This is a genomic window from Halobacterium sp. DL1, from assembly GCA_000230955.3.
GTDB lineage: Archaea > Halobacteriota > Halobacteria > Halobacteriales > Halobacteriaceae > Halobacterium.
Window position 1 is genome coordinate 847,596 of record CP007060.1, and the last position, 437,961, is coordinate 1,285,556.

477 protein-coding genes, 3 tRNA genes and 3 pseudogenes (2 of these 483 running past the window's edge) are annotated in these 437,961 nt (G+C 68.1%); 248 read left to right on the plus strand and 235 right to left on the minus strand.

Annotated elements, in window-relative coordinates:
- Both HALDL1_05820 and HALDL1_05825 read right to left on the minus strand, forming a co-directional pair.
- Positions 1 to 316, minus strand: the 5' portion of a protein-coding gene (locus HALDL1_05820) for a peptidase M48 (protein ID AHG03161.1). Its footprint begins 929 nt before the window's first position; only the first 316 of its 1,245 coding nucleotides appear in the window; the start codon lies at positions 314 to 316; the stop codon falls past the left edge of the window.
- A gap of 347 nt (positions 317 to 663) precedes the next feature.
- Positions 664 to 2,919, minus strand: coding sequence for a phosphoenolpyruvate synthase (locus tag HALDL1_05825; protein ID AHG03162.1), 2,256 nt, complete (start codon positions 2,917 to 2,919; stop codon positions 664 to 666).
- 129 nt (positions 2,920 to 3,048) lie between these two features.
- Here HALDL1_05825 and HALDL1_05830 point away from each other — a divergent pair, with 129 nt between their 5' ends.
- Complete coding sequence (locus tag HALDL1_05830) at positions 3,049 to 3,459, plus strand: hypothetical protein (protein AHG03163.1); 411 nt, start codon at positions 3,049 to 3,051, stop codon at positions 3,457 to 3,459.
- Positions 3,460 to 3,708: 249 nt separating this feature from the next.
- On the opposite strand, the gene HALDL1_05835 is transcribed toward HALDL1_05830, so the two are convergent.
- Positions 3,709 to 4,617 (minus strand): PhzF family protein, encoded by a 909-nt coding sequence (locus tag HALDL1_05835; protein ID AHG03164.1) that lies wholly within the window; start codon positions 4,615 to 4,617, stop codon positions 3,709 to 3,711.
- Between the two features lie 350 nt (positions 4,618 to 4,967).
- Here HALDL1_05835 and HALDL1_05840 point away from each other — a divergent pair, with 350 nt between their 5' ends.
- The 4 genes from HALDL1_05840 to HALDL1_05855 all read left to right on the plus strand — a co-directional run bounded on the left by HALDL1_05840 (position 4,968) and on the right by HALDL1_05855 (position 7,974).
- Positions 4,968 to 5,669, plus strand: a complete 702-nt coding sequence (locus HALDL1_05840; GenBank protein ID AHG03165.1) for a phosphoribosyltransferase — start codon at positions 4,968 to 4,970, stop codon at positions 5,667 to 5,669.
- Positions 5,662 to 6,252 (plus strand): phosphohydrolase, encoded by a 591-nt coding sequence (locus HALDL1_05845; protein AHG03166.1) that lies wholly within the window; start codon positions 5,662 to 5,664, stop codon positions 6,250 to 6,252. Before HALDL1_05840 ends, HALDL1_05845 begins: the two co-directional genes overlap by 8 nt.
- 68 nt (positions 6,253 to 6,320) lie before the next feature.
- Positions 6,321 to 7,172 carry an S-methyl-5'-thioadenosine phosphorylase gene (locus HALDL1_05850; GenBank protein AHG03167.1) on the plus strand — a complete coding sequence of 284 codons (852 nt, stop codon included), beginning with the start codon at positions 6,321 to 6,323 and terminating at the stop codon, positions 7,170 to 7,172.
- Between the two features lie 85 nt (positions 7,173 to 7,257).
- A complete protein-coding gene (locus tag HALDL1_05855; protein AHG03168.1) occupies positions 7,258 to 7,974 on the plus strand; it encodes a hypothetical protein in 717 nt (238 codons plus the stop codon).
- A gap of 17 nt (positions 7,975 to 7,991) precedes the next feature.
- On the opposite strand, the gene HALDL1_05860 is transcribed toward HALDL1_05855, so the two are convergent.
- From HALDL1_05860 to HALDL1_05870, 3 genes are read right to left on the minus strand one after another with little or no spacing between them, the layout of a single operon-like run.
- Positions 7,992 to 9,116: a chromosome segregation protein ScpA gene (locus HALDL1_05860; GenBank protein AHG03169.1), complete on the minus strand. Its 1,125-nt coding sequence runs from the start codon at positions 9,114 to 9,116 to the stop codon at positions 7,992 to 7,994.
- Positions 9,109 to 12,681: a chromosome segregation protein SMC gene (locus HALDL1_05865; protein ID AHG03170.1), complete on the minus strand. Its 3,573-nt coding sequence runs from the start codon at positions 12,679 to 12,681 to the stop codon at positions 9,109 to 9,111. Before HALDL1_05865 ends, HALDL1_05860 begins: the two co-directional genes overlap by 8 nt.
- Before the next feature lie 16 nt (positions 12,682 to 12,697).
- On the minus strand, positions 12,698 to 12,979 hold the full coding sequence (locus tag HALDL1_05870; GenBank protein ID AHG03171.1) for a hypothetical protein: 282 nt from the start codon (positions 12,977 to 12,979) through the stop codon (positions 12,698 to 12,700).
- Positions 12,980 to 13,110: 131 nt separating this feature from the next.
- Here HALDL1_05870 and HALDL1_05875 point away from each other — a divergent pair, with 131 nt between their 5' ends.
- Both HALDL1_05875 and HALDL1_05880 read left to right on the plus strand, forming a co-directional pair.
- Positions 13,111 to 14,589 (plus strand): aspartyl/glutamyl-tRNA amidotransferase subunit B, encoded by a 1,479-nt coding sequence (locus HALDL1_05875; protein AHG03172.1) that lies wholly within the window; start codon positions 13,111 to 13,113, stop codon positions 14,587 to 14,589.
- A 58-nt stretch (positions 14,590 to 14,647) separates the two neighbouring features.
- A complete protein-coding gene (locus HALDL1_05880; GenBank protein ID AHG03173.1) occupies positions 14,648 to 15,052 on the plus strand; it encodes a hypothetical protein in 405 nt (134 codons plus the stop codon).
- Here the strand turns inward: HALDL1_05880 and HALDL1_05885 are convergent, their stop codons facing one another.
- On the minus strand, positions 15,053 to 15,406 hold the full coding sequence (locus tag HALDL1_05885) for a hypothetical protein (GenBank protein AHG05197.1): 354 nt from the start codon (positions 15,404 to 15,406) through the stop codon (positions 15,053 to 15,055).
- A 204-nt stretch (positions 15,407 to 15,610) separates the two neighbouring features.
- Here HALDL1_05885 and HALDL1_05890 point away from each other — a divergent pair, with 204 nt between their 5' ends.
- Positions 15,611 to 18,097 carry a DNA topoisomerase I gene (locus tag HALDL1_05890; protein ID AHG03174.1) on the plus strand — a complete coding sequence of 829 codons (2,487 nt, stop codon included), beginning with the start codon at positions 15,611 to 15,613 and terminating at the stop codon, positions 18,095 to 18,097.
- On the opposite strand, the gene HALDL1_05895 is transcribed toward HALDL1_05890, so the two are convergent.
- A complete protein-coding gene (locus HALDL1_05895) occupies positions 18,094 to 18,234 on the minus strand; it encodes a hypothetical protein (GenBank protein AHG05198.1) in 141 nt (46 codons plus the stop codon). The two genes, HALDL1_05890 and HALDL1_05895, sit on opposite strands and share 4 nt — an antisense overlap.
- Positions 18,235 to 18,493: 259 nt before the next feature.
- Here HALDL1_05895 and HALDL1_05900 point away from each other — a divergent pair, with 259 nt between their 5' ends.
- From HALDL1_05900 to HALDL1_05910, 3 genes are read left to right on the plus strand one after another with little or no spacing between them, the layout of a single operon-like run.
- A complete protein-coding gene (locus HALDL1_05900) occupies positions 18,494 to 19,759 on the plus strand; it encodes a hypothetical protein (GenBank protein AHG03175.1) in 1,266 nt (421 codons plus the stop codon).
- Between the two features lie 34 nt (positions 19,760 to 19,793).
- A complete protein-coding gene (locus HALDL1_05905; protein AHG03176.1) occupies positions 19,794 to 20,030 on the plus strand; it encodes a hypothetical protein in 237 nt (78 codons plus the stop codon).
- A 38-nt stretch (positions 20,031 to 20,068) separates the two neighbouring features.
- A complete protein-coding gene (locus HALDL1_05910) occupies positions 20,069 to 20,869 on the plus strand; it encodes a CAAX amino terminal protease (protein ID AHG03177.1) in 801 nt (266 codons plus the stop codon).
- Position 20,870: 1 nt separating this feature from the next.
- Here HALDL1_05910 and HALDL1_05915 read toward each other — a convergent pair whose 3' ends face one another.
- Together HALDL1_05915 and HALDL1_05920 are read right to left on the minus strand one after the other, a co-directional pair.
- Complete coding sequence (locus tag HALDL1_05915; protein AHG05199.1) at positions 20,871 to 20,999, minus strand: hypothetical protein; 129 nt, start codon at positions 20,997 to 20,999, stop codon at positions 20,871 to 20,873.
- Between the two features lie 76 nt (positions 21,000 to 21,075).
- A complete protein-coding gene (locus tag HALDL1_05920; protein ID AHG03178.1) occupies positions 21,076 to 21,369 on the minus strand; it encodes a hypothetical protein in 294 nt (97 codons plus the stop codon).
- A gap of 364 nt (positions 21,370 to 21,733) precedes the next feature.
- Here HALDL1_05920 and HALDL1_05925 point away from each other — a divergent pair, with 364 nt between their 5' ends.
- Positions 21,734 to 22,657, plus strand: a complete 924-nt coding sequence (locus HALDL1_05925) for a ribonuclease BN (protein AHG03179.1) — start codon at positions 21,734 to 21,736, stop codon at positions 22,655 to 22,657.
- 13 nt (positions 22,658 to 22,670) lie between these two features.
- On the opposite strand, the gene HALDL1_05930 is transcribed toward HALDL1_05925, so the two are convergent.
- The 3 genes from HALDL1_05930 to HALDL1_05940 are packed head-to-tail and all read right to left on the minus strand — an operon-like array spanning position 22,671 to position 25,287.
- On the minus strand, positions 22,671 to 23,108 hold the full coding sequence (locus tag HALDL1_05930; protein AHG03180.1) for a hypothetical protein: 438 nt from the start codon (positions 23,106 to 23,108) through the stop codon (positions 22,671 to 22,673).
- The gene (locus HALDL1_05935; GenBank protein AHG03181.1) at positions 23,108 to 24,856 is read right to left on the minus strand and encodes a DNA-directed DNA polymerase X; all 1,749 of its coding nucleotides are present in this window, start codon (positions 24,854 to 24,856) and stop codon (positions 23,108 to 23,110) included. Before HALDL1_05935 ends, HALDL1_05930 begins: the two co-directional genes overlap by 1 nt.
- Positions 24,853 to 25,287 carry a hypothetical protein gene (locus HALDL1_05940; protein ID AHG03182.1) on the minus strand — a complete coding sequence of 145 codons (435 nt, stop codon included), beginning with the start codon at positions 25,285 to 25,287 and terminating at the stop codon, positions 24,853 to 24,855. The genes HALDL1_05935 and HALDL1_05940 overlap by 4 nt, the downstream gene beginning before the upstream one ends.
- Positions 25,288 to 25,788: 501 nt before the next feature.
- On the opposite strand from HALDL1_05940, the gene HALDL1_05945 reads away from it, so the two are divergent.
- The 4 genes from HALDL1_05945 (at position 25,789) to HALDL1_05960 (ending at position 28,811) form a co-directional block, all read left to right on the plus strand.
- On the plus strand, positions 25,789 to 26,751 hold the full coding sequence (locus HALDL1_05945; protein AHG03183.1) for a rhomboid family protein: 963 nt from the start codon (positions 25,789 to 25,791) through the stop codon (positions 26,749 to 26,751).
- A gap of 1 nt (position 26,752) precedes the next feature.
- A complete protein-coding gene (locus HALDL1_05950; GenBank protein ID AHG03184.1) occupies positions 26,753 to 27,541 on the plus strand; it encodes an endonuclease V in 789 nt (262 codons plus the stop codon).
- Positions 27,542 to 27,697: 156 nt separating this feature from the next.
- Positions 27,698 to 28,516 carry an oxidoreductase gene (locus HALDL1_05955; protein ID AHG03185.1) on the plus strand — a complete coding sequence of 273 codons (819 nt, stop codon included), beginning with the start codon at positions 27,698 to 27,700 and terminating at the stop codon, positions 28,514 to 28,516.
- A gap of 106 nt (positions 28,517 to 28,622) precedes the next feature.
- A complete protein-coding gene (locus HALDL1_05960) occupies positions 28,623 to 28,811 on the plus strand; it encodes a hypothetical protein (protein AHG05200.1) in 189 nt (62 codons plus the stop codon).
- Positions 28,812 to 28,925: 114 nt separating this feature from the next.
- On the opposite strand, the gene HALDL1_05965 is transcribed toward HALDL1_05960, so the two are convergent.
- The 3 genes from HALDL1_05965 to HALDL1_05975 form a co-directional block, all read right to left on the minus strand.
- Positions 28,926 to 30,284: a DNA recombination protein RmuC gene (locus HALDL1_05965; protein AHG03186.1), complete on the minus strand. Its 1,359-nt coding sequence runs from the start codon at positions 30,282 to 30,284 to the stop codon at positions 28,926 to 28,928.
- A gap of 130 nt (positions 30,285 to 30,414) precedes the next feature.
- On the minus strand, positions 30,415 to 31,446 hold the full coding sequence (locus tag HALDL1_05970; GenBank protein ID AHG03187.1) for an arsenic transporter ATPase: 1,032 nt from the start codon (positions 31,444 to 31,446) through the stop codon (positions 30,415 to 30,417).
- Positions 31,447 to 31,527: 81 nt separating this feature from the next.
- The gene (locus HALDL1_05975; protein ID AHG03188.1) at positions 31,528 to 32,628 is read right to left on the minus strand and encodes an aspartate aminotransferase; all 1,101 of its coding nucleotides are present in this window, start codon (positions 32,626 to 32,628) and stop codon (positions 31,528 to 31,530) included.
- 96 nt (positions 32,629 to 32,724) lie between these two features.
- Between HALDL1_05975 and HALDL1_05980 the strand changes: the two genes are divergently transcribed.
- Positions 32,725 to 33,240: a competence damage-inducible protein A gene (locus HALDL1_05980; protein AHG03189.1), complete on the plus strand. Its 516-nt coding sequence runs from the start codon at positions 32,725 to 32,727 to the stop codon at positions 33,238 to 33,240.
- A 20-nt stretch (positions 33,241 to 33,260) separates the two neighbouring features.
- Positions 33,261 to 33,761 carry a membrane protein gene (locus tag HALDL1_05985; protein ID AHG03190.1) on the plus strand — a complete coding sequence of 167 codons (501 nt, stop codon included), beginning with the start codon at positions 33,261 to 33,263 and terminating at the stop codon, positions 33,759 to 33,761.
- Positions 33,762 to 33,783: 22 nt separating this feature from the next.
- Here HALDL1_05985 and HALDL1_05990 read toward each other — a convergent pair whose 3' ends face one another.
- Genes HALDL1_05990 through HALDL1_06000 form a run of 3 tightly spaced genes read right to left on the minus strand, consistent with a single transcriptional unit; the run spans position 33,784 to position 35,048 of the window.
- Positions 33,784 to 34,095: a hypothetical protein gene (locus HALDL1_05990; protein ID AHG03191.1), complete on the minus strand. Its 312-nt coding sequence runs from the start codon at positions 34,093 to 34,095 to the stop codon at positions 33,784 to 33,786.
- A 19-nt stretch (positions 34,096 to 34,114) separates the two neighbouring features.
- On the minus strand, positions 34,115 to 34,273 hold the full coding sequence (locus HALDL1_05995; GenBank protein AHG05201.1) for a hypothetical protein: 159 nt from the start codon (positions 34,271 to 34,273) through the stop codon (positions 34,115 to 34,117).
- Positions 34,274 to 34,292: 19 nt separating this feature from the next.
- On the minus strand, positions 34,293 to 35,048 hold the full coding sequence (locus HALDL1_06000; GenBank protein ID AHG03192.1) for a metal-dependent phosphoesterase: 756 nt from the start codon (positions 35,046 to 35,048) through the stop codon (positions 34,293 to 34,295).
- A gap of 117 nt (positions 35,049 to 35,165) precedes the next feature.
- Between HALDL1_06000 and HALDL1_06005 the strand changes: the two genes are divergently transcribed.
- The 3 genes from HALDL1_06005 to HALDL1_06015 all read left to right on the plus strand — a co-directional run bounded on the left by HALDL1_06005 (position 35,166) and on the right by HALDL1_06015 (position 37,279).
- Entirely contained in the window at positions 35,166 to 36,320 is a 1,155-nt protein-coding gene (locus HALDL1_06005) for an acyl-CoA dehydrogenase (GenBank protein AHG03193.1), read from the plus strand.
- A 123-nt stretch (positions 36,321 to 36,443) separates the two neighbouring features.
- Positions 36,444 to 36,923, plus strand: coding sequence for a transporter (locus HALDL1_06010; GenBank protein AHG03194.1), 480 nt, complete (start codon positions 36,444 to 36,446; stop codon positions 36,921 to 36,923).
- A gap of 14 nt (positions 36,924 to 36,937) precedes the next feature.
- Entirely contained in the window at positions 36,938 to 37,279 is a 342-nt protein-coding gene (locus HALDL1_06015; GenBank protein AHG03195.1) for a hypothetical protein, read from the plus strand.
- A gap of 178 nt (positions 37,280 to 37,457) precedes the next feature.
- On the opposite strand, the gene nusG is transcribed toward HALDL1_06015, so the two are convergent.
- Positions 37,458 to 37,895 (minus strand): transcription antitermination protein NusG, encoded by a 438-nt coding sequence (gene nusG, locus HALDL1_06020; GenBank protein AHG03196.1) that lies wholly within the window; start codon positions 37,893 to 37,895, stop codon positions 37,458 to 37,460.
- 1 nt (position 37,896) lies between these two features.
- Positions 37,897 to 38,070, minus strand: a complete 174-nt coding sequence (locus HALDL1_06025; GenBank protein AHG03197.1) for a preprotein translocase subunit SecE — start codon at positions 38,068 to 38,070, stop codon at positions 37,897 to 37,899.
- Positions 38,071 to 38,296: 226 nt separating this feature from the next.
- On the opposite strand from HALDL1_06025, the gene HALDL1_06030 reads away from it, so the two are divergent.
- Complete coding sequence (locus HALDL1_06030) at positions 38,297 to 39,061, plus strand: methyltransferase (protein AHG03198.1); 765 nt, start codon at positions 38,297 to 38,299, stop codon at positions 39,059 to 39,061.
- Between the two features lie 9 nt (positions 39,062 to 39,070).
- On the opposite strand, the gene HALDL1_06035 is transcribed toward HALDL1_06030, so the two are convergent.
- From HALDL1_06035 to HALDL1_06050, 4 genes are read right to left on the minus strand one after another with little or no spacing between them, the layout of a single operon-like run.
- Entirely contained in the window at positions 39,071 to 40,234 is a 1,164-nt protein-coding gene (locus HALDL1_06035) for a cell division protein FtsZ (protein ID AHG03199.1), read from the minus strand.
- A 27-nt stretch (positions 40,235 to 40,261) separates the two neighbouring features.
- Complete coding sequence (locus HALDL1_06040; GenBank protein ID AHG03200.1) at positions 40,262 to 41,620, minus strand: hypothetical protein; 1,359 nt, start codon at positions 41,618 to 41,620, stop codon at positions 40,262 to 40,264.
- A gap of 37 nt (positions 41,621 to 41,657) precedes the next feature.
- Positions 41,658 to 43,010, minus strand: a complete 1,353-nt coding sequence (locus tag HALDL1_06045; GenBank protein AHG03201.1) for a sodium:calcium antiporter — start codon at positions 43,008 to 43,010, stop codon at positions 41,658 to 41,660.
- Between the two features lie 42 nt (positions 43,011 to 43,052).
- A complete protein-coding gene (locus HALDL1_06050; protein AHG03202.1) occupies positions 43,053 to 44,006 on the minus strand; it encodes a cation transporter in 954 nt (317 codons plus the stop codon).
- A gap of 79 nt (positions 44,007 to 44,085) precedes the next feature.
- Between HALDL1_06050 and HALDL1_06055 the strand changes: the two genes are divergently transcribed.
- The 5 genes from HALDL1_06055 to HALDL1_06075 are packed head-to-tail and all read left to right on the plus strand — an operon-like array spanning position 44,086 to position 48,402.
- Positions 44,086 to 44,883 (plus strand): shikimate dehydrogenase, encoded by a 798-nt coding sequence (locus HALDL1_06055; protein AHG03203.1) that lies wholly within the window; start codon positions 44,086 to 44,088, stop codon positions 44,881 to 44,883.
- 26 nt (positions 44,884 to 44,909) lie between these two features.
- A complete protein-coding gene (locus tag HALDL1_06060; protein AHG03204.1) occupies positions 44,910 to 45,485 on the plus strand; it encodes a hypothetical protein in 576 nt (191 codons plus the stop codon).
- Between the two features lie 15 nt (positions 45,486 to 45,500).
- A complete protein-coding gene (locus tag HALDL1_06065; protein AHG03205.1) occupies positions 45,501 to 46,979 on the plus strand; it encodes an anthranilate synthase in 1,479 nt (492 codons plus the stop codon).
- Complete coding sequence (locus HALDL1_06070; protein AHG03206.1) at positions 46,976 to 47,563, plus strand: anthranilate synthase; 588 nt, start codon at positions 46,976 to 46,978, stop codon at positions 47,561 to 47,563. Before HALDL1_06065 ends, HALDL1_06070 begins: the two co-directional genes overlap by 4 nt.
- Positions 47,548 to 48,402: a branched-chain amino acid aminotransferase gene (locus HALDL1_06075; GenBank protein ID AHG03207.1), complete on the plus strand. Its 855-nt coding sequence runs from the start codon at positions 47,548 to 47,550 to the stop codon at positions 48,400 to 48,402. The genes HALDL1_06070 and HALDL1_06075 overlap by 16 nt, the downstream gene beginning before the upstream one ends.
- Positions 48,403 to 48,426: 24 nt before the next feature.
- Here the strand turns inward: HALDL1_06075 and HALDL1_06080 are convergent, their stop codons facing one another.
- Entirely contained in the window at positions 48,427 to 48,987 is a 561-nt protein-coding gene (locus HALDL1_06080) for a thioredoxin reductase (GenBank protein ID AHG03208.1), read from the minus strand.
- A gap of 138 nt (positions 48,988 to 49,125) precedes the next feature.
- On the opposite strand from HALDL1_06080, the gene HALDL1_06085 reads away from it, so the two are divergent.
- Positions 49,126 to 49,542: a 2Fe-2S ferredoxin gene (locus tag HALDL1_06085; protein ID AHG03209.1), complete on the plus strand. Its 417-nt coding sequence runs from the start codon at positions 49,126 to 49,128 to the stop codon at positions 49,540 to 49,542.
- Here the strand turns inward: HALDL1_06085 and HALDL1_06090 are convergent.
- Positions 49,539 to 49,829 (minus strand): transcriptional regulator, encoded by a 291-nt coding sequence (locus HALDL1_06090; protein ID AHG03210.1) that lies wholly within the window; start codon positions 49,827 to 49,829, stop codon positions 49,539 to 49,541. The two genes, HALDL1_06085 and HALDL1_06090, sit on opposite strands and share 4 nt — an antisense overlap.
- Before the next feature lie 59 nt (positions 49,830 to 49,888).
- Between HALDL1_06090 and HALDL1_06095 the strand changes: the two genes are divergently transcribed.
- Positions 49,889 to 50,857: a glucose-1-phosphate thymidylyltransferase gene (locus HALDL1_06095; protein ID AHG03211.1), complete on the plus strand. Its 969-nt coding sequence runs from the start codon at positions 49,889 to 49,891 to the stop codon at positions 50,855 to 50,857.
- A gap of 173 nt (positions 50,858 to 51,030) precedes the next feature.
- Here the strand turns inward: HALDL1_06095 and HALDL1_06100 are convergent, their stop codons facing one another.
- The 3 genes from HALDL1_06100 to HALDL1_06110 form a co-directional block, all read right to left on the minus strand.
- Entirely contained in the window at positions 51,031 to 51,756 is a 726-nt protein-coding gene (locus HALDL1_06100; protein ID AHG03212.1) for an ATP binding protein, read from the minus strand.
- A gap of 39 nt (positions 51,757 to 51,795) precedes the next feature.
- Complete coding sequence (locus HALDL1_06105) at positions 51,796 to 52,947, minus strand: hypothetical protein (protein ID AHG03213.1); 1,152 nt, start codon at positions 52,945 to 52,947, stop codon at positions 51,796 to 51,798.
- A gap of 162 nt (positions 52,948 to 53,109) precedes the next feature.
- Entirely contained in the window at positions 53,110 to 54,012 is a 903-nt protein-coding gene (locus tag HALDL1_06110; GenBank protein AHG03214.1) for a phosphoserine phosphatase, read from the minus strand.
- 359 nt (positions 54,013 to 54,371) lie between these two features.
- On the opposite strand from HALDL1_06110, the gene HALDL1_06115 reads away from it, so the two are divergent.
- Positions 54,372 to 54,785, plus strand: coding sequence for a hypothetical protein (locus HALDL1_06115; GenBank protein AHG03215.1), 414 nt, complete (start codon positions 54,372 to 54,374; stop codon positions 54,783 to 54,785).
- Positions 54,786 to 54,817: 32 nt separating this feature from the next.
- Positions 54,818 to 55,627: an endonuclease III gene (locus HALDL1_06120; GenBank protein ID AHG03216.1), complete on the plus strand. Its 810-nt coding sequence runs from the start codon at positions 54,818 to 54,820 to the stop codon at positions 55,625 to 55,627.
- Positions 55,628 to 55,654: 27 nt separating this feature from the next.
- On the opposite strand, the gene HALDL1_06125 is transcribed toward HALDL1_06120, so the two are convergent.
- From HALDL1_06125 to HALDL1_06135, 3 genes are all read right to left on the minus strand, one after another.
- The gene (locus tag HALDL1_06125; GenBank protein ID AHG05202.1) at positions 55,655 to 56,014 is read right to left on the minus strand and encodes a hypothetical protein; all 360 of its coding nucleotides are present in this window, start codon (positions 56,012 to 56,014) and stop codon (positions 55,655 to 55,657) included.
- A 91-nt stretch (positions 56,015 to 56,105) separates the two neighbouring features.
- On the minus strand, positions 56,106 to 56,489 hold the full coding sequence (locus HALDL1_06130; GenBank protein AHG03217.1) for a hypothetical protein: 384 nt from the start codon (positions 56,487 to 56,489) through the stop codon (positions 56,106 to 56,108).
- A 99-nt stretch (positions 56,490 to 56,588) separates the two neighbouring features.
- On the minus strand, positions 56,589 to 58,514 hold the full coding sequence (locus tag HALDL1_06135; GenBank protein AHG03218.1) for a hypothetical protein: 1,926 nt from the start codon (positions 58,512 to 58,514) through the stop codon (positions 56,589 to 56,591).
- A 260-nt stretch (positions 58,515 to 58,774) separates the two neighbouring features.
- Between HALDL1_06135 and HALDL1_06140 the strand changes: the two genes are divergently transcribed.
- Both HALDL1_06140 and HALDL1_06145 read left to right on the plus strand, forming a co-directional pair.
- A complete protein-coding gene (locus tag HALDL1_06140) occupies positions 58,775 to 59,257 on the plus strand; it encodes a hypothetical protein (GenBank protein ID AHG03219.1) in 483 nt (160 codons plus the stop codon).
- A gap of 56 nt (positions 59,258 to 59,313) precedes the next feature.
- On the plus strand, positions 59,314 to 59,796 hold the full coding sequence (locus HALDL1_06145; protein AHG03220.1) for a cupin: 483 nt from the start codon (positions 59,314 to 59,316) through the stop codon (positions 59,794 to 59,796).
- Positions 59,797 to 59,852: 56 nt separating this feature from the next.
- Here the strand turns inward: HALDL1_06145 and HALDL1_06150 are convergent, their stop codons facing one another.
- Both HALDL1_06150 and HALDL1_06155 read right to left on the minus strand, forming a co-directional pair.
- Positions 59,853 to 60,002, minus strand: coding sequence for a hypothetical protein (locus HALDL1_06150; GenBank protein ID AHG03221.1), 150 nt, complete (start codon positions 60,000 to 60,002; stop codon positions 59,853 to 59,855).
- A 113-nt stretch (positions 60,003 to 60,115) separates the two neighbouring features.
- On the minus strand, positions 60,116 to 60,697 hold the full coding sequence (locus HALDL1_06155; protein AHG03222.1) for a hypothetical protein: 582 nt from the start codon (positions 60,695 to 60,697) through the stop codon (positions 60,116 to 60,118).
- A 106-nt stretch (positions 60,698 to 60,803) separates the two neighbouring features.
- Here HALDL1_06155 and HALDL1_06160 point away from each other — a divergent pair, with 106 nt between their 5' ends.
- The 6 genes from HALDL1_06160 to egsA all read left to right on the plus strand — a co-directional run bounded on the left by HALDL1_06160 (position 60,804) and on the right by egsA (position 70,263).
- Entirely contained in the window at positions 60,804 to 62,306 is a 1,503-nt protein-coding gene (locus tag HALDL1_06160) for a prolyl-tRNA synthetase (GenBank protein ID AHG03223.1), read from the plus strand.
- A 149-nt stretch (positions 62,307 to 62,455) separates the two neighbouring features.
- On the plus strand, positions 62,456 to 66,913 hold the full coding sequence (locus HALDL1_06165; protein AHG03224.1) for a glutamate synthase: 4,458 nt from the start codon (positions 62,456 to 62,458) through the stop codon (positions 66,911 to 66,913).
- Between the two features lie 66 nt (positions 66,914 to 66,979).
- On the plus strand, positions 66,980 to 67,468 hold the full coding sequence (locus HALDL1_06170) for a hypothetical protein (protein ID AHG05203.1): 489 nt from the start codon (positions 66,980 to 66,982) through the stop codon (positions 67,466 to 67,468).
- A 40-nt stretch (positions 67,469 to 67,508) separates the two neighbouring features.
- On the plus strand, positions 67,509 to 68,498 hold the full coding sequence (locus HALDL1_06175) for an epimerase (GenBank protein ID AHG03225.1): 990 nt from the start codon (positions 67,509 to 67,511) through the stop codon (positions 68,496 to 68,498).
- Between the two features lie 147 nt (positions 68,499 to 68,645).
- Positions 68,646 to 69,173, plus strand: coding sequence for a hypothetical protein (locus HALDL1_06180; GenBank protein ID AHG05204.1), 528 nt, complete (start codon positions 68,646 to 68,648; stop codon positions 69,171 to 69,173).
- Positions 69,174 to 69,204: 31 nt separating this feature from the next.
- Positions 69,205 to 70,263, plus strand: a complete 1,059-nt coding sequence (egsA, locus tag HALDL1_06185; protein ID AHG03226.1) for a glycerol-1-phosphate dehydrogenase — start codon at positions 69,205 to 69,207, stop codon at positions 70,261 to 70,263.
- Here egsA and HALDL1_06190 read toward each other — a convergent pair.
- From HALDL1_06190 to HALDL1_06210, 5 genes are all read right to left on the minus strand, one after another.
- The gene (locus tag HALDL1_06190; GenBank protein ID AHG03227.1) at positions 70,256 to 71,275 is read right to left on the minus strand and encodes a hypothetical protein; all 1,020 of its coding nucleotides are present in this window, start codon (positions 71,273 to 71,275) and stop codon (positions 70,256 to 70,258) included. The two genes, egsA and HALDL1_06190, sit on opposite strands and share 8 nt — an antisense overlap.
- Positions 71,276 to 71,297: 22 nt before the next feature.
- Complete coding sequence (locus HALDL1_06195; protein ID AHG03228.1) at positions 71,298 to 72,368, minus strand: hypothetical protein; 1,071 nt, start codon at positions 72,366 to 72,368, stop codon at positions 71,298 to 71,300.
- 49 nt (positions 72,369 to 72,417) lie between these two features.
- The gene (locus HALDL1_06200) at positions 72,418 to 74,211 is read right to left on the minus strand and encodes a peptidase S9 (GenBank protein AHG03229.1); all 1,794 of its coding nucleotides are present in this window, start codon (positions 74,209 to 74,211) and stop codon (positions 72,418 to 72,420) included.
- A 78-nt stretch (positions 74,212 to 74,289) separates the two neighbouring features.
- Positions 74,290 to 75,093 carry a methionyl-tRNA formyltransferase gene (locus HALDL1_06205; GenBank protein ID AHG03230.1) on the minus strand — a complete coding sequence of 268 codons (804 nt, stop codon included), beginning with the start codon at positions 75,091 to 75,093 and terminating at the stop codon, positions 74,290 to 74,292.
- On the minus strand, positions 75,086 to 76,036 hold the full coding sequence (locus HALDL1_06210) for a hypothetical protein (GenBank protein ID AHG05205.1): 951 nt from the start codon (positions 76,034 to 76,036) through the stop codon (positions 75,086 to 75,088). Before HALDL1_06210 ends, HALDL1_06205 begins: the two co-directional genes overlap by 8 nt.
- Before the next feature lie 142 nt (positions 76,037 to 76,178).
- Between HALDL1_06210 and HALDL1_06215 the strand changes: the two genes are divergently transcribed.
- Positions 76,179 to 77,246: a glycosyl transferase family 1 gene (locus HALDL1_06215; protein ID AHG03231.1), complete on the plus strand. Its 1,068-nt coding sequence runs from the start codon at positions 76,179 to 76,181 to the stop codon at positions 77,244 to 77,246.
- 99 nt (positions 77,247 to 77,345) lie between these two features.
- On the plus strand, positions 77,346 to 77,852 hold the full coding sequence (locus HALDL1_06220; GenBank protein AHG05206.1) for a hypothetical protein: 507 nt from the start codon (positions 77,346 to 77,348) through the stop codon (positions 77,850 to 77,852).
- Positions 77,853 to 77,879: 27 nt separating this feature from the next.
- Here HALDL1_06220 and HALDL1_06225 read toward each other — a convergent pair whose 3' ends face one another.
- Positions 77,880 to 80,318 carry a dihydropteroate synthase gene (locus tag HALDL1_06225; protein AHG03232.1) on the minus strand — a complete coding sequence of 813 codons (2,439 nt, stop codon included), beginning with the start codon at positions 80,316 to 80,318 and terminating at the stop codon, positions 77,880 to 77,882.
- Positions 80,319 to 80,501: 183 nt separating this feature from the next.
- Between HALDL1_06225 and HALDL1_06230 the strand changes: the two genes are divergently transcribed.
- Positions 80,502 to 81,341: a hypothetical protein gene (locus tag HALDL1_06230; GenBank protein ID AHG05207.1), complete on the plus strand. Its 840-nt coding sequence runs from the start codon at positions 80,502 to 80,504 to the stop codon at positions 81,339 to 81,341.
- An 814-nt stretch (positions 81,342 to 82,155) separates the two neighbouring features.
- Here HALDL1_06230 and HALDL1_06235 read toward each other — a convergent pair.
- Entirely contained in the window at positions 82,156 to 83,766 is a 1,611-nt protein-coding gene (locus tag HALDL1_06235; protein AHG03233.1) for a phosphoribosylglycinamide formyltransferase, read from the minus strand.
- Positions 83,767 to 83,935: 169 nt separating this feature from the next.
- Between HALDL1_06235 and HALDL1_06240 the strand changes: the two genes are divergently transcribed.
- The gene (locus HALDL1_06240) at positions 83,936 to 85,312 is read left to right on the plus strand and encodes an adenylosuccinate lyase (protein ID AHG03234.1); all 1,377 of its coding nucleotides are present in this window, start codon (positions 83,936 to 83,938) and stop codon (positions 85,310 to 85,312) included.
- Positions 85,313 to 85,352: 40 nt separating this feature from the next.
- Positions 85,353 to 85,562 (plus strand): hypothetical protein, encoded by a 210-nt coding sequence (locus HALDL1_06245; protein ID AHG03235.1) that lies wholly within the window; start codon positions 85,353 to 85,355, stop codon positions 85,560 to 85,562.
- 1 nt (position 85,563) lies between these two features.
- On the opposite strand, the gene HALDL1_06250 is transcribed toward HALDL1_06245, so the two are convergent.
- The 6 genes from HALDL1_06250 to HALDL1_06275 are packed head-to-tail and all read right to left on the minus strand — an operon-like array spanning position 85,564 to position 91,137.
- A complete protein-coding gene (locus HALDL1_06250; protein AHG03236.1) occupies positions 85,564 to 86,631 on the minus strand; it encodes a succinyl-diaminopimelate desuccinylase in 1,068 nt (355 codons plus the stop codon).
- Positions 86,624 to 87,439, minus strand: a complete 816-nt coding sequence (locus HALDL1_06255) for a diaminopimelate epimerase (protein ID AHG03237.1) — start codon at positions 87,437 to 87,439, stop codon at positions 86,624 to 86,626. Before HALDL1_06255 ends, HALDL1_06250 begins: the two co-directional genes overlap by 8 nt.
- A complete protein-coding gene (locus HALDL1_06260) occupies positions 87,439 to 88,665 on the minus strand; it encodes a diaminopimelate decarboxylase (GenBank protein AHG03238.1) in 1,227 nt (408 codons plus the stop codon). Before HALDL1_06260 ends, HALDL1_06255 begins: the two co-directional genes overlap by 1 nt.
- Positions 88,662 to 89,495 (minus strand): 2,3,4,5-tetrahydropyridine-2,6-carboxylate N-succinyltransferase, encoded by an 834-nt coding sequence (locus tag HALDL1_06265; GenBank protein AHG03239.1) that lies wholly within the window; start codon positions 89,493 to 89,495, stop codon positions 88,662 to 88,664. Before HALDL1_06265 ends, HALDL1_06260 begins: the two co-directional genes overlap by 4 nt.
- Complete coding sequence (locus HALDL1_06270; GenBank protein AHG03240.1) at positions 89,492 to 90,235, minus strand: dihydrodipicolinate reductase; 744 nt, start codon at positions 90,233 to 90,235, stop codon at positions 89,492 to 89,494. Before HALDL1_06270 ends, HALDL1_06265 begins: the two co-directional genes overlap by 4 nt.
- Positions 90,232 to 91,137, minus strand: coding sequence for a dihydrodipicolinate synthase (locus HALDL1_06275; GenBank protein ID AHG03241.1), 906 nt, complete (start codon positions 91,135 to 91,137; stop codon positions 90,232 to 90,234). Before HALDL1_06275 ends, HALDL1_06270 begins: the two co-directional genes overlap by 4 nt.
- A gap of 280 nt (positions 91,138 to 91,417) precedes the next feature.
- On the opposite strand from HALDL1_06275, the gene HALDL1_06280 reads away from it, so the two are divergent.
- Positions 91,418 to 92,059: a metallophosphoesterase gene (locus tag HALDL1_06280; GenBank protein AHG03242.1), complete on the plus strand. Its 642-nt coding sequence runs from the start codon at positions 91,418 to 91,420 to the stop codon at positions 92,057 to 92,059.
- 42 nt (positions 92,060 to 92,101) lie between these two features.
- Positions 92,102 to 92,599: a hypothetical protein gene (locus HALDL1_06285; protein ID AHG03243.1), complete on the plus strand. Its 498-nt coding sequence runs from the start codon at positions 92,102 to 92,104 to the stop codon at positions 92,597 to 92,599.
- Here the strand turns inward: HALDL1_06285 and HALDL1_06290 are convergent.
- Positions 92,596 to 92,784, minus strand: a complete 189-nt coding sequence (locus HALDL1_06290) for a hypothetical protein (protein ID AHG03244.1) — start codon at positions 92,782 to 92,784, stop codon at positions 92,596 to 92,598. The two genes, HALDL1_06285 and HALDL1_06290, sit on opposite strands and share 4 nt — an antisense overlap.
- 86 nt (positions 92,785 to 92,870) lie before the next feature.
- Between HALDL1_06290 and HALDL1_06295 the strand changes: the two genes are divergently transcribed.
- From HALDL1_06295 to HALDL1_06305, 3 genes are all read left to right on the plus strand, one after another.
- Positions 92,871 to 93,344 carry a PUA domain containing protein gene (locus HALDL1_06295; protein ID AHG03245.1) on the plus strand — a complete coding sequence of 158 codons (474 nt, stop codon included), beginning with the start codon at positions 92,871 to 92,873 and terminating at the stop codon, positions 93,342 to 93,344.
- 96 nt (positions 93,345 to 93,440) lie between these two features.
- Positions 93,441 to 93,830: a NagC family transcriptional regulator gene (gene nac, locus HALDL1_06300; protein ID AHG03246.1), complete on the plus strand. Its 390-nt coding sequence runs from the start codon at positions 93,441 to 93,443 to the stop codon at positions 93,828 to 93,830.
- A complete protein-coding gene (locus HALDL1_06305) occupies positions 93,827 to 94,546 on the plus strand; it encodes an SAM-dependent methlyltransferase (protein AHG03247.1) in 720 nt (239 codons plus the stop codon). Before nac ends, HALDL1_06305 begins: the two co-directional genes overlap by 4 nt.
- A gap of 121 nt (positions 94,547 to 94,667) precedes the next feature.
- Here the strand turns inward: HALDL1_06305 and HALDL1_06310 are convergent, their stop codons facing one another.
- Entirely contained in the window at positions 94,668 to 94,982 is a 315-nt protein-coding gene (locus HALDL1_06310; protein AHG03248.1) for a DNA-directed RNA polymerase subunit M, read from the minus strand.
- A 39-nt stretch (positions 94,983 to 95,021) separates the two neighbouring features.
- Positions 95,022 to 95,276: a hypothetical protein gene (locus HALDL1_06315; protein AHG03249.1), complete on the minus strand. Its 255-nt coding sequence runs from the start codon at positions 95,274 to 95,276 to the stop codon at positions 95,022 to 95,024.
- 95 nt (positions 95,277 to 95,371) lie between these two features.
- Here HALDL1_06315 and HALDL1_06320 point away from each other — a divergent pair, with 95 nt between their 5' ends.
- Positions 95,372 to 96,637, plus strand: coding sequence for an MFS transporter (locus tag HALDL1_06320; protein AHG03250.1), 1,266 nt, complete (start codon positions 95,372 to 95,374; stop codon positions 96,635 to 96,637).
- Between the two features lie 6 nt (positions 96,638 to 96,643).
- Here the strand turns inward: HALDL1_06320 and HALDL1_06325 are convergent, their stop codons facing one another.
- Positions 96,644 to 97,414, minus strand: a complete 771-nt coding sequence (locus HALDL1_06325) for an enoyl-CoA hydratase (protein AHG03251.1) — start codon at positions 97,412 to 97,414, stop codon at positions 96,644 to 96,646.
- A 375-nt stretch (positions 97,415 to 97,789) separates the two neighbouring features.
- On the opposite strand from HALDL1_06325, the gene HALDL1_06330 reads away from it, so the two are divergent.
- Positions 97,790 to 98,272, plus strand: coding sequence for a hypothetical protein (locus HALDL1_06330; protein ID AHG03252.1), 483 nt, complete (start codon positions 97,790 to 97,792; stop codon positions 98,270 to 98,272).
- A gap of 27 nt (positions 98,273 to 98,299) precedes the next feature.
- Here HALDL1_06330 and HALDL1_06335 read toward each other — a convergent pair whose 3' ends face one another.
- Both HALDL1_06335 and HALDL1_06340 read right to left on the minus strand, forming a co-directional pair.
- Positions 98,300 to 99,316, minus strand: coding sequence for a hypothetical protein (locus HALDL1_06335; GenBank protein ID AHG03253.1), 1,017 nt, complete (start codon positions 99,314 to 99,316; stop codon positions 98,300 to 98,302).
- Positions 99,317 to 99,422: 106 nt separating this feature from the next.
- Positions 99,423 to 99,851, minus strand: a complete 429-nt coding sequence (locus tag HALDL1_06340) for a biotin transporter BioY (protein ID AHG03254.1) — start codon at positions 99,849 to 99,851, stop codon at positions 99,423 to 99,425.
- A gap of 122 nt (positions 99,852 to 99,973) precedes the next feature.
- On the opposite strand from HALDL1_06340, the gene HALDL1_06345 reads away from it, so the two are divergent.
- Entirely contained in the window at positions 99,974 to 100,306 is a 333-nt protein-coding gene (locus HALDL1_06345) for a 30S ribosomal protein S10 (protein ID AHG03255.1), read from the plus strand.
- A gap of 64 nt (positions 100,307 to 100,370) precedes the next feature.
- Here HALDL1_06345 and HALDL1_06350 read toward each other — a convergent pair whose 3' ends face one another.
- Genes HALDL1_06350 through HALDL1_06360 form a run of 3 tightly spaced genes read right to left on the minus strand, consistent with a single transcriptional unit; the run spans position 100,371 to position 102,843 of the window.
- Positions 100,371 to 100,637 (minus strand): hypothetical protein, encoded by a 267-nt coding sequence (locus HALDL1_06350; protein AHG03256.1) that lies wholly within the window; start codon positions 100,635 to 100,637, stop codon positions 100,371 to 100,373.
- The gene (locus HALDL1_06355) at positions 100,634 to 101,509 is read right to left on the minus strand and encodes a sodium:proton antiporter (GenBank protein AHG03257.1); all 876 of its coding nucleotides are present in this window, start codon (positions 101,507 to 101,509) and stop codon (positions 100,634 to 100,636) included. The genes HALDL1_06350 and HALDL1_06355 overlap by 4 nt, the downstream gene beginning before the upstream one ends.
- A 53-nt stretch (positions 101,510 to 101,562) precedes the next feature.
- A complete protein-coding gene (locus HALDL1_06360; protein AHG03258.1) occupies positions 101,563 to 102,843 on the minus strand; it encodes a transposase IS605 in 1,281 nt (426 codons plus the stop codon).
- A 53-nt stretch (positions 102,844 to 102,896) separates the two neighbouring features.
- On the opposite strand from HALDL1_06360, the gene HALDL1_06365 reads away from it, so the two are divergent.
- Together HALDL1_06365 and HALDL1_06370 are read left to right on the plus strand one after the other, a co-directional pair.
- The gene (locus tag HALDL1_06365) at positions 102,897 to 103,034 is read left to right on the plus strand and encodes a hypothetical protein (GenBank protein AHG03259.1); all 138 of its coding nucleotides are present in this window, start codon (positions 102,897 to 102,899) and stop codon (positions 103,032 to 103,034) included.
- Between the two features lie 430 nt (positions 103,035 to 103,464).
- Positions 103,465 to 104,739 (plus strand): transposase IS605, encoded by a 1,275-nt coding sequence (locus HALDL1_06370; protein ID AHG03260.1) that lies wholly within the window; start codon positions 103,465 to 103,467, stop codon positions 104,737 to 104,739.
- A 57-nt stretch (positions 104,740 to 104,796) separates the two neighbouring features.
- On the opposite strand, the gene HALDL1_06375 is transcribed toward HALDL1_06370, so the two are convergent.
- From HALDL1_06375 to HALDL1_06395, 5 genes are all read right to left on the minus strand, one after another.
- Positions 104,797 to 105,225, minus strand: coding sequence for a twitching motility protein PilT (locus HALDL1_06375; GenBank protein ID AHG03261.1), 429 nt, complete (start codon positions 105,223 to 105,225; stop codon positions 104,797 to 104,799).
- A complete protein-coding gene (locus HALDL1_06380) occupies positions 105,225 to 105,494 on the minus strand; it encodes an AbrB family transcriptional regulator (GenBank protein AHG03262.1) in 270 nt (89 codons plus the stop codon). Before HALDL1_06380 ends, HALDL1_06375 begins: the two co-directional genes overlap by 1 nt.
- Positions 105,495 to 105,542: 48 nt before the next feature.
- Positions 105,543 to 105,815: an AbrB family transcriptional regulator gene (locus HALDL1_06385; protein ID AHG03263.1), complete on the minus strand. Its 273-nt coding sequence runs from the start codon at positions 105,813 to 105,815 to the stop codon at positions 105,543 to 105,545.
- A gap of 46 nt (positions 105,816 to 105,861) precedes the next feature.
- A complete protein-coding gene (locus HALDL1_06390) occupies positions 105,862 to 107,142 on the minus strand; it encodes a transposase IS605 (protein ID AHG03264.1) in 1,281 nt (426 codons plus the stop codon).
- A gap of 168 nt (positions 107,143 to 107,310) precedes the next feature.
- Positions 107,311 to 108,111, minus strand: coding sequence for a sodium:proton antiporter (locus tag HALDL1_06395; GenBank protein AHG03265.1), 801 nt, complete (start codon positions 108,109 to 108,111; stop codon positions 107,311 to 107,313).
- Positions 108,112 to 108,207: 96 nt separating this feature from the next.
- Here HALDL1_06395 and HALDL1_06400 point away from each other — a divergent pair, with 96 nt between their 5' ends.
- Positions 108,208 to 109,488, plus strand: a complete 1,281-nt coding sequence (locus tag HALDL1_06400) for an indole-3-acetyl-L-aspartic acid hydrolase (GenBank protein ID AHG03266.1) — start codon at positions 108,208 to 108,210, stop codon at positions 109,486 to 109,488.
- Positions 109,489 to 109,627: 139 nt separating this feature from the next.
- On the opposite strand, the gene HALDL1_06405 is transcribed toward HALDL1_06400, so the two are convergent.
- Positions 109,628 to 110,998 (minus strand): electron transfer flavoprotein, encoded by a 1,371-nt coding sequence (locus tag HALDL1_06405; protein AHG03267.1) that lies wholly within the window; start codon positions 110,996 to 110,998, stop codon positions 109,628 to 109,630.
- Between the two features lie 108 nt (positions 110,999 to 111,106).
- Here HALDL1_06405 and HALDL1_06410 point away from each other — a divergent pair, with 108 nt between their 5' ends.
- Positions 111,107 to 111,436, plus strand: coding sequence for a (2Fe-2S)-binding protein (locus tag HALDL1_06410; GenBank protein AHG03268.1), 330 nt, complete (start codon positions 111,107 to 111,109; stop codon positions 111,434 to 111,436).
- 19 nt (positions 111,437 to 111,455) lie between these two features.
- Here the strand turns inward: HALDL1_06410 and HALDL1_06415 are convergent, their stop codons facing one another.
- A complete protein-coding gene (locus HALDL1_06415; GenBank protein ID AHG03269.1) occupies positions 111,456 to 112,577 on the minus strand; it encodes a beta-lactamase in 1,122 nt (373 codons plus the stop codon).
- 59 nt (positions 112,578 to 112,636) lie between these two features.
- Between HALDL1_06415 and HALDL1_06420 the strand changes: the two genes are divergently transcribed.
- From HALDL1_06420 to HALDL1_06430, 3 genes are all read left to right on the plus strand, one after another.
- The gene (locus tag HALDL1_06420) at positions 112,637 to 113,260 is read left to right on the plus strand and encodes a transcription anti-termination factor (protein AHG03270.1); all 624 of its coding nucleotides are present in this window, start codon (positions 112,637 to 112,639) and stop codon (positions 113,258 to 113,260) included.
- Between the two features lie 37 nt (positions 113,261 to 113,297).
- Positions 113,298 to 113,531 (plus strand): hypothetical protein, encoded by a 234-nt coding sequence (locus HALDL1_06425; protein AHG05208.1) that lies wholly within the window; start codon positions 113,298 to 113,300, stop codon positions 113,529 to 113,531.
- A gap of 108 nt (positions 113,532 to 113,639) precedes the next feature.
- Positions 113,640 to 114,041, plus strand: a complete 402-nt coding sequence (locus HALDL1_06430; GenBank protein AHG03271.1) for a glutaredoxin — start codon at positions 113,640 to 113,642, stop codon at positions 114,039 to 114,041.
- Positions 114,042 to 114,223: 182 nt separating this feature from the next.
- On the opposite strand, the gene HALDL1_06435 is transcribed toward HALDL1_06430, so the two are convergent.
- From HALDL1_06435 to HALDL1_06455, 5 genes are read right to left on the minus strand one after another with little or no spacing between them, the layout of a single operon-like run.
- Positions 114,224 to 114,904, minus strand: a complete 681-nt coding sequence (locus tag HALDL1_06435; GenBank protein AHG03272.1) for a transcriptional regulator — start codon at positions 114,902 to 114,904, stop codon at positions 114,224 to 114,226.
- A gap of 5 nt (positions 114,905 to 114,909) precedes the next feature.
- A complete protein-coding gene (locus tag HALDL1_06440) occupies positions 114,910 to 115,791 on the minus strand; it encodes a phosphate ABC transporter ATP-binding protein (GenBank protein AHG03273.1) in 882 nt (293 codons plus the stop codon).
- A gap of 7 nt (positions 115,792 to 115,798) precedes the next feature.
- Complete coding sequence (locus tag HALDL1_06445; protein AHG03274.1) at positions 115,799 to 117,454, minus strand: phosphate ABC transporter permease; 1,656 nt, start codon at positions 117,452 to 117,454, stop codon at positions 115,799 to 115,801.
- 1 nt (position 117,455) lies between these two features.
- Positions 117,456 to 118,415: a phosphate ABC transporter permease gene (locus HALDL1_06450; protein AHG03275.1), complete on the minus strand. Its 960-nt coding sequence runs from the start codon at positions 118,413 to 118,415 to the stop codon at positions 117,456 to 117,458.
- Positions 118,412 to 119,419 (minus strand): phosphate ABC transporter substrate-binding protein, encoded by a 1,008-nt coding sequence (locus tag HALDL1_06455; protein AHG03276.1) that lies wholly within the window; start codon positions 119,417 to 119,419, stop codon positions 118,412 to 118,414. Before HALDL1_06455 ends, HALDL1_06450 begins: the two co-directional genes overlap by 4 nt.
- Before the next feature lie 224 nt (positions 119,420 to 119,643).
- Here HALDL1_06455 and HALDL1_06460 point away from each other — a divergent pair, with 224 nt between their 5' ends.
- The 3 genes from HALDL1_06460 (at position 119,644) to HALDL1_06470 (ending at position 123,308) form a co-directional block, all read left to right on the plus strand.
- The gene (locus tag HALDL1_06460) at positions 119,644 to 120,648 is read left to right on the plus strand and encodes a histidine kinase (protein ID AHG03277.1); all 1,005 of its coding nucleotides are present in this window, start codon (positions 119,644 to 119,646) and stop codon (positions 120,646 to 120,648) included.
- A gap of 58 nt (positions 120,649 to 120,706) precedes the next feature.
- Positions 120,707 to 121,678, plus strand: a complete 972-nt coding sequence (locus HALDL1_06465; protein AHG03278.1) for a nodulation protein — start codon at positions 120,707 to 120,709, stop codon at positions 121,676 to 121,678.
- 319 nt (positions 121,679 to 121,997) lie between these two features.
- Complete coding sequence (locus HALDL1_06470) at positions 121,998 to 123,308, plus strand: aspartyl-tRNA synthetase (protein AHG03279.1); 1,311 nt, start codon at positions 121,998 to 122,000, stop codon at positions 123,306 to 123,308.
- Between the two features lie 117 nt (positions 123,309 to 123,425).
- On the opposite strand, the gene HALDL1_06475 is transcribed toward HALDL1_06470, so the two are convergent.
- The 6 genes from HALDL1_06475 to HALDL1_06500 form a co-directional block, all read right to left on the minus strand.
- Positions 123,426 to 124,253 (minus strand): aldehyde oxidoreductase, encoded by an 828-nt coding sequence (locus HALDL1_06475; protein AHG03280.1) that lies wholly within the window; start codon positions 124,251 to 124,253, stop codon positions 123,426 to 123,428.
- Between the two features lie 73 nt (positions 124,254 to 124,326).
- On the minus strand, positions 124,327 to 125,559 hold the full coding sequence (locus tag HALDL1_06480; GenBank protein ID AHG03281.1) for an FAD dependent oxidoreductase: 1,233 nt from the start codon (positions 125,557 to 125,559) through the stop codon (positions 124,327 to 124,329).
- A gap of 243 nt (positions 125,560 to 125,802) precedes the next feature.
- The gene (locus HALDL1_06485; protein AHG03282.1) at positions 125,803 to 126,876 is read right to left on the minus strand and encodes a succinylglutamate desuccinylase/aspartoacylase; all 1,074 of its coding nucleotides are present in this window, start codon (positions 126,874 to 126,876) and stop codon (positions 125,803 to 125,805) included.
- A 59-nt stretch (positions 126,877 to 126,935) separates the two neighbouring features.
- On the minus strand, positions 126,936 to 127,574 hold the full coding sequence (locus HALDL1_06490; protein ID AHG05209.1) for a hypothetical protein: 639 nt from the start codon (positions 127,572 to 127,574) through the stop codon (positions 126,936 to 126,938).
- Between the two features lie 174 nt (positions 127,575 to 127,748).
- On the minus strand, positions 127,749 to 128,618 hold the full coding sequence (locus tag HALDL1_06495; protein AHG03283.1) for a 2-oxoacid ferredoxin oxidoreductase subunit beta: 870 nt from the start codon (positions 128,616 to 128,618) through the stop codon (positions 127,749 to 127,751).
- Positions 128,615 to 130,360 carry an oxoglutarate--ferredoxin oxidoreductase gene (locus HALDL1_06500; protein ID AHG03284.1) on the minus strand — a complete coding sequence of 582 codons (1,746 nt, stop codon included), beginning with the start codon at positions 130,358 to 130,360 and terminating at the stop codon, positions 128,615 to 128,617. The genes HALDL1_06495 and HALDL1_06500 overlap by 4 nt, the downstream gene beginning before the upstream one ends.
- A 261-nt stretch (positions 130,361 to 130,621) precedes the next feature.
- Between HALDL1_06500 and HALDL1_06505 the strand changes: the two genes are divergently transcribed.
- Positions 130,622 to 131,263, plus strand: a complete 642-nt coding sequence (locus HALDL1_06505; GenBank protein ID AHG03285.1) for an oxidoreductase — start codon at positions 130,622 to 130,624, stop codon at positions 131,261 to 131,263.
- Positions 131,264 to 131,303: 40 nt separating this feature from the next.
- Positions 131,304 to 131,879 carry an ADP-ribose pyrophosphatase gene (locus tag HALDL1_06510; protein AHG03286.1) on the plus strand — a complete coding sequence of 192 codons (576 nt, stop codon included), beginning with the start codon at positions 131,304 to 131,306 and terminating at the stop codon, positions 131,877 to 131,879.
- Positions 131,880 to 131,882: 3 nt separating this feature from the next.
- Here HALDL1_06510 and HALDL1_06515 read toward each other — a convergent pair whose 3' ends face one another.
- From HALDL1_06515 to HALDL1_06540, 6 genes are all read right to left on the minus strand, one after another.
- The gene (locus tag HALDL1_06515; protein AHG03287.1) at positions 131,883 to 132,272 is read right to left on the minus strand and encodes a methylmalonyl-CoA epimerase; all 390 of its coding nucleotides are present in this window, start codon (positions 132,270 to 132,272) and stop codon (positions 131,883 to 131,885) included.
- A gap of 119 nt (positions 132,273 to 132,391) precedes the next feature.
- A complete protein-coding gene (locus HALDL1_06520; GenBank protein ID AHG03288.1) occupies positions 132,392 to 133,348 on the minus strand; it encodes a short-chain dehydrogenase in 957 nt (318 codons plus the stop codon).
- Between the two features lie 75 nt (positions 133,349 to 133,423).
- Positions 133,424 to 135,106, minus strand: a complete 1,683-nt coding sequence (locus HALDL1_06525) for a methylmalonyl-CoA mutase (protein AHG03289.1) — start codon at positions 135,104 to 135,106, stop codon at positions 133,424 to 133,426.
- A 58-nt stretch (positions 135,107 to 135,164) separates the two neighbouring features.
- Positions 135,165 to 136,220 carry a peptidase S66 gene (locus tag HALDL1_06530; GenBank protein AHG03290.1) on the minus strand — a complete coding sequence of 352 codons (1,056 nt, stop codon included), beginning with the start codon at positions 136,218 to 136,220 and terminating at the stop codon, positions 135,165 to 135,167.
- A gap of 57 nt (positions 136,221 to 136,277) precedes the next feature.
- Positions 136,278 to 136,844 carry an N-acetyltransferase gene (locus HALDL1_06535; GenBank protein AHG03291.1) on the minus strand — a complete coding sequence of 189 codons (567 nt, stop codon included), beginning with the start codon at positions 136,842 to 136,844 and terminating at the stop codon, positions 136,278 to 136,280.
- A gap of 90 nt (positions 136,845 to 136,934) precedes the next feature.
- Positions 136,935 to 137,594, minus strand: a complete 660-nt coding sequence (locus tag HALDL1_06540; protein ID AHG05210.1) for a hypothetical protein — start codon at positions 137,592 to 137,594, stop codon at positions 136,935 to 136,937.
- Between the two features lie 87 nt (positions 137,595 to 137,681).
- On the opposite strand from HALDL1_06540, the gene HALDL1_06545 reads away from it, so the two are divergent.
- Positions 137,682 to 138,650, plus strand: a complete 969-nt coding sequence (locus HALDL1_06545) for a hypothetical protein (GenBank protein AHG05211.1) — start codon at positions 137,682 to 137,684, stop codon at positions 138,648 to 138,650.
- Between the two features lie 34 nt (positions 138,651 to 138,684).
- On the opposite strand, the gene HALDL1_06550 is transcribed toward HALDL1_06545, so the two are convergent.
- The gene (locus HALDL1_06550) at positions 138,685 to 139,881 is read right to left on the minus strand and encodes a hypothetical protein (protein AHG03292.1); all 1,197 of its coding nucleotides are present in this window, start codon (positions 139,879 to 139,881) and stop codon (positions 138,685 to 138,687) included.
- A 139-nt stretch (positions 139,882 to 140,020) separates the two neighbouring features.
- Between HALDL1_06550 and HALDL1_06555 the strand changes: the two genes are divergently transcribed.
- A complete protein-coding gene (locus tag HALDL1_06555) occupies positions 140,021 to 142,006 on the plus strand; it encodes an acetyl-CoA synthetase (protein AHG03293.1) in 1,986 nt (661 codons plus the stop codon).
- Here HALDL1_06555 and HALDL1_06560 read toward each other — a convergent pair.
- The 7 genes from HALDL1_06560 to HALDL1_06590 form a co-directional block, all read right to left on the minus strand.
- Positions 142,003 to 142,383, minus strand: a complete 381-nt coding sequence (locus HALDL1_06560) for a hypothetical protein (GenBank protein ID AHG03294.1) — start codon at positions 142,381 to 142,383, stop codon at positions 142,003 to 142,005. The two genes, HALDL1_06555 and HALDL1_06560, sit on opposite strands and share 4 nt — an antisense overlap.
- A 33-nt stretch (positions 142,384 to 142,416) precedes the next feature.
- Complete coding sequence (locus HALDL1_06565; GenBank protein AHG03295.1) at positions 142,417 to 142,983, minus strand: acetyltransferase; 567 nt, start codon at positions 142,981 to 142,983, stop codon at positions 142,417 to 142,419.
- Positions 142,983 to 143,549: an acetyltransferase gene (locus HALDL1_06570; GenBank protein ID AHG03296.1), complete on the minus strand. Its 567-nt coding sequence runs from the start codon at positions 143,547 to 143,549 to the stop codon at positions 142,983 to 142,985. Before HALDL1_06570 ends, HALDL1_06565 begins: the two co-directional genes overlap by 1 nt.
- Positions 143,549 to 144,115, minus strand: a complete 567-nt coding sequence (locus HALDL1_06575) for an acetyltransferase (GenBank protein AHG03297.1) — start codon at positions 144,113 to 144,115, stop codon at positions 143,549 to 143,551. Before HALDL1_06575 ends, HALDL1_06570 begins: the two co-directional genes overlap by 1 nt.
- On the minus strand, positions 144,115 to 144,654 hold the full coding sequence (locus tag HALDL1_06580) for a GCN5 family acetyltransferase (protein ID AHG03298.1): 540 nt from the start codon (positions 144,652 to 144,654) through the stop codon (positions 144,115 to 144,117). The genes HALDL1_06575 and HALDL1_06580 overlap by 1 nt, the downstream gene beginning before the upstream one ends.
- Positions 144,655 to 144,707: 53 nt before the next feature.
- On the minus strand, positions 144,708 to 145,394 hold the full coding sequence (locus HALDL1_06585; protein AHG03299.1) for a hypothetical protein: 687 nt from the start codon (positions 145,392 to 145,394) through the stop codon (positions 144,708 to 144,710).
- A 371-nt stretch (positions 145,395 to 145,765) separates the two neighbouring features.
- Complete coding sequence (locus HALDL1_06590) at positions 145,766 to 146,908, minus strand: molecular chaperone DnaJ (GenBank protein AHG03300.1); 1,143 nt, start codon at positions 146,906 to 146,908, stop codon at positions 145,766 to 145,768.
- Between the two features lie 124 nt (positions 146,909 to 147,032).
- On the opposite strand from HALDL1_06590, the gene HALDL1_06595 reads away from it, so the two are divergent.
- Positions 147,033 to 148,793, plus strand: coding sequence for a ferredoxin (locus HALDL1_06595; protein AHG03301.1), 1,761 nt, complete (start codon positions 147,033 to 147,035; stop codon positions 148,791 to 148,793).
- A gap of 164 nt (positions 148,794 to 148,957) precedes the next feature.
- Here HALDL1_06595 and dnaK read toward each other — a convergent pair whose 3' ends face one another.
- On the minus strand, positions 148,958 to 150,841 hold the full coding sequence (gene dnaK, locus HALDL1_06600; protein AHG03302.1) for a molecular chaperone DnaK: 1,884 nt from the start codon (positions 150,839 to 150,841) through the stop codon (positions 148,958 to 148,960).
- Between the two features lie 170 nt (positions 150,842 to 151,011).
- Positions 151,012 to 151,605, minus strand: coding sequence for a molecular chaperone GrpE (locus HALDL1_06605; protein ID AHG03303.1), 594 nt, complete (start codon positions 151,603 to 151,605; stop codon positions 151,012 to 151,014).
- A gap of 89 nt (positions 151,606 to 151,694) precedes the next feature.
- Between HALDL1_06605 and HALDL1_06610 the strand changes: the two genes are divergently transcribed.
- Together HALDL1_06610 and HALDL1_06615 are read left to right on the plus strand one after the other, a co-directional pair.
- Positions 151,695 to 151,871, plus strand: coding sequence for a hypothetical protein (locus HALDL1_06610; protein ID AHG03304.1), 177 nt, complete (start codon positions 151,695 to 151,697; stop codon positions 151,869 to 151,871).
- 26 nt (positions 151,872 to 151,897) lie between these two features.
- The gene (locus HALDL1_06615) at positions 151,898 to 153,250 is read left to right on the plus strand and encodes a helicase (GenBank protein ID AHG03305.1); all 1,353 of its coding nucleotides are present in this window, start codon (positions 151,898 to 151,900) and stop codon (positions 153,248 to 153,250) included.
- On the opposite strand, the gene HALDL1_06620 is transcribed toward HALDL1_06615, so the two are convergent.
- Positions 153,247 to 153,594 carry a hypothetical protein gene (locus tag HALDL1_06620; GenBank protein ID AHG03306.1) on the minus strand — a complete coding sequence of 116 codons (348 nt, stop codon included), beginning with the start codon at positions 153,592 to 153,594 and terminating at the stop codon, positions 153,247 to 153,249. The two genes, HALDL1_06615 and HALDL1_06620, sit on opposite strands and share 4 nt — an antisense overlap.
- Positions 153,595 to 153,664: 70 nt before the next feature.
- Here HALDL1_06620 and HALDL1_06625 point away from each other — a divergent pair, with 70 nt between their 5' ends.
- The 3 genes from HALDL1_06625 to HALDL1_06635 all read left to right on the plus strand — a co-directional run bounded on the left by HALDL1_06625 (position 153,665) and on the right by HALDL1_06635 (position 156,223).
- A complete protein-coding gene (locus HALDL1_06625; GenBank protein ID AHG03307.1) occupies positions 153,665 to 155,167 on the plus strand; it encodes a hypothetical protein in 1,503 nt (500 codons plus the stop codon).
- A gap of 61 nt (positions 155,168 to 155,228) precedes the next feature.
- Positions 155,229 to 155,855: a hypothetical protein gene (locus tag HALDL1_06630; protein AHG03308.1), complete on the plus strand. Its 627-nt coding sequence runs from the start codon at positions 155,229 to 155,231 to the stop codon at positions 155,853 to 155,855.
- Complete coding sequence (locus HALDL1_06635; protein ID AHG03309.1) at positions 155,852 to 156,223, plus strand: hypothetical protein; 372 nt, start codon at positions 155,852 to 155,854, stop codon at positions 156,221 to 156,223. Before HALDL1_06630 ends, HALDL1_06635 begins: the two co-directional genes overlap by 4 nt.
- Positions 156,224 to 156,226: 3 nt before the next feature.
- On the opposite strand, the gene HALDL1_06640 is transcribed toward HALDL1_06635, so the two are convergent.
- Both HALDL1_06640 and HALDL1_06645 read right to left on the minus strand, forming a co-directional pair.
- Positions 156,227 to 156,730 (minus strand): hypothetical protein, encoded by a 504-nt coding sequence (locus HALDL1_06640; protein ID AHG03310.1) that lies wholly within the window; start codon positions 156,728 to 156,730, stop codon positions 156,227 to 156,229.
- Positions 156,727 to 157,638, minus strand: a complete 912-nt coding sequence (locus HALDL1_06645; GenBank protein AHG03311.1) for an SAM-dependent methyltransferase — start codon at positions 157,636 to 157,638, stop codon at positions 156,727 to 156,729. Before HALDL1_06645 ends, HALDL1_06640 begins: the two co-directional genes overlap by 4 nt.
- Before the next feature lie 105 nt (positions 157,639 to 157,743).
- Between HALDL1_06645 and HALDL1_06650 the strand changes: the two genes are divergently transcribed.
- From HALDL1_06650 to HALDL1_06675, 6 genes are all read left to right on the plus strand, one after another.
- Positions 157,744 to 158,490: a 3-isopropylmalate dehydratase gene (locus tag HALDL1_06650; protein AHG03312.1), complete on the plus strand. Its 747-nt coding sequence runs from the start codon at positions 157,744 to 157,746 to the stop codon at positions 158,488 to 158,490.
- Positions 158,491 to 158,703: 213 nt separating this feature from the next.
- Positions 158,704 to 159,825 carry an aspartate aminotransferase gene (locus tag HALDL1_06655; GenBank protein ID AHG03313.1) on the plus strand — a complete coding sequence of 374 codons (1,122 nt, stop codon included), beginning with the start codon at positions 158,704 to 158,706 and terminating at the stop codon, positions 159,823 to 159,825.
- Positions 159,826 to 159,971: 146 nt separating this feature from the next.
- The gene (locus tag HALDL1_06660) at positions 159,972 to 160,823 is read left to right on the plus strand and encodes a ubiquinone biosynthesis protein UbiA (GenBank protein ID AHG03314.1); all 852 of its coding nucleotides are present in this window, start codon (positions 159,972 to 159,974) and stop codon (positions 160,821 to 160,823) included.
- A 144-nt stretch (positions 160,824 to 160,967) separates the two neighbouring features.
- Positions 160,968 to 161,246: a hypothetical protein gene (locus tag HALDL1_06665; GenBank protein AHG05212.1), complete on the plus strand. Its 279-nt coding sequence runs from the start codon at positions 160,968 to 160,970 to the stop codon at positions 161,244 to 161,246.
- 38 nt (positions 161,247 to 161,284) lie between these two features.
- Entirely contained in the window at positions 161,285 to 162,058 is a 774-nt protein-coding gene (locus HALDL1_06670; GenBank protein AHG03315.1) for a MerR family transcriptional regulator, read from the plus strand.
- Positions 162,059 to 162,098: 40 nt separating this feature from the next.
- Positions 162,099 to 162,641: an endoribonuclease gene (locus HALDL1_06675; GenBank protein ID AHG03316.1), complete on the plus strand. Its 543-nt coding sequence runs from the start codon at positions 162,099 to 162,101 to the stop codon at positions 162,639 to 162,641.
- Between the two features lie 5 nt (positions 162,642 to 162,646).
- On the opposite strand, the gene ychF is transcribed toward HALDL1_06675, so the two are convergent.
- Positions 162,647 to 163,828: a translation-associated GTPase gene (gene ychF / locus HALDL1_06680; GenBank protein AHG03317.1), complete on the minus strand. Its 1,182-nt coding sequence runs from the start codon at positions 163,826 to 163,828 to the stop codon at positions 162,647 to 162,649.
- A 105-nt stretch (positions 163,829 to 163,933) separates the two neighbouring features.
- Here ychF and HALDL1_06685 point away from each other — a divergent pair, with 105 nt between their 5' ends.
- Complete coding sequence (locus HALDL1_06685) at positions 163,934 to 165,058, plus strand: inosine monophosphate dehydrogenase (GenBank protein ID AHG03318.1); 1,125 nt, start codon at positions 163,934 to 163,936, stop codon at positions 165,056 to 165,058.
- A gap of 12 nt (positions 165,059 to 165,070) precedes the next feature.
- Here the strand turns inward: HALDL1_06685 and HALDL1_06690 are convergent, their stop codons facing one another.
- Positions 165,071 to 165,361: a hypothetical protein gene (locus HALDL1_06690; GenBank protein ID AHG05213.1), complete on the minus strand. Its 291-nt coding sequence runs from the start codon at positions 165,359 to 165,361 to the stop codon at positions 165,071 to 165,073.
- A 30-nt stretch (positions 165,362 to 165,391) separates the two neighbouring features.
- Positions 165,392 to 166,237, minus strand: a complete 846-nt coding sequence (locus tag HALDL1_06695; protein AHG03319.1) for an acyltransferase — start codon at positions 166,235 to 166,237, stop codon at positions 165,392 to 165,394.
- A gap of 115 nt (positions 166,238 to 166,352) precedes the next feature.
- On the opposite strand from HALDL1_06695, the gene HALDL1_06700 reads away from it, so the two are divergent.
- From HALDL1_06700 to HALDL1_06715, 4 genes are all read left to right on the plus strand, one after another.
- Positions 166,353 to 166,550, plus strand: coding sequence for a hypothetical protein (locus tag HALDL1_06700; protein ID AHG03320.1), 198 nt, complete (start codon positions 166,353 to 166,355; stop codon positions 166,548 to 166,550).
- Positions 166,551 to 166,601: 51 nt separating this feature from the next.
- Positions 166,602 to 166,739, plus strand: coding sequence for a hypothetical protein (locus HALDL1_06705; GenBank protein AHG03321.1), 138 nt, complete (start codon positions 166,602 to 166,604; stop codon positions 166,737 to 166,739).
- Positions 166,740 to 166,878: 139 nt separating this feature from the next.
- A complete protein-coding gene (locus tag HALDL1_06710; GenBank protein AHG05214.1) occupies positions 166,879 to 167,280 on the plus strand; it encodes a hypothetical protein in 402 nt (133 codons plus the stop codon).
- 142 nt (positions 167,281 to 167,422) lie between these two features.
- The gene (locus HALDL1_06715; protein AHG03322.1) at positions 167,423 to 170,458 is read left to right on the plus strand and encodes an FAD-dependent oxidoreductase; all 3,036 of its coding nucleotides are present in this window, start codon (positions 167,423 to 167,425) and stop codon (positions 170,456 to 170,458) included.
- Positions 170,459 to 170,473: 15 nt separating this feature from the next.
- Here HALDL1_06715 and HALDL1_06720 read toward each other — a convergent pair whose 3' ends face one another.
- Positions 170,474 to 171,691: a peptidase gene (locus HALDL1_06720; GenBank protein ID AHG03323.1), complete on the minus strand. Its 1,218-nt coding sequence runs from the start codon at positions 171,689 to 171,691 to the stop codon at positions 170,474 to 170,476.
- A 147-nt stretch (positions 171,692 to 171,838) separates the two neighbouring features.
- Here HALDL1_06720 and HALDL1_06725 point away from each other — a divergent pair, with 147 nt between their 5' ends.
- The 3 genes from HALDL1_06725 (at position 171,839) to HALDL1_06735 (ending at position 176,069) form a co-directional block, all read left to right on the plus strand.
- A complete protein-coding gene (locus HALDL1_06725) occupies positions 171,839 to 172,081 on the plus strand; it encodes an ArsR family transcriptional regulator (GenBank protein AHG03324.1) in 243 nt (80 codons plus the stop codon).
- 119 nt (positions 172,082 to 172,200) lie between these two features.
- Positions 172,201 to 173,409: a metallophosphatase gene (locus HALDL1_06730; GenBank protein AHG03325.1), complete on the plus strand. Its 1,209-nt coding sequence runs from the start codon at positions 172,201 to 172,203 to the stop codon at positions 173,407 to 173,409.
- The gene (locus tag HALDL1_06735; GenBank protein AHG03326.1) at positions 173,406 to 176,069 is read left to right on the plus strand and encodes a chromosome segregation protein SMC; all 2,664 of its coding nucleotides are present in this window, start codon (positions 173,406 to 173,408) and stop codon (positions 176,067 to 176,069) included. Before HALDL1_06730 ends, HALDL1_06735 begins: the two co-directional genes overlap by 4 nt.
- A gap of 16 nt (positions 176,070 to 176,085) precedes the next feature.
- Here HALDL1_06735 and HALDL1_06740 read toward each other — a convergent pair whose 3' ends face one another.
- The 3 genes from HALDL1_06740 to HALDL1_06750 form a co-directional block, all read right to left on the minus strand.
- The gene (locus tag HALDL1_06740; GenBank protein ID AHG03327.1) at positions 176,086 to 176,508 is read right to left on the minus strand and encodes a hypothetical protein; all 423 of its coding nucleotides are present in this window, start codon (positions 176,506 to 176,508) and stop codon (positions 176,086 to 176,088) included.
- A 61-nt stretch (positions 176,509 to 176,569) separates the two neighbouring features.
- Positions 176,570 to 176,848 carry a hypothetical protein gene (locus HALDL1_06745; protein AHG03328.1) on the minus strand — a complete coding sequence of 93 codons (279 nt, stop codon included), beginning with the start codon at positions 176,846 to 176,848 and terminating at the stop codon, positions 176,570 to 176,572.
- A 39-nt stretch (positions 176,849 to 176,887) separates the two neighbouring features.
- Positions 176,888 to 177,073, minus strand: coding sequence for a hypothetical protein (locus HALDL1_06750; protein AHG03329.1), 186 nt, complete (start codon positions 177,071 to 177,073; stop codon positions 176,888 to 176,890).
- A gap of 113 nt (positions 177,074 to 177,186) precedes the next feature.
- Here HALDL1_06750 and HALDL1_06755 point away from each other — a divergent pair, with 113 nt between their 5' ends.
- From HALDL1_06755 to HALDL1_06790, 8 genes are all read left to right on the plus strand, one after another.
- Complete coding sequence (locus tag HALDL1_06755) at positions 177,187 to 179,877, plus strand: DNA polymerase (protein ID AHG03330.1); 2,691 nt, start codon at positions 177,187 to 177,189, stop codon at positions 179,875 to 179,877.
- Positions 179,878 to 180,014: 137 nt separating this feature from the next.
- Positions 180,015 to 180,920, plus strand: coding sequence for an ABC transporter ATP-binding protein (locus HALDL1_06760; protein ID AHG03331.1), 906 nt, complete (start codon positions 180,015 to 180,017; stop codon positions 180,918 to 180,920).
- 7 nt (positions 180,921 to 180,927) lie between these two features.
- Entirely contained in the window at positions 180,928 to 182,358 is a 1,431-nt protein-coding gene (locus HALDL1_06765) for a Fe-S cluster assembly protein SufB (GenBank protein ID AHG03332.1), read from the plus strand.
- 1 nt (position 182,359) lies between these two features.
- The gene (locus tag HALDL1_06770) at positions 182,360 to 183,574 is read left to right on the plus strand and encodes a SufB domain-containing protein (protein AHG03333.1); all 1,215 of its coding nucleotides are present in this window, start codon (positions 182,360 to 182,362) and stop codon (positions 183,572 to 183,574) included.
- Between the two features lie 138 nt (positions 183,575 to 183,712).
- Entirely contained in the window at positions 183,713 to 184,207 is a 495-nt protein-coding gene (locus tag HALDL1_06775; protein ID AHG03334.1) for a tumor suppressor TSBF1-like protein, read from the plus strand.
- Positions 184,204 to 184,638 carry a transcriptional regulator gene (locus tag HALDL1_06780; GenBank protein AHG03335.1) on the plus strand — a complete coding sequence of 145 codons (435 nt, stop codon included), beginning with the start codon at positions 184,204 to 184,206 and terminating at the stop codon, positions 184,636 to 184,638. Before HALDL1_06775 ends, HALDL1_06780 begins: the two co-directional genes overlap by 4 nt.
- Before the next feature lie 67 nt (positions 184,639 to 184,705).
- Positions 184,706 to 185,449 (plus strand): HNH endonuclease, encoded by a 744-nt coding sequence (locus tag HALDL1_06785; protein AHG03336.1) that lies wholly within the window; start codon positions 184,706 to 184,708, stop codon positions 185,447 to 185,449.
- Between the two features lie 106 nt (positions 185,450 to 185,555).
- Positions 185,556 to 185,658: transfer RNA gene (locus HALDL1_06790), tRNA-Gln, on the plus strand.
- On the opposite strand, the gene HALDL1_06795 is transcribed toward HALDL1_06790, so the two are convergent.
- Positions 185,622 to 186,146, minus strand: coding sequence for a hypothetical protein (locus tag HALDL1_06795; protein AHG05215.1), 525 nt, complete (start codon positions 186,144 to 186,146; stop codon positions 185,622 to 185,624). The two genes, HALDL1_06790 and HALDL1_06795, sit on opposite strands and share 37 nt — an antisense overlap.
- A gap of 159 nt (positions 186,147 to 186,305) precedes the next feature.
- Between HALDL1_06795 and HALDL1_06800 the strand changes: the two genes are divergently transcribed.
- Positions 186,306 to 186,980 carry a hypothetical protein gene (locus HALDL1_06800; GenBank protein AHG03337.1) on the plus strand — a complete coding sequence of 225 codons (675 nt, stop codon included), beginning with the start codon at positions 186,306 to 186,308 and terminating at the stop codon, positions 186,978 to 186,980.
- A gap of 40 nt (positions 186,981 to 187,020) precedes the next feature.
- On the opposite strand, the gene HALDL1_06805 is transcribed toward HALDL1_06800, so the two are convergent.
- Entirely contained in the window at positions 187,021 to 188,022 is a 1,002-nt protein-coding gene (locus tag HALDL1_06805; GenBank protein ID AHG03338.1) for a hypothetical protein, read from the minus strand.
- 144 nt (positions 188,023 to 188,166) lie between these two features.
- On the opposite strand from HALDL1_06805, the pseudogene HALDL1_06810 reads away from it, so the two are divergent.
- Positions 188,167 to 190,064, plus strand: a pseudogene (locus HALDL1_06810) (chemotaxis protein CheY).
- 136 nt (positions 190,065 to 190,200) lie between these two features.
- A complete protein-coding gene (locus tag HALDL1_06815) occupies positions 190,201 to 190,395 on the plus strand; it encodes a cold-shock protein (GenBank protein ID AHG03339.1) in 195 nt (64 codons plus the stop codon).
- A gap of 24 nt (positions 190,396 to 190,419) precedes the next feature.
- Here the strand turns inward: HALDL1_06815 and HALDL1_06820 are convergent, their stop codons facing one another.
- Positions 190,420 to 190,575, minus strand: a complete 156-nt coding sequence (locus HALDL1_06820; GenBank protein ID AHG03340.1) for a hypothetical protein — start codon at positions 190,573 to 190,575, stop codon at positions 190,420 to 190,422.
- A 123-nt stretch (positions 190,576 to 190,698) separates the two neighbouring features.
- Between HALDL1_06820 and HALDL1_06825 the strand changes: the two genes are divergently transcribed.
- Together HALDL1_06825 and HALDL1_06830 are read left to right on the plus strand one after the other, a co-directional pair.
- The gene (locus tag HALDL1_06825) at positions 190,699 to 190,998 is read left to right on the plus strand and encodes a hypothetical protein (GenBank protein ID AHG05216.1); all 300 of its coding nucleotides are present in this window, start codon (positions 190,699 to 190,701) and stop codon (positions 190,996 to 190,998) included.
- A gap of 176 nt (positions 190,999 to 191,174) precedes the next feature.
- Entirely contained in the window at positions 191,175 to 191,849 is a 675-nt protein-coding gene (locus HALDL1_06830) for a phosphohydrolase (protein ID AHG03341.1), read from the plus strand.
- Here HALDL1_06830 and HALDL1_06835 read toward each other — a convergent pair.
- The 5 genes from HALDL1_06835 to HALDL1_06855 are packed head-to-tail and all read right to left on the minus strand — an operon-like array spanning position 191,846 to position 195,414.
- The gene (locus tag HALDL1_06835; GenBank protein AHG03342.1) at positions 191,846 to 192,478 is read right to left on the minus strand and encodes a lysine transporter LysE; all 633 of its coding nucleotides are present in this window, start codon (positions 192,476 to 192,478) and stop codon (positions 191,846 to 191,848) included. The genes HALDL1_06830 and HALDL1_06835 overlap by 4 nt on opposite strands.
- 38 nt (positions 192,479 to 192,516) lie before the next feature.
- A complete protein-coding gene (locus HALDL1_06840; protein AHG03343.1) occupies positions 192,517 to 193,239 on the minus strand; it encodes a hypothetical protein in 723 nt (240 codons plus the stop codon).
- Positions 193,236 to 193,913, minus strand: a complete 678-nt coding sequence (locus HALDL1_06845) for a DtxR family transcriptional regulator (protein AHG03344.1) — start codon at positions 193,911 to 193,913, stop codon at positions 193,236 to 193,238. The genes HALDL1_06840 and HALDL1_06845 overlap by 4 nt, the downstream gene beginning before the upstream one ends.
- Before the next feature lie 52 nt (positions 193,914 to 193,965).
- Positions 193,966 to 194,160, minus strand: coding sequence for a hypothetical protein (locus HALDL1_06850; protein ID AHG05217.1), 195 nt, complete (start codon positions 194,158 to 194,160; stop codon positions 193,966 to 193,968).
- A 60-nt stretch (positions 194,161 to 194,220) separates the two neighbouring features.
- Positions 194,221 to 195,414, minus strand: a complete 1,194-nt coding sequence (locus HALDL1_06855) for a threonine synthase (protein ID AHG03345.1) — start codon at positions 195,412 to 195,414, stop codon at positions 194,221 to 194,223.
- 106 nt (positions 195,415 to 195,520) lie between these two features.
- Here HALDL1_06855 and HALDL1_06860 point away from each other — a divergent pair, with 106 nt between their 5' ends.
- Positions 195,521 to 196,792, plus strand: coding sequence for a phytoene dehydrogenase (locus tag HALDL1_06860; GenBank protein AHG03346.1), 1,272 nt, complete (start codon positions 195,521 to 195,523; stop codon positions 196,790 to 196,792).
- Here HALDL1_06860 and HALDL1_06865 read toward each other — a convergent pair.
- Positions 196,784 to 197,479 carry a metallophosphoesterase gene (locus HALDL1_06865; GenBank protein AHG03347.1) on the minus strand — a complete coding sequence of 232 codons (696 nt, stop codon included), beginning with the start codon at positions 197,477 to 197,479 and terminating at the stop codon, positions 196,784 to 196,786. The genes HALDL1_06860 and HALDL1_06865 overlap by 9 nt on opposite strands.
- A 78-nt stretch (positions 197,480 to 197,557) precedes the next feature.
- On the opposite strand from HALDL1_06865, the gene HALDL1_06870 reads away from it, so the two are divergent.
- The gene (locus HALDL1_06870; GenBank protein ID AHG03348.1) at positions 197,558 to 198,340 is read left to right on the plus strand and encodes a Crp/Fnr family transcriptional regulator; all 783 of its coding nucleotides are present in this window, start codon (positions 197,558 to 197,560) and stop codon (positions 198,338 to 198,340) included.
- A gap of 27 nt (positions 198,341 to 198,367) precedes the next feature.
- Here HALDL1_06870 and HALDL1_06875 read toward each other — a convergent pair whose 3' ends face one another.
- The 7 genes from HALDL1_06875 to rpl44e all read right to left on the minus strand — a co-directional run bounded on the left by HALDL1_06875 (position 198,368) and on the right by rpl44e (position 202,341).
- Positions 198,368 to 198,967, minus strand: coding sequence for a molecular chaperone (locus tag HALDL1_06875; protein AHG03349.1), 600 nt, complete (start codon positions 198,965 to 198,967; stop codon positions 198,368 to 198,370).
- Between the two features lie 87 nt (positions 198,968 to 199,054).
- Complete coding sequence (locus HALDL1_06880; GenBank protein AHG03350.1) at positions 199,055 to 199,873, minus strand: hypothetical protein; 819 nt, start codon at positions 199,871 to 199,873, stop codon at positions 199,055 to 199,057.
- A gap of 277 nt (positions 199,874 to 200,150) precedes the next feature.
- Positions 200,151 to 200,903 (minus strand): 3-isopropylmalate dehydratase, encoded by a 753-nt coding sequence (locus HALDL1_06885; protein ID AHG03351.1) that lies wholly within the window; start codon positions 200,901 to 200,903, stop codon positions 200,151 to 200,153.
- Between the two features lie 4 nt (positions 200,904 to 200,907).
- Complete coding sequence (locus tag HALDL1_06890; GenBank protein AHG03352.1) at positions 200,908 to 201,090, minus strand: H/ACA RNA-protein complex protein Nop10p; 183 nt, start codon at positions 201,088 to 201,090, stop codon at positions 200,908 to 200,910.
- Positions 201,087 to 201,887 carry a translation initiation factor IF-2 gene (locus HALDL1_06895; protein ID AHG03353.1) on the minus strand — a complete coding sequence of 267 codons (801 nt, stop codon included), beginning with the start codon at positions 201,885 to 201,887 and terminating at the stop codon, positions 201,087 to 201,089. The genes HALDL1_06890 and HALDL1_06895 overlap by 4 nt, the downstream gene beginning before the upstream one ends.
- The gene (locus HALDL1_06900; protein AHG03354.1) at positions 201,884 to 202,057 is read right to left on the minus strand and encodes a 30S ribosomal protein S27; all 174 of its coding nucleotides are present in this window, start codon (positions 202,055 to 202,057) and stop codon (positions 201,884 to 201,886) included. Before HALDL1_06900 ends, HALDL1_06895 begins: the two co-directional genes overlap by 4 nt.
- 2 nt (positions 202,058 to 202,059) lie before the next feature.
- Positions 202,060 to 202,341, minus strand: coding sequence for a 50S ribosomal protein L44 (rpl44e, locus tag HALDL1_06905; GenBank protein ID AHG03355.1), 282 nt, complete (start codon positions 202,339 to 202,341; stop codon positions 202,060 to 202,062).
- 122 nt (positions 202,342 to 202,463) lie between these two features.
- Here rpl44e and HALDL1_06910 point away from each other — a divergent pair, with 122 nt between their 5' ends.
- Together HALDL1_06910 and HALDL1_06915 are read left to right on the plus strand one after the other, a co-directional pair.
- Positions 202,464 to 203,741 (plus strand): hypothetical protein, encoded by a 1,278-nt coding sequence (locus HALDL1_06910; protein AHG03356.1) that lies wholly within the window; start codon positions 202,464 to 202,466, stop codon positions 203,739 to 203,741.
- A gap of 78 nt (positions 203,742 to 203,819) precedes the next feature.
- On the plus strand, positions 203,820 to 204,086 hold the full coding sequence (locus HALDL1_06915) for a hypothetical protein (GenBank protein AHG03357.1): 267 nt from the start codon (positions 203,820 to 203,822) through the stop codon (positions 204,084 to 204,086).
- Here HALDL1_06915 and HALDL1_06920 read toward each other — a convergent pair.
- The 4 genes from HALDL1_06920 to HALDL1_06935 form a co-directional block, all read right to left on the minus strand.
- On the minus strand, positions 204,083 to 206,479 hold the full coding sequence (locus HALDL1_06920; protein AHG03358.1) for a YYY membrane protein: 2,397 nt from the start codon (positions 206,477 to 206,479) through the stop codon (positions 204,083 to 204,085). The genes HALDL1_06915 and HALDL1_06920 overlap by 4 nt on opposite strands.
- Positions 206,480 to 206,703: 224 nt before the next feature.
- Positions 206,704 to 206,778: transfer RNA gene (locus tag HALDL1_06925), tRNA-Met, on the minus strand.
- A 68-nt stretch (positions 206,779 to 206,846) separates the two neighbouring features.
- Entirely contained in the window at positions 206,847 to 207,542 is a 696-nt protein-coding gene (locus tag HALDL1_06930) for a thiJ/pfpI family protein (GenBank protein ID AHG03359.1), read from the minus strand.
- Positions 207,543 to 207,614: 72 nt separating this feature from the next.
- Complete coding sequence (locus HALDL1_06935; GenBank protein AHG03360.1) at positions 207,615 to 208,181, minus strand: adenine phosphoribosyltransferase; 567 nt, start codon at positions 208,179 to 208,181, stop codon at positions 207,615 to 207,617.
- 194 nt (positions 208,182 to 208,375) lie between these two features.
- On the opposite strand from HALDL1_06935, the gene HALDL1_06940 reads away from it, so the two are divergent.
- Genes HALDL1_06940 through HALDL1_06975 form a run of 8 tightly spaced genes read left to right on the plus strand, consistent with a single transcriptional unit; the run spans position 208,376 to position 214,782 of the window.
- Positions 208,376 to 210,736, plus strand: a complete 2,361-nt coding sequence (locus HALDL1_06940) for an NADH-ubiquinone oxidoreductase (protein AHG03361.1) — start codon at positions 208,376 to 208,378, stop codon at positions 210,734 to 210,736.
- Between the two features lie 11 nt (positions 210,737 to 210,747).
- Positions 210,748 to 211,215 carry a sodium:proton antiporter gene (locus tag HALDL1_06945; protein ID AHG03362.1) on the plus strand — a complete coding sequence of 156 codons (468 nt, stop codon included), beginning with the start codon at positions 210,748 to 210,750 and terminating at the stop codon, positions 211,213 to 211,215.
- Entirely contained in the window at positions 211,212 to 211,604 is a 393-nt protein-coding gene (locus tag HALDL1_06950; protein ID AHG03363.1) for a cation:proton antiporter, read from the plus strand. The genes HALDL1_06945 and HALDL1_06950 overlap by 4 nt, the downstream gene beginning before the upstream one ends.
- Positions 211,601 to 213,202: an NADH-ubiquinone oxidoreductase gene (locus HALDL1_06955; protein ID AHG03364.1), complete on the plus strand. Its 1,602-nt coding sequence runs from the start codon at positions 211,601 to 211,603 to the stop codon at positions 213,200 to 213,202. The genes HALDL1_06950 and HALDL1_06955 overlap by 4 nt, the downstream gene beginning before the upstream one ends.
- Entirely contained in the window at positions 213,202 to 213,783 is a 582-nt protein-coding gene (locus HALDL1_06960) for a cation transporter (GenBank protein AHG03365.1), read from the plus strand. Before HALDL1_06955 ends, HALDL1_06960 begins: the two co-directional genes overlap by 1 nt.
- A complete protein-coding gene (locus HALDL1_06965) occupies positions 213,776 to 214,054 on the plus strand; it encodes a pH regulation protein F (protein ID AHG03366.1) in 279 nt (92 codons plus the stop codon). The genes HALDL1_06960 and HALDL1_06965 overlap by 8 nt, the downstream gene beginning before the upstream one ends.
- Positions 214,051 to 214,374: a cation:proton antiporter gene (locus HALDL1_06970; protein ID AHG03367.1), complete on the plus strand. Its 324-nt coding sequence runs from the start codon at positions 214,051 to 214,053 to the stop codon at positions 214,372 to 214,374. Before HALDL1_06965 ends, HALDL1_06970 begins: the two co-directional genes overlap by 4 nt.
- Positions 214,375 to 214,434: 60 nt before the next feature.
- Entirely contained in the window at positions 214,435 to 214,782 is a 348-nt protein-coding gene (locus HALDL1_06975; GenBank protein AHG05218.1) for a hypothetical protein, read from the plus strand.
- Positions 214,783 to 214,836: 54 nt separating this feature from the next.
- On the opposite strand, the gene HALDL1_06980 is transcribed toward HALDL1_06975, so the two are convergent.
- Together HALDL1_06980 and HALDL1_06985 are read right to left on the minus strand one after the other, a co-directional pair.
- Positions 214,837 to 215,994 (minus strand): phosphopantothenoylcysteine decarboxylase / phosphopantothenate--cysteine ligase, encoded by a 1,158-nt coding sequence (locus HALDL1_06980; GenBank protein ID AHG03368.1) that lies wholly within the window; start codon positions 215,992 to 215,994, stop codon positions 214,837 to 214,839.
- A gap of 48 nt (positions 215,995 to 216,042) precedes the next feature.
- Complete coding sequence (locus HALDL1_06985; GenBank protein AHG03369.1) at positions 216,043 to 216,819, minus strand: thioredoxin reductase; 777 nt, start codon at positions 216,817 to 216,819, stop codon at positions 216,043 to 216,045.
- Between the two features lie 8 nt (positions 216,820 to 216,827).
- Between HALDL1_06985 and HALDL1_06990 the strand changes: the two genes are divergently transcribed.
- Positions 216,828 to 217,319, plus strand: coding sequence for a polyketide cyclase (locus HALDL1_06990; protein ID AHG03370.1), 492 nt, complete (start codon positions 216,828 to 216,830; stop codon positions 217,317 to 217,319).
- A 6-nt stretch (positions 217,320 to 217,325) separates the two neighbouring features.
- Here HALDL1_06990 and HALDL1_06995 read toward each other — a convergent pair whose 3' ends face one another.
- On the minus strand, positions 217,326 to 217,877 hold the full coding sequence (locus tag HALDL1_06995) for a hypothetical protein (GenBank protein ID AHG03371.1): 552 nt from the start codon (positions 217,875 to 217,877) through the stop codon (positions 217,326 to 217,328).
- 77 nt (positions 217,878 to 217,954) lie between these two features.
- Positions 217,955 to 219,007 carry a peptidase M42 gene (locus tag HALDL1_07000; protein ID AHG03372.1) on the minus strand — a complete coding sequence of 351 codons (1,053 nt, stop codon included), beginning with the start codon at positions 219,005 to 219,007 and terminating at the stop codon, positions 217,955 to 217,957.
- 149 nt (positions 219,008 to 219,156) lie between these two features.
- Between HALDL1_07000 and HALDL1_07005 the strand changes: the two genes are divergently transcribed.
- The 4 genes from HALDL1_07005 to HALDL1_07020 all read left to right on the plus strand — a co-directional run bounded on the left by HALDL1_07005 (position 219,157) and on the right by HALDL1_07020 (position 222,082).
- The gene (locus HALDL1_07005; protein ID AHG03373.1) at positions 219,157 to 219,414 is read left to right on the plus strand and encodes a hypothetical protein; all 258 of its coding nucleotides are present in this window, start codon (positions 219,157 to 219,159) and stop codon (positions 219,412 to 219,414) included.
- A gap of 76 nt (positions 219,415 to 219,490) precedes the next feature.
- Entirely contained in the window at positions 219,491 to 220,792 is a 1,302-nt protein-coding gene (locus tag HALDL1_07010) for a peptidase M28 (GenBank protein AHG03374.1), read from the plus strand.
- 78 nt (positions 220,793 to 220,870) lie between these two features.
- Complete coding sequence (locus HALDL1_07015) at positions 220,871 to 221,596, plus strand: ATP-NAD kinase (protein ID AHG03375.1); 726 nt, start codon at positions 220,871 to 220,873, stop codon at positions 221,594 to 221,596.
- A gap of 45 nt (positions 221,597 to 221,641) precedes the next feature.
- On the plus strand, positions 221,642 to 222,082 hold the full coding sequence (locus tag HALDL1_07020; GenBank protein ID AHG03376.1) for a hypothetical protein: 441 nt from the start codon (positions 221,642 to 221,644) through the stop codon (positions 222,080 to 222,082).
- A 430-nt stretch (positions 222,083 to 222,512) separates the two neighbouring features.
- On the opposite strand, the gene HALDL1_07025 is transcribed toward HALDL1_07020, so the two are convergent.
- From HALDL1_07025 to HALDL1_07070, 10 genes are all read right to left on the minus strand, one after another.
- Positions 222,513 to 222,773 carry a hypothetical protein gene (locus tag HALDL1_07025; protein ID AHG03377.1) on the minus strand — a complete coding sequence of 87 codons (261 nt, stop codon included), beginning with the start codon at positions 222,771 to 222,773 and terminating at the stop codon, positions 222,513 to 222,515.
- Positions 222,766 to 223,059: a hypothetical protein gene (locus HALDL1_07030; GenBank protein AHG03378.1), complete on the minus strand. Its 294-nt coding sequence runs from the start codon at positions 223,057 to 223,059 to the stop codon at positions 222,766 to 222,768. Before HALDL1_07030 ends, HALDL1_07025 begins: the two co-directional genes overlap by 8 nt.
- Before the next feature lie 27 nt (positions 223,060 to 223,086).
- A complete protein-coding gene (locus tag HALDL1_07035) occupies positions 223,087 to 223,848 on the minus strand; it encodes a cytochrome B (protein ID AHG03379.1) in 762 nt (253 codons plus the stop codon).
- A gap of 4 nt (positions 223,849 to 223,852) precedes the next feature.
- Complete coding sequence (locus HALDL1_07040) at positions 223,853 to 224,665, minus strand: cytochrome B6 (GenBank protein ID AHG03380.1); 813 nt, start codon at positions 224,663 to 224,665, stop codon at positions 223,853 to 223,855.
- Between the two features lie 4 nt (positions 224,666 to 224,669).
- Positions 224,670 to 225,506, minus strand: a complete 837-nt coding sequence (locus tag HALDL1_07045; GenBank protein ID AHG03381.1) for a cytochrome B — start codon at positions 225,504 to 225,506, stop codon at positions 224,670 to 224,672.
- Positions 225,507 to 225,509: 3 nt separating this feature from the next.
- Entirely contained in the window at positions 225,510 to 225,896 is a 387-nt protein-coding gene (locus HALDL1_07050; protein ID AHG03382.1) for a hypothetical protein, read from the minus strand.
- A 1-nt stretch (position 225,897) separates the two neighbouring features.
- Positions 225,898 to 226,566, minus strand: coding sequence for a halocyanin hcpE (locus tag HALDL1_07055; GenBank protein AHG03383.1), 669 nt, complete (start codon positions 226,564 to 226,566; stop codon positions 225,898 to 225,900).
- A gap of 103 nt (positions 226,567 to 226,669) precedes the next feature.
- Complete coding sequence (locus tag HALDL1_07060) at positions 226,670 to 227,506, minus strand: hypothetical protein (GenBank protein AHG03384.1); 837 nt, start codon at positions 227,504 to 227,506, stop codon at positions 226,670 to 226,672.
- A 40-nt stretch (positions 227,507 to 227,546) separates the two neighbouring features.
- On the minus strand, positions 227,547 to 227,999 hold the full coding sequence (locus tag HALDL1_07065) for a hypothetical protein (GenBank protein ID AHG05219.1): 453 nt from the start codon (positions 227,997 to 227,999) through the stop codon (positions 227,547 to 227,549).
- An 84-nt stretch (positions 228,000 to 228,083) separates the two neighbouring features.
- Positions 228,084 to 228,629, minus strand: a complete 546-nt coding sequence (locus HALDL1_07070) for an NUDIX hydrolase (protein ID AHG03385.1) — start codon at positions 228,627 to 228,629, stop codon at positions 228,084 to 228,086.
- A 142-nt stretch (positions 228,630 to 228,771) separates the two neighbouring features.
- Here HALDL1_07070 and HALDL1_07075 point away from each other — a divergent pair, with 142 nt between their 5' ends.
- Positions 228,772 to 229,254, plus strand: a complete 483-nt coding sequence (locus HALDL1_07075; GenBank protein AHG03386.1) for a hypothetical protein — start codon at positions 228,772 to 228,774, stop codon at positions 229,252 to 229,254.
- Here HALDL1_07075 and HALDL1_07080 read toward each other — a convergent pair.
- Both HALDL1_07080 and HALDL1_07085 read right to left on the minus strand, forming a co-directional pair.
- Positions 229,251 to 229,934 carry a regulatory protein ArsR gene (locus HALDL1_07080; GenBank protein ID AHG03387.1) on the minus strand — a complete coding sequence of 228 codons (684 nt, stop codon included), beginning with the start codon at positions 229,932 to 229,934 and terminating at the stop codon, positions 229,251 to 229,253. The genes HALDL1_07075 and HALDL1_07080 overlap by 4 nt on opposite strands.
- 109 nt (positions 229,935 to 230,043) lie before the next feature.
- Positions 230,044 to 230,727, minus strand: coding sequence for an endonuclease III (locus HALDL1_07085; protein ID AHG03388.1), 684 nt, complete (start codon positions 230,725 to 230,727; stop codon positions 230,044 to 230,046).
- Positions 230,728 to 230,932: 205 nt separating this feature from the next.
- Between HALDL1_07085 and HALDL1_07090 the strand changes: the two genes are divergently transcribed.
- From HALDL1_07090 to HALDL1_07120, 7 genes are all read left to right on the plus strand, one after another.
- Positions 230,933 to 231,904 carry a diphosphomevalonate decarboxylase gene (locus HALDL1_07090; protein AHG03389.1) on the plus strand — a complete coding sequence of 324 codons (972 nt, stop codon included), beginning with the start codon at positions 230,933 to 230,935 and terminating at the stop codon, positions 231,902 to 231,904.
- A gap of 48 nt (positions 231,905 to 231,952) precedes the next feature.
- A complete protein-coding gene (locus tag HALDL1_07095; protein ID AHG03390.1) occupies positions 231,953 to 233,110 on the plus strand; it encodes an NADH dehydrogenase in 1,158 nt (385 codons plus the stop codon).
- Positions 233,111 to 233,247: 137 nt separating this feature from the next.
- Complete coding sequence (locus HALDL1_07100; protein AHG03391.1) at positions 233,248 to 234,561, plus strand: ABC transporter substrate-binding protein; 1,314 nt, start codon at positions 233,248 to 233,250, stop codon at positions 234,559 to 234,561.
- A gap of 202 nt (positions 234,562 to 234,763) precedes the next feature.
- Positions 234,764 to 235,378: a hypothetical protein gene (locus HALDL1_07105; protein AHG05220.1), complete on the plus strand. Its 615-nt coding sequence runs from the start codon at positions 234,764 to 234,766 to the stop codon at positions 235,376 to 235,378.
- On the plus strand, positions 235,378 to 236,325 hold the full coding sequence (locus HALDL1_07110; protein AHG03392.1) for a peptidase S49: 948 nt from the start codon (positions 235,378 to 235,380) through the stop codon (positions 236,323 to 236,325). Before HALDL1_07105 ends, HALDL1_07110 begins: the two co-directional genes overlap by 1 nt.
- Positions 236,312 to 237,367, plus strand: a complete 1,056-nt coding sequence (locus HALDL1_07115) for a hypothetical protein (protein ID AHG05221.1) — start codon at positions 236,312 to 236,314, stop codon at positions 237,365 to 237,367. Before HALDL1_07110 ends, HALDL1_07115 begins: the two co-directional genes overlap by 14 nt.
- A gap of 101 nt (positions 237,368 to 237,468) precedes the next feature.
- Positions 237,469 to 237,726, plus strand: coding sequence for a hypothetical protein (locus HALDL1_07120; GenBank protein AHG05222.1), 258 nt, complete (start codon positions 237,469 to 237,471; stop codon positions 237,724 to 237,726).
- A 12-nt stretch (positions 237,727 to 237,738) separates the two neighbouring features.
- Here the strand turns inward: HALDL1_07120 and HALDL1_07125 are convergent, their stop codons facing one another.
- The 8 genes from HALDL1_07125 to HALDL1_07160 all read right to left on the minus strand — a co-directional run bounded on the left by HALDL1_07125 (position 237,739) and on the right by HALDL1_07160 (position 244,960).
- Complete coding sequence (locus tag HALDL1_07125) at positions 237,739 to 238,488, minus strand: branched-chain amino acid ABC transporter ATP-binding protein (protein ID AHG03393.1); 750 nt, start codon at positions 238,486 to 238,488, stop codon at positions 237,739 to 237,741.
- Positions 238,485 to 239,375 carry a branched-chain amino acid ABC transporter ATPase gene (locus HALDL1_07130; GenBank protein ID AHG03394.1) on the minus strand — a complete coding sequence of 297 codons (891 nt, stop codon included), beginning with the start codon at positions 239,373 to 239,375 and terminating at the stop codon, positions 238,485 to 238,487. The genes HALDL1_07125 and HALDL1_07130 overlap by 4 nt, the downstream gene beginning before the upstream one ends.
- Positions 239,368 to 240,696, minus strand: coding sequence for an ABC transporter permease (locus HALDL1_07135; protein ID AHG03395.1), 1,329 nt, complete (start codon positions 240,694 to 240,696; stop codon positions 239,368 to 239,370). The genes HALDL1_07130 and HALDL1_07135 overlap by 8 nt, the downstream gene beginning before the upstream one ends.
- Positions 240,693 to 241,754, minus strand: coding sequence for a branched-chain amino acid ABC transporter permease (locus tag HALDL1_07140; GenBank protein ID AHG03396.1), 1,062 nt, complete (start codon positions 241,752 to 241,754; stop codon positions 240,693 to 240,695). Before HALDL1_07140 ends, HALDL1_07135 begins: the two co-directional genes overlap by 4 nt.
- Positions 241,755 to 242,084: 330 nt before the next feature.
- Positions 242,085 to 242,501 carry a quinol oxidase gene (locus HALDL1_07145; protein ID AHG03397.1) on the minus strand — a complete coding sequence of 139 codons (417 nt, stop codon included), beginning with the start codon at positions 242,499 to 242,501 and terminating at the stop codon, positions 242,085 to 242,087.
- Between the two features lie 194 nt (positions 242,502 to 242,695).
- Complete coding sequence (locus tag HALDL1_07150) at positions 242,696 to 243,373, minus strand: phospholipase (protein ID AHG03398.1); 678 nt, start codon at positions 243,371 to 243,373, stop codon at positions 242,696 to 242,698.
- Positions 243,366 to 244,322, minus strand: a complete 957-nt coding sequence (locus HALDL1_07155) for a diguanylate cyclase (protein ID AHG03399.1) — start codon at positions 244,320 to 244,322, stop codon at positions 243,366 to 243,368. Before HALDL1_07155 ends, HALDL1_07150 begins: the two co-directional genes overlap by 8 nt.
- A gap of 23 nt (positions 244,323 to 244,345) precedes the next feature.
- Positions 244,346 to 244,960, minus strand: a complete 615-nt coding sequence (locus tag HALDL1_07160; protein ID AHG03400.1) for a lactoylglutathione lyase — start codon at positions 244,958 to 244,960, stop codon at positions 244,346 to 244,348.
- A 151-nt stretch (positions 244,961 to 245,111) separates the two neighbouring features.
- On the opposite strand from HALDL1_07160, the gene HALDL1_07165 reads away from it, so the two are divergent.
- Together HALDL1_07165 and HALDL1_07170 are read left to right on the plus strand one after the other, a co-directional pair.
- Entirely contained in the window at positions 245,112 to 245,867 is a 756-nt protein-coding gene (locus HALDL1_07165; GenBank protein AHG03401.1) for a hypothetical protein, read from the plus strand.
- A 75-nt stretch (positions 245,868 to 245,942) separates the two neighbouring features.
- Entirely contained in the window at positions 245,943 to 246,371 is a 429-nt protein-coding gene (locus HALDL1_07170) for a hypothetical protein (protein ID AHG03402.1), read from the plus strand.
- A gap of 116 nt (positions 246,372 to 246,487) precedes the next feature.
- Here the strand turns inward: HALDL1_07170 and HALDL1_07175 are convergent, their stop codons facing one another.
- Both HALDL1_07175 and HALDL1_07180 read right to left on the minus strand, forming a co-directional pair.
- A complete protein-coding gene (locus HALDL1_07175) occupies positions 246,488 to 247,579 on the minus strand; it encodes a glycosyl transferase family 1 (GenBank protein AHG03403.1) in 1,092 nt (363 codons plus the stop codon).
- Positions 247,580 to 247,592: 13 nt separating this feature from the next.
- The gene (locus HALDL1_07180) at positions 247,593 to 248,642 is read right to left on the minus strand and encodes a glycosyl transferase family 1 (protein AHG03404.1); all 1,050 of its coding nucleotides are present in this window, start codon (positions 248,640 to 248,642) and stop codon (positions 247,593 to 247,595) included.
- Between the two features lie 72 nt (positions 248,643 to 248,714).
- Between HALDL1_07180 and HALDL1_07185 the strand changes: the two genes are divergently transcribed.
- The 3 genes from HALDL1_07185 (at position 248,715) to HALDL1_07195 (ending at position 250,206) form a co-directional block, all read left to right on the plus strand.
- Positions 248,715 to 248,990, plus strand: coding sequence for a ribonuclease P (locus HALDL1_07185; protein AHG03405.1), 276 nt, complete (start codon positions 248,715 to 248,717; stop codon positions 248,988 to 248,990).
- Positions 248,991 to 249,064: 74 nt separating this feature from the next.
- A complete protein-coding gene (locus HALDL1_07190) occupies positions 249,065 to 249,307 on the plus strand; it encodes a hypothetical protein (protein ID AHG03406.1) in 243 nt (80 codons plus the stop codon).
- Positions 249,307 to 250,206, plus strand: coding sequence for a mechanosensitive ion channel protein (locus HALDL1_07195; protein ID AHG03407.1), 900 nt, complete (start codon positions 249,307 to 249,309; stop codon positions 250,204 to 250,206). Before HALDL1_07190 ends, HALDL1_07195 begins: the two co-directional genes overlap by 1 nt.
- Before the next feature lie 26 nt (positions 250,207 to 250,232).
- On the opposite strand, the gene HALDL1_07200 is transcribed toward HALDL1_07195, so the two are convergent.
- The 4 genes from HALDL1_07200 to HALDL1_07215 are packed head-to-tail and all read right to left on the minus strand — an operon-like array spanning position 250,233 to position 252,165.
- On the minus strand, positions 250,233 to 250,682 hold the full coding sequence (locus tag HALDL1_07200; protein AHG03408.1) for a GCN5 family acetyltransferase: 450 nt from the start codon (positions 250,680 to 250,682) through the stop codon (positions 250,233 to 250,235).
- Positions 250,675 to 250,962, minus strand: coding sequence for a hypothetical protein (locus HALDL1_07205; protein AHG05223.1), 288 nt, complete (start codon positions 250,960 to 250,962; stop codon positions 250,675 to 250,677). The genes HALDL1_07200 and HALDL1_07205 overlap by 8 nt, the downstream gene beginning before the upstream one ends.
- 41 nt (positions 250,963 to 251,003) lie before the next feature.
- Positions 251,004 to 251,801 (minus strand): arsenite S-adenosylmethyltransferase, encoded by a 798-nt coding sequence (gene arsM, locus HALDL1_07210; protein AHG03409.1) that lies wholly within the window; start codon positions 251,799 to 251,801, stop codon positions 251,004 to 251,006.
- Positions 251,794 to 252,165: a regulatory protein ArsR gene (locus tag HALDL1_07215; protein AHG03410.1), complete on the minus strand. Its 372-nt coding sequence runs from the start codon at positions 252,163 to 252,165 to the stop codon at positions 251,794 to 251,796. The genes arsM and HALDL1_07215 overlap by 8 nt, the downstream gene beginning before the upstream one ends.
- 621 nt (positions 252,166 to 252,786) lie before the next feature.
- On the opposite strand from HALDL1_07215, the gene HALDL1_07220 reads away from it, so the two are divergent.
- The 3 genes from HALDL1_07220 to HALDL1_07230 are packed head-to-tail and all read left to right on the plus strand — an operon-like array spanning position 252,787 to position 255,166.
- A complete protein-coding gene (locus HALDL1_07220) occupies positions 252,787 to 253,809 on the plus strand; it encodes a hypothetical protein (protein ID AHG05224.1) in 1,023 nt (340 codons plus the stop codon).
- Positions 253,810 to 253,846: 37 nt separating this feature from the next.
- Positions 253,847 to 254,158 carry a hypothetical protein gene (locus HALDL1_07225; GenBank protein AHG03411.1) on the plus strand — a complete coding sequence of 104 codons (312 nt, stop codon included), beginning with the start codon at positions 253,847 to 253,849 and terminating at the stop codon, positions 254,156 to 254,158.
- A 27-nt stretch (positions 254,159 to 254,185) separates the two neighbouring features.
- Positions 254,186 to 255,166, plus strand: coding sequence for a cysteine synthase (locus tag HALDL1_07230; protein ID AHG03412.1), 981 nt, complete (start codon positions 254,186 to 254,188; stop codon positions 255,164 to 255,166).
- Between the two features lies 1 nt (position 255,167).
- On the opposite strand, the gene HALDL1_07235 is transcribed toward HALDL1_07230, so the two are convergent.
- The 3 genes from HALDL1_07235 to ubiA all read right to left on the minus strand — a co-directional run bounded on the left by HALDL1_07235 (position 255,168) and on the right by ubiA (position 257,213).
- Positions 255,168 to 255,578 carry a CoA-binding protein gene (locus HALDL1_07235; GenBank protein ID AHG03413.1) on the minus strand — a complete coding sequence of 137 codons (411 nt, stop codon included), beginning with the start codon at positions 255,576 to 255,578 and terminating at the stop codon, positions 255,168 to 255,170.
- A 31-nt stretch (positions 255,579 to 255,609) separates the two neighbouring features.
- On the minus strand, positions 255,610 to 256,257 hold the full coding sequence (locus HALDL1_07240) for a hypothetical protein (GenBank protein AHG03414.1): 648 nt from the start codon (positions 256,255 to 256,257) through the stop codon (positions 255,610 to 255,612).
- Between the two features lie 116 nt (positions 256,258 to 256,373).
- Positions 256,374 to 257,213, minus strand: a complete 840-nt coding sequence (gene ubiA / locus HALDL1_07245) for a prenyltransferase (protein AHG03415.1) — start codon at positions 257,211 to 257,213, stop codon at positions 256,374 to 256,376.
- Positions 257,214 to 257,303: 90 nt separating this feature from the next.
- Here ubiA and HALDL1_07250 point away from each other — a divergent pair, with 90 nt between their 5' ends.
- The 6 genes from HALDL1_07250 to HALDL1_07280 all read left to right on the plus strand — a co-directional run bounded on the left by HALDL1_07250 (position 257,304) and on the right by HALDL1_07280 (position 263,670).
- On the plus strand, positions 257,304 to 259,055 hold the full coding sequence (locus tag HALDL1_07250) for a multicopper oxidase (GenBank protein ID AHG03416.1): 1,752 nt from the start codon (positions 257,304 to 257,306) through the stop codon (positions 259,053 to 259,055).
- Positions 259,043 to 259,735 carry a multicopper oxidase gene (locus HALDL1_07255; GenBank protein AHG03417.1) on the plus strand — a complete coding sequence of 231 codons (693 nt, stop codon included), beginning with the start codon at positions 259,043 to 259,045 and terminating at the stop codon, positions 259,733 to 259,735. Before HALDL1_07250 ends, HALDL1_07255 begins: the two co-directional genes overlap by 13 nt.
- Before the next feature lie 51 nt (positions 259,736 to 259,786).
- Positions 259,787 to 259,861, plus strand: a tRNA-Arg gene (locus HALDL1_07260).
- Between the two features lie 387 nt (positions 259,862 to 260,248).
- Positions 260,249 to 261,631: a DNA methyltransferase gene (locus HALDL1_07265; protein AHG03418.1), complete on the plus strand. Its 1,383-nt coding sequence runs from the start codon at positions 260,249 to 260,251 to the stop codon at positions 261,629 to 261,631.
- 132 nt (positions 261,632 to 261,763) lie between these two features.
- On the plus strand, positions 261,764 to 262,051 hold the full coding sequence (locus tag HALDL1_07275) for a hypothetical protein (protein ID AHG05225.1): 288 nt from the start codon (positions 261,764 to 261,766) through the stop codon (positions 262,049 to 262,051).
- Positions 262,048 to 263,670 carry a hypothetical protein gene (locus tag HALDL1_07280; protein ID AHG03419.1) on the plus strand — a complete coding sequence of 541 codons (1,623 nt, stop codon included), beginning with the start codon at positions 262,048 to 262,050 and terminating at the stop codon, positions 263,668 to 263,670. Before HALDL1_07275 ends, HALDL1_07280 begins: the two co-directional genes overlap by 4 nt.
- Before the next feature lie 376 nt (positions 263,671 to 264,046).
- On the opposite strand, the gene HALDL1_07285 is transcribed toward HALDL1_07280, so the two are convergent.
- On the minus strand, positions 264,047 to 265,222 hold the full coding sequence (locus tag HALDL1_07285) for an anion permease (GenBank protein ID AHG03420.1): 1,176 nt from the start codon (positions 265,220 to 265,222) through the stop codon (positions 264,047 to 264,049).
- A gap of 105 nt (positions 265,223 to 265,327) precedes the next feature.
- On the opposite strand from HALDL1_07285, the gene HALDL1_07290 reads away from it, so the two are divergent.
- From HALDL1_07290 to HALDL1_07305, 4 genes are all read left to right on the plus strand, one after another.
- A complete protein-coding gene (locus tag HALDL1_07290; protein AHG03421.1) occupies positions 265,328 to 265,747 on the plus strand; it encodes a universal stress protein in 420 nt (139 codons plus the stop codon).
- A gap of 250 nt (positions 265,748 to 265,997) precedes the next feature.
- Positions 265,998 to 266,333, plus strand: coding sequence for a hypothetical protein (locus HALDL1_07295; GenBank protein ID AHG05226.1), 336 nt, complete (start codon positions 265,998 to 266,000; stop codon positions 266,331 to 266,333).
- 123 nt (positions 266,334 to 266,456) lie between these two features.
- Positions 266,457 to 268,238 carry a propionyl-CoA carboxylase gene (locus HALDL1_07300; GenBank protein ID AHG03422.1) on the plus strand — a complete coding sequence of 594 codons (1,782 nt, stop codon included), beginning with the start codon at positions 266,457 to 266,459 and terminating at the stop codon, positions 268,236 to 268,238.
- 115 nt (positions 268,239 to 268,353) lie between these two features.
- Positions 268,354 to 268,698 (plus strand): hypothetical protein, encoded by a 345-nt coding sequence (locus HALDL1_07305; GenBank protein ID AHG03423.1) that lies wholly within the window; start codon positions 268,354 to 268,356, stop codon positions 268,696 to 268,698.
- Here the strand turns inward: HALDL1_07305 and HALDL1_07310 are convergent.
- Together HALDL1_07310 and HALDL1_07315 are read right to left on the minus strand one after the other, a co-directional pair.
- The gene (locus HALDL1_07310) at positions 268,679 to 269,131 is read right to left on the minus strand and encodes a DoxX family protein (protein ID AHG03424.1); all 453 of its coding nucleotides are present in this window, start codon (positions 269,129 to 269,131) and stop codon (positions 268,679 to 268,681) included. The two genes, HALDL1_07305 and HALDL1_07310, sit on opposite strands and share 20 nt — an antisense overlap.
- 40 nt (positions 269,132 to 269,171) lie before the next feature.
- Positions 269,172 to 269,636 (minus strand): molybdenum cofactor biosynthesis protein, encoded by a 465-nt coding sequence (locus HALDL1_07315; GenBank protein ID AHG03425.1) that lies wholly within the window; start codon positions 269,634 to 269,636, stop codon positions 269,172 to 269,174.
- Positions 269,637 to 269,782: 146 nt separating this feature from the next.
- On the opposite strand from HALDL1_07315, the gene HALDL1_07320 reads away from it, so the two are divergent.
- From HALDL1_07320 to HALDL1_07335, 4 genes are all read left to right on the plus strand, one after another.
- On the plus strand, positions 269,783 to 270,034 hold the full coding sequence (locus tag HALDL1_07320; protein AHG05227.1) for a hypothetical protein: 252 nt from the start codon (positions 269,783 to 269,785) through the stop codon (positions 270,032 to 270,034).
- 208 nt (positions 270,035 to 270,242) lie between these two features.
- Complete coding sequence (locus tag HALDL1_07325; protein ID AHG03426.1) at positions 270,243 to 271,103, plus strand: citryl-CoA lyase; 861 nt, start codon at positions 270,243 to 270,245, stop codon at positions 271,101 to 271,103.
- A 72-nt stretch (positions 271,104 to 271,175) separates the two neighbouring features.
- On the plus strand, positions 271,176 to 272,429 hold the full coding sequence (locus HALDL1_07330) for a glutamate dehydrogenase (protein ID AHG03427.1): 1,254 nt from the start codon (positions 271,176 to 271,178) through the stop codon (positions 272,427 to 272,429).
- Positions 272,430 to 272,631: 202 nt separating this feature from the next.
- Positions 272,632 to 273,777 (plus strand): hypothetical protein, encoded by a 1,146-nt coding sequence (locus HALDL1_07335; GenBank protein AHG05228.1) that lies wholly within the window; start codon positions 272,632 to 272,634, stop codon positions 273,775 to 273,777.
- Between the two features lie 19 nt (positions 273,778 to 273,796).
- Here HALDL1_07335 and HALDL1_07340 read toward each other — a convergent pair whose 3' ends face one another.
- Together HALDL1_07340 and HALDL1_07345 are read right to left on the minus strand one after the other, a co-directional pair.
- On the minus strand, positions 273,797 to 274,939 hold the full coding sequence (locus tag HALDL1_07340; protein AHG03428.1) for an aspartate aminotransferase: 1,143 nt from the start codon (positions 274,937 to 274,939) through the stop codon (positions 273,797 to 273,799).
- Positions 274,936 to 275,337 (minus strand): 6,7-dimethyl-8-ribityllumazine synthase, encoded by a 402-nt coding sequence (locus HALDL1_07345; GenBank protein ID AHG03429.1) that lies wholly within the window; start codon positions 275,335 to 275,337, stop codon positions 274,936 to 274,938. The genes HALDL1_07340 and HALDL1_07345 overlap by 4 nt, the downstream gene beginning before the upstream one ends.
- Positions 275,338 to 275,449: 112 nt before the next feature.
- Here HALDL1_07345 and HALDL1_07350 point away from each other — a divergent pair, with 112 nt between their 5' ends.
- From HALDL1_07350 to HALDL1_07425, 16 genes are all read left to right on the plus strand, one after another.
- A complete protein-coding gene (locus HALDL1_07350) occupies positions 275,450 to 277,132 on the plus strand; it encodes a mannosyltransferase (GenBank protein ID AHG03430.1) in 1,683 nt (560 codons plus the stop codon).
- Positions 277,133 to 277,189: 57 nt separating this feature from the next.
- The gene (locus HALDL1_07355) at positions 277,190 to 278,332 is read left to right on the plus strand and encodes a phosphoribosylaminoimidazole carboxylase (GenBank protein AHG03431.1); all 1,143 of its coding nucleotides are present in this window, start codon (positions 277,190 to 277,192) and stop codon (positions 278,330 to 278,332) included.
- Positions 278,333 to 278,334: 2 nt separating this feature from the next.
- Complete coding sequence (locus tag HALDL1_07360; GenBank protein AHG03432.1) at positions 278,335 to 278,946, plus strand: N5-carboxyaminoimidazole ribonucleotide mutase; 612 nt, start codon at positions 278,335 to 278,337, stop codon at positions 278,944 to 278,946.
- A gap of 133 nt (positions 278,947 to 279,079) precedes the next feature.
- On the plus strand, positions 279,080 to 279,484 hold the full coding sequence (locus tag HALDL1_07365; protein ID AHG03433.1) for an NADH dehydrogenase: 405 nt from the start codon (positions 279,080 to 279,082) through the stop codon (positions 279,482 to 279,484).
- On the plus strand, positions 279,477 to 280,184 hold the full coding sequence (locus tag HALDL1_07370; protein AHG03434.1) for an NADH dehydrogenase: 708 nt from the start codon (positions 279,477 to 279,479) through the stop codon (positions 280,182 to 280,184). Before HALDL1_07365 ends, HALDL1_07370 begins: the two co-directional genes overlap by 8 nt.
- A complete protein-coding gene (locus HALDL1_07375) occupies positions 280,181 to 281,851 on the plus strand; it encodes an NADH-quinone oxidoreductase subunit C (GenBank protein ID AHG03435.1) in 1,671 nt (556 codons plus the stop codon). Before HALDL1_07370 ends, HALDL1_07375 begins: the two co-directional genes overlap by 4 nt.
- Positions 281,852 to 282,907, plus strand: coding sequence for an NADH dehydrogenase (locus HALDL1_07380; protein AHG03436.1), 1,056 nt, complete (start codon positions 281,852 to 281,854; stop codon positions 282,905 to 282,907).
- Complete coding sequence (locus HALDL1_07385; protein AHG03437.1) at positions 282,904 to 283,365, plus strand: (4Fe-4S)-binding protein; 462 nt, start codon at positions 282,904 to 282,906, stop codon at positions 283,363 to 283,365. Before HALDL1_07380 ends, HALDL1_07385 begins: the two co-directional genes overlap by 4 nt.
- Before the next feature lie 60 nt (positions 283,366 to 283,425).
- Positions 283,426 to 283,695, plus strand: a complete 270-nt coding sequence (locus tag HALDL1_07390) for an NADH dehydrogenase subunit J (GenBank protein AHG03438.1) — start codon at positions 283,426 to 283,428, stop codon at positions 283,693 to 283,695.
- A complete protein-coding gene (locus tag HALDL1_07395) occupies positions 283,692 to 284,006 on the plus strand; it encodes an NADH dehydrogenase (GenBank protein ID AHG03439.1) in 315 nt (104 codons plus the stop codon). The genes HALDL1_07390 and HALDL1_07395 overlap by 4 nt, the downstream gene beginning before the upstream one ends.
- On the plus strand, positions 284,006 to 284,311 hold the full coding sequence (locus tag HALDL1_07400; GenBank protein AHG03440.1) for an NADH-quinone oxidoreductase subunit K: 306 nt from the start codon (positions 284,006 to 284,008) through the stop codon (positions 284,309 to 284,311). The genes HALDL1_07395 and HALDL1_07400 overlap by 1 nt, the downstream gene beginning before the upstream one ends.
- Before the next feature lies 1 nt (position 284,312).
- Positions 284,313 to 286,391 (plus strand): oxidoreductase, encoded by a 2,079-nt coding sequence (locus HALDL1_07405; GenBank protein AHG03441.1) that lies wholly within the window; start codon positions 284,313 to 284,315, stop codon positions 286,389 to 286,391.
- Positions 286,392 to 287,945 (plus strand): oxidoreductase, encoded by a 1,554-nt coding sequence (locus HALDL1_07410; protein ID AHG03442.1) that lies wholly within the window; start codon positions 286,392 to 286,394, stop codon positions 287,943 to 287,945. It begins immediately after the preceding gene.
- Positions 287,942 to 289,426, plus strand: coding sequence for an oxidoreductase (locus HALDL1_07415; protein AHG03443.1), 1,485 nt, complete (start codon positions 287,942 to 287,944; stop codon positions 289,424 to 289,426). The genes HALDL1_07410 and HALDL1_07415 overlap by 4 nt, the downstream gene beginning before the upstream one ends.
- Before the next feature lie 54 nt (positions 289,427 to 289,480).
- Positions 289,481 to 290,890, plus strand: coding sequence for a DHH family phosphoesterase (locus HALDL1_07420; protein AHG03444.1), 1,410 nt, complete (start codon positions 289,481 to 289,483; stop codon positions 290,888 to 290,890).
- A 32-nt stretch (positions 290,891 to 290,922) separates the two neighbouring features.
- Positions 290,923 to 291,744 carry a hypothetical protein gene (locus HALDL1_07425; protein AHG03445.1) on the plus strand — a complete coding sequence of 274 codons (822 nt, stop codon included), beginning with the start codon at positions 290,923 to 290,925 and terminating at the stop codon, positions 291,742 to 291,744.
- Positions 291,745 to 291,781: 37 nt separating this feature from the next.
- Here HALDL1_07425 and HALDL1_07430 read toward each other — a convergent pair whose 3' ends face one another.
- Positions 291,782 to 292,624, minus strand: coding sequence for a hypothetical protein (locus HALDL1_07430; GenBank protein ID AHG05229.1), 843 nt, complete (start codon positions 292,622 to 292,624; stop codon positions 291,782 to 291,784).
- 131 nt (positions 292,625 to 292,755) lie between these two features.
- Here HALDL1_07430 and HALDL1_07435 point away from each other — a divergent pair, with 131 nt between their 5' ends.
- From HALDL1_07435 to HALDL1_07450, 4 genes are all read left to right on the plus strand, one after another.
- Positions 292,756 to 293,781 carry an ABC transporter ATP-binding protein gene (locus tag HALDL1_07435; GenBank protein ID AHG03446.1) on the plus strand — a complete coding sequence of 342 codons (1,026 nt, stop codon included), beginning with the start codon at positions 292,756 to 292,758 and terminating at the stop codon, positions 293,779 to 293,781.
- Complete coding sequence (locus HALDL1_07440; protein ID AHG03447.1) at positions 293,778 to 294,599, plus strand: ABC transporter; 822 nt, start codon at positions 293,778 to 293,780, stop codon at positions 294,597 to 294,599. The genes HALDL1_07435 and HALDL1_07440 overlap by 4 nt, the downstream gene beginning before the upstream one ends.
- Before the next feature lie 160 nt (positions 294,600 to 294,759).
- The gene (locus tag HALDL1_07445) at positions 294,760 to 296,463 is read left to right on the plus strand and encodes a methylmalonyl-CoA mutase (GenBank protein ID AHG03448.1); all 1,704 of its coding nucleotides are present in this window, start codon (positions 294,760 to 294,762) and stop codon (positions 296,461 to 296,463) included.
- 199 nt (positions 296,464 to 296,662) lie between these two features.
- Positions 296,663 to 298,645 carry an acetyl-CoA synthetase gene (locus HALDL1_07450; protein AHG03449.1) on the plus strand — a complete coding sequence of 661 codons (1,983 nt, stop codon included), beginning with the start codon at positions 296,663 to 296,665 and terminating at the stop codon, positions 298,643 to 298,645.
- Between the two features lie 30 nt (positions 298,646 to 298,675).
- Here HALDL1_07450 and HALDL1_07455 read toward each other — a convergent pair whose 3' ends face one another.
- The 7 genes from HALDL1_07455 to HALDL1_07490 all read right to left on the minus strand — a co-directional run bounded on the left by HALDL1_07455 (position 298,676) and on the right by HALDL1_07490 (position 304,142).
- Complete coding sequence (locus HALDL1_07455) at positions 298,676 to 299,419, minus strand: acetyltransferase (protein AHG03450.1); 744 nt, start codon at positions 299,417 to 299,419, stop codon at positions 298,676 to 298,678.
- A 60-nt stretch (positions 299,420 to 299,479) separates the two neighbouring features.
- Entirely contained in the window at positions 299,480 to 299,773 is a 294-nt protein-coding gene (locus HALDL1_07460) for a hypothetical protein (protein AHG03451.1), read from the minus strand.
- Positions 299,774 to 299,933: 160 nt separating this feature from the next.
- Positions 299,934 to 301,670: a cytochrome C oxidase gene (locus HALDL1_07470; protein AHG03452.1), complete on the minus strand. Its 1,737-nt coding sequence runs from the start codon at positions 301,668 to 301,670 to the stop codon at positions 299,934 to 299,936.
- A gap of 144 nt (positions 301,671 to 301,814) precedes the next feature.
- The gene (locus HALDL1_07475; protein ID AHG03453.1) at positions 301,815 to 302,057 is read right to left on the minus strand and encodes a cox cluster protein; all 243 of its coding nucleotides are present in this window, start codon (positions 302,055 to 302,057) and stop codon (positions 301,815 to 301,817) included.
- Positions 302,058 to 302,098: 41 nt separating this feature from the next.
- Positions 302,099 to 302,461 carry a hypothetical protein gene (locus HALDL1_07480; GenBank protein AHG03454.1) on the minus strand — a complete coding sequence of 121 codons (363 nt, stop codon included), beginning with the start codon at positions 302,459 to 302,461 and terminating at the stop codon, positions 302,099 to 302,101.
- Between the two features lie 56 nt (positions 302,462 to 302,517).
- Positions 302,518 to 302,766, minus strand: a complete 249-nt coding sequence (locus tag HALDL1_07485) for a DNA-binding protein (protein ID AHG03455.1) — start codon at positions 302,764 to 302,766, stop codon at positions 302,518 to 302,520.
- 2 nt (positions 302,767 to 302,768) lie between these two features.
- Complete coding sequence (locus tag HALDL1_07490) at positions 302,769 to 304,142, minus strand: hypothetical protein (GenBank protein ID AHG03456.1); 1,374 nt, start codon at positions 304,140 to 304,142, stop codon at positions 302,769 to 302,771.
- Positions 304,143 to 304,241: 99 nt separating this feature from the next.
- On the opposite strand from HALDL1_07490, the gene HALDL1_07495 reads away from it, so the two are divergent.
- Both HALDL1_07495 and HALDL1_07500 read left to right on the plus strand, forming a co-directional pair.
- Entirely contained in the window at positions 304,242 to 305,105 is an 864-nt protein-coding gene (locus HALDL1_07495) for a cox-type terminal oxidase subunit III (GenBank protein AHG03457.1), read from the plus strand.
- A 48-nt stretch (positions 305,106 to 305,153) separates the two neighbouring features.
- On the plus strand, positions 305,154 to 305,990 hold the full coding sequence (locus tag HALDL1_07500; protein ID AHG03458.1) for a biotin acetyl-CoA carboxylase ligase: 837 nt from the start codon (positions 305,154 to 305,156) through the stop codon (positions 305,988 to 305,990).
- On the opposite strand, the gene HALDL1_07505 is transcribed toward HALDL1_07500, so the two are convergent.
- Positions 305,987 to 306,754: a cytochrome C oxidase subunit II gene (locus HALDL1_07505; protein AHG03459.1), complete on the minus strand. Its 768-nt coding sequence runs from the start codon at positions 306,752 to 306,754 to the stop codon at positions 305,987 to 305,989. The genes HALDL1_07500 and HALDL1_07505 overlap by 4 nt on opposite strands.
- Positions 306,755 to 306,914: 160 nt before the next feature.
- Here HALDL1_07505 and HALDL1_07510 point away from each other — a divergent pair, with 160 nt between their 5' ends.
- Genes HALDL1_07510 through HALDL1_07525 form a run of 4 tightly spaced genes read left to right on the plus strand, consistent with a single transcriptional unit; the run spans position 306,915 to position 310,588 of the window.
- Positions 306,915 to 308,237 carry a protoheme IX farnesyltransferase gene (locus HALDL1_07510; protein AHG03460.1) on the plus strand — a complete coding sequence of 441 codons (1,323 nt, stop codon included), beginning with the start codon at positions 306,915 to 306,917 and terminating at the stop codon, positions 308,235 to 308,237.
- A 1-nt stretch (position 308,238) separates the two neighbouring features.
- Entirely contained in the window at positions 308,239 to 308,892 is a 654-nt protein-coding gene (locus HALDL1_07515; GenBank protein ID AHG03461.1) for an ABC transporter ATP-binding protein, read from the plus strand.
- A 44-nt stretch (positions 308,893 to 308,936) separates the two neighbouring features.
- Complete coding sequence (locus HALDL1_07520) at positions 308,937 to 309,848, plus strand: ABC transporter ATP-binding protein (GenBank protein AHG03462.1); 912 nt, start codon at positions 308,937 to 308,939, stop codon at positions 309,846 to 309,848.
- Complete coding sequence (locus HALDL1_07525) at positions 309,845 to 310,588, plus strand: ABC transporter permease (GenBank protein ID AHG03463.1); 744 nt, start codon at positions 309,845 to 309,847, stop codon at positions 310,586 to 310,588. Before HALDL1_07520 ends, HALDL1_07525 begins: the two co-directional genes overlap by 4 nt.
- A 128-nt stretch (positions 310,589 to 310,716) precedes the next feature.
- On the opposite strand, the gene HALDL1_07530 is transcribed toward HALDL1_07525, so the two are convergent.
- Positions 310,717 to 311,325 carry a hypothetical protein gene (locus HALDL1_07530; protein ID AHG03464.1) on the minus strand — a complete coding sequence of 203 codons (609 nt, stop codon included), beginning with the start codon at positions 311,323 to 311,325 and terminating at the stop codon, positions 310,717 to 310,719.
- A 143-nt stretch (positions 311,326 to 311,468) separates the two neighbouring features.
- Here HALDL1_07530 and HALDL1_07535 point away from each other — a divergent pair, with 143 nt between their 5' ends.
- The 3 genes from HALDL1_07535 to HALDL1_07545 all read left to right on the plus strand — a co-directional run bounded on the left by HALDL1_07535 (position 311,469) and on the right by HALDL1_07545 (position 313,867).
- Positions 311,469 to 311,885, plus strand: a complete 417-nt coding sequence (locus HALDL1_07535) for a methylmalonyl-CoA mutase (GenBank protein AHG03465.1) — start codon at positions 311,469 to 311,471, stop codon at positions 311,883 to 311,885.
- A 1-nt stretch (position 311,886) separates the two neighbouring features.
- The gene (locus HALDL1_07540; protein ID AHG03466.1) at positions 311,887 to 312,867 is read left to right on the plus strand and encodes an ABC transporter ATPase; all 981 of its coding nucleotides are present in this window, start codon (positions 311,887 to 311,889) and stop codon (positions 312,865 to 312,867) included.
- A 64-nt stretch (positions 312,868 to 312,931) separates the two neighbouring features.
- Positions 312,932 to 313,867: an alpha/beta hydrolase gene (locus HALDL1_07545; protein AHG03467.1), complete on the plus strand. Its 936-nt coding sequence runs from the start codon at positions 312,932 to 312,934 to the stop codon at positions 313,865 to 313,867.
- On the opposite strand, the gene HALDL1_07550 is transcribed toward HALDL1_07545, so the two are convergent.
- The 3 genes from HALDL1_07550 to HALDL1_07560 form a co-directional block, all read right to left on the minus strand.
- Positions 313,844 to 314,230 (minus strand): hypothetical protein, encoded by a 387-nt coding sequence (locus HALDL1_07550; protein AHG03468.1) that lies wholly within the window; start codon positions 314,228 to 314,230, stop codon positions 313,844 to 313,846. The two genes, HALDL1_07545 and HALDL1_07550, sit on opposite strands and share 24 nt — an antisense overlap.
- The gene (locus HALDL1_07555; protein ID AHG03469.1) at positions 314,227 to 315,393 is read right to left on the minus strand and encodes a 3-ketoacyl-CoA thiolase; all 1,167 of its coding nucleotides are present in this window, start codon (positions 315,391 to 315,393) and stop codon (positions 314,227 to 314,229) included. Before HALDL1_07555 ends, HALDL1_07550 begins: the two co-directional genes overlap by 4 nt.
- Positions 315,394 to 315,461: 68 nt before the next feature.
- On the minus strand, positions 315,462 to 315,737 hold the full coding sequence (locus HALDL1_07560; protein ID AHG03470.1) for a hypothetical protein: 276 nt from the start codon (positions 315,735 to 315,737) through the stop codon (positions 315,462 to 315,464).
- A gap of 150 nt (positions 315,738 to 315,887) precedes the next feature.
- Between HALDL1_07560 and HALDL1_07565 the strand changes: the two genes are divergently transcribed.
- Together HALDL1_07565 and HALDL1_07570 are read left to right on the plus strand one after the other, a co-directional pair.
- Positions 315,888 to 316,622, plus strand: coding sequence for a branched-chain amino acid ABC transporter permease (locus tag HALDL1_07565; GenBank protein ID AHG03471.1), 735 nt, complete (start codon positions 315,888 to 315,890; stop codon positions 316,620 to 316,622).
- Entirely contained in the window at positions 316,615 to 316,929 is a 315-nt protein-coding gene (locus HALDL1_07570; GenBank protein AHG03472.1) for an ABC transporter permease, read from the plus strand. The genes HALDL1_07565 and HALDL1_07570 overlap by 8 nt, the downstream gene beginning before the upstream one ends.
- A gap of 317 nt (positions 316,930 to 317,246) precedes the next feature.
- Here HALDL1_07570 and HALDL1_07575 read toward each other — a convergent pair whose 3' ends face one another.
- Positions 317,247 to 318,389 carry an acyl-CoA dehydrogenase gene (locus tag HALDL1_07575; protein ID AHG03473.1) on the minus strand — a complete coding sequence of 381 codons (1,143 nt, stop codon included), beginning with the start codon at positions 318,387 to 318,389 and terminating at the stop codon, positions 317,247 to 317,249.
- Positions 318,390 to 318,480: 91 nt separating this feature from the next.
- On the opposite strand from HALDL1_07575, the gene HALDL1_07580 reads away from it, so the two are divergent.
- Complete coding sequence (locus HALDL1_07580) at positions 318,481 to 319,524, plus strand: farnesyl-diphosphate farnesyltransferase (protein ID AHG03474.1); 1,044 nt, start codon at positions 318,481 to 318,483, stop codon at positions 319,522 to 319,524.
- Positions 319,525 to 319,666: 142 nt separating this feature from the next.
- On the opposite strand, the gene HALDL1_07585 is transcribed toward HALDL1_07580, so the two are convergent.
- Positions 319,667 to 320,527, minus strand: a complete 861-nt coding sequence (locus HALDL1_07585) for a 3-hydroxybutyryl-CoA dehydrogenase (protein AHG03475.1) — start codon at positions 320,525 to 320,527, stop codon at positions 319,667 to 319,669.
- Between the two features lie 84 nt (positions 320,528 to 320,611).
- On the opposite strand from HALDL1_07585, the gene HALDL1_07590 reads away from it, so the two are divergent.
- The 6 genes from HALDL1_07590 to HALDL1_07615 all read left to right on the plus strand — a co-directional run bounded on the left by HALDL1_07590 (position 320,612) and on the right by HALDL1_07615 (position 325,906).
- Entirely contained in the window at positions 320,612 to 321,277 is a 666-nt protein-coding gene (locus tag HALDL1_07590; GenBank protein ID AHG03476.1) for a hypothetical protein, read from the plus strand.
- Between the two features lie 73 nt (positions 321,278 to 321,350).
- Positions 321,351 to 322,142: an aldolase gene (locus HALDL1_07595; GenBank protein ID AHG03477.1), complete on the plus strand. Its 792-nt coding sequence runs from the start codon at positions 321,351 to 321,353 to the stop codon at positions 322,140 to 322,142.
- Complete coding sequence (locus HALDL1_07600) at positions 322,143 to 322,985, plus strand: fructose-1,6-bisphosphatase (protein ID AHG03478.1); 843 nt, start codon at positions 322,143 to 322,145, stop codon at positions 322,983 to 322,985. It begins immediately after the preceding gene.
- A gap of 28 nt (positions 322,986 to 323,013) precedes the next feature.
- Positions 323,014 to 323,703 carry a hypothetical protein gene (locus HALDL1_07605; protein AHG03479.1) on the plus strand — a complete coding sequence of 230 codons (690 nt, stop codon included), beginning with the start codon at positions 323,014 to 323,016 and terminating at the stop codon, positions 323,701 to 323,703.
- Between the two features lie 263 nt (positions 323,704 to 323,966).
- Complete coding sequence (locus tag HALDL1_07610) at positions 323,967 to 324,764, plus strand: hypothetical protein (GenBank protein ID AHG03480.1); 798 nt, start codon at positions 323,967 to 323,969, stop codon at positions 324,762 to 324,764.
- Between the two features lie 164 nt (positions 324,765 to 324,928).
- Complete coding sequence (locus HALDL1_07615) at positions 324,929 to 325,906, plus strand: aldo/keto reductase (GenBank protein AHG03481.1); 978 nt, start codon at positions 324,929 to 324,931, stop codon at positions 325,904 to 325,906.
- A gap of 176 nt (positions 325,907 to 326,082) precedes the next feature.
- Here the strand turns inward: HALDL1_07615 and HALDL1_07620 are convergent, their stop codons facing one another.
- Together HALDL1_07620 and HALDL1_07625 are read right to left on the minus strand one after the other, a co-directional pair.
- On the minus strand, positions 326,083 to 326,739 hold the full coding sequence (locus HALDL1_07620; GenBank protein ID AHG03482.1) for a hypothetical protein: 657 nt from the start codon (positions 326,737 to 326,739) through the stop codon (positions 326,083 to 326,085).
- 122 nt (positions 326,740 to 326,861) lie between these two features.
- Positions 326,862 to 328,499 (minus strand): metal transporter, encoded by a 1,638-nt coding sequence (locus HALDL1_07625; protein AHG03483.1) that lies wholly within the window; start codon positions 328,497 to 328,499, stop codon positions 326,862 to 326,864.
- A gap of 212 nt (positions 328,500 to 328,711) precedes the next feature.
- Here HALDL1_07625 and HALDL1_07630 point away from each other — a divergent pair, with 212 nt between their 5' ends.
- The 3 genes from HALDL1_07630 (at position 328,712) to HALDL1_07640 (ending at position 331,917) form a co-directional block, all read left to right on the plus strand.
- Positions 328,712 to 331,276, plus strand: coding sequence for a molybdenum-binding protein (locus tag HALDL1_07630; GenBank protein AHG03484.1), 2,565 nt, complete (start codon positions 328,712 to 328,714; stop codon positions 331,274 to 331,276).
- 65 nt (positions 331,277 to 331,341) lie between these two features.
- On the plus strand, positions 331,342 to 331,542 hold the full coding sequence (locus HALDL1_07635) for a heavy metal transporter (protein AHG03485.1): 201 nt from the start codon (positions 331,342 to 331,344) through the stop codon (positions 331,540 to 331,542).
- 99 nt (positions 331,543 to 331,641) lie between these two features.
- Positions 331,642 to 331,917, plus strand: a complete 276-nt coding sequence (locus HALDL1_07640; protein ID AHG03486.1) for an ArsR family transcriptional regulator — start codon at positions 331,642 to 331,644, stop codon at positions 331,915 to 331,917.
- Here the strand turns inward: HALDL1_07640 and HALDL1_07645 are convergent.
- Positions 331,914 to 332,285, minus strand: coding sequence for an HxlR family transcriptional regulator (locus HALDL1_07645; GenBank protein ID AHG03487.1), 372 nt, complete (start codon positions 332,283 to 332,285; stop codon positions 331,914 to 331,916). The two genes, HALDL1_07640 and HALDL1_07645, sit on opposite strands and share 4 nt — an antisense overlap.
- Before the next feature lie 150 nt (positions 332,286 to 332,435).
- On the opposite strand from HALDL1_07645, the gene HALDL1_07650 reads away from it, so the two are divergent.
- From HALDL1_07650 to HALDL1_07680, 7 genes are all read left to right on the plus strand, one after another.
- Positions 332,436 to 333,200, plus strand: coding sequence for a hypothetical protein (locus tag HALDL1_07650; protein AHG05230.1), 765 nt, complete (start codon positions 332,436 to 332,438; stop codon positions 333,198 to 333,200).
- Between the two features lie 25 nt (positions 333,201 to 333,225).
- Positions 333,226 to 333,843 carry a uracil DNA glycosylase gene (locus HALDL1_07655; protein AHG03488.1) on the plus strand — a complete coding sequence of 206 codons (618 nt, stop codon included), beginning with the start codon at positions 333,226 to 333,228 and terminating at the stop codon, positions 333,841 to 333,843.
- 31 nt (positions 333,844 to 333,874) lie between these two features.
- Complete coding sequence (locus HALDL1_07660; protein AHG03489.1) at positions 333,875 to 334,822, plus strand: metallo-beta-lactamase; 948 nt, start codon at positions 333,875 to 333,877, stop codon at positions 334,820 to 334,822.
- A 63-nt stretch (positions 334,823 to 334,885) separates the two neighbouring features.
- The gene (locus HALDL1_07665; protein AHG03490.1) at positions 334,886 to 335,455 is read left to right on the plus strand and encodes an alkyl hydroperoxide reductase; all 570 of its coding nucleotides are present in this window, start codon (positions 334,886 to 334,888) and stop codon (positions 335,453 to 335,455) included.
- Between the two features lie 148 nt (positions 335,456 to 335,603).
- Positions 335,604 to 336,182 carry a hypothetical protein gene (locus HALDL1_07670; protein ID AHG05231.1) on the plus strand — a complete coding sequence of 193 codons (579 nt, stop codon included), beginning with the start codon at positions 335,604 to 335,606 and terminating at the stop codon, positions 336,180 to 336,182.
- 105 nt (positions 336,183 to 336,287) lie between these two features.
- A complete protein-coding gene (locus HALDL1_07675) occupies positions 336,288 to 337,235 on the plus strand; it encodes a small mechanosensitive ion channel protein MscS (GenBank protein ID AHG03491.1) in 948 nt (315 codons plus the stop codon).
- Positions 337,236 to 337,275: 40 nt separating this feature from the next.
- Entirely contained in the window at positions 337,276 to 337,938 is a 663-nt protein-coding gene (locus HALDL1_07680) for an O-methyltransferase family 3 (protein AHG03492.1), read from the plus strand.
- A 3-nt stretch (positions 337,939 to 337,941) separates the two neighbouring features.
- Here HALDL1_07680 and HALDL1_07685 read toward each other — a convergent pair whose 3' ends face one another.
- The 5 genes from HALDL1_07685 to HALDL1_07705 form a co-directional block, all read right to left on the minus strand.
- Positions 337,942 to 338,175 (minus strand): hypothetical protein, encoded by a 234-nt coding sequence (locus HALDL1_07685; protein ID AHG03493.1) that lies wholly within the window; start codon positions 338,173 to 338,175, stop codon positions 337,942 to 337,944.
- A 62-nt stretch (positions 338,176 to 338,237) separates the two neighbouring features.
- Complete coding sequence (locus HALDL1_07690) at positions 338,238 to 338,552, minus strand: hypothetical protein (protein ID AHG03494.1); 315 nt, start codon at positions 338,550 to 338,552, stop codon at positions 338,238 to 338,240.
- A 37-nt stretch (positions 338,553 to 338,589) separates the two neighbouring features.
- On the minus strand, positions 338,590 to 339,045 hold the full coding sequence (locus HALDL1_07695; protein ID AHG03495.1) for a bacterioferritin comigratory protein: 456 nt from the start codon (positions 339,043 to 339,045) through the stop codon (positions 338,590 to 338,592).
- Positions 339,046 to 339,076: 31 nt separating this feature from the next.
- On the minus strand, positions 339,077 to 339,394 hold the full coding sequence (locus tag HALDL1_07700; GenBank protein AHG03496.1) for a branched-chain amino acid ABC transporter permease: 318 nt from the start codon (positions 339,392 to 339,394) through the stop codon (positions 339,077 to 339,079).
- On the minus strand, positions 339,391 to 340,077 hold the full coding sequence (locus HALDL1_07705) for a branched-chain amino acid ABC transporter permease (GenBank protein ID AHG03497.1): 687 nt from the start codon (positions 340,075 to 340,077) through the stop codon (positions 339,391 to 339,393). The genes HALDL1_07700 and HALDL1_07705 overlap by 4 nt, the downstream gene beginning before the upstream one ends.
- Positions 340,078 to 340,203: 126 nt before the next feature.
- On the opposite strand from HALDL1_07705, the gene HALDL1_07710 reads away from it, so the two are divergent.
- Complete coding sequence (locus tag HALDL1_07710) at positions 340,204 to 340,431, plus strand: hypothetical protein (GenBank protein ID AHG05232.1); 228 nt, start codon at positions 340,204 to 340,206, stop codon at positions 340,429 to 340,431.
- 24 nt (positions 340,432 to 340,455) lie between these two features.
- Here the strand turns inward: HALDL1_07710 and HALDL1_07715 are convergent, their stop codons facing one another.
- The gene (locus tag HALDL1_07715; GenBank protein ID AHG03498.1) at positions 340,456 to 341,427 is read right to left on the minus strand and encodes an ornithine cyclodeaminase; all 972 of its coding nucleotides are present in this window, start codon (positions 341,425 to 341,427) and stop codon (positions 340,456 to 340,458) included.
- A 229-nt stretch (positions 341,428 to 341,656) separates the two neighbouring features.
- Here HALDL1_07715 and HALDL1_07720 point away from each other — a divergent pair, with 229 nt between their 5' ends.
- The gene (locus HALDL1_07720; protein AHG05233.1) at positions 341,657 to 341,908 is read left to right on the plus strand and encodes a hypothetical protein; all 252 of its coding nucleotides are present in this window, start codon (positions 341,657 to 341,659) and stop codon (positions 341,906 to 341,908) included.
- A gap of 28 nt (positions 341,909 to 341,936) precedes the next feature.
- Here the strand turns inward: HALDL1_07720 and HALDL1_07725 are convergent, their stop codons facing one another.
- Positions 341,937 to 342,389, minus strand: a complete 453-nt coding sequence (locus tag HALDL1_07725; GenBank protein AHG05234.1) for a hypothetical protein — start codon at positions 342,387 to 342,389, stop codon at positions 341,937 to 341,939.
- Between the two features lie 174 nt (positions 342,390 to 342,563).
- Here HALDL1_07725 and HALDL1_07730 point away from each other — a divergent pair, with 174 nt between their 5' ends.
- The gene (locus HALDL1_07730; protein AHG03499.1) at positions 342,564 to 343,715 is read left to right on the plus strand and encodes an FAD-dependent oxidoreductase; all 1,152 of its coding nucleotides are present in this window, start codon (positions 342,564 to 342,566) and stop codon (positions 343,713 to 343,715) included.
- 30 nt (positions 343,716 to 343,745) lie between these two features.
- Here the strand turns inward: HALDL1_07730 and HALDL1_07735 are convergent, their stop codons facing one another.
- Complete coding sequence (locus HALDL1_07735; GenBank protein ID AHG03500.1) at positions 343,746 to 345,119, minus strand: electron transfer flavoprotein; 1,374 nt, start codon at positions 345,117 to 345,119, stop codon at positions 343,746 to 343,748.
- 85 nt (positions 345,120 to 345,204) lie between these two features.
- Between HALDL1_07735 and HALDL1_07740 the strand changes: the two genes are divergently transcribed.
- Positions 345,205 to 346,488, plus strand: a complete 1,284-nt coding sequence (locus tag HALDL1_07740) for an NADH-dependent flavin oxidoreductase (GenBank protein AHG03501.1) — start codon at positions 345,205 to 345,207, stop codon at positions 346,486 to 346,488.
- Here HALDL1_07740 and HALDL1_07745 read toward each other — a convergent pair.
- The 10 genes from HALDL1_07745 to HALDL1_07790 all read right to left on the minus strand — a co-directional run bounded on the left by HALDL1_07745 (position 346,473) and on the right by HALDL1_07790 (position 355,735).
- Positions 346,473 to 347,132, minus strand: a complete 660-nt coding sequence (locus HALDL1_07745) for a type 11 methyltransferase (GenBank protein ID AHG03502.1) — start codon at positions 347,130 to 347,132, stop codon at positions 346,473 to 346,475. The two genes, HALDL1_07740 and HALDL1_07745, sit on opposite strands and share 16 nt — an antisense overlap.
- A 48-nt stretch (positions 347,133 to 347,180) precedes the next feature.
- The gene (locus HALDL1_07750) at positions 347,181 to 347,495 is read right to left on the minus strand and encodes a hypothetical protein (protein ID AHG05235.1); all 315 of its coding nucleotides are present in this window, start codon (positions 347,493 to 347,495) and stop codon (positions 347,181 to 347,183) included.
- Positions 347,495 to 349,861 carry a peptidase S45 gene (locus tag HALDL1_07755; GenBank protein AHG03503.1) on the minus strand — a complete coding sequence of 789 codons (2,367 nt, stop codon included), beginning with the start codon at positions 349,859 to 349,861 and terminating at the stop codon, positions 347,495 to 347,497. The genes HALDL1_07750 and HALDL1_07755 overlap by 1 nt, the downstream gene beginning before the upstream one ends.
- An 80-nt stretch (positions 349,862 to 349,941) precedes the next feature.
- Positions 349,942 to 350,568: a fructose-bisphosphate aldolase gene (locus HALDL1_07760; protein AHG03504.1), complete on the minus strand. Its 627-nt coding sequence runs from the start codon at positions 350,566 to 350,568 to the stop codon at positions 349,942 to 349,944.
- On the minus strand, positions 350,568 to 351,266 hold the full coding sequence (locus HALDL1_07765; protein ID AHG03505.1) for a hydrolase: 699 nt from the start codon (positions 351,264 to 351,266) through the stop codon (positions 350,568 to 350,570). The genes HALDL1_07760 and HALDL1_07765 overlap by 1 nt, the downstream gene beginning before the upstream one ends.
- A 54-nt stretch (positions 351,267 to 351,320) precedes the next feature.
- The gene (locus HALDL1_07770) at positions 351,321 to 352,571 is read right to left on the minus strand and encodes a glutamate dehydrogenase (GenBank protein ID AHG03506.1); all 1,251 of its coding nucleotides are present in this window, start codon (positions 352,569 to 352,571) and stop codon (positions 351,321 to 351,323) included.
- 76 nt (positions 352,572 to 352,647) lie between these two features.
- On the minus strand, positions 352,648 to 353,781 hold the full coding sequence (locus HALDL1_07775; GenBank protein ID AHG03507.1) for a hypothetical protein: 1,134 nt from the start codon (positions 353,779 to 353,781) through the stop codon (positions 352,648 to 352,650).
- A gap of 34 nt (positions 353,782 to 353,815) precedes the next feature.
- On the minus strand, positions 353,816 to 354,625 hold the full coding sequence (locus HALDL1_07780; GenBank protein ID AHG03508.1) for a 3-hydroxybutyryl-CoA dehydratase: 810 nt from the start codon (positions 354,623 to 354,625) through the stop codon (positions 353,816 to 353,818).
- On the minus strand, positions 354,622 to 355,533 hold the full coding sequence (locus tag HALDL1_07785; GenBank protein AHG03509.1) for a 3-hydroxyacyl-CoA dehydrogenase: 912 nt from the start codon (positions 355,531 to 355,533) through the stop codon (positions 354,622 to 354,624). The genes HALDL1_07780 and HALDL1_07785 overlap by 4 nt, the downstream gene beginning before the upstream one ends.
- A gap of 85 nt (positions 355,534 to 355,618) precedes the next feature.
- Positions 355,619 to 355,735, minus strand: coding sequence for a hypothetical protein (locus HALDL1_07790; GenBank protein ID AHG05236.1), 117 nt, complete (start codon positions 355,733 to 355,735; stop codon positions 355,619 to 355,621).
- Between the two features lie 107 nt (positions 355,736 to 355,842).
- On the opposite strand from HALDL1_07790, the gene HALDL1_07795 reads away from it, so the two are divergent.
- On the plus strand, positions 355,843 to 356,040 hold the full coding sequence (locus HALDL1_07795; GenBank protein ID AHG05237.1) for a hypothetical protein: 198 nt from the start codon (positions 355,843 to 355,845) through the stop codon (positions 356,038 to 356,040).
- Position 356,041: 1 nt separating this feature from the next.
- On the opposite strand, the gene HALDL1_07800 is transcribed toward HALDL1_07795, so the two are convergent.
- Positions 356,042 to 357,337, minus strand: coding sequence for an ethylammeline chlorohydrolase (locus tag HALDL1_07800; protein AHG03510.1), 1,296 nt, complete (start codon positions 357,335 to 357,337; stop codon positions 356,042 to 356,044).
- A 117-nt stretch (positions 357,338 to 357,454) separates the two neighbouring features.
- Between HALDL1_07800 and HALDL1_07805 the strand changes: the two genes are divergently transcribed.
- Complete coding sequence (locus tag HALDL1_07805; GenBank protein AHG03511.1) at positions 357,455 to 358,645, plus strand: MFS transporter; 1,191 nt, start codon at positions 357,455 to 357,457, stop codon at positions 358,643 to 358,645.
- Here the strand turns inward: HALDL1_07805 and HALDL1_07810 are convergent.
- Positions 358,596 to 360,026, minus strand: a complete 1,431-nt coding sequence (locus tag HALDL1_07810) for an ACP synthase (protein ID AHG03512.1) — start codon at positions 360,024 to 360,026, stop codon at positions 358,596 to 358,598. The genes HALDL1_07805 and HALDL1_07810 overlap by 50 nt on opposite strands.
- 106 nt (positions 360,027 to 360,132) lie before the next feature.
- Complete coding sequence (locus HALDL1_07815) at positions 360,133 to 361,290, minus strand: 3-ketoacyl-CoA thiolase (GenBank protein AHG03513.1); 1,158 nt, start codon at positions 361,288 to 361,290, stop codon at positions 360,133 to 360,135.
- 95 nt (positions 361,291 to 361,385) lie between these two features.
- On the opposite strand from HALDL1_07815, the gene HALDL1_07820 reads away from it, so the two are divergent.
- Genes HALDL1_07820 through HALDL1_07830 form a run of 3 tightly spaced genes read left to right on the plus strand, consistent with a single transcriptional unit; the run spans position 361,386 to position 363,136 of the window.
- Positions 361,386 to 361,772 carry a hypothetical protein gene (locus tag HALDL1_07820; protein ID AHG05238.1) on the plus strand — a complete coding sequence of 129 codons (387 nt, stop codon included), beginning with the start codon at positions 361,386 to 361,388 and terminating at the stop codon, positions 361,770 to 361,772.
- A gap of 30 nt (positions 361,773 to 361,802) precedes the next feature.
- A complete protein-coding gene (locus tag HALDL1_07825; GenBank protein ID AHG03514.1) occupies positions 361,803 to 362,264 on the plus strand; it encodes a monoamine oxidase in 462 nt (153 codons plus the stop codon).
- Positions 362,261 to 363,136 carry an amidohydrolase gene (locus HALDL1_07830; GenBank protein ID AHG03515.1) on the plus strand — a complete coding sequence of 292 codons (876 nt, stop codon included), beginning with the start codon at positions 362,261 to 362,263 and terminating at the stop codon, positions 363,134 to 363,136. Before HALDL1_07825 ends, HALDL1_07830 begins: the two co-directional genes overlap by 4 nt.
- 24 nt (positions 363,137 to 363,160) lie before the next feature.
- Here HALDL1_07830 and HALDL1_07835 read toward each other — a convergent pair whose 3' ends face one another.
- The 3 genes from HALDL1_07835 to HALDL1_07845 form a co-directional block, all read right to left on the minus strand.
- Positions 363,161 to 364,387 (minus strand): sugar transporter, encoded by a 1,227-nt coding sequence (locus HALDL1_07835; GenBank protein AHG03516.1) that lies wholly within the window; start codon positions 364,385 to 364,387, stop codon positions 363,161 to 363,163.
- Positions 364,388 to 364,504: 117 nt separating this feature from the next.
- On the minus strand, positions 364,505 to 364,615 hold the full coding sequence (locus HALDL1_07840; GenBank protein ID AHG05239.1) for a hypothetical protein: 111 nt from the start codon (positions 364,613 to 364,615) through the stop codon (positions 364,505 to 364,507).
- A gap of 44 nt (positions 364,616 to 364,659) precedes the next feature.
- A complete protein-coding gene (locus HALDL1_07845; protein AHG03517.1) occupies positions 364,660 to 365,310 on the minus strand; it encodes a transcriptional regulator in 651 nt (216 codons plus the stop codon).
- A 286-nt stretch (positions 365,311 to 365,596) separates the two neighbouring features.
- On the opposite strand from HALDL1_07845, the gene HALDL1_07850 reads away from it, so the two are divergent.
- The 6 genes from HALDL1_07850 (at position 365,597) to HALDL1_07875 (ending at position 372,869) form a co-directional block, all read left to right on the plus strand.
- Positions 365,597 to 366,646, plus strand: a complete 1,050-nt coding sequence (locus HALDL1_07850; protein ID AHG03518.1) for a hypothetical protein — start codon at positions 365,597 to 365,599, stop codon at positions 366,644 to 366,646.
- Positions 366,647 to 366,819: 173 nt separating this feature from the next.
- Positions 366,820 to 368,550: a urocanate hydratase gene (locus HALDL1_07855; GenBank protein AHG03519.1), complete on the plus strand. Its 1,731-nt coding sequence runs from the start codon at positions 366,820 to 366,822 to the stop codon at positions 368,548 to 368,550.
- Positions 368,547 to 369,458: a formimidoylglutamase gene (locus HALDL1_07860; GenBank protein ID AHG03520.1), complete on the plus strand. Its 912-nt coding sequence runs from the start codon at positions 368,547 to 368,549 to the stop codon at positions 369,456 to 369,458. Before HALDL1_07855 ends, HALDL1_07860 begins: the two co-directional genes overlap by 4 nt.
- Positions 369,451 to 370,674: an imidazolonepropionase gene (locus tag HALDL1_07865; GenBank protein AHG03521.1), complete on the plus strand. Its 1,224-nt coding sequence runs from the start codon at positions 369,451 to 369,453 to the stop codon at positions 370,672 to 370,674. The genes HALDL1_07860 and HALDL1_07865 overlap by 8 nt, the downstream gene beginning before the upstream one ends.
- Positions 370,667 to 372,238: a histidine ammonia-lyase gene (locus tag HALDL1_07870; protein ID AHG03522.1), complete on the plus strand. Its 1,572-nt coding sequence runs from the start codon at positions 370,667 to 370,669 to the stop codon at positions 372,236 to 372,238. Before HALDL1_07865 ends, HALDL1_07870 begins: the two co-directional genes overlap by 8 nt.
- A 61-nt stretch (positions 372,239 to 372,299) precedes the next feature.
- A complete protein-coding gene (locus HALDL1_07875; protein AHG05240.1) occupies positions 372,300 to 372,869 on the plus strand; it encodes a hypothetical protein in 570 nt (189 codons plus the stop codon).
- Between the two features lie 421 nt (positions 372,870 to 373,290).
- On the opposite strand, the gene HALDL1_07880 is transcribed toward HALDL1_07875, so the two are convergent.
- Both HALDL1_07880 and HALDL1_07885 read right to left on the minus strand, forming a co-directional pair.
- A complete protein-coding gene (locus HALDL1_07880; protein ID AHG03523.1) occupies positions 373,291 to 374,058 on the minus strand; it encodes an enoyl-CoA hydratase in 768 nt (255 codons plus the stop codon).
- 231 nt (positions 374,059 to 374,289) lie between these two features.
- Positions 374,290 to 374,925 (minus strand): transcriptional regulator, encoded by a 636-nt coding sequence (locus HALDL1_07885; protein AHG03524.1) that lies wholly within the window; start codon positions 374,923 to 374,925, stop codon positions 374,290 to 374,292.
- An 84-nt stretch (positions 374,926 to 375,009) separates the two neighbouring features.
- On the opposite strand from HALDL1_07885, the gene HALDL1_07890 reads away from it, so the two are divergent.
- The 6 genes and pseudogenes from HALDL1_07890 to HALDL1_07915 all read left to right on the plus strand — a co-directional run bounded on the left by HALDL1_07890 (position 375,010) and on the right by HALDL1_07915 (position 378,525).
- Positions 375,010 to 375,948 (plus strand): phenylacetate-CoA oxygenase, encoded by a 939-nt coding sequence (locus HALDL1_07890; protein AHG03525.1) that lies wholly within the window; start codon positions 375,010 to 375,012, stop codon positions 375,946 to 375,948.
- 2 nt (positions 375,949 to 375,950) lie between these two features.
- Positions 375,951 to 376,271, plus strand: coding sequence for a phenylacetic acid degradation protein PaaB (locus tag HALDL1_07895; GenBank protein ID AHG03526.1), 321 nt, complete (start codon positions 375,951 to 375,953; stop codon positions 376,269 to 376,271).
- Positions 376,271 to 377,080, plus strand: a complete 810-nt coding sequence (locus HALDL1_07900) for a phenylacetic acid degradation protein PaaC (GenBank protein AHG03527.1) — start codon at positions 376,271 to 376,273, stop codon at positions 377,078 to 377,080. The genes HALDL1_07895 and HALDL1_07900 overlap by 1 nt, the downstream gene beginning before the upstream one ends.
- Positions 377,077 to 377,478 carry a hypothetical protein gene (locus HALDL1_07905; GenBank protein AHG03528.1) on the plus strand — a complete coding sequence of 134 codons (402 nt, stop codon included), beginning with the start codon at positions 377,077 to 377,079 and terminating at the stop codon, positions 377,476 to 377,478. Before HALDL1_07900 ends, HALDL1_07905 begins: the two co-directional genes overlap by 4 nt.
- Complete coding sequence (locus HALDL1_07910; protein AHG03529.1) at positions 377,475 to 377,639, plus strand: hypothetical protein; 165 nt, start codon at positions 377,475 to 377,477, stop codon at positions 377,637 to 377,639. The genes HALDL1_07905 and HALDL1_07910 overlap by 4 nt, the downstream gene beginning before the upstream one ends.
- Positions 377,640 to 377,883: 244 nt before the next feature.
- A pseudogene (locus tag HALDL1_07915) lies at positions 377,884 to 378,525 on the plus strand (bacterio-opsin activator).
- Here the strand turns inward: HALDL1_07915 and HALDL1_07920 are convergent.
- Positions 378,522 to 378,839 carry an Ethyl tert-butyl ether degradation EthD gene (locus HALDL1_07920; GenBank protein AHG03530.1) on the minus strand — a complete coding sequence of 106 codons (318 nt, stop codon included), beginning with the start codon at positions 378,837 to 378,839 and terminating at the stop codon, positions 378,522 to 378,524. The pseudogene HALDL1_07915 and the gene HALDL1_07920 sit on opposite strands and share 4 nt — an antisense overlap.
- An 80-nt stretch (positions 378,840 to 378,919) precedes the next feature.
- On the opposite strand from HALDL1_07920, the gene HALDL1_07925 reads away from it, so the two are divergent.
- Positions 378,920 to 379,666, plus strand: coding sequence for an exonuclease (locus HALDL1_07925; GenBank protein AHG03531.1), 747 nt, complete (start codon positions 378,920 to 378,922; stop codon positions 379,664 to 379,666).
- 12 nt (positions 379,667 to 379,678) lie between these two features.
- Here the strand turns inward: HALDL1_07925 and HALDL1_07930 are convergent, their stop codons facing one another.
- Complete coding sequence (locus HALDL1_07930; protein AHG03532.1) at positions 379,679 to 381,304, minus strand: histidine kinase; 1,626 nt, start codon at positions 381,302 to 381,304, stop codon at positions 379,679 to 379,681.
- Between the two features lie 112 nt (positions 381,305 to 381,416).
- Complete coding sequence (locus tag HALDL1_07935; protein AHG03533.1) at positions 381,417 to 382,616, minus strand: halocyanin; 1,200 nt, start codon at positions 382,614 to 382,616, stop codon at positions 381,417 to 381,419.
- A gap of 134 nt (positions 382,617 to 382,750) precedes the next feature.
- Between HALDL1_07935 and HALDL1_07940 the strand changes: the two genes are divergently transcribed.
- Positions 382,751 to 383,071 (plus strand): hypothetical protein, encoded by a 321-nt coding sequence (locus HALDL1_07940; protein AHG03534.1) that lies wholly within the window; start codon positions 382,751 to 382,753, stop codon positions 383,069 to 383,071.
- A gap of 3 nt (positions 383,072 to 383,074) precedes the next feature.
- On the opposite strand, the gene HALDL1_07945 is transcribed toward HALDL1_07940, so the two are convergent.
- The 3 genes from HALDL1_07945 to HALDL1_07955 all read right to left on the minus strand — a co-directional run bounded on the left by HALDL1_07945 (position 383,075) and on the right by HALDL1_07955 (position 386,614).
- Positions 383,075 to 383,752 (minus strand): phosphoglycolate phosphatase, encoded by a 678-nt coding sequence (locus HALDL1_07945; GenBank protein AHG03535.1) that lies wholly within the window; start codon positions 383,750 to 383,752, stop codon positions 383,075 to 383,077.
- A gap of 75 nt (positions 383,753 to 383,827) precedes the next feature.
- On the minus strand, positions 383,828 to 385,285 hold the full coding sequence (locus tag HALDL1_07950; protein AHG03536.1) for a DMT family permease: 1,458 nt from the start codon (positions 385,283 to 385,285) through the stop codon (positions 383,828 to 383,830).
- A gap of 93 nt (positions 385,286 to 385,378) precedes the next feature.
- Positions 385,379 to 386,614 carry an MFS transporter gene (locus tag HALDL1_07955; GenBank protein ID AHG03537.1) on the minus strand — a complete coding sequence of 412 codons (1,236 nt, stop codon included), beginning with the start codon at positions 386,612 to 386,614 and terminating at the stop codon, positions 385,379 to 385,381.
- 144 nt (positions 386,615 to 386,758) lie between these two features.
- Here HALDL1_07955 and HALDL1_07960 point away from each other — a divergent pair, with 144 nt between their 5' ends.
- A complete protein-coding gene (locus tag HALDL1_07960) occupies positions 386,759 to 388,261 on the plus strand; it encodes a serine--pyruvate aminotransferase (protein ID AHG03538.1) in 1,503 nt (500 codons plus the stop codon).
- Positions 388,262 to 388,325: 64 nt separating this feature from the next.
- The gene (locus HALDL1_07965; GenBank protein ID AHG03539.1) at positions 388,326 to 389,618 is read left to right on the plus strand and encodes an amidase; all 1,293 of its coding nucleotides are present in this window, start codon (positions 388,326 to 388,328) and stop codon (positions 389,616 to 389,618) included.
- A gap of 47 nt (positions 389,619 to 389,665) precedes the next feature.
- Here the strand turns inward: HALDL1_07965 and HALDL1_07970 are convergent, their stop codons facing one another.
- From HALDL1_07970 to HALDL1_07980, 3 genes are all read right to left on the minus strand, one after another.
- Positions 389,666 to 390,391, minus strand: coding sequence for a hypothetical protein (locus HALDL1_07970; GenBank protein ID AHG05241.1), 726 nt, complete (start codon positions 390,389 to 390,391; stop codon positions 389,666 to 389,668).
- A gap of 91 nt (positions 390,392 to 390,482) precedes the next feature.
- Complete coding sequence (locus tag HALDL1_07975) at positions 390,483 to 391,583, minus strand: peptidase (protein ID AHG03540.1); 1,101 nt, start codon at positions 391,581 to 391,583, stop codon at positions 390,483 to 390,485.
- A gap of 25 nt (positions 391,584 to 391,608) precedes the next feature.
- A complete protein-coding gene (locus tag HALDL1_07980) occupies positions 391,609 to 393,873 on the minus strand; it encodes a hypothetical protein (protein AHG05242.1) in 2,265 nt (754 codons plus the stop codon).
- Between the two features lie 175 nt (positions 393,874 to 394,048).
- Here HALDL1_07980 and HALDL1_07985 point away from each other — a divergent pair, with 175 nt between their 5' ends.
- The 3 genes from HALDL1_07985 to HALDL1_07995 all read left to right on the plus strand — a co-directional run bounded on the left by HALDL1_07985 (position 394,049) and on the right by HALDL1_07995 (position 395,889).
- Positions 394,049 to 394,534, plus strand: a complete 486-nt coding sequence (locus HALDL1_07985) for a metal-dependent hydrolase (protein AHG03541.1) — start codon at positions 394,049 to 394,051, stop codon at positions 394,532 to 394,534.
- Positions 394,535 to 394,590: 56 nt separating this feature from the next.
- Positions 394,591 to 395,535, plus strand: coding sequence for an ArsR family transcriptional regulator (locus tag HALDL1_07990; protein AHG03542.1), 945 nt, complete (start codon positions 394,591 to 394,593; stop codon positions 395,533 to 395,535).
- A 174-nt stretch (positions 395,536 to 395,709) separates the two neighbouring features.
- A complete protein-coding gene (locus HALDL1_07995; protein AHG05243.1) occupies positions 395,710 to 395,889 on the plus strand; it encodes a hypothetical protein in 180 nt (59 codons plus the stop codon).
- Here the strand turns inward: HALDL1_07995 and HALDL1_08000 are convergent.
- Positions 395,886 to 397,082 (minus strand): FAD-dependent oxidoreductase, encoded by a 1,197-nt coding sequence (locus tag HALDL1_08000; GenBank protein AHG03543.1) that lies wholly within the window; start codon positions 397,080 to 397,082, stop codon positions 395,886 to 395,888. The genes HALDL1_07995 and HALDL1_08000 overlap by 4 nt on opposite strands.
- A 203-nt stretch (positions 397,083 to 397,285) precedes the next feature.
- On the opposite strand from HALDL1_08000, the gene HALDL1_08005 reads away from it, so the two are divergent.
- Both HALDL1_08005 and HALDL1_08010 read left to right on the plus strand, forming a co-directional pair.
- On the plus strand, positions 397,286 to 397,894 hold the full coding sequence (locus tag HALDL1_08005) for a hypothetical protein (protein AHG03544.1): 609 nt from the start codon (positions 397,286 to 397,288) through the stop codon (positions 397,892 to 397,894).
- Between the two features lie 50 nt (positions 397,895 to 397,944).
- Complete coding sequence (locus tag HALDL1_08010) at positions 397,945 to 398,571, plus strand: hypothetical protein (GenBank protein ID AHG03545.1); 627 nt, start codon at positions 397,945 to 397,947, stop codon at positions 398,569 to 398,571.
- A 46-nt stretch (positions 398,572 to 398,617) separates the two neighbouring features.
- On the opposite strand, the gene HALDL1_08015 is transcribed toward HALDL1_08010, so the two are convergent.
- Positions 398,618 to 399,538, minus strand: a complete 921-nt coding sequence (locus HALDL1_08015; protein ID AHG03546.1) for a 2-dehydropantoate 2-reductase — start codon at positions 399,536 to 399,538, stop codon at positions 398,618 to 398,620.
- Between the two features lie 137 nt (positions 399,539 to 399,675).
- Here HALDL1_08015 and HALDL1_08020 point away from each other — a divergent pair, with 137 nt between their 5' ends.
- The 6 genes from HALDL1_08020 to HALDL1_08045 all read left to right on the plus strand — a co-directional run bounded on the left by HALDL1_08020 (position 399,676) and on the right by HALDL1_08045 (position 404,681).
- Complete coding sequence (locus tag HALDL1_08020; protein ID AHG05244.1) at positions 399,676 to 400,611, plus strand: hypothetical protein; 936 nt, start codon at positions 399,676 to 399,678, stop codon at positions 400,609 to 400,611.
- 52 nt (positions 400,612 to 400,663) lie between these two features.
- Positions 400,664 to 401,803 (plus strand): 16S rRNA methyltransferase, encoded by a 1,140-nt coding sequence (locus tag HALDL1_08025; GenBank protein AHG03547.1) that lies wholly within the window; start codon positions 400,664 to 400,666, stop codon positions 401,801 to 401,803.
- A gap of 46 nt (positions 401,804 to 401,849) precedes the next feature.
- Positions 401,850 to 402,806: an ABC transporter ATP-binding protein gene (locus HALDL1_08030; GenBank protein AHG03548.1), complete on the plus strand. Its 957-nt coding sequence runs from the start codon at positions 401,850 to 401,852 to the stop codon at positions 402,804 to 402,806.
- Positions 402,807 to 402,831: 25 nt separating this feature from the next.
- Complete coding sequence (locus HALDL1_08035) at positions 402,832 to 403,596, plus strand: ABC transporter (protein ID AHG03549.1); 765 nt, start codon at positions 402,832 to 402,834, stop codon at positions 403,594 to 403,596.
- A 125-nt stretch (positions 403,597 to 403,721) separates the two neighbouring features.
- Entirely contained in the window at positions 403,722 to 404,198 is a 477-nt protein-coding gene (locus HALDL1_08040) for a hypothetical protein (GenBank protein AHG03550.1), read from the plus strand.
- A gap of 69 nt (positions 404,199 to 404,267) precedes the next feature.
- Positions 404,268 to 404,681, plus strand: a complete 414-nt coding sequence (locus HALDL1_08045; protein ID AHG03551.1) for a MutT/nudix family protein — start codon at positions 404,268 to 404,270, stop codon at positions 404,679 to 404,681.
- Between the two features lies 1 nt (position 404,682).
- On the opposite strand, the gene HALDL1_08050 is transcribed toward HALDL1_08045, so the two are convergent.
- Positions 404,683 to 405,693 carry an RNA 3'-phosphate cyclase gene (locus HALDL1_08050; GenBank protein AHG03552.1) on the minus strand — a complete coding sequence of 337 codons (1,011 nt, stop codon included), beginning with the start codon at positions 405,691 to 405,693 and terminating at the stop codon, positions 404,683 to 404,685.
- Between the two features lie 87 nt (positions 405,694 to 405,780).
- Here HALDL1_08050 and HALDL1_08055 point away from each other — a divergent pair, with 87 nt between their 5' ends.
- Positions 405,781 to 406,326 (plus strand): hypothetical protein, encoded by a 546-nt coding sequence (locus tag HALDL1_08055; GenBank protein AHG03553.1) that lies wholly within the window; start codon positions 405,781 to 405,783, stop codon positions 406,324 to 406,326.
- 62 nt (positions 406,327 to 406,388) lie between these two features.
- On the opposite strand, the gene HALDL1_08060 is transcribed toward HALDL1_08055, so the two are convergent.
- Complete coding sequence (locus HALDL1_08060) at positions 406,389 to 407,366, minus strand: transcription initiation factor IIB 2 (GenBank protein ID AHG03554.1); 978 nt, start codon at positions 407,364 to 407,366, stop codon at positions 406,389 to 406,391.
- 327 nt (positions 407,367 to 407,693) lie between these two features.
- Between HALDL1_08060 and HALDL1_08065 the strand changes: the two genes are divergently transcribed.
- Together HALDL1_08065 and HALDL1_08070 are read left to right on the plus strand one after the other, a co-directional pair.
- A complete protein-coding gene (locus HALDL1_08065; protein AHG03555.1) occupies positions 407,694 to 408,278 on the plus strand; it encodes a DNA-binding protein in 585 nt (194 codons plus the stop codon).
- A complete protein-coding gene (locus HALDL1_08070) occupies positions 408,279 to 410,156 on the plus strand; it encodes an ATPase (protein AHG03556.1) in 1,878 nt (625 codons plus the stop codon).
- A 9-nt stretch (positions 410,157 to 410,165) separates the two neighbouring features.
- Here HALDL1_08070 and HALDL1_08075 read toward each other — a convergent pair whose 3' ends face one another.
- Both HALDL1_08075 and HALDL1_08080 read right to left on the minus strand, forming a co-directional pair.
- Positions 410,166 to 410,600, minus strand: coding sequence for a hypothetical protein (locus HALDL1_08075; GenBank protein AHG03557.1), 435 nt, complete (start codon positions 410,598 to 410,600; stop codon positions 410,166 to 410,168).
- Positions 410,601 to 410,638: 38 nt separating this feature from the next.
- Positions 410,639 to 410,935 carry a hypothetical protein gene (locus HALDL1_08080; protein ID AHG05245.1) on the minus strand — a complete coding sequence of 99 codons (297 nt, stop codon included), beginning with the start codon at positions 410,933 to 410,935 and terminating at the stop codon, positions 410,639 to 410,641.
- Positions 410,936 to 411,281: 346 nt separating this feature from the next.
- On the opposite strand from HALDL1_08080, the gene HALDL1_08085 reads away from it, so the two are divergent.
- Entirely contained in the window at positions 411,282 to 411,515 is a 234-nt protein-coding gene (locus tag HALDL1_08085) for a hypothetical protein (GenBank protein ID AHG03558.1), read from the plus strand.
- A 3-nt stretch (positions 411,516 to 411,518) separates the two neighbouring features.
- On the opposite strand, the gene HALDL1_08090 is transcribed toward HALDL1_08085, so the two are convergent.
- Positions 411,519 to 412,154, minus strand: a complete 636-nt coding sequence (locus HALDL1_08090) for a cyclase (protein AHG03559.1) — start codon at positions 412,152 to 412,154, stop codon at positions 411,519 to 411,521.
- 100 nt (positions 412,155 to 412,254) lie between these two features.
- Between HALDL1_08090 and HALDL1_08095 the strand changes: the two genes are divergently transcribed.
- On the plus strand, positions 412,255 to 412,557 hold the full coding sequence (locus tag HALDL1_08095) for a hypothetical protein (GenBank protein ID AHG03560.1): 303 nt from the start codon (positions 412,255 to 412,257) through the stop codon (positions 412,555 to 412,557).
- On the opposite strand, the gene HALDL1_08100 is transcribed toward HALDL1_08095, so the two are convergent.
- Positions 412,558 to 413,634, minus strand: a complete 1,077-nt coding sequence (locus HALDL1_08100; protein ID AHG03561.1) for an amidohydrolase — start codon at positions 413,632 to 413,634, stop codon at positions 412,558 to 412,560.
- Positions 413,635 to 413,815: 181 nt separating this feature from the next.
- Positions 413,816 to 414,523 (minus strand): hypothetical protein, encoded by a 708-nt coding sequence (locus HALDL1_08105; GenBank protein AHG03562.1) that lies wholly within the window; start codon positions 414,521 to 414,523, stop codon positions 413,816 to 413,818.
- 108 nt (positions 414,524 to 414,631) lie between these two features.
- Between HALDL1_08105 and HALDL1_08110 the strand changes: the two genes are divergently transcribed.
- Positions 414,632 to 415,078 carry a universal stress protein UspA gene (locus HALDL1_08110; GenBank protein ID AHG03563.1) on the plus strand — a complete coding sequence of 149 codons (447 nt, stop codon included), beginning with the start codon at positions 414,632 to 414,634 and terminating at the stop codon, positions 415,076 to 415,078.
- A 28-nt stretch (positions 415,079 to 415,106) separates the two neighbouring features.
- Here the strand turns inward: HALDL1_08110 and HALDL1_08115 are convergent, their stop codons facing one another.
- The 5 genes from HALDL1_08115 to HALDL1_08135 form a co-directional block, all read right to left on the minus strand.
- The gene (locus HALDL1_08115; protein ID AHG03564.1) at positions 415,107 to 417,083 is read right to left on the minus strand and encodes an AbrB family transcriptional regulator; all 1,977 of its coding nucleotides are present in this window, start codon (positions 417,081 to 417,083) and stop codon (positions 415,107 to 415,109) included.
- On the minus strand, positions 417,076 to 418,368 hold the full coding sequence (locus tag HALDL1_08120) for a hypothetical protein (GenBank protein AHG03565.1): 1,293 nt from the start codon (positions 418,366 to 418,368) through the stop codon (positions 417,076 to 417,078). Before HALDL1_08120 ends, HALDL1_08115 begins: the two co-directional genes overlap by 8 nt.
- The gene (locus HALDL1_08125; GenBank protein ID AHG03566.1) at positions 418,359 to 420,569 is read right to left on the minus strand and encodes a prkA-type serine/threonine protein kinase; all 2,211 of its coding nucleotides are present in this window, start codon (positions 420,567 to 420,569) and stop codon (positions 418,359 to 418,361) included. Before HALDL1_08125 ends, HALDL1_08120 begins: the two co-directional genes overlap by 10 nt.
- 53 nt (positions 420,570 to 420,622) lie before the next feature.
- Complete coding sequence (locus HALDL1_08130; GenBank protein AHG03567.1) at positions 420,623 to 422,680, minus strand: prkA-type serine/threonine protein kinase; 2,058 nt, start codon at positions 422,678 to 422,680, stop codon at positions 420,623 to 420,625.
- 282 nt (positions 422,681 to 422,962) lie between these two features.
- Complete coding sequence (locus tag HALDL1_08135; protein AHG03568.1) at positions 422,963 to 423,238, minus strand: hypothetical protein; 276 nt, start codon at positions 423,236 to 423,238, stop codon at positions 422,963 to 422,965.
- An 83-nt stretch (positions 423,239 to 423,321) separates the two neighbouring features.
- Between HALDL1_08135 and HALDL1_08140 the strand changes: the two genes are divergently transcribed.
- From HALDL1_08140 to HALDL1_08160, 5 genes are all read left to right on the plus strand, one after another.
- Entirely contained in the window at positions 423,322 to 423,705 is a 384-nt protein-coding gene (locus HALDL1_08140) for a TrmB family transcriptional regulator (protein AHG03569.1), read from the plus strand.
- Positions 423,706 to 423,780: 75 nt separating this feature from the next.
- On the plus strand, positions 423,781 to 424,035 hold the full coding sequence (locus tag HALDL1_08145; protein AHG03570.1) for a repressor: 255 nt from the start codon (positions 423,781 to 423,783) through the stop codon (positions 424,033 to 424,035).
- 35 nt (positions 424,036 to 424,070) lie between these two features.
- Positions 424,071 to 424,787 carry a histidine kinase gene (locus HALDL1_08150; protein AHG03571.1) on the plus strand — a complete coding sequence of 239 codons (717 nt, stop codon included), beginning with the start codon at positions 424,071 to 424,073 and terminating at the stop codon, positions 424,785 to 424,787.
- A 172-nt stretch (positions 424,788 to 424,959) separates the two neighbouring features.
- A complete protein-coding gene (locus tag HALDL1_08155) occupies positions 424,960 to 425,265 on the plus strand; it encodes a PadR family transcriptional regulator (protein AHG03572.1) in 306 nt (101 codons plus the stop codon).
- A 61-nt stretch (positions 425,266 to 425,326) separates the two neighbouring features.
- Complete coding sequence (locus tag HALDL1_08160) at positions 425,327 to 425,758, plus strand: hypothetical protein (protein AHG05246.1); 432 nt, start codon at positions 425,327 to 425,329, stop codon at positions 425,756 to 425,758.
- 10 nt (positions 425,759 to 425,768) lie between these two features.
- On the opposite strand, the gene HALDL1_08165 is transcribed toward HALDL1_08160, so the two are convergent.
- From HALDL1_08165 to HALDL1_08185, 5 genes and pseudogenes are all read right to left on the minus strand, one after another.
- A complete protein-coding gene (locus tag HALDL1_08165; protein AHG03573.1) occupies positions 425,769 to 426,410 on the minus strand; it encodes a hypothetical protein in 642 nt (213 codons plus the stop codon).
- Positions 426,411 to 426,463: 53 nt separating this feature from the next.
- Entirely contained in the window at positions 426,464 to 427,405 is a 942-nt protein-coding gene (locus HALDL1_08170; protein AHG03574.1) for a UDP-glucose 4-epimerase, read from the minus strand.
- A 48-nt stretch (positions 427,406 to 427,453) separates the two neighbouring features.
- Positions 427,454 to 428,341: a short-chain dehydrogenase gene (locus tag HALDL1_08175; protein ID AHG03575.1), complete on the minus strand. Its 888-nt coding sequence runs from the start codon at positions 428,339 to 428,341 to the stop codon at positions 427,454 to 427,456.
- Positions 428,342 to 428,382: 41 nt separating this feature from the next.
- Positions 428,383 to 429,560, minus strand: a pseudogene (locus HALDL1_08180) (anion permease).
- A complete protein-coding gene (locus HALDL1_08185) occupies positions 429,557 to 430,438 on the minus strand; it encodes a hypothetical protein (protein ID AHG03576.1) in 882 nt (293 codons plus the stop codon). The pseudogene HALDL1_08180 and the gene HALDL1_08185 overlap by 4 nt, the downstream one beginning before the upstream one ends.
- Positions 430,439 to 430,626: 188 nt before the next feature.
- Here HALDL1_08185 and HALDL1_08190 point away from each other — a divergent pair, with 188 nt between their 5' ends.
- Entirely contained in the window at positions 430,627 to 431,163 is a 537-nt protein-coding gene (locus HALDL1_08190; GenBank protein ID AHG03577.1) for a tRNA methyltransferase, read from the plus strand.
- Positions 431,164 to 431,173: 10 nt separating this feature from the next.
- Here the strand turns inward: HALDL1_08190 and HALDL1_08195 are convergent, their stop codons facing one another.
- Entirely contained in the window at positions 431,174 to 432,217 is a 1,044-nt protein-coding gene (locus HALDL1_08195) for an O-methyltransferase (protein AHG03578.1), read from the minus strand.
- Positions 432,218 to 432,371: 154 nt separating this feature from the next.
- Between HALDL1_08195 and HALDL1_08200 the strand changes: the two genes are divergently transcribed.
- From HALDL1_08200 to HALDL1_08215, 4 genes are read left to right on the plus strand one after another with little or no spacing between them, the layout of a single operon-like run.
- Positions 432,372 to 432,890 carry a transcription factor gene (locus tag HALDL1_08200; GenBank protein ID AHG03579.1) on the plus strand — a complete coding sequence of 173 codons (519 nt, stop codon included), beginning with the start codon at positions 432,372 to 432,374 and terminating at the stop codon, positions 432,888 to 432,890.
- Complete coding sequence (locus tag HALDL1_08205; GenBank protein AHG03580.1) at positions 432,890 to 433,555, plus strand: hypothetical protein; 666 nt, start codon at positions 432,890 to 432,892, stop codon at positions 433,553 to 433,555. The genes HALDL1_08200 and HALDL1_08205 overlap by 1 nt, the downstream gene beginning before the upstream one ends.
- Positions 433,552 to 434,259, plus strand: a complete 708-nt coding sequence (locus tag HALDL1_08210; GenBank protein ID AHG03581.1) for a hypothetical protein — start codon at positions 433,552 to 433,554, stop codon at positions 434,257 to 434,259. The genes HALDL1_08205 and HALDL1_08210 overlap by 4 nt, the downstream gene beginning before the upstream one ends.
- A gap of 37 nt (positions 434,260 to 434,296) precedes the next feature.
- A complete protein-coding gene (locus HALDL1_08215) occupies positions 434,297 to 434,980 on the plus strand; it encodes a competence damage-inducible protein A (GenBank protein ID AHG03582.1) in 684 nt (227 codons plus the stop codon).
- Here HALDL1_08215 and HALDL1_08220 read toward each other — a convergent pair.
- A complete protein-coding gene (locus tag HALDL1_08220) occupies positions 434,971 to 435,090 on the minus strand; it encodes a hypothetical protein (GenBank protein ID AHG03583.1) in 120 nt (39 codons plus the stop codon). The genes HALDL1_08215 and HALDL1_08220 overlap by 10 nt on opposite strands.
- A gap of 141 nt (positions 435,091 to 435,231) precedes the next feature.
- Here HALDL1_08220 and HALDL1_08225 point away from each other — a divergent pair, with 141 nt between their 5' ends.
- A complete protein-coding gene (locus tag HALDL1_08225; GenBank protein ID AHG03584.1) occupies positions 435,232 to 436,302 on the plus strand; it encodes an N-acetylglucosamine-1-phosphate uridyltransferase in 1,071 nt (356 codons plus the stop codon).
- Here HALDL1_08225 and HALDL1_08230 read toward each other — a convergent pair.
- A complete protein-coding gene (locus tag HALDL1_08230) occupies positions 436,299 to 436,475 on the minus strand; it encodes a death domain-associated protein (protein AHG03585.1) in 177 nt (58 codons plus the stop codon). The two genes, HALDL1_08225 and HALDL1_08230, sit on opposite strands and share 4 nt — an antisense overlap.
- 127 nt (positions 436,476 to 436,602) lie before the next feature.
- On the opposite strand from HALDL1_08230, the gene HALDL1_08235 reads away from it, so the two are divergent.
- Positions 436,603 to 437,631: a histidine kinase gene (locus HALDL1_08235; GenBank protein ID AHG03586.1), complete on the plus strand. Its 1,029-nt coding sequence runs from the start codon at positions 436,603 to 436,605 to the stop codon at positions 437,629 to 437,631.
- Between the two features lie 12 nt (positions 437,632 to 437,643).
- Here the strand turns inward: HALDL1_08235 and HALDL1_08240 are convergent, their stop codons facing one another.
- Positions 437,644 to 437,961, minus strand: the 3' portion of a protein-coding gene (locus tag HALDL1_08240; GenBank protein ID AHG05247.1) for a hypothetical protein. It continues 372 nt past the right edge of the window; only the last 318 of its 690 coding nucleotides appear in the window; its start codon lies off the right edge, out of view; the stop codon is at positions 437,644 to 437,646.

Genomic DNA, 437,961 nt, shown 5'->3' on the forward strand with positions numbered 1-437,961 from the left:
ACAGCAGGACGCCGGCGAGCAGGTCGTTCGCCACGACGTCGAACGTCCACTCGACCGCCCCGCCGAACAGGCCCGAGTAGAGCACGAGCAGGACGAACGCGAGCACGACGACGCTCTGCAACTGGGACGCCGCGGTGCCGAGCCGGTGGTAGTCGAGCAGCCTGTCGGGGTCCTCGACGCCGCCGGTGTCCGCGAGCCACTCTGCGCGCTCCCGGACCGTCCGCTCGGCGTACCGGACGTTCAGTGCGGCGAGCACCGCGAAGAACGCCGTCGTGCCGACGACGAGCGCGAGGAAGACCGCGTGATAGACGAGCATACCGCGTGGTATGGAGAGATTCGTCAAACGTCTGTCGGTGACCGGCGAGAACGAGAACCAGCATTCGCGGTGTGAGCGGTTCGAAGAACCCGAGCACCGCGATTCACCGCGCGAATGAAGTGAGCGCGGGCCGACGACTGAGGGACGCGAGGCGCGTAGCGCCTCGGAATGCGCGAACGGCGAAGCCGTGAGCGCGGAGCGGACCGAAGGAGGAGTGCTTTTCCCAAGTTTTTGCCGAGTGGGGCGCGCTGGAGGCGCACCCCGCGTGGTCCGAGAGAGCTGCGCTCTCTCGTCATCTCGAAAGAGCGCGGCGCGCTCTTTCGGGGACAGCGCAAAAAGTGGGTTCCCTAGTCCCGGACCGAGTCGAGGATGAGGCGCTGTTCCTCGCGCTTGACCTCGTGCTGGACGTCGCGGACGGCGTCGATGTTCGCGGAGATGGAGGAGATGCCGGTGTCGACGAGGAACGTCACCATGTCGGTCTTGGAGCCGGCCTGCCCGCAGATGCTGGTGTCGATGTCGTGTTCGCGGCAGGACTCGATGGTCGTCTCGATGAGCTTCAGTACCGAGGGGTGGAGTTCGTCGAAGCGGTCGGCGACGTTGCCGTTGTTTCGGTCGACGGCGAGCGTGTACTGTGTGAGGTCGTTCGTGCCGAAGGAGGCGAAGTCGATGCCCTCGGCGGCGAGTTCCTCGATGGAGAGCGCCGCGGCGGGCGTCTCAATCATCACGCCCCACGTGCGCTTGTCGACGTCGATGCCGGTGTCGACCATCAGCTCGCGGGCCTGCCGCACGTCGTCGGCGTCGTTGACGAGCGGGAACATGATTTCGACGTTGTCGTAGCCCATCTCGAACAGCTCCGCGAACGCCTCCAGTTCGTGCCGGAAGACGTCCGGGCGGTCGAGGCTGCGGCGGATGCCGCGGTAGCCGAGCATCGGGTTGTGCTCGTGGGGCTCGTCGTTGCCGCCCTCGAGCTGGCGGAACTCGTCGGTCGGTGCGTCGAGGGTGCGCACGCGGACCGGTCGCGGGTAGAACTCCTCGGCGACGCGCTGGATGCCGTCGATGAGTTCCTGGATGTACGCTTTCTCGCCGTGGTTCTCGATGTAGCGCTCCGGGGTCTGGTTCGTCGAGAGGATCATGTGCTCCATGCGGAGCAGGCCGACGCCGTCTGCACCCGTCGCGGCGGCGCGCTCGGCCGCCTCGGGGATGGAGACGTTGACCTTCACCTCGGTCGCGGTCATCGGCTTGACGGGCGTCTTCGGTCGCGCCTCCTCGATGGGGTCGCGTTCGGCGTCCTGCTCGACGCGGCCCTCGGTGACGACGCCGCGGTCGCCGTCGAGGGTGACGATCTGGTCGTCCTCCAGGACTTCGGTGGCGTCCGTTGCGCCGACGACGGCGGGACAGCCGAGTTCCCGGGAGACGATGGCGGCGTGGCTGGTCATGCCGCCCTCGTCGGTGACGATGCCGGCCGCGCGCTTCATCGCGGGCACCATGTCCGGGGTGGTCATCTCGGTGACGATGATGTCGCCCTCGCCGACCTTGTCGAGCTGGTCGAGCTTGGTGACGGTGCGGACCGCCCCCGACGCGACGCCGGGGCTGGCACCGAGGCCGTTCACGAGCGCTTCGCCGCTGTCCTCGTTGCTCTCCGTCATGTCTTCGTTGGATTCGTCGATGGTGGTGATGGGCCGGGACTGGAGCATGTAGATGTCGCCGCCGACCATCGCCCACTCCACGTCCTGGGGTTCGCCGTAGTGGTCCTCGACGCGCTCGCCGATGGTGACGAGCGCCTGGATCTCCTCGTCGGTGAGCACGCGTGCCTCGCGCTTCTCGTCGGGCACCTCGCGCTCGACGGTCTCACCCGTCTCGACGTCCTTGACGTGCATCAGCTTCTTGTCCGCGACGGTGACCTCCTCGACCTCGCCGGTATCGCGGTTCACGTGGTAGTTGTCCGGGGAGACAGAGCCGGAGACGACCGCCTCGCCGAGCCCCCACGCCGCCTCGATGATGGCCTCGTGGGCGCCCGTCGAGGGGTGGCTCGTGAACATCACGCCGGACTTCTCGGCGTCGACCATGCGCTGGACGACGACCGCGATGTCCACGATGTCGTGTTCGAAGCCCTGTTCCTCGCGGTAGTAGATGGCTCGCTGGGTGAACAGCGACGCCCAGCAGCGTTTCACGCGGTCGAGGAGGTCCTCGCGGGTGACGTTGAGAAACGTCTCCTGCTGGCCCGCGAAGCTCGCGTCCGGGAGGTCCTCGGCGGTCGCCGACGACCGGACGGCGACGAACGCCTGCCCGTCGTCGAGGTCGTCGTACGACGAGAGGATGTTCTCACGGAGCGACTCGGGGAGCTCCGTGTTCATGATGATCTCCTCAGCGGCCGCCTCCGCGTTGGCGAGCGCTTCGGAGTCGTCCGGGTCGACGTCGACTGCCTCGAACAGTTCGTCGTCGATGCCGGCTTCCTCGATGAATGTGCGGTACGTTCCGGCGGTCACGACGAACCCCGGAGGCACGGGTAGCCCGGCGTCCGTGAGTTCGCCGAGTGACGCGCCCTTACCGCCGACACTGTCGATGTCGTCGGCCCGTATATCCTCCAGCCAGCGTACAGCCATGTGGCACGTAATTAGACCGGAAAGACGCATAAGTAGATTGCGAACAGCGCAGTCGTGGCCGAACGTATCGACGAGTCGAACGGTTGGTGGGGCGGTGGATTTTAACCCTCGTGCTGCTTTCCCCGGCACATGGACACCAAACGGTCTGCGGTACACGCCGGGAAGTACTTCCTCCTCACGACGCTGTTCGCCGTCCTCGGACTCGCGTTCATCGCTGGCGGCGCGTTCCTGAGCCGAGGGGCAGTGGACGCCGGGACGACCAGTGAACTCGTCTCCGCGGCGGTGCCGGGAATTGCCCTCGCCGTCGTCGGCGTCCTCCTCTACCGGTTCGGAGAGGCGTGGGCGCTGTACAAGACACTCACGGCCGCCCACGAGGAGGCGCTGGCGGACACCTTCGACACCCAGCACGTCAAGAGCGATATCGTTAGCGTGCTCGACGAACGGCTCTCGGACATGCAGACGGACCTCCAGTCGGTGAACCGCGAACTCCGGAAGCTGAAGGAGGACGACCAGTTCCAGTTCGGTCCCGAGGACGACTGACTCGCGCCATCGCCGGCCGAACTCGCTGGCGTTCCGGATTCACCTGCGTGGCGGTGGTCGCGTTCTCGTCGTACTCAGTTCAGGACCCGCCACCACTCCCGCCGAATCCGCCTTTCGACGCTTCCTGCTCCTTCTCCCATGCACGACCGTAGGCGCCTCTAGTGTAAAGAACCAGTGACGTGTGAGGCGAACCTTCTCGCCGGGCAACTGCGCTCGTCAGCACCCCACCAGTCGACGCGAGGGCGGCTCTCAGGCCTCCAGAATCTCGTCGCTCTCCGCTGCCGGCACCCGCAGCGTCCCGTCGAACGTCTCGACGGCCGTACCGCCGACTTGCGGCGCGCCCCCGTCGGCCGCGCGAACTCGGACTTCGCCCGGCCGGTCGACGAAGTGGCCCTGTTCGAAGATCATCTCCTCGGCCAGGTCGCCGCCGAACGCCTCGTAGTGGTGCAGGTAGGCGCCGGTAGCGCCGCTCGCGGTTCCCGTCACGGGGTCTTCGTCCACGCCTATGCTCGGCACCCACGCTCGCCCGTGGAGCGTCGAGTCGCCGTCGAGGGCGTCGAAGGTGAACGCGTAGACGCCCGCCGCGTCCACGTCGTCCGCGAGCGCCTCGACCGCGTCGAAGTCCGGGTCGGCGCTCCCGAGGTCCGAGAGGTAGGTGATGGGGACGACGAGGTACGGGAGGCCGGTGTCCGCGACGGCGAGCGGCAGGTCGTCGCTCGCGCCGCGCAGCGCCTCCACGCCCAGGCCGGTGGCGTCCGCGACGCGCTCGTAGCCCACGTCGACTTCGCGCACCGCAGGCGGGTTCTGCGTCATCCACACCGTGCCGTCCGCGGTAACCTTGACGTCGAGCACGCCGACGTTCGTCTCCACTGTGTGCTCGCCGGCGTCGATTGCGCCGTCGGCGAACAGGTGGGCGTGGCTCGCGATGGTCGCGTGCCCGCAGAGGTCCGCCTCGGTCGTCGGCGAGAAGTAGCGGATGCGGCGGTCGGCGTCCTGGCTCGGCCGGACGAACGCCGTCTCGCTCGCGCCCAGTTCCGCCGCGATGGCCTGCATCTGGTCGTCGGTCAGCCCCCCGGCGTCCGGCACCACGCCCGCCGCGTTCCCCGCGCAGTGCTCGTCGGTGAACGCGTCCACCAGCAGCGCCCGCGTCTCTGTCATGGCCCGGGGTTCGCGCTCCTCCGTGTTGCGTGTTTTCCTCTGGATGATTGCTTGGTGGTTCCTGGGCTACAGACTGAGACGACGTTGGAATCACTCAGAAAGGGGCGGCTGTCTGGATTCGGGAGGCTCGCTGCGCGCTTCACTCGCTCCGCTCGTTCCAGTGCTTGTGTCGCCTGCCTTCGTCCAGACAGCCGCCCCTTTCAGTCCCGCCCGCTACCGGCTGGCCACCTGGCCTGGGTGGACTGAAAGGGGCGCCGTGCTCGCAAGCACCCCCTGGTAAAACGCACTAACTCGCAACTACGGACACCTGTAAACGGTTAAGTGGCGACGCACGCGACTCCCTACACGCAATGAGCGACCTCCCGGACGACTTCAAATGCACTATCACCAACTGGGAGTACATCTACGGACTCTGCCGGGACGTCAGCGACGAGGTCAAGCGCTCCGAGTTCGAACCGGACGTGGTCGTCGCCCTCGCCCGCGGCGGCTGGTTCGCGGGGCGCTGTCTCTGTGACTTCCTCGGGCTGAACGACCTGACGAGCCTCAAGATGGAGCACTACGTCGGGACCGCCCAGAAGTCCGGCGAACCCGAGGTCCGCTACCCGATGCCGGAGGGGTCGGTCGCGGACAAGGACGTGCTCATCATCGACGACATCGCGGACACCGGTGGCTCAATCGAGACCGCCTACGAGTACGTCCAGGACCGCGAGGCCAACGAGATCCGGACCGCGACCCTGCAGCTACTCCAGACCAGCGAGTTCGAACCCGACTACGTCGGCGAGCGACTCGAACAGTGGGCGTGGGTCGTCTACCCGTGGAACTTCATCGAGGACATGGTCGACATCATCTCCGGCGTGATGGAGACGGACGGCGACGGCCCCTACTCGAAGGCCGGCATCCGCCGCCTGCTCGCGGAGTACCACGACGTCGAGCGCATCGAGATGGAGATCGCCCAGCCCGACCGCCTCGACGAGGTGCTGGCGGAGACGGTCCGCCGCGACGTACTCGTGGAGGCGGGCGACGCGGAGTGGGCGCTCGCGGACGATGCCTGAGGACGTCGAGGCACTTCTCACGGCCTACCGGCTGAAGGACGAGGGCCGGACCGGCTGGCAGTTGCGGAACGTCGAGGATCCCGAGTCGGTCGCCGGGCACTCGTGGGGCGTCGCGCTGCTGACGCTGGCGTACGCCGGCGACGCGGGTGTTGATGCCGACCGGGCACTCCGCCTCGCGGTCCTCCACGACGTCGGCGAGGCAGAACTCGGGGACGTGCCGACGCGCGCCGACCCCGACCACCAGCCCGACGTCTCGCCCGAGGAGAAGGAGCGACGGGAACGCGAGACGGTCGAGACGCTGGCGGGCGCGCTCGGCGACGACGTGCTCGCCGACTGGACGGCCTACGAGGAGCGCGAGACGCCGGAAGCGCGCTTCGTGAAGGACATGGACCTCGTCGACATGTGCGTGCAGGCGCTGTACTACGAGCGCGAGGGCCGCTACGACCCGGACGCCGACGACGCGTTCACGGAGTACGATAGGCTGGACGAGTTCTTCGCGACCGCGGAACCGCGGCTCTCGACGGCCGTCGGCCGCGACCTCTTCGACCGACTGCGGGCGGCCTACGAGGACGCCAAGCAGTAGCGTCCGGGTTCACGAGCACGGGCCGTAGCGCATCGTTTAGGTGGGTCCGCCGTGACCGTCGTGGTATGATTGGTTTCATCGGTGGGTCCGGCATCTACGAGGCGCTCCCACTGGAGAACGTCCGCGAAGTGGAGACGTCGACCCCGTACGGCGACCCAAGTGCACCCGTGACCGTCGGCGAGTTCGGCGACACCGGCACCGAGGTTGCGTTCCTGCCGCGCCACGGCCCCGACCACCAGCGCGACCCGACGAACCTCCCGTACAAGGCGAACATCTACGCGCTCAAGCAGCTCGGCGTCGAGCGCGTGCTCGCCTCGAACGCGGTCGGCAGCCTCAAGGAGGACCTGCCGCCCCAGACGCTCGTCGTCCCCGACCAGATCTTCGACCGCACGAAGAACCGCGACCTGACGTTCTTCGGCGACGGCGTCGTCGTCCACCAGCCGTTCGCGGACCCGTACTGCCCGCACATGGTCGACCACCTCCACGACGCCGCGACGGACGCCACGGACGCGAAGACCCAGGCGGGCGGGACGTACGTCTGCATCGAGGGCCCGCAGTACTCGACGCGCGCGGAGTCGGAGTTCTACAAGGCCCAGGGCTGGGACCTCGTCGGCATGACCGCCATCCCGGAGGCGAAGCTCGCCCGCGAGGCCGAGATGTGTTACGCCACCGTCGCCGGCGTCACGGACTACGACGTCTGGAAGCAGGACAGCGAGGTCACCCTGGAGGAGGTCCTTGAGAACGCCGCGGAGAACGAGACGGCCATCAAGCAGGCCGTCGAGCGCGCCATCGAAACGATGCCCGAGGAGCGGGACTGTGACTGCGGACACAGCCTCGAGGGGACGGTGAACACGCCGACAGAGGCCATCCCCGAGGCCACCCGCGAGCGCGTCGACGCGCTGCTCGGCGACTACCTCTGAGCCTTCTGTTCGCGGCGTTTCGCGTAAGATACGCGCCACCGTACCAAAAATGTAAATACGACTCTCCCGTTGGTTACGACAAGCAATGGGGGACCACGTGGACGCGGAGGCATTCTCGAACGAACTCGCGGCGCTGAAGCGAGACGGCTGCAACGTGCTGGTCGTCAGCGACGCGCCCGGTCGCGGTCCGGCCTGCGAGCGCCTGTTGGGCGCGCCGGAACTCGACCGCAGTCACGTCTTCCTCACCACGTCTTCCGACGTGTCCACTGTCCTCGACAGACACCGCCCTCGTCGCACGGACGCCGGCTCCTTCGGCGTCGTGGACGCCACGACGGCCGCCGGAACGCGCTCGGCCGCGGCGTCGGCGCCCACGGCAGACGGACCGACGCTCGAAATCGCGGACGTCGAGGACTGGTACGACCGCGTCGACGACGCCACCGACCTCGAAGCGCTGTTCGCCACGACGAAGCGGGCCCTCGACCGCGTCGGCGTCGACGCCGATGGGCCCGGCGAACTCCGGTTCTGCCTCGACGGCCTCGACCCCCTGTTCGCTGCCGTCGAAGCGGGTGACGTCGACGAGGAGGCGCTGTTCCGGTTCGTCCACCTGCTGTCGAGTGCGGTCCGCCAGGTCGACGGGATGGGGCACTTCCACGCCTCCGCGAGCGTCGCCGACGACCACCTCGCCACCGTCGAACCGCTGTTCGACGCCACGCTCTCCATCGAGACCACGGCGTCCGGCGCCGTCCGGCAGCGCTGGCGGCTCCACGAGTCCGGCCGCGTCACCGACTGGTTCGAGTTCTAGACGGCCGGAAAACGCGTTCAGTCCGCGGCGGCCGCTGTCTCCGCTCCTGCCATCGTCTCGTCGCAGACCCAGAGGTCGCCGAACAGTTCGTCCTGTTCGAGCGTGACGGCGCCGCGGTGGGCGAGAAAGAGCAACGCGAGAAACGTCTCCACGCGCGAGCCGCCGGTGTCCGCGATCTCCTCGTACAGCACCTCCGTCCGTCCGGAGCCGTACTGCTCGGTGAGCGCGGCCTCGACGTCCTCGATGGTCGTCTCGATGTCCTCCTCGTGGGCGTTGCCGAGGGCCTCCGCCTGGGTCGGCTCGTCGTCCATCCGGAGGTCGTCGCCCGAGTGGTAGTCCAGTTCCTGGACGCCGCGCCGGAACCCCTGCGGCGAGTCGCTGGTGTCGTACTCGCGGGACTCTTTCCACCAGGTCCCGCGCTCGGCCTGCCTGAGGTCCCGCACGAGTTCCTCCAGGGTCTCGGGGTTACCGCGGGCGTGCTTGCGCTCCAGGCGGCGGTCCATCTCAGTCTCGAGGGCGGTCACGGGGTCGTAGGACGGCGCCCCCTCGGCCTCCTCGGCCGGCGCCTCCCAGGGCTCTCGCTCGGGCAGGTCGTCCTCGGGCTCGTCGTCCTGGCCGATGTCGAGCATCACGTCGCTCTTCATCCGCAGGAGGACGCTCGCGTAGAACAGCGCGCGCCCGGAGGTCCGCAGGTCCGCCTCGTCCATCGCCGCGAGGAACTTGTCCGTCACCGCCACGATGTCGATGTCCCACGGCTCTATCTCGCCGTCCTTCGCCAGCTGGACGAGCAGTTCGACGGGTTCGACCTCGTCGTCCTCGGGGTCCGCCTCCGGACTCGCTGGCGCCTCCGCGATGAGTTCCTCGGCGCTGTCCGGCGTCTCGCTGTCAGCCATGTCGGCTTCGTCTGCTGGAGTCTCGCGCTCCGCCGAGTCGGTCGCTGCGTCCGCCTCGTCCCCACCCTCCCGCTCCCGCTTGCGTTCTTCGTGGCCGGTGATGTCCAGTGGGATGTCGCCACCGTCGGCTCGCGGCTCACGCTGCTCACGGCTCCCACTGGTCGCCGTCCGCTGTTCTGCGCCCTCCCGGTGGTCGGGCGCGCGTTCACCGCTCGCGTTTTCGGAGTCGCCTGGCGACTCCCTAGTCATTCGCTATCGCCCCCTGCGACGAGAGGTCGATGCCGGTGACCACGCTGCGGTTGTCCGACTGCATCGTCACCCCGATGGCGCGCTCCGAGCGGTCGAGCATCGCCGACCGGTGGCTCACCACGACGAACTGCGCGTCGCCCGCGAGTTCGTCGACGAGCTCGCCGACGCGGTCCGCGTTCACCGCGTCGAGGAACGCGTCCACCTCGTCGAGCGCGTAGAACGGCGCGGGGTTGTGCCGCTGGATGGCGAAGATGAACGAGAGCGCGGTCAGGGACTTCTCCCCGCCGCTCATCGCGTCGAGGCGCTGGACCGGCTTGTCCGCGGGCTGGGCCTTCATCGTCAGCCCTCCCTCGAAGGGGTCCTCGGGGTCCTCGAGTTCGAGTTCGCCGGTCCCGGCGGAGAGCCGCGAGAAGATGCGCTGGAACTGCTCGTTGATGGCGTCGAAGGACTCCATGAACGTCGACTTCTTCTGCTCGTCGAAGCGCGCGATGCGGTCCTGGATGCCGTCCCGCTCCTCGACGAGCGTCTCCCGCTTATCCTCGAGGTCGTCGAGGTCCGCCTCGACCTCGTCGTACTCCTCGATGGCGAGCATATTGACGGGTTCGAGGGCCTCCATCCGGCGTTCGAGGCGCTGGACGTTCTCCTCGACCTCCTCGAGGTCCGGGATCTCCTCGGGGTCGTAGTCGCCGACGGCGTCGTCGAGCTCCTCGATCTCCTCCTCGAGGCGACCCTCCGCCCGGCGCAGGCTCTCGAGTCGGTTCTGTACTTTCTCGACCTCGCTGGCCTGCTCGTCGCGGGCGGCCTTCGCCTCGCGGAGTTCGTCCTTGAGGTCCTCGCGTTCGTCCTTGAGCTCCGTCAGCTCCTCCTCGAGTTCGGCGACGGCCTCTTCCTTCTCCGCGAGCGTCTCCTCTTTGGCCTCGACCTCCTCCTCGAGTTCGCCGATGTGTTCCTGCTGTTCGGCCTTCCGGTTCTGGGCGTCCTCGATGTCGTCGTGGAGGTCCTCGACGGCGTCCTCGGCGTACTCCTTCTCCAGCTGGAGGCTGTTCAGTTCGCCGTCGAGTTCGTCGATGCGGGACTCCAGGTCGTCGATGTCGCCCTGGATCTCTTCCTTCTGGGCCGTCAGGTCGGGGATGCGGGAGTCCGCGAGCTCCGACTCGAGCTCCTCGATGTCGGCCTCCACGTCCGCGATGACGGCTTTCTGGTCGTCGATGTCGGCCTCGATGGCCTGCATCTTCTCGTCGACCTCCTCGCGTTCCTCGCGGAGCGCCTCGATCGTCTCCTCGAGTTCCTCGATGTCGGACTCGGCGTCCGCGCGCTCGCTCTCGGCCTGCTCGATGTCGTTCTGGATGGAGCGCACCTGGTCGGTGGCGTCCTGGCGCCGGTCGCGGGCGTCGTCGAGGCGCTGGTCGATGTCGCGGACGTCCTCCCGGACGCTCTCGCGCTCGTCCTGGAGGCGCTGGATGCGCTCGGCGACGCGCTCCAGTTGCCCCTTCCCGGACTTCGAGAAGGAGTACCGCGAGCCCGACCGGCTGCCGCCCGTCATCGCACCGGACTTCTCGACGAGGTCGCCGTCCAGCGTGACGAGCCGGTAGTCGCCCATCAGGTCCCGCGCCGTCTCCATGTCCTCGACGACGAGCGTGTCGCCCAGGACGTACGAGAAGACCGCCGCGTACTGGCTGTCGAAGTCGACGAGGTTGTACGCGAAGTCCACGACGCCCGGCATCCCGGGCGCGCTCGGCAGCGAGCGGTTCTGCATCTTCGTGATGGGGAGGAACGTCGCGCGACCCGCGTTGCGCTGCTTGAGGTACTCGATGCAGCGCTGGCCGACGCCGTCGTCGTCGACCACGACGTTCGCCAGCCGACCGCCTGCCGCCGTCTCACACGCCGTCGCGTACTGCTCGCTGACGCCGCCGAGCTGGCCGACCGTGCCGTGGACGCCGTTCTGCTCGCTGTTCAGGATGGTCGTCACGGCCTTCCCGTAGGAGCTGTCCCCGGACTGGTCGGCCTGCGCCTCGAGGCGCGCGTACTCCTCCTGGGCGGCCGAGAGGCCGTCCTCGACGTCTGCCAGGTCGTCCTGCCGCCGGGACTTCTCCTCCTTGAGGTCCTCCACGACGTCGACAATCTGCTCGCGGTTGCGCTTGGCCTTCGCGAGCTCGTTCTCAAGGTCGTCGAGGGTCGCGTCCAGCTCCGGGAGCTTTTCGCGGGCGGCCTCGATGTCGTCCTCGGCCTCACTGACCTCGTTCGACCGGCGGCGTGCCTCGTCGAGCAGGCGGTCCTGCTCGCGCTGGAGCTCGTTGCGCTCACTCTTGGCCTCCTCGAGTTTCTCCTTGTTCTCCGCGAGGGCGGCCTTCAGCTCGTCGAACTCCGTGTCGACGGACTCGATCTCCTCCTCAACGTCCGCGAGCTCCGCCTCCTTCTCCTGGACGTCCGCCTTCAGCGACGCCTTCTCGACCTTCTTCTCGCGGATGTCGTCGTCGAGGTCGTCGATCTTCTCCTGCTTCCGGTCGATCTCCACGAACGACTGACGGCGCTCGTTCTCGGCGTCCTGGATGCGCTCCTCGCAGGTCTCGACCTTGTCCTCGAGCCGCGAGATGTCGCCCTTGATCTCCTCCATCTCGCGCTTGATCTCGAGCTGTTCGTCCTCGCCCTTCCGCTCGATCTCGGCGTTCAGGTCCTCGAGGTCCTCCTCCAGGCGAACCACCTTCCCGCGGCGCTCGTCGAGTTCCTCCTGGAGTTCGTCGAGTTCCTCCTCGCGGTCGGCGGCGTCCGCGCGCGTCGACTCGAGGTCGGCGCGCTTCTCCTCGAGCTCCGCGGCCTTCGCGTAGCTCTCGTACTCCTGTTTCTCGTCGCGCAGTCCCTTGTACTCGAGCGCCGTCTCCCGCTCGTCGGCGAGCTGGTCGAGGCGGTCGTGTTTCTCCTCGATGCGGAGGTCGGCCTCGCTGATGCGCTCCTCGACGACCTCCATCTCCTCGAAGGCGTCGGCCTTCTTCGCGTCGAACTCCGCGACGCCGGCTATCTCGTCGACGATCTCGCGGCGCTCGCCCGCGGTCATGTTGATGATGCCGGTGACGTCGCCCTGCATCACGACGTTGTACCCCTCCGGGGCGACCCCCGCCTGCGCGAGCAGGTCGCGGATGTCCGAGAGGTTCACCGACCGCTCGTTCAGGTAGTAGTAGGAGTAGTAGTTGTCCTCGGTGCGCTTCACGCGGCGCTTGACGGTGACCGTCTCCACGTCGCCGATGTTCTCGGAGCCGGCGGCCGTCTCCACTTGCGAGCGCGTCAGCGTGCCGTCCTTGTTGTTCAACACGACCTCGACGCTCGCCTCCTTCGGACCAGCCGTCTCGCCCTCGCCGTCGTGGGCGGGGTTGTAGATGAGGTCTGTCAGCTTCTCCGCGCGCATCCCCGACGTGCGGGCCAGACCCAGCGAGAAGAGGATGGCGTCGATGATGTTGGACTTCCCGGAGCCGTTCGGCCCGCTGATGGTGGTGAAGTCCTCGTAGAAGGGAATCCTCGTCGTGCCGCCGAAGCTCTTGAAGTTCTGGAGGACGATTTCGTCGATGTACATGGAAGCGGGGTCGGCCTCAGGCGACGATGATGCCGTCGAGTTCCGACTCCTCGTTGTCCCCAGACTGACCCTGACCACTCTTAGTCGCTTCGCCTCCGTCGGCGTCCTCGGAGTCGACGATGGACTCCTCGCGCGCCTCGCGGACCTCCTCGGTGCTCGGCGACTGGTCGAGTTCGGATTCGAGCTGACGGATGCGCTCGCTGGCGTCGACCAGCTCCTCGGTGAGCCCGCGCACTGTCGCTTCAAGTTCGTCGACCCGCTCTTCCAGTTCGTCCGCTCGGCCGCTGTCCTCAGTCATGGACGTTCAAGCGCACTCGAGACGTAAAAGGGTAGGTCGGACGAGCGTCAGACAACCGCCCTGCGAGCCGACAGTTCGGTCGGCCGGGGGCTTCGTCAATCATAAGCGCCCGCGCCTCGAATCGGGCTGCAATGAGCGCGCAGACCGCCGCACAGGACCTCACCGCCGTCATCGGCCTCGAGGTCCACGTGCAACTCGAAACGGACACCAAGATCTTCTGTGGGTGTTCGACGGACACCGCCGACGCGGAGCCGAACACGCACACGTGTCCCGTCTGTCTCGGGCTCCCGGGTGCGCTGCCCGTGCTGAACGAGGCCGCCGTCGAGGCCGCCGTGAAACTCGGGAAGGCCATCGACGCGGAGATCCCCGAGCGCACGCGGTTCCACCGGAAGAACTACTTCTACCCCGACCTCCCGAAGGGGTTCCAGATAACGCAGTACGACGCCCCCATCTGCCAGGACGGCGAACTCGCCGTGCCGGTCGCCGACGAGCGCCGTGCCATCGGCATCGAACGCGCGCACCTCGAGGAGGACCCGGGGAGCATGCAGCACGCGGGCGGCAGCATCGACACCGCGGACTACACGCTCGTGGACTACAACCGCGCGGGGACGCCACTGATGGAGATCGTCACCCGCCCCGACTTCCGGAGCGCCGAGGAGGCCCGGGCGTTCCTCGCGAAGCTCACGGAGGTCCTGGAGTATCTCGGCATCTTCGACGCCGAGCGCGACGGCAGCCTCCGCGTCGACGCGAACATCTCGATGATAGACGCCGCCGAGGTCGACGGCGAGGAGCCAAGCGACGAGACGCTCGCCGCCGCCAACCGCACGGAGGTGAAGAACATCTCCAGCCACAAGGGCGCCCAGAAGGCGCTGTCCTACGAGATCACGCGCCAGCGCAACCAGATCCAGCGCGGCCGCGAGGTCGAACAGGAGACGCGCCACTGGGACGAGGCCCGCGGCATCACGGTGTCGATGCGCTCGAAGGCCGAGGAGAAGGACTACCGCTACTTCCGCGAGGCCGACATCCCGCCCCTGGAGGTCTCGGACTGGAAAGAGGAGATTCCCATCCCGGAACTCCCGGACGCGCGCCGGGAGCGCTTCCGAGAGGACTACGACCTCGGCGCGGAGGCCGCAGCCAAGCTCACCTCCCGGAAGGCCGTCGCGGACCTCTTCGAGGAGCTCGCCGAGCAGTACGAGCCCGACCTCGCGGCGACGTGGGTGGCCGACACCATCCTCGGCGAACTCAACTACCGCGACCTCGACGTCAACGACGTCGACGACCGCATCGACGAGTTCGAGCGCCTCGTGGAACTCGTCGCCGAGGACGAGGTCACCGCGAAGAACGCCGAGGAGGTCGTCCTCCGCGGGATGCTCGACGAGGGCGACCACCCCGACGACATCGTCGCGGACGAGGACCTGGGGAAGACGACCGGCGGCGAGGTCGAGGCCGCCGTCGCCGACGCCATCGACGCGAACCCCGACGCCGTCGAGGACTACTACGCCGGCGAGGACGGCGCGCTGAACTTCCTCGTCGGCCAGGTGATGGCCCAGACCGGCGGCAGCGCCGACCCCGGTCAGGTGAACGAATTGCTGCGCGAGCAACTGGACTGAGCGTCCGCCCGTCTCCGTTTTCGACAGCGCTAACTTCGTCGTCCGTCCACCGACGCCCATGAGCTACGAGGTCCGCGAGGAACTCCCCACCGTCGACCGTTTCGTGGAACTCCGGGCGGCGGCCGGCATGTCGGCGCGCTCCCGCGAGGGCGTCGAGCGCGGCCTCCCGAACTCGGTCTACGGCGTGACGGTCGTCGAGGAGGAATCGGGCGAGACGGTCGGCATGGCGCGTATCGTCGGGGACGGCGGGTCGGTGTACCACGTCTGCGATATGGTCGTCCACCCCGACCACCAGCGGCAGGGCCTCGGCTCCCGGATGATGGACGCTGTCGTGGCCTACCTCGAGGAGCACGCGCCGGAGAACGCGTACGTGAACCTGATGGCGGACGTCGACGGCTTCTACGAACAGTGGGGGTTCGAGGAGACCCGCCCCGTCTCCAAGGGGATGTTCTACCGCGCGTAGCTACGGGGTGTCGAAGGAGTCGTAGCCGAGCACGTACAGCACCCCGATGGCCACGAGTGAGAGACCACCGAGCAGGACGGCCACGGTGTACACCAGTTCGCCGCCCTTCCAGTCGGCGTCGGTGACGCCGCCGACGACGAGCGACGTGCCGAGTGCGACGTCGCCGACGCCCACGAGCAGCCCCCACCGCAACCGGTCGGTGACGCCGGAGACGAAGAACAGCGCCCCGGCCAGGGCGAGCAACACCATCTGGACGGCGAGCACTGGCTCCGGGGGGAACGTCGCGACGAGTGCGCCCAGACCGACGACGACCAGCCCGAAGCCGAGCCACTGGAACAGCGTTCGCTGGTTCACGGGCGCAGTTCTCACGGGAAAAGGTTAGTTCACGGGGTCGTTCTCGCACGCCGCGAGTGACGAAAGCACGTGGTCCTCGCGTACACGCGCGTGGTGCGAGCGCGCCTTGGGGCGCCGCCTGCTTGCGATTATCGGCAGCGAAATCTTTACCCCGTACTGTAGCCTACCGCCACCAACGACCGCCCGAACGGGCGGAGGTACACCGTGGAACTCATCGTCACAGAGAAGAACAACGCCGCGCGACGCATCGCCGACATCCTCTCCGAGGGAGGGGCGTCGACGGACACGTACGCCGGCGTCAACGTCTACGAGTGGGGCGGCCGACGCTGCATCGGCCTCTCCGGTCACGTCGTCGGCGTGGACTTCCCGCCGGAGTACTCGGACTGGCGGGACGTCGAGCCAGCCGAACTGGTCCACGCGGACGTCGTGAAGGAACCGACACAGGAGGACATCGTCAACGCGCTCCAGCGCCTCGCCCGCGAGGCCGACAGCGTCATCATCGCGACGGACTACGACCGCGAGGGCGAACTCATCGGCAAGGAGGCGTTCGAACTCGTCCGGGCGGTCAACGAGGAGGCGCCGGTCAAGCGGCGCTTCTCCTCCATCACGGACAACGAGGTCCGCTCGGCGTTCGCCAACCCGGACGAGATAGACTTCGACCTCGCCGCGGCCGGCGAGGCCCGCCAGACCATCGACCTGATGTGGGGCGCCGCGCTCACGCGGTTCCTCTCGCTGTCGGCAAAACAGATGGGCAGCGACTTCATCTCCGTCGGCCGGGTGCAGACGCCGACGCTGAAGCTCATCGTCGACAAGGAGCGCGAGATAGAGGCGTTCGAACCCGACGACTACTGGGAGCTGTTCGCCGACCTCACCAAGGACGAGACGGAGTTCGAGGCGCAGTACTTCTACGAGAGCGAGGACGGCACCGAGGCCGAGCGCGTCTGGAACGAGGACGACGCCGAGGCCGCGTTCGCGACGCTTCGCGAGGCGAGCGAGGCCATCGTGCAGTCCGTCTCTAGCCGCACCCGGACGGACGACCCGCCGGCGCCGTTCAACACCACGCAGTTCATCCGCGCGGCCGGCTCGCTGGGCTACTCCGCTGGCCGCGCGATGAGCATCGCGGAGGACCTCTACACGGCCGGCTACGTCACGTACCCCCGGACCGACAACACGGTCTACCCAGACGACCTCGACGAGCGCGAACTGCTCGCGGCGTTCGAGAACACCGTCTTCGGGGACAGCGCGACGTCGCTGCTCGAACGCGACGACCTCACGCCGACGGAGGGCGACGAGGAGACGACCGACCACCCGCCGATTCACCCGACGTCGGACTTCCCGGACCGCAACCAGCTCTCCGAGGACGAGTGGGAGGTGTACGAACTCGTCGTGCGGCGGTTCTTCGCGACGCTCGCGCCGTCCGCAGTGTGGGAGCACCTGCGCGTCGTCGCGGACGCCGACGGCGAGCGCCTGAAGTCCAACGGGAAGCGCCTCGTCGAGGAGGGCTACCACGCGGTCTACCCGTACTTCAACACCAGCGAGAACCACGTCCCGGCCGTCGAGGAGGGCGAGGCGCTCGCGCTTGCCGACGCCCGCATCGAGGCCAAGCAGACCCAGCCGCCCCGCCGCTACGGCCAGAGCCGGCTCATCGAGACGATGGAGGACCTGGGCGTGGGCACGAAGTCCACCCGGCACAACACCATCGAGAAGCTGTACGACCGGGGGTACATCGAGAACGACCCGCCGCGCCCGACGACGCTCGCGAAGGCCGTCGTGGAGGCCGCCGAGGAGTACGCCGACCTCGTCGTCAGCGAGGAGATGACGAGCGAACTGGAGGCCGACATGACCGCCATCGCGGACGGCGAGAAGAGCCTCGACGACGTGACGGACGAGTCCCGGGAGATTCTCGACCGCGTGTTCGACGACCTCGCGTCGTCCCGCGAGGAGATCGGCGAACATCTCCGGACGTCGCTGAAGGCGGACAAGACCCTCGGCGAGTGTCCGGACTGCGGCGAGACGCTGCTCGTCCGTAGTTCGCGGACGGGGTCGTACTTCGTGGGCTGCGACGGCTACCCGGAATGCCGGTTCACGCTCCCGCTCCCGTCGACAGGCGAACCGCTCGTGCTGGACGAGGCATGCGAGGAACACGGGCTCCAGGAGGTGAAGATGCTCGCGGGCCGCAACACGTTCGTCCACGGCTGCCCGCTCTGCGCGGCCGAGGAGGCCAACGAGTCCGAGGACCGCGTCATCGGAGTCTGTCCGGACTGTGGCGAGGAGCACGACGGCGAACTCGCCATCAAGCAGCTACAGACCGGCAGCCGGCTGGTCGGCTGCACGCGCTACCCGGACTGCGAGTACTCGCTGCCGCTCCCGCGCCGGGGCGACATCGAGGTGACCGACACGTACTGCGACGAGCACGACCTCCCGGAACTCGTCGTCTACGACGGCGAGGACGACGACGACCCGTGGGAGCTGGGCTGCCCCATCTGCAACTACGAGGAGTACCAGGAGCGCCAGCGCAAGAAGGGCCTGGAGGTACTCGACGGCATCGGGCCGAAGACCGCGGAGAAACTCGAGGACGCTGGCATCGATGACGTCGGCGACCTCTCGGAGGCCGAACCCGAAACCGTCGCCGACGAGGTGGCGGGCGTGAGCGCGGACAGCGTCCGCGAGTGGCAGGCGAAGGCGGACTAGGTCTCTCTGATTTCTGTGCTCCCGCAGGCCGGGCAGTTCGGCGGCCGGTAGTCGAAGCTCGCGGTGCAGAGGCCGCACTCGAACTTCGCGGGGGTGCTGGCCGACAACCGCTGGCGGAGCGAGCCGACTAGTTCCATGCTAGCGCACACCACACGATTCACTATAGATGTTTTCAGGAAGGCACCTAATAGGGGACTAGAGAGTACAAAACGCCCTTTGACAATCCATGATTCGAATGGTTGCTCGGTAGTCCGGGAAAAAAGTGGCCGTTCGAACAATATTATTGCTAGCGGACGCCCGCGCAGATGCCGTCTGTCGTGACCTACTGGCGGTACGTCTGCTGGCCAGCGCGAGCGCGGCGAAGCGGGTAAGTGGGCGCCTGCGCAAGGGAGAGTCGTGCGACTCGACGACTACATCGAGGGACTCCAGCCGGACGAGGCGGCCGAGCGGCGGCGCCTCGCCGACAAGAAGTCCTACGAGATTCTGGACTACGTCGAGGAGGTGGCCTCCGGCGTGGAGTCCGCCGTCCAGGGGGACACGCTCTACGGCGCCACCGCGCCCTCGGTGTTCGTCGGCCGGTCCTCGTATCCGGACGTCTCCGCGGGCATCCTTTCGCCCGTTGGTGGGGATGCCGACCCCTCGGAGTTCGCCGCCAGCGGGGAGTGGTACCAGCGCGGCCTCGGCATCGACAACGTCCTCCAGTACCGGACCGGCCTGCTGAACTCCCGGCGCGCAGCGAACGTCAACGTCCACGACGTCTGGGACGGCTTCGTCGGCACCCAGCGCGAGGTGGCGATGGCCGACCGGCCCGTGGACGTCGAAATCGGCCTCTCGGACACCCCTGAGTTCGACCCGGATGAGTACACGAACCCGGCGGCGAACGCGCCCTCCGGCCCGAACGCGACCGCCGACTCCGCGGACCTCGCGGAGAACCCCCACGTCCCGCGATACGTCGAGAAGACACTCGAGGACGACGACTGGGCGGCCCAGGGCGCGATGACCTACCTCTACCGGCGCGGCCTGGACGTCTACGACATCAATCGCGTGCTCTCCGTGGGCGCGCTCGGGCAGGGCGAACACCGCCGCCTCGTGCCGACGCGGTGGTCAATCACGGCCGTCGACGACACCGTCGGCCAGTACCTCCGGGGGACCATCCGTGACGCCCCGAGCGTCGACCGCGTCACTGTCCACGTCAACGAGTACATGGGAAACCGCTACTGGGTGGTGCTCGCGCCCGGGAACTGGGAGTACGAACTCGTGGAGATGAAGGCGCCAGGCAGCATCTGGAACCCCGACCCCCACGGCGACATCTGGATGGGGAGCGCCAGCGAGGGCTTCGAGGGGCGCTCGGGCTACGTCGACGAGACGGCGGGCGCCTACTACGCCGCCCGCCTCGGCGTCCTCGAACACCTCTCGAACATCGGGCGGCAGGCGAAGGCGCTCGTGCTCCGGGAGGTCAGCGACGACTACTGGGCGCCCGTCGGCGTCTGGCAGGTCCGCGAGAGCGTGCGCAACGCCTTCGACACCGAACCCGGCGAGGCCGAGACGTTCCACGGCGCCGTCGGTGATATCGCCGAACACCTGCCCGTCTCGCTGGCCGCCCTGCGACGGAAGTCCAGCATGGTCGCGGGCGTCCAGAGTGACCTGTCGGCGTTCACGTAGCTTTTTGACGCTCACCAGCGAAACGCCGCGTACGATGGTCCCTGCCTCCTTCGGTGGACTGCCCGGCGGCATCGAACTCGCGGTCCTCGCGATGATACTGCTCACGTTCGTCGTCGCCGCCGTCGTCCTGCTCGCGGGCGGAAAGCGCCTGTTCGGTGGTGACGGCGGCGGCGAACGACCCGACGCCGCACTCGAAACTCGCGTCGCGGACCTCGAGAGCGAGGTCACGGAACTGCGCCGAGAACTCCGCGAGCGCCGCGACGACAGCTAACCCCGTCCTTTTTCGCCGCCCGACACGAACTACGTGACATGGATTCGGCGACTACTGACTCGAATCAGGCCTCCCCCGCCGCCCCGGACGCAGGCTCGGGCTCGAAGCTGCGGGCGGTCGGCGTCGCGTTCGGCATCGCGCTCCTGGGGTTCATCCTCGCGATTCCCGCGGGTCTCGTCGTCGCGAACGCCTACGTCCTGCTGACGGGCAACGAGATCGACGCCGTGGCGGGCCTCGGAATCTCGATGGTCTCACTGCAGGGCATCGCGTTCCCCGCAACGGCGTGGCTCTACATCCGGTACAGCGACCGCTCGTGGTCGTTCATCCCCGCGTCGCTGCCCTCGCTGCGCGACCTCAAGTACGTCGTCGCGTCGTACATCGGGGTGTTCGCCGTCATCTACGCCATCGCCATCTTGCTGACGGTCACGTCGACTGAGACGGCGTCGAACACGGCGGCCACCACCGCGCTCCAGCACCCAGAGATCATCCCCTACCTCATCGTGCTCCAGTTGCTGCTCATCGGCCCGGGCGAGGAACTCCTCTTCCGGGGCGTCATCCAGGGGTCGCTGCGCGAGCACTTCGGCGCGGCGGCGGCCATCCTGCTCGCGTCGCTGACGTTCGCCCCGCTGCACATCACCGCGCTGGTCGGCGGCCTGCAGGCCGTCGCCGTCTCCATTGCCATCCTCTTCGTCCCGAGCATCTTCTTCGGCTACGTCTACGAGAAGACGGAGAACATCGTCGCGCCCGCGCTGGCTCACGGCCTCTACAACGCGACGTTGTTCGTGCTCATGTGGGCCGCCGTCCAGGCCGGCGTCGAACCGGAACTTCTCGTCCTGTAGCTCACGCCGCATCCAGATTCGCGAAAGCATCGTGGACGTGCTCGACGGTCGCCTCGTGGTCCATCTCCAGGACTGCCTGCGCCTCGCCGTACTCCGCCGGGTCGACGTCGCTCGGGTCGAACGGTAGCATATCCGGCCCTCCGGGGAACAAGAATACACTCGGTCAGGCGGTCCACTTCGCCGGGGCAGAATGCCGCGTCGACGCGTTACTCCGTCTGGACCGGCCCGATGCCGACCGCGTCCTCGAGGGCCTGCACGAACTCCCGGCGGGTCTCGAAGTACGTGATGTCGACGTCAGCGAGCACGCTCTCGATGGTCTGTGGCCCGTCGGGCGTCCTGACGACCGTGTCGCCCTCCCGCCGAACGATCTCGCTCTTCTGGAGCGCCCACGTCAGCCGGGACGCGACTCGCGCTATCGGGGCGCCCTCGACGGACTCGCCCTCTCCGAGTTCGACGGCGGGCGCGTCCTCCTCCTCCTCCTCGTCGTTCTCGTCAGCCATGTCCGCGGCTTCGAGCGGCCGTGGATTCAACCTTTCGAAGCACTCCGCCCCGTGAACTGATGGATTGCTCCGGATGGTACCCGGTAAGCGAGTCACCGTTTCTGCTACTGACCGCTAGATGGAGACTACCCAGAACGCCCCGGCACGCTCGCGCCCGCTCGCCGGCACATCCGCTCGCTCGGCTCGCTCACGGACAGGGGCCGCCGAGGCGACCACGCAAGCGCGGGCGTGTCGCCCCTTTCAGTCCCACCCGTGGTCGGCTGGCCAACTGCCGTCAATGGCGCCCTGTTGCTGGCCAGCTCTTGGCGTGAAACTCTCCAACGTCTGACGTAGTGTTTTTAGGGTGGCCGCACAATGACCGCCCATGACTAGCCTGGGGGAAACCTACGACCGCCGCGCGGGCGAGGCGAGCCAGCGCCACGTCTACCTGGGTACCGGCCTCTTCGCCGCAGGGGCGCTGCTCGTTGTCGGAGGGATTCTCGCGGGCGCGACCGGTCTGCTCATCGAGAACGGGTTCGGTCAGTACGAGAGCCGCGAGATAGCCGGCATTCTCGCCGGCCTCGGCGTGCCGGCTGTGTTCTTCGGTATCTTCGCCGTGCTGCCCGCGAACCGCGTCCAGCGCGCCGCCGCGGCAATCGGCGCCGGACTGACGGTGCTCGGCGTAATGCTGTTCCGCGCGACCTACCCCTACCTCTACGTCCCCGAGTCGGGCGGCGTGCCGACGACGCAGACGCTGGCGTTCATCCTCGTGTACGCCGCCGGCATCATCACGACGTTCTGGTGTCTGTTCACCGCTGTCGCGACGTTCAAGACGCGAAACGACCCCGGCGGGACGGTCACGCTCACCGTCACGAAGGACGGCGAGACGCACACCGTCGAGGTGCCAGCGGACAACGTCGAGAGCGCACGCGAAGCGCTCTCCTCCGGGGGTTTCGGCGGCGTCGGCGTCTTCGGCGGCGTCGAGGACCCCGAGGAGCAGACGCGGGCCAACGCCTCCGAACCGGAACCTGAGACCACCACGACGACCAAGCGACCGCCGTCCACGAAGCCAGACCCGACGCCCGGCCCGGCAGCGTCCGTCTCCGACGGAGGCGCGGCGAGCCAGGAGCTCTCCTCACCGCTTGACGAGCAGGGCGCCGACGACGGGCCGGGACCGGACCGGTACTGCGGGAACTGCGCGCACTTCGACTACCAGAACGCCGGCAACGGCATGCAGCCCTACTGCGGCCTCTACGAGGAGGAGATGGACGACATGGAGGCCTGCAACTGGTGGGAGCGAAACGGCTGACCGGTCGCTTGCTTCAGATTTCTTCTAACCGCCGCTCGAGGTTCGTCCAGTGGCTCCCGCGCCAGAAGTACTGCCCGCAGTCCCGACACCGCCAGACGGTGTCGGCGTCGTCGGACACGTAGTCAGGCCGTGCTGCCTCCTGGGGGACGCTTTCGAGTTCGCCGTTGCAGGCGCCACAGCGCTCGCCCGCCGCGGGTTTCAGGGTGACGCCCGCGACGGCGAGTTCCCGCAACTGTTCGTCCGTGTCCTTTGCCGTGAGAAGGAGGCTGTCCGGCGTCCGCGCCGCGAGGTCGCGGTCGCGTGTGACGAGCGTTCTTCTCTCGTCGAGCGCGAGGCGCTTGACCGCGTTGTCGTCCTCGATTCCGCGGTCGAGCACGTACACTGCGTCGTGGCCACACATCCTGAGAATTCGCGCGACGTCGCCGCCCATCGCGTCGACGAGGAACGCCATCAGCCGAGGAACTCGCGCACGCCGTCGGCGTCCCGCGCGTTCAGCACGTCGCCGGTCTCGGCCCACCCGCGGCGGGCGGTGTGGACGCCGTACTCGACGTAGGCGAACTCGCCGACGGAGTGGGCGTCGGTGTCGATGGCGACCGTCGCGCCCGCCTCGACGGCGCTCTTGACGGCGCTCCCCCAGAGGTCGAGGCGGTGGGGGTTGCTGTTCACCTCGAGGGCGGTGCCCGCGTCGGCGGCCGCCGCGCCGAGCGCGCCGGCGTCGAACTCCATCGCCGGGCGGTTGTTGAGGAGGCGCCCGGAGGGGTGACCGATAACGTCCACCTCCGGGTGTTCGACCGCGCGAATCAGCCGCTCGGTCTGGTCCTCGCCGTTGCCGAGGCCCGAGTGCGGACTCGCGATGACGAGGTCGAGGTCCGCGAGCACGTCGTCGCTCACGCTCCCCACGTCCCCGTCGGCGTCGATGTTCGCTTCCGTCCCGTGGAACACCTCGATGTCGGCTTCCGCACGTACGGACGCTATCTCGTCGGCCTGCTCGCGGAGTTCCGCCCCGGAGAGGCCGCTGTCCGCGACGACGCCCGGCCCCTCGGCGTGGTCCGAGATGCAGACGTAGTCGTGGCCGAACTCGGCGGCGCCCGCCACCAGGTCCTCGATCGGGAGCGCGCCGTCGGACCACCCGGTGTGGGTGTGAAGGTCACCGCGGACGTCCTCGAGGGCGACGAGGTCCGGGAGGTCGCCGTTCGCCGCGGCCTCGATCTCACCGCGGTCCTCGCGGAGTTCCGGCGGCATCCACGGGAGTCCGACCGCCTCGTAGACATCTTCCTCGGTCTCGCTGGCGAGCAGTTCGCCGACGCGCTGGCCCGCGTCCTCGTCCGCGACCCCGGAGACGTCGAAGACACCGTACTCGTTGACCTTCAGGTCGCGGCCGATGGCGCGGTTGCGCAGCGTCAGGTTGTGCCCCTTGTTCCCCGTGAAGTACTGGAGCGCCGCGCCGTACTCGGCGTCCTCGACCACACGGAGGTCGACGCGCACGCCGTTCATCCTCACGCTCGTCTTCGTCGGCCCGAAGTCGATGGTGTCGCCGACGCGCTTCCACTCGGTGAGCGCGCGCCCCACGGCCTCCCCGTCGTCGCTCGCCGCGAGCACGTCCACGTCGCCGATGGTCGGCTTCCAGCGCCGCAGCGACCCGCCGACGTCCGCGCGCTCGACCGCGTCGTGGCTCCGGACGAACTCCAGGACCGACTCCCCGACCGGTCGCGCGTTCCCGAGCAGTTCGCGCTCCTGGGCCTCCCGGGCGAAGGCGATCCCCGAGAGGATGTTCTGCTCGGTCGTCTCGCCGAACCCCGACACCTCCCGGATTTCGCCGGCCTCCGCCGCGGCTTCGAGGTCGTCGAGGCTCTGGATGCCCAGCGCCTCGTACAGCGCACCGACGGTCTTCGGGCCGACCCCTTCGACGGCGGTCAGTTCCTCGATGTCGACGGGGAGTTTCTCGCGCTCCTCCTCGAGTTCCGCTATCTCACCGGTCTCGACGTACTCGACGATCTTCGCCGCGATGGCCTCGCCGACGCCGTCGATGCGCTGGACGGCCTCGACTCCCTCGCTCGCGAGGTCCTCGACTGGCTCGGGGTGGTCCCGGACGTTGTCCGCCGCGCGGCGGTAGGTGTTGGGCTTGTAGCTCACGTCCCGGGCCTCCAGGCGGGCCGCGTACTCCTCGAGCAGCGACGCCACCTCGTCGTTCCGGCTCACCGCCGGATCCCCTCGTTGTCGTCCTCGCCGAGGGCTTCCTTCAGGAACGAGTACCAGCGCTTCTGGTCGGCGCGCTCGCTGGCCGTCGCCTCCGCCTCGATGCTCGTCGTCCCGAGAGACTCGAGGGCGTTCAGCGCGCGGTCGATGCCCACCAGCACGGCCACGATATCCTCGCCCTCCTCTCGCGTGATTTCGGCCTCTTCGAGGCGCTCGCGGCGTTCGAGACGCTCCCGGCGCAGGAGCTTCTTCGTCTCCTCGACCTCCTCGCGGAGCTCCGCCGGCACGCTGTCGTGTTTCTTCACCTCGAAGACGAACGGCTGGAGCGCGAACGACTCCCCCTGCAGGTCTATCTCCCCGGGAATCGACGCGCCGATGGTCGCCCCCTCGCGGTCGACCCGTTCGAGGAGTTGCTTGCGCTCGTACTCGCGCATACGTCCACCTACCGGCGGGGCCAGCAAAAGCCCCGTGGCTGCTAGTTGCTTCCAGAACGTGTGGATGGGGCTCGGTCGACTTGAACACCCGAAAGCCCTCGCGCGGCTCGCGCACGCTCACCGACATATCGCTCACTGCGTTCGCGATAGTGGCCGCTGAGCGCACACGGGCTTCGCCCGCGAGCCGGCTCGCCCTTTCAATCCGCCAGGAATCGGAGCTCCCTGAGGTCTTGGGAGAGCAGAGCTCTCCCAGCGACCGCCAGGTGCCGGTTGCCCAACCGGCCATCGGGAGGACTGAAAGGGGCGGGCAGTTCGACGAACCCGGACGAAGCAAGCACCGAGGGACCGTTGCGACCGAGTCGCGCAGCGAGTCCCGGGAGTCGAACTGCCCGGGGCTTTCGAAGACATCCTTCCGACTGCATCGACAGAGTCCACGCAATCGAACACCGTCGGTGTACGTCGACCCAAAACAATTTCCACAGCCCTCCCTAATTCCCGGCAATGGCGACGTGTGACCGGTGTGGCGCCCAGGAATCGATGCCATACCAGTGTCGGCTCTGCGGCGGCACGTACTGCTCGGAGCATCGACTCCCCGAGAACCACAACTGCCCCGGGCTGGACAGCTGGGGCGACCCGGACAGCGTCTTCGACAGCGGGTTCGACGAAAGCGTGGACAATCCCGGCGGGAGCCAGGGCAGCTTCGCGGACCGCCTCTCCATCGACACGGGACGCGGCGGCGTACTCGCGTACTTCCGGGGGAACTTCACCTACCTCTTCCTCGGCCTGATGTGGCTGACCTTCCTCCTCCAGTTCGTCGTCGCGCCCGCGTTCGGCATCGAGGCGTTCCGTCCGGAATGGTACGGTCTGTTCACGGTTACGACCGAGCATCCGCTGTACGTCTGGACGTGGATCACGTCCGTGTTCTCCCACGGCGGTTTCACCCACATCCTGCTGAACAGCATCGTGCTGTACTTCTTCGGCCCCGTGGTCGAGCAGCGCATCGGCTCCAAGAAATTCGCCGCGCTGTTCATCGCCGCTGGCGTGCTCGCGGGGCTCGCGCAGGTCGGCGCCTCGCTGATTATGAACCCCTCGTGGTGGGGTCAGCCGCTGAGCCCCGCGCTGAACGTCGGCTCCGCGGTGCTCGGCGCGAGCGGCGCTATCGCCTCGCTGCTCGGCGTGCTCACCGTGCTGAACCCGAACCTCCGCATCTACCTCTACTTCATCATCCCGATGCCGCTGTGGATCGCCACGGCGCTGTTCGCGGGCTACTCCATCTTCGTCTCCAGCGCCGGCGGCATCGGCGCAGGCGGCGTCGCACAGGTCGCGCACCTCGCCGGCCTCGGACTCGGCCTGGCGTACGGCGCGAAACTGAAGCGGGAGGGCGAGCGCGCACCCCAGCAACTCCAGTTCGGCGGTGGCGGGCGCGGCCCCGGTGGCCCCGGCGGCCCGGGCCGTCGCCGCTGAGATGCGCGTCGTCCGCCCCGAGTTTCTCCCCGACCCCGCGCTCGCCCGCCAGGAGATGGAGGCCCTCCAGCGCGACCTCGCGGCCGAGGCGACGTTCGAGGACGACGTCGACTTCGACCCCGCTGACGCCGCCATCTCGGAGACGCCCGACGAGCAGGCGGGCCTCGACGCCCGCGACGCGCCGGTGGTCGTCGGCGTCGACCAGGCGTTCCTCGACGACGAATCGGTGAGCGCCGCGGTCGCGATTCAGGACGGCGCCGTCGTCGAGCGCGCGGCGGGCCGGGCGCCCCTCGAAATCCCCTACATTCCGGGACTGCTCTCGTTCCGGGAGGGCGGCGCCATCGTCGACGCTCTGGAATCGCTGTCCATCGATCCCGACGTGCTCGTCCTCGACGGGAGCGGCCGCATCCACTTCCGGCAGGCCGGCATCGCCACGCACGTCGGCGTCCTCTTCGACGCTCCCGCCGTCGGCGTGGCGAAGAACCTGCTCTGCGGGACGCCACGGAGCACCCTCGACGACCCGTTGCCTGAGGGCGCCCGCGTCGCCATCGAGGCCGACGGCTCGATGGACGCGCCCACGGGGACAGTGGTCGGCTACGCCTACCAGTCCCGCCAGTACCCGAACCCCGAGAAGCGACACGTCAATCCTCTCATCGTGAGCCCCGGCCACCGCGTGAACGCGGAGACCGCGGTGGACGTCGTCGAAGCGACCTGCGCGGGCTACAAGCTCCCGGAGCCGACGCGACTCGCGGACGCCTACGCCGACGAACTGAAGTCCGGGTCGGTGTGAGTCGCTTTTGCTGCTTCACCTACCGTGACCGGGGCTTTCTATGTCCTGTTGACGGCGAAGTGTCGGGGTACGAATGCGAAATCTGGGCCATCTACTCCGAGCGCCACGCCAACCGATAGGTGAACCGTTAACTTCGGGGCGCCCGACACGTCTGCCATGGAGAAGGTCGCGCTCATCACTGGTTGTTCCTCGGGAATCGGCGACGCGACGGCGCGTTCGCTGCTGAACGAGGAGTGGACGGTCGTCGCCACCGCGCGCGACACCGAGGACATCGCGGCGCTCGCGGAAGCCGGCTGCGACACGGCCGAACTCGACGTGACGAAGCCGGCCCAGTGCGAGAACGTCGTCGAGGACACCGTCGACCAGCACGGCCGGCTGGACTGCCTCGTGAACAACGCGGGGTACGCACAGCTCGGACCGCTGGAGGACGTGCCGACGCGGGCGCTCCACCGCCAGTTCGACGTGAATGTCTACGGGCCGCACCGACTCGTCCGGGCGGCGCTCCCGCACATGCGGAACCGCGGGGATGGGACCATCGTGAACGTCTCCAGCGTCTCCGGCCGGGTCGCCACGCCGGGGATGGGCGCGTACAACGGCTCGAAGTTCGCCCTCGAGGGGATGAGCGACGCGCTCAGGAGTGAGGTGTCCCAGTTCGGCGTGGACGTCGCGCTCGTCGAACCCGGGCCGGTCGAAACGTCGTTCGGCGACCGCGCAGAGAGCCACGTCGACGACCTGGACCCGAGCGGCGTCTACGAGACCATCTACGAGTTCTTCGAGGACGCGAGTGCGGTCAACGGCGCGGGCGCCGTGCCCCCCGAGCGCGTCGCCGAGGTCATCACCGAGGCGGCGGTCAGCCCGAACCCGAAGGCCCGCTATCCCGTCGCACGCGCTGGACGGTACGGCGTCGCCGCGCGATTCCTCCCCGACAGCTGGCGGGACGCGATGTACGGCCTCGCGCTGAAGTACTTGCACTGACCAGGCGGGCTGTTCGCCCCCGCTGACGGCAGTTCAGGGGTAACTGGTCACCGAACACCGTATCCGTGCAAACAGCGTTAATCGGGCGGATTCCGTCGAGTCGACCATGCACCGAAGACGGCTGCTCGCAGCGACAGGGACCGTCGTCACAGCGCTGATCGCCGGCTGTGGGTCGCCCGGCGAGGAGGGTGAAGAGGGCGGAGAGGGCGACGGAGGCGGTGGTGAGGGCGAGTCCGGTGGAGAGGGCGGTGAGGACCGGGCCGAACCCGGCCAGTTCGGTCCGCGGGACGCCTGACAGCGACGAACGTTCTCACTTGTGTCCTGGCCTCGGTGCTTCGCAGTCGAGGCGTGGGGCCTCGTTCTGCAATAAATAACTGACCGCCGGGTTTCCCTGGCATCCGGGCCCGACTTACGGGCCGGGCCGGGTCGGGAAGTCCTGGAGCGCGCTACTCGCGGCGCCGTAGGCGGGCGCGCCGCCGTGGATGTCGGTCGGCTGGCTCATCGGCTGCTGCTGTTCGAACCCCTGCCCCTGGGGTGGCTGGACCGAGCCCTGCTGCTGTGGTGGAATCTGAGACTGCTGCTGTGGCGGGAGGGAGCCCTGCTGCTCTGACGGAAAGGGTCGCTGCTGCTGTCGTGGCGGCGACTGCTGGTGCTGAGGAGATTGAAACGAACCCTGCTGTCGACGCGGCTGCTGGGAGCCCTGCTGCTGTCGAGGCTGTTGCTGCCGGGGCTGCTGCTGGCCCCGCTGCTGTGGCGGCATCGAGCCCTGGGACTGCTGCGGTGGCTGGCTCGGGCTCTGCTGCTGTGGCGGGAGCGAGCCCTGACCCTGCTGTGACTGACCGGAGCTCTGTTGCTGTGGCGGGAGCGGGCCCTGGGCCTGCTGTGGCGGAATCGAGCCCTGCTGCTGTGGCCGGAACGACTGCGGCTGCTGGCGGAACTGCCCGGAGCCACCCTGGAGCGAACCCTGGGTGGACTGGATGGGCTGCGCGACGTCCTGGGGAAGACCCTGGGGTGCGCTGATCGGCGACGAGACGTCCTGCGGGATTCCCTGGGACTGCCCCATTCCCTGGGTCGGGGCCATCGCCTGGGGAGCACCTCCCTGGATCTCTATCTGTGACCTGCCGCTCTCGGAGCCCGACATCGACCGGCTGCCGCCCTGCTGGCCGCCGATCATCTGTCCCGCGCCCTGGGACTGCGACCCCTGGGGCTGGCTCATCGTCGCCGGAACCTGGTTCCGGACCTCGGTCTGGAGGTGGGACTCGAGGAAGTAGAGCTGGGTGTCCACCTCACGAGAGATCTCGGTGAACAGGTCGGCGGTGTCCTCGTCGCCGAGCTTGGCTGCCTGTTCGATGGCGTCCCGGAGGAAACTCGCGTGGTGGCCGACGTGGTCGGCCAGCCACTCGATGTACTCGACGTCGTCGACAGCCTCGACCGGCGGCTCGGGGATGCGGCTGGTCTTCGCGGCGATGCGCGTCGTCCCCATCGCCTGCCCGCCGAGCGCGGTGACGCGTTCGGCGAGCAGGTCGACGTGCTCGGAGAGCGTCTCCGCGATCTCGTCGAACAGGAGGTGGAGCTGGAAGAACTCCCGGCCCTTGACGTTCCAGTGGGCGAACTTGGCCTGCGACTGCAGGTCGGTGGTGTCGGCGAGCGCCTGGTTCAGCGTCTGGATCACCGGCACGCGGCTCTCCTCGGAGAGGTTGACGGCTGTCGAGTAGAGGTTCGTTTGCGGCGCCTTGCTACGCGAATTTCGCTGTTGTTGTTGTGACATGTGGAGCAGACCTCCACGCTCTTCTATCGGCAATTGCAGGGAAAACTGTACTCGGCAAGTAGTTATCAGCTACTCCCCAGTCGGGAACTGCGTCGGTTAGCGTCCCCTTTCTGTTGACAGGAACTGCGTTCTAGTCGAGACAGGCGGCGACGACGCGCAGCGGGCGCTCGCCGCGGACCTCCTCGGCGAGCAGCGGGACGCGTTTCACGTCCGGCCCGCGGAAGAGGTCCTGGGCCCGCGCGAGCGCCCCCTGCTGGACCTCCCAGCGGCGGGCGCAGAACTCGCAGTCCTCGTGGTTCGGCGCGACGAACGCTTCCGTCGGGACGTCCGCGACGTCCGCCAGCGGCTCCATCACGCGGTTCACGACGACGGTGCCGACCGGCACGCCGTACTCGTCGAGGCGGGCGACGAGTCGCTCGGACTCCATGACGCTCATCTCCTCGGGCACCAGCACCACGCGGAAGTCCGTGCGGGCGGGGTCCGTGAGGACTGCTCGCAGACGCTCGACGCGCTCCTTGACGGCGTCCAGGTCGCCGAAGCCCTGTTCGTCCTCTCCCTCGCCCTGCCCGAACATCCCCTTCAGGCCGTCCATCATCCCGCCCAGCCGCTCGCGGACCTGCATCATCCGCCCGACCATCGAGTCCAGCACCTCCGGGAGTTCCAGCAGGCGGAGCGTGTGGCCGGTGGGCGCGGTGTCGACGACGACGCGGTCGAAGCGCTCGTCGTCCATGTACTCCAGCAGCAACTGCATCGCCGCTGCCTCGTCCGCGCCGGGCATCATCGCCGCGTCGTCGGCGCTGTCGCCCGCTGTCCCGCCGAGGAGCGCGTCCATCCCGCCGGCGAAGCCGCCGTCCTGCCCGAACATCCCCGCCTGCGAGAGCGCGTCGTCCGGGTCTATCTCGACCGCCCACAGCGGCCTGTCGTCGAACACCTGCGCGGGTCGGGCCGGCACCTCGACGCCGAGCGTGTCCGACAGCGAGTGCGCGGGGTCGGTGGAGACGACCAGAGTCGCCGTCCCTTCGTTCGCGCTGGCGAGCGCCGTCGCCGCCGCCATCGTCGTCTTCCCGACGCCGCCCTTCCCGCCGTACAGCACGTACTCCGCGGTGCCCGCAGTCACGCCGGGGTCGAGCGAGTCGACCGCCTCGACCTCGAGTTCGTCCATGCCCCGGGATGAGCGACCCAGCGGGGTCAATCCGTCGGTCGAACGAGGCTCAGCCAGGCGCGGGCCGACGGCGCCCCGCGCTCAGCCGAAGTAGTCCGCGAGTCGGTCGGCGGCTTCCTCGACGCGCGGGGAGACGAGCGCGAAGCGGAGCCAGTCGTCGCGGGTTGACCCGAACCCCGAACCGGGCATCCCCGCGACGCCCGCCTCGTCGATGAGTTCGAACGTGTTCTCCAGGCTCCCGGGGAAGTCGGGGAACCGCGCCAGCACGTAGAACGCGCCGTCCGGCGTCGTGTACTCGGCGCCCGCGTCGTCCAGCGCGTCGGTGAACGTCGCCACGCGCTCGCGCAGCAGGTCCCGGCTCTCCCGGTAGTAGTCGGGGTCCGTCTCCCGGAGCGCGTGCAAGACGGCGGCCTGTGGGGGGCGACTCGACGTCACGTTCGTCAGCATGTGCCGGGACTTCATCGGCTCCGTGTGCTGCTCGTGGGCGATGGTGTAGCCCACGCGGAACCCCGTCATGGCGAGCGACTTCGAGAAGGAGTTCGTGACGATGCGGTGCTCCGAGTCGAACTCGAGTGCGCTCGTGAACTCCCCGGAGAAGTCGAAGTGGTCGTACACCTCGTCGCTCACCAGGATGGCGTCGTTCTCCTCCGCGATGGCGACGAGCTCCGTCATCGTCGCCTCGTCGTACACCGCGCCAGTCGGGTTGTTCGGCGTGTTCACGATGATGCACGCGGTGTCCTCGCCGACCACGTCGCGGACCGCCGCGGGGTCGAGGCTGCCGTCGGTCTCGGTCTCGACGAACCGCTGGGTGCCGCCGAGCATCGTCGTCTTCCCGGGGTAGTAGGGGTAGACAGGGTCGGCCATCACCACCTCGTCGCCGGCGTCGCGCTCCAGCGCGCGCGCCATCGCGAGGTAGTTCGCGCCGCCGCCGCCGTTCGTGATAACGACCTGCTCCACCGGAACCTGGCGGCGCGAGGCGATCTCCTCGCGGAGTTCCCGCAGGCCGTCGCTGGGCGGGTACTGGAACGCCGCGCCGCCCTGGTCGGCGTACTCGTGGAGGCCCTCGGCGACCGCGGGGGGTGACCCCCAGTCCGGGTTGCCCGAGACCATGTCGATGACGTCGCCGTCCGCGCGGGCCGCGTACTGCATCACGCGGAAGAACAGCGGCTCCTCGTACTCCATACGGGAGAGTCCGTGCCGGAGTACGTGTGTCTTTCGCCAGACAGTGGTCGTCCGGGCGCCCGTAGCTTCTTGTCCCATCCCGCGGTAATTCGTGGTATGCGCGAGTTCGCCGCCGACCCGCCGGTCGAGGAGACGCTCGGCGACGCCCTCCGGGAGGCCGGCCACACCCTCGCCACCGCGGAGTCCTGCACCGGTGGCCTCGCCGGGTCGCTGCTCACAGACGTGCCCGGCTCGAGCGACTACTTCGACCGCGGCGTCGTCACGTACACGTACGACGCCAAACTCGCTCTCGGCGTCGCCCGCGAGGCGCTCGACGAACACGGCGCCGTCAGCGAACCGGTCGCCCGCCAGATGGCGCGGGCCGTCCGCGACAGCGCTGGCACGACGTGGGGGGTCTCCACGACCGGCATCGCCGGGCCGTCCGGCGGAACCGACGAGAAACCCGTCGGCAGCGTCTACGTCGGCGTCGCCTACGCAGGCGACTGGGGGACCCAGTCCTCGTACGCCACCGTCGAACAGCACGTATTCGACGGCGACCGGCGTGAAATCAAGGAGCAAATCGCCCGCCGGGCGCTCGATGCGGTGGCGGACGAACTCGAAACCGTCACGTAGCCCCGGGGTCAGTTTTCGCTGTGAACAAGGGAGACCACGTCCTTAACGGCGCGTTGCTGGCCGTCGGACTCGGCTACGTTCTCTACCCGTCGGGGGGCGTCGAGACGCTCCGGACCATCGCGGCCGTGCTCATCCCGGTCGTGCTCGGCGCGCTGTTTCCGGACGTGGACACGGACTTCGGGAAACACCGCAAGACGCTGCACAACCTCCCTGTGCTGGCGCTGCTCTACGCGTTCCCGCTCTACTTCGGCAACCTCCAGTACGTCTGGGTCGGCGTGCTCACCCACTACGTGCTCGACGTGGTCGGGAGCAAGCGCGGCATCGCGCTGTTCTACCCGTTCTCCCCGTTGGAGTACGGCCTCCCGGTCGGCGTCGCCACGGTCTCGAACTACGCCACGTTCGTCACCGTCGTCATCACGGCGGTCGAACTCGTCGTCGTCGCAGTCGTCGTCCACGTCGCGCCAGACGTTCTCCCGAGCGAGGCGGTGAACGTGCTGATGCGGCTCACGAACGTCCTCTGACCGCCTGAACAGCCCTCCAGCCTCAGCTCTCACCGTCCTCTTCTTCGGCGTGTCGCATCTTGAGCTGGGCGACGAGGTTGAGGTGCATGATGTGGAGGTGCATTCCGATGCCGTAGAGGAGCAACCCCATCCCGACGAAGATGGTCGGCATGAGTACGGCGTCGACGGCGCTCGGGACGCTGTCGAGGTTGTACGGCAGTCGCCCGACGACGGCGAGCAGGAAGGCGAACAGGATGACGCCGAGACCAGCCCTGACGAACCGGGAGAACCGTCCCAGTTGCTGGATTCGTTCTTCGATTTCTGCGGTGCTGAGTTGGGCCTGGTTGTCTGGCACTGGCGGTCACTCTCGACTGTCACTCGCTCGCCGACGCGAACGCCTCGCAGACCGCGTCGAGGTCGTCCGGGTCGAGAGCAGTGCCGACGCCGTCTAGGTCCTGCTGGGATGTCCCGCTCATCGACACAATCTTCGCCTGGTGGACGGACAAGGCGCGGGCTTGCAACCGCAAGAGCATACCGACAAACGAGAGTGACTCAGTACACCGCGACGTCGTCGAACTCGCCGCCGTAGGCGATGTGGCGCGGATGTGTCGGCTCCATCCCGGAGAGCAGCAGCCTGTCCACCTTCTCCCACGTGTTCTCGTAGACGAGGTGGAGTTTCTCGACGAGACGGCGCCGGCGGTGGGTCAGGCCGTCGCGGTGTTCCGTCCACCGGTCCACGCCGGACTTGAGCGCGTCGACCAGGGCCCGTTCGCTGTCGATGTCCGCGTCGAACTCCGTCCACACCTCGCCGATCGTGGACGGGCGGTGGGCGTACGAGGAGGCGAACGTGGGGATGGCGTGTGCGTCGGCGAGCGTCGCCGCGCGTTGGTTGTGGTGGGAGAGGTGTTTCGGGTTGTACGTCTCCACGGCGTCGATGCGGTCGCGCAGTTCGCAGATGTCGGTGGCCGTGAGGCTCACCGTCAGGAACTCGGGGTGGGGGGCGAGCACCGCGGCGTCCTGCCACTGGCACTCCGCGAGCGCGCCGTCGAGTGTCACGAAGTCGGGGACGCCCTCCGAGAGGCCGACCGCGAGCACGTGCTTGCGGTCGCGGTACGAGCCGGTGAACACCTCGCGGCCCGGCACGACGAGCAGGTCCTCGTCGGAGAACTCCCGCGCGCGGTCCCGGATGTCGGGAAGTCGCGTGAAGTGCGGGGCGTACACCAGGACCTCGACGCCCGCTGCTTTCGCTCGACGCACGACTGCGTCGTCGAGCACCTTCACGTGGAGGTCGACCCGAGTCGTCGGCACACCGACCCGTTCGAACGCCCCTGATTAGCGATTTACGGTTCGCGCGTGAACCCCGTCCCCGTTGTCCCGGGTTCTGAGGCGATTTATCCGGCTGGCGACCCACGCTACTGTATGGGCCTGACTCTGCTCTCCGAGGACATCGTCCCCGAGCACGCGCGGGACGTCAAACGCGACGCTCGGGAGTTCGCGGCCGAGCACATCGCGCCGAACGCCGAGGAGTACTATCGCACCGGCGACTACCCCTGGGAGATCCTCGAAGCCGGGATGGACGCCGGGCTCGTCGCCCAGGACATCAGCGAGGAGTACGGCGGCCGCGGCCTCGACCTGACGCAGGTGCTGGCCATCGCCGAGGAGTTCTACCGCGCGGACGCCGGCATCGCGCTGACGCTCCAGCTCGCGAGCTTCGGCGCGGAGATGCTCGGCGAGTACGGCACCGACGAGCAGAAAGAGCGGTTCCTCCGGCCGGTCGCCGAGAACGACCAGATCACGGGCCTCGCGGTCTCCGAACCCGACGTCGGGTCGGACCTCGCGGGGATGCAGACGACCGCCGAGAAGGATGGCGACGGGTACGTCCTCAACGGCGAGAAGTACTGGATCGGCAACGGCGTGGAGGCGGACTGGCTGACGGTGTACGCGAAGACGGCGGACACTGACGACCGCTACATGAACTACTCCGTGTTCGCGGTGCCGACGGACGCGGACGGCTACGAGGCCGAACACATCCCCGAGAAGATGGGGATGCGCGCGTCCAAACAAGCCCACGTCGTCTTCGACGACTGCCGGATTCCCGAGGAGAACCTCGTCGGCAGCGAGGGGGCCGGGTTCATGATGCTCGCGGACTTCTTCAACCACGGCCGCGTCGTCGTCGGCGGGCACGGTCTCGGCCTCGCCGCCGCGGCGCTCGAGGAGGCGTGGTCGTTCGTCCACGACCGCGAGCAGTTCGGGCGCACCATCTCGGACTTCCAGGCCGTCCAGCACGGTCTCGCGGACATGCGCATGGAATTCGAGGCCGCACGCGCGCTGAACTACCGGGCCGCCCGGAAGGTCGAGGCCTACGAGAACCCGGGACTGTGGGCCGCGATGGCGAAGACGAAGTCCACCGAGGTCGCCACGGCGAACGCCGAGCAGGGGATGCAGTTCCACGGCGGCCGCTCGAACTTCACCGACCGCCGCATCGCCCGCGTCTACCGCGACGTCCGCATCCCGGTCATCTACGAGGGCGCCAACGAGATCCAGCGCAACCTGATCTACAGGCAGAGTGGCGAACAGTAGCGAGCCACTCGCCGAACATCCCCGATTTTCGGATGGCCGGCGAGCAGTAGGGAACCAACCCCGGGAGTGTAGTCGGTGAGAACGAGCGAAATAGCCAACTGATTACTGGGCACCCTCCCGGGTATGCATCCGTACGCACTGCTCGGTCTGGTGATTCTCTCGGAACTACTGGAGACGACGGCGCTCGAACTCTCCGAGGGGTTCTCCCGCCTCCTCCCGAGAGTCGGCGTTGTGGCCGGCTACGGGGCGGCCTTCTACCTCGTCTCGCTCACGCTCGAAGAACTCCCTCTCACCGTCGTCTACGGGACGTGGGCCGCGCTCAGTGTGGTCGGCGTCGCGGCTATCGGCGTCCTCGTATTCGACGAACCTGTCGACACAGCGGGTGTTACCGGACTGGCACTCATCGTCGCGGGTGTTTACTGCGTCAACGTCGTCTCCGAATGGGCGCCCACTGAGCCGGCGTTCTGGAGCGTCGAGAACCCGATTCAGGGGGTCGTTTCCCCGTTTTCGCTCGTGATACTCTGTCAGACGGGCGACAGACAAACGGCAGACGGCGCGGGTTGCGTGGCCCCGGGGGCGACACAAAGTTTATCTGCGCGCTAAGGATACACCCAGGCATGTCCGGGTGGGAATGTGCGATAACCGGTTGCGGGTCGGCGTTCGACACCGTCGAGGCGCTCCTCGCGCACCAGGTGACCGACCACGACGACCACGACTGCGAGATCTGTGGCGAAACCGTGCCGGAGGGCTACTTCGCCGTCAAGCACGGGTTAGAAGAGCACACGCGCGCGGAATACGTACGCTTCTACGACGGCGACGCCGCCGCAATCCGAGAGCGCGAAGCCGTCCTCGAGGACGTCGTCGCCGCCCTCGACGTCGAACTATTGGAGGACCTGTTGACCGACGAGACGGCCGACGCCCTCGACACGTCCGACCCCGCGACGGCGACGACTAGCTGACGGCGTTCTCCGAGGCTCCCACCCCACCCACCACCCACTCACCCACCGTTCTCCCCTCCACTGACTGGGTTCGCCGACAGTGACGACAGTCGATACTGTGCGCTACGAAGTCTGAGTCGCAAGGAAACTCGGCGGATAGTCGTCCGTACTGCCGCGCGTTCAGCGCTCGGCGTACAGGCTACCGTTCGTCGGAGTCCAGCACGCGGATCTGGTCGCCGCGCACCGTCACCGGAATCGGGACGGTCGCCTCGTACAGTTCGACGGTGACCTGGTCCTTGCCCTCGTCGATGCGCTGGACCTGGGCCTTCTCGCCCTTGAACGGGCCGGCGATGAGTTCGACGATGTCGTTCTCCGCGATGCCCTCGACGTCCGGCTTCGGGGAGAGGAAGTGCTCGACCTCCGTGATGGAGGACTTCCCCGGGACCAGGCTGCGGGCGTGGGGAATCTCGTCCATCACGCGCTGGATGATGCTGGAGTCGTCGGCCTCGACCATCACGTAGCTCGTGAGCGCGTCCGGCGCCAGCACTGCGTGGATGTCGTCCTCCTCGCGGTTGGCAATCATGCTCGCGACGGTCTGCTCCTGGCTCGCGGTCGTCTTGACGGCGAACACCGGCATCTCAGATCACCGACGTGACGACGCTCATCAGTAGGAAGATGAGGAAGCCGAGCAGGCCGATGAGGAAGATGCCCGCTGCGGCGATCTTGGCGATCTGGGAGAACTCTTCCCACGATGGCGTGCTGGCGAGCCGCAGCACGCGGGTGTACGCGGAAAGCTCTAGGGGAACGTCCATAGTATGGGGATTGTTGCGCTCGCTTTTCTATCTATTGATGCTGCGCCGTGTTCCCCGGCGGAACTTCGGGGGTGCGTCGTCTCGCAGAACCGATGGTCGAAGCAGTGCGGGCCGCTATCGGCGGCCAGCGATCGCGTGATGACAGTTAACTGACAGAGTACGGCCGTCTTACTGCCCTCACGTGGGGTATTACAATCCGTGGCTATCGAGTGTGTTCGATTCGAGTATGACCGAGAACCGTCCAGAGACTATTGATAGTAGGTCCCTTCTCCGAGACCAGTACGACGGCTCGAACGACGACGTGTACACGTCGCCGGAAGCCGTGGAGAAGTACGCGGAGGAGGTGTACCGGGAGGGATTGTTCGATGGCGAGGAACTCGTCCTCGACAAGTACTTCCTCGACGAGGGAGCGACGGTTCTCGACCTGGGCTGTGGAGCAGGCCGGACGACGAAGCCGCTGGCCGAACGTGGATTCGACGTCGTCGGTGTGGACAAGAGCGAAGAGATGGTGGCGGCCGCGCGCGAGATCCACACCGAACTCGACTTCCGCGTCGGCGACGCGACGGCCCTCTCGTTCCCGGACGAGTCGTTCGACTACGTGCTGTTCTCCAACAACGGCATCGACTGCATCTATCCGGAGTCCAAGCGCACGCAGGCGCTTCGGGAGGTACGCCGGGTGCTCCGCCCGGGCGGCCTGTTCGGGTTCAGTTCGCACAACAGACTGTTCTTCCTCCCCTCGTTGCTCACGAAATTCGAGCTAGTCAGGGGGAACTATCTGTCGAACGGGAACCGCCAACGAATCGGGTCGCCGTACAAGACGGACTCCGACGAGTTCGGTCTCGACATCTACTGGGGCCTCCCGTGGCGGACCAAGGCCCAGATAGACGACGCCGGGTTCGAACTCGTGGAGTGGATTACGAAACGAGAGAGCCCGCTCAAGTACTTCGAGAAACTCCACCGGTACGTCGCGATGAAACCGGGGCGCCGGTAGCGCAGCGCGCTACTCGACGTAGTCGATGTCCTCGATGTCGCTGGCGCCGCCGTCGGGTTCCGGTTCGGGTTCGGGAGCGTCGTTGCGGCCGTAGATCTGCGGGGAGTCGACGCCGGTGACGACCACCATCGTGCGCATCTCGCCGTCGAGGTCGTCGTCGATGCTGGTGCCCCAGATGATGCGGGCGTCCGGGTCGATGCGGTCGTAGAGCTGTTCGACGACGCCCTCGGCCTCCTCGATGCTCATGTCCGGGCCGCCGGTTACGTTGACGAGCGCGGAGTTCGCCGAGGAGATGTCGACGTCGAGCAGCGGGGAGCGCAGCGCGGACTTCACGGAGTCCGCGGCCTTCGCATCGGAGTCGGCTTCGCCCAGACCGATCATGGCGACGCCGCCCTTCTCCATGACCGTGCGAACGTCGGCGAAGTCCAGATTGACGAGGCCGGGCTTCGTGATGAGTTCGGTGATGCCCTTCACCGAGCGCATCAGCACCTCGTCGGAGACCTTGAAGGCCTCGCGGACGGGGAGCTTGCCGACGGAGTCGAGCAGGCGGTCGTTCGGCACGACGATGACGGTGTCGGCGACGTCGCGGAGCCGTTCGAGACCCGCTTCGGCGTTCGTGCGCCGGACCTCGCCCTCGGCGGTGAACGGCGTGGTGACGATGGCGATGGTGAGCGCGCCCTGTTCGCGAGCGGCTTTCGCGACGACGGGCGCGGAGCCAGTGCCGGTGCCGCCGCCGAGACCGGCGGTGACGAACACCATGTCCGAGCCCTCGATGGAGTCGCGAATCTCGTCCTGGGACTCGAGAGCGGCCTCCTCGCCGACCTGCGGGAGCGAGCCTGCGCCCCGCCCCTGGGTCTTCTGCTGGCCCATGAGAATCTTCGTGTCGGCGTCGATCTCGACGAGGTGCTGGACGTCGGTGTTGGCGGCGACGAGGTCGGCACCGTGGATGCCTTCCTTCGCCATGCGGTCGACCGTGTTCGAACCGGCCCCGCCGCAGCCGACCACCGTGATGCTCGTCTGGAGTTCCTGGAGGACGTCCTCGAGTTCGTCGTCGGTCATCTCCCCCGTGGGGACGGTGGAGGATGTGTCCTCCACCCGGACGTCACCCGAGTCCGAGGCCGGTTCCTCGCCGTCCTCGGCCTCGTCGATGGCGTCCTGTACAATCGAGTCCATTGTTGGCTAACGGGTAGCGTGTGAGGCTTAATTACCTTTCCCCTCCGCGTCGGACGGGCGTCGCACGCGTCCGCGAGCGCGGTAGCCGAAACCTACCGGAACCGAGAGCGTCTCGTTCCGGGCGACGTCCGCCGGTCGGACCTCGCGTCCCTCCACCTCCACGACCTCCCCGTTCGCCAGTCGTCCGAACGCCGGCCCCTCTGGGACGCCCAGGTTGCTGGCTGCGGCGGGGTCGAACGCCTCCCGGGTCGCCGTCAGCGTCTCGCTGTCGACCGCCACGTCGTCGTAGTCAGTCTTGAGGACGTCGGCGACTCGTTCGAGGAACGCCTCGTAGGTGGTCTCGTCGGGGAACGCCGCGGCGCCGGTCAGACGGTTACCGTTCTCCTCGGTCGCGACAGCGAGTGCCGTCGAGCCCCCGGCCTCGACAGTGGCCTGCGCGTCCGCGGCGTGGGCCGCGTCGAGCAGTTCCGTCGGGAGGTCGACGACCACGTAGTCGCCCGCGTGGTCCTCGGACGGGTCGCCGAAGCGCAGGCCCTCGTCAACTGGCCCGAGGTCCCCTTCGATGGACGCGGCCAGCGCCAGCGGGACGCCGCTGGTCTCCCGGACCCACGTCTCGCTGACGACGCGGTAGCCGAGGTCAGCGACGACTGACTCGACGTCGGGCTTGTCGCCGTCCACGACCGCGCGCGTCGCGCCGCTAGCTGCGAACATCCGGTCGACAACGTCGGCGTGCTCGCGGGGGTCGCCCAGGTCGTCGAGGCACCAGTCGGCGGCGACGTGACCGACTGCCCACTCCGTCTCGCGGACGATGCGCTCGGGGCGGGGGGCGTAGTGGCTGCCGCCGAACGCGACGAGCGAGCGCTCCGTCCGCGGCGCGACGCCACGGAGGTCGAGTACGGCTTTCGCTACTGCCCGCGCACCCTCGGAGTCGCTCCACTCCTCTTCGCCACTGCCGAGTTCGACGAACATCGACGGCGCACCGACCTCCGTCGGGCCGTGGTGGGTGCACTCCACGCCGACGTCGTAGCCCTCGGGGGCGTGGGCGTCCAGCGCGGTGACCACCTCGCGGTGAGCGTTCGGGCAGGCCGGAGCGAGCGACCGGTCCGCTCCGCCGTACTCCGCCGCCCCAAAGTTGCCTGTGAAGTGCGCGGTGAGTAGCGGTCCCGTGTCGCCGGCGTGCCGGGAGACGAACACGACGAAGTCGGGGTCGTCGAAGGCGGCGGCGACGCCGTCGAGGTCGAGGTGGAGGTCGTCGAACTCCCGGAGTTCGAAGCCGTCGGCACTGTAGACGCCGTCGTCGGTGCGCTGGAAGTCGCCGAGGTCGAGCAGGTGGTCGCCGATGTGCGCCGAGGCGCTGTCGGCCCTGCTCACGACGATGCCAATCACGACCCGCGGTAGGACGCGAACGGTAAAACGGCTGGCGTTAGTCGTCGGTCTCCGCGGCGGACGTCCGCCCGAAGGCGGAGCTGGCGTTCCGCACGGTCTTTCGGAAGAGGAAGACGACCTCCTGGCGCCGTGCCGCGAACAGGTAGAGCGCGAGCACGAGGTAGACGACGGTGTAGGCGTCGAGGAGTAGGATGCTGAGTTCGGTCGCCCGCGCTTCGCTGGCGACCGTCTGGATGATGGCGAACTCCGTGACGACCTGTGAGACGAACAGCACGAACAGCGTGAGCGCCTCCCGGAGGCTGATGTTGAAGTTCGTGAGGATGGCGATGGCGAAGAGGCTCTGGGCGGCCGTGATCCAGATCTCGGCCTGCTGCTTCTCGTCGAACGGGAGCGTGCCGATCTGGCCCGCTGCGATGCTGTAGACGACGGCGAGGGTCCCGATGAGCAGCGTCCACTGGTTCAGCTTCGAGGAGATGAGCGCGTTGAACCCCGCCGTCGAGCGGGCCTTGTTCACGAGGTAGGCGACGACGATGAGTTCGGGGCTCTCGGAGGCCAGCGGCGCGATCCACTGGATCATGAAGAACGGCGGGATGCCGGCAGCCTCCCCGATTGACTCGAGGCCGTGGGCGAACGGATGGACCGCGGTCGCGATCATCAGCCCGGAGTACAAGAACAGCAGGATGACGATGGGTATCCGGTAGCGCCGCACGAACCCCTGGAGGTAGGCGGGGACGCCCACCTGGTCGTCGTGGACGACGACGTCGCCGCGGATGATGATGCCGATGTACGCGACGTAAAGGCCGACCAGAACGAGGGTGTCGAGGATGCCGATGCCGCCGTTCAGCGGCACGAAGAAGGCGTAGGCGGTGGCGACCAGCAGGAACGATATCTCGGTGCTGATGTTCCGGTCGAGCTGGACGCGGCTCGCGAGGAAGCCGTCACGGCGCTCGACGGCGGTGTCGCGGGAGGTGGTCGCCCGGTACACGGTGAACATCGCGATGCCGGACCAGCCGAGACCGATGAGGATGCGGTTGGCGCCGGTCATGTTCGCGACGGCGAGGTTGGCGGCCTCCATGCCGCGGGGCGTGCCGACGTTCGCGCCGGCGGTCCACGCGTACAGCGCGTCGACGGCGTACTCGGGAGCGACGGCGAGGACGGCGAGGACGGCGATGGCGAACGCCCGCGGGACGTCTTTCTCTGCTGTCTCGGCACCCCACGCGAGCAGGAACGATGCGCCGAGCACCGCCACCCCGCTGACGGTCACCGTGAGGAGATCCGAGAAGCCGTTGGCCCCGGGGCCGCCGGTCAACTCGACTGCCACCCACGGGAGGGTGAGCAGCGCTGCGAACGCGAGCGCCGCTCCCGGATGTTTGAGCCGGTCGACGAGCATGTACGAACACAGTCCGCTTCGGCGAAAGTAACGCTTTGTGGTTCAGGGAAGCAGGAAGTAGATGAAGCCGGCGTAGCCCGCGATGAGGCCGACGCCCTCGATGCGGGTGACGCGTTCGCCGACGCCCATGATGCCGAGCGCGACGAACGTGAACCCGAGCATCACGGGGAGTTCGTAGGCCATCGTGCTCGCTTCGACGGTGATGGGGACGAGGAGGGCGACGATGCCGATGACCGCGAGCACGTTGTAGATGTTCGACCCGACGACGTTGCCGATGGAGAAGTCGGCCTCGTCGCGGAGCGCGCTCACCACCGAGGTAGCGAGTTCCGGGACGGAGGTGCCGAACGCGATGATGGTGAGTCCGATGACGAGGTCGCTGAATCCCCAGGCGGTGAGCACGCCGCGGCCGCCGAGGATGAGACTCCGGGAGCCGACGAGCAACAGGAGGATGCCGCCGAGCAGGGTGAGGTACTCCCGGGCACCCGCGGTCGAGTTCTCGGCCTCCATCTCGACGTCCTCGGGGAGTTTCACCGACCCCTGCTTCGACTGGTAGTAGAGGTAGCCGGTGAACCCCGCGAGCAGCGCGAGGAGGAGCGCGCCGTCTAGCTTCGTGAGCGTCCCGTCGAGGGAGAGCACGACGAGCGCGACGGCGGCGGCGAGCATGAACGGCCCGTGCTGGTAGAGGATGTCCTCGTCGACGGCCATCGGGCGGAGGAACGCCGCTGTCCCGAGGACGAGACCGATGTTCGCGATGTTCGACCCGACGATGTTGCCGAGGGCGATGCTGTCGGAGGCGGTGAGGCCGCCGATGGAACTGACGAACAGTTCGGGAGCGGTGGTGGCGAACGCGACGACGGTGACCCCGACCGTGGCGGCTCGCAGACCGTGGGACAGCGCGAGGGCGGAGGCCGCAGAGACGAGGAGTTCGGCACCGAGATAGAGCAGCACGACACCCGCGAGGAGTATCGCGCCGTCGACGAGTAGCGGTTCGACCATGTCCGCCGGGATTCGGTTCGTAGCAAAAAGCGATTCGGTGTGGGTACCAGTTATGAGAACGCCGGTACTGGGTGGGTGTATGCAGGTATTCGGTCTCGTCGGCTCGCCGGTCGAGCACTCGCTGTCGCCGCCGATGCACGAGGCGGCCTACGAGGAACTGGGGATGGACGCCCGCTACGTCACCTTCGAACCGGCCCGCGCGGACCTCGAAGCCGCGCTCGCGGGCGCCGAGGCGCTCGGCATCGACGGGCTCAACGTCACGATTCCGTTCAAGCAGGCGGTCCGCGACCTCGTCGACGTCGACGACCTCGCGGCGCGCGTCGGGGCCGTGAACACGGTGGACTTCTCGGGAACGGATCCCACCGGCCACAACACCGACGTGGCCGGCGTCCAGCGCGCGTTCGGCCACCACGACGTCGAACTGGCTGGCCGGGACGCGGTGGTCGTCGGGGCGGGCGGAGCGGGCCGCGCGGCGGTGTTCGCGCTCGCCGACGCCGGCGCCGACGTCAGTATCGCCAACCGCACCGTCGCCACCGCGGAGGAACTGGCGGCCGAGGTGTACGGCTCGGGCCACCCACTCGACGACCTCTCCACGTTACTCGCGGACGCCGACGTGCTCGTGAACGCGACGAGCGTCGGGATGGAGGAAGACGAGTCGCCGGTCCCTGCCGACGCGCTCCACGCGGACCTCGCAGTACTCGACGCCGTCTACACGCCACTCCGGACGCGCCTGCTCCAGGATGCGGCGGGCGCGGGCGCGACGACGGTGGACGGCGCCTGGATGTTGCTCTACCAGGGCGTCGCTGCGTTCGAACTGTGGACCGGGCGGGACGCGCCGGTCGACGCGATGAACCGGGCGCTTCGGGCACGGCTTTAAGTGCGGGCAGTTGAAATGGGCTCCCAATGGGACTACTCTCGAAACTGAAGTCGCTGCTCGGCGCGGGCGACGGCGACCGCTCCGCGGGCAGCGGCGTCGACGTGACCGTAGAGCGCGACTCGTCCGCGGACGCCGAGGAGGCGGGCGACGTGACGACCATGGCCGACGAGACCGCCGAGGCGGACGCGGACACCGCTTCCGAGACACCGGCGGAGGAACAGCCCGCCGACCCGGCCGAGGCCGACGAGGAGCCACAGGTCGAGGAGGCCGAACTCGAGCCGGAGACGGAGACCGAATCCGAGCCGGAAGTCGATGTCGAAGAGGCCGAACCGGCAGTCGAGGAAGCCGAGGCCGAGACGGACGCCGACGAAGCGGAGTCGGCCGAGGAGGAAGCCGAACCCGCCCCGGAGACGGAGACCGAATCCGAACACGTCACCGTGCTCGACGGCATCGGGCCGGCGTACGGTGAGCGCCTCGAGGACGCGGGCGTCTCGACGGTCGCAGAGCTCGCGGACGCGGATCCCGAGGAGCTCGCGGACCAGATTGACCTCTCCGCGAAGCGCGTCGGGCGCTGGGTCGACAGCGCGAACGACCGAAGCTGATGACGCCGCCGAGGGATGCGTGACGAACGGGCGGCGGTCGTCTCCGACCGCGACGCCCTCCGCACGGCAACCGCGGACGCGCCAGACGACAGTCGCGTCGTCGTCGAGGCCCACGTCCCGGTCGAGGACTCCTTTGTAGCGTACCGTCGCGCCCGGGGCGACGAACCGGGATTCTACTACGAGACGACCGGCGGCAGCGACGGCTGGGGCTACTTCGGCGTCTCGCCAGCGGCGTTCCTGACTGTCGGCCCCGGCGAGGACGGCGCGCTCGACGCGCTGACCGAGCGAATCGGCGAAACGGTCGTCCGGGGGGACTGCGAGATACCCCACCCCGGCGGGCTGTTCGGCTGGCTCTCCTACGACGTCGCCCGCGAACTGGAGGACCTGCCCACGAACGCGACCGACGACCGGGGGCTGCCGCGCGTGCAGTTCGGCGTCTACCCGGTCGTCGCGGCCTGGCGCGAACCGTTCGAGGCCGGTGACCCTCTCCGCCTCGTCGCGAGCGTTCCCGTGAACGACTTCGACGACGCATTCGACGAGGGTCGCGAGCAGGTTCTCGCGCTCGCCGACCGTCTGCAATCGGGCGACCCCGTCGTCGGCTCGCCGCCGACGAATGAGAGAGCCCCCTTCGAGAGCGCTTGCGGACGGACTGCGTTCGAGGACCGGGTGCGCGCCATCACGACGTACATTCGCAACGGCGACACGTTCCAGACGAACGTGAGTCACCGTCTCGAGGCGCCCGCGAGCGTCCACCCTGTCGAGGTGTTCGCGGCGCTCCGCGAGGCCAACCCGGCGCCCTACTCCGCGCTCGTGGAGTTCCCGGGCGTCGACCTGGTCTCCGCGAGCCCGGAGCTCCTGCTCGAACGCCGCGGCCGCGACCTCGTCACGGAACCCATAGCGGGGACGCGGCCGCGCGGCGACACCGAGGCCGCGGACGCCACGCTGGAGGACGACCTCACCAGCAACGAGAAGGAGCGCGCCGAGCACGCGATGCTCGTCGACCTCGAGCGAAACGACCTCGGGAAGGTCAGCGAGTACGGCAGCGTCGAGGTGAGCGAGTACCGCCGCGTCGACAGATACAGCGAGGTGATGCACCTCGTCAGCGAGGTGCGGGGGCGAATCCGCGGGGACTGCGACCTCGCGGACGCCATCGCTGCGGTGTTTCCCGGTGGAACTATCACTGGGGCGCCCAAGCCCCGGACGATGGCGCTCGTCGACGAGGTTGAGGCGACCCGCCGCGGCCCCTACACGGGCAGCATCGGCGCCGTCGGCTTCGACGGCGACGCGACGCTGAACATCGTCATCCGAACGCTCGTCCGGCACGCGGCGGCGTACCACCTCCGCGTCGGCGCCGGAATCGTCCACGACTCGGACCCTGGAGCGGAGTACGAGGAGACCCTCGACAAGGCTCGCGCGCTCGTCGACGCCATCGACGCGGCGCTCGACGCCGGCCCCGCGGAGGAGTTGGCGCTCAGCGAGGGTGGTCCGAGGTGACCCGCGTCCTCGTCGTGGACAACTACGACTCCTTCGCGTACAACCTCGTGCAGTACCTGGGGGAGCACGCCGAGGAGGTACTCGTACGGCGCAACGACGAGATCGACGTCGCGGGCGTCCGTGACCTCGACCCGGACGGCGTCGTCGTCAGTCCAGGGCCGGGTACGCCCGACGACGCGGGGGTCTCGGTCCCCGTCTTCCGGGACCTCGACTACCCGACGCTGGGGGTCTGCCTCGGCCACCAGGCCCTGTGCGCGGCCAACGGCGCGGACGTGGGCCACGCGCCGTCGGTCGTCCACGGCAAACCGTCGACTGTGCGCCACGACGGCCAGGGCCTCTTCACGGGGCTTCCGGAGCGCGTCCAGACCGGGCGCTACCACTCGCTGTCGGTGCTCGAAGCCGACCTCCCCGACTGCCTCGAGCCAACCGCGTGGACGGACACGCGGGACGCCGAAGGCGTCGTGATGGCGGTCCGTCACCGCGAGCGGCCCCACGCAGGTGTACAGTTCCACCCGGAGAGCATCCTCACGCCCCGGGGCAAACAGATGACTAGCGCATTCCTCGACGCATGCAATACCACGTAAACGGCGAACTCGTGGACGACGCGGACGCCACGGTGAGCGTCCGCGACCGCGGGTTCCAGTACGGCGACGCCGCCTTCGAGACAATCCGCGCGTACGGTGGACAGACGTTCGCGTGGGCCGCCCACGAGAAGCGCCTGGACGCCACCTGCGAGGCGCTCGACATCGACCACGGGCTCTCCGGCAGCGACCTCCGGAGCCGCGTCCACGAGACGCTCGCTGCGAACGACCTGTCGGACGCTTACGTCCGCCTCTCCGTCTCACGAGGGGTCCAGTCCGGCCGTCTCGCGCCGGACGACGACGCGGACCCGACGGTGGTCGTCGTCGTCGAATCACTCCCCCGTGGTGGCGTCGACGGCGAGCGCGTCTGGAACGCGCCGGTGACGGCAAGAACGGTCGACGTCCAGCGCGTTCCCGACGAGTGTATCCCCTCCGTCGCGAAGACCCACAACTACCTCGGCGGCGTACTCGCCCGCATCGACGCTGGCGACGCCGACGAGGCGCTACTGGTCGACGCAGAGGGCCGGGTGACCGAGGGCGCTTCGAGCAACGTCTTCTTCGTCGCTGACGGCGTGCTCCGCACGCCGAGTCTCGACCTGCCGGTGCTTCCCGGCATCACCCGCTGGGCGGTCATCCAGCTGGCCGAGGACGTCGGCATCCCCGTCGAGGAGGGCCACTACACGCCCGCGGACCTCCACGACGCCGACGAGGTGTTCTTCACGAACACCACCTGGGAGGTCCGTCCAGTCGCCCGCCTCGACGACGCCTCCTACTCGACGTGCAAAGTCGGCGCCGGCCTCGCCCGCGCGTTCGCGGAGGAGGTCCAACGGCGTCACTACTGACGGACCACCACTGGCGAGCGCGCCTCAGAGCGTCGGGACGTCCTCCGGCGTGTCGAAGTCGTGGAAGTGCTCACCCTCTTCCTTCGAGAGGACGTTCAGCGCCGCCGCGCCGCCGTCGCCCGCGGAGATGATGGCCTCGTATTCGCCGTTTCGCACCATCGCGCCCGTCGCGTAAACGTCCTCGACGCTAGTCTCCATCGTCACGTCCACGTCCACCACGTCGCCGTCGAACGCACAGCCCAGTTGCTCGGCAAATGTCGTATCGTCACCCGTCGCCAGCACGACGTAGTCGGCGTCGTACTCGCGGTCCTCGGTCGCGACGTGGAAGCCGGCGTCGGTCGATTCGACCGACTCGACGCTCTCGCCCTGGTTCAGGGTGACGCCGCGGTCCCGTACCTGCCCGCGGGCGACTTCCATGAACTCGTCGCCCGAGATGCTCCTGATGCCGAGGTAGTTGAACAGGTGGGCGTGGTGCATCCACGTCTCGTCCGTGTCGAAGACGACCGTGTCGAGTCCGTTCTTCTCCGTGAACAGTGCCGCGCTCAAGCCGGCGGGGCCGCCGCCGACGACTGCTACGTCTGACATGTGGCTCCTCGTTGTGGGCCGTCAGTGAAAAGCAGTCTCGAAAAGCAGTTACAGTTGGGAATCCGATAGTACTCCCTCCCGTCGCAACTGTCGACTGTTCCGGTGCGTTCAAACCCCACCGCCGGGTAGGCCGATTCGATGGGTGAGGCACGTATCGCCGGCGTCGACGAGGTGCCCACCGAGGGCAGTCTCCTGTTCACGGTCGCCGAAGACGGCGAGGAGAAGGAGGCGTTCCTGGTGAAACTCTCGGACGGCACGGTCGTCGGCTGGCGCAACTACTGCATGCACTGGACGGACGTGAAACTGGACACCGGCGACGGCGCCGTCAGGAACGGCGAGGTGGTCTGCCGGAAGCACGCCGCCACCTTCGAGAAGGATTCGGGCGTCTGCACGCACGGCCCCTGCGAGGGCGCGGAACTCGACCCCGTCGAGGTGGCCGTAGAGGACGGCGACGTCGTGCTGGCGGACCCGGACTACGAGTTCGTTCAGACCGGCGTGGAGGACGGCGACCCCGCCGACCTCTCGACGTCGCCCGGAGCGCGCCTCGGGTTCTAGGGCGACTCCACGACGAACGCTGGTTCCTCGATCGCCTCGCTCTTGCACTCGGGACACCGCGAGGGGACGTTCACGGGGTCGTCGAAGCCGTCGAAGCCGCAGTCCCGGCACGCCGGCGGCCGCACGAGCAGTTCCTCGTCGGTGCCGTCGAGCGTCTCCGAGAGGTGGCGGACGTGGGTCAGCGCGGTCCCGCGGGCGATGGTGAACTTCTCCGCGAGTCCGCTCGGGGTCTGTGGCTGCTCGCGGAGCGCGTCGAGTATCCGTTCGCGGGTCGTTCTGTCGTCCATACGTACACGTCGGAACCCGGATGAAAAAGGACTTATCGGACGCCGTGGACGATTACACCATGAAGGCAGTCGTTCTCGCCGGCGGATACGCGACCCGGTTGTGGCCGATAACGAAACATCGGCCGAAGATGTTCCTGCCGGTCGGTGACTCGACAGTCATCGACCGCATCTTCGCGGAACTGGAGTCCGACGACCGCATCGACGAGGTGTTCGTCTCGACGAACGAGCGCTTTGCCGACGACTTCGAGGCCTACCTCGCGGACAGCGAGTTCGAGAAGCCGACACTCACGGTCGAGGACACGACTGAGGAGGACGAGAAGTTCGGCGTCGTCGGCGCGCTCGCCCAGCTCGTCGACCGGGAGAACGTCGACGACGACCTCATCGTCATCGCCGGGGACAACCTCATCAGCTTCGACATCTCCGAGTTCGTCGACTTCTTCGAGGAGAAGGGGACGCCGACGCTGGCGGCCTACGACGTCGGGAGCCTCGACCGCGCGCAGTCCTACGGCGTCGTGGACCTCGACGGCACGGAGGTCGTGGACCTCCAGGAGAAACCCGACGAACCGAAGAGCACGCTCGTCTCCATCGCCTGCTACGCGTTCACCCGGGACGCCGTCCCGATGCTCCGGACCTACCTCGACGAGGGCGAGAACCCCGACGAACCCGGCTGGTTCGTCCAGTGGCTCCAGGACCGCTGCACGGTCCACGCGTTCAGCTTCGAGGACGCCTGGTTCGACATCGGGACGCCGGCGTCCTACCTCGACGCCGTCGCGTGGACCCTCGACGGCGACAACCTCGTCAGCGACGACGCCACTGTAGAGGACTCCACGCTCGGCGAGAACGTCCACGTGATGGCGGGCGCGGAGGTCGTCAACTCCAACCTGGACAACTCGGTCGTCTTCCCGAACGCCTCCATCTACGACTGCGACGTGCGCAACTCCATCGTCGACGAGGAGACCCACCTCGAACAGATCGACTTCTCCGGCGCGCTCATCGGCGCCCACACCACCATCTCGAACCAGAACTGACGAGGGTTCAAGTACGAAGCCGGGACCAACCCTGGCCGTGACCTGAGAACCTGCCGCGAGGCGTGGGGTGCGATGCACCCATCGGAGCGAGCGGTGGAAACCGCGAGCCGAATAATAGCGTGTCGCCCGCCTCGCGGACGACCCCGTCTCGACACCTGTTCGCCCAGATACCGCTATCCGTCGCCGAGCCAGGCGTCCGCGATCTCGACGTGGCCGCGGTCTCCCTCCCACACCGTCTCGTAGTCGAGTTCGATGGATTGGGCCATGTGCGGGCCGTCGGTGACGAGCGTCTCGAACTCGCCGCCCTCGCCGAGCACGTGCACCCCGTACTCGTCGTTGAGCGCCGCCAGTTCGTCGAACGCGGTGGCGTCGAGCGTGCGGCCCAGCCACGACTCGTCGAGGCCGTACGCCGCCACCTGGATGACACGAATCTCGAACCCGGCGTCGAGCATCTCGTCGGCGAGTTTCCGGGGGTCCCGTTGCCACAGCGGCGCGAACAGCTCGCAGCCGAGGCGCTCGCACATCGCCTCGATGCGACTGGTCTGGAACTCGCTCTCGACAGCGCCCGCGGTGACGCCCGCTAGTCCGCCGTCGAGGTCGGCGGCGAGTTCGGAGAGCGCGGCTTCGAGCGGCTCGAGTTCGGTGTCGCCCTGCTCGCCCGAATCGGTCGCGTCCGCCGCCGCGAAGTCGTCGGGTTCCACGCTCACTAGCGGGATGCCGATGCTCTCGGCGGCGAGGTCCGCCAGTCGCGTCGCTGGCACGTGGTACATGTAGGAGTCGCCCTCCGGGTGGACCGTCACGAGGCGGCCCACGTCGAGTCCCTCCTCCAGGGCGCGGTAGAGCGCCCACGAGGAGTCCTTCCCGCCGGAGAACAGGCTCACCCACTGGCCGTCGTTCATACTTCGGATTGCGCGCCGGTGTTGAAATGTCTCGCCTTTCTACTGGCGTTCGGGCGCCTCCTCTACGTCCTCGAGGTCGACGCCGCTGAAGTGCGTCGCGATGCGGATGCCGACGACGCTGAGGAGCACGCCGAGCACGACGAACACCGCGAGACGCTGCTCAGGCGTGAACGCGAACTCCCGGACCGCAAGCGGGCCAAAGCGCGTCGACGGGACCTCGATGGGGCCGAGGCGACCGGCCCGCTCCATGAAGTACGCCGAGAAGCCGCGCACGACCAGTCCGACCGCAAGCACGCCGAACGGGAGGTTGAGGAACGACGTGCGGACGCCGCCCTGTCGGATGAGTTCGTCGAACAGGCGGCCCGCGCTCGCGGTGAGCGCACCGAGGGCCACCCACGGGATGCTGTAGTAGGTGAACGCCATCGCGGACAGCAACAGGGCCGTCTCCGCGGGGAGATCCGAGACGCCGAGTGCGCCCGCGAAGACGCCGACGAGCGCCAGTCCCGCCGCCACGACGTACGTGACGATGGAGACGCGGCCGGAGTACAGCGCGTCCCGCGCCTGGCCGGGGACCGCCGCGAGGTAGTCGTCGATACTCAGGCCCTTGTACAGCAGGAACAGTCCGATGACGGCGGTGATGCTGGCAGCGGCGACAGCGAGACTCCCGGTCGCGAGCATCAGCGCCGGGAAGACGAGCATCACGATGCCCAGCGGGACGAGGACGGTCTGTCGGAGTTCCTCGTCGGCGAGGAACTGCTTCAGCAGGTAGTACGTGGACTCCAGGTCGCGGGCCTGCCGGACGACGACGCGGTCGACGGCGTCGACCTGCAGGCGACTCTCGATGATTGGGACGAGTCGTTCGTCCTCGGCGCTGTCGATGACGACGACGGCGGAGTCCGGGTCGTAACGCTCGACAAGGTCGTCCAGTTGTTCGGCGACCGAGCGGTCCGCGCTGACGCCGTCGCCGTCGCCCGAGACGGCCGCGACCACGGCATCGTCGTCCTCGTCGCGGAGATCTCTCGTGACCCGGAGCGCCTCCAGGAGGCAGTTGACGCCGGAATCCTCGGGGTCCGCGATGCCCATCTCCGTGACGAGGGACTGCACCGCTTCCCAGCCGGCGACCGGCGTGCGTAGCCCGGTCTTGCGGGGGATGTCACCCGTCCGGTCTACGGAGACGACCAGCGTTCGCATCAGTCAGTCGGACGGTCACGCCGCCGGGATAAAAACCCCGCGCTGACGGCGCTACTGGCGAGCACTCCGCCACAGTCGCTCCGGCCGCCCGACCGTGCAGAACGGCCCAGAGCGGCCGCTACGCGGCGGGAAATACAGAGAATCGAATCGCGTCGATAGGGGTTACAGGTGGCCGGACTTCTGGAGCTTCCGGAGGTCCTCGGTGTCGAGGGTCTCGCCCTCCTTGAACCGCTCGTAGATCTCCTCGGCTTCCTCGCGGGCCTCCTCCTGTTCGGCGGCGCGCTCGTCCTTGCGGGACTCCTCCTCCTGCTTGTCGAGTTCGCGGAGGCGCTTCTGGACGCGCACGAACGCCTCGTGGTGGGCGTCTGCGGCTTCCTGGGCCTCGACGAACTTCTCGTGCATCTCGTCGGCCTCGTCCCGGATGTCGTCGGCCTCGCGGTAGGCCTCGATCATCTGGTTGTGGTGTTCCTGGGCCTTGTCCGCGAGCTCCGTCACCTTCTCGTGGTGCTCGGAGGCTTCCGCGCGGACTTCCTCGGCCTCCTCGACGAGCTCCTCGAGATTGCCGGACTCGTCGAGTTTCTCCTTTCGGTCCTGGTACTCCTCGCGCTTCTCCTCGATCTTCTCGATGAGTTCGCGCTCGTCCTCGGTCGAGAGGACCTCGGTCTGCTGTTTGAACTCGAGTTGCTCGATCTCCTCTTTGAGCTCCTCGAGGTCCTTGCCCTCGTCGAGTTCGAGGTCCTCCTTGCGCTGCTCGACTTCGTCGAACAGCTCGTTGGCCTCCGCGTTCAGCTCGTTGCGGACCTCCTTGTGCTCCTGGACTTGCTCGTTGAGCTCGTCGCGCTGTTCGCGGTGTTCCTGGGCCTCGTCGACCTTCTCGCGGGTCGCGGCGTTGAGCTCGTCGCGCTCGGAGGCTCGGGAGCTCGCGAGCTGGTTCAGTTCGTTCCGTCGGTCGCGGAACTGACCGGCGTTCTTGATGAGCTGCCCCTTGGATTTCTCCTGGAGTTCCTCGTCAGTAATGAGTTCTTCTGCGGTCGATACTTCGATAGTTTGTTCTTCCTCAGCCATTGTTCAAACCTCTATGCCATACTGCTGGAGCCCATCGCACAGCGGCCGCTCGGAGAGCAGTACTGTCCGGTCGGAAGGAGAACGTCCTGTCATTCTCTCTGAGCTGTGCGTGAACGCTCGCAGCGTTCTGGTGACAGATAGTAGACTACCGCACTACTTAAAATTTGCGTGTGGTACGTGCCCGCAAACAGCTAGCAGACCCGCTCAGACTCGTGGCAACGGCTCACACGGTGTCGTGGTGGGCACATAAAGGGGGCGAGGGATGCCGGGACCGGACACGGTTCGTCCACTGTGCTCTCCGCTCGACTTCGCTCGTGGAGAACGCTGTGCACAAGTACACACACCACTTCGCCGCTGGCATGGAAGAAGTCGTGCAGGCACACGGCCACGAACACGTCGCCGGCGCCCACGCGAGCACGCTCGAACTGACGACGGACGACTACCTGACTCCGGCGGGGGACTGCATCCTCGGCATCGAAGCAGACCGGACGCCGGCGGACTTCGACAGCGAGTTCGTGGGAGCCTGCCGCGACGAGACGGCCGAAATCACGCTCGTCCTCGAGGCCGACGGCCACTCCGACACCGTGACGGGGCAGGGACACTTGGACCTCGAGTTCACGAACGAGCGAAGTTTCGTCGCCCGCACGAGCACGTACGTCGACGACCGTACCGTGCTCGTGGACGCCGACAAGGCCGCAGCGGACGTGGACCGGGACCTGGTCGACGCGCTGGCGGCGGGCGCCGACCTGACGGCGACGTTCCGCGTCGAGTAGCCTTTTTGCGCCCGGGCCACGGAGTTCCGCGCATGGACGACGAACCCGCCGAGAACATCTCCGGCGGCTACGGCGGCGCCGGCCGCTTCGCTGCGTTCGACCTCGGCGAAGCCGACACCCGCGCCGCGGCCGTCGTCGCGGAACTCGGTGACATCTACTGGCAGAAGACGTACGGTGGGAGCGACGCCTTCGAGTGTCTCGTGCGCACCGTCCTCAGCCAGAACACGAGCGACGTGGCGAGCCAGCCCGCTCACGACGCGCTGCTGGAGCGGTACGCGCCGGGCGAGGAGACCGACCTCGCGCGAGCGCTCGCCGACGCCCACCAGGACGAACTCGCCGAGACCATCTCGTCGGCGGGGCTGTACAACCAGAAGTCCGAGACGCTGATCCGGCTCGCCGGGCAGATCTGCGAGGAGTACGGTGGCGAGGCGGGCTTCGACGAGTTCGTCCGGACCGAGGACCCCGACGCGGTACGCGACGCGCTCCTCGACATGAAGGGCGTCGGCCCCAAGACGGCGGACTGCGTCCTGCTCTTCTCGGGAGGTCGAGCTGGCGTTTTCCCCGTGGACACGCACGTCCACCGCATCGCGCGCCGGATGGGGCTGGCGCCCCCCGACGCCGACCACGAGGGCGTCCGGGAGGCGCTGGAAGCGGCGGTGCCCGCAGAGGCCTGCGGGTTCGGGCACACGGCGATGATCCAGTTCGGTCGGGAGTACTGTACGGCGCGCAAGCCGGCGTGCCTGGACGGCCCGGAGGCCTGCCCGCTGTACGACTACTGTGACAGGGTCGGCGTGGACGAACTCGGGGAGGAGGTCGTCGACCCGGCGGCCGCTCGGGAGTGACGGCGACCGGCGCCACGGGGGTTGCGGTCAGCGGTGTCGCCAGCAGGTGTCGGTGAACGACTTCAGCGAGAGGTCCGCCCCGGAGTCGATGCTGACGAAGAGGCCGCGGTACTCCGCATCGGCGAAGTGGAACGCCGTCACCTCCTCGAAGCGGAGCATCGAGCAGCGGAGGTCCCCCGCGGCGAAGAGGTCCTCAAGGTGGTCGCGGCTGATTCCCTCGAGGACGAGGTTCCGGTGGATGCCGTCCGCGCGTTCGCGGAGGCGCGTGTCCACGTTCTCGCGGACGTAGCGGACGTCGTAGCCGGTGCGGTCGTACTCGGCGACGACGCGGAGCGCGTCACCGGCTTCGGCCTGCAACGCTTCGACGAGCGTGTTCTCCCCAGGCATGACTATTGGTAACGAGGGGTACGTGATGAAGGCTTGGGCAGAATTGGCCGGTTCTCGGTGCGCACCCACGTTGGCGGTGTCTCTCCCGGCGCTACCGGGCGCTCCCGTTTATCGTCCGGTTGTCCCGGTAGTTGAAGTCCTCGCCGGCGGCCGGTCCGGTCGCGAGGAACGGGAGGTTGAGCTCCCACTCCGCGGTGACGGAGAACCGCGACAGCGGGTCCGAGAGGAAGTCGCCGAGCGGGCCGACGCCGCCGAAGCGCAACTGGAGGTCGACGACGACGATGCGGGTGTCCATCGCCGTGCCGACACCGCTGAAGCCGAAGTCGCCGGCGGCGCCGAGGTTCGTCAGGAGGTCGAAGTGCAGCCAGAACGTGATGTGGGGGCTCTCGTCGCCGATGTCGAAGCGGTGGCCGCCGTCGCCCTCGACCGGCGGAGCGGCGGCCGCGCCACCGACGAACGTCGACAACACCACCATCGTCGCGAGGACCACGCCGACGCTGCGTGTGCGATTCACGGCCCGTGGTACAGCCAGCCAGAACATAGTAGTACCGCCTGCAGCGAGCGGGTGGGCCCGTCAGATGAAGCGGAACGTCTCGAGGTTCTTCGGCGCGAACGTCCGCATGTTGAACTCGTGGTAGAGCGCGCTGGAGAGGTCCTGCGTCGAACTCTCGTCGCCGTGGACGCAGAGCACCTTCTCCGGGCGGGGGTTCATCGTGCGGACGAAGTCCTCGAGGCCCTGCCGGTCGGCGTGGCCGGAGAAGCCGTCGACGGTCTCGACCTCCATGTTCAGCTGGAGGCGGTCGGTGCGGCCGTTGTCGCGGCTGTCGGGCATCGGAATCTCGTCCCAGCCGGACTGGATGCGGCGGCCGAGGGTCCCCTGGGCCTGGTAGCCGACGAACGTCATCGTGGAGTCCGGGTCTGGACCGATGTGCTGGATCCAGGACATGATGGGGCCGCCCTCGACCATCCCGGACGTCGAGAGGATGATGCACTGGTCGTCGTCGGCGACCGCCTGGCGCTCCTCCTCGCCGCCGTCGATGTGGTTGAACTGGGGCGCGAGGAACGGGTTCTTGTCCTCGTGGAAGATGCGGTCCCGGAGGTCGTCACGGAGGTACTCGGGGTAGGTCGTGTGGATGGCGGTCGCCTCCCAGATCATCCCGTCGAGGTGGATGGGCATTTCGGGAATCTCGCCCTTCCGCATCGCCTCCTCGAGGACGAGCATCATCTCCTGGGAGCGCCCGACGGCGAACGCCGGAATGAGGACCTTCCCACCGCGCTCGTACGTCTCGTTGATGACGCGTTTGAGTTTCCGTTCGGAGTCCTCCTGGTCGGTCTGGTAGTCGTTGCGGCCGCCGTAGGTGGACTCAAGGACGAGCGTCTCGACGCGCGGGAAGTCGTTGACGGCGCCGTTGAACAGGCGCGTGTCGTCGTAGTGGATGTCGCCGGAGAACGCGACGTTGTAGAGGCCGTCGCCGATGTGGAAGTGAGTGACGGCGCTCCCGAGGATGTGGCCGGCGTTGTGGAACGTGAGCTTCACGTCCGGCGCGATGTCCGTCACGTCGCCGTACTCCAGGGGGATGGTGTGCTTGATGGCCTCCCGGACCATCTCGGACTCGTACGGCGGCGCACGCCCCTCCTTCGCGGCGACATCGAGGTAGTCGAGCGTGAGCAGCCCCATGAGGTCGCGGGTCGGCTCCGTGGTGTAGATGGGACCGTCGTAGCCGTACTTGAACAGTATCGGGATGAGCGCGGAGTGGTCGAGGTGGGCGTGGGTCAGGACGACCGCGTCGATGGTCGCCGCGCCCGCGCCGAGGGCCTCCTGGACCTGGAGGTAGGGGACCTCGTCCTCGCTGCCGGGCTTGTCGCCGCAGTCGATGAGGATGCGCGTCTCGGGCGTCGAGAGGATGAAGCTCGCGCGACCGACCTCCCGGCAGCAGCCCAGCGTGGTGATGCGGACGTACTCGTCGTCGGACATCTGCTCGCGGTGGATCTGGCGGCCCACCTTCTCGAGGATGTCCCGGCGGTCGTCGCGTTCCTGCTTGAGGAAGTTCCGGACGTTCGACACGGTCGAGGACTCGATGGGCGGCGTGCGCACGACTTCGGGCGTCCAGCCGGCTGCCTCCGTGATATCGCGAAGGGTCGAGCCGTGGCGGCCGATGACCATGCCCGGCTTCTGAGCCTCGATGACGACCTCGCCGGTGTCCTCGTGGAAGTCGAGGTTGGTGACGCCGGCGTCCTCGGGGATGACGTCCATGATCTTCTGTCGGGCGCGCTCCGGGTTCGAGAGGACGTCGGGGTCTGGGCGCACGGTGATGCGCTTGCGGAGCTGGCTCGCCAGCTGGCGGATGAGGTTGCCGTCCTGGGCGAACTGCTTGGGGTCCCGGGTGTAGACGACGAGCTCCGGGCCTTCGTACTTGACGTCGGTCACCGAGATATCCGGCGGAATCTCGTTCGCAATCTGCTCCTGTAACTCCTCTAGCTGCTTGTCTACAGTGCTCATAGTCGGTAGGTGTGCGTTCGGGAGTCCGCGAATCCCTGGCTACTGCCGTCCCTCACTGGCCGGCACGCGCCGGCGAGCGAGCGGTCCGAAAAACGTGGTGTTCGAGCCCACAGTGTCGGCATATCAGTAGTGCGGCAGTCCCGGCCAAACGGGGCCGGGCCGCGGGGATCAGGTCACGAAAACCCGCTTACTCGGGGGTATACGCCCGGGATTATAAAAGCCTTCGCAAAGTTGGTAGGTGTCCAGACACCATCGGACGTATGGAACTCACGCCAGCGCGCGTCGTCCACGAGGCCGAGTGGGTCCACGACCGGGCCGACAGCGTCGTCCCACTGGTCAACGACGTGCGCGCGTCGCTCGGTGACGCCTTCGACACCGACGTGGCCCGCATCACCGAGGAGCAGTACCACCAGGCTGTCGACGACGTCTTCGCCGACGGCGACCGCGGTGTGAACGCCGCGGCCCTCGTCGCCATTCTCCGTGACCTCGACGTAGAGGGCGACTATCCGGGTTTCGTCGTCGACGAACTACTCGGCCGGGAACTCGCCGCGGTTCTCGCCGGCGAACAGCCCCGGCGACTCCTCGCCGAGGCGACGTTCCACTTCGCGGACGTCACCACGGACGTCCCGGGCGAGGCGGGCCGCGACGACCTGGACGCCGCGCTCGCGGCGGGGTTCCAGACGAGACTCCCCGGCTGGTCGTGGACAGAGTCCGAGAGTCCGTTTTCCGTCCCGCGGGAGTGACAGCGCCGACAGACTGGTGGGAGTAGACCTTTGGTCACGGAGCCGCGGGTTCCGGCATGGAGAAAGTCACCGTCGACGACGTGGAGAACCGACCGAACCCGCTCGGCGTGCACGGCGTCCGCCTCCCAGTCTCCCAGGCGCTCGACACCGAGGACGTGGCGCTCGTGGTGTACGAACTGGAGCCCGGCGAGCAGTTCTCCGGCGGCCTCCACACCCACCACGACCAGGAGGAGATATTCTACGTGCTGTCGGGGACCGCCACCTTCGAGGTGGGGACGGAGCGCGAGGAGGTGACCGTCGACGGTGGCGAGGTGATCCGATTCCCGCCGGGCGAGTTCCAGAGCGGGCACAACCACTCCGACGAACCGGTTCGCGCGCTCGTCGTCGGTGCGCCGGGCGCGCGCCACGAGTGGGACGCGCTCGAGTCGATGGCGCCCTGCGCGGACTGCGGCGAGGAGACGAGCCACGCCGTCCGCCCGCCCAACGACGAGGGCGTGATGCAACTGGTCTGCAACGAGTGTGGCGCCGAGATGTTCTGACGCTGTCGCTGGGGGTCGCGGTGCTTCGAAGAATGGTGGGTCGGGGTCGAGAGGGGTTATTCGCCGAACTCGATCTCTTCGTCGGGGAGTTCAGGGGCTTCCGCCGGTTCGTCGGTGGCCTCGAGGGTGCGCTCTACTTCCCGCTCGCGCAGTTGTTCGCGTTTTTTCTGGCCTTTCCGCTCGCGGCCACGCTTCGTGTCACCCATACCGTGGGGCATGTTCCCACGACACTTAGTTCCCCCGCCGGTATCGTTATGTGACCACCCGGGGAATGGGTCGGGAGTTCGCGAGGCCACGCTCTGTTATCCCGTGGCCGGCGCTACGCGCCCAGCCAGTCGTCGTTCCGGACCTCGTAGCCGTTGCTCCGGCAGAACTTCGCGGCGCGCTTGCGGACCTTCCGGGACTTCGGGAGGCGCTCGTTCTCTCGCATCTCGTCGATTAGCCACGCGGTGACGAACGCGATACCCTCGTCCTCGTCGTCGGCGTCTACGTCCTCGAGCGCGCGCAGCGTCTTCTTGTAGGCGTCCCGGCGTTCGCGGAACTGCTCGCGGAGTCCCGTCTCTCTGCTGACCGTCTCCAGGCGGCGCAGCGACGCGGCAACGGACGGCCGCTGGAGCTTCTGGCGTGCGTCCTCGGGGGACTCGTACTCGTCGCGCGCGGACTCCTCGACGACCTCAGCCACGGGAATTGCGTCGTCCTCGGTCTGCACCTCGTACTCCCCGGCGGCCTCGACCACCTGGTCGGCCGGCGCGGGGTACTCCAGTTCCTCGAGCGCGTCGTCCAGTTCCCGCGGCGGTTCGGTCTCGTGGTACCGCGTGAGTTCCTCCTTCGTGGCGCGTTCGATCTGGCGCCGCCGTTCGTCCTGGGCCTGCTTATCGCGTCCGTCTTTCGTGTCTCCCATGAGGACACATTGGGCCGGGACGCGGATAACCTGCGGGGGCGACCCACGCCCGCCGGCGAGTGACGCTTCACGGGATTTAAGAGCGCATCGGGCCGTTGTACACCTAATGAGCGACGAACAGGAACTCGGCATCACCGAGTCCAAGGAGCACAACCCCGGCGACTGGTACGCCGAGGTGGTGCAGAAGGCGGAGCTCGCGGACTACGCGCCGATGGGCGGTTTCATCGTCACGCGCCCGCGCGGGTACGCTCTCTGGGAGGCCATCCAGGACAACCTCGACAGCTGGTTCAAGCAGACGGGCGTGGACAACGCCTACTTCCCGCTGTTCATCCCCGAGTCGTACCTCGAACGCGAGAAGGACATCGTCGAAGGGTTCGACCCGGAGGTGGCGTGGGTCACGCAGGGCGGCCACGAGGAACTCGAGGAGCGCCTCGCCGTGCGCCCCACCTCGGAGTCCATCATCGCGCCGTACATGGCCCAGTGGGTACGCTCGCACCGCGACCTCCCGCTGCGACTCAACCAGTGGAACTCCGTGGTGCGCTGGGAAGCGACGGACACGAAGCCGTTCTTCCGCACCAAGGAGTTCCTCTGGCAGGAGGGCCACACCGCACACGCCACCGACGAGGGCGCGTGGGCCGAGACGACGATGCGCCTCGACCAGTACCAGCGGCTCTACGAGGACGTCCTCGGCATCCCGGTGCTGCGCGGCCAGAAGCCCGACCACGACAAGTTCCCGGGCGCGGACACCACCACGACGGTGGAGGCGTTGATGCCCGACGGGAAGTCCGTGCAGGGCGGCACCAGCCACCACCTCGGGCAGTCGTTCGCGGAGGCGTTCGACATCACGTACTCCGACGAGGACGAGGAGGACCGCACCGCCTACACCACGTCGTGGGGGCTCTCGTGGCGCGCCATCGGCGCGCTCGTCATGTCCCACAGCGACGACCAGGGCCTCGTGCTGCCGCCGACCGTCGCGCCCAAGCAGGTCGTCATCGTCCCCATCTGGCAGGAGGACACCCAGGACGAGGTGCTCCAGTACGCCACGGAACTCGCGGCGGAACTGGAGGGTGCGGGCGTGCGCGTCCACCTCGACGACCGCGACGAGCGCAACCCCGGCTTCAAGTACAACGAGTGGGAGCTCAAGGGCGTCCCGGTGCGCTTCGAGGTCGGGCCGAACGAGGTCGAGGACGGTGAAGTCACCGTGGTCCACCGGCCCGACGGCGAGGACACCGTCGAGGACCGCGCGGATATCACCACCTCCGTCTTCGAGCACCTCGATACGGTCTACGACAAACTGTACGACGCGGCCGCCGAGCGTCTCGACGAGAACGTCCGCGAGGCCAGCGACCGCAACGAGATTCTCGGCACCATCGGCCAGCACGGCGGCTACGTGAAGGCGCCGTGGTGTGGCGACGAGGAGTGCGAGGCCGAAATCAAGGAGCAGATCCACGCCGAGATCGTGATGGTCCCCCTGGGTGAGGAGTCCGCGGCCCGCGCGGCCTCCGAGTTCGAGGGCGAGCGCGTCCCCGAACCCGACCACGAGGGCGAGACCTGTGCGGTCTGTGGCGAGGACGCAGAGCAGACGGCCTACTTCGCGAAGTCGTACTGACACAGTCCGGCGTCCCAGTCGCCTCGTTTTCTCCAACACTGGACGATCGCAACCACTGTTAGTACGTCCTTATACTACCTTTATTGTGTATATATTACCCTTAGCCATTCAGGGTCAGTGTTATGCGCTACGGAGCGCCCCGTGCGAACATGAATCAAGGCACGAACGACAGTTCTCTTCTCGCGGACCCGGACGACGCCCGGTCGAACTGCGGCGTCGGCGTCGTCGTCGACCTCGACGGCGGCCAGTCTCACCGCGTACTGGCGGACGCACTGACGGTCCTCGAGAACCTCGACCACCGTGGCACGACGGGGGCCGAGGAGAACACCGGCGACGGCGCCGGCGCACTCATCCAGACGCCAGACGAGTTCCTCGCAGCCGAGTTCGGCGGTCTACCGGAGACGTACGCCGTCGGCTCGCTGTTCCTCCCGCAGGACGCCGACGAGCGCGCCGCCGTCCGTGAGACCATCGAATCCACGCTCGCGGGTCGCGGACTCGCCGTCGTCGACTGGCGCGACGTCCCGACCGACAACGCCGACCTCGGCCAGACTGCCCGCGACTCGGAACCGCACGTCGCGCAGTGTCTCGTCCGACCCGACGGTTGTGCGGACTTCGAGAAGGCGCTCTACGTCGGGCGGAACGACGTCGAGGCCGCCGTCGACCACGACCAGTGTTACGTCTGCTCGCTGGACGCCGACACGCTCGTCTACAAGGGGCTGCTGAAGGGCGACCAGGTCGGCGACTACTATCCGGACCTCCGCGACGAGCGCGTCGAGACCGGGTTCGCGCTCGTCCACGCGCGCTTCTCGACGAACACGCTCGGCGCCTGGCACCTCGCCCACCCCTACCGCAATATCGTCCACAACGGCGAGTTCAACACCATTCAGGGGAACGTGAACTGGATGCGCGCACGCGAGGCCGACCTCGACAGCGCGGGCTTCACCGACGACGAACTCGAGGCGGTCCTCCCTGTCGTCGACGACCCCGAGCAGTCCGACACCGCGAGCGTCGACAACGCCCTCGAACTCCTGATGCAGACCGGCCGCTCGCTCCCGCACGCCCTCAGGATGCTCGTCCCCGAGGCGTGGCAGCGCGACGACCGCATGAGCGACGCCCGCCGCGAGTTCTACGACTACCACGCGAGCCTCGTCGAACCGTGGGACGGCCCCGCGCTCGTCATCGGCACAGACGGCGACCGCGTCGGCGGCGTCCTCGACCGCAACGGCCTCCGCCCCTGCCGCTACGAGGTGCGCGCCGACGGCACGCTCGTGATGGCCTCCGAGCAGGGCGCACTCGACGGCGACGCGAGCGAGGTGACCGAGCGCGGCCGCCTCGCGCCCGGCCAGCTGTTCCTCGCGGAACCCGGCCGCGGCGTCGTCGACGACGACGCTGTCTTCGACGAACTCACTGACGAGCAGTACGGCGAGTGGGTCGACGACCAGCAGCTCCGCCCGGAGACGGGCGGCGACTCGCTGCCGAGCGACCCCACCGACGACCTGCGCGCGACGCAGGCGCTGTTCGGCTACACGGAGGACGAACTGAACGAACTCGTCGCGCCGATGGTCGCCGACGGCAAGGACCCGGTCGGCTCGATGGGTGACGACACGCCGCTGCCCGGGCTCTCCTCGTTCAACCACCCGCTCGCGTCGTACTTCCGCCAGCTGTTCGCGCAGGTGACGAACCCGCCCATCGACTACATCCGCGAGGACCTCGTGACGAGCGTGGAGACGCGCCTCGGCCGCCAGCGCAACCTCCTCGAGGAGTCCCCGGAACACGCACGGCAGGCGGTCCTCGACAGCCCCGTGCTGGCGGACGCCGACCTCGCGACGCTCCGGGACACCGACCTCCGGAGCGCCACCATCGACCTCGCGTTCGACGCGGACGCGGACCTCGAGAGCGGCGTCGAGGCCGTCCAGCGGGCCGCCGCGGACGCCGTCGAGGACGGCGCGGAGCTGCTGGTGCTCTCGGACCGCGCCGCCGGCGAGGGGTCGCTCCCGATTCCGTCGCTACTGGCTACGGGCGCGGTCCACCACCATCTCGTTCGCGAAGGACTGCGGGCTCGCGTCGGTCTCGTCGTCGAAGCAGGCGACGTGCGCACCGTCCACCAGCTCTGCGCCACGGTCGGCTACGGCGCGGGCGCGGTCAACCCGTACCTCGCCGTCGAGTCCGCCTGCGACATCGTCGCGGGCCCGGACGGCGCGGCCCCCGAGGACGCCGTCTCCTCGTACCTCGGCGCGCTCGAGGACGGCCTGCTGAAGGTGATGTCGAAGATGGGCATCTCCACGGTCGCCTCCTACCAGGGCGCACAGATATTCGAAGCCGTCGGGCTCGACAGTTCGGTGGTCGACCGATTCTTCGAGGGGACCGCGAACCGGACGGAGGGCATCGACCTCGACGGACTGGAGACTCACATCCGGGACCGCCACGCGGCGGCGTTCGAGGACGGTGACCCGGCCCTCGACCGCATCGGCGAGTTCGAGAATCGCACCTCGGGTCGGTTCCACCAGTGGAACCCGAAGACGGTCCACAGCCTCCAGGAGGCCGTCGAGAACGGCGACTACGGGTCGTTCGAGGAGTACGCTGTACAGGTGAACGACCAGACCGAACAGCTCCAGACGCTGCGCGGCCTCCTCGACATCGAGACGGAGGACCGCGAGTCCATACCCGTAGAAGACGTCGAACCGGTCTCCTCGATCGTCGAGCGGTTCTCGACGGCGGCGATGAGCCTCGGCAGCCTCAGCCCGGAGGCTCACGAGACGAACGCCCAGGCCGCCAACGGCCTCGGCGCGAAGGCGAACACGGGCGAGGGCGGCGAACCGCCCGAGCGCTTCGGCACCGACCGCGAGTGCAAGATCAAGCAGGTGGCGTCCGGGCGCTTCGGCGTCACCTCCGAGTACCTCGCCTCCGCCGAGGACCTCCAGATCAAGATGGCTCAGGGGTCGAAACCCGGAGAAGGTGGCCACCTCCCGGGGAAGAAGGTCAACGAGATGATAGCGGACGTGCGCTGCTCGACGCCGGGCGTCGGCCTCATCAGCCCGCCGCCACAGCACGACATCTACAGCATCGAGGACCTCAAGCAGCTCATCCACGACCTGCGCGCCGCGAACCCCGAGGCGCGCGTCCACGTCAAACTCGTCTCCGAGGCGGGCATCGGCACTGTGGCAGCCGGCTGCGCGAAGGCGGGTGCGGACTGCATCCACATCTCGGGGCACTCCGGCGGGACGGGCGCCTCCCCGAAGACGAGCATCAAGCACGCGGGTCTGCCGTGGGAACTCGGCCTCGCTGAGGCGAACCAGTTGCTCCGCGAGACGGGGCTGCGCTCCCGGGTCACGCTCCGCGTCGACGGCGGCCTCAAGACCGGCCGCGACGTCGCCGTCGGCGCGCTGTTGGGCGCCGAGGAGTTCGCGTTCGGCACCGCGTCGCTCGTCAGCGCGGGCTGCGTGATGGCCCGCATCTGCGAGACCAACAACTGTCCGACGGGCGTCGCCACCCAGGACCCCGACATGCGCGACCGGTTCCGCGGCACCCCGACGATGGTGGCCAACTACCTCACCTTCGTCGCGCGCGAACTCCGCGAACTCGCCGCGGAACTCGGCTACGAGAGCGTCGAAGCGATGGTCGGGCGGGTCGAACACCTCTCACAGCCGGAGACCGACCACCCGACTGGCCGCAACTTCGACCTCTCCCGGGTCCTCGCGGAGCCGTCGGGCGACTCCCGCACGCACACGCGAGCCCAGGACGACGCCGACGTCAGCCTTGACGAAGACCTCATCGACGCCGCGGAACCGGCGCTCACCGGGGGCAGCGACGTCGACCTGGTCCGCGAGATAGCGACCAGCGACCGGTCGGTGGGTGCGCGGCTCTCCCACGCGGTCAGTAGCGAGCGCGGCGGCGCTGGTCTCCCCGAGGACAGCGTCAGCGTCTCCCTCGAGGGGAGCGCGGGCCAGTCCTTCGGCGCGTTCCTCGCGCCCGGCGTCACGCTCTCGCTGACCGGTGCGGCCAACGACTACGTCGGGAAGGGGCTCTCCGGTGGGACCGTCGCGGTGCGCACGCCGCCGGAGGCGGGCTTCGACCCGGCGGAGAACACGCTGGTCGGGAACGTCGCGCTGTACGGCGCGACCGACGGCGAGTGCTACGTCAACGGCGTCGCCGGCGAGCGGTTCGCGGTCCGGAACTCGGGCGCGAACGCGGTCGTCGAGGGCGTCGGTGACCACGGCTGCGAGTACATGACCGGCGGCATCGTCGTCGTGCTCGGGGACGTCGGCCGCAACTTCGCGGCCGGGATGTCCGGCGGCGTCGCCTACGTCCACGACCCCGAGGGTACGTTCGAGGAGCGCTGCAACACCGGGATGGTGGACGTCTCCCGCGACCTCTCGGAGCCCGACGAGGCCGCCGTCCGCCGCCTCGTGGAGAACCACGTGGCGCGCACGGCCAGCGACCGCGCGGCCGCGCTGCTCGACGACTGGGACGCCGCCATCGAGGAGTTCGCGGCCGTGATGCCCGAGGCCTACCGGGACGCAATCGCCGACCGGCCGGAGGCGGACGCGCGCCGCTCCCTCCCCGAGCGCGCCGGCTGTGGCCGCTCACTCGCCGGGAGCGCGGACTGAGCCCAGCGCTCAAACGAGAGTTTTAGTCTACCCAACAGTTTTCCCCCGGCCGGACGACAGTCCGACGTGACTCGAACGTACAGCCGCCGCGCACTGCTCGGCGTCCTCGCCACGAGTCTCGCGGCGCTCACCGGCGCGACCGCACGCCCCTCCTGCGCGCCGATCACCGGGTCGGCGGACGTGGAGTGTGGGGGACCGCTGTCGCTGTCCGGGCCGGCGGCCGTCCAGCAGAACGGTTCAGCCCCCCGGTTCGTCTGCCGGAACGAGGGCGACGGGGCCGTCCGCATCGCGGCGGGGCGGTGGGAACTGTACCGGTACGGGGACGGCTGGCTCCGCCTCGCGTCGGGACAGACGACCGACCGAGAGACGCTCGCCCCCGGCGAGGAGACGGCGTGGGTCCTCCTCACCGACGACGGAAGCGGGGGGTCCCTGAGCACGATGTCGACGACCACGCGGTACGTCGGCCCCGTCTCGGTCCGAGCGGGCCGCTACGCGTTCGCCGTGCGCGGCGGGCAGCCCGGCACCCAGTACGAGGCGACCGCCACGTTCAGGTAGAATAGCCACCGCTTTTGTCGCGCCGAACCGACTGTGCGGTATGGATTCGGCGCTCGTGGTCGGCGGCACGCGGTTCATCGGCCGCCACCTCGTGGAGGAACTGCTCGCTCACGACTACCGCGTCACGACGTTCACGCGCGGCAACCACGACGATCCGTTCGCCGAGGACGACCGCGTGGCCCACGTCGAGGGCGACCGCACCGACCGGAAGGACCTGCTCGCCGCGAAGCGTGAGGTCGACCCCGACGCCGTCTTCGACAACGTGGCCTACAAACCCCGGGACGTGGAGTCCGCGACCGACATCTTCGCCGACGTGGACGCCTACGTCTACGTCTCCAGCGGCGCGGCCTACGGCGACGAAGCGGTCCCCAAGCGCGAGGGCGAGACGGCCCTCGAGACGTGCACGGCCGAGCAGGCTACCGACGACTCCCCGGCGAGCTACGGCGCCCGCAAGGCCGCGGGCGACCGCATCGTCTTCGAGGCCGCCGAGCGTGGTGTGAACGCGATGGCAGTCCGTCCGCCCGTCGTCTACGGCCCCCACGACCACACCGAGCGACTCGCCTACTGGGTCGACCGCGTCGCCGAGCACGACGAACTCGTCGTCCCGGGCGACGGGACGAACCTCTGGCAGCGCGTCTACGTCGAGGACGTCGCGCAGGGACTCCGACTCGTCGCCGAGGAGGGCGACCCGGGCGAGGCGTACAACGTCGGCGACCGGAACGCGGTCACGCTCGACCGCCTGCTCGACCTGATTGCGGACGCGTTGGGCACCGACGTCGAGCGGGCGTACACCAGTCCCCGCGAACTGTCGATAGTCGACCTCTCGCCCGACGATTTCCCGCTCTACCGCGACTACCCCCACATGCTGAGTACGGCGAAGGTCGCGGAACTCGGCTACGAGTCGACGCCCCTCGACGAGGCGATGGAGCGCACCGTCGAGGCCCACCGCGCGAACGGCCGCACCGGCGACGACCAGGGCCCGGACAGGGAGGCCGAGGAGCGCCTGCTCGACGTGCTCGGCACGGTCTGAGGTTCCGTGACACACCCCCCGAACAGTTTTCACCGGGCTCCACGAACCTCCGGTAGAGCTGACCGATGACCTGGCTTCTCCTCCACTGACGGCGTTCGCGCCGTCGCTGGCCGCGCACCGAATTCGACCAGCAGCAGCCACACCACCATGGAGATACGAGAAGCCACACCGGAGGACGCACCGACAACGAACGACGAACTACTCCACCCCGGGTTCCGGGAGACCGCTGCCGTCGACCCCGAGTTCTCGGAACTCGACGAGGACGGGGTCGCGGACGCCGGCATCGACCGCTGGCTCGACGACGACGACCGCGTCGTCTTCGTCGCGGAGCGCGAGGGCGTCTCAGAGGGCCGTAGCGAGTCTGACGCTCGTCACGAGCGAAGGCCGAGTGACGGCGACCTCGTCGGCTACATCGCCGGCGTCCGCAACGACAGCCCGCCCATCTACACGCGGGGGCCGCACACCCACGTCGACGGCCTCTACGTGAAACCCGAGTTCCGCCGCGAGGGGGTCGCCTCCGCGCTGTTCGAGCGCATCGAGGCGTGGGCCCGCGAGCGTGACTGCGAGTACCTCGGCGTCTCCGCGCACGTCGACAACGAGGCCGCCGTCGAGATGTACGACGACGCCTTCGAGCGGAAGTACGTCAGCTACCGACGGCCTGTTGGGGACGAGTAGACTTTTACTCGCGCCCCGGCGACGTACCCCCATGTTCGAGAAGTCGAAGTGGATCAGCCTCCCGCGGAACGTCGTCGTCGGGCACGGCGTGCTCGACCAGACGCGGGAGGTCGTCGCCGACACCCACCTCACGGGGCGGCCGCTCGTGGTGACGAGCCCCACTCCGAAGGAGGTGGCCGCCGACCGCATCGTCGCGCAGTTCGCCGAGGCGGGCGACGACCCCGAACTTGTTGTCGTCGAGGAGGCGACCTTCGACGCCGTCGAGGATGTCCTCGAGGTCGCTCGCGGCTGTGACGCGGGCTACCTCGTCGGCGTCGGCGGCGGCAAACCCATCGACATCGCGAAGATGGCGAGTGACCACCTCGGCACCGCGTTCGTCAGCGTGCCCACGGCGGCGAGTCACGACGGCATCGTCTCCGGGCGGGGCTCCGTTCCGGAGGGCGACACCCGCCACTCCGTCGCCGCCGCGCCGCCCGTCGCCGTCGTCGCGGACACGGGCGTCATCGCGGACGCACCCTGGGCGCTCACCACCGCGGGCTGTGCGGACATAATCTCCAACTACACCGCGGTGAAGGACTGGCGGCTCGCGAACCGCCTCCAGAACGTCCCCTACAGTGAGTACGCGGGGTCGCTCAGCCAGATGACGGCAGAGATGCTCGTCGACAACGCCGACGCCATCAAGCCGGAACTGGAGGAGTCCGCGTGGGTGGTCGTGAAGGCGCTGGTCTCCTCGGGCGTCGCGATGTCCATCGCCGGCTCCTCCCGGCCCGCATCGGGAAGCGAGCACCTGTTCAGCCACCAGCTCGACCGCATCGCGCCGGGGAAGGCCCTCCACGGACACCAGGTCGGCGTCGGCTCCATCCTCGCGGAGTACCTCCACTCCGGCGAGCAGGGCGAGTGGCGCGCGGTCCGGGACGCGCTCGCCAGCCTCGACGCACCGACGACCGCAGACGGCCTCGGCGTCACCGACGAGGAGGTCCTGGAGGCGCTCACCTCCGCCCACGAGATACGGGACCGCTACACGATTCTCGGCGGCGGCATCAGCGAACCCGCCGCCCGCGAAGTGGCCCGGAAGACCGGCGTCATCTGACCGTCTCGTCGAGCGTGGTCAGCGCGAGGCCGCCGAAGACGACACGCGGGCCGAACGCGGCCACGCGGAAGAGGACGAGGGCCGACGCAAGCGCCCCGAGCGGGTAGCCCGTGAACAACGCGATGAGTCCCCCGAGCGCGACGTCGAGTGTCCCGAGGCCGCCCGGAATCGGGAGCGCGAGCGCGAACCCGGCCACCGGCATCACCACCATCACCACGTACACCGACACTGGGAGGCCCACCGCGTGGAGCGAGAAGAACAGCGGGAAGACGTTGAGTATCCAGCCGAGCGTGGCGGCGCCGACGGCGAGCGCGAGGCGGCGGCGGTCCGCGAGCAGCGCCTCGACGCTCTCGAAGAAGCCGTCGAGGACGCCGCGGACCTGGGACCGCGAGAGGCGGTCGTTCAGCCGGGGAACGACGCGCCCGAACGTCCGGCGCAGGAGCGCCGACAGCCACAGCAGAACGTCGACGACGCGGCCCCGGCGGCGGGCGATGGCGACGAGCAGGCCGACCGAGAGTACGAGCATCGCGGCGAACGCCACCAGCACGACCAGCAGGTTCTCGGTCTCTCCGCCGGCAGCGGCGACGCCGACGACGCCCGCTGTCGCGACGACGGCCGACGCCACCATGGTGAGGAACTCCCAGCTCGCCGCCGCGGCGACCCCGGAGCTAACGGTCACGTCGTCGTCGTGGCTGACGCTGTACGCGATGAACGCGCTGCCGCCGACGGTGCCCGCGGGGATGATGCTCCGGACGAACGTCGACGCTAGCCAGGTGCGGCGGGCGAGCGACGCGCCCGGCCCCCGGGCCGGGAGGTCGAGGACGACCCGGAGCCCCTCGCCGTTGACGAGCATGCCGAGCACCGAGACGGCGACCGCCGCCGCGAAGATGCCGAGGTCCGCCCCCTGGAGGTTCCGCACGACCCGTTCCCAGCCGACGCCGGCGACCAGGGCGGCGACGATTGCGGCGCCGACGAGGAACCGGAACGCGACGCCGCGTCGGTCGTATTCCACACGCCCACCAACTCTCGACCGCTCAAAAACGGTTGGGGTCGCGGAGCCGGTCGAGGCGCCGCGAGACCGACGGATGCAGCGACAGCAGGCCGACCAGCGGCGGGCGCTCGGTCGGCACGAGCCCCCGGTCGGCGAGCGTCGCGAGCGCGCTGTCCATCGCGCAGGCGCCGACGCGCCTCGCGGCGTAGGCGTCGGCGTCGAACTCCGTCCAGCGAACCACGGGTCCGGCGGCCAGGAGCAGTCCGAACGAGGCCACGACGGCGGGCGCGAACTCGACGACGACACCGCTGGCCGCGAGGAACAGCGGCACGAGCGCGAGGCCGGTGGCGAGGAACCGGGCGAGGACGTGCCCGCGGCGGTGGTGGCCCGCCTCGTGGGCGACGACGGCGGCGGCCGCCTCGGCGTCCAGTGTCTCGAGGAGCGCGTCCGTCACGAAGACGTAGCGGAACCCGGGGAGGAGGCCGGCGGCGACGGCGTTCGCCACGGGGTTGCGGTCGGTCACGACGACGCGGACGCGCAGGCCGCGCGCGCAGTTCGGCAGGACGGCGCGTTCGCCCGCCGTGAGTTCGCGCACCGGGCCGAAGGCTGCGGCCGCGACCGGGAGTCCGGCGACGACGGCGAGCGCGGCGCCGCCGACGTACGCGACCCCAACGATGCCCGACGGGGCGACCAGCCACGCCGCGACGACGACGAACGCGGGCACCGTGAGCAGCCCCGCGATGGCGAGATACCGCCGGATTGTGGCGGGGTAGTCGGGGGACTGGTCGGCGACTGACGCCCACGCGGGCCGCGACCCGAGATGGACCGCCAGCGTGGGTAGGACGCCCCCGACGACGACGGTGCTCGCCAATCCCGCGAGCAGGCCGAGCGTGAGCGGGCCCGGTATCGCAGCCGCGACGACGTCGTCGAGCGGCGAGGCGGTGGCGAGGACGACGCCGCCGATGCCGACGAGCGCCTGCAGGAGGCGGTTGAGGCGCCGGAGACGGGTCGCTGCGGCTGTCGGCGTGTTGCCGGTCCGGACCGCGGCCGTGGCGACGAGCCAGCTGACTGCGTACGCGCCAGGGGGGAGCGCGAGGAGGGCGGCCGCGTGCATACCCACTCGTACGGGACCGTGGCACTAAGCCGCGACGGTCGGGGGTAGTTCAGACGTGCTCGCCGAGGAACTCGACGACCGTCTGGTAGGCCGTGATCCTGTTCTCCAGTTTGGCGAAGCCGTGCCCCTCGTCCTCGAAGACGAGTTTCTCGACGGGGACGTGTTCGCTCGCCTGCTCGGCGATCTGTTCGGCCTCGCCGACCGGCACCCGGGGGTCGTTGGCGCCGTGCAGGACGAGCAGCGGCGAGCGGATCTTCTCGGCGTTGTTCGTCGGGCTGATGGACTCGAGGAACTCGCGGTCCTCGGCGAGGCTGCCGTACTCGGCCTCGCGGTGCTCGCGGCGCCAGTCGCCCGTGTTCTCGAGGAACGTCACGAAGTTCGCGATGCCGACGATGTCGACGCCCGCGGCGAACGTCTCGGGGTACTCAGTGAGCGACGCGAGCACCATGAACCCGCCGTAAGAGCCGCCGTAGGCGACGATTCGGTCGTCGTCGACGTCGTCGCGGGCGCCGAGCCAGTCGACGCCCGCCTTCCCGTCCTTCACCGAGTCCATCCGGTTGCGCACGTTGTCGAGGTTCATGTACCGCTTCCCGTAGCCCGAGGAGCCCCGGACGTTCGGCTCGAAGACGGCGTAGCCGTTGTCGACGAAGTACTGCCGGAGGGACATGAAGAACGGGCGGCGCTGGGCCTCCGGGCCGCCGTGGAAGTCGACGATGACGGGGTGGGGGCCGTCGCCGTCTGGGAGCGCGAGGAACGCGGGAATCTCCAGGCCGTCGAAGCTCTCGTAGTGGACGAGTTCGACGTCGCGGAACGTCTCGCGTGGGATGCCGGCCGTCGAGGCGTTCGTCCACCGGCGGCACGCGCCCGTCTCGACGTCGACCACGTGGACGTTCGTGTTGTCCGTCGGCGAGGACAGCGAGACGGCGACGCGCTCGGCGTCCGGCCCGAAGCTCAGGCCGAACACGACGCCATCCGGGAGTTCCGGGACGGGGTACTCGTCGAGGGTCGTCCCGTCCGCCTCGGCGAGCGTGAGTTCGCTGTAGCCGTCGACGTTCCGGACGTACGCCAGGCGGCCCGAGCCGTGGTCCACGGAGACGGCCTCTATCGGCCAGTCGCCGCCGTCGACGACGCGCTCGACCGTCCCTGTCTCGGGGTCGAGCAGGCCCAGGTATCGCACGTCGGCGTCGTGGTCGGTCGCGACGTAGATGCCGTCGCTGTCGGGCGTCCACGCCACCGAGGAGAAGCGCGTGTCGGCCTCGAACGGCGTGGCGTGTGTGACCTCGCCGCTGTCGAGGTCGAGGACGTGGAGGTCGTGGCTGAAGTTCGAGTGACCCTCGTGGAGCAGCAGTCGGTCGTCGCCGGGGCTCCACCCCGCCGCCGAGATTCGGCTGAACTGGTCGCCCTCCAGGACCAGTTCGGCGTCCTCGCCAGTTTCGTCGCGGTCCTGCACGTAGACGTCGAAGACCGCCTGGTCGCGGCGGTTCGCCGCGTACGCGAAGCGGTCGCCGTCGTGGCTCCAGCCGCCCCAGTTGTGTTTCGCGTCGGGGGCATCCGTGAGCGCGACGTCCTCGCTGCCGTCCGCGGAGAGGCGATGGAGCTGGACGAACTCGTCGCCGCCCTCGTCCATCCCGTAGACGAGTTCCTCGCGTGTCGGCGAGAACGACGCGTAGACCACGCGCTCGTCGTGGAACGTCAACTGCTCGGGCCACGCCTCCGGTTCGTCGAGTTGCCACACCTGGTTCGACCCGGTCGTGTCGAGCATGAACGCGAGTTCGCCAGACGGCCCTACCGTGGGACCGCCGGCCCCGCGGATGTTGAGGTACCGCTCGATGTCGTAGGCCATTGCCCTACGTCTGGGCCGGAACGACCGTTACCCTTCGGGTGCCGGAACTCCCTCTGCCCGCTCGTCGCCTCGCCGTCGTCAGCCGAACAGCACGCCGCGGGCCGTCTTCCCCAGGTAGGTGGCGACGGGTCGCCCCCGGGGGAGGGTGTAGAGGTCGCCGAGCTCCGCCTCGGAGAGCGTTTCCGGTTCGAACTCGTCGCGTTCGAGCCGGCGGGCGCCCTCGGCGAGCATCTCCTCGGAGGCGTCGAACAGTCGACACCGGACTGCGCCCCACGTCGGCGCGTCGGCAATGTCGACGCGCCTAGAGTGGACCACTTCCCCGCCGTCTAGCGTCTCGTTGATGCGCTGTAGCGTGACGCCGGCCTCTGGGCGGCCGTGGACGTACTCCCAGAACCCCATCGGCTGACCCCGGTACTCCCGGAAGTCGCCGTGGTGGAAGCTCAAGACCCCCATCTCTGGCGCGGTCAGCGCGTCGCCGACCAGGAAGCCGAAGCCGAAGCGGACCGCCACGTCCGTCTCCGCAACCCGCTCGACGGCGTCCTCCGGGAGCGCGTTCTTCCAGCCGTCGACCGTCTCCGGTTCACACTCCACCCACTCGGCGTCCGCGACGCCGTCGATGTCCCGAATCGGCACCGGTTCTAGGGGGTCGAGGTCGTCGGCGAACAGCTGCATCACGGCCGCGACGACCCCCCACTCGCGGAGTTCGACGAGGCGGCGCACGGCGTCGGTCGTCGAGCGCTCGCTGTCCGAAGCGTCCTCGACGACGAGGCCGACCTCGGCGTTCGTCTCCGCGACCATCCGCTGGACGGCCGCGGCCGCCCACGCGGGGAGGGTCTCGCTGTGGGCCAGCAGACAGACCTCGGTGGTGTCGTCCTCACCCACGCGTGCTCACCACCTTCGGGTCGTCGCGGACCGCCTCGTTCAGTTCCGCCATCGTCCGGACCTCGAGTTCGCCCCGGTCGCGCCTCGTCGCGAGTTCCGCGAGAAACGCCCGCACCGCCGGCCACTGGGCCTCGTTCGAGAGGTCGTAGAGGTGACACCAGAGGTGACAGTCGCCCTCCCGCTCGACGGCCGCGTCGAGCGCCCGGCTGAGATACTGCCGCTGGAGGCGCTGCCTGAGCCGGACCGGGAGCGTGCGGAACGGGGCGGGCGCCGGCCGCTGGCCCGACGGGAGCGCCGACGACGTCAGCGAGGGGTAGGAGGTGCAGTAGGTCTCGACGACGCCGTCGACCAGGTCCGGTTCGAACACCGGGTGAGGGCCGTACAGCAGTTCCTTCGCCCGGGCGACGCTTCCGCGGCCGCTCGTGTCCCGGCTCATCCGCATGCACTCGACGCCGGCCTCACGGAGCGGTTCCGCGGGCGGCCTGCTGTGTCGCGGCGGGACGATGGAGTCCGTCTTCGACCCGGTCGCCGAGCGGATCAGCGACTGGGCCGCCTCCAGTTCCCACGCGATGGTCTCTGGGGAGGCCTCCCCGCAGATGACGTGGGAGTACGTGTGCGTGCAGAGTTCGTGGCCGGTCGGCCGCTCGAGTATCTGTCGTACCATCTCCGGTGCGTAGAACAGCGGGTCGCGGGCCACGGCCGTTCCCGGGTCGTTCTGGAACCACCCCTCGCGGTGCGGGCCGTGGTGGTCCCGCTCGCAGTCCGGCTCGAAGAGGTGGCCCACGACGTCGAAGGAGATGGGGACGTCGACGGAGTCGCAGTGGTCCAGCAGGTGACCGAGACACGCCCGCTCTGCCGAGCCGTCGTCGCTCAGGTGCGGGTACTCGCCCACGTCGTGGACCCCCCAGCCGAGCTCTATTTCGATGCTGATCGTGACCGCCATCTCCTCGAGTTTCAGGGAGCACCGGGATTAGTAGCCACTCGCTTACTGCGCCCGTTCGGCAGTGGAGTCGACGTTCGTCGCGGTGTCGTCCCGGGAACGCGGAACGGAACGGTTTTTACCCGCGTGCTGCGTGCCGACGTGTATGCGAGTGGCGTTCGTCTCCGAGACGACCGCCCACCACGCCGACGGCGACGATCTCGACCGGCTCGACCTGCTCGCGGGACTGCTCGCCGAGCGGGGACACGAGGTCCACGTCTGCTGTGCGCAGTGGTGGGAGGGCCGGCCGGACACCTTCGACTACGAGGACGTGACCTACCACGCCATCACGGCCGACCCCGGCCGACGCTGGTTCTCCCCGAAAGCCGCCGCCACCCTCCGCGGCATCGACCCCGACGTCGTCCACGCGACCTCCCGCACGCCCGGCCACGTCTACGGCGCGCGCTGGGGCGGCCTGCTCGCCGGCGCCCCGGTCGTCTGCGAGTGGTACGACCCCCACGACACCGGGGACGGACTACGCGGCCGCGCCTACCGGTACGCCGCGCGCCGCCCGAGCGCGGTGGTGACGCCCTCCCGGACCGTGAAGACGAGCGTCCGCGAGTGCGGCCGGGACGGCGAGGACGTGCGCGTCGTCCCGACTGGCATCGACATGGACCGGATTCGCCGCGCGGTCCCGGGCGACGACGGCGACATCGTCGTCAGCCGGCGCCTAGACGAGAACGCCAACCTGGAGTCGCTGTTCCTCGCGCTCGCGGAGTTCCGGGAGTACGACTGGAACTGCACGGTCGTCGGCGACGGTCCAGCACGCCGCGGCTACGAGCGCCAGGCCAGCGACCTCCGCATCGCCGACCGCGTGGACTTCGTCGGCGACTGCACCGTCGAGGAGCGCGTGGAGATATTCAAGAACGCCCACGTCTACGTCCACACCGCCGAACGCACGTCGTTCGCGTGCGACCTGCTGTGGGCGCTCGCCTGCGGCTGCGTCGGCATCGTCGAGTACCACGCCCAGTCCAGCGCCCACGAACTCGTCGAGACGTACGACCGGGGCTTCCGCGCGACCAGCGACGAGGAGATCGTCGAGTGCCTGGTCGCGGCGGGCGACCTCGAACGCAAAGCCGTCGACGAGACGTTCGCCGACTACGACTACGACGCGTTCGTCTCCGCCTACCTCGACACCTACAGCGACGCGCAGGCAGACGCCGGCCTGCTCTGACCTCTCGTTCTGTCCACCCTGGAGACGAGGCGGACGGACGTTCGGTACAGCGTGTCAAGGCACCAGCAGCTTTCTCTGGTAGGCCGAGAACGGGTAGGCATGACAGACTGGTTGACCGAGTACACCGAGACGGACGACCTGAACGAGAAGTACGGGCTCCTCCGCGAAGAGATGACCAGACTCCGCGGGCAGCGCGACGACATCGAGTTCTTCGACGAGGACGCCGTCGGGAGCGACGTCCGCCGGCTGAACGAGACGGTCGACGGCGACCTGGTGGTGTTCCTCGCGAACGACTTCGGGCGTCCGCGGGCCTACCGGCCGAGCGGCGTCGAGAGGGAGGCCCAGGACGAGATTCGGCGGGCGCTGCTGGCGAACAAGTACGACGACACGAACGAGGACCTGAACGAGATTCGCCGGGAGTTGCTAGACGCACACCCCGCAATCCACAAAGTCCTCGTCGCAGTGTCCGCCGCGGACGGAATCCGGTACCACCTCCCCGAAGGTTCGAACGAGACGACGAACTTCCTCACGGTCCGCGAGATGGTCGGCCTCGTCGACTACACGACGAACAGTTTCCAGAGCGACGGTCTCTCGCGCACGTACTGACGCGAGACACTGCCTCTCGGGCTACGCTTACCGGCCGTCCTCGTCGCGCATCTGCTCGGCGACGCGCACCGCAGCGACGTTCTCTTCGACGTCGTGGACGCGCACGATGTCGGCGCCGCGGTCGGTCGCGAGCGCCGTCGCCGCCGTCGTCGCGTAGCCGCCCTCGTCGGGGTAGCGGTCGACCGCGCCGAACATCGACTTCTGGGAGTGCCCAACCAGCACTGGACAGCCGAGCGCGTGGAACTCGTCGGTGCGGTCGAGGATATCGAAGCTCTCCGCCGCCGACTTCCCGAAGCCGACGCCCGGGTCGACGATGATCTTCTCCCGCGGGAGGCCCGCCTTCTCCGCGAGCAGCACGCGCTCGGTCAGTTCGTCGACGACGTCCTCGACGACGTCGTCGTAGTGGACGTCCTGGCCGGGTTCGACTGGCGCGTTGATGGAGTGCATCACGACCAGCGGCGCGTCGTACTCGGCGGCGACGAAGCGCATCTCCGGGTCCTCGAGGCCCGTCACGTCGTTCAGGATGTCGGCGCCAGCGTCGAGGGCCTGCCGGCCGACTTCCGCCTTCCGGGTGTCGACGGAGACGAGCGCGTCGAGGTCCGCGAGTCGTTCGATCACCGGGAGCACGCGGTCGAGTTCCTCCTCGACGGGAACGGGGTCGGCGCCCGGTCGGGTGGACTCCCCGCCGACGTCGACGATGTCGGCCCCGACCTCGACCATCTCCTCGGCGCGCGCGACGGCGTCCTCGACGCGCTCGTAGTCGCCGCCGTCGTGGAAGCTGTCCGGCGTGACGTTCAGGATGCCCATCACGGCGGTGCCGTCCTCCCACGGGTAGCCGTGTTCGGCCGGTTCCGTCCGGATGCCGAGGTCCGCACGGAGTTCCTCGGCGAACACCGAGAGCCCGTACGGCTGCCCGTCGAGTTTCTCGCAGAGGCGCTTGAACTGCGCGAGCGTCCCCATCAGCACCGCGTCGAGCGTGCCTCGGGGCTGTTCGTTCAGTCCCGACAGCGAGCACTCCGCGCCGAGGCTCAGCATCTCCTCCTTGAGGTACTGGGCCTGGCGCTTCCGGACGCGGGTCTTCACCACGCGGTGGACGCCCTTCCCGCGCATCCGCCAGACGCCCGGGGGCGTGACGTGGGCGCCCTCCAGCGTCTCGCGGGCCTCTTCGAGGTCCCGCACTCGCTTGGGAAGGTTCGTTCGCGTCCAGCGCGTCCGCGCCTCCGCGACGGTGAACAGCGACCCCGTGACGAGCACCAGGTCGTCGTCGGCCGCCTCCTCGAGCGCGGCGTCGACGGCCGCCTCGACGGAGCGCCTGATCGTCGTCTCGCCGGCGCCAGCCTCCGAGAACACCGTCTCCAGAACTTCGGCGTCCTCCGCGCGGTCGGTGTCCGGTTCGCAGACCCACGCGCGGTCGGGCGTCGGCAGCGCGTCGGCCATTCCGCGGTGGTCCTTGTCGTGCATCGCGCCGAAGACGCAGAGCAGGCGGTCGTAGTCGAACTCTGCGACAGTGTCCGCGAGCGCCTCGCAGGCGCCGGTGTTGTGCGCGCCGTCGAGGGCCACGACGGGGTCGGCGCTCATCACCTCGAAGCGGCCCGGCCAGTACGCCTTCCGGAAGCCGCGCGCGATGGTCTCCGCGTCCACGTCCGCGACCTGCCGAGCGAGCACCGCCGCGACGCCCGCGTTCCGGGCCTGGTAGGCGCCGAGCAGCGGAATCCGTGTGTCGACGGACCAGCCGTCGCCCGCGAGCGAGACGGCGGCCTCGGTGTGGTTCGTGCGTCCCCCGTAGCGCACCGTCACGTCGACGCCAGCGCCGTCCTCCCCGACGGCGACGACGTCTCCGGCCTGCTCGCGGACCGCCGCGAGCGCGTCGCCGGTGGTCGCCGTCACGAGCGGATTGTCGGCGGGCGCGACGTGGGCCTTGTCGCGCGCTATCTCCTCGACCGTGTCGCCGAGGACGCCCGTGTGTTCGAGCGTGACCGAGGTGACCGCGCTCGCCTCGGGGTCGACAACGCTCGTCGCGTCGTACCGGCCGCCGATGCCCACCTCCAGAACCGCGACGTCGACGTCCTGCCGGCCGAACTCCCAGAGCGCCATCGCGGTCACGACCTCGAAGAACGTGGGAGCGTCACCGTCCGCCGCGCGCTCGTTCACGCGCGGCCGGACCGCCTCGACGAACTCGGTGAGCGCGGACTTGGAGAGCTGACGGCCGTTGACGGTCGCGCGCTCGCGCACGTCGTCGAAGTGCGGGGAGGTGTACAGCCCGACGTCGAGGCCAGCCTCCCGGAGCGTGGACTCGACGAGTCGGGCGGTGCTACCCTTCCCGTTCGACCCCGCGACCTGCACGTACCGCGTCCCCTCGTGGGGGTCGCCGAGGGCCGCCAGGAGGTCTGCCGTCGAGTCCGTGCCGGGTTTCGGCCGGTAGCGACGGAGGTCGAGGAGGAAGTTCGCCGCCTCGTCGTATCGCATGGTCGAATCGAACGCGCCGCCCCGCATTAGACTGTCGGACCCGTCGGAATCGCAGTCATTCCCCGAGGGCCGATGCCCGCCCGGTCGGTGAACTGGCCGTGCCGTGGTGCGTGCCAACGGGATACCTGAAACGGCCGTTTGTGTCTCCAGAACACATTTTCCACCCAGCCTCTATGGACGGGTATGGAACGACGTAGGTTCCTCGCTGGCCTGTCTGCCACAGTTCCGCTCGCCCTCGCGGGCTGTCTCGGTGGCCAGGACGACGACACCTCCACCACGGCATCGAACGACGAAACGACCACGCAGACTCCCGACGACACGACGACATCGACGACCGACTCCGGTCCGCTGTCGGTCGGGGAGAAGCTCAGTCTCGGCGACGACCGTGCCATCGGCGTCGTCGGCATGGACGCCACGGCGTTCGTCCTCACCCGAGAGGGGACCGACTATCAGGTCCATTCCGGCAACACCACGCGGTACGTGCTCGTGACCTTCGACATCGACGCCGTCAGCGACTACGAGTCCCTTGTCGCGGAGAACGTCACACTCACGCTGAACGACGAGCAGTCGTTCGGCGACCCGGTGTTCCCGCTGGGAGGCGGCGCCAACCAGTTCGTCGCTGCCTACCCCGTCCCGAACGACGTGACGCCGTACACCGGTTCCGTCGACCTCGACACTGGCGACCAGCCCGCGACGTGGGAGTTCGACGCCCGGGACATCGAGTCCATCACCCAGAACGTCGACTGGGAGGTGACGAGCGAGACCGTCCCGGACAGCGTCGCTCCGGAGGCGGAGTTCGGCGTCGACCTCGAGATCGAGAACAACGGCGACGCCTTCGAGTTCGTCACGACTGTCGCCGGGACAGCGTCGGCGCCCACTCGCGCAACCTTCGACGTCCCGGCCAGCGACACGGTGACGAAGACCGTCGAACTCACGGCTCCGGCCGCGGACGGCGAGAGCGAGTTCCACGTGGAACTCGACTGGGGCGGCACCGGCATCATCGAAGTCATCCCGTTCGAGTAGCGGATACGTCAAAGGGCTGTTTGTGCTTGCCCAGTCTCTTTGATACTACCCACACTCGGTCAGGATGGAGCGCGTTCGGCCCTCCCAAACACCGCAGCTCTCCCCCGCTGCCCGGTGCGACAGCCCACTACTGTCATCCTCGCTGGCGCTCCACGTTTCCCTCCGTTCTTCCGGTTACCAGCGACGTGACTACGGTACTGTCGGAAGATTTACTACCATGAGGCGCGCGGTCGTCCATCGAGGCGGGCACAAATCGTGCCGGATGCGCCGAACCACTCACTCACGGTGACGCGCTCGGGGCTCGAACGTGGTTTCCCCTGTCACCGCCAGCCAGAACATCCCTGTTGCTCTGTCAGTCCGTGGCTCTGTGCTCCACGCCAGGACCGCGAAAAGACCTATCGCTCACTGGGTGTTCGTGGGTGAGCCAACTGGGCTACTCCAAGCACAACCGCCACTGAAAACGCTACAAGAGCACCGATTGCCCAGCTACTGCCGTCGCCACGAACAACGCTAACCAGTTGGCTAGCTCCGGCTACAGCAAGTGCCGCAGTAGAGATCATAATTAGTCTAGTAGACGGTCGTCTCATAGCCGGTACTGTGTTTTTAGTCGTCTTACTACTATTGGTGATACGTACGCAGCTGGACTGAGCGGCTGATTTGTGGTGTCAGTAGCGAACAGAACTTGCTGGTGCCCCGCACCTGACCGAGGTCGACTCGCTCCGTTCGTCTATCGAGCTTCCGCCACTAATCGTGACGGAAACGCCGGAGCGCTCGTCCCTCGCGCTCCGAGCTTCAGACACGCCTTCGCTGGTGCTCAGTCGTGTCTGAAACACCGGTGGCCGGTGAACACCATCGCCATCCCGTGCTCGTCGGCAGCCTCGATGACGTCCTCGTCGTTGACAGAGCCACCCGGCTGCACGATGGCCTCAACGCCCGCCTCGGCCGCCAACTCGACGGCGTCCGGGAACGGGAAGAACGCGTCCGAGGCCATCACCGCGCCGTCCGCGCTCTTCTCCTCGGCGTCCCGCTCGGCCTTCTTCGCCGCGATCTCGACGGCGTCCACGCGACTCACCTGGCCGACGCCCAGTCCTACGGTCTCCGTGCCGTCGGCGAACAGGATGCCGTTGGACTTGACGTGCTTGAGCACGCGCCACGCGAACAGCATCGTCTCCACCTCCTCGTCGGTCGGTTCGCGCTCGGTGACAACCTCGAGGTCGTCCGCCTCGGGCGCCCACTGGTCGCGCTCCTGGACGAGTCGACCGCCGACGATGGGCTTCTCGGTGAACCGTTCGGTGGCGTCACCGAAGGGCCCGGTGTCGAGGACGCGGAGGTTCTTCTTCTCGCGGAGGACGGCGAGTGCGTCGTCCGTGTAGCCGGGCGCGACCACGACCTCCTTGAACGACTCCGTGACGAGTTCGGCCGTCTCGGCGTCACAGGTCCGGTTCAGTGCGACGATGCCGCCGAACGCGCTTTTGGCGTCCGTGGCGAGTGCGTCGGCGTACGCCTCCGCGAGCGTGTCGGCCGTCGCACAGCCAGCGGGGTTGGTGTGCTTGATGACCGCGGCCGCCGGGTCGTCGAACTCCTTGATGAGGTTCAGCGCGCCGTCGGCGTCGTTGTAGTTGTTGTACGACAGCGCCTTCGCGCCCTCGTTGCGCTGGTCGGCGGCGACGACGCTGGCCTCCTCGCAAGTGTCGTCGCGGTACACCGCGGCCTCCTGGTGGGGATTCTCCCCGTACCGGAGGTCCGCGGCGCGACTCTCGCCAGAGAGGCGGCGCACGGGGAAGTCGCCGCCCGTGTCGGCGCCGACGGTGACGCCGTCGTCGGTGCGTTCGACGCCTCCTTCGGCGACCCACCGGATTGCCCGCGGGTAGGCCGCGAACTCGGCGTCGTACAGCACCCGCTCTTTGAGCGAGTCGACGTCGTCGTCAGCGAAGACCGGGACCGGTTCCTGGGTGACGATGGGACCGGCGTCGATGTCGTCCTCGCGGACGCTGCCGTCGTCGGCGACGGCGTTCGTCACGACGTGGACGGTGCAGCCAGTCACCGAGACCTCGGCATCGAGTACCTGCTCGTGGGCGTCTGCGCCGGGGAACGACGGGAGGAGACTCGGGTGGACGTTGAGGGTGAGCGGGACCGAGTCGAGGAACGTCTCGGAGAGCACGCGCATGTAGCCGTCGAGGCAGACGAGGTCGACGTCGTACTCCGAGAGCGCGTCGACGACGCGCTGCTCGTGGTCTCGCCGGCTCTCGTCGTCGCTTCGTTCGACGACCTCGGTCGGAATCCCGCGTTCTGCGGCGGCGTCGATGACGGGCGCGTCCGCGTGGTTCGAGAGCACGACGGCGAGTTCGGCGCCGCCCGGTCCGACGTCGTCGACGTGCAGGAGGTTCCGGCCGCGGTTGCTGGCGAGCCCAGCGATTCGTGTCATGTCTACACGAGCGGCCGCGACCTGCAAAGTGGTTGCGGTTCGTTCACGGGAAGTATACACAACCTCGTACAGGCTGGGCGATATAGTTCCGATTGGGCCGCTCTGTTACACACGTCCGTGCCTTTCGGCGACCGGCAGGCTTTTGGAGCGAGCGCGGCGATTCGGAGCCATGACCGACGACCACGCTCTGTACGCGGTGACGCCGCTCGACGGCCGCTACGCCGGCCGCACCGCGCCGCTCGCGGAGTACGCCAGCGAGGCGGCGCTGATGCGGGCCCGGGTTCGCGTCGAGGTCGAGTACTTGCTCGCGCTCGCCGACCTCGACCCGGTGTCGCTGGACCTCGCGGACGACGAGCGGGCCGACCTCCGGGCCGCCTACGAGGAGTTCGACTCAGCGGACGCACGGGTCGTCAAGCAGATCGAGACCGAGGGCGCCCTCGGCTACGACGCCACGAACCACGACGTGAAGGCCGTCGAGTACTTCGTCCGGGAGTCCGCGCCCGAACGCGCCCACTCCTGGATCCACTTCGCGCTCACCAGCGAGGACGTCAACAATCTCGCCCACCGCCTGCTCGCCAGGCCCGCGGTCGAGGACGTGCTCGTCCCCGAACTCCGCGAGGTGCGGGACGCGCTCGTCGAGTTCGCCTACGACTACGCCGACCTCCCGATGCTCGCGCGTACCCACGGCCAGCCGGCGACGCCGACGACGTTCGGCAAGGAGATGGCCGTCTACGCCGCCCGGCTCGGTCGCGCTATCGGTCGCGTCGAGGCCGCCAGCGACGACCTCGCCGGGAAACTCGCCGGCGCGTCCGGCACGTGGGCCGCCCACCACGCCGCCTTCCCGGACGTCGACTGGCGGGCGTTCTCCCGCGAGTTCGTCGAGGGCCTCGACCTCGACTACGTCGAACCCACGACGCAGGTCAACCCCTGCGACGACCTCGCGGCGCTGTTCGACGCGCTCCGCGGCGCGAACAACGCGCTGCTCGACCTCTCGCGGGACGTCTGGCTCTACGTCTCCCAGCGCTACCTCGGCCAGGAGGCCGCCAAGAGCGAGACCGGCTCCTCGACGATGCCCCACAAGGTCAACCCCATCGACTTCGAGAACGCGGAGGGGAACCTCTCGAAGGCCAACGCGGACCTCACCTTCCTCGCCGACTACCTCACCACCAGCCGCCTCCAGCGGGACCTCTCGGACTCCACCGTGAAGCGAAATATTGGCGGGGCGTTCGCCTACTGCCTGCTCGCGTACGGGAAACTCGGCGACGGCCTGGCGAAGGTAGCACCCAACGAGGCCGTCATGCGCGAGGACCTGCGAGCCAACCCCGAAGTCATCGGGGAGGCCGTCCAGACCATCCTCCGCCGCGAGGGCCACGGCGACGCCTACGAGCGCGTGAAGGACCTCACGCGCGGCGAACGGGTCGAACTCGAGGACTTCCACGACCTCTTCGCCACGCTAGACGTCGACGAGGACGTCCGCGAGGAACTGCTCGCGCTCACGCCAGAGTCGTACACGGGCGTCGGTGCCGACGTGGCTCGCGACGCCTGACGCGAGAAGATTTTTACCGGGCCGCGCCGCACCTGCGACCATGTCCCCCCAAGAGAACGGCTGCCCGAAGTGCGGTCACGACGAGGTCGACGTCGGCAACATCTCCACGACTGGCTCCGGTCTCTCGAAAATGTTCGACGTCCAGACCAACAAGTTCCGGACGGTCACCTGCACGAGCTGCGGCTACACGGAACTGTACAAGGACGTCGGCTCCCGCGGCGGCGACATCGCGGACATCTTCTTCGGCTGACTCAGACGAGCGAGCCGACCGCTTCGGTGAGAATCTCCGCCGCCCGCCGGACGTCCGAGCGGCGCACGTACTCCCGCTGTGCGTGGGCCACGGGGCCGTCGTCGTCCGCGAGCACGCCCGGGCCGAAGACCACCGTCGGCGCCTCGGCCGCGAAGTAGGAGGCTTCCGTCGCGGCACCGAACGGCCGCGGGTCGCCCGCGCCCGCCGCCACCATCGCACGGACGACGTCGGCGTCGTCGGGCGTGTCGAACGCCTCGAGGAACGGCGTGTCCCGGTCGACCGGGTGGACGTCCGCGCCGACAGACTCGTCGACGGCGTCGCGGACGTGCGCCTCGAAGCCGGCGAAGAACTCCTCCTGGCTCTCCGGCGGGACGGTCCGGCGGTCGACGACGAGTTCGCTGCGGTCCGGGACGCGGTTGGCCGCGTCACCCCCCGAGACGACTGTCGGCGTGAGCGTCGGCGGACCGAGTTCGGGGTGCTCGTCCGGTCCTCGCTCGGCGTCGAACGTCCGAATCGCTGCGAGCGTACTCTCGAGGGCGGCGACGGCGTTCACCCCCTCGTCGGGGCTCGCGGCGTGCGCACCCATCCCGGTGAGTTCGACCGTCCCCTGGAACCGGCCGCGGGCGCTCGTGCACGCCGCGAGGTCCGTTGGTTCGCCCACGATGTAGGCGTCCGCGTCGAGGTCCAGTGCGTGCGCACCGTTCGAGTCCGTCTCCTCGTCGGGCGTAATCGCGAGGGTCACCCGGCCCTCGGTCGGGTCGACGGCGAGGAACGCGGCGAGCAGCGCTGCAAGCGGTCCCTTCGCGTCGCAGGCGCCGCGCCCACGGACCACGTCACCCTCCCGCGAGAACCCGACGTGAGGCGGCACCGTGTCGATGTGGGTGTTGAGGACGACGTGGGGGTGGCCGCTCTCGCGCGACGCGAGCACGTTCCCGCCGTCGTCCACGTCCGGGTCCTGACCGTGATCGCGTAGCGTCTCACAGAGGAGTTCCCGCATCTCCGTCACGTCCTCGTGTGACGGCGTCTGTACTGCCGTCTCGTGGAACGAGAGCGGGTCGAACTCAGACATCGAGGGAGCGCGCGGGGACGGCCTCGGCTTCGCCGCCTTCCTCCTGCTCGGTCGCCCCGCGGAGCGTCGCACGGCCCCCCGAGAGGTCGACGTGCAGTTCGCCGCCCGGCGGCCGGACCCGGACCTGTTCGCCGCTGCGGCCGGCGCGATGGGCGACGGCCGCGATGGCGACGGCACCCGTCCCGCAGGACTGCGTCTCGCCCTCGACGCCGCGCTCGAACGTTCGCTGGCGGAACTCTCCGTCGCCGTCCGGCGACGCGAACGTCACGTTCGCGCCCTCCGGGAACGCTTCGTGGCTGCGGATGGCGGGCGCGTCCGCCTCGACGTCCACGTCGTCGACGTCGTCGACGAACGCGACGGCGTGGGGTACGCCCGTGTGCACCGCGGTGACGTCGTACCCCGCCAGGGACTCTTCGACCATCGGATCGTCCCGGAGCACCGGGACCTCGGCCGGATCGAACCGCGGCGTCCCCATCTCCACGGTGACCGTCTCGCCGTCGACGTCCGCGCGCCGGGTGCCGGCCTGCGTGTCCAGCATGACCGAGTCGGCGCCGGTGCGCTCGGCGACCCAGCGGGCCGCACAGCGCGCGCCGTTCCCGCACATGTCCGCCGTCGAGGCGTCCGGCTGGAACAGCGTCATCACTGCGCGCGGCGGTGTGTAGGCGTCTTCGAGCGCGAGGAATAGGACGCCGTCGACGCCCAGGCGGTCACAGAGCGCCTGGGCGAACGCCCCCCGGTCGGGGACGTGTTCGGTCGCGTCGACGATTGCGAAGTCGTTGCCGGTGCCGTGGTATCGGTCGTAGGGAATCATCGTTCTGGGGCGGTGAGGGTGGGGAGTTCGTCGCGTACGCGGACGAGTCGGTCGTCGCCGCCCTCGACGGCGACCACCGCGGGGCGGGGTCGGGAGTTGTACTGGGAGGCCATCTCGATGCCGTAGGCGCCCGCGTTGCCGACCGCGAGCAGGTCGCTGCGCTCCGGGCGCGGGAGCCGCCGGTCCTCAGCGAGGACGTCCGTGCTCTCGCAGATTGGGCCGACGACGCTCACCAAGTCCTCGTCGCGCTCGGCCGCGTCGGCCGCCAGCGACTGGACCTCGTGGTGGGCGCCGTAGAGCGCCGGCCGCAGGAGCGTCGTCATCCCGGCGTCGACACCAGCGAGCGTCGCGTCGTCGGTCGACTTGACGGTGTTCACCTCGGTCAGCAGGACGCCCGCGTCCGCGACGAGGTAGCGGCCCGGTTCGACGACGAGTTCTGCGTCGACGTCGGCGAGCACGTCGCGGGTCGTCGCCGCGACGGCTTCGAGGTCGAGCGGTTCCTCGTCGGGGTGGTACGGAACGCCGAAGCCACCGCCGACGTCGACGAACGAGAGGTCGACGGGCGACTCCCGGGCCACCGTGGCGAGTCGCTCGACGACTTCGCGGTGCGATTCGACGTCGGCGTCGTCGAGCATTCCGCTGCCGACGTGGGCGTGGATGCCGACCACGTCGAACCCGCGGTCGGCGGCCTCGCCGAGGACGTCGGGGGCCTCGTCGTGGGGGACGCCGAACTTCGCGTCCGCGCCGGTCGCCACGTCGTCGCTGTGGCCCGCGCCGACGCCGGGGTGGACACGGAGCGCGAGGCGGCCGGCGAAGCCGCGCTCGGCGAGTCGGTCGATGGTGTCGCGTGCGCCCACGACGAACGTCGACTCGGGCGCCGCGTCGAGCACGTAGTCGAGGTCCTGGGCCGGCGGGTTGACCGCGGTGTAATGTATCTCGCGGGGCTCGTAGCCCGCCTCCAGGGCCCGGAACACTTCGCCGGCGGCGGCGCACTCCGCGCTCGCGCCGGCCTGGCGGAGCGTCCGGAGGACCGCGCCACCGGCGTTCGCCTTCACCGCGTAGTGGACGTCGGCCTCGGGGAACGCGGCGGCGACGCGCTCGTAGTTCTGTCGGGTGCGGTCGAGGTCCTGCACGTACAGCGGCGTCCCGTACTCCTCGGCCAGGCCGCGGAGCTCCGGGGCCGACCAGTCGGCGAGCCGTCGTACGGCAGGATTCGGTGTCACGACCTGAGTACCTCCTCTCGCTGCGTGGCGTCCAGTGTCTTCGCTTCGAGGTCCAGCGCTACCACCGCGGGCTTGTACGCGCCGCCCTCGAAGAGGTCGTGTTCGCCGACGCTCGACTCGACGAACCGCGTGAACGCCCGGCGCTCGGGCGGCAGTTCGCCGTAGAGTATCTCCTCCTCGACGAGGTCGTAGACGGGGATGCGCGGCGTCAGCAGCGTGTTCTCACCGACCACGGAGTCGTGGCCGACGACGAAGCCCGAGGTGACTCGGCAGCCGGCGCCGAGCGAGACGTCGTCCTCCACGACGACGGGCGCGTCCTCGACTGGTTCGAGCACGCCGCCGATGAGCGTGTTCGCGCCGAGCTTCACGTCCTCGCCGATCTGCGCACAGGAGCCGACGGTGTCACAGGAGTCGACGAGCGTGCCGTCGCCGACGTGCGCGCCGACGTTGACGAACGCCGGGGACATCACGATGCAGTCTGAGCCGACGTGTGCGCCCCGGCGGAGGACGGTGCCGTCGGGCGTGTTCCGCGTGCCGCGCTCGAAGAGGTCGTCCGTGCGGCGCAGCGGCAGCACGTCGTGGTACGTCACGTCGCCGTACTCTCGGGGTTGGGTCTCGCGGAGCGCGAAGTTCAGGAGCACCCCGCGCTTCACCCACTCGACGGCGCTCCACTCCCCGTTCTCCTTCCGCGCGGCGCGCACTTCGCCGGCTTCGAGCGCGTCGAGGAAGGCGTCCAGCGTGTCGGCGTCGTCGGCCGTCGCGGTGTCGGCGTCCACGCCGCCGTCCTCGTGTCGCTGCCAGAGGTCGCGTACGTCGTCTTCGAGACTCATAGTTCGGACGCCACCTCCTCGAAGCGGTAGAAGCCAGCGGGCTGGTCGGCCAGCCACTCGGCGGCGTCGAGGGCGCCCGCCGCGAACACACGCCGACTCCCGGCACGGTGGGTCAGTTCGAGGACCTCGTTGTTGCCGGCGAGCAGTGCCTCGTGCTCCCCGGTCACGTTGCCCGCTCGGCGTGCGTGGACGCCGATTTCGCCCTCCTCGCGGGGCTGGTCGCCGACGCGGCCGTGGACGCGTTCGCTCGCCCCACGCGTCTCGTCTATCCTGTTCAACAGCACGTTCGCCGTGCCGCTGGGCGCGTCGCGCTTCCCGTTGTGGTGGGTCTCGGTGACCTCCACGTCGTACTCGGGAAGCGCGGACACTGCGGCCTCCACGGCGTCCAGTAGCGCCTGGACGCCACGGGAGAAGTTCGCGCCGAGGAGGACGGGGACGTCCTCGCCGGCGTCTCGGAGCGCCGCTCGCTGGTCTTCGTCGAAGCCGGTCGTCCCGACGACCGCCGGGACGCCGGCGTCTGCTGCTGCGGTCACGTGCGCCACGCTCGCGTCCGGCACGGTAAAGTCTACGACCGCGTCAGGATTCCCCGAGACCAGCAGTTCGGGGAACTCCTCGGCCGCGTCCAGGTCGCCGGTGGGGTCGCGGGACGCCGCGAACGCCACCTCGTCGCCGCGCTCCGCTGCGACCTCGCGGACGGTCCGTCCCATCCGGCCGGTCGCTCCAGTGACGCCGACTCTCATACCGACAGTTCCCGTTCTTCGAGTTCCTCGAGCGCCTCTCGGAGCGGGTCCCAGTGTTGTTCTGAGAGCTGGGTGAGCGGCGAGCGGTAGTTCGCCGGACCGTGGCCGCGGAGCTCCTGGGCGGCCTTCACCGGAATCGGGTTCGACTCGGCGAACAGCGCGCGGTTCAACGGTTCGAGTTCCTGGTGGCGCCGCCGGGCAGTCTCGTAGTCGCCGTCGAGCGCCGAGTGGACGAGGTCGCCGACGCGCTCGGGTTCGACGTTCGCGGTGACGCTGATTGCGCCCCGCCCGCCGACCGAGGCGATGGGGAGCGTCAGGCCGTCGTCGCCGGAGAGCACCGAGAACTCCTCGTCGGTGGTGCGCTCGACGATCTGGCTGACGCGGCCCACGTCGCCGCTGGCGGCCTTGTAGCCGACGACGTTCTCGTGGCTCGCGAGCTCGACCGCCGAGTCCACCTCGATGGTGCGGCCCGTCCGGGACGGGACGTTGTAGAGTATCTGGGGGACGTCGACGCGGTCGGCTATCTCGCGGTAGTGGGCGACCATCCCTTCGGGTTCGGGTCGGTTGTAGTACGGCGAGATGAGCAGGAGCGCGTCGGCGCCGGCGTCGACGGAGCGGCCGGCGAGGCCGACCGCCTCGTGGGTCGAGTTGCTGCCCGCGCCGGCGATGACCGGCACGTCGCCGTCCGCGGCGTCGGCCACGGCCTCGACCACTTCGACGTGTTCGTCGTGGGTGAGGGTGGCGCTCTCGCCGGTGGTGCCGACGGGGACGAGGCCGTCGACGCCACCGTCGACGAGGCGGCGGGTGTGGTCGCGGAGTCGGTCGAAATCGATGCTTCCGTCGTCGGTGAGCGGCGTCGTCATCGCGGGGAAGACGCCGTCGAGGGGTGTCGTGAGTTCCATCTGAGTTCTGTGGGTGTCGGTGAGCGGGCCGTACTGCCAACGGCGGCCCGACACGGGTGCGCTATGCCCGCGTCGAACCTAGTGGTCGGCTGTGCGGCGTTTACCCGAGAAGGAGACGGCGCTCCCGGCGGCGACGGACGGAGCGGTGGAAGCGCCAATCATATCTCCGACTGGGAGCCACAGGGGTAAAATCCTGTCGTCACGGTCATCGTCTGCCGCCGCCAGCGCCGACTGCTCGCCATCGGGGGTTTTTTGCCCCGTCTGGACGGAGTATCTCTGGATGCTCGTCCTCGGCGACGCCCACGCGGAGACGCCCGACCGACGGCAGTCGCTGTTCGCCGCCTACCGGGCGGCGGACGCCGACGTGGCGCTCCAGGCCGGGGACCTGATGTACTACGACCTGCCGATTCCCACCTACTTCATCGGCGGCAACAACGAGGACTTCGACGTCGTGGAGGCGCTCCGACACGGCCGCATCGAGAGCGACGACGTGTCGAACGCCGTCCTCCTCCACAGCACCGTCGAGACCGTCGACGGGCTCCGGGTCGCCGGCCTCTCGGGGAACTACGCGCCGACGCAGTTCGAGAAGGACCGGACGATGCTGCGCGGGGACCGCCGCCGCCACTTCGTCCGCAACGACGTCGAACGCGCGAAGGAACTCGAAGACGTCGACGTGTTCCTCGCCCACGAAGCGCCTCACGGCCTCCCGGTCACGGAGGAGTACGACGTCGGTTGCAAGTACATCGACGAACTGCTGGACGCCCTCGACCCCGACCTCTGTCTCGTCGGCCACCACCACGAGCACGCGGAGTCCACGTACGGCGACACCCGCGTCATCTCGCTGGCGCCCGCCTGGAACTCCTACTACCGCCTCGACCCCGACACGCTCTCCGTCTCCAGACACGACACGCCGTCGGCGTGACTGTCGCGTACTTTCATTACGGGTCGAACCCGAAGTGCCAGTATGGCTCCGATTCAGGACGCACAGCGCGTCGCGGTTCTCGCAGACTCCCAGAACCTCTATCACTCCGCCCAGAGCGTCTACTCCCGGAACATCGACTACGGCTCGCTCCTGCAGAAGGCCGTGCAGGGCCGCCAGCTCACCCGCGCCATCGCCTACGTCATCCGCGCGCAGGCCGAGGACGAGGACAGCTTCTTCGAGGCGCTGCAGGAGATCGGCTACGAGACGAAGATCAAGGACATCAAGACGTTCGGTGACGGCTCGAAGAAGGCCGACTGGGACGTCGGGATGAGTCTCGACGCCGTCTCCCTGGCCGACCACGTCGACACGGTCGTCCTCTGTACGGGCGACGGCGACTTCTCGCGGCTCTGCACCCACCTCCGCCACGAAGGCGTCCGCGTCGAGGCGATGGCGTTCGCCGAGTCGGCGGCCGACGAACTGATCGAAGTCGCGGACTCATTTGTCGACCTCAGCGAGCGAGAAGAGACGTTCCTGCTCTAGACCATTCGGCCGTCCGAACCGGTACTCCCCATCAGCAGGGACCCGGCTGCCAGTCCGCTCGTCGCAAGCCCGGAGATTGCGAGTAGGGTCACCGTCGCGTTCGGATTGAGCCCGGAGTAGAACAGTAGCGCGGCGCTAACCAGCAGTAGGACGCCCGCAATCCCGATTTTCGTAGTGTCGCTCATGGACCTGCTTTGCAGCCGATAGTACATAAGCCCATCCAAATCGTCGACCCGAAGCGGCTTTACGCGCGGGTAGCCGACCAAAACCCATGCAGGACGCGGACGTCGAGTCGCTCCGCACGGTCGCGAACTACCAGTTTGGCGCTGGTGCCGGAGCCGCGCTCTTCCCCGAGGACGGGCGCCTCGAGGTGCGGCGCTCGAGCACCGGTCGGCCACAGCAGGTCGCCCGCGGCGACGGAAGCAGACTCGTCTCGGTCGGTCTCGACGGTCGGTTCACGCTCGGCACCGCGGGCGGCCAGCGCCTCGTCGACGCGCTCGCCCACCCGGTCGCTCGCGTGGTCGTGGGCGACGACAGCGAGCCGTTCGTCCGCGAGGGGAAGAACGTGTTCGCGAAGTTCGTCCAGGCGGTCGACCCGGCGGTGCGGGCTGACGACGAGGTGGCTGTCGTCCACGAATCTGGTAGGTTACTGGCGGTGGGACGCGCCGAACTCGACGCGCAGTCGATGCTCGACTTCCGAACGGGGATGGCGGTGATGGTGCGGTCCGGCGTAGACCCGGAGTAGTACTCGGCCGACCGTGGCGACTCGTGGTCGAGCGACCACCCGCGTCGCGGCGGACGGTTCGCCATTCTTTTCTTCTCGCGACGCGACCGTTCGCGTATGTTTGGCGGAGGCGGCATGAACCCACGGAAGATGAAACAGATGATGGAACAGATGGGGATCGACGTCGACGAGATCGACGCCACGGAGGTCGTCATCAAGCGCGCGGACGGAACCGAGATCGTGTTCTCGGATCCCGACGTGACGAAGATGGACGCCCGCGGCCAGGAGACCTACCAGATCATCGGCGAACCCAGCGAGCGGGAGGGCGCCGCCGACGCGGCCGAACTCGAGTCCGGCGACGAGGACGCCAGTGAGGACGACGCGGGGATTCCGCAGGGCGACGTCGACATCGTCTCCCAGCGCACGGGCGCCAGCGAGGACGAGGCCCGTGAGGCACTGGAGGCCACCGACGGCGACCTCGCGGCGGCCATCGACCGGCTGGAGTGATACTGCTCGTCCGCGGTGACCGGGAGTTCCTCGTTGCACCGGGAGAGGAGCTACACACCGACCTCGGCGTCGTCGAGGTGCCCGAGAACCCGGCGTCTGGAGACACCGTCGAGTCGCATCTCGGCGAACCGTTTACCGTCCGGAAGCTGCGCGGTCCGGACCTGTTCAACCACCTCGAACGCACCGGTGCGCCGATGATGCCCAAAGACATCGGGCTGGTCGTCGGCCACACCGGCGCGGCCGCGGGGGACCGCGTGCTCGACGCCGGAACGGGGACTGGCGTGCTCGCGGCGTACCTCGGCCGACTCGGCGCGGACGTGGTGACCTACGAGCAGAAGGCGGAGTTCGCCGACGTCGCTCGCGAGAACATGGAACTCGCGGAGGTCGCCGACACCGTCGACGTGCGGACCGGCGACGTCACAGAGCACCTCGATGACCTCGCCGGATTCGACCTCCTCACCCTCGACACGCAGAACGCCCCGGAGGTCGTCGCGAGCGCACCGGCCCTGCTCGTCTCCGGCGGCTACGTCGCCGCCTACTCACCGTTCGTCGAGAACGCCCGCGAGACGGAACTGGCCGCGCGGGAGGCCGGCCTCGCGGACGTCGAGACGCTGGAGACCATCCAGCGCCGGATGGACGTCGACGACCGTGGGTCCCGACCCTCGACGGCCGGCGTCGGCCACACCGGCTACCTGCTGTTCGCGCGGAAGCCCTGAGCTGTCCGGCGGCTCGTCTCCCTGGGTGGCTCGCCGCCTCGCCGCATCCACCACCCCGCTTCTTCTCAGTCCATGGCCGTCGCTGGTCGCGTTCTCGTAGAAAAGGATTCGCGCTGGCGGCCTAGTTGTCGTCTTCGCGCCAGCGGTGCTCGCACTCCGTACAGATGAAGAAGCGCGTCTCGGACTCGTCGGCCGAGCGGATCTGCTGCATGTACCAGTGGGCCTTGTCGTTCTCGCAGCTCGGACAGACGACCGTCGTCTTCGGGAGTCCCTTGTCCTGGGCGTCGCTGACGTCGACGATCTCGGTCTCCTCCTGGCCCTCGGTGATGACGTAGGAGGCGTCGGGGTCCTTCGCCTGCTTGTTCGCGCAGCTGCCGCAGACCCACAGCCCGTCGTCGGCCTTCATCATCGAGCCGCACTCGTCGCAGAATTCCATGCCCCGGACTTTCTCGTCCCCGCAGTTAAGCGCCGTGTTTCACCCTTCGCCCTCGGACTGGCCGGGTTCGCCGACGGCCTCGGTCGGGAGGTTGCTGTATATCTCGGATTCGAGGTCGTCCCGGCTCTCGAAGACGTCCTCCGTGGAGCGTTCGAGCACGTCGACGAACCGCTCCTCGCCGTCCGCGTACCGCAGTACCACGTCGTCGAGTGCGGTCGCGGCGTCCTCGTGGCTCGCCGGGTACGAGAGCACGTCGAGTTCGCTGGACAGGTGGTTGAGTTTGACCTCGCGCATAGACAACTAGTAGCACGCCCGACTTCCTAACTGTTTCCCGGTCAGCGTGGCCGAACCCCGAACGGTAAACCGGGGCGGAGTCGTAGGCCCTGTCGATGGCCCTGTTCGACACGGACCGACGCGTGCTGGTGCTGGCGCTGGCCCGGATGGCCGACGCCGTCGGCAACTCGTTCCTCATCGTCCTCCTCCCCGCGTACATCGGAGCCCACGGTCGCGTCCCTGTCGAGCAGTACACCGGCCAACTCGCGGTGTTCGGCGTGGACCTGCTGGTCGTTACGCCGTCCCTGCTCGTCGGCTTCGTGCTCTCCGCGTTCGGCTTCTTCAACAGCTTCCTCCAGCCGTTCACGGGCCGCGCGTCGGACCGCGCGGGCAAGCGGAAGCTGTTCATCCTCGCCGGCCTGGCGCTCCTCGGCATCGCCTCCGGGAGTTACGCGCTGGTCTCCGACTACCGACTCGTCATCGTGTTGCGCGCGCTCCAGGGCATCGGCGCCGCGTTGACCATCCCGGCGACGGTCGCGCTCGTCAACGAACTCGCGACGACCGACACGCGGGGCAACAACTTCGGCGTGTTCAACACGTTCCGCCTCATCGGCTTCGGGTTCGGCCCGGTCGTCGCAGGGTTCGTGCTCACGCGCTACGGCTTCGACGCCGCCTTCGGGGTCGCCGTCGTCGGCGCGTTCCTCAGCTTCCTCCTCGTCAGCCTCCTCGTCTCCGACGCCGAGGAGACGGCGGCGAAAGCCGGCGAGGACCTCTCGATAGCCGTCCGGGGCGACCGCAGTCTGCTCGACCCCGTGTTCGCGCTCGGCGTCGCCACCGTCTTCATGGGTATCGCCATCTCGCTGTTCGCCACGCTCGAACCGATAATCAACGAGCGACTCGGCCAGGACAACGTGCTGTTCGGCCTGGAGTTCGGGACCGTCGTCATCGCGAACGTCCTGCTCCAGGTGCCCATCGGCCGGGCGAGCGACCGCTACGGTCGTCGCCCCTTCCTCGTCGGCGGGTTCGTCCTCCTGATTCCCGCGACGCTCGCCCAGGGGTACGCGCTCACGCCGGCGACGATGATCGTCTCCCGGTTCCTGCAGGGCGTCGCGGTCGCCGCGGTGTTCGCGCCGTCTCTCGCCGTCGCCGGCGACCTCGCGAGGGAGGGCGAGTCGGGGACGACGCTCTCCATCCTCACGATGGGGTTCGGCCTCGGCACCGCCATCGGACCGCTCGCGTCGGGGTTCCTCGTGCGCTTTGGCTTCGTGGTTCCGTTCGCGGTGGGTGCCTCGCTCGCTGCCGTCGCGCTGGTCGTCGTCTACTCACAGGTCCAGGAGACGCTCACCGACCCGCAGCCGATTCGGGCGGTGCCCGGCGACTGAGCCGTCCTACTCGAAGTTAGGGTCGCGGTCCTCGAGGAACGCCGCCATCCCCTCGCGCTGGTCGTGGCTACCGAACAGTCCCGCCCAGGTGCGCCGCTCGAAGTCCAGGCCCGCCTCCAGCGTGGTCTCGTGGCTCTGATTGATGGCTTCCTTGGCGGCCTGCAGCGCGGTTGCCGGCTGCGCTGCCAGTTCCTCGGCGAGGTCCGCGACGTGCTCGCGGAGTTCGTCGTGGGCGACGACCTCTCCGACGAGCCCCTCCTCGTGGGCGTCCGTGGCGTCGAGTCGGTCGCCGAAGTAGACGAGCCGACGCGCCGTCTCGTCGTCGACGAGTCGGGGGAGCCGCTGGGTCGCGCCCCATCCCGGGATGATGCCGAGGTCGATCTCGGTCTGCCCGAGGACCGCGCGCTCGGAGGCCACCCGCAGGTCGCAGGCGAGCGCGAGCTCCATCCCGCCGCCGAACGCGTAGCCGTTGATGCAGGCGATGGCGGGCGCCGGGAACGACTCGATGGCGTTGGCTACTGAGTGCCCGAGGTCGGCGTACTCCTCGGCCTGCTTGACGTCCATCTCGGACATATGGGAGATGTCCGCACCCGCGACGAACGCCTGGTCGCCGGCCCCAGTGAGAACGAGCGCCCGGGCGTCCGCTTCCTCGGCCTCCTCGATGGCGTCCTCGAGTGCGTTCAGTGTCTCCACGTTCAGCGCGTTCAGGCTGTCCGGCCGGTCGACGGTGACGGTCGCCACGTCGTCCTCGACGTCGAGTTGAACGGTGTCTGCCATGGTCACAGCGACGCGGAGAACCGACATAATCTCCGGGGATACACCGCGACTGTTGTTCGGACGGTGGACTGCGATTCTCGGTCAGCAGGTGGACTAGCCGACACCCTGGCGGATTGAAAGGGCGAGGCGCTGTCGGCGACGTCCGACGAAGGTAAGCCGAGCGAAGCGAGGCGAACGTCGGGAGAGCAAGCTCTCCCGGGAGAAGCACTGCAACGACCGAGCACCGCGAGAGAGTGAAGCGCGCAGCGAGGCGCACGAGCCGACAGCGACGAGGGCTTTCAGGTAGGGTCGTCACCCACACGACGGTCTCACATCTCCCAACCGTCTGCCCGGGTCTTCGCAAGCCCGAAATACCGCGCCAGTGAACTGGCGCCCATGAGTCTCTCCGAGGAGGACCGCGAGCGGCTTGCGGACATCGTGGAACTCCAGCCGACGAAGAACGGGGATCTGCAGGACCGCTGGGGGATGGACAGCGGGAGCGACGTCCACCAGTACCTCGAAAACGAACTGCGGGACTACTACTACCGCGACGAGAACAGTCTCATCCGCGCCACCGCGGAGGCGACCACGCTGGTCGGCGAGGAACCGGAGGGCGGCGAGGCGCCCGCGGTCCACATGTCCGAGAACGAGCGCCGCGTGTTCGCGGTCATCGCGGGGCCCGACGAGCGCGCCGAGAGCGTCGTCTCGGTGCTCCACTCGGTCCGCGAGGAGTTCGACTCACCGGAGACGGAGGCCGCGGACGTCCGCCGGGCGCTCCAGACGCTCAAGCGCAAGGGTATCGTCGAAGTCGAACACCGGACGGTCCCGACGTACAAACTCGCCGTCCCCCGCGACGAAGTCAACGTCGCGGACGACTGAGTCCGAAACCGAGTCGCAGCCCCCTTCTCAGCGCTGTCGTTGCCTGCGTTCTTCGAGCACGTCCCGGATTCCCGACCCGGGACCTCCCTTCAGCGGCCACCTCTTCTGTCGCCACGCTGGCGGCTCGGGCTCGTACTCCGGACACGAGCCGGAGCACTCCGCGGCGGTCTGCTCGCGCCCCTTCGCGCCGCAGTACGGGACGTAGCCGTGGTCGGCCCGATTCACGGCGAAGTGCCGGCAGTCTGGCCGCATCGTGTCGAGGTACGACCGCCAGCCGCGCTCGTAGGCCCGTTCGGCGATTTCGAGTCGCTTCTCGGACTTCCACTCGGCGTCCACGTACTCGAAGGTCGCCGCGGACTGGTCGAACTCGCCGCCGCTCGGGCGCTCGGTGATACGGGTGCCGGCGCCGTCCGTGTCCAGCGAGCGCGGGTGCCACTCGACGGACGCCTCGCCGCCGCTGAACGCGAGGATGCCGGCCTCTACGGGCATCTCCTGGAGGAGCGCGCGCTCGACGCGCTCGCCGTCGCTCTGGGTCGCCAGCCACACCTCGTCGGCGAGTGACAGCGCGACGTCCCGCTCTAGCTGGTCGGCGAGCGCGTCCGCCGCCGAGGCGTCGAGGTCCGGCTTGTTCTCCACGGCGACGATTCGCTCCACCCACTCCGGATACGGCCACTTCCGGCGGAGCTCTATCTTGTTCCCGTTCTTCCGCGTCTCGACGACACCGCGGTCGCCCGCACGGTGGACAGCCTCCCGGACGTACCGCCACGGGTAGCCCGGGTAGGGGAGCGCGTCCCGGTAGAACTGCCAGTCGGCTGGTGCGTTCCGCACGACGTGGAGGAGGTCGGAGTCCAGGCGCTTCGTTCCGAAGTTCGCGCGCGCCGCCAGCGCCTCGGGGTCCACCTCGACGACGACGGTGTCCCAGCGCCGGTCGCGGGTGCCCAGCTGGCGGGCGACGAGAGACGGACGCCCGGGCTCGTCGGGGTGCCAGTGCCGTTCCGCCCACGCGCAGACGCGGAGCTCGAACGCGAACTCGGAGTCGGCCACGGGGGAACGAGCGCGGGCGAGCAACCTACCTCTTTCGCCACGACTGGGGCCCGCCCGACGGAGCAGTCGCTGGGCACACGCGCCAGTCCGGAGTGGGAGCCTCCGGTCAGGCCTCGACGGCGTCGTCGAGGAAGTCGTGTGCGTCCCGGAGGATGTCCCGGGGGCCGTCCTGCGTGATGGTGTTGATGGCCTGGTCGTAGTCGCGCCACTGCATGTCCGAGTGTTCGCTCGACAGCTCCGCGTTCGCCTCGAAGGACTTCGCGATGAACAGGTGGACTGTCTTGTGGATGCGTTTGCCGTTGGCCTCGAACACGTAGTCGTAGTCGTCTCGGAACCCGTCGACGAGGCGGAAATCCTCGATGCCGGCCTCCTCCTGTACCTCTCGTATCGCCGTCTGCTGGAGCTCTTCGTCCCCCTCCACGCCGCCCTTCGGGAACTCCCAGTCCCCGGGCCGGCTCTTCAGGAGGAGGTATTCGCGCCGGTCCCGCGTGTCGCGGAACAGGATCGCTCCGGCGCTGGTCGCTTCGACCGTCATTGAGGGGATATATACAGGCGGCAGTTAAGAGAATGTCGGACCGTCCGGCGTAGCGACAGTCCGAACGGCCAAACGGACGCTTTTTCACGGTGGACCGCTTCACTCTGCACCAGCACCCAGTCATGACTTTCGTCACTAAACTCTCCCTGAAGAGCGGGGACCGCGCGGCCCTCGACGGCGTCGTCTCCGACATCAAGGAGACCTGCCGCCGGAAGGGCGCCCAGATGAAGGGCCCCCACTCGGACGCGCCGAGCAAACTCTCCGTACCGCTGTACGTCAGACTCGACGGCGACGACGGGGCGTCTGCTGGCACCTGGACCTACACCGTCTACCGCCGCCGCATCGAACTGTACGGCCACGACGACCTCGCTCGCTCCATCATGGAGCGGGAGTTCCCGGACAGCGTCCACGTCGAAGCGGAACTCGAACAGCAGAAACCCCTCGGCTCGGCGTAATCTCGCAGTCGACCTGTCTCGACTCTCCTCTCCGATAAAACAGACCGACGAGCGGCCGGTGCGCCTAGAACGCGCTCTCGCCGACCGTCTCGATGAACTCCGCCTCGCCGACGTGGTCGTCGTCGTCGAACTCGGTGACGCGGAGCAACACGCGCTTGTCGACCAGATTCACCGACTCGTCCGGCAGGTGGAGTACCGTGTCGCCGATGCGAGCGATGGGCGTCCCGTCCCGGTCGCCGGTGACGAACACCGACAGTTCGTCGCCGACGTCGAAGCTCGGATGGTTCGTCCGGAACGACAGCCCCTCCGTGAACGCGTCGAAGCGACTCATAGGCGATCGACCTCCTCGGACTTGCGGTCGCTAGTGTACTCCAGCCCGAACCCGGTGAGCGCGGCGAGCAGGAACACCGCCACGAGCACCCAGCCGTGGAACACGTACGGCACGACGTCCGCCGGGTTCACGACCATCGCCTGGGTGAACCACTCGTACTCGTCGGGGAGCCCTTGTAGCTGGGTGTAGCCGACGAGCACGCCGCCCGACCAGGGGAAGATGTAGCCGAGCGCGGACGTGTTCGCGTCGAGGATGTTCGCGCGCCGGTAGCCGTTGATGTTGAACCGCTCGCCGACCCGGGCGATGTACGGCCCGATGGCAATTTCAGCGGCCGTGTTGATCGTGATCATCGCGTTGACGATTGCGGTCCCGAGCACCATCGACGTTTCTGCGCGCCGAACGCTGGTCGCGACCGATTCGAGCAGCCAGTCCTGGAGCGCTTCGAAGCCACCGCCGCGGATCATGACCTGCGCCGCCGCGACGATGAGCAACACGAGCACGATGAGCGGGAAGAAGCCCGCTGCCCCGCTGTAGAGGCTGCCACCTACTGCCGCACCGACGCCCTCCTGGGTCGTGTCGACGAGTTCGACGAACGGGAGCCAGGAGAGCGACTGCGCGATTTCGAGGCCCTCCGGCGCCTGGAAGACGACCATGTCGGCGACCGACGCCAGTCCGAAGAGGACGTTGAAGACGAACGCCACGATGATGCCCCAGGAGATGGCCTCGATGATGTGTCGTCCCGCGACGGCAGTGCCGATGACGACGAGCATCGAGACGAGGTGGAGGAGCCCTGCGGGCTCGCTCTCACCGACGAAGATCTGCTGGGCTTCGGCGGCGATGTCGATGCCGGACATCAGGCCACCCGCGACCACATGACATCCTCCCCGGCGTGAACGCCGGGGTTTCCTCACGCTGGGGGTATCGCTTACCGGCTCACGGAGGCAACTTGCGGGTTCGTATGCTCCTCGTTGGGAACTGAGCGTGGTGACTCTGACCAATTATGGTCGTCCCACTTGAGGCATACAGGCCGTGCCATCGACCGTGTTACCGTCGTCTGCCGCCTCAGGAACGTTTCTGACGCCGTGAGGTCGGCGTGTCCCTCGAATCCGCACGGACACGTCAGCGTGTCGTGGTGGCGCGTCGTATCCTCTGTTGAACCGCAGTTCGGACACTCCTGACTCGTCCACGCCTCAGACCGAACCTCGACCGACATACCGTATTCTTCGGCTGTGCACGCCAGTCGGTTCACGAACGCGCGGAACGCCCAGAAATTGTGAGTCTTCGCGTTCGTCTCCACCGACCAGTGCGTTTCCAGTACATCCGTCAACGCTCCAACGTACACTGTCGAAACACCCTCGTCGTACAGGCGTTCGATGAGGTCACGGGCGAGTGCGTCTTGAGCGTGATCACGCCGCTTGGTACGCCGGTCGTACAGGCGTCGGATGCGGTGACTGCTGTATCGACCGTCTTCCAAGAGTGATTGGAGACGTGCTATTTCTCGCGTCGTCTCACGGAACCGCTCGAACAGGTCACGTCCTTCGTACAGGAGTTGTTGGCCGGTTGTGGTTGTGCAAGCGACGAGGTTGTTCGCACCAATGTCCAGAGCGGCTTCTTCCGAAGCCAGTGGTTGTGCCAGTCGAGAATGGTCTTCGCTGATTGTGACTGGCTGAAAGGCCCTGAACGATTGGGCTTGCTCGTCGTAGAACAACTCTAATCGGCCCTGCTTGTCGTACTCTTTCCAGTTGGGGTCGCCTCGAAGTTCGAGCCGGAGGCGTTCGCGGTGTCCCAATCCGTACTCGTCTTTCAGGTCTTTGCCGACAAGGATTTCGAGTCGGGAGTATTCACCCCACTCAACGGAGTACGACGTGTTGCGGATGTACGTGCGGAGTTCTCTCCCGTCTTCCGAGTTGCCCCAGAATCCGGGTTTGCCGTTCGCTTCTCCCTTCTTCTTGAGGCTGAAGAACGACTTCCACGCTTCGCGGTTCTTGCGCTCAATCTGCTGAACCGTGGACGCACCGAGAACACCGCTGTAGCGACCGCGATACTCGCTGATGTCCCATACGTCTCCATCTGGGTCAGCATAGTTCTCGCGGCGCTCATAGTTGATTTCGTTCCAGAGAGCGGCAGAAGCGTCCAACAGCCGTCGAAGCAACTCCTCGTCCTCTGGGGACTGCGGAATCACGTCGAACGTGTTGGCTCGCTTCATCGACTACATATTATATCGTAACGCACATAAATATTCCGTTCATGTGATATTATATGGTTGCAATTCGCATCGAGTTTGACGACGACGAACAGTACGAACGACTGAAGGAATTGAAGAAGCACCGTGGATTGACGTGGAAGGGCTTACTCCTCGAAGGAGAGAAGAAAGTCAGAGAGGATACCCCTGAATAAGCGTCGAACGTGGTTTGTGCCGTGGAGTGTCGGATTCACGCCCGCCGTGAACGGCGGGACTCTCTCCTTGATTCAGGTAGCTCTCCGACGTCCTCGTCGGTCAGGGCGCTCTCTTCGACGGCTTCGGCCACCTGCTCGAGGGCGTTGGTGTCGTCGCCCATCTTCCTACAAGGAGGGAATCCCGGCCTTCAGGCCGGGAGGGAATCCGACAACTGCTGAACTAACCACGCTCAGATGCTCGGTCTGAATGCCGACCGTCATCTTTAACTTACGTGGGTCCTTATGTTTTGTCGGATGAGAGCCGATTTCGATATGGAGCGTGGCGGGCCACTTCACGAGGTTGTGAAGGACTATGCCCGCGATCACGGGATACGACACTCACGAGCGTACCCCGAACTCCTCCGCAAAGGACTCGAATCCGAAGGCTACGATGTCAACGACTCAGACAGCGAATAAAACACTGGAAGCCACGCTCGTACCGCCCACACGGTGCAAAGAGCAACGCCTCCAGCAAACGCTGTCCGAATACCGTGAGGCACTACATGACGCCTTCGAGCAAAACTGTACGACGATGAGTGCCACGAACGACGTGGTGACACCGTACAACCTGCCGTACCAAGCGAAAGACGCCCTCAAATCATACGTCCCGAAACTCCACAAGACGTACAACGCTCAGGAATTGGATGACGAACACCCGCTCCGATTCGTGAACCGAGCCGGGAAGTTCGACCGCGACTCCTCGCGTGAGTACGAAATCTGCTGGAACGTTCCGCAACCCGGTCGCGGAACTAACTTCTGGATTCCTCTTCGATTAAATCCAAACCAGCAAGAGTTCTGGGACGATCTACTCGATGAGGAATCGAGTACGAACGTGGGCGAGCTTCGCTTGCAGAAACACCGAAAGACGTGGACGCTCCACGTCACCGTCGAATACGAGATCGAGGATACTTCCGAACACCCCGAGAATCCGACTCGGGTTGGATTCGATATTGGCGAGTCAATGTTGGTCACGGGCTGTGCCCTCCAACACGACACTCCCACGAAACCACTGTTAATCAACGGGAAAGAAGCCAAGCGAATCCGAAAAGAGATGCACACAACGCTCAAACGACTCCAAGAGCGAGACGCTTCGGACTGGCGTACCGAGGAACGATTCTCGTACTACCAGAATCGACTCACAGACATCATCGAGAAGGCGTCTCGTGAGTCTGTGGAGTATGCTCGCCAGTTCGAGAATCCCGTCATCGTGATGGAGGACTTGGCATACATCCGTGAGTCGCTGGACTACGGGAAGTACATGAATCGACGGTTGCATTCGTGGGCTTTTGCTCGGTTGCAGGGGCGTATTGAGGACAAAGCCCGAGACGCGGGTATTCCGGTGCGGTACGTCCACCCGCAGTACACCAGCAAGACGTGCCACTTGTGCAAGCACATCGGGTATCGGCCTCGGCAAGCCGAGTTCAAGTGCAGAAACCCGGAGTGCCACGTATCGACGTTTCAAGCCGACATCAACGCGAGTGCGAACATCGCACGTCGCGTAGACCCGTGGGGAGAGAGTCTACCAGTGAAACAGGTGGACGATGACTCGCCACAGGACGGGAGCCGTTGTGACACGGCCACGACTCACTGTGAGCAGAGCGAGACATCCTCGCAGATGACACTCACAACATTCCAAGAGTCGAAATCCACTGCCAGCGACGACTAACTGGCATTCCCACCGTGTGGGAAGCCCCGTCGTTTACGACGGGGAGGATGTCACCGGTCAGTTGAACGGGTTGTCGGGCGTTTCCAGCCGCGTGACACCGTCGAGCGTGTCGAAGTCGTCGTCGAATGAATACAGGTACTCGATACCCTCGCGCTGCATGTATGCGGCGATGGTCGCGTCTCCGAACGACAGCCCCTCGTAGGTCTGGAACAGGTCGACGGCGCTGGGGAAGTCCTTCTGGGCCGCGTGCAGTACCTCGAATCCGGCGGACTGGTTCAGCCGCTCGTAGGTCTCGACGGCCTTCGAGTGCCGTTTCCGGTTGTGTATCCAGTTCAGCGTTTCGAGGACGATGTAGTTCGTCACTCGCCCCGTCGGGAGGTCGCCGTGATCCATCCCTTGGACGATCTCCATCGCGACGTTGTGGTGTTCATCGTCGGCGTCCGCCATCCCGACGAGGACACCTGTGTCGACGACTGCGACCGCCATCAGTTGCTCTCCGAGAACGCGGGGTCGCCCTCGTGGCCGGCGAGGTCGTGCGTCTCAGACCCGCCGCCACCCATCGACACCGGCTCGAAGTCGTCGAAGGCGCCGTATCGCTGCTTGACGACCTCGACCGAGAGGTTCCCCTCGTCGTCGGTGTCCCAGCGGAGCTTGTCGCCGGCCTCGATGTCGAGACGGCGCCGGAGCGCCGCCGGGATCGTGACCATCCCTCGGTCGCTGACCTTCGTTTCCTCGGGAGCTTCTTCAGTTGCCATACCCGACAGTACAGCCTCTCTTGTGATACATGTTGCGCCACATGCGGGTCAGCCGGGAAACCAGTCGATGCGCCGCTTCTCCCGAATCGTGGCGGCCATCTCCTTGGCCATCGCCTCGCGGTTCTCTTCGCTGACGTCCTCGTCGACGAGCATCCCACGGCCGGCGTCGTCCTTGTCCTCGGTCATAGTCCGTAGAGTTCGCTCCGCTCGAGGGCGCGGCTCACCGTCGACCGAGCGCAGTCCAGCCGGTCGGCGGCCTTCCGCTTCGAGAGTTCGTCTTTCTGCACCATGTCGAGGACGGCGACGACGTCGTGATGACATCCTCCCCGGCGTGAACGCCGGGGTTTCCTCACGCTGGGGGTATCGCTTACCGGCTCACGGAGGCAACTTGCGGGTTCGTATGCTCCTCGTTGGGAACTGAGCGTGGTGACTCTGACCAATTATGGTCGTCCCACTTGAGGCATACAGGCCGTGCCATCGACCGTGTTACCGTCGTCTGCCGCCTCAGGAACGTTTCTGACGCCGTGAGGTCGGCGTGTCCCTCGAATCCGCACGGACACGTCAGCGTGTCGTGGTGGCGCGTCGTATCCTCTGTTGAACCGCAGTTCGGACACTCCTGACTCGTCCACGCCTCAGACCGAACCTCGACCGACATACCGTATTCTTCGGCTGTGCACGCCAGTCGGTTCACGAACGCGCGGAACGCCCAGAAATTGTGAGTCTTCGCGTTCGTCTCCACCGACCAGTGCGTTTCCAGTACATCCGTCAACGCTCCAACGTACACTGTCGAAACACCCTCGTCGTACAGGCGTTCGATGAGGTCACGGGCGAGTGCGTCTTGAGCGTGATCACGCCGCTTGGTACGCCGGTCGTACAGGCGTCGGATGCGGTGACTGCTGTATCGACCGTCTTCCAAGAGTGATTGGAGACGTGCTATTTCTCGCGTCGTCTCACGGAACCGCTCGAACAGGTCACGTCCTTCGTACAGGAGTTGTTGGCCGGTTGTGGTTGTGCAAGCGACGAGGTTGTTCGCACCAATGTCCAGAGCGGCTTCTTCCGAAGCCAGTGGTTGTGCCAGTCGAGAATGGTCTTCGCTGATTGTGACTGGCTGAAAGGCCCTGAACGATTGGGCTTGCTCGTCGTAGAACAACTCTAATCGGCCCTGCTTGTCGTACTCTTTCCAGTTGGGGTCGCCTCGAAGTTCGAGCCGGAGGCGTTCGCGGTGTCCCAATCCGTACTCGTCTTTCAGGTCTTTGCCGACAAGGATTTCGAGTCGGGAGTATTCACCCCACTCAACGGAGTACGACGTGTTGCGGATGTACGTGCGGAGTTCTCTCCCGTCTTCCGAGTTGCCCCAGAATCCGGGTTTGCCGTTCGCTTCTCCCTTCTTCTTGAGGCTGAAGAACGACTTCCACGCTTCGCGGTTCTTGCGCTCAATCTGCTGAACCGTGGACGCACCGAGAACACCGCTGTAGCGACCGCGATACTCGCTGATGTCCCATACGTCTCCATCTGGGTCAGCATAGTTCTCGCGGCGCTCATAGTTGATTTCGTTCCAGAGAGCGGCAGAAGCGTCCAACAGCCGTCGAAGCAACTCCTCGTCCTCTGGGGACTGCGGAATCACGTCGAACGTGTTGGCTCGCTTCATCGACTACATATTATATCGTAACGCACATAAATATTCCGTTCATGTGATATTATATGGTTGCAATTCGCATCGAGTTTGACGACGACGAACAGTACGAACGACTGAAGGAATTGAAGAAGCACCGTGGATTGACGTGGAAGGGCTTACTCCTCGAAGGAGAGAAGAAAGTCAGAGAGGATACCCCTGAATAAGCGTCGAACGTGGTTTGTGCCGTGGAGTGTCGGATTCACGCCCGCCGTGAACGGCGGGACTCTCTCCTTGATTCAGGTAGCCCGCGAAGGCGATGACGGCCGCGACGATGGCGTACTTGAACCGCGAGGCGACGACCCCCCCGATGTCGGAGTCCTGGGTGACCGCGCTCACGATGGTCGTGTCGCTGACCGGCGCGAGATTGTCCCCGAAGACGGCCCCGGAGAGGATGGCGCCGAACAGCAACACCGGACTGGCGCCCAGCAGGACGCCTGCCGGGAAGAACAGCGTGGTGAACGCGACGGTCGTCCCGTATCCGGTGCCGATGCCGGTCGCCAGCAACGCCGCGAGGATGAACGTCGCGGCCGGGAACAGCGCGGCACCGATGCCCGCTGCGTCGGCCGCCCAGACGAGTCCGCCGACGAACCCGCCCACCTGAATCGTTTCGGCGAACATCCCCGCCCAGAGCCACGCCACGACTGCGGTGGCCGCGACCCGACGGGTCATCCCCTCGAAGATGGTGTTCGCGTAGCCTTTCCACGATCCCTTTACGAAGAGCAGGCCCACGATGAGGCCCACGAGCATCCCAGCGACGAGACCGGTGGTGTCACCGATTCGGAGGATGCCGCTCTGGAAGATGGCCCACACCACGAAGAAGGCGAGTGGGAACGCGCTCATCCACTTCCCGCCGTAGAAGTCGATACGAGCGCCCCTGTCCTCGCCCGTAGCCATCGCCTCGGCTTCCCCTACCTCTTCGTCGTACTCATCACCATTACTCATGCTAACACGATACAAAATCGAAACCACGTTGTAAATAACTTACCTCCAGAGACCACTTATGACAGATTTATAGTGACTGGCGCTCCCTCAACAGACATGAGCAGTACGGAACTCGACCCGCTTCTCGCACTGCGACGCGACCTCCACCGGCACCCCGAGCCGGCGTGGTGCGAGTTCTACACGACCGCGCGCGTCGTCGAGGAGTGCGAGCGAATCGGCGTGGACGAACTGTACGTCGGCGCCGACGCCATCGACCCCGCCGCCAGGATGGCCGTTCCGGACGACGAGACGCTGGCGACGTGGCGCGAACGCGCCCTCGAGGACGGCGCCGACGAGGCGGTCGTCTCCCAGCTGGCGGGCGGCAACACGGGCGTCGTCGCAGTGCTGGAGCGGGGTGACGGGCCGACGGTCGGCCTGCGCGTGGACATCGACGCGCTCCACATCACGGAGTCCAGCGACGCCGACCACCACCCCGAGAGCGAGGGGTTCCGCTCGGAGCACGAGGGATATATGCACGCTTGCGGCCACGACGGGCACATCACGCTCGGTATCGGCGTGCTCGAAGCGGTCGCGGACAGCGACTTCGAGGGCACACTGAAGCTGTTCTTCCAGCCAGCAGAGGAGCGCGTCGGCGGCGGGAAGGCGATGGCCGAGAGCGGCCACCTCGACGACGTGGACTACTTCTACGCGGTCCACCTCGGACTCGACCACCCGACCGGCGAGGTGGTCGCGGGCATCGACGGCTTCCTGGCGGTGAGCCACCTCCTCGCGGAGTTCCAGGGCGAGTCCTCGCACGCGGGCGCTCACCCCGAGGAGGGTCGGAACGCGGTGCAGGCGATGGCAACCGCGATTCAGAACCTCTACGCGATTCCGCGACACGACGGCGGCGCTACTCGCGTGAACGCCGGCCGCGCGGGCGGCGGCACCGCGACGAACATCGTCCCTGAGGAGGCGTTCGTCGAGGGAGAGGTGCGGGGCGAGACCACGGAGCTGATGCGCTACATGAAGGAGAAGGCCGAGCGGGTCCTCGAATCGTCGGCGGACATGCACGACTGCGAGGTCACGCTCTCCACGGAGGGCGAGGCACCGAGCGCGACGAGCGACCAGGCGCTCGTGGACGTGTTCGCGGGCGAAGCGAGCGCGCTCGCCGGCGTCGAGAACGTGATGGAGCGCGACGACCTCGGCGGCAGCGAGGACGCGACCTACCTCATGAAGCGCGTCCAGGATGGGGGCGGACTCGCGTGTTACGTCTGCGTGGGAACCGACCACCCCGGCGGCCACCACACGCCGACGTTCGACGTGGACGAGGACTCCCTCGACATCGGCATCGACGCGCTCTCCCGGTCCATCCTCGCGGTCGGCGAGCAGCGTCCGTAGCGGGGGCTGGCAGACGACGCGGACTACGAGTACGGGGCGGTGCGTCGCCGTTCCGATGTCGCCGCCCCGCGTCCAGTCAGCTCACGGGGTGGGCTGGTCCCGGCTTCGCACTTGAAGTTCAGGAGGAGGCGACTTCGCGTCAGTACTTCGGGTCGGCGCCGGTGACCGCGTAGACGTCCTCCATGATGTCGTCGCGGCGCGACTGCCAGGTCGGCATCGCGTCTGGGCTGGAGGGATAGTCCTCGTAGTGGTCGATGAGGCGGTCGGCCTGCTGTTTCGTCTTGTAGAACTCCCAGATGTTCGACCAGTAGCCGAAGGACTTCAGCGCGGTCGCGACCTTTAGCCGGAGGCTGAAGTCGGTGCTGCCGGCGTACAACGCCTCCGCGAGCTTCTCGCCCGGGAGCGCGGCCAGCAGTCCCATCAGGTCGTCGACGTCGACGGCCGTCGAGAGCACGTTGTACACGTCGAGGCCTGCGTAGCGCGCGCCGAAGTGGTCCATCACACGCTCGTTGTACTCCCACAGCGCGGCCTCCGAAACGTCGCCCGATTCGAGTGCCTCGATGGCCTGCTCGCCGGCGTACTTGCCAGCGTACGCGGCGCCCGCGATGCCGCCGCCCGTGGTCGGGTTGACGTGGCCCGCTGCGTCGCCGACTGCCATGAAGCCGGGCGCCGTCGCCGAGTCGTACGGGCGTCGCGTCGGGAGCGCGGCGCCGAGCTTGTCTGTCACTTCGGCGCCCTGGAACTCGGGGCGCGCGCGGAGGTCGCGCTTGAGGTCGTCGACGAGTTTCATCGGCTCCTCGTTCATCTGGAAGCCGAGGCCGGCGTTGATCTCGGTGTCCGTCCGCGGGAAGTACCAGAGGTAGCCCGCGGCGCGCTCGGTCGGCTTGAAGACGAGCGCGTCGTCCCACTCGACGGGTTCGGGCACCTCCACGATCTCGCGGTACGCCGAGCAGAACTGCGAGTAGGAGACGTTCGTGTCGAAGGTCGCGTCAGCGACGTCGACCTTGTCCTGCAGGACGGAGAGCGCGCCCGCGGCGTCCACGACGATGTCTGCTTCGAAGTCGACCACGTCGCCGCGGTGCTTGCCTTTGATGCCGGTCACGCGGCCCGAGTCGTCCTGGACGACGTCCTGGACGACGACGTCGTAGTGGAAGTCCGCGCCAGCGTCGCTGGCGCCCTCGATGACGCAGCGGCCGTACTCCCAGCGGTCGATGACCGCGAGTTCGCCGGGGACGGGGATGTCGAGGACGGTGTCCTCCTGGGGAATCTCGAAGCGGCCGTGGTCGACGCCCGTGTTCGTGAACGCGCGTTCGAGGCGCTCTTTCGGGATGGCCTCGGGGAACGCGTCGGCTCCCTTCAGCGCGTCACCACAGGCGATGTGGCCGGCCTCAGCCTCGGACTTCCGCTCCACGACGGCGACGTCGTAGCCCGCTCTGGCGAGGGTCGCGGCCGTGTAGCAGCCCGACGTGCCGGCCCCGACGACGGCCACGTCGTACTCGTAGGTAGTCATACTCGCGAGTTGACGCCCCCGAGGAAAACTCTTTATGCACTAATCCGTCGGATAGGCGAGGACAGGGACGAACAAAGAGTTTTACCCGCCGTCGACCAACCCGCAGACATGACAGAGTACACCGTGGAGTTCGTCGGGACCGGGGAGGAGATCCAGGTCTCCGGCACCGAGACCGTCCTGAAGGCGTGCCTCCGCGAGGGCATCGCACAGGAGTACTCCTGCCGCGTCGGCATGTGTCTGGCCTGCTCGGCGAAGATAGAGGAGGGGGAAGTCACCCAGCCCGCCGCACGCGGCCTCACCGACGAGGAGGCCGAGGAGTACGCACTCACCTGCATGGCCCGGCCGCAGTCCGACCTCGTCCTCGACCGCGGGAAGTACCCGCCGAGCATCGAGCAGGACGCCGCCGCAGCGGATGCCGCCGCTGCGGACGACGACTGAGTACAGCGTTACCTACACTTTACGCCGACGACACTGCGCAGTTGTTCGGCCCGCGCTCCAGTTCCAGCGTCCCCTCCTCGATTTCTCGCCTTCCCAGGTTCACCGCCACGATGTCCGCGTAGTTCGCGGGCCGCGGCGGGAGGTCCGTCGTGAGTCGCTCGACGAATTCCTCCTTATCGAGTTCGCCGAGTCCGAGGTGCTCGCGCACTTCGCTCAGGGGACTCGCGAACCCCCGGTCCCCCGGGCGGGTGGTGGCTTCGACGTGGCCCGGGAGCACGCGCGTCTCGTCGTCGTGGGCGAACACGACGTCGTGGAGTGTCTCGTACTGCCGGCCAGCGAGTTCGCGGGCGCGGTCCTCGTCCTCCAGGTCCGGCCGGCCCACGCCATCGAGGAACAGGCAGTCCGCCGTTAGCAAATCCCCGCCCCACTCGAGGACGACGAGTTCGGTCGTGTGGCCGGGCGCGTGCTCGACGACGAGTTCCCGGTTGCCCACTGCGATCGCGTCACCATCGTCGACGAGCGTCGCGTCGTACTCGAGGCCACGTTCTGCTGCGCCCTCGGGCAGGACGCGCTCGGCTCCCGTCTCCTCGGCTACCGCGCGGACTCCGGAGACGTGGTCGGCGTGGACGTGGGTGTCGACGGCGTACTCGATTTCGAGGCCGCGCTCCGCGGCGTCGTCGGCGTATCCGTCTGCAGCCGCGGCGAGCGGGTCCACCACCGCGGCTTCATCGCCGTCGGAGAGGAGGTAGGAGAGACAGCCACTCGAGGGGCGCTCATACTGGACGACGCTGTCTCCCAGGTCGTGACTGACGACGAGTTCGGCCCAGGCCGCCATACCGCCCTCCAGGTTCGCGGCGTCGACGCCGTCTTCCCGGAGCGACTCGGCGACCTCCCCGCTGGACTCCCCGACCGCACAGACGGCGACGATGGGTTCCGAGAGGTCGTCCGGCAGGAGGTCCGCGGCGTTCCCGGTGACCTTGGCGGAGACGAACTCCATGTACGGCACGTGGGCGGCCGTCACGTCCGGGCCGTCGACGTGCCAGGCCTCGAACTCGTCGCGGTTGCGCACGTCGAGGACGCTCACGTCGCCGCGCCGGATGCGGTCGTACAGGTCTCTCGGCGAGACGGACGTCGTGGTCATGGTGGACCTATGCGCTCGCGTGCCAAAAACTCACGTTCACCTGCCTCCTACGGCGTGGTATGCACGCCGACGACTTCCGCGACAGCGTCGAGGCGGCGAACGCGACGCAACTCGACCGCCTCGGCTCGTCGAAGCGCCTCGTCGCCATCACGGGTGCCGACCTCTCCGAGGAGACAGTCCTCCGCGCGGCCGCCGCCAGCGAAGCCGCAGCCACCGGCGTGTTCGAGGCCTGGGCCGCCGAAACCGACGGCGACGCGGCCGAGACGTTCGAATCGTTCGCCGCGCGCGAGCGCGAGCACTACGACCGCGTCGTCGCGGAACTTGGCGACGACGTGGCTGAGGAATCGGGCGCTGTCCACGACTACCTCCGCGAGCAAGACGACCCCGTGTCGCGGGCCGGTGCAGTCGTTGGCCGCGGCCTCGTCGCCACCCGCACGCTCACGCAGTTCGTCGGCTACTTCGTCAACAACGCCGACGAGTCCCGCGCGGACCTGTTCCGCGACCTGAAGCGCGAGACGAGTGAGGACACCGACGCGGCGGTCGAACTCCTCGCCGCGACCTGCGAGAGCGACGACGACTGGGAGCGCGCGGAAGCCGCTGCCTCGGGCGCCATCGACGCCGCCTACGAGGAGTACGTCGCCGCCCTGGAGGGGATGGGTGTGAACGCGAAGTCCGTTTGCTAGCGCAGGGATTTTTGCGGGTCCGCTTCGCGGCTGTACTGTGCGCCGCGTACTTCGGTTGGTTGACCGGACGCTCGCGCTGAGTCTCGCGTTCGCCCCGCTCGGCCAGCTGCTCGCTGGGTCCTCAGTGGGGACTTCCGGCGCGGTCCTCGCCGGTGGGGTGCTCTCGTTGCTCGTCGCCGCGCTCCTCGACTTCTTCGCCGTCTCCGTCCTGGCCCGCTACGGTGGTTCGCTGGTGCTGCGAGACTCGCCGCTCCTCGGACCGCTCGCCTGAGTCGTCGTCGCTGTGGGAGCATTCTGGCTGGTCGAGCGGCGCCACGCCGGGACTGTGGCCTGAGGCAGACGGCGCAAGGCCTTTCTCCGCGGTCGCGCTACGTTGGGTATGGCTTTCGACCCAATGGACTCCTCGATGGACCAGGAGGCGGTCGACGAGATCGTCGACACCGCGATCGAGAACAACGAGGTCGTCCTCTTCATGAAGGGCGACGAGCGGATGCCTCAGTGTGGCTTCTCGGAGCGCGCAATCGGACTGATTTCTCAGTACCGCCCGGACGTGCACACGGTGGACGCGCTCCAGAGCCTCGACGAGTTCCGCGTCGCCCTCGAGGAGCACAGCGGCTGGGAGACCATCCCACAGACGTACGTCGACGGCGAGTTCGTCGGCGGCAGCGACATCCTCGCGGAACTCGAGGAGCGCGACGAACTCGGCGACGAACTCAAAGAGGAGAACGCTGACGCCGTCGAGGACGAGAGCGTCGACGACGAGATTCAGTCGCCGTTCTAGATCTCCATTCAATCGCAGAGCATTCGGCGGCCGTAGGCCGCCGATTCGCCGCGCGAACGAGCGAAGCGAGTGAGCGCGGGACGTTTTTAGCGTAGATTTTTGCGAGACGGGTTCCCGCAGCGAGCAGCGTAGCTGCGAGCGAGGAAACCCGTCGAAGTAAAAAGGTCCTGGAGAAAGGTACGTTAGTAGATCAGTTGGTCGTCCTTCTCGACCATGTAGACGGTGCGGGCGCAGATGTTGACGGCGTGGTCGCCGACGCGTTCCAGGTCGCGGATGGTGAGCAGGAGCCGCGAGACGTCCTGCATGAGCGCCTCGACCTCGGCCTCCTCGGTCTCGTCGTCGATCTCCGTCTCGATGAGGTCCCGCATCACGGTGTTGGAGGCGTCACGGCAGCGGTCGTCGAGGTCGTCGTCGCTGGCCGCGATGGCGTAGCAGGCGTCGATGTCCTCGGTGGCGTACGCCTCCATCGCGTCCTCGACCATCTGGACGGTGGTGTTGCCGATGGCCTGGATGTCGACCTCCGGGAACATGTCCCGTCTCGCGTCGAGGGTGTGTTCGGCGAGGTTCACCGCGAGGTCGCCGATGCGTTCGAGGTCAGTGATGATCTTGAACGAGGAGGCGATGAGCCGGAGGTCGCCCGCGACCGGCTGCTGGAGCGCGAGCAGGTCGATGCACTCCTCCTCGAGGTCGAGGTAGAGCTGGTTCACCTCGTCGTCGCCGTCGATGACCTCCCACGCGCTGTCGGTGTCCTTCTGCTCCATCGCCTCGAGCCCGAGGCGGAGGCGGTCCGTGACCACCTCGCTCATGTAGAGGACGTCGCTCTGGAGGGCCTCCAGTTTCTCCTGGTAGCTGTCTCTGGCCATACGTATTACCCGAACTTGCCGGTAATGTAATCTTCGACGCGCTGGCTGTCCGGGTTCTCGAATATCTGGTCTGTGTTCCCGAACTCGACGAGCTCGCCGCCCGTGAGGAAGACCGCGGTCTTGTCGGAGATGCGGGCGGCCTGCTGCATATTGTGGGTGACGATGACGACGGTGTAGTCCTCGGCGAGCTCCTCGATAAGGTCCTCGACCTGGCTCGTCGCCACGGGGTCGAGGGCGGAGGCGGGCTCGTCCATCAGCAGGACCTCGGGGTCGGGAGCGATGGCCCGCGCGATACAGAGCCGCTGTTGCTGACCGCCGGATAGCTCCAGACCGGAGCTGTCGAGCTGGTGGCTGACCTCGTCCCAGAGCGCCGCCCGCTTGAGTGACTCCTCGACGATCTCGTCGTGGTCACCTTCGACGTTCTGGATCTCCAGCCCGTAGGCGACATTGTCGTAGATGCTCTTCGGGAATGGGTTCGGCTCCTGGAACACCATGCCGACGCGCCGCCGCAGCGCCACGGGGTCGACGTCGTCGTCGTAGACGTTCTTCCCGCGGAGCGAGAGTTCGCCAGTCACGCGGCAGGCGGCGATGCGGTCGTTCATGCGATTGATGCATCGGAGGAACGTCGACTTCCCGCAGCCAGAGGGGCCGATGATGGCGGTCACGCGATTCTCGGGAATGTCGATGTCGATGCTGTCGAGGGCCTGTTCCTCGCCGTAGAAGACGTCGAGGTCGCGCGACCGGATGATGGGGTCCGGGGTCGTGGTCGAGTCGTGGCCGTCGGTCGCGCTGGCGACGTCCGTCTCGATGACCATGTTGTCGTTTGTAGGGTCGGCGGTCGTCCCGCCGTCCGGTTCGGCTGTCGTCTCTGTCGTGTTCTCTGTCATTGTGTACTCACTCTCCGGTCTGGTACTTGTTTCTGAGGACGATGGCGACGGAGTTCATCGCGAGCAGGATGACGACCAGCACCACGACGCCGGCCGGCACGACCTTCTGGTAGAACTCCTCGCCCGCGTAGAGGCTGGACCACGCGTACACCTGGAGGGGCATCGCGCTGGCGGCCTCGCCGAGTGCTGTGGGCGCCGCGAACTTCACGTTCGGTGCACCGATCATGATGAGCGGTGCGGTCTCCCCGATGGCGCGGCCGAGCGCGAGAATTGTTCCGGTGAGGATGCCCGAGAACGACCGCGGTAGCACGACGTTCTTGACGGTCTGCCAGCGGGTCGCGCCCATGCCGTAGGAGGCGTTCCGGACGTCCTGGGGGACCGAGCGGATGGCCTCCCGCGCCGAAATGATGACGATGGGGAGGATGAGCAGCCCGAGGGTGGCGCCGCCGACGAGGATGGTGCCGGCCGAGCGCCCGAGGTAGGTGACGAAGATGCCGAGCCCGAGCAGCCCGTAGACGACCGACGGTACGCCGGCGAGGTTCGAGATGTTGACGTCGACGACGCGCTTGAATCGGTTTTCCGGGGCGTACTCTTCGAGGTAGACGGCGGCGCCGACGCCGACCGGGAACGCGAGGACGGCGACGGCGAGCATCAGCATGATCGACCCGGCGATGGCGGGGTAGAAGCCCGCCTGCTCCGCGAAGCGACTGTGCGGGCTGGTGAGGAACGCCCACGTGACCCAGGAGTCGGGGCCGGCGAAGCCGAGCGCGTCGGTGGCGAGCACGCCGACACCGGTGCCCGCGATGACGACCGCGGGCAACAGGAGGCCGAGTCGTTCGTGTTCGCGGTTCACTCCGACGCCCGCAGCGTAGACTGCTGGCGGCGCGATGCCGACGGCCGCAACGACGGTCGCGGGCATCGAGTCGACGCCGAGCAGCGGGCCGACGAGCGCCCCGAGTGCGATGCCGACGAGCACGGCGGCGGCGACGGTCGCCTCCGTCTGGCGCCCTCGGTCGGCGGCGACGAACCGGCTCCCCGCCAGGGCCACCGGCCCGCCGACGACCAGCGTCACAGCGAGCCACGGGTCGGGGGCGTACGGCGCGTACAGCACGACGTCGACGAGGCTCGGCACGACCAACGGCAGGTCGAGCAGGCTCCCGATTGGGCCGGGCAGCCCGAACAGCGAGACGTAGAAGGCCGCTGTGGTGGTCGCGAACTGCACCGTGAACGACAGTGCGCGGTCGCGGCTGACGACAGCGACGACGACGGCCATCGGTGCGAGTACCGCGACGGCCACCGCGAACAGCTCCAGCGGGGCGACGACGTCCACGAGCAGCAACGCGGCGCCACCGCTGAACAGCAGGGAGACGACGAGCAAGCCGACCGCGAGCGCGCCAGTCTGCAGCGCTTCCACGTTCGCTCGGTAGAGGTACGCGCCGACTGCGAGCGCTGGTGCGAGCAGCGTCGCCAGGTACGTCAGGTGCCAGCCGGTGTCGGCGGTCAGCGGCTGGAAGGCGTCGTTGGCGACGTAGACGAGCAGGATCGTCATCACCACCAGCCCGAAGAGGGTGGCGGCGAGCAGCAGGTATCGGAACACGGTCCCAGCGGTGCGGCTCACGCGACCGAAGCCGCCAGCGGCCGTGGAGTCGTTCTGTGTCGCCATCTCAGTACTCCTCCCGGTAGTGTTGTGCGACGAGGTCGCTGACGATGTTCATGACGAGTGTGATGACGAACAGCGTGAACCCGATGGCGAACACGCTCCGGTAGGCGATGCCGCCCCCGGTGATGTCGCCGCCGACGAGTTCGACCATCGCGGCGGTCATCGGCTGGGCGGCCTCCGTGTAGGAGCCTGGATTGAACGGGTTCAGGAACTTCGCCTGCGAGCCGGCGGCGATGGTGACAGCCATCGTCTCGCCGATGGCTCGCGAGAGCGCGAGGATGAACGACGAGAAGATGCCCGAAAGCGACGCCGGGACGACGATGCCGGTCGACACCTCGAACTTCGTCGCGCCCATCCCGTAGCCAGCCTGCCGGAGTTCTTCGGGCACGGCGGACATCGCGTCCTCGCTGATGGACGCGACCATCGGGATGATCATGATGCCGACGACGATGCACGCCGACAGCATGTTGAACGTCCCCAGGCCGGGGACGAACGGCTGGAGCGCGGGCGTGATGTAGATGATGGCGAAGAAGCCGTAGACGACCGTCGGGATACCGGCCAGAATCTCGAGGCCGGGCTTGAGCAACGAGCGCAGCCGAGGGCTCGCGTACTCGCTGAGGTAGATGGCGGTGCCGACGCCCAGCGGCAGGGCGATGAGCGACGAACCAATCATCACCATCAGCGTCGACGTGACGAGGGCGAGTACGCCGAACTTGCCGCTCGTGACTTCCCAGGTCGTCCCAGTGAGGAACTCAACGACGGTCGCCGTCTCGCCGGTAACGCCGACGAGGGCTGCCGAGAAGCTGAAGAACTTCGCGGCCTCTCCAGTCAGCAGGACCACCAGGCCGATGGTCGTCGCGATGGAGAGCGCCGCGCACGCGAAGAAGAACGACCGTGAGAGGAGCTCCGGGGGCGCGTTCTGCGTGCGACGGGTGAGTGCGTCCTCGAGGTCGTCGGCGCTCATTGCTGTGCCTCCACGATCGCCGCTTCGAGTGTCTCCATCTGTTCCTGTTTGGTCTCCTGGTCGAGGGGGACGTAGCCGATTTCGTCGGCGATGATGTCCCCGTTCGTCGTGTTCTCAATCCAGAACCGCGCGAACTCCGCGACGTGCTCTTCGGCGAGCGCGGACAGCTTCGGGTACGTGAACAGCGGCCGGGTGAGCGGCGAGTACTCGCCACTCCGGGCGTTCGCCAGGGACGGTTCGACGGGCTCACCGTCGCCGTCGTCGACGGGAACTCCACGGACCACGTCCGTGTTCTCGGAGTAGTAGGCGTACCCGAGATACCCCATCGCGAACTCGGAGCCTTCGACGCCCTGCAGGATGGTGCGGTCCTGCTCGGTGCCGGAGTAGTCCTGGCGGTGGCTCAGCTTCTCGTCGCCGCTGTGGAGGATGGCCTCGATGAAGTAGTCGTAGGTCCCGGAGGCGTCCGACGGGCCGAACAGTTCGATGTCCTCGTCGGGCCAGTCGTCGTTGACTTCGTTCCACGTCTCGGGGCTCTCCTCTTCGGACCAGATGGTCGCGAGCTCCTCGACGGTCACGCGGTCGATCCAGTCGGCGTTGTCGTTGACGATGACGGTGAGCGCGTCGGTCGCGACGACGAGCTCGACGGGCTCGACACCGTTGGCGGCACACTGGTTCTGTTCCGGCTCGCGGATGGGTCGCGAGGCGTTGTTGAAATCCGTCCGACCGGGACAGAAGTGGTTCGCGAACCCGCCGCCGCTCCCGGTCGACTGCAGGTTGAACCCGACGTCTTTGTGGTTCTTTCCGAATATCTCGGCGAACGCGGTCGCGATGGGGAACACAGTCGAGCTACCGGCGATGTCGACGGTCCCCGAGAGGCCGGTCGATGCGTCGTTGTCTGGATACGTGTTCCGAGAGCAGCCTGCGAGCGCCGTTGCACCGAGGGCCCCGGCGCCGGCGAGGACCTGGCGGCGCGTGCGCACGCGCTCCCGGTCGTTTCCATCCATCGGTGGAATCTGGGGAAGCGACGAATAAGTACCCTACTATGATGGCTATAATGGCGTATCTATGTACGGAGTAACACGGGCATCCTACTGCCGAACTTATTCTGTAGGGCGCTCCTAAGCGCGGAAGAGGGCTCTCTGGTTCCGGTATCGGGGTATGGGTAACGCCGGCTGGAAAATATATATGCTTGAATGGATTTATATGGGGTGGGTCCAAACGCCCGGACATGGAACGCAGGAAGGTCCAGGTCACGGGCGGGTCGACGTTCACAGTGTCCATCCCGAAAGACTGGGCCCGGGACCACGACGTCGAGGCCGGTGACGAGGTGGGCTTCCACCCGGACAGCGGGTCGCTGCTACTGACACCGGTCACGTCCGGGGACGAGGACGAGGGCACCCTCGACATCTCCGGGATGGAGGGCGACGAACTCATGCGCGCGGTCATGACGATGTACGTCAGCGGCTTTGACGTGCTCGTTCTCGAGGCCGACCGCATCGACGCCGACCAGCGCCGTGTCATCCGGAACGCCACCCAGGGCCTCGTCGGCCTCGAGGTGCTCGAGGAGACGAGCAACCGCGTCGTCATCCAGGACCTGCTGGACTCCTCGGAGCTCTCGATCCACAACGCCGTCAGGCGGATGCACCTCATCTCGGTCTCGATGCTCGGGGACGCCCTGCAGGCGCTCGGCGACCGCGACCCCGACATCGCACAGGACGTGATGGAGCGCGACGACGACGTCGACCGCCTCTGGTACGTAGTCTCCCGCATCTACCGCGGGGCGCTGCGCTCACCGACGGTCGCCCAGGAGATCGGCGTCTCCCGGGAGACGGCCTTCGACTACCACTCCAGCGCGCGACAGCTCGAGCGCGTCGCCGACCACGCCGCGAAGATCAGTCGCGTCACCCAGGACCTTGACGCCGAAGTCCCAGAGGCCGTGATGGACGCACTCCACGACCTCGAGGCCGACGCCACCGACATCATCCAGACCGCGATGGACGCGCTGTTCGCCGACGACCCAGAGACGGCCACCCAGCTCGCCAACCAGGCGCGAGCGGAGGTCCGGGAGATCGACGAACAGACCCGGGCCGTCGACGACCTTCTGCACGACCTCGACGCCCGCCAGGCCCAGCACCTCGGTCTCGTCGTCGACTCCCTCTCCCGGAGCGCGGACTACGGCGGCAACATCGCCGAAACCGCACTTCAGAAGGCGGCTCCTACCCCCGGTCCGTAGCGAGGTTAGACGCGCCGAGAACCAAGGGCCTATACGGAGCGGCGTTGACACCGCTGGTATGGGCGAGGCATTCCCAGAGTACCTCGACGTCGACTACAGTGACGGCGAAGGCGAATCCTCAGAGGACTACCCGACGCTCCAGGACAAGATAGAGAAGGGCATCGAGGTCACCCGCAGGGGCCTCGAGCAGTACGAGAACCCCGCCATCATGTGGACCGGCGGGAAGGACTCCACGCTCACGCTGTACCTCGTCAAGGAGGTCGCCGAGCAGTTCGACCTCGAGGTACCGCCAGCCATCTTCATCGACCACTTCCAGCACTTCGACGAACTCCACGGCTTCGTCGACAAGTGGGCCGACGAGTGGGACTTAGAGGTCATCTACGCGCAGAACACCGACGTCGGGGACTACGTCGACGCCAACGGGCTCACCCCCGGCGACGACATCCCCATCGACGAACTGAACGACCAGAACCAGCACCACGTCCGGGACCTCCTCGAGTACGAGGAGGACAGCTTCCCGTTCCTGCTGGACACCTACGTCGGCAACCACCTCCTGAAGACCGTCGCGCTCAACAACGCCCTCGAGGAGTACGACGTCGACGGCATCCTCAGCGGTATTCGCTGGGACGAACAGGAGGCCCGCGCGGACGAGACGTTCTTCAGCCCGCGCCACGACCCCGACGTCTACCCGCCCCACGACCGCATCCAGCCCATCCTCCAGTTCGACGAGGCCGCGGTGTGGGACGCCTTCTGGTACTACGTCGTCCCCGAGACGGTCGAGGGCTACCCGGACGACGGCTACGTCCCCCAGAGCTACGACGACCTGCCGAACGGCCTCACCCACGAGGACATCCCGGTCTCGCCCAAGTACTTCAAGGGCTTCCGCTCGCTCGGCAGCGAGGTGTCGACGGACAAGGCCGCCGAGGAGCCCGCGTGGCTCCAGGACCTCGACAACACCACCGAGCGCGCCGGCCGCGCCCAGGACAAGGAGGACCTGATGGAGCGCCTGCGCGACCTCGGCTACATGTAAGTCGGGCCATTTTGCTGCCGCCGAAAGAGCGCTCCGGGTCACTTCTCGAGGCGTAGCGTCCCGCTGTCACTCGTCTTCAAAACTGCTATAAACCGCAGGTGGTCAGTTGGAGGCAGAGATGGTAGCGGCGACGCGCCTACTCCGGTCGACGTCCCACTCGCAGTGGCGTCGCCTGTCGGCCGGTCGGCGTGTCGCCGTGGTCGCGAATAATGTGCCTGCGTGAGCAGGTGCACCACAAACTTCTATCGTCCGTTCCGACCGGTCGCCCCTCACCAGGGGTCGGTACCGCAGCCGACTGCTCGCAGACACCCACACACCCATGCTCGAACGAACCTACATCGACGACGTATCGCCCGACGACGACGGCAGCGAAACCACCATCGCCGGTCATGTGCACGAACTCCGCGACCTCGGCGGCATCCTCTTCGTGGTCGTCCGCGACCGCACCGGTCTCCTGCAGGTCGTGGTCAAGGAGGACGACACCCCGGAGGTCTTCGAACGCGCCGAGGCGCTGTCCAGCGAAGACATCGTGCAGGTCCGCGGCACGCTCGAGGCGACCGACCAGGCACCCGGGGGCGTCGAACTCGCGCCCGAGGAACTGACCGTGGTCAGCGAGGCCAGCGGCGACCTGTCTATCGAGATCTCGAAGGACGTCGACGCCGACCTCTCGACGCGCCTCGACGAGCGCCACCTCGACGTCCGGAAACCCGAGAGCCGGGCCGTCTTCTCGCTGCGCTCGAAAGCGATGGGCGCGATGCGGTCGTGGTTCTACGACAACGAGTTCGAGGAGGTCGACACGCCGGAACTGTCGACCGCCGGCGCGGAGGGCGGCGCAGACCTCTTCCCGGTCGTCTACTACGACCAGGAGGCGTACCTCTCCCAGAGCCCGCAACTGTACAAGCAGATTCTCGTCGCCTCGGGCTTCGACCGCCTCTTCGAGGTCGGGCACGCGTTCCGCGCGGAGGACTTCGGCACCTCCCGGCACGTCTCCGAGATCGCGATGTTCGACGTCGAACTCGGCTACGTCGAGGACCACCACGACGTGATGGACGTCCAGGAGGAGTCCCTGCGGCACACCATCGAGGCCGTCGTGGAACGCGCGGGCCGCGAACTCGACGTCCTCGACGCCGACCTGGCGGTCCCCGAGGAGGACTTCCCGCGGGTCACCTTCGAGGAGGCCCGTGAGATTCTCCGCGAGGAGTACGACCACGTTCCCGAGGACGACACCGACCTCGACACGAAGGGCGAGCGCCTGCTCGGCGAGTACTTCGAGGAGCGCGGCCACCCCGCCGTCTTCGTCGTCGGCTACCCCGACGAGAAGTTCTACTACATGCAGGGCGTCCCCGGCGACGACGTCGCCTCCCGGAAGTTCGACCTGCTGTACCGCGGGCAGGAACTCTCCTCGGGCGGCCAGCGTGAACACGACGTCGACCGCCTCCGGGAGACGATGACCGCGCAGGGCGTCGACCCGGAGAACTTCGAATTCTACCTCGACGCGTTCCGGTACGGCGTCCCGCCCCACGGGGGGTACGGCCTGGGTATCGACCGCCTCATCCAGCAGCTCGCCGGCGTCGACAACGTCAAGGAGGCGATCTTGTTCCCGCGGGACCCCGACCGTCTCGAACCCTGAGCACGACACCGGGTTCACCCGGAGTCCGGTCACCCGGAGTCCTCCATCGCGTCGACGAAATTGCAACTGTTGGACGTGGCCTCGAAGACGGGAGAACCGAGCGAAGCGGCCGCTATCTCAGTTCCAGGGACCGAAGTCCGGGTCGACCTGCCGGTCCCGTCCACTGACGCTGTCGATCTGTTCGACGTCCTCGTCGTCGAGTTCGACGTCGAGGCTGGCGAAGTTGTCCTCGATGTGGTCCCGCCCGGTGGCCTTCGGGATGGCGGTCGCACCCTTCTCGCGGACCCACGCGAGGCTGACCTGGGCCTCGCTCACGCCGTGCTTCTCGGCGACGTCCTGTATCTCGGGGATATCGAACACCTCGCCGCGCGCGAGCGGCGAGTAGGCGACGAGTTCGAGGTCCTCGTTCGCGGCGTACGCCTGGAGGTCCTCCTGGGGGAGCAGCGGGTGGAACTCCACCTGGTTCGCGAACGGCAGTTCGCCGAGCACGTCGCGGGCCTCGTCGAGGTGACGTGGCTCGAAGTTGCTCACGCCGATGCGCTCGATGGCCCCCTCGTCGCGGAGCTCCGCGAACGCCGACAGCGTCTCCTCGGGGTCGTACTCGTTGGCCGGCCAGTGAACGTACAGCAGGTCGAGATAGTCCGTGCGGAGGCGGTCGAGGCTCTCCTCGGTCGTCTCGAGGACGTCGTCGTGCGCGAGGTTGCTGGTCCACACTTTCGTCGCGAGGAAGACGTCCTCGCGGTCGACGTCAGCCTCCGCGATGCCGCGGCCGACCGCCTCCTCGTTGCGGTAGGCCTGGGCGGTGTCGACGTGCCGGTAGCCGTGGTCGAGTGCGGTGCGCACGCTCTCTGCGCACTGGTCGTGGTCCTCGTTCTGCCAGGTGCCGATGCCGAGGGTGGGTATCCCGTTCGATAGCGGTGCGCGTCGCTCCGAGTCCTGTGACATGGTCGGGGAAAGGAGAGGCGCGCGGTTAGGAATTGGGGCTCCGGCGAGACCCCACCTGGGCGCGAACCCGGGGCTACTCGGCGAGGCGCTGTTTCGCGAACCGCGCGAGCAGCGGCAGGTCGCTCAGGTGGAACAGCTTCGTGAGCGAGCGCCAGCCGCCCTCGTTGGCCTGGCTCAGCGTCTCCATCTCGGCGTCGTTGAGGTCCCGCATCAGCGTGTCGTAGCGCTCGTTCGGCGCGAGGTAGAGCAGTTGGGTCATCGTCAGCCGGGTACGCATGTCGGGCGCGACGCGGCTGTGCCAGAGCTCGTCGTAGACGGACATCGAGTCCGCGGAGGTGTCCTGCTCGTTGCCCATCAGGCAGCGGTCGGCGGTGATGGCGGCGGCGCGGGCGGACTCCATCCCCTTGTGAATGCCCTCGCCCCACAGCGGGTCGATGGTCGGGACGGTGTCACCGATGGCCATGAAGTTGTCCGTGCTGAGGTTGCTGGGCATCTGGATGTGGGCCGACCCGCGGTGCTGCTTGCCCTCGAGTTTCTCGGCGTTCTCGAAGCGGGGGTCCGACTCCAGCCAGTAGCCGAGGTAGTCGTCGATGCCCATCCCCGAGTTCCCGAAGCGCTGGTAGCTCTCGTTCTGGATGTAACAGAGGCCGACTTTCGCGGTGTCCTCGCCCGTGTGGAAGATCCATGAGTAGCCGCCGGGCGCGAGGTCGTGGTCGAGGCGCAGCATCATCGCGTCGCTGAGGTCTGCGTAGTCCTCGTGGTCGACGTCGACACCCTCCATCTCCCACTCCACGCCGATGGCCTGGTGCTTGCGCTTGAGGTCGCAGACGCCGAGTTTCTTCGCGAGCGGGGCCGCCGGCCCGGTGGCGTCGACGACGATGTCGGCGTACAGTTCCTCGGAGCCCGCGTACTTCACGCCCACAATCTCCCCATCCTCCACGATGGGGTTGTTCACGCGCGAGTCGAAGCGGTACTCCGCGCCCTCATCGCGGCCGTCGGCCACGAGGTAGCGCTTGAAGTCAGCGAACTCCAGGACCGCACCAGGCTGGTGCTGGACGAAGTGCTCGTTGGGGGATTCGAGGATCACGTCGTCGGTGTAATGCATCACCACGTCGTCCGGAATCCCGAACGCGCCGGTCATCGACGCGAACGTTCCCGCGGTCGACTTGTTCGACTGCCGGGGGAACCCGTCCTCGGACTCGGTCTCGAGGACCACGACGTCGTAGTCCCGTCGGGCGAGGTCTCTCGCGCACTGTGCTCCTGCCGGGCCGGCGCCGGCGACGACGACGTCGTAATGCTCAGACATAGGAGAACTCCTCGGAGGGGTCGCTCGTGTGGCGGCCACGCCCGTCGCGCTCGGACCGGCGGCCCGACCGGTGGGTGGCCGGACCGGAGGTCGCGGGCCGACGGAGACGGCGGCTGGCTGCGTCCCTGGCCATGGTTACGCAAACTAATTCAGGTCAACGATAAAAAACACGCGGGAACGTTCCTGACGCCCGCGAGAGGGCGCAATTCCCGCGGCGCCGACTCGACGACGCGCCGACCGCGGTCACTCCGCTTCTGTCCCGTCGCCCATCCACCGCAGACCGAGGGAGCGGTAGCCGTCGAACTCGCCGCGTTCGATCTCCCGCTCTATCTCGGCGTGGGTCTCGGCGTCGATGCGTGCGAGGTGACAGAGCGGGTGCCCCGGCAGCGCCACAGGGTTCTCGAGGACCCCGACGAGAATCCCCGTGAACGGCGCTGTGACGACGTGTTCCTCGCTGCTGAAGTGGTCGCTGATTGTGCAGATGGTCTCGCCCTCGTGGACGAGGGGCGCCGGCCCCCACTGCATCTCCACGAGGCCACCCGTGTCAGCTCTGAGCCACCGCTTCTCTTGGTCGCCGCCGAGAATCTTCTGCCAGTGGGGGTCCGCGCGCTCGCCGCCGGGACGGACCCCGTACTCCGTTAGCACGCTCTCGACGCCGGTCTTCGCCTTCTCGATGAGCGGCCGCTGGAACCGGTGGGCCTTCCCCATCTCGACGGTGACCGTCGGGATGCCGTCCCCGGTCGCGACGCCGCGAAGCGACCCGCCGTCGCCCGCGCCGTCCAGAATCACGTTCGCGCCGAACGCCTCGGCCAGGCGCTCGACCTCGGGGTTCGACATGTCCGCGCGCACGTGGTACATCGTCGTCCGGTTCCGCGTCGACGTGTGGAGGTCGATGCCGAGGTCTGCCTGGCTGACGAACCGGCGGTAGACCTCGTGGGCCATCCGTTCGGCGGTGTTCGAGCGCTCCCGGCCGGGAAACGACCGGTTGAGGTCCTGGTCGTAGATGGGGATGTCGCGCTGCTGGGCGAGGTAGCCGGGGACGTTGACCACGTGCAGGCAGACCAGCGTCCCGTGGAGGTCGCCCGGTTCGTAGCGGTCGGCGACCTCCTGGAGCACCTTCACGCCGTTCAGTTCGTCCCCGTGGACGCCAGCCGAGAGGAACACCGTGGGGCCGCCAGCGTCCCCGTTGACGACGGTCACTGGCATCTCCACGGGGTCGCCGAGGTACGTCTCCCCGATCTCGTAGCGGATGTGGCGTTTCTCCCCGGGGTCGACCTCGGCGTCGTACCGGAACGGCTCCGGCAGTGTGTCCGTCATAGCCGTCTCCTCGTGGCCAGTCAGGAAAAGCACGGTGTTCCCCGCGCCGACGCCCCTGGTCAGTGGGCGAGTGGATACCGCGCCACCGTCTCGAATTCCGGGAATCGCTCGTCGCGGTCGACCGCCACCAGGTCGACGTCGGTCACTCGCGTCGACGGCGCCTCAAGTGACCGGTTGCTCTCCAGCCACGCGAGGAGGTCCTCGTACTCATCGCGAGACCGGAACTGCGCGAGCGTGAGGTGCGGAACGTACCCCTCGTCGCGGCCGTGGACCTCGATGCCGTCGATACCACACGCCCGCTCGTTCAGGCCCTCGAACGACCCGCCGTCGTCCACCGACGCGAACACCACGGACGGGAAGAGGTCCAACTGCGGGAACGTCACCTCGAACGCCGACGCGTCCGCGAACGCCGTTCGGCCCGCCGCCGCGACGCGCTCCTCCTCGTGCTCGGAGAGCCGCTGACCGGAGCCGACGTTCCCGGCGATGGTCACCGTCACGTGGAGGTACTGCTCGGGGACGACGGCGAGACAGTCGAACTCCGACAGCGCGTCGAGCGTCGGGCGCAGCGTCTCGCGGACGCTCTCGTCGTCGACGCGCGCGAGGAAGACGAGATGGCGGACGCCGTTCTGGTCGGCGACGTCCGCGTCAGTCGTGGGGTCCACGGACATCTCGTGGCGTTCGTCCCAGTAGGATGTCACCTCTGGAACGACGGGTGGAAGCGGGGTAAACTTTGGTCCGGTGGCGTACGAGGCCAGCATCGGCGCGCGGAGCGCGCCGTTCACTGCGCGAACGAAGTGAGCGCAGGGAGTTTTTAGCGTAGCTTTTTGCAAGTGGGGGTCGCCGAAGGCGACCCTCCGCAGTAAAAAGGTCCGTTAGTAGAACTCGCGGACGAGGTCCGTCGCGCCGTCGGGGGCGCCGTCCGGGATGTCCGCCATGTTCTCGGTGATGCCGTGGGCCTCGTGGTAGGGGACGGAGTCCTCGTTCTGGTAGAGCACGCCCATGTACTCCTTGTCGGCCTCGAGGATGGCGTCCTTCGCCTGGTCGTAGTCAGACGGGTCGTAGTCGTCCTCCTCCGAGAGGTCGACGAGGCTGTCCCGGAAGTAGCCGTACGTGTCCACGTCGTTGAACGTGACACAGGGACTGAAGCAGTTCACCAGGCTGAAGCCGTCGTGCTCGATGGCCTCCTGGACGATCTCGGTGTGGCGCTTCGCGTCCGAGGAGAAGCTCTGGGCGATAAACGAGCCGCCGGCAGCCATCGCGAGCGCGAGCGGGTTGACCGGGGGCTGCTTCGGGCCCTCGGGGGTGGTCGCCGTCTCGAAGTCCGACCGGCTGGTCGGGGACGCCTGGCCCTTGGTGAGGCCGTAGATGCGGTTGTCCATCACGACGTACGTGATGTCGACGTTCCGGCGGACGGCGTGGACGAAGTGGCCCGCGCCGATGGAGTAACCGTCGCCGTCGCCGCCCGCGACCATCACTTCGAGGTCGGGGTTAGCGAGTTTGACGCCGGTGCCGACCGGGAGCGCGCGGCCGTGGACGCCGTGGAGGGCGTACGACCGCATGTACGTCCCGATCTTGCCCGAACAACCGATGCCCGCGACGACGAACGTGTCGTCGGGCGAGTTGCCGGTCTGGGCGAGTGCTTTCATCATCCCGTTCATGGTGCCGAAGTCGCCACAGCCGGGACACCACGTGGGCTGCTTGTCGGACTTGAAGTCGGTGAATCGGACGTTCTCTGAGCTCATGCTAGGGTCTCCTTGATCTCGGCGGCGAGTTCGTCGGCCTTGAAGTCGACGCCGTCGTACTTGTTGATGCGCTCGACCCGCTCGAGGACGTCGTGTTCGACGACGTCGGCGAACTGGCCGGTCGCGTTCGCTTCGACGACGACGACCGTCTCCGCAGCCTGGACCTCGTCGCTGAGGTCGGGGCGGGGGAAGATGTACGGCACCGAGATGACGCGGACGTCCACGCCGTCGGCGTCGAGGTAGTCGAGGGCCTCGACGAGCGTCCCCTCGTTGGACCCCCACGAGATGACGAGGCTGTCGGCCTCGCTGTCGCCGAACTCGCGGTAGTCGAAGTTCTCCTGTTCGATCGCGGTGTCGACCTTGCGGTAGCGCTTGTCGACCTGCTCGACGCGGACGTCCGTGTCCTCGGTCCGTCGGCCGAGCTCGTCGTGCTCGAGGCCCGTGGACATGTGGACGCCGCCCTTCGTACCGGGGAGCGCGCGCGGGCTGACGCCGTCGGCCGTGTCGGCGTGGGGCTTGAACTGCTCCTTCTCGTTCTGCCAGGCCGATATCTCGCCCTCATCGACGAGTTTCCCGCGGTCGACCTCGACCGCCTCCATGTCGAACTCGTCGGGTTCGTAGGTGCGCTCGGTAACCGCCATCGAGAGGTCGGCGGTGAGGTAGACCGGTATCTGGTACTTCTCGGCGAGGTTGAACGCCTCGACGGTCTTGTGGAAGCACTCCGCGACGGAGGTGGGCGCGACGACGAAGCGCGGAACCTCGCCGTGGCCGCCCTTCAGCATCATGTTGAGGTCGCCCTGCTCCTGCTTCGTCGGCATCCCCGTGGAGGGACCCGAGCGCATCACGTTCGTGATGACCAGCGGCGTCTCGCTGGTCGCGACGAGGCCGAACGTCTCGGCCATCAGGTCGATGCCCGGGCCCGACGTCGCGGTCATCGCCCGAGCGCCGGCGCGTGCGGCGCCGAGCGCGATGTTGATGGCGGCGAGTTCGTCCTCGGCCTGGACCACGTGACCACCGAACTGGTCGATGCGGCCAGTGAGGTACTCCATCACGTCCGTCGCGGGCGTGATGGGGTAGCCGGCGTAGAACCGGCAGCCGGCGGCGATTGCGCCCATGCCGATGGCCTCGTCGCCGTTCAGCAGGACGTAGTCGTTGTCGGTCGTCTCCAGCGAGTAGCGGGGGCCCTCCGCTGGGAAGTTCTCCTCGACGTACTCGGAGCCGAGGCGGGCGGCCTGCTTGTTGTTCTCGACGATGCTCTCGCCCTTGTCACCGAAGCGCTTCTCCAGGGACTCGTCGAGGTTCTCGATGGGGAAGTCGGCGACGGCGCAGACGGCGCCGAGTGCCACGACGTTCCGCATGATGGCGCCGCCGGCCTCCTCGGCCAGCGACTTCAGCGGGACGTCCAGCCCGGTCACGTCTTCGGGCGCTTCGAAGTCCGAGAACTCCGTTCGTTCCCCGTCGTAGATGATGACGGAGTCCTCGTGGAGTTCGTCGAGGTTCTCGTCGACGGTGCGCTCGGTGAGCGCGATGAGAATGTCGAGGCGGTCGACCACGCTCTGCACCTGGTCGACCGACGTCCGGACCTTGTACGCCGTGTAGCCACCCCGGATACGAGAGGCGAAGTCCTTCGAGGTGAACACGTGCCGGCCGGCGCGCGAGAGCGCCTGAGCGAAGATTTTGCCGGTCGAAGCGATTCCATCGCCGGCTTCGCCGCCGATGGCCCAGTTCAGGTCGTCGTGCATGTGCTAGCGGCTTGCCGCGCCGCGAGCAAAAAGGCTTCTGAAGCCGCATTCCGCGTCCAAACGCCGGACTCAGCGCTCGACTCGTGTTGAATTGGACGAACGTCCAGTTCTTGGCCCAGGGGTGGGCCTATTGGTGTCTCAGGAACTCAGTACCGCCCGACTGTCTACTGCGCACGCCGTGGCGAAACCGGGGTCGCCGACGGACTCGTGACGGTGGGGCCGGAAGCCAATCCATTTGAACCGCGACCGTGAATTCGGTGCATGGACGAGACTGCAGTTGCGGTTCGCGAGGTCCGCGAGGTCGGACCGGACACCGTCGCACTGACGTTCGAGGCGCCGGCGGAGTTCGCGGCCGAACCCGGACAGTTCGTGCGCATCCTCGCGGAGTTCGACGGCGAGGAGGAGGGGCGCTACTACACGCTGTCCTCGCCGACCGTCGAGGGCACGTTCGAGGTCACCGTCGGGGTCGACCCGGAGGGGACGCTCGGACCGTGGCTCGCCGACCGCGAACCGGGAGACGAGGTCCGAATCGAGGGCCCCTACGGCGACGACTACTACGAGGGCGAGAAGTCTGTTGTCCTGCTCGCGGGCGGCCCCGGCGTCGGGCCCGCCATCGGCATCGCGGAACGCGCAATCACCGAAGACGCGGACGTAACGCTCGTCTACCGGGACGACGAACCGGTCCACGAGGAGCGACTCGCCGGCCTCTCCGTCGCGGGCGCTCGCGTCGTCTTCGTCACCGGCGCGCTCTCGGACGCGGTGCAGTCCATCGCCGAGAGTCCCGACGCTGCGCCGTTCGTCTACGGGTTCAGCGACTTCTGCGAGGAGGCCGTCGAGGCCCTCGACGCCGCGGGCTTCGACACCGAGACGGCGAAGGTCGAGAGCTTCGGCCCCGCGCCGTAACCGAAATCGACTTGTCCGGACGCCGACTAGTCGCGTCTCCGTGGCCATCAGCGTTCGCTCCAGGCGCGAGATAGACCGCCGCATCGACGCACTCCGCGAGACGTACGGCGAGTTCCCGGTCCACGAGGAGACGGTCGAGAACGACCCCGGCCTGTTCGAACACGGCACAGCGTTCTTCGAGGCCGGCGGCCGGGGTGGGGCGGGAGCGCGCGTCACCGACGACGAGGGCCGCGTCCTCCTCATCCGCCACCCGCGCGACCCCGGACAGTGGGTGTTGCCGGCGGGCGGACACGAACCCGGCGAGTCGTTCGCGGAGACCGCAGTCCGTGAGGTGTGGGAGGAGACGGGCGTCGACTGCGAACTCACGGGCGTCTGGCAGGTCAAGCGCCGCCGGTTCGTCCACCGCGAGGACCCCGAGCGCCGCGGTTACCTGCTCTCCGTTTTCTTCACCGCAGCGTACGCCGGCGGCGAGGCGGATCGCTACCCGGAGCGCTGGGACGAAGACGCCGACGAGGAGATTCTGGACGTCGAGTGGTTCGACGAACTCCCGGAGAACGCCGCGGGGTACGTCACCGACCCGGACGTTCCGGAGCGAGACGCCGTGAACGACTCCTGACTGTCAGTGCTCGACGAACTCCACGAGCGCGCCGCCCGTCGACTTAGGGTGGAGGAACGCGACGTCGTGGCCCCACGCGCCGTCTCTCGGTTCCTCGTCGATGAGTTCGACGCCGGCTTCGCGGGCGGTGTCGAGCGCCGCCTCGATGTCCTCGGTGGCGAGCGCGACGTGGTGGATGCCGCTCCCGTTGTTCTCGAGGTATCGCCCGATGGTCGTCCCGTCCTCAACCGGTTCGAGCAGTTCGAAGTATCCCTCGCCGTCGAGTTCGAGGAAGACGACGCGGAGGCCGTCGAACGTCTCCTCGTGCGCGACGGGCGCGTCGAACAACTCGGTGTAGAGGTCTGCGAGGCTGCTGGCGTCGTCAGTGGCGACGCCGACGTGGTCTACGTGCATACTCGCGTGGAGACGGCGGTCCGCAATCAAGGCTACGGCGTCCGCCGGAAGGAAGCGCCGGAGGGACGTGGGAACTGGTCGCTCGGCCACCCTCCTGGACAGTCACCAGGAGGTCACTGCTACTGCGGGGCGGCCTCGGGCGTGGGGAGGTCGAAGCGCGCGCCGGTGAGTCTCTCGGAGACGGTCCAGAGTCGGCGGGCGACGTCGCGGTCGTGCGACCGGGCGCTGGAGGACTGTTTGGCTGGGTGACCACGCATGTTCAGGAACCCCCCGGGACCGACGTACTCGCCGCCGTCGATGGAGGGGTGCGTGGCGGCGAACAGCATCGACCACGAACCGCGTTCGGCGCTCTGGGCGAAGACGACGTTCGCGACCTTCATCCCGAGCAGGCGGAGCCGCGAACCGGCCTGTTTGGGGCCTCTACGCTGGAGGTTCGTGTCGGCGTACCCCGGGTGGCAGGCGACGCTCGCCACGCTCGCGTTCGCGGCGCGGAGTCGCCGGTCGAGTTCGTAGGCGAACAGCACGTTCGCGAGTTTCGACTGCGCGTACGCCGCCCACTTGTCGTAGTCGTCCTCGCCCTGGAGGTCGTCGAAGTCGATGCGGCCGCGCTCGTGGACGCCGCTGGACTGCGTGACGACGCGGGACCGCCCGTTCGTTCGCCGCAGTGCGCCGAGGAGGCCTGCTGTGAGCGCGAAGTGACCGAGGTGGTTCACGCCGAACTGCGTCTCGAAGCCGTCAGCGGTCTCCGAGCGCGGAATCGCCATCACGCCGGCGTTGTTGCAGAGCACGTCGAGGGCGTCGAACTCCGTCCGGTACCACTCCGCGAACGACCGCACGGAGTCCAGGTCCGCGAGGTCGAGTTCGGCGAGGGTGAGCGACGCGCCCGCGTAGTCCTCCTCGATGGCCCGTTTCGCTTCCCGCCCGCGTTCGGTGCTCCGGACCGCCAGTACGACGTGCGCGCCGGCGGCGGCGAACTCCCGCGCCGCTTCGAAGCCCACGCCGCTGTTCGCGCCGGTCACGACGACGTGCCGGCCGGCCTGGGCGGACAGCTGCTCTGGCGTCCAGTCGCTACTCATGGCCGGTGGTTCGTGACGGAGTGACAAAGGTCCGGGGTGCCGCAGTCGGCGTCGCCGCGACCGCCCCTGACCGACTCAGACCGCCGCGCCGGGCTGGTGTTCGCCGAAGACGTCGCGGAGCGTGTTGCAGATCTCGCCGACGCTGGCGTACGCCTTCACCGCGTCAACGATGTACGGCATCACGTTCTCGCCGCCGTTCGCTGCGTCCTCCAGCGCCGCGAGTGCGTCCTCGACGGCCGCCTCGTCCCGGTCGTCCTTGACGGAATCCAGGCCGTTCACCTTCCGCTGCTCGTCCTCCTCGGTGACCTCCTCGATGTCGACCTCGGGTTCGTCGTCGACCTCGAACTCGTTGACGCCGACGATGATGCGTTCCTCGTCCTCGACCTCCTGCTGGCGCTCGAAGGCGACGTCCTGAATCTGGCGTTGTACCCACTGGTCCTCGACGGACTGGCGCATCCCGCCGCGGGACTCGACCTCGTCGATGAGGTCCAGCGCTTCGGCCTCGACCTCGTCGGTCAGGGACTCGACGTAGTACGACCCGGCGAGCGGGTCGATGGTGTCGGCCGCGCCCGACTCGTGGGCGAGAATCTGCTGGGTGCGAAGCGCGGTGCGCACGGAGTCCTCCGTCGGAATCGAGAGCGCCTCGTCCTTCCCGTTCGTGTGGAGGCTCTGGGTGCCACCGAGGACGGCCGCGAGCGCCTGGTAGGCCACGCGGACGATGTTGTTGTCGATCTGCTGGGCGGTGAGCGTCGACCCCGCGGTCTGGGTGTGGAACTTCAGCTGCTTCGATTTGGGGCTCTCCGCGCCGAAGCGCTCCTCCATTATCGTCGCCCACATTCGGCGGGCGGCGCGGAACTTCGCGACCTCCTCGAGGATGTTGTTGTGGGCGTTGAAGAAGAAGGATAGCTGGGGCGCGAACTCGTCGACGTCGAGGCCGGCTTCGAGGGCGGTCTCGACGTACTCGATGCCGTCGGCGAGCGTGAACGCGATCTCCTGGGCCGCCGTCGCGCCCGCCTCGCGGATGTGGTAGCCGGAGATGGAAATGGTGTTGAACTTCGGCGTCTCGTCCGCGCAGAACTCGAAGATGTCCGTGATGATGCGCATCGACGGCTCCGGCGGGAAGATGTAGGTGTTGCGCGCGATGTACTCCTTGAGGATGTCGTTCTGGATGGTCCCCCGGAGTTCCTCACGGTCGACGCCCTGCTTGTCGCCGACGGCGATGTACATCGCGAGCAGCACGCTGGCTGGCGCGTTGATGGTCATCGACGTCGACACCTCGTCCAGCGGGATGCCCTCGAACACCTGCTCGAAGTCCGCGAGCGTGTCGATGGCGACCCCGGACTTGCCCACCTCTCCCTGGGCCATCGTGGCGTCGGAGTCGTAGCCCATCTGGGTCGGCAGGTCGAACGCCATCGAGAGCCCGGTCTGGCCCTGGTCGAGCAGGTAGTGGAACCGCTCGTTGGTCTCGTCGGGCGTCCCGAAGCCCGCGTACTGGCGCATCGTCCACAGCCGTCCGCGGTACATCGTCGGGTAGGGCCCACGCGTGTAGGGCTCCTCGCCCGGGAACCCGAGGTCCTCGTCGTAGTCGAGTTCCGAGACGTCCTCGGGCGTGTAGAGGCGGTCGACCGGCTGGCCGCCGGTGTCCGTGGTGAACTGTTCCTGGCGCTCGCCGAAGCGCTCCAGCGTCGGCCCGAGGGTGTCGGCCTCCCACTCCTCCCGGGACTCGCGGATGCGCTCGAGGTCCTCGGAGTCGTACATTACCTGAGAGTACGGGACGGCGACCTTAATGGTTGCACGTTCGGTGGCTGTTGCAGCGTCAGCGAACGACGACGCGCTCGGATTCCGGGTCGACCTCGACCTGCCGGCCGATGGGGAGGGGCGCGACGGGATTCGTGTGTCCCCAGTCGAGGCCGCACACCACTGGCGCGTTCGGGTTGTATCGGCCGACCCACTCGACGACGGCGTCGTAGAGCTCCTCACGGTAGCGCTCGCGGTCGCCGCCCGGCGGATCGTCGGCGTAGCTCCGGGTCGGCGGTCGCCCGAAGAGCACGCCGTCGAAGCGCTCCAGGAGGCCGCGCTCGCCCATCGCCATCAGGCTCCCGCCGACCATCGTCGGCGACGGGAGGTCCTGGGCCGTCTCGATGCAGAGCACCGCGCCGTCCAGGCGCTCCGCCGCCGGGAGGTAGCGGTCGCTGGCGAGGTGCCAGTCGATGATGGCGCGGCAGCCGCCCCAGAGCCGGCCCGACACCGGCTCGGTGCCGCCCGCCCACTGCCAGCCGGGATTCGGCTCGTACGCGGGCCGTTCGTCCATCAGGCTGCGGTCGGCCCACCAGTGACTCGGCGCGTCGGTCCACTCGTCGCTCGCTTCGAGCTCGCCGACCGTCTCCTCGAAGAACGCCCGTCGGCAGTAGCGCTCCGTGTACTCGGGGATTCCGCCGGGCGTCGCTATTTCGTTCAGGAGCTGGGCGCCGTTGTAGGAGACGACGCCCTCCCGCCAGAGGTAGAGCCCGAGGTTGGTGTTGTCGCTCATTCCGTAGAACCGCGTCGGGTGCTCGCGGAGCACGTCGGGGTCGAGGTGCTTCAGCACGCGGAGCTGGTCGGCCCCGCCGATGGTGGCGAACACCCCGGAGACGTCAGGGTCGCGGAACGCTGCGTGGAGGTCGGCAGCGCGCGCCCGCGGGTGGTCGCGCAGAAACTCGTCGCTCTGTCGGGCGGTCGGGTAGACCACGGGGTCGAGGTCGAACACCTCGCGGAGACGCTCGACGGCGAGTTCCAGGAGGTGCGGTGCCTTGCGGGCGCCGCCGGAGGAGGGGCCGACCACGGCGACGCTGTCGCCGGGTTCCATCGCAGGCGGCGTGACGAACTCCGTCATACTACCGCGGTCAGCCGCCCGCGTGAAAAGGGTTCCCTGGGTGTGCCACTCAGTGTGTCACTTGCTGCTGGTGTCGTACTTGTACGTCGCCGAGTCCGGGTCGATGCCGAAGTCCTCGGGCGTCTCCGGGTCGTCGGTGCCCTCCTCGTCGGAGAACCGGCGGCGCAGGCGGAGCGGAATCTCGAACGCCTCGAAGCCGAGGTAGAACGGGTCCGCGTCCGGCCGGTAGTCGCGGACGGCGTCGAGTCGTTCCGGGAGCGGGGCGGGCAGTTCCTCGGCGGCAACGCGCTCGAAGCCGAACTGCGAGAGGTAGTCGCCCTCCTCTGAGAGCGCGTACGCCCCCTCGAACCCCTGCTCGCGGGCCTCCCCCATGAGGTACTCGAGGAGGCGGGCGCCGACACCCTGGCCGCGGTACTCCTCGAGCACGCCGATGTTCGTGAACTCGCAGACCGGTCCGTCGGCGTCGTGGGCCCGGAGTCGGGCGAATCCGGCGCGCTCACGGCTGTCGTCCTCGATGGCGAGCACGTAGTCCCGCGAGCGGAACGCCGGGTCCTCGAACCCGTACTCGTCGAGGCGGTCGAGCAGCCACACCTCCTCGTGTTTCTCGGCGTCCCGTGCGTGCATGATACTCTCCCTTTGGACCGGGGTGGGGAAAAGAGTTTGCTGGCAGGTAGGTCCGAGGCGCTCGCAGGAGCGGCCCGGTCGCGTCGACCCTCAGTGAGTGCGACGCCCTCCGATCGCCACGGCGACAGCCAGCAGCGCCGCGACGACACCGAACCCGGGAACGTCGGCGGCGGACGACTCGCCGCTATCGCTCTCGGTCGTCGTCTCGATGGTTTCGCTGGTTTTCTCGGTGATGGATCCCGTCGCCGTGGTCGTCTTCGAGGGCTGCCAACCGAACGTCAGTGCGACGCGCTCCGCCGTCGTCTCGTTCTGGACCATGAAGAGGAACTGCGGGTTCGACTCGAACGAGCCCGACTCGATGGCGTCGGCGAGACCCGGCCCGAGGCCGTACGCGCTGACGACGTTGCCGTCCACGACGGTGAGCAAACAGTACCCCTCGTCGTTGCGCTCCGCGTCGGCCTCACACGACTGGACGCCCTCGCCGGTGAATCCGGCGTCGACGAGCGTTTCGGCGAACGACGCGGCCGCCGAGTCGGTGAGCGTCACGGGCACCTGCCAGTCGGTCTGCCCCTCCCTGGATTCGCTCACGGTCTCGACCCCCGATGGCGAGACGACCGTCTGTTCGACCATCTCGCCGTCGCTCGGGAACCGGGCGACGACCTTCGCGCTCGGGTCTGCTGCGGGGACTGCGCCGGCGACGGTCGCGGCTGCGAGGAGGACGACGACCCCGGCGATAGCTGCACGCCTCATGTCTGGTGGTACCGATGACAGGAACAAAAACGCCACGGTCGACCGCCCGGCAGAAGCGTTTACTCGGCGCGCCCGCAACCCAACGCCATGGCGGAGGACGAGGACCCCGCGCCGGAGTCTGCGTACGCACCCGGCGAGCAGATTCTCCCGGGGTGGCCGAGCGGCCCGGAAGTCGACGCCGACGTGGACGGCGAGGAGTCGGCGTTCTCCCTGATCGGCAACGAGACCCGCGCGGCCATCATCCGGACGCTGGGCGAGGAGCGCGGCCAGGAGGGGCCGCGCCCCATCCTCTCGTTCTCGGACCTCCACGACGCCGTCGACGTCGACGTAGTGTCCAGCCAGTTCAACTACCACCTCCAGCAGCTCGTCGGCAACTTCGTCGACCGGACCGAGGACGGCTACCGGCTCAAACCCGTCGGGTCCACGCTGTACCGGACCATCAGGGCGGGAACGTTCACGGGCGACGCGTCGTTCGGCCCAGTGGACGTCGGCTTCGACTGCTACCACTGCGGCACGCGGGCCGAGGGCGTCTACGGCGACGGCATGTTCACGGTGCAGTGCCGGGGCTGCGAGACGTTGTACGACCTCGTGCTCGCGCCGCCCGAGCAACTCGACCCGGACGACGAGGCGGAGCTGGTGGACCGACTGAACCAGTACACGCGCCACCAGCGCCTCGCGTTCCAGCGCGGCGTCTGCCCGACCTGCGTGAACCGCCTCAACACCAAACTCATCGACGGCGAGGCGTCGCCGTTCGCCGACTACGAGCACCGCTCGGTCACGGTCCACCAGTCCTGTGGCCACTGCGGGTCCCAGATGTACGTCAGCGTCGGCGAGGCGCTGCTGTACGACCCCGCCCTGATTTCGTTCTGTTACGAGCGCGGCCTCGACGTCACCAGCGAACCCGTTTGGCACCTCGAGTTCGCGATGACCGACCGTTGCGTCTCGGTGCGCTCGCGGGACCCCTGGGCGGTGGCACTCGCGGTCGAACTCGACGGCGACACGCTCGAACTCGTCGTCGACGGGGAGATGAACGTCCTCGAACGGAACTACTCGTAGCGCGCTCGAAACCGGCACTCACCGCGGCCCGGCGTCACCCGCACTGCACTGATCGCGCCACCTCGACGAGCAGCGACACCGGGACGCCCTCACCTCTGACCGTGTGCCTGTACTCATCGCAGTTCCACGACACCGACGTGGTCGGGCCACGCGCGACCTCCGCCGTCCGGTTGCCGACGGTCACCTGCCGTTCGCCGTCGCTCACCGGCAGCGTCCGGTTGTACGTCGCGACGGTGATTCGGGCCGTCGCGTTCGCGAACGCCAGCCCGACCCCGCGAACCCGCCCCGTCGTGTGGGAGGCGTACGTCAGCCCGAACGAGGGGGGTAGCTCTGGCGTCGGCACGGCCATCTCGGCGTTCGACCGGAGTGCCCGTACGCTGTCGTAGGTGGTCGTCTTCGGCACGTCGAGCGTCTCGACCGTCGCGTTCGCGGGCGGGTCGAACTCGAACGTCGAGTCGGCCAGCCCCGGGTCGAACGTCACGTTCCTGTACGTCGTGGTCGTCGACACCCGCTCCCCGTCCGCCGTCCACTGCGTGCGCTGTTTCAGGGGGAAGAAGCGCTCCGCATCGACCCACAGCGTCTGCCGGTAGGCGCTCCCGGCGTCGCCGCGTGGCTCGATCTCGAGCACGTACGTGGTCCGTCCGTCGACGGTCGCTGTCCCGTTGTAGCTGACGCCGTGTGCCGTCGTCTCCGTGGGGTCCCCGCCGCCGGGCGTACTCCCCGCCGACCCGACGACCGGTAGCGGCGATATCGCGGGGCTCGTCGGAGCGGTGGCCGACTCGGACGGGTCGGTCACGTTCAGTCGGGCGAACAGTCGCTCCAGTTGCTCCCCACGCGAACCCTCCTCGCTGCCCGAGAGCGCGAACCGCTCGACGACGTTCGCGTCACGGTCGTAGAGCCACATCGTCGACCCGTTCGACACCGTCAGGTCGTGGCGGCGGTCCGCGGCGCCGACGACCGCCTCGCGCCTGGCGTCTGTCCCGGGCCGCTTGCGAATCTCGGTGACGGTGCGACTCGTCTCCGTCCCTCGCTCGACGACCGTCACCTTCGTCGCAGCCACCCCCTCGATGGACGCGTACCGCTCCGCGGCGTCCGTGCCGAGTCGTTGCCCGTCCCCCGCGTCCGTCGTCGGCGCTGTCAGTATGCCGCCGACCGCGCCGACGCTGGCGAGGACGACGACCACGGCGAGGAGGACGATCTTCGTCGGGTGACTCGGCGCACTCCCGCGCATACACGCTGACAAACGACCTGTCGCCGCAATAATCGTTTTGGAACGGCCACCCGCTACGCCCGAGAATCCCCGCGTCTCGCACGGCAGCCGCTGCGTTCACTGCGAAACAACTTTGGCGCGAAACGGAGAGGGTGGACACATGGATTCGCTCGACGAAGTGGACGAAGTCGTCCACCGACCGACCCAGGAGTTCGTCGAGTCCACGAACGTCTGGGCGTTCATGCAGGCCCACGACATCGCGGACTACGACGAACTCATCGAGCGCACGACGACCGACCTCGACTGGTTCTGGGGCGAACTCCCCGACTACCTCGGCCTCGACTTCCACGAGGAGTACGACCAGGTGCGCGACGAGACGGATGGCCCGCAGTTCACGCAGTGGTACCCGGGGGCGAAACTGAACGTCGCGCACAACGCCGTTGACCGGCACGCGGCGACGGACTCCCCGGACCGCAACCGCGTCGCCTGCATCTGGGAGGGGGAACCCGGAGAGGTGCGCGAGGTCACGTACCACGAACTCCACCGCCAGGCGAACAAGGTCGCGAACGCCCTGGAGGCCCGCGGCATCGGCGAGGGGGACACGGTCGGTCTCTACATGCCGATGGTGCCGGAGGTCCAGAGCATCCTCTACGGCGTCTTCAAGGTCGGCGCCGTCGCCGTCCCCATCTTCTCCGGGTTCGGCGTCGACGCCACCGCCACGCGCATTTCGGACAGCGAGTGCTCGGTGCTGTTCACGGGCGACGGCTTCTACCGCCGCGGCGACCCCATCACGCTGAAACAGACCGCCGACGAGGCCATCGAGCAGGCCGGCCACGTCGAACACACCATCGTCTACGACCGACTGGGCTCTAGCGACCCCAACGACGACCTCGACATCCCGTGGGACGACGGCCGCGACGAGTGGTGGGCCGACGCCGTCGAACCCGAGGACGACGAGTTCGAGACGCGCGTCATGGACGCCAGCGACCCCTGTATGCTGCTGTACTCCTCGGGAACGACGGGGAAGCCGAAGGGCATCGTCCACACCCACGCCGGCGCGCTCGTCCAGCCGGCAAAGGAGATTCACTTCGGCTTCGACCAGAAACCCGCCGACCGCTTCTTCTGGGTGAGCGACATCGGCTGGATGATGGGGCCGTGGACGCTCATCGGCAACCACGCCTTCGGCGGCACCATCGTCATGTACGAGGGTGCGCCCGACCACCCCGAGCCCGACCGCTTCTGGGAGCTGATCGACCGCCACGGCGTCACCCAGTTCGGCATCTCACCGACCGCCATCCGCGCGCTCCGCAAGTACGGCGACGAGTGGCTCGACGGCCACGACCTCTCCAGCCTCCGCTTGCTCGGCTCCACGGGCGAACCGTGGGACCCCGAGAGCTGGCAGTGGTTCTACGAGAACGTCGGCGGCGGCGAAGCGCCAATTATCAACATCTCCGGCGGGACGGAGGTGTTCGGCTGCTTCCTGATGCCGATGCCCATCCAGGAGCTCAAACCCTGCACGCTCGGTGGACCGGGCCTCGGGATGGACATCGACATCGTCGACGAGCGAGGCGACTCCATCAGGGACGACCACGAACGGGGCTACCTCGTCGCGCGCTCCTCGAACCCGGCGATGACGAAGAGCCTCTGGAGCGGCGACGAGCGCTACCTGCGCGAGTACTGGTCGCGCTTCGAGGACGTCTGGAACCACGGCGACTGGGCGCAGATGGACGACGACGGCTTCTGGTTCCTCCACGGCCGCGCCGACGACGCCATCAACGTCGCGGGCCGGAAGGTCGGTCCCGCGGAGGTCGAGGGTGCGCTCATCGACCACGAGGCGGTCAACCAGGCCGCTGCAGTCGGAGTCCCGGACGACACCACCGGCGAAGCAGTCGTCGCGTACGTCATCCTCGAGGACCGCGAGGAACCCAGCGACGAACTCGCCGAGGAACTACGCGCCCACGTCGGCGCGGAACTCGGCAAACCATTCCGCCCGCGCGAGGTGTTGTTCGTCGACGCGTTCCCGAAGACTCAGTCGGGGAAGATCATCCGGCGCGCCATCGAGGGCGCCTACACTGGCGAGGACATCGGCGACCTCTCCAGCATCGAGAATCCGGACGCCCTCGAAGCCCTCAGAAACGCCTCCTAGAGCGTCTCCAGCAGCCCCTCGGGTTCCAGCGTCTCGCCGTACTTCCTGAAGTCGTCGACGTGGAGCCAGCAGACTCTCCTGCGTTCTTCCGTCTCGGGGTCGTACACCGTGAAGCCGGACTCGGCGTACGGCCAGGCCGCCTCGATGCTCCCCTCCAGGACCCGCATGCTGTCGAATGCACCGAGCGGCGACACCCCGTGCAGGTCGACGCCCAGCACCGAGGCGAACTCCTCGGCGACGGCTGACTCCGCGGAGCCGTCGCCGACGCGACGGCCGAGCGGTCTGAATGCACGCTCGCCCGCTGTCTGGTCGACGCGCTCCTCGACCAGCAACTCGCCGTCGCGGCGAACCACACAGTAGGCTCGGGGTTCAGACACTGGGCCGACCGAACCGTCACGCACCAAAAAGCGTTATTCTTCGCGCCACTCGCGGCGGAGCAGTCCGTAGTCCACGAAGTCGCGGTACTCGCCGTCGGCGTACGTCGCCTCCCGCAGGCGCCGCTCCTGGGTGAACCCGAGTGACTCCAGGAGGCCGCGCGAGGCGTCGTTGTGCGCGAACGCGCCCGCGCTGACGCTGTGGACGCTCGTCGTCCGGAACACGGTGTCGACGAGCAGCGTGGCTGCCTCACTGCCGTAGCCTTCGCCGTGGTGTGCCGGGAGCAGCCAGTAGGCCAGTGGGGCGCGCTCGCCGTCGACGCCGTGGGCGTGAACCATCCCGATTGGCGTCGTCTCGGAGCCGTTCGGGTGGCCGGCAGGCGCGTCCTCGTCGTCCAGGCAGACGACGAAACTCAGCGTACTGTCGCTCTCGCTGCGGCGCTCGATGAGCTCCCCGGCCGTCGCCTCGTTCTCGTACTCGGCCAGTCCGAGGAGGTAGCGGACACGGGGGTCGGTCGCCGCGCGCTGTTGGAACGCGGCGTCTTCACGCTCGACGGTGCGGAAGGTCACGCGCTCGCCGCGCTCCACGACCGGCCCTGGCATCAGTCGTCCTCCCACTCCCGCCGCAGCACGTCGTACTGGGTCTCGTCGTAGTAGTCCCCGTCGATGTAGCGGGACTCGCGGCGACGCGCCACCTGCGTGAAACCCATCGCCTCGAGGAGTCCGCGGGACGCATCGTTGAACTCGTAGGCGCCCGCGCTGATGCCGTGGAGGTCGTAGTTCTCGAACAGGTAGTCGATGCCGAGTTCGGCCATCTCGCGACCGTAGCCCTCGCCGTGGAACTCCGGAACGAGCCAGTACGCCAGCCACGCCCGGTCGCCGTCGACGTGCCGGGCGCTGAAGCTCCCGACGGGGGTCGTCTCGTTCTCGCCAGGGTGGCCCGCCGGCGCATCCTCGTCGTCCACGCAGGCGACGAACACGGCGTTGCCGTCTTCCTCCACCCAGTGCTCGATGCCCTCCTCCTGCTGGGAGAGCGAGCGGTGGTGGATCGATCCGAGGGAGTACCGGATGCGGGGGTCCGTGCAGGACCGCTGGAGGAACGCCGCGTCGTCCCGCTCGACGGTCCGAAGCACGACGTCGTCGTCGGCGACGACGACTGGTCCCGGCATTAGCGGTCCTCCCACTCCTCGCGGAGTAGTCCGAACTGGATCAGATCACGGTACTCGCCTTCGACGAACGCGAGTTCGCGGCCGCGGCCCTCGTCAGTGAAGCCGACGGCCTCGAACGCCTCCCTCGCGATGTCGTCGCCCTCCAGCACCTCCGCGCCGACGGTGTGGGCGTCGTACGTACGGAACAGCCCCTCGAGCGCGAGTTCGAGGGCGGCCGTGCCGTGGCCGTCGCCGCGGTGTTCGGGTGGCACCCAGAGGACCAGTCGCGGCCGGTCGCGGTCGACGTGGCTCGCGTAGACGAACGCTACTGGCGTCGTGTCGCCGTCGTCGGGTTGCTCCCATGGGGCGTCCTCCTCGTCGACGCACGCGAGGTAGCCTGCGTTGCTCTCGTCCTCTATCTGCTCCTCGACCAGTTCCTCGACCTCGTTCTCGTTCTTGTGGCTCTGCTCGTGGAATCCGAGACGTGCGTACGGGTCCGTGAACAGGCGCTGGAGGAACGCCGCGTCGTCGCGCTCGACGGTCCGAAGCACGACGTCGTCCCCCACCTCCAGAATCGGACCCGGCATTAGCGGTCCTCCCACTCCTCACGGAGTAGTCCGTACCACACCACGTCGACGTACTCGCCGTCGCGGAATCGCGCGTCCCGGAGCGTCCCCTCGTGGGTGAAGCCGACGTTGTCCAGGACCCCGACGGACCCCTCGTTCGGGGCGAACGCCTGCGCCTGCAGGCCACGGATCTCGTGGGCGTTGAACGCGTAGTCAACGAGCACCTCGACGGCTTCCGTGCCGTACCCGTTCCCGTGGTGTTCCGGGAGAATCCAGTAGGAGAGCTCGGGGCGCGTGTGCTGGAGGTTCTGCAGCGACACCTTCCCGATGGGGGTCGGCTCGTCGCCGTCCTCGAGGCAGACGAGCAGACCGACGTTCAGCGGGTCGTCCTCGTGGCCCTCGATGCTGGACTCCGCCTCGGACTCGTTCTCCGGTCTGTTCAACCCCAGCGAGACCCCGACCTCCGGATGGTTGTGGCCGCGCTGGATGAACTCGGCGTCCGCGCGCTCGACCGGGCGGAGGGTCACCCGGTCGCCGCGCCGAAACACTGCACCTGGCATGTGTGCGGCATCTCAGCCCCGGCCTAAATCCGTTCCGAGAGAATGGTTCGCATTCACTCGGGCGCCGCGGAGTCCGGCGTTATCCGACGTTCCTCGGGGGCCTCGCCGTCGGTCACTGCGACCGTTCCGTCGGTGCTCGCACTGGGCAACACGACAGACGCACCAGCGAGCAGCGGAGCGACGACGCCTGCGATTACGGTGCCTGGATGCGAGAGCGGCGCGCGCAGCGCCACGGCATCATCTTCGTCGAGGTCCGCGGCCACGGACTCGGCTGCAGTTACCGCTTCGCCGTGAGTCACGCCCGGCAGCAGCTCTGTCTCGGCCGTCACGGATGGCTCCGGGAACGCCGGGTTCTCGCTCCAGACGTCCCGCTCGAAGTACATCCACGACGGGTCTGCCGGCGGCGCGCCCCAGCCCACGCGTTGGCCACCTGGCGGGAGGTCGTACTCGCCAAGCTGTCCGGTCGGACCGGCGAGCAGGCGCGCTACGACGACGAAGTCAGGGTCGAACGTAACCGTCGAGCCCAGCAGCGCAGCGCCCAGAAAACTGTGCAGCGCAGCCGGTTCCGGGACGTCGAGCACGGCGACCCCCGCGTCCTCCCGGACGCCGCGGTGTCGAAGCGCGTTCCCCGTCTTGTACACCCGCGAGCGCGTTTCCCGGGCGCTGTGGACGCGCTCCGCCTGAATCGCCGGTCGGCCGGGGTCGTCCAGCGCCGCCACGACGTCGGCGAGCGTCTCCATGCTCAACTATCGGTGCGTCGCCGGCAAACGCCTTCCGGGTCGGGGCTGACAGACGGCACTTCCGTTCGCGGGGCGGCGTGCCGTGCTCCGTGGTCGGCGCTCGCGGTTTGCCGCTCGTCGAGTGCGCCTGACGCCCCGCGGCAGTTCTCAGTTCACGGCCGGCGATGGTCCCGCTCTGGTACTTCAACCTACGCAAGGAATCGGACAGCGTCCCCGAGCGAGCGGTTCGAAGAACCCGAGTGAAGTGGTTCACTCCGCGAACGAAGTGAGCGGAGGCCGACGAGCCCCCGAAGGGGGGTGAGGAGTGCTTTTTCCGCAAGTTTTTGCCAGCGAGGCGCAGCGGAGCCGCGCCGAGCGCAGCAAAAAGTGCTTCAGAAGGAGCTTTTCAGCTTCTCGAAGAACCCCTGGTCGACGTCGATTTCCTCGCCGCCGGCTTCCGCGAACGCTTCGAGGGCCTCGCGTTGCTCCTCGTTGAGCGAGTCGGGCGTGACGACCTGGACGGTGACGTAGAGGTTCCCGTGGCCGCGACGGCGGAGACGGGGCATCCCCTTCCCTTTGAGGCGGAACGTCTCGCCGCTCTGCGTGCCGGCTTCGAGGTCGAAGGAGGCGGCGCCGTCGAGCGTCGGCACCTCGATGTCGTCGCCGAAGACGGCCTGCGGGAAGGAGACGGCGTGGCGGTGGTGGAGGTCGTCGCCCTCGCGCTCGAAGTCCGGATGCTCTTCGACCTCGACCTCGACGAGGAGGTCGCCGTTCGGGGCGCCCTTGTCGCCGGGCGCGCCCTCGCGTTCCATGCGGAGGGTCTGCCCGGAGCGGATGCCAGCGGGAACGTCGACGGTGAGTGTGGCTTCTTTGCGGACCTGGCCCTGACCACTGCAGGTCGAACACGTCTCGGAGTGGAGTTCGCCGTCGCCGCCGCAGCGCGAACACTCCTGGGTCTGCTGGACGCGGCCGAGCGGGGTCTGGCGGACCTGCGTCACCTGCCCGTGGCCGTCGCACTGCGGGCAGGTTCGGACGTCGGCGTCCTCGGGGTAGCCGGCGCCGTCGCAGTCCGGGCAGCGTTCGGGCCGCCGGACGGTCACCTGCTTCTCGACGCCCTCGTAGGCCTCCTCCAGGTCGATACCGAGGCGCGTGCGGAGGTCGCGGCCCTGCTGGGGGCGCTGCTGGCCGCGGCCGCCCCCGCCGCCGAAGAACTGCTCGAAGATGTCGCCCATGCCGCCAGCGCCCCCGGCGCCGCCGAACGGGTTGCCCTGGCCGGCGCCCGCACCACCACCGGCGCCGCCGCGCTTCTCGGCCTCCTCGTACCGATCGTGGCCGAGTTGGTCGTACTGCTGGCGCTTCTCCTCGTCGGTCAGCACGTCCTTTGCTTTCTGTATCTTCCGGAACTTCTCCTCGGCGTCCGGGTCGTCGTTCACGTCTGGGTGGTACTCCGACACCTTCTCGCGGTAGGCCTGCTGTATGTCCTCGTCGCTGGCGTCCCGACCCACGCCGAGCACCTCGTAGAAGTCCTCGCTCATTCGTTGTACGCTCCTACTGGGCTGAGACACTTGAAAAGAACGGGTTGCGGAGCGGACGTTCCAGCGGGCGTACTGAACCTCGTTTCAGGGAACCTCCAAGTGCGTGTGCCACCTCTTCACGCACATGGCCGCAGAACCCGACGACATGCGCCCCGTCGCGTCGCGAGCCGAACTCGACGAAGAGGGACGGATGGTCGTCACCGAGGACGGGCAGGCCATCGCGCTCTTCTCCCACGAGGGCGAGGTGTACGCCGTCGACAACCGCTGTCCGCACATGGGGTTCCCGCTCACGCGCGGGACCCTCGACGACGGCGTGCTGACTTGCCACTGGCACCACGCCCGCTTCGAACTCGAGGAGGGCGACACCTTCGACCCGTGGGCGGACGACGTGCAGACCTTCCCCGTCGAAATCCGGGACGGCGAGGTGTACCTCGACCCCGACCCCCCACGAACCGTCCCCCCGAACGTCCACTGGCGGAACCGACTCGCCGATGGCCTCCACGAGAACCTCTCGCTCGTGATGGCGAAGGCCGTCGTCGGCCTCGACGACGAGGACGAGGGGTTCCACACGCCAATCGAGACGGCCGTCGACTTCGGGACGAAGTACCGGGTGGCGGGCTGGGGGCGCGGACTCACCACGCTGGGCTGCACCGCGAACCTCTACTCGCAGGTCGGCGGCCGCGACAAGCGCCGCGCCATGTTCACCGGCGTCCGCGAGGTGGCCGACGACTGCGCGGGCGAACCCCCGCGGTTCCAGCAGTACGCCTTCGAGAACCGGGACCTCTCGAAGGACCGCCTCGAATCCTGGTTCCGGGAGAGCGTCGAGGTCCGGGACGACGACGGCGCCGAACGCTGCCTGCTCACGGCTGTCGCCTGTCTCGACCCCGAGGACGTCGCCGACATCGTGTTCACCGCGGCGACCGACTCCCTATACCTGAACGGTGGGCACACGGTCGACTTCCTGAACAAGGCGTTCACGACGCTGGACCACGTCGGGTGGCACGGCGACGGGGAGGACCCGAACGCGGCGAAAGTCCTCGCTTCCACGGTCGACCAACTGACCGACGCCACCCGTTCGGAGGAGCTGTCGTCGTGGCGCACCCCTGTCGACGTCGCCGAACTGGTGTTCGCCGTCCACGAGCGCCTTCCCGACCTCGTCGCGGCGGGCGATGGGAAGGAGTGGGACGAACCGGTGGCGTTCGTCGAGGAACTGCTCGTCGACGACCCGGAGCACGTCGTCGACGCGCTCACCGGGGCCATCCGTGAGGGCGCGACACAGACGGAGCTCGCGGACGCCGTCGCGCGCGCCGCGACCCGCCGTGTCGCCTGGTTCGCCACCAACAACGAGTTCTCGGACTGGAACACGGTCCACCACACGTTCTCGTACGCGAACGCCGTCTTCGAGGCGACCCAGCGCACCGACGCGACGGCGCTCTACCGCGGCTGCTTCGACGCCGCCATCTCCATCTATCTCGACCGCTTCCTCAACAGTCCGCGCGCGCCGCTCCCGACGCCCGACGACTCTGACCGCGACCCCGCCGACGTCCGCGAGGACCTCCTCGCGTGCTTCGACGAACAGGGACAGGTGAACAGTGCGGCGACACTCGTTTCCGAGCACTTCGACGCCGGCGGCGACGTGGATGACCTGAAGCGCGCGCTGGGACGTGGGCTCCTCCGGGAGGACGCCGGCTTCCACACCATCCAGAACGTCGAGGGGCACTTCGCGCGCCACGACGCCGTCGACGACGCGTGGGAGAAGCGACTCGCGCTGATGGCCGCCGCCCGCTACATGGCCGCGCACTTCCCGACGCGCCGCTCGAACGAGCAGACGTTCTCCATCGCTACGCGGCTCCACCGCGGCGAGAAGCTCCACGAGGCGGAGTGAACGGAAGAGAGACGTGGCCGCGAGAATAGCGTGAGAGCGTCACTTGGCCGACTGCTCCGTTACTGCTCGTCATCGTCTAATTCAGAAACCTCGATTCCGCTCGGTTTCTGAAACTACGGAAGACTCGCTACGCTCGCTTTCCGAGCCGACGACTCGTCAGACGCTTACGCGTCTTCCTCGTCGTCGACGTCCTCGAAGTCGGCGTCGACGAAGTCCTCGGGGTCGGCGCCCTCGCCGGGGCCGCCGCCCATGCCGCCCGCGCCGGCCGCGCCCGCACCGCCGGCGCCCGCTGCGCCGGCCTGGGCCTCCTGCTGGTAGGCCTGCTTGCCGATCTCCTGGAGCGACTTGCTGAGGCTCTCGGTCGCGGCCTCCAGCTCTTCGGCGTCGGCGTCCTCGTCGTCGAGGACCTCCTCGACGCTCTCGATCTCCTCGCGGACGTCGGACTCGAGGTCGTCGTCGACCATCTCCTCGTTCTCCTCGAGGAGGTTCTCGGCGCGCTGGACCGCGCTCTCGGCCTCGTTGCGGGCTTCGATACGCTCGCGGCGCTGCTCGTCCTCCTCGGCGTGCTCCTCGGCCTCCTCCTGCATCTGGTCGATCTGGTCGTCGGAGAGGCCGGCGCCGCCCTCGATGGTGATGGATTCGGCGTTGCCCGAGCCCTTGTCCTCGGCCTCGACGTTGACGATGCCGTCGGCGTCGATCTCGAAGGAGACCTCGATCTCGGGGACGCCCGCGGGGGACGGCGGGATGCCTGAGAGGTGGAAGTCACCGAGGAACTCGTTCTCGTCGGCGATCTCGCGCTCGCCCTGGAAGACGCGGATCTGGACGTTCGTCTGGTTGTCCGCGGCGGTCGTGAACACCTTCGAGGCGGTCGTCGGGATGGCGGTGTTCTTCTCGATGAGGCGCTCGAAGAGGCCGCCCTTCACTTCGATACCGAGGCTGAGCGGCGTGACGTCGACGAGCACGATGTCGTCGACCTCGCCGGAGAGCACGCCGCCCTGGACCGCCGCGCCGAGCGCGACGGCCTCGTCGGGGTTGACGTTCTTCTTCGGTTCCTGGCCGACGAGTTCGGTGACCTTCTCCTGGACCTGGGGCATCCGCGTGGAGCCGCCGACGAGGATGACCTCGTCGATGTCGCCCTTCGAGAAGCCGGAGTCTTCGAGGGCCTGCTCCGTCGGGCCGACGGTGCGCTCGATGAGGTCCTCGGTGAGGTTCTCGAACGTGGCGCGCGTGAGGTCCTGCTCGAGGTGGACCGGGCCGGAGTCCGTCGCCGTGACGAACGGGAGGTTGATGGTCGTCTCCTTGCGTGATGAGAGTTCGATCTTCGCCTCTTCCGCGGCGTCTTTCAGGCGCTGGAGGGCCTGGCGGTCCTCGCGGAGGTCGATGCCGTGGTTGTTCTCGAACTCCTCGGCGAGGTGGTCGATGATGGCCTCGTCCCAGTCGTCGCCGCCGAGGTCGTTGTCGCCGTTCGTGGCGACGACCTCGTAGACGCCCCCGCCCAGGTCGAGGATGGAGACGTCGAACGTACCGCCCCCGAGGTCGTAGACGAGGACGGTCTGGTCGGACTCGTCGTCGAGGCCGTACGCCATCGACGCGGCGGTCGGCTCGTTGATGATGCGCTCGACCTCGAAGCCGGCGATCTCGCCGGCGTCCTTCGTGGCCTGACGCTGTCGGTCGTTGAAGTACGCAGGAACGGTAATGACGGCCTTCTCGACGTCGTGGCCGAGATACTCCTCGGCGTCACGCTTGATCTTCTGGAGGATCATCGCCGAGAGCTGCTCGGGCGTGTACTCCTCGCCGTCGAGTTCGACCGTGTAGTTCTCCTCGCCCATGTGCCGCTTGATGGACGCGATGGTCTCGTCGGGGTTCTGGACCGCCTGGTTCTTCGCGGGTTTGCCGATGAGGCGCTCGCCGTCGTCGAACGCGACGACCGACGGTGTCGTTCGGTCTCCCTCTCCGTTGACGATGATCTCGGGGTCGCCGCCCTCCATCACCGCGAACGCGCTGTTCGTGGTGCCAAGGTCGATGCCCAGAATCTTCTCGCTTGCCATGTTACCCGGATGTAAGCCGCGTTTTCCCTTTAAACCTTGCTAGTGATACCGACTACCACGACTGCGCTACGCGCCTTCATCGTGCGGTTTCCGGGATATCTCGCCGACCTAGCCGGCGGATTTATGATGAACCAGTGGGCCATCGCACCGCCGTCCTGCGGTCGCCGCTACTACTTGCCGCTACTCCCGTCGCTCACCGTGACCTGCGCCGTTCGGAGCACCTTCCCGCCCATCTCGTAGCCCGACCGGTAGAGCTCTGCGACTGTTCCCTCGGGTTCGTCGGAATCGACCCGCATCATCACCTCGTGGCGCTGCGCGTCCACGTCCGCACCCGGGTCCGGCGCTATCTCCTCGACGCCCTCCGAGTCGAGCACGCGGTCGAACTCGTTGCGCGTCAGTTCGACGCCCTCGCGGAGTCCGTCCGCGTCGCCGCTGTCCTCGTCGAGCGCCCGGTCGAGGTTGTCCCGCACGTCGAGCATGCGCTCGACGAGGTCCTCGGTGGCGCGCTCGCGAATCTCGTCCTGCCGGCGCTTCGCGCGCTGCTTGTAGTTCTGGAAGTCCGCCTGCTTGCTCTGGAGGCGCTCGGTAAGGTCCTCGACCTCCGCCTCGGCGTCCGCCAGCTCGCCCTCCAGTTGGGCCACCTCGTCGCCGAGGTCCGCGTCGTGCTCGCGGACGCGGGCTGCCAGCGTCTCCGACTCCGCTCCCCGGTCCACGTCCTCGTCGGCGTCCGCCTCCCCGGCGGCCTGCTCCGCGTCGTTGCTCATACTGGGGGAAACGGGCGCGCGGATTTACGGATTTCGGGACGCGCGCGACGGCCAGAACAACTATCGGTCGGAACTGCGTCCGTGGCCGCGTGGCAGACGAATTCGAACTCAAGCAGACCGGCGTCGTCTCCGGCCTCGTCATCGGGCTGGGCGTCGCCGCCGCCATGTTCGTCGCCGCGGACAGCGTCGCGCTCGCACTCGCCGTCGGTCTCGGCATGGGTGCGGTGTTCGCCGTCGCGCTGAGTTCCGGCCAGTCCGACGACTAATTACGCCCCGTTACGTACGGTCGGCCGTGACGGTCCGTCTCGCGTTCGAGGACGGGACGCTCCGCGTCGAGAGCGACGGCCAAGACTTCCCGGACCTCGAAGCCCTCCCAGGGGTCGAGTACGACGAGCGCACGGAGACCGGTCGCGCACCAGCCCACCGCTACGCCGACGTCGTCGACTACCTCGACCACCGGGACATCCCCTTCGAGGACGACGCGCTCGCCGCGGACCCGCTCGACGTCGCGTCGGCCTACGAACTCCGGGACTACCAGCGCGACGCGCTCGACGCCTGGGAGGCAAACGACCGCCGGGGCGTGCTCGAACTCCCCACCGGTTCCGGGAAGACGGTTATCGGGCTGAAGGCCATCGAAGCCGTGGGACAGAGCGCGCTCGTCGTCGTCCCGACCATCGACCTGCTCGTCCAGTGGAAGCGCGAACTCGCCCGGGAGTTCGACTGCGACATCGGCCAGTTGGGCGGCGGCGAGCAGACTGTGGGCCCGGTGACGGTCGCGACGTACGACTCCGCGTACCTCCGCGCGGACGACCTGGGTGACCGGTTCGCGCTCGTCGTCTTCGACGAGGTCCACCACCTCGGCGGCGAGGGGTTCCGCGACATCGCCCGGATGCTGGTCGCGCCCGCCCGGATGGGCCTCACCGCGACGTTCGAGCGCCCGGACAACGCCCACGTCGTCATCGCGGACCTCGTCGGCGACGCCGTCTACCGCATCTCCGCGGACGACCTGGCAGGCGAGCACCTCGCGGCGTACGACGTCAAGCGCATCGAGGTGCCGCTCACCGACGCGGAGCGCGAGCGCTACGAGGACGCCCAGGGCACGTTCACGAACTACCTCCAGCAGTCGAGCGTGCAGTTGCGCTCGGGCAGCGACTACCAGGAACTCGTCAAGCGCTCGGGCACCGACCCCCGGGCGCGGGAGGCGCTACTCGCCAAGCAGCGCGCCCGCCGCATCGTCCGGGAGAGCGACGCCAAGGTCGCGGAACTGCAGAAGATTCTCGACCGCCACCGTCGGGACAGGGTCATCGTGTTCACGGCGTCGACAGACCTCGTCTACCGTCTCTCCGAGCGGTTCCTGCTGCCGGCAGTCACCCACGAGACGGGCGCCCCCGAACGCCGTGAGATTCTCGAGAAGTTCCGGGACGGGACGTACTCGCGGGTCGTGACCGCGAACGTCCTCGACGAGGGCGTCGACGTGCCGGACGCGAACGTCGCGGTGGTGTTCGCGGGCAGCGGGAGCGAGCGGGAGTTCACGCAGCGACTCGGGCGCGTGCTGCGGCCGAAAGACGACGGTGGCCGGGCACTGTTGTACGAACTGGTGAGCGCGGACACCGCAGAAGAGCGCGTCGCCGACCGCCGTCGTTAGTCCTCCTCGATGCTCACGCTCGGGTTGAAGTTCTCGATCTCCGAGAACTGGACGTCGTAGGTGATGTTGATTATCGTCGAGGAGTGGGCGTCGAGGGACACCTGTCGCACCTTCGTCGACGCCTCGCCGTTCAGGTCGCTGTTGATGTACACGGTGCCCGAAGCCTCCCGGCTGCTGGGGTTCGAGACGGTAACCACGTAGACGAGCGAGCCGTCCTCGCCCTCCTCGAAGTTCGAGTCCGCTACCTCGAGGACGTTCTCGTCGCGACCCCGGCGCAGACAGCCCGCGACCGCGAGGGTGACGCCGGCGGCCGCCGCGCGTCCGAGCAGAGTCCGCCGCTTCATACCCTCCGGTTCCGGCGTGTCGGCAAGTATCTTCTGCATCCTTTTGTGGGCGGCGAGCGTAGCCGGCGCCGTGCTCACGAAGGACCTCCTCCGCGTGTCCCGCGCGGGCGGCGGCTATCAGCCCCAGTTCGCCGGGGCCGACAGCGAGGCGCTCGCCGCCAGCGTCCTCGGGACGTTTCAGGGACACGTCGGGGAGGAGCGGGGCGTCCTGCGCGACGCGCTCGCGGACCTCGAGGCAGACGCCGAGGACTTCAAACTCGTGCGCGGCCTCGCCCACCTCGTCGAGCGCGACGCCACGTTCGCCGTCGAAGCCCCCCTCGACCCCGAGAGCGCGCGCCGCGCCGCCTTCACCGCAGCGGAGGACGTCGGGGTCGTCACCGCCGACGAACGGGAGGCCGCGCTCGCCGCCGCCGCGGAGCGCTTCCCGGGCGACCCGACGCCCGACGCCCTCGCCGAGTCGCTGTACGCCGACCGGGAAACTCGCGAGGTCCTCGTCGAAGTCGCGCCGCGCTGGTCGCCCGCCGAACTGGTCGCCCAGTACAACCTCTCGCTCGCCCAGACGGCGCTGTTCGACGCGACGGAGGTCCGCGTCGAGTCGACGGACCCGCGCTCGCTCGTCTCGGCGGTCAAACGCCTGGGGCTGCTGTACGAGGTCATTCCCACGGACGAGGGGCGAAAAGTCGTTCTGACAGGGCCGGACGCGCTGTTCCACAACACCCGGCGGTACGGCACCAGGTTCGCTCGCGTGCTCCGGGCGGTCGCGACCGCCGACGAGTGGCGCCTGGAGGCGACCATCGACGACCGCGGGACGGAGCGCCTGCTGGTGCTCACCGGCGAGGACGTCTCGGTCCCGGACGCCGACCCCGTCGCCGAGGTGTCCTTCGACAGCGACGTCGAGCGGGAGTTCGCGACGCGCTTCGACTCGCTGGACCTCGACTGGACGCTCGTCCGCGAACCCGACGTACTCGCGGCGGGTGACCGCCTGATGGTGCCCGACTTCGCCTTCGAGTACGACTACGGCGACGCCCGCGTCTACTTCGAGATCATGGGGTTCTGGACGCCGGAGTACGTCGAGAAGAAGCTCGCCCAGTTGGAGGATACCGACGAGACGCTGCTGGTCGCCGTCGACGCGAGCCTCGGCGTCGGCGAGGAGATCGCGGCCCGCGACCACCGCGTCGTCGAGTACACCGGGTCCGTGCGAGTCAAGGACGTCGTGGACGCGCTCCGGGAACTGGAAGCCGACCTCGTGGCCGCGAACGCCGCGGACCTCCCCGACGAACTCGTCCCCGACGCCGACGTCGTGACGCTCGGGGACCTCGCCGCTACCCACGGCGTCAGCGAGGACGCGGTCGAGGCGAAGTCGTTCCCGGCGCACGAGCGCGTCGGCCGGACGCTCGTTCGGCCCGCGGTGCTCGACGCCGTCGCCGCCGAACTGGAGGTGGGGCTCTCCCGCGCCGAAGCCGAAACCACCCTTGACGACTCTGGCATCGAGGACGCCAGTGCCGCGCTCTCCCGTCTCGGTTACCGCGTCGAGTGGGAGGGGCTAGGTGGTGGGACGCTCCACGAAAAATAATCTATAGAGGTTATATCTAGAAACATAACTTCTAAGTGTTATACTGTCGTCGGTGAGTGTGATGCCGACTCGCTACGTCGTCCTCGGCGACGTCGTCGGTTCCCGGCGCATCGAGGACCGCGGCGCGTTCGGGAACCGACTCGTCGACGCCTGTGCGGCAGTCACCGAAGACCACGCCGACGCGTTCGACGCGCCGCTGGAACCCCTGAAGGGCGTCGACGAAGTCGGCGGGGTGCTCGTCGACCCGGCGCCCCTGTACGACATTATCGACGACCTGCGCGAACGCCTCCACCCCCAGGAACTCCGGGTCTCCGTCGCCGCGGGGGCTGTCGACGTCGGCCTCGACACCGGCGAGGTTTCCCGAATGGACGGGCCGGCGTTCCACCGCGCCGACGAACTCCTGGCCGACCTCGGAACGTCGCCGCTGCGCGTCGCGTTCGACTTCGACCAGGCACCCCTCGACGGCGCGCTCGCCGACGAGGTGAACCTCCTCTTCCTCCTGAAGGCGCGGTGGACGGACCGACAGCGCCGCGTCGTCGACGCCTACCGGGACGCCGACTCGCAGGCCGCAGCGGCCGACAGCCTCGGCGTCTCCCAGTCAGCGGTCTCGCAGGCGCTCTCCCGCGCGTCGTGGCCGGCCATCCGGGAGATTGAAACCAGATTGCAACGAACGTTCCGCGCAGTATGAGCGCGCTCCCGTTCGCCGCCACGGCTGAACACCTCGTCATCGCCGCTGCGGGCTACGCCGTACTGCTCGCCACCAGCGGCTTCGTCGTCACGCGCGCGCTGGGGCTGGTGCCCTCGGAGGACGACGTGCCGACCGGCCGCGAACGGGACGTCGGCGTGCTCATCGGGAAGTGCGAGAACGTCCTCACGCTCACGTTCGTCCTCGCCGGCGCGTTCACGGCGCTCGCCGTCGTGTTCGCCGCGAAAGGCATCGTCCGCAAGGACGACATCGAGAAGAACAGCCTCTTCTACCTCGCCGGGACGCTCGTCAACCTCACCTACTCCGTGCTCGTCGGCGTCGCCGTAACCGTCGCTATCGCGGCGCTCTGAAGCCTAGAGGTCCCGCTGTTTGCCCTTCGGCACCATCGACTTCAGTTCGCCGTGCGTGAACAGGCCGACGCCGATGGGTTCGACGCCGCCCGCGAGTTCGTGGGCGACGACGAGGTAGCCCCAGTCGCCGTCCCACTCGAGTTCGAGGTCCTCGCCCGCAGCGAAGCGCTTCGCGCGCTCGTCGTCGAGTTCGAGGACGTTCTTCGTGGCCGCGCGGCCGAAGCGCTGGACGGCGTCCGTCGTCGGCTTCCAGTGCTCCTGGCGCGTGCGCAGCAATTTCAGGCCGAGCGCCTCGATGGGAACCGGCCCCTCGAGGTCGTAGGGGAGGCCCCAGACCTTCCCTTTGCCCTTCTCCCAGAGCGTGTACCCCTCGAACGTGTCCTCGGGGACGCCGAAGCGCTGCACCCACCAGTCCACGACCGCCTGCCGGGTGGGCCGCCCCTCGACCTCGCGGTCGGCGCCGGACTCGGGCAGTCGGTCGAAGCGCCGGCCGTTGTTGTCTCTCACGCCGTCACCTCCAGTTTCGCGGCGAAGAACCCGCCCGTGTCGTTGAGGTGGGGGTAGTAGCGCCGCGTCTTCGTCAGCGACTCGTCGTAGGCCTCGTCGTCCCACTCGGTGAGTCCGGGCGCAGACGTCAGGCCGGTGTCGAAGTCGACGAGTCGGCAGTCCGCCGCGTCGAGGACGGCGTCGACGACGGCCTCGTTCTCCTCGGGGGCGAACGTGCACGTCGAGTAGACCACGCTGCCGCCCTCGCGGGTGAGTTCGACGGCGCGCTCGAGGATGTCCGACTGGAGTCGGCCGAGGTTCCGGCTGGCCGACGCGCCCGCGCTCTCAAGGGCGTCGGGGTTCTTCCGAATCGTCCCCTCGCAGGTGCAGGGGGCGTCCACGAGCGCGGCGTCGAAGGCGTCCACGTTCGGGAACGCGTCGAGAGTCGTACGGCGGGCGTCCCCGTTCGTCACCGCCGCCGACGTGACGCCGAGGCGGTCGCAGTTCCCCCGGAGTGCGGAGAGCCGTCCGAGGTTGTCGTCGTTCGCGACCACCAGCCCCCGATCGTCTATCTCGGCGGCGAGCTGCGCGGTCTTGCCGCCGGGCGCCGCACACGAGTCCCAGACCACGTCGCCGGGCTGGGGGTCGAGCACGGCGGGCGGGACCGAGGAGACCTCCTCCTGGCCGTGCATCCAGCCGTGGACGTACGGCCACGTGTTGCCGGGCTTGTCGGTGTCCAATTCGAGGACGCCCCGGTGCCAGTCGCGGCGCTCCACGCCGACCCCCTCGTCGTCGAGGGCCTCGACCACGCGGTCGGTCGTCGCCTTGATCGGGTTCACGCGGACCGTCGTCGGCAGCGGGCGCTCGCAGGCGTCGAGGAACGCGTCGAAGTCGTCGATGATCGGCTCGTACCGCGAGAGCGCGTCCATTGCACCCCGGTAGGCCCGAGGGCGGTTTGTGGCTTGCGCTCCAGACGCCCACCCGCTCGCCCCGTCTGCCCCGGCTTTATGCTACGGCCGTGCCAACGCTCGACCATGGCTCAAGTCCGCGTCAAGTCCGAACTGGACCTCGACTCCCCGACGCTCGTGGAGGGCCTCCCCGGAATCGGCCTCGTCGGCAAGATCGCCACCGACCACCTCGTCGACACCCTCGACATGACCTACGTCGCCAGCGTCGACTGCGCGAGCATCCCGCAGGTCACCATCTACGACGAGGGCGCCCGCCACGTCCTCCCGCCCGTCCGCATCTACGCGAACGAGTCCGAGGACGTCCTTGCGCTCCAGAGCGATGTCCCCATCTCCCGGGGCGGCGGCGACGAGTTCGCGGAGTGCATCACGGCGTGGCTGCAGGACAACGACGTCACGCCGCTGTACCTCAGCGGCCTCCCCCAGGCCGACTACGAACCCGGGGACGTCCCCGAGGTCTTCGGCATCGGCACCGGCGACGCCGTCGCGCGTCTCGACGATCTGGACGTCGGCCGGCCCCCCGAACGCGGCATCGTCGGCGGGCCCACGGGCGCCCTCATCAACCGCGCCGGCGAGTACGGCCTCGACGCCATCGGCCTTGTCGTCGACTCCGACCCCCAGTTCCCCGACCCCGCCGCCGCCAAACACCTCATCCAGGACGCCATCGAACCGCTCTCCGGCGTCGACGTCTCCACCGAGGACCTGGTCGAGCACGCCGAGGACATCCGCGACCAGAAAGAGCAGTTCGCCCAACGCATGCAGGAGGCCAACGAGGAGGAGTCGACGCAAGCACAGCCGATGCGGATGTTCCAATAGTACCTTTTTACTCGTCGGGTGCGCGCCGAGCGCGCACCGCTCCTCGCAAAAAGCTACGCTAAAAACTTCCCGCGCTCCCTCCGGTCGCGCGGCGAACCGCGACCCTTCCGGGGTCTTCGACCCGCTCGGGTCGCGGATGCTCGACCGCTGGTTGGTCGTTCTGCTCGACCCGGTTCGCCAAGAGTTATCAGGACCCGCGTTGCCCGTTGAGGTATGTCAGAGTTCTCGGCGCGGGTAGAGCAGGTATCCATCAGCGGCATCCGGGAAGTGTTCGAGGCGGCGGGTGAGGACGCCATCAACCTCGGTCTGGGACAGCCGGACTTCCCGACACCAGAGCACGCGCGACAGGCGGCCGTGGACGCCATCGAGTCCGGGAAAGCCGACGGCTACACGTCGAACCGCGGGACGCCCGAACTCGTCGACGCTATCGTCGAGAAGCACGCGCGCGACCAGGGGGTCGACGTGGCTCCAGAGGGCGTCATCGCCACTGCGGGAGGGAGCGAGGCGCTCCACATCGCGCTCGAAGCCCACGTCGACCCCGGTGAGGAGGTGCTGTTCCCGGACCCCGGCTTCGTCTCCTACGACGCGCTCACCCGCATCGCTGGCGGCGAACCAGTGGGGCTCCCGCTGCGCGACGACCTGACTCTCGACCCGGCCACCGTGGAGGAGCGCATCACCGACGACACGGCGGCGTTCATCGTCAACAGCCCGTCGAATCCGACCGGCGCGGTGCAGACGCCCAACGACATGCGGGAGTTCGCGCGCATCGCCGACGAACACGACGTGCTCTGCATCAGCGACGAGGTGTACGAGCACATCGTTTTCGAGGGCGAGCACCGCTCCCCGATCGAGTTCGCGGAGACCGACAACGTGGTCGTCGTCAACGCCTGCTCGAAGACGTACTCGATGACCGGGTGGCGACTGGGCTGGATCGCCGCCAGCGAGCGCCGCGCGGAGCGGATGCTGCGCGTCCACCAGTACGCCCAGGCCTGTGCCAGCGCGCCGGCCCAGTACGCAGCGGAGGCCGCGCTCTCGGGCCCGCAGGGCGTCGTCGACGAGATGGTCGCGTCGTTCCAGGAGCGCCGCGACGTGCTCCTCGACGGCCTCGAGGAGATGGGCCTGGAGGTACCGACGCCCCACGGTGCGTTCTATGCGATGCCAAAGGTCCCCGACGGCTGGGTGGACGAGGTGCTCGACCGCGGCGTCGTCGTCGTCCCCGGCAGTGCGTTCGGCGACGAGGGCGAGGGGTACGTCCGCATCTCCTACGCGACGGACATGGCCGAAATCCGGGACGCACTCGACGCGATGCGCGAAGCGACGGCGGCTGTGACGTAGCCCGGCGGCGGGTCAGATTCGTCGACGACCTCGAGTGTAGACGACGCCCGTTCGACTGTCTCCCCTGTTTTCTCTGCTCGGCGACCGGCGAGAAAGACCGTACCCGGCCCTGACAGTTATCCGGTCGCCAGCCCAACGGTACGTGTATGCACCTCGCACGGCACAGCGGGGGGTGGCGCGGCGACGCTGCCGCGCTCGCTTCCCAGGTTCACCCCGTGTTCATGCTCCCACCGCTCGCGGCGTCGGGGTTCGGCGCGGTGCTCGCCGGCGAGTTCACCCTCGACGTCGCGGCCGTCCACCTCGCCGCGATGTTCTTCGCAGTGTACACCGCGCACGTCAAGGACGGACTGGTGGACTTCCACGTCCGCGGGGAGGACGACGACCACCCGCTCACGGAGCGGGGCTGTCTCACCGCCATCCGCGGCGCCAGCGCGGCCTTCTTCGCGTGCGCGGCGGCGCTGTGGTGGGCCGTCGGCGCGGGCGCACTCCTACTCGTCCTGCCGCCTTGGCTCATCGCCTACCACCACGCCCCGCAACTAGATACGAACCCAGTCACGACGACGACGGGCTACCCGCTGGGCATCGCGTTCTCGCTGCTCGGGGGCTACTACGTCCAGACAGGGGCGCTCGGAGTGCGACCACTCGCGTTCGCCGCCGTCCTGCTCGTCCTGCTGGCCGGCGTAAAGGTCGTCGACGACTCCCAGGACTACGACTACGACCGCTCCATCGGGAAACACACCGTCGCCGTCGTGCTCGGCGAACAGGGCGCCCGCCGGGTCGCGTTCGCGCTGATGGGCGCCGCGATGGTCGGCGTCGTCGCGTTCGTCGCGTTCGCCGTCTTCCCGCCGAGCGCCGTCGCCGCCGTCGCCGCATTCGGCGCCGTCGCCGCGTTCGCCGCCCGCGCCGACCCGGAGATAGCCACCATGCTGCTCGTTCGGGGCTGCTACGTCTTCCTCGCGGTGCTCGTCGCCGCGGTCTGGTTCCAGCCGCTCGCCTGAGATTTAAGTGCGGTCGGGAGTCTGTCTGCGCATGAACGGCTGGCAGTCCTCGGCGGCAGCGTCGTCGCCGCGACGGCCGTCACGCTCGCAATCGTCGGTGCCGGAACGCCGGAGCGCGTCGCGGTCGCACTCCTGATAGCGGGCGTGCTGACGGGCGCGGCGAGTCGGTCGTTCCAGTCCGAGTTCCTCGACGCGTTCGCCGCCGGCACCCTCGGGTTCGCGGTCGCGGTCACCGTCGTCTCCTTCGGGTTCGGCGGGGTCGGCGCGGCCAACGACATCTACGGCTCGCGCTACAACTTCGGTGTGCTGCTCTACCTCGCTGCAGTCGCGTTCTCGCCCGTGCCGGGGCTCTGTGCCGCCCTCGGTGGGGGCGTCGGCGCGCGCCTCCGGTACGCGGTGCGTGACCACGCGGACGGCGCGTAGACGGTGCGCTCAAGGGAGTGTAGTGCCACGCTCCCGCCATGACCGACTGGCTGGAGGACGACGCCCTCGCCGACCAGTACGAGGACTCGTCGAATCTCGCCGCCCGGCAGGTGGTACACGCCCGCTTCTCGACGGCCGAGCAGTCCCGCCACGAGTGGCTGTTCGACCAGTTCGACCTCCCCGCCGATGCGGACGTGCTCTCACTCGGCGCCGGCCAGGGCGTCCTCTGGGCGACCAACGCCGACCGCATCCCCGCTGGCTGGGACGTCACCGTCACCGACGCCTTCCAGGGGATGGTGTTCGACGCGATGGAGACCCTGGAGGAGGTCGACCGCGAGTTCCACTTCGACGTCGTGGACGCCTGCGATATTCCCTACCCCGAGGACTCCTTCGACGCCGTCACCGCCAACCACGTCCTCTCCCACCTCGACGACGCCGACCGGGAGACCGCGCTCGCCGAGACCCGGCGCGTCTTGCGACCTGGCGGCGTCTGTTACGCGTCGACGAACGGCGAAGCGAATCTCCGGGAACTGTTCGGCGTCGCCGGCGAGTTCGGGGAGCTGCCGGACACGCTGGCGTTCTCCCTGGAGAACGGCGGCGACCAGTTTCGAGGGGCGTTCGACGACGTGGAACTGCGTCGCTTCGACGACGAACTCAGGGTCACTGCCCCCGAACCACTGGTCGCCTACGCGCTCTCGCTACCGGGGTACGAACCGTCGGACGCTCACGAACTGGGCCGCGCGTTCCGCGAGCGCGTCGGCGACGACGCGATGCGCGTGACTAGGGACGTCGGCGTCTTCGTGGCGCGCTGACCGTCGAAGGCTTTTCCGGCTCTCGTCGGGAATCTCTCCTATGCGCAAGACTCTGCTCGGCCCCGGTGCCGGCACCGTCGACTCCGCGGAACTCGACCACGCCGTCCACTCCGTCGGCGTCGCGACCGAGCACGACGGGTACACGCGCGTCTGCCTCTCCGGGGTCGCCTCCCGGGAGTCTGGTTTCGAGGCGCAGGTCCGCGACGTCCTCGACTTCGTGGGGCGCGTGCTCTCGGACGTCGGCGGCACGTTCGACGACGTGGTGACGATGCGCTGGTACGTGGAGGCCGATAGCCTCGACCGGGCGTCCCAGGGGACCATCCACGAGGTTCGCGCGGAGTTCTTCGAGGCGCCACACTACCCCGCGAGCACGATGGTGGGCGTGGCGAGCGTCCTCGGCGAGACGGCGGTGCTCGAACTGGAGGTGGAAGCGGAGATTCCGGACGAGGACTGGCAGGTCGACGCGTTCGTCGGCGAGGACCGCGAGGAGATGTCCGAGGACGCCGCCAGAGAGATGCTCACGAGCGAGTCGGATGCCGGGAGTGAGCCGGCGCCAGGGGGCGAGCCGGACGCAGACGAGTAGAGCGCCTACTTCGCCGTCGAGACGATCTTCACCACGTCGCCCTCTTCGAGTTCGTAGCTCTCGCCGACCTCCCGGTTCGTCTTCGCGTTCACCGCGTGGAGGTAGCCGTCGCCGATGTCCGAGTGGACGGCGTACGCGAGGTCCACGGGCGTCGACCCGGAGTCGAGGAGGAAGGCGTCCGGCAGGACGGTGCCCGTCCCGTCGGTCCACTTCGACTGGTCCTGGACGGGGAACGCCGTCACCATCCCGAGCAGGTCGTAGACCGCGTAGTCCAGGCCCTGCTGGACGCCGGTGCCGCCGTACTCGGCCATCGTCTCGCGGAGCTCTTCGAGGGTCTCCCGCTGCTCGTCGCTCACGTCGCCCGTGATGTCGAACGTCTCGTCGCCGGGGTCGTAGTCGACCACGCCCGCGTCGGCGCCGCGGCGGAGCGCGAGTTCGCCCTGGGCCGTCGCCGGAATCACGGGCTTGTCGAGGTCCAGCAGTCGCTGGACGTTCTCCTCGGGAGCGAGGTCTATCTTGTTCGCCACGACGACGATGGGTTTCGTGCGCTCGCGGACGCCACGGGCCAGCGCCTCGCGGTTCTCGTCGGTCCACTGCATCGGGTCGTCGGGGTAGTCCACCTCGCGGAGGACGGCCGCAACCTCGTGTTCGCTCGCGCCGAACCCCGTCATCATCTCGGTGACGGCCTCCTCGATGTCGAAGCCCGGTGAGCGGGACTGGCGCTCGACGCTCTCCCAGTTGTCCGCGATGATGCCCGCCAGCCAGAGGTCCATCTCTGTCTCCACGAAGTCGATGTCCTCGACGGGGTCGTGGCTCCCTGGTTCGACGGGTTCGCCCTCGGCGTTCGTCGCGCCCGCCGCGTCCACGACGTTCACGATGACGTCCGCGTTCGTGAGTTCGTCGAGGAACTGGTTGCCGAGGCCGCGGCCCTCGTGAGCTCCCGGCACGAGTCCAGCCACGTCCAGCAGTTCAACGGGAACGTAGCGCTTCCCGTCGTGGCAGTGCTCGTGCCCGCAGCGCTCCTCGCGGGTGAGACACGGGCACTCCGTGCGGGCGTGGGTGACGCCGCGGTTCGCGTCGATCGTGGTGAACGGGTAGTTCGCGATGTCCACCTCCGAGCGAGTCGCCGCGGTGTAGAACGTGGACTTGCCGGCGTTTGGCTTCCCGGCAAGCGCGATAGAGAGCATACCAACCGATAGCGCCACCGCGGAAGAATGGCTTTCGGTTGGCCGACTCCCGCCGACCGAGGGTCGCCAAAAGACGTTTCCAGACGCTGTGTCAACGTCGAGACGATGAACACTGTCGAGCTCACGGCGCGTCTGCTCGCGGGTGTCGGTCTCATCTTGACCAACGGTTTCTTCGTCGCAATCGAGTTCGCGCTGACGCGGGCCAGACAGTTCACGGAGTCGGAGTTCGTCGACGGGAACGCCGCCCTGGAGCGGGCCTGGGAGATGACCCAGAGCCTCGAGATCTACCTGACGACCTGCCAGGTCGGCATCACGGCCTCCAGCATCGCGGTCGGCATCGTCGCGGAGCCCGCGCTGGCCGCGCTGTTCGAACCACTGTTCGCGGAGACGTGGCTCGCGTCGGTCGGCGCCGGCGCGCTCATCGCGTTCCTCGTCATCAACCTCGTCCACCTCACGCACGGCGAGCAGACGCCGACGTACCTCGGCGTTGAGCGCTCGCGAATGGTCTGCAGATACGGCGCGGCCCCGCTCTACTGGTTCAACTGGGCCATCTCGCCCATCATCACGCTCGGCGACTACGTGGCGAAGGGGACGCTGCGGCTGTTCGGCGTCGAGATGACTGGCGCGTGGCTGGAGACCGAGGAGGACGTCATCGAGACGCGCGCCCAGCTCCACAGCCGCGTCGAGGACGTCCTCGAGGAGGGCGAACTCAGCGACGAGCGCCTCGACGAGGTCATCAGCGCGCTGGAGGCCGGCACCACGACCGTCGACGAGGTGATGGTCGACGTCGACGACGTCGTGTTCCTCTCGACGACGGACTCGGTAGCGGAGAACGTGGACCGACTGGAGTCGGCCCAGTACACGCGCTACCCGCTCGTCGGGGAGACGCCCGAGGAGTTCGAGGGCATCGTCTACGTCCCCGCCGTCGTCGAACACCTCGAGGAGCTCCGCGCCGGCGAGCTATCGTTCGCGGACGTCGCCGTGCCGCCGATGACCGTCACCGCGGACGCGACGGTCAGCGACGCCGTCGACCAGTTCCAGGTCGAACACCAGGAGCTCGCGCTGGTGTTCTCGGAGGGGAACGTGGTCGGCCTCCTGACCGCGACGGACGCCTTCGAAGCGGTGATGGGGGAACTGGAGGACCCGCTCGACGACGCGGTCGAAGACGAGGACGTGGAGAGCGGCCGACCGGACGACCGCCGGGGCGACGCCTCGGGAGCCGACGACTGACGGAGACGGCTCTCAGAAGCGGGTGACGCGCCGGACCGCACTGCCGACCGCGCCGACCAGCAGGAAGACGCCGAGGACGACCCACCCGAGGTCGAGGAGGAGGTTCAGCGGCGTGTACCCCCAGCCACTGAGCGCGCCGCCGAGGACGGTGAGCCAGCCGTAGGTGCCCGCGAGCAGCGAGAGGAGGCCGACGGTCGCGACGAGGCTCTCCCGCCACAGCGTCAGTCCCACGCCTAGCGGCGTCTCCGGGGTCGCGGTCGGTGCTACGTCGCCGTGCGCTTCGCTGGAGGGCGAATCGGGCATGCTGTAGACTGAACGGAGAAGGGACTAAAATTATTCGGCGTCGCGGTCGGCGCCGCTGCCGAGGCGCATCTCACCGGTCGCGCGGATGACGCCGTCGACCTCCGCACCCTCGTGAATCTCGACGTCGTGGCCGGAGACGTCGCCGAGGACGACGGCGCCGTCCTCGACGCGGACGTCGCCCTCGCGGGTGGTCACGTCGCCGTGGATCTTCGTGCCGGAGCCGACGACCACCTCGTCCTGGGCGCGCAGGCTCCCGAAGATGTTGTTGTCGCGGCCGACGTCGATGGCGGTCGCGCGGATGTTGCCGTGGAGCCGGCAGTCGTCGCCGATGGTGGCGGGCGTCGAGACGCGCCACGCGTCGTCGGAGACGCTCGCCGAGCGGGGGATGCGCAGCGGGTCGAGGTCGCCGTCGGTGGCGAGTTCGTCGACCAGTTCCTGGGCCTGCTCCTCCTCGCCGAGCCGGAGCAGGTGGGTGAGGTACATCACGAAGAACGTGATCGTCGGCATCGGGTTCCGGATGACGATCCACCCCGAGGCCTCGAACCCCTCCTCGATGTCGACGTCGTCGCCGATGTCGAGGTCGCCGCCGACGACGAGGCGGCCCGTGATGTGGGCGCGCTCGCCGAGGTAGGCGTCCTGACCGGCGAGGACGTTGCCGTCGACCTCGCACCACATGTCGAGTCGACAGTCCGCCTCCGCCTCGATGTCGCCGTCGACTGAGACACGCTCGCCCGCGACGACGTTCCGGCCGCGAACCCCGAGTTCCACCGCGGACTGGCCGCCGACGAGCACGTCGCCGTCGGTGACCAGGTCGTGTTCCTCGACGGTCGTGCCGTCGGGGACGACGAGTTCGTCGATGGGGTTCGTGCCGAGCACACGCGCCCCGAGTTCCCGCACGGCAATAAACCCCGCGAGAACGCAAGCCGGCCGTCAGACGCCGGGCCGCCCGCCGGACGGCGGACTTTTGTCCACCCGCCCGATAGCGTACGCCATGACGACCCTCTCGTTCGAGGACGACGGCGTAGACGTCGTCTACGACGGCACGGAGTTCCACATGGAGAAGGAACTCATCGAGGACGCCACCCAGAAGAACTACCACGACGTCACGGACCACGAGGTGCTCAAACTGGTCGAGAAGAACCCCTCGCTGTCGGGCGAACCCCGCCGCATCGGCGACATCGTCGACTGACGAGAGCCACCTGATGGCAACATTTACGTCGGTCGCCCGGAACGATTCAGTATGAGCGCTGCCCGCGACGAGTTCGACCACCCCTCCTGGTCGACCGCACTCGCCACGTTCCTCAGCTACGGCCTCGTCCTGCTGGCGATGACAGTTCTGCTGTTCCTCGTTCCGTACGGCATCTTCCGGTTCCTGTAACCGCGTCTCTCCCGGTCTCCCTGGTCGGAGGGGATGGACACGCCGAACTGCGTGTCTCAGGGTCGACCCCGGACCAGGCCTGAAAACATATACCACTCCTACAGGTACGGTAGCGTGCATGTCTCGGCAAGCCCTCCAAGTGCTCGTCGTCGCGGCCCTCCTCGCCTTCGCGGGGTGCACGGCTGGCGGCCAGACGGCGACCACGACGACGACCACAGCGACGCCGACGACCTCGCAGACCACTGTTCCGCAGGCGGAGTGCGTCCCGTTCTCGCTGGAGAACGAGGACGACGCGAGTCACAGCGTCCATCTCGTCGTCAGTAACGGGTCCGAAGTGGTCTACGACGACGCCGTCACGATAGCCCCGGGAACCGAACGACAGGTTACGACCCTCACTGGCCAGGGGACGACCTACCAGATCGAGGCCACGATGGACGGCGCTACCTTCGAGCGGAACGTCACCCTGAACCCGGGACTCCTGGAGAGCGGTGTCGCCGTCAACGAGTCCGGGGCGTTCGAGTACGTGTACCTCGTCAACTAGCTCCCGTATCGACTGCCCGCTCTCCCCGCCCGCGGACTCCGGAACTCGACTCCGCTTCGCCGCTTTGCCCCATCGTGACACTATGTTCGCGACCCGTGGTTTGGCAGACATTAACAATCAGGAGCGCGTAGCACAACAGGTTGTGGCCACGGACGACACCGACCTCAGCGACTACGGGGCGTTCCGGGACGCCCGCGGACACGCCCACCCGGACGCGGCGGAGTACGCCGACCTCGCCGCCGAACTCCGAGACACGGTGGACGGCGAAGTGCGATTCGACGAGTACGCCCAGGTGCTGTACGCGACGGACGGCAGCATCTACGGCGCGCGTCCCGCCGGCGTCGTGCTACCGAGGCACGCCGAGGACGTCCAGCGCACTGTCCGCGTCGCCGCCGGGCACGACGTGCCGGTGCTCCCCCGGGGTGCCGGGTCGTCGCTCGCCGGGCAGGCGGTCGGCCCCGGCTGCGTGGTCGTGGACACGAGCAAGTACATGGACAGCATCGTCGACGTGGACCTCGGGTCGCAGCGAGCGACCGTCCAGCCGGGCGTCGTGCAGGACGACCTGGACGCCCACCTTGCCGACCACGGCCTCAAGTTCGCGCCCGACCCGGCCTCCTCGAACCGCGCGACAATCGGCGGCGGCATCGGGAACAACTCCACGGGCGCCCACTCCGTCCGCTACGGCATCACCGACGCCTACGTCGAGGAACTCGACGTGGTGCTCGCCGACGCCTCCAGGCTCCACGCTCGCGAGGTCGTCCTCGACTCGCCGGAGTGGGACGCCATCGTGGAAAAGGAGGACCGAGAGGCCGACATCTACCGCACGGTCCGCCGCCTCGTCGAGGAGAACGAATCGGAGATAGCCGACCGCTACCCCGAACTGAAGCGCTGCGTCTCCGGCTACAACCTCCAGAAGGTCGTCTACGAGACCGACGACGGCGAGCGCGCAATCAACCTCGCGAAACTCCTCGTCGGCGCCGAGGGGACGCTCGGCGTCGTCGTGGAGGCGACACTCGACCTCGTCAGCGTCCCGGACGAGACGGCGGTGGCGCTCTACTGCTTCCCCGACCTCGTGAGCGCGATGGAGGCCGTCCCGGTCGCCCTCGACCACGACCCGAGCGCCGTCGAACTGATGGACGACGAGGTGTTCCGCCTCGCCGCCGACTCCGCGGAGTACGCCGCCTACGCCGAGCCGATACCCGACGACTGCACGGCCGCGCTGATGGTGGAGTTCGACTCGGAGGTCCAGCCAGACCTCCGGGTCGCCGTCGACGCGGCCACCCGCGAGTTCGTCGACGACGGCGCCGCCTTCGACGCGCTGGAGGCCTTCGACTCGGACAGACAGGCCGACCTGTGGAAACTCCGGAAGGCCGCCATCCCGCTGCTGATGAGCCTTGAGGGCGACCCCAAGCCCTACCCGTTCATCGAGGACGCCTCCGTCCCGCCCGCCGAACTCGCAGAGTACGTCCGGGAGTTCCAGGCGGTGCTCGAGGACCACGGCACCTCGGCGGCCTACTTCGCGCACGCCGGGGCCGGGACCCTCCACGTCCGCCCGATTCTGAATCTCAAGGACGGCGAGAGTGTGGAGACGATGCGCGCCATCACCGAGGTCGTCACCGACCTCGTGCTCGACCACGGCGGCGCGTTCTCCGGCGAGCACGGCGACGGCCTCGCGCGCACCGAGTTCAACCCGAAGATGTACGGTCCGGCGCTCTGGGCCGCGTTCAAGGAACTCAAGTCGGCCTTCGACCCGCAGTGGCTGCTGAACCCGGGGAAGGTCGTCTACCGCGACAAAGGCGACGTGGCCGACGCCGAAAGCCTCCGCGAGGGCGAACCGGCGGACGTCCGCGAGCGACTCCGCTACGGCCAAGACTACCAGTCCGTCGAACCGCAGACCGAACTCGACTTCGACGACGACGGCGGGTTCGCTCACCTCGTCGAACTCTGCAACGGCTGCGGGACGTGCCGGCAGACCGACTCGGACGTGATGTGCCCGACGTACCGCGCGTCCCGCGACGAGATGGAGACCACCCGGGGGCGGGCGAACCTCCTGCGGGCCGCCATCTCCGGTGACCTCCCGGAGGACGAACTGTACACCGAGCGGTTCCAGGAGGAGGTGCTGGACCTCTGCGTCGGCTGCAAGGGCTGTGCGAGCGACTGCCCGACGGGCGTCGACCTCGCGAAGTTGAAGGCCGAGGCCAAACACCAGTACCACGAGCGCGAGGGCTCCGGTCTCCGCGAGCGCCTGTTCGCCGACGTCCACCGGCTCTCCGCGTGGGGGAGTCGGTTCGCGCCACTCTCGAACTGGGCGACGGCACTCCCGGGCACGGACTGGGTCGCCGACCGGGCGCTCGGCATCGCGCCGGAGCGCGACCTGCCGACGTTCCAGCGGACGACGTTCACCGACTGGTTCGACGCCCGGGACGTCGGGCCACCGGCCGACCCCGCAGACCGCGTCCTGCTGGTCCCCGACACGTTCACCGAGTACACCCACCCCGAGGTCGGGAAAGCCGCGGTGCGCGTGCTGGAAGCCGCGGACGTCCGCGTCGACGTTGCCGACGCCCGACCGTCCGGACGTCCGGCGTACTCACTGGGCTTCCTGGACCGCGCGAAAGACCGCGCCGGAGCGAACGTCGACGCCCTCGCGCCCACTATCGAGGACGGCTGGACGCCAGTGTTCGTGGAACCGGCAGACGCCGTGATGGTGCAGGACGAGTACAGCGACCTCCTGGACGGAGCGGCTGTCGACACCGTGGCGGGCGCCACCCGGGGCGTCATGGAGTATCTCGACCGCGAGCGCGCGGACGAACGTCTCGACTTCGGGGCGTCCCAGGAGTCCCTGGCCTACCACGGCCACTGCAACCAGAAGGCCATCGGGACGGACCACCACGCGGTGGGCGTGCTGCGACGCGCTGGCTACTCGGTCGACCCAGTAGATTCGACGTGCTGCGGGATGGCCGGGAGCTTCGGCTACGAAGCCGAACATTACGACCTCTCGCAGGCCATCGCCGACGACCTCGTGGAGAAGGTCGGGGCGAGCGACGGCGACACCGTGGTCGCGCCGGGCACGTCCTGTCGGACGCAGTTAGGGGACCGCGGCGACGCGGGTCGACCGCGACACCCCGTCGAGGCGGTTTTGGCGGCGCTGGGAGGACGGAAGAGACCGGAGAGAAGCTGAGACCGCTGGGGCGAGTTACGCGTACGTCCGGGACGGCTCGGCGGTCGTCGCCTCGGTGTCCTGCTCGAGTTTGTCGCGGGCGTTCCGGAAGTCCGCCATCGTGATCTGCTGGCGGTCGTCGCGGATGGCGAACATCCCGGCCTCCGTGCAGATGGCCTTGACGTCCGCGCCCGAGAGGTCGTCGGTGTCCGCGGCGAGCGCCGCGAAGTCGACGTCGTCGGCGACGTTCATCTCGCGGGTGTGGATGCGGAAAATCTTCTCGCGGCCCTCGACGTCCGGGTTCGGCACCTCGATGAGGCGGTCGAAGCGGCCCGGGCGGAGGATGGCGCGGTCGAGCATGTCGAAGCGGTTGGTGGCGGCGATGATGCGGATGTCGCCGCGCTCGTCGAAGCCGTCCATCTCGCTGAGGAGCTGCATCATCGTGCGCTGGACCTCCGCGTCGCCGCTCGTCTTGGAGTCCGTGCGCTTCGACGCGATGGCGTCGATCTCGTCGATGAAGACGACGGCCGGCTCGTGGTCGCGGGCGACCTGGAACAGGTCGCGGACGAGCTTCGCGCCCTCGCCGATGAACTTGTGGACGAGCTCGCTGCCGGCCATCTTGATGAACGTCGCGTCCGTCTGGGCGGCGACGGCCTTCGCCATCAGCGTCTTCCCGGTGCCGGGCGGGCCGTGGAGCAGGACGCCGCTCGGCGGGTCGATGCCGACCGTCTCGAACAGCTCGGGGTCGCGCATCGGCAGTTCGACCGTCTCGCGGACCTCCCGGAGCTGTTCGTCGAGGCCGCCGACGTCCTCGTAGCCGACGTCGGGGGACTGCTCGACCTCCATCACGCGGGCGCGGACGTCGGCCTCGTCGTCGAGGCGTTCGACGACGGACAGCGAGTTGTTGACCGCGACGCGGGCGCCCGGTTCGAGCTCCTCGCGGAGCGAGTCGGTGACCTCGGTGAGCGCCTCCTGGTTGTTGCCGTGCTGTTTGATCACGACGCCCTCGTCGTTGAGCTCCTGGACGGTGGCGACGAACAGCGGCGACTGCTTGAGCTTCTTGTTCTCGTGGGTGAGTCGCTCGAGTTTCTGCTGGTACTTGTTGTTCTCGGCGTTGGCGTCGAGGAGCCGGTCTCGCATCTCCTCGTTGTCGTCTTCGAGGTCCGAGAGCCGCTCCTCGAGTGCCTCGATCTTCTCCTGCTGTGAGGCGCTCTCCTCGTAGGGCAACTCGGCGTCCTCAACGGTCTCGGTCATCACGGGTCGGTAAGGCGCTGGTTCATAAGAGGCTTCGGGTGGTCGTAGTGAGAGGCTTTAGGTAGTCGTAGTGGTGCGACGGACAAATTACTGCAATGCATTTTCAATAGCGAAACCATTATCTAAGTGCATTCAGTATGGGTGGGTATGAGCGCCACCACAATCGACGCCGACACGGTCGAAGCCCTCGAAGACCTGCCACCCAGCGCGAAGCTGGTCGCCAAGGTCCTGGAGTACAACGACACCCTCACCCAGAGCCAGCTCGCCGAGGAGACCCTGCTGCCCGCCCGCACCGTCCGGTACGCGCTCACCCGCCTCGAGGAGCAGGACGTCGTCGAGTCCCGCTTCTCCTTCTCCGACGCCCGCAAGCGCATCTACACGCTCGCCTGAGCGGCGCCACACCCTCTCCCGACGTTCTCCTGCAGCCGCTTCGCCGCGCCCCGTCGCTACCGCCAGACCGAGCGAAGCGCCGAAGCTTTATCCGACGTACCGCTACACCTCTACAGCAAATGGTTCGCGTCATCCACACGGGGGACACCCACCTGGGCTACCGCCAGTACCACTCCCCCGAGCGCCGCGAGGACTTCCTCGAGGCCTTCCAGTCAGTCGTCGACGACGCCGTCGAGGCGGACGTCGACGCGGTCGTCCACGCGGGCGACCTCTATCACGACCGGCGCCCCGGCCTCCGGGACATCCTCGGCACCATCTCCGTCCTCCGTCCGCTCCGCGAGAACGACATCCCGTTTCTCGCCATCGTCGGCAACCACGAGGGGACCCGCGACGCCCAGTGGCTCGACCTCTTCGAGACGCTGGGGCTCGCCGAACGCCTCGACGAGAGCGGCCGACGAGTCGGCGACACTGTCTTCTACGGCCTGGACTACGTCCCGGAGTCCAGGCGCCCCGACCTGGACTACCAGTTCGACGAGCATGACGCGGAGAACACGGCACTCGTCTCCCACGGCCTGTTCACGCCGTTCGCCCACGCCAACTGGGACCTCGACGAGGTGCTCCGGGAGTCGAACGTCGACTTCGACGCGGTGCTGCTCGGCGACAACCACAACCCCGGGACCAAGCAGATCGGGGACACCTGGGTGACCTACTGCGGGTCCACCGAGCGCGCCAGCGCCAGCGAGCGCGACGCCCGCGGCTACAACCTCGTCGACCTGGACGGCGAGGTAACCATCTCGCGGAAGGGCCTGGACACCCGCGACTTCGTCTTCGTGGACCTCGACCTGGGCCCCGAGGACGGCACCGCCTACGTCCGCGAACGAGTCCGGGAGCACGACGTCGAGGACGCCGTCGTCGTCGTCACTGTGGAGGGCGACGGCGAGACAGTGACGCCAGCAGAGGTCGAGCGCCTCGGCGACGAGCGGGGCGCGCTCATCACGCGGGTCAACGACCGCCGTGAGATCGAGACGGCGGAAGACGTGGAAGTGTCGTTCGCGGACCCGGACGACGCGGTCAGGGAGCGCGTCCGCGAGATGGGACTCAGTGAGGCGGGCCTCGACATCGACGACGCGGTACGGGACCCAGAACTGGCGGAGTCGAACGTACGCGACCGCGTCCGGCAGCGCGTCGAGGCCGTCCTGGACGGTGATGACGACGACTCGGCTGGAGAGACCGCCGACACAGCGGACCCGGAGACGCCGGAGGACCCGAACGCGGGCGAGGAGCCCGACGACCAGGCGCAGGCGACGACCATGGAGGAGTTCCAGTGAGGTTCACGCGCGTCTCCCTGCGGAACTTCAAGTGCTACGAGGACGCGAACGTCCACCTCGACCCCGGCGTCACTGTCATTCACGGGCTCAACGGCAGCGGGAAGTCGAGCCTGCTGGAGGCCTGCTTCTTCGCGCTGTACGGCGCGACGGCCCTCGACAGGACTCTCGAGGAGATCGTCACCATCGGCGCCGAGGAGGCCGAGATCGACCTCTGGTTCACGCACGCCGGCGACGACTACCACATCTATCGGCGCGTCCGGAACACCGGCGAGCGCGCGTCCACGCCGGACTGCACCCTGGAGACGCCGTCTGGGACCATCGACGGCGTGACCGACGTGGAGGACCACGTCACCGGGCTCCTGCGGATGGACGCGGAGGCGTTCGTCAACTGCGCGTACGTCCGCCAGGGCGAGGTGAACAAGCTCATCAACGCCTCCGCGAGCACCCGACAGGCGATGCTCGACGACCTCCTCCAGCTCGGGAAACTCGAGGACTACCGCCAGCGCGCCGGGGACGCCCGACTCGGCGTCGAGGACGTCAAGAGCAACGTCGAGGGGAAACTCGACGGCCTCGAATCACAGATCGAGGCCAAGGAGGACGAAGACCCCCACGAGAAGCTCGCCAGTCTGAAGTCCGAACTCGCGGACGTGACCGGGGACGTCGAGCGCTTCGAGGAGCAGCGCGACAGCGCACGAGAGACCCTCGAAGACGCCGAGGACGTCCTCGAACGCTTCGAGGAGAAGCGCGAGGAACTCGACGACGTCACTGACACCATCTCGAACCTCCGGGAGACTATCGCAGAGACCGAGTCGGAGCGCGAAGACCTCGCCGCGCAGGCGGCCGACCACCGCGAGCGCGCCGCCGAACTGGACGACGAGGCGGCCGAACTGCTCGCCGAGACGGACCTCGCGGACGCCGATGCGGACGCGGTTGAAGCGAAACGCGAGGACCTCGTCGCGGAGCGCGAGGCCGTCACCGAGCAGATATCCGAGGTGGCACCAGACGTGTCGAAGTTCCAGACCGAGGCGGAGAACGCCGCCGAGCGCGCCGACGACATGGAGGAGCGCGCGGAGTCGCTCCGCGAGGAGGCCGCGGAACTCGAAGCGGAGGCAGAGGAAGCCGAGGAAGCCCGCGAGGAGGCCGAGGAGCGAATCGCCGAACTGGACGCGGCCATCGAGGACGCGAAAGCGGCGTTCGACGAGGCTCCAGCCGACTTCGGCGACGCCGAGACCCACCTCGACTCCGTCGAAGCCGACCGCGAGGACCTGCGGGAGCGCCGCGAGGACGTCAGCGGCGACCTGCAGTCAGCCCGGGACCGCGTCGCGGAGGCCGAGGAGCTACTGGACGCCGGGAAGTGCCCCGAGTGCGGGCAGCCCGTCGACGGGTCCCCGCACGTCGACGGCGTCGAGGAGTACCGCGAGCGCGTCACGGACCTGGAGTCCCAACTGGAGTCCGTCGACGAGGACGTCGAGGACGTCCAGGCCCGCATCGAGCGCGCCGAGGCGCTCGTCGAGCGCGAGGGCGACGTCGCCGACCACGACCAGAACCGCGAACTCGCGGTCGAACGCCGCGACGACCGCACGGAAGCGGTCGAGGAGGCGCGCGCCGACGCCGAGGAGGCCCGCGAGGAGGCCGACGAACTCGCCGACGAGGCGGCGACGGCCCGCGAGGAAGCCGAGGCGAAGCGGGAGGCGGCCGACGCCAAGCGCGAGGAACTCGCGGACCTCAACTCGCGGCAGAGCGGCCTGAAGGAACGCGTCGAGCGCCTCGGCGACCTGGCGGACGTGCTCGACGACGCCGACGACCACCGGACCGAGGCAGAGCGTCTCGCGGAGAAGCGCGCGGACCTGGCCGACCGCAACGAGGAGCGCCGGGAGCGCCTCGAGGATCTCCGGGAACGCAAGCGCACGCTGGAGAGCGAGTTCGACGAGGACCGCATCGAGCAGGCGAAGGCCGACAGGGAGCGCGCCGCGGACTACCTCGAAAAGGTGGAACCGAGACTCGAGAAACTGTACGAGGAGCGCGACGACCTGCAGGGCCGCATCGGCGCCGCTGAGAACGCCATCAAGGAACTGGAGGCGCTCCGCGAGCAGCGCGAGGCCGTCGCCGAGCGGCACGCGGAACTGGAGGCCATCCACGACGAGGTGTCGGAACTGGAGTCGATGTACGGCGACCTGCGCGCGGAGCTCCGCCAGCAGAACGTGACGAAGCTCGAGCGCCTCCTCAACGAGACGTTCGAACTCGTCTACCAGAACGACTCCTACGCGCGCATCGAACTCTCCGGGGATTACGAGCTGACGGTGTACCAGAAGGACGGCGAGGCGCTCGAACCCGACCAGCTCTCCGGCGGGGAGCGCGCGCTGTTCAACCTCAGCCTGCGGTGTGCCATCTACCGGTTGCTCGCGGAGGGCATCGAGGGCGAGGCGCCGCTGCCGCCGCTCATCCTCGACGAACCGACCGTCTTCCTCGACTCCGGGCACGTCTCCCAACTCGTGGAGCTCGTGGAGTCGATGCGCCGCCTCGGCGTCGAACAGATCGTCGTCGTGAGCCACGACGAGGAGCTCGTGGACGCCGCCGACGACGTGGTCCGCGTCGAGAAGGACGCCACGTCGAACCGCTCGCGCGTGGTGCGCGACGAGGCCGGACTGCCCGCGGACTGATTCTCGGTCGCTTCGACTACTCGCGGAGGGCCTCGATGCCGCGCTCGCCAGCCGCCGTGAGCGCGTAGCCGCGTTCGCCCGCAACCATCGTCTCCTCGACGAGCCCAGCGGCACGGAACTCCGTCAGGCCACCGACCATGTCGCTCTCGCAAACGTCGTAGGCCGCGAGCATCTCGCGGGCGGCCAGCGGGCCGCGGTCCGCGAGGTCGACGAGCAGACCGAGGTGCCAGTCGGCGTGGCAGGCGCGGACGACCTGGCGGGACTCCTCCGGGACGGCGGTGGCGAGCGCGTCGAGTGGTGATTCGCCGCCCGCGGGTTCGAGGTCGTCGTTCGGCAGGTGGCGGCGTTCGCCGGTCTCCGGGTCGCGGACGAGGCTGCTGTCGCCGCTCTCCTTGAGGAGGACGTACAGCGACCCGTCGTCGTCGCGGACCGTTCGCATGGGTCGAACAAGCAGTTGCGCCGCGTTAGGGTTTGCGTTCGCCCGGTCGACGTCGGTGCGGTCACTCCTCGCCGGCGTAGGCGCGGTACTTGTAGTAACCGTAGGCGGTCAGAATCACGCTCGCAGCGACGAGACTCCCGCCGGTGTCCCACTGGCTGCGGAAGACGGCGAGCATCGCGCCGACGCTGCCGGCCATCAGCGCGACGTTGAAGACGACGACGAGCAGCCAGAACTGCCGCTGGAGTTGCGGGTCTGCGTCTGATTCGTCCGGGATGTCGACGGAGGGCGCGAGCTCGCGCTCGGCCTCGGACTCCTCGTTCCCGAACAGGTCGTCTAACACGGCCGAAAATCGGGGGCGGCGGTGGAAAAGCGTTGCCTCTCAGAGTGTGTCGCCGAGCGACACAACGTCCGTTGCTTTGAGCCACGCGAGCGGATTCTGCGCGTCGTAGAATACGACGCCGTCCTCTGTGTCGTAGGACTCCACGTCGTCTCGGGCATCCGTGCCCTCGGGCAGCTGTGGGACTTCGTTCTGGCGGTTCGCGTCGCCCGCTGCGTGGTCAGTCACGTCTGTCACCTCGAACTTTGGTAAGGTGTAACATGGTATAAGCCTTCCCCCACCGACCGATTTCGCCGGGCGGAAGGGCGAGTTTTTAGGGTGGACAGTCGAATGACCCAGCAATGAGCAACACGGACCTCTCCCAGTTCATGCACGAGGGCGGGGAGTCGGGCGAGGAGTCGCCCGACGAAGACGTCGTGCGCGCCGAGGCCGAGGTGGTCGCCGGCGACGCCGACCCGGTCGTGACCGAGATAGTCAACGCGGAGGCCGACGCGCTCCCGGACGCCGACGGCGACGTCGAACTGATGGTGACACAGGTCGACTACACCGTCGAGGGGAGCGGCGACCGAGAGCGGCCGGTCGTCCACGTGTTCGGCCGCACCGCCGACGACGAGGCCGAGCACGTTCGCGTCCACGGCTTCCGACCGTACTTCTACGCGCCGACCACGAACCTGGCGGAGGACGACCTGACCGACGACACCATCACCGGCTCCGAGGACGGCTACGAGTCGATTCGGGGCGAGGAACTCACGAAGATCTTCGGCCGGACGCCGCGGGACGTCGGGAACATCCGCGACCGCTTCGACCACTACGAGGCTGACATCCTCTTCCCGAACCGCCTGCTCATCGACAAGGACATCACGAGTGGCGTCCGCGTCCCTGCGCGCCGCGCCGACGACGGCGCGCTCTACGTCCACCACGACGAGATCGCGGCCTGCGACGTCGACGCGAATCTCCGCGTCAACACGTTCGACATCGAGGTCGACGACCGTCACGGCTTCCCCGAGGAGGGCGAGGAACCGGTCGTCTGTCTCGCCAGCCACGACTCCTTCCGTGACGAGTACATCGTCTGGCTGTACGAGGCGCCCGACGCAACCACCGACTCGCCGACGGACCTCGCGGGCCACGACCTGCTCGACGAGGACGCCGAGGCGGACGTGCGCGTCTTCGAGACGGAGGAGGCGATGCACGAGGCGTTCATGGACTACATCGTCGAGACGGACCCGGACGTGCTCACCGGCTGGAATTTCGACGACTTCGACATGCCGTATCTCGTCGACCGCCTCGACGTGCTCGGGATGGAGTCCGACCGCCTCTCCCGCGTAGAGGAGGTGTGGACCTCCGGCTGGGGCGGGCCGAACGTGAAGGGGCGCGTCGTCTTCGACCTGCTGTACGCCTACCAGCGCACGAAACGCTCGGAACTCGACTCCTACCGCCTCGACGCAGTCGGCGAACAGGAACTCGACGTCGGGAAGGAGCGCTACGCGGGCGACATCGGTGACCTCTGGGAGGACGACCCCGAGCGCCTCCTTGAGTACAACCTCCGGGACGTCGAACTCTGCGTGGAGATCGACCGCAAGCAGTCCATCGTGGCGTTCTGGGACGAGGCCCGCAAACTGGTGGGCTGTAAACTCGAGGACGCGACGACCCCCGGCGACGCGGTCGACATGTACGTCCTCCACAAGGCGTTCGGCGAGTTCGTCCTCCCTTCGAAAGGACAACAGGAGGCCGAGGAGTTCGAAGGCGGTGCCGTCTTCGACCCCATCACCGGGGTGAAGGAGAACGTCTCCGTGCTCGACCTGAAGAGCCTCTACCCGATGTCGATGGTGACCATCAACGCCTCGCCGGAGACGAAGGTCAACCCCGAGACGTTCGACGGGGAGACCTACCAGACACCGACTGGCGTCCACTTCCGGAAGGAGCCCGACGGCATCATCCGGGAGATGGTCGACGAACTGCTCACCGAGCGCGACGAGAAGAAGGGGCTCCGCGACGACCACGACCCGGACTCCGAGCCGTACGCCCGCTACGACCGCCAGCAGGCCGCCGTGAAGGTCATCATGAACAGCCTCTACGGCGTCTTCGGCTGGGACCGCTTCCGCCTCTACGACCGGGAGATGAGCGCGGGCGTCACGTCGACGAACCGGGAGGTCATCTCGTTCACGGAGGACGCCGCCAACGACTTCGGCTACGAGGTGGCCTACGGCGACACCGACAGCGTGATGCTCGAACTCGGCAGCGAGCTCTCGAAGGCGGAAGCCATCGAGACGTCCTTCGACATCGAGGACCACATCAACGGCGCCTACGACGAGTTCGCCGCCGAGCAACTGAACGCCGACGAGCACCGCTTCCAGATCGAGTTCGAGAAGCTCTACCGGCGGTTCTTCCAGGCGGGGACGAAGAAGCGCTACGCCGGCCACATCGTCTGGAAGGAGGGCAAAGACGTCGACGACATCGACATCACTGGCTTCGAGTACAAGCGCTCGGACATCGCGCCAATCACTAAGGAGGTCCAGAAGCGCGTCATCGAACTGGTCGTCGTGGAGGGCGACGTCGACGGCGTCGAAGAGTACGTCCACGACGTCATCCAGGACTTCCGCGAGGGGAAGGTCGACCTCGACGACATCGGCATCCCGGGCGGCATCGGCAAGCGCCTCGACAACTACGACACGGACACCGCGCAGGTCCGGGGCGCGAAGTACGCGAACCTCCTGCTGGGGACGAACTTCGACCGCGGGTCGAAACCCAAGCGCCTCTACCTCGCGAAGGTTCACCCCGAGTTCTTCCGCCGCGTGGAGGACGAGCGTCCGAAGATGAACGAGGACCCGCTCTACGTCGAGTTCAAGACCGACCACGACGTCATCTGCTACGAGTACGCCGACCAGATTCCCGACGAGTTCGAGGTGGACTACGACGTGATGCTCGACAAGACGCTGAAGGGCCCCATCGAGCGCATCCTCCAGGCGCTGGACGTCTCCTGGGAGGAAGTCAAGACGGGACAGACCCAGACCGGACTCGGCAGTTTCACCTGAACGCCGGGCCGTCAGTTGTCCCCGAACCGTGCCAATTCTTCGCTAATCGAAAACTCCTGTTTTCGTTTCCAAAAGGAGTTGCCGAAAATGCGTAACCGTTATAGGGCGCTCGCGCCTTGTCTAGGATGACCTAATCGATGGCTACGCTAGAACTCAAAAACGTACACGCGGAAGTGGCAGAGGACGGCGGGGAGCAGATCCTCAACGGGGTCGACCTCGAGGTCCCGTCGGGCGAAATCCACGCCCTGATGGGCCCGAACGGCTCCGGGAAGTCGACCACGTCGAAGATCGTCGCCGGCCACCCGGCCTACGACGTCACCGAGGGGGAAGTGCTGCTCCACCTCGAGGAGGGCGACTTCGGAGACGTCGAGATCCCCGAGGACAAGCGAACGTGGAATCTCCTCGAACTGGAGCCGAACGAGCGCGCCGCGCTCGGCATCTACCTCGGCTTCCAGTACCCCGCCGAAATCGAGGGCGTCACGCTCGTCAACTTCCTCCGCACCGCGCTGAACGCGAAACTCGAGGAGCGAGACGACCTCCTCTTCGGCGAGGACGAGGAAGCCGACGAAGACGAGGAGGGCTACGAGACCTCCCCGATGGAGGGCCCCGCCGACGAGGGCGAAGTCAGCGTCGCCGACTTCCAGGAGCTCCTCTCCGAGAAGATGGAGCTGCTGGACATGGACGAGTCGTTCGCCACGCGCTACCTCAACGCCGGCTTCTCCGGCGGCGAGAAGAAGCAGAACGAGGTTCTGCAGGCTGCAGTCCTCGAGCCGAGCATCGCCGTGCTCGACGAGATCGACTCCGGGCTCGACATCGACCGGCTCCAGGACGTCGGCGCCGGCATCAACGCACTGCGCGACGAGCAGGACGCCGGCATCCTCCAGATCACCCACTACCAGCGCATCCTCGACTACGTCGAGCCCGACCGCGTCCACATCATGCTGGACGGCAAGATCGCCATGGAGGGCGACGCGGAGCTCGCCGAGCGGCTAGAGGACGAGGGCTACGACTGGGTCCGCGACCAGGTCTACGGTACGGCCTAACACAATCATGAGTTCAGACCAAGACCACCTCGAAGAGACAGACACCGAGGCCCGATTCGAGTTCAAGAAGGAGGAGAGTTCCGCCTTCAAGTCCGAGAAGGGCCTCAACGAGGAGACCATCCGGCTCATCTCCGACGACAAGGACGAGCCGGACTGGATGCTCGAGCGCCGTCTGCGCGCGCTCAAACAGTACCAGAAGATGCCGATGCCGACGGACTGGCCGGGACAGCCCGACCTCTCCGAACTCGACATCGAGGAGATCGTTCCGTACATCCGCCCCGACGTCGACAAGCGCGCCGGCGTAGACGACTGGGAGGAGCTCCCCGAGGAGATCCGGGACACCTTCGAACAGCTGGGTATCCCCGAGGCCGAGCGCGAGGCGCTCTCCGGCGTCGGTGCCCAGTACGAGTCCGAAGTCGTCTACCAGAACATGCAGGAGCGCTGGGAGGAGAAGGGCGTCGTCTTCTGCAACATGGACGAGGCCGTCCGGGAGTACCCGGAGATCGTCAAGGAGCACTTCATGACGAAGTGCGTGCCGCCGAGCGACAACAAGTTCGCGGCGCTCCACGGCGCCGTCTGGTCCGGCGGGAGCTTCGTCTACGTCCCCGAGGACGTGACGGTGAACATGCCCGTGCAGGCGTACTTCCGGATGAACTCGGAGGGCATGGGCCAGTTCGAGCACACGCTCATCATCGCCGAACCCGGCAGCGAGGTCCACTACATCGAGGGCTGTTCCGCGCCGAAGTACGGCACCCACAACCTCCACTCCGGCGGCGTCGAGGTGTTCGTCAAGGAGAACGCCCACGTGCAGTACTCAACCGTCCAGAACTGGTCGAAGAACACGTTCAACCTCAACACGAAGCGCGCCATCGCCGAGGAGAACGCCACGATGGAGTGGGTCTCCGGTAGCATGGGTTCGAAGGCGACCATGCTCTACCCGAGCACCATCCTGAAGGGCCGCGGCGCGACGGACAACCACATCACCATCGCGTTCGCGGGCGAGGGCCAGGACATCGACACCGGCGCGAAGGTCTACCACAACGCACCGGACACGAAGTCCACCATCGAGTCGAAGTCCATCGCGAAGGACGGCGGCCGCACGAACTACCGCGGCCTCGTCCACATCGCGGACGGCGCGGAGAATTCCTCGACGTCCGTGGAGTGCGACGCGCTGATGTTCGACAACGAGTCCACCAGCGACACCATGCCGTACATGGAGATCAACGAGTCGAAGGTGGACGTCGCCCACGAGGCGACCGTCGGCAAGATCGGGGACGAGGACGTCTTCTACCTCCAGTCCCGCGGTCTCGACGACGACGACGCCAAGCAGATGATCGTCGCGGGCTTCATCGAGCCCATCACGGAGGAACTGCCCATCGAGTACGCGGTCGAGCTCAACCGCCTCATCGAACTCGAGATGGAGGGGAGTCTCGGATAACATGAGCACGCAGATTCACAAGGACATCTCCGAAGAGACGGTCCGTCAGCTCGCCGCCGAGCGCGACGAGCCCGAGTGGCTCCTTCAGACCCGCCTGGACGCCCTCGACGCGCTCGACGACCTCGACTACCCGAACGTCATCCAGACGCCCGGTCGGAAGTGGACGAACCTCGAGGACCTCGACTTCGAGGCTCTCGTCGACCCGCTCACCCAGACCGAGGACAAAGACCAGGTCGGTCCCGAGGACGCCCGCGTCGAGTCGTTCCACGACGCGCTCCAGGACGACGACCTCGCCGAACTCGTCGAGGAGAAATTCGGCAGCGTCGTCGACCCCCAGCAGAACCGCCTGAACGCGCTCTCCACGGCGCTGTTCACGACCGGGACGGTCATCTACGTCCCCCAGAACGTCGACGCCGAGGACGTCAAGATTCGGACGTCGATGAACTCCCGCTCGCTGTTCAACTACACGCTCGTCGTCACGGAGAAGAACTCCTCGGTGACCATCCTGGAGCGCCAGGACACCGGCGAGGAGGTCGACGGTGAGCGCTACTACAGCGGCATCGTCGAGGTCGACGCGGGCGAGAACTCCTACGTCCAGTACGGGAGCCTGCAGGACTTCGACCAGCAGACGTACAACTACACCAACAAGCGCGGCGACGCCGGGACCTACAGCACGGTGAACTGGATCGAGGGCAACCTCGGCTCCCGGCTGACGAAGACGAGCGTCTCCACGGAGCTCAACGGCGACTCCAGCGAGACGAAGATCGTCGGCGCGTTCTTCGGCCACGACGACCAGCACTTCGACCTCGACGCGAAGGTCTGGCACCGCGCCGAGCACACGACTGCGGACCTCGTCACCCGCGGCGTCATCGACGACCACGCCCGCTCCGTCTACGAGGGCGTCCAGGACGTCGGCCCTGACGCGTGGGACACGAGCTCCTACCAGCGCGAGAACACGCTGATGCTGAGCGACGAGAGCGAGGCCGACGCCTCCCCGAAGCTCATCATCAACAACCACGACACCGAGGCCTCCCACTCCGCGACGGTCGGCCAGATCGACCAGGAGGACCTCTTCTACATGCAGAACCGCGGCGTCCCCGAGCAGGCCGCCACCAACATGCTCGTCGAGGGCTTCTTCGTCCCCGTCCTCGAGGAGGTCGAGGTCGACGAGCTCCGCGAGGACCTCGAAGCGCGCATCCACGAACTGCTCCGGTAACCCTCCCCGGAGGGAACCGCTTAAGTCGCGCTCTCCCCGACTACCGAACAACATGAGAGGTATCGCTCGCGAGGTGTCCCGCGGGAGGCCACCCGCAGCCGTACACCGGACCCCAGACGCGTCGACGGGGGACTCGCTGTGAGCTCCGTCGCCGCGCGCGTGGACTCCGACCAGCAGCTCGCGCGCCTCCTCCAGATCGGTGTCGTCCTCGAGGAGGTCGTCGAAGCCCGCGCACACCGCCACTACCAGACGCTGCCCGCCGACGAGCGCGACGACGACATCGAGGACCTGCTCTCCCACGCCAGCGAGGAGTCCGCCGAACACCGCCGGCTGCTGGAGTCGCTCATCGAGGAGTTGAACGCCGAGAGCATCCCCTTCGAGGACGTGAAGGACCTCGTCGCCCAGAGCTACGGGAAGACCGGCCCGGAGGACTTCGACGGCGTGCTGTACGACCAGCTACACGGCGAGGAGACCGCCTACAAGTTCTACGACGACCTCCTCGACGCGGTCGAGGCGAGCGACGCCGAGTTCGGCGTGGACCGCACGGAGCTCCTCGAGACGCTACGCGCTATCCGCGAGGCGGAGGCTGGCGGCGTCGAAGCGGTCGCGAAACTGATGGAGGACCGCGCATGAACACGGCAGACCAGTACCTCAAGACGATCTTCCTCGTCGAACAGCTCCACGACGGGCCGGCGGCAACCGGCGAACTCGCCGACCGCCTCGGCGTCAGCCCCGCGAGCGTCAACGAGATGATCGGCAAACTCGAAGAGCGCGGCCTCGTCACCCACGAGAAGTACAAGGGCGCGAGCGTCACCGACGACGGCGAGGCGCTCGCCCGCGAGGCGCTCCAGACGTACTGCATCCTCGAGCGCTTCCTCGCGAACGTCCTTGACGTCGATGACTTCCGGGCGGAGGCCCGCCAGCTCGAGCCGGTCATCGACGAGACGGTCGCCGACCGCCTCGACATGATCATCGACCGCGAACCGCAGTGCCCGGACTGCTTCGACGCCGACGAGGACGCGTGCGAACTGCTCGTCGAGGAGCGCGTCGAGGCCGACGACTGACCGCTGCTCGTTCCACGTTCACTCCGTCTGAGTGGGTGTTTTCCCCGTTGGCCGTCTATCCCCCACTATGGACTGCCCGACGTGTGGCAAGACGCTCGCCACCGAGCAAGGAATGCGCCAGCACCACACCAAAGTCCACGCCGACCCTCTTCCCAACCGCACGTGCGACGACTGCGGCGTCGAGTTCTACGACCCGAAGGCACGCCGGACGTACTGTGAGGGCTGCTACTCGGAGAGCGGCAGAAAGAACGGCAACTACGCTGACGCAACAGAGCGAGCGGAGTGTCGACTCTGCGGGAATGCCTTCGAGTACTACCCGTCGAACAAGAACGGTGTCTACTGCTCCGAGTGCGTGGCCAACGCGGACGGCCTGCTCCCCGAGGATGGCTCCCCGGAGACGAAGGTCGAGGTGGCCTGCGAACACTGTGGGTCGACACTGGCGCGGCATCCATCGCGGGTTGAGTCCGCGTCGTACGGTGCGTTCTGTGACCTCGAGTGTTACGGGGAGTGGTTGTCCGAGAACGTCGCCGGGGCGGACCACCACCAGTGGGAGGGTGGAACGATCCCGTACGGCCCCGCGTGGTGGGAGGTTCGCCGGATGGCGCTGGAACGTGACGACTACGAGTGCCAGAACTGTGGTGCCGGAGTCGCAGAACTCGGCCGTAACCCGGACGTCCACCACATCGAACCTGTCCGGGAGTTCGAGGACCCCGAAGAGGCCCACCGGCTGGACAACGTGGTCTGTCTGTGTCGGCCCTGTCACCGCCGCATCGAGGATGGCGACCTTGCCCTCCCCGTCGACAAACCCTGAAGAGCAATCTTATTGTGTGCCAGTCCGCTACCGACTGATGGAGACCCGTCGTGGTGAGTAAACGTTGGGCGTTTACGAACCCCGCGGCGATTTGGATAAAACGAGAAGTCCCGTGGTGTAGCTGGCCAATCATCTGGGCCTTTGGACCGGTGCGGGTTCGCGCGCCGGGAAGTCAGCCCAGGACGGCGGTTCGAATCCGCCCGGGACTATAGTCAAAACGGCACGAATCCTCCATTCCGCGGTGATACGCGGCGCGGGTCCCAGCAATCTGGGACGGAACTTGTGCGACAGAGATCTGTTCCCGGTTCGCGGTCCCGTCGGCCGGCGACGTCGGGGTGGTGCCGACCTCGACGCCGTTGACGAACACCTCGTTGGGCTTCTCGACGCCGCGTGCCATGAACGCGAGGCCCGCGGCGTCGGCGTCCGCCTGCGCGGCGGTCAGCTTGAACGATGTCTCGAAGCGCGTTCGTCGTCCCGAGGCCTGGAAGCGGGAGTTCGCTGACCCCGAATAGTTGCCGTCGCCCAAGTGGACGAGGTCGTGCCTGATGACGACTGTCTCGTCGGGGGCCGCCGACCGCCGGCCACGCGCGATCGCGGCAACCGCCGTTCTACTGCCACCGCCCCGCGACAGGCCCAGCCCCGCCCCGAGGGCCGCCAGCACCGTCCGCCGCGGCACCCTCCCGAAATGTCGCCCCATGGATAATTGGTCTGCGCGAATAAGTCAAACGTGTTGTCACTCGAGTGGTCGCCACACCGCCGCCAGACCGCCCGTACGGCGCCCCATCGACCTTCAGGGCCCGACTGAATCGGGTAGCAACCTGCTACCTTTTGCGGTGGCTCCACTACCCAGTCGTGCATGTCAGAGGACGGTTCACCGGCACGGTATGGGCGCGGCTCCGAGGAGTCGACCGACGCACAGGAGGGGGTTTCCCGCGTCGACGACATCACGCCACAGTTCTACCGGGGTGAGGTCGAACGGACGACGGCCTGGCGGTCACGGCTGGACCAGACGACGAACTGGGCCGTCGTGGTCGTCGCCGCGATTCTGACGTGGGCGTTCTCGAGTTCGGACAACCCCCACTACGTCCTCCTCATCGGCGTGTTCGCCGTCGCGGCGTTCCTCGTCATGGAAGCCAACCGGTACCGGGAGTACGACGTCTGGCGGGACCGGGTGCGGACGATTCAGACGGACGTGATCGCCGAACAGTACGACCCCTCCGAGACGCCGTCGAGGGAGTGGCGGAGGGAACTCGCCGAGCAACTCCGCACACCGACGTTCTCTATGTCCTTCCGCCGGGCCCTGGCTCACCGGCTCCGTCGGACCTACCTCTACCTGCTGTTGATCCTCCTGGTCTCGTGGGTGATGCGGATCACCGTCTTCGAGTCGGGCCAGGGCTGGCGACAGAGTGCGTCGATACTCGGGACGCCGGGGATCGTCGTCGTGGGGGCCATCGCGGTGTTCTACGCCGTCATCATCGGCATCGCGCTGTTCTCGGCGATGGGGTCACGGGTCCGGGAGTTCGAGACCTGAGCCCTGGTTCATACCTCTGCGTCGCTCTCATTTGTGACGCTCACAGCGACGCGCCGTGCTCCTGGTGGAATACGTCGAGGGCGGCTTTCAGCGACCCGATGACGATGGGGCCGAAGAAGATGCCCATGAAGCCGATGACGTAGATGCCGCCGAGCACGCCGATGATGATGATGCTGGGGTTGAGCTGGGCGTAGTGGTCGACGACGATGGGGCGGAGGTAGTCGTCGGAGATGCCGACGACGATGGTGCCGTAGACGAACAGCGCGAGGGCGGCGACCGGTTCGTTGACGAGGAAGAGGTAGGCCGACGCCGGCCCCCAGACGAGGAACGAGCCGACGATGGGGAGCAGCGAGAGCACGACCATCACGGCCGTCCAGAAGAAGGCGTTCGGGATGCCCGTGAGGACGAGGCCGATTCCCGCGATGCCGCCCTGGATGGCGGCGACGAGGACGTGGCCGAGGAGGACCGCCCACAGGATGTTTCGGAACTCTCCGTGGAGTTCGTCCTGGACGTGGTCGGGGAGGGGGAGTCGGTCGCGGAGCCACTGCTGGAAGGTGTCGGCGTCCCTGAGGAAGTAGAAGAGGAGGAACAGCGCCAGTCCGATGCCGATGACCGTGTGCGTGACAGTCCCTACGAGACCGAGGATGCTGTCGAAGGCGCTCGGGCCGATGTCGGAGGCGGCCGCCCGCAGCGTCCCCGCGAGGTCGACGGGCTCCCCGGTCAGTCGCGCGAGGGATTGTTCCACGCCGGCGATGTCGAGTTCTCCGGCCTGGATGCGCTCGAGGAGCGTGGTCCCCTCGACGAGCACCACTCTGAGCACGTACAGCAGCGGAAGGATGATGGTGACGCTCGCCAGGAGCACGATGGTGGCCGCCGCGAACCCCGGCTTCATCACCGTCTCGAGGCGTTTCTGTGCCGGCATCAGGACGAACCCCAGGAACACGGACAGCAGGAAGTAGTTGAGGAAGGGGAGCACGAGGAACACCGACAGTGCCAACAGGACCAGGACCACGGACAGCAGGAACGCACGCGTCCAGTTCATGACAGTTCGTTCGCTCTCGCGGCTGAAAAGCCCCGGTGTCCGTTCCGGCCCGAACGCGCTCGGTGCCCCAGTCGTCGCGCGTCGACGGAGAGGTTGTGGTCAGAACGTGACAACGACCGCACGACTACCGTACAAACACTGATAGTGCGGGACCGTGACGGGCCGACAATGGACGACTCGATCCGCGTCCTCCACGTCGACGACGAACCCGGGCTCGCAGAGGTGGCGGCCGAGTTCCTCGAGCGGCAGGACGACCGCATCGAGGTGGTCATACGGCAGCGAGCGATGGGCTCGACCGGCTCGCCGATGGCGGCGTCGACTGCGTCGTCTCGGATTACGACATGCCGAGGATGAACGGCCTGGAGTTCCTCGAGGTGGTCCGGGCGGACGACCCGAACCTGCCGTTCATCCTGTTCACCGGGAAGGGTTCGGAGGCCGTCGCGAGCGATGCGTTCTCGGCGGGCGCGACGGACTACCTCCAGAAGGAACGGGGGACGGACCAGTACACAGTGCTGGCCAACCGCGTGCTGAACTACGTCGAGACAGCCCGTGTGGAGACCCACCGCAAGCGCCAACTGAACGCGATGGAGGCGGCCGAGGAGGGAATCAGTATCCTCGACGAAGACGAGCGGTTCGTCTACGTGAACCAGGCCTACGCGGACCTCTACGGCTACGACCCAGAGGAGCTGATTGGGGAGCACTGGTCGTTTCTCTACCCAGAGGAGGACGTGGCAGTCGTCCGCGAGGAGGTGCTGCCGACCCTGTACGAAGAGGGGAACTGGCACGGGAAGACGACCGGCCGCCGCGCGGACGGCACGACGTTCGTCGAGGACCACACGCTGGCGACGACCGACCGCGGAACGCTCGTCTGTACGGTCCGAGACGCCACCGAGCGGGGGGAACACGGGCGCGCGCTGGCCGCGCTCCACGACGCAGCCAGCGACCTGGAGGCAGCCGACAGCGAGGCGGCGGTGTACGAGATACTGCTCGACGCCGCGGAGGGCATCCTCGACTTCGACCTGGTCGCGGTGGACGTCGTCGAGGACGACGCGCTCGTCCAGCGGGCGTGGACGCTGGACCTCGAGACGGAGGGCTACTTCGAGCGGACGTCCCTCGACGAGGACACGTTCGCGACCCGCTCGCACCACCGACAGGAGACCATCCTCGTCGACGACCTCCGCGAGTACGACATCACGCCGGCCGACCCCGAGTACCGCTCGGCGCTGACCGTGCCGATAGCCGACCGCGGGACGTTCCAGGCGGTCTCCCGAGACACGGGCGCGTTCGACGAGGCCGACCGTGACCTCACGGAGTTGCTCGTGGACCACGCACGAGAGGCGTTGACGCGTCTCGAACGCGAGCGGGAGCTTCGGGAGCGCACGCGGGCCCTGGAGCGACAGAACGACCGCCTCGAGGAGTTCGCCACCATCGTCAGCCACGACCTCCGCACGCCGCTCAACGTTGCCGAGGGCCGCCTCCAGCTCGTCAGGGAGCAACACGACAGCGAACAGCTCGACGCGATCGACGACGCCCTGGACCGGATGGCGACGCTCATCAACGACACGCTGACCCTCGCCCGGCAGGGCCAGCTAGTCACCGACCGGGAGACCGTCGACCTCACCGAACTGGTCACCCAGTGCTGGGGCCGGGTCGCGACCCCCGGGGCCACCCTCGACGTCGTCGAGGATGGGTCGGTCCAGGCCGACGGGGCGCGCCTCCAGCAGGTGCTCGAGAACCTCCTCCGCAACGCCATCGACCACGCCGGCGAGTCGGTGACGGTCCGGGTCGGCGCCCTCGACGACTGCAACGGCTTTTACGTCGAAGACGACGGCCCCGGAATCCCCGCGGACGACCGCGAGAGGGTCTTCGAGCGCGGGCACACGACCAGCGAGGACGGCACCGGCTTCGGCCTCGCCATCGTCGCGGAGATCGTCGACGCGCACGGCTGGACGGTCGAGGTCACCGAGAGCGAGGCCGGCGGCGCGCGCTTCGAGATCTCCGGCGTCGACGTGCGCTCGTGTCCGGCGGTCGCGGACGATTAGCGCCGGTCCCGCCCGACTCGGCGGCTGTTCCTGCCTGACAGACGGTCTGGGGTGGTGTTTCGGGTAGTACCGACCCGTGACGTGGCCCGAGCAACTAAGTGAAATGGGACCGATTCTTCCGGTGGAGTTCCAGACAATGGCAACCGGCACGGTCGACTTCTTCAACGATCAGAAGGGTTACGGCTTCATCGAGACCGACGAAACGGACGACGACGTGTTCTTCCACATGGAGGACGTCGGCGGCCCGGACCTCGAGGAGGGTCAGGAAGTCGAGTTCGACATGGAGGACGCGGAGAAGGGGCCCAGGGCGACGAACGTCACGCGCCTGTAGGCGCGACTCTCTGTTTCTTTGGCCTCACGAACGGGTGGCGCGAGCCTCGCGGACGTCGTTCCCGTCGCGGACCATGTCGGGACAGTCAGGGCAGACGCGGGGTCGTTCCACACCCGGCGGGGTGAATACGCGGGCGTAATCCTTCGTCACGAACGCCCCACAGTTCTTGCATTCGACCATCTCGTGTAGGAGCAAACGCACGTCCGTATATATGCTTTGTGTGGATTATTACTACGTGAATAAAACAAGGGGCGTGCACGCGTGAAACGAACGACATAACCGTCCTCACGCCCTCTCTCTGGTATGGACGGGACAGTCGACTCGCTTCCGAATCGACCGCTCCGGGAGGCCGAAGTGGCGGGGCTCAACCACGCCGACGCGTTCTCACTGGTCGTCCCCGTGAACCGCGAGGAGGCGGTGGAGGCGGACACTCGCGAACCCGTGGTCATCACCGAGAAACTGATTCTCGGCACCGACGACTGGGTGAAGGGGTTGGTGTACGACGACGGGTGGGTCGCGGTCGAATCGGTAGCCATCGAGAATCCCGACGAGGAGCGCTTCGACGCGATGCGTGACTGTGAGGCCGCTGTCGCGAGCTACTAGGCGGCGAACGGGGCTGCGAGGCGGCCTGCTCGACTCTGGCGCGCGTTTTACTCTGGGCCGCCGGAGCGGTCGCTGTGGCCATCTTGAACAACCTGGCCTGCAAAAGGCCTAAGAGCGAAACAAGCGTTCGTTCAGGTAATGACAGAGACAGAACGCCACGAACTGGAGGAGAGACTGTGGGCGTCGAGATAAAGGAGTCGCCCGTCTCGGACTCACAGTTCGACGAGATGGCCGCCTTCGTCCGCGACTACCTGGCGGCGAGCGTGGAGAACGAGGACGACGGCGGGCGGATGCGCTGGTACCCGTGGCACTCCGCGGAGTACCGGTTCAACCACATCCTGAACGTCGTCGACATCGGCGAACGCATCGCCGACGAGGAGGGTGCCGACGTCGACGTGGTCCGGGTTGCCGGACTGTTCCACGACATCGCGAAACTCGAAGCCGACCAGGAGAAACACGCGACGGAGGGCGCCCGTATCGCCCGCAAGTATCTGGAGACGCACGGCGAGTTCGCGCCGTCGTTCGTCGACCAGGTGTGCAGCGCCGTCGAACAGCACTCCCACCAGGGCGACCTGACGGACCTCACGCTCGAGGCCCGGTGTCTCGTGGAAGCGGACATGCTCGACAAGGCCGGCGCGAACGGCGCAGCGCTGATGCTGCTCCGGATGGGTTACGAGGCTCGCACGCACGTCGACGCCGCCGAGATGGTCGGCCGCGTCCTCGAGCGCAGCGACGAGGCGGCCGAGCGCGTCGAGAGCGACACCGCCGAGTCAATCGCCTACCAGCGCCGCAAGCGCGTGCGGTGGTTCAAGGAGTGGCTCGAGGCCGAAGTCCCCGAGATGGGCGACTAGAGGCCCACCGCGGTCCGTAGGAACGAGAGGCCGAACAGCGCCAGCACCGCCGCGCTGACGTAGGCGACGCTCTTCCCGAGCGCGTCGACGCGCTCGCCGGCCGCGCGCAGTGACGCCGGGAAGACGATTATCCACAGCAGGATGCCCGCGAAGAAGCCGGCGACCGTGAGCACGCCGTTGGCCGCCGACAATTCGAGGCCGAAGGCGGCTATCTCGCCGGGGTTCAGCAGGCCGACGCCAGCGGTCAGCCACCAGGTTATCTGGTAGGGGTTAGCGAGCGCGAGCGCGAACGCTTTCCGGAAGCCGCGGCCGTCGGCAGCTTCGGCCTCGGAGAACGATCCGGCGTCGCGGACCGCGCCGTACGCGTAGTAGAGCATCAAGACGCCGCCGACGCCCACCATCACCGCGCGCACGGTCGGCGCGTTCTCGATGAACGCCACGACGCCGACGAGCGCGAGCACGAAGAAGCAGGCGTCAGCCGTCATCGCGCCCAGCCCCGCGGCGAACCCCGATTTCCAGCCGCGGGCAACGCTCTCCTCGGCGATGACGGCGTTCATCGGCCCCGGCGGCGCGGCCAGCGAGAGCCCCAGCGCCACGCCGGCGAACAGGGAGACGGCGGCGTCGAACACGCGCGAACGGTACGGGTGGGCGGACTAAAGCCCCCCGGTCACGGCAGGACGGACGCGAACGCGATGGCGTCGACGACCTGGGTGGCGGCCGCGACGACGCGCTCCCAGATGGAGACGTCGAAGAAGACGGTGAGGAAGGTGTCGAACGCGAAGAAGAAGAACAGCACCGCGGAGAAGACGTGCGAGCGCCGGGCGTCGAACGTGCTCGCGAACCGGTGGAAGAACGTGGCGTTGAGGATGCTGACCGGGATGATGGCGAGCATCTCGCCAACCCAGATGGCGGGCGTCGGTCCGTAGTCGGCGGCCAACCCGATGGTGACGAGCTGGGTCTTGTCGCCGAACTCGCCGAGGAACATCATCGCGAAGATGGGGAGGAACCCGCCGAAGTAGCGGGGCAGGCGCCGGCCGAGGAGCGAGACGTTCTGGAAGCGACCGTCGAGGGCCACCAGGCCGCCGTCGCTGGACAGCGGCCCGTCGGCGCCCTTCTCGGGCATCGAGCGGAGCAGCAGGACGCCGAACACGACGAACAGCACGCCCGTCGCGGCGTCGAGGTAGACGCCGGGTATCGCGCTCGCCAGGGCACCCCCGACGGCCACCTCGATGGCGGTCCAGATGGCGAACGCACTCCCCGCGGCCGCGACGACGATCCTGGGGTCGTACTTCGTGCTGAGGCCGGCGATGATGAACTGCACCTTCTCGCCGGGAAGCACCGCGAGCTGTGCGGCGAACGCGACGCCCGCTATCTCGAGGAACGTGCTCACACGTCGCTCACCTCGGGCTCGACGGGGCGCACGCGCAGCGACGTGGCGACCCGCTCGGGGAGGTGGACGAGTTCGCCGTCGATGCGCACGACGAACATCCCGATGGGCGCCCGCTCGACGAGTTCGAGTTCGATGCCGGGTTCGACGCCAGCGTCAGCGAGGTAGCGCAGTTCCTCGTCCTCGCGGTCGCTGACGCGCGCGACGACCAGTTGGTCGCCCTCCGCGTGGTCCGCGAGGACTTCGGTGTCCGCCTCCGTCGGCGGTTCGAGGTCCTCGCCGGGGATGGGGTCGCCGTGGGGGTCGACCGTGGGGTCGCCGAGTTTCTGGGCGAGGCGCGCCTCGAACTCCTCGGAGATGTGGTGTTCGAGGGCGTCGGCCTCGTCGTGGACCTCGTCCCACTCGTAGTCGAGGTGGTCGGCGAGGAACGCCTCCAGCAGGCGGTGGTGGCGCAGCACCTCGATGGCGACCGTCTCGCCCTCGGCGGTGAGTTCGACGCCCTTGTACTTCTCGCGGGTCAGGAGGCCTCGCTCGGTGAGTTTCTCGACCATGCTGGTCACCGTCGGCGGCGTCACGTCGAGGTGGTCGGCGATGGCGGAGGTGCGAACGGGCGGCCCCTGGTCGCGCTGGAGCGTGTAGATCGCCTTCAGGTAGTCCTCCATCACGTCCGAGAGCATCTTCGTACCACGTGTTTGAGCCGTCTAATCCTTAGGTTTGGTGGATGGTGGACTACCGTGTCGCGTCCGAGCGGCGCACCAGGAACGTCCCGACGACCACGCCGACGGTGATGGTGCCCGCGCGGAGCGCCGCCTCGTCGACGGGGTCACTGAACGCGACGGTGCCGACGACGAAGGCGGTGACGAGCGCGACGGCGCCCGCTGCGAGCGCGAACGCGAGCGGCGAAGACAGGTCGAACGTCGTCATTGCCGGAGCGTCTCGAGGAGCGGCTATAAAAATCGGGGCGTGGCCGTCGGAGCTGCGAACTCAGATGCCCTTGCTCATCAGGTGCGAGCGGATCACGTCGGCGTCCTTGTTGCCGCTGCCGGTGTTCATGATGACGACGGTGTCGTCGGGGCCGAACGCGCCATCGTCGGCGAGTGCCGAGGCGCCGGAAGCGGCCGCCGCGCACGTCGCGCCCATCTCCAGTCCCTCGTGCTGGGCGACGAGCACCGCGGCGTCGAGAATCGCCTCGTCGCTCGTCGCCACCGCGCCCCCGTCGCTCTCGCGGAGCGCGTCGAGGATCCACGGGCTGGCGCCGGGGTCGGGAATCTCGATGCCGCCACAGATGGTGTCCGGGGTGTCCCACGGTTCGTGGACGTCACGGCCCTCCTGGAACGCTCGGACGACGGGCGCGCAGCCCTCGGCCTGCGCGGCGTACATCGCCGGCAGGTCGTCGGTGAGGCCCAGGTCGCGGAACTCCTTTGCGGCCTTGTGCATGCCAACGAGGCCGACGCCGCCGCCGGTCGGGTAGACGATGTGGTCGGGGGCCTCCCAGTCCAGTTGCTCGACGACCTCGTACAGCATCGTCTTCTTTCCCTCGTGGCGGTACGGCGTGACGAACGTCTTCACGGAGTACCAGTCGTCGTGGTCGTCCATCGCGTCCTGGTAGGCCGCGCCCGCGTCACCGATGCGACCCTCGACGATGGTCATGTCGCCGCCGTGGACGTTCACCATCGCCTTGTTGGTGAACCCCGAGCGCGACGGGAGGAAGACGTGGGAGTCGATGCCCGCGCGGGCGGCGTACGCGGCGGCCGACTGTCCCGCGTTCCCCGCGGAGTTCAGCGCCACGTCGCTGGCGCCGTGCTGGGCGGCCGCGGTCATCGCGAGGGTCTGCCCGCGGTCCTTGAACGTCCCCGTCGGGTTGCGGCCCTCGTCCTTGATGAGCACGCGACCGACGCCCATCTCGTCGGCGAGTTTCGGGCAGTCGACGAGCGCCGTCGCACCCTCGTCCATCGACACCGCGGCGTCGCGGGTGAACGGGAGCAGTTCCTCGTAGCGCCACATCGAATCGAAGCGCCGCGACTCGAACTCCTCTGGCGAGACGTCGATGGCCTCGTAGTCGTACGTCGGGTCGAGGATGCCACCGCAGTCCGGGCAGCGGTGGGTCGCCGTCTCGGCGTCGAACGTTTCCTCGCAGTCCACGCAGGTGAGCCCCTGGAACGCCGGCGTCGTCTCCATGCGCGGGGGTTGGTGGGCGGGGAGAAAAGGACTGTCCCTTCGAGGGTCGCGGCCAATCACCCACGGGAGCCCCAGGTTCATGGCGTCGGCCGCGGAACAACCGAGTATGACTGATACGCGGGTCGTGGTCGTGGGCGGCGGCCTCGCCGGCCTGGTCGCGGCGCGACACCTCGCCGAGGACGGCTGCGACGTCACGCTGTACGAGCGCGACCCCGACGTCGGTGGGCGCGTGCGCTCGACGCACGCCGACGGCTTCACGTTCGACCGCGGCTTCCAGGTGCTGTTCACCGCCTACCCCGCGGCGAAACGAGAACTCGACTACGGCGCGCTCGACCTCCGGGCGTTCTCACCCGGTGCGGTCATCTGCCGTGAGGACGAGCGCTCCGTGCTCGCCGACCCGCTCCGTGACCCGACCGCGCTCACGGAGTCGCTGTTCAATCACGAGGTGACGACCCTCGACAAACTCCGGACGGTGCGCCTCGCCGCGGAACTCCGCCGGACGGCCGTGGCCGACATTTTCGACGCCCCGGACGCCACAATCGAGCAGTCCCTCTACGGCCGGGGGTTCTCCCAGCAGTACGTCGAGAACTTCGTCCGCCCCTTCTACGGCGGCATCACGCTCGACCGGACGCTGTCGACGTCGAAGCGAGTCTTCGAGTTCACGTTCAAGATGCTCGCCGAGGGAAAGACCGTCGTCCCCGCCGACGGGATGGGCGCCATCTCGGCACAACTCGGGGACCGCGCGGTGAACGCCGGCGTGGACCTTGTCACTGGCACGCCCGTCGAGCGCGTCGAACCCGAGGACGGCTCTGTGTCGGTCCGCGTGCCCGGCGAGACGGTCGAGGCGGACGCCGTGGTGGTCGCCGCCGACCCCCGGTCCAGCAGGGACCTGACCGGCGTCGAGGCCATCCCGACGGAGGCGCGAGGCTGTGTCACCCAGCAGTTCGCCGTCCCCGCCGGCCACCCACTCGGCGCCAGCGACCGCATCCACCTCAACGCCGCGGGAGAGGTGCCCAACACTGTCGCCCCGATGTCCGGCGTCGCCCCCGACTACGCGCCCGACGACCGGGAACTCGTCGCCGCGACGACCGTCGGCCGCCGGGACGAGTCGGACTCGGACCTGGAGATGCAGACCCGCGAGACGCTCGCGAACTGGTACCCTGCGGCGTCGCTCCGGGAGTTCGAACTGCTCCGGACGGACCGCATCGACTTCGCGCAGTTCGCCCAGCCGCCGGGCGTCCACCAGCGCCTGCCGGACACACGCGACCCCGAGGGGTCGGTCTACCTCGCCGGGGACTTCACGCACGGCTCCTCGATACACGGCGCCCTGGATAGCGGGCGGGTCGCGGCCCGCGCGGTCCGGGCGGACCTACAGTAGCCCCCGGAGGTCAGCGAGCGCGGGGAACCCGAGCGCCTCGTCCTCGCTCACCACTATCGGTCGGAAACCGTCGGGTTCTGCGAGCAGCGGCGAGACGGCCGCGCCGTCGGTGAGTCCGTTGACGAGTGTCCCGGGCGCCAGGCGCGTGAACGCCGGCAGCACGAGCACGTCCCGTCCCTCGTGCTGGTCCGGTCCGTAGAGGAAGCAGGGCCGTCGCTGTCCCTCGATTTCCACCGCTGGATGCTGGTGGCCCACCACGTATCGCGTGGCGTCCACATGCGGGAGTTCGTGGCCGTGGCAGACCACGGTGCCGTCGTCGAGTTCCACGAACGACTCCGCGGCGACGTCGACCGCGTCCAGCATCGCGTCGTGGTTGCCTTCGACGATCCGGAGGGCCGCGCCGGCGTCGGCGACGCCGGCCACGAGGTCATCGACGGTGTCCCGGACACCGTCGGGAACCGTGCCGTGGACGTGCAGCAGGTCGCCAGCGAACACGACCAGCTCTGGGGAGAACTCCGCGAGCAGCGCGTCCAGGCGCTCCCGGAGGTCGTTGCGCTCGCCGAGCGGGAGGGCGACGTCGGAGGCGGCGTCTCTACCGACGTGGAGGTCCGCGAGCACGAGGGCGTCCGGGCCCGGGAGGTGGACGGCCCGCTCGCCGAACGCCGCCCACGGCGGAATGTCGCTCACGCCCACACGTGGGGGCTCCGGGGAGTTAGCTGCGGCGGTCACCGATGCGGTTTTGGCACAGCGGTGAGACGGGCCGGTATGGTCGACGTCCTCGCCGACAAGCGCACGGCCACGCGCTTTCGCATCCTCGTCGAGATCGCGGACCGGCAGCCGGCCGTGAGCCAGGGTGAGATCGCGGACGCCGTCGGCGTCACCAGCCAGGCGGTCTCCGAGTACATCCGGGAACTCGTCGAGGACGACCTCGTCACGAAGGAGGGGCGCTCGCGGTACAGCGTCACGAAGGAGGGCGTGGACTGGCTGCTCCGCACCTCGGCGGACGTCCGCCGGTACGCCGACCGGGTCTCCGAGGACGTGCTCGGCGCGGTCCAGGAGGACGCCGCCGTCGCCACCGCGGCCGTCGACTCCGGCGACACGGTCACTCTCGAGATGCGGGACGGCCTCCTCCACGCCACGCCGGGCGGGGAGGGGCCAGCGACTGGCGTCGCCACAACCGACGCCGCCGCCGACGAGGAGGTCGGCGTCACCGGCTTCGAGGGCATCATCGACCTCGACCCCGGTGAGGTCACCGTCTATCAGGTGCCCTCGGTGCGCTCGGGCGGCAGCGACGTCGTAGACACGGAACGGCTCCGTGCCGCCGTTGCGGACGCCGACATTGTGCTCGCCGCGGGCGTCGAGGCTGTCGTCGCGCTCCGCAGGGTGGACACCGAACCCGGTGTGACCTTCGCCGCGGGCGAGGTCGCCGCCGAGGCCGCCAGCCGCGGCCAGCGAGTGGTCGTCGTCGCCGTCGCGGACCAGCTCGGCCGCGTCACCGACCCGCTCCGGGACGCGCCCGCGAACTACCGCGTGGCCGACCTCACGTAGCAGCCAGGTCGCGCTCGCCTCAGCGCGTCAGGACGCGGTCTCCTGGCGCGCCGCCGCGTACGCCTCTCGGACCGCCTCGAACGTCTCCCGGTCGCCGCCGTGGTCCGGGTGAACCTCCTTGATGCGCTCCCTGTACGCCGCCTTCACCTCCGCCTGACTGGCCGACGGCGACAGGCCGAGCGTGGCGAAGGCGTCCCGCACGCTGTCCGTCTCCTCGTCCGCATCCTCTTCCGGGTCGCCGAACAACTCCTCCCGGTCCGGCGTCTCGAACGGGAGCCGGCCGCCGAGGTGACTTCCCGGCATCTCGTGTTCGGCGAGCACGACGTACGTGTTCGAGTTTCTGATGCGGAAGTAGTCCGGCGCGTCGAACGTGATGGCGACGTTCCGCCGCGGCAGATAGAACGCGACGTGGGTGCCGGCGACGAAGTGCTCCTCGGCGAACGGTTCGTCAATGGCGCGCAGGTACTCCCGGATCTCCCGGCGGCGCTTCCACTCCCCGGAGCGCTCCCTCGCCGGTTTCACGGGTTCGGTCGGGTAGAGCCACTCGCCGAGGACGAACAGCGCCGCGGCCACCACCGAGGCCGCGCCTGCGATGAGCAGTCCCAGCGCCAGCCACTCCGGCAGCACGCCTAGGTGTGTGCGCTGATTGGGGAAGAATGGTTCGCCGCCTGTCGAGGTGGCGGCGTCGAACGACGGGAGCGGGAGGGGAGTGCGTTACTCCTGGGTGAGCGCCAGGTCCCCCCACGCGACCGTCTCCTGCTCGACGACGTTCGCGGGGTCGAGTTCGGGAGCGCCGAGGACGCGCGTGATGTTCGGCGGCAGATTCCCGGGGGCCGACACGGTGAACGTCTCCGAGGAGAGGTCCGCCGACTCTGGATCGGCGACGACGACCCGCATCACCATCCCGAAGCCGAGGTGGGGGAGACAGAGGAGGTCGTAGACGCCGGGCGTCTCGAACTGGTAGAGCCACGACTCACCGCCGACGACTGGGGGTGAGGTGAACCCAACCACGTCTCCCGGAATACGGGTGGGAATCTGTATCTCCGGGTTGCTGTACTTCTCGTGGAACGCGGTGACGGTGTGCTCGCCGGAGGCGGAGAGGAAGTGGACGACACCGTCGGGCATCACGTGGAGGCCGACCGGGTCGAAGTAGAACTCGAAGGGGAACGCCTCGCCACTTTCCGGGTCGAGCGGGAAGTTCTCCTGGGGGCCCTCACCCTCGACGGTCACGAGTTCTACGACGGTGTCGATGTCGACACTCCCAGTCTCGTCGGCCGCCAGCGGGTAGCCCCACGTCGGGTCGATGAGGTCGTCGAAAAAGCTACTGTCGTCCCCGTTCTCCCCACCGCCGTTTTCGCCGTTCTCGCCCTCGCCGTCGTCGCCTTCGTCCTGGCTGTCCGCCCCGACGACGGTCGCTCCGCCGAGTCCGCCGATAGCGAGGGCCCCGCCGGTGACCTCCAGGACCGTCCGCCGCGACCAGTCTCTGAACGTGCTGTTCGTCTCGTCCGTCGGCGTGCTGGTGTCTCGGGACATCCACAACACACGCCAACGCCCAGAGAAAATGTTATTCAGATTAATTTTCCCGTAGAAGTTCGCCTACATGAACCTCCTCCGCGGTAGTCACAACGATGACACACGTCCGCGGGAGCCAAGGCGACGCCGAGCCCCGGACGTGAATCAGCGACGCGGACACGGCTAAGCCATGATTCCGAGTCAGCGGATGCGCGGAAGGGCGGGGTTTATGAAACGAATCGGTCAGTTCGACCGGTGCGGTGGGCGTGGGTCACCACTCGCACGCCTGTCGACGTCGCTACCCGATGTACCGCAGGTCCTCGTCGCCGGGGCTCGGCCCCTCCTCCATCTCGCGGAGGCGGCTGACGACTTCCTCCATCTCGTCGGCGCGGTCGTCAAGGGCCTCCTCGTCGACGTCGAAGCCGAGCATCCCCTCCAGCACCGCGAGAACGGCCTTCGCGGCCTTCGGGTCGACGAGGTAGCCCGACGTCTCGCCCATCAGACAGGCGGCGTCGAGGCCGCGTTCACCACCGAGACCGAGCAGCAGGCCACTGGAGCCGACGATGCCGCCCGCGCGCTCCTCGCTGCGGAACTCGACGCCCTCCTCCTCAAGGCGCTCCTTCTGGGCCTCGTTTGAGACGGCGCCGATGACGTCGTGCTCCTCGACGAGTTCGCCAGTCGGCACGCCGCCGAGCGCGTACAGTTCCTCCGCGCCGAACTGCTGGGCGACGTCGAGGAACGCCTCCGTCAGGCGGTAGTGGCCGACGTTGTCCTGGGCCTGGTGGTCGCCAGTCAGGACAAGCAGGTCCCGGCCCTCGGTGTCGACGGCGTACACCTCGGCGCACGCGAGCTCCGCGACGCTGTCGTCGTCGACGGTCACCTGCGGCGGAAAGTGTTCGGTGTGGATGCGGCAGACCAGTTCGCTGTCCGCCTGCTCGACCACGTGTTCGGAGACGAGCTTGCCCACGTGCCCGACGCCGGGGAGCCCTTCGACGAACACCGGGTCGTCCAGTTCGGGCTCTGCCGCCCACGCGATGTCGATTTCGTCCATGTCTCTACGGGCGGCTGCGCACCTTAAGAGCGCGTCGGTAGCGTCCGTACGGGTCCTCGGGGTCGAACGGCGCGGGCGCGCTGTTCTCGGCGTCGGCGCCACACTCCGGACAACTCGCAGAAAGCGTGTACACCGGGCGGTCGTGGCGCTCGCGCCACGCCGAACACACCCGGATGTCGGACTTCATTCCTCGTCGAGCTGGCGCTCCCGGTGGAACGTTCCGGAGCCACCGAGGTCGCCGATCTTCGCGACGGCGCGGTCGGCGGCCGTCTCGAGTTGCGTCTCCGCGGTCTTGTAGTTCGGCGCCTGCACGCGGAGGCGGTACTCCGGCGCGCCGACGTACGTCACTTCGAGGTCGGCCTCGTCGGGCACCTCGCCGTTACCCTCGGCGGCCTGCAGCGCGGCCTTCACGTCGTCGACGCCGTCCGAATCCGGGGACGTCAGCGTCACGTAGCCCGTGACCGTGACGTACGGCACGGAGACGTTCTCGCGGGCCGTCTCGACGACGGCCTCCTTCTCGTCCTCGGAGAGGTCGGCGTCCTCGAGGGCCTCGTAGCCGTGGATGGCGGCCTGCTCGAACCCCTCGTAGAGGCTGCCGAAGTCGCCGAGCAGCCCGTTGGCGATGCGGCGGAACTGGTCGTCGTCCATGTCCTCGCCGAACGCCAGCGTGAGCCACTTGTCGGCCTTCTGCTCGTTCTTCCACTCCTGTATCTTGTCGGAGTGCTGGTGGTCGTTGACGTCCTTCAGCGAGAGGTCGATCTGCTGGGCGGACTCGTCTACGCCGAGCACCTTCGCGACGACGGTCTGGTCCTCGTTGACGTGGTCGCGGACGTTCTTGATCCAGCCGCTGGCCACTTCGCTGACGTGTACGAGGCCACGCTTCCCCTCGTACTCCTCGAGGTCGACGAACACGCCGAAGTCCTCGATGTCGTCGACCTTCCCGACGACGAGTTCGCCCTCCCCGGGCCAGCCGACGTACTTCATCTCGCCTCGACGGTGTCGACGACCTCACCGGCGAGTTCCGCCTCGCCGCCGGTCGGTCGCGCGAGCGTCGTGCCGCAGACGGCGCAGGCGACCTCCGTGGAGGCCTTCCCGAAGACGATCTGTTCGTTCTCGCAGTCCGGACAGACGACGGTGTAGAAGCGTCCCGCCATTGTCAGTCCTGAAGCACGAGGCGGCCGGTGCGCCATCCCTCGCGGAGGTGGGCTTTGCCACACTCGTTGCAGCGGTATTTGAGGTCCGTCTTCTTCGTCGGCTTGTTGCCGACCGGAACCTTCGAGAACCGGCCGTGGTTCCCGATGGAACGGTTCGCGCGCTTGGTGCGGCGAGCGTCCCACTTCATGCCGGAGGAACGGCCCGTTCGGACCTTCTCGACATCGAGCTGTTCGTGTGCATCGCAGTGCGGGCAGTAGCTGTTGAATCGGCGTGGCATCTCCATAGGTAAGATCAGCTCTGTTACTGGCTGCTATGACGCGGTCGTTTAAAATCCGTTTGGTTCGGGGCGGCCGGATTCGCCCGACCACGCACAGCTTTTAGTCGCCGTCCTGTGAGCCTCCCGATATGCCCTCCCGCCGGTCGCTCGCCCTCTGTTCAGTCCTCGTCGTCGCCCTGCTCGCAGCGGTCGCCCCGACGACTGCCGCGCCGCCACCCGAAGACGTCTGTGGCGCCTGCGGGTCGCAGTTCGAGTCGGCCGTCGCGGACGCCGGCGGATCGGTGTCGGTCGCCGAGAGCGCCCTCGACGTGCAGGTGTTCGAGAACGGCAGCGCACGCGTCGTCGTGACGAACCGGCTCGCGGGCTCCGACGGTGACTGGGTCGCAGACAACTCCGACGCTGTCGTCGGTGCGCTCGCGGGCCGCGGCGGTGGCCTCGCGCCCGTCCCAGCAGATGCGACCATCCAGGTCGTGGACGACCGCGTGACCGTGACGTACCGCTCGAACGACGTCGCGAGGACGACGGTGGGCGGCGTGGTGCTCGTCGACGCCTTCAGGGATACCGCGTCGTCGGGGTGGACGGTGAACGCCGACCGGTTCCGGCTGGCCGCGCCACCCGGTCACGCCGTCACCGCCGGCCCGGCCGCCACCGAGGACGGCGTCCTGACCGCGGAGCGGGGTGCGTCACTCCCCGCCGCGTTCGTCGCGTTCGCGCCCGACGACGGCGCCGTCTCGACTGTCGCGACACAGGTCGCGCTCGCCATCGAGACGGGACCACGGTTTCTCGCGAACGCGGCGCTCGTACTCGCCGTGCCAGTCCTCGCGCTCGCCGGACTCCTGCGGGGAGTCGACGCGCTCGCAGCCAGGGTGGGGGCGCCCCAGGACGCTACCAGCGTGGGTACTGCTGTGGCGCTCGGTAGCGCGGCCCTCCTCGTCGGCCTGGTGCTCTCCGGCCAGGCGACCACCTACTTCATGCTCCACGGCGCGACTCCGCTGTTCGCCGCGCTCACCGGGCTCGTGGTCGGCGGGCTCGCGGTGACCGACCGCGTCCACGACTGGCGAGCGTTCGCGGCCGCGGCCGTCGGCACGCCGCTCCTCCTCGGCGTGGTCGGCGCGGTCGTCGGGGCGAACGCGCACCCCGAGGTCGCGCTCCCGACCGTTGGTCGTGCGCTCGCCGCTGGCCTGCTCGCCGCGCAGCTCTGGACGTTCGCCGTCGTGGGAGCACTCGACGCGGCAGTCAGTGACTGGGTCAGGCTCGCGGCCGTCGTAGCACCGCTCGTCGGCGTCGTCGCGCTGCTCGGCCCGGGCATCCTCCTGGCCCCGGTCGTGCTCCTCTGGCTCGTCGTCCTCGCGCTGTTCGGCCTGCCCGCCTACCTGGTCGGCGCAGCGCTCGCCACTCGAACGTGAACCGCCGGAGCGCCGACGGCCTCGCTCGCGACGCGCGGCTTCGAAGCGTTTAATCGGGCGTGCTCCGAACCGGCGAGCATGAGACGGCTCATCATCCACGGCGACCCCGGCGTGCGCCGTGACGCCATCATCGAGTACGAGGGCGAGGAGAAGGTCCTCTTCCAGGTGACGCGCAACGGCGACTGGCACGGTCCCGACGAGGTCCAGCTCTGGTGTGTCATGGGCGACGCCGAGGAACAGGAGGACTACGACAAACGCAACTACATCCCCCACTGGCTCGAGGTCGACACCGCGGACGCAGAGGACATCACGGTCATCAAGCGCGCCGGCGACCTCGCGGTCTAGTTCTGCGTCTCGACGAGTTCCGTCCGGTTCACCGCGTAGACGGTGACTGTCGTCGTCACGGTCGCCACCGAGATGCCGGGTTCGTCGACCATGTTCGCGACCTCGTAGCGCTCCTGCTCGACGGGTCCGACCCAGATGTAGTCGACCTCGTGTTTCCGGAGGAGCACCGCCCGCGAGACGGGGTCCTCCGTCTCGAACAGGATGTCCACGTCGCTGACTCGCGTGTAGTAGGCCTCGTCGCCCCGGTATATCGTCTCCTGAATCCACCCCGCGACGGTCGGTATCCCCGTCAGGCTGGCCTCCGGGTTCTGCCAGGAGTACGGCGTCAGACCGGGCGCGGAGACGAGGTGTGGCTGGCCGGGTCTGTCGAGCAGCCACTCGATTGCCGCCGCCTCACCGGGCCGCTCGTCGTGGACGTACTCCATCGCGTCGAGGGTCGGGTCGTCTATCTGTCCGAAGTGATTCGTCAGCGCCAGGCCGCCGTAAACCGACGCCGAGACCAGCAGGACGGCGACGAGTGCCGTCCCCGCGGCCGACCGCAGTCGAGCGTTCGAACCCACTCCTCGGCGGGCGAGCGAGGCGAGCGCCACGCCGGCCGCGACCGACCAGAGCGCCCACGCCTGCGCGTACACCTTGAACACCGTGTTGAACCGCTCCGGCGAGGCGTTGTCCGCGAGGTAGACGTACTCTACGAGCACCACGAGGCCAGCGCCCGCGACGACCAGCACGCCCTCGAAACCGACCCGCGACCGGCGGCGCAGCAGCCACGCGCCGGCCACCAGCGGTCCGCCCAGCGCCACGCCGACGAAGTCCAGGGAGACGCCAGCCACGACGAGGTCGAACGTCGCGGCCAGCGTGACGAGGAACACCGCGGCGACCCCTGCGAGCGCCCAGTCCCATCGGTCCCGGGAGCCGCGAGCGACGAGGTACGCGCCCAGCGAGACGAGGAACAGACCGTGGACGATGAGGAACGAGCCGAGCTGACTCGGCTCCGGGAGGAACGCCGGATTACGTTCGGCCGCGCCGAGCAGGAGGACGTTCCAGACGAACGGCCACACCACGGCTAGCGATAGCACAGCGACGACGACCGCCGCGCCCACGCCGAACGCGACGCGCTGGAGTACCGTCCCGACGCGTCCCCCTCGCTCGAACGGCCCGCGGAACCGCGCGGGGACGAGCGTGTGCGGCGACGGGTCGGCGAGGGCGACGGACAGCGCCGTCACGCCGAGCACCGTCGGGAAACTCCACGTGTTCACGGCCAGTATCGTCGCCGCCAGCAGCGGCATCGCGCCGAACAGGAGGCCGATCCGCCGCCGAGTGCGCTGGGCCGGGGTCCGGTAGTAGGCCAGGGCCACGCCAGCGACGAGGAACAGCACCGCGACGTCCATCATGTGGCCGTGCAGGTCGCCGTTCAGGTACGCGAACAGCGGGAACTCGTTGATGCCCGTCTCCACGATGCGGCTCGCGTGCCAGCTGTCGAACGTGCCGGGCGTGATGGTCGGCGCGCGGCCCTCCCGTATCCCTGCCGCCGCCACCAGATCCTCGACGAAACCGACCTTCGACGCCAGCAGGCGCACCGGGGTCAGGAGGTTGCTGGCGAAGCCGAAGACGAACGCGGCGAGCACGCCGGCACGGACCCGCCGCGAGCGCGTGACCGCGGCCGCCGCGAGCGCCACTGGGAACACTACCAGGTACCACGACACGCCGAACGCGACCAGCGCGAGCGCGAACACGACGCCCGCCACGGCGAGCGCCGTCGAACCGCGAACAGGCTCCGTCTCGTTTCCGTCGCTCGTGCTGGCCGCTATCGTGCTCGCGAGTCCGTACGCGCCGGTGACCGCCATCGCGTAGAACCCCGCGAGCGCGGGACTGTACGCGAACCGTCCCTCCGTCCCCGTCAGCAGCGACAGCGTCGCGGCCATCAGGTGGCCGCCGTAGTAGTAGATGACGCGTTCGCCCGCGAACCACATGTCCTGTGGCGGGAGCCGGTCCGCCCGCAGCAGGCTCTGCAGGATGCCGAAGTCGAGGAACTTCTCGCCCGCGAACGGGTGGACGCCGTCCGCCGCCGCGCGAATCGCTATCAGGAACAGGAACGCCACCGTGAACACCGCGACCACCTCCGCGTACGCACGGGCGTCGACCTCGATGCCGCCGCGAGCCAGCCACGCCGACGCCGCGAGCAGCAGTACCGCGACGCCAACCACGACCCACAGTCCGAACGCGAGTTGCCCGACCCACAGCAGCGGCAGCGTCAGCAACACGAGGGCCGTCGGCATCGCCAGCGACGCCCCGCGGTCGGGCGCGTCCGGCAACACGCGCGCCGCGAACGGGAGACCCACGACCAGCAACACCTGGTAGAGGAGCCACCAGCGGACGACCACACCGTACTCCATTGACCGGACGAAGTCGACGCTTCGGCAAACGCTTTCGGGTTCGCGGCCGCAGTGGCCCGGACAACGCCGTTGTCGCAGGAGAGTAGTGGTAGGTGGATTTGAACAGGTGAATAACGGTCCTCGCTCCGCTCGGCTGCGTCACTCAGGATTCAAATCTACGCCCGCACTACGTGGATGGAAACAACTGCGCAGACGAGACTGCGCAGTCGGTTTTGCAGGAGAAGTAGCGGGAGGTAGATTTGAACTACCGATCTCCGGGTTATGAGCCCGGCGGAATCTCCTGGCTATCCCATCCCGCTACCTCTCCGTAACCCGGTCTTTCAGTTAAGGGTTCTGTTTCGGACGCCGTGTGGGGATTCTCCGCCCGCTACGCGGCGAGTTCGTCGAGGAGGGTCTGGGCCGCCGCTGCCGACGATTCGGGCCCGCGAGCCGTCACGAGGTCGCCGTCGACGGTGACACTCGTATCGCTGTCGAGTTCGGCGTCCCAGTCGCCGCCGGCAGCGACCACCTCCTCCTCGACCCAGTAGGGGAGCTTCCGGCCGTCCGGCATCCGGCCGTCGTCGTCGACGATGTCGGCCTCCCAGGCGTTCGGGAAGCCAGTCACTTCCCGCCCGTCGACGACGAAACCGGCGTCCTCGTCGTGGGCTCTCGCCTCGCGGACCCACGCGAGGATGCCCACCGCGTGACAGACGACGAGGGCCTTCTCGCTGTCGCCACTGAGCGCGTTTCGCAGGACGCGTCGCGCGTCGCGGTCCTGGTTCACGTCCCACACGGTTCCGTGGCCGCCGGGGAACACGACCGCGTCGTAGTCCACGGCTTCGACGCGGGACGTCGGCCGCGGGGCGTTCAGTCGGTCGTCGGTCTCGTGGATTTCGCGCACGCGCTCGGCTGTCTCCTCGCCGACCTCCTCGGGGTCGACCGAGCGCTCGTCGAGGACCGGCGGGTCGCCGCTCGGCGTCGCGACGGTGATGTCGAAGCCCTCGCTGTCGAGGGTCGTCAGCGGCTCGATACACTCCTCGCCCCAGTAGCCGTGCTCGCTCACGACGAACAGTGCAGATGGCATGGCTGCTCACTAGTAGCCCCGGCAGACGGAAAAGCAGCCGACCACCCGCGAAGCCGTCCGACTCTGTGGGGGTTATCCGTCGCCGTGTTCGTCGACGATGACGACGTCGCCGTCGTCGACATCCACGTTGATGAGGGTCTTCACGTCGATGCCGCCCTCGTCGAGTTCGTTCGGGCCCGCCTTCTTGATGACCGCGACGACGTCGGCGACGTCCGCGCCGATGTGGTCGAGGGCGTCCGTGATGGCGCGCAGCGTCCCGCCGGTCGAGAGCACGTCGTCGAGGACCAGCACGCGGTCGCCCTCCGTGACGTCGTTGATGTACATCTCGTTCTCCGAGTAGCCCGTCTGCTGGCTCAGCGCGACCTCGCCCGGGAGGCCGTACTCGCGCTTGCGGATGACGACCAGCGGGATGTCCGTCATCAGCGAGACGGCCGTGGAGATGTGGATACCCATCGCTGCGGGCGTGACGATCTTGTCGACGTCCTCCAGTTCGGCCTTCCGGATGATGCGGATGACGATCTCACGGAGGAGACTGGGTTCCAGCATCGGCACCCCGTCGCTGATGGGGTGGACGAAGTAGTGGTAGCCGTCCTTCTCGATGATAGGGGCGTCCAGCAGGGACTGCTTGAGCCTCTCCATGCCGGGAATACTCTTGCCGGGAATAAAAGGTGACGGAACGAGTCGGCTGCGCTCCACGCTCCCGCGACTCAGTCCACTCGCTCGACAGTCGTCGCGACGCTCGGAGCCCCGTTCCGCCACACGGGCGGCCCGGCCGGGGCTGCGTTCCAGCGGAGATTGAGAACTGTTAAGCGCCGCCCTCCGAAGGGTAATCTGTGACACCGAACCCGGATCCTGCGGCAGTGGTGACGCTCGTCGCCTTGCCGTTCGTCGCCGCCGCGTTCACCCCGGCGGTGTTCCGGTGGCTCGGCGAGCGCACGGCCTACTACGCTGCAGCCGTGGCGCTCGCGTGCTTCGGACTCGCGGCCAGCCAGTACGGCGCCCAGGGCACCGTGACGTTCGCGTGGGTCCCCGCACTCGACGTCTCGCTGCGGTTCTACGTCGACGGCCTCGCGCTCCTGGTCGGCTTCCTGGCGAGCGGCATCGGCGTGCTGATCTTCACGTACTCCGCGGGCTACATGCACGGCGAACCTGGCCAGGCGAAGTACTACACCGCGCTCCTCGCGTTCATGGGGTCGATGCTCGGCGTCGCGTTCGCCGCCGACCTCCTCGCGCTGTTCGTCTTCTGGGAGCTGACGAGCATCGCGTCGTTCGTCCTCATCGGCCACTACACGGGCGAACGAGCCTCCCGGTACGGCGCCCGTAAGTCGATGCTAATCACCGTGGGCGGCGGCCTGTTCATGCTCGCGGGCTTCCTCCTCGTCTGGTCGGCGACCGGTACGTTCGACCTCGCGGCGCTCGTTACCGAACCCGAGCAGTACCGCACGATGCTCAGGGACGCCGGCCTGCTCGTGCCCGCCGTCGCGCTCATCGGCATCGGCGCGGCCGCGAAGTCCGCGCAGGTTCCTCTCCACATCTGGTTGCCGAACGCGATGGAGGCACCGACGCCCGTCTCAGCGTTCCTCCACTCCGCGACGATGGTGAAGGCCGGCGTCTACCTCGTCGGCCGGTTCCGCCCGTACCTCATCACCGACGAGTGGACGCTGCTGTTCACGGTGATGGGGCTGCTCACGATGACCGTCGCCGCGATGCTCGCCGTCACCGCGACGGACATCAAGGAACTGCTCGCGTACTCGACGGCGAGCCACCTCGGCCTCATCGTCGCCGGCTTCGGCTTCGCGTCCATCTACGGCGCGGAGACTGGCGCCTTCCACATCCTCAACCACGCGCTGTTCAAGGCACCGCTGTTCCTCGTCGCGGGCATCGTCGCCCACGAGGCCGGCACGAGACGCATCGACGACCTCTCGGGGCTCGCCGACGACCTCCCCATCACGGCGGCCGTCGCCGTCGTCGCCAGCCTCGGGATGGCCGGCGTCCCGCCGTTCAACGGCTTCTACTCCAAGGAACTCCTCTTCGAGGCGGCCTACCACGCCGCGGAGGCCGCGGGCGGCCTCGCGTGGCTCTACCCCGTCGTCGCCGTCTTCGGGAGCGTCTTCACGTTCCTCTACTCCATCCGCTTCCTGATGCTGTTCTTCGGGGAGAAACCCGACGCACTCGGACACGTCCACCGGCCGCCGGTCGCGATGTGGGCGCCCGCCGCGTTGCTCGGCACGCTCGCCGCTATCGTCGGACTCGGCGGCGTGCTCTCGACTGTCGGCGTCGCGCCGGCGCCCATCGACCACTTCGTCGAGGGTGTCGTGGCCAGTGTCGCCGCAGAGGAGGCCCACGGCTTCCACTACTACGTGCCGACGGAACTGACGCCGTACGCCGCGATGAGCGCGGTGACCATCGTCGTCGGTACCGCGGCCTACCCGTTCTACGACCGCATCCACGACGCGCTTAACGGCCTCATGACGGCGGTCCCGCCGATTCGCGCGAACTGGTGGTACGACGGCACCGTCTTCGGGCTGAACCGTGTCAGCGTGCAGGTCGCCGAGACCGTCCAGAACGGGCTGCTGCGGACGTACGCAACGTGGACATTCGCAGCCATCGTCGCGCTCGTGCTCGGCGGCTACGCGCTCGCCGAGGTGTCGCTGCCGACGTCCGTCGGGACGCTGGTGTCGCCGGCCATGATACTCGTGCTGCTGGTGGCCTTCGTCGCCGCCGTCGCAGTGACCATCGCGCCGTCGCACATCGCGGGCGTGCTCACCCTCTCCATTCTCGGCTTCATGGTCGCCATCTTCTACATCCTCGCGAGCGCGCCGGACCTCGCGCTCACGCAACTCACCGTCGAGACGCTCACGCTGGTCATCTTCGTGCTCGTCCTCGACAGACTCCCGGCGTACTACGGCGAAGCCAAGCGCTCCCGGGTAATCCGTGACGGTGCGCTGTCGCTGCTGGTCGGCGCGACGGTGACCGTCACCGTCCTCGTCACCACCAGCGCCACCCCGGACAAATCCATCATGGAGTTCTACGTCTCACAGGCGATTCCCCAGGGCGGCGGCGGGAACATCGTCAACGTCATCCTCGTCGACTTCCGGGGGCTGGACACGCTCGGGGAGATATCGGTCATCGCGATGGCCGCCCTCTCCGTGTTGACGCTCGTCGCCATGCGCGAGCGGGGTGAGACGTCGTGACGACGGTCATCATGAAGACGGTCACGCGCGTGGTCGTCCCCATCATCCTCGTCGTCTCGTTCGCCCTGTTCCTGCAGGGACACAACCAGCCCGGCGGCGGGTTCATCGCGGGCGTACTCACGTCGAGCGCGTTCGCGCTCATCTACATCGCGTACAGCCTCGACTTCCTCGAGGACGACGTGCTCGGCCGCGACGTCGAGACGGCCATCGAGCACATCCGCCACGGCGTCGTCGCGGACTACCGGTTCCTCTTCGGACTCGGCCTGTTCGTCGCCGTCGCCAGCGGCCTCGCCGCAATCGTCTACGGCTACCTGTTCACCGAGAGCGGACTCGCGTTCATGACACAGAGCTTCACCTACCTGCACCTCCCGCTGTACGGCGAAGTGGAAGTAGCGAGCGCTGTCGCCTTCGACTTCGGCGTCTACGCCGTGGTCGTCGGCGCGCTGCTGACCATCCTCTCGGTGGTGGGTGCCGAATGACCGCCGAATCGACCGCCGCGACGGCCGGGCCGGAACTCGTCCTCGCCATCGGGCTGGGGCTGCTGTTCGCGCTCGGGACGTTCCTCGTCCTCCGGCGCGACGTCGTCCGCGTCGTCTGGGGCGTCGTCGTCATCAGCCAGGCGGCGAACGTCTACCTCATCACGATGGGTGGCATCCGGACCGGCGTCCCCGTCCTCGACAAGATCGGGCACGAGGCGGCGCCCCACGGCCCCGTGGCCGACCCGCTCCCGCAGGCGCTGGTGCTGACGGCCATCGTCATCGGCTTCGCGACGACGGCGTTCGCGCTCGTCCTGACCTACCGGGTCTACGAGGAGCACGGCACCATCGACGCCGAGGAACTCGCCGACGTCGAGGAGGTGATTCGGTGACCGAACAGCTGGTCGTCGCGCCCGTCCTCGTCGCGCTCGCGACTGCCGTGCTCTGCCTGACGGCTCGACGGAGCTTCCGCGTCCAGCGAGTGGTGAGCGTCGTCGGCATCGTCGCGTACGCCGGCGTCGTCGCCGCGCTCGTCTCACGGGTGCTGGAGGGCGGCGGCGTCGCCTACAACCTCGGGAGCTGGCCCGCGCCCGCAGCCATCGTCTTCGTCGCTGACGCGCTGTCGGCGTTCATGCTGTCGCTGGCCGCCGTGCTCGCCGTGCCCGCGCTGCTGTTCAGCGTGCTGTACGTCGACGAGTTCGGCGAGAAGCTGACGTTCCACCCGCTGTTCCACTTCATGCTCGCGGGCGTCAGCGGCGCGTTCCTCACCGGCGACATCTTCAACCTCTTCGTCTGGTTCGAGGTGATGCTGATGGCGAGCTACGTCCTCGTCGTCTTCTACGGCGGGAGCAGTCACACCCGCGCCGGGCTCAACTACCTCGTGCTCAACCTCCTCGCCAGCGCCGTGATGCTGCTGGCCATCGGCGGCATCTACGCCACCACGGGGACGCTCAACATGGCCGACATCGCGATGCGCGTCGCCAACCCCGCGGAGTTCGGCGTCTCGCTGGCGCCCGTACTCGGCCTCTCGATGCTACTGTTCGTCGTGTTCGCGGTGAAGGCCGGCGTCGTCCCGTTCCAGTGGTGGGTGCCCGCCGCGTACGCCGCCGCCCCGGCCCCGGTGGCCGCGATGCTCGCGGGCGTCGTGAAGAAGGTCGGCATCTACGCGCTCATCCGGCTCTACTTCACGGTGTTCGCGGCAGCGCAGTTCGACGCCCTCGCCGGCCTCCCCTGGGGTGACGGGAGCGCGCTCGCCTACTTCGCGCCCGTCGTCCTCGTGATGGCGGCGCTGTCCATCCTCTTCGGCGGCCTCTCCGCTCTCGGCGCCGACCGCGTCGAGGGCCTGCTCGCGTACTCATCCATCGGCCAGGTCGGCTTCATCGTGTTGCCGCTGTCAGTGGCCGCCTTCGCGCCCGCCGACGCGACCGCCGTCCGGCGGCTCGGCATCGTCGCGGCGCTCGTCTACGCGCTCAACCACACGCTCTCGAAGGGGCTGTTGTTCCTCGTCGTGGGGACCATCCGGGACGCCTTCGGAACGACGCGGTTCCACGACCTGGACGGCATCGCGCGCAACCAGCCGGTCGTCGCGGGCGCGTTCCTGATCGGCGGCCTCGGCCTCGTGGGACTGCCGCCCCTGACCGGCTTCTTCGGCAAACTGCTCGTCTTCCAGAGCGCTGTCGTCGCGGAGTCGTGGCTCGCGCTCGGCGTGGCGCTCGGCGGCGCGCTGTTCACCATCGCCTACGTCTCCCGGGCGTGGAATCGCGGCTTCTGGGGTGTCCAGTCACCGGCCGTCGAGGGCGCGACCGCGGACCGCCGGCAGGTCGCCATCCTCGTGGCCGTCGCGTCGGCCGTCGTGCTCCTCGGCGTCGGCTTCCAGCCGGTGTACGAGTTCGCCGGCCACGCCGCCGACGCTGCCCTGGACCGCGCGCAGTACGTCGACACCGTGCTGCCGGACGGCGGCGCCCTTGAGACCGAGGGGGGTGGTCACTGATGCGGGTCCGTCGCTGGATACTCGCCGGATTCACGCTCGCCGTGTTGTGGCTGTTCGTCCGCGGCGTCCACTTCACGCCGGCGCACATCGCACAGGAACTGCTCGTCGGCCTCGCGCTCGGGTTCCCGGTCGCCGTGGTCTTCCGGCGGCTCTACCCCGGTCGGACCGACCTGGTTCGGGTCGCGAAGGCGACCCCCTACGGACTACTGTACGCCGCCGCGTTCCTCTACGACCTACTCACCGCGAACGTCGACGTCGCCCGCCGCGTGCTCGCGCCGAGCATGCCCATCGAACCTCGAGTCATCGAGGTGCCGCTGCGTGTCGAGACGCCGTTCGCCATCACCACCATCGCCAACAGCATCACCCTGACGCCAGGCACGCTATCCATGGACTACGACGACGAGACCAACACGCTGTACGTGCACGCTATCGACGGCCGCGAGCCGGAGGCCGTGGTCGACCCCATTCGGCGCTGGGAGGACTACGCGCTCGTCATCTTCGACGAGGAGCGGAAACCCGGCGACCCGGTGCCCAGTCCCGGGGTCTCCGACTCGGGCTACGGGGGTGACGCCGATGAGTAGCGTCCTCGAACTCGTCGTGAGCGGCGCTCTGGTGCTGGTGAGCGTGCTGACGCTGCTCTGTGGCTACCGGGTCATCCAGGGACCGACGGTGCCCGACCGCGTGGTCGCCCTCGACACCATCGCCACGAACGTCGTCGCCATCGCGGTGCTGTTCGCCATCCAGACCGACCGCGGCCTGTTCGTCACAGTCGCGCTCGTGCTCGCAATCATCGGCTTCATCAGCACCGTCACCGTCGCCAAGTACGTCGTGGAGGGGGACATCATCCAATGACGCCGACCGAACTGCTCACCGCGGTGCTCGTCGTCGTCGGGTCGTTCTTCCTGCTGGTCGGAACGGTCGGCCTGCTCCGGCTGCCCGACGTCTACAACCGGATGCACGCCACCTCGAAGGCGGCGACGCTGGGCGCGGCCTCCATTCTGCTAGCGGGCTACGTCCAGTTCGGCCCGGACTCGCTGGGTCTCCCGTCGCTGGTCGCCATCGTCTTCCTCTTCCTGACGGCGCCGACGGGGTCGCACATGATCTCGCGGTCCGCCCAGAAGATGGGCGTCCCGTTCTTCGGCGACGCCGACTGGCCCGAGGACGAGGACTAACCGGCGGACAACGAACGGATTTCGCTGCTAGTCGTCGACCCGAGCGGGTAACAGTGTGGCATGTTACTCGTCCGCACGGTTATCGTGACGCTCGGCGTACAGTACCCGACCATGTTGTTCCACGTACGGTTGACACACAGTCCCGAGAACTGCTGGGCACGCGACGAACAGGAGGGGAAGGCCCACGACCTTCTCGAACGAGTGGAGAATCCCCCCGACTCGGTCGAGGCACGAATCCGGAACGCGTTCGTGGCGCCGAACGAGCACACGTTCTACTTCGTGGTCGAGTCGCCGACCTTCGAGGGACTGACGGCACTGCTCGGGCCGCCGCTCCTCGAAGACCACGAGGCCGACGTCGTCCCCGTCACAACGCTCAGCGGAGCGCTGGACACGCTCGAAATCGAGTGAGCGGCGGTCCTCGGTGGTGGCACTGGCCCGCAGAGACTCCGGTGTCGAGGGTAGCTACTTCCGGAGGGTGCTGGACAGTTCCGCCGCCACTCGCATCCCGAGACCCCGCTTGTCACCCTCGTACGAAGTGACGTCGTCTGCGGTGACGAACAGCGCGCGCGTCTCGCCGCTACCCATGACGCTGGCGTCGTTAGCGACGACGAAGGAGAGGTCGACGCGCTCGAGAATCTCCCGGGCGGCCGCCACCATCGCGTCGTCGTCGCCCGACGTCTCTGCCTTGAAGCCGACGACCGGGAGGTCGGGGTGGGCCGCGCGCACCTCGTCGACGACCTTCGGCGTCTGTTCGAACTCGATGGTGAGTTCCTGCCCGGAGCGGATCTTCCTCGTGCTCGGTTCGACGGTGTAGTCGCTGACCGCGGCCGCCGAGACGAGCACGTCGGCGTCCGCGCAGGCCGCCAGCGTGGCGTCGAGCATCTCCGCGGCCGTCTCGACGTCCACGGTGTCCGCGTACGGCACGTCGTCGCCGTCGTGGACCAGCGTGACGTCGGCACCCCGGACGTAGCAGGCGGCCGCGACCGCTCGCCCGGTTCGGCCCGACGACCGGTTCGTCAGCAGGCGCACGGGGTCGATGGGTTCGCTCGTCGCACCGCTCGTCACCACGACGTGCTCGCCAGCGAGGGGGCTCTCGCCCGCGGCGCGCGCCGTCGCGAGGACGATGGCCTCCTCCGTGGCTATCTTCGCCTTCCCCTCCTCGACTCTGGGGTCGACGAAGTCCACGCCCCACGACTCGACGCGGTCGATGGCGTCGAGCACGCCGGGGTGGTCGTACATCGGTTCGTGCATCGCGGGCGCGACAACGACCGGAACGCCAGCGCCGAGTGCGGTCGTCGCGCACGTCGTCACGGGCGTGTCGTCGATTGCGGCCGCCACCTTCCCCACCGTGTTCGCCGTTGCGGGCGCGAGCAACAGCACGTCCGCCCAGCCGTCGGTCCCGCAGAGTTCGACGTGCTCGACGCTCCCCGTAATCTCGGTGACGACGGGGGCGTCCGTGGCGAACTCGACCGCCCACGGGTGGACGATGCCCTGCGCGCTGTCGGTCATCACGGCCCGTACGCTCGCGCCGCGGCGGCGGAGTTCGTGGGCGAGTTCCACGACCTTCACCGCCGCGATGCTGCCCGAGACGCCGAGCGCGACGTTCACTCCATCCAGCATTCACCGGGCATTCGTACCCCGGCGTATAAAAACAGTAGTGCCCTCCGCTCACTCCTCGTCGTCGACGCTCGGGTGCATCGTCGGCGGCGCCGCGGGCGACAGGTCCGCCAGCGCGGCCAGACTCTCGGCCTCCCGCTCCCGGCGCTCGTCCTCGTCTATCTCCACGCACCCCGGCGGGACGTCGCGGTCGCGGCCCGTGAAATAGCCCTCGGGCGCGACCCAGTCGTGGTAGATTGGTTCGTCGCTGTCCTCGACGACGGCCAGGCCGGCCGTCGCACCATGGCCGGCAGCGACGACCGCCTGGTGGTACTGCCGGGCGACGCGGCCCGCGGCGTAGAGCCCCTCCACCTCTGTGCGGGCGAACTCGTCGGTGGAGAGCATCGTCTTCGACCCGCGCTCGATGCGCTCCAGTTCGAACGCGTCGAGGTAGGAGACGTCGGGCCACGAGGCGGCGACGACGAACTCCGACTCGTAGCTCTCGTCGGCGTCCACGTGGAAGCTGTCCCCGTCGCGTTCGACGTGCTCGACGCGCGCGTCCACGAACTCGACGCCGGCGCGGCGGGCCTGCTCGCGACTGGCTTCGAGGAACGTCCGGGCGTTCACGCCGGCCGGGAACCCCGGCACGTTCTCGAGGTGGGCGTTCCGGGCGAGAATCGACTCCTCGGCGTCGAAGACGACGGTGTCGAGGCCGGCCCGCGCGGTGTAGATGGCCGCCGTCAGCCCCGCCGGACCGCCGCCGACCACTGCGACTCGTTGGCTCATGGACCTCCCTTCTCGGCGGTGGATTACAAGCGTCGCGGTACGCCTTTGCCCGCGGGGGCCCAAGCCAGCACGTGGACACCATCGAGGTCAGCACCGACGTCCGGGTCCCGCCCGAGGAGGCGTACGCGTTCCTCCTCGACTTCCGGGGGTACGCGCGGTACTCCGAGCACATCGCGTCGGTCCGCCAGCACGGCGACGGCTCGCCGGGGACCGAGTACGACATCGAGTTCTCGTGGTGGCGGCTCTCCCACACGGTGCGCTCGCGCGTCACGGGGGCCGAACAACCCCACGAGATACGCTGGGAGGTTGTCGACGGCCTGCGGGCCGAGGGTCGCTGGGAGGTCGGGGAGACGGAGTCCGGGTCGCGAGTGACGCTGGTCGTCACCTACGACCCCGACAGCGCCAGCGGCGTCGTCGACCTGCCCGCGCTCGTCTCGCTGGATTGGGTCGTCGACAGGGTCGTGGGCGTCGTCGAGAAGGAAGGGGAAAGGACCGTCGAGCGCGTCGTCGCGGACTTAGAGGGAGAACTGCGCCCGGTCGAACTCGTCGTCGAAACGCGGTAGTCGTCGTTACTCTTCGTAGTCGCCGTAGTCTCCGCCATACCGCATGAAGAAGTAGGCCATGCCGAGGACGGAGACCAGCGACCCCATGGCGGCGACGCCGATGGTCTTCGCGCTGTCCGGGAGGATGGACTGGTAGCCCTCGTTCTCGGGCGGATTCGGCGTGACCTCGACGACGCCCTCCATGCCGAGGCTGGCGTGGGGCACGCAGACGTACTCGTAGGTGCCCTCGGTCTCGAACGTGTGGGAGTACTCGAAGCCCGCGTCCTCGATGGGTTCGTGTCCTTCCCAGCTGGCGCCGGACGGCTGTGACTCTGGGACGACGTTGTGACCGCCGGAGTCCCAGACCCACGTGACGGTGCCGCCTGGCTTCACGTACGCCGTCTCGGGGTCGAAGACGTTGCTCCCGCCCGGACCCACGATGACTTCCGTACCACCGCCGCCTCCGCCTTCCTCCTGGGCGGCCGCGGTGCCGGTGACGGCCGCGCCGGCCGCCGCCGCGCCGAGACCCGTCCGGAGGAAACTGCGGCGAGACATCCCCTCGTCTGCTTCCGAGTTCATAGGCGAGGCTAGGGAACGACGGGTACTGAATACTTTGGTTTGGGCGCCCGCGGTGGCCGCCCACGGAACGGCCACCCTCAGAGCGTGTACTCCTCTGTTCCGTCCAGACTCGCGAGGAACGCCGTGGTCAGGTCGACGACGGCGCCGACGTCGTCGGTGTGGACGGCCTCGGTGGGCGAGTGGAGGTAGCGCGTCGGCGTGGAGATGGCGCCGACGGGCGTCGCGCCGTGGGCCATCTGGAGCGGTCCCGTGTCCGAGCCGCCTGCGGTCAGCACTTCCCGCTGGTGGGGGATGCCCTGTTCCACCGCCACGTCGAGGAGGTGGTCGACGACCTTCGGGTTGGGGAGGACGACGCCGTCCTTGAACTTGACCGCGGCGCCCTCGCCGACTTCGGTGACGTAGTCCTCCTCGTAGATGAACTGCGGGATGTCGTTTGCAGCCGTGGTGTCGAGATTCAACACGAGGTCCGGGTCGACGTCGAAGCCGACGGCCTGGGCGCCGCGGAGCCCGACCTCCTCCTGGGCAGTCGCGACGTAGTGGACCGTTACGTCCGGGTCGACCCGGTCGAGCGCCTTCAGCATCGCGTAGACGCTCACGCGGTTGTCGAGGGCTTTCCCGGTGACGAGACTGCCGACCGGTTCGAGGCGCTGGGAGAGGGTCACGCGGTCGCCGACGTCGACACGCTCGCTGGCGGCCTCCGCCGAGAGCCCGAGGTCGATGAACACGTCCTTCACTATGTCGGCGTCGCGCACGTGCGGATTGTCGTCGGTGTGGGGTGGTGGCGCACCGATGACGCCGGGCAGGTCGCCGTTCTCCCCGTGGACGGTCACACGCTCCGCGCGGAGGACGCGCGGGTCCCACCCGCCGAGCGCGTCGACCTGCACGAAGCCGTCGTCGCGGACGTGGCGCACGATGAACCCGACCTCGTCCATGTGGGCGGCCACCAGCACCTCGAACTCGGGATTCTCGGAGCCTTCTACCGTGGCGACGAGGTTCCCCATCGCGTCGGTGTTCACGTCGTCGACGCGGTCCGGGAGGTGGCTGCGGACGACGTCGCGGATGCGGCCCTCGTGGCCGGGCGGGCCGTCCGTCTCCGTCAGTTCTCGGAGCAGGTCAAGGTCGACTGCCATACCCCGTTGGTCGACCCACCGCACATAAAGTCACGCTTCCCGGTGGTGTGGACGCCGCCTGCCGGGTATCGTGGCTCCCTCGAAGAAACTCCTCTCGTGGCGTCGAGGGTTCCAGAACCCTTTTGCCCGCCGCAGAACCATGCACATCCATGGCAGACGTCGAAGCCGAACTCCGCGAGGAACTCACCGAAGCGTTCTCGGGCGCCGACTTCCCCGTGAAAAACCAGATGGGCCTCGTCCCCGCGCTCCCGAACGGGCCGGCGACGACGTTCGAGGCCGGCGACAAGTCGTTCACCGCGATGGAGCTCGCGACGAAGCTCTCCAGTCGCGCCGAGTTCCCCTACGACAACGTCGACTCGCTCGTCGACGACGTCATCGCGGGGCTGAAGGACGAAGGCGACCTCTGAGCCGGCCGCGACGCCGAACCCCCGACGAGCTGCTTCTTTCGTAACGACTTACCGCGCCGTGAGCGTGGCTGCATCCATGACCGAGTGGATCGGCGACACGTTCACGAGCGACACCGGCTGGAACCACCTCGAGCGCCTCGTGGACGTCCGCAACCGCATGGCGGGGTCGCTCGGCGAACGGGAGGCCGCCGAGGCGACCCGCGAGGCCCTCGACCGCTACTGCGAGGACAGCTGGCTCGACGAGTTCGACATCCAGGGGTGGACGCGCGGCGACAGCGCCGTCGAGACACCCCACGGCGACGAGGACTGCATCGCGCTCCCGCGCAGTCCCAGCGGGGACGGGACGGGCGAACTCGTCGACCTCGGCTACGGCCTGCCCTCGGACTTCGAGGAGACGGACGTCGAGGGGAAGGTCGTGCTCGTCTCCTCGGACGTCCCCGACTGGTACGACCGCTACCTCCACCGGCGCGAGAAGTACTACCACGCGGTCGAGGCGGGCGCAGTGGGCTTCGTCTACGCGAACCACGTCGAGGGCTGCCTGCCGCCGACGGGGAGCGTCGGCACGCCGGAGAACCCGCTCGGCGAGATTCCCGCCGTGGGCGTCTCCAGCGAGGTAGGCGCGCGGCTCTCTCGGCGCTCTGACGGTGAACAGGTCACCGTCTCCGTGACCGCCGACGTCCACGACGCGACCAGCCAGAACGTCCACGCGGTCCTCGGCCCCGACACCGAGGAGGAACTGCTCGTCACCAGCCACGTCGACGCCCACGACATCGCCGAAGGAGCGATGGACAACGGGGCCGGCACCGCGATGGTCGTCGAAGCCGCCCGGGCGCTCGCCGACCGCGAGGCCGACCTCGACACCCGCGTCCACTTCGTCTGCTTCGGCGCGGAGGAGGTCGGCCTCGTCGGCTCCGCGTACGACGTGGAACGGCGGGACCGCGACGACGTCCGCGCAGTGCTGAACTTCGACGGCGTCGCCCGCGGCCGCACGCTGAAGTTTTACGCCCACGGCTTCGACGCGCTCGCCGACGCCGCCCACGAGGTGGCCGACCGATTCGGCCACCCCGTCTCCGTCACGCCGAAACTCGGCCCGCACTCCGACCACTGGGAGTACGTCAAGTACGGCGTCCCCGGCTACCACGTCGCCAGCGAAACCGGCGGCTCGGGGCGTGGCTGGGGGCACACGTTCGCGGACACCCTCGACAAACTCGAGGTCCGTGACTTCCGCGAGCAGGCCATCTTGCTGACGGCGCTCGCCGTGCACCTCGCCAGCGATGGATTCACTGTCGCCCACGCGAGCGAGGCCGACATCGCAGCTGCCCTCGAGGACGAGGACCTCGCGGAAGGGATGAAGGTGACCGGCGACTGGCCGTACTGACGGTCCGAAGCCCGTAGCTTTTTGCGACTGCCGTCCCCCAGTTCCCACGATGAGCGAGACGGCTCCGTGGTCGTGGCCATGACCCGCGTCGGCATGCTCGGGTCCGACGCCGCCTCGGCCGCCGAACGCGTCCGGGACGCGGGCGCCGAGGCAGTCCTGAGTCCCGACGCAGACGACGTGAGCGCGGACGTGCTCGTCGCGCTCGACGAGGACGCCCTGCTCGACGCGCTCGCAGCCGGTCGCGACGTCCCGGTGTTGCCAATCGGAACTGGCCGCGAGTACGGTGGCGTTCCAGGTGCAGGACGGACGCGCGCGCTCGACGCGCTCGCCGCCGGTAACTACGACGTCGAGTCCCGCCAGACGCTCTCGGTCACCGCCGGCGACAGGGCACTGCGGGCGCTCGCGGACGTCACGCTCGTGACCACCCAGGTCGCCCAGATATCGGAGTTCGCCATCCGCGCGGAGGGCCGGGACGTCGACACTGTGCGCGCCGACGGTGTCGTCGCCGCGACGCCCTCCGGGAGTCACGGCTACGCCGCGGACGCCGGCGGTCCACTGCTCGCCAGCGACACGAGCGCGGTGGCCGTCGTCCCCATCGCGCCGTTCCGCATCTCCCGGGACCGCTGGGTGCTCGCGCCACCGGTGTCGTTCACGGTGGTGCGAGACGGACCGACGGTCAACCTGTACGTGGACGGCCGCAGACTGGGCCCCGTCTCGGCCCACGAGCCCGTGGCACTCGACTGGGGGGACCCGTTCCCGGTCGCGACAGTCGCCGGGTCCCGCCCGGAACCGACGTTCGACTGAGCGCATTGGAAAAGACATAATACCGCGACACAACCACCAACGACTATGGCAGACCTATCGGTCACGCTCTTCGGGCCGCTCGACACGCTGCTCGCCCCCTACATCGAGTGGGCGCTCCTGGTGATGATCCTGCTGAACTTCGTCAGCAGGCGCGTCGCCCACAGCGCTCACAAGCGACAGGCCGACGACGGTGCGGACGCCATCTCGTGGCACCCGTTCCACGCGTTCACGTCGTGGGGGCTCGTGCTGTTGAGTCTCTACTTCCTCACGCTCCACGCCCACGCCGGGATGGTGCTGGCCTCGCTCGTCCTTGGGACGTTCATCGCGGACTTCTTCGAGATCGAGGCCCGCAAGGTCGAGGTTCGGGAGGGGATGGCCCTCGAGATGCCGAAGGGCGCGACGGTGGCCGCGACGATCGCGTTCCTCTACATCGGCTACCTCAGCGTCTTCTTCATCATCGAGCCGTACTGGTCGCAGGTCATCTGAGGCGCCGACCCCCGTACCGGCGTGCCGCGCCGTCTCTGAACCGCGACCCCGCACACGGCTCGTTGCTCGGCAGCGAGTTTCTGCGTCCCCGAATCCACTTCGCAAACCTGATCTTCTCGTGGTATCGAACTGCTCGCAGCCACCCGCCTGAGCGGAAGAGACCGCGTTCACTGCTGCTCCCACGTACAGTGACTCGTTGCTCTGGTCAGGTACGGTTTCCACGAGGTGTTCGAGCATTGCGGTGTCGACCTAGCGTCGTGCTCGGGTCCACGTACAGGCTCTCGACAGCCCCAGTAGCGGCATGAGTTTCGCGACGGCGTCGACCCCGTCTGGGACGCCTCCCGTCGCCACTCGTGCAGAACGGTCCTGCGGTCGGATCCGCTACGGGTCGCCACTAGCTTCTCGGAAATTCGGCGGAGAAGGAGGTCGGTTACTCGCCGTTCGCTCGCGCGTACAGTTCGCGCCCGAGGGGGACACCAACCCAGAACAGCAGCCCCCCGAAGATCGCCAGCCAGAACATCGATTCGAGCAGCACGACGGCGAGCTGGTCGTACATCGTCAGCTCCGAGGGGATGCTGCCGGTGAGCTGTGCGCCCTCGAAGCTCGGCGTCCGGTACCAGCCCGCGAGCACCATCCAGATGAGGCCCGCGCCTGTCAACAGGCCGAGGCCCTTTGCGAACTCGTCAGCCATTGTCGGAGCCTTCGTCGTCGCTGTCTTTATCCTTTGCCATTCCGTCAGCGCGGAACCGCGACGCGAACGCGTACACCAGTCCGCCCGCGGCGATGAGCGCGACGCCGACCACTGCCAGCGGGACGCTCACCTCGCTCGCGGACGCCCGGCCCGCGTTGGTCGCCACGTCGAGCGAGACGAACCCGAGGACGACTGTCACGATGGCGAACAGCGTCGAGAACACTGTCACCGACTTGTAGAGGCGTTCGGGTACGACGACGTCGCGGCCGCGGGTGTCGTCTCCCATCGGGTGAGAAGAGGGGTGGACGCTACTTTACTTCGGCGGACGGAGCTTGTAGTAGCGGCGGTTGAGGTCGTACATGTACCCCTCCCGCATCGTCTTGAACACCGCGTACGCCATCGCACCGGCGAGCGGCGGGATGAGGAACGTCAGGTCGAACAGCAGGTGGGGGTCCATCGGTAGGAGGTTCTTGATGGAGAGCGCGCTGATGAACAGCGCGAACACGACGCCCATCACGCCGACGGCCGCCCAGAACGGCTGCTCGACGGGGCGCCGCGCGCTCCCCTTGTTGAGGAACGGGACGATGGCGATGAAGCCGACGACCACCACGTTCGCCAGCACGCCGTACGTGCGGTCGGCGAGCAGTTTCTCGCCGCCGATGATGGCGAGGTCGGGGTTCAGCGGACCGAGCTTTAGCAGGCCGAACGACCAGTAGAGGTACCAGTCCGGCAGGATGATCGGCGGCGTCTGGCTCGGGTTCGCCGGCGCCCCGAGGTGGGGCGGTAGCGTCGCCGAGAGGAAGAAGATCATCCCGACGAAGAAGCTCGTCAGCGCGAGGTTCCGGATGAGCTCGTGGGGCCACACCGGGAACGCGAGCACGTCGCGCTCGACGTAGTCGGACTCCTCGCGGAGGTCCTGGTCCTCGCGCCGGGAGCGCTCGAAGTACTCGTAGGTCAGCCGGGAGAGACCCGTCGTGCGCTCTTTGCGTTCGCGCCACGTTGGGGTCTCGTCGTCCGGCGGGACGATGCCCGTGCCGTCGGTGCGAGCCGCGTCGTCGTTGGTGTCTTCGGACATGGTTCTAGTGGGGTTCCGCGATTCCCTGCATCCACACCAGCGCGAGGTGGAGGCCGATGACGGCCGTCACCACGAACGGGAGGAGGAACACGTGCAGGATGTACATTCTCTGGAGCGTCGCCTGGCCGAGCGAGAAGCCGCCGAACATGAGCTGTGCCACCCACTCACCGATGAGCGGGATGGAGAGGCTCATCTCGACGCCGATCTGTCCGGCCCAGAACGCCAGCTGGTCCCACGGGAGCAGGTAGCCGGTGTAACCGAACACCATCGTGAGGCTGAGCAGGATGATACCGATGAGCCAGTTGACCTCGCGTGGCTCCTTGTACGCGCCCGTGAAGTAGACGCGCAGCATGTGGAGGAACACCGCGGCGGTCATCACCTGCGCGGACCACCGGTGGAGGCTCCGGAGCATGAACCCGAAGTTCAGGTCGGTCATGATGCCGGCGACGGTACAGTACGAGACGGTTGCGGCCTCGATGTCACAGGCACCGGCGGCCGCGGACGGCGAGTAGTAGAACCCGAGCAGCGCGCCGGAGATGGCGGCGACGACGTACGCGAGCGTCGAGAAGAACCCCAGCGAGTACAGCGGGTACCAGTACCAGAACTTGTTGTCGAGGTTGTACTGCTCCGTGTGGCTCTTCGGCATCTGGAGGTTGACCCGGTAGTAGAGGGTCTCCAGTAGCTCGAGGTAGTCGACGATACGGAGCCGCTTGTCCAGCCACACCAGCACCGTGAGGAACGTCGTCTCCACTGGCGTCAGGTCCTTCTCCTCGATCCAGCCCTCGTGGTCGTGGTCGTCCTTGCGTTCGATGCTCATGGTATCAGTCCTCCGGCCGCGGGAACGCGACGAAGCGAGTCAACACGATGCTGAACGGGTTGTAGATCGACTGGTGGCACGGACAGTAGATGTAGTTGTCCGCGTTCTCGTACTTCGAGGAGCGGAAGCCGGGCACGCAGCAGAAGTGCGTACACTTGTTCAGGATGGCGATGAAGCCGTCCTGTGTCGCGGCCTCCAGGAACTGGATCGCTTCACCGTCCTCCTCGTCGATCTTCTCCATGATGCGTTCGCTCCGGATGATCTGGATGGGGATCGCGTTGTCGACGTTCTGGGAGCGCCAGGAGGCGAGAGCGGGCTTCCCGAGGCCGGCTTCGCCGATGCCGTTCGTCCACGTCTCGTAGTCCTCGAAGTCCTCGACGTTCACGACGCCGGAGGTGGGTTGCCAGTCGTAGGAGCTCGGGCCCCCAGTGTACCGGAAGTAGTTGTCGCCCTCGTAGCCCGGCTGGAGTCCCTGGTACTCCTGGACGCCGCAGTACTGGAACCAGTCCACCTCGTAGGTGATGCCGCCGAGTTCCATGCGTGCGACCTGCACCGTCTGCCCCTGCTGTTCGACCTCCTGGACGGTCGGGTAGACGCCGCGTAAGTCCCCCTGGTCGTCGATCTCGAGGGGGACGATGGGCATTGCCCGGGGAGCGGGACCGGAGATGTTCTCGACGCCGTAGTAGGTCGTCTGTCCACCGCCTGCGCCTGTTGGGTTCGTGATGGCGTTCAACGTCGCGACGCCGCCGGCGCCGACGCCGGCCATCCCGGCGCTGCCGACGACGCCTTTGACGAACCGGCGACGCCCCGAACTCTCTGGGTATTTGTCGTCTTCAGCCATTGGTTATTTCTTGTAGAACGGGTAGACTGCCTGTTTGAACTGTTCGACGGTGTTGCCGACCGTGTCGACGCCGTCGGCCTGGTCCTCGCGCACGTAGAGGTCCTCCCACTTCCGGCGGCGCTTCTTCACGATCATCACGTCCGGGAGGAACTCCTTGCGGTACAGCAGGAGGACGAACGAGAGGTCGACGAAGATGGCCGCGAGCAGGAATCCGAGGTACATGTTTCCGACCGGGTCGTACCCCCAGCCCGCGACGAGACCGTACGTGAACAGCGCGACGAACACGATCTCGATGAGCGTGAGCAGGACGATGGTGATCGTGGCTGCCGTGCTCTCGCGAGCGGGCTCGTAGCGGTGGATGTCGCCGTAGTTGCTTCCTTTAGAGGACATATTATTCCTTGTTGGGTGCGCTCGCGTGCTGCGATTCGCCGTATTTCAGGACGAAGAACGTGTAGACGAGCGATATGATCATCATCAGGACGGTGGCGATGCCGACGAAGTGCGCCTGGAACGGAACGCCCATCTCTTCGGGGTGGAGTTCCGCCTCGCCTTCCTGGGCCGGGGCAGACCCGGACTCGTTGACGATGACGACACCCTCCATGCCGAGGCTGGCGTGGGGGTCACAGACGTAGTTGTACTCGCCGGTCGGACCCTCGAACGTGTGAGAGTAGTCGAACGGTGGCCCGGTGACCTCCGTCTGGACGTCCCAGCCGCCCTCCTCGGGCACCTCCGTCGCGTGGACGTTGTGACCTGGTCCCTCCCAGACCCACTTGACGGTGTCGCCAGGCTTGACGTACACCTCAGCGGGCTCGAACACGTTCTGGCCGTTGGGACCGACGGCGACCTCCTTCGTCTGGGCAGCACCGCCGCCGTCGCCACCCCCGTCGGTCTCGTTCCCGGCCGTGCCGTTTCCAGTCGTGCCGTTGCCGGAGGTGGTGGTGTTGTTCCCCTCCTCCTGCATGGCGACAGACGTAGGTGAGGACCGCGCACCGGCCGCTCCGATGGCCGCGACACCGCCGGCCGAACCGGTCGCGATTTTCAGAAAGTCCCGCCTCTTCATACAGTTTGGAATCAGGAAGGCATCTGCATAAACCCACCGATGGCAGTCCGGCGGCGGACCTAACGTATTCGGGTTCTGGCGCCCGTATTCGGGGGACTAGCTCTCACTCCTCCCCGTCCGTCTCCGGCACGAACGCCGGTCGTTCGCCGCTCCCGAGACCCGCAGAGCGGAGCCGTTCGCGGAACTCCTCGGAGCGGAACCTGTCGGAGAGTCGCGCGTTCGCCACGATCAGGAGCATCAGCCCGCCGAACAGGACGAAGCCGATGCCCGCGATGACCGCGACGATGGCCGACTCTCCGAGCGGGTGGAGCTGCAGCGTCGTCCCCCCGATGCTGCAGTTCCGGGCGGTCGAGCCAGGGACCTGCGGGCACGTCCGGACGAGCGGGTCGTACGTGAACGGCGACACGAACAGCAGTAGCCCGGCGACGACCTGCGCCAGGCCGACGTACTGCAGCAGCGACGTGCCGATGCCGCCGCTCCCCTCGGGAATGTCCTGTGGGTCCGGCAGGCCTGCGTGCTCCGGCGGGTTCGGCACGTCGTAATCGTCCATCGAGCAGAGCGCGACCGTCGGTTTCACGTCCCGGAGCACCGTCCCGCGGCCCTCGACGGAGCCATCCCCGTATACGACCGCGTACCCCTCGTCGGAGTACGCGAGCACGACGGGCTGGCCGTCGATTCTGTCCCGTTCGACGACGGCGAACACGTCCCGCGTGGCGACCCGGTGGCGGAGGTCGTCCTCCACCCGGTCGAGCAACCGCTCGCCAGTAATCCACGTCTCGGGGTCGAAGGCGGCCTCCCACTCCTCGACGGACATCTCCGCCATCTCCCGCGGGCCGAACTCCGCGAAGTCGTACTCCTCGTCGACTCGTTCGGCGAGGTCCGCGGCAGCTCCCTCGTCCGGCGGGGAGGCGTCGTCTCCGCCGCCGCTGGAGTCAGTCATCGGTCGAGAGTTGCGGGCCGAGCGGGTAAATCCTTCCGACCTACACGACCGTCTCGGTCACCCGCGTGTCGTTAGCGTCGACGGTGACCTCGTAGGACTGGTAGCCGTGGATTCTGGTCTCGAAGATGACCTCCGTCCCACACTCGACGACGACCCACACCCCGTGGTCCCGGTCGTGGATCTCCCGCGTGAGGTCGAGCTGGTCGCCCGCGTCGAGGCTGTACGTCTGCTCGCCGTCCCTGCCGGGTGCGAGCGTGACACTCACGTTGTCGACATCGTGGACCGCGAGCACGCTGAAGTGGTCGTTGATGTGGGAAGTCCCGACCGCAGTATGCGGTCCCGTCGAATCAGTGGTGGTCGTCGTTTCCGCCGTCGGGACCGTGGTCGCGTCCGTCGTCGACGCTGTCGTCGAGATATCACCGATCGTACCAGCACCCGTACAGCCAGCCAGCACCACGAGGAGGGCGAGCGCGAGGACTCGGTTCGCGGACATGTGCCGACGCTCGCGGAGAACCAGTAAGTGTCTTCTGCTGGGACCGAACCGGGTCGTCTGGAGCGGCCCCGGGGCGGACCGCCCTCACTCCTCGAAAGCCAGTCCGACTCGCTCGAGGTCGTTCTCCCTGATCTGGTCGGGGTTCGCCCGCAGGTCCGCCACCGGGTGGAATCTGGCCTCGAATCCCTCGAACTCCGGCGTCAGGTCGCCCTCGACGCGGTCGCGGTCGACGGCGTACGTCACGAAGTAGAACGCGACGTCCTCGAGTTCTGCGTGGACGACCGTCAGCAACCGCAGGTCTTCCGGGTCGGCGCGGAGTCCGGTCTCCTCCTCGAGTTCCCGAGCGGCGGTCTCGGAGGGGTGTTCGTCGTGCCTGGCGTAGCCGCCCGGCAGGCTCAACACGCCATCGTGCTGCGGTATCGGTTCGTCGAGCACCAGTGCGTTCTCGTCGTCGTGGACGACCACGTGGGCGCCCGGTACCGGGCACCGCGATATCACCGCCTCGCAGTCCGGGCACCACTTCGCCTCGTAGCCGTCGAACTCGCCCATCTCGAGTGCTCGCCCGCAGCGCTGGCAGTAGTCCGGTTCCACCGCGACCGTCTGGAAGTCGGTGAACTCGTCTGAGCCCATGTGGTGGCGTACCACGGAAACTGTAGAAAACGTTACTACATCACGAACGTTGCGGAGAGTCGGTCTCTACGGGCGGCTCCGGGCGTTCCCGCGAGCAGAGCGAAGCCGAACCCGTTTAGTCGCCAGCGCCGAACGACCTGCCATGGTCGAGGACGTGACGGTCGCGAGCGCCGCCGCGCTGCTGGTGACCGTGAGCTTCCCCTTCTACATCTACGGTGCGTGGATCATCATCGACTCCGAGACCGTCACCTGGGGCGTCCTCAGACACCACCTCTCGTACATCTTCGTCGGACTCACGCTGAACACTGTGCCCGTCGTCGTCTGGATGATTCCGCGCCTGTTCGACCAGCTCGGCGGCTTCGCCGCGGTCCACGCCTTCTTCGGCCTGCAAGCGTACGCCTTCCTCGCGTTCGCTCTGACGGGTATCGTCCCAATCCTGCGCGCGAAACGGCAGTACAACCTCTACCACGAACCCGACCAGTCCATCGACATCGGCGAGATACACGAGAACATGGACGCCTGGCGGCTCCGTCTGCGGGCGGGCGTCGTCGGCTACGTCGTCTGCTGGCTCATCGCGTGGGTGCTCGGCGTCATTCGGTACGCGGTTCGGTACGGCTTCGCCTAGCGGCGCTGGTACCAGACGTAGCCGAGCGCGAGTGTCAGCGCGAGCAGGCCGCCCGCGAAGAAAAGCACACCCGGAGGCACAGCCTGAGTTGCAGCGTCTACGGCCGACGTCGTAGTCGTCGTCGTCTCCGCTCCGCCGCTCATCACGCTCATCGTCTCCTCGACGGTGGTCGCCGCGACGTCGACGTCCGCGTCGTCGCCCTCGTTCATGCTGTAGGTCGGCGACTCCGTACTCCCGGAGTTCTGCCCGAACAGCCGCTGGACGACGAGACTCGACACGCCGAGCACGCCGACCGCGCCGAGTATCCGGAGGAGCCGGTCCTTCAGCGACGGCTCGGAGGCTTCGTCGGACGCGAACACGACCAGCGACTCGGTCGCGGGTGCGTACACCTTCATCTCGCGGCCCTGCTCGGAGTACCAGGTGTCCGCGACCTCCACCAGGTCGGCGTCGACGAGCTTCTCGATGTGGTAACTGGCGTTCTGCAACGACGTGTCTATCGTCTCGGCGACGCTGGAGGCGGTGTCCGGCTCCTCGTAGAGTGCGGCGAGGATTTCCCTGGCCGTCCGCGAGGACAGCGCCTCGAACACCTCGTCGGCCGCGTCGTCGCGGATACCCACGACGTTCGACCCCTCCCCGCGCTCAACGGACGAGCGCCCCGGTATCAGGCGGTTCGCTGGCATCTACGGCGGTCTACACCGTCCACCCTCAAAGCCTCTCTCAAAACTAAAACCGGCATTTGACTCTCGGGGGCCGGGGACAAACGCCCGCTTACCCCTCGACGGCGTGGGCCTACCACTCGCTACCGTCGGCCAGGTCGACGTCGTGGTCGAGTTTCGACGACGGACAGATGTCCTCCACGATGCAGTCCCCGCAGTCAGGGTTCCGCGCCGTGCAGGTGTTGCGGCCGTGCGCGATGAGCCAGTGCGTGTAGTTCTTCCAGTGCTCGCGGGGCACGACCGGCATCAGGTCCTGTTCGATGGCCTCCGGGCGCTCCGCCTCGGTGATGCCGAGGCGCCGGGAGAGGCGCTGGACGTGCGTGTCCACGACGATGCCCTCCGTGATATCGTGGGCGTGCTGGAGGACGACGTTCGCCGTCTTCCGACCGACCCCCTTCAGGTCGGTCAACGCCTCCATCGTGTCCGGAACCTCACCGTCGTGTTCCTCGATCAGGGTCTGGGCGGAGCTCTTGATGTAACCCGCCTTGCTGTTGTGGTAGGTGATGGAGTTGAGGTCCTCGGAGAGTTCGTCCTCGTCGGCGTTCGCGTAGTCCTCGACGGACTGGTACTTCTCGAAGAGATGTGCGGTCTCCTTGTTGACTCGCTCGTCCGTGCACTGCGCGGAGAGCATCACCGCGATAAGCAACTCGAGGCGGTTCGAGTAGTTCAGCGCCGTGTCCGGGTCCGGATACTCCTCGCTGAGTCGGTCGATGACCTCCGTCGCCTGCGCCGTCGGCGTCTCGAGCGGCGTTCCCATGGGCGCACTTCACCGCTCCCGTCCTTCGCTGTACCGGAACCGGACGAAGGGTTATGTACGAGAGCGGGACCACCCACTCGCGTGACTTGAGCACCGCGGCGGGGTGCTCGCGGTAGCGCGGCACGCCACCCCGCCCGCCGACGGCAGTGCCGCCCGTCAGCCCACTTCCGGGACGTTTATGCGCGCGACAGTTCCGCTTCGTGGTATGAAGTCGACCGCGCGAGCCCACCCCATCCAGGGGCTCGTCAAGTACCACGGGATGCGCGACGAGGAGCTCCGCCTCCCGTACCACGACTCGATCAGCGTCTGCACCGCCCCGAGCAACACCACGACCACCGCCGAGTTCGACCCCGACCGCGAGGCGGACGTCTACCGCATCGGCGGCGAGGTCGAGACTGGCCGCGGCGCCGAACGGATCGAGAAGGTCGTCGACGAGGTCCGTCGACGCGCGGGCTTCGACTACCGGGTCCGTCTGGAGAGCGAGAACAACTTCGCGTCGAACATCGGTCTCGGATCGTCTTCGTCCGGGTTCGCGGCGGCGGCCCTCGCGTGCGTCGAAGCAGCCGGTCTCGACCTCACGCTCCCCGAAGTCTCCACCATCGCGCGCCGCGGCTCATCCTCGGCCGCCCGCGCCGTCACCGGTGGCTTCTCGGACCTCTACGCCGGCCTGAACGACGAGGACTGCCGCAGCGAGCGGCTCCCCGTCGCCGACGACCTGGCCGACGACCTGCGCATCGTCATCGGCGAGGTCCCCTCCTACAAGGAGACCGAGCAGGCCCACGCGGAGGCCGCGGACAGCCACATGTTCGAGGCGCGGCTCGCCCACATTCACGACCAGCTCGCCGAGATGAAGGACGCGCTCCGTGCGGGCGATTTCGACCGCGCGTTCGAGACGGCCGAACACGACTCGCTGTCGCTGGCCGCCACGACGATGACCGGGCCAGCCGGCTGGGTCTACTGGCAGCCGGAGACCCTCGAGATCTTCAACACAGTGCGTGCGCTCCGGGACGACGGCGTCCCGGCGTACTTCTCGACTGACACCGGTGCGACCGTCTACGTGAACACGCGCGCCGACCACGTGGACGACGTCGAGGACGCCATCGCCGACTGCGGCGTCGACACCCACGTCTGGGAGGTCGGTGGCCCCGCACACGTCGTCGACGAACCGCTGTTCTAGCCCGCCGAGACGCGTACGGTTTTCACGCTCGCACCCCAAGGCCCGACCATGCGAGTCGTGGTCCTCGGAGCGGGATACGCTGGCGTCGTCCTGGTCGACCGACTGGAACGCCGCCTCCCGTCCGACGTCGAACTCGTCGTCGTCGACGACACAGGTGAGCACCTCGTCCAGCACGAACTCCACCGTGCCATCCGCCGCCCCGAATTCGCCGACGACATCACGGTGTCGCTGCGGGACATCTTCGACCACGCGCGAATCGAGGTGGCGACCGTCGGGAGCGTCGACACCGACGCGCGAACCGTCCACCTCGCCGACGGCACCAGCGTCGACTACGACGTGGCCGCGGTCTGTCTCGGCGCGGAGACGGCGTACTACGGACTGCCGGGCGTCGAGGAGCAGTCGATTCCGCTGAAGCGCCTCCCGGACGCCGCGCGGATCCGCCGCCGGTTCCTCGATATCGTCGACGCCGGTGGCGGGACTGTCGTCGTCGGAGGCGCCGGGCTCTCGGGCGTCCAGACCGCCGGGGAGGTCGCGGCGTTTGCCAGGGGGGAGGGCGTCGCGGACGACGTTGACGTCCACCTGCTCGAGCAGTACGACGACGTCGCGCCGTCGTTCCCCCCAGCCTTCCAGGCGGCAGTCCGCGAGGAACTCAACCGGGAGGGCGTCGAGGTACGGACGGGCGTCACCGTCGAACAGGCGACCGAGAGCGCCGTCGAGGCCGCGGACCTGGTTGTCCCCTACGACCTGTTCGTCTGGACCGGCGGTATCCGCGGGAGCGACGCTCTCGGTGGCGAACGCGTCGACGTCCGTGCAGACCTCACCCTGGACGACCACACGCTCGCGGTGGGTGACGCCGCCAGAGTGGTCGATGCGGAGGGCAGGGCGGTACCCGCGAGCGCACAGGCGGCCGTCAGGGAGGCGAAAGTCGCGGCCCGGAACGTCGAGCGACTGGTCGCCGACCGGCGAGAGGCCTCGGACGGCTTCCGGCCGCGGCTGGCACGTTACACGTTCGACTCGCCCGGCTGGCTGGTGAGCATCGGCGACGGGGCCGTCGCTCAGGTCGGGCCTAGCGTGTTCCGCGGGACGGCCGCGAAAGTCGTCAAGACGGGCGTGGGTGCGAGCTATCTCGCGTCGGCGAGCGGTGTCCGGAGCGCCGTCGACCTGCTCCGCGAGGAGTTCGAAGTTGGTCAGTCCGACCGGTCGTAGGCTGTCCGACACGCTGAGTCGGCCTTCGCCCGCTCACCCCTGGGAAACCGCTGTTCGTCCGGTTCGAGCGGGTCTCGCCCTCTGTCGGAGCTGTCATAGTCGGAACTCATTTATACGATTCGAGTATATGCGTTGGTATGTCACAACGAATCAACAGACGTGACGTCATTCGCGGTGTGGGCGCAGCAGGTATCGCGGGTCTCGCTGGCTGTACCGGCGGAGACGGTGGCGATGGTGAGGACACCACGACCACAACCGAGTCGGGCGGCGGCGGCGACACCACGACGACGACCACGCAGTCCGGCGGCGGGAGCATGGACCGCACCATCAAGCAGGGGGTTCTCCTCCCGACGACCGGTGGTCTGGCGGACCTCGGCGTCCCGATCAAGAACGGCGCCATCCTGCCACAGCGAGTGCTCGAGGGGGAGACCGACTTCGAACTCGACTTCTCCGTGCAGGACACGCAGACCGACGCGAACGCCGCGCAGTCCGCGGCACAGTCGCTCCGGAACGGCAACTACCCCGCGGTGACGGGGGCAGCGAGTTCCGAAGTGACCATCGCCGTCGCGGAGAACGTCTTCATCCCGTCCGGGATGGTTGGCTGCTCGCCCGCGAGCACGTCGCCGGCCATCACCGACATGCAGGACAACGGCCTCATCTACCGGACGCCGCCGACGGACGCGCTGCAGGGCGAAGTGCTCGCGCAGGTCGCCTCCGAGCGACTCGGCGCGTCGTCGGCCGCCACGATGTACGTGAACAACTCCTACGGTCAGTTGCTCTCCGAGAGCTTCGCGAGCGCGTTCCAGGCCATCGACGGGAGCATCACGAACCAGGTGTCCTTCCAGAAGGCCCAGTCGACGTACACGTCCCGGCTCCAGTCCGCGCTGTCGGACGACCCGGACGCGCTCCTCGTCATCGGCTACCCGGAGAGCGGCAAGCAGCTGTTCTCTGACTTCTACTCCGACTTCGACTCGGACATCCCGATTATGGTCACGGACGGCCTGCGCTCGGCGAGCCTCCCGTCCGACGTCGGCAACCCGATGGACAACGTCACCGGCACCGCGCCGCTGGCGGCCGGGCCCGGCAAGGAGTACTTCACGGAGCAGTTCAAGAGCGAGTTCGGAAGCGAACCCGGCGTGTTCACGTCGCAGGCGTTCGACGCCACCGCGGTCTGCCTGCTCGCGAACGCTGCGGCGGGCGAGAACAACGGTGCGGCCATCGCCGAGCAGATGCAGAACGTGGCCAACCCCGGCGGCGAAGAGGTCACGCCGAGTACGCTCGCCGACGGCCTGCAGATGGCCGCCGAGGGAACCGAAATTCAGTACAAGGGTGCCTCCAGCGCCGTCGACTTCGACGAGAACGGCGACCTGAAGGCCGCGACCTACGAGTACTTCGGCTTCCAGGAGGGCGGCGGCATCGAGACCATCGACGAGATCCAGTTCACCGCGTAGAACTCCGACCCACCACGGTTTTTTCGCCCGCCACGTCCGGCAGCGACGCGTCTCTCGGCCGGGCTGTAATCGCCTGACTCCGTTCGGTCGCCCTGCTCCGGGCGGATTTTCTCGTCGTGCGAACGCCACCCCCGAGTTTTGGGTGCCGTTCGAGTAGGGCCGCCCGGAAGCCATGGATACGACACGAAGGCGAGTGGCGGCGATGGCCGCGCTCGTCGTCACGGCGCTGACAGCCGGCTGTATCGGCGGGCTACCGGTCGGTAGCTCGGTCGACACAGCCGTCGTCGAGGAACAGGTAGAACAGCGATACGCGGCCCTCGATGGGTACACCGCGTCCGTCACGCGGACCGTCGAGGTCGGCGAGGCGACCAGCGAGTCGCGCGCCAGAGTGACCGTCGAACGCGACGGGCGCCGAACGGTTGCGTACACTGCGGGACCGCGTGCCGGCGAAACCGCCGTCGAGTCGGCAGACGCAGGGCCGGTGTTCGACGCCGGCCTCGGCGCGAGTACACCCGCGACACCAGCGGCGTTCGGGGCGCTCGCGGAGTCGCTCTTCGAAGCGAACAACGTCACCGTCGAGCGCGTGACGACCACGGACGGCCGTCGGACAGCAGTGCTCGAACTGACACCGAGGGACGGTGGTCCTCGGGCGAACCTCACGCGGACGGTCTGGGTTGACCTCGACCGTCACATTCCGCTACGGGTCGTCACCTCGTGGACGACCGTCGACGGCGAGAGAGCATCGGTGACCGTCGAGTACGACGACGTCACGCTATACGAACCGAACAACTCGGGCGACAGCGAGGTGACGGCCTGATGGTCGGGTCCTCCAGCGGTGGTCCGGGCGAGGCCGAAGGCCGCACGGCTGCTCGCGGCGTGGTCAGTGCGACGGTGCTCGTGCTGGTCGTCGTGGGCGTCGTCGTCGGCGCGGCGCTCGCGCCGTACGCGTGGAACTACGCGACCCAGGCGGACGGCAACGTCGCCGTCGTCGAGGTGCACGGCACCATCACGGGCGAGACGGCGACCGGCGTCGTGGACAACCTCCGCGAAGCTCGCCAGAACGACTCCATCGACGCCGTCGTCCTGGACGTCGACAGTCCGGGCGGGACGGCCTCGGCCAGCGAGCAACTGTACCTCGCGGTGAAACGCACGGCCGCGGAGATGCCGGTGGTGACGAGTGTCACCGGCACCGCCGCCTCCGGGTCGTACTACGCGGCGGCGCCGAGCGACGACATCTACGTCACGCCCGCGTCCGTCGTCGGGAGCGTCGGCGTGCGTGCGACGCTACCGTCGAGCGACGTGCCGTCGGGGCAGGTCGTCACGGGACCGGACAAGAACGGCGGTTCGACCCACGACGAGGTCCGCCAACGCGTGGAGACGCTCCGCCGGGCGTTCGTCGGGTCCGTCTTCGCCGAGCGCGGCGACCGAATCGACCTCACCCGCGAGGAACTCTCTCACGCGAAGGTGTACTCCGGTGCGAGCGGCGTGAACCTCGGGCTCGCCGACGACGTCGGCGGTATCGACACGGCCATCGCAGCGGCCGCCGACGAGGCGGGTCTCGCGGACTACGGGGTGACGCGGATGGACGCCCCGCAGCCGTCGGTCCTCTCCCAACTCGGCCTCTCCACAGGCGACGGAGCGTCCGCGGAGCCGACGACGGAGCGGGTCTTCGACTACCGCGGCGTCGACACGGTCCAGTACCTCATGCTACACGGCGCGATTCGAACCCCGGACACGGAGGTGACGACGAATGCGAGCGCGTGACGTAGCGCGCGGCGTCGGCGTCGTCGCTGTCGTCGTGGCCGTCGTCCTCGCGGCGACGTTCGCGGGCGGCCTGTTGCTGTCCTCGTCGACCGACGCGTCGACGGCGCCGGAGGCTCCGGCGTACGACACGAACGAACTGCGGGCGACCCCCATTGCGGACGATGGGAGCGTGACCGCGCCCAGTGACGGCGAGGCGAAGACCGTCGTCGTCGACGTGAGCCACGGCAACGCGCTCGGCGAGAACGACCTCCAGCCGTTCGTGGACGCGCTCGTGGCGGCTGGCCACGAGGTCCGGTTCTACGCCGGCGGCCAGTCGGGCGTCGTTCGACCGACGCAGGGCGGGTCGCCGTTCAACGAGACGCTCCGGAGCGCCGACGCGCTCGTCGTCGCGAGTCCGGGCACGGCCTACACCGACGACCAGATAGCCGGTGTGGCGGCGTTCGCCGACGCCGGCGGTCGTGTGCTGCTGGCCGCGGACCCGCCGACCACCGGTGGGGCCCAGCAGACCGTCTCGATACCCGGCCTGACCGGCGGGTCGTCGGCGTCGGCGGCGGGCCAGCCCGCGACTCTCGCCGCCCGCTTCGACGTGACGTTCGGCGCGGGCTACCTCTACGACATGGCCGAGAACGCGAACAACTTCCAGCGCGTCTACGCCGGCGGCGACGTCGGTGTGGCCGAGGGCGTCGAGGCAGCGGTCCTGCTGGAAGCGACGCCGCTCCGGACGGGACCGGACGCGACGCCGGTGTTGACCGCCGAGTCGGTGTCACTCTCCACGACCCGGGAGTCGGGCACGTTTGCGGTCGCCGCGCGGAACGGCAACGTGCTCGCGGTCGGTGACACCGACGTGCTCACGGCGGGCGTCGTCACCGACGGCGACAACGACGTACTCGTGAGCAACGTCGCCGCGTTCCTCGTCGGCGGTGAGAAGGAACCCGGCGAACCGTCGACCGGCAACAGTAGTGGCCCGCAGCCATCGACGTTCGGAGACCGCTCCGTCGCAGCGGGTGCACCGTCCCTTGAATCGGCTCCGGTGACCCAGTAGTCCGTCGGCGCTCGGCGGGGCAGCCGTCGCCATTCGAACGGGCGCTGCTGTCTGCAGGATGATACGAAAAGTGGTTTGTCCCTGTGGTCGTACCTGCGACCATGAGCAGCGCATACTCCGACTCCCTGGACTGGACCACGCTGGTTGGCTCTGCGCTCGGCTTCGCGTTCGGCGCGCTCGTCACCGGGTTCGCGACGCTGACGGCGTGGTCGACCGCCTACATGAACGCCAACCCCGCTGTCGGGGCCGTCTCCGGCGGGTCGTCGCTGGCCGTCGCCGGGATGTTCGTCGCCGGAACGGTTCTCATGTTCCTCTCCGCGGCTACGGGTCTCGACAGAATACTCCGCGAGGCCGACTGACGGCGGCCGGCGTCAGCCGCCGAGGAACTCCTGTCGGACCTCGTCGTCCTCGAGGAGCGCGTCGCCGGCGTCCATGTAGCTGTTCTCCCCCTGGACGAGCACGTAGCCGCGGTCACAGCGCCGGAGTGCTTCCTTGGCGTTCTGCTCGACCATCAGGATGGAGGTGCCGTCGTCGTTGATCCGGTCGATGCGGTCGAACATCTCCTCGACCAGGTCGGGCGCGAGCCCCGCCGAGGGCTCGTCGAGCATCAGGAGGTCCGGTTCCAGCATCAGCGCGCGCCCCATCGCGAGCATCTGCTGCTGGCCGCCGGAGAGCGACCCCGCCTTCTGGTCGGTGCGCTCTTCGAGGATGGGGAACCGGTCGTACACCGCCTGGAGGCGGCTCTCGGGCACCTCGTCGAGGATGTACGCGCCCATCTCGAGGTTCTCCTCGACGGAGAGCCCGGCGAAGACGTTCTCGTTCTGGGGGACGTAGCCGATGCCCTCGTGGATGATGCTCTCCGGTTCGCGGTTCTGAATCTCCGTGTCGTCGAAGGTGACGGAGCCGCCCATGTACGTCGTCAGCCCGAAGACGGACTTCATGACGGTGGACTTCCCGGCGCCGTTCGGCCCGACGATGGTGACGTACTCGCCGTCGCGGACGTCGAGGTCGACGTTCGACAGCACCTGCAGGTCGCCGTAACCCGCGTCGAGGTTCCGCACCGCGAGGAGGCCGGCCTCGTTGTCCGGGAGCCGCGCCTCGCGGGAGGCCTGCTGGCTCATACCTCACCCCCGAGGTAGGCCTCGATGACCTCCTCGTTGTTGCGGATGCGTTCCGGCGACCCCTCGTCGAGGACGCGGCCCTGGTGCATGACGATGATGTGTTCGCAGTGCTCCATGATGAGGTCCATGTCGTGTTCCACGAGCAGGAAGGTCAGTCCCTCCTCGCGCAGCTCGTGGATGCGGTCGAGTAGCTTATCCTCGAGTGTCGGGTTGACGCCCGCGAACGGCTCGTCGAGCAACATCACGTCGGGGTCGGTCATCAGCGCCCGCGCGAGTTCGAGCAGTTTGCGCTGGCCGCCCGAGAGGTTGCCCGCGTACTCGTCGGCGAGGTGGTCGATTTCGAAGAACTCCAGGGTCTCCCAGGCGTCCTCGCGGAGCGCCATCTCCTGGTCGACGACGTCGCTGCGGAGCCCCGGGAGCACCGACCGCGTGATGGACTCGCCGCGCTGGAGGCCCGGTGCGAGCATCATGTTCTCGAGGACGGTCATCTCGTCCAGTTCGCGGGCGATCTGGAACGTGCGGACGAGGCCGCTCTGGGCGATGGCGTGCGGGCGCACGCCCGTTATCTCGTCGCCCCGGAAGTAGACGTCCCCGCTGTCGGGCCGGTGGACGCCCGTGATGCAGTTGAACGTCGTCGACTTCCCGGCGCCGTTCGGCCCGATGAGTCCGGTGAGCGAGCCCTCCTCGACGGAGAACGTCGCGCCGTCGACGGCGGTGATCCCGCCGAAGGACTTCTGCAGTCCCTCGACGCGGAGCGGGAGGCCCCGCGGAATCTCCTTGGCCCCCTCCTCGATGGCGGAGTCGGCGGCCTCGGGTTCGACTTCCTCGGGGTCCGGTGCGTCCTCTGGCAGGTCGACGTCGACGTCCTCGTCGTTTGTGTCACTCACTGGTCTCACCTCCACCGTCGGCGGCGACGTCACTGCTTCGCCGGCCACCCGGCCGGGTGTCCTCGGTCAGGTCCACGGCGGCAGCGGTCTCCTTGCGCGCCCCGAGCAGCCCCTCGGGCCGGCGCTGGACCAGTATCACGAGCAACACGCCGATGCCGATGAACCGCAGCGTGTCGATGTTCGCGAGCAGGAAGCCCGCGAGCGGGTCGAAGTTCCCGCTCGCCAGCGGGACGAGCGCCTCGATCATGTTCGCGGGGTTCGCGGAGACGTTGAACCACTCACGCACGAGGTTGCGGACGACGGGCGGTGCCTCGAAGAGGATACTGGCGAACAGCGCGCCGCCGAGGATGCTCCCCGTGTTCGAGCCCGCGCCGCCGATGATGAGCGCGATGAAGATGTAGAACGTCAGCTCCGGCCGGAAGTTCGTCGGCACGACGGAGGCCCGCGGTCCCATCGCGTACCAGAGGATGCCGGCCAGACCCATCAGGCCACAGCCGAGCGCGAACGCCCGGACCTTGAAGTTCTGGGTGTCCTTTCCGAGCGAGCGCGCGGCCACCTCGTCCTCGCGGATGGCCTTGAGCACGCGGCCGAACGGGGCCTTACCGGCCCGTTCGAGCAGCAGGTAGACGAGTAGCAACACGAGCAGCGTCCCGAACGTGTAGACGCCGTTCAGGACGGTAAGTCGACCGATGTTGTACCCCTCGGCGAAAGAGAACAGCACCTGGCCGACCGCCGTCGGTTCGGAGATGACGCTCCCGGGTTCCGTCAGCAGCAGCGTGCGGACGGGGTTCGTCGGGAGGTTGTCGAATCCGCTCGCCCCGCCGGTGATGTCCGAGAACGCCGGGGCGTTGTACGTGATGCGGATGATCTCGGAGATGGCGACGGTGACGATGGCGAGATAGTCGGCCTTCAGGCGGAGCGCGGGCAGCGCGGTGACGAGCCCGATGATGGTCGCCGCGAGGATGCCGCCGATGATGCCGACGGGCAGCGGGAGGCCGAGGCCGCTGGGCGTCCCGGAGGCGGGACTGGACAGCATCGCGACGGTGTACGCGCCCACCGCCATGAAGCCCGCGACGCCGATGTTGAACAGGCCCGCGTACCCCCACTGGATGTTCAGCGCGAGCACCGCGATGGCGTACACCGCGGCGAGGAACGTCACGCGCCGGATCAGCGAGATGGAGCCGGCGAGGTCGAAGCCCCGGAGGTCGCCGAGGGCGTAGAACAGCACCCAGATGCCGAGGAACATCAACGCGACCTTCGCGGCGTCGAAGGCGAGCAGTTTCCGGAGCGGTTCGAGCAGGTCGTCGCTGGTTCCACTCATGCGGTCTTCACCCCCCCGAAGATGCCGGACGGACGGAACAGCAGGATGAGAATCATCAGCGCGAACGCAGTCGGCTGGGCGAACGCGGAGAGGTCACCCTGCAGCCAGATGAGCGAAACACGGCTCGCGAGGCCGATGATGAGGCCGCCGGCGATGGCGCCGTAGATGGAGCCGATGCCGCCCATGATGACCGCGGCGAAGATGAGCAGGAGGAGCCGCCAGCCGGTGGTGAATCCGAGCCCACCCTGCGAGAGCACGAGCAGGAAGCCGGCGGCGCCGGTGAGACCCGCACCGATGATCCACGTCGTGCGGATGACGTGTTCGGTCGGGATGCCGGTCACCTGGGCGAGCGCGCGGTTGTCGGCCATCGCGCGCATCGCCTTCCCAAGTTTCGTCTGTTGGAGGAGCACGTGCAGACCGAGCATGAGTACGACGGCGACCGCGACGAGGGTGACCTCGTGGAGGTCGACGATGATCGGCGCGCGCGGCGTGGAGAGGATGGCGTCCGGCAGGATGTCCGCGAGCACCTGCGCGACGTTGACGGACGGCAGCCCCTCGGGGGACGTGACGATGCGGCGGCGGTTGCCGAACACGAGCGCGATGAGGTACCGCAGCCCGAACGCCACACCGATGGAGGCGATGAGCAGCGAGATGCCGTCGGCGTTCCGGATCGGCCGGTAGACGACGCGGTCGAGCGCGAGCGAGATGAGGATCGTGAGCGCGACTGCGAACACGAGCCCGATCACGACAGCAGCCGGGGAGAGCCAGATGTTCGCCCCGGCGTCCAGCGGCGGCGTGCGCAACAGGACGAGCTGGACGAGGTCGGCGTTCTGGAGGCTGTCACGGCCTAGGCCGGTGAGCAGGTAGACGGCCGTCTCGCCGATCTTGTACGCGCCGCCGATGCCGGCGATGATGTAGGCGACGGCCCACCCGGAGAAGGCACCTGCAGTGAGGTAATCGCCGTGCGCGAAGTTCGCGAAGTTGAGGATGCTGTACGTGAGCGAGAGGCCGATGCTCGCGAGGCCGATGACGAGGCCGATGACGACGCCGTTCCAGATGAAGCCGAGAACCCGCTCGAAGGGAACGTCACCGCCGAACGGACCGAGAGACATCAGGGACAGGTCGAATGGGCCGACAGTCACGCCCGCGAGTTTAGCGAGCAGGTCCACGAAGAGGAAGAGACCGAACGCGACCACCACGGTCGCGCCGGGGCTCCCTCGGAGAAACTGGACCCCCCGATCGACTGCGTGTTCTGTGTCCATGGGTTCGTATCTCGTGGTAGCCTGAGACACGGAGGGATAAATAAACCCCGTTCGTCGGGCAGGACTGAGGGGTTCTGAAGCGTCGGGGGCGGCGCGTTCCGAATTCCGAACTCGGGAACCTGTCAGTCAGGCGAGCGTGACGCCGAGGCTGTACGCCCACTCGCTGGTCGCGATGGCCGCGAATCCGACGGCGCCGCCCGCGAGCGCGACGTTCTTCAGGAACTGCGTCATCTCGTCCTGCTGCTGGTCCTCCGGGACCGCCCAGAAGTCGTGCATCAGCACGGCCGAGGCGAGCAGGAATCCCGCGACGGCAAGCGCACCGACGACTGGGAACGCGCCGAGGACGACGGCGAACCCACCGAGTACGAGCACGGCACCGGACGCGAGCACGGAGAATTTCGGCGCCGGCAGTCCCTTGTGCTGGGCGTAGCCGGTCAGCTGGTCGATTTGCATGAAGTGGTTCAATCCCATGAACGCGACGACGCCGCCGAACAGCACGCGCGCGACGAGCAGGCCGACGCCTTCGAGGCCGGTCGCGACCATCAGGCGCTCACCCCTGTGGGCTGCGCTGGCTGACCGTTCGACTGTGCGCCGGATCGGACTGTGGTTTGCATAGTGGGTTTCACGACGTAAGGTAGTTCGGTAGGGAACCTACTTGTACGCTTGGCGGCACCGCCGCCACCGGGTGACACGCGTGTCCCCCCCGCCCGTTGGGGCACATCCAGCCTGTCGAGGCGCTACGCGTCGTCCGCGAGGACCCGTTCGAGCAGCCCCCCAGCGACCGCGAACTCGTCGTCGGTGACGGCGTGGCCGACCCCCTCGTAGATGCGCTCGGTGACGTCGGCGTCGATGGCCCGGAACGCGGCAGCCGTCTCGCGAACGCGCTCGACCGGCACGTGCTCGTCGCTGTCGCCGCAGCCGAGGAAGACTGGCGTGCCGGCGAGGCTGCCGTCGTCGTCCGCTGAGGCGACCGACGAACCCAGCAGGCCCCCGCTCAGCGCGACGACCCCACCGTAGCGCCGCGGGTTCCGCACCGCGTACTCGCTGGCGAGGCAGGCGCCCTGCGAGAACCCGAACAGCACCACTCGCTCGGTCGGCACGCCCCACGTCGCGACGTCGTCGAACACCCTGTCAACTGCCGCGAGCGCCGACGAGACGTGGGGCTCGTTGCGCGACAGCGGGCCGAACGCGTCGTGGGGGAACCACCGACTACGCTCTGCCTCCGGCGCGACGAACGTCACGCCGTGGCGGTAGAGCGGCTCCGCGAGATTGACGATTCCCTGCGCCGTCGCGCCACGCCCGTGGAGAGCCACGACGACGGCCTCCGCGACCGATGCCGGCGCGCCCGCCGTGACGACCGGCTGGTCGGCATGGGGGTCCGGGGTTCCGCTTCGCTCGTCCGACTCCTCAGCCACTGGCGCCCTCCTCCGGCCGTTCGAGGGGCGGCAACTGGCTCTCGATCAGCTCGCGGTCCTCCGCGAACCGGTCGGGGAGCGCGAGTGACTCGCCCAGTTCGCTGACGTCCTCGTCGACAGTCAGTCCGGGCGATTCGGTCGCGAGTTCGAAGAGGATGCCGCCGTCCTCCCGGACGTACAGGGAGTGGAAGAAGTAGCGGTCGCGGACGCGCGAGACGTCGTCCCCTCGCTCCCGGAAGAGGGCGTGCCACTCGTACAGTTCCTCGACGCTCGCGACGCGCACAGCGACGTGCTGGATGGAGCCCGTGCCCTCGCGGCCGAACCCCGCCGGTTCGTCGAGGACGTCCACCACGGTCGCGTGGTCGCCGCCCGCCTCGTAGCGGATGCGGGTCCCGCTGTCGGTCGCTTCCTCGCCGACGAGGTCGAACCCCAGCGTCTCCAGGAGCGCGCCTGTGGTGTACGGGTTCGTCGGGAGCGCGGTGACGCTGTGGACGCAGCGTATCGCGTACGCCGCCGGGACGTCGCTCTGGTGCCACGGTTCGACTGGGGCGTCACCCTCGACGAGTTCAACGTTCGTGCCGTCCGGGTCCTGGAAGCGGAGCAGTCGGTCTCCGAACCGCCGACTTGGTCCCTCGACGTCCACGCCGTTCGCTTCGAGGCGGTCCCGCCAGAACGACAGCGACCCCTCCGGGACGACGAACGCCACGGCGGCAATCTGGGGTTTGCCGACGCGGCCCGGCACCTCGTTCGGATACGGGAAGCAGGTCAGCACGGTCCCCGGGTCGGCTGTGCCGTTGCCGTAGAACAGGTGGTGGCGGAGCATGTCCTCCTGGTTGACCGTGCGCTTGACCAGGCGGAGGCCGAGCACGCCCACGTAGAAGTCGACGTTCCGCTGGGCCTGCTCGACGAGACCGGTGACGTGGTGGATGCCGGGCGTGTCGGTGAGCATCGAGTCGGTGGAGGTCGGTGGCCTCAGTAGCCGACGCCGGTCGAGGCGTCCGGGAGGTCGTTCGGCTCGGCGTCGAGGCCGAGTTCCTCGAGCGCCGCCTTCATGTGCTCGTCCTCGGCGAAGTCGGAGCCGTCCTCCTCGCGGATGCGCTGGGCAGTCGCCAGCACTTCGCCCCGCCGGTCGTCGGGGATGTCGTACTTGTCTGCGGAGAGTTCGATGATGAGGCCGTTGTTGTCCTGGGTGTACAGCGAGAAGAAGATGCCCCGGTCGAAGACGTTGTAGCCGTGGCCGGCGTCGTCGAGGGCCGCCATGACGTCCTCGAAGTCCTCTGCCGCGATGGAGAAGGAGAGGTGGTGGACGCCGCCGACCTGGGTGCGGAGGCGCCCGCGGTTCGAGTCCCGGTCGTCGCTGACGAAGACGGTGAGGATGCGGCCGTCGCCGGTGTCGAAGAACAGGTGGGTCTGGGAGGGGTCGTCGAGGTTCGGCTGGCGGAGCACGAGGGGCATCCCCAGCAGGTCGCGGTAGAACGCGATGGTCTCCTCGGCGTTGCTCCCCCAGACGGTGATGTGGTCGGTGCCGGTCGTCCGGAACGGGCTGTCTGGCGGGTCTGCGCTGACGGAAATCGAGTCGTCTGCCATACGCGTCGGTACGCCACCCGCGCGGATAAGCGCTCGCGGATGGCGGCGTCACCCGGTGGCACGCGCGTAACCGCCCACGACGAGACCGCGTCTCGCGGTGGGCGAGGGTCCAAGCGCCACCGCTTTATCCGGGTGGGGCGTAGCCGGGGGCGTGCAAATCGTCGGGTACGAGACGACGCCGGGCGACGGCCCGGCCGCCCTCCGCGTCGCCGCCGCCGGCCACGTCGAACGCGTCCCCCTCACCGCTGGCACCGAACTCGCCTACACGCTGAGCGAGCGCCACTGTGCGGGCGTGACCAGCGACGGCAGCCACGAGTGCTGCGACGACCCCGACGCCCCGTACTGCTCGGACCACAGCTCGCGGTGGCCCTGTGGCCGCTGCATCGGGAACTGCGCGATGCCCATCGACGCCTGCCACGAGGAACACGCCATTTACCTCGCTGCCTTCGCCCCGGACACGTTCAAGGTCGGCGTGACGCGCTCCTGGCGCCTCGACGAGCGCCTCCGCGAGCAAGGCGCCGACCGCGCCGCCCACGTCAGGACTGTCGAGGACGGTCGCCGGGCGCGACAGGTCGAGTACGGAATCGCCGACGAGATTCCTGACCGCGTGCGCGTCCCGATCAAGGTCGAAGGCCTCGACGAGCGCGTGGACGAAGCGGCGTGGCGCGCGCTCGTCGACCAGTACGACCCCATCGAGGAGTTCGACTTCGACTACGGGTTCAGCCTCGACAGCCGTCCCGTCGCGGAGACGATGGCCACCGGAACCGTCGTCGGGACGAAGGGACGGGTCCTCGTCCTCGACCGGGGCGGGACGACGTACGCTGTGGACCTCCGCGACTTCGTCGGCTACGACGTCCGCGAGGAGGCGAGCGAGCGCGAGGTGCAGTCGAGTCTGGGCGCGTTCTGAACCGCCGGGAACGACGGCCCCGCCGTGCGAGCCAGGAAGCCGGCTTTTTTCAGTACGGGCAGCGAACTCGGGGGTATGGCAGACGACGAACCCGACAACGAGCCGGCCGCGGAGTCCCAGGAGACGGACAGCCAGGAGACCGAGGGCGAGGAGAAGTCCTTCCGGGAGCGCGTGAAGGAGATCCGGGAGGAGCGAGCCCAGGAGCGCGAGGAGGGCGACGGCCCCGACGACCCCCGCGAGCGCATGGGAGAGGCCATGGGTGGCGGTGGCGGCCCCGGCGGCATGGGCGGCGGTGGCGGCAACCCGTTCGCGCAGATGATGGGCGGCATGATGGGCGGTGGCGGCGGCGGTCCCGGTGGCCCCGGCGGCATGGGCGGCCCCGGCCGCGAGGAGAGCGGCGGCGGCACCAGCGAGAAGGCCGAGCGCGAACTGGAGATGCTCCGCAAGGAACTGGAGCGCACGAACAACAAGCTCGATCGCATCGCGAACGCGCTGGAAGACTGAACGTACCGCGCTGATTTTCGGTTTCTCGTTTATAATCCCAGGGGCGTTCTGGCTGTGCCCTCGGAGCTACTCGTCACCCACGTGGGCAGGAGAACGAACGACGCCTGGGCAGAAACTCACCACAGCGACCGGTACCGGTCCTCGAGTTTGTCGATGGCGCGTTCGACGCTGACGTCCTCGCGGCGCGCGAGGCAGTTCTCCGAGAGGCGGTCGCGCTCGTCGAGCGTGCGCCGAATAGCGCGCCGGAACCCGTCGACGTCGCCCGGTTCGTAGTGGAACCCGGTCTCTCCGTCGACGACGGTTTCAGAGAGCGCGCCGGCGTTCACGCCCGCTACGGGCGTCCCGCAGGCGTTTGCCTCCAGGGCGACCAGTCCCTCCGTCTCGACTGGACTGGGGAACGCGAAGGCGTCGAGCACGGAGTAGAACGCGGGCAGTTCCTCGCGGTCGAGGAAGCCCAGGAAGCAGGCGTCGACGTCCCGTCCGGCGGCTTCGCGTTCGAGGTCCTCGCGCGCCGGACCGTCGCCGCCGAAGACGAGCGTGGCGTCGATGCCCTCGGCGGCCGCGAGCAGGTCAGAGAGCCGCTTCTCGTAGCCGTGTCGTCCGGTGTAGCCGACGAGCGGGCCGTCCGGGAGGCCGTGGCGCTCGCGGAAGCCGTCGCCGTCGGTCGGCCTGAAGCGCTCGGTGTCGACGCCGTTCGGGAGTGACTCGATTCGGGTGTCGACGCCCAGGTCCCGGACGTGGCTGCAGGTGCGCTCGCTCGGGCAGAGCACGAGGTCCGCGCGCTCGAGGAACCACTTCTCCCAGCGCTCGCTCGCGCGTCGCACGAGTCCGGTGACGGCGTCCGGGCCTACGTACTCGGCGTACTCCGCGGTCGGCGTGTGGTAGGTAGTGACAAGCGGGACGTCGCGGTCGGCGGCGAGGCGCCACGCAGCCACGCCGAGGCCGAACGGCGTGTGCGCGTGGACGACGTCGACGTTCCGGACGCTCGACGGCGCCCTGGGGAACGCGATTCGGTAGCCGTCGTAGAACGGGAACGGGAGACTCGACACCGGGTACTCCCCGTTCTCTGGCTGGTGGCTGGAGCGCGGGTAGACGATCGGCATCTCGCCGCCGCGGGCGTGCCAGTGGTCGCGCCACGTCGAGACGGTGTACGTGACGCCGTTGACCGTCGGCAGGTACGAATCCGTGAACGCAGCGACGTTCGGCAGGTTGCCCGCCACGCTACCCCTCCACGAGCTCTCGGTAGGTCGTTTCGAGTTCGTCGCCGACTCGCTCGAGACTGTGCTCCTCGGCCGTCTCCCGGGCGTTCTCGCCGAGGCGCTCGCGGAGGTCCGGGTCCGCGGCGAGGCGTTCGAGCGCTTCCTCGAACTCCTCGAACGTCGAGCACATCAGACAGTCCTCGCCGTCGGTGTAGAACTCCCGGAAGACGTCGATGTCCCTGAGGACGACCGGCTTGCCGCAGGCCATCGCTTCCAGCACCGCGATGCCCTGGTTCTCGACCTTCGCAGGGAACAGGTAGACGTCGCCCGCGCCGAACGCCGCGCGCTTGTCCTCCATGAACCCCGTGAACGTGACATTCTCGGGCGGGTCGTTCACCCAGCGTCTCGTGGCCGCCCCAGCCTGGGGCCCCTCGTCGTAGGGACCGAACCACGCGAAGTCGTACGCCGTCTCCTGGGCGAGTTCGCAGAACGTCGTCAGTCCCTTCCGCTCGAACACCTCGCCGACGGCGTAGACGACCATCCCGTCCAGGTCGAAGCGCTCGCGGGTCTCCTCGCGGAACTGCTCGTAGCCAGCCATGCTCTCCAGGTCCACGCCGTTGGACATCGGGCGGATGGGCGCCTCGACCGGGTAGGACTCGAGGACGCCCTTCGTGTACTCGCTCGGGCAGAGCACGAGGTCTGCCTGCGAGTAGAACCACCGGAGGTACGGTTCGAGCAGCGGGGCGACTCTCGTCGACCCGCGGAACGACTCGGCGAAGTCCTCTTTCGTGACGTGGGCGTGGAGCACCAGCGGGATGTCGTTGCGCTTCGCGTGCCGGGCGACAGCGACGCTTCCCGGCCCCACGAGGTTGCAGTGGGCCACGTCGTACTTCGCGAAGTAGCCCTCGCCGGCGAACGCGGTACCGAGGGACTGCACTGGGTTGCCGGCGCGCCACGGCGATTCGACTACCTCGACGTCCGTCGTCGCGAGGGCCGTCCGCTGCTGGCGGGTCGCCGTGACCATCCCGCCGCGGACGTGGTCCTCGAACTCGAGGTAGTTCAACGCGCGCATCGTCGGAGGCAAACCGACCGCGGCCGATAATCCTACCGGAACCGTCTTGTGCGCGACGCGACGAGCGCGAACATGGGAATCGCGGCGGAACGCATCGACAGACTCCGGGTGCTCGCCCGGGAGGCCGCCCGGGAGGGCGACGCCGAGCGCGCCCGCGAGTACGTCCGCCTCGCCCGCCGCCTCGCCGAGCGCAACCGCCTCACGCTCCCCCGTGAGTTCCGCCGGTTCACCTGCGACGCCTGCGACGCCTACCTGATCCCCGGTCGGAACGCCCGCGTCCGCACGCAGTCGGGCCACGTCGTCGTCACCTGCGACTGCGGCCACCAGTCCAGGTACCCCTACGAGTAGCGCTCCGGGCCGCGGAGTGCCACGACGCCGAGGTAACAACTTTCAATGCGTCTGCCCCGCAAGACCGGGTAGGAATGTCCGAGGACCTAGCAAAGAAAGCACACGAGGCCGACGTCACCGTTTGGGTGGGGAAGGCGGGCGTCGACTCCGTCACCGAGGAACTCGCCGACCAGCTACAGGACCGCGACGTGGTGAAGGTGAAGTTCCTCCGGTCGGCCCGCGGGAGCGAGGAGACGGCGGACCTGGCCGACAGGCTCGCCGAGCAGACCGGCAGCGAAATCGTCGACGTCCGCGGTAACACGGCGGTCTACAAGTAATGCCGGTGGACCCACTGCCGTTCGTCGAGGACGTCGTCCCGCAGTACGCAGTGGCAATCACGCAACTCGTCTACTTCGTCGCGTCGTTCGTCGCGGTCTACCTGCTCGGTCGCGTGTTCGTCCGACCGCTGTTCGACCGCGTGCTCCGAAACCGCGATTTAGACGCACACGCGCGCCGCCCTCTCAAGAAGATCGTGTCGCTCGCGATCGTCTTCGCCGCCATCTCGATGGCGTTCAGTTTCGCCGGGTACGGCAACCTCCTGACCAGCCTGGCCACCATCGCCGCGGCCGCCACGCTCGCCATCGGCTTCGCGATGCAGGACGTTCTCTCGAACTTCGTCGCCGGCATCTTCATCTACGCTGACGAGCCGTTCCGCATCGACGACTGGATCGAGTGGGACGACCACTCCGGCATCGTCGAGGACATCAGTCTCCGCGTCACGCGCGTCCGCACGTTCGACAACGAACTGCTGACGGTGCCGAACTCCCAGCTCACGGACGGCGTCATCAAGAACCCAGTCGCCAAGGAGCAGTTGCGCCAGCAGTTCCTCTTCGGCATCGGCTACGGTGACGACATCGACGAGGCCACCGAGATAATCGTCGAGGAGGCGGAGACCCACGACGACATCCTCGACGACCCGCCCGTCTCCGTCCGCCTGACCGAACTCGGTGACTCCTACGTCGGCCTGAAGAGCCGGTTCTGGATCGCCAACCCCTCGCGTTCGGACTTCGTGAAGACCCGCAGCACGTACGTCCAGCGCGTCAAGGAGCGTTTCGACGAGGCCGGCATCGACATCCCGTACCCCATCCGGACCCTCGACGGCGAGGTCGAACTCTCCGGGTCGACGGGGGCCGGGCAGCTCGGCGGGTCCTCGGGCGTCGAACAGCTAGACGGGTAGCGCGGGTCTCCGCGGCCCGCCGCCGGTCACTCCACTGACTTCTCCATGCAGGTCGCGGACTGTGGACAGTGCTCGGCGAACAGCGTCGACTCCTGGACACGCGGCGGAACGGCGTCCCGGTCGGTCGTCTCGAAGCTCCGCGCCCGGAAGAATTCCGGTGCGGTCGTCGTCAGGAGGTAGAGCGCGCTCGCCCCCTCCTCGATTGCGAACGCCTCCAGTTCGTCGCACAGCACCGTCCCGTAGCCCGCCGATCGGTGGGCCTCGGCGACGACGACGGACCGCACGACGGCGTCCGTGCCGTACAGTTCGACGCCGCCGGCAGCGACGACAGTGCCGTCCGCGCGCCCGACGAAGAACTGCCCCGGACTCGACTCGAGGCCGTCGTGCGGGAGGTCGCTGGCCGCCAGTAGCGCCGCGACCCGGTCCAGTTCCGCCGGATTGGCGGCCCGGACGGTCAGGGGCTGCGAATCAGGCACTGTTGCAGGTGGGCCCCCAGGCGACGGTGACACTGACGTTGCCGGGCAGGTCGAGGACCAGACCCTTGCAACGCTGGACGCACCGGGCTAGCTTGCGGGCGCGTCGCGCGGTGACGGCGACGAACGCCGCCGTGGCGGCGACGACGCCGGCGGCCACCGGACCGCTCGCGGCCCAGAGCAACACCGGTATCGCCGCCGCCATCGCGTAGCTCGCGAGTACCTTCTGCCAGGTCAGTCGGTCGTACCTCGTCCGTTCGTGTGGGTCGGGTGAGTCGTGCATCGTGGGTGAGTGCGTGGTGGGTGTTCGTCTGTCGGTCGTCGCTACTCGTCTGGTTTCTCGGCTTCGATGGTCGCGGAGACGACGTAGTCGCGCGGGTCGCGGTCGGCGTCGAACGTCCGGTCGACCTCGCCGTCTGCGTCTGGTTCGACGGAGACGTCGACGAACCCGGCGTCCGCGAGCATCGCCTCGACAGCTGCTATCGTCGACGCGCCGCCGACGCAACCAGCGATGGTGTCGAGGTCGGTGCGGTACTCCGCCGGGAGGTCAGCCGTCAGCACCAGGTCGGAGATGGCGAGGCGGCCGCCGGGCCGGAGGACGCGGAAGGCCTCCCGGAACACCTGGGGTTTGTCCGGCGAGAGGTTGACGACGCAGTTCGAGATGACGACGTCGACGGTCTCGTCCCCGACTGGGAGGTGTTCGATCTCGCCGAGTCGGAACTCGACGTTCTCCGCGTCGTTCTTCTCGGCGTTCTCGCGCGCCCGCTCGACCATCTCGGGGGTCATGTCGACGCCGACGACGCGGCCCGCGGCGCCGACCGCCCGGCCCGCGAGGAAGCAGTCGAAGCCGCCGCCCGAGCCCAGGTCGAGGACGCTGTCGCCGGTCTCCAGGCTCGCGATGGCAGTGGGGTTTCCGCAGCCGAGTCCGAGGTTCGCGCCCGGTTCGACGGCCGCCAGGTCGTCGTCGGAGTAGCCGATGCCGCGGGCGTCGTCGGCTGGCTCACCGGCCGTGTCGCCACAGCAGCCAGACGATTCGGTCGCGGCCTCGGCGTACCGCTCCCGCACAGCGGTCCGCTGTGTCGCGGCGTCGACGCCGTCGCTGGCTCGTGTGTCCTCAGTCATCGTCGGGCCCCCTCGTCTCGTCGAGCACGTCGAGGATGCGGTCCGCGCGGGGCGTCGCGGTGTAGTACCGCCACCGCCCCTCCTTGCGTCGGTCGACGAGACCGGCGCTGAACAGCCGGGAGAGCGCCTGGCTCACCGCGCTCTGGCTCACGCCGAGCGCGGGTTCGATTTCACAGACGCAGACCGCGTTGTCCGCGTCGGCGATGAGGCGGAGCGCCTCGTAGCGCGTGTCGTTGCCGAGCGTCGCCAGCGTGTCGACGTCGGCTGCGAGCGCCTGCTCGGAGAGCTCGTGGCTGACCGAGCAACAGCCGGGCTCGGGTCGGTCCATCTCGTCAGCGTCGGTGGTGGACTGGTGCTCTGCCATCTTAGCGTATTCTAATATTAGCGCATTCTAATATAATTGTTTGGGTCGGTGGCTCACGGTCCGAGACAGCGAGGCGAACGACAGAAGCTGGCGCAAAATGGCCGGGAAGCGATACGATGGCTCGCTCGACCTGTGTTCTCGCGTCTGGCGACTGCGCAACGGTATGACCGCGAGCCCGCGGCTCCTCTCCAGTAAAACGGCAGTATGAGTGCGGACAATCGGGGTCGCCCGGTGTTCCCACCCGGGTAGTCCCGGTCGCCTCCTCCACCCCGCGACCCTTCGAGCGACGGACGTTCGGTGCTCCGCTGCTCACTTCCGTGCCTGACGGAGTGGCACCGACGAACCGCGACGACGACGCCCTTGCAGGCGCGCGCCGCGGACCGCCGTCCCCGAAGGACGAGGCTTCCACGTTGGCTCCCGGGGCCCGAACGGGTCTACGGGACTCCCCCGGTCTTCGGCCCCCGCTGATGACTATCTCGCGGGCAAGGGCGGGGCCAAACCGCCCGGCCTAGTCCAGTTCGTCATTACCCACACCCTCATAAGGGCCTTTCGGGTTGGACGACGCGCGATGCTAACGTGTAACAGATTAACACTTTGGTCTCGTGGCAAGAACTGCCGCCCATGGCCGAACTGGCCGACCACTACGCGGCGATCCGCGAGGAGTTCGACTACGACCGGCCGGACGTCGACGTCGGGTCGCTCCCTGCCGGCGTCGTGGACCGCGCGTTCTCCGCGACGACGGACGTCGAGGCGCTGCGGGACGCCGGCGACGAGACGAAGTTCATCGCCAGCGCGGGGCTGACGGGGACGCCCCACGTCGGCACCGTGGCGCAGATGTTCGCGGTGAAGCGCCTCGACGAGGCCGGCTTCGACACGGAGTTCCTCGTCGCGGACTACGAGAAGTACGCGGGCAGCGGCCGCGACCTAGACGTCGTCCGGAACCTCGCAGCGGACTACGAGACCTTCCTCGACCGCATCGGCTACGAGGGGGAGGTGCGGACGCAGTACGACGCCGAGGACGTGATGCACACCGCGTTCCGTCTGGCGCCGTACTGGGAGACAGAGCCCGACTTCGAGATGGACGTCGACCCGACGCCCTGGGAGCAGGAACTGAAGGCGGCCTACGAGCGCGACCAGGTGGAACTCGCCGACGCCTCCGGGGGGACGGAGTTCGGCCGGAATCTCACCGGCCTGCTCTGTCTCGCGGACTTCATGCACCCTTCGCTCGCGGAGGGGTACGAGCGCGCGGTGTTCGTCCTCGGCGTCGACGAACACGCGCTCTACGAGTACAACCACTACCTCGTGGACGGGTCGCCGTTCGACCCCGCGTTCGAGGGCCTGTTCACGCGCATGGTCCGGGGACTGAACGGCTATCCGAAGATGTCGAAGACAATCCCCGGGTCCGGCATCAAGATGGACATGGCGCCCGAGCGAGTGCGGGAACTCGTCAGGGAGGCCGACGAGGACTGCCCGCCCGTGGAATCCCCGCTCTACCAGATGATGTGTCTCGTCTCGGAGTACGACGCCGACCGACTCGCAGACCTGGAGGCGGCGTGCCGCGACGGCGGTGAGGCGTGGGACGCCGCCGTCGAGGCGTACGCGGCGTACCTCGGGAATCTCGCCGCGAACTGGCCCGAGGAATAGGGAAACTGTCATCCCGTCTGCCGCGCTAGGGCCGCCCATGGGATTCGGTTCGACTGCGAAGAAACTCCAGCGAGTCACCGAACTGGCGGACAAGCTCTACGAGCGCTTCGAGAAGCTCCGCGAGCAGGTCAACGAACTCACCGGCACCGTCGAGGAGACGAACGACCGGGTGGCCACCCTCGAATCGGAACTCTCCGAGCAGCGGGCGCTCCTCGAGGCGCTCGCCGAGGAGCAGGGGGTCGACGCGGAGGAGGTCACCGCGGACGTTTCGGTGTCGGAAGGCGGGGACAGTGCAGCGGAGACGGCCGCGGGAAGAACGGCCGACGGCGCCGCGGATGGCAACGACTAAAGAACGCCGGCAAGAATTACGCCGACAATGACCACCCACCGGAGGCCGCTGGACTCGGTGCTCGAAACCGTCGGGGAGACGCCGCTCGTGCGGGTGCAGGCCGCCCCGGACGCGGTGCCGGTGTACGCGAAACTGGAGTCGTTCAACCCCGGGGCGAGCGTGAAAGACCGCATCGGCCTCTACATGCTCGAGGCGATGCTCGACTCCGGGGAGCTCCCCGAGGGCGGCACCGTCATCGAGCCCACCGCGGGCAACACCGGCATCGGGTTCGCCGTCGCCGCCGGACAGCTCGGCATCGACGCCGTCTTCGTCGTCCCCGAGCGCTTCAGCGTCGAGAAGCAGACGCTGATGGACGCGCTGGGAGCCGAGGTGATCAACACGCCCACCGAGGACGGGATGGGCGGCGCCATCCAGCGCGCCCACGAACTCGCCGAGGAACTCGACGACGCGGTCGTCCCACAGCAGTTCTCCAACCCACTGAACGCGGAGGCCCACTACGAACTCACCGGGCCGGAGATCCACGACGCCCTCGACGGCGAGGTCGGTGCGCTCGTCGCGGGCTGTGGCACCGCCGGCACCCTGATGGGGACCGGACGCTGCCTCCGCGACGACGTCCCGGACCTCTACGTCACGGCCGTCGAACCCTCGGGGTCGCTGTACGCACGGATGGTTGGCCGGGACGTCGAGGCCGCCGAGTACAAGACGGAGGGCATCGGCACCCACGACCCCGCGACGAACGAACTGTTCGACCCGGAGTTCGTCGACGACGTGGTCCAGATTCCCGACCGCGACACGCACGCGGAGATGCAACGGCTCGCCCGCGAGGAGGGGCAGCTCGTCGCGTCGAGTTCCGCCGCGAACAGCCTCGCTGCCCTCGACGTCGCAGAGCGCGCCGCCGCGGGGGATCTCGACCTCCCCCACGACTGCGTCGTGACGGTGTTCCCGGACTCTAGCGAGCGCTACCTCTCGAAGGGCGTTTACGGCGACTACGAGTCCTGGGAGGGCTGAGTCAGACCACCAGTCGCTGGTGTTCGACCTTGGCACACTTGTCCTGGACGACGCGTAGCCCCGCGTCCTCGGCGCGCTCGGCGGCCTTGTCGTCGCGGATGCCGAGTTGCGTCCACACTACCTCGACGTCGCTGCGTTCGATGGCCTCGTCGACGATGCCCGCGACCTCATCGCTCGGGCGGAAGACGTCCACGACGTCGACATCCTCCTCGACGTCGGTCAGCGAGTCGTAGGCCTCCCGGCCGAATATCTCGTCAGCGAACGGGTTGACGGGAATCACGTCGTAGCCGTGGCGTCGGAGGTAGGCCGGAATCTCGTGGGCGTCCTTCCCCGGCGTGCTCGAACAGCCGACGACGGCGACGCTGTCGTACTCGAGAATCTCGGTCAGTTCGTCGTCTGTTTCGACGGGCATGTGGGACGCTACGTAGCGTGGGGCGAAAAATCTACAGGGAGCGCCACTCCGTACCGCCGTCGACGCCCATCAGGCGCCCCTCGAAGTCGCCGTCGTCGTCCTCCCGGACCGTGACGATGCCGTCGAACAGTTGCTTGAGCGGGCTGACGGTCTGCTCGTCGTGGGCCGAGGAGTCGATGATGAAGACGCCGAGGGCGTCGGCGCTCTGGACCCGGCCCGTGAACACGTGGAGGAACCGGAAGACGGTCTGGAGGTCCGAGTACATCAGCAGCGTCGACAGCGAGTGGAGGAGGATGCGGTTGCGGGTGAGACCGCGCTTCTGGTAGAGCGCGCGCAGCAGCTCGGAGAGCTCGATACCGATGCCGGTGAGGTCGACAGGCGAGGAGGCGTAGCGGACGAGTTCGGACTCGGTGGTGCTGCCCATCCCCTGTTGCTTCGTGACGCAGTCGACGATGCCCACCGTCGGGTCGACGTCGCCGGCGAGTTCCGCGAAGTCCTCGGCGACGCGGTCGGCGTTGTCCTTCGTCGTGACGAAGATGGAGCCTTCCCCGTTGCGCGCGCCGGTCTCCAGAATCTGGAAACCCAGCTCGCGCTTGCCGCTCATCGGCGGCCCCTCGATCAGGACGTTCGTCCCGGGGTCGACCTCGACGTCTGAGAAGGCCGCACCAAGTTCGTACATGTCGCTACCCCTCGCCTCCGGACAGCAGGGGGTGGCGGACTCCGGAGTGTTGCTCCCCCTCGCTCATCTGCCATGAAGATACGCCGATTCGCTTATATTCCTTTTGATTATCCGGGTCAGGCTGGCGCGACCCGGCCGACCACGAACGCCACGGCCGCCACGAACGTCCCCGCCTTCAGCAGCTTCTGGCCCCGTTCTGGGTCAGTGAAGCTCTGGTAGGCGGCCAGGAGCATCACGGCGTCCGCGGGCGCGACGGCGACGAGATACCAGACGCCGAACGTGCCGAGCAGGTACGGCAGCGGACTGGCGGCGACGGCGACGACGAGCAACACCGCGCCGAGCAGGAGCGCCCGGCGCTCGCCAACGGCGATGGGGAGTGTGTTCAGGCCCTCCTCGCGGTCGCCCTCGAGGTCCTCGACGTCCTTGATGACCTCTCGAGTGAACGTCGACAGCGCCGCGAGTACCGCCAACACGCCCCCAGCGAGCGGTTCGCCGACCGCGGCGGCGCCGAACAGGAACGTGCTGCCGACGAGGTACGCCACGAGCGCGTTACCCGCTCCCGGAAGCCCCTTGAAGTACTCCGTGTAGGTGACGAGGCCGGCGAGGTTGACCGCGGCGATGCCGAGCGCGAGCGGCGGCAGCAGGACGGAGAGCGCGATAGCGCCGACGAACAGCAGGGCGCTGAACGCGAGGGCACCCCGCGCCGAGACGGCGCCGCGCGGAATCGCCCGCTCCGGGTTGTTGATGCGGTCGATGTCGCGGTCGAAGTAGTCGTTGACCGCCATCCCGGCGGCTGTCGCGAACCACGTCGCGCCGACGGCGGCCGCCGTCGCCATCGGCTGGTCGAACGCGCCGCCGGCGACGAACGCGCCGATGAACGTGAGCGCGCCCGCCGCGACGGTGTTCGTCGGGCGCGTGAGTTCGAGGAGGCCCCGCGCCGTGGCCGCGACTGTCATGGACTCGCCTTGGTCGACCACCCGGCATAAAGGAGGCGATACGCTGGAACGAGCGAAACCGACTTCCCGGTCCGCGCCAACGTAGGGACGATGCCCTCCGGAACGCGGAGCGCGCTTCTCGCGTCCGCCGCCGCCCTCGCACTCCTCACGACTGCGGCCCTCGGTGGAGTGGGTGTCGCCGGGGCCGATGACACCCGCCCTGGCGACCCGAACGTGGCCACTACGTCCGGCGCAGACCTCTCCTCGAACGGCACCGCTTCGTCAGCCGCGAACACGGCTCAGCAGACCAACGAGTCGGTCTGCTCGTTCGACCACCCGTCCTGGCGTGCGCCCCAGTTGCTCGCCGGCGTCCGCATCCAGGGCGAACAGGCGTGCCGGCCCGACGACCCGAACGTCGTCGCGGCGAGCGTCCTCGGCACGAACAACGTCCCGGACACCGTTCTGAAGCGCTCGGGCCTCTCGGAGGACGCCGTCGTCAAGCGCAACGACACCGACGGCGACGGCGACCCCGACGAGATCCACGTCACGCTGGAGGTGATGGGAATCAACGAGCACGACGCCGCCCTCTCCCGCGATATCGCCCCAGGAATCTCCCCTTCCTTCTGGGTGTTCGCGCCGAAGACACAGGGGATGGTCACCGACGGCTCGGCGGCCGCCCGACTCGTCCGGATGCCGAGTCCGCCCATCCGCGTCGAGGCCGGGGACCGCGTGGAGGTCACCCTCGAGAACACCCACTACGTCCCGCACACCATCCACTTCCACGGCGTCAGCCACCCCTTCGAGGTGAACGGGAGCGGCAACGACGGCGTCCCCCAGACGAGCGAGGACCCGGTGCTCCCGGGGAGCGAGCGGACCTACGAGTTCACGCCCGAGCGCCCCGGGACGAACTTCTACCACTGCCACGTCGTCCCGTCCGTCCACGTCAGGATGGGGCTCTCGGGGATGTTCGTCGTCACCGAGAACCGCTCGGACAACCACGTCCAGACGTTCAATATCGGTGGCGGGAAGGTCCGCCACCCCGGCGCGGCGATGGCCGAGCAACACGACGCGGTGTACGACCTCCAGTACCAGGGCGTCGACAGGGAACTCCACGAGATACCGAAGCGCTACGACGACGTCCGGAAGATCGCGAAGGCGACCAACCGCGAGTACGACTCGACGGAGGCCACGATGGACTACTTCCTCCTGAATGGCCGGTCGTTCCCGTACACGCTCCGCGAGTCCGTCGTCGCCGTCGAGGAGAACGCCTCCTACCGCCTCCGCGTGCTGAACGCCGGGAGCCGCACACTCTCGCTGCACACGCACGGCCACAAGTTCGATATCGCCGCCCTCGACGGCGTGCGCGTCCCCGAGGACCAGCAGCGCACCCGCGACGTCGTCGGCCTGACCGCGGCCCAGCGCGCGGACCTCGTGCTCAACACGACCACCGACGGCCGCAACTCCTTCGGGTCGGGCGTCTGGTTCGCACACGACCACCGCGAACCGGCCGTCACGAACGACGGCATCGGCCCGGGTGGTACCATCACCACCATCGCGTACGACGCCTACCTCGGCCCCGACGGCATCCCGGAGACGAACGGGAACCTCTCGCGGTACTTCGACGCCGCGTTCTACGACGGCGAGGTGCCGGTCTGGCAACACCTCGACGCCGAACGCTTCGGCGAACCTCCCGGCAACCTCCACCCGAACGACACCAGGACCACGACGACTGCGCCGACCGACCCGGCGAACCCACCAGCCCAGTCGGGCGGCCTGCCCGACGCCGTCCTCCTGCTCGGCGGACTGCTGGCGGGCGGCCTCCTCGTCGCACTCGGCGTCGTCCTCGGACGGTGGTCGGGATGACCCGGCGCGCGCTCACCGTCGCTGCCGTCGCCGCGCTCGTCGTCAGCGGCTCCCTCGTCGCGAGCGCACTCCCCCCCGCGACGGCCGCGAGCACCGGAGACGGTGGTAGGTACGCCCACCACCCGACACCGGACGGCGACGCCACGCTGGAGACCACGCTCGTCGAGAACGGCAGCGTCGTCAACGCGAACAGCGACACCGCCCCCGGCGCCTGCGAGACCATTCGCGGCGAGCGCCGCGTCACCATCGAGGCGGGCCGCCAGTACGCCGACGCCGGCGAAGCGTTCGGCTACGACCTCGACCGCATCACCGCGCCGCCGTGCACGCGCCTCGTCGTCACCGTCGTCAACCACGACGACGTCCGCCACCAGTGGATGGTCCACGACCTCCCCACCAGCACCTACCCGATGGGGATGTTCACCATCGAGGTCGCCGACGCGGGCAGCGTCACCGCCGCCTTCGTCACCCCCGCGGCGGGCGGCGAGTACGCCGGTCACTGCTCGCTCCCCCAGCACGAACAGAAGGGAATGCGCCTCCCGCTGGTCGTCACCGCCGACTCCGGAACCGAGACGACGCGGCCACCCGGGGACGGTAGCTCGTCCGGGGACGTCCCTGGGTTCGGACTCCTCCCCTCCGTCGCCGCGGCGGCCGTCGCCGCACTGCTCGTGGCCAGGCGGTGACGGGTCCGAATCACGAGGTTTAAAACTGCCCTCCGTCTACAAACTGCTGTCGGGCGCTTAGCTCAGCTTGGACAGAGTACCTGGCTTCGGACCAGGCTGTCGCGGGTTCAAATCCTGCAGCGCCCATACAGTTCTCCCCCGATTCGGGGCTAATCTCAGACGGGCAGTAGCGGCGCGTCCATCCGGCAAAACGGCAGAATCCGGATTCCGAAAACGCCCCTCAAAATCTCATCCCATCCCGTCACGTGACGCGGCCCCTCGCCGTCTGCGAGTCTTCCGCGCCAACACCCTGGGATCGAGGTGGTCGGCGTGACGCTCGAGCGCACCGCCTACGCAGGCCAGGGCCTCGTCCGCGTCACGCTCACCGCGTGCCCCGCACAGAACTGCACGCACGAGTTCAGCTCCCACGAGCCCCGCTGGAAGCACTTCCTCGACGATCACACGCCCGAGGATTTCGGCCTCTCTCCCCAGCTCGTCGCTGACGGTGGCCAGCCTGCGGAGTCCGACCAATCAATCTCCCAGTGGACGCACGACATCCACCAGGGCGACGCTGTCGACACGCTCCAGGAGATGCCGGAGTCCTCGGTGCACTGCGTAGTCACGTCGCCCCCGTACTTCGGCCTGCGGGACTACGGCGTGGACGGCCAGATCGGCCTGGAGGAGTCTCTCGATGAGTACATCCAGCAGCTCCTCGACGTCGCGAGCGAACTCCGACGCGTCCTTCGAGACGACGGGAGTTGGTGGCTGAACCTCGGCGACTCGTTCGCCGGGAGCAACCGCGGCCAGTGGGACTCTGAGGATACCGCGCAGAAAGAGGCGTATACGCCCGATTCGGGCGATCTGCCCGAGCAGGACGCGTCACTGCGTCGGAAGTCGAAGATGCTCGTCCCGCATCGCGTCGCCATCGCCCTCGAGGACCAGGGGTGGCTCGTCCGCTCGGATGCGGTGTGGGCGAAGCCGAACCCGATGCCCCATCCCGTGAAGGATCGGCTCCACGAGCACAAGGAGTTCCTCTTCCACCTCACGCCCGAGCCCGACTACTGGTTCGACCTCGATTCGATTCGAGAGCCACACAAGGAATCATCTCTCCGGCGCCGCGAGCGCCACGACTTCAACGATTCCGGGACCAACGCCGACGCTTACCCAGGCGAAGAGAACGACGAGTACATCGGCACTGAGCCGGAGGACGCACTCCACCCGAACGGGAAGAATCCCGGCGACATCCTCGAAATCTCCGTGAAGGCGTTCCCCGAGGCGCACTTCGCGGTCTATCCGCCTGAACTCTGCGAGACCCCCATCAAGTCGACTTGTCCGCCGAGGGTCTGCGCGGAGTGCGGGACGCCCTACGAGCGAATCGTCGAGGACGTGCCGGTTTGGGAACGCGACCCCGATAGCGTAGAGCGCGAGCAGCTCCAGCGCGCCCTCGAGCGCTATGAGAACTCGGACCTAACTGAGGAGCACCTGCAAGCAGTTCGCGCAAAGGGGTTCTCGGACGCGGCTGCCGGGAAAGAGCAGACCGGTGCCGGCCGAAACACCGCGGACGTCGAGGCACTCGCCGAGGAGGCGAAGGACGTCCTCGGCGGCTACTTCCGCGAGTTCACGATGACCGCCCACGAGACTGACGGCTGGCAGCAAGCCTGTCACTGCCCGACCGTTGGTGGCTACACGGAGCCGGGCATCGTGCTCGATCCGTTCGCGGGCGCCGGCACCACCGCACTCGTCGCGAAGCAGTTCGGCCGCCGGTTCGTCGGTATCGACCTGAACCCGGACTACGTCGCGATGGCGCAGAAGCGCGTTGGCGTCACTATTGACGAGCCCGAACGCCTCGATCTCCTCGAGGACGAGGAAACGAGCCTCGCGGCCTACGCCGACGGGGGTGGTCTCAGTGGCGAGTGACAGTCGTGATGGATACGACTGTGGAAACCTGCGCTCGGACTACGCGGTGGCCTTCCTCACCGGTCGGGAACTCCAGAACCTCGACGCCGACCCCGTGCTCGACCGCGCCGACTACTGGCGGGGTGACGCCTGATGCTCGACGAGCCGCGGCCGCTGTCCGTCAGCGTCTCCGAGCACGCCCGAGAGCGATTCCTCCACCGCGCCGACTCGCTCCACATCACTCCCACCATCGAGGCCGCCTGGCGGCAAGCCCACCCCATCAGCGGCGACGGGTGGCTCGACGGTGAGGCCGCGCGCTACGACCCGACGAACCGCCTCGTCTTCCCCGTCCGCGACGGCATCATCCGGACCGCGATCTACGCGCCGTCAGCGAAGCAAGCAATCCGAGAGGCCGTCCGAGCCGCGGGGTGGCGGCCGTGAAGCGGATTCGAACCGCCCCCCACGAGTTCGACGCCAACCTGCTGTTCAACGAGGACGGCCTCGACCCGTTCTTCGCCCTCGACAGTCAGCGCAAAGCCGGCGGTGGGAGCAAGACCGGGCGCTTCGAACACGACGGCGAGAAGTGGCTCGCCCGCCTCTCCTACCAAGATTCGAACATCGTCGACCCGGGCGAGAAGACGCCCCAGGGGACGTGCTTCGCGATCGAGGAGATCAAAGAGATGCGCCTGAAGGTCTCTCGCTGCGGCAAGGAGGATACCGTCGGCCAGCAACAGTTCGTCGCCCACGTCACTCCGCGCTGGCACGGGATGCAGGGCGAGAAGGCGAACGGCGAACGCGTCGAGATACCCGTTCCCGACGGCTTCCACGAGGGCGTGAACGTCCGCGTCCAGGGCGCGAACATCGAGTTCGAGCGCTACCTCGTTCTCCTCCAGCTGGCCGCCGACGCCGTCGACGTCAACAGCTACTACTTCGACGACGTCCACCCCTATTCGAACATTCAGGACGCCGAGCGCTACGTCCGCCTCCACAAGGATTCCAGCGGCCCGGTACACGCCCGCGATGGCCCGCTCGTCGGCCTCGCGCACGTCCTCGAGTCCGACCGGGACGGCTACCGGAAGCTCGTGCAGAACGACACCGACGGCCACGGCAACACGCTCCCCGGCTACTACCACACGGTCACGCTCGACGCGCACCGCGTCGGCGAAGCCTGGCCCGCGCACGATCTCCCGAAAGAGATCAAGCACTACTACGCGCGGGAAGCCTACCAGGCCGACCCCGACGACCCGCTCGCGCACCCGAAACTGGGGGCGTCCTATCAGGTCTCCCGGTGGAACGATACCCTCCGCTGGAGCGACCTCGAGCGCCTGAACCGCGAACTCGAGGAAGCCATCCACTCCGTGCTCGCGAACGCCGGCCTCGACACCAGCCCCCAGCACGGTAACGGTGGGTTCGTCGAGGACGCCTACTTCGACGCCAGCCTCCACGAGCCCGCGACCGAGCCGACCACGCTCGAACTCGCGAGCATCAAACAGGAGCAGAAGAACGTCGTGATCGAGTACCTGAGCGACGGGCTGTCCGACGTCCAACTCGAGAGCCTCGAGACGCTCGCCACCGACGGCGGGCAGATCTCCCCGCAGCGCATCGCCGACGACCACGATCGCCACGTGGGGAGCGTCCGTCGCGCCCTTCGCGGCATCGAGGACCTCGTGGACCGCGGCTACGGGGAGGTCGGCCTCCGCTCGGACTTCATCGGTGAGATGGTCTATCAGGCGATCGCCGACGCTCGCGACGCTGTGAAGAACGCCGCGAAGACCGTCGTCGACGCCAGCCGCGCCGACCGCGTGAGCAAAGCGTGGGCGAAGTTCGAAGCCTTCTGCGACCGCTACGGCATCGACTTCCGGCGCCGCGACGACGACTCGACGCTCGATCTCGGGACGATCGACCCCGACGATGACCCCGATCCGCAGTACCTCGTTCGTCGCGCCTACCAGCTCTGGCAGGATGCCGACCAGGACCCCGCGCGGTTCCGCTCGGCCACCGTCGCCTACCGGCGCCCGTACGGCGCCGCCAGCAACGCCGTCGCCTTCCGCTTCCTGTAGCGGGCGACGGCCGAGTGGCGACACTATCCTCACCACCTCGTTACGCAACCCTACTTTCACAGCGAACCGCGTAGTGCAAACAGGGTTGTTCTCCCGTGCGTGCCCACTGCGTAGCGGCAGCGCCGCTGGTCGAGCCTCGAGCGCGAATCCAACCCGGGGGGTTAGATTCTGCGTTAGGGGTGTGGCTAAGGCCACCAATCCAAAACACTCCCCACCGCACACTCAACCTCCACCGGAAGCAACCGCAGGGCGCAGGGTGTTGATTTCGAACGTCCCACCCACGAATTAGGCGGTGAGCAGATTTGCATATTGAGTACCGGCGAACGAGCCCTTGGTATCTTGAGACGCCACCAATGAGCGACACCTCCCATAGCTGTCAGGCGGTTCCTGCAATCGGGAGCACCAGGAACGCCAGGTAGGAGAGCGCCGTCGCGATAGAGGGGCCGATAATCCAGAACGCGACGAACCGAACGACTGACGAGGGATCGAACAACTGCTGGGCGTCCTGGACGTTCCGGGGGTCTTCTTCGCCAACCGGATCGACTTCGTCACCCGTCTCGGCGGTGATTGCATCCACCGAAATATCGGTTTTGACGTCCCCACGAGCGAGGTCGACAGCCCCTGTCGGACGGGTCGCTCGCCCCCAGCCCAAACCGACGATGCACATGACTGTCGAGAGGGCGAGGCTCATCGGGATGCCGAGGGCCGAGGCCACTGTCGTAATGCTCGCAGCAACAACCATCACGATAGTCGCGGCCAGTAATGGCAGATCGGTGAGGTCGTTTCCGACAGACTCCATCGTCCGCCGTGCGATGGTAAATGCACCAACCCCGATTGCGACAGTCGCGAGGATGACGGCGTTCCCCGTGCCGATCAATCCACCACCGACGAGTGGTGCAACCGCATTTGCGACGTTACTCGCACCAGCACTGAACGACATGTAACAGGCGATGGCGAGCACCACGACGGTGCTGACTGCTTCACGAGGGGTGGTTCCAGGCCCCAGTTCCGGCGTCGGGAGGATTCCCGACCGGTCGAGCGTGAAGAGTGGGCCACTGGATTGCTCAAGGGCGAACTTTTGATCGAGATAGGAGTAGAGATACCGACCGATGATCACACCGAACCAGAATCCGAGGACTGGTGCGATGGCCCACCAGACCATGATCGAGCCGAGGACGCCATAATCGAGTTCTCCAGTTGCGAGTCCGAGACCGGCAATCGCCCCGACCGCTGTCATCGAGGTCGAAACGGGAACACCGTAGAGGTTGGCGAGCAGCATTCCGAGTCCGATGAACCCCAGGACGACGATGCTCGCTTCCGTAGAGAAAATCGTCTGTGGGACGAGGTCGCCACCGAGTGTCGCGATGACGTTGCGTCCGACTGTCCAGCCACCGAGGAAGACGAACACCGTCATCAGGGCGGCTGCGCCGGTCTTGCTCGTGATGCGTGCGCCAACGGGCGGCCCCCACGCGACGCCCGTCGATGAGCCTCCGATATTGAACCCGACGAAGACCGCAGCGACAAGTGCGACCAGTAATAGGAGCGAAACCATGTGATAACTTTGTGGTGACGTGCGCGTATCTGTTACGGTTCCACGGAGCGGGTCACCCTCAATGATCGAGGGGTGGTTTATGCTTCTGACTGCTGTAGAACACGTATGATTTCCCGCGTTCTCGTTCCGATGGACGATTCGGAGATGGCTGAACACGCGCTTGAATACGCGCTGAAAGCGCATCCCGATGCGGAGATTACGGTCTTACACATTGTCGGTGAACCCTCACCGATGATGGGGAAAGCGATGGGGCTTGCACTCGAAGACGATCTTGAGGAGGCAGCGGATGAGCATGCATCACAAGTACTTGAGCGAGCGCGTGAGATCGCACAAACGCATGAAAGAGAGATTAAGACGGACGTAGCGTGGGGGAGTCCAGCGAAAGCGATTATCAATCGAGCAGCCGAATTCGAGACCGTTGTGGTTGGGAGCCACGGTGGATCGCTTGCGGAACGATTAATCGTTGGGAACGTTGCTCAGAAGGTGTTCCGTCGCTCACCGGTGCCCGTAACTGTTGTTCGATGAAGTGCCTGTACTTAGCAGCAGTTTTCCACAGAATCACGGGGAACCGCGTCATGGCTTCCTCGCTCATGGGTAGACCGGCGGGGCCTGCCCCCTTAGCCGTTGGGCCGATGCGCGCGAAGTACGCAGTGGCTTACCGAAACGGTAAGTACCGATTATAGACTGCTCGGGGCGTAAAACGTACGAAACCGACTCGGCCCCTTATCCTCGCAGAGCCAGTAGGCCCTGGTACCCCACGCGGGGTAGATTCCAGATGGTACAAACGAAAACACTCGCGGTAATCGGCGTCGTCCTGCTCGTCGGCTTCGCAGGCTGCGGCGGGACAGACACGGAAGCACCGGGCAACGAGACAGACGGCGTGGAAGGCGGCGACACCGGCGGCGTTGCCGACGAGGACACGACCGCTATGGAAGACACAACGACTGAGGAGGAGACGACGACAACGATGGAGGAGACGACAACGTCGGAGGAGACCACGACGACGACGGCGATGAATGAGACGACCACGACGACGACCGCGGGCAACGCGACCACGACGACGACCGCGGGCAACGCGACCACGACCACGACTACGACCACCGCGTCGTAGTCCGCTATTCGACCGCTCCGATTCCGTACCGACTGCGGTTTTTTCGCGTAGACGCCTGTAGGTCGCTCTCACAGCCCGGGCGAAAGGGAAAGTTGTTTGCAACCGCCCGGTGGATGCCGAACCATGAAGGTACGCATCGGTGGCGGCGCGACCGAGTCCGAGGCGGAAGCGGTCGCCGCGGCGCTCGCCGAGCACGTCCGCGACGACGTCGAGGTGTACCTCGGCGACGCCGACGAGCCGGCAGCAGTCCACGAGGCGCCCGAGGTCCCCGACGACGAACCCGAGCCCGAACTCGGCCCGACGGAGCGCGAGGCGCAACTCCGCGAGGAGATCGCGGACATCCTCGAGGGCGGTCCGAAGAAGTACCGCGACCGCCTCCCGGACCAGGACAAACTCTTCGTGCGCGACAGGCTCGACCTCTGGTTCGGAGCAGAGGACGGCGAGAGCGGAGGCGAGGGGGAGGACACGCTCCTCTTCGAGGACGGGAAGTTCGCGAACTTCGACGCGTGGCACCCCGACAGCCCCGAGGTCGAGGAGAGCGACGAGAACAACCGCCTCCCCGCGGACGGCCTCATCACCGCCGCCGCGGAGTTCGACGGCCGCGACGTCCACTTCATGGCCAACGACTTCACCGTGAAGGCGGGGTCGATGGCCGAGCGCGGCGTCGAGAAGTTCCTCCGGATGCAGCAGCGCGCGCTCAAGACCGGCAAGCCGGTGTTCTACCTGATGGACTCCTCCGGGGGTCGCATCGACCAGCAGAGCGGCTTCTTCGCGAACCGCGAGGGCATCGGGAAGTACTACTTCAACCACTCGCGGCTCTCCGGGCGCGTCCCCCAGATCTGCGTGCTCTACGGGCCCTGTATCGCCGGCGCCGCGTACACGCCGGTGTTCGCGGACTTCACCGTGATGGTCGAGGGGATGTCCGCGATGGCCATCGCCAGCCCCCGGATGGTGAAGATGGTGACCGGCGAGGAGATCGAGATGCAGGACCTCGGCGGCCCCGACGTCCACGCCCGCGAGTCCGGGAGCGCGGACCTCGTGGCGCGCGACGAGGAGCACGCCCGAGAACTCGTCTCGAACCTCGTCCAGTACCTCCCGGACAACAGCGACGAGAAGCCGCCGAGCCAGCCCGCGCAACCCCCGGCGAAGTCGCCCGAGGGCATCGACGGCCTGATTCCCGAGTCCCCGAACCGCGCCTACGACATGCACGACCTCATCGACCGCGTGGTCGACCGGGACTCCTTCTTCGAACTCAAACCCGAGTACGGCAAGGAGATTCTCACAGGCTACGGGCGCATCGACGGCCGGACAGTCGGCATCGTCGCCAACCAGCCGACCCAGCGCGCGGGCGCCATCTTCCCGGACGCCGCCGAGAAGGCCGCGGAGTTCGTCTGGAAGTCCGACGCCTACAACATCCCGATGCTCTACCTCTGTGACACGCCCGGGTTCATGGCGGGCAGCCAGGTCGAGAAGGACGCCATCCTCGAGAAGGGCAAGAAGATGATCTACGCCACCAGCGAGGCCACCGTCCCGAAGCAGTCAGTCGTCGTCCGGAAGGCGTACGGCGCGGGCATCTACGCCATGTCGGGCCCGGCATACGACCCCGAGTCCGTCCTCGCACTCCCTTCGGGCGAGATTGGTATCATGGGTCCCGAGGCGGCCATCAACGCCGTCTACGCGAACAAGCTGAACGCCATCGACGACCCCGAAGAGCGCGCGGAGCGCGAGAAGGAACTCCGCGAGGAGTACCGCGAGGACATCGACGTCCACCGGATGGCCAGCGAGACGGTCATCGACGAGATCGTCCCGCCCTCCGAGCTCCGCACGGAACTGGCCAGACGCTTCGAGTTCTACGAGGACGTCGAGAAGGACCGGCCCTCGAAGAAGCACGGTACCATCCTCTGAGGCGGCCCGCTCCGGGCCTCAGACTGTTGTCGACTTCGCTCGAGTCTCCGCGTAGGAGCCGCTTACGGCCGATAGCTGGCTGGTAACAATCCACCGCGTCGGCGTCTTCGACGGTGTGGCTTCCAGCAACAGGACTGCCCATCGACCGTCGTTCGACCTCTCCTCGACGGAGTCCCGGCTCTGGCTCCTGGCCCTCGGCGCGCTCCTCGGCGACCTCGTCCTCACCTACTACGGCATCGCTCACGCCGGCCTGAACGAGGGTAATCCGCTGGCCGCGACCGTGCTCGCGGGCCACGGCTACGCCGGCCTCGCCGCGATGAAGGTCGCCGCCTTCTCCATCGCCGCCGCCGGAAGACACGTCGTCCCGCCCGCCTACCGCTGGATTGCGCCGGTCTGCCTCGCCGCGCCGTGGCTGCTCGCCGTCGCCGTGAACACCGCGCTCATTCTCGGGACGCTGTAGAGCGCTCCGGCCGCATCGCCGCCACGAACACCGCCCACGCGAGGCCCGCAAGACCCACGTCCCGGGCGACGATGTCTCCGAACTGGCCGGTGGTCACCCAGACGACGGCCAGGTAGCCCAGCGTCGCGGTGAGCGAGACGGCCGCGACCAGCGACGCGAACGCGGTCGCACGGTCGTCGAGCAGGAGGGCGCCGAACAGCAGCTCGAGGTAGCCGTTGACCACCATGAACGTGACCGGCGAGACGACGAGCCAGGCCGCGAGCCAGTCGGTGACGTACACCGCCCACGCGCCGGGGTCGAGCAGTTTGTGCGCGCCCGCCGCCACCAGCATCGCGCCGAGTGCCCAGCGCGCGAGCGTCGCGGGGTCCGGCGAACGCACCGCGAGCGACACGACTCGGCCGTGAAGCCGTCCCGCACTCCGCAATGGATTCATACCTGTCACGAGGGCCTCTCGGGGGAAAGGTCTGGTTGCGCTACGCCGCGTTCTCGCGCTTCAGGGAGAGCACCGTGCGTTCGAACTCGCAGACGAGCGGTTCGTCCTCGCGGTTCACTGCGAACACCTCGACGCGCATCGTGACGACGCCGCGCTCGCCGTCGCTGGTCTCGCGCTTGTCCGTGACCGTCGACTGCACGCGGACGGTGTCGCCGTGGAAGACGGGGTTCGGGTGTTCGACGTCGTCGTAGGAGAGGTTGGCGACGATGGTGCCGTCCGTCGTCTCGGGGATGGTGATGCCGACGGCGAGGCTCATCGTGTAGAGGCCGTTGACGAGGCGCTCGCCGAACTGGGTGTCTTCGGCGAACGCGGCGTCGAGGTGCAGCGGCTGCTGGTTCATCGTCGTGTCGCAGAACTGCTGGTTGTCGGCCTCCGAGATGGTGCGCCGCCTGTCGTGTTCGATGGTCTCGCCCACCTCGAACTCCTCGTAGTACAGCCCGGGCATACGGGAGGCGTCGTAACGGCAGGCCAAAACGACTCCGGTACTCGAGCCCGCAGACCGACAGCTCCGGGCTGACCGACCAGACGGACGGAAGATTGAGTGAGTGCGAGGCGAGTGCTTATCACGCAGCTAGGGCGAACCACAGTCCGATGACCGACTGGGAGCGCGTGAGAGCGGAGCTCCGCGAGGTGGGCTACCAGGGATTCGAGTACGACACCGGGCGAACGGCTGTGCCGGGGTTGAACGGGGAGTGGGTGGTCGGTGAGGTCCCCCGCGAGCGTGGCCAGAAGCGGGAGAACCAGTCACTCCTGTTGCGGATTCTCGACGCCCTCCCGGGCAGCGGCGGCGCCGTGACCACCGACTCGGAAGCCGCCCCGCACCCCCTCCGGCAGATCGCGTAAAGTGAGGGGCTGGACGTCGTGGTCGTCAGCGTGGACGAGGAGACGGTGCAGATCGCGCTCTGCGACCCACGCGAGCAGGATTCCCGCCCGTAGGTCACGTTCCACACTCGATGGCTATCGTGCGCTCCTGTGCCGAGCCGGGACCGAGTGCTGATAGCGGCGGCAGCGACTGGTAAAGCTACAAGGGCGCGGGAAGCGGGCTTCGAGTATGGTCAGACGAAGCGTGCTGTTCTCGCCGGGGGACCGTCCGGAGATGCTGCGGAAGGCGCCCGGGACTGGCGCCGACGTGGTGGTGTTCGACCTCGAGGACGCAGTCGCGCCGGGGCGCAAGGACGAGGCCCGCGAGGCCGTCCGCGCGGTGCTCGTCGACCCCGCGTTCGACCCGGATTGCGAGGTCTGCGTGCGCGTCAACCCCGTCGGAGCGGGCGCGGGCGACGACGTCGAGGCGGTGTTCGCGAGGGACGCCGGCGCCGACGCCGTGATGCTGCCGAAGGCCGCTGCAGCGGACGACGCGACGACGCTCGCCCGCTTGCTCGACGAGCACGACAGCGACCCGCCCGTGCTGGCGCTCGTCGAATCGGCCCGAGGGGTGCTGAACGCAGCGGAGATAGCGGCCGCGAACCCGACGGACGCGCTGGTGTTCGGCGCGGAGGACCTCTCGGCGGACGTGGGCGCGACCCGGACCGACGAGGGGACGGAGGTGCTCTACGCGCGCGAACACGTCGTGCTCGCGGCAAGCGCTGCCGGCGTGGACGCCATCGACACAGTGTACACGGACATCGAGGACACCGAAGGACTGGCCGAGGAGACGCGGTTCGCCGCCGGCCTCGGCTTCGACGGGAAGATGGCGATTCACCCCGGCCAGGTCGCTCCGATCAACGACGCGTTCACACCCGACCCGGCGGACGTCGAGTGGGCAGACCGCGTGCTCGAAGCCAAGCGCGAGGCCGACGCCGAGGACCGTGGCGTGTTCCGAGTGAACGGCGAGATGGTCGACGCGCCCCTCGTCGCGCAGGCAGAACGCGTCATGGAACGGGCGCGAGCGGCAGGCAGTTCCGACGAGTCCTAAAATGCCTTAAATTGAATATTACCAATGGGGATTCCGCCACGCTTTTGCTGACCCCAGAAGTCGATTCACACGATGACAGAGACCAACCCGTTCGAGAGTCTGCAGGAGCAACTCGACGACGCGAGCGAGTTCCTGGACGTCGAGGAGGACGTCCTGGAGCGCCTGAAACGGCCCGAACGCGTGCTGGAGACGACGCTCTCGGTGGAGATGGACGACGGCAACATCGAGACGTTCAAAGCGTTCCGCTCGCAGTTCAACGGCGACCGGGGCCCGTACAAGGGTGGTATCCGCTACCACCCGGGCGTCTCCCGCGACGAAGTGAAGGCGCTCTCGGGCTGGATGGTGTACAAGACGGCGGTCGTCGACATCCCGTACGGCGGCGGGAAGGGCGGCATCGTCATCGAACCCGACGACTACAGCGAGAGCGAGCTCGAACGTATCACGCGAGCGTTCGCGAAGGAACTGCGCCCGTTCATCGGCGTGGACAAGGACATTCCGGCGCCCGACGTCAATACGGGCCAGCGCGAGATGAACTGGATCAAAGACACCTACGAGACCCTCGAGAACACCACCGAACCCGGCGTCATCACCGGGAAGTCCCCGAAGAACGGCGGGAGCCTGGGTCGCGTCGAGGCCACGGGCCGTTCGACGATGTTCGCCGCCCGCGAGATCTTCGACTACCTCGACCGCGACATCGAGGGCGCCTCGGTCGCCGTGCAGGGCTACGGCAACGCCGGCTGGATTGCCGCCAAACTCATCGAGGACCTCGGCGGGAACGTCGTTGCCGTCTCCGACTCCTCGGGCGCCATCCACAACGCGGACGGGCTCGACACCCGCGCTGTCAAGGAGTTCAAGCGTGAGACCGGCAGCGTCTCCGGCTACGACGCCGCCACAGAGGAGTTCACGAACGAGGACCTGCTCACCCTCGACGTCGACCTCCTGGTGCCCGCCGCGCTGGAGAACGCCATCGACGGCGACCTCGCCCACGACGTCCAGGCCGACGTCGTCGTCGAAGCCGCCAACGGCCCGCTCACGCCGGACGCGGACGACGTGCTCACGGAGCGCGACGTCCACGTCGTCCCGGACATCCTCGCGAACGCGGGCGGCGTCACCGTCTCGTACTTCGAGTGGGTGCAGAACCGCCAGCGCTTCCAGTGGACCGAGGAGCGCGTCAACGAGGAACTCGAGGCCATCATCACGGACGCCTTCGACGCGATGACCGACGCCTACGAGGACAACGAGCTGTCGAATTTCCGCACCGCAGCCTACGTCGTCTCCATCCAGCGTGTCGCCGACTCCTTCGAGGAGAGCGGTAGCTGGCCGTAACGCGGGCACCGAACACGCTCTCGAACGCACGCGGCGGCGCCGACGCCGCCGTAGGCTGGTTCTTCTGTGGTTATCCCGACGCGACCGGCGCCCAAATTCGGGCAAACTGGCAGTAACGTCGGTCTATCGCCCGAATTCTGGCGGTTGTATCCTGTCTGGATGGCTATGTGTGATATAACAATCACTGGTGGAGCCCCTCCCAGTGAGCATGAGTGGGCAGTCTTCTGGCGGAGTCACTGTAGTCGAAGACGGGAAGTACACGGTCCGAGCGTACGAATCTCGAGACCTCGATGGCGTCCACGCGCTCTCGGAGCTGGTTTGGGGGAGCGACCGGAGCGTCGAGTGGCTCGCGTACCGCTACGAGACCAACCCGTACCGCGACGGCCCACCGATGGTCGTCGCCGAGACGGACGGCCACGTGGTCGGTGCCCGGCCGTTCGTCCCGCTGCCGATGCGGGTCGGGCACACCGACGTCACCGCCGTCTACCTCGGCAACCTGATGGTTCACCCCGAGCACCGGCGCCAGGGGCTGTTCACGCGGATGACCGAACTCGCGACAGAGCTGTACGCCGACACCGACAGCGACTTCTTCTTCAACTTCGCGAACGAGCGTTCGGCGCCCGGCTACCGGAAACTCGACTTCGAGGCGGTCGCGACCGGGCCAGAGAAGCAGTTCCGCGTCCAGAATCCCGGGCAGGTCGTCCGGGACCGGATGCGGCTTCCCGCCGGGCGCTACCTCGGGGTGGCCGCCGACGCCGCGATGGACTCCTACCTCTCGCTCCGGCGGCGCGGCCCCACCCGGGCGGGGTACGAGGTCGAGCGGCTGTCGGGCATCCCCGCCGAACTGGTGGCCGAGCTGTACGAGGCCGACCACCCGACCGCATTGCACACGCGTCGCGAGGAGACGTTCTACCGCTGGCTGGCCAACGGGCCATACTGGGAGTACGAGACCTACGTCGCGTCGAGCGACGGCACCCCGGCCGCCGCCGTCGTCGTGCGGCGGCGTTCCCTGCGCCGGGACGGCGACGTCTGGCTGGTCGACGCGGTGCCCCCGAACTCCGGCGAGCACCGGGCGGCGTTCAGGGCGGTGCTGGACTCGGTGCTGGCAGACCACCGGGAGGCCCGTGTCATCTCCGTGCTCGGTCCAGTCGTCCACGAGCAACTGTTCTCCGAGGAGACGCTACGGGAGTACGGGTTCCTCTCCTCGACGCATCCGCTGCTGTCGAGGCTCGTGGGTAGAGACGACACGATGTTCTTCCACTCACTCGGCGGCCACACCGAGGGGGTCCCTACTGTCGGTGGCGTCGACTTGCGAAACCCGGAGAACTGGGCGCTGCGAGTGAGCTAGGTGAAGACCGGCTGTCTCGCTACAGGTAGCCCGCGTCGGCGAGTCGCTCGACGGCCTCCTCGAGTCGTTCGGTGCTCGCGGCGTAGGATAGTCGCGCGTAGCCCGGTGCGCCGAACGCGCTGCCGGGGACGGTGGCGACGTGGGCGTCCTTCAGCGCGTCCTGGCACCACTGTTGGTCGTTCTCGTCCACGGGAAGCATCAGGTAGAACGCGCCGTCCGGCGTGGAGACGTCCTTCCCGTGTTCCTCGAAGAGGTCCAGGAGGCGGTCCCGGCGCGATTCGAAGGCGTCGACCATCTCGTCGATGGCGTCGTCGGTGTTCTCGAGGGCTTCGACGCCGGCGTGCTGGACGAAGTTCGTCGCCGAGGAGACGGAGTGCGACTGGACCTTTCCGGCCTGGGAAATCACGTCCTCGGGCGCCGCGAGGTAGCCGAGGCGCCAGCCGGTCATCGAGTACGCCTTCGAGAAGCCGTTGATGGTGACCGTGCGCTCGAACATCCCGTCGAGGCCCGCGAGGCTGACGTGCTCCTCGCCGTAGTTGATGTGCTGGTAGATCTCGTCGGAGACGACGGTGACGTCGTGGTCGACGGCGAGGTCCCGGACGCCCTCCATGGCGGCCCGCGAGTAGACCGCACCGGTCGGGTTGCTCGGCGAGTTCACGACGAGCAGGTCGGTGTCGTCCGAGACCGCCTCGGAGAGGTCGTCGAGGGCGGGTTCAAGCTGGAAGTCGTGGGGCGCGAGGTCGACGCGGTTCAGCTCCGCGCCAGCGAGTTTCGCCATCGCCTCGTAGGACACCCACGCGGGGTCTAGCAGGACGACCTCGCTGCCCTCCTGGACGAGCGTCTGGAACGTCTCGAAGAGGGCCTGTTTGGCGCCCGGCGTGACGATGACGTTGTCAGCCTCGTAGTCGAGGCCGTCCTCGCGGAGCTCCGCGGCGATGCCCTCGCGGAGCGCCGGGATGCCGTTGGACGGGGCGTAGCCGGTCTCTCCGGCGTCCATCGCGGCCTTCCCAGCCTCGGTGACGTTCTCCGGCGTGGCGAAGTCCGGTTCGCCCACCGAGAGGTCGACGACGTCCACGCCGTCGGCCGCCAGCTCGCTCGCGAGGTTGCTCACGGCGAGCGTCGCGCTCGGTTCCACCCTGGTGACGCGGTCGGTGAAGTTCACAGTGCCTCCGCGAGGTGTACTGCGCCGTCTATCGCTTCCGCGCCCTTCGCGACGCGCTCGTGGGCCTCGGCACCGGACATTCCGGGGCCGGAGACGCCGAGCGTGACCGGGGTGTCGCGGTCGAGGCTCACGTCGGTGAGCTTCTGGGCGGTTGCGTGACCGATGACCTGGTCGTGGTCCGTGTCACCGGTGACGATCGCGCCCAGCACGGCGACCGCGTCGACCCGGTCGCGTCGAGCGAGTCGGTCGGCAGCCAGCGGCGCGTCGTAGACGCCCGGGACGCGGACCGTCTCGACGACCTCCGCGCCGGCGCCGTCGGCCGCGTCCTGGGCGGCAGACTCCATCTGTTCGGTGACGCTGCGGTTGAACTCCGCAACGACGAGACCGAGACGTACCATGGGCGTTGGGTCGCCCGGAGCGGATAAAGGCCTACCGTTCTCGGGGAACGTTCGGGCGTCGACGGACACGGAAAGCTTGTATGTACCCCGTTCCGTTGAGCGTACACGAAGCATGGTTTCCGTGACCGGCCGCCGTCGCCGCAGGGTCGTCGTCGCCGTCGCCGCAGCCACACTACTCGCCCTCCTCGTGCGGTTCGCCTTCCTCGGTGACCGCGTCTTCCACTGGGACGAGGGGCGGGTCGGCTACTGGATTCTCCAGTACCAGGCCACCGGCGAGTGGGAGTACCGCGCAATCGTCCACGGCCCGTTCCTCTTCCACGTCAACGAGTTCCTCTTCGGCGTGTTCGGCCGCTCGGACGCCGTCGCCCGAGGCGTCGTCGCGCTCGTCGGCGGTCTCTTCCCGCTGACGGCGTTGCTGTTCCGCACGCGCCTCGACGACATCGAGACCGTGGCGCTGGCGGGCCTGTTCGCGCTGAACCCGGTGCTCGTCTACTACTCGCGGTTCATGCGCAACGACGTGCTCGTCGCGGCGTTCGCCGTCACCGCGTTCGGACTCGTCGTCCGCGCGGTCGACACCCGGAGTGGCGGCTCGCTCGTCGCCGCCGGCGCCTTCCTCGGACTCGCGTTCACCACGAAGGAGAACGCCCTCGTCTACCTCGGGATGTTCGTCGGGGCGACCGCGCTGTTGTTCGACGCGCGCCTGTTCACCGCCCGCGAGCGCGGCGAGACGTGGGAGTCGGTCGCCCACGACTACGTTCGCCACGCGGGTCGTGGGCTGTTCGCGTGGCGGCGAGCGCTCGTCGGGGCGCTCCTCGCCTTCCTCGCCGTCGTCGTGGTCTTCTACGCGCCTCGGCCCGCGTTCTACGAGGCGTTCGGCGACCCCACCCGCCTCCCCGGCGTGCTGGCGGCCGGCACGCTGGGCGCCTGGGAGCAGTTCTGGGGCACGTGGGGAACCAGCGGCGTCTCCCGGGACCACAGCTACATCGACTTCCTCGAACACGCCGTGCGGACCATCGGCAGCACCTCGCTGATGCTGACCGGCGCGGCCGTGTTCGGCTTCCTCGCCGAGCGGTACGTCGCCGACGAGCCCCGGGACCTCGTGCTGTTCGCCGGCTACTGGGCGGCGGCGAGCCTCCTCGTCTACCCCGCCGTCACGGACATCTCGGGCCACTGGTCGGTGACCCACGCCATCGTCCCGATGGCGATTCCCGCGGCAGTGGGCTTCCGCATCGTCGCCAGACTGGGGCTGTCGGCGCTCCAGTCGAGGGACCGAGTCGGCGTCGGCCTGGCGGCGCTCGTCCTCGTCGCGGCCGTCGCCCAGATGGGCGTCGTCACCGCCGAGACGTCGTACCTGATGCCCCAGGACGACGACAACGACCTGGTGCAGTTCGGTCAGCCGGCTAGCGAGATGGGTGAGACGCTGGCGACCGTCGAATCCGTCGCCGAGTCGTACGACGACGGGACGGACGTGCTCTTCTACGGCGGCCACTTCCACGTGCGCGGCGAGTACGACGAGACGTCGCCGGGGAGCGTCGGCGGGACGAACTGGTTCAACCGCCTCCCGCTGAACTGGTATCTCGAACGGGCCGACGCACAGACCGACTCGACGCTAGTCGCGTCGGCGGCCCAGCAGACCGACGCACCGGTGGTCATCGCACGAGCCAGCCACTACGACGACCTGGCGCCGACGCTCTCCGAACGCGGCTACACGAGCTGGACGTACGAGCTCACCTCGACGAACACGCTGTTCGTCGTGTTCGTCGACGAGGACGCGCCGGGATACACACGTTCGTGACCACTCGACCGTCGCGTTCGGCAATTCTTATGCAGGAGTAGGCCCGACTGTGGCGCAATGACGGTCCGCGTTCCCGGAGCGACAGTCGGCGTCGTCGGCGGCGGCCAGCTCGGCCGGATGCTCGCCGAGGCCGCCAGTCCGCTCGGTATCGAGGTGGTCGTCCTCGACCCGACGCCGGACTGCCCCGCTGCACCCCCGGCGGCGGCGCAGGTCACCGCACCGTTCGACGACGAGGACGGCTTCCGCGACCTCGCCGACCGGGCGGACGTCCTCACCTACGAGATAGAACTCGCCGATCCCACCGTGCTGGAGCAGGTCGGCGAGGAGGCGGACGTGCCCGTCCACCCGTCGCCTGGGACGCTCCGCACCATCCAGGACAAACTCGTCCAGAACCGCGCCCTCGACGACGCCGGCGTCCCGGTGCCGGCGTTCCGCGCGGTGGACGACGCCGACGACCTGCGGGCCGCGTTCGACGGCCTGGGGTCGCCGCTGATGCTGAAGGCCCGCACCGGCGGCTACGACGGCCGGGGCAACGCGCCCGCCGACTCCATCGCAGACGCCCGCGAGACGTTCGGCGACCTCTCCGGCCTCGTCGCCGAGGAACTCGTCGACTTCGAGCGCGAACTCTCGGTCATCGCCGCGAACGGCGCCAGCGAGACAGCGACGTTCCCCGTCGCGGAGAACGTCCACGAGGCCGAGATTCTCCGCGAGTCCATCGTCCCCGCCCGCACCAGCGAGGACGTCCGCGAACGAGCGACCAGCGTCGCCCGCGACGTGATGGGCGTGCTGGACGGCAGGGGTGTGTTCGGCGTGGAACTGTTCGAGGTGGACGGACGAATCCTCGTCAACGAGGTCGCGCCACGCCCGCACAACTCCGGCCACTACACCATCGAGGGCTGTCACACCTCGCAGTTCGAACAGCACGTCCGCGCAGTGTGTGGCCTCCCGCTGGGCGAAACGACGCTGCGAGAACCCGCGGCGATGGCGAACGTCCTCGGCGACCCCGCCGGGGAATCGCGACCCGCAACCCTCGACGGCGTGCCGAGCGCGCTCCGCGACGGCCGGGCCTCCCTGCACTGGTACGGGAAGCGGGAGGTGCGACCGCTCCGGAAGATGGGCCACGTCACCGTCACCGGAGACGACCGCGGCGAGATTCTGACCCGTGCCCGTGCCGCCCGCGACTCGCTGTCCTTCCAGTAACCATGCCCACAGTCACCGACCTCATCGACAGCTTCGAATCGGAAGCAGCGCGCGACCGCCCCGACGACGAGACGCCGGACGTCGGCGTCATCATGGGGAGCGACTCCGACCTCGACGTGATGGCGGGCGCCCACGACGCGCTCACCGACCTCGGATTCACCGAGGTGACCGACTACGACGACGCGCCGTCCGGCTACTCCTTCGAGTCGTGGGTCGTCTCCGCGCACCGCACGCCGGACCTCATGTACGCCTACGCCGAGACGGCGGCCGAGCGCGGCCTCGACGTCATCATCGCGGGTGCCGGCGGGAAGTCCGCGGACCTCCCGAACATGACGGCGTCGCTGGCGTACCCGATTCCCGTCGTCGGCGTCCCCGTCCAGGAGAAGTCCGTCGACTCCGTCATCGGGATGCCGACCGGTGCTCCGCTCACCGCGGTGGACGCCGGGAAGTCCTACAACGCCGGCCTCTCGGCGGCCCAGATGCTCGCCACCGACGACCCGGACCTCGCTGACCGCCTTCGCGACCTCCACGCCGAACGCCGGGACGGCGTCGCCGCCGTCTCGCAGTCGCTGCACGAGCGTGGCACCCCGGATTTCCGGGCGTCGCGGGACTGACCGACAGGGCCGTCGCACTCGAATCGGCGAACCGCCCTCTTACGCTCGAAATCGGCCGTCAACGGCCGCGAAGGCATAAATCAACGTTTATAGGCGTGCGGTTCGAACCCCCGCACGTCACGGAGATACTCCTATGAATCCATGGATTGCCATCGGTATGCTGGCGCTGGTGGGCGTCCTCATCCCAGTCGGGATGATGGCCGTCTCTGCGCTCCTCCGCCCCAGTGTGCCTGAGAAAGGAAAACGGAACACCTACGAGAGCGGTGAGGTCCCGACGGGGGACGCGCGCCTGCAGTTCAACATCCAGTATTACATGGTTGCGCTCCTCTTCGTCGTCTTCGACATCGAGACCGTTCTCATCTTCCCGTGGACCGTCATCTATCGGGACGCCGTCCAGTCCGCCGGTCTGACGCGGGCGTTGCTGCCGATGCTCGTCTTCATCGGCATCCTCGTCGTCGGTCTCGCGTGGGCGTGGCGGAAGGGCGCCGTTCAGTGGGTGCGGTCGCCACGGCACAGACCGAGGAACACACATGAGTAGTGATCAACCCCGCAACAGCATCACGGAGTCCAGCACCCCGCAGACCAAGACCCGCGAAGCCCGCATGGGCGAGGGCATCGACAACCGGTTCAACTCCAAACTCCGGGAGGCGTTCGGCTCGACGCCGTTCATCCTCACGAAGTTCGACAAGTTCATGAACTGGGTTCGGGGGTCGAGCATGTTCATGCTGCAGTTCGGCATCGCCTGCTGCAGCATCGAGATGATGCACACGTACGCGGTGAAACACGACCTCGACCGCTTCGGCTCCGGGGTCCCGCGCGCCTCGCCACGGCAGGCCGACGTGATGATCGTCCCCGGGACGATCGTCTCGAAGTTCGCGCCGCGCATGAAGCGCGTCTACGACCAGATGCCCGAGCCGAAGTTCGTCGTCGGGATGGGCAACTGCACCGCCTCCGGCGGTCCGTTCCAGGAGGGGTACAACGTCGTGAAGGGCGCCGAGGAGGTCATCCCGGTCGACATCCACATCCCAGGCTGTCCGCCCCGGCCGGAGGCGCTCGTCTACGGCGTCGTCAAACTCCAGGAGCGCATCGCCAACGGCGAGTCCTCCCCGGTGACGGTCAAGCCGTACGAACTCGAGGAGTTCGGCGACCTCGACCGCGACGAGATGGTCCAGGAGATGGCCAAGGAGATCGACGAGGACACCCTCGTCATGCGCTACAACTGGGCTGATTCGCCATGAGCACGCACACCGAACCCGACACGCCAGTCACGAAGACGGAGGGCGTGGACGCAGACGCCATCGAGGAGCTGCTGGGCGACGACGTCCTCGACCGTGAGACCCACAGTAACGCCGAGGGCATCGTCGTGCGCGCCGACGCGGTCCAAGACGTGCTCCAGACGCTGAAGGACGAGGCCGGCTTCGACCACCTCTCCTGTCTCACGGCCGAGGAGCACCCCGACCGCTTCGAGAGCATCTACCACCTGAAGCAGTACGACGACCCGACCAACGAACTCAGCGTCATCGTCCCGGCCTCCCGCGAGGAGCCGGTCAGCCAGTCCGCGGAACCGGTCTACCGGACGGCCGATTGGCACGAGCGGGAGGCTTACGACCTAGTCGGCGTCCAGTACGAGGACCACCCGAACCTCAAGCGGATTCTCCTCCCGGAGACCTGGCAGGGCCACCCGCTCGGCCTCGACTACAACCAGGACAAGCCCCAGATCGTCACGTTCGACGAACACAAGAACCCGCTCGAGGAGGACCACATGAACGCGGAAGGTGGGGACACGATGTTCCTCAACATCGGCCCCCACCACCCTGCCACGCACGGCGTCCTCCACATCGAGACGGTCCTCGACGGCGAGCAGGTCGCCGCCGTCAACCCGGACGTCGGCTACCTCCACCGCTGCGAGGAGCAGATGTGCCAGCAGAGCACGTACCGCTACCAGATCATGCCCTACCCCGACCGCTGGGACTACGGTCCGGGCGGCATCATCAACGAGTGGTCGTACGCACGCGCGGCGGAGGACCTCGCGGACATCGACGTCCCCGAGTACGCACAGATCCTCCGCACGATGGGCTCGGAGATGTGCCGCATCACGTGTCACCTGCTGGCGACCGGGACGTTCGCCCTCGACATCTACGGCGACTTCACGGCCATCTTCATGTACGCCATGCAGGACCGCGAGAAGATGCAGAATCTCCTCGAGGACCTCACCGGCCAGCGCATGATGTTCAACTACCTCCGGCTCGGCGGTGTCGTCTGGGACATCCCCGAACCCCGCGAGGAGTACTTCGAGAAGGTCCGCGACGTCCTCGACGAGATGCCCGAGCGCCTCGAGGAGTACCACGACCTCATCACGAGCAACGAGATCTTCCAGTCGCGGTGTATCGACACCGGCAGCCTGGACCCGGAGACTGCCAAGGACTACGGCGTCACCGGACCGGTCGCCCGCGGGTCGGGAATCGACTACGACCTCCGGCGGGACGACCCCTACGGCTACTACGACCAGCTCGACTGGGACGTGGTCACCGAGGACGGCTGCGACAACTACTCGCGGCTGCTCGTTCGCCTCCGCGAGGTCGAGGAGTCCGCACGCATCATCGAGCAGTGCATCGACCTGCTTGAGGACTGGCCCGAGGACGAGCGAAACATCCAGTCGAACGTTCCGCGCACGCTGAAGCCCGAAGCGGGCAAGGAGACCTACAAGGCCGTCGAGGGCGCGAAGGGCGAACTCGGCATCTACATCCGCTCGGACGGCACGGAGAAGCCGGGTCGGTTCAAGATCCGGAGTCCGTGCTACAACAACCTCTCCGCGCTCGAGGAGATGTCCACGGGCGAGTACGTGCCGGACCTCATCGCGACGCTCGGCAGCCTCGACGTCATTCTCGGGGAGGTGGACCGGTAGATGGCGACGTCGACACCACTCCCCGACACGATCTACCGCCTGATCGGCATCGACGGGTTCGCCGCGGAACTCCTCTCGATGTTCCTCGCGGCGTTCCTCATCGGCAACATCATGCTGACGATGACGGCCGTCGCCGGCCCGTGGGCGAAGCGGAAGATCACGGCCGCGTTCACGGACCGCATCGCGGTCAACCGGGTCGGACCGTTCGGCCTGCTCATCATCGTGGCCGACGCCGTCCGCCTGCTCTCGAAGGAGCTCATCATCCCGGAGAACGTCGACCGCCCGGCCTTCGACCTCGCACCAATCGTGCTCGCGTCGTCGGCGCTGCTGGCGTTCGCCGTCATCCCGATGGGCAGCGGTATCCAGCTCGCCGACCCCGAGACGGGGCTCGTCTTCGTCTTCGCGGTCGCCTCCATCGCGAGCGTCGGACTCCTGATGGGCGGCTACGCGTCGAACAACAAGTTCAGCCTGCTCGGCGGCCTGCGCGCGGTCGCGCAGAACCTCGCCTACGAGATCCCGCTCGTCATCACGGCGGCGTCCGTCGTGCTGTTCACCGGGTCGCTCCAGCTGAGCGAGATCGTCGCCATCCAGCAGAACACGACGCTCGCGGTCGTCGCCGGCATCCGCATCCCGGCGTGGTTCGCGTTCGTCAACCCGTTCGCGTTCGTGCTGTTCGTCGTGGCGAATCTCGCGGAGATCGGCCGCAACCCGTTCGACACGCCTGAGGCGCCGACCGAGATCGTCGCTGGGTACCAGACGGAGTACTCTTCGGTCTACTTCGTGCTGTTCTACCTCGGCGAGTTCATCCACATCTTCCTCGGTGGCGCCATCATCGCGACGCTGTTCCTCGGCGGACCCGCGGGGCCGGTGCTGCCCGGCTTCGTCTGGTTCGTCATCAAGATCTGGGCGGTGTTCCTGTTCACGCAGTGGGCGCGGTCGGCGATTCCACGCGTGCGCATCGACCAGCTCATTGAGATCGGCTGGAAGGGGATGCTCGTGCTCTCCTTCGCCAATCTCGTGCTGACCGCGGTAATCCTCGGGGTGACTGGACTATGATCGGACTCCTGAAATCGATGGCGACGACGATGAAACACGCACTCGACGGCGAGACGTTCACCGTCGAGTATCCCGACGAGGCGCCCGAAGTGAGTCCGCGCTTCCGCGGCGTCCACAAGTTCAGCCAGGAGCGCTGCATCTGGTGCCGGCAGTGCGAGAAGGTGTGTCCGAACGACACCATCCAGATCGTGACGGACAAGCAGCGCAACGGCGAGCAGTACAACCTCCACGTCGGCCAGTGCATCTACTGCCGGCTCTGCGAGGAGGTCTGTCCCGTCGACGCGATCCTGCTCACCGAGCAGTTCGAGTTCACGGGCGACACGAAACACGACCTCGTGTTCAACAAAGAACAGCTGAAGAACGTACCGTGGTACAAGGACATCGACCCGCTCGCGTCCCGGGAGCCCGACAGAGGAGCCTGGATCGGCGAGGGTGAAGGCGAGGTCGACTACCAGTAACCACGGACGCCCGTCTCGAAATGTTGAAAGGGCGTATTTGCGAATCACAAGGTGACTGAAATGGTATACGAAATACTCGCGTTCGGACTGTTCGCCCTGGTGACAGTGGCGAGTAGCCTGGGCGCTGTCCTGGTGGAGGACGTGTGGCACTCCGCGCTGTTGCTCGGCGTCTCACTGCTGAGCTTCGCCGTCCACTACGTTATGTTACAGGCGGAGTTCGTGGCGGCGATGCAGGTCCTCGTCTACGTGGGCGGGGTTCTCATCCTCATCACGTTCGCGGTGATGCTCACACGTCATCCTGGTCGTACAGAGGAGGTGACTAAGGCGTGACGACGCGCCCACGGCTCAGAGACCCGAAGACGTTCGTTCCGGGGATCGTCGCTGTCGCGCTGTTCGCCGTCATGGCGGCAGTGTTCGTCGGCACGAACTTCGACGTGGCTACCGGGTTCGCGGCGGACGCGAACATCACGGCCACCATCGGCTACGCGCTGATGGGGCTACTCGACGTCAGCGGCGAGACCGCCGTCGAGAGCGAGGGCTTCCTCGCTGCGTTCGAGATCATCGACGTCGTGCTGGTCGCGGCACTCGTCGGCTCGGTGATGCTGGCCGACCGCGAACTACTGGGGGGTGACGACGAGTAATGGCCGTCCCCGTCGAGTACTACCTGGTGCTGTCCGCGGCCGTGTTCTGCACGGGCCTGTTCGGCGTGCTGACCCGCGAGAACGCCCTGATGTTCCTCATCAGCGTCGAACTGATGCTGAACGCAGCGAACATCAACTTCGTGGCGTTCTCCCACTACTACGGCAACCTCACGGGGCAGGTGTTCAGCCTGTTCACGATGGCGCTGGCCGCCGCCGAGGTGGCGGTCGGTCTCGGCATCATCCTCGTGCTGTATCGCAACTTCGACGACATCGACGTGCGGAAGGCTACGACGATGAGGTGGTAAAATGGTAGGTGCATTCGACTTCGCGCCCGCGATTCCGCTGCTGCCGTTCGCATCGTTCCTCATCGCGCTACTGGTGGGCTACTTCGCCCCCCGTCTGCTGCCGAAGGGCGGCGCGGTCCCCGGCATCCTGGCGACCGCCGGGTCGCTCGCGCTCTCGGTCTGGGCGTTCCTCGCGGTGAGCGGTGGCGACTACTACGCCGAGACCATCTACACGTGGGTGGTGGCCGAGGAGGCGTTCAGCCTCCACTTCGGCATCCTGCTCGACCCGCTGTCGACGATGATGCTCGTCATCGTCTCGCTGGTCGCGTTCCTCGTCCACGTGTTCAGCCTCGGCTACATGAACGACGAGGGCGAGACGGGCCTCCCCCGGTACTACGCCGGCCTCGGCCTGTTCACGTTCTCGATGCTCTCGTTCGTCGTCGCGGACAACCTCCTGATGGCGTTCATGTTCTTCGAGCTGGTCGGGCTCTGCTCGTTCCTGCTCATCGGGTTCTGGTTCCGCGAGCCCGGCCCGCCGAGCGCAGCGAAGAAGGCGTTCCTGGTCACCCGCTTCGGTGACTACTTCTTCCTCATCGGCGTCGTCGCCATCTTCGCGACGTTCGGCACGTCGCGGTTCATCGCGACGGGTTCTGGGGCAGAGAGCTTCCCGCACCTCGCCGAACTGGCCATCCAGGCCGTCAACGGAGAGGGGGCGATGCCCGAACAGGTCGCGTCGTTCCTCGACGTGGTCGGCATGAGCGCCCAGACGTGGTTCGCCATCCTGGGCCTACTCGTGCTCGGGGGCGTCATCGGGAAGTCCGCGCAGTTCCCGCTACACACGTGGCTGCCCGACGCGATGGAGGGTCCCACGCCCGTCTCCGCGCTCATCCACGCCGCGACGATGGTGGCGGCCGGCGTCTACCTCGTCGCGCGCATGTACGGCTTCTACGCGCTGCTCCCGACCGTCCTCGCCATCATCGCGCTGGTCGGCGGGTTCACCGCGCTGTTCGCCGCGACGATGGGCGTCGTGAAAGACGAGATCAAGCAGGTGCTCGCGTACTCGACCATCAGCCAGTACGGCTACATGATGCTCGGGCTGGGAGCGGGCGGCTACGTCGCCGCGACCTTCCACCTGATGACACACGCGTTCTTCAAGGCGCTGCTGTTCCTCGGCGCCGGGTCGGTCATCATCGCGATGCACCACAACGAGGACATGTGGGACATGGGCGGCCTGAAGGAGAAGATGCCCGTGACATACTACACGTTCCTCTCCGGGAGTCTCGCGCTCGCCGGCATCGTGCCGTTCGCGGGCTTCTGGTCGAAGGACGAGGTGCTGTTCTACGCAGCCAACTACGGCCTCGGAGAGAGCCCGATTCTGCTCGCCGCGTACGCGATGGGCCTGCTCGCGGTGCTGTTCACGGGCTTCTACACGTTCCGCATGGTGCTGCTCACCTTCCACGGTGACGCACGGTCGGACACGGCCCGCGACCCGCACGGCGTCGGCTGGAACGTGAAGTTCCCGCTCGTCGTGCTCGGCATTCTCGCCGCGACGGCCGGCCTCGTCAACATGACGCCGGTCGCGGAGCTCACGGGCGCACACATCGAGTTCCTCCACCAGTGGCTGGTCATCCCCGAGGGCAGCAACTTCGCCGCGCTCGGCTACGACCACTACCACCAGCTGCTCGTGGACTTCTCAGGCTACGGCGAGGCCGAACTCTCGCCGCTGCTGCCCGGTGCAGTGTCGCTGGCGCTCGCGCTCACCGGCGCGGGCCTGGCGTGGTTCCTCTACAGCGGTGACGAGCCGACCGAGCACACCGAGAAGCTCGGCGCCGCCAAGACGGTACTGTACAACAACTACTACCAGGACGAGTACCAGGTGTGGCTCGCCGAGGGGCTCACGCTCCCCATCGCGCGCGCTGCCAACACCTTCGACCAGGGAATCGTCGACGGCGTCGTCAACGGCCTCAGCAGCGTGAGCCTGTTCGCGGGCGGTCGCATCAAGCGCGTACAGGACGGGCTGGTGACCCACTACGCCGCGATGCTCGCCATCGGTCTGGTCGCACTCCTGGTGGCCTTCGGCCTCCTCGGGGGGTGGTTCTGAATGATTATCGAAGCACTCATCGCTGTCACGCTGGTTTCGGCCGTCGTCGTGATGCTCGCCCCCGACCGGGTGGCGGGCAAACTCGCGCTCGGCCTCAGCCTGCTCCCCGTCGTGGGGAGTCTCTGGATGTACGCGCAGTTCGACGCGGTCGGCAACGCTCTCTTCGACGAGGGCAGCCTCGCGTTCGAGACGATGACGCAGTGGATCACGGTCGGTCCGTACGCGCTCAACTGGCACGTCGGCGTCGACGGCATCAGCATGCCGCTCGTCGTCCTGACGACGGTGCTCACGTCGCTCGCCATCATGAGCGCGTGGACGCCCATCGACTCCCGGCAGAGCCAGTTCTACGCGCTCATGCTGTTCATGGAGGCGAGCCTCCTGGGCGTGTTCACGGCGCTGGACTTCATCGTCTGGTTCGTCTTCTGGGAGTTCGTCCTGGTGCCGATGTACTTCCTCATCGGCATCTGGGGCGGGCCGCGCCGGAAGTACGCCGCGATCAAGTTCTTCGTCTACACGAACGTCGCCAGCCTGGTGATGTTCATCGGGTTCGTGGCGCTCGTGTTCGCGCTCCCGGTCGCGACGATGGACCTGCCCGCCATCGCCGGCGCGCTGCAGGCCGGCGAGTTCCAGACGACGTACGGCCTCGGCGCCGAGGGCCTGAAGACCGTCGCGTTCTTCGCGATGTTCTTCGGCTTCGCGGTGAAGGTGCCGACCATTCCGCTACACACGTGGCTGCCGGACGCCCACGTGCAGGCGCCCACCCCGGCCTCGGTGATGCTGGCGGGCGTCCTCCTGAAGATGGGTACGTACGCCCTGCTCCGGTTCAACTTCACGCTCCTGCCGGGCGTCGCCGCCGACTACGCGGTGCTCATCGCCGCCATCGCGGTGGCGTCGGTCATCTACGGTGCGATGCTCGCGCTCGCCCAGCAGGACCTCAAGCGCATCGTGGCGTACTCCTCCGTTTCCTCGATGGGGTACGTCATCCTCGGACTCGTCGCGTACAACCACTACGGGCTCGGCGGCGCGACGTTCCAGATGGTCGCCCACGGCCTCATCTCCGGTCTGATGTTCATGTGCGTCGGTGTCATCTACAACACCGCCCACACCCGGATGGTCGGGGACCTCTCGGGCATCGCGGACCGCATGCCCGTCACCGCGGCGGTGTTCGTCGCCGCCGCGTTCGGCTACATGGGGCTGCCGCTGATGGCCGGCTTCGCCGGCGAGGTGTTCATCTTCCTCGGCGGCTTCTCGGCCACGTTCGCCTACGCCCAGCTGTTCACGGCGCTCGCGATGTTCGGCATCGTCATCGTCGCCGGCTACCTCCTGTTCGCCATGCAGCGGGTCCTCTTCGGCCCGTTCCGGGTGGACACGGACTACGACATCGTGCCTGCAGCCGTCCACGACACGACGCCTATCGTCGTGTTGCTGCTACTGGTCATCCTGCTCGGCACGGTACCGGACGTGTTCTTCGCCATGATCCTGGACGCCGTCGACCCGATGGTCGGCTCGGTCCAGTCTACGATGGCGCTGCCACTCGGGGGTGAGTTCCTGTGACGGAACTGCCACCCCTCACCCCCCAGCTGATTCTGGGGGCGACGGCGATTCTCGTCATCGGCGTAAGCGCTATCGCGCCCGACGACGAGAGCAACACCCTGCTGGCCGCCATCAGCGCGGCGGGCACGCTGCTCACCGCGGGCGTCGCGGCGTGGTTCCTCGCCGCCGGCACGGGCGACTTCCAGTTCGTGCAGTTCGACGGCGCGCTCGTCGTGGACGCGTTGAGCCTCTTCTTCGCGTTCATCGTCGGGAGCGTCGGGACGCTCGTCGTCGTGGCGAGCTACGACTACCTCGAGGGAAGCCGGAACATCGCGGCGTACTACTCGCTCGTGCTGCTCGCGGCCACGGGGATGACCCTGATGGCGTCCGCGAACAGCCTCGCAACGGTGTTCGTCAGCATCGAACTGGCGAGTCTCCCGTCGTTCGCGCTGGTCGCGTTCCTGAAGAATGACCGGGGCAGCGTCGAGTCTGGTCTGAAGTACTTCCTCATCGGGGCACTGTCGTCGGCGGTGATGGCCTACGGTATCAGCCTCATCTACGCGTCGACCGGCACCCTGCTGCTCCAGAACATCGCCGAGACGCTCGACACTCAGCAGTTCGTCGGCGTGCTCGGCCTGGGCATCGTGATGCTCACCGGCGGCTTCGCGTTCAAGACCGCCTCCGTGCCGTTCCACTTCTGGGCGCCGGAGGCCTACGAGGGAGCGCCCGCACCAATTAGCGCGTTCCTCTCCTCGGCGTCGAAGGCGGCCGGCTTCGCCGTGGCGTTCCGTGTGTTCACGACCGCCTTCCCGCTGGAGGCGCTGGCGACCACCGTCGTCGACTGGTCGCTGCTGTTCGCGGTGCTCGCAGTCGTCACGATGACGCTCGGTAACTTCGCCGCGGCCACCCAGGACAACGTCAAGCGGATGCTCGCGTACTCCTCCGTCGGCCACGCGGGCTACGTGCTCATCGGCCTCGCCGCCATCCAGAGCGGCGCGGGCGCGGAGAACTCCTTCGTGCTCGGCGCGTCGATGATGCACCTGCTCGTCTACGGCTTCATGAACACGGGCGCGTTCCTGTTCGTCGCGCTCGCCGAGTACTGGGGCGTCGGCCGGACGTTCGAGGACTACAACGGTCTCGCCGAGCGCGCCCCCGTGGCGTGTGTCGCGATGACCGTCTTCGTGTTCAGCCTCGCCGGCCTCCCCGTGGGCGGCGGCTTCCTCTCGAAGTACCTGCTGTTCGCGGGCGCGGTGCAGTCCGGGTTCGCGTGGCTCGCCGCCATCGCGGCCCTCAACAGCGCGCTGTCGCTGTTCTACTACTCGCGGGTCGTGAAGGCGCTCTGGATCGAGGACCCGGCAGACGACCTCTCGCTGCGCGGCACGCCGACCGGCCTCTACACCGCCGTCGTCGCGGCCGCCGTGGTGACCGTCGTCCTGCTGTTCGCCTTCGATCCGGTCGCACAGACCGCGATTCACGCTGCTGGCGTGCTCTTCGGCGTCTAACGCCGGGGCACACAGCGGTACCTTTTAGCGGGCGGGAGCGATACCTCAGACCGAATGGTTTCTCGGCTCGTGCTCGGTTGCGGGACGACGGGCCACGCCCTCGTGCAGTCGTTCGCAGGTCGACGCGGCGACCTGTTCGTCATCGACCCGGACGAGAGCCGCGTGGAGTCGCTGCGCAACGAGAAGGTCGCGGCCGAGGTTGGCGACGTCACGGACCCCGACGCGATTCGACGCCCGGACCAGGCCGTCGACCTCGTCGTTGTGGCGGCGGACGCCGCCGAGGTCAACCGACTCGCGGCCGACGCCGCCCGCGAGGTGTACCCGGACGCCGAACTCGTGGCGATGCTCGGCTTCGAGGCGACCAACCACGACAGGGCGGCCCTCGAGTCGCTGGCCGACCGAGTCGTCGACCCGGGCGCAGCGATTCTCGACCACGTCGAGGAGGTGACGTCGACCGGCGCGTCCGCTCGACTGCAGGCGCTCCGCGAGGTGCTCAACGGCATCGAGGGGACCCTCGGCGTCTTCATGCACGACAACCCCGACCCGGACGCCATCGCGGCCGCCGTCGGCCTCCAGCGACTCGCCGAGGACGCGGGCGTCGACTCCGAGGCGTGCTACTTCGGGGAGATATCCCACCAGGAGAACCGGGCGTTCGTCAACCTCCTCGACCTGGACGTCCGGAACCTTACGACCGGGGCCGACCTGGACTACGACGCCGTGGCGCTCGTCGACCACTCCGCCCCGGGGGTCAACGACCAGCTACCGCCGGACACGGACGTCGACATCATCATCGACCACCACCCGCCCAAGGCCGACGTGGACGCCGACTTCGTGGACATCCGCGAGGAGATGGGCGCCGCCAGCACAATCCTCGTGGAGTACCTCAGGGGGTACAACATCGACATCGACACGTCGGTGGCGACAGCACTGCTGTACGGCATCAGGGTGGACACGAAGGACTTCGCCCGGGAGATCACCATCGACGACTTCGAGGCGGGCGCGTGGCTGCTCCCGCAGGCCGACACGGACGTCCTCGAACGCATCGAGACGCCGTCGATGAGCGCGGACACCTTGGACACCATCGCTGCCGCCATCCGCAATCGTGAACTCGACGGCTCAATGCTGGCCTCCTGCGTCGGCGCCATCGCCGACCGCGACACGCTCGCGCAGGCCGCCGACCGCCTGCTCGCGATGCGTGGGGTGACCGTCACCTTCGTCTACGGGTTCACCGAGGGCACCATCTACGTCTCCGCGCGCTCCCGCGGGAAGGACATCGACCTCGGCGCGGTGTTGCGGGAGGCGTTCGGCGACCAGGGGAGCGCGGGCGGGCACGCCGACATGGCGGGCGCACAGCTCCCCCTGGGGCTGTTCAACGAGGTCGACGAGGCCGCAGAGGAGACGCTCACGGAGATGGTTCAGGACGTGGTGTCGTCGCGCTTCTTCGACGCGGTCCGCGGGGAGTGAGCTTTTGGCAGTCGGTGCCCAAGGGCTCGGTGATGGACCAGGCGTTCGAGTACGACGGGACCAAACCGAAGGTCGAGGACTACATGACGCGGGACGTGGCCACCGTCTCGCCCGACGACTCGGTCCGCGACGTCGCGACGCGCATCTCCGAGAGCGAGCACAACGGCTTCCCGGTCTGTGAGGGACGGCGCGTCGAGGGGTTCGTCTCGGCGCGAGACCTCCTGCTCTCGGACCCCGAGGAGCTCGTGTTCAAGGCGATGAGCGACGAACTCATCGTCGCGCACCCGGAGATGAAGGTGACCGACGCCGCCCGCGTCATCCTCCGGTCGGGCATCCAGAAGCTCCCGGTCGTCGACGACGCCGGCAACCTCGTCGGAATCATCTCGAACTCGGACGTCATCCGCTCGCAGATCGAACGCGCGACCCCCGAGAAGGTGGGGAAGCTCAAACGCACCCTGGAGACGATTCACGGCATCGAGGCCACCGAGGAGCGGCGCTCGGTGCGACTCGCGGACATCGTGCCGACCCAGGGGAAGGTGTACGCCGACGAACTGGAGGGACGGAGCTACGAACTGGAACACGGCCTCGCGGAGCCACTCGTGGTCATCGACAACAGCGGGGAGAGCGGCAGCGACGACGGCGACCTGCTGCTCGCGGACGGCCACCACCGTGTGATGGCCGCCGAGCGCTCGGGCATCGAGGAGATGGACGCCTACGTCATCGTTCTCGGGAAGCGCGTCGACCTGGGGATGGCGCGCACCGCCGAGAAGGAGGGCCTGGAGTCCATCTCGGACATCAGCGTCGTCGACTATGCGCGCCACCCGCTCGTCGAGACCATCGAGCGACTCCAGTAGCGTCTTCTCGCCAGTTCCCTCTCTTCGTCTCCGACGTTCAGGCCTCGGTGACGTTCAGCGCGTCGTCGATGCGGAGCGTGAGGCTCTCCTCGCCGACCTCGACGTCGAGTTCGACCTCGATCGGGTCCTCGGCGACCACCGTCGCGTTGTCCCGCGAGTGCGCGAAGTCGAGCGCGGCGGGGAACTCCCGGCGAACGTCCACGCCGTGGTCGTAGTACAGCGAGACGACCGCGGGGTGCCGGAGCGCGGTCAGGCCGACCGGCACCTGGATGCCCATCCAGCAGCTCTCACAGTCGATGGAGACGGAGAGGTGACCGCCGTCGTCCCGGTCGAACTCGGTGGGGACCATCACGCCCGAGCACGACGGGCAGACGCCGTCGACGGCTCGTTCGAGGTCCAGCTGAACGTCGCTGATGGAGAAGTCGACTATCTCGTGGATGTCGGCGCCCTCCGCGACGGACGGCGGGACGGCGGTGACGTAGAACGCGTCGTGGTCCTCGCACTCGACAGTCAGCAGATGTTCCTCGTAGCGTGCGGTGAGCGCCTCGCCACATCGCGGACAGTCGTGGTCGACGATGGCCTCACGAGGCTCCGGCTGGGACGTGTAGACGCCCGCCGCCACTGACCCGATGGCTTTCATGCCGGCGTACGTCGGCGCGTACCCGCCCTCGCGCTTGACGACGAAGCGGTCGCGGAGCTTCCCGAGGTGGTAGTTGAACCGGCCGGCGTCGTCGAAGCCGACGGCCCGCCGGAGTTCGGCGAACTCCACCACGGAGCCGTCACCCGCGTGGCCCCGGTCCGTCAGTTCGCGGAGGATGGCCACCCTGGAGGGGTCGGAGAGGACGCCGAAGGCGTCCGCTGCGGTGTCGGGGTCGGTCATGTCACGGAGTGCGCTCCCGGCCGACAAAAGCCCGTCGTGTCAGATTAGTTGGTGAACGCGTGTTCTGGAAGCGACCCAACAGAATAGTCATTCTGGAAACCATTAACCGGTGCCGTGGCGTTCCCTCCAGTATGAGTCAGGCGACACAGCGAGAGCGGCCGCCCGGCGAGTCGACCGGCGACGCGGATGCCGAGGCGGTGCTGTCGGTCGATGGGTTACGCAAGACGTACGGCGAAGGCGAGGATGCCGTCACTGCCGTCGTCGACGTCTCCTTCGAAGTGGACCGCGGCGAGGTCGTCGGCGTGCTCGGCCCGAACGGGGCGGGGAAGACGACGACCATCAAGTCGATTCTCGGCCTCGTCGTGCCGACCGCGGGCGACGTCGAGATCGCCGGCATCGACGCCAGCGACAACCAGCGCGCCGTCTACCGCCACGTCGGAGCAATGCTGGAGGGCGCGCGGAACGTCTACTGGCGGCTCACCGTCCGCGAGAATCTCGAATTCTTCGCGGCGCTGGGCGGCCAGAGTCCCCACGCCTCCCGCGAGCGCCACGACGAACTCCTCGACCAGTTCGGTCTCGCCGAGAAGGCTGACCATACGGTCAACGACCTCTCACGCGGCCAGAAGCAGAAGGTCTCGCTGGCGGCCACGCTCGCCCGCGGCACCGACGTCGTGTTCCTCGACGAACCGACGCTCGGCCTCGACGTTGAGGCATCCCTGGAACTCCGCCGCGAACTCCGACGACTCGCCGACGAGGAGGACATCACCATCGTCCTCTCGAGTCACGACATGGACGTCGTCGAGGACGTCTGCGACCGCGTCGTCATCCTCTCGGACGGCCAGGTCATCGCTGACGACTCCGTCGAGGACCTCGTCGGCGTCTTCGACACGCAGGCCTATCGCATCTCGGTCGACGGCGTCGTCCCGGACGACGTCAGGGCCCGCCTCGACGCCGCGTTCCGCGTCGACGACTGGGAGCGGTTCGGCGACCACACGCGCTTCGAGGTGACCCTCACCGAGGAGACCACGCTCTACGACGTCCTCGACGCGCTCCGGGACGCCGACCTGGCGCTCGCCGACGTCGACGGCCGCGACCCGAACCTGGAGGACGTCTTCCTCGAGGTCACCAACCACAGTCTCGGAGGTGACGCGGCGTGAGCACGCAGTCCGCGACGGGCAGCGGCGCGGCCGTCGACACGGGCGCCTGGGGCTACTTCCGGTTCTTCCTCTTCTCCCTGAAAAAGCGGTTCATCCTGCTGGTCCGCTACCCGGTGAACACGCTCTCACAGATCGGGACCATCGCGCTCGTCTTCCTCGTCATCTTCTACGGGGGGCGCGCGGTCGCTCCCGCCGCCATCTCCGACACGCTCGGCGGCATCATCGTCGGCTACCTGCTGTGGAGCATGTCCATCTCCGCCTACATGGGGCTGGCCTGGAACGCCACCCGTGAGTCCCAGTGGGGGACCCTCGAACAGCTGTTCATGTCGCCGTTCGGCTTCGGGCGCGTGATGATAGCGAAGACGGTCGGCAACATGGTCGACACGTTCCTCCGCGGCGCCATCACGCTCGCCGTCATGCTCGTCGTCTCCGGTCGCACGCTCGCCGTCGACCCCATCACTGTCCTGCCGATAGCGGCGCTCGCAGTGGCGCCAGCCGTCGGCATCGGGTTCCTCTTCGGCGGGCTGGCCATCCGGTTCAAGCGCGTCGAGAACGCCTTCCAGTTGATGCAGTTCGGGTTCATCGGCCTCATCGCAGCGCCCGTCGCCCAGTACCCCTGGATGAAGTGGCTCCCGCTCGCCCAGGGGAGCCAGCTCCTGCAGACCGCGATGCGAGACGGAATCGCCCTGTGGAACCTCCCGCCGGGCGAACTCGGCGTCCTGATCGTCACTGCCGTCGGCTACCTCGTCGCCGGCTACGCCGCGCTCACGTACTGCCAGCGGTGGGCGCGCCGCGAGGGCGTCATGGGACACTACTGACCCCCGTCCCACGAGTCGGCGATTCTCCGTTGGCGCATCCGGCGGAGCCTCCGGTTCCGCCCGCCTCGCGGGTCGCTTCGCTCCCCACTCCCCCGCAGGAGAGTCCTTCGGGATCTCCCGCCTCGAAACCTCTTTGAGTCCCCCAACTGACGTTACACACATGTACGACGACGACGACCTCGCCGACATCCGCGAGGCGCGCGACGAGTGGGAAGAGGAAAGCCTCGACCCCGTTCTCGACGCCTACGGCGAGCGGAAGGACCGCTTCGCGACGGTCTCTAACATGGATGTGAATCGCCTCTACACGCCCGACGACGTCGCCGACACGGACTACGAGGAGGACCTCGGCTTCCCCGGGGAGTTCCCGTACACGCGAGGCGTCTATCCCACGGGCTACCGCGGTCGCACGTGGACGATGCGGCAGTTCGCTGGCTTCGGCACTGCCGAGGAGACCAACGAGCGGTTCCACTACCTCATCGACGAGGGCCAGACCGGGCTCTCGACGGCCTTCGACATGCCGTCGCTGATGGGCCTCGACAGCGACGACCCGATGAGCCTCGGCGAGGTCGGCAAGGAGGGCGTCGCCGTCGACACACTTCGGGACATGGAGATCCTCTTCGACGGCATCGACCTCGACGAGGTGTCGACGTCGTTCACGATTAACCCGAGCGCGCCCGTCATCTACGCGATGTACCTCGCGCTCGCCGACCAGCAGGGCGTCCCACGAGAGGAGATTCGGGGGACCCTCCAGAACGACATGCTCAAGGAGTTCATCGCGCAGAAGGAGTGGGTCGTCCCCCCGGAGCCCTCCCTCGACCTCGTCACGGACGTCGTGGAGTACTGCGCCACGGAGACGCCGAAGTTCCACCCCATCTCCATCTCCGGCTACCACATCCGGGAGGCCGGATCGACCGCGGTCCAGGAACTTGCCTTCACGCTCGCGGACGGCTTCGCTTACGTCGAGAACGGCATCGAGCGCGGCCTGGACGTCGACGAGTTCGCGCCGACGCTCTCCTTCTTCTTCAACTCCCACAACTCCATCTTCGAGGAGGTCGCGAAGTTCCGCGCCGCACGCCGCATCTACGCCCGCGTGATGGACGAGTGGTACGACGCCGAGGCCGAGGCGTCGAAGACCCTGAAGTTCCACACACAGACCGCCGGCCAGAGCCTCACCGCCCAGCAGCCCCTGAACAACGTCGCCCGCGTCACCCTCCAGGCGCTCGCGGCGGTGCTCGGCGGTTCCCAGAGTATCCACACCAATTCGTACGACGAGGCGCTCGCGCTCCCCAGCGAGGAGGCCGTGCGCGTCGCGCTGCGCACCCAGCAGATCATCGCCGACGAGTCGGGCGCCGCGGACATCGTCGACCCCCTCGGCGGCAGTTTCGCCGTCGAGTCCCTCACCGACGAGGTGGAGGAAGAGGCGATGGCGTACATCGAGGAGATCAAGGAGATGGGCGACGGCAGCGTCAGCGACGGCGTCCTCCAGGGCATCGCGGACGGCTACTTCCACCGCGAGATCCAGGAGTCCGCCTACGAGTACCAGTCACGCGTGGACGACGGCGAGGAGACAGTCGTCGGCGTCAACAAGTACGAGATGGACGAGGACACCAGCCCGGACATCCTCCAGATCGACGAGGACGCGACCCGGGACCGACAGCTGAACCGCCTCGAATCCGTCAAGGCCGAGCGCGACGACGCGGCCGTCGAGGAGACTCTCGACGCGCTCCGCGACGCCGTCCACGCCGACGAGAACACCATCCCGTACATCGTCGACGCGGTGAAGGCGTACGCCACGATGGGCGAAATCATGCAGGTGTTCGAGGACGAGTTCGGCGGCTACCAGGAGACCGCCGCGGTCGCCTGACCCTTCCGTTCTACTCTCTGCGCCTGGACAGTACTCTCGACGCCGAGTAACTCCGGATTACCAGTTCTCGATTCGCCACGCACTCGACCCCTGAGAGCGTCCGTTCCGCGAGTTAACGTCTGGAAACTGCGGGAGTGCCCGGGGTCGAGAGTAGTTAGATGGTGAATCCTTATTGGTATGGTTGTTCAAGGGTCACGTGATGAGTGATAACACAGAGCTAGAGGCGCGACTCGCCGAACAGGACTCCTTCGAACCGCCGGAGTCGTTCGTCGAACAGGCCAACGTCTCGAACCCAGACATCTACGAGGAGTTCGAGGAGAACTGGCCCGGGTGCTGGGAGCAGGCCGCCGACCTCCTCGACTGGAACGAGCCCTACGACCAGGTGCTCGACGACTCGGACCCGCCGTTCTACGAGTGGTTCACGGGGGGCGAACTGAACGCCTCGGCGAACTGCATCGACCGCCACCTCGAGGAGCGCGGCGACGAGGCCGCCATCGAGTGGGTCGGCGAACCGGTCGACGAGGAGAACCGGACGTACACTTACCGAGACCTCTACGAGGAGGTCAACGAGTTCGCGGCGGCGCTCCGGGAACTCGGCGTCGGGGAGGACGACGTCGTTACGATGTACATGCCGATGATCCCCGAACTCCCCATCGCGATGCTGGCCTGCGCGCGCATCGGGGCGCCCCACTCCGTCGTCTTCGCCGGGTTCTCCGCGGACGCGCTGGCCACGCGGATGGAGTCGGCGGACTCGGAGTTCCTCGTCACCTGCGACGGCTACTACCGACGCGGCGACCCACTCGACCACCTCGAGAAGGCCAACGAGGGGCTCGACGGCGTCGGCCACGACGCGGAGACGGTGGTCGTCGACCGCCTCGGAGACGACGGCTTCGGCCACGGCCTCGCGGACAGCCAGCACGACTACGACGAACTCGTCGACGGGCAGGCCGGCGCGGAGGTCGACCCCGTCAGCCGCGACGCCGAGGACATGCTGTTCCTCATGTACACCTCCGGGACGACGGGACAACCGAAAGGCGTCAAGCACACGACCGGTGGCTACCTCTCGTGGGTGACGTGGACGAGCCAGGCGGTCCTCGACGTGAAGCCCGATGACACCTACTTCTGTCCCGCGGACATCGGCTGGATCACCGGCCACTCCTACATCGTCTACGGACCGCTCGCGCTCGGCACGACGACGATGATGTACGAGGGAACGCCGGACTACCCCGAACGCGACCGCATGTGGGAGCTCGTCGAGGAGTACGAGGCCAACCAGTTCTACACCGCGCCGACGGCCATCCGCGCGTTCATGAAGTGGGGCGCGGAGTACCCAGACCGCCACGACCTCTCCAGCCTCCGTCTGCTGGGGACGGTCGGCGAACCAATCAATCCGCGCGCGTGGAAGTGGTACTACAAGCACGTCGGCGACGAGGAGTGCCCCATCGTGGACACGTGGTGGCAGACCGAGACGGGCGGGATGATGGTCACCGGCCTCCCCGGCGTCTCGACGATGAAACCGGGGTCGGCGGGGAAGCCTCTGCCCGGGGTCGACGCCCGCGTTGTGGACACGGACGGTGAGGAAGTCCAGGCCGGGAAAGCCGGCTACCTCACCGTCAACAAGCCGTGGCCCGGGATGCTCCGGACGCTGTACAAGAACGACGAGCGGTTCGTCGAGGAGTACTGGGAGACGTACTCCGACACCGACTCCTCGGACGCCGAGGACTGGGTCTACTTCCCGGAGGACGGCGCGAAGATAGACGAGGACGACTACATTACCGTGCTCGGCCGCGTCGACGACGTCATCAACGTCTCCGGTCACCGCCTCGGGACGATGGAGATAGAGTCGGCCATCGTCGGCGTCGAGGGCGTCGCGGAGGCCGCCGTCGTCGGCGGCGACCACGACGTGAAGGGCGAGGCCGTCTACGCGTACGTCATCCTCGAGGACGGCTACGACGGCACCGAGGAGATGCGCGAGGCCATCGTCGCGGGCGTCGAGGACGCCATCGGCCCCATCGCGCGCCCGGAAGCCGTCGTGTTCACGCCGGAACTCCCGAAGACGCGCTCGGGGAAGATCATGCGGCGCCTGCTGGAGGACATCGCGAACGGCGAGGAACTGGGCGACACGTCGACGCTTCGCAACCCGGACGTCGTCGAGGACATCCGCGTCACCGTCCAGGACTGACCGGTCGACCCACTCCCGGTTTGTCGGTGGTTAGAGGTACGAGGAGTCCCAGCGCGTCGCCTTCCGCTGGTTGCCGCAGTCCTCGCACTGCACGCGCCCCATCGCGTCCATCGACGTGTTTATCGAGTGGCAGTTCGCGCAGTAGAAGCCGTACTTGCTCTCCCTGTCCTTCGTCCGGTAGGCCGTGTAGAACGCCGCCTTCGACCCGCGCTCGCGCTCGTCGAACGCCACGAACATCGCCCCCAACGGCGTCTCCACCTGCTCCGTGAGTTCGGCGCTCCCCCCACCCTCCGGGGCCTTCACGTAGAGGTGTTCGGTGTACTCGTTGCCGCGGATGTCGACGGTCCGGGCGCCGGTGCGGACGTAGCCGTGGGCCCGGTAGAAGTCGTTGCCCTCCTCGTTCTCGGCGAGCACGCGGCCCTCTAGGCGTTCGGCCCCGGAGTCGACGAGCGACACCTCCGTCGCTTCGAGGAGCCGCACACCGAACCCCCGGTCCCGGTAATCCGGGTGCACGTGGAGCCAGTCGATGGCCGCGGCGTCGTCGTCGAGTTCGCTCTCAGAGAACGCGACCACATCCTCGTCGTTCCCGAGCACGAGGTATCTGACGCTCTCGTCGGCGAACTGGTCCTGGAGCCGGTCGTCCTGGTACCACTCCTCGGCGGCGGTCCTGACGATGTCTTCCCCCAGTGCGTCGGCGTACGTGGCCTCCAGCGACGCGTCCGCGACGCGACGGATGGAGTCTCTGTCGGCAGTCGTCGCTTCTCGAACGTCCATACGCGCTACAATCGGCGTCCGGCTACAAATAGCTGCCCGGTGTGCTATCTACCCACACGATCACGCCGTCTCCGCCCGATTCGAGACGTAGACGATGGCTGCCAGCCCAACGCCCAGCATGAGGCCGACCGCCAGCACGCCGAACAGCGCGAGATTCGGGCCGTTCAACTGGAACGTGACTGGGCCGAGGGCGCCGTACTGCGGCTGGGGACCCTCCGCGAGGGGGCCGACAGCCCCGCCGTTCCCGTAAACTATCTCCCCGAGCACGTAGCCGAAGATACCGGCGACGCCGACCGCGGCGACGTACATCCAGACGACGACCCGGCGGCCGGTTGTCTCCTCGCGTTCGCTCACGGTCCCCGGTAAGCACCCGAGTGAGTAGCCTTTTGCGGTGTCACTTCCAACCCCGAACCATGGACGACAAAGAGATACTACTGCTGGTGCTGGCGGCGATAGCGGCCCTGATGTTCCTCACTGGATTCGTGCTCGTCCTCGCGTAGAAAGAACTGCGGCGTCAGTCCGCGGACTGCGGCTCCTCGTCCTCGTCGCCGCCGTCCGGAACCGGGCTCTTGCGCTTGTTGTCGAACCAGGTCCACTCCTTCGTGAACTGGTCAGTGGACTCGAGGTCCCACGGGTCCGAACTGTCCACTTTCGGCCCCTCCATCCAGGAGACGACCATGTTCCACAGCCAGAACAGCGTGCTGATGGCGATGAGGAACGCCCCGACCGTCGCGATCTGGTGGGCGGTGGTGAACTGCGCGATGAACGTCGCGTAGCGGCGAGGCATGCCGCCGTAGCCGAGCCACAGCATCGCCAGGAACGTCAGGTTCGACCCGATGAGGGCGAACCAGAAGTGTGCGTGCGCCAGGCTCTTCTGGTACATCCGGCCCGTGAACATCGGGAACCAGTAGTACGTCCCGGCGAACAGCGCGAAGCCGATGGCGCCGTAGACGATGAAGTGGAAGTGGCCCACGACGTAGTACGTGTCGTGGAGGATGAGGTCGACGGGCACCGCGGCGAGGAAGACGCCGGTGACGCCGCCGATTATGAAGTTCTGGATGAACCCGATACAGAACAGCATCGGCGCGGTCAGGCGGAGGTTGCCGTTCCACATCGTCGTGATCCAGTTGAACACCTTCACTGCCGACGGTATCGCGATGGCGAGTGACACCGCCATGAACGAGGCGCGGAGGCGCGGGTCGATGCCAGTTGCGAACATGTGGTGGGCCCACACGCCGAAGCTCAGCACCCCGATGGCGAGCGTGGAGTAGACGACGAACTTGAAGCCGAACAGCTTCCGGCCCGAGAACTTCGGGAGGATGAGGCTCACCAGCCCCATCGGCGGGAGGACGAGGATGTACACCTCGGGGTGACCGAAGAACCAGAAGAGGTGCTGCCAGAGGATGGGGTCACCGCCGGTGACCGTGAAGAACGTGGTGCCGAAGTTCCGGTCGAGCAGCAGCATGATGAGCGCGCTCCCGAGCAGCGGGAACGCGAACAGGATGAGGCCAGACTGCGTGAGCATCGTCCACGAGAAGATGTCCAGGCTGGGCCACCCGACGTCGTCACCGCGTTCGGTGAAGATGGTGGCGATGAAGTTGATGGCACCCATCGTCGCGGAGACACCCGTGAGGTGGAGGCCGAGCAGCATCAGGTCGATGGCTGGGCTCGGCATCTGGACGGACAGCGGCGTGTACATCGTCCAGGACGTCGACGCGGGGTCGATTCCCAGCGGGATGAGGAAGAAGCCGGCCCAAATGAGGATTGCGCCCGGCGGGAGCAGCCAGAACGCGATGGCGTTGATGCGCGGGAACGCCATGTCGTCGGCGCCGATGAGAAGCGGGATGAAGTAGTTCGCGAAGGCGGCGATCATCGGTGTCCCGAACAGGAACAGCATCGTGATGCCGTGGCTGGTCATGAAGCTGTTGTACAGCTGGGCGCTGACAATGTTGAGTCCCGGTGCGGCGAGTTCCGTCCGCATGATGAGGGCGGCGATGCCACCCCACGCGAACGCCAGCACGCCGAACGTCCCGTAGAGGATGCCGATGTCCTTGTGGTCGACCGTGGTGAACCACCGGATGATACCGCCCGGTTTCTCTTCGTGCCCGTGTTCGGCGCGCTCTCCGTACGCACCGCCGACATCGCTGAGGGGCGTGTAGGACCGCCAGTCCTCCAGACGTGCGAGGAAGGCGGCCACGGCGACGAGAAGGACGCCCATCAGCACGGTGAGCACGAGTGATGACGTGGCCATGGAGGACAGTCAGGTCCGGACCGTAAAGAAAGCTTAGGATTGGCCGCGCTGCCGTCAGCGATTCGGACAGGAAACTGACGGGCGAAACGTGTCAGAACTGCTCGACGAAAAGAGGGCGCTCGCTGACGATGCCTGCTCGATGCGTCACTCCTCGGTGCTGTCTTCGCCCTCGCCCTCGATCTTCACCGCCGCGACGTAGGTGAGGACGGCGAGTGCGAGGAACGTGAACACCATCAGGCCGTGGGAGATGACGAAGATGAGTCGGTTCTCGAACCCCCACGGGTTCACGACGAGGTAGCCGACGATGAAGAACGCCAGGATGAACAGGGGGACGATGTTAACCGTCAGGTCGAGGAGTGTGTCCTTGTCGAAGACGCTGGTGTTCATTGTCTGAGGTAGGGAGGGGCGGACAAATATAGCTTGAGGATTCAGAGTCGCTCGGTCTCGTAGAGGAACGCGGCCACCGCGCCGCTGGCGACGACCACGGCGCTGCCGGTGAGGGCGAGGCCTCGGGCGTCCGCGGCGGTGCCGACGTAGAGTGCGACGCCGAACGCGCCGAAAATGGCGGCGATGACGAGCGCGGGCTTCCACAGCGAGTTCGAGAAGCCGGACTCGCGGAGGATGCCGACGACGCTCACCGCGAACAGCAGCAGGCCGCCCACAGCGACCGGGAGCAGGCCGTCGAAGACGATGCCGATCTCGGAGACGACGATGCCGAGCACGAGCGGAATCGGCCACGGACTGGCGCGCGAGTACTGGTCGCTCAAGCCTGGCTCCGTTTGTTCGGCCATACCCGAGGTTGTCGCTGGCGCGTTAGAAAGCCATCGTTTCGTCGCGTGGCGGCGAGTCACAACGTGACGACGGCGTACAGAATCAGGAATCCGAAGTACAGCAACACGAGCACCGCGAGCGCGCGCAGGCGGAACGACCTGAGGTCGGCGTTCTCCGCGAGATACGCTTCGTCGAAGGCCTCCCGTTCGGCGTCGTCGAGGCGGTCGTAATGCTCTAGACCGCGGTGGAGGTCCCGGAGACGCTCGTCCGGGAACGGCTCCCCGCAGTGCGGGCACTCGACGGCGTCTGGTGGTGTGTCGGGCATGGTCAGAGGAACGGCGGTGGGACTTCCGGCTGGCCGACGATCCAGAGGCTCACCATCGTGTACAGGATCATCACGGCGGTGAGGGGGTACTGGCTCCGGATGGCCTGCAGGCGGCCCGGAAACTGGTCGTAGGCAGTGCCGTGGGACACCCAGATGGCGAGCAGGTGACCGACCAGTACCGCGGCGACGCCGACGCCGGACAGCCACGATGGTAACACGAGCGTCCGTGCGACGGGCGGGTTCGCGGGTGCGAGCAGCGCGCCGAGGAGCGCGGGCGACAGCGAGAGGAAGTAGACGAGGTAGTGCGCGAGGTGGTAGCCGGCAGCGATAGCCAGCAGCGACGGGACGAACCGGACGCCGAGCGTCCGCGCGTCGGTGAACGTCGGCGCCGTCTCTCGGGCCGCGTGCGCTGACCACCAGTAGAGCCGGTGGAACCCGAGGAACCCGACGAACAGCGCCGCCGGGTAGAGCACGGGAGCCGGCACACCGAGGGTGACCAGCTCGCGTGCGAACGACGCCCACGCGGGCGTTGCCACGAGCCCGTCGAACGTCGTTCCCCACAGCAACGCGACGACGAACGCCACGTCGCCCGGCGTAGCGGCGACCCGGTCGGTGAGTCGCGCCGCGGGCAGCCGCAGGCGGAGTCCGTTGGTGGTCCGCTGGACTGGGGCGACCGCCCCGTACGTTCTGAACAGTCGCGCCAACGGGTCGACGCGGTCGAACCACTGGTCGTGGCCAACGACGACCACGCCGACCACAGCGACGGCCAGGTAGCCCAGCGCGGCGGCGGCGAGCAGTGGCGGGTCGTCCGCGAGTGGGCTCACGACCTCGACCCAGACGAGTACGAGCAGGAAGCCGGCGCTCGTCCACGCGGCGCGTCCGGGTGAGAGGTCGCGGCCCGACTCCGGGGCGAGCCACGCGACTGGACGAGTGAGGGTGCGGAACGGGTCCACGGCGGGCCATGCGTTCCCGACGAGGTAGGTGGCCATCACGAGCCCCGCCCACCAGCCCACCCAGACGAGCATGATGGCGGCGTTCCGCAGGGCGTCGACGGGACCGAAGAAGCCGGTCACCACGACGCCCGCGAAGCCGACGACGCCGGCGACTCGGGCGACCCACGCGAGCAGTGTGCGGGGAGCGGGGAGTGCCCGCGACCAGCCGTGGACTGCCTCGACGAACGCGCGGTCGGTGACGAAACTCGCGAGCAAGAACGACGCGCCGACGACGGCACCGCCCGTCGAGAGGAACAGCCAGGTCGGAACCGCGAGTTCCTGCTGGGTCGCGTCCCGGAGGTTGCCGCCGTGGGCGAGCGCGACGCCGCAGATGGCGGCGAGGCCGACGACCACTCCGAGCGCGCGAGCCCCGCGACGATACATGGCCGGAGGTTGTCACCCACTCCCCCTGAGGATTGCGGTCCGGCGGCGGGGCGGACGCAGTTGGATGGGTTTTTAATACTCGCCCTGCAAGCCGTTGGTATGAGCGTAGCGGACGATTCGACCGACGACCACGGCCACCACCTGCCGGCCGTGGAGGACTGGCCGAAGGGGTTCGGCGAGGCCAGCTGGTGGCCCTTCGTTACTGCATTCGGCGCCTCGGGGTTCTACATCGGCGCCGCCCTGTACGTCCTCGGGCAGAGTAACGCAGAACTGGTCGGCCAGGCCGTGGGGCCAGCGATCTTCGTGGGGAGCACGTTCGTCTTCCTCGCGGGTCTCTACGGCTGGGTGTACCACGCCTTCGTGAAACACTTCTGGAGCCGCGAGACGGGCGAGAACAAGGCACTCCGCTGGGGGATGATACTGTTCCTCGGAACGGAGGTCGCCACGTTCGGCGCCGGCTTCGTCTACTACTTCTTCATCCGCGTGGGTGGGAAGTGGGCGGGCGCCAACGTCCCCGAGGGGTTCCTCGGCGCGCTCGTCATCGGCAACACGATCATCCTGGTGATATCGAGTTTCACGCTGCACTACGCCCACGTCGCGCTGCGGAACAACGACCGCTCGCGGTTCCTCGGTCTGCTGGTGACGACGCTCGTGCTCGGCCTGGTGTTCATCGCCGGCCAGATCTACGAGTACTACGAGTTCATCGTCCACGAGGGCCTCCGGTTCTCCGGCGGCATCTTCGAGAGCGCGTTCTTCGGACTGACGGGCCTCCACGGCCTCCACGTCTCGCTGGGCGCGGTCCTCATCGGAATCATCACGTGGCGCGCGTTCAAGGGCCAGTACTCCGCCGAGCGCCACACCTCGGTCAGCACCGTCTCGATGTACTGGCACTTCGTCGACGCCGTCTGGATCTTCCTCGTCGTCGTGCTGTACGCCGGCGCCGTGGTCAACGTCAACTTCTGACCGCCCGGCAGCGCGGGCTTTATTCTCGCCGACCGTCAACGACTCTCCATGCCAGTCGACCCCGCGGAGTTACGTGACCGCGTGGCTGCGCCCCTCGTCCACCGCGAGTCCTGCCCGAGTACGAACGACCTCGCGCGAGCGGAGGGACGCGACGGCGCGCCCCACGGAACGGTCGTCGTAGCGGACGAGCAGACCGCTGGACGAGGCCGCACCGGAAACGTCTGGGCGTCGCCGCCGGGCGGTGTCTGGTCGAGCACGCTCGTCCGGCCCGCCTTCGACGCGAGCCACGTCGGTCGACTCACGTTCGCGGGTGGCCTCGCTGCCGCCGAGACGGTCGAGTCCTTCGGCGTCGACGCTCGCCTCAAGTGGCCCAACGACGTGGTCGTCGACGACGGCGGCGAGCGCGCGAAGCTCTGTGGCGTGCTCACTGAGGCCGTCGTCGACGAGGTGCCGGTCGCCGGCAAACCGGTCGACGAGGTGTTCCCGGGCACGGACCCGGCAGACGCGGAGCTCTCGTACGCGGTACTCGGCATCGGCGTCAACGCGAACCTCGACCCATCGGCCCTCGACGTCGACCGTCGCGTGACGACGCTGCGCGAGCAGGTCGGTGACGTCGACGAGACGGCCGTCGCGGCGACGCTCCACGAGCGACTCCTGGAGTGGGTCGCGCGGGTCGAGTCCAGCGCAGGCTTCGAATCAGCCATCGACGCGTGGCGCGAGCGCGCCGCGACGCTCGGCGAACGGGTGCGCGTCGAGACGCGGGCGGGCGAGACGGTCACTGGAGAAGCGGTCGCGGTCACGGAGCGCGGTGCGCTCGTCGTCGAGAGCGACGGCTCGCGGGTGGAAGTGACGGAAGGAGAGTGTGCGCGGTTGCGGCGGTCCTAAGGCTGGACGGTCGTGTTTTCGGGGTCCTGGACCCAGTCCTCGTAGGTGTCCTGGTCGACGACGACGATCTCACCGAGCATCTCTGAGTGGCCCTGTCCACAGAACTCAGCGCAGTAGAGGGTGTAGGTGCCCTCCTCGGTAACGGTAGTGATGAGGTAGTTCGTCTGACCGGGGACGGCGTCCTGTTTCAGCCCGATTTCGGGGGCGTGGAAGGCGTGAATCACGTCCTCGGACGTCGTGCGTATCACCAGTTTCGTGTCGACCGGGACGACCATGGGTTGGTTCCCGACGTCCACCCCCTCGGTGGCGGCACCGGAACTGACCGTGAGGTCCTCCTCGGGGTAGGAGTACTTCCAGTACCACTGCACGCCGATGGTGTCGACGACGACCGTGTCGTCTTGTGCTATCGCGGCCTCCGCGTCGGCCTGCGTGGCGGTGACGGCCGTCTGCCCCATCACGCCGTACGCGGCGACGCCGACGAACAGTAGCACGACGGCCGTGGCGACGGTCCAGGTGATCTCGAGGCGGCGGTTCTCCTTCGTCGGCTTCGCCTCGTCGGAGTTGCGGAACTTCCAGACGGTGTAGATGAGGATGCCTTCGACCAGGAGGGTGATGGGGAGCGCAGCCGCGAGCAACATGTTGTTGAGCTGGCGGATAGCCTCCTCGGTCACCGACTGGTACTGTGAGGCGGCGACCGGGTCGACGAAGGCGACGAGGAAGCCGACGGCGGCGACGAGAACGGGTGCGAGCCGCTTTCCTCTCATGTTGTCCGGTAGTTCGGAGCGGTTCCATAAATAGGTGCTGAATCGCCTCGTCCGCGAGTCGGACAGGCTAAGTGCACCCGGTCGTAACCAACCGACGAGAGGGACGTTCGTGACTCAGGACCCACCAGACAGATTCACCGCGCTGCTCGCCGCGGCCGCGATGGGCGTCTACACGCTGCTCGTCGTCGGCGCCACGACGGCGCTCATTGGCGCGGCCGAGGCCTGCCGCTCGTGGCCGGCCTGCAACGGTCGCTGGTTCGCGCTGGACTCGCTGTCGCTGGTCGTCGTCTGGGGCCACCGCACAGCCGCCGTCGTCACCGGCGCACTCGTCGTCGTCGTCGCCATCCTGGCGTGGCGTCGCGACGAGTCCAAACGCGTTCGGGCGGCCGCGACGGCGGCTGTTCTCGTCTACCCCGTGCAGGTCGCCGTCGGTGCGCTGACCGCGACGAACGGCGCGTCCGCAGCGCTCGCCGGCGCCCACCTCGCGCTTGGGGTCGGCATCTTCGCCGCGCTCGTACTCGCACTCGCGTGGACGCTGGAGGCCCAGACTGGCCATCTGCCGTCTGCGGAGTGGGAGGGCGAACCACGTAGCGGCGACAGTGGGAATTCGGCCGCCTCTGGCCCGCTCGCGACGCCGTACGCCTACTTCCGGCTGATGAAGCCGCGGCTGATGTGGCTGCTCTGTCTCGTCGCGTCAGCGGGGATGGCGCTGGCCGCCGGCCCCGCGCTCGCCACGACGACGATTCTCGGGACGCTCGGCGGCGGCGTGCTCGCCATCGGCGCGTCGGGGACGTTCAACCACGTCCTCGAGCGAGAGAAGGACAAGAAGATGGCGCGCACGGACGACCGACCAATCGCCACCGACAGCATCCCCATCTGGAACGCGGTCGCGTTCGGTCTCGTGCTCGCCGCCGCGTCGCTGGTCGCGTTCTACTCCGTAAACGCGCTCACGGCCGTGCTGGGACTCACCGCCATCGTGTTCTACTCGGTGATCTACACGCTCGTGCTGAAACCGAACACCCGGCAGAGCACGGTCATCGGCGGCGCCGCGGGCGCGCTCCCGGCGCTCATCGGGTGGGCTGCCGTCACGGGGGAGGTCGGTGTCGCTGGCCTCGCGCTCGCCGTCGTCATCTTCCTCTGGACGCCCGCGCACTTCTACAACCTCGCGCTCGCCTACAAGGACGACTACGAGCGCGGCGGCTTCCCGCTGATGCCGGTCGTGAGCGGGGAGGCCACCACGCGCAAACACATCGTCTACTACCTCGGCGCGACGCTCGTCGCAGCCGTCGTGCTGGCCGCGCTGACGGACCTCGGCGCGCTGTTCGCGGGCACGACGGTCGCACTCGGCGCTGTCTTCCTCTACTTCGCCGTGCGACTCCACCGGGAGCGCGACCGCTCGGCGGCGATGCGTTCGTTCCACGCGTCGAACGCCTACCTCGGCTGCCTGCTCGTCGCAGTCGTCCTCGACGCGATGGTGGTCTGAGATGGCGACGGGGACCGTCTCCGCGTCCCGGCTCCGCCCCGACCGCGACACGCTGCTGTACGGCGCGCTCCTCGTGAACGGCGAACTCGCGCTCGTGCTGTTCTACTTCGCGGTGTCCAGTTCGGTGCCGACCGACCCCGTCTTCCTGGCGTACCCGTTCGTCTGGATCAACGCCGCCGTCTGGGGCGTCTCGAAGGTCTACCTGCCAGACGCGCCGCGGGCCCAGCGTCTCGCCGCGTTCGGCGTCGGCGTCGCTTACTTCCTGTTGCTCGCTGGCGTCGGCGGTCTGTTCGTGCTCCACGGTGAGGGGCTCGGTACGCGAATCGCGTGGCTGTCTCCCGGTTGGGGGCCGACCCTCGTCTACAGCGGGACGGCGCTGACGATGAGTCTCTTCCCGTTCAAAGTGATTGGCTACGCGGCGCTCGCCTATCTCGTGGCGGCGACTGTGCTCGACGCCGCTCGGACGGGCGTCGCGGGCCTGCTCGGCCTGTTCTCGTGTGTCAGTTGCACGTGGCCGGTCGCGGCGACGCTGTTGACCGGGGCGTTCGGGGGTGCTTCTGCCGTCGCCACGCTCGCGCAGAACGAGCCCTACGCGCTCTCAACGGTCGTCTTCGTCTCCTCCGTGCTGTTGCTTGTGTGGCGGCCGACGCGGTAGGCGCGTTCCACAGCGCTTTATTCCACTCGTCCCAATCCGAGCGCATGGACCCGGTACTCGTCGCCGAGAACGTCGTGAAGCGATACGGCGACGCCGCGGCGCTCGCGGGCGTCTCCCTCTCCGTCGACGAGGGCGAGGTGTTCGCGCTCGTCGGCCCGAACGGCGCGGGGAAGACGACGCTCGTGCGCTGCCTGACGGGAACGACGACGCCAGACGACGGCGAGGTGCGCCTGCTCGGCACCGACCCGACCGTGGCTCGCAAGCAGCGCGTCGGTCTGCTCCCGCAGGAGTTCTCGCCGCCGGACCGGCTCACCGCGGGCGAACTCGTCGGCTACTACGCGGGCCTCTACGACGACCCCCGCGACCCCGAGACGGTGCTCCGGGAGGTCGGACTGGACCCCGAAGACGACACGTGGTACGGCGACCTCTCCGGCGGACAGAAACGCCGCGCGTGCGTCGCCGCGGCGCTCGTCAACGGCCCGGACGTGCTGTTCCTCGACGAACCGACGACGGCCGTCGACCCGGCGGGCCGGCGCGCGCTCTGGTCGGTGTTCGAGGACCTCGCCGCGGGCGGCACCACCATCCTGCTCACCACTCACGACATGGCGGAGGCCGAGCGCCTCGCGGACCGCGTCGCGCTGCTCGCCGACGGGGACGTCGCGGCCACGGGCACACCGAGCGAACTCGTCGCCGCCCACGGCGGACCGACGCGACTCGTCGTCGAGACGGACGCCGACGACCTGCCCGGATTCGAGCCCGAGCGAACCGCGGAGGGCCTAGTCTTTCCCGATGTCGCGCCCGAGGACATCGGCGACATCGTGGCCGCCCTCGACGACGCGGGCGTCGACTTCGAAGCGCTGTCGTGGCGGGAACCGACGCTCGAAGACGCCTACCTCGAACTCGCCGGTGACGTCGAGCACGCAGGTCTCGACAGCGCCCTGGAGGTGCGTCGATGAGCCGCGCGCGTCGCATCGCCGCGGAGGCGACGGGGACCTACCGGACGTTCATCCGGCGTCGCACCGCGGTGTTCTTCACGTTCTTCTTCCCGGTGTTGCTCATCGTCATCTTCGCGGGCCTCGTCCGCACGCAGTCCGGGAGTGGTGGCCTCTTCTCCGAGCCGACCGGCTACTACGTCCCCGCGTATCTGGCGACGGTGGTGCTGTTCACGCCGCTCTCCCGGGTCGGCAGCACCGTCGCGCGCCACCGCGAGGGCAACCGCTTCGAGAAGCTCGCGACGACACCGCTCACGCGGGCGGAGTGGCTCGCCGCGCACACGCTCGTCAACGTCGCGCTCATCGCCGCCGCGTCGGCGGTGCTGCTCGTCGCGCTGAAACTCACGGGCGCCGAGTTCGCGCTGTCGCCGTGGCTCGCGTTCTTCGTCCCCGTGGCCTCCGTCGTGTTCTGTGGCATCGGCGCGGTACTCGGCAGCGTCGCGGACGGCCAGGACGGCGCCATCGCGATGAGCAATGGCGTCGCGCTCCCCCTCCTCTTCCTCTCCGAGACGTTCGTCCAGCCGGAGCTGTTCCCGGCGTGGTTCCTGCCGGTCGTCGACCTCTCACCGCTCGCGTACTTCGCCCGCGGGGTCCGCGCCGCGACGTACTCGGGGGGCGACGTGGTGACGAACGCCACCGTACTCGCGGTGCTAGCCGTCGTCGCATTCGCGTTCGGTGCCATACTGATTCCGTGGACCGAGTAGCGGGTCGGAGTCGCGCTGGCGCTTCCCGCAGGCCTTGCAACGCCACGTCTGCTCCCCGTCCGCTGCGTCCGCGCTACCCATCGCTGCGGAGTTGCGTCCACGGGGAGTATGAATCTACCTGCCGAGGGCTACCGCGGCACCCACGCGTAGACGTGGTTGAGCAGCCAGTAGGTGACGACGCCGAGGAACAGCGACAGCGACCACGAGGCGACGGCGACACGGCCGTACTTCGCGTGACTCGTCTCCCGGAGTTCCTCGGGGGTGCGCGTGAGCCCCAGGACGACGGCGTACAGCACGACGGGGACGGCGAGCACGGACAGCAGGATGTGGATAGCGAGCATCGCGAAGTAGACGAGTTCGACGGTACCCGCGTACGCGTAGAGGAACTGCCCCTCGCGGATGACGATTGACTTCTCGAAGCCGCCGCCGACCTTCCAGAGGTAGAGCACGAGGAACGCGCAGATGAGGCTGAACGCGGTGAGCATCGCGACGCGGTGTCTCCGGACGTCGCCGCGGCGGATGAACCGCCAGCCGACGAGCAGGCTGGTGAGCGCGAGCGTGTTGACGACGGCGATGAGGTCCGAGAACAGGACCACCGTCTCCCTGGACAGCTCCGGGAACAGGGGTATCAGTCCCTCGAAGGCACCGATGACGAGCGCGTAGCCGACGACGGAGAGCACGGCGGTGACCCGCCGGGGGTGAGCCCTCGCGTACCCGGGGGCGGTGGCGGATGCCATTACCGGGGGGTTGTGGCCGACCCACCAACCCGCTTTCGCTTCGGCCCGTTCCCCGCACCGTTGCAACCTGAGTTGCCGTAATCCAACCGAAGGCGTAATAGTAGTCCGTTAGAGTGAAACGGTCATGCGGCGAATCCTCGAACATGAGTCAGGACGCTCAACGGAACATCCGGTGTCTGGTGGCCAAGGTGGGACTCGACGGCCACGACCGGGGGGCGCACGTCATCACGCGCGCGTTCCGCGACGCCGGCTTCGAGGTCATCTACTCGGGGCTCCACAAGGCCCCGGCGGAGATCGTACAGGCTGCCGTCCAGGAGGACGTCGACGTGCTGGGCATCTCCATTCTCTCTGGCGCCCACAACACGCTCGTCCCGAAGATCGTCGAGGGCCTCCAGGAGTACGACGCCTTCGAGGACACGCTCATCATCGTCGGCGGCATCATCCCGGACGAGGACCGACCGGGGCTGACGGAGGCGGGCGTCGACGCCATCTTCGGCCCGGGCACGCCGATGGAGGAGACCGTCCAGTTCATCCGGGAGAACGTCAAGCCGCGTGACTGAGATGGCGACCACCGACGAGCCAGCGATCGTCGAGGAGCTACTCGGGGGGAAACACCGCGCGCTCGCCCGGACCATCACGAAGATAGAGAACCGCTCGCCGGGCTACCGCGAGGTCGTCTCCGCGCTCTACCCCCACACCGGCGGCGCCGACGTCGTCGGCATCACCGGCAGCCCCGGCTCCGGGAAGTCGACGCTCGTGGACAAGATGGCGAAGACGTACCGTGACCGCGGGCTGAGCGTCGGCGTCATCGCCGTCGACCCCTCCTCGCCGTTCACGGGCGGCGCGGTCCTCGGCGACCGCATCCGGATGGCCTCGACGGCGACGGACATGGACGTGTTCTTCCGGTCGATGTCCGCGCGCGGCAGCCTCGGTGGCCTCTCGACGGCCACCGCGGACGCCGTGAAGGCCCTCGACGCGTTCGGCAAGGACAAGGTCATCATCGAGACGGTCGGCGCCGGCCAGAACGAGGTCGACGTGGTGAAGACCGCCGACACCGTCGCCGTGCTCGTCCCGCCGTCCTCGGGCGACGACGTCCAGATGCTGAAGGCGGGCATCCTCGAGATCGGCGACGTCTTCGTCGTCAACAAGGCCGACCTCCAGGGCGCAAACAAGACGGTCACGGAGCTGAAGAACATGCTCGACCTCCGGCAGAGCGAGTCAGACGACTGGGAGCCCGAGGTCGTCGAGACCGTCGCCAAGAGCGGCGAGGGCGTCGACGAGTTCCTCTCGGTTCTCGAGAACCACGCCTCGTGGCTCGACGACTCCGGGCGACGCGACAAGAAGCGCCGCACCCGCCACGCCGAGGAACTCCGGAACCTGCTCCGCGAGGACGCCAGCCAACTGCTGGAGGCGGAACTCGAGGCCCGCGGCGGCATCGAGGAACTCGTCGAACGCATCGACGAGGGCGACACCACGCCGTACGAACTCGCCGACGACATCGTCGACCCGCTGGCGGACTGCCTCGACCAGCAGCGGGACTGAGTCCGGACGCGTTTCTTCGCGCGTAGGCCCAACGGATAAGCGACTGGCAGCCCACTGTTCGACCATGCGACTCCGCAGACTCCTCGCCGGCGCCGTCGGTGGCCTCGCACTCACGGAAGCCGCCAACCGCGCGCTCAGCGCTCGGTCGGGGCCGCTGGAGCCGGCCCTCGTCGGCAACCAGCGGACGTACCGCTGGCGCGGCTTCGACGTGGAATACACCGAGGCCGGCGACCCGTCCGACCCCGACGTTGTCTGTCTCCACGGCGTTCACGCCGCCGCCTCCGCGAAGGAGTACGACGGCATCTTCGGTCCGCTCGTCGAGGACTACCACGTCGTCGCGCCCGACCTGCCCGGGTTCGGGCGGAGCGACCGGCCGCCGGTCGCCTACACCAGTTCGCTGTACGAGGCGTTCGTCGCCGACTTCCTCGCGGACGTGGCCGACGACCCGGTCGTCCTCGGGAGTTCACTGACTGGCGCGTGGGCGGCGATGGCGGCGGACGAGGTGGACGCGAAAGGACTGCTGCTGGTCTGCCCGACGGCCGACACCGGGCCGCGGCGGCCCTGGGTCCGGAGCCTCGTCCGCTCGCCGGTGGTCGGTCAGGGACTGTTCAACGCGCTCACGAGCAAACCCTCGCTGCGCTTCTTCGACCAGCGGGAGGCGTTCTACCGGCCCGAGCACGTCACCACCGATATCGTCGACTACCAGTGGCAGACCGCCCACCAGGACGGTGGACGGTTCGCTCCGGCGTCGTTCGTCGGCGGCTTCCTCGACCCCGCGGTCGACCTGGGCGAGGCGCTCGCCGCGGTGGACTGCCCGGTCACGTTGTTCTGGGGCCGGGAGGCCACCGTGACGCCGCTCGCCGAGGGCCGAGAACTCGCCGACGAGGCGGACACGCGGCTGGTCGTCCTCGACGACACGAAACTGCTCCCGCACGAGGAAGAACCCGGGACGTTCGTCGACCTAATCCGCGGGGAACTACCGCAGCTCGAAGGTCAGTAGCCGGTCGCCGGTCGTCTCCGACTCGCCGACGTGGGCCGCGACAGTCCGCCCGTTCTCGACCGCGTCGAGGTCCGACTGAATCTGTCCCGTGAGCCGTACGCCGCCGAAGTCGGCGACCGCGACGGCGTACGGCGCGTCGTCGGCGAACGACGGCGCCGCGACGTGGACGACCGTGTAGGAGTCGATTTCCCCAACCTCGGACAGCGCCGTCTCGACGAGTTCGCGGCTCCCGCAGTGCGGGCAGACCCGCCGCGGCGGGAGGCTCCCGTGGCCGTTCTCGCACTCCAGGTAGTAGCCCTCGCTGTCAGCGAGCGCGTCGATGAAGTCGTCGTAGCCCGCGTTGCGGACGCTCGCGTCGGTCATTCTGCCACCTCCAGGACGTGGACCACTGCACTCGCCACGGTGCCACCGGCGTTGTGCGCCACGGCGACGTCCGCGTCTGCCACGTACTCGCTGTTGTGGTGGTCGCCGCGGAGCAGGCTGGTCAACTCCGCTATCTGGCTCGTCCCCGTCGCGCCGACCGGGTGCCCCTTCGCCTTCAGGCCGCCGGAGAGGTTCACCGGAACGTCGCCGTCGCGCGTCGTGGTGCCCTCGCGGGCCGCACCGATTCCCTCGCCCGTCTCGAAGAGGCCCAGCGATTCGACGGCGAGCACCTCGGCGACGGTGAAGCAGTCGTGGACCTCCGCGACGTCGACGTCGGCGGCGGTCACGTCGGCGTCGGCGTACGCCTCTTCGGCGGCCTTCGTTGCCGCCGGTGACGTGGCCATGTCGTCGCGGTCCTGCAGTGCCATCTTGTCCCCGCCCTGTCCGGTGCCGGTGACCGCGACGGGCGCGTCGAGGCCGTGGTCGTCGGCGTAGTCCTCGCTGACGAGGACGACCGCGCTCGCGCCGTCGGTGACGGGACAGGCGTCGTAGAGGTTCAGCGGTTCGGCGACCGGCGGCGACTCCAGCACGTCCTCGACGGTGATCTCCCGCTGGTACTGCGCGTGGTCGTTACCGACGGCGTTCGCGTGGTTCTTCACCGCGATGTGCGCGAGGTCCTCGTGGGTCCCGCCGAACTCCGCGAAGTAGGCGTCCGCCATCATCGCGTACGCGCCGGGGAACGTCACGCCGGCCCGCACTTCGTACAGTTCGTCGGCGGCGATGGCCAGCGCCTCCGTCGACTCCGCCGTCTCGAGGTTGTTCATCCGCTCGGCGCCGCCGACGACGAGGACGTCCTCCTCACCGTTGCGCACGTCCCTGACGGCCTGCCGGAGCGCCACGCCGCTGGACGCACAGGCGCTCTCGTAGCGCGTCGCGGGGGCGTCCACGCCGAGGGCCTCTGCCGCCAGCGGGCCCTGGTGGCCCTGGTGCTCGGCGAGTGCGCCCATGAAGTTCCCGTAGTAGACTCCGTCTACGTCCCCGCGTTCGACGCCGGCGTCGTCGAGTGCCGCGAGTCCGGCCTCCGCGAACAGGTCGCGGCTCGTCCGCTCGGGGTGGCGACCGAAGTGGGTGAGGCCGACCCCGGCGACTCGCACGTTGGTCATACCACTGCTTTGCAGACGAGGTTCAAAAGACGTGCGGAAGCGGGGGCGTACTGCCCCACTGCGGTCGGCTACATCCCCATATCGGCGGCCGCGTCGGGGACAGGGAGGTCGTTCGGGTCGACCCCGAGCAGTTCCGCGGCGTGGTCGAGGGCCATGTCGAAGCCGTAGTACCGCTCCAGTTCGTCGTCGTCCGCCGACGGTCGCACCTTCAACATCGCGTACCCCTCGCGATTCTGCGCGACGGCGGCCGTCCCGCCGTCGCCCGAGAACGCGAGCACGCGCTCGGTCTCGGTCTCGTAGTAGCGCGCGGTGACGCCGCCGGCCTCGACGGTCTCCTCGGTCATCGTCTGGAGTTCGTCCGGGGGTGGCAAAAACGGGCCGGGTTCGTGACCGGCCCGCTGGTCGGCGCCCGAGGAGAACGCGTTCTCCGAACCGTTATTCCAGTGGGGGTCCTCCGCACCGACAGATGCAGGCAAACGCGAGGAGGACCAGCGGTGGCTGACTCGGAACCCTCCACCGCGCCCGAGGACACTGACGGCGAGCCGTCGCTGTCGTTCGGCTGGGCGGGGCTCCGTGAGGGGTTCCTCACCGGCCTCCCTGTCGCAGTCGGCGTCGGCGGCTACGGCATCGTCTTCGGCGTGGTGGCCCGCCAGTCTGGGCTCAGCGTCGCGGAGGCCGCGCTGATGAGTGCGACCGTGCTGGCCGGGGCGGCCCAGCTCGTCGCCGTCGGGCTGTGGGCCGACCCGATACCCATCGTCGCCGTCGTCACCACGACGGCCGTCGTGAACCTCCGGTACGTGCTGATGGGCGCCGCGCTCCGACCGTGGTTCCGACAGCTGTCGCCGCTGGAGACCTACACGAGCCTGTTCTTCTTCGCGGACGAGAACTGGGCGCTGACCATTGGCGAGTTGCGCACCGGGAGCACGCGGGGTGCGTTCCTGCTCGGCAGCGGCCTCGTCCTCTGGCTGCTGTGGGTCGTGACGACCGTTGTCGGCGCGACGGCGGGTGACCTGGTCGGCGACCCCGCGCGCCTCGGTCTCGACTTCGTCGTGACTGCGCTATTCCTCACGCTCGCCGCGGGCTTCTGGGAGGGCACCGAGTCGCTGCGGCCGTGGCTCGCGGCGGCCGGCGTCGCGCTCGCCGTGAACGCCTTCGTCCCTGGCGAGTTGTACATTCTCGCTGGTGCGCTGGCCGGAGCCGCCGTGGAGGTGGTGACCCACGATGGCTGACCCGTTCTCTCTGGACCCGACCGTCGTCGGCGTCGTCCTCGCCATGGCCGCCGTCACCTACGCGACGAAGGCCAGCGGCCTCTGGGCGGTCGGCCGAATCGACCTCTCGGAGCGCGCCGAGGCGGGCCTCGACGTGCTCCCGGGCGCGGTGGTCGTCGCGTTCGTCGCGCCCGCCCTGGCCGACGGCGGCCCAGCGGAGTGGCTCGCAGCCATCGCCACTGTCGCCGTCGCGCGGAAGACCGGGAACCTGCTGGTCTCGCTCGCGGTCGGCGTCGGCGTCGTGCTCGCGGCGAGAACTGTCATCTAGGGGAGCCGCCGCCCTCGAGGCCCTGGCCGACCAGTTTCACTTTCACTACGGTTGGCCCAGCTATTTACTACCGCATCCACACCGACCTGCCAACGGACGATGCCACCACCAGGTGGCCACCAATCCGGTACGATCTACCCATGATGAGGAAGCTTCAGTGGCTGAAGACGGCGGTCCTGCAGGGCGGTCGACGACGCACGATTCGGGAGTGCCGTCGGTGCGGAACCACCGTCAACAGCCAGCGCGACGTCTGTCCGGAGTGTGGAACGGACGGCATCGCTTGCTATCGACTCTCGGAGTAACAGCGCCCTCCCGCGCTACTCCAGCAGCCGCCGAGCGATGGTGTTGCGGAGCACCTCGCTGGTCCCCTCGTAGATCTCGTTGAGCTTCGAGTCGCGGTAGTAGCGTTCGACGTCGAAGTCCTTCGTGTAGCCGTAGCCGCCGTGGATCTGGATGCCCTCGTTGGTGACCTCGCGGCTGATCTCGGAGGCGTAGAGCTTCGCCTGTGCTGCGTCCTTGATGAAGTCCTCGCCGCGGATCTTCTTGTCCGCCGCCCGGTGCATCAGGAGCTTCGCGGACTGGATCTTCGTGTCCATGTCGGCGAGCTTGTGCTGGATGGTCTGGAACTCGCTGATGGGCTGGTCGAACTGCTCGCGGTCCTGGGCGTACTGGAGGCTGTCCTCGAGGGCGGCGGCCGCGAGGCCGATGGAGCGCGCGGCGATGGTGATGCGGCCGCCGTTCAGCGTCTCCAGGGCGTGCGTGAAGCCCTCGCCCTCCTCGCCGAGGATGCGGCTCTCGGGGATGCGCATGTCGTCGAAGCGCAGTTCGGCGGTGGGGCAGCCCTTGTCGCCGAGTTTGTCCTCGGTGCCCTCGACGTGGAAGCCGTCGTCTTGCTTGGGCCGGACGACGAACGAGGAGATGCCGCGGTGGCCGGCGTCCGGGTCCGTCTTCGCGAACAGCGTCACGGTGTCCGCGACGCTCCCGTTCGAGATCCAGAGCTTGTCGCCGTTGACGACGTACTCGTCCCCGTCCTTCTCCGCGGTCGTTCCCATCGCGGGAACGTCTGAGCCAGCGCCGGCCTCCGAGAGCGCGAACGCGCCGATGTCGTCGCCGCGGTTCAACGGCGCGAGGAACTCGGTCTTCTGGTCGTCGTCGCCGTACGCGTTGAGCATGTTCCCCGCCAGACTGGTGTGGGCCGCGACGACGGTGCCGAGACCGCCGCTCCCCCGGGAGACCTCTTCGAGCGCGATAGCGTAGGAGTGGTAGTCGAGTCCCGCGCCGTCGTACTCCTCGGGGAATGGCATCCCCATCAGGCCGAGGTCGCTCATCTCCTCGACGAGGTCCCAGGGGAACTCGTCGGTCTCGTCGATCTCGGACGCCCGCGGGACCACCTCTTCGTCCACGAACTCCGCGACCATGTCGCGAATCTGCTGCTGCTCGGGCGTGAGACTGAAGTCCATGGTCGAAACCTCGCCACCTCGTTCCTTTACTGTTCTCATCGACGCGCGCCCCAACCCCTTTTTAGGCTCGACCCGTATCGGTAGTATAGTAATGGTCGGAGGCCAGTCACCACAATCGGCTGCGACGGAGCGCGAGTGGTGCCACGAGACGGTACAGGACGTCTCGCGCACGTTCGCACTGACTGTCGACGCTCTCGAGGAACCGATGGCGTCCCGCATCTGTGTCGGCTACCTGCTCTGTCGCGTCGCGGACACGATCGAGGATTCGACGTCGATGTCGCCGGCGAGACAGGCCTCCCTCCTCCGGACGTACGACCGCGTGCTCGCCCTGGACGACGACACCACGGTGGAGATGTTCCGAGAGGACGTGGCGGACGTCCTGCCCGAGGAACTCGACGCAGACTGGACCGTGGTCGCAGAGGCGCCGCGCGTGGTCCGGGCGTTCGAGAGCCTCGATACCGACGCTCAGGACGCCATCCGACCGACCGTCCGCGAGATGACGACCGGAATGGCCGGGTTCGTGGAGCGCTACGCCGACGAGGGCGGCCTCCGCATCCAGACGCTGAGCGAACTCGAGGAGTACTGCTGGTACGTCGCCGGCACGGTCGGGGAACTCGTCACGGAGCTCCTCGCCGACGACGCCGCTCCCGACGACGCCGAGACGATGCGCGAGCACGCCCGGTCGTTCGCGCTCCTCCTCCAACTTGTCAACGTCGCCAAGGACGTCCAACCGGACTACTACGAGGAGAACAACGTCTACCTCCCTGCGGAGTGGCTCGCCGAGCAGGAACTGGACCCGGAGGACGTGGCCGAACCGGCGAACGCTGGACGTGTCGGAATGGTGGTGCAACGCGTCACCGAGCGTGCACGCGGCTACGCAGACGGTGCACACCGCTGGCTGGAAGCGATGCCGACCACGCGAGGCAATACGCTCGCCGCGTGGTCTGTGCCGTTCCTGCTCGCCGTGGGGACGATGCGGGAACTCAGCGAGCGGCCCGCCGACGTCGTGGTGGACGGGGACGTGAAGGTCTCTCGGGCGGAGGTCTACGCGGTACTCGAGCGCGTCCACGGCGACTTCGACCGTGCGGCGCTGGCGACGCTCCGCGAAACTATCGAGAATCGCCCCCTCGCCTGAAGCCGACGCGACGCGCTGTTCTCGCGAACGTTCAAGTAGGAAGCCGGGACCACCGTCCCGCGTGCGCTGACAACTGGCGCGGAGCGATCGGACGAAACCGGCGGTGGACCGCTCCGCGACCCGTCGACACCGTCTGTTCGCTCTACTCGTAGCTGTAGAAGCCCTCGCCGGTCTTCTTCCCCAGGTCGCCGGCGTCGACCTTCCGCTTGAGGAGGTAGGCCGGCTTGTATCGGTCGCCTAGCTCCTCGTGGAGCGTTCGGCTGGCGTCGAGACAGATGTCGAGGCCGATGTGGTCGGCGAGTTCGAGGGGCCCCATCGGGACGTTCGTCCCGAGTTTCATCCCCTTGTCTATGTCCTCCTTCGACGCCACGCCCTCGTCGAACGCCCGGATGCCCTCGTTGAGCCACGGCATCAGGATGCGGTTGGTGACGAAACCCGGCTTGTCGTCGGACTCCCAGGTCTCCTTGTCGAGGTCCTCGGCGAACTCGTGGGCGAAGTCGACGACCTCGCCGTCGGTCTTCTCACCGACGACGACTTCGACGCCCGTCATCACCGGCACGGGGTTCATGAAGTGGAGGCCCACGACCTGCTCGGGGCGGTCGGTGGCCGACGCGATGGTGGTGATCGAGAGCGTCGAGGTGTTCGTCGCCAGCACGACGTCCCCCGGGACCTCCTCGTCGAGGTCTCCGAAGATGTCCTGCTTGACGTCCATGTTCTCGACGGCCGCCTCCACGACGAGGTCGCAGTCCGCGAGGTCCGCGAGGTCCGTCGTACCGGCGATGCCGTCGAGCGTGGCCTGTCGCTCGTCGTCGTCGATCTTCCCCTTGTCGACGAAGCGGTCGAGGGAGTCCTCGATGCTGTCGAAGCCCGCCTCGACGTAGTCGCGCTCGATGTCGCGCATCACGACGTCGTAGCCGGCCATCGAACTCACCTGGGCGATGCCCGCTCCCATCGTGCCGGCGCCGACGACGCCGACCGTCTCCACGTCTTCGAGTGCTCGCATAGTCGTGGCTGTGTGTGGCGCGAACCTAAGGATGCCGAAACGTGGAAACACTGAAGCCCCTAGGGTGGCTTCCCTTCGCCAACCGTGCCAGCCGAGGACTCCCGCGACGCGCTGCTGGACCTGAAGTTCGTCGGCCCGGCGACGGCCGACGTGCTCGAAGAGGCCGACGTGCCGGTCGCCGCTGTCTCCTCGAAGTCGGTCTCCCACGCGGAACTCGTCGACGCTGGCGTCAACCCGGGTGTAGCGGCCCGCATCCGCCGTGAGCACTCCCTCCAGTGGTCCTTCCATGGCGGCCAGGACCTCGACCGGCGCGCCGAGCAGGTGCGCGGCCTCAACGACGACGAGCGCGAGTGGGTCGCCGCGAGCTACGGCGAAGACGACGCTTCCGCAGACGGGAGCGGCGACGCGACCGCGGAGGAGGCCGCGTGGCGCGACCAGCCGTCGGGCGGCGACCCCGAACCCGACTCGGGGTCAGAGGAGTCCGACTGGCGGGAGAAGTCGTGGCCGAACGCAGACGACGACGCGTCACCCGAACGTGACGAGCAGGCCTGGCGCGAGCAGTCCGCCCCGACGCCGGTGACGGAACTCGACGGCATCGACGAGGGGGACGCAGCGCTGCTCGCTCGCGCTGGCGTGACGTCGGTCCGGAGTCTCGCGACGGCGCACGTCGAGCACGTCGCGGACTCCCTGGGAGTGTCCGTCGAGCAGGTCGCGGCGTGGAAGGAGGCGGCGGCCGACGCGGAGACGTAGCCACCGCCAGCGGGTGCTGTCGGCCACTTCCCGACAGTTAGACACTTATACGAGGTTGCCGCACGTTTAGGTGATGCGCCCCTTCGAGGACTCTCCGATTTCACGCGACGGGAAAGTACTGATTCTCGCGTACGACCACGGCCTGGAGCACGGCCCGGTGGACTTCGAGGCGGTGCCCGAGACGATGGACCCAGAGGTGGTGTGGGATGTCGCGACCCACGACGCCGTCTCCGGGTTCGCCGTCCAGAAGGGCGTCGCGGAGGCCTACTACCCCTCCTACGAGGACGACGTGAACCTGCTGGCGAAGCTCAACGGCACGTCGAATCTCTGGATGGGCGAACCCGACTCCGCGGTGAACTGGACGGCCGACTACGCCGCGGAACTCGGCGCGGACGCCATCGGGTTCACGCTGTACGGCGGTGCGAACAACGAGATCGAGATGGCCGAGGAGTTCCGCGAGGCCCAGGAGACGGCCCGAGAGCACGACCTACCGGTCGTGATGTGGTCGTACCCACGCGGCCAGGGCCTGAAGAACGATAAGGACCCCCAGACCATCGCGTACGCGGCGCGACAGGCGCTGGAACTCGGCGCGGACATTGCCAAGGTGAAGTACCCCGGGAGCTCCGAGAAGATGGAGTTCGCGGTGGACGCCGCCGGCCCCACGCAGGTCGTCATGTCCGGCGGGTCGAAGACCAGCGACCGCGACTTCCTCTCGACCGTGAAGGGCGCCATCGACGCCGGCGCTGTCGGCCTCGCGGTCGGCCGGAACGTCTGGCAGCGCGAGAACCCCGCCGAGTTCCTCGACGCCCTCGAGGCCGTCATCTACGAGGAGACGAGCGTCGAGGAGGCGCTCTCCCGCGTCTGAATGACGGTCGACCGAGTCTTCGACGTCATTGCCGACGCCGCGCCGGAGATCCGGGCGGGCCTCCCAGAGCGCCGCGCGAAGGCCGAGACGGAGAACGTCTCCGGCGACACCCAGCTGGAGGCCGACGTCTGGGCCGACGACCTGCTGTACGAGCGCTTCCAGGACGTTGCGGGCGTGACCTGGTACGCCAGCGAGGAGCGCGACGATGTCGAGCGCGTCGGCGGCGAGGACGGCTACACGGTCGCTCTCGACCCGCTCGACGGCTCCTCGAACGTCAAGTCGAACAACCCGTGTGGCACCGTCGTCGGCGTCTACGACGAACCGCTCCCCGCGCCCGGTGACAGCCTCGTCGCCGCGGGCTTCGTCCTCTACGGTCCGACGACGACGATGGTCGTCGCCCGCGACGGCGAGGTCACTGAGTACCTCGTCGAGTCCGACGGCCGAACCGACCTCGGACCGGTCGAACTCCCCGAGGACCCGGTCGTCTACGGGTTCGGCGGCCGCGTCCCCGACTGGACCGACGACTTCGAGGCGTTCGTCCGCGACGTGGAGGACGACCTCAAACTCCGGTACGGCGGCGCGATGATCGCCGACGTGAATCAAGTGCTCGTCTACGGCGGCGTGTTCGGCTACCCGGGCCTGCGCTCGCGGCCCGAGGGGAAACTCCGCGCACACTTCGAGTCGATGCCGATGGCGTACGTCGTCGAGGCGGCCGGCGGCGCTTCCAGCGACGGCTCGCAGTCACTGCTCGACTGCGACCCCGACAGCCTCCACGCCCGCACGCCGACGTTCGTCGGCAACGAGTCGGTCATCGACGCCCTCGAGGGCGCGCTCCCGAACTGACTTCCCCGTCCCGCCCTTCTCTCCGGCTATGTGCGGCCGATACGCGCTGTTCACCGACCCTACTGACCTCGCCGAGGAGTTCGGCCTAGACGACGCGACCTACGAACCGACGTACAACGCCGCGCCGAGCGAACAGCTGCCGGTGATTCTCGACGATGCGCCCGAGACGCTGACCGCGGCCCGCTGGGGGCTCGTGCCGTCGTGGTCGGACGGGCCAGGGGGCGACCCCGACCCCATCAACGCTCGCGCGGAGACACTCACGGAGAAGCGGTACTTCCGAGAGGCCTTCGACGAGCGCCGCTGTCTGGTGCCCGCCGACGGCTTCTTCGAGTGGGTGGAGACGGCGGACGGCAAGCGACCCCACTACGTGTCGCGGGCGGACGGCCGCCCGTTCCTGCTCGCGGGGCTCTGGGAGACGTGGACGCCCGAGCAGACCCAGACTGGACTGGGGGAGTTCGGCTCCGGAAGTCCGAGCAGGGAGGCCGAGACAGTCCAGTCGTTCACTGTCGTCACGACGGAGCCGAACGACTTTCTCGCAGCGTACCACCACCGCATGGCGCTGTTGCTCGACCGGGAAGCCGGCGAGCGCTGGTTGACGGCCGACGACCCGAGTGACCTGCTGGCACCGAGCGCGGTCGACCTGCAGGCGTGGCCCGTCTCCGAGGCGGTGAACGACCCCTCGAACGACCGCCCGGACCTGGTCGAGGCGGTGGCCTGACCACCCGACGTAATTCCCGTCGTACGAGGAACTGGACGTCACTCTCGAGAATTAGGGCACGGACACGTCACGGGAGAACTCGCCGCCGTGCTCCGTTGGCCGCCGGGCGACCGGCGGCGTGGAGCGTGTCAGAGGCACAGCCGGTGTCGAAACACCAGCGTACGAAACACCCACGCCTGACGGTATTACGTTACTGACTGCGTAGCCACCGACGCGACGCCCAACGCTATATAACTCTGGTGGCCACTTATGTACGTAGTTTTTTGTGTCAGCGGTCGTATGACGGAACAATGCCCTCCCAGGCCGTCGAAGTCGTCGAGTTACTCGCGCGGCGAGCGACGCTGCTCCGACTGCTCCGGGAGCGCCCCCGACTGAAACGCGAACTCGCCGAAGAGCTCTCGGTTTCCCGGTCGACGGTCGACCGCGCTGTCCGCAACCTGGAAGCCACCGACTACGTGGCCCGCGGGGAGACCGTCTCGCTCACACTCGAGGGCCGACTCGCTCTCGACGCCTTCGAGCAGTTCACCGGGGTCATTAGGGGACTCGACGATACGTCTCGCGTCCTCGAACACCTCCCCGAGTCAGCGACCCTCGACGTGTCGATGCTCCGCGACGCGACGGTCGTCACCCCCGACCGGGACGCCCCCCAGCGCCCCATCGCCTCCTTCGTCGAGGAGGCCGAACGGGCGACCAAAGTCCGCGGGTTCGGCTCCGCGGTGCTCCCGTCGGTCGTCTCGGTGTTCCGGGACCGGATCGTCGACCACGACGCAGTGTTCGACCTCACGGTGCCCGAGAGCGTCCTCGACGAACTGCTCGCGTCCCAGCGTGGCGTCGTCGAGGAGTGCCTCGACTCGGGTCGGTTGACGCTGCGCACGGCGTCGACGAGCCTCGACTACAGCCTCCTGCTCGTCGAGCAGCGCGACCGGACCGCCGTCTGCGCGCTCGTCTACGGCGACAGCGGTGTCGCGGGCGTCGTAAAGAACGACACCGACGACGCCGTGCGGTGGGCCGACCGCGTCTACGAGCGCCTCCGCAAGGACGCCACCGACCTCCCGGTCTGAGTGTGTCTCGTCTCTCCACACCTTCTGCCACGGGGAGTCCACGCCCGCGGTATGGTTTCGGTCCGGTGACTGGAGAACCGATACGGTGACCGGCTGGCAGAACGGACGTCGCTTCGCCCTGCCGGCAGGCCAACGCCTTTACTGTCTGCTTGCGACTCCTGCCCATGGAGTACACCACCCTCGGCGACACAGGGATGGAGGTCAGTCGCATCTGCCTCGGCTGCATGAGCTTCGGCTCCTCGGACTGGCGCCCCTGGGTCCTCGACGAGGAGGAATCCCGCCCGATCATCGAGCGCGCCATCGAACTCGGCGTGAACTTCTTCGACACCGCGAACATGTACTCGGAGGGCGAGTCCGAGCGCATCGTCGGTGACGTCCTCTCGGAGTACGATCGCGGCGAGCAGGTCGTCGCCACGAAGGGTTACTTCCAGATGGACGAGGACGACCCGAACTCCGGCGGCCTCTCCCGGAAGGCCATCGAGCAGGAACTCGACGCCTCCCTGGAGCGCCTCGGGATGGAGACGGTCGACCTCTACCAGACCCACCGCTGGGACTACGACACGCCAATCGATCAGACGCTCGCGGCGCTCGACGACGCCGTTCGCCGCGGGAAGGCGCGGTACATCGGGACATCCTCGCAGTGGGCCCGCCAGTTCGCGGAGGCGCTGCACACGAGCGACCTGCTGGGCTACGAGCGCTTCGTCACGATGCAGAACCACTACAACCTCGTCTACCGCGAGGAGGAACGCGAGATGCTGCCGCTCTGCCAGCGCGAGGGCGTCGGCGTGATGCCGTGGTCGCCGCTCGCCCGCGGCTATCTCGCGCGCCCCCACGAGGAGGTCGAGGCGACGAAGCGCGGCGACAGCGAGGAGTACATCTCACAACACCCCTACCAGGAGGGCGGCGGCTCCGAGGTCAACGAGCGCGTCGAGGAACTCGCCGCGGAGAAGGACGTGGAGATGGCCCAAATCTCGCTCGCGTGGCTCTTCCACAAGGAGTGGGTCGACGCCCCCATCGTCGGGACCACGAGCGTCGAACACCTCGAGGACGCCGTCGAGGCCCTGGACATCGACCTCTCGGACTCCGACATCGACTACCTCGAGGAGCCCTACCAGCCGGTCCGCGTCTCCGGGCACGACTGAGTAAGATGGCGACACGCACTGGTCGGTCTCTCGGTGGCCGCAAGAGTCACCGCGACGCCGTTCGGGCAGTCGGGTGGTGGAACCCGGCAGCTACACGCTCCTCCTCGAACCCGAGTCGAGTCCGGTAGAACTCGCTGACGCGCTCGCGGTCCGCGCTCCAGACGCAGACGATCCCCTTACTCGAGGACGACCCAGTCGGTGGGCGTGTCGGTGATGCCGCGGACGCGCACCTCGCGCTTGCCGTCGTCCGTGATGCGCAGGTCGACGACGCCGTCGAACAGCTGGCTGATTGTGTTCATCGTCTGGTCGTCGTGGCTCTCCGGGTCGACCGAGAAGACGCCGAGCCAGTTCTGGGTCTGGATCTGGCTCGTGAACACGTGGAGGAACCGGAACAGGCGCTCGATGTCGACGTACATCAGCAAGGGGGAAAGCGAGTCGAACCCAACGCGGAGGCGGTCGACGCCGGCCTCGCTGGCGTTGCTCGCCACCTCAGAGAACTCGATTCCCATCCCGGTCAGGTCGCCCGGCGAGGAGACGTAGCGCACGCGGTCGTCGTCCGTCGCCCCTCCGCTCTGGCTGCTGACGGCGTCGACGAGCTGCAGGAACCCGGGGGTGTCGCCGACCGTCTCCTCGTACTCGGCGAGGACCTCGTCGGCGGCGTCCCGGGAGGTGACGAGCACCGAGCCCTCGCCCTCCGTGGCGCCGCGAGCCAGAAGCTCGAGGAGCAGCGCTCGTTTTCCCGACATCGCCGGACCGCTCAGCAGGAGGTTCGTCCCGTCGTCGAATCCCCCGGCGAGTGGGTCCGGTAGCACCCCATTAACCTGGTACGTCATCGTTGTAGAGCAAGCGTACGCCGCCACCGCTCTTCGTGGAGCGTCCGAACCGGAGGCACATAAGTTTGGGCGGGTTGGCAACGCTGTCAGGGGAACGCCCGACTACGTTCGGCAGCAGCCGACTACTGCGGGGAGACGCCGGCGAGTTCGCTGAACGTCGCGATGTCCTCGTCGGCACCGGCGACGACGAGCGCGTCCCCCGGCTGGATGCGGAACTCCGCGTCCAGCTCCGAGAGCACCGCGCCGTCGCGTTCAACGGCGATGACCGTACAGCCGGTCCGGGCCTGCACCCGCGCCTCGGCGAGCGTCTGTCCCTCGAAGTTCGGCGCCTCGGTGCGCACGATGTCGATCTGCTTGTCGAGGGCCATCACGTCCTCGCCGAGCAGTGTCTGGGCGAGCATCCGGCCGGCGACGGTCGCCAGCGTGAGCACGTAGTCCGCGCCCGCCGCGTACAGCTTCGGGGCGCTCTCCGGCTCGTTCGCCCGTCCCAGAATCTCTACTTCGTCGCTGGCCTCCCGCGCGACCAGCGTCGAGAAGATGGTGTCCGTGTCGTCGCCGAGCGCGAGGATGAGCGCGCTCGCATCCTCGATGCCAGCATTGCGGAGCGTCTCCGCCTCGGTCGCGTCCCCGACCACGTCGACGCCCGGGAGCTCCCGCAAGTCCACGACGGTGGTGTCGATGCCCTCCCGTTCGAGCGCCGTCTCGACGGTGGTGCCGACCTCGCCGTAGCCGGCGAGCACGACCCGTTCGGTCTGCTGGGCCCGCTCCTCGGTGAGCGTGATCTGCTTCAGCGACTCGAGCTGGGACTCGCGGCCCGCCACCAGCAGGATGGTGTTCCTGCTGAGGGGCTTCTCGGGGTCCGGCGACGCGAAGAACTCCCCAGTGAACCACGCGCCGATGACGTTCACGCCGGTCCGCTCGCGGATGTTCGACTCGGCCAGCGTGACGCCGTCGAGTTCGCTGTCGTGGTGGATGGGCATCTCCACGATCTCGAAGTCCTCGCCGACCTCGACTGCGCCACCGAGCTCTGCGCTGACGGCGCTCGTCACCTTCTCCGCGAGGCTCCGCCCGAGCAGTTGGCGCGGACTCAGCACGCGGTCGACGCCCGCGTACTCGAGGTACTCTGAGAGCGACTCGTCCTCGACGAAACAGACGGTCTGGACGTCCGGGGCTAGCTCGCCAACTGTGAGCGCGATGGTGGCGTTCGCCTCGTCGTCCTCGTCGAGGACGATAGCGCGGGCCTGCGCGACGTTCGCACTGAGTAATCCAGCCTTCGACTCCGGGTCGCCGTGGACGACGGGGCGCCCGCTCTCGTGGAGTTCGAGCGCCCGTTCGCGGTCCTGCTCGAGGAACACGTAGTCGACGCCCTGGGGAGCGAGTTCCGCGACAAGCGTCTCGCTTCGAGCGCCGAACCCACAGACGACGACGTGGTCCTGCAGGGAGACGCTCGTCGGTGGTTCGGCCTCGAGGTGTTCTTCTAACCAGGGGACGGCGAACAGGGGGATGGCGAGGAAGATGATGAACACCGCGGTGATGTCGATGAAGTCCACGACTGCCAGCATCGCGTCCGAGGACCACGGCGCGAACTGACCGTACCCCGTGGTCGTGAACGTCTCCGTGACGAAGTGCACCGACTCCATCCAGGAGACGGGCTGGTCCTCGAACGTCGCCATCCCGAGTTTGAACGCGGCAGTGTAGACGGCACCGACGCCGACGAGGAAGCCGACGTACGCGATCGCCCGCCGGTACTGTTGCAGCATCTGGGTTCGCTACCGCCGCAGCGGACTTAAACCCCCGAAGTCGCGGAGCGCTGGGGGTTCCGGCTACGACGCAGCGAGCCCGCGACCAGTCGAACGGAACCACACTTCAAAATTCGAGACCAACCAGGCTTCGTTATCGAAACTCCAGATGGCGTCGAACCTTGGTCTGTGGGGCACAATCCGCTTGAACGTGGGTCACGTATCTCTCACTAATGACCCAGCGAACAGCCCACATCGACATTGGGGGGATGACGTGTGCCAACTGTTCGAGCACCGTCACGGACGCGGTGACGCGCCTCGACGGCGTCGCCGACGCCGACGTGAACTTCGCCACCGACGGCGGGACGGTCGAGTACGACCCCGACCAGACGACGCTCGGGGACGTGTACGCGGCCATCGAGGACGCGGGCTACGACCCCGTCGCCGCGGACACCACCATCTCGGTGACCGGCATGACGTGCGCGAACTGCTCGGCGACCATCGAGGACGCGCTCGCGGGCCTTCCGGGCGTCGTCGCCGCCAACGCGAACTTCGCAACCGACGAGGTCCACGTCGAGTACAACCCGGCAGACTTCGACCGCGAGGACGCTTACCAGGCCATCGAGGATGCGGGCTACGAACCCGTCCGCGACGACGAGGCCGACGACGGGAGCGACGCGGCCGAGGACGCCCGGACCGCCGAGATGCGCCACCAGCGCAACCTCACGCTGTTCGGCGCCGCGCTGTCGCTCCCACTCGTCTTCTTCATCGCCGAGCGGTTCCTGCTCGGCGGCGGCCTCCTTCCAGAGACGCTGTCGCTGTTCGGGGCGACGTTCTCGTTCGGGTGGGTCGAGTTCGCGCTCGCTACGCCCGTCTACGTCGTGCTCGGCAAGGAGTTTCTGGAGAACTCCTACAAGGCGCTCGTCAAGAACCGGACCGCGAACATGGACGTGCTCATCGCGCTCGGGTCGACGACGGCGTACGTCTACTCGCTGGTCGCGCTCGTCGGGATACTGCCGAACGCGGGGCTCTACTTCGACACCGCGGCGCTCATCCTCGTGTTCATCACGCTCGGCAACTACCTCGAGGCCCGCTCGAAGGGCCAGGCAAGCGAGGCCCTGCGGAGCCTCCTCGAACTCCAGGCCGACACCGCGCGGGTCGTCCGCGAGGACGGCACGGAAGAAGAGGTTCCCCTCGACGAGGTGCAGGTCGGCGACCGACTGAAGGTCAAGCCCGGCGAGCAGGTTCCCACGGACGGCGTGGTCGTCGACGGGGAGTCCGCAGTCGACGAGTCGATGGTGACCGGCGAGTCCGTCCCTGTCTCGAAGGAACCCGGCGACGAGGTCGTCGGCTCCACCATCAACGAGAACGGCCTGCTCGTCGTGGAGGCGACGAAGGTCGGCGAGGACACCGCCATCCAGCAGATTGTCCAGACCGTCAAGGAGGCCCAGTCCCGCCAGCCCGAGATACAGAACCTCGCGGACCGTATCAGCGCCTACTTCGTTCCGGCGGTCATCACGAACGCGCTCTTCTGGGGCGTCGTCTGGTCCCTCGCACCCGAGACGCTCGCGGGCTTCGTCGGGTCGCTCCCCCTGTGGGGGCTGGTCGGCGGCGGCCCCGGCACAGTCGGCGTCTTCGAGTTCGCCGTCGTCGTGTTCGCCTCCTCGGTGCTCATCGCGTGCCCCTGCGCGCTCGGCCTCGCCACCCCAGCGGCGACCATGGTCGGCACCAGCATCGGCGCCCAGAACGGCGTCCTGTTCAAGGGCGGCGACGTGCTCGAACGCGCGAAGGACGCCGACACCGTCGTCTTCGACAAGACGGGCACGCTGACCGAGGGCGAGATGGAGCTCACCGACGTCGTGGTCGTCGACGAGGTGCGCGCCGACGGCGGCGCAGTCTCGGAAATCACCGTCGACGAGTCGTTCGTCCTCCGTATCGCGGCGAGCGCGGAGTCCGCCAGCGAACACCCGCTCGCGGCCGCCATCGTCGACGGCGCGCGGGAGCGCGGTATCGACGTGAGCGACCCCGACAAATTCGAGAACGTACCGGGCCAGGGTGTGAAGGCGACAGTCGACGGCGGCGACGTGCTCGTCGGCAATCGGAAACTCCTCCGCGACGCGGGAATCGATACTGGCCCTGCCGAGGAGGAACTCGAGCGCCTCGAACGCGAGGGGAAGACCGCGATGCTCGTCGCCTACGACGGCCGCGTCGTGGGCGTCGTCGCGGACGCCGACACGGTGAAGGAGAGCGCCGAACGCGCCGTCTCGGCGCTCCACGAGCGCGGCGTCGCCGTCCACATGATTACCGGCGATAACGAGCGCACCGCGCGTGCCGTCGCCGAGCAGGTCGGCATCGACCCTGAGAACGTCCGCGCGAGCGTGCTGCCCGACGAGAAGGCCGACGCCGTCGACGCCATCCAGTCCGACGGCACGAAGGCGATGATGGTCGGCGACGGCGTCAACGACGCGCCCGCGCTCGCCACGGCGTTCGTCGGTGTCGCCATCGGCAGTGGCACCGACGTCGCCATCGAGGCCGCCGACGTGACGCTGATGCGCGACGACCCCTACGACCTCGTGAAGGCCATTCGCGTCAGCGCCGGCACGCTCGCGAAGATCAAGCAGAACCTCTTCTGGGCGCTCGGCTACAACACCGCGATGATCCCGCTCGCGTCGCTCGGCCTGCTCCAGCCGGTGCTGGCGGCCGTCGCGATGGCCATCTCCAGCGTCAGCGTGCTGGCGAACAGCCTCCTGTTCCGGCGGTATACGCCGGACGAGGACTACCGCCTATTCGGGCGGTAGTCGACACCGTCCCGTCTTCTTTAGGCACAAGAACCTAACCACTCGGTGGCCTATCCGCAGTCGAGATGACGCAGACGCTCTCCGTTCCCGGAATGGGCTGTGACGGCTGCGAGCGCATCGTGGAGAGCGCACTCTCGGAGGTCGCCGGCGTCACCGGAGTGACTGCCGACCAGTTGGACGGGACGGCGACAATCGAAGGTGACGTGGAGACGGAGACGCTCGTTCGAAGCCTCGAACTCGCGGGCTACGACGCCGACGTGGCGTAGTCCGGTCCCGGACGATAGCGGAGGGGGTTACCGGTAGGTAAGTGGCTCACACGACCGTTACCGAGTGCTAAAGGGGGTGGCGTCCCGAGTACCGGGTAGATGACCACGACTGACGAACTCGTCCAGGACCTGCCGCCCAGCGCGAAACTCGTCTGGAAGGTACTGGAGTACAACGGGGGACTCACGCAGAAACAGATCGTCGAGAACTCCCGGCTCTCTCAGCGTACCGTCCGGGACGCGCTCGACCGGTTGCAGGAGGCCGACGTGGTCGAGAAGGACATCTACATCCCTGACGCGCGCCAGAACCTCTACCGCCTCTCCCTCGACGAGGAGGAGGCCGAGTCGGAGTCCGAGGCCGAAGTCGCCCTCGACTAGACCAGCGACGCCCCTTCCTCCTCGACGGGTTCGAGGTGCTCGTTCCCCCACTCCGCCAGCGACATCACCACTGGTTCGAGGGACTCACCGAGGTCCGTCAGCGCGTACTCGACGCGGACGGGTTTCTCGCTGACGATGGTCCGGGAGACGATGCGCTTCTCTGTCAGGTCCTCGAGGTTCTCGGAGAGCACCTTGCTGGAGATGCCGTCGACCTCCGACTGGAGGTCGTTGAAGCCGAGCGGCCCCTCCGCCAGCAGTCGATGGATGATGACGGGATACCACTTCTTCCCGACGAGTGACGCCGTCGCGGTGATCGAACACCACGAGTCTCCGGGACACCACGCGGGTAGCCGCTCGCTGTCGTCCATGCCCGTAGGTTGGGACGGACGGAAGTTAAGGCTACCTCACGATAGCTACTTACCTTGTAGTAAGCCCAGGGAGTCGATGCTCCCAGAACCACCACCGTCGGCGGTCGCAGTTGCAAACTGATAAGTTCCGGACGGGAGACGCAGCCGACGATGCCCTCCCTGCTAGCCCGTGCGTCCCGCGTCGCGGGGCGCGTCTCCGAGTACGCCCTCGTCCCCCTCGCTCTGACGCTGTTCGCGTTCGGCAAGGTGGCCGCCGCCGTCGACCCGTCGAGCGTCGGCGTGAACGTGAAGCTGTCCTTCCCCGCGGACGTCGCCACGCTGTGGACCGTCGTCGACCCGCCCGCACAGGGCGTCGCGTTCCGCAGTCCGACGCCGCTGCTGTTCGTGCCCGTGTTTATCGCCGTCGAGGCAGCGGTGGTCGCGGGCTACCTCGGCGGCATCCGCGACGCCCACCGCGACCGCGACCCGGACTTCGTGGCGGCCGTCCGCGACCACTGGCTCTCCATCCTCGGCATCAGGGTCGTCCAGTTCCTCCTGTTCGGTGGCCTCGCCCTGAGCCTGCTCGCCGGCGGTGCCGGCGTCCTCCTCGTCCTCGGCGTCCCGCTGCTGCTCGTGGTCGGCTACCTCCTCTGGGCGGCGCCGTACCTGGTCGTCTTGCGGGACACCGACGCCCTGACGGCGCTCGCGGAGAGCGCGTCCCTCGCCGTCGAGGGCGGCGACTACCCCGCGTTCTCTGCCGGTTACGCGGTCGCCGTGGCGGTCGCTTCGGTGGTGGTCTCGCCGCTCGTGACCAGCGCGGGCATCGTCGGCGTCCTCGTCGGCGCGGCGCTCGTCGCATACCCGTCGCTGGTTGGGACCGCGGCCGCGACCATCGTCGTGGACGCCGCGGCCGCCGCGGCGTCTCGCGGCGCTTAAGACCGACTACCGTCTACGGTGGGTCGTGCAGAACGTCACGGACCGGACGAGCAACCCCTTCGACATGCGGCCGCCCTGCGACGCGTTCGTCCCCGGCTACGGCGACGCGAACGCCGATTTCCACGCCATCGGCGACCACCCCGGAATCCACGGCGGCGCGGAGACGGGCGTACCGCTCACGGAGACACCAGCGGCCGAGCGGTTTCGGGACGCGCTCGCTGCCGTCGGCCTCCTCGACGAACACGCCGAACCCGCGAACCTGTTCCTCTCGTACCTCCACGCCTGCGTCGCCGAGGAGACGCCCTCGGAGCGCGAGTACACCGAACTCGAACCGTTCTTCGACGCGGAACTCCGGGCCATCACCGCCCACGTCCTGCTCCCCGTCGGGGAGCGCGCGACCCGTCACGTCCTCCGGGAGTACACCGCAATCGACCCGGACAGCGTGACGCTCGCCGACGTCCACGCCGAGGAACTCCACGGGAGCGGGTGGCTCGTGGTGCCAGCCCTCGACCCCGCGGAGTGGACCGACGCCGACGAGACGGCCTACATCGACGCCCTCGCCGACATCCGGGAGTCCGACTACTTCCGGGAGGCCGACCTCGGTCGGTTCCTCGTGGAGTCGGAGCGATATCTGGTCAGATAGTGATTTATCCGCCCGCCTGCTAGCCAGCGGTGTGCACCACATCCAGTTGACGAACGCCGCCTTCGAGGGGCGGAACAGCATCTACCTCCTCGGGGCGGACGACGCCGGCGCGCCGACGACGCTCGTCGACACCGGCATCGCCACACCGGCTGTCGAGGCCGAACTCCGGGACGCGCTCGCCGACGGCGGCGCGTCGTTCGCGGACGTCGACCAGGTGTTGCTCACCCACTGGCACCACGACCACTCCGGTCTCGCCGGCGCCATCCAGGCCGAGAGCGACGCCACAGTCTACGCCCACGAGGCAGACGCGCCGCTCGTAGCCCACGACGCCGGCGCCCTCGACGCGACGGAGTCCGCTCGCCTCGAGTGCCTCGACCGCTGGGGGATGCCCGCCGAGAAGCAGCGCGAACTGGAGGCGGTCTTCGACCGGCACGCGGACCTCGCTGGGGACCCGGTCGACGTCACTCCACTGAGCGACGGCGACAGCGTCTCGCTCGGCGGCTTCGACGTGGAGGCGGTCCACCTCCCCGGTCACGCCGCGGGTCTGGTCGGCTACCAGTTCGAGCGCGACGGCCGCCGCGAGGCGTTCGTCGGCGACGCCATCCTGCCGAAGTACACGCCGAACGTCGGCGGCGCCGACGTCCGCGTCGACCGGCCGCTCGCGCAGTACCTCGCCAGCCTCGAGCGCGTGCAGTCCCTCGACTGGGACCGCGCGTGGCCCGGCCACCGAGGCCCCATCTTCGCGCCGAACGCCCGCGCCCGCGACATCGCCGCCCACCACGACGAACGCACCGAGCGCGTCCGCTCGGTAGTCGCCGAGCAGGGCCCCGTCTCCGCGTGGGACGTGAGCGCGGAACTGTTCGGCTCGCTGTCGTCCATCCACATCCTTCACGGGCCGGGCGAGGCGTTCGCTCACCTCGACCACCTCGTCCACGAGGGCGAACTCGAAGAGACCGAGGACGGCTACGTCCTCGCCTGAGCGGACACCGTCTCAGTTCCGCGAGCACAACTGTCTTTGTCCGCGCTACTCGTACGTCCGTGCATGGTCGAGATGGAATCCGACGCCGAACTCGAGGCGGGCGACCCGGCGCCGGGCTTCGAACTCCGCGGCACCGACGACGAATCGTACGCGCTCGCGGACTTCGCGGACCACGAGGCGGTGTTGCTCGTGTTCACCTGTAACCACTGCCCGTACGCGAAGGCGAAGTTCGACGTGCTCAACGACATCGCCGCCGACTACGACGACGCCGCTGTTATGGGCGTCAACCCGAACGACGCCGAGGAGTACCCCGACGACTCCTTCGAGCGCATGCAGGAACTCGTCGACGAGGGGACCGTCGACTACGACGCCTACCTCCACGACGAGTCCCAGGACGTCGCTCGCGCGTACGGCGCGACGTGCACGCCCGACCCGTTCCTCCTCCGGAACGCGGGGGACGGCTTCGAACTCGCGTGGCAGGGCCGCCTCGACGACGCACTGAATCCGGACGACGAACCGACCCGCCCCGGCGGCGACATGCGCGACGCCATCGACAGCGTCCTCGCCGGCGAGGACGTCGAGAAGGGGGACCTGCCGTCGCGCGGGTGCTCCATCAAGTGGCGCGGGGAGTGACGCTGTCGGGCGGTCCGCGCCCTGTACCCGGAGCGCCGGAGAGTATCCCCTGAGATGGAAGCCCAGGCGATGGTGGTGGGGCCACGACGGCAGTCAAGGTGCCGGGTGACCTACAGATATTTGTCGCTGGCATCGACATCTTGGTCCGATGTACCGCTCCCTCCGGGACGCAGCGACGACAGTCGGCAGTGTGGCCGTCCTGCTGGTCGTCGTCATGTTGGTCTCGTCAGACACGAAGACGGTTGTCGCGCTGATGGTATTCTGTGTCGTTGGGTGGGTTTTCAGCCGAGCTTACCGGTCGTCCAGCACGGTGGGTGCCGTCCGCGCTCGCCTGTCGCCGCGTGCGAAACGTGCTATCGGCGTGGTCGTCCTCATCGGAGTCGTCATCGTCGTGGCCGACGAGCTCGACGAGGTGGTCGTTCTGGCCGTCGCGGGCCTGTTCGGCTACGTCGGGTATCGGGCCGGCAGCGTTCTCCGCGGGGCGTGGCACGGGACTCTCGGCGGCATCCTGGGGTCCGTGTGCCTCGTCGTCCTCCTCGGCGTCATGTTCCTCCTCGCAACCGTCGTGGGCGTCGACGGCGCCCGAACCATCGCACTCAAGACGCTGGTTGCACCGCAGGTAGTCGGGTTCGTCACACTGGTGTGGAGCGTCTTCGTGGTCGTCCTGGGCGGCGTTGTCGGCCTAATCAGCGGTAGTGTCGGCGGGGCCTTCGCGCGGTTGTTCTGACGCGGTGCTGTGAGATTCCCGTCGACGGTGGGTGCGGGAGCGACCCGGCTCTCCACGTTGTGCGGACGTCGGTAGCTCTTTGCCCGTCCGCCGCCACGGTCCGCCGTGACCCGTCGTGGTACGCTCTACGTGCTCGCCGCGCTCGCCAGTGGCGTCCTCGCGGCCGTCCTCCCGCCAATTCTCGGAACTGCCGTCGACACGACGTACCCCCTCGCGCTCGTCGCGGCCCGTGGGCTGAGCGCCGTGGGCGTCGCGTTCGCCGTCGCCGCGGGCTACCACGTCGTGACGACGCTCGCGCTGCCCGCCTCGATGGACCGCCGCCGCCGACACCGCGTCGAGTCCGTTCTCCGTCTCGTCGCCCTCGTCGTCGCCGCTATCGCCGTGCTCGGGGTCGTCACGGACCGCTGGGTGCCCGCCCTCGTCTCCCTCGGCGTGGCGGGCGTCGCCATCTCCTTGGCGCTCCAGCAGCCCCTGTTGAGCCTCCTGGGCTGGGTGTACGTGATGACCAAGCAACCGTTCCAGGTCGGTGACCGTGTGCGCATCGACGAGTCGAAGGGGGACGTCATCGACGTCGACTACCTCGTCACGACGCTGTGGGAGATCAACGGCGAACTCGTCTCCTCGAACCAGCCCTCCGGCCGGCACATCACGGTGCCCAACAGCGTCGTGCTGACGAGCCACGTCGTCAACTTCAGCCGCGATGAGTTCCCGTTCGTCTGGAACGAACTCTCCGTCCAGGTCTCCTACGAGACGGACCTGGAGTTCACGCAAGAACTGCTCCGCGAGACCACCGAGGAGCATCTCGGAGAGACGATGCACCGGGAGGTGGCACGGTTCCGCGAGCAACTCGCGGAGACTCCCGTCGAACTGGAGGTCCAGGACCGCCCGAGCGTCAACATCGCCCAGAATGAGTCGTGGGTCGAACTCCGCGTTCGATACCTCGTCAGCCCCAAGCGCGCCCAGCGCACTCGCAACGAACTGTACGAGCGCATTTTCGAGCGACTCGATGACCACCCCGAGCGCGTCAGCTTCCCGGTCAGTCGGAGCCGCTGAGGGCACAACCGCTAAGGCCGGGGACGCCGACATTTCGCCCATGAGCCTGGTGCTCGACGACACCGCGGCGGCATTCCTGCGGGCGGCGAACCCCGGCCAGTCGTCGCTGCTCGCGGAGATGACGGAGTACGGCGAGTCTCAGGGGTTCCCTACGGTCGGCCCGGACGCCGGCCAGTTCTTCAGGGTCGTCGCGACGCTCGCCGGCGCCGAGCGGATCTTCGAGTTCGGCTCCGGGTTCGGCTACTCGGCGGCGTGGTTCCTCGGCGCGCTCCCCGCCGACGGTGAGATCGTGCTCACGGACTACGACGATGAGAACCTCGCCGACGCCCGCGAGTTCCTCGGCCGCCTCGACAACGACACCGACGTCCACTTCGAGGCGGGCGATGCACTGGAGACGTTCGAGAAGTACGACGGCCCGTTCGACGTCGTTTTTCTCGACCACGACAAGGAGCGCTACGCCGAGGCGTTCGACCAGGCAGTAGCGAAACTCGCCCCGGGCGGCGTCGTCGTCGCGGACAACATGATGGCCGGCCCCGTGGAGACGGGCGACGTGACCGCCACCCTCGACGGCGCGCCAGCACCCGACGACATGACGGAGGGAATCGCGTCGTACATCGAACACGTCCGAGACCACCCCGACTTCGAGACGGCGTTCGTGCCGCTCGGCGAGGGCGTCGCGGTCAGCGTCGAAAACGAGTTCTGAGCGTCAGGCGTCGGCTTCCGGGCCGGAGCGATGCTTGAACGCCTCGACGCGGGAGAGCGCGGCGTCCTCGCTGCCGACGGTCACGCGCTCGTAGGCCGACCCCTCGGGCGCCTGCTCGAGGCGGTCGAAGGTGACAGCCCACTCGCCACGCGCGGTCTGGCGGAGACGAATCACCGCGTAGCCGTCTTCGCGCTCCCACTCGCGACCGCTCCGTCGGTCGAGCTCCTCCCACTCCATGGCCCCGGGTTGGGACGCTCAACTCCTAAACCCCGCGGTATCCGGCACGCAGTTCCGATTCGCTACTCCTCGACGCGCTCCAGGACGACTCCCTCCGCGAACCCGCCCCGTTCGTCGGCCTTCTCCGCACGCAGTTCCGCCAGTTCCTCGGCGTCCACGTCGTGGGCTTCGCGGAGAGCAGCCACCACCTCGAGGACGTCGGCGAGTTCCTCGACGTCGCGGCTCTCCGCGTACTCGGCGGCCTCCTCAGTCAGTTTGTCTGCGAGGCGGTCGCGGTACGCCTCGCCCTCGGCGCGGTGCGTCACGGGCGTCTCGTCGTCCTCGCGGACCACCCCCGGGATGCGGTCGCGGACCAGTTTGTCGTACTCGCGGCTCACGGCGCAGCCATCGTCGACCCGGGAGAAGAGCGTGTCGCTACTCGACGACAGCGAGCACCTCGTCGGCGTGCTCCTCGGGGTCGACGCCCTCGAACACCGCCGCGAGGTCGCCGTTCGGGCCGACTACGAACGTGTTCCGGAACGTGCCGACGACCTCGTTGCCGAAGATGGTCTTCTCGCCGTAGGAGTCGTAGGCGGTCGCCACCTCGCCGTCCTCGTCGCTGAGCAGGTCGAAGGGGAGGTCGTACTTCTCCTTGAACGCCGCCAGGTCGTCGACGGGGTCGTCGCTGATGCCGAGCACCGTCACGTCGCGGTCGGCGTAGTCGTCCCAGCGGTCCCGGAAACTGCACGCCTGCGTCGTGCAGCCGGGGGTGTCGGCCCGGGGGTAGAAGTAGACGACAGTGTAGCCGCCCTCGGAGTCCGAGAGGGCCACCGTCTCGCCGTCCTGGTTCGGGAGTTCGAAGCCGGGCGCCGTGTCGCCTTCTGCGAGCATACGACGCCTTCGGACGCCCCCACTGAAGCAGTTACGGTAGCAGCGAGAGTGCGTACAGCACCCCCATCCCCACGGCGACGGTGGCGAGCATGTCCTCGGTGTACCACGCGACACCCGCCGCGACCAGGCCGGCGAGCAGGCGGTCGTTGCCCAGCGAGACGGCGAACGACCCGTCGCTGAGGAACAGTTCCGGCGCGACGAGCGCGGCAAGCACCGCGGGCGGAACGAACGCGAGAGTGCGCTCGACGCGCGCCGGGACCTCGTCCATCCGACCGAACAGCGTAACGAAGGACACCCGGAAGATGTACGTCCCGACAGCCGCGGCCAGGATGACCAGCCAGAGTCTCACTGGCCCACCCCTGTCGCGTCGACGACCACGCCCGCCACGACGCCGCTGAGTGCGGCGATGACGATGCCGAGGTTCATCGGCACGCCGACGGCGGCGAGCGCGACGAACCCGCCGACGGCGGCCGCGACTGTCGTCGGTTCGTCGGTTATCGACGGGACCAGGAGCGCGAGGAAGAGGAGGGGGACCGCGAACTCTAGCTGGAACCCGTCAGGGATGCGGTTGCCGACCAGCACGCCCACCACCGTGCCGAGGACGTACATCCCGTAGATGGCGGCGGAGACGCCGAGGTAGTACGACAGCCGGTCGGTGTCCTCGTCTCGCTCGTACTCGGTGACGGCGATGGCGAACGTCGTGTCGACGATGAACTGACAGCAGATGAGCCGCCAGCGCTCGGAGAACCGCCGGAAGTAGGGCGCGATGGCGGCGCTGTACATCGTGTACCGGACGTTCACCACGATCGCCGTGAGGGTGACGACCACGAGGGGCGACCCGCTGTTCAGGAGGTCGATGGCCGCGAGCTGGGCCGCGCCGCCGAAGATGAGCGCAGACATCGCCACCGCCTGGACGTCCGTGAAGCCGGCCTGGACGGCCGCCGCGCCCGCGACGAACCCGAACGGGATGTTGGCCGGCATCGCCGGCATCGCTCCCCAGATTCCCGACAGGAAGTCGGCTCGTTCGGTCATTGACGCGGAGTAGTCGCCGGGGCGTGAAAGAAGGTTGTCGTTGCGGCAGGGCCAGAACCGACGGCGAAGCCGAGAGACGGGAGTTTCCACCGGAGCGCTCCGCGTGAAAACGGGTACGTCAAACCGGTGCGGTCACAACTCTTCGCCCCTGACCTCGTCGACGAGATGTTCGACCGCATCGACGACGTCAACGACGCTGGCACCTCCATCCTGATGGTCGAACAGAACGCCAAGGAAGCACTCCGGCGCTGCGACCGCGGCTACGTGCTCGCGCAGGGCGAGAACCGCTACGAGGGCCGCGGCGACGAGCTGCTGGGCGACGACGAAGTGCGCCAGCAGTTCCTCGGCGACTGAGGCGCCGTTCTTCTCTCCGCGACGTCAGAGCGATTGCTCCGTCCCCACGTCAGCGTCGCGGGCAGCGTCGTACACCTCGGAGGCGGCAGCGACGTCCAGCACCGCGGTGCCGACGCTCTCGACCACCAGAATCTCCTCGTCGCTCTCGCGGCCCGCGGCCCCCTCTAGCACTTCGGAGAATGGAATCAGGTTGCCCTCTTCGAGAGTCGACGAGAGCAGGTCCCCGATTCCGGCGACCTCCTCGGGCACGTCCGCGAACACGCGGGCGGCGCGGTCGAACACCGCGGGCTCGAGTTCCTGCATCTCGGCGTTGTACGAGCCGACGGCGACGACCAGTGTTCCTGGCTGCAGTGCCGCCGCGGGGAACACGGGGTCGGTACTCGTGGTCGCCGTGACGACGACGTTCGCGTCCTCGACGGCCGCTTCGGGCGACTCGACGGCGGACGCGTCGATGCCGTGGTCCCCGAGGTCGCTCGCGCAGTCGTGTTTCGAGTCGCTCGGCGAGTAGACCGAGACCGATTCGACGTCGGTGAGCGCGTCGATGGCCCTGGTCTGCCAGCGGGCTTGCGCGCCGGCGCCGAGGACGCCGAGTCGGACCGGCTCCACGGCGAGTTCGCGGGCCGCGAGCCCACCTATACAGCCCGTGCGGGCGTTCGTGATGCGGGAGCCGTTCATGAACGACAGCGGCTCACCGGTCCGGGCGTCCGTGAGCACGATCTGGGCGTGTATCGTCGGCAGCCCTCGCTCCGGGTTGTCCTCGTAGACGCCGACGAGTTTGGTCGCGAAGTACGATCCTCCGTGGACGTACGCCGGCATTACCAGTCCCATCCCGGGAGCGTCCGCCGAGTCGAGGCCCGCTCCGACCGGGTAGTGTGGCCGGTCGGGGCGTTCGACCTCGTCGTTGCCCTGCTTGACGAGCGCGCGCTCGACGACGTCCGCCAGCGACTCGAGGTCGAGGATGTCGCCGACGTCCTCGTCCGACAGTACGAGTACCATAGTCGAGAGGACGCGAGCCACCGGGTTAGGGTTTTCCCGGGGCTCGTCGCACGCGCAGGTGGTCGAGGGACGCCACGCTACTCGCCGGGTGTCACAGCCTACTCCCGCACTCTGTGTGCGTCCCACGGCGCTGGTTGACCGTCTGCGAGTAATCCCGTCCTACGTCAGCGGCCGAAGGGGTTATACAGTGTCCTCCCAAGAGAGCTACGAAGCGGTACGAGCAGAACCAATGGACAACAAAATTGGACTCGACGTCGACGCCTTCCTCCGAATGGCCCGCCGGTTCCCGGTACGAACGGGCATCTTCACGTTCGCACTACCACTGTTCGCGCTCTTCCAGCTGGTGAACGGTCTCGTTCACGGCGGGTCGCTGGAGTTCATCGCCCTCTTCGCGGTGCTCACTGTCGCGTGTTCGGTGCTGCTCGCTCAGTACCAGGTGGCCGTCTTCCGCCGGCGGCGGCTCACCCGCGAGCGCGTCTGAACGACGCCGGTCGAGAACTGCCGGGGCGTCAGGTCGTGGTCCGCCGGACGTCCTCCTGGTTGTCGCGGACCTTGTAGGCGCTGTAGGCGCCCAGAACGATGGCCGCCAGGCCGACGATGATGTCGTTCCAGAAGCCGGCGGCGTTCACCGCCTCGGTGGCTCCGGCGTCGGGGCCGACCAGGAACGGCGCAGCGACCAGCCAGAGACCGACGAGCACGGCGATTATCGCCGCAGCGACGTTTCCGAGTCGCTCGTCAGCGCGTCTAGAGTAGTTGTACGCCCCGACGGCGAGCAGGAGCGCGCCAACCGCGACGTCGTTCCAGAACTGCCCCGTCGACAGGTCAAGCAACAACACCTGGACGATCATCCACGTGCCCAGCAGTGCGATGAGTGCCGACACCCACTTCCCGCTCTCGTCGGGGTTCGGGTCGTACTCTCTGGTCTCAGTTCGTACGTCGTCGTCGCGTTCTGTGTGACTCATGCGTGTGCCTCCAGTTCGACCTTCGCCTCTCAGTTGCAAAAGGACGAAGCCTAGGGTATTAGCCAACCAGGCCGTGCCGTTCCCGCTGATTCGGCCGATTTCGTATGCCAGAAACAGCGAGCGATCGACCTGGCCCGGTAGATTTATTCGCGTCACGGAGGGAGGATAGTTCACATGGACGTTGTTGTCGTCGGCGGCGGAATCGTCGGACTGTCGTCGGCTCACTACCTCGCCGAGCGCGGGGTGGACGTGGTGCTCTGCGAGAAGGGGTCGCTGGGTTCGGCGAGCACCGCACGCTCCGCCGGCGGCATCCGGAGCCAGTTCTCCACGTCGGTGAACGTCAGGCTCTCGGAAGCCAGCCGCGAGGTGTGGGACGACTTCGAGGCGACGTTCGGCGTGGACATCGAACACCGGCGCTGTGGCTACCTGTTCCTCGCGCGCAGCGAGGAGACGGCCGGACAGTTCCGGGAGAACGTCGCGATGCAGAACGACCTCGGCGTGGACAGCGTCTTCCTCGACCCGGCTGACGCTGTCGAGCACTGCCCCGGTCTGGAAGCCGAGAAATTCGTCGGCGCAACCTACAACGCCACGGACGGGTTCGCGGACCCGAACCTCGCCGTCCAGGGGTACGCGACGGCGGCCCGCGAGGGCGGCGTCGACATCCGGACGAACACGGCGGTCAGTGACGTGCTCACGGACGGGGACCGGGTCACGGGCGTCGAACTCGCCGACGGCGAGCGCCTCGACGCCGACTTCGTCGTGAACGCCGCTGGCGCGTGGTCGGGCCCGCTGGCCGCGATGGCCGACGTCGACCTTCCCATCGAACCCCACCGCCGACAGATTGCAGTCGTCGAACCGACCGAACCCGTCGCGGAGACCAACCCGCTCACCATCGACCTCGACAGGGGATTGTACTTCCGGCCGGAGCGCGACGGCGACGCGCTCGTCGGCGGCCACTTCGGCGGGGACGACGACCCCGTCGACCCGGACCGCTACTCGGAGTCGATGGACATCGACTGGGCCGCGACGGCCGTCGAACGCGCCGCCGACTTCACGACGTACTTCGACGGCGAGTCCCGCATCAAGCGCGGGTGGGCCGGCCTCTACGCCGTCACGCCCGACCACCACGCGATTCTCGAGGAGTCCGCTCCAGGGTTCGTGACGGCCGCCGGCTTCTCCGGGCACGGCTTCCAGCACGCGCCCGCCGTCGGCAAGATCGTCGCAGAGATCTGCGTCGACGGCGAACCGTCGCTGACGGACGTCGACGTGCTCTCCAGCGAGCGCTTCGAGGCGGGCGGCGACGCTGTCGAGTGGAACGTCGTCTGAGAACCGAGTCGGTTGAGCTGCTCTGCCCGCTCAGAACTGGTAGTCCGACTCCCGGACCTGGGCGTACTTCTTCTTCCGGTAGCGGAACTTCGCGCGCTTGTACTGGGCATATAGTTTGAGCCCGCCGGCCGCCGAGCGGGCGTTCGACTTCGAGATGAGCTTCCCGCTCTCGTTGGACTCCAGCATCTTGCGGGTGATGCGGATGGTCCGGTCCCAGTCGGCCGGCCCGTACTCGCCGACAACGTCGGCCATCGCGACGTTGCGCCGAATCTCCGTCCCGATGGCGTCGTGCCACGCGTCGTTGTAGTCGGCGAGTCGGCCCTCGGCGGCGAGTTCACCGGCGAGCAGGCCGGTGCGGTGGGCGACGTGGTCGCCGCCCTCGTGGAACGCCGAGGTGGTGCCCATCGCCCCGCCGACGACGGCGATACCGGCCGCCGTTGGTGACTCGATGGGGCGCGTCGAGGAGATGGGGTACGTCTCCGTGCTCTTGGACTTCCCGTGGCCCTCGACCAGCGGGAAGTCGGCCTCGACGTCGTACTCGTCGCCGTACAGTTCCTCCAGCAGGCGACGGATGTAGACGCCGCCGGAGGGGATCTTCTCGTCGTCCTCGCGGAGCAGTCGCCACTCGCTGGCGTCGAACTCCTCGACGTCCATCCCCATCGGCATCGTGAGGCCGACGCGCACCACGTTGTCGCGGTTCGGGAACACCCAGGGGTAGGCCGTCTCGCCGGGCATCCACCCCCACCAGAACTTCATCGAGTCCGCGTCGAACAGTTCGTCGGGGAACCGCCGGTACTCCTGGTAGGCGATGTGGTTCGCAGTGGGCGGGGAGAGCAGTTCGCTGGCCCGTTTCCCGTCGGGCAGCAGCGGGTCGAGGACGCGCATCGTCACCTGGCGCTGGGGGCCGTCCGCGAGCACCAGATACTCCGTCGTCACCGCCTCGCCGTCGCCGAGTCTGAGCGTGTGGCTGTGGCCACCCGCGAGGTCCGAGTCGACCGACTTCACGGTCGTGCCCACGACGTACTCAGCGCCCGCGTCCTCCGCTCGAGAGCGGAGCCAGTCGTCGAACTTCGCGCGGTGGAAGGTGAAGCCGAAGCCGTCGTAGTCGGCGTCGATGCCTGTGCGGTCGACCGACACCCGTTCGGTGGGGCCGATGAACTCGGCGTCCTCGAGTTCCTGTTCGATTACGTCCGCGGGGATGTCCTCGAACTCCAGGTCCGCGATGTCGAGCCAGTAGTCGAGGAAGCCCGCGGCGTCCGTCGAGTCCGGTCCGAGTCCCTCCCGGTCGGCCCGGGGCACGCCCTTCTCGTAGACGACGACGTCCGCACCTCGCTCGGCGGCCGCGTAGGCGGCAGCGGACCCGGCCGGTCCGCCGCCGACGACGGCCACGTCGACGTTGGTCATAGTCGCCAGTCACCGCGCTGTCCTTAAAGTGCTTCGAGTTTTCACGCCCACAGCGCTCAAGCGGCCCGCGCCCGTCACCACAGCTATGCCGCGTCTCGACGACCCAGTGGACGTGGGCGGCCTCGGCCTGCCCAATCGCCTCTACCGCGCGCCACTGCTGGAGTGCGCGGGCACGGACGCGGACACAGCGGAGACGCTCGTCGCGGACCTCGAACCCGCGGCCGCGTCGGGCGCCGGCCTCCTCTGCCAGGGGGCGACCATCGTGCGCGGCGAGAGTGGGTGTGCCGCGCCGAACATGACCCGCGTCCACGACGACGCGTTCGTCGCCACTCTCTCGCCAGTCCCCGAGGCTATCGAGGCCCACGGCGGCCGCGTGTTCGCGCAACTTGCCCACGGCGGCCTGCGCTCGATGGAGGTGTGGCACGCGGGCTACCGCGACGCCCACCCTGACCTCGACCAGTTGGCCGTCTCCCGGCCGCCGCCTTCGATGCGACTCGCCGACCGCATCGGCTTCCTCGACCTCTCCCCGCACGTGCTCTCGACCGACGAGGTGTACGAACTCGCGGCCGACTTCGGACGCGCGGCCGAGCGACTCGCGGACGCCGGCTACCACGGCATCCACGTCGCCGGCGCGAACATGGGCCTCGTCCAGCAGTTCCTCTCCCCGTTCTACAACCGCCGCGACGACGAGTTCGTCGACGGTTTCCGGTTCCTCGAACGCCTCCACGACGAGGTACGGGCCCGCACGGACGTCCCCCTAATCGCCAAGATTCCCTCGGAGTCGCAGGCGCCGCGGGTGATCCGTCGACGCCTCACCGACGACGACTGCGTCCGACTCTGCGAGCGCGCCGCGGCCATCGGCTTCGACGCCGTCGTCCCCGTCTCCGGGAGCGTGTTCTGGGACATGCACGTCGTGCGCGGCGAGTACCCCGAGCGCGCGTGGCGGGCGACCCAGTTCCAGTCGGGGTACGCCGAGGCGTTCGGCGGTCCGTGGCGCGCCCGCCTCGTCTCGCTTGCCAACCGCCTCCAGGCCCGAAACGCCACGTTCGAACCCGCGTGGAACGCCGACCTCTGCCGGCGCGTCCGGGAGCGCGTAGATATTCCTGTGATGCTGGAGGGCGGCGTCCGCGAGCGCGACCGAATGGACCGCTTGCTCGGCGACGCCTGCGACCTCGTTGGGATGGGGCGGCCGTTCTACGCCGAACCCCGACTCCCGGCGCGCCTGCTCGACGGCGGCGCTGCGGTCTGCGAGAACTGCAACAACTGCACGGTCCCCCAGGTCACTGGCGCCCCGGGCATCTGTCGCACGCCGTCGGTGCTCGCCGAACGCGGCCGCCTCGAACGCGAGAACGCCTACGACCGCGACTGACCCGCGAACAGGCGGACGAAGCCGCCGGCCCGTCGCTCGTCGCGGGTGAGCCGTGCGTACTGGGCCATCGCCCCGCGCGCGTCGTCGATGCGGCGGTCGAGTTCCGCGGCGGGGTCGTCCTCCCCCTCGCCCGGGGACCCGGCCGCGACGAACGCCTCGAAGCCGCGGTTGAGCGGTCGCGCGAACCGGCGGTCGCTGCGGCCGGCCTCGAGCACGGCGACGTGGCCGTCCGGTGCGAGGCGGTCGACCCACTCCCGGACGCCGGCGACGGGGTCGGGGAGCAGGCCGACGACGAACGACCCGAGTATTCCGTCCACGTCGTCGACCGGCGGCCGGCCGGCGTCGCCGCGGACGAGGTGGACGTTCCGCCAGTTCGACCGCTCGACGCCCGCCTGGGCCTGCGAGAGCATCTTCGGCGTGAGGTCGACGCCGACGACCGTCCCCTCGGGACCGACGCGCTCGCGGAGGTAGCCGAGGTTCGCGCCCGTGCCACAGCCCAGGTCGACGACCGTGTCGCCCGCGGTCAGCGCGAGTGAGTCGGCGGCCTCGGCGCGGAGGCTGCCGAGGCCGGGGAGGAGCCGGCTGAACCAGTCGTACGCGCGGGCCCAGCGGCCGTAGAACGCCTGCGTCTCCGCGAGAGTCACGCCACTACGTTCTACGGGCCGTCACAAAAGTCCGCGGGCCCGTTGGGTTCAGTCGACGCGCTGGACTGGCTTGAGGCCGTAGGCGAGGCTCCCGACGAGTCCGAGCACGAGCGGGATGGCGAGACTCACGTACAGGAGCTGTCCCGACCCCCAGTACGCCGCCAGCCTGCCCGCGTCCGAGAGCACTGCGAGGAAGACGACCCAGGCGAGGAGGCCGAACCCGAGGCCGGCGGCGAGCGCGCGCGACCACGAGCGGGCGAGCGCGCCGACCAGGACCCCCCCGACGAGCAGGCCGACCCAGTGGAACCACGCGACGGCGAGCCCGACGACGGCAGAGACCCCCATCCAGGCGAGGCGCCGCATCAGTCGCCACCCCCGAACTCCACGCGAGGCCCCCCGAACGTCCGGTCGAACGCGTAGTAGTCGCCGGCCGCCCAGGCGGCTAGCTGGTCGTCGTACTGGCCGCTGAACGGGTCGCCGTCGTTCCCGCCCGGGAGCACGACAGTCGCCTCCCCGTCCATCGGGACGACCATCCGCCAGCTGCTCCCCACGTCGCTGTCCCGCCGGAAGTTGTTCACCGTCGCGGCGGAGCCGTCGGTCGGCATCTCCGGATAGTTGAGGAACGACTGGTCGAACGGGTGCGAGAGCGCGACGACGTTGTAGTCGCCGTACGTCTCCCAGCCCTCGCTGTCCACGCGGCCGGCGGCCGCGTCGAGGGCCGACTGCATCGCCCCCGAGGCGCTCGCCGGCGTCGCCTCCCGGTCGAACCAGGCGGCGTCCTCGGGGAGGGTGACGGTCACCCAGTCGCCCGGCCAGTACTCCTCGCCGAGGCCCGCGGCGTCGAACCCCTCGCGGTAGAGTTCTTCGCGGTAGGCGTCGAGGACGACGGCGAACGCGAGTGCGGCCTCGCTGTCCCGGACCATCCGGTAGTCCCACTCCGTGAGCGCGTCGAACGGTGCGCCCGCACTCTCGACGTCGACGGCGTCGAGGAGCCGCGGAACCAGCCGACGGGCGCGCGTGTCCAGAGCGTCGCGCTGGAGGTCGCGCATGTCCTCAGGAGTCACGTCGCCCGCGGCGGTCCATTCGTCGAGCAACTCGTAGATGCGCTCGCCGCGGAAGGGTGCCGAGAACGACTCCCCGAGGTAGTACTCTGGGTCGTCCAAGATGCGCTGATTCGCGGTGGCGACGTACCCGGCGTTCAGGGCGCCGGGCTTCTCCTCGAAGGGGACGAAGCCCTCCCACGACGACTCGCCGTATGGCGTGAATCCCGCCCACTCGCCCTCGCCCGCGGAGCCGTCGAACACTCGCCAGCCGGGAACCGCTTCGCCGTCGACGCGCCGGACGGGGATGCGGCCGGTCACCTTGTAGTAGGTGTTCCCATCGCGGTCTGCGTAGACGACGCACTGCGTCGGCAGGTCGAACTGCCGCGTCGCCTCGCGGAAGTCGTCGACTCCGTCGCTGTGGGCGTACGCGTGGATGGCGTCGGTCGTCGCGGTGGCGGTGAGGCCAGTCCACGCGACGCCGACCCGCTCTCCTTCCCGCTCCACGATGGGTCCGTGCACCGTCTTCCGCTTCGTGACGGTGACGTCCTCGCCGTCGGCCACCTCGATGGAGTGGTCCTCGGTGTCGAACTCGCGCCACTCGCCCTCGTAGCGGTAGCGCTCGCCGTCGGTCTCGTACTCGTAGACGTCCAGCACGTCCGCGCCGGCGTTCGTGAATCCCCACGCACCGGCGCGGTTCTCGCCGATGATGACGAACGGCACGCCGGGGAACGTCACCCCCCGAACCCAGTCCTCGGGGCCGTCGAGGTGCTGCTGGTACCAGACCGGGGGCGCGAGCAGGGAGAGGTGGGGGTCGTTGGCGACGATGGGCGCGCCGCTCTCGGTGTGGTCGCCGCTCACGACCCAGCTGTTCGACCCGACGCCGTCCGGGGACTCGAACGACGAGAGCCAGTCCGTGAGCGCCGCACCCGGACTCCCGCCTGTGTCGCCGAGTTCGCCCGTGAGCGAGTCGACGGGACCGGCGTCCGCGTCGCGGAGAATCGGGCTGTCGTGGTCGAGTCGCCGCGGGAACAGTTCTTCGTAGCCGTCACCGAGCGCGTTTCGGAGGCGTGCGCGGCGGAGCGTCTCGAAACTTCCGGTCAGCGTCCACGATATCTGCAACTGCAGGATGAGCGTGTCCGCCGGCGTCCACGGCGCCGGTTCGTAGTCCAGCAGTTCGAACTCGAGTGGGTAGCGCTGGTCGTCGCGGGCGGCGTTGACGCCCGCGGTGTACGCCTCCAGAATCCCGGCGACCTCGGGATTCCGGGACTGGAGGGCCGTCCAGTTCGCGTCGGCCGCCCGCGCGAAGTCCATCCGGACGTGGAACTCGTCGGAGTCGAGGGTCGCTTCGCCGACGACGGCCGACAGCTGTCCGCGCATCAGGCGGCGCTGGAGGTCCATCTGGAACAGCCGGTCGGTGCCGTGGGCGTAGCCGACCGCGTAGTAGAGCGCGCGCTCGTCGTCGGCGCGCACCTCGGGCACGCGGTGCCCGTCGTACTGGAGGGTCGCGGAGCCGTACGGGCTCTCCACTTCGTCGGGGGTCTCGTCGGTCGTCGACCGCCAGACGTCCCCTGACAGCGGCGCGAACCGGTCGAGGTAGCTCGCGGCCGGCGTGAAGAAGCCGCCGGCCGTCACCCCGCCGACGACTGCCGCCACGAGCCCGCGACGGAGGGTGTCGACTTCGTCCATGCCTCCCGAGTGACGGCCCGCGACGTATAACTGTACAGGTCGGCTCGCCGACAGGCAGGAGGAGGGGAGTGCGAGGCCGTCTACTGCCCGTAGGACTCGAACTTCTCCTCGACGGTCGCCAGTTCGTCGTCTGAGAGCCGGTTCGGCTCGCCGTGCTCGCGGGCCTGCAAGTAGAGCCGGCAGAGGTTCTCGACGTGGACAGTGTTCTCGACGGCCGACGGGAGGTCCTCACCGACGACGACGAGGCCGTGGTTCGCGAGGATGCAGGCCTTCGAGTCGGCGTCTTCCATCTCGCTCACGACGAGTTTCGCGAGTTCGTCCGTGCCGTAGGGCGCGTAGCCCGCGACTGGCACCGAGCGGCCGACGGCGGTGATCATGTAGTGGATGGGCGGGAGTTCCTCGCCGAGCACCGCGAGCGTCGTCGCCCACGTCGAGTGCGTGTGGACGATGGCGCCCGCGTCGAGGCGCTGGTAGATGCCGGTGTGCATCGGTACCTCGCTCGTCGGCTTCATCTCGCCGGCGACCACCTCGCCGTCGAGGGAGACGACTGGGACGTCGCTGGCGTCGAAGCCGTCGTAGGGGACGCCGGTCGGGGTGGCCGCGAACTCGTCGCCGCGGCGGACGCTCAGGTTCCCCGTCCGGCCGGGCGTGAGGTCGCTCAGCAGCGGTGCGTGGTCGACGACGGCGACGCGTTCGCGGGCGAGCATCAGTGTACCAGACCCGTTAGCTCCCCGAACTCCTCAATCCTGTGGTCCGGGCGCTGGTGCTCGTCGAGGTCCGTCGCGTCGCTGTTGAACAGCACCGTGGTCAGCCCGAGCGCGTTGGCGCCAGCGATGTCCGCCGTCGGGGAGTCGCCCACCATCACTACCTCGCTCGACCGGACGTCGAGTTGCGCTATCGGGAGGGTGAACATCACGCTGCTGGGCTTCTCGCGGCCCGTCTCCTCGGAGGTGACGACCAGGTCGACGTGCTCCTCGATGCCGAGTCGCTCTATCTTCTTCAACTGGATGCGCGTCGTGAGGTTGCTCACGATGGCGACGTCCACGCCGGACGCCTGGAGCGATTCGAGGGTCTCGACGACGCCGTCGAACAGCTCCATCTCCTCGACGTACGTCTCCCAGTACGCCTCACCGAGCGCGAGCGCGTCCCGGGCGCTGTGGGTGCCGGCGTGCATCTGGACGGCGCGCTTGAAGTAGAGAAACCGCTCGTGGGCGGAGGCGGTGCCAGCGAGTTCGCGCTTGACCTCCCGGCGGCCCGCCTGATAGACCTCCTCGAAGTCATCGCGGCTCCACTCGTAGCCGAGTTCGCGGGCCGTCTCCCAGGCAGCCCGCTTGCCGGCCTCGTTGCACTCGGGGTACGGGTAGAGGGTGTCGTCGAGGTCGACGAACACCGCCTCGTAGCTCATGCCCCAGCGTTCCACGCTCTATGGGTTAACTTCTGGGTCTATCCCGGGACGGCGTTACGGGAACAGGCCGCGGTACTCGTGGGCGGAGGCGGTGCGCTCGAGCGCGATGGTGTACGCGGCGGTGCGCAGCGTCGGGATTTCCTTCTCCTCGTAGGCGGCGAGCGTCTCGTCGAAGGCGTCCGTGATGCGGGCCTCCAGGTCGTGGTGGACCTCCTCGAGTTCCCAGGAGTACTGCTGGCTGTTCTGGACCCACTCGAGGTAGGAGACGATGACGCCGCCCGCGTTCGCGAGGATGTCCGGGACGACGGGGATGCCGCGCTCCTCGAGGACGTTCGCGGCGTCGAACGTCGTCGGCCCGTTCGCGGCCTCGACGACCACGTCGGCCTGGAGCCGTTCGGCGACGTCGACGGTGATGACGTCCTCGATGGCCGCCGGAATCAGCGCGTCGACGTCGAGGGTGAGCAGGTCGTCGTTCGAGATGGAGCCCGCGTCGTAGCCCTCGAGGCGGCCGGCGTTGCCCGCGACGTAGTCCAGAACGTCGTCCACGTCGAGGCCGTCCGGGTCGTAGATGGCGCCCGTGACGTCCGAGACGGCGACGACGTTCGCGCCGCGCTCGTCGAGCAGTTTCGCGGTGACGCTGCCGACGTTCCCGAAGCCCTGGATGGCCACGTCGGCGTCGCGCACCTCGGTGTCGAAGTACTCGAACGTCTCCTCCGTGATGATGGCGACGCCGCGACCGGTCGCCTCGGTGCGCCCGTCGGTACCGCCGATTTCGGTCGGTTTGCCGGTGACGACCTCCGGGACCGCGTACCCCTGGTAGACGGAGTACGTGTCCATGATCCACGCCATCGTCCGGGGGTCGGTGTTCATGTCCGGTGCCGGGATGTCCGTGTCCGGCCCGATCATGCGCCGGATGCCCTCAGTGTACCGGCGCGTGAGCTGTTCGATTTCGCCGTCGGAGAGCTCCTTGGGGTTGCAGATGATGCCGCCTTTCGCGCCGCCGAACGGGAGGTCGACGAGCGCCGTCTTCCAGGTCATCCAGCCCGCGAGCGCCGACACCTCCTCCTGGGAGACGCTCGGGTGGTAGCGGATGCCGCCCTTGTAGGGGCCGCGTGCGCTGTCGAACTGGCAGCGATAGGCCTCGAACACCTCGACGGTGCCGTCGTCCATGCGGACGGGGAGGCTGACGGTGAGTGTGCGTTCGGGGGACTGCAGCCGTTCGTAGATGCCGTCGTCGATGTCGACGTACTCCCGGGCCTCTTCCATCTGCGCGAGCATGTTGTCCAGCGGGCCGCTCTCGGTCATACTCTCGCAAAATTTGCGGCCCGTACAAGTGAGTGCCGTATCGGACCCGCCGTGCCACGCGACGACACGCCGGGGACTACTCGTCGCTGTTCTCGCCCGGTGCGTCCGCATCCGGGAGCTTCAGGACGTTCTCGCGACCGATGCGGAACGAGTCGAGCCGGTCGTCCTCGCGCATCTGCTTGACGACCTGGCTGGTCTTGGCCTCCGTCCAGCCCAGCGCCTCGACGACGGCCTGCTGTTTCGCGCGGCCGCCCTGGGACTCGAGGAACTGCTCGACGCGCTCCTCGTTGCTCAACAGCTCCGACGGCGGCTCGTCGTCCGCTGCGCCCGCTGCTGCCACACCGGCGTTCCCGTCGTCGGGACTCGTCGTTGCCCCCGGGCCACCGTCCCGGTCGGCGGTCTCGCGCCGCCAGTAGAGCCAGCCCGCGCCGCCGAGCAGGAGGACGGCGATGGCGCCGCCGAGCGCGGGCACGAGCAGCCCACCACCCTCGTTGTCGGTGGTCGGGCCGTCACCCGTGGTCGTCGGGCCGGCGGTCGTGTTCGTCGGCGTCTCCGTGGTCGTCGTCGCGCTGGGCACCACGACGACGCTCGGCTGCCCGTCGCCGAACTCCAGCGGGCCGCGCCACTGCACGGCGTTCTCGCGTGGCTGGGTCGCTTCCGGCGCCACCTCGACCGTCTCGTACCCCTCGGGCCAGGACACCGTCAGCGACGTCTCGTTGTCGAGGTAGAACCCCTCGAGGGCGTCACCCGCTGCGATGGCGTTCTCCTCGGTTTCCGCGAACCCCTGCCACTCGAAGTGGTAGGTGACGACGCCCAGGGATTCCTCGTTGAGGCTGTTCACGCGCGTCGAGACGGAGACGTTCTCGACGGCCATCTGTCTACCCGTGGTGTTCTCTGCCGCGTCAACCGTCGCCGTGATGCGGTCCTCGAACTGTCCGACGTAGTTGGAGGTGTTCGTCCGGATGTCGTTCTGCAGCGACTCGAAGGCCGCCGTTTCGTTGTCGTTAGACAGTCGCGTCCGGTAGGTGAACGTCCACGCTGCGTCGCCGTCCTCCTGCAGCGAGGCGGACAGCGAGACGGAGTCCGGGTCGAACTCCTGTGGCATCCCGAGCGCGCCGTCCGGTGTCGTCGCTGTCGTCGCGACCGCTGCTGGTGACAGCACCGTCGCCAGGACGAACAATCCGGCGACCCAGGCCGCTCCCCATTCCATGGTTCCCCCTCGGACGGCGTGCTTGAAAGGGTTGTTATCGACCACGCCACTCGGGGGTCCGGTCCTCGAAGAAGGCGTCGATGCCCTCGTCCTTGTCCGCCGTCGAGAACAGCTGCGCGAACAGCTCCGCCTCGTACTCGATGCCCGCCTCGAGGTCCATCCGGGAGGCCGCCTGCACGGCGTCCTTCCCGTACGCCAGGGCGACCGGACTGTTCTCGGCCATCGACGCCGCGAGGTCGGACACCGCGTCGTCGAACTCGTCGTCGCCGTACACGTCCTCGACGAGGCCGATATCCCTGGCCTCCGCGGCGTCCACGAGGTCCCCGGAGAGCACGAGTTTCATCGCCTGCCCCTCCCCAACGATTCGCGGGAGGCGCTGGGTCGCGCCGCCGCCCGGGATGATGCCGAGGTTGATCTCGGGGCTCCCGAGTTTGGCCCGCTCGTGGGCGACCCGGACGTCGCAGGCGAGCGCGAGTTCGAGACCGCCCCCCAGCGCGTGACCGTTCAACCGGGCAATCACGGGCTGGCGAACGTCTTCGACCGTCTCGTAGACGCGGGGCCGCTCGCTCGCTCGGCGCTGCTCGACGGCGTTCCGCTCGCGGAGTTCACTGACGTCGGCGCCAGCGACGAACGCCCCTGCGTCGTCGCTTCCCGTGAGAACCACGACCCGCGCGTCGCTCTCGTCGACGGCCGCGAACACTGCCTTCAGTTCCTCGCGGAGCGGCCCGTGCAGCGCGTTCCGCGCGTCCGGTCGGTCGATGGTGACCGTCGTCACGTGCTCTGGGTCGTTCTCCGTCACAGCCACGAACTCACAGTCCGCCGCGGTCTCGGCGACGTCGCTCACGCCCCATCACCTCCGTCGTCGTGCCCGCTCGAGTCGAGGTCGCCACTCACTCCCCCTATCTCGCCGTCCTCCCAGACGTAGAACCCCTCGCCGGTCTTCTTTCCCAGTTTGCCTGCGCGCACTTTCCGCTTCAGAATCTGTGGCGGCCGGAACCGCTCCCCGAGCTCCTCGCGGAGGTGTTCGAGGATGTCCAGGCGCACGTCCAGGCCGACCACGTCGCCGAGTTCGATGGGGCCCATCGGGTGGTTGTAGCCGAGTTCCATCGACGCGTCCACGTCGCGAGGGCTGGCCACGCCCTCCTCGACCATCCGCATCGCCTCGACGCCGAGCGAGACGCCTAGCCGCGAGGACGCGAACCCGGGCGAGTCCTGGACTTCCACGGCAGTCTTGTCGATGCCCTCGACGAACTCGCGGGCGAACGACAGCGTCTCTCCGCTGGTCTGCTCGGCGACCACCACTTCGACGAGCGCCATGATGTGGACGGGGTTGAAGAAGTGGAGGCCGACGAACTGGTCCGGGTTCTCGAGGACCGACGCGAGCTCCGTCACCGGGAGACTCGACGTGTTCGACGCCAGCACGGCGTCGTCGGGTGCGGCACTCTCAGCCTCGCCCAGCACGGACTGCTTCAGGTCCACGTCCTCCGGGACAGCTTCCACGACGAGTTCGGCGTCCGCCACGGCCTCGTCGAGGTCGGTCGTCCCCGAGAGCCGGTCGAGCGTCGCGTCCCGCTCCGCCGGTGTCACCTTCTCCCGTTCGACGCCGCCCGCCAGGTTCGACTCGATGGCGTCGAAGCCCTCGTCCACGATGTCCGCGTCCACGTCCCGGAGCGACACGTCGTGGCCCGCCATCGCGGCAACCTGGGCGATGCCGTGCCCCATCGTGCCCGCGCCGAGTACTGCGACCTTCATGCCACGGCCTTCCCCACGAACCGTGAAAAAGCTAGGAGAAGGTGTTCTGTGCGGGCCGTTCCTCGGGCAGTACGCGTCGGGGCTGTCAGGTGAACGTGACGTTGACCGGCTCCCCGCACGTCGGGCAGGCCTCCTCGTCGAGGTCGGTCGCGTGCCCTGTCCACCCACAGATTGGACACTGCACGGGTTCGCTGTCGGTCATGCTCGTGTACCACTGTGCGCCTGCCCGAAAAGCGTGGTCCCGCCTGCGCCCGCGTCGTAGCCCCTGTGCCACGGCGTTCATTAGCCCCGGCCGTCACCACCGACACGATGGCCGAAACCGCCGACGCGTGGTACTCGCCACAGCGCCCCCTCGACTGGCTGCGCGCGAAGCTGATTCCGCGTCTGGAGGAGAGCCGCTGGGTCTCCGCGGAGGCGACGGCGCTGCTCGACGAACTGCTGCGGGCCGACAGGGACCCCGACCGCGCGAACGAGAAACTCGACGACTGGGTCGACGAACGTCGGTAGTTCAGTAGCCCTCGGCGAACTCGCTGGCGCGCTCCCTGATGGCCGCATCGTCCATCCGGACGTGCTCGCCGTCCCGGTAGAGCACTTCGCCGTCGACCATCGTCAGCGACACGTCGTCGCCGTGCGCGGCGAACACGAGGTGGGAGTACGGGTCGTGGACCGGCGTCGAGCGGGCGTTGTCCGTCGACAGGCCGACGACGTCCGCCGTCCACCCCTCGCGGAGTTTGCCGACGTCCTCGAACCCCGCGGCCTTCGCGCCGTTCCGGGTCGCCATCCCGAAGACGGTGCGCGCTGGGAGTGCCGTCGGCTCGAGGTCCGACACCTTCCCGAGCAGGCTCGCCTGGCGCATTTCCGTGAACGCGTCCAGGGTGTTGTTGCAGGGCGGGCCGTCGTTGCCGAGCGCGACGTTGATTCCGCGGTCGAGGTAGTCCGTGATTGGCGCCACGCCGGAGGCGAGTTTCATGTTCGACGACGGGCAGTGCGTGACGTGAGTCCCCGTCTCGGCGAGCACTTCGCGCTCGCTCTCGTCGGTCCAGACGCAGTGAGCGAGCACCACATCCTCGCCCGTCAGCCCAACTTCGTCCAGCCAGTGGACGTTCCGCTTGCCGGTGTCCTCCTCGACAGTCGTAATCTCGCCCTTGTTCTCGCTGGCGTGCGTGTGAATGCGGACGCCGTACTCGTCGGCGAGTTCGCGGCAGCCACGCAGGCACTCCTCGGTGCAGGAGACGGCGAATCGCGGCGTGACGGCGTACCGGATGCGGCCGTCGCGAGCGCCGTCGTACTCCCGGATGAGTGCCTCCGTCTCGTCGAGCGCGGCCTCGGTCTCCTCGAGCAGGCCGTCCGGGGAGTCCTTGTCCATCAGGACCTTCCCCATGAGCGCGCGCACGCCGCTGTCCCCCGCGGCCTCGAACGCCTGATCGGCGTGGGAGACGGAGAGGTGGTCGATGGCCGTCGTCGTCCCGGATTCGACGAGTTCGAGGTACGCGAGGTCGGCGGCCGCGCGCATCTCCTCGGGTCCCATCGACGCCTCCATCGGGAGGACGTGGTCGAACAGCCAGTCCAGCAGTTCCTCGTCGTCGGCGATGCCGCGCCCGAGGCTCTGCACGGAGTGGACGTGGCCGCCGACCAGCCCCGGCGCCAGCAGGTCGGACTCCACGCGCTCGTGGTCCGGGTAGCGCTCCCGGAGGTCCTCGCGGTCCCCGACCGCTGCGATGCGGTCGCCCTCGACCACGACCGCGCCGCCCTCGACGACTGACTCGGCGTCACAGACGACCGTGTCGGCGCACAGTAGCGTCATTCCCTCACGTTCTACGACGGCCGCGCCCCTAACTCGTTCCGGTATCCCGTCGGGGTAGCTGGTCACCAGGCGGTAACCATCCTTTCCGCCGACCGCGCCGAACAGCCTCAGTGTGGCATGGAAGTGAGCGAACGCGTCCCGTGGGACTCTCCCACCGTCCGGGTGGTGCTGCTCGGCACCGCGATGGCGCCACTCGGCGTCCCACTGCTCAGCCCCGCACTGCCCGCCTTCCGCGACCAGTTTCTGCTCACGGACGCACAGGCAAGCCTCCTCGTCTCCACGTATTTCCTCGCGGGCATCGTGCTCTCTCCGTTCCTCGGCGCCTTCGCCGACCGGTACGGCCGCCGCCGCCTGCTCGTCGGGTCGCTCGTCGTCTTCTCGCTCTCGGGCACGAGCATCGCCCTCTCGCCGCCGTTCTGGACCGTCATCGCCGTCCGTGTGGTTCAGGGAACCGCTGCCGCGGGCCTGTTCGTCTCCACGGTGACGCTCGTCGGCGACACGTTCGAGGGTGTCCAGCGGAACGCGGTCCTCGGCGTGAACACCGCCGTGCTCTCGGCGGCGGCCGCCGTCTACCCGGTCGTCGGGGGCCTGCTCGCCGGCGTCGCCTGGAACGCGCCCTTCTTCGCGTACCTGCTTGCACTCCCCGTCGCCGGCGTCGCGTGGCGCGTCCTGCCGACGGAGGTCGGTATCCCGCAGCGCCCGGGCTACCTCGCCGCGATGGCGCGCGTGGCGACCTCGACGGGCGCCCTCGGCTTCTACGCCGCCACCCTCCTCACCGAACTCCTCCTGTTCGGCGCGATATTCACCGCGCTCCCGTTCCTCCTCGTCGACGACTACGCGTCCTCCGCCGTGGTCGTCGGTCTCGTCATCACTGCCGCGGAGGTCGTCTCCACCGCCGCCGCCGCGCTCAACGGCCGCCTCGCGCACCGGGCGAGCAACGCCACCCTCGTTCGCGCGGGCATCGCGGTGTACGCCGTCGGACTGCTCGTCGTCCCCTTCGCCGTCTCCCCGGTCGGCGTCGCAGCGGGCGCGAGCATCGCCGGCGGTGGCGTCGGCCTCGTACTCCCGTCCGTCGACGCCGGCCTCACCGACCACGTCCCCGCGGACCTCCGCGCCGGTGCGCTCAGCCTCCGCAACAGCGTCACATTCCTCGGCCGCGCCAGCGGCCCCGTCGCGTTCGCGGCGCTCGCGGGGTCTGTCGGGTACGACAGTCTGTTCACCCTCGCCGGAGTGGTCTCGCTCGCAGTGGTCGCGGTCGTTACCGCCGCCGCTCGTTGGTGGGGACGACCTTCGCGCCGTACCGTCTGACGCCCTCCTGCTCGTACAGCAGGCGCGGCACGGCCACCACCTCGTCGCCGATGCCGGGCGCGTCGTCGCCCGCGAGCACGACCTGCACCGGGACGCTCACCGACCCGCTTTCGACGCCGTCGAACGCCACGATGGCACTCGCGTACTCCCCAGCGCGGGCCTGCTGCGGGACGAACTCCGGCGGCGCGCCGCCCTGCGAGATGGTCGTCACCGCCTCCACTGTGCCCCGCTTCGAGAGCGGTGTGTCGTCGTAGCCCTCGCTCGCGCCGCACTCCGTGCACGCGCCCTCCGGCGGGAACCGGAGCGCGCCACAGGCCCGGCAGCGTCCGGCCACCAGACGGTGGCGCTGCGGGAGCGTGCGGCGGTAGGACGGGACACTGACGTACGCCCCGCCGCCCTCCGGGACACCGGAGTCGAACGCGCCGCACCGCCGCTGGGCCGCCGCGAAGTCGAGGTCTCGGTCGCCCGCGACCGTCCGTCTGACCGGAATTTCACCACCCTCAACCCGGAACGCGTGCGCCGCGCCACCGCTACCGTACGTGACGACCAGTATCGTCTCGCTACCGTCGGCGACCGCGTCGGCGAAGCCGAGCAGCGCGCTCGCAGCGCCCGCGTCGCCTACCTCATCCGCGACGGTGCCGGCGGCCACCGTCTCGCTGTCGAGACCGAGCGCTCTCGCGGCGCGGTACGGCAGGTCGCCGTCGGGGGCCTGCAGCGCCGCGGCGTCCGGGTCGTTCGCGCCGCCGAGTTCGTCGACGGCGCCCGCGACGGTCTCGCGGTAGGCCTCCCGGTCGTAGGCGGTCACGCCGAGTCCCGTCGTCTCGTCGCTGCCGCGCTTCCTGAACCGGGTTCCTGGGTAGGTGGCGGTGTACGACGAGCGGTCGGTGACGGCTCCGGGGCTGTCGGGCGCGCAGACGATTGCACAAGCCCCCGCCCCGGCAGCGTGCCCGACAGCCTCGTCAAGGGCCCCCTGCGGGCAGTCCGCAGCGACGACCAGCGCTACGCCACCGCCGTCGAGCGCCGCCGATAGCGCCTCCCCGCCCGCAGCGGTGCTGCCGCCGAACTGGCTCGTTCGGGTGGTCTCCCCGACGCCGAGCAGGCTACCGAGTCGGCCGCTGCCGGCCTCCTCGTCGTACGGGAGCGTCGTGGACGCGAGGAACAGCGCGTCCACGCTCCCCGCCTCGTAGCCCGCCGCGTCGAGGGCGCGCTCGCCGGCCTCCGCGGCCATCGTGAGCGCGTCCTCGTCGGCGTCCGGCACGGCGACCGAATCGACGCCGCGCGCACGGAACCGGCCCAGGGCGTCCTCGACCTCCGCGGCCGACAGTCGGAACCGGGGGACGTACGCGCCGACACCCGCGATTGCAGAGTTCTCCGCAGTCATGCCTTCCCCTCCCGCGCGTTGCGCGGTCGGTTTCGCGTTCGCAAGCTCACGCGACTTCCGTCAGAGCTTTGCTCTGACGACGTCTCGCTCGCTCGTTGATGCTCGCTCACGAGACTCCCTCCAGGAGCGTGACGACCGCCGCACCGCCGCTTCCGCCGACGTTGTGCGCCAGTCCAAGTTGCGGGTCCTCGACCTGCCGCTCTCCGGCGTTCCCGGTGAGCTGTTTCCACAGTTCGACGACCTGTCCGGCGCCGGTCGCGCCGATGGGGTGGCCCTTCGCCTTCAGGCCGCCGGAGACGTTCACGGGGAGGTCGCCGTCCGCGTCGGTGACGCCCTCGCGCAGCAGTTCCGGGGCCTCGCCGCGCCCGCAGAAGCCGAGGTCTTCGTAGGCGAGCAGTTCCGCGATGGCGAAGCAGTCGTGGACCTCCGCCAGGTCGACGTCTTCCGGTCCCGCTCCGGCCATCTCGTAGGCCGCGTCCGCCGCGTTCTGGCTCGCTGGTATCGACGTGTAGCTCTCCCGCTCGAAGAGGCCGACGCGGTCGCTCGCGGCGCCGACGCCCGCGACTCTCGCGGTGTCCTCGAACTCGGCGGCAACGTCCTCGCTGGCGACGAGGACGGCGGCCGCGCCGTCGCTGGTCGGACAGCAGTGGTAGAGCGTTAGCGGGTCCGCGACCGTCGCGCCGCCGCTCGCGTCTTCGAGCGAGCACTCGAAGCCGAGGTGCGCGTGGGGGTTCTTCGCGGCGTTCGCGTGGTTCTTCACGGCCGCCCGGGAGAGGTCGTCGACGGCGGCGTCGTACTCGTCCACGTAGGCGCTCGCCATCTGGGCGTAGGTGCCCGCGAACGTCGTCCCAGTGAGGCGCTCCCACTCCGTCTCGCCGCTGACGCCGAGCCAGTACTTCGCGGCGTCGCCGCTCAGGTCCGTCATCATCTCGTAGCCGCCCGCGATGACGACATCGGCCATCCCCGACTTCACGGCCTGTACGGCGTTCCTGACCGCGTAGCCGCTGGCCGCGCAGGCGTTCTCCACGCGGGTCGTCGGCACGGAGAGCCCGGCGTGTTCGGCGACGGCGGGTCCGGAGAGACCGATCTGTCGGCCGCCGACGCCGAGCGTTCCTACGACCGCTTCGTCGACGTCTGCCCGGTCGAGTCCGTCGGCGCTCGCCAGCGCGCGCTCGACGGCGGTGGCGAACAGCGAGCGGTAGGACTCCCCGGGGAACGCCCCGAAGGCGGTCTGGCCCGCGCCGACGACGTAGGCGTCTCGCATATGTCCCGGAGTTGTCCCCCATCCCTCATAATCTCTGTCGACCGAACCGCGGCCTCTGTCGGAACGTTGATGTGACTGCCGTGCGGCGTGGTGGCATGGCTACGCTCGCCGGCAGATTCCGCTCGTGGCTGACAAGCGTGGAGTTCGCGGTGACCACCGGAGCCATCGCCGTCGCACTGGTCGCTGGCGCAGTCGCCTTCGAGACGTGGGGGGACTCCGTGGACGCCTACTTCGTCGTCCTGCTCGCGGGCGTCGGTGTGCCGAACATCTACGAGAACCAGTGGCCGCGGGCCTACGAGCGGCGGGTCGTGGGCGTCGCGTGGGCGCTCGTCACTTCGCTCGCGCTCGTGGCGTGCTACCTCTTCCTCGCGAACGGACTGCGGGCGTTCCTCGACGGGTTCGTGCCCGGCGCCGTAGCGTTCGCCGTCTCCTGGCTCCTCGGCATCTACGCGGCCCGCGTCTACGGCTGGGACTCGGCATAATTATTTGTCGTCCGAGCGACCTCTCTCAGTATGGCGTACAGCTACGAACCCCACTACTTCGAGGAGTTCGAGGAGGGGGAGACGTTCGAGAGCGTCGGCCGCACAGTGACGGAAGCTGACTTCACGTTCCACTCGATGTTCACCGGGGACTGGACGGAACTCCACTCCAACGCGGAGTACGCCGCCGACCAAGAGTTCGGCGAGCGCGTCGCCCACGGCCCGATGACGTTCGTGCTCGCCACCGGGTTCGTCTACCGTTGTGGCTTCCTCGAGCGCCGCGTCATCGCGTTCCTCGGGATGAACTACATGGACATCCCCGCGCCGGTGGCGATGGGCGACACCATCTCCCTGGACATGGAGGTCACGAAGACGAAGGAACTCTCCTCGCGGGACGACGCGGGCCTCGTCGTCATCGACACGGAGATGACGAACAGCGACGGGGAGACCGTCTTCTCGGGGGACATGAAGTTCCTCGTGAAGCGCGACCGATGAGCGCGCTCGACGACCTGCTCGCGGAGACCCGGGCGATAGATACCCACGCCCACCAGCCCACCCGGGAGTTCCTCGAGGACGCGGGCGGCCAGATGATGGAGGACGCCGCGAGCAAGTTCGGCTCCGAGATGGAGACGTGGGACTACGAGGAGATGGTCGAGGAGTACCACGACGCCGGCGTCTCGCGGGCCGTCCTCCTCGGCTGGGACGCCGAGACGAACACCGGCAACCCGCCCGTGCCCAACGACTACGTCGCGGAGGTGCGGGACGACCACCCCGAGTTCTTCGTCGGGTTCGCGTCCGTCGACCCGCTGAAGGACGACTGCGTCGAGGAGGCCGTCCGCGCCGTCGAGGACCTCGACCTCTCCGGGTTCAAGTTCCAGCAGATCGCCCAGGGCTTCGACCCGAGCGACCCCGAACACGACGCACTCTGGGACACCATCGAGGACCTCGGCGTGCCCTGCGTCTTCCACGGCGGGAACTCCACGCTCGGCGCCGGCGCGCCCGGCGGTCGGGGGCTGAAGGTCAAGCACGGAAACCCGATGCTCCTCGACGACGTGGCCGCAGAACACCCCGAACTACAGATTCTCATCGCCCACCCCGCGTTCCCCTGGGAGAAGGAGCAACTCGCCATCTGCCAGCAGAAGGGCAACGTCTACATGGACCTCTCCGGCTGGCTCCCGAAGTACATCGACGAACAGGTGCTCCACTACGCCGGCACCGTCCTCCGCGACAAGGTGATGTTCGGCACGGACTACCCGATGATTCGGCCCGGTGAGTGGCTGGACTCGCTCGGCGAGCACACCGACTACTCCGAGGACGTCTACCGGAAACTGCTCTGGGAGAACGCCGAAGAGTTCCTCGACCTGTAGCGGCCACCGGGTCCGACCCCCGACTCACGACTCCGGGACGACCCAGACGAACGCGACGCCGACGAGAGCGAGTCCGCTACCGACCAGGAACGCCGTCTCGTAGCCCGCCGCCTCGATGAGCGCGCCGCCGGCGATGGGGGCGACGAACGCGCCGGCGAGACCCAGAGTGGTCTGGAACGCCACCGCGGTGGCGGCGACGCGCCTGTCGACCAGTTCGCGGACGTACGCGAACGAGAGGCCGAGCGTCAACTGGATGGTGAAGCCGGCGACGAGCAGCGCGACGACGAGCGCAGCGACCGACCGAAGCGTCGCCAGCACCATGAGCGCCGGTACGGTGAACAGGAACGAGAGCAGGAGCACTGGCCGACGGCGACCACCGAACAGGCGGTCGGAGAGCAGCCCGCTGCTGACGCGGGAGACGATGCCGACGGCCGGGAACACCGCGATGAGCAGTCCGCTCAGACCGATCGCGAGACCGACCTCGTCCGTGAGGTACGACGGCGCCCAGCTGTTGACGAACAGGTAGAGCGAGTAGGCGAGAAAGCCCAGACCGCCGACCAGCCAGACGCTCCGGTCGCGGAGCACGCTCCCAAACTCCGCCAGGCTCGGCGCGGCGCCAGCGTCGCTGCGCCCGAGGCCGCGACTCGTCGGCCAGTACATCGCCAGGCCGACCAGCGGGACCGCGTTGAACACGAGGAAGATGGCGGGCCAGCCGAACTGCGCGGCTATCGTGGGGCCGCCGCCCTGACCGAGTGCGAACCCGACTGGACCGCTCGCGGTGAAGATGCCGACCGCCGTCGCGCGGCGGGACGGCTCGACGGCGCGGCTGACGATGTCGATGCCAGCGTTCCAGATAGTGACGAACGCGGCGCCACCGACGAGACGCGACGCGATCAGGAGGTAGTAGGCGTTGCGCTCGGCCGCCATCCACCCCCAGACGCCGACGACGAGCGACACCGCGATGGCGAGAGCGATGGCGACCCGGGAGTTCGTCCGGTCGAGCAGCGCGCCGACCGGGAGGCTGGCGACCACCGCGGCGCCGAACATGCTCCCCACGACGAGACCGGCTTTCGTCGCGTCGATGCCCATCGACGCACGGATGAGCGGTGTGACGCTCGCGGGCACGATCTCGTTCGCGGAGAGCGCCACCGATATCAGGCTCAGTCCGCCGACGAGTATCCAGCGCTCCCGCTCGCTGCGGGCAGCCCGGGTCGTCACGCCCGAGGAGTCACTGCCCGCCTCGTCTGTCATTGGCAGATTCTGGACGCTGTCGAACAAGTATCTGTGCTTCGGCGTAGTCCTGTCCGGGTTCTCCCACGCGGATACCCCGGCGCCGGGGCCGCGGGGACGCCCGGTCGTTCTCAACCCCTACCGCCGGCGACCGAGTGCCACGACACTGCCGAGGAGGCCGCCGACAGCGAACGCCGCGGCGACGAGGAGACCTGCCACTGTCGCGACGACCCGCGGAATCCCGACCACGTACTCGTCCGGGACGCCCGCCGTCGCGAGGCGGCGACGGTAGCTCAGATAAGGAACTGCTCGACGAGCGTGCCGACGAGCTTCTGTTCCGCGAGCCGGAGGTGCTCCTCCAGCGTCCGCCGGTCGATGTCCATCTCTTCGGCGAGTTCTTCGGTGGTCGCGCCGCGCGGAATCTCGTAGTAGCCGGCCTCCCAGGCGAGGACGACAGCCTCCTCCTGGCGGTCCGAGAGGCTCGGCATCACGCGGTCCATCGAGAGCATCGGGTGGTCCTGCGTGACGGTGTCGATCTCGCGCTTCGAGCGCACGGTCACGTCGAAGGACTCCTGGGCGTCCTGGTAGAACTCGGTGAGATTCCGGGACTCGAGGGTGAGCACGCGGACGACCTTGCCCCCGCTCTCGTAGCGCAGCGGGGGCAGGAACAGACACTCGTGCTTCGAGAGGTAGCCCTCGATGTTGTCCTCGATGTACGGCTGGAGGCACTCCGCCGTGATGATGATCTGTTCGTTCGCCCGCTGGATGGTGTCCTCCACCCCCACCGCACGCTCGACCTCCTGGCGGACCTCGCCGTCGGCGTCCCCCCGCACGTACAGGAGGTCGCAGTGGTCGTTACACCACAGTTCGATGCTGACGTCACGCCCCGCCGTCGCGCCCTCGTACGCCACGTTTCCCTTGATGTGGAATGTGGCTTCGTACATTCTGCTACCTCTTGGTATCTAGTTGTAATATAATCCCCTCACCATGGGCGGCCCCACTTACCCATCTCACCCTCCCAGATCTGGCGGCCCGGAATTTGCCGAAGACGCTCACCTTCCTCCCCGAGACCCCACGGCCTTCCTCCTCACTCCGGAGTGGGGAATTTATTACGAGCGCCACCCCTTCCTCGACGTAGAGATGTCCGTCCGGCGGCCGGTTTGCCGGACCAGGCGAACTCGTCAATCGAACCATGACGAACGACACACTCACCGGCGACCAGATTCCCTGGTGACGACCGTGGACGACCAGCCCGCGGCGAGTGACGACGCGCCCGGGTTAGCGAGCGCCGTCGTCGCACGGTTACCCGGACTCGCGCTGCTCGTCTTGGTCGCGCTGGCTGCTCGCGCGGCGGGGCTCTTCGTCCCGGGCGTGAACGCGCTGCTGGCGAGCGTCGCCATCGGCATCATCGTGGTCAACGTCGTCGGCGTCCCGGACGTCCTCGACCCGGGGGTCGCGACGCACAAGCTCTGGCTGGAGACTGGCATCGTGCTCATGGGCGCTCGTATCTCCGTGGAGTCGCTGCTCGGCGCGGGCGTCGAACTCACCTTGCTCGTCGTCGTCGCTGCAGCCGGGATGGTGCTGCTGGTCGAGGCGCTATCCAGGACGCTGTTCGACGTGCCCAGGGAACTCGGGGCGCTGCTCGCCGCGGGCTCCGGCATCTGCGGCGTCTCCGCGGTGGCGGGCGTCGCCGGCAGCATCCGCGCGAACGAGGACCACGTCGCCTACGCCACCGCGACCATCCTGCTGTTCGACGCCGTCACCCTGTTCGTCTACCCCGTCCTCGGCTCGGTGCTGTCGCTGTCCGACCAGGTGTTCGGCGTCTGGGCGGGCCTCACGATGTTCAGCACCGGGCCGGTGACCGCCGCCGGGTTCGCGTTCTCGGAGACCGCCGGCCACTGGGCGACGGTGACGAAACTCACGCGGAACCTCCTGCTCGGCGTTCTGGTCGGCGTCTACTCCCTGCGGTACGCGGAGGGCGAACGCGGCGCTAGCGCGTTCTCACCGCGGGCGCTCTGGGCGTCGTTCCCGAAGTTCGTCCTCGGCTTCTTCGCCGTGATGGTGTTGACGTCCACCGCGCTCGTCTCCCCGACGACGACCGAGCAGTTGACGAACGCCTACCAGTGGCTGTTCCTCGTCGCGTTCGCCGGCCTCGGGCTCAGCGTGGACGTCGAAGACCTCCTGAACACCGGCGCCCGGCCGGTCGCGCTGGTCTGCACGGCGTTCGTCGTCGGGAGCGCGGCACTGCTCGTCCTCGTCGGCTTGCTGTTCGGGGCGTGACGTCGTGGTGTTCGGGCTCTACCCTTGGCCGACGTGTTCCGCACCGGAACGACGAACGGAAGCAAGCGCTGGGGGTCTGCCCGCGAGGAGGGGGAGCGAGTGCGCCACCTCTCTTAAACGACCCTTCACATGCTGGGTGAACGACAAACCCTCCTGGGGTCGTAGGTCGAGGCATGGAGCAGCAGACCGAAGGCGACCACGGCGTCGGCGACCCGTCCGAGCAGTGGCGCGACTATCAGGGCGCGCCCACCGGGACGGACGTGGAGTGCGAGGGGTGGCGACAGGAGGCGGCCCTGCGGATGTTGAACAACAACCTCGACCCGGAGGTCGCGGAGAAGCCCGAAGACCTCGTCGTCTACGGGGGCACGGGCCGGGCGGCCCGTAGCTGGGACGCCTACGACGCCATCCTCGGCGAACTCCGCGAGTTGGGCGACGAGGAGACACTGCTCGTCCAGTCCGGGAAACCCGTCGGCGTCTTCGAGACGCACGAGCAAGCCCCGCGCGTGCTCATCGCGAACTCGAACCTCGTGGGGAAGTGGGACAACTGGGAGCACTTCCACGAACTCGAGTCGAAGGGGCTCATCATGTACGGCCAGATGACCGCGGGGTCGTGGGCGTACATCGGCACGCAGGGCATCATCCAGGGAACCTACGAGACGCTCGCGGAGGCGGGCCGCCAGCACTTCGAGGGAGACCTCGAAGGCCGCATCGTCGTGACAGGGGGGCTGGGCGGCATGGGCGGCGCGCAACCGCTCGCGGTGACGATGAACGAGGGCGTCTGCATCGCTGCGGAGGTCGACGAGGACCGCATCGACCGCCGCATCGAGACGGGCTACTGCATGGAGAAGACCGACAACGTGGGTGAGGCCATTCGGAAGGCCGAGGAAGCAGCGGAGGCCGGGGAAGCGTACTCCGTCGGCGTCCACGTGAACGCCGCCGATATGCTCGAGGAAATGCTCGACCGCGGCTTCGTCCCGGACGTCGTCACGGACCAGACGAGCGCGCACGACGAACTCGAGGGCTACTACCCGAGTGGGTACACCGTCGAGGAGGCCGACGACCTCCGCGAGCGAGACGCCGAGACGTACGTCGAGGAGAGCCTGGACACGATGGAGCGCCACGTCCAGGGCATCCTCGATATGCAGGACGCGGGCGCCATCGCCGTCGAGTACGGCAACAACATCCGCGGCCAGGTCGCCGACCACCGCGATATGGAGACGGCGTTCGACTTCCCCGGCTTCGTCCCGGCGTACATCCGCCCGCAGTTCTGTAGGGGACGGGGACCGTTCCGCTGGGTCGCGCTCTCCGGTGACCCCGAAGACATCCACCGCACGGACGAGGCCGTCAAGGAACTGTTCCCGGAGAAGGAGTCGCTGCACCGCTGGATCGACCTCGCGCAGGAGCAGGTTCAGTTCCAGGGGCTCCCGAGTCGGGTCTGCTGGCTGGGGTACCAAACAGAGGAGGAAGGTGGCCTCACGGAGCGCGCGAAGTTCGCGCTGCGCATCAACGACCTCGTCGCGGAGGGCGAAATCGGCGCCCCCGTGGTCGTCACCCGCGACCACCTCGACGCGGGCAGTGTCGCCAGCCCGAACCGCGAGACCGAGGCCATGAAGGACGGTTCGGACGCGATCGCCGACTGGCCGATTCTGAACGCGCTGTTGAACACGGCGGCGGGCGCTGACATCGTGAGCGTCCACGACGGCGGCGGCGTCGGCATCGGGAACGCGCTCCACACGAACAACCACGTCGTCCTCGACGGCACCGACCTCGCCGCCGAGAAGGCGCGGCGCGTGTTCACCACCGACCCCGGGATGGGGGTCATCCGGCACGCCGACGCGGGCTACGAGGAGGCCCTCGCGGAGGCCCGCGAGTCCGGCGTCGACGTCCCGATGGAGGACCGATGAACCTCACAGAACCACCCGAGTGGGCGGGCACGTCGTCGGACCCGAACGACGAGCAGTTCGGGGACGTGATAGAGGCCGCGATACCCGAGACGGCGACGGACTACGACGCCGTACTCGTCGGCGAACCGTACGACGGCGCCGTCATCGGTCGGAAGGGTGCGGCAGGCGGACCGGCCGCGGTCCGCGAGGCGCTCGCGGGCGTGAAGAGCCACCACTTCCAGACGGGAGCGGTCAACGCTCTCGGTGACCTGGGTGACGTCGATGTGGACGCCGACAGCGTCTCGGAGGCACAGGGAGCGTTCCAGGACGCCGCCCACCGCGTCCACGACCTGGGCGCGTTCCCCGTCTTCGTCGGCGGCGACAACTCGCTGTCGTACGCCAACGCCAGCCCGCTGCTCGACCGCGGGTCGCTCGGCGTCGTGAGTTTCGACGCCCACCTCGACTGCCGGGAGGTCCGGGGTGAGCCGTCCAGTGGCACGCCGTACCGGCAGCTGTTCGATGAGGGTCTCGACGCGCTCGCCGTCGTCGGCGCGCGCCACTTCGAGACCAGCACGCGGTACGCCGACTACATCGACGAGCAGGGCGGCAGCGTCGTCACTTCGGAGACCGTCGGCGCGGACCCCGGCGGGGCGCTCGACGCCGCGCTGGCCGCGATGGCCGACGTCGACCAGGTGTACGTGAGCGTGGACATCGACGTGCTCGACGCCGCTTACCCGGGGTCAAGCGCGCCGACGCCGGGCGGCATCGAGCCGCGCGAACTGTTCCGCCTCGTGCGCCGCATCGCTGGCCGCTCGCGGGTCGCCGGCTTCGAAATCGTCGAGACGGCGCCGTCGCTGGACACGGAGGGACGCACGGTCGACGCGGCCGCGAGAACGATCGCGCACTTCCTCGGAGGCTACCATGGCTGACCTGCAGACGGTCGTCCACGGCGCCGCCGAAGTGGTCGTCGGTCCGGACGACGAGGGCGCCCTCCGGAGCTACGAGGACGGCGCAGTAGCCGTCGTCGACGGGAGCGTCGCGATGGTTGGCGCCAGCGAGGACGTGACCCGCGAGTACCCCGCGGAGAACGCCGACACCGCCGTCGAGGCGTCCGGGAAGACGGTGATTCCGGGGTTCGTCGACCCACACACCCACGCGCTGTTCGCGGGCGACCGCTCCGACGAGTTCGCGAAGAAGCTCCGCGGGAAGCCCTACCAGGAGATTCTCGCGGAGGGCGGCGGCATCCTCCGCACCGTTGGAGCCGTCCGCGATGCCAGCGACGACGAACTCGTCGCGAATCTCACCGAGCAACTGGACCTGATGCTCGACCACGGCACGACCACCGCGGAGGTCAAGACCGGCTACGGGCTGGACACGGAGACGGAGCTCCGGATGCTCGACGCCATCGAGCGCGCTGCCGCCGACCACGCGGTCGACGTGGTGGCGACGTTCATGGGCGCCCACGCCACGCCGGACGGGATGGACGCCGCGGACTACGTCGACGAGGTCGTCGAAGAGCAACTGCCAGCGGCCGCCGAACGCGGTAGCGCGGCGTTCTGTGACGTGTTCTGCGAGGAGGGCGTGTTCACCGTCGAGCAGTCCCGACGCATCCTGGAAGCGGGCCGCGAGCACGGCATGAAACCCAAGATTCACGCCGAGGAGTTCACCCGCCTCGGGAGCGCCCAGCTGGCCGCCGAACTCGGCGCGGTGAGCGCCGACCACCTGCTGCACGCCAACGAGGAGGACGCCGAGGCGCTCGGGGACGCGGGCGTCACACCCGTTCTCCTCCCCGGCACGGCGTTCTCGCTGGGCGAGTCCTACGCAGACCCCGAGCAGTTCCAGGCGGCGGGAGCGCCGGTCGCGCTCGCCACCGACCTCAACCCGAACTGCTACAGTCAGAGCATGGGGTTCGCGGTCGCCCTGGCTTGCAACGGGATGCGGATGACGCCCGCGGACGCGCTGCTCGGGGCGACGACCCACGCTGCGCGCGCCATCGACCGGTCGGACGGCACGGGGACGCTCCGCGAGGGAGCGCCCGGTGACGTCGCCGTCGTAGATGGGCCGAGCCACGTTCACGTCCCGTACAACTTCGGCGTGAACGCCGTCTCGACCGTCCTCAAGGACGGGGAGGTCGTGCGTGACTGAGGTCGTCGTCGACGGCGAGACCCTGACGCCCGAGGACGTCGAGGCTGTCGCCCGGGACGGCGCCACGGTCCGGATAGCCGACGAGTCTCGCGAGGACGTCCGGCGCTCCCGCGAGCGCGTGGCGGACGTCCTCGAGTCGGGCGAGGCCGTCTACGGCGTGAACACCGGCTTCGGTCAACTCGTCGACACGCAGATTCCCCGCGAGGACCTCCAGGCGCTCCAGACGAACCTGCTGCGGAGCCACGCCGCGGGCGCGGGCCACGAACTCGAACGAGAGGCGGTTCGCGCGCTCATGCTCACCCGACTGAACGCGCTCGTCAAGGGCTACTCCGGCATCCGCGAGGTGGTCGTCGACCTGCTCACAGCGATGCTCAACGAGGGCGTCCACCCGGTCGTGCCCTCCCGCGGGAGTCTCGGCGCGAGCGGCGACCTCGCCCCGCTCGCCCACACGAGTCTCGTGCTCATCGGAGAAGGGGCTGCTGTGGTGGGTGGTGAACGTCTACCAGGCGAGGAGGCGCTCGCTCGCGTCGGCCTCGAACCCGTCGCGCTGGAGGCGAAAGAGGGGCTCGCGCTCATCAACGGCACGCAGCTAACGGCGGCCCTGGCGGCGCTCGCCCTCCTCGACGCCGAGCGGGCGCTCCGCGCGGCGGACGCCGCGGGCGCGCTCACCACGGAGGTCACGCTGGCGACGACGGCGAACTGCGACCCGAACATCCAGCGCGTGCGGCCCCACGACGGCCAGTCGGCGAGCGCGCGCAACGTCAAGCGCCTCACCGAAGGGTCCGAAATCGTCGAGAGCCACCGGAACTGCGACCGCGTGCAGGACGCCTACTCGATTCGCTGTCTCCCGCAGGTCCACGGCCCCGTCCGGGACGCGCTCGCGCACCTCCGGGAGGCCACCGAGGTGGAGCTGAACAGCGCGACTGACAACCCGCTCGTCTTCGACGCCGACGGCGTCGACCCGCGGGCCAGCGGCACCGACTCGGCGGCCGTGCTCTCGGGGGGCAACTTCCACGGCGAGGTGCTCGCGCTCCGTCTCGACTACGCGACCAGCGCGCTCACCGAACTCGCCGCCATCAGCGAGCGCCGCGTCGACCGGATGCTCAACCCGAACGTCCAGGAGGACCACCTGCCGCCGTTCCTCACCGAGCACAGCGGCCTCCACTCGGGGCTGATGATCCCCCAGTACACGGCCGCGTCGCTCGTCAACGACCTCCGCTCGCTGGGCAGGCCGTCGACGGACAACGCGACCGTCTCCGGCAACCAGGAGGACCACGTCAGCATGAGCGCCGGGAGCGCGCTCGGCTTCCGCGAGGCCGCCGAGAAGACCGCATCGGTGGTCGGCGTCGAACTGCTCTGTGGCGCGCAGGCCAGCGAGTTCCTCGACGACGACCTCGACCACGCCGCCGGCACCCGCGCCGTCTACGACCTCGTCCGGGAGGTCTCGCCACCCGTCGAGGAGGACCGCTCGCTTGCCGACGAGATGGACGCCATCGCGGACCTGGTCACCGGGGGACTCGTCGACGAGGCCGTCGAGCGTGCACTCGGCGAGCGACTGGAGTGACGAAGGGGGAGCGTCACAGCTCCCCAAGAGATTTTTTCGAATGCCGACGCGACTGTTCGATATGGTCGACGTCCGGAAGGCTCCTCCGAGCGACTTCGACGCCGTCTACCGGATGCTCTGCGACCGAACCGGCGACCGTGACCGCGACGCCGTCGAGGCCTGGTACGTCGAACACCCCGAGTTGTTCCATGGAGCGTACGTCGACGACGCGCTCGTCGGGTTCACCGTCGGACGGGCGCGACGTGAGGACTCCGTCGAACTCGTCGGTATCGCGGTAGACGACGAGTACACTCGCCGGGGAATCGGCTCGCGGCTCCTCGACGCCTTCGAGACGGCCGCCACGGACCTCGGCTACGAGCGCATGAGCCTCGGCTCCGCGGGCGGCTACGTCGACGAGTTCTACCTCGCGAACGGCTACGAACCGGAGAGCATCCTCGTCCGCCTCCACCCCGACGACGTGCCGGAGAACTACCGCGAACTCGGCTTCGAAATCCTCAGGGAGCGCGTGGACGACGGCGTCCAGAAGTTCTACGTCACCCCGGGCGCCCACAACCCGGAGCGCGTCGAGGCGGTGCGCGAGGCGTTCGGCGACCCCGAGGCCATCTACATCGTGGAGAAGTACCTCGCGTAGTTACATTTCAATCCAAAGAATCAACACCGCTGTCAGTAGAATCGCACCAAGGAGTGCTTTTCCCATAGTCAAATGTACACGCTCAAGCCAACTGTTGTCTACTTCTGTCATCAGGCTCAATCCAGCTAATCCGACAACACTCAAGAAGAACCACACCGAGTAGATTGGGGTTGTTGGCCACTCAGAACCCCTGCTAAGTAGGTACTTTCCCGAAGTTACTGATATTACAAGTATACCAAGAAATCCGAGTGTGATGTAGCTAACTCCGTGTTCAACATTGACCTCTGAATCATCGCCATCAATGGTGTACCGAACACTTGCTAGCCAAAGTGGTAAAACTAGAATTGAGGCTTCTAAGAGACTGATAGCGAGATCTGCTCCGTTTGTCATGATGGATTCTCCTTTGCCATATTAAAATAAATTAGGTGTCGAACTCCGGCTCCCGGCCCTCGAGGAACGCCGTGACGCCCTCTGCGTGTTCGTCGGTGTCGTAGGCCTGGCTCTGGAGGAGGTTCTCGTGGTCGAGCGCGTCGCCCCACTCGCGGCCGAGGTTGTCGTGGAGCGCCTGCCGGATGACGCCGATGGTCCGGGTGGGCCGCTCGCGGAGCGTGTCGAGCAGCGCGTCCACTGCGTCGTCGAGTTCCTCTGCGGGCACCGCCTCGTTGACGAGGCCCAGGTCCGCTGCTTCGTTCGCGTCGACGAACTCGGCGGTGAACGCGAGGCGCTTCGCTTCGCGGAGGCCGACGAGGCGGGGCAGCAGGAAGCTCCCGCCAGTGTCCGGGACGAGGCCGACGCGGACGAACGCACAGGAGAAGCGAGCGTCGGGGACGGCGTACGCGAAGTCCGAGAGCGCGACCACCGCGAGGCCCGCGCCGACCGCGTCGCCGTTCACGCGGGCGACGATGGGGACGCGGGACTCCATCGCGGCCTCCGCGAGTCGGCCGAACGTCCGCTCGACGCGCTCGTATGCGTCGCGGACGTCCTCCTCGCGGGCGGCCATCGACTGGATGTCGCCGCCCGCGGAGAACGCGCTCCCCTCGCCCGTGAGGAGAATCGCGTCGTGGGTCTCGGGGTCGGCGGACTCGATTGTTTTCGCGAGGTCCGCGGCGAGGTCGGTGGTGAACGCGTTCTTCACCTCGGGTCGGTCGAACGTGACGCGCAGGACGCCGTCGTTCGTCTCGGTGTGCATGCAACGGCCTACCTCGCGGGGCGTGATAACTTTGTGCGGACCAGGACCATCTGGTGGACCGCACGTCTCAACTGCGCGCAGTCACCGAATTCCGGCGATGGTTCGACGACGAAGGGCGCTAGCGCGTCTCCGTGGACGTGGACGCAACGACCCCGGGCGTCGGTCAGACCGCGGTCGTCGGGGACCGCGTGTACGCGCTCTCGGCGAGACGACAGCGGCAATCGACCCCGACTAGAGCGTCTCGCCGAGCAGGCGGGCGAGGCCCCGTCGGAGGCGCTCCAGGAACGCGGACTTCGAGATGCCCAGCGTCGCGGCTACCTCGCTGGCGTCGGTCCCGCGAGGCACCGAGAAGTAGCCCATGTCGAAGGCAGTGCGAAGCGCCTCGGCCTGCGCGGGCGTCACGCCCCAGCGGTCCGCGATGGGAGCGTCACCCCGGTCGCCGATGGGGTAGGTGCGTTCGAGCGTGACGCCGACGGTGTCTCCGGCGGTGTCGAGGACGCCGCGGAGCACGTCCTGGCCGACGACGGCGCCCGTGAACCTGGCCTCGCCGCCGCGGTAGTGGAGGCTGTCGGCGAGGAACCCCGCGCTGACGAGTTCGTGGAGGACGCAGGGCTGTTTGGAGAGGCAGCGGTACGTGTAGCGGCCGTCGTCGCGCGCGACGTGGAGGTAGCGCACGCGGTCGTCGGCGTCGAGCGCGGCCGCGAGGTCGTCGCCGTTCGTCGAGGAGAACTGCAGGAGTGCGTTGCCGTCGGTGCGCAACTGGGGTGGGCGCGAGTCGACGCTCGCGCCGGTGGCGCGGGTCGCCTCCGCGAGCGGACAGTCGTCGCCTTCGACGCCGAACTCGACGAACAGACACTCCTCGATCACGGGTACTACGTTCGCCCCGTTCGTATTTGAACCCCGTGCATAGACGGGTTAACAGCTACCCCTGCGTGACCCTCACTATCGTACATGGACATCGAGACCGTCAAACAGCGTGCCGGCCCCCGGGAGTTCAGCCCGGCGGACGACCTGCCCCGGGAGTACCGGGAGGCCGCTACGCGCATGATTCAGTTCCACGCCAACAGCGAGGTGATGGGTGGCTACCTCGACAAGGCGTTCACACGAATGGCGCCCTCGATCGACCGCAAACTCGCCTGCACCGCGAAGTGCCAGGACGAGATCGGGCACGCCCAGTTGCTCTACCGGGCCGCCGAGACCCTCGGTGTGAAGTCCCGCGAGCAGATGCTCACCGAACTCGAAGAGGGCGACGGGAAGTTCCTCAACTGCTTCCACTACCCAGTGGACAGCTGGTACGAGGCGCCGATGATCGACTTCTTCGTCGACGGCGGGGCGATGCGACGGCAGGCGACATTGAAGAACACGTCCTGGGAGCCGTACGCCCACGCGATGGACAAGGTCTGCTTCGAGGAGGGATTCCACGTCAAGCACGGCGAGGACATCCTCCGCGAACTGATGCGCTCCTCGAAGGCGAACCAGGAGCGCACACAGGAGGTGTTCGACGAGTGGTGGCCGCGCATCCTCCAGTTCTTCGGCCCGACGAACGACGAGTCTCGCCACGACGACTTCGCCCAGCAGGTCGGCCTGAAGACGGTCTCGAACGACGAACTCCGCAACTCGTTCCTCAACATGTACGTGCCGAAGGCCGAGAAGTATGGCCTCGAGATTCCGGAGTATCCGCGCATCTTCGAGCGCGACGACGGCACGATGGCAGTCCGGGAAGACGACCTCGACTGGGACGAGTTCTGGACCATCGCGAAGAACGACTACGAGGGGAGCCACGAACAGATCGGCAGCCGGCGGCGGCGTCACGAGGCCGTCGCGTGGGTGCGCGATTCGATGGACGAGTGGGAGACCGGCGCTGCGGGGAGCCCGCAGGCCGCCGACTGACCATGATCTGGGAAGTGTTCCGCCAGGAGAAGACGGGCGACCGCCACACGCACTGCGGGAACGTCCACGCGCCGGACCGCGAGATGGCGCTCATGTTCGCGCAGATCCAGCACGGCCGGCGGATGCAGACGCACTCGCTGTGGGTCGCGCCGAAGGACGAAATCGCGGAGGTCGACGCCGACGAGGCGGAGTTCGGCGGCACGACGGACAAGGCCTACCGCTGGGCCATGACGTACAACAACATCGACGCGAGCTTCGCCGAGGAGGTCGCCGAGAGCGAGGCCGAGCAGGAGGAGGCCGCCCAGAAGCGGGGTGACGTCTGATGCCGGGCGACTCGCCAGACAGCGACCTGTCACCCGAGGAGGCCCAGCTGCTCCGGCTTGCCGACGACGAGTTCGTGCTCGCCGAGCGGTACACGGAGTGGCAGATCTACGCGCCGACCGTGGAGTCCGACCTCGCGCTCGCGAACATCGCGCAGGACGAGTTCGGCCACGCGCGCCTCTGGTACGACCTGATCCAGGAGGAGTTCGGCTACGAAGAGTCGGAGCTCGTCTGGGAGCGAGCGCCCGACGACTTCCGACACAGCACGCTAGTCGAACTCGAAACGCCCGAGGGGGATTGGGCGGACACGGTCGTCCGCGGCTACCTCTACGACGTTGCCGAGCGCCTGCGACTGGACGCGCTCGCCGACTCCTCGTACGAACCTATCGCCGACCGCGTGCCGAAGGTCCAGGGCGAGGAGTCCTACCACCGCGAGCACGCCCAGTCGTGGCTCGACCGCCTGACCGGCAGCGGGGAGTCCCACGACCGCGTGCAGGCCGCCGTGAACCGCCTGTTCCCCTACGCGCTGACGCTGTTCAGCGATACCGAACACGAGGCCGAGATTCTCGACGCTGGCGTCAGAACCCGTCCGCTGTCGGACCTGCGTTCGGACTGGCTGGACGAGGTCGTGTCGTACCTCGAGTCACTCGATATCGCGGTTCCCCACCCCGCCGACACCGAGCGACCGGACGCCGTCGGCCGGGACGGCACGCACACCGCGGACTGGGACGCGCTCCACGAGGAGTTCACCGCGACGTACCACGAACTCGGCTTCGACGAACCGGCGACGCTCCGGGGTGAGAACGCGTGAGCGCCCCGACCGGTGACGCCTGCGCGCACACCGACTACGAGGACGGCGAAGTCCCCGAGGGCTTCCCGAACACGGGCGCTGGCGCGACTGGAGCCGAGGCCGAGGTCTGGGCGGCGCTCGCGGAGGTCGAGGACCCCGAGATGCCGGTGTCCATCGTCGACCTCGGCCTCATCTACGACGTGCGCGTCGACGGCGACCACGCGACTGTCGAGATGACGCTGACGTACACGGGCTGTCCGGCGAAGGACATGCTCACGAACGACGTGCGCTGCGCCGCCCTCACTGCGTCCGGCGTCCGTGACGCCGACGTGGAGATACAGTACTCGCCGCCGTGGTCGGTCGAGATGGTGACCGAGGCGGGCAGAGAACAGCTCCGGGAGTTCGGACTGAGCGTATGAGGGGACTCGACCCGAGCACCACGACGTCGTCCGACGAACCGGCGGAGTGCCCGTACTGTGGCTCCACGGAGACCGAACGGGAACACCCAAAGGGGCCGGGGCTCTGCCGCTCGATCCACTACTGCCACGGCTGCGAGCAGCCGTTCGAGCAGTTCGGGTAGCACCGGCCGGCTCTCGACACCCGCGCGTTCAGAGAGAGTGAACCTGCCCCGCCGCTCACTTATAAACACCTGATTGAGAAAGGGGTGGTTTCACAACAGTCGGTGTTCTCTCCTACGTTGTTCACCGCTGACCACGCGGTCGGTAGGTGGACGTGCCTCTGACACCGGTGCGGCGTCCACTGCCTCTGGACTGCCGCTTTTGACGACCCATCGATATATCAGTGTAAAGGACATTCGTGGTTGCATGAGTCTCATCGCGGAGTTCACGTTCCGGCACCCGGGGCTGCCGCTCATGTCGACGCTCGAAGCCACGGGAGTCCAACTCGATGTCGAGCAGGCAGTGGCGTCGAACCCGGACCGGCCGGTACTGTTCGTGTGGGCGCTGGACGGTGACCTCGACGCCTTCGAGACCGCCGCCGCGGCGGACGACACCGTCGAGTCCCTGACGATGGTCGAAGACGCGGGCGACCGCCGCCTCTACCGGATACAGGTGAGCGAGCAGACCGAGCTACCGCTGTATCCGCTGGACGACAGACTCCAGGCCTCCCGTCTCGGCGTCAAATCCTCCGCGGACGGCATCGAGGCGCGACTCCGGTTCCCGGACCGTGAGAGCCTCTCGGAGTACCATCCACTGGTCGAAGAGAAGGGCGTGGACGTGACGCTGCGGCGGGTGTACGGCGAGAGCGACACCGTCTTCGGCGGGGAGTAAGGGCTCTCTGCGAAGCAGCGCGAGGCCCTGGAAGCCGCCGTCGCTGCCGGCTACTTCGAGGTGCCCCGCCGCGCGTCCCTGTCGGACATCGCCGACGAACTCGGCGTCTCCACGCAGGCCGTCAGCGAGCGCCTCCGCCGGGGCGTCACGACGCTCGTCACGAACGCCCTCGACTAGGCCTCGAACTCGACGCGCTCCTCGACGTACAGCGTCTCTCCGGCCTCCATGTCCGCGAACTCTGCGGCGTCGGCCTGTACTTCTCGTCCCGTCTCCGAGTCGAACGCCGCCGTCAGCGCCGCCATGTCTTCGAAGTACAGTTCGACGACGCCGTCGTGGCTCGACCGCTCCGGGTCGTTCGGCACGGCGGTCGTGTACTTCTGGAGGTTCGGCAGCGACTCGGCGAGTTCGGCGTGCTCGCCTCGCCAGCGCTCGACGAACTCCTCGTGAGAGTAGTCGTCGCGCCGGACGAGCAACTGGACCATCTTCACCATACTCCGTGTGGTCGGCCGGGGGCCTTCGCTCTTTTGTCGGACCGCGATGCCTTTGTACCAGGGAGCGCCCACGGACGGGTATGCGCGTCGAGAACTCCTTCCTCCCCGCGCCCGGCGTCGGGGAGACCACCGAACGCCGACTCTGGGAGCACGGCGTCACCCACTGGGACGAGTTCGAGGGTGACGGTCCGGGCGTCGGCGACGCCACCGCCGAGAACATCTACAGCTTCATCGAGGAGGCACAGGCCGCCCTCGACGCGGGCGACACCCGCTACTTCGCCGACGCCTTCCCGAACAACGCTCTCTGGCGCCTCTACGAGAACGTCGCCGACGACGTGGCGTTCTTCGACATCGAGACAACGGGCCTCGACAAGCGCGCGAGCTACGTGACGACGGTGAGCGTCCACCACGGCGGGGAGACGACGACGCTCGTGCGCGGCGACGACCTCACAAGCGACAACCTCGCGGACCTCCTGGACGCCTCGCTGCTCGTCTCGTTCAACGGCAAGCGCTTCGACGCCCCGTTCCTCGAGCACAACTTCGACTGCTCGCTCGACGCCCCTCACCTCGACCTCATGTACCTCTGCAAGCGCCTGGACCTCGACGGCGGCCTCAAGCAGGTCGAGCGCGACCTGGGCATCGACCGCGGCGGCATGGACGTCGACGGCCGCGAGGCTGTGCGCCTCTGGCACCGCTACGAGTCCGGCGACGAGGCCGCCCTCGACCGCCTCGTCGAGTACAACCGCTACGACACCCAGAACCTCGCGACGCTGCTGGACACGGTCACCGGCCGCCTCCACGACCACGTCTTCGAACCGCACTGCTGACGCGTTCCGGAATCAGTCGACGTCCGGCGAGAACTCCACGGCCCTGAACTCGACGCACGCGCCGCCCGAATCGCTCTCCTCGGCCCGCACCGACCAACCGTGGGCGTCTGCGATGGCCGACACGATGCTCAACCCGTACCCGGTACCCGCCGGTCGGCTGGTACGCCCCTCCTCGAAGACGACCGACGGATCGTCCTGCTCGAACCCCGGCCCGTCGTCCGCGACGAGGAACCCCGCCTCGCCGCCGCCAGACTGGGGGTCGAGGCTCTCGACGGTCACCCCGACGTCGGGACCTCCGTGGTTCGCGGCGTTCGCGTAGAGGTTCTCGAACACCGTCCGGAGGCGCTCCGGGTCCGCCAGCAGTTCGTCCCCGGCGCCGACGTCGAGTTCGAGCGTTGCCGCCTCGGGGAGCGCCGTCTCCGCGGCCTCCCGCGCGACCGCCGACAGCGATACGGGCTCGAAGTCCCCGACCACCTCGCCCTGTTTCGCGAGCGACCGCACCTCGGCGACCAGTTCGTCCATCCGGTCGAGCGCCCCGGCGGCCTGCTCCAGGTGTTCGGCGGCCTCGCTGTCGGCTCCGGCCTTCGAGGAGGCGAGGTCGAGGTGGCCGGACGCCACGTTCAGCGGCGACCGGAGGTCGTGGGTGACGACGTCCGCGAACTCGTCGAGGCGCTCGTTCTGCCGTTCGAGGCTCTCTCTGTTGCGCTGGTGGGCGAGTTCGTGGTTCAGCCACTCCGCCAGCAGTTTCACGAACGCGCGCTCGGTCTCCTGGATGGGCTGGCCTCGTGGCTCCGTGTCCGCGAAGCAGATGGTGCCGTGGACGGCGTTCCCGACCTCGAGTTTCGCGCCCAGGTAACACTCCAGGCCGTAGAGGTCGAACGCCGAGTCCTCGCCGAACGCAGACTCCCCGACGTCGTTCATCGCCACCGTCTCCTCCGAGGAGATGGTGCGCTTGCAGTAGCTGTCCGCGAGGTCCGCCTGCTCGCCCTCCTGGAGCAGCGGGTGCTCGGCGATGGACGTCTTCACCATCTGGACGCCGCCGTCGATCTTCGTGTAGAACGCCTCACCGAGTCCGAGACGGTCCTTGCCGACCTGCAACAGTGCTCGCACGCGCTCCTCGAACGTCAACTCGGAGTTCGCCGCCGTCTCGTACAGCCCCTCCAGCGCCTCGAGGTTCGCCTGCTGGGCGGCCGCGAGATTCGTCCGCTCGGTCACGTCGTGGCCGGTCACGACGACGGCGAATACACCGTCGGTCTCCGAGGCGTCGACGGGGTCGGGCGTTTCCCACAGCGGCCTGGCGTCCATCTCGACGTCCCGGTCCGTCCTACCCGCACCCGGGTGGGTGGTCGTGAACCGCTGGCGGTCGCCCTCCAGCGCCGCGGTGACTCCGGCCCGCACGACCTCCCGGGCCGCGGGGTCGTGGGTCACCCACGGCGTCTCCCAGAACGGCGTCCCGTACACCGCCTGTTCGCCCGCGTCGACCAGCGACAGCGCCGCGTCGTTGGCGTACCACAGCCGTCCCTCCGCGTCGAGGACGCCCGCGAAGAAGTCCGCGTCGTCGTACAGCAGCCCGGCGAACTCCGCGAGAACGCGTCGCCCCCGGTCGAGTTCGCCGGTCACCCCGCTCGAATCACTCATCGGTGTTAGCTCACCGGTAGCAGAGCACGTGGGTAAAACTGCCCCTTCCTCGCACGTCGCTGACTTCTTCGAACCGCGCCGGTCGCCGAATTCGAGTCGGTCGGTGCCTCTACTACGACTCGACGACGATCTCGGCCTTCATTCCCAATGCGGCGTGGGGTTGACAGATGTACTCGTAGACCCCCTCCACCTCGAACGTGTACTGGTACTCCGCGCCGGCGTTGGCTATCTCCGTGAACCCGTTCCAATCTCCTTCCGCTGGCTGGTCCTCCGGTTTGATGTTGTGGCTGTCCGACTCCCACACCCACCGGACGGTCGTCCCGGGTTCGATACGTAGCACCTCTGGGTCGAACACGAGCTCCTCATCCGGTCCGACCACTACCTTAGTGTCGTAGTCTGTCCCCTCGATGGTCTGGACGGGAGTCTGCTCGGTGGTTGTCGTCGTCTCGGTGGTTTCAACGGTGCCACTGTCTCCGTCGCCGCCGTCTCCGCCCTCGCCACCCCCGCCCTCGCCACCCCCGTCTGTCGTCGTCGTCTCGGGGACGTCTCCGAACCAGTCCGGTTCGCTCACGGACGTCTCGCCGACCCCCGTCACCTCGAACGCCAGGTTCGATTCGCGCTCGCGATTGGCCCCGTAGACGAGGGCGTCGAGCTCGACGGCCCGAACGAGCCCCGCCCCGCTGAGCAGGAGGTGTCCAGACCCCACGTCCTGGACGCGGCTCTCGTCGCCGACGTCGCGGACGCCCGTGATGGGGAGTCGGTAGCTCGCGCCGGCGTCTGCCGTAACGTCCTCCATGGGTCCGTACTCCACTGCCGCCAGCAGGCTCCTGACGCTCTCGCGGAAGCCAGTGTAGCGGTCCCGCGCCGCGGACGAGGAGAGCCGCTCGAGACGACTGTCGTCTTCCCCGAGGATACTGCGTTCGCCGGCTTTGGAGCCGTCGGAGTACACCTCGGTCTGTTGGCTCCGGTCGCCATCGGGGTAGCGCGCCCACTGCCTGAGATGTAACCGGCCCGTTGACGGGTCGTACTTCGCCCGGAGTTCGAGCGCCTTGAACCCGTCCTCGAACGTGTCCGCTGCGGTCTCCGTCAACGAAACTGCGTGGGACCGCTCCTCGGCGGCCGCTCGCTGGGCGTCGAGGAACGCGTCGACGTTCTCGATACCGTCCTCACCGAGACCAGGCACGTCGCCGCTCTCCACCGTTGCCCCGCCGTCGCCGCCCTGTTCCCCCTCCGAGGTTCCGTCACCGGCCGTGCTCGAACAACCCGGGAGCACCGCCAGCGCTGCCAGATACCCGAACTCTCGTCGCTCCATACGACGGCATCCGAATGGGCCCATAAATACGTACTGGGGGTTGACACGATCTCCGGGAACAGGGAGGAACGCCCCGCTCGCTGCGGCGCTTCGAGTACAGTGGATTTTTGTCGGTCAACTCGCTACCGGCGTCCATGGCAGCGCGTCCACCCGTCGGTGACGACGACCCGCCCGAACCGAACGCGTTCGGCATCGCGGTCGTCGGCAACCACCTTAGGGACGCCGACCTCTCGTATCCGGCGACTCCCGAGGAGGTCGTCGAGGCCATGGGCGACCAGGGGATTCCCTGTGGCCCGAACAGCCACGACGTCTCCCTGTCGACCGCCGTCGAGCGGACGGCTCGCACGCAGTTCTCCTCGCGCCGGGACCTGCTCGACGAACTCCACGACGAGTTCGAGCGCGAGCGCAGAGCAGGCGGCGGCCTCGTCTCCTGGCTGCGGTCGCTCGTCGGCTGACCGCTACGCGTCGCGGTCGAGAACCAGTTCGACTGCCTCGAGGAAGCCGTCCGCGTACGACGCCTCGACGACCACGTCAGCGGCGGCTTTCGCCTCCTCGGCGGCGTTCGCTACCGCGTACGCCCGCCCGGACGCTTCGAACAGTTCCACGTCGTTCGCGGAGTCGCCGACTGCCACGAAGTCGGTGGCCTCGTAGCCGAGTTCTTCCGCGACCGTCAGGAGCGCGTCGCCCTTGCTCACCGTCGGTTCCTTGACGTGGTAAGCGAACTCCGAGTCGACGACGCCCATGCCGTGCTTCGTTGCGATCTCCGTGAGCACGTCCAGTGGCTGTTCGCGGCTCACCGCGAGTTCCGTCTCACGCCAGCGGTTCACCACGTCGGAGTCGCCCCAGCCGAGGTCGTAGCCCGCCTCGACGAACTCCCGGGCGACGGCGTCCGCGCCCTCCCGGTCACCGAAGTAGAACAGTTCGTCGTTGGCGAACGCGACGCCGCCGTTCTCCGCGACGACGCGCTGCTCGACGCCGACGAACTGGCAGAGCGCGATGGGGTACGGCAGCGCCTTCCCCGTCGCGATGACGACCGGCGCGTCCCACTCCCGGAGCACGTCCATCACGCGGCTGTCGATGGAGCGGTCCTCGCGACTCAGCGTGCCGTCGATGTCGACGGCGAGCGGCGCGACCATGTGCGCGTCGAACGTGGCCGCTCCTAAAGGACGTAGCGATTCGGGTGACTGACCGACGCTTCCACACCCGGCGCGTCAGTCGTCGGCAGCCGCGTCGGGCCGGTAGCTCCGGCTGATGGCCTTCCACTTCCCGGTCGCGAAGCGGTAGTAGTTGACCGCTGCGGGGACGCCGGACTCGGCGAAGAACGAGAGGTAGATGCCGAGAATGCCCAGCCGGGTCGTCGCGCCGAGGTAGACCAGCGGGATGGCGAGGCCGAACATGCCGAGGACGCGCCCGTAGAACGGCCAGCGGGTGTCGCCCGTGGCGTCGAGTGCGCCCGCCGACGCCGCGTTGACGCCCTGGGGAATCACCGCGACGGCCGCCGCGTACACCATCCCGACCGCTATCGGGACGCTCGGGTCGTTCGGCGACTCCACGAACAGCACCACGATGTCACGGGCGAAGACGGCCACGACGGCCGCGAACAGGACGTACGTCGCCACCGAGAAGACGACGATCTCGCGGCCGTAGGAGGCAGCCGTCTTCTCGTCGTTGCGCCCGAGTTCCTGGCCGACGAGGCTCGACGCCGCGAGGCCGAACCCCCAGCCGGGGGTGTTCATGATGCCGAGGATGCGACGCGTGACGATGTACGCCGCGACCACCGGCGACGCGAACAGGCCGACGAACGCCAGCAGCGGGAAGCGCGCCGCCGTCCAGACGGAGTTCCGCCCGACGACCGGGAGCCCGATTTCGACGACGTCCCGGCAGGTCCCCCAGTGCCAGTAGCGCCCGATGGGCGAGACGGTGACGGGGAACGCGCCGACGCCGGGGAGGCGCCCGAGCGTCAGGCCGACGGCGAACGCGGCCACGACGACCACGTTGCTCGCGACGGTGCCGAGCGCGGCGCCGACGACGCCCATGTCGAGGCCGAAGATGAACACGGCGTTGAGACCGATGTTGACAACCGCGCCGCTCGCGCGGAGCACCATCGCCGTCCAGGAGTCGTCGGCGCCGATGAGCGCGCGACTCCCGATGAGGTTGAGACCCGCGAACGGGACGCCGAACGCGACTACGCGGAGGTAGTCCGCGCCGTAGCGCACCGCCGCGGGGTCGTCGGTCAGCACCGAGATGAGCGCGACGGGGTAGAGGTGGAAGATGGCGGCGACTGGCACCGTCACCACGACGACGAGCGCCACGCTCGACCGGATGGCCTGTCCGAGTTCGTCGAACGCCTCGGCGCCGAAGCGCTGGGAGACGAGCGCGATGGTGCCGGCAGCGAGGCCACCACCGATGCTGAACGCGGCGCCCCAGTACGGCCCGGCGAACCCGACGCCCGCGATGGCGGTGCTGCCGAGGGCGACGCCAACCATCGCCACGTCGGCCGCGCTCTTCGACATCCGGGCGACGCCGGTGACGATGCGGGGCCACGCGAGTTCCGAGGTGCGACGCGCCCGCTGCTCGGAGATGAGCCCCAGCTTCGCGATGGCGAGACCGATGGCACGGAGGAGCCAGCTGAACGGGTTGGGGACCACGGCTACCGGTGGCTCGGGCATGGACCGGGAAAGGCGTACGGAATCCGGTCGGTGTCTGGGGGTAGCTAGCCGTCTCCGGGAGCGGGCACCGCGGACCGGGGACGACCACCGTTCTCACCCGCGAGTGCTGACGCGGTCCGCGACGGCGACTGCGAGCGCGCCCCCGACGGCGACCACGCCCGCCGCGACGAAGACCGGGTCGTAGGTAGCGAACGTCTCGTAGCCGACGCCAGCGAGGTACGGCGCGAGGATGCCGCTGAGCGCGAACGCGACCGAGATCAGCCCGAACACCGAGTTGATGTTCGCGCGACCGAACAGGTCCGCCGTGAGTGGCGCGAGCAGCGCGCCGTTGCCGCCGTACGCGAGCCCGAAGACGACCGCGAACGCCCAGAGGCCGACCGCAGTCTCCACGCCGGCGAGCGCGACGGTGGAGACTCCCATCGCGCTCGAGCAACCGACGAAGACGCGGATGCGGCCGAGCCGGTCGCCGAAGAAGCCGATGGCGACCCGGCCGGCCGCGCTCGCCGCGCCGACCACCGCGAGCGCCGTGGCCCCGGTCGCTCGCGTCAGGCCGACGTCCGTGCCGAAGACGACGAGGTTGACGAGCACGACGTACAGCGTCCCGTAGATGGTCATCCAGCCGACGAACGTGAGCGCGAACGTCCGCGTCCGTGCGACGGCGGCGACCTCGGCTAGCTGGGTGCGCCAGTCCGTGTCGCCGGCGCGGTCGACGCCGTTCGGGAACTCCGCCGTGGGCGCCTCCTCCGGACCGGGTTCACCGCGGACGAGCGCCGCCGCCGCGGCGAGGACGACCGCGACGCCGGCCGCGAGCGCGACGAGTGCGTCCCGCCAGCCGACACGCGCGACGAGTTCCGTCGCGACGGGCGAGACGACGAGCATCCCGACGCCGAGTCCGGCCGAGGCGAGGCCGCTGGCGAGACCGACCCGCCGGTCGAACCACCGGGCGGGCGTCGCGTACGCCACCACGTAGACCACGCTCAAACCGCCGCCGACGACGACCCCGTACGCCACGACGAACTGTGGGAGGGTGGCGGCGCGACTGGTTGCGACTAGCCCCCCGCAGAGGACGACGGTACCCAGGACGAGCATGCGGCGGGCGCCGAAGCGGTCCACGAGCGCACCGATGCCGACGGCGCCGACGTAGAGGGCTACGGTCTGGACACCGAAGGCCGTGGACGTCGTGCTCCGTGGCGCGCCGAAGGCGTCGAGGACCGGTTCGAAGAACACGCCGAAAGAGTACGAGAGCCCGAAGACGACGAACGACCCGAGGAAACAGCCGGTGACGACGACCCAGCCGGCGTACACGTCCGAACGACGGTTCCATCGCATCGGCGCCGGCTACGCGGTGGGGGGTTGAAAGAACTGGGGGTCCGTCAAACGGTTCGGGGTGGTCGGGACCCGCGGTCGAACGCACAGGACAGCCGTTCGAATCTGCCGGACGCTCGGTCGGTGTAGCTCCACTCCCCGTAAGAGATGTTAACAGAAAACGGACGCCATGTTACCTCCACCCAAGGCTTTATCACAACTCGGTATAGTCTCCGTTCTATGGCAACATCCCGCAGTCGTGTACAGGCGATGGGGCAACGGATGGCCAACTGGTCCGAGAAGTGGGTGCCGAACCCGTTCCTGTTCGCGGTGTTACTCACGATCATCGCGTACATCGCGGCGAACCTCGCGACGCCGGACGGTCCGGTGGAGAACATCAGGAACTGGTACGGCGGCTTCTGGACACTGCTCACGTTCGCGATGCAGATGGTGCTCATCCTCGTGACGGGGTACGCGGTCGCCGACTCCGACTTCGTCAGCGGCTACCTCGACCGTCTCGCGTCGTGGCCGGACAACAACGCGCAGGCGGCAGCAGCAACCGGCGTCGTCGGCATGATCGGCGGGTACTTCCACTGGGGCGTCGGCCTCATCGTGGGCGCTATCTTCGCCATCTTCGTCGCTCGCGCCGGCCACAAGCGCGGGAAGACGTTCCACTACCCGCTGCTCGCCGCGGCGGGCTACACGAGCCAGGTCATCTGGCACGTCGGGCCGTCCTCGAGCGCCGGACTGCTCTCGGCGACTGATGACCACCCGTTCGTAGACACCATCGGTATCGTCCCGCTCTCGGAGTCCGTGTTCACGGTCTACGCGTTCGGGCTCGCCGTGCTGGTTCTCGTCACGGTCACCATCACGCTGTACTACCTCGCGCCGAACGAGGAGAACGCGACCGGCATCGAGGAGTACGCACCGAGCCTCCTCGACGACGACGAGGACCTCGACGCACTCGACGAACCGACCGACCCCGAACCGCAGGCCGACGGTGGGACCGCCCAGGTTGACCCCCTCGACCAGGTCACGCCCGCGGACCGCATCAACGACAGCCGCATCATCGCATACCTCATCGGCCTCGGGATGGTCGTCTACATCGTCGACTACCTCGCGCAGGTGGGAACCATCGGCGAGGCGCTCGACCTCAACCTCTTCAACTTCATCTTCATCGCGCTCGGCCTCTTCCTCCACAAGACGCCATCGGCGTACATGGAGGCCATCCGGGACGCGACCGAGGGCGCCGCAGGTATCATCCTGCAGTTCCCGTTCTACGCCGGCATCCTCGGCATCATCAGCGGCTCCGGTCTCTCCGCGCTCATCGCCGAAGGCCTGCTCGACATCGCGACTCCCGCCACGTTCCCCGTCATCGCGTGGCTGCTCGGCGGCGTCATGAACCTCTTCGTCCCGAGCGGCGGCGGCGAGTGGGGCATCATCGGGGGCATCATCGGCGGTGCCGCCATCGAACTCGGCGTCTCGCCGGGGAAGGCAATCATCGCCTACGGCACCGGCGACATGTGGACGAACATGTTCCAGCCGTTCTGGGCGATTCCGCTCCTCGGCCTGACGAAGGTGCGGGCCCGCGACATCCTCGGCTACACGATGATCATCCTCATCGTGCTCACGCCGGTGTTCGCGATCGGCCTCTACTTCCTGCCGTACTGAATCGCAGCACACTCCGGGCCGGACGGCCCGCGAACTGACTCCGCGTTCTTCCTCTCGGTTCACGATGACTACACACCACAACCCACTCGCAGACCTGATCGCAGACCTGCACGACGGCCGAACGACGCCCACCGACTACGCCGAATCGCGACTCGACAGACTCGACGCGACGGAAGACGATATCCGCGCGTTCCTCCCGGAGGAGGGGCGCAACGACCGCGTCCTTGCCGCCGCCGAGTCCGTCGAGGACGAGTACGTCGACGGTGACCGACCGCCGCTGTACGGCGTCCCGGTCGGGGTGAAGGACATCTACCACGTGGACGGGTTCGAGACGCGCGCCGGCTCCTCGGTGCCGCCCGAAGCGCTCGCCAGCCCGCAGTCCGACGTCGTGTCCGCACTCCTGGACGCCGGCGCGCTCGTCTTCGGGAAGACGGTCACCGCCGAGTTCGCCTACTTCGAACCCGGGCCGACCCGGAACCCCCACGACCTGGGCCACACGCCCGGCGGGTCGTCTTCGGGGAGCGCGGCCGCCGTCGCCGCGGGCGTAACGCCCCTCGCCGTCGGCACGCAGACGTACGGCTCCATCGTGCGCCCGGCCGCGTTCTGCGGCATCGTCGGCGTCAAACCCAGCTACGGCCGCATCCCGACCGCCGGCATCGTCCCACTCTCGGAGTCGGGCGACCACGCGGGCTACTTCACACAGGACGTCGCCGGTGCGCGCCACGCGGCGCCCGTGTTCTACGACGACTGGGAGGACGCCACCCCAGACGCGAAGCCGGTGCTCGGCGTCCCGGACGACGCGTACCTCTCGCAGGCCGACGACGAGATGCTGGCACAGTTCGAGGCGCGTCTCGACGACCTGCGGGCCGCCGGCTACGAGATCCGGCGGACAGACGCGCTCTCGGACGTCGCGAGCGTCAACGACCGTCACGACGACATGGTCGCCGGAGAGGCCGCCCTCACGCACGACGAACTGTACGCCGACTACGGCGACCACTACGCCGACAGCACCGCCGGTCTGCTGACCGACGGCCGCGACGTCTCGGTGGGTCGGCTGGTGGACTGCCGGAACGGCCGCCGGGCGCTCCGTGACAGCCTCGCGGAGACGATGGGCGAGCGGGGACTCGACGCCTGGGTCGCGCCGTCGGCGCCGGGGCCGGCCCCGGCGGGAATCGACTCGACCGGCGACCCGGTGATGGACGTGCCGTGGACGCACGCCTGCGTCCCCGCGGTCGGGTTGCCGGCCGGCGAGATAGACGGCCTCCCGGTCGGCCTCCAGGTCGCCGGCCGGTTCGACGACGACGAGCGCCTGCTCGCGTGGTGCGAGGACCTGGCAGACGTGCTCGGAGACGGCTGAGCAGTTCTTCGTCGTCCGTCGGAACCGGCGGCAGAAGGTCGGCCGAATCAGGACTCTCCGATGACGCCACCGACGGCACCGAGTACGACCGGGTACCCGATGCCCGCGACGATGGTGGATTCGACGAACTTCGGGCCGATGGCCATCGAGACCGATTCGCCGAACATCGTCGTACTCAGCGTCCACTTCGAGAGGAAGGCGATGGCGACGACGCAGACGAGGTAGCCCGCGGCGACCGACGCACCGGCTTTCGCGCCGCTGACGTTCGCGTGGTCTGGCGCACGTGTCACCACCCAGTACCCCGCAAAGACGAGCGCAATTGCCGGGACGAGGAGCATCCACTGTTCCTCAAGCGCCCCCGCTGACAGGCTCTCAGACACGGACCGCGACCCCGCCGACCCGGTGACCTCGACGGTGGCGTGGTGCATCGCCATGAACACCCAGCCGACGGCCTGCCACGGTTCGGGTGTCGACGAGATCTGCGACGGCAGGCTTCCGACGGCGTCGAGTGCTTCCCCCGACTTCCTGGCGTACGTGAACAGGTAGCCCGCGGCGAAGGCTCCGATGCCCGCGACAAACCCCAGTCGCAACGGGAACTCCTCGATTGCCGAACGCTCTCCGGTGGACGTTCGCTGGTGACCGCTCGCCCCGGACTCGCCACCGCTCGCTGCCTGTCCCCCGCCAGTCGCGTCCGACCCCAGCGACTCTCCACAGGACTGGCAGAACGCGTTGCTCGTGCCGACGTCGCCTCCACAGTTCGAACAGTACGGCATACGGTCTCCAACACGACACTAGCCGGTTATAAAATCTCGCACAGGTCAGTGGGCTGGGGCGTCTGTATCGTTACGTCGAGCCGTACTACGTTCACCAGCCGCGGTCGGTGTGGTTCAGCCGCTCGCAGCCGTCCTCCGTGACCGCAACCAGGTCCTCGATGCGCACGCCGAACTCGCCCTCGAGGTAGACGCCCGGTTCGACGGAGAACACCATCCCCGCCTCCAGTTCGCGGTCATTCCCCGCCACGATGTAGGGCTCTTCGTGGACGTCGAGGCCGACGCCGTGGCCGGTGCGGTGGACGAACTCCTCGCCGTAGCCCGCGGCCTCGATGACCTCGCGGGCCGCCGCGTCCACCGCGTCGGCTGTCACGCCGGGTTCTACGGCATCGACCGCGGCCTGCTGTGCCTCGCGGACGACGTCGTGGACCGTCTCGAACTCCGACGACGGGTCGCCCGCGAGCACCACCGTCCGGGTCTGGTCGCTCGGGTAGGCGTCGACGCGCGTCCCGAAGTCGAACACCACGGGGTCCCCCGACTCGATTTCGCGGTCGCCGTGGCGGTGGTGGGGTTTGGCGCCGTTGGGCCCGCTGCCCGCGATGATGCCGAAGGAGGGACCGTCTCCGTCGTGGGCGGCGAGGCGCTCCTCGACGTACTGGGCGAGTTCGGCCTCGGTCATCCCCACCGCGTCGTCTCCGAGTTCTCGGACGTCACGCATCGCGGCGTCGGCCACCTCGCCGGCGCGCCGGAGCGCGTCGAGTTCCGCGGCGTCCTTGCGCACGCGCAGCGGACCGAGCACCTCGTCGGCCAGCCCCCACTCGGCGTCCGGGAGCGCCCCTCGCAGGTCCTGCGTGAACCGCGCCCACATCGTCGCGTCCACGAGCAGTTCGCCCGAGGCCATCCCAAGGTCGCTGGCTGTCTCGCCGACTAGTTCCACGGGGTCGTCGCCGTCCGCCCAGAGTCGCAGGTCCTCGACCCAGGTCTCGTCCCGGATCTGTTCGCCGTACAGTTCGGGCGCGACGAACGCCGGCTCACCCTCGCTTGGCACGAAGAGGAACAGGTGGCGCTCGGAGGGTTCCTCGTGGAAGCCGCCGAGGTAGTAGAGGTTCTGGCTCGGGAACAGCACGACCCCCGCCGCGCCGCGCTCGTCGAGGCGTCGCTGACAGCGCCGGGTTCGGTCCTCGAAGTTGTCCATACTCGCGGGTCGGCCGCCGCGGACCTTAACTCCCCGCTACCTGCGCCGGGACGTCACCGAACACGACGTCGGACCCGGCGAGGAGCGCACTCCGCAGGAGTCCAGTTTGCGAGACGGTGTCGGACCCACTCTCCCCGTCGGCAGTGAGTGTGTCCGTCACGTCCTCACCGTCGAAGACGAGTTCGTACCCAGACCCGGCGCCCGTGAGCCTGAACTCGACGATCTCACCTGAGACGAGGAACGCGTCGCCCGCCGCGTCGCCGGTCGACCCAGTCACCGTGACAGTCCCGTCGTCGTTCTCGGTCACGGTGTCCTCGCTGTCGGCGGAGAGGTCGTCGGTCGCGTGCGGTTCGGCGGAGCCCTCGACGACGAACTCGTAGCTGAAGTCGGCGTCCTCGCGGAGAGAGCGGACGACGAACGGTGCGTCCGTCCCGCTCACGCCAGTGCCGGCCGCCTGTCCGTCGCTGCCGGTCAACCGCTCGGTGACGTCTTCACCGTCGAACGTGAGTTCGTAGCCGGAGTCGACGCCGTCGATGGAGAACTCGACGATCTCTCCGGTGACGAGGAATGCGTCACCCGCGGCGTCGCCGGTCGACCCGGTCACCGTGACAGTCCCGTCGTCGTTCTCGGTCACGGTGTCCTCGCTGTCGGCGGAGAGGTCGTCGGTCGCGTGCGGTTCGGCGGAGCCCTCGACGACGAACTCGTAGCTGAAGTCGGCGTCCTCGCGGAGAGAGCGGACGACGAGCGTCGCGTCCGTCCCGCTCACTCCGGTCCCGCTGTCGGCCGAACTGTCCTCGTTGTCGCTGTTGGCCGAACTGCCTTCGTTCCCGCTGTTGGCCGAACTGCCTTCGTTCCCGCTGTTGGCCGAACTGCCTTCGTTCCCACTGTTGGCCGGATTGTCCTCGCTCTCGCTGTTGGCCGGATTATCCTCCGTCCCGTTCTCGGTGGATCGATTCACCGTCGACTGCGCCACCAGCACCCGGCCGTCTCCGCTGACGGTCCCGGTGATGGTGCTCGCCGACCTATCGACGCTCACGTCGGTGACGACCTCCCAGTCCGAGCCGTCCTGTCGCCAGAGCCTCGCTTGTGCGCCCTCTCCCTCGTACTCGAACGTGAGCGTCACCTCGTCCGCGACGTTCGAGAGTTCGACCCCGCTGTCGGCCGGCCGCGAGTTCGGGGGCGTCGTCGCGAGGTCCGCGGTGTCGAACGGCTCCAGAACGATGGCCTCGTCCCGGAAGGACAGCGAGGCGACCTGGCCGATTCGCAGGCCGTCGGCGTTCAGGCCGCCGCCGACGATCTCGACCTCCGGTCCGCCGTTGTCCCTGACGGTCACGTTCTGGAGGGACTCGCCGCTCGCGCGGGCACCGAAGAGCCCGCGGTTTGCGTTGGACTCGACGACCACGTCGCGCAGCACGTTCCGGAAGCTGTCGGAGAACCGAATGCCCGGCCCGTCGTTGTTCGCCACGTAGGCGTCCACGATGCGGTTGTCCACCACGTCTGTCGAGAGGTAGATGCCGGCCGAAGCGTATCCTGCCGGGCCGTTCCCGGTCGCGGTCACGTTCCTGAACGTGTTGTCCTCGACGTTCTGGTAGAGCCCGAAGCCGAGCTGGTCGTTGTCGCTGGCGGTGACGTTCCGGACGGTCGTGTCGCTGACCTCCCAGAACGTGAGTCCGTTCCGATTCTCCGTTGCGGTGACGTTCAGGAGGCTGCCGCGTTCGGCCTCCGTCAGCCTGACGCCGGCGCGGGTGTTGTTGGTCGCGACCACGTCCTCGAGGCGCGCCTCCGTGTCGGTGCCCGCGATGTCGCCGACGGCGACGCCGTCACCCCAGTCGGTGACGCGGAGGTCCCGGACCGTGACCGAGGAGAGCGTCTCGTTCAGGGCTACGGAGGACCCGGGCGTCCCACGGTAGACGAGGACGCCGACGCTGTCGTTCGTCCGGTTCCCGGCTATCGTGTGGTTGTTCCCGTCGAGGACGACGTCGCTCGCCCGGACGTGGATGCAGGCGTCCGTCATCTCGCTGCGGACGTCGCTGGTCAACTCGTAGCGCCCGGGTTCCGTGATGACAGTACAGGAGTCGATCTCCTGGGTCGCCTGCCGGGCCTCCGTCTCGCCGTTCGGTGTTGCTGGCAGGACTGGTGTGGAGCGGTCTACTGTCCCCACCCGGCTCGCCCCCGTCGTCGGCGTCGCTACGGCGGCCGTCACGGGCGACGTGACGACGAGCGCCGTGACGAGCACGACGAGAAATCCGAGCAGCAGTCCCCGCACTCCGTCCGGCCGTTCGTTCGACATACGACAGGTATTTCCCTGCACGTAAGTCGCAATTGTGGCCGGGTCCTGCCACGACGCAGGCAAGAACCCGAGCGTTGCCGTCACGTTGGGTGCACGCTGGGTGCAAGTTTGCAACCACCAGAGAATCCCGGGGAGGGGCCGGAACGTTCTACTACCCCCGCCGCCTCCGTCGATTGTGCACCGGAGTGGTCACTACGGCGTCGCGCTGCTCTCCTACGCCCCTGTACTCTACGTACTCGCCTCCCAGGGTCGCTTCGCGGCCGGCGTGGCGGGCGCCGGCCTCGTGGTGGCACTGACGCTGCTGCCGGACGTCGACCTCTCGATTCCGCTGCTGGCCCACCGCGGCGTGACGCACACGCTCGCGTTCGCCGCGTTCGTCGGCGCGGCCGCCTGGGCCGCCGTCTGGTTCGCCCCGGTGGAGTTGGCCTCACGCGAACTGCTGGCGCCCGGCGTGGGCGGCCTGGCGGCGTTCGCCATCCTCGCGCACCTGTTCGCCGACGCGCTCACGCCGCGGGGCGTTCCACTGCTCTGGCCGCTGACCGACAGCAGGTTCTCGCTGGACGCGGGGCCGGCCGACAGCGTGCTCTGGAACGTGGGCCTGCTCGTCCTCGGCGCGTTCGCGAGCGTCGCCGCGGTGGCGACCGCCGCGGGTGTCTACTGACTAACAAAAATTCGTTTGTGGGAACGCTTATCGGTCAGTTCGTTGTAGCGTCGCGTATGAGCGGCTCCGACACACCCATCGACGGCGCCGGCCTCGACGGCGAGAGCGGCTGTCTGCAGGACGGCCTTCCGCCGGCCGAGGCGTTCGCACTGCTCGGCAACGAGACGCGCATCCAAATACTCCAGGAGCTGTGGCTCGCGCCCGACCAGCCGGTGGCATTCTCCGACCTCCGGAAGCGTGTCGGAATGCGGGACAGCGCCCAGTTCAACTACCACCTCTCGAAGCTCACCGACCACTTCGTCCGGCAGGTCGAAGGCGGCTACGAGTTCCAGTACGCCGGCGAGAAGGTGGTCCGGGCCATCCTCGCGGGGACGTTCACCGACCGCGTCTCCCTGGAGTTCCCCGTCACCGGCGAGTGCTTCGACTGCGGCGGCAGTCTGGAGGGTCGCTACGCTGACGAACGGCTCGCCATCCGCTGCACGGACTGCGAGGCGACGTACGGCCGCTACGGCTTCCCGCCGGGCGGCCTCCGGAACCGGACGACCACCGAACTCGAAGCCGCCTTCGACCAGCGCGTCCGCCACCTCCACTGCCTCGCGGCGGACGGCGTCTGCCCCGAGTGCGGCGGGCGGATGGACACCACCGTGGCGCCCGACGTCGAGGAGAAACTCGGCGGCGACGTCCGCGTCGACCACACCTGCGCGCAGTGCCAGCACACCATCTCCTCGCCCGTCGGCCTCTCGCTGCTGGACGACTCGAAGGTGGTCGCCTATCACGCCGACCACGGCGTCGAACTGAACACCCGCAAGCACTGGACGCTGCGCTGGTGTGTCACCGACGAGACGACGACGTTCGAGGACGACCCGGTGCGCGTCTCGGTGACAATCCCGCTCGACGAGGAGGAGCTGACGGTCTCACTCGACGGCGACCTGCAGGTCCTCGACACCGAGCGCCGCTGCGCCGAGGCGGGCGGCGACGGCGCGCGGACGACCGCGGACTGACGACCTCCCAGACCGCGGACAGAACTGGATTTCAGTTTCGCGCCGGACAGAAGTTTAATTCTGCAGACACTTATCGGGGTGGCGGCCCTCCCTACAGACGAGGAGAGACTGATGACAACGACCACTCACTCCCCCGGACGCCACCCGGTATCGCCCGCGCTCCGCGCCCTGCGCGTGCTGCTCGTCGGCCTGCTCGCAGTGGCCGCCGTCTCCGCGTCGCTCGCCCCGCTTGCCGTCGCCCTCACCCACCCGTTCGCGCTGGCCCTGTTGGGGTTCCCCGTCGTCGTGACTGCCGGCCTCGCCGGGCTGTTCGGCGTCGGTCGCCTCGGCGCCGTGGTCGCCTGGCGCGTTTAGGCCAGCGTCTCCACGCGCTTCGCGAGGTGTTCGCCGAACGGTAGCGAACAGGTCAGGCCCGGCGACACCGCGTTGAGAACGTGCACCGCGTTCGCTTCTTCGACGAACAGCGGCTGCTTGACCAGGTCGCCGTCCCGCGAGACGACCTGCGCCCGCACCCCGGCGTAACTCGACACGAGATCCTCGTCTTCGAGCGCCGGGAGCAGTTGCCGCGCGGCGGCCGCGAACCGCGGCTTCGAGAACGACTTGCCCAGTTCGGCCGCCGCGACGCGCACCATCTTGGGTGACGCGAACAGTCGCCAGAACCCCTCGTAGCCGAGTGCGTCCCGGAGGTCCCGGAGGTTCACGTCCGTGTTCTCGTACGCTTCGCGGCCGAACGCCAGCACCGCGTTCGGACCGACGATGACCGACCCGTCCGCGCGCCGCGTGAAGTGGACGCCGAGGAATGGCAACTCGGGGTCGGGCGTCGGGTAGATCATCGAGTTCACCAGGCCGCGGCGGTCCGGTGTCACCTCGTAGTACTCGCCGCGGAACGGCACGACTCGGTAGTCCTCGCCGACTCCGACCGAGTGCGCGATGCGGTCGGCCTGCAGTCCGGCAGCGTTCACCACCACGCCGGCGTCGAACGGGCCGGCGTCCGTCGCCACACGGTAGCCGCTCGCAGTGCGTTCGAGTCCGGTCACGCGCGTGTCGAGGTGGACGGTGACGCCCGCCTCGCGGGCCTCCCGGGCGAGCGCGTAGACGTACTGCTGGGCGTCGACGGACGCGGCGGCGGGACAGTGCAGCGCCGCCCGGCCCGCGGCCTCCGGTTCGAGTTCCCGGAGGTGTTCCTGGCCGACCACGGTCGCCTCGACGCCGTTTGCGTCCGCCTGCGCGGCGAGTTCGTCGAGGCGGCGCTCCTCGGCCTGCGTCCGGGCGGCGACGACCACGCCGACTTCCTCGCAGGGGACGTCGTGCTCAGCGCAGAACGCCTTCATGCGGCGCGTGCCTTCGACGGCGAACTCGGCCTTCTGGGTGCCCGGTTCGTAGTTGAACCCCGGGTGGAGGACTCCCGAGTTCCGGCCGCTCTGGTGGGCGGCGAGGTGGTGTTCCTTCTCCACCACACCCACGTCCAGGTCCGCCCGCGTCGCCAGGTGGTAGGCCGTGGAGATGCCGACACAGCCACCCCCGACGATGCAGACGTCGTGTTCCATGGGCCCGGATTGACGGCCAGGGGTGAAGTGGTTTCGGACCACTCGGTGGTTCGCCCGTGGTGTAAACGTGGCAACGGGTGCCCACGAGCGCTCACTTATGCCGCTACTCCGCGAACGGCAATTGCCGGCTTTCAGAGGCACGGCCACCCGGAACGCCAGCCGAGACGGATGCGCTTTTCCCCGCTCGCTGGCAACGTCGACCCATGGAGACCACGACGGAGAGCAGATTCAGAGTTCTCGGGCCGGCGCCCGACCACCCCGGGGACCTGCTGTTGCTCGACCGCGCGGACCACGAGCCAGTCCGGGTCGCCGCTGACTGCGAGGGGTCGCTCGCGGAGACGGTCGAGGCGCTCCGTCCGGGCTACCTCGTCGCGGCGACGCTCGCCTGGGACGACGGCGAGGCGCGCTTCGTCGACTGCGAAATCGAGGAGCGGACGCTGTTCACGTTCAAGAACGGCGTCAGCGGGCTCTTCGAGGCCGCACTCGAGACGATGGAGGAGGCCCACCAGGAGGGGGTGGGCGTTACCGGCCGCCCCACGTTCAGCACGGACGGGGAGCCCAACGGCGCGGTGTACGCGTTCGCCGAGCAGGCCGGCGAGCGGGACGTCTTCGAGGAGATTCGGACCGGCGCGCTCCCGCTCGAACCGCTGCTCGACCGCCTCGACGAAGCCGAGGACTGCGACCACGAGGTGTTCGTCTTCCGTCCGCTCGAACACGACTTCGTGGTCGTCTACCTCGTCCTCCACAGGGACTCCGTGCTGGCGGATACCGTCCGCGACACCTACGACTGCCCCCGGCCCTCCGAGGCCTGACGAGCGGGAGCGCCACAGCCCTGTTACGCGAGGGTGGCGTACGCCCAGTCATGGTGGACATCGAGTCGGTCACCCTCGGGCTCCTGCGCCTCTACGGCCCACTGGCGTTGCTCCTGTTCACGTTCCTCGAGTCGTCGATGCTGTTCCCGTTCCTCCCGAGCGAGATCGTCGTGCCGGCGGCCGCCGCGGTGCTCATCACCGACCCCGCTTCCTTCCTCGTGTTCGTGACCGCAGCGGGCGCCGGCGGGACCGTCGGAGCGTTCGTCCCGTTCTCCGTGTTCCACGACACGCGCGTCGGCAGAGCAGCCTGGCTCAGGGACCACCTCCGGATATCGGACGAGCGCGTCGAACGCGGGCAGCAGTGGTTCCAGAAGTGGGGGCAGTCGTCGGTGCTCTGGGGGCGGTTCCTCCCCGTGCTGCGGTCGGTGATCTCCATCCCGGCCGGCGTCGCCAACATGGACTGGCGGCGATTCGGCGTCCTCACGGCGGTCGGGACGGTCGCGTTCTACGCGGCCGCGGGTGCAGTCGTCTACTACGGCCGCCGGGAGTCGCTGTTCACCGCGGTGGCCGCCGCCGCAACCAACCGGCCTGCGCTGGCCGTCGTCGCGGTGCTCGCACTCGTCGGTCTCGGTCTCGTCGGCAGAACCTGGGTTCAGCGCCGGAACTCGCCGGAGTGAACGCGTGAAGTCGGCGTATTCGCCGCACTCCGGACAGTGGCGCGTCTCAGTCCTCGTCGGACCTACTCTCTGCGAGTCGCACGAGGTCAGTGAGCGTCTCGTTCACTGGTGCGTCCACGCCGTGCTCGTCCGCCCGCCGCACGAGTTCGCCGTTCAGCGCTTCGATTTCGGTGTGCGCCCCGCTCTCGACGTCCTGGCGCATCGACGAGCGGTTCGTCGCCGTCCGCTCCGCGACCGCCCGGGCGCGCTCAACGGCGTTCTCCGGGACGTCCACGCCCTCTGCCCGCGCGACGGAAACCCCCTCCTCGACCGCGCGGCGGAGCAGTCGCTCGCCGGGTGCGTCCTCGACGAGCGCACCGTTCGGCACCCGCGCGAGCGCCGTCGCGGCGTTGACGCCGGCGTTGACCAGCAGCTTCGTCCACACGGCCGTCTCCGGGTCCTCTGTAGGGGTAGTGTCGACGCCCGCGTCAGTGAGCAGCTCGCCCACCGCCAGGACGGTGTCGTCGTTCGGTGCGAAGCGGCGTCCGATAGTCGTCTCGCCCCCGCCGGCGTGCCGCACGTGCCCGGGGCCTTCGACCGTGGCGCCCTGGGCGGTCGTCCCGTCGATGACGCGCTCCCGGGGGACGTACTCCGCGATGGTCTCGGCGTTTCCGAGACCGTTCTGGACCGTGAGCACGTCGGCGTCGTTGAGGTGCGGAGCGACCCCCCGCATCGCCTCGTCCGTGTCGTAGCTCTTCACGCAGACGACCAGCAGGTCGGCGTCGCTCGCCGCCGCAGGATCGGTCGCCGTCTCGACGCGGACCGTCTCCGTGCGACCGTCGGGATGCGAGAGTCTGAGGCCGTCGGCGGCCACGCTGTCGATGTGGTCGCCGTCCCGGCCGAGCAGCGTCACGTCGGCGCCGGCGGTCGCGAGCAGGCCGCCGAACAGCGACCCCAGCGACCCCGCGCCCAGCAGTACGACGCGCATGACCGGTCGTTGGCGCGGTGTCGGTAAAGCGTCCGGGGTTCGCCGCCGGTGGTGCGTTGCTGGACGTCTGCGCCGAGCCGGCAGCACCCCCCGGGTGCGGCAACCCTTTTGTGCCCCGCCCGCAACGGGGCGAACAGATGAACTCCCGGGACCGGCGCGGCCAGTTGCTCCTCGTCGCGGGACTCGGTCTCGCCGTAGCGTTCGTCGCGCTGGCGCTCGTGCTCAACGCGGTGGTGTTCACGGAGAACCTCGCCACCCGCAACCACGGCACGGCGGACGACGCCGTCGGCTTCGAGAACGCCGTCGAGCGCGGCGTCGGGGGCCTGCTCTCGGAGGTGAACCGCCACGACAATGCGGACTACGCGACCCTCAGGGACTCGTTCGCGGCGGGCGTCGAGACGTGGGACGGGAACGCCTCGCGGCTTACGGCGGCGGGTGGGAGCGTCACCAGCACCTCGCTCGTATCGGTGACCAACGGCACCCGCGTCCACCAGTTCGAGCAGCGGAACTTCTCGGACGCGAACGGCACACCGGACTGGACGATGGCGACAGACGTGGCCGACGCGCGGCGGTTCCACGTCGAGGCGAACCCGACCAGTGACACTGTACCGTTCAAGCTGAATGTGACCGACGGAACCGCGTCGTGGAGCGTCGAGGCGGTCGGCAACGGGAGCGGCGGAACGGACGTGGCGGTGTCGCGGAACGGGAGCGTCGTCTGGAGCGACACCGACTTCGGCGCGAACGTCACGATGGACGTGACGGAGGGCACCGTCGAGAGTCAGGCCGTCTCGAACTGGACGTTCGCGGAGAACGTCAGCGCGCCGTACCGCATCGAGGTGACTAACGGCGACGACGCGCTGGGGCGCTACCAGGTGGTCCTGGACAACCAGTCGGCGCTCCCCGCGAGCGCGTACGCCGACGCCGACTCGGGTGACTACCCGACGTTCACACCCGCCATCTACAGCGCCACCGTGGACGTGACCTACCAGCACTCGACGCTCATCTACGAGACCCGGGTTGTGCTCGCACCGGGGTCGGCGCCGGCCGACGATACGGACGCCGTCGCGGCCTGATTCCTCCGGGGTACACCGGGTCGTTTTTGCGCGACCGCACGGAACTGCGAGTATGCCCAGGGACGCGAGTGCCCACGAACACCGCCTCCGCTCGCACGCCGACCGCGGCCCCGACGAGTTCGTCTTCTCGGCCGCCACCGGCGCCGCCTCGCCGGACGCCTTCCGTGCAGCCGACCTCCTTCTACTGGAACACGTCGACCCCGTCGCTGACGCCGACTTGCTCGTCCCCGCGGCGAACTACGGCGTCGTCGGTACTGTCCTCGGCGCGCTCTCGCCATCGGGCCGGACGCTCCTCGCGGAGACGAGCGCTCGGGCGGCCCGGCTCTGCGAGCGTAACCTCGCCGCCAACGACGTGGCGGGAGACGTCGCGCTCGCGTCCACGCTCAGTGAGGCGACCGGTGACAGTCGATTCGACGTGGTCGCCTACGCGCCCCGTGACTACGACCCAGTGGACGCCGTGAACCAGCACCTCGCGGACGCGCTCGCCGCGCTGCGACCGGGGGCCGAACTCTACCTCGCCGCCCACCCCAAGGAAGGCGGGAAGCGGTACCGGACGACGCTCGCGGACCTCGCGGGGGACGTCGACCGGGTCGACAAGCGCGAGGGCGTTCGCCTGTTCCGCGCGGAGCGGCCCGCGGAACTGCCGGCCGTCGAGTACGCCGCCTTCGACGAGTTCAGCGACTCGGTCGCTGGCGGCGAGTTCACCTTCGCAACGTACCCGGGCGTGTTCTCAGGCGGCCACGTCGACCACGGGACGCGACTGCTCGCCGAGACGATGGCTCCCGACCCCGCGGACGCCGTGCTCGACCTCTGCTGTGGCTACGGACCGCTCGGCGTGGTCGCCGCGGACAGGGGATGCGAGACGTGGTTCACCGACGACAGCGCGGTAGCGACGGCCTGCACGCGGCGCACACTCGACGCGAACGCCCTCGACGGCCGCGTGGAGACGGCCGACTGCGGCGCCGGTCTGCCGGCCGACACGTTCGACCTCGTGGTGTCGAACCCGCCGACACACGTCGGGACGAGCGTCCTCCACGACCTGTTCGACCGGGCGAGCGACGTCCTCCGTCCGAGCGGGAAGTTTCTCGCCGTCCACCACGAGGCCCTCGAACTCCCCCTGGACCGGGCGTTCTCCCGGGTCGAGACGGTAGCCACGGGCGAGGAGCACGTCGTCGTCAGGGCGCAGCACTGACTCGTTTCGGGACGCTTAACCGCGTCACGCGACTCCCACCTAGTCAATGCCACCGGCGATACGCACCGACGACCTCGTCAAGGAGTACGGGGACGTCCGGGCGCTCGACGGCCTCTCGCTGACCGTCCCCGAGGGCTCGTTCTTCGGACTGCTCGGCCCGAATGGCGCTGGGAAGACGACGTTCATCGAGACACTCGTCGGCCTCGTGCGCAAGACCAGCGGGACCGCCGAGGTGTTCGGCCACGACGTCGAGGACGACTACCGGGCGGCGCGGGACGCCATCGGCCTCGCTCCACAGGAGTTCAACGTCGACCGCTTCTTCCCCATCCGGGAGGTCCTGATGCACAAGGCGGGCTACCACGGTGTCTCCGAGGAGGCGGCCGAGCAGCGCGCGCTCGCGGCACTCGAGACCGTCGGCCTGGAGGCCAAGGAGGACACGCGCTTCGACTGGCTCTCCGGCGGGATGAAGCGCCGATTCATGCTCGCGCGCGCGATGGTCACCGACCCCGACCTGCTCATCCTCGACGAACCCACCGCGGGCGTCGACGTGGAACTGCGCCGCGACCTCTGGAGCGTCATCCGCCAGCTGAACGACGACGGCACCACTATCCTCCTCACCACCCACTACATCGAGGAGGCCGAGCGCCTCTGTGACCAGGTCGCCATCGTCGACTCCGGACGGAAGGTCACCGTCGCCACGCCCGACGAACTCACCGAGCGCGGCACCGACACGGTGACGCTCACGCTCGCAGCGCCCGCCACGGCCATCCCGGACATCACGGGCGACCCCATCGACAGCGTCGAACTCGACGGCGACACCGTCACGATGCGCGCGACCAGCGGGAGCGAGGCGGTGCCGGCCGCCATCCGCCGACTGGAGGCCGACGGGCACCGCGTCGTCGACGTCGACATCGCCCGCACGAGCCTCGAAGAGGTGTTCGTGGATATGACCCGGACCGGCGACGAAACCGGGGAATCCGAGGACGCCGAGGTGGTCGCGTGAGCGGTCGCTCTCACGGGTGGTCGGCGTGAAACAGCGCACCCAGCTGAAGAGCCTGATCCGGCGCGAGATACTTCGGTTCGTCAGGCGCCCCTACAACACGTTCCTCCCCCCCATAATCACCAACACCCTCTACTTCTCCGTGTTCGGTGTCATCCTGGGGAGTCGCATCGGGAGCATCGCTGGCGTGAGCTACATCCAGTTCGTGCTCCCGGGGCTGGTCGTCCTCGGCGCCATCTCCGACGCCTTCGAGAACGCGTCGTTCTCCATCTTCCACGGGCGCTGGAACGAGTACATCGACGAGGTCATCACCTCGCCGATGTCCCACGGGAGCATCGTCGCCTCGTACGTGACCGCGAGTGCCGTGCGTGGCGTCGTCACCGCGCTGCTCATCGTCGCGGTCGGACTGCTGTTCACCACTCCCCAGGTCGCCAACCCGTTCTACCTGCTCGGCTTCCTCCTGATAATCACCGTCCTGTTCGGTGGTCTCGGTGTCATCGGCGGGCTCTCGGCCGACGACTTCGACCACCTCACCGTGATGAACCAGTTCATCCTCCGTCCGCTGGTGTTCTTCGGCGCGGTGTTCTACTCGCTGGATGTCCTCCCGCCGCTCTGGCGCACGGTCTCGCTGTTCAACCCGATGGTGTACATGGTCAACGGCGTGCGCTACGGGATGATCGGCGTCACCGAGATCGACCCGAACACGTCGCTGGCGGTGCTCTCCGCCGCGACGGTCGCCGTGCTCTCCATCAATCTACTGCTGTTCAAGCGCGGCTACGGCATCTCCGAGTGAGCCAACTGCCCTCCGGAAGGGGGCATCCTACTGCTTCCGGGGTCACTCTCTCACGACGGTTTAGCCCAACTTTGCTGCTCAGACCGGCGCCTGGATTTTAGTCGGTACGGTCGAGAGAGGCGGTCATGGCATTTACCAGTTCCCGGACGTTCGCGGCGACGACGGCGGCAGTGGGCCTCGTCGCCCTCGCTCACGCGTTCCTGACGTGGCCGCTCGACGCCACCGTCGCGCTGTTCGGCGGCGGCGCCGTGGTCGCGTTCGCCGCGGAGGCAGTCGTCATCAACCTGGGACTGCTCGAACACCACGTCGGCCCGAAACTCCTGGGCGTTCCGCTCTACGTCCTGCTTGGCTGGACAGGCGCCGTCTACGTCGCCTTCCGGGTCGCGCTGCTCGCCACCGACGGCTGGGCGGCCGTCGCGCTCGGCGCCGTTCTCGCCACCACCTACGACGTGCTCGTCGACCACCAGGGCGTCGAGAAGGGGTACTGGACGTACACCGACGACCTGCCCGGTCCACGACGGCGCGGGGTCCCGTGGTGGAACTTCGCGGGGTGGCTGGTCATCAGCGCCACCACCGCCGGCTTCGCGGTCCCGTTCCTCTGAACCGAAACCGATACGGAGTGCCTGCCGAATCCCCGGACGATGCCCTCCCCACTCAGCGAAGGCCAGGACGTGCGCGTCGGCGTCGTCGCCGCCGTGGAGCGCGACGGTCGCGTGCTGTTTGAGCGTCGTACCGCCGAAGATGAGGACGGCCGCCTCTGGGGGTTACTCGCCGGCGGGAAGACGGCCGGGGAGACCACCGTCGAGGCCGCGAGACGCGAGGTGCGTGAGGAGACCGGTCTCGACTTCCACCCCGAGCGCGTCGTCGCACTCTTCGACCACGACAGTCACTACGGCAGCGGGACGTCGTGGACGGTCGTCGGCGTCGCCGGCCCCGCGGACGGCGAACCAGACCTGGGCCGCGAACCGGAGAAACGAGACCGACTGGACTGGTTCTCTCTGGACGCCCCGCCGGAGCCGCTCCACCCGACGACGGAGCTGTTCCTCGAGGCCCACGGGAGCGACCGACTCCACCCGGAACTCTGAGCTACGCCGAGAGGAGCACGGAGTCGCCGTCCTGCTCGACGGTCAGCTCGTAGCCGAACTCCGCGAGCAGGTCGATGCACGTCTCGACGTGGGAGGTGACCTCGGGGACGCGGATTTCGCCACCCGCCAGTGCGAGGAACGGTAGCAGCTGGTCCGCCATGTGTGCGTCCACCGCGGCGTCGCCGTCTTCGAACGCCTCGAACCGCTCGGTCGCCTTCTCGCCGACCGTCTCCGCCTCGACGCCCATCTCGCCGAGTTCGCCGAAGCCCGCCCGGGAGTGCTCGTACTCCGCGGCGAGCACGAGCGCCGAGCCGGAGCAGTCGGCCTCGCCGTAGTCGGCCTGCTGCTCTGCGTCCTCGGGAACGCCCTGTAGCTGCCGTTCCGCGACCTCTGCGTCCGTGGAGTCGTCGTCGGCGACGGAGTACGCGGTGAGGGACTGGCGGTCGCCGCGTTCGGTGACGTCGAGCGCGTCGAGCGTCGACGGTCGGATGGTCAGTGTCGCCTTCCCGCCGCCGCGGGGGTAGTAGCCGCGCCGGTCGAGGGTGGTCTCGGCGTCGAGGCCGTGTTCGGCCAGCAGCGGCAGTTTCACGTGTCGGAAGTAGTCGAACGGCGGCGCCCACTTGGCGTCCGTGCCGCCCTCCAGTCGCGCCGTGAACTCCTCGTCGAGGGCGACGGCGACCGGCAGGAGCGCGTCGAAGACGAGCGGGACGCTCCCCGCGGTGCCGACCTCGACGGACGTGCTCCCGCCGAAGACGAGTTCCTCGTCGTCCTCCGCCTCGATGGCGTCGGGCTCGAACGTGAACGATTCGGAGCCGACCTCCACGCCATCGGTTTCGGCGTTGCAGACCGCCGCGACCGTCTCGATGGCCGCGCAGTGCTGGGCCTGGAGACCGGGGTTCGCGCGAGCGCGCCGGACGTGACGCATGCGGAACGGTTCACCCGTGACTGCCGACAGCGAGAGGGCGGTCCGGACCAGCTGACCGCCGCCCGAGCTTCCCTCTAGAAGGTTCATACGCCTACCAGAAGGGGAGAGGGGAAAAGGTATTCGTCACCCAGTGGAGCCGTCAACGTTACCACACAGAACTTCGAATCCGTACGCATGAGCGCCGAGAACTTCGACGAGGGGGCGTGGCGGGACCGGATCCGCCGCCACCGTGACGAGAAAGACGACTTCTTCGGGGACCACGACCAGTCCCCCATCCCGCCCGACGACCGCGACTCGTTCTCGGGGCTGGACTACTTCGACCCCGACCTCGACTACCGCGTGGTCGCCAAATTCAGTCGCGCGGGCACCCCGGAGACGGTGGAACTGGAGACGACACGCGGCCCGCCGGCGGAGTACGACCGCGTCGCCGTCTTCGGCTTCGACCTCCACGGGGACCACCACACGCTCGAGGCGTTCCGCGTCGAGGGCGAGGAGACGCTGTTCGTGCCGTTCGCCGACGAGACGAACGGTGAGGAGTCGTACGGCCGCGGCCGCTACCTCGACGTGGCCGTCGGCGACGCGGAGACCCGCGACGACGTCGTCCTCGATTTCAACCTCGCGTACAATCCTTTCTGTGCGTACAGCGACAACTTCGCCTGTGCGCTCCCGCCCCAGGACAACCGCCTGCCAGCACCGGTGCGTGCGGGCGAAACGGTCTGAGCGGAGCGGTCGCTACGCGGTGGAACGGTCTGGAAAAACACCGAACGGGAGTAGAACGTGTTCTACGCGGCGACTTCGGTCGCTTCCAGGAGCTCCTGGTAGCGGTTCCGGATGGTGACCTCGCTCACGTCCGTGACGTCGCTGACCTGACTCTGGGTCACCTTGTGGTTGGTGAGCAGGCTGGCGGCGTAGATGGCCGCGGCGGCGAGACCGACGGGGCTCTTCCCGCTGGTGACGCCGTCCTTCTGGGCGTTGTCGAGCAGTTCACGGGCGCGGCGCTCGACCTCGTCGGGGAGGTCGAGTTCGGAGGCGAACCGCGGCACGTAGCTCGCGGGGTCCGCGGGCGCGACCTCAAGGCCGAGTTCGCGGACGATGTAGCGGTACGTCCGCTTGAACTCCATCGCGTCGATGCGGCTCACGTTGGCCACCTCGTCGATGGACCGCGGCGTCTGCATCTGTCGCGCGGCGGCGTAGAGCGCGCTGGTGGCGACGCCTTCGATGGAGCGCCCGGGCAGCAGGTCCTCGCTCAGTGCGCGTCGGTAGATGACCGACGCCGTCTCGCGGACCTCCTTCGGGAGGCCGAGCGCCGAGGACATCCGTTCGATCTCGCCGAGGGCCTGCTTGAGGTTGCGCTCCTTGCTGTTGCGGGTGCGGAAGCGCTCGTTCCACTTGCGGAGGCGCTGCATCTTCTGGCGCTGATTGGAGGACAGCGAGTTGCCGTAGGCGTCCTTGTTCTGCCAGCCGATGTTCGTCGAGAGCCCCTTGTCGTGCATCATGTTCGTCGTCGGGGCGCCGACGCGGCTCTTGCTGTCCTTCTCGTTGGAGTTGAACGCGCGCCACTCCGGCCCCCGGTCGATGCTGTCCTCCTCGACGACCAGTCCACACTCGGTGCAGACGGACTCGCCGTGCTCCTCGTCGTTGACGACCCGCCCGCTACACTCGGGGCAGGTGAACGACTCGTGGTTCTCGTTCTCTACTGTGGACTCCTCTTCGGTCTGTCGCTGGTCACTGGAGTACGTTCGGATTTTGGTGTCACTCATTATGGGTTGAATCGCCGAGCGGGTTGTGGATCGACGGAACGTTACCGCTCGTGTTGACGTACTACTGGGTAGTGCCGACACATACTTAAACCTTTCGCGGTTTTGTGGATGGTTAACACACTCAAAACGGGGGCGAGAATCGCTATATTCTGGAAATATCGGACTTTTTGGCTCCCCAAACGATTCGAGGAAGATAACCTCAGGACAGGGAAAGGCCTATAACCGTTTTGCACGCCGATTCGGCCCCGTCGCCACCAGATTCGCGCCTCACAGGAGAAACATTTAACATGTCTGGTTAGCCAGATACTCGAGACGCAGCGAATTCACATGACCGACGAAGGGGAACGTGTTCTCGTCGTGGACGACGACGAGGCGCTCACGGACGTGTACGCCGCGTGGCTCTCCGGCCAGTACGAGGTCGATACGGCCACCACCGGTGAGGTCGCACTCGATAGGCTGGACGAAGGAGTCGACGTAGTGCTGCTCGACCGCCGGATGCCAGGGCTCTCGGGCGAGGAGGTGCTCGACCGCATCCGGACCGCCGAGTACAACTGCCGCGTGGCGATGGTCACCGGCGTCCGCCCGAACACCGACGTGGTCGAACTCGGATTCGACGAGTACCTCATCAAACCGATCGACCAGGACGACCTCCACGACGTGGTCGACACGCTCGTCGACCGGTCTACGTACGGCGACCACCTCCAGGAGCTCTACTCACTGATGTCGAAGCGTGCGCTCCTCGAGTCGGAGGCCCAGGACGGCGACGTGGAACTCGACGAGTCCTACGAGCAGCTCGTCGACCGCATCGGCCAACTGCGCGACCGAATCGACGACACGGTGACGGAGTTCGGCGCCGATGACTTCCGGGTCGCGTTCCGTGACATCCCGAACAGCAGCACTGGAAGCGATTGAATGGCCCAGCAACGGACCCTGCTCCGTCCGGTGACGCAGGCGATTCACCAGGCTGAGCATCTGAGCGACCTGCGTGAGCGCGTCTGTGAGGCGGCCGTCTCTGCGGGCTACGAGGCCGCGTGCTACTTCGAAGACGAAGCGCTACGCGCCGCGGCGGGTCCGAACGGGGCCCACCCTCCGGTCGACGACCTGTCACCGGAGTTCACGACTGTCGACGCCGACGGCTGGCAGTGGGCGCTCGTTCCTGTCGCGTACGGTGAAACCCAGTACGGCACGCTCGCGCTCGCTACTGTCGACCCAGTCGAGGACGAGACGCGCCGCGAACGTCTCGTGGGGGTAGGGGAGACAGTCGGGCACGGCATCGCGAACACTGAGGAGATGCAGGCCCGCCAGCGCATCGCGGGGGAACTCGAGACCGAACGCCGGCAGTTCGAGAAACTCCACAGCGTCGCGGCCCAGATGGTCGGCTGCGAGGACGTGGAGAGCATCTACCACCTCGCCATCGACGCCGCGGAGAACATCCTCGACTTCGACATCTGTGGCATCGACGTCGTCGAGGGGGAGTACCTCGTGCCGAAGGCGCTTTCGACGGACATGGAGTCCTCGGACTCCCAGCGCATCCCCAAGGACGAGGGCGTCGCCGGGGAGACGTTCCAGGAGAGCAAACGAATCATCGTGGCGGACGTCGGCGACTACGCCGACGCCGACCCTGCGAACCCCGACTACCGGTCTATCCTGAGCGTCCCCATCGAGGGCGTCGGCGTGTTCCAGGCGGCCTCCGAACGCCGGGACGCGTTCTCGGAGCGGGACGCGGAACTCGCAGAACTGCTGATGGCCCACGTCGCCGAGACCCTCAAGCGCGTCCGCTCGGAGGAGGCGCTCCGGGAGAGCGAGGGGAAGTACCGGACGCTCGTCGAACAGAGCCACGACGCGGTCGTCATCTTCCGCGACGGCAGCTACGAGTTCGTCAACAACCGCGCGACCGAACTGTTCGGCCGCGACGAGGCGGCGCTCACGAACGCAGACGGGTGGGTGCTCGTCCACCCCGACGACCGTGCCGACCTGCGGGCCATCAACGAGGAACTCGTCGCCGAGGTCGGCCGCCAGCGCACGTTCGAGGCGCGCATCCGGCGACCGAGCGGCGACGTCAGGTACTGCGAGTTCAGCGTCACGAGCATCGACTACGACGGCGACGTGGCGTCGCTGGCCTCGATCCGCGACATCACCGAGCGAAAGGAGCACGAGCGGGAACTGGAGCGCCAGAACGAGCGCCTCGACGAGTTCGCGAGCGTCGTCAGCCACGACCTCCGGAGCCCGATCAACGTCGCGAAGGGGAGCGTCGACCTCACCCAGCAGACCGGCGACTCCGAACACCTCGACCGGGCGGCGGACGCGCTCGACCGGATGGAGGCGCTCGTCGAGGACATCCTCGACCTGGCGCGACAGGGCCAGCTCGTCGACGAGACGGAGCCAGTGGACCTGGCGGACTTGGGCGCGGAGGCCTGGGAGTCCGTCGACGCGCCCGAGGCGGCGCTTGTGACAGAAGTGGACGCGACCGTCGCGGCGGACGCCGGCCGCCTCAGGGAACTGTTCGAGAACCTCTTCCGGAACGCTGTCGAACACGGCGGCGCGGACGTGACAGTCACGCTGACCGACTGTGAGGGTGGGTTCGCGGTCTCAGACGACGGTCCGGGGATTCCCGACGGCGCCCACGACGCGGTGTTCGAGCGGGGGTACACGTCCATCGAGGACGGGACGGGGTTCGGACTCGCCATCGTGCAGAACATCGCGGAGGCCCACGACTGGACCATCGAGGCGGTGCCGCCCGACGGGCCGGGAGCGCGCTTCGAGGTCACCGGCGTCACGTACGTCGAGTGACGGACCTGGCTACGATTCGTCGAGGGACTTTGCGATGTCCGCGAGCCCCTCGTTCGGCGGTTCGAACGCGTCGTAGGTGGCGGACTCGCCGGGCGCCCGGACGCCGTACTTGAATCCCGCTTCGACGACGTCGACGTGGACCGACCGCCCTGCTTCGAGGTGCTTCGCTTCGACCCACGCCGTGAGGTGGTTCTCCGCGCTCCCCGGGTCGCGTGCGAGCGACGGCGTGTCGTACGCGCCGCGGACCGCCGGTTCGCCACCCGGGTGACGCGCTAGCTGCGTGCGATACTCGGTGCCGTCGAGAACGAGTCGGACGACGTCGCCCGCAGGGAAGTCCTCGGCCGCGCTCGCGGGCAACTGGATCTCGTTGCGTCGCGTGCCGCCGGCGCGGGCGAGCGTGCCAGCGACTGTCGGCAGGCTGTCGTCGGTGACGCGGTCGGCCATACTCGGCCCGTCGCTGTCCGCGCGTAAAACCGGGTCGATTAGCTGTACCCGTTGCGGTTCCGCTTGATCGCCTCGAACCCCTTGATGGCGCCGCCCATGATGGTGGTGAAGGCAGCGAAGATGATCGTGAACCAGAGGCCGATGGCGACGATTGACCTCGCGCTCGACCCCGAGACGAGCTGGAACGCCACCAGACCGGCGACGAACGCGACGGTGTAGAACCCGGCAATCTTCAGCGCCAGTGGGTGTCGCTCGACGATGCGTTCGGCCCCGTCCGCCGCCTCACCGAAGTCCGAGTCCGAGACGCTCTCGTACTCCGAGTTGTACCGGCTCATGCCGTATCTGGACGTGTGGGGCGGACGACGGAAGGGGGTTGGGCCGAGTTTCGTGCGGGAACATCATTACAAACTACAGACGAATCGGCTGCTGAAACGAGAGTAGAGAGACCGCCACGCTGAGGATGCGCTACGCGACGGTTTTCCGGAGCTCACAGCGCCGGAGTCTGGGCCGCGGCTAACTTTCTCGACACGCGTTCTCGTATCGTCATCGTTCACCGCTCGCTCCGTTCGGCCGCACGGATCACGCATCGCTTCGCTCCGCGCTTGCTCGTTCTGTGGTCTCACTCTGTTCGACCACACTCCTAGCGATTCGCTTTTCCCGGTCCCCCGCTAACCCCCGGACATGGACGTCCCGACACCGGAGGACCCCACTAACGGGAATCGCAAACAGGCGGCGCTCGCCATCCTCCCGTTCCTGCTGCTCGGGCTGGCGGACGTCGTCTTGCTCCTCTACTGGGGGCTGAATCCGCTGTGGGGGTTCGTCATCCTCCCGCCCATCCTCTTCATCAGCGTGCTCGGCTGGATCGCGTTCAAGTCCGGGTTCGTCCGCCACGAGGGCGTCACCGACGTCGAGTGACGGTCAGTCTGTGACGGCGACCGCCCGCAGTGGTGAGCCGTCCGCGTCGACTGGCAGCGGGTAGGCGTGGACCGTGACGCGCTCGGGGAGGGACGCCAGGTTCGCCAGATTCTCCAGAATCAGCTTGTCGTCGCCGAGCAGCACGTGGTGGGCCGGAAAGCCCGCTGGTTCGTCGCTGGCTGCGTTCTCGCTCGGCGTCGGGTCGACGCTGGGCGCGTCGACACCCACGTGACAGTGCTGGTCGGCGCACTGCTCGGCCGCTGCGGCCGTCAGGTAGGGGTGGTCGAAGTAGCGCTCGTCGCCCCACCGGTCCGCGAACCCGGTGTTAAAGACGAGCAGGTCGGCGTCCGCCTCGGGCACTCTGTCCGGGGTAATCGCTTCTCTCGCCCCGTATTCCGTGCAGTCCACGACCCGCGCGTCGAAGCGGAACGTCTCGACATCGTACTCCCCCATGGTCGCTCCGTCGTCCAGGAGGTGGGCCGGCGCGTCGACGTGGGTCCCCGAGTGCGTGGTGCACGCGATCTCGGCCACCCGGTAGCCGTCCGCGGCCATGGTCGCGTGGGGAGTCACCGACACCTCGGGGTCGCCCGGGTACGGTAGCCCCGAACCGAGTTCGTGGGAGAGGTCGTGGAGTGGCATCAGCCTCAGTCGTCGCCGGCTACCACGCGGACCCGGGTAAAGCTTCCCGCGGACGGTAGGTAGTAGCAAGGATTAAGCACGACCTCTCGGTGTACGGGACATGGGAATCGTCGCCGCGGCGGCCTACGGTACGCTTGGCGCCGCGCTGCTCGCGGCGGGTCGCTCGCTGTACGTTGCCGAGTCGATGGACGCAGTGCCGCTGTACGACCCGGAGACGGCGACAGACCCTCGCGCGCTCGCTCGCGTCCTCGGCCTCGCGCTGGTGGCGTTCGCCATCGCCACCCTGGCGTTCGCCGGGTTCGAGGCTATCGACCGAACGACCGTCGTCGTGGCTGCAGGCTACGCCGTGGTTGTCCTCTCTATCGCGTTGCTCACCGCGTGGCGGACCCGGAAGTACGAGTAGTCATACGGGGACGCGCCGCCCGTCGACGTACGTCCGGTGGACGTCGCGCACGGCGGCGATGTCCATCAGCGGGTCGCCGTCGAGCACCGCGAAGTCCGCGCGGTTGCCCGCCGCCAGCGTGCCGACGTCCTCGCGCGGGAGCGTCCGAGCTGCGACCCGCGTGCCGGCCTGCAGCGCCTCCATCTCGCTCATCCCGACTTTCTCCACGAGCAGTTCCATCTCCAGGGCGTTATCGCCGTGAGGGACCAGTTCAGGCCCCATGAAATCCGTCCCCGTCGCGATGGGGACGCCCGCGTCGTAGGCGCGCTGGACCGACTCGAGGTGTGCCTCGCGGGCCTCCCGCGACTTGCGCAGTCCCCACTCCGGGACGCCGAACTCCTCGCCGTTCTCCGTGATGCGGTGCATGATGGAGAGCGTCGGAACGAACGTGGCGTCCCGCGCTTCGAGCAGTTCGACGCAGTCCTCGTCGAGGTAGAAGCCGTGCTCGATGGTCGAGACGCCGTTCTCGAGGGCCGCGAGGATGCCATCCGTGCCCTGCGCGTGAGCCGCCACGTCGATGCCGACCCGGTCGGCCTCCCGGGTCATCGCGCGAATCTCCTCGTCCGTGAACTGCCTGACGTCCGGCGTGTCGCGCTCGCTCAGGACGCCGCCGGTGGTCATGACCTTCAGGCAGTCGACGCCGTCCCGGATGCGCTTGCGCGCCTCGAGGCGGCAGTCGTCGGCCCCGTCCGCGAGCGTCGACAGCGGTGTGCCGTCCTCTACCCGCTCGTATGCCGCGCCGTGGACGTCCCCGTGGCCGCCGGTCTGGGAGATGGCCTGACCGCTCGTGAACACGCGCGGCCCCGGTACCTCGCCCGCGGCGACGGCCGCCCGAAGACCGAGGCCGACGGAACTCCCCAGGTCGCGGACGCTCGTGTAGCCGGCGCCGGCCAGCGCCCGAAGGTCCGCCGTCGCGCGCGCCGCCGACAGGGACCCTGGGACGGCCATCCACTGCTCGATGTCCATCGAGCGGGCGCCCTGCAGGTGAACGTGCGCGTCGACGAATCCCGGGACGATGGTGCGCCCGGGGAACTCCACGTGCTCCGCGTCGTCGGGTACGTTCACGTCCTCCTGGTCGCCGACGGTCTCGATGGCGCCGTCGTCGTCCACGACCAGGCGCCCGTCCGCGATGCTGTCCTCACGCCTGCCGTCGACGAGTCGTGCCGCGTCGAACACTCGCATGCCTCGGCGTTCGCGCGCCGCGAGGAAAGCGTTGCCCTCAGGCCGACTGCTGGAGCGCGTCGAGAGCCTGGATGGTTTCCTCGACCAGCCCGGGGTCGTACGTCCAGATACCGTAGTAGCCGCCCTCGTGGCGCTCCTCGGCGAGCAGCGCGGAAGACTGCTGCTCGTCGCTGCCGCCGTCGAACACCACGAACCACGTGGTCGCTATCTCCAGGCTCTCCTCAGGGTGGACGGTGACGCCGGAGGGCACCGCCACCTCGACGTCTGGCGTGCCGTAGACGTGGACGTCGGTGTTCCCCTTCGCCAGGTCCGCGTACGTCTCTCGCTGCGGCTGGAACTTCGAGAGCCGCTGGAACCCCGCGTAGAGGCGTCCCTCGCTGGCGCGCCACGCGCGGTCCTCTATCTCGCGGGACGCCTGCACCATCTGGTGGTGGCTGTACGACGTGAACGTCGTGCGGTCGAGGTGCTCCAGCAGCGGACTGTAGGAGACGTCCTCGCCCACGGTCCGAACGCTCCCGTCGGTGAGTTCGCGGAGCGCCTCGATGCTGACGGCGGTGAGATACTCCTCGCCCTCCGAGAGCACCGCGTACTCCGGCCGCTCGGCCGCGTCCGCCTCCTCCACGACGACGTTCTGGGACGCGAAGTACACCCGGAGGTCCGGGACGATGGCCGTCTCGGGGTCCGTGTAGACGGTGAGCGTCTTCTCGCGCTCCCGGACCTGGTCGATGACGCCGCGGAGGCTCATTGTCGGGCCTTTCCCTGCAGGGTACAAATGCGTTGTTGCCGCCGCGAGAGCCTCCGCGTTCGCCGCGCTCCCCCGACATTTATGGTCGGGGACTGAGCGCCGTGGGACATGGACCGAGCGATTGCAGTGGTCGAAGCCAGCGACTCCGCGAAAGCCCTCGTCCGCGAAGCCGGCGAACTCGCGGCGGGCGTGGACGCTGAGCTCGTCCTCCTCCACGTCACCACCGACGACGAGTACTCCGAGCGCCGCGAAGCGATGGCGAGCATCCCCGACCTGGACGTCAACTACACACTCGACGAGGCCGTCGACGGCGCCCAGAAGTTCGCGCGGGACGTCGGACGAGACGTGCTTGCGGACGTCGACATCGACGCCGAGTCCGTCGGCCGCATCGGCGAGAAGGGCGACGAGGTGCTGGCCCTCGCCGACGAGCGCGACGCCGACCACATTTTCGTCGCGGGCCGGAAGCGCTCGCCCACCGGGAAGGCGATCTTCGGCGACGTGACCCAGCGCATCATCCTCGAGTTCGACGGCGCCGTCACCGTCGTCACGACGTAGCGCTCCGGCCCCGGAGCCGCCCCCGCTTTTACAGCCAGTCGTCGGGCTTCGTGTCGTAGTCGAGTTCGTCGGCCGCGAGGTGTTCGACCTCGGCCCACGACAGTTCGTTGACGGCGAGTTCCTCGCCGTCGTAGCGGAGTTCGACCCCGACCTCCTCCGGTTCGGGTTCGCGGTCGTTGCGCCGGGCGCGCTTGCGCTCGTTCTCCGGGATGCGCTTGGTGATGGTGTGGAGGACGACCGGCCGCCCCCACAGTTCGAAGACGCGTTCGAGCGTCGCCTCGGCGTTCTTCCGGTCGAGCATCACGCCGTTGTACTCGTGGCAGAGCAGCAGTTCGCCGCGGTTCTCGTGGTTCGCGTCGTAGACGCCGATGGTCGGCTTCCCGAGGTTCGTGAACCGCAACAGCAGCTTCTTCTTGACGTCCTCGGCGTCCGTGCTGCTGGCGCGGTAGTCGCCGCGGGTCTGGCTGTACTCGTAGGCGAAGTAGTCGTTCGCGTCGACGAACTCCTGGGTGAGGAACTCGTCGATGAACGTCACGTCGTTGTTGCTCTCGCGGACCTCGAGCAGCTTCCGCCAGCCGACTGTGAAGTCGACGCCGTCGAGTGCGTCCTCGACGGACGCGTAGCGCTCGTCCTCGAAGAGGTAGCGGCTGGTGGACTCCAGTTCGCTCCGGGTCACGCGCCGCAGGAACCCGCGGAACTGGGGTTTCGTCAGCGAGTAGTGCCGGTGCGCCAGCCCCTCGAAGGTGAACAGCTTCCAGGGGTAGCGGTCGACGTCGATGTCGCCCTCGCGCGCCGCGGCGAGCGCCTCGCTGTCGACGTACTCCGCGGGGAGGTCCGCGACGTCGTCGAGTGTCTCGCTGGTCACCGAGTCGAGGGCCTCCGGGGGCGCGAGTCGCTCGGCGACCCGCTCGAAGTCCACGGCGTCGTGGAAGTTCCGCCACGTGATGCCGTCCACGCGGAGCAGTCGTTCGAGCACCTCCCGCCGGTTCGCGCGGTTCTCGACGTACTCCCAGAGCTCCTTGCCCAGCTTGTACGGGTTGAATCCGGGGCTGTTCAGCACCCGGGCCTGGTGGTCCGCGTAGTCGAGGAACTCCTCCGTGCCCGCGAACGCCTCCTCGCCCATCATCAGCGACTCCCAGTAGGCCGCCCACCCCTCGTTCATCACCTTCGTCGTGCGCTGGGGCGCGAAGTAGTAGGCCTCCCGGCGGAGCATCTCGATGACCTCCCGCTGCCAGTCCTCGAACTCCACGGCCTTCTCGGCGTCCTCGTCGTAGGCCTCACCGTGTTCGCGGAGGAACGCGAGCAGGTCGTACTCGGGTTCCGGCGGGAACTGCACGTCGTCGACGTCGGCGTCGAGGCCCTCCAGCCACTCGTCGTCGAACACCTCGGCGCGCACCTCGTCGCTGACGCCCAGCGCCTCCAGCGTCTCGTCGACGGCCTCCGGGTCGCCGTCGGCGCTCTTCCGGTCGAACGCCCGCCGGTACTCGATGTTGTCCTCCAGCGTGAGCACCGTGTCGATGAACCGCTCGACGGCCTCCCGGTCGACCTCCGGGTCCGACAGCACCTCCTCGATGCGCTTGGCGTGGCGTTCGAGCATCGCCGCGGCGTTCGGCCCCTCGTCGCTCCCGAACAGGCCGAACCACCGGTTGTTCGCGAAGAAGTCCGCGTGGGCCTCGACGTGCGTGATGACCGCCTTCTGGTCGGCCATCGAGTTCGACTGCTGGAGGAACGCGTTCGACGGGTTGTCGTTGTTCACGATCTCGAAGGCCTTCCCGCCGAGGAACTGGCGCTGCTTGCGCTGCTTCTCGTACTTCATCCCCCACCGCCAGTGCGGGTACCGCGTCTGGAACCCGTCGTAGGCGATGAGTTCGTTCATCTCGTCGTGGTCGACAATCCAGTAGTGGACGTCGTACGGTTCCAGGCCGAGTTTCTCGGCGAGCGCGGTCGCCTCCCGCGTCGGTTCTGTCAGTTCCTCGGCCGTCTGTCGTTTCTCTCTGTCAATCATCGTTCTCGGTGCTGAGGATGGTCTCGATGGCGTCGAGGACGTCCGACTCGTCGCGCACGGTGGTGACCGCGACGCCGTCCTCCTCGTCGAACGCCTCGCGGAGGTCGGCGGCGTGGGTCCCCGTCCGCACGCCGTCGTTCGGTTGCGTCTCGACGTACGCGTGGAGGTTCGCGTCGATGCTCCGCATCAGCGGCACGACCTTCTCCGTGGTGTCGTTGCCGCTGTTCTCGCCGTCGCCCGCCGCGAACACGTAGCGGTTCCACTCGTGGAACGGGTAGTCCTCCAGCACGTCCTCTGCGAGTTCGTACGCGCTGGAGATACGGGTGCCGCCGCCCGACCGGATGCCGAAGAAGTCGGTCCGCTCGACGACCCAGGCGTCGGCGTCGTGGGCGATGTAGACGAACTCCGCGCGGTCGTACTTCCCCGTGAGATACCAGTCGAGGGGCGTGAACGTGCGCTCGACGAGTTCTCGCTTGGCGTTGCGCATCGACCCGGAGACGTCCCGGATGTTCACCACGACGACGTTGCGCTCGCGCTCCTCGACGATTTCGGGGTGGCGGAAGCGCTCGTCCTCGCGGCGCAGCGGCACCTTCCCGACGCCCTCTCGCTTGAGGCGCGTGTGGGTCTGCTCTCGCTCGACCTCGCTGGTCATCTCCTCGATGGAGGTCCAGCGCTCGCGCTCGTCGAGGTCGCGGTCGCGCTCGTCGAGCCACGCCTTCGAGACCGGGATGTTCTGCTCTCTCGCCCACTCGAAGACCTCGCCTGGCCCCCAGCCCTCGACGCGCAGCGCCTCGCCGAGGTAGTTCTCGTCGAAGTCCATCGCGACCTTCCGCTTGAGGCCCTGCTTGTAGAGGTGGGCGAAATCCAGGGTGCCTCTCGGGCCGCGCCGCGCGGTGTCGTTGAACGCGCCCTCGGTCTCCGCGACGACGCGCTTGCCCTTCGGTTCGAGGTCGAGGCCGAGTCGCTCGTCGAGTTCCGCGGCGAACTCCTCGGGGTCCATCTCGTAGTACTCGTGGTCCGCCGAGTCCTCGCCAGCCTCGCCGTCCTCGCCCTCGCCTTCCTGGGGTTTCCCGACCTGGTCGCCGGGTTCCGCGTCGCCCTGCCCGACGCCGCCCATGTCCAGCTGGTCGTACTGGAACTCCGGGAGGTCGACGAGCTTGATGGGCACCCGCACCGAGTCGGAGTCACTCCCCGTGAGGTCGCCGTACTGGATGAATTCGGCGAGGTCCTGGCGGCGCTGTTCGCCGACCTCGCGGAACCGCTCGCGGTCGTCTCTCAGGCCCATCGGTGGGTCACCTCCGAGAGCACGTCCCGGCTGGCGAGCTCGGCGCTCGCCGGCGAGTAGCCCCGTTCCTCGACCAGGAACGCGATGGCGTCCTCCTTCAGTTCGGCCGTTGCGGTGCCCTCCGGCGGGTCGTCCCACTGTTCGGGGTCGAAGTCGGGGTGGACCCGCTCGACGTCGCTCCAGTCGTTGCCCGCGAGCACGTCGCGGAGCACGGGCACCGTCGTGAGGTCGACGTCCCGGGCGCGGAACTCCTCGTCGCGGTGTTCCCAAGCGTGGCGCGTCACTGCCGTCATCACGGTGTCCTCGCGGAACGAGCGGACGGCTTCACGTGGCTGGTTGCCCCGGTAGTCGGCGTCGTCGAACTTGCCGAGGGTCTCCGTCTCGAACAGCTTCATCGCCAGCGCGTCCGGCTGTTCGTCCTCGCCGCGGTCGTTCGTGACGGTGTCGTCGGTCGCCCACGCGTGAACGTGGTCGACGTAGCGCTCCACGTCCGCCGGGTCGGCGCCCTCCTCGGAGAGCAGCGCGTCGAGGACGTCGTCCTCCTGCTGGTCGTGGACGTAGTCCTTGACGGCGACGAGGCGGTCCTCGAACTCCGAGCGCTCGGCGTCGGAGAAGACGGGCGCGGCGTCCAGCCCCTCGACCATCCCGTCGAGGACGTCCCGGGGCGTGACCACGTGCTCGACCGGGAGGTCGGGGTGCGAGCGGTCGGCGTCGGCGTGAAGCCGGTCGGCGAGCACGTCCCTCGTGTACGTCACGGGAATGCCGTTGCCGCCGTCCGCGTCGCCGTCGAAGTCGAACTCGTCGGCGTCACGGCGGTCCTCTCCGGAGCCGACGTAGCCCCGGTCGTACAGCTGTGCCTTCTCGACGAGGTCGAGGCTCTCGGGGAGACTGTTCGCGTCGAGGCGGGTCACGACGCTGTACAGCGCCGCGGCCTCGATAGCGTGGGGCGCTAGTTCGCGCTGCTGGATGCCCTCGCGGTCCCGGATGGAGATGGTGATGGGTTCGCGCACGCGCTCGGCGACGACGTCGTGGTCCGTCTCCGTCCACACCGCCGTCTCGCTGGTGAGCTCCCGGCGCAGCAGCTGGGCCTCGAGGCTCACACTCGTGAGGTAGCCGAACTCGTGTTTCGACAGCCGGCGCTTGAGCGCCTTCAGCGGGTCGAACCCCTGTCGGTCGTCGTGCTTGTTCAACTGGGCCTCGAGGTCCAGGTTCGAGATGACGACGAGCTGCGTGTCGAGGTCCATCCCGATTCCCTTGTCGAGTTTCACGCGGCGCTCGTCGGGGACGTTCAGCAGCTTCTGGAGCAGGTCGGCGTGCTGGCTGGCGTCCTCGACGACCGTCAGACAGCCGTTGCCCTGGGAGAGCACGCCGTCGTAGCTGAACGCCTGCGGGTTCTTCCGCCCCTTCGAGTCCATTTGGGCGAGCAGGGGCGCCATCCAGGAGCCCGCCAGTCGCTCCTTCGGGCTGCCTGCGTCCTCGGAGTGGAGCACGCCGATGCCCTTCCCGCGGTCGACGACGTAGTTCTTCACGCGCAGGTGTTTCGGGTCGGTCACCGCCTCGAAGAGGTCGGTGCGGCCCTCGCGCCGGTAGGCCTCCTCGAGGAACTCGTAGGCCTCCCGGCAGAACGGATCGAGGTCGGCGTCCGCGCGGAGTTTGTCGGTGTCGTCGCGGCCGCGGTTCAGTTCCGCGAGCAGTTCCTTGCGGACGTCGGGCGGGAACACCGAGAGGGGGCCGGACTGCACCGGGCTCTCGTACCAGTCGTCCTCGCGGTCCAGTCGCTCGTCGCCGTAGGTCAGCCCCGGCGACTCCTCGGCGCCCGCGATGTTCCACTCGACGGTGTAGCGCCGGCCCTCGGGGGTCTTCGAGAACTCCCGGAGGCCGTTGACGAGACAGCGCTTCAGCTCGGACTTGCCGGTCGCGGTCGGCCCCGCGAACCAGAGGATGGTCTCGGCCTTCCCTCGGCCCGCGGCCACCGCTCGCAGGTCGTCGACGAACGCGTTCAGCGTCGCCGTGTTCCCCAGGACGGCGTGTTCGCCGTCGTTGTGCGGGTCGTCGAAGAAGCGGTAGCGCTGCCGCTGTTCGCCGCCCTCGACGACGGGACGGGCGCCCTCGGACTCGATGGCGGCGAGCACGTAGCGGCTGGCGTGGGCCGCGGCGAGCGGGTGCTCGAAGACGTGGTCGACGTACTCCTCGAGGGACATCGGGTCGTCGTAGGTGTCCCTGAGCGCCCGGTTCGCCCGGTCGACGTAGTCGGTCACGACTCTAGTTCCGCCTTGGCGACCTCGGCGCCCGCGAACTCCAGCACCTCACGCGCTCCGGCCTCCGAGTAGCCGCGGTCGACGAGCGCGGCCACCCAGTCGTTGCCGTCGCCGTCGTCGTCGAACTCCGCGTTCGAGACGAGCGCCGAGAAGTTGATGTTGTGCTTCTTGTCCTCCCAGAGCTTGCGCTCGAGCGCGCGGCGCAGGCGGTCGTTGTCCTGGGGGTCGAACGGCTCGCCCTCACGGGCGCGGCGGCTGACCCAGTTCGAGACCTCCTGGCGGAAGTCGTCCTTGCGGTCCTCGGGCACGCCGAGTTGCTCCTCGACGGCGCGCAGGAACGTCTCGTCGGGCTCCTGCTCGCGGCCCGTGAGTTCGTCCGCGACGGTGTCGTCGTCGATGTACGCCATCACGTGGTCCATGTACTTCTCGCCCTGGCTCTGGATCTCGTCCAGGTCGTAGGCGAGGGCGTGGCGCACGTCCTCGATGGCGCGCTCCCGGTACTCCTCGCGGACGAGTTCGAGGAGGCGCTGGTAGCCCTCGACCTTGTCCTCCGGGATGGAGCCGTGCTGGCCGACGTTGTCCTCCAGCCGGTTGAACACCGTGAGCGGCGAGAGGAACCCGCGCTCGCGGTCCATCGACTGCATGATGGCGGCCGCTATCTCGTCGCCGACGAACCGCGGGCTGACGCCGCTCATGCCCTCGCGTTCGCCGGAGCTGGCGGCCTCCTCACGGAGCTTCTCGGGGTCGACGTCGTCGACCTCGTCGAGTTCGCCGTTGTACGCCTTCGCCTTCTCGAGGAGGCCGACCCGGTCGTTGTCGGGCTCCTTGACGCGGGTGAGCACGCCGAACAGCCCCGCCATGTCGAGGGTGTGGGGTTCGACGTGGATGTCGGGCACGTCGGCGTTCGACAGCAGCTTGTCGTAGATGAGGGCCTCCTCCTCGTACTCGAGGACGTACGGGAAGTCGACGCGCTTCGTGCGGTCGTTGAACGCCTCCATCTTCTCGTCGGCGCGCTTGTCCCGGTACTCGGGCATGTTCGTGCGGCCGACGATGACCTGGTCGATGTCGATCCGGGGGTTGTTCTTCGGCTTGATGGTCTGCTCCTGGGTGGCGTGCAGGAAGTCGTAGAGGAACTCCCGCTGGAGTTTGAGCAGCTCCTCCCCGGAGAAGATGCCCCGGTTGGCGTTGCAGAACGCGCCCGCGTAGTCGAAGGCCCGCGGGTCGCTCTCGCCGTACACCGCGAGCTTCGAGTAGTTCACGTCTCCGGTCAGCTCGGTCTCGTCCTGGTTCTTCTTGTCCTTGGGCTCGAAGGTCTCGATGCAGTCCCTGCGGTTCTCGCTGGCGACGAGGCGGACGACCTCGACGTGGTTGTCGAGGACGGCCTCCAGGTCGTCGTCGTAGTGGGCCAGGAGTTCGTCCATGTAGAACTCGCTGGCCGGGTCGAGGGCCTGCTCGTTGCGCAGCGAGTAGGGGGCGTCGAGGCGCTCGTTGAGGTCCTCGATGATCTGCTGGCGCTGCTCGTTCGGGAGCAACACCAGCGGGTCCTGGTGCATCGGGGAGGTGACGGTGTCGTCGTTGGGGTCCTGGTCGTCGATGACCGAACAGAGGTTCGTCCACCGGAACGTGTACAGCCGCCCCTCCTCCTTGGAGGTGTAGTCCTCGTAGTAGCGTCGCACCTGCCGGTCGACGTCGGACTTGCCGGAGCCGACGGGACCGAGCAGGAGGATGATGCGCTTCTCCGGTCCGAGGCCACGAGCGCCGCTCTTGACCTTGTTCACGAACTCGTGGATGGACTCGTGGACTTCGCGCCCGAAGAACGTGTTCGCACCCTCGCCAAGTGGGTCCTCGGATGCCAGTTTGTACTCGACGACCCCGTCCTCCGTGTTCGACCCGTAGTAGTCGAACATGTCCGCAAGCCGCTGGTGGGCGTTCCGGGCGATGGAGGGGTCGTCGTACAGGGTTTCCAGATACCAGTCGTAGCTCCGAGCGTCGCGGAGGTCTGACGGGACTGATGCCTTGTACTGTTCGCTGAGGCGTTCGAGGGTTTCCGTCATGTTGGGTGTGGGTGTGACCTGGTGTCGTTACCCGGGGGTGCTACCAAGTCGTCTCTCACGGGGCGACAGGACGGGCGACCGCCGGGTGTAACACCGGCACTACTATTGTATTGGGGTGTGCTAACGTATAGGTTTGTCGCGGGGTGTCACACCCCTGTTCACATCACCAGATGGCGCGCAGTCGGGATACGCTGGAGAACGCACTCACGAGCTCCCGCTTCGCAGTTCTGTGTCGGCCTACCACTGCCGCGCCAACTGTAATTCAGGTAAACCAGACCGGCACTATATAGTGTCGTCGGGGTCGTAGTTCTCGGCCGTCTCCGTCGCCGCGCTCGCGTACCGCTTGATATCGTCCGGTTCAGTGACGTCACCGAGCTTTCCCGGTTCGACGTCGATGGCCGCTCTGGTGGGCCTGTCGTCGTCGAAACTCGTGAGCGCGCGCTCCTTCCGGAGGTACCGCTCGCCGTCCGTGGTTGCGTACTCGAGGATGATGAGGTTCTGCTCGTCGTCCGAGTACGTCCGTTCGGCCAGCCAGACCCGCACCGTCGAGTCGGTCATACCCACCCGTTCGTCCTCCACGTGGAAATATCCGCCCGCGCACCGACAGAACCCTTTTCCCGGCCTGCAGTCTAGGGCCGGCGATGGCAGACTCGCTGGCCGCCCAGCTCGAAGGGGACCTCGCCTGCGAGAACCTCCTCGGCTGCCTCCACGGCCTCTCGGACCTCGACCGCGAGTGCTTCCAGGCGCTCGTCGAGAGCGACGACCCGCTGACCGTCGACGAACTCACCGAGCGCGTCGACCGCGAGCGCTCGACGGCCTACCGCTCGGTCCACCGCCTCGTGGACGCCGGCGTCGTGCGCAAGCGCCAGCGCAACTCGGACCAGGGCGGCTACTACCACGTCTACCGCCCCGCGGACCCGGACATCGTGGCCGACGACATGCAGCGCCGCCTGAACGACTGGTACGCGAAGATGAGCGGACTCATCGCGGAGTTCCGCACTGAGTACGGCGACGAGGACGCGTAGGTTTCTCGGGTAGGGTCGTCCGAATTGGCTGTCTGGACAGTACTGTTATGTGGTAGCGTGACGCACACTACTGGCATGAACGGTGCGTCGTCCCGCCAGCCAACCTGGAGCCGTCCTGCCGACCGCGACATCATCGAGTTCCTCGACGAACGCGGCGCGGAGTATCCCGCCATCGTCGCCAACCGCATCGGGATGCACGCACCCTACGTCGAGACCCGCTGCGCGGAACTGGCAGAACGCGGACTCCTCGAAGCGGTCTCCGGCGAGGTGGTCTACCGGCTCACCGACGCCGGCGAGCGGGCCTGCGAGAGCGGCGTCCTGTCCGAGTGAACGACGCTTTACGTTTTCGACCCAAACACCGACCCATGAACCACGAGTCCTACCTCCGGGCCGTGGGGTTGCCGGAGTTCGCCGACGTCCCCTCGGACTCGCCCAAGCGCGGCGCGTCGCTCGTCGCCCGGCCCCCGCACGCCACGGTCACGGCCGACACCGTCGAAGAGCGCTACGTCTACCCAGTCCCCGAACTCGGTCCCGACGGAGCCTGCGGCGTCGGCCTCGCCGACGACCCGTACAACCTCGCACCCATCTGCGGACTGGAGTACGACCCCGAGCGGCTACGCGACCACCCGAACACCGCGCGCCTGGTCGCCCTCCAGGAGACCGTCGACCACCTCGCCGAGGAGACGGACGCCGACTGGCTCGGCGTCTACCGGCGCGCCACGAACGCCGACGGGGAGGGGGTGCTCGTCAAGGAAGCATACGTCGGTGAGCCGTCCCGCGCGGAGTTCCCGCTCACTGAGTCGTTCGCCGAGCGCTCGAACAACTCGTCGGTCGGTCTGAGCGGCGAGGCGGTGCTCGTCGAGGACGTCGCGGAGCACGACGGCCCGTACTACGAGTGCGACGACAGCGTGCGCAGCGAGTTCTGCTGTCCCATCCTGGCCGGCGATTCTGTCGTCGGCATCATCGACGCGGAGGCCCACGAACCCGATTTCTTCACCGAGCAGCGCGTGCTCACCATCGCGGGCACCTGCGCAGCGCTCGCCGATTCGGACCTCCTCACGCCACCGCGCGTCGAGGCCTGAGGAACCCGGCACACCTCCGAGAGTAGCGTCAGAGACTGGCGCTCGAACCCATTCTACTGTGGCGTTGCTGAGAAACTGACGACGGAGCGCAATTAGCGCACTCACTCCGCCCACGAGCGCTAAAGCTGCCACAAGATTTAATACAGGTGCCTTCGTCCGTGAAAAACGAACCATGGACGACCTCACCGGCTTCCAGCGCGACCTCCTCGTCGTCGCCGCTGGGCTCGAGGAACCGAACGGCCTCGACATCAAGAGCGAACTGGAGCAGTACTACACCTCGGAGATCAACCACGGGCGCCTCTACCCGAACCTCAACACGGTCGTCGAGAAGGGCCTCGTCGAGAAGGGCCAGAAGGACGAGCGCACGAACCAGTACGTCGTCACCGACCGCGGGGAACGGGAACTCGACGCCCGTCGCGACTGGGAGGACGACTACGTCGAGGCCGCCGACGACGAACAGACGGTCGCCGCGGACTGAGGCGGTTCCCTTCGCCGACAACGACGGAAGATTAACCACGCCCCTCCGCTAACGAGGAGGTATGCACGCCGACTCGCTCGCCCGCCACATTCGTTCGCTCGACGTCGGCACGCTCCGCGCCATCATCCGCTACGATGGTGACGAGTACGACATCGACTACAAGGCAGACCCCCTCGAGGAGCAGTTCACCGAGACCGAGTTCGAGGAAGTCGCGAAACACCTCGTGCTCAAGGGGTTCGACGACGGCGTCGAACAGCCGGAGTTCGCGCGGTTCGGTCACCTCGACGCGACTGTGCGGTGGTTCCAGCAGGTCGTCGTCTGTCAGGTCCCCTTCGACGACTGGTCGGGCATCCTCGTCAGCTTCGAACGCGAGAGCATAACCGACACCGGCCGCCTCATCGACGAGATTCTCGACTTCGTCGACGAGGAGGTCCATGAGGACCTCGAGTCCGAGGACCTCGCCGACGACCTCGCCGACGAGTTCACTAAGTAGCGAACGGCACTCAGTAGGGCACCCACTCGGTGCGGCCGTGCCCGAGACCGACGACGCGGAGTTCGTTCCCGTCGTCGGTCGTCCGCGTCTGAATCATCCCGTCGTACAGCGGGGCGAGCACGTCGAAGGCCTCCTTGCTGCTCGTGTCCAGCACACCGAGTCCGAGCCAGCCGAGGCGCTCGACGTGTCCCGCGAACACGTGGAGGAACCGGTAGACACGTCGCGTGTCCGCGTACATCAGCATCGTCGAGACGGTAGAGACGTTCATCCGGGCCTGCTCGCAGTTTCCCTCGAGGGACTGGAAGATGCCACCGAGGCGGATGCCGATGTCCGTGATGTCCCCGGGCGAACCCACGTACTTCACGAGGTCCTGGTCGCGGGTCGACTCGCCGCGCTGGCGGGTGACGCAGTCGACGATGCCGCCGCGGTTCTGCTTGACCGCCGTCCAGACGTTCGGCGCGCGCTGGCGAATCGTCTTCGTGCTGTCGCGGGTGCCGACCACGATGCCGCCCTCGCCGCGCTCGCAGCCCTCGTCGACGAGGGAGAGCGCGAACTCGCGTTTGCCCGTCAGCGGTGGCCCCGCCACGAGCAGGTTCGTCCCCGCGTCGATATTGTCGACGGGGAGTCGGTCGGAGACGTCGAAACTCGCCATTTACTATCCAAAGTACTCCGCGGACCGCGTAAAGTGTTTGTTGCTCCCGACTGTCAGTCGTGTTCCGCGCGCAGTTCCTCGATCAGCCCGCGGGCGGCCGTCCGAACGGACTCGTCGGAGGACAGCGACGGCTCCCAGCCCAGCGCCGAGAGCTTCTCGATGGAGAGGCGCATCTTCGGCACGTCGCCGGTCCAGCCCCGGTCGCCACCCGTGTACTCGTAGTCGGGGTCGAGGTCCATCTCCTCGGCGACGATGTCCGCGATGGCGTTGACGGACGTCGTCGTGCGCGTGCCAAGGTTGTAGGTGTTCAGGTCGTCGTCAGCGTGCTCGACGACGTGGATCATGGCGTCCACGCACTCCTCGACGTGGAGGTAGGACTTCTCCTGGCGACCGTTCCCGAGGATGGTGAGCGTCTCCGGGTTCTCGAGCAGTTTCTCGATGAAGTCCGGGACGACGTTGCCGCGCTGTTTCGGCCCGACGATGTTCGCGAACCGGTACATCCACGACTGGATGCCGTAGGAGTGGGCGTACGTCGAGACGAGGCCCTCGTCGGCGAGTTTGCTCGCGCCGTAGATGGAGATGGGTTCGAGGGGCGCGTAATCCTCCGGGGTCGGCATCGGCGCCTCGCCGTACACCGTCGAGGAGGACGTGAACGCCAGTTTGTCGACGCCCACCTCGTCCATGCGCTCGAGGACGTTGTACGTCATCTCGCCGTTCTCCTCGAACAGCACGCGGGGTTCCCCGTAGTTCGTGTCCGTGTACGCCGCGAAGTGGAAGACGATGTCCACGTCCTCGGTTATGACCTCGGCCACGTCCTCGGGGTCACACATGTCTGCCTCGACGAACTCGACGCCGTCGGGCACGCGCTCCCGGGTCCCCTTCGAGAGATTGTCGACCGCGAGCACGTCGTTGTCCGGCGCGAGTTCGGCGGCGAGGTGGGAGCCGACGAGGCCCGCAGCGCCGGTGACGACGACGCGCTGCTCGGAGAGTTGCATACAGAGTCGTCCACTGCGCTCGCAAAGTGCTTTCCGATGCCCGCTGTGTCAGAGACCCACGCGCTCCGCGCTCCACGCCCAGAGTCGCTCGGCGAGCGGGTCGTCGGTTGCCGCGGGGGACGGCTCGACGGGCGAACAGTCCCGGAAGTACGCCCCGTTCTCACCGGATTCGCGTTCGGTAGCCGCGAGGTACGTCGGCGTCACCGCGGCCGACGACGGCGTGTCGACGCGCCCGAGTGTCACCAACCGCGGGACGGCCGAGAGGACCCACATCAGCGCCCGCACCGGTAGCGAGGCGTTCCGCCAGATGCCAGTCGCCGGGACGAACCCCGGGTGACAGGAGACGGACGTGAGGCCGACAGAGCGCCGGGCGAGTTCCCGGGCGAACAGCACGTTCGCGAGTTTCGAGCGGCCGTAGGCGTCGAGCCCGTCGTAGTCCTCGACAGCAGTCACGTCGTCGAAGTCGAGGGTGGCGCGCCGGTGGACTTCCGAGGCGACCGTGACGACGCGCCCGCCCGGGGGGATGGCGTCGCGCAGGCGGTTCGTCAGCAGGAACGGCGAGAGGTGGTTGGCGTGGAACGTCCGCTCGACGCCCAGTCGAGTCAGTCGCCCGTCGTCGAAGTGCGCGCCCGCGTTGTTCACGAGCACGTCGAGTTCGTCGACGCGGCCGTGGACGCGCTCGGCGAGGCGCTCCACCTCGTCGACGTCCGTGTACTCCGCCTGGAAGAACGAGGTATCGGAACCGAGCTCGCGGAGTTCGTTTGCCACGCGCTCGCCGCGGTCGCGGTCTCGCCCGTGGACGAGGACGTCCGCGCCGAGGCGTCCGAGCGCTAGCGCCACCTCCCGGCCCACGCCGCCGGTCGCGCCAGTCACGAGCGCCGTCGTCCCCGTCAGGTCGCGGCGCTGCACGCTCGCGCCGACTTCCGGTCGCACCATGTGACAGGCTTCGACCGCCACCGGCAAAAAGGCCGTTCCGCTCAGAACCCGAAGATGGGGACGAAGCGGAACGTCAGGAAGGCGCCGACGGTCGCCACGAGCGGGACGAGGTTCTGCATCAGGATGACCCGCGCCGTCGTCCCCGGGTCGAAGAGGTCCCCGGCGCTCGGGATGTCCTCTGGCTCCTCCTCGCCGATGGCGGGCACTTCGTCGTGTTCCTCGTCCGCCGCGAGTCCGCCGACGGAGACGGGGACGTCCTCGTCACCGCGAACGACCTCGGACACCGTGGCCGGCCGGGTCGCCCGCCCCAGCCGAGGCCCACGATGCTCATCGTCGCGATGACGACGAAGCTCGCGGGAATGCCGATGGCCGAGAGGAAGATGACCAGCGTGGCGCTCACGGTGGCGACCACGATGGCCGCCGTCAGCGGGAGCTCCGTGATGTCGCTGCCCATCGTCTCCAGCGTCCGCCTGGCGATGGTGAACGCGCCGATGCCGACCGCCAGACAGCCCAGCAGGATGGCCGGGTTCATCTCGATGACGTCGCTGCCGACGAGCGGCGCGATGGCGTTGGCGATGTTGCTCGTCCCGGAGCTGAACGCCATCAGACAGCCGATGGCGATGACCGTCGCCACGCCGAACAGCTCCTTGCGGTTCGTCGTCTCCTCGGTGGTCGGCACCGGCACCGCGCCCGAGCGGTCGACCTCCATCAGCGGGCCCTCGCTGCGCTCCATCGCTATCACGCGGTGGAGGCGGGCGTAGAAGTAGCGGCCGATGATGAGCGACACCCAGAACCCGATGACTGGGGCGACGATCCACCACGTCGCAATCTCGCCCATCACGGCCCAGTCGAGTTCGCCGCGCGCGACGCCGAGGCCGGCGATAGCGCCGACCGCCGTCATCGACGTCGAGGCGGGGACGCCGAAGACATTGCCGACGAACAGCGCGAGACCGATGAAGAACAGGACGCCGATGCTCGCCACCAGCGTGAAGATGGCCGGGTCGAAGACGAGTTCGGTCCCGAGCGTGTCCACCACGCGCCGCCCGAGCGTCCACGCCCCGACAAAGAAGAAGGCGGTCATCAGCGCCGCCGCCGTCGACTTCGAGATGGCGTCGGCGCCGACCGCCGGCCCGAACGCTGGCCCGGTCGTCGACCCGCCGACGTTGAACCCGACGAACATCGCGACCAGGATGCCGACGAGCAGCAGGGCGCTGATCACGAAGACGCCTCGTCCTCGCCGTCCTCTTTCGTCGCCCCCTCCTGTTTCGCCAGCTCCTCCTCGACTGTCTCGCCGACCTTCTCCTCGACTGTCTCGCCGACCTTCTCCTCGACTGTCTTGTCCACGGTCTCTTCGACAGTCTCGCTGACCGTCTCCTCGACGGTTTCCTCGACCGTCTCGCCGACCGTCTCCTCCACGGTCTGTTCGACCGTCTCGCTGACAGTCTTCTCGACGGTGTCGCCTACCGTCTCTTCGACGGTCTCCTCGACAGTTTCGCCGACCTTCTCCTCGACGGTCTCACCGACCTTCTCCTCGACTGTCTTGTCGACCGTCTCCTCGACGGTTTCGCTGACCGTTTCCTCGACCGTCTCACCGACCTTCTCCTCGACCGTTTCGCCAACCTTCTCCTCGACGGTTTCGCTGACCGTTTCTTCGACCGTCTTCTCCACGGTTTCGCCGACCGTCTCCTCGACGGTTTCGCCGACTGTCTCTTCGACCGTCTCGCCGACCGTCTTCTCCACGGTTTCGCCGACCGTCTCCTCGACGGTTTCGCCGACTGTCTCTTCGACCGTCTCGCCGACCGTCTTCTCCACGGTTTCGCCGACCGTCTCCTCCACCGTCTCCTCGACGGTGTCGCCGACCTTCTCGTCGACTGTTTCCTCGACGGTCTCTTCGACAGTGTCGCCCACGACCTCGGTCATCCACTGCGGGTCGAAGCGCGCCATCTTCCAGCCGATGTGGAGGATGTACGACGCCAGCACGCCGAAGCCGAACGCGAGCCCGGTCTCCGTGCCGACGACGAGTATCAGTCCGACCGAGACGAAGATGAGGATGCCGTACGCGAGGTCGGTGAGGCTGTCGACGCGTCGCGGGTTCACGGGTGGTTCCTCCGTTCTACTGGCCTGGCCGCCGGATTGCTCTCTCTGGCGGTGGGAGTGCTCGCAAGCAAGATACCAGTAGTGTGCACCGAGACGGTGATAGCGGTTCCGGTGTCGGTGTCAGACGCTCGGCCGCGCCACGCTCCGTATCCGAAACGCGTACCCCGGCGGGGTGACTCCGTGGCGGTATGCAGGGCGAACCCGAGGTCGTGGTGCTCCGGTACGGTCACCGGCCGGGCCGCGACGATCGCATGACCACTCACGTCGGTCTCACGGCACGCGCGCTCGGCGCCGACCGCGTCCTCCTCCCGGACAACGCGGGGCAGTCCGATGAGACGGTCGCCGACATCACCGACCGGTTCGGCGGCCCCTTCGGCGTCGAACTGACCGACGAACTCGACGCCACAATCCGCGACTGGGAGGGGTCGGTCGTCCACCTCACGATGTACGGCGAACCGGTCCAGGACGTCGAGGCCGACATCCGAGAGCACCACCAGACCGACGCGCTGCTCGTGGTCGTCGGCGGCGAGAAGGTCCCCTTCAGCGTCTACGAGCACGCCGACTGGAACGTCGGCGTCACGAACCAGCCACACTCCGAGGTGGCCGGTCTCGCGGTGTTCCTCGACCGCCTGTTCGACGGCCGCGAACTCGAACAGTCCTTCGAGGACGCCGACCGTCGAGTCGTTCCGCAGGCCTGCGGGAAGCGCGTCGAGGACCTGGAGTAGCGATTCCGATTCAGGCCTTCTCCGCGAGCAGGAGCGTCGAGCCGGCGGTCCGGAACTCGTGGGCGTCGACGCTCTCGAACCCCGAGTCGCTGAGCCACGAGCGGACCGCCTCCTCGTCGTGGACGCGCCCGCCGAGGGTCGCCAGGTAGACGTAGTCGACGACCCGCGTCGCGGTGCGCGCCAGCGGGAGGGGGCCACCCGAGTCGAACTGGTCGAGGACGGCGACCCGACCGCCGGGTGCGAGCGCGTCGTGGACGCGGTCGAGGAACTCCCGGCACGCTCGTTCGTTGTGGGCGTGCAGGATGTTGCAAGCGAGCGCGACGTCGTAGCCGTCTCCCAGGTCGTCCTCGAAGTAGTCGCCGCCGACGAGCGAAACGCGGTCACCGAGGCCCGCGCGCTCGACGTTCTCGACGGCGGCATCGAACGCCGCCGGGTCGTCGACGACCGTCGCCGTCACGCCGGGTGCGGCCAGGCAGCACTCGATGCTGAACCGCGCGTGGCCCCCGCCCAGGTCGAGCACTCGCTCGTCCGGCTGTGGGTCGACGGCGGCCACGAAGTCGTCGCTCACGGAGCGCGTCGCGGCCTCGAACGCGCGCTGGGCCAGCGGCCACTTCTCGGGGTTGTCGTCGAGCCACTCGTACATCGTCTCGGGTGGCGCGCCCTCCAGCACCGCCGTCGTCGCGTGTTCGTGGCAGAACGGCAGGACGACCTCGCGCCAGAACCGGAAGAACGGCCCGAGGCTGTCGGTGCTCTCGGACGCGACCCAGCGGCGCGAGAGGCTCGTCAGACGGTATTCTTCGCCGTCCGCGGTGACGTAGTCAGCAGAATCGAGGAGCGCGAGGAGACGCGCGAGGCCGTCCGCGTCGGCGTCCAGTCTCTCCGCGAGGACCGACACGGTCGCGGGTTCCTCGTAGAGCGCGTCGATGGCACCAATCTCGATTGCGACACCCAGCGCGTCGAACGCGCCCGAGGCGAACATGTCGAGGGTCGCGCCGGGCGAGCGGTTCAGTCGGAGCACGTAGAGTCGTTCGAGCGCGTTCGGAACGATCGGCATACCGGTACCAGATGGGGCCCAGAGTTTAGTTCCTGTGTGAAATCCTGAGTGCGCTGGTCCCGCGGTCCCCGGGTCCGGGGTTCTGTGGGCGGCACGGCGTTCGTGGGCGACCGAGTGACAAGACTTAATGGCCGCGCGGACCCCGTTTTATGCAATGGCTTTTGAGGACCTGCTGGACGAGCCCGTGGTGCAGAAGTACCTCCACGAGCTGGTCGGCCCGAAGGGGATGCCGGTGGCCGCGGCGCCGCCGGACGGCGAAGTGACCGACGAGGAGTTGGCCGAGCGGCTCGGCCTGGAACTGAACGACGTGCGGCGCGCGCTGTTCATCCTCTACGAGTACGACCTGGCGACCTACCGCCGGGTCCGGGACGAGGACTCGGGCTGGCTCACGTACCTCTGGACGTTCGAGTACGAGAACATCCCGGAGAACCTCCGCGAGGAGATGGACCGCCTCCTGGGCGCGCTCGCAGAGCGCCGCGAGTACGAACTACAGAACGAGTTCTACCTCTGTGAGGTCTGTTCCATCCGCTTCGAGTTCGGCGAGGCGATGGACCTCGGCTTCGAGTGCCCCGAGTGCGGGTCGCCGGTCGAGGCGATGGAGAACACGCACCTCGTGGACGCGATGGACGAACGCATCGAGAACCTCCGCTCGGAACTCGGCGTGAAGGCCTGATGGTCGTCCTGGCAACGAAGCTGTACGTGGAGGGCGACGCCCGGGAGCGGGCGCTCGACGGCCTCCGTTCGCTGGTCCAGAACGACGTCGGCGACCTCGACGTGGACGTCGACATCGGTGTGCGCCACGACGACTTCCCGACGGTGACACTCGACGGCCCCGACGAGGTGGCCGCCCGCAACGTCCTCGTCGAGACGTGGGGCGAGATCACCGACGAGTTCGAGGCCGGCGAGACGTACGTCGGCACGCTCGAATCGTGGAGCGAGGACGGCTTCGTCCTCGACGCCGGACAGGATATCCATATCCCCACGGAGGAGATTGGCCTCGGTCCGGGGGCGCCCGCACAGATCCGCGAACGCTTCGGTCTGGTTCAGCACGTCCCGCTCCGGTTCACGTACGGCGACCCGTCGTCGCTCGCGGAGGAAGAACACGACCGCCTCTTCGAGTGGACCCGGGGAACCGGCCGGCTGAACGTCAACAGCGCGACCCGCGGCGAGGTGCGCGCGACGGTCAACCGCGCCGGCCACGCCCGCGACATCGTTACCGTCGAACGACTCGGTCTGCTCGAACAGAGCGTCGTCTGTCGGGAGGGAACGGACCCGCCGGGGCTGCTCGCCGCGGTCGGCGAACACCTTCGCTCGGAACTGCTCTGCGTCGTTCCATGAGGCGACTGCTGGCGGCCGTCGGACTCGTCGTCCTCGTCGTCAGCGCGGGTTGCCTCGGCGGCCCACCGGCGCCCAGTGACGAGGACCTCTCGAAGGAGGTGGCCTACGACTGGGACCGGGACGCCGACGTCACCATCACCACCGACGGCGGACAGTACCGCGTCGTCGCGGACATCAACGAGAGTAGCGTCCGACTCTCCCAGCAGAGCGGCTTCGGGGGCCGCAACCCGGTGTACGTCTCCGCTGTCAAGTTCCAGTACGCGAACGGTACCGTGGTCGGCGCCGACGCCATCGACGTCTCCACCCGGAACTCCCGGACCGTCGTCGAGTTCCCCGCGGAGAACGGGACGTTCGCGTACACGGGCAACGCCGGCGGCCGCTCGGTGAACGTGCCGGTCATCGCGGAGGGCTCCCACGAACTCGTTCTGCCGCGCGGGATGCGGGTGTCCTTCCCGGTCTTCGGCGTGGTCGAGCCGCCGGGCTACCAGAAGACCATCGATGACGGCCGCGTCCACGTCCGCTGGGAGTCGCTGTCCGGCGGCACCGTCGACGCGAAGTACTACCTCCAGCAGGACCTCCTGCTGTTCGGCGGCATCGTCGGCGTGCTGGCCGCTGTCGCCGTCGCGGGCGTCGTCTACTACCGCATCCGCATCCGCCGCCTCGAGGACGAGCGCGAGCAGAGCGGCCTCGACCTAGACGAGTAGAGTCGGCTTTTTCCGCGGGGGGTGCGTACGCGGACCCATGCAGGTGGCGCTGATCACCGTCGGCGACGAACTCCTCGCGGGCGACACGGAGAACACGAACGCGACGTGGCTCGCGACGCGACTGACGGAGCGCGGGACGCGGGTCGAGCGCGTTGTCGTCGTCCCCGACGAAACCGACGCGATCAGTGCGGAGGTGGCGCGACTCTCTGCGGCGTACGACGCCGTGCTCGCCACCGGTGGAATCGGCCCGACCCACGACGACGTTACGATGGACGGCGTGGCGGACGCGTTCGGCCGCGAACTCGCCGAACACCCGGACGCTGTCGAGTACTTCGAGGCCCACGGCAGGTACGAGTTCGCGGACCTCACCGAGGGAACGACGCACCTGCCGGCAGGCGCGCGACTGCTGGAGAACACGGAAGGCGTCGCGCCGGGGGCCGTCGTCGAGAACGTCTACGTCCTCCCGGGCGTCCCCGTGGAGATGCAGGCGATGTTCGACTCCATCGCAGACGAGTTCAGCGGGCCGGGAACGCACGTCGAGTTCGTCACCGTCGATGCGCCGGAGAGTTCGCTGCTGTCGGCCGTCCAGGAGCTACGCGACCGCTACGACGTCACCGTCGGGAGCTACCCGGGCGACGATGTGCGCGTGAAGATACAGCACGAGGATCCCGACGTCGCCCGTGAGGCGGCGGCGTGGTTCGAGGAGCGCGTTCAGCGGTAGATGTAGGCCGTCCAGGCGACCGCGAGCAGCAGGCCGACGATGGTGATCGCCCAGCCGACCTCGTTCATCGGTAACACCGCGTCCTCCGCAGCACTCAGCAGCGTGTCCATACCCGTGGATTCCCGTGGGCCCGCCCTTAACGTTTCGCTCGCGCCGCGTGCTCCGCCACTTCTGGTTCGTGCCCCTGTTCTGGCGTCGCGGGCTCCGAGACAACCGCGCGGCTTTTCGGGCGGGCGCCCCCAACGTCGGGTATGCGAACCGTGGGCGTCGTCGTGAACCCCATCGCGGGGATGGGCGGTCGCGTCGGCCTGAAGGGGACCGATGGGAAAGTCGCAGAGGCTCGCGAACGCGGTGCTGAGCCCCGGGCCCCGGACCGCGCGCGGGAAGCGCTCTCCGCGCTCCACGACCGCGCGCCCGGCACGGAACTGCTCGCCTACGGCGGCGAGATGGGCGAGGACGCGGCCCGCGACGCTGGGTTCGACCCCGTGGTCGTCGGCCAGCCCAACGGCGAGGAGACGACGGCCGCGGACACGCGTGCGGCCGTCCGGGAGTTCGTCGACCGTGGTGTCGACCTGCTGCTGTTCGTCGGTGGCGACGGCACCGCGACTGACGTCGCCGAGGCGCTTGCGGAACTCGACGCCGAGGACGTCCCCGTGCTCGGCGTGCCGGCGGGCGTGAAGGTGTACTCGTCGGTGTTCGCGGTGACCCCGGAGGCTGCTGGACGGGTCGCGGCGACGTTCGACTCGACGGAGCGCCGGGAGGTCAGTGACATCGACGAGGACGCCTACCGGGGCGGCGAGGTGCGCACGCAACTCACTGGCGTCGTCGACGTGCCGGTCGCCGACGACCTCCAGTCCGCCAAGCAGGTCCACGCCGGGAGCACGGCCGCGCTCGCGGAAGGCGCCGCGGCGGACGTCGAACCGGGCGTAACGTACGTCCTCGGGCCCGGTGGCACCGTCGGCACCATCGCCGACGAACTCGGTGTCGACGGCTCACCCCTCGGCGTGGACGTCTACCGCGACGGCAAACTCGTCGTCAGGGACGGCAGCGAACGCGAGATCCTGGACGCGCTCGGCGAAGAGAACGTGATATTCGTCTCACCCATCGGCGGCCAGGGGTTCGTCTTCGGCCGCGGCAACCACCAGATTTCGCCCGCGGTCATCCGGCGGAGCGAGGTGCGCGTCGTCGCGTCGCCCCGCAAACTCGACGAGACGGGAGTGCTCCGGGTCGACACCGGCGACGACGAGGTGGACGAGTCGCTGCGTGGCTGGTCGAAAGTCAGGACTGGTCGCTTCGAAGAGCGGATGGTGAAGGTCGTTTAGTCGTCGTCTTCGTCTTTCATCGACTGGAGGCGGTCGATGAGTTCGTCGCTGTCGGCCCCCGAATCGAAGTTCACGTCGCCGTCGTGGTCGTTCTCGCGGGTAACTGTGGCGTCTTCGTCAATGTCCGTATCCTGGCTCCCCTGCTCGGACTCGTCGTAGCTACCAAAACCCATACGTAGCATCCAAGGAACTCCGCACGAATAAGGGTCCCGGCGAAGCCACGGACAGCAACCCCCTACCTTAAGGGCAATATAAGGTTCAGGAGGTAAGACTAAGGTTGTTCCAGTCGTCGGTCCGGGTATGGAGACCAGAAAAGTTCAGCGACTGGGGCCGTCGACGCTCGCGATGACGTTGCCCGCGGAGTGGGCGCGCAAGCAGAACGTCGAGAAGGGCGACGAGGTGACCGTCCGCGAGAGCGGGAAGGGGTCGCTCACCGTCACGCCCGAGTCCGCCCAGGGGGAGGAGACGGAGGCCACCATCCACGCGGAGAACTTCGACGCGGACGCCGTCGAGCGTGCCATCGTCGGGCAGTACGTGCTCGGCCGCCGCGTCATCCACGTCGAGAGCGAGGACGCACTCGAATCCGAACACATCAACGCCGTCTACAAGGCCGAGACCCAGCTGATGGGCCTCGGCGTCGTCGAGGAGACGCCCGACCGCATCACCATCCGGTGTTCGGTCGACCCGGAGGACTTCGACCTCGACAACCTCCTCGAGCGCCTCGAGAACACCGGCTCGACGATGCGCGGCGAGGCCGTGAAGGCCCTCGCCCACGGCAGCCCCGACCTCGCCCAGCGCGCGCTCAACCGCGAGCGGCAGGCGAACAAGATATTCGTCCTCCTGCTCCGGCTCATCTTCACCGCCTACCACAACCCGAATCTCGCGCGCGCGGTCGGCCTCGACGACGGCTTCCCGCTCATCGGCTACCGCTCGGTGGCGAAGAACCTCGAACTCGTCGCGGACAACGCCGAGGACATCGCGGAGACGGTCCTCGACACCGAGGGCAACACCCTCGACGTCGACCAGCAGACGATGCGGCGCATCCGCGAGTTCACCGACCAGGTCGACGAGATCACCGCCGAGGCCGTCGACGCCGTCGTCACCCGCGACTACGACGCGACCGTCGAAGTGCGGAAGCTGTTCGCCGAGATCGGCGACCGCGAGGGCGACATCCTCGCGGACCTCCCGGAGATGGACAACGAGGACCTCCTCGAGGTGCGGGAGGTGCTGGTGAGCCTCCAGCAGTCCGCGCAGTACTCGATGCGGAACGCCGAAATCGCGGCGAACCTGGGGCTGAACGAGCAGTCCAGCCACACGACCATCAACTGACTGCCGGACGGCTCAGCGCTGGGGCTGTTCGACCCGCTGCTCCCAGAACTGGTCGTCGAGGAACCGTTCCTCGATGCCCCGGTAGCCGACGCGTTTCGCGACGCGGCCCACTGTCGCCCACAGGGCGCGCTGGACCGCGAATGGGGCGATACTGATGCGGGTCTCCTCGCGGAGTGATTCACTCAGGACGAGGGCTTGCAGGAGACCGGGTTCTCCGTACTCGCTGTCGCTACCGAACGCGCCCTCGTGGTCGAGCCCGAACACAGTGTACTGGGTCGCCGCCGTCTTCGCCCACGGGGGTTCCACCCGGAACGCGACGAACTCGTCCGT

What these genes read in the sequence shown, in the direction of transcription:
- HALDL1_07965 (AHG03539.1), top strand. Translation starts at nt 388,326, where the DNA reads ATGACTACACACCACAACCCACTCGCAGACCTGATCGCAGACCTGCAC.
- HALDL1_07600 (AHG03478.1), top strand. Translation starts at nt 322,143, where the DNA reads ATGACGGTCGACCGAGTCTTCGACGTCATTGCCGACGCCGCGCCGGAG.
- HALDL1_07635 (AHG03485.1), top strand. Translation starts at nt 331,342, where the DNA reads ATGACGCAGACGCTCTCCGTTCCCGGAATGGGCTGTGACGGCTGCGAG.
- HALDL1_06060 (AHG03204.1), top strand. Translation starts at nt 44,910, where the DNA reads ATGGGACTACTCTCGAAACTGAAGTCGCTGCTCGGCGCGGGCGACGGC.
- HALDL1_07330 (AHG03427.1), top strand. Translation starts at nt 271,176, where the DNA reads ATGACAGAGACCAACCCGTTCGAGAGTCTGCAGGAGCAACTCGACGAC.
- HALDL1_08075 (AHG03557.1), bottom strand. Translation starts at nt 410,600, where the DNA reads ATGGCCGACCGCGTCACCGACGACAGCCTGCCGACAGTCGCTGGCACG.
- HALDL1_07120 (AHG05222.1), top strand. Translation starts at nt 237,469, where the DNA reads ATGAGCAGCGCATACTCCGACTCCCTGGACTGGACCACGCTGGTTGGC.
- HALDL1_05995 (AHG05201.1), bottom strand. Translation starts at nt 34,273, where the DNA reads ATGCTCTTGCGGTTGCAAGCCCGCGCCTTGTCCGTCCACCAGGCGAAG.
- HALDL1_07620 (AHG03482.1), bottom strand. Translation starts at nt 326,739, where the DNA reads ATGACGTACCAGGTTAATGGGGTGCTACCGGACCCACTCGCCGGGGGA.
- HALDL1_08200 (AHG03579.1), top strand. Translation starts at nt 432,372, where the DNA reads ATGGCTTTTGAGGACCTGCTGGACGAGCCCGTGGTGCAGAAGTACCTC.
- HALDL1_08215 (AHG03582.1), top strand. Translation starts at nt 434,297, where the DNA reads ATGCAGGTGGCGCTGATCACCGTCGGCGACGAACTCCTCGCGGGCGAC.
- arsM (AHG03409.1), bottom strand. Translation starts at nt 251,801, where the DNA reads ATGACTGAGGACACACGAGCCAGCGACGGCGTCGACGCCGCGACACAG.
- HALDL1_07705 (AHG03497.1), bottom strand. Translation starts at nt 340,077, where the DNA reads ATGACCGAACGAGCCGACTTCCTGTCGGGAATCTGGGGAGCGATGCCG.
- HALDL1_06555 (AHG03293.1), top strand. Translation starts at nt 140,021, where the DNA reads ATGGATTCGCTCGACGAAGTGGACGAAGTCGTCCACCGACCGACCCAG.
- HALDL1_06105 (AHG03213.1), bottom strand. Translation starts at nt 52,947, where the DNA reads ATGCGAACGCTGGTCGTCTCCGTAGACCGGACGGGTGACATCCCCCGC.
- HALDL1_07275 (AHG05225.1), top strand. Translation starts at nt 261,764, where the DNA reads ATGCTCGACGAGCCGCGGCCGCTGTCCGTCAGCGTCTCCGAGCACGCC.
- HALDL1_08230 (AHG03585.1), bottom strand. Translation starts at nt 436,475, where the DNA reads ATGGGTTTTGGTAGCTACGACGAGTCCGAGCAGGGGAGCCAGGATACG.
- HALDL1_07205 (AHG05223.1), bottom strand. Translation starts at nt 250,962, where the DNA reads ATGCACGACTCACCCGACCCACACGAACGGACGAGGTACGACCGACTG.
- HALDL1_07615 (AHG03481.1), top strand. Translation starts at nt 324,929, where the DNA reads ATGGAGTACACCACCCTCGGCGACACAGGGATGGAGGTCAGTCGCATC.
- HALDL1_07595 (AHG03477.1), top strand. Translation starts at nt 321,351, where the DNA reads ATGCGCCCCTTCGAGGACTCTCCGATTTCACGCGACGGGAAAGTACTG.
- HALDL1_07375 (AHG03435.1), top strand. Translation starts at nt 280,181, where the DNA reads ATGAGCACGCACACCGAACCCGACACGCCAGTCACGAAGACGGAGGGC.
- HALDL1_06825 (AHG05216.1), top strand. Translation starts at nt 190,699, where the DNA reads ATGGACGGGACAGTCGACTCGCTTCCGAATCGACCGCTCCGGGAGGCC.
- HALDL1_06455 (AHG03276.1), bottom strand. Translation starts at nt 119,419, where the DNA reads ATGGATGGAAACGACCGGGAGCGCGTGCGCACGCGCCGCCAGGTCCTC.
- HALDL1_06400 (AHG03266.1), top strand. Translation starts at nt 108,208, where the DNA reads ATGAGCAGTACGGAACTCGACCCGCTTCTCGCACTGCGACGCGACCTC.
- HALDL1_07520 (AHG03462.1), top strand. Translation starts at nt 308,937, where the DNA reads ATGGACCCGGTACTCGTCGCCGAGAACGTCGTGAAGCGATACGGCGAC.
- HALDL1_07235 (AHG03413.1), bottom strand. Translation starts at nt 255,578, where the DNA reads ATGCCCGTCGAAACAGACGACGAACTGACCGAGATTCTCGAGTACGAC.
- HALDL1_07605 (AHG03479.1), top strand. Translation starts at nt 323,014, where the DNA reads ATGTGCGGCCGATACGCGCTGTTCACCGACCCTACTGACCTCGCCGAG.
- HALDL1_08010 (AHG03545.1), top strand. Translation starts at nt 397,945, where the DNA reads ATGGTGGACATCGAGTCGGTCACCCTCGGGCTCCTGCGCCTCTACGGC.
- HALDL1_07900 (AHG03527.1), top strand. Translation starts at nt 376,271, where the DNA reads ATGCCGGGCGACTCGCCAGACAGCGACCTGTCACCCGAGGAGGCCCAG.
- HALDL1_07025 (AHG03377.1), bottom strand. Translation starts at nt 222,773, where the DNA reads ATGGCTGACGAGTTCGCAAAGGGCCTCGGCCTGTTGACAGGCGCGGGC.
- HALDL1_06275 (AHG03241.1), bottom strand. Translation starts at nt 91,137, where the DNA reads ATGGAACTCACGACACCCCTCGACGGCGTCTTCCCCGCGATGACGACG.
- HALDL1_07215 (AHG03410.1), bottom strand. Translation starts at nt 252,165, where the DNA reads ATGGCAGAGCACCAGTCCACCACCGACGCTGACGAGATGGACCGACCC.
- HALDL1_06730 (AHG03325.1), top strand. Translation starts at nt 172,201, where the DNA reads ATGGTTCGCGTCATCCACACGGGGGACACCCACCTGGGCTACCGCCAG.
- HALDL1_07525 (AHG03463.1), top strand. Translation starts at nt 309,845, where the DNA reads ATGAGCCGCGCGCGTCGCATCGCCGCGGAGGCGACGGGGACCTACCGG.
- HALDL1_06495 (AHG03283.1), bottom strand. Translation starts at nt 128,618, where the DNA reads ATGAGCTCAGAGAACGTCCGATTCACCGACTTCAAGTCCGACAAGCAG.
- HALDL1_06515 (AHG03287.1), bottom strand. Translation starts at nt 132,272, where the DNA reads ATGCACGTAGACCACGTCGGCGTCGCCACTGACGACGCCAGCAGCCTC.
- HALDL1_06475 (AHG03280.1), bottom strand. Translation starts at nt 124,253, where the DNA reads ATGTCACAGGACTCGGAGCGACGCGCACCGCTATCGAACGGGATACCC.
- HALDL1_05910 (AHG03177.1), top strand. Translation starts at nt 20,069, where the DNA reads ATGGATTCGGCGACTACTGACTCGAATCAGGCCTCCCCCGCCGCCCCG.
- HALDL1_06370 (AHG03260.1), top strand. Translation starts at nt 103,465, where the DNA reads ATGTCAACGACTCAGACAGCGAATAAAACACTGGAAGCCACGCTCGTA.
- HALDL1_06935 (AHG03360.1), bottom strand. Translation starts at nt 208,181, where the DNA reads ATGGAGAGGCTCAAGCAGTCCCTGCTGGACGCCCCTATCATCGAGAAG.
- HALDL1_05880 (AHG03173.1), top strand. Translation starts at nt 14,648, where the DNA reads ATGAGCTACGAGGTCCGCGAGGAACTCCCCACCGTCGACCGTTTCGTG.
- HALDL1_07240 (AHG03414.1), bottom strand. Translation starts at nt 256,257, where the DNA reads ATGTACGAACTTGGTGCGGCCTTCTCAGACGTCGAGGTCGACCCCGGG.
- HALDL1_07515 (AHG03461.1), top strand. Translation starts at nt 308,239, where the DNA reads ATGGCGACGGGGACCGTCTCCGCGTCCCGGCTCCGCCCCGACCGCGAC.
- HALDL1_07740 (AHG03501.1), top strand. Translation starts at nt 345,205, where the DNA reads ATGCCGCGTCTCGACGACCCAGTGGACGTGGGCGGCCTCGGCCTGCCC.
- HALDL1_07865 (AHG03521.1), top strand. Translation starts at nt 369,451, where the DNA reads ATGGCTGACCTGCAGACGGTCGTCCACGGCGCCGCCGAAGTGGTCGTC.
- HALDL1_05905 (AHG03176.1), top strand. Translation starts at nt 19,794, where the DNA reads ATGGTCCCTGCCTCCTTCGGTGGACTGCCCGGCGGCATCGAACTCGCG.
- HALDL1_07015 (AHG03375.1), top strand. Translation starts at nt 220,871, where the DNA reads ATGACCCGCGTCGGCATGCTCGGGTCCGACGCCGCCTCGGCCGCCGAA.
- HALDL1_05860 (AHG03169.1), bottom strand. Translation starts at nt 9,116, where the DNA reads ATGACTAGGGAGTCGCCAGGCGACTCCGAAAACGCGAGCGGTGAACGC.
- HALDL1_06210 (AHG05205.1), bottom strand. Translation starts at nt 76,036, where the DNA reads ATGGCGGTCACGATCAGCATCGAAATAGAGCTCGGCTGGGGGGTCCAC.
- HALDL1_07105 (AHG05220.1), top strand. Translation starts at nt 234,764, where the DNA reads ATGGCCGCGCTCGTCGTCACGGCGCTGACAGCCGGCTGTATCGGCGGG.
- dnaK (AHG03302.1), bottom strand. Translation starts at nt 150,841, where the DNA reads ATGGCAAGCGAGAAGATTCTGGGCATCGACCTTGGCACCACGAACAGC.
- HALDL1_06880 (AHG03350.1), bottom strand. Translation starts at nt 199,873, where the DNA reads ATGTCCCGAGACACCAGCACGCCGACGGACGAGACGAACAGCACGTTC.
- HALDL1_06575 (AHG03297.1), bottom strand. Translation starts at nt 144,115, where the DNA reads ATGCCGGGTCCGATTCTGGAGGTGGGGGACGACGTCGTGCTTCGGACC.
- HALDL1_06930 (AHG03359.1), bottom strand. Translation starts at nt 207,542, where the DNA reads ATGCCATCTGCACTGTTCGTCGTGAGCGAGCACGGCTACTGGGGCGAG.
- HALDL1_07495 (AHG03457.1), top strand. Translation starts at nt 304,242, where the DNA reads ATGAGCGTAGCGGACGATTCGACCGACGACCACGGCCACCACCTGCCG.
- HALDL1_06195 (AHG03228.1), bottom strand. Translation starts at nt 72,368, where the DNA reads ATGCACGCGGCCGCCCTCCTCGCGCTCCCCCCTGGCGCGTACGCAGTC.
- HALDL1_07475 (AHG03453.1), bottom strand. Translation starts at nt 302,057, where the DNA reads ATGAACACCAGCGTCTTCGACAAGGACACACTCCTCGACCTGACGGTT.
- HALDL1_05975 (AHG03188.1), bottom strand. Translation starts at nt 32,628, where the DNA reads ATGGAGTACGAGGAGCCGCTGTTCTTCCGCGTGATGCAGTACGCGGCC.
- HALDL1_05955 (AHG03185.1), top strand. Translation starts at nt 27,698, where the DNA reads ATGGAGAAGGTCGCGCTCATCACTGGTTGTTCCTCGGGAATCGGCGAC.
- HALDL1_06580 (AHG03298.1), bottom strand. Translation starts at nt 144,654, where the DNA reads ATGCCAGGTGCAGTGTTTCGGCGCGGCGACCGGGTGACCCTCCGCCCG.
- HALDL1_08205 (AHG03580.1), top strand. Translation starts at nt 432,890, where the DNA reads ATGGTCGTCCTGGCAACGAAGCTGTACGTGGAGGGCGACGCCCGGGAG.
- HALDL1_07075 (AHG03386.1), top strand. Translation starts at nt 228,772, where the DNA reads ATGGTCGAGGACGTGACGGTCGCGAGCGCCGCCGCGCTGCTGGTGACC.
- HALDL1_08175 (AHG03575.1), bottom strand. Translation starts at nt 428,341, where the DNA reads ATGGTGCGACCGGAAGTCGGCGCGAGCGTGCAGCGCCGCGACCTGACG.
- HALDL1_07570 (AHG03472.1), top strand. Translation starts at nt 316,615, where the DNA reads ATGGCTGACCCGTTCTCTCTGGACCCGACCGTCGTCGGCGTCGTCCTC.
- HALDL1_07555 (AHG03469.1), bottom strand. Translation starts at nt 315,393, where the DNA reads ATGACCAACGTGCGAGTCGCCGGGGTCGGCCTCACCCACTTCGGTCGC.
- HALDL1_07750 (AHG05235.1), bottom strand. Translation starts at nt 347,495, where the DNA reads ATGCGGCGCCTCGCCTGGATGGGGGTCTCTGCCGTCGTCGGGCTCGCC.
- HALDL1_06505 (AHG03285.1), top strand. Translation starts at nt 130,622, where the DNA reads ATGGACGAGACTGCAGTTGCGGTTCGCGAGGTCCGCGAGGTCGGACCG.
- HALDL1_06885 (AHG03351.1), bottom strand. Translation starts at nt 200,903, where the DNA reads ATGGACGAAATCGACATCGCGTGGGCGGCAGAGCCCGAACTGGACGAC.
- HALDL1_07670 (AHG05231.1), top strand. Translation starts at nt 335,604, where the DNA reads ATGTACCGCTCCCTCCGGGACGCAGCGACGACAGTCGGCAGTGTGGCC.
- HALDL1_07225 (AHG03411.1), top strand. Translation starts at nt 253,847, where the DNA reads ATGGGATTCGGTTCGACTGCGAAGAAACTCCAGCGAGTCACCGAACTG.
- HALDL1_06805 (AHG03338.1), bottom strand. Translation starts at nt 188,022, where the DNA reads ATGAACTGGACGCGTGCGTTCCTGCTGTCCGTGGTCCTGGTCCTGTTG.
- HALDL1_07005 (AHG03373.1), top strand. Translation starts at nt 219,157, where the DNA reads ATGGCAGACGTCGAAGCCGAACTCCGCGAGGAACTCACCGAAGCGTTC.
- HALDL1_07435 (AHG03446.1), top strand. Translation starts at nt 292,756, where the DNA reads ATGAGTCAGGCGACACAGCGAGAGCGGCCGCCCGGCGAGTCGACCGGC.
- HALDL1_07050 (AHG03382.1), bottom strand. Translation starts at nt 225,896, where the DNA reads ATGTCCTCTAAAGGAAGCAACTACGGCGACATCCACCGCTACGAGCCC.
- HALDL1_07500 (AHG03458.1), top strand. Translation starts at nt 305,154, where the DNA reads ATGCCAGTCGACCCCGCGGAGTTACGTGACCGCGTGGCTGCGCCCCTC.
- HALDL1_07080 (AHG03387.1), bottom strand. Translation starts at nt 229,934, where the DNA reads ATGCCAGCGAACCGCCTGATACCGGGGCGCTCGTCCGTTGAGCGCGGG.
- ychF (AHG03317.1), bottom strand. Translation starts at nt 163,828, where the DNA reads ATGCTCTCTATCGCGCTTGCCGGGAAGCCAAACGCCGGCAAGTCCACG.
- HALDL1_05855 (AHG03168.1), top strand. Translation starts at nt 7,258, where the DNA reads ATGGGGGACCACGTGGACGCGGAGGCATTCTCGAACGAACTCGCGGCG.
- HALDL1_05830 (AHG03163.1), top strand. Translation starts at nt 3,049, where the DNA reads ATGGACACCAAACGGTCTGCGGTACACGCCGGGAAGTACTTCCTCCTC.
- HALDL1_06605 (AHG03303.1), bottom strand. Translation starts at nt 151,605, where the DNA reads ATGAGCAACGACGCGGAGCAGGCCGCCGGGGAGGCGGACGCCGACGAG.
- HALDL1_06390 (AHG03264.1), bottom strand. Translation starts at nt 107,142, where the DNA reads ATGAAGCGAGCCAACACGTTCGACGTGATTCCGCAGTCCCCAGAGGAC.
- HALDL1_06310 (AHG03248.1), bottom strand. Translation starts at nt 94,982, where the DNA reads ATGGAATTCTGCGACGAGTGCGGCTCGATGATGAAGGCCGACGACGGG.
- HALDL1_06220 (AHG05206.1), top strand. Translation starts at nt 77,346, where the DNA reads ATGACAGACTGGTTGACCGAGTACACCGAGACGGACGACCTGAACGAG.
- HALDL1_07770 (AHG03506.1), bottom strand. Translation starts at nt 352,571, where the DNA reads ATGACCGAGAGCGGCCCGCTGGACAACATGCTCGCGCAGATGGAAGAG.
- HALDL1_08115 (AHG03564.1), bottom strand. Translation starts at nt 417,083, where the DNA reads ATGATTGACAGAGAGAAACGACAGACGGCCGAGGAACTGACAGAACCG.
- HALDL1_06585 (AHG03299.1), bottom strand. Translation starts at nt 145,394, where the DNA reads ATGGAGACGCTCGCCGACGTCGTGGCGGCGCTGGACGACCCCGGCCGA.
- HALDL1_07470 (AHG03452.1), bottom strand. Translation starts at nt 301,670, where the DNA reads ATGGCCACGTCATCACTCGTGCTCACCGTGCTGATGGGCGTCCTTCTC.
- HALDL1_07940 (AHG03534.1), top strand. Translation starts at nt 382,751, where the DNA reads ATGGCAGCGCGTCCACCCGTCGGTGACGACGACCCGCCCGAACCGAAC.
- HALDL1_06450 (AHG03275.1), bottom strand. Translation starts at nt 118,415, where the DNA reads ATGAGCGCCGACGACCTCGAGGACGCACTCACCCGTCGCACGCAGAAC.
- HALDL1_07135 (AHG03395.1), bottom strand. Translation starts at nt 240,696, where the DNA reads ATGAGTGGAACCAGCGACGACCTGCTCGAACCGCTCCGGAAACTGCTC.
- HALDL1_07310 (AHG03424.1), bottom strand. Translation starts at nt 269,131, where the DNA reads ATGAATCCATTGCGGAGTGCGGGACGGCTTCACGGCCGAGTCGTGTCG.
- HALDL1_07815 (AHG03513.1), bottom strand. Translation starts at nt 361,290, where the DNA reads ATGCGAGACGCCTACGTCGTCGGCGCGGGCCAGACCGCCTTCGGGGCG.
- HALDL1_07250 (AHG03416.1), top strand. Translation starts at nt 257,304, where the DNA reads ATGCCCTCCGGAACGCGGAGCGCGCTTCTCGCGTCCGCCGCCGCCCTC.
- HALDL1_06630 (AHG03308.1), top strand. Translation starts at nt 155,229, where the DNA reads ATGCCGACTCGCTACGTCGTCCTCGGCGACGTCGTCGGTTCCCGGCGC.
- HALDL1_07875 (AHG05240.1), top strand. Translation starts at nt 372,300, where the DNA reads ATGGTCGACGTCCGGAAGGCTCCTCCGAGCGACTTCGACGCCGTCTAC.
- HALDL1_07320 (AHG05227.1), top strand. Translation starts at nt 269,783, where the DNA reads ATGACCGACTGGGAGCGCGTGAGAGCGGAGCTCCGCGAGGTGGGCTAC.
- HALDL1_07360 (AHG03432.1), top strand. Translation starts at nt 278,335, where the DNA reads ATGCCCACAGTCACCGACCTCATCGACAGCTTCGAATCGGAAGCAGCG.
- HALDL1_06395 (AHG03265.1), bottom strand. Translation starts at nt 108,111, where the DNA reads ATGAGTAATGGTGATGAGTACGACGAAGAGGTAGGGGAAGCCGAGGCG.
- HALDL1_07315 (AHG03425.1), bottom strand. Translation starts at nt 269,636, where the DNA reads ATGCCCGGGCTGTACTACGAGGAGTTCGAGGTGGGCGAGACCATCGAA.
- HALDL1_07890 (AHG03525.1), top strand. Translation starts at nt 375,010, where the DNA reads ATGGACATCGAGACCGTCAAACAGCGTGCCGGCCCCCGGGAGTTCAGC.
- HALDL1_06430 (AHG03271.1), top strand. Translation starts at nt 113,640, where the DNA reads ATGGCTTTCGACCCAATGGACTCCTCGATGGACCAGGAGGCGGTCGAC.
- HALDL1_08110 (AHG03563.1), top strand. Translation starts at nt 414,632, where the DNA reads ATGGACCGAGCGATTGCAGTGGTCGAAGCCAGCGACTCCGCGAAAGCC.
- HALDL1_06440 (AHG03273.1), bottom strand. Translation starts at nt 115,791, where the DNA reads ATGACAGAGAACACGACAGAGACGACAGCCGAACCGGACGGCGGGACG.
- HALDL1_08140 (AHG03569.1), top strand. Translation starts at nt 423,322, where the DNA reads ATGGCAGACTCGCTGGCCGCCCAGCTCGAAGGGGACCTCGCCTGCGAG.
- HALDL1_06620 (AHG03306.1), bottom strand. Translation starts at nt 153,594, where the DNA reads ATGAAGCGGCGGACTCTGCTCGGACGCGCGGCGGCCGCCGGCGTCACC.
- HALDL1_07550 (AHG03468.1), bottom strand. Translation starts at nt 314,230, where the DNA reads ATGACCGACGCGAGCGTCCGCAACGCGGGCTACGACGACTTCATCGAC.
- HALDL1_08050 (AHG03552.1), bottom strand. Translation starts at nt 405,693, where the DNA reads ATGAACCTTCTAGAGGGAAGCTCGGGCGGCGGTCAGCTGGTCCGGACC.
- HALDL1_06675 (AHG03316.1), top strand. Translation starts at nt 162,099, where the DNA reads ATGCGCAAGACTCTGCTCGGCCCCGGTGCCGGCACCGTCGACTCCGCG.
- HALDL1_08085 (AHG03558.1), top strand. Translation starts at nt 411,282, where the DNA reads ATGGACGTCCCGACACCGGAGGACCCCACTAACGGGAATCGCAAACAG.
- HALDL1_06420 (AHG03270.1), top strand. Translation starts at nt 112,637, where the DNA reads ATGCACGCCGACGACTTCCGCGACAGCGTCGAGGCGGCGAACGCGACG.
- HALDL1_07185 (AHG03405.1), top strand. Translation starts at nt 248,715, where the DNA reads ATGGGAATCGCGGCGGAACGCATCGACAGACTCCGGGTGCTCGCCCGG.
- HALDL1_08065 (AHG03555.1), top strand. Translation starts at nt 407,694, where the DNA reads ATGACCGACGAAGGGGAACGTGTTCTCGTCGTGGACGACGACGAGGCG.
- HALDL1_06480 (AHG03281.1), bottom strand. Translation starts at nt 125,559, where the DNA reads ATGTCTGAGCATTACGACGTCGTCGTCGCCGGCGCCGGCCCGGCAGGA.
- HALDL1_07510 (AHG03460.1), top strand. Translation starts at nt 306,915, where the DNA reads ATGGGCGTCTACACGCTGCTCGTCGTCGGCGCCACGACGGCGCTCATT.
- HALDL1_06535 (AHG03291.1), bottom strand. Translation starts at nt 136,844, where the DNA reads ATGCACGCACGGGACGCCGAGAAACACGAGGAGGTGTGGCTGCTCGAC.
- HALDL1_06850 (AHG05217.1), bottom strand. Translation starts at nt 194,160, where the DNA reads ATGACGACGTTCGACCTGTCTTCGCCGCTCGCGTTCGCGCTCGCAGCG.
- HALDL1_06340 (AHG03254.1), bottom strand. Translation starts at nt 99,851, where the DNA reads ATGACGGTCGAAGCGACCAGCGCCGGAGCGATCCTGTTCCGCGACACG.
- HALDL1_06980 (AHG03368.1), bottom strand. Translation starts at nt 215,994, where the DNA reads ATGCTGGATGGAGTGAACGTCGCGCTCGGCGTCTCGGGCAGCATCGCG.
- HALDL1_07345 (AHG03429.1), bottom strand. Translation starts at nt 275,337, where the DNA reads ATGGTACGTCTCGGTCTCGTCGTTGCGGAGTTCAACCGCAGCGTCACC.
- HALDL1_07955 (AHG03537.1), bottom strand. Translation starts at nt 386,614, where the DNA reads ATGCGATGGAACCGTCGTTCGGACGTGTACGCCGGCTGGGTCGTCGTC.
- HALDL1_07530 (AHG03464.1), bottom strand. Translation starts at nt 311,325, where the DNA reads ATGGCATCCGCCACCGCCCCCGGGTACGCGAGGGCTCACCCCCGGCGG.
- HALDL1_06950 (AHG03363.1), top strand. Translation starts at nt 211,212, where the DNA reads ATGACCGCCGAATCGACCGCCGCGACGGCCGGGCCGGAACTCGTCCTC.
- HALDL1_07535 (AHG03465.1), top strand. Translation starts at nt 311,469, where the DNA reads ATGAGTCAGGACGCTCAACGGAACATCCGGTGTCTGGTGGCCAAGGTG.
- HALDL1_06435 (AHG03272.1), bottom strand. Translation starts at nt 114,904, where the DNA reads ATGGCCAGAGACAGCTACCAGGAGAAACTGGAGGCCCTCCAGAGCGAC.
- HALDL1_06785 (AHG03336.1), top strand. Translation starts at nt 184,706, where the DNA reads ATGGACTGCCCGACGTGTGGCAAGACGCTCGCCACCGAGCAAGGAATG.
- HALDL1_05840 (AHG03165.1), top strand. Translation starts at nt 4,968, where the DNA reads ATGAGCGACCTCCCGGACGACTTCAAATGCACTATCACCAACTGGGAG.
- HALDL1_08135 (AHG03568.1), bottom strand. Translation starts at nt 423,238, where the DNA reads ATGACCGACTCGACGGTGCGGGTCTGGCTGGCCGAACGGACGTACTCG.
- HALDL1_08090 (AHG03559.1), bottom strand. Translation starts at nt 412,154, where the DNA reads ATGCCACTCCACGACCTCTCCCACGAACTCGGTTCGGGGCTACCGTAC.
- HALDL1_05915 (AHG05199.1), bottom strand. Translation starts at nt 20,999, where the DNA reads ATGCTACCGTTCGACCCGAGCGACGTCGACCCGGCGGAGTACGGCGAG.
- HALDL1_08060 (AHG03554.1), bottom strand. Translation starts at nt 407,366, where the DNA reads ATGAGTGACACCAAAATCCGAACGTACTCCAGTGACCAGCGACAGACC.
- HALDL1_07035 (AHG03379.1), bottom strand. Translation starts at nt 223,848, where the DNA reads ATGTCCGAAGACACCAACGACGACGCGGCTCGCACCGACGGCACGGGC.
- HALDL1_07410 (AHG03442.1), top strand. Translation starts at nt 286,392, where the DNA reads ATGATTATCGAAGCACTCATCGCTGTCACGCTGGTTTCGGCCGTCGTC.
- HALDL1_06995 (AHG03371.1), bottom strand. Translation starts at nt 217,877, where the DNA reads ATGAACTCGGAAGCAGACGAGGGGATGTCTCGCCGCAGTTTCCTCCGG.
- HALDL1_06945 (AHG03362.1), top strand. Translation starts at nt 210,748, where the DNA reads ATGAAGACGGTCACGCGCGTGGTCGTCCCCATCATCCTCGTCGTCTCG.
- HALDL1_07490 (AHG03456.1), bottom strand. Translation starts at nt 304,142, where the DNA reads ATGTATCGTCGCGGGGCTCGCGCGCTCGGAGTGGTCGTCGGCCTCGCC.
- HALDL1_08195 (AHG03578.1), bottom strand. Translation starts at nt 432,217, where the DNA reads ATGCCGATCGTTCCGAACGCGCTCGAACGACTCTACGTGCTCCGACTG.
- HALDL1_06120 (AHG03216.1), top strand. Translation starts at nt 54,818, where the DNA reads ATGGACGACGAACCCGCCGAGAACATCTCCGGCGGCTACGGCGGCGCC.
- HALDL1_06035 (AHG03199.1), bottom strand. Translation starts at nt 40,234, where the DNA reads ATGGACTCGATTGTACAGGACGCCATCGACGAGGCCGAGGACGGCGAG.
- HALDL1_07385 (AHG03437.1), top strand. Translation starts at nt 282,904, where the DNA reads ATGATCGGACTCCTGAAATCGATGGCGACGACGATGAAACACGCACTC.
- HALDL1_08055 (AHG03553.1), top strand. Translation starts at nt 405,781, where the DNA reads ATGAGCGCCGAGAACTTCGACGAGGGGGCGTGGCGGGACCGGATCCGC.
- HALDL1_07970 (AHG05241.1), bottom strand. Translation starts at nt 390,391, where the DNA reads ATGCCGTACTGTTCGAACTGTGGAGGCGACGTCGGCACGAGCAACGCG.
- HALDL1_06660 (AHG03314.1), top strand. Translation starts at nt 159,972, where the DNA reads ATGCACCTCGCACGGCACAGCGGGGGGTGGCGCGGCGACGCTGCCGCG.
- HALDL1_07370 (AHG03434.1), top strand. Translation starts at nt 279,477, where the DNA reads ATGAGTAGTGATCAACCCCGCAACAGCATCACGGAGTCCAGCACCCCG.
- HALDL1_07975 (AHG03540.1), bottom strand. Translation starts at nt 391,583, where the DNA reads ATGGACAACTTCGAGGACCGAACCCGGCGCTGTCAGCGACGCCTCGAC.
- nac (AHG03246.1), top strand. Translation starts at nt 93,441, where the DNA reads ATGTTTGGCGGAGGCGGCATGAACCCACGGAAGATGAAACAGATGATG.
- HALDL1_05865 (AHG03170.1), bottom strand. Translation starts at nt 12,681, where the DNA reads ATGTACATCGACGAAATCGTCCTCCAGAACTTCAAGAGCTTCGGCGGC.
- HALDL1_06225 (AHG03232.1), bottom strand. Translation starts at nt 80,318, where the DNA reads ATGCGATACGACGAGGCGGCGAACTTCCTCCTCGACCTCCGTCGCTAC.
- HALDL1_08000 (AHG03543.1), bottom strand. Translation starts at nt 397,082, where the DNA reads ATGGAACACGACGTCTGCATCGTCGGGGGTGGCTGTGTCGGCATCTCC.
- HALDL1_06570 (AHG03296.1), bottom strand. Translation starts at nt 143,549, where the DNA reads ATGCCGGGACCAGTCGTCGTCGCCGACGACGACGTCGTGCTTCGGACC.
- HALDL1_07450 (AHG03449.1), top strand. Translation starts at nt 296,663, where the DNA reads ATGAGTGATAACACAGAGCTAGAGGCGCGACTCGCCGAACAGGACTCC.
- HALDL1_05825 (AHG03162.1), bottom strand. Translation starts at nt 2,919, where the DNA reads ATGGCTGTACGCTGGCTGGAGGATATACGGGCCGACGACATCGACAGT.
- HALDL1_06240 (AHG03234.1), top strand. Translation starts at nt 83,936, where the DNA reads ATGACCGACGACCACGCTCTGTACGCGGTGACGCCGCTCGACGGCCGC.
- HALDL1_07090 (AHG03389.1), top strand. Translation starts at nt 230,933, where the DNA reads ATGAAGTCGACCGCGCGAGCCCACCCCATCCAGGGGCTCGTCAAGTAC.
- HALDL1_06125 (AHG05202.1), bottom strand. Translation starts at nt 56,014, where the DNA reads ATGCCTGGGGAGAACACGCTCGTCGAAGCGTTGCAGGCCGAAGCCGGT.
- HALDL1_08150 (AHG03571.1), top strand. Translation starts at nt 424,071, where the DNA reads ATGAACCACGAGTCCTACCTCCGGGCCGTGGGGTTGCCGGAGTTCGCC.
- HALDL1_07145 (AHG03397.1), bottom strand. Translation starts at nt 242,501, where the DNA reads ATGGTCGCGACCGGCCTCGAAGGCGTCGGCCTGCTCGTCGCGCGCGTG.
- HALDL1_06705 (AHG03321.1), top strand. Translation starts at nt 166,602, where the DNA reads ATGAGCGCTGCCCGCGACGAGTTCGACCACCCCTCCTGGTCGACCGCA.
- HALDL1_08020 (AHG05244.1), top strand. Translation starts at nt 399,676, where the DNA reads ATGAACTCCCGGGACCGGCGCGGCCAGTTGCTCCTCGTCGCGGGACTC.
- HALDL1_06670 (AHG03315.1), top strand. Translation starts at nt 161,285, where the DNA reads ATGACCGACTGGCTGGAGGACGACGCCCTCGCCGACCAGTACGAGGAC.
- HALDL1_07040 (AHG03380.1), bottom strand. Translation starts at nt 224,665, where the DNA reads ATGAGCATCGAACGCAAGGACGACCACGACCACGAGGGCTGGATCGAG.
- HALDL1_06720 (AHG03323.1), bottom strand. Translation starts at nt 171,691, where the DNA reads ATGACCGAGACCGTTGAGGACGCCGAGTTGCCCTACGAGGAGAGCGCC.
- HALDL1_07800 (AHG03510.1), bottom strand. Translation starts at nt 357,337, where the DNA reads ATGACGCTACTGTGCGCCGACACGGTCGTCTGTGACGCCGAGTCAGTC.
- HALDL1_06725 (AHG03324.1), top strand. Translation starts at nt 171,839, where the DNA reads ATGAGCGCCACCACAATCGACGCCGACACGGTCGAAGCCCTCGAAGAC.
- HALDL1_07575 (AHG03473.1), bottom strand. Translation starts at nt 318,389, where the DNA reads ATGGACTTCAGTCTCACGCCCGAGCAGCAGCAGATTCGCGACATGGTC.
- HALDL1_07480 (AHG03454.1), bottom strand. Translation starts at nt 302,461, where the DNA reads ATGGCCGAACAAACGGAGCCAGGCTTGAGCGACCAGTACTCGCGCGCC.
- HALDL1_06320 (AHG03250.1), top strand. Translation starts at nt 95,372, where the DNA reads ATGGCCCTGTTCGACACGGACCGACGCGTGCTGGTGCTGGCGCTGGCC.
- HALDL1_06030 (AHG03198.1), top strand. Translation starts at nt 38,297, where the DNA reads ATGACCGAGAACCGTCCAGAGACTATTGATAGTAGGTCCCTTCTCCGA.
- HALDL1_07100 (AHG03391.1), top strand. Translation starts at nt 233,248, where the DNA reads ATGTCACAACGAATCAACAGACGTGACGTCATTCGCGGTGTGGGCGCA.
- HALDL1_05870 (AHG03171.1), bottom strand. Translation starts at nt 12,979, where the DNA reads ATGACTGAGGACAGCGGCCGAGCGGACGAACTGGAAGAGCGGGTCGAC.
- HALDL1_05970 (AHG03187.1), bottom strand. Translation starts at nt 31,446, where the DNA reads ATGGACGAACTCGAGGTCGAGGCGGTCGACTCGCTCGACCCCGGCGTG.
- HALDL1_07855 (AHG03519.1), top strand. Translation starts at nt 366,820, where the DNA reads ATGGAGCAGCAGACCGAAGGCGACCACGGCGTCGGCGACCCGTCCGAG.
- HALDL1_07685 (AHG03493.1), bottom strand. Translation starts at nt 338,175, where the DNA reads ATGGAGTGGGAGGAGCTCGACCGACGGAGCGGTCGCGAGTGGGAGCGC.
- HALDL1_06845 (AHG03344.1), bottom strand. Translation starts at nt 193,913, where the DNA reads ATGCTCTCGGACGTGATGGAGGACTACCTGAAGGCGATCTACACGCTC.
- HALDL1_07775 (AHG03507.1), bottom strand. Translation starts at nt 353,781, where the DNA reads ATGGAATGGGGAGCGGCCTGGGTCGCCGGATTGTTCGTCCTGGCGACG.
- HALDL1_06365 (AHG03259.1), top strand. Translation starts at nt 102,897, where the DNA reads ATGGTTGCAATTCGCATCGAGTTTGACGACGACGAACAGTACGAACGA.
- HALDL1_06755 (AHG03330.1), top strand. Translation starts at nt 177,187, where the DNA reads ATGAGCAACACGGACCTCTCCCAGTTCATGCACGAGGGCGGGGAGTCG.
- HALDL1_06765 (AHG03332.1), top strand. Translation starts at nt 180,928, where the DNA reads ATGAGTTCAGACCAAGACCACCTCGAAGAGACAGACACCGAGGCCCGA.
- HALDL1_07630 (AHG03484.1), top strand. Translation starts at nt 328,712, where the DNA reads ATGACCCAGCGAACAGCCCACATCGACATTGGGGGGATGACGTGTGCC.
- HALDL1_07640 (AHG03486.1), top strand. Translation starts at nt 331,642, where the DNA reads ATGACCACGACTGACGAACTCGTCCAGGACCTGCCGCCCAGCGCGAAA.
- HALDL1_08160 (AHG05246.1), top strand. Translation starts at nt 425,327, where the DNA reads ATGCACGCCGACTCGCTCGCCCGCCACATTCGTTCGCTCGACGTCGGC.
- HALDL1_06375 (AHG03261.1), bottom strand. Translation starts at nt 105,225, where the DNA reads ATGGCGGTCGCAGTCGTCGACACAGGTGTCCTCGTCGGGATGGCGGAC.
- HALDL1_06290 (AHG03244.1), bottom strand. Translation starts at nt 92,784, where the DNA reads ATGAGCGACACTACGAAAATCGGGATTGCGGGCGTCCTACTGCTGGTT.
- HALDL1_06470 (AHG03279.1), top strand. Translation starts at nt 121,998, where the DNA reads ATGCTCGAACGAACCTACATCGACGACGTATCGCCCGACGACGACGGC.
- HALDL1_06130 (AHG03217.1), bottom strand. Translation starts at nt 56,489, where the DNA reads ATGGTGGTGTTGTCGACGTTCGTCGGTGGCGCGGCCGCCGCTCCGCCG.
- HALDL1_06180 (AHG05204.1), top strand. Translation starts at nt 68,646, where the DNA reads ATGGAGATACGAGAAGCCACACCGGAGGACGCACCGACAACGAACGAC.
- HALDL1_07000 (AHG03372.1), bottom strand. Translation starts at nt 219,007, where the DNA reads ATGGCAGTCGACCTTGACCTGCTCCGAGAACTGACGGAGACGGACGGC.
- HALDL1_06895 (AHG03353.1), bottom strand. Translation starts at nt 201,887, where the DNA reads ATGAAGTACGTCGGCTGGCCCGGGGAGGGCGAACTCGTCGTCGGGAAG.
- HALDL1_05895 (AHG05198.1), bottom strand. Translation starts at nt 18,234, where the DNA reads ATGGAACTAGTCGGCTCGCTCCGCCAGCGGTTGTCGGCCAGCACCCCC.
- HALDL1_07805 (AHG03511.1), top strand. Translation starts at nt 357,455, where the DNA reads ATGGAAGTGAGCGAACGCGTCCCGTGGGACTCTCCCACCGTCCGGGTG.
- HALDL1_07910 (AHG03529.1), top strand. Translation starts at nt 377,475, where the DNA reads ATGAGGGGACTCGACCCGAGCACCACGACGTCGTCCGACGAACCGGCG.
- HALDL1_07790 (AHG05236.1), bottom strand. Translation starts at nt 355,735, where the DNA reads ATGACCGACAGCGAACCCGTGCAGTGTCCAATCTGTGGGTGGACAGGG.
- HALDL1_06380 (AHG03262.1), bottom strand. Translation starts at nt 105,494, where the DNA reads ATGGCAACTGAAGAAGCTCCCGAGGAAACGAAGGTCAGCGACCGAGGG.
- HALDL1_06970 (AHG03367.1), top strand. Translation starts at nt 214,051, where the DNA reads ATGACGCCGACCGAACTGCTCACCGCGGTGCTCGTCGTCGTCGGGTCG.
- HALDL1_06860 (AHG03346.1), top strand. Translation starts at nt 195,521, where the DNA reads ATGACTGATACGCGGGTCGTGGTCGTGGGCGGCGGCCTCGCCGGCCTG.
- HALDL1_08170 (AHG03574.1), bottom strand. Translation starts at nt 427,405, where the DNA reads ATGCAACTCTCCGAGCAGCGCGTCGTCGTCACCGGCGCTGCGGGCCTC.
- HALDL1_06285 (AHG03243.1), top strand. Translation starts at nt 92,102, where the DNA reads ATGGCTCCGATTCAGGACGCACAGCGCGTCGCGGTTCTCGCAGACTCC.
- HALDL1_07325 (AHG03426.1), top strand. Translation starts at nt 270,243, where the DNA reads ATGGTCAGACGAAGCGTGCTGTTCTCGCCGGGGGACCGTCCGGAGATG.
- HALDL1_08145 (AHG03570.1), top strand. Translation starts at nt 423,781, where the DNA reads ATGAACGGTGCGTCGTCCCGCCAGCCAACCTGGAGCCGTCCTGCCGAC.
- HALDL1_06550 (AHG03292.1), bottom strand. Translation starts at nt 139,881, where the DNA reads ATGCGCGGGAGTGCGCCGAGTCACCCGACGAAGATCGTCCTCCTCGCC.
- HALDL1_07880 (AHG03523.1), bottom strand. Translation starts at nt 374,058, where the DNA reads ATGCACACCGAGACGAACGACGGCGTCCTGCGCGTCACGTTCGACCGA.
- HALDL1_07365 (AHG03433.1), top strand. Translation starts at nt 279,080, where the DNA reads ATGAATCCATGGATTGCCATCGGTATGCTGGCGCTGGTGGGCGTCCTC.
- HALDL1_07755 (AHG03503.1), bottom strand. Translation starts at nt 349,861, where the DNA reads ATGGACGAAGTCGACACCCTCCGTCGCGGGCTCGTGGCGGCAGTCGTC.
- HALDL1_08105 (AHG03562.1), bottom strand. Translation starts at nt 414,523, where the DNA reads ATGAGCCTCCGCGGCGTCATCGACCAGGTCCGGGAGCGCGAGAAGACG.
- HALDL1_07785 (AHG03509.1), bottom strand. Translation starts at nt 355,533, where the DNA reads ATGAAGGTCGCAGTACTCGGCGCGGGCACGATGGGGCACGGCATCGCC.
- HALDL1_06500 (AHG03284.1), bottom strand. Translation starts at nt 130,360, where the DNA reads ATGCACGACGACCTGAACTGGGCCATCGGCGGCGAAGCCGGCGATGGA.
- HALDL1_07760 (AHG03504.1), bottom strand. Translation starts at nt 350,568, where the DNA reads ATGCTCGCCCGCGAACGCGTCGCCGTCGTCGACCACGCACCGCTGCTG.
- HALDL1_06075 (AHG03207.1), top strand. Translation starts at nt 47,548, where the DNA reads ATGCAATACCACGTAAACGGCGAACTCGTGGACGACGCGGACGCCACG.
- HALDL1_06330 (AHG03252.1), top strand. Translation starts at nt 97,790, where the DNA reads ATGAGTCTCTCCGAGGAGGACCGCGAGCGGCTTGCGGACATCGTGGAA.
- HALDL1_07825 (AHG03514.1), top strand. Translation starts at nt 361,803, where the DNA reads ATGGCGTACAGCTACGAACCCCACTACTTCGAGGAGTTCGAGGAGGGG.
- HALDL1_06910 (AHG03356.1), top strand. Translation starts at nt 202,464, where the DNA reads ATGCCCTCCCGCCGGTCGCTCGCCCTCTGTTCAGTCCTCGTCGTCGCC.
- HALDL1_07115 (AHG05221.1), top strand. Translation starts at nt 236,312, where the DNA reads ATGCGAGCGCGTGACGTAGCGCGCGGCGTCGGCGTCGTCGCTGTCGTC.
- HALDL1_06015 (AHG03195.1), top strand. Translation starts at nt 36,938, where the DNA reads ATGTCCGGGTGGGAATGTGCGATAACCGGTTGCGGGTCGGCGTTCGAC.
- HALDL1_06540 (AHG05210.1), bottom strand. Translation starts at nt 137,594, where the DNA reads ATGAGGCGTGCAGCTATCGCCGGGGTCGTCGTCCTCCTCGCAGCCGCG.
- HALDL1_06155 (AHG03222.1), bottom strand. Translation starts at nt 60,697, where the DNA reads ATGGGAGACACGAAAGACGGACGCGATAAGCAGGCCCAGGACGAACGG.
- HALDL1_08015 (AHG03546.1), bottom strand. Translation starts at nt 399,538, where the DNA reads ATGCGCGTCGTACTGCTGGGCGCGGGGTCGCTGGGGTCGCTGTTCGGC.
- HALDL1_08165 (AHG03573.1), bottom strand. Translation starts at nt 426,410, where the DNA reads ATGGCGAGTTTCGACGTCTCCGACCGACTCCCCGTCGACAATATCGAC.
- HALDL1_07650 (AHG05230.1), top strand. Translation starts at nt 332,436, where the DNA reads ATGCCCTCCCTGCTAGCCCGTGCGTCCCGCGTCGCGGGGCGCGTCTCC.
- nusG (AHG03196.1), bottom strand. Translation starts at nt 37,895, where the DNA reads ATGCCGGTGTTCGCCGTCAAGACGACCGCGAGCCAGGAGCAGACCGTC.
- HALDL1_06965 (AHG03366.1), top strand. Translation starts at nt 213,776, where the DNA reads ATGAGTAGCGTCCTCGAACTCGTCGTGAGCGGCGCTCTGGTGCTGGTG.
- HALDL1_06115 (AHG03215.1), top strand. Translation starts at nt 54,372, where the DNA reads ATGGAAGAAGTCGTGCAGGCACACGGCCACGAACACGTCGCCGGCGCC.
- HALDL1_08120 (AHG03565.1), bottom strand. Translation starts at nt 418,368, where the DNA reads ATGGGCCTGAGAGACGACCGCGAGCGGTTCCGCGAGGTCGGCGAACAG.
- HALDL1_05845 (AHG03166.1), top strand. Translation starts at nt 5,662, where the DNA reads ATGCCTGAGGACGTCGAGGCACTTCTCACGGCCTACCGGCTGAAGGAC.
- HALDL1_06265 (AHG03239.1), bottom strand. Translation starts at nt 89,495, where the DNA reads ATGAGTCTCGAAGACGACGTACGCGACCTCTGGCAGCGACACGAGGAC.
- HALDL1_06700 (AHG03320.1), top strand. Translation starts at nt 166,353, where the DNA reads ATGACGACCCTCTCGTTCGAGGACGACGGCGTAGACGTCGTCTACGAC.
- HALDL1_05960 (AHG05200.1), top strand. Translation starts at nt 28,623, where the DNA reads ATGCACCGAAGACGGCTGCTCGCAGCGACAGGGACCGTCGTCACAGCG.
- HALDL1_08030 (AHG03548.1), top strand. Translation starts at nt 401,850, where the DNA reads ATGCCACCGGCGATACGCACCGACGACCTCGTCAAGGAGTACGGGGAC.
- HALDL1_07835 (AHG03516.1), bottom strand. Translation starts at nt 364,387, where the DNA reads ATGACAGACGAGGCGGGCAGTGACTCCTCGGGCGTGACGACCCGGGCT.
- HALDL1_05925 (AHG03179.1), top strand. Translation starts at nt 21,734, where the DNA reads ATGACTAGCCTGGGGGAAACCTACGACCGCCGCGCGGGCGAGGCGAGC.
- HALDL1_06165 (AHG03224.1), top strand. Translation starts at nt 62,456, where the DNA reads ATGAATCAAGGCACGAACGACAGTTCTCTTCTCGCGGACCCGGACGAC.
- HALDL1_07170 (AHG03402.1), top strand. Translation starts at nt 245,943, where the DNA reads ATGGCAGACGACGAACCCGACAACGAGCCGGCCGCGGAGTCCCAGGAG.
- HALDL1_07505 (AHG03459.1), bottom strand. Translation starts at nt 306,754, where the DNA reads ATGAGAGGAAAGCGGCTCGCACCCGTTCTCGTCGCCGCCGTCGGCTTC.
- HALDL1_06160 (AHG03223.1), top strand. Translation starts at nt 60,804, where the DNA reads ATGAGCGACGAACAGGAACTCGGCATCACCGAGTCCAAGGAGCACAAC.
- HALDL1_07430 (AHG05229.1), bottom strand. Translation starts at nt 292,624, where the DNA reads ATGACCGACCCCGACACCGCAGCGGACGCCTTCGGCGTCCTCTCCGAC.
- HALDL1_07990 (AHG03542.1), top strand. Translation starts at nt 394,591, where the DNA reads ATGAGCGGCTCCGACACACCCATCGACGGCGCCGGCCTCGACGGCGAG.
- HALDL1_07730 (AHG03499.1), top strand. Translation starts at nt 342,564, where the DNA reads ATGGACGTTGTTGTCGTCGGCGGCGGAATCGTCGGACTGTCGTCGGCT.
- HALDL1_06960 (AHG03365.1), top strand. Translation starts at nt 213,202, where the DNA reads ATGCGGGTCCGTCGCTGGATACTCGCCGGATTCACGCTCGCCGTGTTG.
- HALDL1_06110 (AHG03214.1), bottom strand. Translation starts at nt 54,012, where the DNA reads ATGGCTGAGGAAGAACAAACTATCGAAGTATCGACCGCAGAAGAACTC.
- HALDL1_07405 (AHG03441.1), top strand. Translation starts at nt 284,313, where the DNA reads ATGGTAGGTGCATTCGACTTCGCGCCCGCGATTCCGCTGCTGCCGTTC.
- HALDL1_07810 (AHG03512.1), bottom strand. Translation starts at nt 360,026, where the DNA reads ATGACTGCGGAGAACTCTGCAATCGCGGGTGTCGGCGCGTACGTCCCC.
- HALDL1_06150 (AHG03221.1), bottom strand. Translation starts at nt 60,002, where the DNA reads ATGGGTGACACGAAGCGTGGCCGCGAGCGGAAAGGCCAGAAAAAACGC.
- HALDL1_07160 (AHG03400.1), bottom strand. Translation starts at nt 244,960, where the DNA reads ATGGCAGACGACTCGATTTCCGTCAGCGCAGACCCGCCAGACAGCCCG.
- HALDL1_06250 (AHG03236.1), bottom strand. Translation starts at nt 86,631, where the DNA reads ATGTCTGAGTTCGACCCGCTCTCGTTCCACGAGACGGCAGTACAGACG.
- HALDL1_06360 (AHG03258.1), bottom strand. Translation starts at nt 102,843, where the DNA reads ATGAAGCGAGCCAACACGTTCGACGTGATTCCGCAGTCCCCAGAGGAC.
- HALDL1_07445 (AHG03448.1), top strand. Translation starts at nt 294,760, where the DNA reads ATGTACGACGACGACGACCTCGCCGACATCCGCGAGGCGCGCGACGAG.
- HALDL1_07065 (AHG05219.1), bottom strand. Translation starts at nt 227,999, where the DNA reads ATGTCCGCGAACCGAGTCCTCGCGCTCGCCCTCCTCGTGGTGCTGGCT.
- HALDL1_06065 (AHG03205.1), top strand. Translation starts at nt 45,501, where the DNA reads ATGCGTGACGAACGGGCGGCGGTCGTCTCCGACCGCGACGCCCTCCGC.
- HALDL1_06280 (AHG03242.1), top strand. Translation starts at nt 91,418, where the DNA reads ATGCTCGTCCTCGGCGACGCCCACGCGGAGACGCCCGACCGACGGCAG.
- HALDL1_07765 (AHG03505.1), bottom strand. Translation starts at nt 351,266, where the DNA reads ATGAGCTACGAGGCGGTGTTCGTCGACCTCGACGACACCCTCTACCCG.
- HALDL1_06545 (AHG05211.1), top strand. Translation starts at nt 137,682, where the DNA reads ATGGCGGAGGACGAGGACCCCGCGCCGGAGTCTGCGTACGCACCCGGC.
- HALDL1_06050 (AHG03202.1), bottom strand. Translation starts at nt 44,006, where the DNA reads ATGGTCGAACCGCTACTCGTCGACGGCGCGATACTCCTCGCGGGTGTC.
- HALDL1_06820 (AHG03340.1), bottom strand. Translation starts at nt 190,575, where the DNA reads ATGGTCGAATGCAAGAACTGTGGGGCGTTCGTGACGAAGGATTACGCC.
- HALDL1_07095 (AHG03390.1), top strand. Translation starts at nt 231,953, where the DNA reads ATGCGAGTCGTGGTCCTCGGAGCGGGATACGCTGGCGTCGTCCTGGTC.
- HALDL1_06780 (AHG03335.1), top strand. Translation starts at nt 184,204, where the DNA reads ATGAACACGGCAGACCAGTACCTCAAGACGATCTTCCTCGTCGAACAG.
- HALDL1_06080 (AHG03208.1), bottom strand. Translation starts at nt 48,987, where the DNA reads ATGTCAGACGTAGCAGTCGTCGGCGGCGGCCCCGCCGGCTTGAGCGCG.
- HALDL1_08155 (AHG03572.1), top strand. Translation starts at nt 424,960, where the DNA reads ATGGACGACCTCACCGGCTTCCAGCGCGACCTCCTCGTCGTCGCCGCT.
- HALDL1_07720 (AHG05233.1), top strand. Translation starts at nt 341,657, where the DNA reads ATGGACAACAAAATTGGACTCGACGTCGACGCCTTCCTCCGAATGGCC.
- HALDL1_08025 (AHG03547.1), top strand. Translation starts at nt 400,664, where the DNA reads ATGCCCAGGGACGCGAGTGCCCACGAACACCGCCTCCGCTCGCACGCC.
- HALDL1_06215 (AHG03231.1), top strand. Translation starts at nt 76,179, where the DNA reads ATGCGAGTGGCGTTCGTCTCCGAGACGACCGCCCACCACGCCGACGGC.
- HALDL1_07400 (AHG03440.1), top strand. Translation starts at nt 284,006, where the DNA reads ATGGCCGTCCCCGTCGAGTACTACCTGGTGCTGTCCGCGGCCGTGTTC.
- HALDL1_07980 (AHG05242.1), bottom strand. Translation starts at nt 393,873, where the DNA reads ATGTCGAACGAACGGCCGGACGGAGTGCGGGGACTGCTGCTCGGATTT.
- ubiA (AHG03415.1), bottom strand. Translation starts at nt 257,213, where the DNA reads ATGACAGTCGCGGCCACGGCGCGGGGCCTCCTCGAACTCACGCGCCCG.
- HALDL1_07845 (AHG03517.1), bottom strand. Translation starts at nt 365,310, where the DNA reads ATGTACGAAGCCACATTCCACATCAAGGGAAACGTGGCGTACGAGGGC.
- HALDL1_08130 (AHG03567.1), bottom strand. Translation starts at nt 422,680, where the DNA reads ATGACGGAAACCCTCGAACGCCTCAGCGAACAGTACAAGGCATCAGTC.
- HALDL1_07350 (AHG03430.1), top strand. Translation starts at nt 275,450, where the DNA reads ATGGTTTCCGTGACCGGCCGCCGTCGCCGCAGGGTCGTCGTCGCCGTC.
- HALDL1_06315 (AHG03249.1), bottom strand. Translation starts at nt 95,276, where the DNA reads ATGCGCGAGGTCAAACTCAACCACCTGTCCAGCGAACTCGACGTGCTC.
- HALDL1_06350 (AHG03256.1), bottom strand. Translation starts at nt 100,637, where the DNA reads ATGAGTCGCTTCGACGCGTTCACGGAGGGGCTGTCGTTCCGGACGAAC.
- HALDL1_06095 (AHG03211.1), top strand. Translation starts at nt 49,889, where the DNA reads ATGAAGGCAGTCGTTCTCGCCGGCGGATACGCGACCCGGTTGTGGCCG.
- HALDL1_06900 (AHG03354.1), bottom strand. Translation starts at nt 202,057, where the DNA reads ATGGCGGGACGCTTCTACACCGTCGTCTGTCCGGACTGCGAGAACGAA.
- HALDL1_06590 (AHG03300.1), bottom strand. Translation starts at nt 146,908, where the DNA reads ATGAGCGAGGACTTCTACGAGGTGCTCGGCGTGGGTCGGGACGCCAGC.
- HALDL1_08220 (AHG03583.1), bottom strand. Translation starts at nt 435,090, where the DNA reads ATGGACACGCTGCTGAGTGCTGCGGAGGACGCGGTGTTACCGATGAAC.
- HALDL1_06465 (AHG03278.1), top strand. Translation starts at nt 120,707, where the DNA reads ATGGGCGAGGCATTCCCAGAGTACCTCGACGTCGACTACAGTGACGGC.
- HALDL1_06100 (AHG03212.1), bottom strand. Translation starts at nt 51,756, where the DNA reads ATGAACGACGGCCAGTGGGTGAGCCTGTTCTCCGGCGGGAAGGACTCC.
- HALDL1_07895 (AHG03526.1), top strand. Translation starts at nt 375,951, where the DNA reads ATGATCTGGGAAGTGTTCCGCCAGGAGAAGACGGGCGACCGCCACACG.
- HALDL1_08125 (AHG03566.1), bottom strand. Translation starts at nt 420,569, where the DNA reads ATGTCCCTCGAGGAGTACGTCGACCACGTCTTCGAGCACCCGCTCGCC.
- HALDL1_08080 (AHG05245.1), bottom strand. Translation starts at nt 410,935, where the DNA reads ATGAGCCGGTACAACTCGGAGTACGAGAGCGTCTCGGACTCGGACTTC.
- HALDL1_07930 (AHG03532.1), bottom strand. Translation starts at nt 381,304, where the DNA reads ATGAGTGATTCGAGCGGGGTGACCGGCGAACTCGACCGGGGGCGACGC.
- HALDL1_07425 (AHG03445.1), top strand. Translation starts at nt 290,923, where the DNA reads ATGGACCAGGCGTTCGAGTACGACGGGACCAAACCGAAGGTCGAGGAC.
- HALDL1_06025 (AHG03197.1), bottom strand. Translation starts at nt 38,070, where the DNA reads ATGGACGTTCCCCTAGAGCTTTCCGCGTACACCCGCGTGCTGCGGCTC.
- HALDL1_08190 (AHG03577.1), top strand. Translation starts at nt 430,627, where the DNA reads ATGCAGGGCGAACCCGAGGTCGTGGTGCTCCGGTACGGTCACCGGCCG.
- HALDL1_05945 (AHG03183.1), top strand. Translation starts at nt 25,789, where the DNA reads ATGGCGACGTGTGACCGGTGTGGCGCCCAGGAATCGATGCCATACCAG.
- HALDL1_06445 (AHG03274.1), bottom strand. Translation starts at nt 117,454, where the DNA reads ATGGCGACACAGAACGACTCCACGGCCGCTGGCGGCTTCGGTCGCGTG.
- HALDL1_07725 (AHG05234.1), bottom strand. Translation starts at nt 342,389, where the DNA reads ATGAGTCACACAGAACGCGACGACGACGTACGAACTGAGACCAGAGAG.
- HALDL1_07230 (AHG03412.1), top strand. Translation starts at nt 254,186, where the DNA reads ATGACCACCCACCGGAGGCCGCTGGACTCGGTGCTCGAAACCGTCGGG.
- HALDL1_07560 (AHG03470.1), bottom strand. Translation starts at nt 315,737, where the DNA reads ATGACCGAGGAGACCGTCGAGGCCGGCGGCGTCACCGCGCGCTACTAC.
- HALDL1_07960 (AHG03538.1), top strand. Translation starts at nt 386,759, where the DNA reads ATGTTAACAGAAAACGGACGCCATGTTACCTCCACCCAAGGCTTTATC.
- HALDL1_06685 (AHG03318.1), top strand. Translation starts at nt 163,934, where the DNA reads ATGAACACTGTCGAGCTCACGGCGCGTCTGCTCGCGGGTGTCGGTCTC.
- HALDL1_05965 (AHG03186.1), bottom strand. Translation starts at nt 30,284, where the DNA reads ATGTCACAACAACAACAGCGAAATTCGCGTAGCAAGGCGCCGCAAACG.
- HALDL1_06410 (AHG03268.1), top strand. Translation starts at nt 111,107, where the DNA reads ATGACAGAGTACACCGTGGAGTTCGTCGGGACCGGGGAGGAGATCCAG.
- HALDL1_06485 (AHG03282.1), bottom strand. Translation starts at nt 126,876, where the DNA reads ATGACGGACACACTGCCGGAGCCGTTCCGGTACGACGCCGAGGTCGAC.
- HALDL1_06405 (AHG03267.1), bottom strand. Translation starts at nt 110,998, where the DNA reads ATGACTACCTACGAGTACGACGTGGCCGTCGTCGGGGCCGGCACGTCG.
- HALDL1_07295 (AHG05226.1), top strand. Translation starts at nt 265,998, where the DNA reads ATGGTACAAACGAAAACACTCGCGGTAATCGGCGTCGTCCTGCTCGTC.
- rpl44e (AHG03355.1), bottom strand. Translation starts at nt 202,341, where the DNA reads ATGGAGATGCCACGCCGATTCAACAGCTACTGCCCGCACTGCGATGCA.
- HALDL1_08070 (AHG03556.1), top strand. Translation starts at nt 408,279, where the DNA reads ATGGCCCAGCAACGGACCCTGCTCCGTCCGGTGACGCAGGCGATTCAC.
- HALDL1_07055 (AHG03383.1), bottom strand. Translation starts at nt 226,566, where the DNA reads ATGAAGAGGCGGGACTTTCTGAAAATCGCGACCGGTTCGGCCGGCGGT.
- HALDL1_07830 (AHG03515.1), top strand. Translation starts at nt 362,261, where the DNA reads ATGAGCGCGCTCGACGACCTGCTCGCGGAGACCCGGGCGATAGATACC.
- HALDL1_07735 (AHG03500.1), bottom strand. Translation starts at nt 345,119, where the DNA reads ATGACCAACGTCGACGTGGCCGTCGTCGGCGGCGGACCGGCCGGGTCC.
- HALDL1_07945 (AHG03535.1), bottom strand. Translation starts at nt 383,752, where the DNA reads ATGGTCGCGCCGCTCGCCGTCGACATCGACGGCACGCTGAGTCGCGAG.
- HALDL1_06345 (AHG03255.1), top strand. Translation starts at nt 99,974, where the DNA reads ATGACTTTCGTCACTAAACTCTCCCTGAAGAGCGGGGACCGCGCGGCC.
- HALDL1_08210 (AHG03581.1), top strand. Translation starts at nt 433,552, where the DNA reads ATGAGGCGACTGCTGGCGGCCGTCGGACTCGTCGTCCTCGTCGTCAGC.
- HALDL1_06385 (AHG03263.1), bottom strand. Translation starts at nt 105,815, where the DNA reads ATGTCATCACGACGTCGTCGCCGTCCTCGACATGGTGCAGAAAGACGA.
- HALDL1_07580 (AHG03474.1), top strand. Translation starts at nt 318,481, where the DNA reads ATGGTCGGAGGCCAGTCACCACAATCGGCTGCGACGGAGCGCGAGTGG.
- HALDL1_07045 (AHG03381.1), bottom strand. Translation starts at nt 225,506, where the DNA reads ATGGCTGAAGACGACAAATACCCAGAGAGTTCGGGGCGTCGCCGGTTC.
- HALDL1_06890 (AHG03352.1), bottom strand. Translation starts at nt 201,090, where the DNA reads ATGAAGTCCGACATCCGGGTGTGTTCGGCGTGGCGCGAGCGCCACGAC.
- HALDL1_06870 (AHG03348.1), top strand. Translation starts at nt 197,558, where the DNA reads ATGGTCGACGTCCTCGCCGACAAGCGCACGGCCACGCGCTTTCGCATC.
- HALDL1_07715 (AHG03498.1), bottom strand. Translation starts at nt 341,427, where the DNA reads ATGGTACTCGTACTGTCGGACGAGGACGTCGGCGACATCCTCGACCTC.
- HALDL1_07485 (AHG03455.1), bottom strand. Translation starts at nt 302,766, where the DNA reads ATGCCCGACACACCACCAGACGCCGTCGAGTGCCCGCACTGCGGGGAG.
- HALDL1_07020 (AHG03376.1), top strand. Translation starts at nt 221,642, where the DNA reads ATGGCAGACCTATCGGTCACGCTCTTCGGGCCGCTCGACACGCTGCTC.
- HALDL1_08225 (AHG03584.1), top strand. Translation starts at nt 435,232, where the DNA reads ATGCGAACCGTGGGCGTCGTCGTGAACCCCATCGCGGGGATGGGCGGT.
- HALDL1_07380 (AHG03436.1), top strand. Translation starts at nt 281,852, where the DNA reads ATGGCGACGTCGACACCACTCCCCGACACGATCTACCGCCTGATCGGC.
- HALDL1_07585 (AHG03475.1), bottom strand. Translation starts at nt 320,527, where the DNA reads ATGCGAGCACTCGAAGACGTGGAGACGGTCGGCGTCGTCGGCGCCGGC.
- HALDL1_07820 (AHG05238.1), top strand. Translation starts at nt 361,386, where the DNA reads ATGGCTACGCTCGCCGGCAGATTCCGCTCGTGGCTGACAAGCGTGGAG.
- HALDL1_06270 (AHG03240.1), bottom strand. Translation starts at nt 90,235, where the DNA reads ATGAGAGTCGGCGTCACTGGAGCGACCGGCCGGATGGGACGGACCGTC.
- HALDL1_08040 (AHG03550.1), top strand. Translation starts at nt 403,722, where the DNA reads ATGGCATTTACCAGTTCCCGGACGTTCGCGGCGACGACGGCGGCAGTG.
- HALDL1_06795 (AHG05215.1), bottom strand. Translation starts at nt 186,146, where the DNA reads ATGGGGCGACATTTCGGGAGGGTGCCGCGGCGGACGGTGCTGGCGGCC.
- HALDL1_07695 (AHG03495.1), bottom strand. Translation starts at nt 339,045, where the DNA reads ATGCTCGCAGAAGGCGACACGGCGCCCGGCTTCGAACTCCCGAACCAG.
- HALDL1_06235 (AHG03233.1), bottom strand. Translation starts at nt 83,766, where the DNA reads ATGACACGAATCGCTGGGCTCGCCAGCAACCGCGGCCGGAACCTCCTG.
- HALDL1_06175 (AHG03225.1), top strand. Translation starts at nt 67,509, where the DNA reads ATGGATTCGGCGCTCGTGGTCGGCGGCACGCGGTTCATCGGCCGCCAC.
- HALDL1_05875 (AHG03172.1), top strand. Translation starts at nt 13,111, where the DNA reads ATGAGCGCGCAGACCGCCGCACAGGACCTCACCGCCGTCATCGGCCTC.
- HALDL1_06055 (AHG03203.1), top strand. Translation starts at nt 44,086, where the DNA reads ATGCAGGTATTCGGTCTCGTCGGCTCGCCGGTCGAGCACTCGCTGTCG.
- HALDL1_06740 (AHG03327.1), bottom strand. Translation starts at nt 176,508, where the DNA reads ATGCGAACGGTCCGCGACGACGACGGGTCGCTGTACGTCCTCCTCAAG.
- HALDL1_06800 (AHG03337.1), top strand. Translation starts at nt 186,306, where the DNA reads ATGTCAGAGGACGGTTCACCGGCACGGTATGGGCGCGGCTCCGAGGAG.
- HALDL1_05930 (AHG03180.1), bottom strand. Translation starts at nt 23,108, where the DNA reads ATGGCGTTCCTCGTCGACGCGATGGGCGGCGACGTCGCGCGAATTCTC.
- HALDL1_06915 (AHG03357.1), top strand. Translation starts at nt 203,820, where the DNA reads ATGAGACGGCTCATCATCCACGGCGACCCCGGCGTGCGCCGTGACGCC.
- HALDL1_06595 (AHG03301.1), top strand. Translation starts at nt 147,033, where the DNA reads ATGGCCGCAGAACCCGACGACATGCGCCCCGTCGCGTCGCGAGCCGAA.
- HALDL1_06815 (AHG03339.1), top strand. Translation starts at nt 190,201, where the DNA reads ATGGCAACCGGCACGGTCGACTTCTTCAACGATCAGAAGGGTTACGGC.
- HALDL1_06140 (AHG03219.1), top strand. Translation starts at nt 58,775, where the DNA reads ATGGAACTCACGCCAGCGCGCGTCGTCCACGAGGCCGAGTGGGTCCAC.
- HALDL1_07625 (AHG03483.1), bottom strand. Translation starts at nt 328,499, where the DNA reads ATGCTGCAACAGTACCGGCGGGCGATCGCGTACGTCGGCTTCCTCGTC.
- HALDL1_06645 (AHG03311.1), bottom strand. Translation starts at nt 157,638, where the DNA reads ATGGACGCGCTCTCGCGGTACGAGCCGATCATCGACGACTTCGACGCG.
- HALDL1_06415 (AHG03269.1), bottom strand. Translation starts at nt 112,577, where the DNA reads ATGACCACGACGTCCGTCTCGCCGAGAGACCTGTACGACCGCATCCGG.
- HALDL1_07125 (AHG03393.1), bottom strand. Translation starts at nt 238,488, where the DNA reads ATGAGCCAGCAGGCCTCCCGCGAGGCGCGGCTCCCGGACAACGAGGCC.
- HALDL1_07455 (AHG03450.1), bottom strand. Translation starts at nt 299,419, where the DNA reads ATGGACGTTCGAGAAGCGACGACTGCCGACAGAGACTCCATCCGTCGC.
- HALDL1_05980 (AHG03189.1), top strand. Translation starts at nt 32,725, where the DNA reads ATGCGCGAGTTCGCCGCCGACCCGCCGGTCGAGGAGACGCTCGGCGAC.
- HALDL1_07665 (AHG03490.1), top strand. Translation starts at nt 334,886, where the DNA reads ATGGTCGAGATGGAATCCGACGCCGAACTCGAGGCGGGCGACCCGGCG.
- egsA (AHG03226.1), top strand. Translation starts at nt 69,205, where the DNA reads ATGTTCGAGAAGTCGAAGTGGATCAGCCTCCCGCGGAACGTCGTCGTC.
- HALDL1_05920 (AHG03178.1), bottom strand. Translation starts at nt 21,369, where the DNA reads ATGGCTGACGAGAACGACGAGGAGGAGGAGGAGGACGCGCCCGCCGTC.
- HALDL1_05940 (AHG03182.1), bottom strand. Translation starts at nt 25,287, where the DNA reads ATGCGCGAGTACGAGCGCAAGCAACTCCTCGAACGGGTCGACCGCGAG.
- HALDL1_06135 (AHG03218.1), bottom strand. Translation starts at nt 58,514, where the DNA reads ATGAGCACTGTAGACAAGCAGCTAGAGGAGTTACAGGAGCAGATTGCG.
- HALDL1_06085 (AHG03209.1), top strand. Translation starts at nt 49,126, where the DNA reads ATGGGTGAGGCACGTATCGCCGGCGTCGACGAGGTGCCCACCGAGGGC.
- HALDL1_08095 (AHG03560.1), top strand. Translation starts at nt 412,255, where the DNA reads ATGGGAATCGTCGCCGCGGCGGCCTACGGTACGCTTGGCGCCGCGCTG.
- HALDL1_08235 (AHG03586.1), top strand. Translation starts at nt 436,603, where the DNA reads ATGGAGACCAGAAAAGTTCAGCGACTGGGGCCGTCGACGCTCGCGATG.
- HALDL1_06045 (AHG03201.1), bottom strand. Translation starts at nt 43,010, where the DNA reads ATGCTCGTCGACCGGCTCAAACATCCGGGAGCGGCGCTCGCGTTCGCA.
- HALDL1_06200 (AHG03229.1), bottom strand. Translation starts at nt 74,211, where the DNA reads ATGGCCTACGACATCGAGCGGTACCTCAACATCCGCGGGGCCGGCGGT.
- HALDL1_06525 (AHG03289.1), bottom strand. Translation starts at nt 135,106, where the DNA reads ATGTACGACTCCGAGGACCTCGAGCGCATCCGCGAGTCCCGGGAGGAG.
- HALDL1_07190 (AHG03406.1), top strand. Translation starts at nt 249,065, where the DNA reads ATGTCCGAGGACCTAGCAAAGAAAGCACACGAGGCCGACGTCACCGTT.
- HALDL1_06245 (AHG03235.1), top strand. Translation starts at nt 85,353, where the DNA reads ATGTCCCCCCAAGAGAACGGCTGCCCGAAGTGCGGTCACGACGAGGTC.
- HALDL1_07795 (AHG05237.1), top strand. Translation starts at nt 355,843, where the DNA reads ATGGCCGAAACCGCCGACGCGTGGTACTCGCCACAGCGCCCCCTCGAC.
- HALDL1_07935 (AHG03533.1), bottom strand. Translation starts at nt 382,616, where the DNA reads ATGGAGCGACGAGAGTTCGGGTATCTGGCAGCGCTGGCGGTGCTCCCG.
- HALDL1_05835 (AHG03164.1), bottom strand. Translation starts at nt 4,617, where the DNA reads ATGACAGAGACGCGGGCGCTGCTGGTGGACGCGTTCACCGACGAGCAC.
- HALDL1_07950 (AHG03536.1), bottom strand. Translation starts at nt 385,285, where the DNA reads ATGCCCGAGCCACCGGTAGCCGTGGTCCCCAACCCGTTCAGCTGGCTC.
- HALDL1_07085 (AHG03388.1), bottom strand. Translation starts at nt 230,727, where the DNA reads ATGGGAACGCCGCTCGAGACGCCGACGGCGCAGGCGACGGAGGTCATC.
- HALDL1_05950 (AHG03184.1), top strand. Translation starts at nt 26,753, where the DNA reads ATGCGCGTCGTCCGCCCCGAGTTTCTCCCCGACCCCGCGCTCGCCCGC.
- HALDL1_06760 (AHG03331.1), top strand. Translation starts at nt 180,015, where the DNA reads ATGGCTACGCTAGAACTCAAAAACGTACACGCGGAAGTGGCAGAGGAC.
- HALDL1_06975 (AHG05218.1), top strand. Translation starts at nt 214,435, where the DNA reads ATGTTACTCGTCCGCACGGTTATCGTGACGCTCGGCGTACAGTACCCG.
- HALDL1_07030 (AHG03378.1), bottom strand. Translation starts at nt 223,059, where the DNA reads ATGGGAGACGACACCCGCGGCCGCGACGTCGTCGTACCCGAACGCCTC.
- HALDL1_07060 (AHG03384.1), bottom strand. Translation starts at nt 227,506, where the DNA reads ATGACTGACTCCAGCGGCGGCGGAGACGACGCCTCCCCGCCGGACGAG.
- HALDL1_07420 (AHG03444.1), top strand. Translation starts at nt 289,481, where the DNA reads ATGGTTTCTCGGCTCGTGCTCGGTTGCGGGACGACGGGCCACGCCCTC.
- HALDL1_07390 (AHG03438.1), top strand. Translation starts at nt 283,426, where the DNA reads ATGGTATACGAAATACTCGCGTTCGGACTGTTCGCCCTGGTGACAGTG.
- HALDL1_06460 (AHG03277.1), top strand. Translation starts at nt 119,644, where the DNA reads ATGGAACGCAGGAAGGTCCAGGTCACGGGCGGGTCGACGTTCACAGTG.
- HALDL1_06635 (AHG03309.1), top strand. Translation starts at nt 155,852, where the DNA reads ATGAGCGCGCTCCCGTTCGCCGCCACGGCTGAACACCTCGTCATCGCC.
- HALDL1_06565 (AHG03295.1), bottom strand. Translation starts at nt 142,983, where the DNA reads ATGCCAGGGCCGGTCGTGGAGCGCGGCGAGCGCGTGACCTTCCGCACC.
- HALDL1_07920 (AHG03530.1), bottom strand. Translation starts at nt 378,839, where the DNA reads ATGGTGAAGATGGTCCAGTTGCTCGTCCGGCGCGACGACTACTCTCAC.
- HALDL1_07860 (AHG03520.1), top strand. Translation starts at nt 368,547, where the DNA reads ATGAACCTCACAGAACCACCCGAGTGGGCGGGCACGTCGTCGGACCCG.
- HALDL1_08005 (AHG03544.1), top strand. Translation starts at nt 397,286, where the DNA reads ATGGAGACCACGACGGAGAGCAGATTCAGAGTTCTCGGGCCGGCGCCC.
- HALDL1_07070 (AHG03385.1), bottom strand. Translation starts at nt 228,629, where the DNA reads ATGGGCTCAGACGAGTTCACCGACTTCCAGACGGTCGCGGTGGAACCG.
- HALDL1_06855 (AHG03345.1), bottom strand. Translation starts at nt 195,414, where the DNA reads ATGGAGACGACGCCGGCGTTCCAGGGGCTCACCTGCGTGGACTGCGAG.
- HALDL1_07300 (AHG03422.1), top strand. Translation starts at nt 266,457, where the DNA reads ATGAAGGTACGCATCGGTGGCGGCGCGACCGAGTCCGAGGCGGAAGCG.
- HALDL1_06655 (AHG03313.1), top strand. Translation starts at nt 158,704, where the DNA reads ATGTCAGAGTTCTCGGCGCGGGTAGAGCAGGTATCCATCAGCGGCATC.
- HALDL1_07220 (AHG05224.1), top strand. Translation starts at nt 252,787, where the DNA reads ATGGCCGAACTGGCCGACCACTACGCGGCGATCCGCGAGGAGTTCGAC.
- HALDL1_07195 (AHG03407.1), top strand. Translation starts at nt 249,307, where the DNA reads ATGCCGGTGGACCCACTGCCGTTCGTCGAGGACGTCGTCCCGCAGTAC.
- HALDL1_07545 (AHG03467.1), top strand. Translation starts at nt 312,932, where the DNA reads ATGCGACTCCGCAGACTCCTCGCCGGCGCCGTCGGTGGCCTCGCACTC.
- HALDL1_07290 (AHG03421.1), top strand. Translation starts at nt 265,328, where the DNA reads ATGATTTCCCGCGTTCTCGTTCCGATGGACGATTCGGAGATGGCTGAA.
- HALDL1_06295 (AHG03245.1), top strand. Translation starts at nt 92,871, where the DNA reads ATGCAGGACGCGGACGTCGAGTCGCTCCGCACGGTCGCGAACTACCAG.
- HALDL1_06010 (AHG03194.1), top strand. Translation starts at nt 36,444, where the DNA reads ATGCATCCGTACGCACTGCTCGGTCTGGTGATTCTCTCGGAACTACTG.
- HALDL1_07110 (AHG03392.1), top strand. Translation starts at nt 235,378, where the DNA reads ATGGTCGGGTCCTCCAGCGGTGGTCCGGGCGAGGCCGAAGGCCGCACG.
- HALDL1_06920 (AHG03358.1), bottom strand. Translation starts at nt 206,479, where the DNA reads ATGGAGTACGGTGTGGTCGTCCGCTGGTGGCTCCTCTACCAGGTGTTG.
- HALDL1_07285 (AHG03420.1), bottom strand. Translation starts at nt 265,222, where the DNA reads ATGGTTTCGCTCCTATTACTGGTCGCACTTGTCGCTGCGGTCTTCGTC.
- HALDL1_07680 (AHG03492.1), top strand. Translation starts at nt 337,276, where the DNA reads ATGAGCCTGGTGCTCGACGACACCGCGGCGGCATTCCTGCGGGCGGCG.
- HALDL1_07010 (AHG03374.1), top strand. Translation starts at nt 219,491, where the DNA reads ATGACCGAGTGGATCGGCGACACGTTCACGAGCGACACCGGCTGGAAC.
- HALDL1_06090 (AHG03210.1), bottom strand. Translation starts at nt 49,829, where the DNA reads ATGGACGACAGAACGACCCGCGAACGGATACTCGACGCGCTCCGCGAG.
- HALDL1_06530 (AHG03290.1), bottom strand. Translation starts at nt 136,220, where the DNA reads ATGACGGAGTTCGTCACGCCGCCTGCGATGGAACCCGGCGACAGCGTC.
- HALDL1_07180 (AHG03404.1), bottom strand. Translation starts at nt 248,642, where the DNA reads ATGCGCGCGTTGAACTACCTCGAGTTCGAGGACCACGTCCGCGGCGGG.
- HALDL1_06770 (AHG03333.1), top strand. Translation starts at nt 182,360, where the DNA reads ATGAGCACGCAGATTCACAAGGACATCTCCGAAGAGACGGTCCGTCAG.
- HALDL1_06690 (AHG05213.1), bottom strand. Translation starts at nt 165,361, where the DNA reads ATGCCCGATTCGCCCTCCAGCGAAGCGCACGGCGACGTAGCACCGACC.
- HALDL1_06145 (AHG03220.1), top strand. Translation starts at nt 59,314, where the DNA reads ATGGAGAAAGTCACCGTCGACGACGTGGAGAACCGACCGAACCCGCTC.
- HALDL1_07540 (AHG03466.1), top strand. Translation starts at nt 311,887, where the DNA reads ATGGCGACCACCGACGAGCCAGCGATCGTCGAGGAGCTACTCGGGGGG.
- HALDL1_06230 (AHG05207.1), top strand. Translation starts at nt 80,502, where the DNA reads ATGGAACGACGTAGGTTCCTCGCTGGCCTGTCTGCCACAGTTCCGCTC.
- HALDL1_06650 (AHG03312.1), top strand. Translation starts at nt 157,744, where the DNA reads ATGGCTCAAGTCCGCGTCAAGTCCGAACTGGACCTCGACTCCCCGACG.
- HALDL1_06520 (AHG03288.1), bottom strand. Translation starts at nt 133,348, where the DNA reads ATGAGTAGCGACTGGACGCCAGAGCAGCTGTCCGCCCAGGCCGGCCGG.
- HALDL1_07355 (AHG03431.1), top strand. Translation starts at nt 277,190, where the DNA reads ATGACGGTCCGCGTTCCCGGAGCGACAGTCGGCGTCGTCGGCGGCGGC.
- HALDL1_07155 (AHG03399.1), bottom strand. Translation starts at nt 244,322, where the DNA reads ATGCTCACCGACACGCCCGGCATCCACCACGTCACCGGTCTCGTCGAG.
- HALDL1_07925 (AHG03531.1), top strand. Translation starts at nt 378,920, where the DNA reads ATGCGCGTCGAGAACTCCTTCCTCCCCGCGCCCGGCGTCGGGGAGACC.
- HALDL1_06325 (AHG03251.1), bottom strand. Translation starts at nt 97,414, where the DNA reads ATGGCAGACACCGTTCAACTCGACGTCGAGGACGACGTGGCGACCGTC.
- HALDL1_07645 (AHG03487.1), bottom strand. Translation starts at nt 332,285, where the DNA reads ATGGACGACAGCGAGCGGCTACCCGCGTGGTGTCCCGGAGACTCGTGG.